The organism is Pseudomonas sp. C9-3 (assembly GCF_032392015.1).
Classification (GTDB): Bacteria; Pseudomonadota; Gammaproteobacteria; order Pseudomonadales; family Pseudomonadaceae; genus Pseudomonas; species Pseudomonas nitroreducens.
In genome coordinates this window covers 2562049-3023421 of record NZ_CP135919.1, presented here as the reverse complement: position 1 = coordinate 3023421, position 461373 = coordinate 2562049, and the positions used below count along the sequence as shown (strand labels likewise).

Below are 461373 nucleotides of genomic sequence, written 5' to 3'. Positions count from 1 at the left end.
TACCGGTGTTCTGACCATGACTGACGCAACCGCTTCCTGCAGCCTCGCCGAGCTGCTGATCTGCGCCGCCAGCGAGTGCTGGCGCGACGACGGCGAAGTGCTCGCCACCGGCATCGGCGTGGTCCCGCGCCTGGCCGCTTCCCTGGCCATGCTGAGCAGCAACCCGGACCTGCTGATGACCGATTCCGAGGCCTTCATGGTCGCCGAGCCGGTGCCGCTGGGCGCGCGCAACGGCTACGTGCCGAAGTTCGACAGCTGGATGGGCTTCTCGCGCATCTTCGACAACGTCTGGGGCGGCCGCCGCCATGCGCTGGTCGGGCCGACCCAGATCGACCGCTTCGGCCAGGCGAACATCTCCTGCATCGGCGACTACGCCAGGCCCAAGGCACAGATGCTCGGCGTGCGCGGCTTCCCCGGCAACTCCATCAGCCACGCCAACTCCTTCTTCGTGCCGGCGCACAGCCGCCGGTTGTTCGTCGAAGGCGAGGTCGACATGGTTGCCTCGGTCGGCTACAACCCGGCGCGCCTGGCCCGTGGCTGGTCGCTGGACGACATCGACATCCGCCTGATCGTCACCGACCTCTGCGTGCTCGACTTCGGCGGCCCGCAGCGACAGATGCGCGTGCGCTCGCTGCATCCGGGCGTGGAGCTGGCGCAGGTGCTGGACAACACCAGCTTCGACCTGGCGCTGCCGGCGCAGATCCCGACCACCGCGCTGCCCACGACGGCGCAGCTGGAAATCCTCCAGCGCCTGGACCCGCACAACCTGCGTAGCCGCCAGCTCAAGGACAATCCGCCGGCCGTGCGCAGCGCCGAAGGAGTGCGGTCATGAGCGAAGAGGTCGTCCTCTATGAAGTCCAGGGCCCGGTGGCCCTGGTCAGCATGAACCGCCCCGAGTTCCACAACGCGCAGAACTCGAAGATGACCTACGCGCTGGACGCGGCCTTTCGCCGTGCCTGCGACGACGATGCGGTCAAGGTCATCGTCCTGCGCGGCGAGGGCAAGCACTTCTCCGCCGGCCACGACATCGGCACGCCGGGGCGCGACGTCAACCAGAGCTTCGACCGCGCCAGCCTGTGGTACGACCACGTGAACAAGCCCGGCGGCGAGTTCCTCTATGCCCGCGAGCAGGAGGTCTACCTGGGCATGTGCCGGCGCTGGCGCGAGATGCCCAAGCCGACCGTGGCCATGGTGCAGGGCGCCTGCATCGCCGGCGGGCTGATGCTGGCGTGGGTCTGCGACCTGATCGTCGCCAGCGACGATGCCTACTTCCGCGACCCGGTGGTGCGCATGGGCATTCCCGGCGTCGAGTACTTCGCCCACGTGCATGAACTCAATCCGCGCATCGCCAAGGAGTTCCTCTTCCTCGGCGAGCGCCTGGGCGCCGAGCGTGCCTGGCAGTTGGGCATGGTCAACAAGGTGGTGCCGCGCGATGTGCTGCTGGACGTGACCCTGGACATGGCCCGGCGCGTCGCCGAGATGCCGCGCCTCGGGCTGCAGCTGGCCAAGCAGGCGGTGAACAACGCCGAAGACCTGATGGGCAAGCGCGCCACCATGGACATGGTGTTCGGCCTGCACCACTTCGCCCACGCCCACAACGAGCTGGTCAGCGGCGACCGCCTGGGCGGCTACGATGCCCGCGCCATGGCCAGCTCGCAGCGCGAGCCGGTGGAGGGCGGCCGATGAGTGCGGACCTGGGCACCCGCGTCACCCAGTTGCTCGGTTGCCGCTACCCGATCATCCAGACCGCCATGGGCTGGGTGGCCGACCCGCGCCTGGTGGCGGCCACCGGCAATGCCGGCGGCTTCGGCTTCCTCGCCGGGGCGACCATCGAGCCGCAGCGGATGGAAGCGGCGATCCTGGAGACCCGCTCGCTGACGGCGGCGCCGTTCGGCGTGAACTTCCATATGTATCAGCCCAACGCCAGCGAGATCGTCGAGCTGGTGCTACGCCACGGGGTGAAAGCGGTGAGCTACAGCCGCTCGCCGGGCAAGCAGATGATCGCCCGGCTGAAGGAAGCCGGGGTGATCTGCATGCCCACCGTCGGTGCGCTCAAGCACGCGCAGAAGGCCGTGGAGATGGGCGCCGACATCGTCACCGTGCAGGGCGGCGAGGGCGGCGGCCACACCGGCGCAGTGCCGACCTCGCTGCTGCTGGCGCAGGTGCGCGAAGCGGTGCAGGTGCCGGTCGTCGCGGCAGGCGGCTTCCATGACGGCGCCGGCCTGGTGGCTGCGCTGGCCCTGGGCGCCGAGGGCGTGGCCATGGGCACGCGCTTCCTGATGAGCCGCGAAAGCCCGGTACCGGACGCCACCCTGGCGCGCTACCTGGGCGTGAAGGACCCGGCGCAGGTGATCGTCAGCCGCGCGCTGGACGGCCTGCCGCAACGGATGATCCGCAACGAACTGCTCGACGCCCTGGAAGCTGCCGGCCCGTGGCGCCGCCTGGGCCTGGCCGTGCAGTGCGCGCTGGCCTACCGCCGCCACTCCGGCATCAGCCCGGCGCAGATGCTCCAGGCCCTGCGCAACCGTGGCGAGCTGACGCTTTCCCAGGCGCTGCTGGCGGCCAACGCGCCCATGGTGATCCAGAAGGCCATGGTCGACGGCCAGCCCGAAGATGGCGTGCTGCCGGCCGGGCAGGTCGCCGCGCTGCTCGGTTGCCGCCTGCCGTGCGCCGAGATCATCCAGAACATCGTCGCCCAGGCCGAAGTCCGCCTCGCCGAACTGGCCCGCCGGGTAGAACCGCAGCCGTCACAGGAGAACCGCCATGCCGCCGTTTCGCGTTGATTTCCACGAGCACATCGCCGAGCTGGTGTTCGACCGGCCGCCGGTGAACGCCTTCGACTGCGCCGGCTGGGCGGCCATCGCCGCCGAGCTGGAACGCCTGGGCCGCGATGACGCGGTGCGGGTCATCGTCATCCGCGCCGAGGGCAGGGGCTTCTGCGCCGGCGTCGACATCAAGGAACTGGCCGCCGACGGCAACCTGATCGTCGCGGTGAACAAGGGCAACTACGACAGCTTCAAGGCCGTGCACCGCAATCCCAAGCCGGTGATCGCCGCCGTGCATGGCTTCGTCCTGGGTGGCGGTATCGGCCTGTGCGGTGCGGCGGACATCGTGGTCGCCAGCGAGTGCGCGACTTTCGGCGTGCCCGAGGTGGACCGCGGTGCCATGGGCGGCGGCGCGCACCTGCAGCGCCTGTTCCCGGTGCAGAAGGTGCGCCACATGTACTTCACCGGCGAGCCCATCGATGCCTTCGAGGCTTATCGCCTGGGCGCGGTGGAGCGCGTGGTGCCGCGCGAGCAGCTGCGCGACGCGGCGCTGGACGTGGCCCGCAGGATCGCCGCCAAGAGCCCGGCGATGATCGCCCTGGCCAAGGAGGCGCTGACCGGCATCGAGGACGGCAACCTCGAAGACAAGTACCGCTGGGAGCAGGGCTTCACCCTCGAGGCCTACCGCTCGCTGGACTCCCAGGAAGCGCGCGACTCCTTCGTCGAGAAGCGCGAAGCGCAATTCAACTGATCACAGGCAGCAGCCCATGGACCTGAACTACAACAACGAACAACAGGCCTTCCGCGAGGAAGCGCGCGCCTGGCTGGCGGCCAACGTGCCGCAGAACCCCTTGCCCTCGTACGACACCGAGGAGGGCTTCCGCCTGCACCGCGAGTGGGAAGCGCGCCTGCACGACGGCCACTGGGGCATGGTGACCTGGCCGCAGGAGTATGGCGGCCGCGGTTGCGACCTGATCCAGTGGCTGATCTTCGAGGAAGAGTACTACCGCGCCGGCGCTCCCGGCCGGGTCAACCAGAACGGCATCTTCCTGCTCGGCCCGACGCTGATGGAATTTGGCACCGAGGAGCAGAAGGCCCGCTTCCTGCCGCGCATGGCGCGCGGGCAGGACGTCTGGGCCCAGGGCTGGTCCGAACCGGGCGCAGGCTCGGACATGGCGGCGATCCGTTCGCGGGCCGAGCGCGTGGGCGACCACTACGTGATCAATGGCCAGAAGACCTGGTCGACCCGCGCGGTCTGGGCCGACTGGCTGTTCGGCATGTTCCGCACCGACCCGGCCTCCAGCCGCCACCATGGGCTGACCTTCATCCTGGTGCCGCTGGACTCGCCGGGCATCACCGTGCGCCCGATCGCCCAGCTCGACGGCCTGCCGGGCTTCGCGGAAATCTTCTTCGACGACGTCAAGGTGCCGGTGGAGAACGTACTCGGCGGCGAAGGGCAGGGCTGGCACGTGGCGATGTCCACCGCCGGCTTCGAGCGCGGGCTGATGCTGCGCTCCCCGGCGCGCTTCCAGGAGACCGCGCGGCGCCTGCTGCAGCTGTACCTGGACAACCGCGAGGTGGCCGACCGCGACCCGGCCATCGGCGAGGCGGTGATGCGTGCCTGGCTCGACGCCGAGGCCTACACCCTGAGCACCTACATGACCGCCTCGCGCCTGCAGCAGGGCGGCCGCATCGGCCCGGAATCCTCGACCAACAAGATCTTCTGGTCGGAGCTGGACCAGCGCATGCACGACACCGCCCTGAGCATCCTCGGCGCCCGCGCCGAACTGCTGCCCGGCGAGCCGCTGGCCGGTGAGGTCGGGCGCTGGCTGGACGGCTTCCTGTTCTCCCTGGCCGGCCCGATCTACGCCGGCACCAACGAAATCCAGCGCAACATCATCGCCGAACGCATGCTCGGCATGCCGCGCGCCTGAGGAGCCGGGACATGGACTTCACTTTCAACGACGACCAGCTGAGCTTTCACGACAGCGTGCGCGCCTTCCTCACCAACCAGGTGACCCCGGAGCGCCAGCGTGAACTCTGGGGCAGCGAGACTGGGCGCAGCGACGAACTCTGGGCGCAGCTCGCCGAACTCGGCCTGACCGCCCTGAACCTGCCCGAAGCCTATGGCGGCCTGGGCCTCGACGAAACCGACTGGGTGCTGCCGGCGCAGGAGTGCGGCTACGCCGCGCTGGCCGAACCGCTGCTCGACAGCGTGCTGGTGGGCGCGCCTTTGCTGGCCGCGCTCGGTGACGAGCACGAGGCACTGAAAGCCGACTGGCTGGGGCGCATCGCCGCTGGCCAGGCGCGGCTCGCGGTCGGCCATCCGGACAACCTGCTGGTAGCCGACGCCCACGTCGCCGACCTGCTGATCCTCGGTCACCACGACGACATCCACGCCGTCCCGCGCGAGGCCGTGCAGCTGACCCGCAGCCAGGCGCTCGACCCGGCGCGCCGGCTGTTCAGCGTCGCCTGGACGCCCAGCGCCGCCACTCGCGTGGCCAGTGGCGAGCAGGCCCGCAGCTTGTGGTCGGCGGCCTTCGAGCGCGGCGCGCTGGCGTGCGCCTCGCAGCAACTGGGTCTGGCCCGGCGCATGGTCGACCTGGCGGTGGACTATAGCTTCGAGCGCAAGCAGTTCGGCAAACCCATCGGCAGCTTCCAGGCGGTCAAGCACCTGATGGCCGATGTGGCGGTACTCATCGAGTTCGCCAAGGCGCCGCTGTACCGCGCGGCGCAGTCCCTCGCCGAGGGTCACCCGCAGGCGGCGCTGCACGTTTCCCAGGCGCGCCTGGCGTGCTCGGAAGCGGCACAGCTGGCGGCGAAGAACGCCATCCAGGTACACGGCGCCATGGGTTACACCTGGGAAGTCGACCTGCAGCTCTACATGAAGCGCGCCTGGGCCCTGGACAAGGTCTGGGGCGGCTGCAGCCTGCACAAGGCGCGGTTGTGCCAGGCACTGTTCGGCGGGGCGATCAGCGCCGGCGCCGGCCACACCTTCGCGGTCTGAGGAGATCGAAATGGCAGAAGCCTACATCGTCGACGCCCTGCGCACGCCCACCGGCAAGCGCAAGGGCGGCCTGGCGCAGATCCATGCCGCCGACCTGGGCGCCCACGTGCTGCGCGAGCTGGTACAGCGCAACGGCATCCCCGACGCGGACTACGACGACGTCATCTTCGGCTGCGTCGATACCATCGGCCCGCTGGCCGGCGACATCGCCCGCACCTGCTGGCTGGCCGCCGGCCTGGACCAGGGCGTGCCCGGCACCACCGTGGACCGCCAGTGCGGCTCTTCGCAGCAGGCCGTGCACTTCGCCGCGCAGGCGGTGATGAGCGGCACCCAGGACGTGGTGATCGCCGGCGGCGTGCAGACCATGACGCAGATCCCGATTTCCTCGGCCATGACTGCCGCCGAGCCGCTGGGCTTCAGCGATCCCTTCAGCGGCTCGGAAGGCTGGGTCAGGCGCTATGGCGCCACGCCGCCGAGCCAGTTCCGTTCCGCGCAGATGATCGCCGAGAAGTGGGACATCAGCCGGGAGGCGCTGGAAGCCTATTCGCTGGAGTCCCATCGCCGCGCCTTGCGCGCCATCGAGGCAGGGCGCTTCGCCCGCGAGATCATCCCGCTGGCCGGGGTTGCGCACGACGAGACGCCGCGCCAGACCAGCCTGGCGAAGATGGCCGAGCTGGAAACCCTGTTCGGTTGCGACCGCGTCACGGCCGGCGTTTCCAGTCAGACCTGCGACGCCGCCAGCGCGCTGCTGATCGTCTCCGAGCGAGCGCTCAAGCGCTACAACCTGACGCCGCGGGCGCGCATTCACCACCTCAGCGTGCGCGCCGACGACCCGGTGTGGATGCTCACTGCGCCCATCCCGGCCACCGAGTACGCGCTGAAAAAGGCCGGCATGCGCCTGGACGATATCGACCGGGTGGAGATCAACGAAGCCTTCGCCTCGGTGGTCATGGCCTGGCTGCAGGAAACCGGCTACCCCCACGAGCGCACCAACGTCAACGGCGGCGCCATCGCCCTCGGTCACCCGCTGGGCGCCACCGGTGCGCGGCTGATGACCACGCTGCTGCATGAGCTGGAGCGCACTGGCGGCCGCTACGGCCTGCAGACCATGTGTGAAGGCGGTGGGCAGGCCAACGTGACCATCATCGAGAGACTGTGATGGGGCTGTTGCGCTAGGCCATGCGGCGTTGGAATGCGGGTCGTGAATACTCATTGGCTGCAGCCAACTCCGCTTCCCGCCCCGCATTCCGCCTTGCCTGGCCGTCGCTCGCTACGCCCCGAAGATTTGTTCTGCGCGTACTAGCGCAACCCCTTGGAGAACCCCATGTCCATCTGCAAAGACCGTGTCGTCATCATCACCGGCGCAGGCGGCGGCCTTGGCCGCGCCTACGCCCTGGCCCTGGCGGCCGAGGGCGCGAAAGTGGTGGTCAACGACATCAACCGCGAAGCCGTGGCCGGCGTTGTCGCGCTGATCCGTGACCAGGGCGGCCAGGCCATCGGCGACTGCCACGACATCACCGACTACCACGAGGCCGGCGAGATCGTTCGCGCCGCCATCGCCGCCTTCGGGGACCTGCACGCGGTGGTCAACAATGCCGGCATCTGCCGCGACCGCATGTTCGCCAGCCTCACCGAGGCCGACTGGGACGCGGTGATGAACGTGCACCTCAAGGGCCACTTCTGCATCGCCAGCCACGCCGTGCACCACTGGCGCGACCAGGCCAAGGCCGGCGCGGCGGTGCGCGCGCGGATCATCAACACCAGCTCCGGTGCCGGGTTGCAGGGCTCCATCGGCCAGTCCAACTACTCGGCGGCCAAGGGCGGCATCGCTTCCCTCACGCTGGTGCAGGCCGCGGAACTGGCGCGCTACGGCATTACCGCCAACGCTCTGGCCCCGGCCGCCCGGACAGGCATGACCGAGCAGGTGTTCGCCGAGGTGATGAAGAAGCCCGACGATGGCTTCGACCACTTCGCCCCGGAGAACGTCGCGCCGCTGGTGGCCTGGCTGGTGTCTGAGGACTCCCAGCACGTCAGCGGCCGCCTGTTCGAGGTGGAAGGCGGCAAGCTTTCCCTCGGCGACGGTTGGCGCCGCGGCCCGGAGCGCGACAAGGGCGAGCGCTGGTTGCCGGCGGAAGTCGGCGGTGTGGTCAACGAGCTGATCGACCAGGCCGTACCGGCCCAGAAGGTCTACGGCAGCTGACACGCATCCCCGCTTTGTGGGATGGGCTTCGCTTTGCTCCACTCATCTTCCGCTGCTGTTTGCAGGAGCGAGCTTGCTCGCGAACCACCTGCCGCTGCGGGGCCTCCCGCGTTGTAGGGATCTGCTCCTGCATTGTCTGGCCCACTTCAGTACGTTGCCCCACGTCCATTCGGACGATTCCCGCCCGGGCATCTCCCGCCAGACTGCGCCCATCCGACACCACAGGGCCGCCTTCCATGGAATTCGCCTTCACCGACGAGCAGCTGATGATTCGCGATAGCGCGGAAAGCTTCCTCGCCGATGCTTCACCTACCAGCGCCGTGCGCGCGGCGATGGCCGCGGGCGGGCACGACGCCATGCTCTGGCAGCGGATTCGCGATGAACTCGGCTGGCAGGCGTTGCTGGTGCCCGAGGCCCACGGCGGCCTGGGGCTGGGCTTCGTCGAGCTGGCCATCGTCCAGGAGCAGCTGGGCCGTCGCCTGGCGTCGTTGCCGTTCCTCGCCAGCGCCATCGCCATCTGCGCCCTGCGCCTGCTGGGTGGCGAGGCGCAACAGGCGCGATGGTTGCCGGCATTGGCCGAGGGCAGCCTGAGTGCCACCCTGGCGCTGGGCGCTGAAGGTGTGCCGGACGTCGGCGCGGTTCAGGTCCGGGCGCGCAAGGAGGGCGAGGGCTTCGTGCTGGATGGCCGCCTGCGCCCGGCGCTCGATGGCCACAGCGCCGACCTGCTGCTGATCCCCGCGCGGCTGGCCGGCAGCCGGGGCGAAGAGGGCATTTGCCTGTTCGCCGTTCCTGCGATCAGCAGCGGTTTGCAGCGTCGCGCCCTGGCCACGCTGGACCAGACTCGCCCGCTCGCCGAAATCGAATTGGACAATCTCTATCTCCCCGCTGACGCATTGCTCGGCGTAGCCGGCAGCGCCTGGCCGAAGCTGCAAACCGTCCTGCAACTGGCTGCCATCACGCTGGCCGCCGAGCAGGTCGGCGGCGCCCAGCAGGCGCTCGACCTCACCGTCGCCTACACCCGCGAACGCCAGCAGTTCGGCCGCCCGGTGGGCAGTTTCCAGGCGCTCAAGCACCGCATGGCGGACATGATGGTGAAGGTCGAGTGCGCACGCTCAGCGCTCTACTACGCCGCGTGCGTGGCCCAGGAAGCGCTGGACGCCGAAGGCGACTCGGCCCTCGCCGCCGAGCTGCCGCTGGCCGCTGCCGTGGCCAAGTCCCACGCCTCGGAAGCCTTCTTCCACTGCGCCGCCGAGTCGATCCAGCTGCATGGTGGCGTCGGCTTCACCTGGGAGTACGACCCGCACCTGTACTTCAAGCGTGCGCGCGCCGGCGAGGGCCTGTTCGGCACGCCCGCCTGGCACCGCGAGCGCATCGCTGCCGCGATCCTGGAGGAATGCCCATGAAGATCGGATTCGATGCCGCCGACGAAGCCTTTCGCGGCGAAGTCGCGCAGTGGCTGGCGGACAACCTGCGCGGCGAGTTCGCGCCGCTGCGTTTTCGCGGCGGCCCCGGTGACGAACACAGCTTCCCGGAGGAGCGCAAGGCCTGGGAGCGCAAACTCGCCGAGGGCGGCTGGACCTGCGTAGGCTGGGCCAGGGAGCACGGCGGGCGCGGTCTGTCGATCAACCAGCAGGTGATCTTCCACGAGGAATACGCCCGCGCCGGCGGCCCCGGTCGCATGGGCCACATCGGCGAAGGGCTGGCCGGGCCGACCATCGCTGCCTTCGGCAATGACGAACAGAAACGCCGGCTGCTGCCGGGCATCGTCAGCGGCCGGGAGTTCTGGTGCCAGGGCTATTCCGAGCCGGGCGCCGGCTCCGACCTTGCGGCGGTCAAGACCCGTGCCACGTTCGACGCCGAGCGTGGCGTGTGGCGGATCAACGGGCAGAAGGTCTGGACTTCGCTGGCCCACGAATCCGACTGGTGCTTCGTCATCGCCCGCAGCGAGGCGGGCAGCGTCGGCCACCACGGCCTTTGTTTCCTGCTGGTGCCGATGCACCAGCCGGGTATCAGCGTGCGGCCGATCGAGCAGCTCACCGGCACGTCGGAATTCAACGAGGTGTTCTTCGACGACGCCGAAACTGCCGCCGAAAACCTGCTCGGCGCGCCGGGGGATGGCTGGAAGATCGCCATGGCGCTGCTGGGCTTCGAGCGTGGGGTGTCCACCCTTGGCCAGCAGATGCAGTTCCACAACGAACTGGACGAGATCATCCGCATTGCCCGCGCCAATGGCGCTGCCCGCGATCCGCTGCTGCGCCAGCGCCTGGCCGAGGCCTGGGGCGGGCTCAAGGTGCTGCGCTACAACTCGCTGCGCATGCTCTCCGGCACGCAGGACGGCGGCCTGCGGCCCGAGGCGCTGATCTACAAGCTGTGCTGGTCCGACTGGCACGCGCGGCTGGGCAAGCTGGCCATGGACGTGCTCGGCGCCGAGGCGGAATTCCTCGACGGCTCGCCGTACCGGCTCAGCCGCTTGCAGGGCCTGTTCCTGTTCAGCCGCTCCGACACCATCTACGGCGGCAGCAACGAGATCCAGCGCAACCTCATCGCCGAGCGTGCGCTCGGCCTGCCCAGAGAACCCAAGGTGCCTCGCTAGGAGATCGCACTCATGCTCAAACCCGAATACGTATCCGGCCGCGGCCTGCTGCGCGGCAAGTCGGTGCTGATCACCGCGGCCGCCGGCGCCGGCATCGGCTTTTCCGCCGCCCTGCGCGCTGCCGAGGAAGGCTGCCGCGCGCTGATGATCAGTGATATCCACGAAGGCCGGCTGAACGAGGCGGTGGAGCGCATCCGCCAGGCCTGCGGGCTGCAGGCGGTGTACGGGCAGGTGTGCAACGTCACCAGCGAGGAGCAGGTACGTGCCCTGGTGGCGGCCGCCGAGGAACGCCTGGGCGGTGTCGATGTGCTGATCAACAACGCAGGGCTGGGTGGTTCGCGCACGCTGGTGGAGATGACCGACGAGGAGTGGAACCGCGTCCTCGACGTCACGCTCACCGGCACGATGCGCATGACCCGCGCCATGCTGCCGCACATGCTCGAGCGCCGCGCCGGCGCCATCGTCAACAACGCCTCGGTGCTCGGCTGGCGCGCGCAGAAGGAACAGAGCCACTACGCCGCGGCCAAGGCCGGGGTGATGGCGCTGACCCGTTGTGCCGCGCTGGAGGCCGCGGAGCACGGCGTGCGCATCAACGCCGTGAGCCCGAGCATCGCCCTGCACGATTTCCTGCGCAGGTCCGCCCCCCAGGAACTGCTGGAGAAACTGGCGTCCACCGAAGCCTTCGGCCGCGCCGCCGAGGTCTGGGAAATCGCCAACGTGATGATGTTCCTGGCCAGCGACTACAGCTCCTACATGACCGGCGAAGTACTGTCGGTCTCCAGCCAGAGGGCCTGACATGGCGCGTGTCTTCGAGCATCCGGAAGAACTTCTGGCCTGTATCGGCGAAGTGCTTGGCGAAAGTGACTGGCTCACGATCGAGCAGTCGCGCATCGACCAGTTCGCGCAGGCCACCGGCGACCACCAGTGGATCCATGTCGACCCTGTGCGCGCGGCCAGCGGCCCCTATGGCACCTGTATCGCCCACGGCTACCTGACGCTGTCGCTGGTCAACCTGTTCCTGCCGCAGATCGTCGAGGTGCGTGGCATCGCCATGGGCGTCAACTACGGCTGCGACCGCGTGCGTTTCCCCAACGTGGTCAAGGCCGGCGCCCGCGTGCGTGGCCGCGCCGAGCTGGTCGCCGCCGAGGCGGTAAAAGGCGCGGTACAGGCCACCGTGCGGGTCAGCGTCGAGATCGAGGGCGAACAGCGCCCCGGCTGCGTGGTGGACACCATCAGCCGTTACTACCCCGCTTAACGAACTCTTCGTCGTGCGTAGGGCGAATAACCTGGAACAGGTTATCCGCCGGCTGCGGTGTGGCGGATAACGCTGGCGCGTTATTCGCCCTACGAAAGCCGCCGCCCGCGCCCAGGGTTCCCTTACAAAAACCTGAGGATTCGCAATGAGAGAAGCCGTCATCGTCTCCACCGCCCGCACCGCCATCGGCAAGGCCTTCCGTGGCGCCTTCAACGACACCGAGGCGCCTGCCATGGGCGGTGCGGTGGTGGCCGAAGTGGTGCGCCGCGCCGGTGTCGAGCCGGGCGAGGTGGAGGACGTCATCATCGGCGCTGCCGCGCAGCAGGGCACCCAGGCCTACAACCTCGGCCGCCTCTGCGCCATCGCCGGCGGCCTGCCGTCGAGCGTGGCCGGCATGGCCGTGGAGCGCCAGTGTGCATCGGGCCTGATGAGCATCGCCATCGCCGCCAGGTCCATCGCCTGCAATGAACTGGACATCGCCGTGGCCGGCGGCCTGGAGTCCATTTCCCTGGTGCAGAACAAGCACAAGAACGCCTACCGCAACCAGTCGCAGGCGGTGCTTGCGCACGACCCGGCGGCCTACATCCCGATGATCGAGACCGCCGAGATCGTCGCTGCACGCTACGGCATCAGCCGCGAAGCCCAGGATGCGTATTCGCTGCGCAGCCAGCAGCGCACGGCGGCAGCGCAGCGCGACGGCCTGTTCGCCGACGAAATCCTGCCCTTGCACGCCCAGCGCCTGGTGGTGGACAAGGCCAGTGGCGAAAGCCGCCACGAAACCGTGCTGATCGACCGCGACGAATGCAACCGTGCCGATACCACGCTTGCCAGCCTCGCTGCGCTGGAACCGGTGTGGCAGGGCGGCCAGTGGAGCGAGGCGGGGCGGTTCATCACCGCCGGCAACGCATCCCAACTCTCCGACGGTGCCTCGGCATCGCTGCTGATGGAAGCGCGCGAGGCAGAGCGCCGCGGTCTGCAACCGCTGGGCATCTACCGGGGCCTGGCGGTGGCCGGCTGCAACGCCGACGAGATGGGTATCGGGCCGGTCTTCGCGATCCCGAAACTGCTCCAGCGCCACGGCCTGAAGATGGATGACATCGGTCTGTGGGAGCTCAACGAAGCCTTCGCCTGCCAGGTGCTGTTCTGCCAGGACAAGCTGGGCATCCCCGATGAGCGCCTGAACGTCAACGGCGGCGCCATTGCCATCGGCCATCCGTTCGGCATGTCCGGCGCGCGCATGGCTGGCCACGCGCTGCTGGAAGGGCGTCGTCGCGGCGTGCGTTACGTCGTGGTGAGCATGTGCATCGGCGGCGGCATGGGCGCGGCTGCCCTGTTCGAGGTGGCCTGATGGACGCCCAGCTGATCCGCCGGCGCATGGCGCGCTACGTGGAACTGGTGGATGCCGGTGATATCGACGGCATCCTTGCACTCTATGCCGACGACGCGGTGGTCGAGGACCCGGTGGGCGCCGAGCCTCAGGTGGGGATTGAGGCCATCGCTCGCTTCTACCGCGAGGGGCTCGGCCGCGCCGAAGTCAGCGCCCAGCTCACCGGGCCGGTGCGGGTCACCGGCAACGGTTGCGGCGCCATGCCGTTCCGCGTCGACCTGAACTGGAACGGCGCGCCGTGCAGCCTGCATGTGATCGACGTGATGGAGTTCGACGAGCACGGCCTTATTCGCAGCATGAAGGCGTATTGGGGGGACCTCAACCTGGAGCAGCGGCCGGAGTGAAGCCGGCGTACACCGCGGCGCGTGATACGCCCTGCGGTGAGGCTGCTTGTAGGAGCGAGCTTGCTCGCGAACAGACTCCGCTGCGGGGCCCGGGTTCGCGAGCAAGCTCGCTCCTACAGGGGCGGTTTATCGGCCGCTGAAGCTGGCGTTTTGCGTCTTGCCGGTTTCGTAGAAGGCTTTCAGGTTCACCGCGATCTTCGCCACGGTCCGCCGCAGCGCCCCGGCCAGCAGCCATTCACCCAGGCGCCCGCCGCGCAGGTCGCCGTCCAGGCTCAGGACCAGTCGGGTGCGCGCGTCTCCCTCGGGAAGCAGTGCGTAGCGGAAGCTGGCCTGGCGAAACGGGAAGGGCGGCCCCTGCTCGGCGCGGTGCAGGCGCAGCACCAGGCCCTGGCCTTCGTGCCAGTCGACCACGCTTTCGTCGAGGAAGCCGCGCTTCATGTGCACCCGCCGGCTGGCGCCGAGGCCTTCGCGTGGGCCGGGGTGGAAGTCGCAGCCGGTCAGGCCGGGCACATAGTGCGGCGCCAGGCTGAGGTCGCGCAGGCGCGCCCAGGCGGCGGCGTGGGGCAGGTCGAGAATCAGTTCGTGTCGGGCACTGAGCATGGCGTCATCCCTGGGCCGCTTCGAGGAAGGCGGGGCGCTCGCCGCCGCCGTGCAAGGCAATCTCGGCGCCGCTGACATAGGCCGCCAGCGGTGAAGCAAGATACAGGCAGGCGTCGCCGATATCACCCGGCTCGGCCAGTCGCCCCAGCGGAACGGTGCTGGCGACGCGTTGCAGGCCAGCTTCGTCGCCGTAGTGCAGGTGGCTCTGCTCGGTGCGGATCAGCCCGCCGATCAGCGCGTTGACGCGCACCTTCGGCGCCCATTCCACCGCCAGCGAGCGGCCCAGGTTGAGCAGCCCGGCCTTGGCTGCGCCATAGGCGGCGGTGCCGGGGGAAGGACGGGTGGCGCTGACGCTGCAGATGTTGATGATGCTGCCCCCGTCGGCCTGCTGCTGCATGCGCTGGTTGGCCAGTTGGCAGAGATTGAGCGGCGCCAGCAGGTTGAGCCGGACGATGGCCTCGGAGAAGCGCGGTGAAGCGTCGGCAGCATCGGCGTACGGCGCGCCGCCGGCGTTGTTGATCAGCACGTCCAGGCGGCCATAGCGTTCGTCGATGGCGGACATCAGTGCCTGCAGTTGCTCGAAATCGCGCACGTCGCAGGGGATGAACCAGGCTTCACGCCCTTCGTGGCTGGGCAGTTGCTCGGGCGCCTCGCGACCGCAGATCACCACCTCGGCGCCCTGTTCCAGGAAGCGCTGGCTGATACCCCGGCCCACACCCTTGCCACCGCCGGTGACCAGCACCACCTGGCCGCTGAAATCCAAAGCTCTCGTCATGTCCGTGCCTCTGTGGGGAAGGCTTGCAGCCTAGGCGCGGCGGCCCCGCGCGCCCACGTCCGAAGGGACTAGGGCGGTCAGCGAGGAGCGCCTTTCGCGAGCAAGCTCGCTCCTACGAAGAGCCGTTTGGTTCCGGGGGCTGGTGCCAGTGACCCATCCCACGAAGGGCGAGCCTGCGCACGAAACCACCCGTAGTCCTCTCGGACGATGTGGCACCGGCCAGGGCACCGAAATAATCCCGGCACATTCCCCCTGGAGCGATGCCATGGCTGCCTTGCCGCAAGGACACTTCGTCACCCTCAACGACGGACTCCGACTGCATTACCTGGACAGCGGCAACGGCGACGCCGTGCTGTTCATCCACGGCAGCGGCCCCGGCGCCAGCGGCCACAGCAACTTCAAGCAGAACTACCCGGAGTTCGTCGCGGGCGGCCATCGCGTGCTGGTGCCGGACCTGCCGGGCTACGGCGCCAGCGACAAGCCGGAAACCGACTACACCCTGGATTTCTTCGTCGATGCCCTGTTCGGCCTGCTCGACGCGCTGGACATCCCGCGCTGCACCCTGGTGGGCAACTCCCTGGGCGGTGCCATCGCCATCCGCATGGCCTTGCTGCAGCCGCAGCGCATCACCCGCCTGGTGCTGATGGCGCCCGGCGGCCTGATGGAGAAGGAGCAGTACTACCTGCAGATGGAGGGCATCCAGAAGATGGGCGCGGCCTTCGCCAACGGCGAGCTGAACGACGCCGCCGGCATGCGTCGCCTGCTCTCGCTGCAGCTCTTCGATGCCGCGCAGATCAGCGATGAAACGGTGAACGAGCGCGTTGCCGTGGTGAAGGACCAGCCGCGCTGCGTGCTGACCCGCATGCAGGTGCCGAACCTGTCGGCACAATTGGTCGAGCTGAGCTGCCCGATCCTCGGTTTCTGGGGCATGAACGACAAGTTCTGCCCGGCCAGCGGCGCGCAGACGCTGATGCAGGCGTGCCGCAACATCCGCTTCGTGCTGCTCAGCGAGTGCGGGCACTGGGTGATGGTGGAGCACCGTGCGCTGTTCAATCGCGAAGTGCTGGCCTTCCTCGCGGAGGACGCGGCATGAGCGAGCTGCTCCAGCGTCAGCACGCCGATGAACTCTACGCCGCGCTCAGGGAGGGCCGCACCCTGGCGCCGCTGACCGAGCGCTGGGCCGATATCGGCATCGAGGATGCCTACCGCATCTCCCAGCACATGCTGCAACGCCGCCTGGCCGACGGCGACGAGCTGGTGGGCAAGAAGATCGGCGTCACCTCCGCAGCCGTGCAGCGCATGCTCGACGTGCACCAGCCGGACTTCGGTTTCATCACCCGCCGGATGTGGTTTGCCAATGGTGCCGATATCTCGCTCGCGGAAAACCGCCTGATCCAGCCCCGCGCGGAGGGCGAGATCGCCTTCCGCCTCAAGCATGACCTGAAGGGCCCCGGCGTGACCGAGGCCGATGTGCTGGCGGCCAGCGAATGCGTGATGGCCTGCTTCGAGATCGTCGATTCGCGCATCCACGACTGGAAGATCCGCATCCAGGACACCGTGGCCGATAACGCTTCCTGCGGCGTGTTCGTCCTCGGCGAGGTGGAGCGCGACCCGCGCGAGCTGGACCTGCCCAACCTGCGCATGCGCGTGCGCAAGAACGGCATGCCGATCAGCGAGGGCCTGGGTTCGGCGGTGCAGGGCAACCCGCTCACTGCCGTGGCCTGGCTGGCCAACACCCTGGGCGCCTTCGGCATCCCCTTCAAGGCGGGCGAAATCATCCTCTCCGGCTCGCTGGTGCCCCTGGAGCCGGCGCGGGCCGGTGACCATTTCGAACTGGATATCGACGGCCTGGGCAGCGCCCGGGTGTCCTTCCGTGCATAGGAGTCATCCATGAGCAAGAAACTACGGGCCGCGATCATCGGCCCCGGCAACATCGGCACCGACCTGCTGATGAAGATGCGCCGGTCCGAGTGGATCGAACCGGTGTGGATGGTCGGCGTCGACCCGTCTTCGGATGGCCTGGCGCGTGCCCGCGAGTTCGGCCTGAAGACCACTTCCGAGGGCGTCGACGGCCTGCTGCCGCATGTGCTGGACGACGATATCCGCATCGCCTTCGATGCCACTTCGGCCTATGTACATGTCGAGAACAGCCGCAAGCTCAACGCCCTCGGCGTGATCATGGTCGACCTCACGCCGGCGGCCATCGGGCCGTTCTGCGTGCCGCCGGTGAACCTCGCCGAGCATGCCGGCAACCTGGCGATGAACGTCAACATGGTCACCTGCGGCGGCCAGGCCACGATTCCCATGGTGGCGGCGGTCTCGCGGGTACAGCCGGTGGACTATGCCGAGATTGTCGCCACCGTTTCGTCGCGCTCGGTCGGGCCGGGCACGCGCAAGAACATCGACGAATTCACCCGCACCACCTCCGGCGCGATCGAGCAGGTCGGCGGGGCGAAACAGGGCAAGGCGATCATCGTCATCAACCCCGCCGAGCCGCCGCTGATGATGCGCGACACCATCCATTGCCTGACCGCCGGCACGCCGGACCAGGCGGCAATCCGCAGCTCGGTGCACGAGATGATCCGCGAGGTGCAGCGCTACGTGCCGGGCTACAAGCTGATCAACGGCCCGGTGTTCGAGGGCAACCGCGTCTCGGTGTACCTGGAGGTGGAAGGCCTGGGCGACTACCTGCCCAAGTCCGCCGGCAACCTCGACATCATGACCGCCGCCGGCCTGCGCACCGCCGAGATGTTCGCCGAACAAGCCCACCAGGGCGCCCTGCAACTGCCGTCCCGCTGAGGAGAATCACCATGAACCTGCAAGGTAAGAAGGTCCGCCTGCACGACATGAGCCTGCGCGATGGCATGCACGCCAAGCGCCACCAGATCAGCCTGGAGCAGATGGTTTGCGTGGCCACCGGCCTCGACGAGGCCGGCGTGCCGCTGATCGAGATCACCCATGGCGACGGCCTGGGCGGCGCCTCGGTGAACTACGGCTTCCCGGCCCACACCGACCGCGAGTACTTCGAGGCGGTGATTCCCAGGCTCAAGCAGGCCAAGGTCTCGGCGCTGCTGCTGCCGGGCATCGGCACCGTCGAGCACCTGAAGATGGCCCATGGCTGCGGTGTGTCCACTATCCGCGTGGCGACTCATTGCACCGAGGCGGACGTTTCCGAGCAGCACATCGGCATGTCCCGCGAGATGGGGCTGGATACTGTCGGCTTCCTGATGATGGCGCACATGGTCAGTGCCGAGCAGCTGCTGGAACAGGCGCGGCTGATGGAAAGCTTCGGCGCCAACTGCATCTACTGCACCGATTCGGCCGGCTACATGCTGCCGGCGGAGGTCAGCGAGAAGATCGGCCTGCTGCGCGCCGAGCTGAAACCGCAGACCGAGGTCGGCTTCCATGGCCACCACAACCTGGGCATGGCCATCGCCAACTCCCTGGCCGCCATTGAGGCCGGTGCCGCTCGCATCGACGGCTCGGTGGCAGGCCTGGGTGCCGGCGCCGGCAACACGCCGCTGGAAGTCTTCGTCGCGGTGCTCAAGCGCATGGGGGTGGATTGCGGTGTCGACCTGTACGGCATCATGGATGTCGCCGAGGACCGCGTGGTGCCGATGATGGACCAGCCGATCCGCCTCGACCGCGACGCGCTGACCCTGGGTTACGCCGGCGTGTACAGCTCCTTCCTGCTGTTCGCCAAGCGAGCCGAGGCACGCTATGCGATTTCCGCCCGCGACCTGCTGGTGGAACTGGGGCGGCGCGGCACCGTGGGCGGCCAGGAAGACATGATCGAAGACCTGGCACTGACCATGGCGGCCAAGGCCGGGCTGTTGCCGACCTGAGTCGAACCGCGCCGGCTGCCTTGTGCGCAGTCGGCGCAGTGCTCAGTCGGGCAGGCCCGCCTTGCGGAAGCCTTCGACGAAGTGCTCGCGCACTGCCGCGTCACGCAGGGGTTCGGTCTCCACCCAGTGGCGGATGGTGAAGTTCGGATTGCCCACCAGGAAGAATTCGGTTTCCGCGCGAGCCTCGTCCAGCCGGCCGAGTTGCGCGAGGCTGGCGGCGAGGAAGCGCCGCGAGCTGCTGCGGTAGGTTTCGTCGCGGCGCAGGGTCTGGATGGCGCCCTGGTAATCGCGCGCGGCGTACTGCGCCTGGCCGAGGGTCAGGTAGTACCAGCCGGCGGGGAAGGGGTTGAGGCGAAAGGCCCGGCGGATGTGCTCCAGGCCTTCGTCGATGCGCCCGGCCAGTACCGTGACGTCGGACAGCGCCGCCCAGGCGTCCGCATCGTTCGGGTCGAGCTCGATGGCGCGCTGGAACTCCCGGTCGGCTTCGGTGTACTGCCGTTCGTACGTCAGCAGGTAGGCCAGGCTCCAGCGGCAGCCGGCGTCATTGGGGTCGATGGCCACGGCTTCGCGCGCCCGCTGCAGTGCCGTGTCGCGCTCAGCCTGGGTGGGGCCGCCGCTGTGTATCCAGCCCATCCAGTGGTTCATCGCCAGCCAGCGGCGCGCTTCCGCGTACTGCGGATCGAGGGCGATGGCACGGCTGAGCATCAGGTGTGCTTCGCGCGCGGCCAGCGGCGAGTCGTCCATCAGCTGGCGGGCGCGTACGCACAGTTCGTAGGCCTCGATGTTCCTCGGGCGATTGCGCGGCAGGGGTGTGCGCAGATGGCCGAGCAGGGCCTGGACGATGTGCCCGGCGACCTCGTCCTGCACGGCGAAGACGGCCTCCAGTTCGCGGTCGAAGCGCTCTGCCCAGAGCTGCTCGCCACTGAGCGCATCCACCAGCTGGGCGTTGATCCGCACACGGGCATCGGCGCGGCGTGCGCTGCCCTGGAGCAGGTAGCGCACGCCCAGTTGGCGGGCGATCTCGCGCACGTCCATGGCCTTGCCCTTGTAGGCGAAGGCCGAGGTGCGGGCGATCACGAACAGGCCGGAAACCCTCGACAGCTCGGTGGTCAGGTCCTCGGTCAGGCCATCGACGAAATACTCCTGCTCGGCGTCGGGGCTGCCGTTGACGAAGGGCAATACGGCAATCGAAGGCTCGTCCGGCAACGACAGCGACGCACGCGGCGCCTCGGCCAGGCGCTCCACGCTTGCGCTGAAGCGGTAGCCGACGCGGGGCACCGTGGTGATCCAGGGGCTGCCGTCGGGGGCCTCGCCCAGCACCTTGCGCAGTTGGGCGATCTGCACCGTGAGGTTGCCTTCCTCGACCACCAGGTCCGGCCAGGCGGCGTCCATCAGCTCGGCCTTGCCGAGGATTTCACCCGGCCGCTGGAGCAGGGCGCTCAACAGGTTCAGCGCACGGAATCCGACGGCCACGGGAACGTCGTTGCGCTTGAGCGTGCCATTGGCGCCATCGAGCACGAAGGGACCGAAAGCCAGACGCGATTGCTGCATGCCGCCCCCTTTGCAAGTTTTTGGAAGTGTTTGGCGCCACTTAAGGACGGCTTGCCGGGCGCTCTCCATGCTTGACCCATGAGGTCCGAGTCCATGGAGGCTGTCATGAACGATACTCCCCGCCTGCTGCTGTCGGAAGCTCCGCCGCGGCACTTCAGCCTGTCGGCCGTGCTCGAACTGCTGGCGCTCTGGCAGGCCCGCGCCCGGCTTCGCCAGCAACTCGCCGTGATGGCCAGCGCCAATCCGCACCTGATCGAGGACATCGGCCTGACGCGGCGCCAGGTGGTACTGGAGATCGCGAAACCTTTCTGGCGGGCGTGATCCTTACTTTTCCAGGCCCAGCCGCTGGTGCCACTGGGCGATAGACTCCTGCGGGTAATCGTCGAATTGCAGGTCATGCGGCGTGGCCTGCACTTCGACCCAGCTCGCCTTCGAGCGCAGCAGCAGGTGGGTGTGTTCAGGTGGCACGGGCAGCGGGGTGTCGATGGCGGAGGCGAAGGGGTGGATCAGTTCCGGCCATCGCGCGTCGTACAGCCACAGGCCGCTGCCGCACAGGCTGCAGAAGTGCCGTTCGGCGCCACTGGTACGCGTGCGCTGGCCTTCCTCGCGGAGCTTCGCGTGGTAGATGCTGATGTGCTTGCGCCCGCGCACTTTGAGGCTGGCGGAGTCGCCACCGAGGTTGATCGCGTAACCGCCGCCGCCCTGGGTCTTGCGGCAGATCGAGCAGTAGCAGCGCTGGTAAGGGTAGGGATGGGCACTGTGCAGGCTGAAGTGCACGGCGCCACAGTGGCAGGAACCTTCGAGCAGCATGGCTTTTCTCCATCAGGACTACCTGAGCAGGGACTCGCGGGCGCGCCAGGGATTCCATCGGATCGCACCAGCGGGACTGGCCGTGCCCCGTGCAGTAGACTAGCCGCCCGCCCAGCGACGGACGCCGCCCATGCTCAGGAATTTCACCGACCTCGATCTGCGCCTGCTGCGCATCTTCGCCTCCGTGGTGAAGTGCGGCGGCTTCACCGCGGCGCAGGCCGAGCTGAACATGAGCCAGTCGAACATCAGCATGCACATCGGCAGCCTGGAGAAGCGCCTGGGCTATCGGCTGTGCGAACGTGGCAAGGGCGGCTTCCGCCTGACCGCGAAAGGGCAGCGGATTCTCGAGGCGTCCCAGGCGATGTTCGACGCCATCGGCCTGTTCCGCGACCAGGCGCAGGCGCTCTCGGGCAAGCTGGTGGGCGAGCTGTACCTGGGGCTGGCGGACAACGTCACGACCCTGCCGCAGGCGCGCTTCGACGAGACCCTGGCGGCCTTCCACGGTCGCGAGCAGGACGTGCAGCTGAACCTCTACGTGAATTCGCCCACCGAGTTGGAGCTGGCGGTGATCGACGGCCAGTTGGACCTGGCGATTTCCTACTTCAGCCGCGCGCGCCCGACCCTGGATTACCTGCCGCTGTACACAGAAGAGATCGGCGTGTTCTGCGGCGAGCGCCACCCGCTGTTCGCGGCGCACGAGCCGACACTGGAGCAGATCGCCGAGTACAACTGGGTGCGCCATGGTTTCCTGCCGGCGGACCAGGAATTGCCGTTCCGCCCCGAACGCAGCAGCGCCACCGCGCATCACATGGAGGCGGTGGCGCATTCGGTGCTGGCCGGTACGCACCTGGGCTATCTACCGACCCACTACGCGAACATCTGGGTCGAGCGCGGGCGGATGAATCCACTGCTGCCGGAGCAGCTCTGCTACGAGGTGACCCACAGCATGATCACCTACGCCGGGCGGCCGCGCAGCGAGGCCGCCCGTGCCTTCATCGAGGACCTGCTGAGCGTGCACGGCCTCGGCTAGCCCTCAGGCGAGCACGCCGTTGACCGCGTCGAGGTAGATGCGCGAGTAGTCCTCGGCCTGCAGCGGCAGGGCGTTGGTCTCGGAGGAGGAGATATCCGCCACCGCCTGTTCGCCGACCCATTGCGCATCTTCGCCGTCCAGGCCCAGCTCCCTGAGCGTATGCGGAATGCCCACCGCCGAACGCAGTTCCAGCACCCAGCCCAGCAGGCCTTCGAAGCTCGCCTCCGGCAGTTCCAGGTAGCGCGCCAGACGCGTGGCGTCGGCTTCGATGGCCGGGCGGTTGGCCACCAGCAGGTATGGCAGCAGCACGGCGTTGAGCAGGCCGTGGTGCTTGTGGTGCTTGGCACCCAGTGGGTGGGCCAGCGCGTGCACACCGCCGAGCCCCTTCTGGAAGGCGACTGCCGCACTGGCCGAAGCCACCAGCATGCCTTCGCGCGCGGCGAGGTCGGTGCCGTTGTGCACGGCGCGTTGCAGGTGCTCCTTCACCAGGCGTACGCCTTCGATGGCGACGCCGGCGGACATCGGGTGGTAGAGCGGCGAGAACAGCGACTCCAGGTGATGGGTCAGGGCGTCCATGCCGGTGGCGGCGGTGAGCGACTTCGGCAGGCCGACGGTCAGTACCGGGTCGAGAATCACCGAGCGGGCCAGCAACTCGCGGTGGCCGACGACTATCTTGATGCCGCGCGCAGTATCGGTCAGCACCGCCTCGCGGCCCAGTTCGGAGCCGGTGCCGGCGGTAGTGGGAATGGCGATCAGCGGCGGCAGATCGAGGGCGGGGTGATCACCCAGGGTCGGGTAGCGTTCGATCAGTTGCGACCATTCGAAATTGTGCAGGCCGTTCGCATCCCGGCTGAGCAGGGCGATGCCCTTGGCTGCGTCCAGCGCGCTGCCGCCGCCCAGGGCGATCAGCGAGTCGTGGCCGCCTTCGGCCAGAACGCCGGCGCCGGCGCTGACTTCTTCCAGCGCGGGGTTGCTGGAGAAACCGTGGAACAGCGCGTAGTCGATGCCGGCCGCTTCCAGACGGCGCCGCACTTCGTGCAGCGGCAGCAGTTCGAGCATGCCGGGGTCGGTGACCAGCAGCGGCTTGCGCATGCCGGCCAGGCGGCAGCGTTCGGCCAACTGATCGAGGGCGCCGACGCCGCAGAGGATTTCCGTGGGGTAGTTCCAGTAGTTCAGGGTGGACATGACAAGCTCCGGATTTCAGGCATGGCCTGCCCGTGCCGGCTCGTGCAAAACCAGCGGCGGGAGGATGTGGGAAACGGGGCGCCGGACAGGCCCGGCGCCAGGCGTTCAGGTGAGCGCTCAGCCGACGGCGCGGCCGGCGAAGCTCAGGCTGGTGGCGATGCGGCGGTGCGGCTTGGCGATGAACAGGTAGGCCAGGCCGAACAGGGCGAGAGCGGAGAACACCACGACTACCGCCCAGACCTGGAACCAGGGCGCGCCGGGCGGGGCGAGCATCTCCCGCGGCCAGGCCACGTTGATCGCCTCGAACACCAGCCAGACCACGGCGATGACGTTGACCAGCAGGCCCTTGCGGCCGAGCCTCAGCGCGCCCTTGTCCGGGTCCCAGCGGCCGGTCAGGCGTGCATACAGCGCGCTGGCGGCGACGATCAGGAAGACGAAGAAGAAGCCGCCGCTGCCGAAGGCGATCAGCGTGCCGACCGCCGTGGCGTTCAGCCCCAGGGCCAGGCCCAGGCTGGCCAGCAGGGTGCTGCAGACCATCGCGGCCATCGGTACCTTGCGCTTGTCGACGCGGCGCAGCAGGGCGGAGCCGGGAAGGATTTCATCGCGGGCCATGCCGAAGATGGCGCGGCCGATGTAGGTCTGCACCGAGACCACGCACGCGACGAAGGCGACCAGCACGATGGCCACGAACGGCTGCTCGGCCCAGGCGCCGAAGGCGTCCACCACGGCCGGGGTCACCGGGTCGATGATCTGCCCGCTGACCACGGCGGCCGGGTCCTTGTACGACAGGGTGACGGCGAAGGCGGTGAGCATCACCGTCAGCCCGACCACTAGCATCGAACGCAGGATGGCGCGGGGCGTGGAGACGCGGGCGTCGGTGGTTTCCTCGGAAATCTGCGAGCAGGCATCGAAGCCGAGGAAGGCCCAGCCGCCCACGGCCAGCGCGGTAAGGAAACCGCTCCAGTAGGTGCCGCCGGAGACTTCCAGGGCATTCAGGCTGCTGAACAGCATCTCGAAGGAGTGGTTGCGGAAGAACAGCAGCAACAGCACGCCGATGCCGATGGAGGCGATGGCCTCGGCGAAGATGCCGGCGTTGACGAAGTACTTCAGCGGGTTGATGCCCAGCAGGTTGACCGCTAACCCAAGGGCCAGGAGCGCCGCGCCGCAGAGTACCTGTGCGTTGGCCGACGGCGGCTCGCCGGTCAGCAGCAGGCCGAGCCAGAAGCCGCCGAGGTAGGCGACGGTGGTCAGCGAGGCGAGGGCGGAGGCGAGGTAGAGGAAGCCGGTGAACCAGGCCGCGCGGTCACCGATCAGCCGCCGTACCCACTGGTAGCAGCCGCCGGCCAGCGGGAACTGCGAAGACAACTCGGCGTACACCAACGCCACAGTCAGTTGCAGGAGCAGGCACAGGGGCACGACCCATACCCAGGACGGCCCGACGCTCATGGCGCCCAGGGACATCACCGAGTAGATGCCGACGACCGGGGAGATGGTGGCGAAGCCGACGGAGAACGACGACCACAGGTTCAACCCGCGGTCCAGTTCCTGGCGGTAGCCGTGGCTGGCGAGCAGGCTTTCGTCGCCGTTGCTATGGGATGCGACAGGGCTGCGAAGGTCAGACATGCCGGCCTCCGGTGTTCAGGGAAATAGGGGATTCACGGCCAGGCATGACGGGGCGCATGGGAGATCCTCGGGGCAGTTGGAGTTGTTATCGAGAACCCGCGTCTCTAAAGGACGGCTGAGTAGCTGGCGCTGTCAGTGCAGCGCGTGGCCAGAGTAGGGTGCTGCCGCATCAGGAAAAATTCATATTTGATTGAGCTGACATCAATGAAGGCTGATGTTTATGGGCGGATTGCCGGAATGATGCCAGGGAACCGGTGTGGCGGGCAGCGGATTGCCCTGTTGCGAGCAGAGCTGCTGTCGATGCGGTGGGAGCCTGCAAGATGCACGAGCCGCTCTACGGCGCTGCCACTTGGATCAGCGAGTAGGGCGTATAACCCGGAACGGGTTATCCGCCACTTCGGCGAATAACGCCCAGGCGTTATGCGCCCTACGAAGGCGTTCAGGGCAGGCGCAGGGTATAGAGGCTTATGGGGTCGGTCACGGGATGCGGTTTGCGAGCAAGGCCCACGCGTTCCCCATGGTTCTACAAAAGGTGACGAGTTTGCCGGGGGAGGAACCGGGAGCGACGGCGCGCTCCCGGTGTGCAGCGCTATCAGCAGTGCTTGTCCTGCCCGGCCTTTTTCTCGGTGTCCGGCTGGGCGTTCTGCGCGGTCTGCTGCTCGGCGTCGGCCTTGGCGCGAGCGGCCTGCAGGGCCTGGTAGTTGGCCTCGGTCAGGCGGTTGGTCATCAGGGCAGATTCTTCGGCCATGGACGCCTGGCTGGCGAGCAGGGCGGCAAGGGTGAGGGCACTGGCAGTGAGCAGTTTCATGAAGGGATTCTCGGGTAGTGGACTTCTGACAGGTGATTGCTCGCGAGTGGCCACAGTCTACTGACGGGGCGGCGGATGAACCCATGAGGAAAACTGCTGGAAATGATCGAATCGCTGATCGGTGGGCGAGGCAGTGCGCACACCGAAGATTGGCGGCTGAGCGGAAAGCCCTATGAGCAGCGGCCTGCAGCCGAAATTGAAGGGGCTTCGGTTGGCGCAGGGGCTGATCAATTAACCATCGATCATGAAGCCTTGCTTACGAATTCATGCCGTTCGGCTAATGAGTAACGGCAGGTTGCGAGGCGCACGTTCGCCCGACCGACGTGACGCTTTCTTCACGAACTCCTGTTAAGATCGCCGCCTCTTTGGGGAGTAGCCTGGCTTCACCACCCGCGTGAAGTCGCCCTGGTCAACATGATCGGCAACCTGCCGTGGCCAGTGCATCCGTCCGGATTGGCGAGACCAACGACATGACTGCGCTCACGCCGGGCTCGCAGTGTCTTGTCGTTGTCTCGTGCCCGGCTGGAGTTATCCGTGAATCCCATCTCGCTCATCTTCCTGGCCTTCGCCATGTCCACCGACGCCTTCGCCGCCGCCATCGGCAAGGGCTCGAGCCTGCACAAGCCGCGTCTCGTCGAAGCATTGCGCACGGGTTTGATCTTCGGCGTGATCGAAGCCATCACCCCGCTGATCGGCTGGTTCCTCGGCCAGGCCGCCAGCAGCTACGTCACCGAGTGGGACCACTGGATCGCCTTCGGCCTCTTGCTCGTGCTGGGCCTGCACATGATCTACAACGGCGTGCGCCACGATGATGAAGCCGAGGAGGAGAAGCCCTCGCAGCATTCCTTCTGGGTACTGGCAGTGACCGCCGTGGCCACCAGCATCGACGCCCTGGCGGTCGGTGTGGGCCTGGCCTTCGTCGATGTGAACATCTGGGTCGCCGCCGCTGCCATCGGCCTCGCCACCATGACCATGGTGACCATCGGCACCATGCTCGGCCGGGTGCTCGGCGCCGTGGTCGGCAAGCGCGCCGAGATCATTGGCGGTGTGGTGCTGATGCTGGTCGGTGCCACCATTCTCTATGAGCACCTGTCGTCGGTCTGAATCGACGATCCCAGCTTTTCGCCTGCAAGAAAAAGGGCCGCATGAAGCGGCCCTTTTTTCATCACGTTGAACCCTCACATACACCTGTACGCAGGGCGAATAATGCGCAGCGTGATCCGCCCTGCGTCTTGCCGTTCGGCTTCACTCGCGCACATTGCGGTACAGCATCACCCGCGAGGTCTCGTGCATGGCGCGGGTCAGCGCGGTGAGGCGCTGGAATTCCTCCGGGTGTTGCGGCGCGACGTTCTCCATGGGCGTCGGCGAGTAGATGTCGTGCAGCGTCGGTGAGCTGCCGTCGTGCTGCATCTGCAGGAGGAAGCGCCGGGTCACGCCGCCGATGATCGGGAAGGTGCCTTCGCGCAGTACCAGCGGTACCACGCGTTCGCCTTCCGCCGCGACCTGCTGCAGGTCGCGGCCCATGCCGCCGTTGACATAGGGCTTGCCGAGCAGCCCGAGCACCGTGGGCAGCAGGTCCGCCAGGCCCACCGCCTCGTCGAATACGCGCGGTTTCAGCAGGCCCGGTGCGTAGATCATCAGCGGCACGTTGTTGCTCTCCAGGCCCAGTTGCTCGAAGCCTGGGGCCATGTGCGGTATCTGGCTGATGCGGGTGTTGTGGTCGCCGAAGAACACGAAGATCGTATTGTCGAGGTAGCCGTCGCGCTCGGCCATTTCCAGCAGCTTGCCGATGTTGAAGTCCAGCAGGCGCACCGCGTTGAACTGCTCCAGGCTGCGCGAGCCGGCGGCCTGGACTTTCTCCAACGGCAGATCGAGGGGCTGGAAGCCGTCGTTGTCCCGCGGGATGGTGAAGGGCCGGTGGTTACCGGAAGTCTGCAGGTAGGCGAAGAACGGCTGGCCCTCGGGCAGTTGGCGCAGTACCGCGGTGCCTTCCCTGAAGAAATCCAGGTCGGAAATGCCCCAGACGTCCACCAGCGGCGATTGCCAGTGGCGCTCTTCGTAGAGCTGCACGCCGTCGATGCTGCGCTGGATCAGCGCATTGATGTTCGCCCAGCCGGCGTTGCCGCCGATCATGTAGAACTTCTCGTAGCCGTCCAGCGCGTTGATCAGGCTGTGCTGGCGCGAGATCAGCGGGTTGCGCGTGGCGGTCTGTTCGCGGGTCACGTCGGGTACCCCGGTGATGCTGGCCCAGACGGTCTTCGCGGTGCCGGTCACCGGTACGTAGAAATGCCGGAAGAACCAGCCTTCGCGGGCGATCCGATCGAGGTTTGGCGTTGGATCGAGCGGATTGCCGTAGGCGCCGACGGCGCTGGTACCCAGGGACTCCAGCATGACGAAGACCACGTTGGGCTGGCGCCCGGCAGCCAGTGCCGTGGGTTGCGCCGGCTGTTGCCGGCGGTAGTCCAGGGCCTGCGCGTCGGCGGCCTGGATGCCCAGGTAGTTCGCTATCAGCGGGTAATGCTGGCGCGCCTGGTCTTCGTCGAAGGCGACGGCATCGACGCGCAGGGTGTCGTAGAGGAAGATCACCGGGTTCAGCCCGAGCGCCGAGATTTGGGCATCGCCGCTGTGGAAGGCGTCACTCCAGCGCAGCGGCACCGGGTTCTCCAGGTTGAGGTTGTCGACTCGGCCGAGCAGGCCGAGGAACACCAGCACCGTCACTACCGCGGAGCCGGCGGCGACGGACCCGCGCGAAATCGGCGTGGCCGGGCGCTGCAGTGTCCTGCGCTCCACTTGCCAGAGTGCGGCGACCGTCAGCGTCAGGAGCGCCAGCCAGCCGAGGCCGATAGTCACCACCGGGTAGGTCTGCCAGACCATGCCGGTGGAGATCTGCGCATCTTCGATGAAGCGCAGCACCGTGGCGTTGATGCGCACGCCCAGGTACGCGTAATGGCCGAAATCGACGATGTAGACCAGCAACAGCAAGCCCACGACAAACGCCAGATAGGCGCGGGCGAGGTAGCGCGTAGCGCGACTGCGCAAGAGGTTCAGGCGTGGCAGCCAGGCCAGCAGCATCAGCGGCAGGGTGACCAGCAGCGCCAGGCGCAGGTCGAAGCGCAGGCCGATTCCAAGGGTTCGGGCAATGTCCTCGTTCTCTACCAGGGCCGGCCAGGAAAGACCGGAAAACCCGACCAGGAAAACCCCGCGCAGCAGGGCAAACAGCGCGAACAGTACGGCAATGACGGCGGCCAGATAATGCAGGCGCCTGGAGTGAATCCAACTCATCGATCGACCTCGGCCAGATCCCTGGTGTGGCGAGCGGTGCCAGCACTGGGGCGCAATGCTCGCAGCCGGCGTATAGCGGCGCGCACCGCCCAGTTGAGGCAGAAGAGCCAGGCGTAGAGCGCCAGCAACGGGTCGATCAGGTAGTTCCAGTAGTTGCCGGAACCGTCGCCTCGCAATGCGTAGGCCAGCGTTGCGATCAGCAGCGTCGCCGCGCCCAGGCCATTGCCCGTGAGCAGGAAGCCAAGGGTCAGCAGCGCCATCGCCAGCAGCAGCCAGCCGGGCTCGTAGCCCCAGCGAAACGGGTCGAGATAGCTCAGGCCCAGGGACGCCGGGTAGAGCACCAGCGCCAGTATCGACATGGCCAGCAGCAGGTCGTGCTGGTGCCTGGCACGGATGGTCACAACGCCGAAGCGCATCAGGGTGAAGCCCGCCAGCAGCACCAGCAGGCTGGTGGACAGGTCATGGGTGAAGCTGCGCACCACCATGGCCAGTGACAGGCCGTCGACGGGGACGAAGGTCAGCCCGACGGCAAGCGCGAGCCTCAGTGCTTGCCAGCGCGGCGCCGTGCCGAAGGGGGCCGTCAGCAGGAACAGGAAGAGAGCGAGCGCGAGGTGCGCCTGCCAGAGACCGAACATCATTTTTTGCCCTCGACCCAGGCGTCGGTGAAGCTGACGTGCTTGATGAAGGTGTCGTTCCACGAATAGACCAGGTGGTAGACACCGGCCGCATCACGGGCGAAGTAGGGGTACTCGTACTCGAATCGGCACTGGCCGGATTCGCACATGCGCTGGCTGACGCTGGCGAGGAAGTTCTGCTCCAGCGCCGGCCGCTGCGGCGCGCCCACGGCGTCCCAGGTTTCCCCGATCAGGGCGCGGAAGACTTCCGGCGCCACCGGGTCGCCCCAGGGGTCGGGAGACTCGTCGATCTGCGAGACCAGCCTCCAGTTGCGCAGTTGCGTGTCGGTTTCGTAGAGCGTGAGGCGGAAGCGGCCGTCCTCCAGGTCGTTCATCGCCACCAGCAGGTGGTCGTTGGCGCGGCCCACGGCGGCCAATGACGAATTGGGGTTGCTCGGCTCCACCGGCTGCGGCTCGCTCCAGGTTTGCCCGGCATCCGTGGTGCGGCTGGCGAGCACGCGGTGGTGCTCTTCGCCCGCATAGCGCAGCAGGGCGATGGCCTGCCGACCGTCCTGCGCCACCACGGTAGGTTGCAGCGAGTGCTTGCCCTTGCTGATGCGGAATTTGTCGAGCACCTCGCCGTCGCGGTTCAGGTAGAGGTACTCGGCGAACTTTCCCATGAACTCGTGGTACACCGGCAGGCCGATGGAGCCGTCGCGGTGGAACACCGGCGCGCCGCGTACCAGGGTGCTGAGGTTGAGGAAGGGCGTGGTGACCAGTTGGCGCGGCTGGCTCCAGGTCAGCCCCAGGTCGTCCGAGTGCATGGCGTTGATCGCGCTGCCGGCCCAGCCGCCAACCGAGACGGAAACGTAGAACAGCCAGAGGCGGTTGTCCGGCGACAGGGCGATGACCGGGTTGCCGAGCTTGCGGATATTCTTCTGCACCGCCTGTTCGGTGCCGATCCGCGTGGCCAGCACGCGCTCGGGCAACCATTGCCGGGCGCGCGCATCGAACTGCGCGGCACGGATCTGCACATCGGCCGAGCCTTCGCGGGTGCCGGCGAACCATACCGCCATCAGCGCCCCGCCCGGCAATGTGGCGAGCGAGGCGGAATGCACGAAGTCGCGGGTATCGGAGGAGGCGAAGCGTCGGGTCAGAACCGGCGCTTGGGCCGCAGCGGGCGCATTGGCGCTGGCGGCGAAGTCGGCCACCTCGAAGGATGGCGCCTGGTACCAGGCGAAGCCGAAGACGGCGACGACCAGCAGGCCCAGCGCAGGTTTGAGGGCGGCAGCCTTCATCGCCGGAGCACCGGTTCAGCCTTCACCAGGGCAAAGGTGACGGGATGGAAATACAACTCGACCCGGTCGCTGCTGCGGTCGAAGGCGTAGATCTCGTAGCAGTTGCCCGGCGTCACGCGGAACTTGGTGATGCGATAGCCCTGCTGCTTCATGGCCGAACGGAAGATCGACTCCTGTTGCCAGGTGGATCTGTCGGCGCGGGTGCATTGGGCGTCGGCGAAGGCGAGGTTGGCGCTGCCCAGCGCCGCAAGGAATATCGTGAGCTTCCACATGGGCTTGTCCGATCGGTCGAAGGCGCCAAGTTAGAAACCGAAATGTGAATTAATTGTTAAACATAACAAGCAGTTACATTGCTTTTTGATGTTCTTTGAAGGCCTTCTCCGGCTGCTTTCCGGCGAGCCTAGCGGCTATGTCGGCGACGCGCCAAACCGCTTTTGATGACTTTCTGTTTCGTTGCGGACGGTGGGGTGGGAAAGCACGGGCCGGTCAAGAGACCGGCCAGTGCCAGGGAGCGTCGGGTGGCGCTCCGCGAGGATCGGTCAGGCCGGCACGCCGAGAATGACGTGGGACGCCTTGATGACCGCGGTGGCACTGGCGCCCGGCACCAGGCGCAGGTCTTCCACGGCGTCGCGGGTGACGATCGAGTAGACCTGGGTGCCGCCGGCCAGCTCGATCACCACCTCGGCGTTGACGGCGCCGTCGGTGACGCTGACGACCTTGCCGTGCAGGCAGTTGCGCGCCGACAGGCGGAAGTCGCTGGCTTCGGTCATCAGCACGACCCAGGGCGCCTTGACCAGGGCGACGGCTTCGGCGCCGGCGGCCAGCTTCAGGCTGTTGACGCTTTCCACGGTGACCACGGCCACCAGGGTTTCGCCGCCGGCCAGTTCGAGGACGACTTCGCTGTTCACTGCGCCGGCGCGTACTTCGCGTACTTTGCCGTGGAAGACGTTGCGTGCACTGACTTTCATTGTTGCTCTCCGGTAGGTCGTAAAAACCTGACCAGAATGTCAGGAAACGCTATGCAGTTTCCACCACAGCGTCAGCTCAGGCCTTGATATAGACCCACGCCTGGAGGCCGGACTGCAATTGCACGTTGACCCGCTGGTAGTCCGATACCTCGTATGCATCTGCCGCCAGCAGCTCGTGCGGGGTGATCTCGAACACTGTCCCGGTTACCCGGTCGGCATCCGCTCCGCTGTATTGGACGATGGGGTGGTGGGTCTTGCCGCTGGTGGCGAGTACGGCAGGGTCGGTGATTTCCACCCAGTCCTGGCGGAACCCCACCAGGGCGTCGACATGCCCGTGCAGCTCGCGGCCGAAGCTGGCCAGTTGCACGGCCTTGTCCTGCAGGGTGCCGTAGGAGAACAGCAGTACGGTCTCGCTCATGGCTTGTGCTCCGCGTCAGGCCAGCAGGTCTTCGTAGAAGGCGCCGTAGGCCTTGCTCGGGTGGGCGAGCTGGATTTCCAGGATCCACAGGCCACCGCTCGGGTGCTCGGCGTAATCGCCCAGATCGCCGGCGCGGTAGATGGCGTGCGGGAAGTCGCTGACGCGGTGGCCCTTGATGTCCAGGTTGAGCAGCCAGCCCAGTTCCCCGGCCTGTTCATGGGCGAAGTCGTACAGCGCCACGCCGCTGCAGCCGGTCTCGCGCCAGCGCGCCTCGACGCGCTCGAACAGGGTTTTCGCCGCTGCCGCGCAGGCGGCCATCTCCGGATCGTTGCCGGTGACGAAGGTGGCGCCGGCATCGCCTTCATGGCCGCGCCAGACCACGCCCATGTCGATGAAGAAGATGTCGTTCTCGCCCAGCACCGGGTTGCCCTCGGAGCGCTGCTTGAAGGTCTTCAGGGTGTTGGCGCCGAAGCGGATCAACAGCGGGTGCCAGATGCGCTCCATGCCCAGGTCGGCGAGCACCTGCTTGCCGATGGCGACGGCCTCCAGTTCGGTCATGCCGGGGCGCATCTGCGCGGCGATGGCGTTCACGGCTTCCCAGGTGCGGGCCTGGGCGTATTGCATCGACTCCAGCGCGTAATTCGCGCCGACGGCTTCCTTGGCGTACACGGCGGTGTTCATGTCCTTTCCTCTGAACGACAGGCTAATCGGCATATATATTTCTACATAGCGGTGCCGGAATTCAATCGGAGTTTCAGCAGCAGGACATGGCGCAGGCGATGAAGGCGGTGGTCAGGGTGGTGATGCTCAGCCCCACCAGGAACAGGGTGTCGGCGACGCGTTCGAGACGGTGATTGCGTTGCAGCTTGCGGGTCCGCAGGCCGAAGTAAGCGGTGAGGGTGGTCGCCAGGTAGATCACCGTGTTCAGCGCGAGCATGTCCTGGCCGATCAGGTCCACGCGGTGCTGGCCGACGATGATGCGCAGGATGCCCACTACTGTCAGGCATACGCCGACCATGGCGCCGGACGCGGCGAAGATGTGCACGCAGATGTCGTCGTCCAGTGGGGCGGTATGGCTCTTGTGGCTCATGGCGGGTCTCCTGCGCCGGCCGCTGCGGTTCATCCGCTCGACTTGCCGGTCTCGATGTGGCTGCCATGATAGGTAGGACGCAACGCTTGCTGTACTCGCTTTCCCGGTGGCCCCAGGTGAACCGAAAAACAGCGGAAAATCAGCCAGATAGCCGTCGTCTGCCGCGGCAGGCGCGGGCGCTGGAGAAGGTCGAGCTCATATTGGAGGCGTCGCGGCGCATCCTGGAGCGCCATGGTCTGGAGGGTTTCACCACCAACCACGTGGCGGAACTGGCCGGGGTCAGCGTCGGCTCGTTGTACCAGTACTTCCCCAACAAGGACCGCATCCTCGACGAGCTGGCCCGGCGCGAACTGGCAGCGTTGGCCGCCGGCATCATGGGCGCGCTCACCGGCCGCCCGCCGGAGACGCCCGGCGAGCGCATCCGCGCAGTGATTCACGCCGCCGTCAGCGCCTATGGCGGGCGCACCGGCGCGCACAAGGCGCTGATGCACTACCTGATGACGCGCGGCGGCGGCAGCCCGCTGCCAGCCTTGCGCGGCAGCGTCATGACCCACCTGGTGACCCACGGCCTGATCGACCACGACCAGCAGTTGCGCAAGCTCGACGAGGCCGAGGTATTCGTCCTCGCCCATGCCGTGGGCGGTGTGCTGCGTGCCCTGCTGGACGACCCCGGCGCCCTGGCCCCGGAACGGCGGGAGGGCATCGAGGAAGCACTGGTGCAGTTGGTGCTGGCGTACTACGGGCGGGGCGCGGCGGGATGAAGCCCGGCGTCGGTCACAGCCACCAGCGCAGCAGGTAGAACGCGCCCATGCTGAGGATCACGCTGAGCAGCACGTTGCGCGTCCACAGCACCAGCGCCACGGCGACGATGGCGCCGAGCAGGTAGGGATTGTCCACGCTCAGGTTCAACTGGTGCTCGGGGAGGAACACGATGGGGCCGCAGATTGCGGTGAGCATGCCCGGCACGGCGAAGCCGAGGAACTGCCGCACGTTGCTGCTCAGGCGGATCGGCAGGCGCGGTTCGAGGAACACGTAGCGGTTGAAGAACACGATCAGGCCCATGCCGAAAATCACTGCCCAGACCATCATGCGCGCACCCCCGAGAGTTTCTGGCAGATAAAGCCGGCGAACATCCCCGCCAGCCCGGAAAGCACCAGCGCCGAGCCGACCTGCCAGTAGCTGAAGAGCACCGAGCAGAACAGCGAGACGGCGACGCAGACCACGGTAGGTATGTTCTTCACCACCGGCGCGATCAGCGCGACGAAGGTCGCGGCAATGGAGAAGTCCAGGCCCAGGTGTTCCAGCCCCGGAATGCTGCTGCCCACCAGCACGCCGGCCAGGGTGAAGAGGTTCCAGGCGATATAGAACGTCAACCCCACGCCCAGGGCGTACCAGCGGTTGAAGGTCTCGCGGTCGTGGCCGCTGGTCAGGGCGAAGAATTCATCGGTGAGCAGGAAGCCCAGGCCCGCGCGCCAGCGTCCCGGCAGGCCGGAGATCGCCGGGCGCAGGGTCATTCCGTAGAGCAGGTGCTGCGAGGTCAGCAGCAGGGTGGTGATCATGATCGAGATGAACCCGGCGCCGCCCTTGAGCATGCCGATGGCCACCAGTTGCGCGGCGCCGGCGAAGACAATGGCAGACAGGCCCTGGCCATGCAGTGGCGAAAGCCCGGCGTCGATGGCCAGGGAGCCGGCAAGCAGGCCCCAGGGCAGCACCGCGAGCGACAGCGGCATGATGTCGATGGCGCCCTTGAGGAAGGCACGTGAAGGAAGCTGATCTTGGGACATGAACGTTTCTTGCAGGCAGATAAGTGCCTTCAGGGTGGCAGAGAAACGCGCTGCCTGGCTTGAACAATCTTGCTGTCGTGAGTGTGTGAAGGTTCTTCCGGGGACCTGTCATGACGGCGGGCGAGACAGGAACGCCAGCAGGGTGGCTTCCTCGGCGCTCAGGTTCTGCCGCTTGCGCGATTTGCGCAGCCCGTTGAGTTCACCGGCTAGGAAGGCTTCGATCACCCGTGGGTGTATGTAGCATTTGCGGCAGATCGCCGGGGTATTGCCAAGCTCGTCCGCTACTTGCTGGATGATCGCCTTGAGTTGGCGGTTGGCGCTCTTCTCGTCTTCCCAGCGGGTCCTGCGGCAGTGCTCCAGGGCCAGGGTGGTACCGGCCCAGGTGCGGTAGTCCTTGGCGGTGAACTCCTCGCCGGCGTGCTCGCGCAGGTAGGTGTTGATGTCGCGGGAGTCGATCATGTGCCGCTGGCGCTCTGCGTCCAGGTACTGGAACAGCTGTTGCCCGGGCAGCTCCAGGCAGCGCCGGAGGATGCGCGCCAGGCGTGGGTGCTCGATGTCCACGCTGTGGCGGATGCCGCTCTTGCCACGAAAGGCGAAGCGGATGCGTGTGCCGCGGACTTCGACATGACGGTTGTTCAGCGTGGTGAGGCCGAAGGAGCGGTTCTCCTTGCGGTAGCGTTCGTTGCCGATGCGGATCAGGGTGCGATCGAGCAGTTCGACCACGGTCGCCATGACTTTTTCCGCTCCCAGGCCGGGCAGCGCCAGGTCCCGCTCGATGCGCCTGCGCAGCGCTGGCAGGCTTTCCCCGAAGCGCAGCAGGCGCTCGTACTTGGCGCTGTCGCGAACCTCGGTCCAGCGCGGGTGGTAACGGTACTGCTTGCGGCCGCGCATGTCGCGCCCGGTCGCCTGCAGGTGGCCGAGGGGGTCGATGCAGATCCACACATCGATATATGCCGGCGGAATCGCCAGGCGGTTGATGCGCTCGATCTCTGCTTCCACGCGGATGCGTTCGCCGCCCGGGTCGAAGTAGGCGAAGCGCCCGCGCAGGCGACGCCGGCTGATGCCCGGCAGGCGATCGTCGACGTAGTGCAGGTCGGGAGGAAGGTCCGGCAGCTCCGGCGGTGTGCTCATGGCGGCTCCTCGAAGGCTCTTCCGTAATGGATCGCGGAAGGGCATCGGGAGTGCGGTTTTTTTCATCCGCCGCGGCATGGCGAAGCCCAGGAACGCCCATCTTCGGCGGCCAGGTGTGTGGTTGAGTGCGCCTGCGAAAAAGCCCCGGAAGGCTCGCGCCAACCGGGGCTTCTGCTCCGCGCGTCAGGCCACGACAGGGATCATCGGATCGGCTGCCGCCAGCGCGGTGGTGCGATCAGCGGCCGGCGGGTAGATCCACACGGTGTTGATCTCGGTCTTGATCTTCTTGCCTTCTTCGCGCTGGAAGCGCACCTGGCGGTCCCAGCCTTCGGTGAACAGCGCGCCCCAGGCGCCCAGGTCCAGGCAGGTGACGTACTTCTCCTGGCTGTAGGGGATGGGCGCTACGCCCAGCAGGTCGGCGGCAGCGTTGTTGCCGGCCGAGCGGCCCAGGGCGATGGCGTGCTGGCAGGTCATCAGCGCGTAGTTGCCGGCGTTGTCCACGGCGGCGTAGGCGACGTCGCCGGTGGCGAACACGGCGTCCTGGCCAATCACCTGGAGGTTGCGGTCCACGTGCAGGCGGCCCTGGCGATCACGTTCGCCGGCGACCTGTTCGGTCAGCGAACTGGCGCGCACGCCGGCGGTCCAGATCACGGTCTTCGCCTCGATGCGCTCGCCGCTGGAGAGCGTGACGCCGTTTTCGTCGATGGATTCCACCGAGGCCTTCAGGCGCCATTCCACGCCCAGCTCGGCGGAGGCTTCGGCCACCACGGATTGCGACGTGACGCCCAGCGCACCGCCGATCTCGGCGCCGCGATCGACCACGATCACCCGTACCTTGGCGTCCGCGCCCAGTACTTCTCGCAGGCGCGCGGGCATTTCAGCGGCTGTCTCGATGCCGGTGAAGCCGCCGCCGGCGACGACCACGGTGTTGCGCGCTGCGGATTCCGGCAGTTGGTTCAGCGAGCGGATATGCGTTTCAAGGCGCACGGCCTGGTCGATGTCGTCGACGTCGAAGGCGTGTTCGATGCCCGGCAGGGCGGGGCGGGCGACCTTGCTGCCGCTGGCGAGGATCAGGCGGTCGAAGCCCAGGGTGGCGATCTCACCGCTGGCATCGCGGTAATCCAGCTGGCGCCCGTCGACGTCGATCTGCTCGGCGCTGCCCTGGATGAAGGTCACGCCCACGGCGCCGAACAGGTCGCCCAGCGGCGCGGCCATCTGGTGCACGTTCGGCTCGTAGAAGCGCGGGCGGATGCGCAGTTCGGCCTGCGGGGCAAGTACAGCGACTTCGATGTCGCCGCGCTGGTGCAGGTCGAGCAGACGCGTGGCGCTCAGGGCGCTCCACATACCCGCGAAACCGGTGCCGACGATCAGGATGCGTTGTTTCATGGTCTCTCCGACGAAAAGGATGAATCCAGGTTGTAGGGTTCCCGAGTGCCTGATATCGGAGCGGTTCGCTTCCCGGCTCGCCTCGGATAACTACGACTATATTTGTCGTAGTTATTCGGCGCAACTGATTTTTACCCCAAACTCCGACCATTCGTCACACCTGGGGCGGAGGCGGTAGCTCTGCTTCTGTTTATTCGCTGAACGCTTTGAAGTGCTGCAAGCCCTGCTCTGCGGGTTACAATTCGTCTGGTTGCATGCTTAAGTGCTTGCCGGGCGCAGGCTTTAGCTTGAGAATAATACGACTAACTTAGTCGGAGTTTGTGATGGCTTTATACAGCGCAGGGGTGGAGTACGGCATTCACTGCCTGCTCTTCCTGACGGATGAGAAGGGCGACAGCCGTGACTCCAGCGTGCGAGCGCTGGCGGAGTTGCAGGGTGTGCCCCAGGAATTGCTGGCCAAGGTCTTCACCAAACTGGCCAAGGCTGGGCTGGTAGCGGCCACTGAAGGTGTGCGCGGTGGTTTCCGCCTGGCGCGGCCGGCGGACGAAATCACCGTGCTGGACATCGTCAGGGCCATCGATGGCGACAAGCAGATTTTCGAGTGCCGCGACATCCGCGGCCGCTGCGCGGTGTTCGAAGGTTCGCCGCCGGAATGGGCGACCTGCGGTACCTGCTCGATCCACGCCGTCATGCTGACCGCGCAGAAGCGTATGGAAGAGGCGCTGGCCCAGCACACCGTGCTCGATCTCGCACGCCGCGTCGGGCGCAAGGCCCCGCCGGAGTTCGGCGAGGCCCTGGTGCGCTGGATGGACGCCCAGCGCGACGGCAGCAGCGCCGTCAGCTAACGCGCATCGCCGCCGCGCGGCTTGTAGAAGACGAACTCGTCTGTCTCGGCCGTGCGGATGTATTCCTTCGCCCAGGACGGCGAGACGTGGCGGTCGTGGAAGTACATCGCGCCGCGCGTGCGGTCGCCCAGTTGCTGGTTCAGCGCCTTGCGGGCGATTTCCTTGGCGATGTCGTAGCGGTTCTTTTCCTCCACCTGATCGGAGCGGCCGTCGCACCACCAGGAAAACTGGCAGTGTTTCTGCTCCTGGCCCTGCTTGACCACGCCACACACGGTGTCGGGGAAGCCACCGTGGCCCATGCGGTTGAGCACCACATTGGCCACCGCCTCCATGTCGGCGCGGCCGCCACCTTTGGCTTCCCAGTAAATGGTCCGCGACAGGCAGACGACGGCGTCGTCCAGCGGTGCCTTGCCGGCGGGGTCGACGGCTTTCACTTCGGCCTTGGTGATGGGGGCTGCGGTGGTTACCGCGGTAGCGGGGTGGGCGACCTGTTGTTCCAGGACTTCGCCCTTGGTCACGGCGGCCTGGGCTTTCTCATCGGTGGATGTGCCCAGCTCAGCGGCGATGGAAGAGGGTGCCCAGAGCGCGAGCAATAACAGCGGAAGAAAATGAAGGCGGCACATGATCGAACCTACCTGCGCGACAAAACCAGTCCGGCCGTTGCGCAGGGCCCTTCCGGTACCCGCGCGACGGCGCCCTTGAGGCTGCTCCCTGGGAAAAGAAAGCGAAGCGACGGCGCCTGGTCGTTGTGACCGTCCTGCACGAACCCGGATTCAATTTTTCAGCCAGACGGTATTACCTGCGCCCCACGACTGACGGGGCCTGGGGCACATGGCGCTGGAAAAACTCGGCCACCGCCTGCAGCACGGCAGGTTGCTGTTCGCGGTGCGGAACATGTCCGCAATCGGGCAGCAGCCTGAGCATCGTCGGTACGCCCGGTATCGAGGTGAGACGCTGCGGGTGGGCGGCCGAGCCGTACTCGTCCTGCTCGCCATGCAGGCTGAGGGTCGGGCACTTTACCTGCGCCAGTTCGGCGTCCAGGTTCCAGTCGCTGAAATCGTCCGACAGCCAGGTGTCGACCCAGGCGCGCAGCACCCAGAAAGCCTTGTCGCCATGGTACTTCTGCAGGCGTTGCAACTGCCCCTCGCGGGCGAATTCCAGCTCCGCGGCGCGGATGCCGTCGCGGGTCCGGTGCTCGACGAAGGCCTGCGCCGACTCGGTGATCAACGCCGCGCAGGTTTGCGGATGCCGTGCCACGCACGTCACGGCCATGGCGCCGCCAACGCTATGGCCGAACACCACGCAGCGCTCGAAACCGAAGTGCTGCTGCAGCAGAGGGAAGACGGTGCGTGCTTCCCCGTCGATGAAGTCCAGGGGCAGGGCACCGGGGTAGCGCTCTGAGCGACCGAAACCGAGGCGGTCATAGGCGATGACCGGGCGGCCGGTGGCGCCGGCGAGGCTTTCCGGGAAATCGCGCCACAAGGTGACGCAGCCCAGCGAGTCATGCAGCAGCAGGATCGGCTCGCCGGTGATCTCGGCGGGTGTCCAGGCTTGGGCGAACAGTTGGCCTTTCTCGCTGCTGATCCAGTGCTCGCGGGTGACGATGGCGGACGGCATGACGTGTTCCTGATCAGGGCAGGGGCGCATGGTAGGGCCCTGGCCCGTTCGATGCCAACCATGGGTCCAGGCACTAAGGAAACCTTAAGGCTGCTCGGGGATGATGACGACTCGCGGCCGGGGCTGTCCCGGGCAGTGCTCACACCGGGCCCGGTCGCTTTTTTTGAATCAATAGAGGAGTCCTGCCTTGGACACTTGCCCTGGTCGATTGCGACAGGTCTGAACAGCGAGCCGTCCGGCAGAACCCTGCCACTGTCTCGCTGCGTTGCGGACAGTGGCGATACGCATCCCGCCGCGGGATGACGTCTCACCATTCCCCTGCGGGGCCAACCGGCCCTTCGCTCCCTCGCAATCCACCACCCGAATGCGCGCCGGCACCGCCCGGCGCATGGAGCGGCCGAGCGCCGCAAACGAGGTGGAACATGGATTGGAAAATCTTCCTGCTGCGGGTTGCCGCGGCACTCATCCTGGGCGCCCTGATCGGCGCCGAACGCCAGCTGCGTCAGCGCCTGACCGGCCTGCGTACCAATGCGCTGGTCAGCACCGGTGCCTGTCTCTTCGTGCTGATGACCCAGGCCATGCCGGGGCTCTCGGCCGACGCTCCGCGCATCGCTGCTTATGTGGTGTCCGGCATCGGCTTCCTCGGCGGCGGCGTGATCATGCGCGATGGCCTGAATGTGCGCGGCCTCAACACTGCTGCCACGCTCTGGTGCACCGCCGCCATCGGTGTGCTGTGCAGCATGGGGCTGTTGCTCGAAGCCGCGCTGGGCAGCGTGGTGGTGCTCTGCGCCAACATCCTGCTGCGCGACATCGCCCTGCGCCTGAATCACCAGGACGTGGTGCCGGCCAGTGAAGCGGAGCAGCGCTACGGCGTCGCGATCATCTGCCGCGCCGAAGACGAGATTCAGGTGCGCAGCCTGATGCTGCACAGCCTGGACAGCAGCGAACTGCGCCTGCAATCGCTGCACAGCGAGGATCAGCCCAACCCGGCGAAACTGGAAGTGCGCGCCGAGTTGCTCGGCGGCCATGGCGCCGCCGGACAACTGGAACGCATGGTCAGCCGCATCAGCCTGGAGAAGGGCGTCAGCTCGGTGCGCTGGCAGCTGTTCGAGCTGGCCAGCGATTGAGTATGCGAGCACTCATGGCTTTTCGTAGGGGCGAGCAAGCTCGCTCCTACAAGAACAGCGCCATGCGGTACCGGAACGTCGATCGTAGGATGGGTGGAGCGGAGCGATACCCATGCTGTTGGTGCAACGCATTGATGGGTATCGCTTCGCTCCACGCCATCCTACAACGGCCGGGGCTCAACTCTCGCGGGCGGCGCGACAGCCACAGCGCGGCACCGGTGTGCGGGCTTCCTCGGCTACCACGCCGCGCCACCAGCGTTCAGCGTTATGTGGCGCTTCGATATCGATGCGCTCGCCCATCATCGGCGTGGTAACGCTCAGCCCGCGCTCGCCGGCGATTTCCAGTACGCGTTCGAAGGGTTCGTACCAGGCGTGCATGGCCAGGTCGAAAGTGCCGTTGTGGATCGGCAGCAGCCAGCGGCCGTTGAGGTCCTGGTGCGCCTGCACAGTCTGTTGCGGATGCATGTGCACGTAGGGCCAGTGCTCGTTGTAGGCACCGGTTTCCATCAGCGTCAGGTCGAAGTGGCCGAAGCGCCGGCCGATCTCGGCGAAGCCGTCGAAGTAGCCAGTGTCGCCGCTGAAGAAGATGCGCAGGCTGTCGTCCTCGATCACCCAGGAGCACCACAGGGTGCGGTTGCCGTCGCGTACTCCGCGGCCGGAGAAGTGCTGCGCCGGGGTGGCGGTCAGGCACAGGCCGTCCACCGTGGTGCTCTGCCACCAGTCCAGTTGGCGGATCTTCTCTGCCGGTACGCCCCAGTCGAGCAGGCGGTCGCCCACGCCCAGCGGGGTGAGGAAGACCTCCGCGCGTTCGGCCAGCACGGCGATGGTCGCGCGGTCAAGGTGATCGTAGTGGTCGTGGGAGAGGATCACGCCGCGGATCGGCGGCAGGTCCCGCAGGGCAATCGGTGGCGCGTGGAAGCGCTTGGGCCCGGCGAAGCTGAAGGGCGACGCGCGTTCGGAGAACACCGGGTCGGTCAGCCACCAGCCGCCGCGCAACTTGAGCAGCAGGGTGGAGTGGCCGAGGCGATACAGGCTGCGGTCAGGCGCGGCGTCCAGTTCGTCCGCAGTCAGCGCGCGCACGGGTACCGGCGCGCGCGGCACGGTGTTCTTCGGTTTGTTGAACAACACATCCCAGAGCACCCTCGCGCTTGGCTCGGGCATGTCCGCCGGGCGCGGGGTGAGGTTGTGGAAGCGGCCTCCGCGCGACTGCGCAGAGTGGTCGTAGTCGCCGATGGGCGCGCGTTGCAGTGGGAGGCGGGGCAAGGCACTGATCCTCTGGTGGCGGAATCTGTCAGGACACCACGCTACAGGCTCCGCCGCCAGGGATCATTATCGGCATTTTGATTCAGAACATCACCGGCATCGATACAGGTCGCGCGCCACGGGCGAGGCGCTGTAGGAGCGAGCTTGCTCGCGAACCTCTTGGCGCCGGAGCCACCGGGAGGCATCGCGGTCAAGGTTCGTTCCCACAGCAAGCGCGTCAATCCAGCTTCGAGAGAATGTCCCAGGCCAGCTTCACCCGCGCCTCGTTGGGGTAGTTGCGGTTGGCGAGGATGACGATGCCGCGCTGCTTCGACGGGACGAACGCGACGTAGGCACCGAAGCCGCCGGTGGCGCCGGTCTTGTTCACCCAGACGTCCTGCTGCGGCGGCAGCGGCTTGCGCAGAGCCTTCACCGGCTGGCTCTCCAGCACCATCGAAGGGCCGTTGTATTGCTGTAGTTCGGCGAGCTTGGGGGGGTAGGCATACTGCTCCCAGACGAGGTCCTGGGTCATCGGGCCGACCTGGTAATAGCCGGTGCGGGTGGCATCCACCGCCGCCTGCAACTTGGTACCGAGCTTGACCTCGCCCAGTTGCACCTGGACGAAACGCAGCAGGTCACGACTGCTGGATTTCACCCCGTAGGCCTCATCGGCGATCTGGTCGGGGTTAACCCGCACGGGCTGGTCGTCCTTGTCGTAGCCCTGGGCATAGACACCCTGGCGCGTCACGGGCACATCGATATGGGTATTGCTCAGTCCCAGCGGGGCGAAGACGTTGCGCTGCATCGCGGTCTTGAACGGCACATCAAGGGCGCGCGCGGTGGCGATGCCGAGCAGGCCGATACTGGGGTTGGCGTAAGTCCGCTGGGTGTTGGCGGGGTACTGCGGCTGCCAGGTCCTGTAGTAGTCGGTGAGCTGTTGGGGAGTCTTTACCTCATCGGGCAGTTGCAGCGGGAAACCGCCGGTGACGTGGGTGGCGAGCTGGATCAGCGTCACCTTGTCCAGGGCGCTGCCGCGCAGTTCCTTCAGATAATGCGTCGGGCTGTCCTGCAGCTTGAGCTTGCCGCTGGCCTCGGCGAAACCGGCAAGGGTGGCGGTGAACGTCTTGCTCACCGAGCCGATCTCGAACAGCGTATCGCTGCTCACCGGCTGTTTGCTCTGCTTCGACGCCACGCCGAAATTGTAGAAATGCTGCTCGCCATGGTTGGTGACGCCAATCGCCAGGCCGGCGATGTTCTGTTCGCGCATGACCTGCTGGGCGAGCTTGTTCACCTTCGCATCGAAGTCCGGCGGGGTGGCTTGGGCGAGGTTGGAGAATGCGAGTGCGATGAGGCTGAACGCGAGGGGAGCGGTCCGGCGCATGAAGACGTCCTGTTACGGTGTAGAAGGACTGAACCTAGCACCACCTGCTCCGTCGCTCCAGCGGTAGGCGGGGCACGATGCCCCGCCCGGCGTCCATCAACGAATGTTGTTGATGCTGCCTTTGTTGCCGGTGACCTTGACGTCCACCTTCTTGAAGATGAAGTAATCCTGCACGTTCACTTCGTAGCGCGGTGCGACGATCAGATCGGAACCGGAGCTCTTCACCGCCTTGTAAGCGGCAGCGGCCTTGACCGAGGAAACCGGGTCGAAGGCAGCCAGGCTCATGCCCGAACCGCTCTCGGCGCCGTAGGTGACGCCATCGGCGTACTGGCTGTCACCGCCGAACTTGATGAAGCCGAACAGGATGTTGACCTGGGACTGGCCACTGATCGGGCCACCGACGGCAACGTCTGCCTTCAGGTCGGTCTTGACGGCGCCGGCGATCGGGGCGATCGGTTGGCTGACGTTGTAGCTGGTGCAGCCGGTGGCGAGGGCAGCGACCGAGACAAGTGCGGCGGCGCTCAGGAACTTCTTCATGCTTACTCCTTGTATGCAAATGCCCCTTTTTGCATTGGATTGGGGGCGGCGGCACTGTAGGGGCGCGGTGAATGCTTGCTGAATCAGACGAATCTCAAAGCAGCGTGCGCGCGGTTGACGCAGCGAGGCGTCTACGACGGACATTTCAGGGTCGTCGACCGGCAGCGCTACGCCGTGTCGGCGCCGGGTGGTAGGATGCGCGCCCCATGCGAATCTCCGACCTCGACCAACGCCTTGCCGACCTTGGCGCGCTGCCCCTGCATCGCGCCCGGATGCTGCGTGCCTGGCTGCAGGGCAAGGCGCTGGATGCCGGCACCAAGCGACAGGCGACCGAGGACTTCCTGCCGCTGAGCGTGCGCAACGGCGTAGCGCAGATTGCCGCCGAGCTGGATGCATTGGCGACCATCCAGTCGCGCCACCCCGGCGGCGACAACTCCGAGCGCCTGCTGGTACGCCTGGCTGATGGGCAGATGGTGGAAAGCGTGCTGCTGCCGCGCGGCGGCGTGTGCGTGTCGACCCAGGTCGGTTGTGCCGTGGGCTGCCGCTTCTGCATGACCGGCAAGAGCGGCCTGCTGCGCCAGCTATCCACCAGCGAGATCGTTGCCCAACTGGTGCTCGCGCGGCGTGTGCGGCCAGTGAAAAGGGTGGTGTTCATGGGCATGGGCGAGCCGGCGCACAACCTCGACAATGTGCTGGAGGCCATCGACCGCCTCGGCACCGATGGCGGTATTGGCCACAAGAACCTGGTGTTCTCCACCGTCGGCGACCCGCGCGTGTTCGAGCGCCTCCCGCAGCAACGGATCAAGCCGGCGCTGGCGCTCTCGCTGCACACCAGCGATGCGGCGTTGCGCGAGCACCTGCTGCCGCGCGCGCCAAAGATTACCCCCGAGGAACTGGTGGAGCAGGGCGAGGCCTACGCCCGCGCCACGGACTATCCGATCCAGTACCAGTGGACGCTGCTCAAGGGCATCAACGACAGCCAGGAAGAACTCGACGGCATCCTGCGCCTGCTCAAGGGCAAGTTCGGCGTGCTCAACCTGATCCCGTTCAACGCCCTGGAAGGCGACCAGTACCAGCGCCCGGACAGCGCCCGCATCGTCGAGATGGTCCGTTATCTGCACAGCCGTGGGGTGCTGACCAAGGTGCGCAACAGCGCCGGGCAGGACGTCGACGGCGGATGTGGCCAATTGCGCGCGCGGGCCCTGATCATCGCTCGCCGATAGTGCGGCTGCCCAACTCCGGGCGGAAAACCTCGTACTTCGAGATGGTTTATTCAAGGGGCTGCACATGCGTGCGAGTGACAGTCATTACCTTGAGCCGGGTACTCGGAAATTCACGGTTGAACTGACAGTTGCTGCGCGAGAGTTTGGGGGGTGACGTCACGAGATCAGGTGCTCGTGGGTTTGATCGTTAATCAATAAATCCGCTTCGGCTTGTATGTAGGAAGTATTTCGATCGGAGGGCCATTAATAGGATATTTCCTACATGAGTTGTGGGATTTTACGACAATAAATAAGTGGGCAAATTCCTAATATCACCAGGTCATTCTCTGAGGACTTTCAGTATCGGAGAACCACTCTTTCTAACTGGTGCTGCTATGAACTCAAAATCCCTCGTTTTCTCGGCGCTATTGCTCACTCTGGCAGGCTGCGGCCCGCAAGGGGGTTCCGGCTCTGCGCTGGCCGCCCATCCTGTCAGCGTTCCCGCACTGCCGGTCATTCAGGAAGCCGTGCGCTCCCTGTATCCCACCTTCAATGGCCGAAGCGCTCCCGTCCTGGCTCATCAATTGTGCTCCTTGGCCAACGGTGGCGTTACCGCGGAGCAGAACAGTGCCCAGTTGAAGAAACTGGGGATCGACCCGGCTTCGCTGCCGCACCAGGGGAATGACGCGATGGCTCTGCTGGTGAATGGCGATACGGCAGCACAGGCCGCGGCCTGTGCTGCCTACCACGCGGTTTCCGCGCTGACGCCGGTCAACCCTGAGGAGTTCATGCGGCCTGGCGCGGCAACGTCACCGGCCGCACTCAGCGCTGGTGGCGCCGGGAAAACCGCAAGCGAGGAGGCGAGCACCGGCGCAGCGAAAGCAGATTCAAACGCCAGGCTCGATAACGTCGCGCTGAGCAGGCTGATGGACCTGCGGCTTGCGCAAAGCCGGGCCAATGCGGACATCTTTGCCCTCATCGCCGGGCGCCTGGCTGCCACGCCGGGGTTGATCGAGAGTGATTATCGTAGCCGTGCGGCCAAGATGTTCGCGGAGCTGGCGCCACGTTACCTGGACGATCTGAAGCAGCAGATTCCACCCGCAAGTACCCGGTACCGCCTGAATCGCCTGACGGCAGAGCAGTTCTCTTTCAGCTCTGATACCGGGCTGAGCTATCAGGTCTCGAAAAGGGATGGAGTGATGCTGACCCGCTTCGGCCAGCCCTGGCTTGGCCGGGGGGTGATACTCGGCAAGAACTACTATCTGTCGATGACCTTGCCCTGATTCAGACCTGTCGTTCTGCCCCGTGCCGTGGGCCAGTCGCGCGGGTAGTGGTCCTTGTCGCCAGGGTTGCCTCACTGTGTGGGGCAGCCCTGGCGTTCTAGTTTCCCGGCCCGGTCCAGGCCCACGCGGCGGCGGGACTGTCCCGATTCAGGCTGCCGCCTTCCACTGGTGATACAAGCGTACTTTCGCCATAGCGGATTGTTGGTGCGGCGGGTCTGTCTCCAATCCCTGTAATGAAGCGGCGCCGGGAAAGTTTGCACTCCCATCCATGGGAGAAATCATCAGAGTGAGATATCTCCTACTACGTGAGTGACGCTCAAGAAAACCATCCAGACTCATATTCTGGATGTGTTGCTGCCGGTTCTCTGTTTTATGCAGGAATAGCCTTAGGAATCATCCTGCCCAAGTAATGGGATTATCTGAGTTCCTCGGAATTTGCCTCTCCATAACATGTGTTCATCCCGTCTCTTTTCGATCTTTAAACGAGACGATTCCTACGTATGGAATAAGGGAAATTCTGATGAACCGCGTATATCGCAGTATCTGGTGTGAAAAAACGGGGACCTATGTCGCGGCTGCGGAGACGGCTAAAAGTCGGACCAAGGCTGGGCGTATTGGTGGCCTGATCGCGGCCGCCCTGATGAGTGCATTTGGCTTCCTGCCCGAGGCGTTTGCGGGGGCGTCGTTCTCCGATACGGGGGCCTCGGTCAACGGCAACAACGGTTCTCGGGCTGCTGGCTCGAGTGGTGGCTGGGGGGCGCAAGCCAACTACCAGGGCCTGGCGATGACGCCTGACGGCGACTGCCAGGATCTCACTGCGACCTACACGACCGGGCCCGGGGCACTGGGCAACATGAGCAGCCTGTTCAGCAGCCTGGCTCCGCAGTACTCAACCACAGTCGATTATGGCTCCCAGGCCAATAAAGGCACGGGATACGTCAACTGGGGCTCGAGCCAGTTCATCGGCGGCACCGGCAACATTGGCAACAACGCCGGCGGTACGGCGGTCAATAACGGATCGACCCTGGCATACGGGTACAACTCCACGGCGATCGGCTGTGCCGTCCGCGCCTATGGTTTCGGCTCCACCGCAATGGGCTTTGGCGCGATGGCTCAGGATTCCGGTGGCATTGCCATGGGCATCTACTCCTCGTCCAAGGGCAATGGCTCCATTGCCATGGGAACCCTGGCGACCGCGATAGCCGACCATGCGATTGCGCTGGGTTATGGCACCAATGCCTCGGGTGTGGACAGCCTGGCGCTGGGTACTTCCGCCAGCGCAACAGCCGCCAGCAGCCTGGCACTGGGCACCTCCGCCATCGCCACGGCGGGCAACTCGGTTGCCTTGGGTGCCAACTCCAGCACCACTGCGAACCTTGCAGCTGCCGGTTACAACCCGGGGGCCGCTGCCTTGTCGGGTGTGGCTTCCGCCACCAACGGCGAAGTGTCCATCGGCGCATCCACCCAGGAGCGTCGCTTGACCAACCTGGCAGCCGGCTCGCAGGCAACCGACGCAGTCAACGTCAGCCAATTGCAGTCGGAAGACGCCAAGGTCGCGAACCTGGCCGCAACGGCCGCATCGGCGCTGGGCACTACCGTGGGCACCAATGCTGCGATCACCGCGCCGAGCTATCTGCTGGCCAAGGCCAATACCCTTGGCGGAACCAGTGGTGCCGCAACCAATGTGGGAGCGGGCTTTGACAAGGTGGATGGCGCTCTCGGCAACCTGGATGGCCGCGTGACCCAGAACACCACGGATATCGCCGCCAACGGCCAATCGATCGCCGGGTTGGATACTCGCGTTACGCAAAATACCGCGGATATCTCAAGCAACGCGACGTCGATCACCAGCCTGGGCGGACGCATGACCACGGCGGAAGGCGATATCACCAGCCTCGACGGCCGCATGGGCAGTGTGGAAGGCGACATCACCAGCATCACAACCAACCTGAGCAGCGGCACCATCGGTATGGTCCAGCAGTCCGCTGCCGGTGAAAACCTCACCGTGGGCAAGGACAGCGATGGCCTGGCCGTCGACTTCCTCGGCACTGCAGGCGCTCGCAAGCTGATCAACGTGGCTGACGGTGCCGTGGCCGCCGACAGCAAGGAGGCCGTGAATGGCGGCCAGCTGTTCAGCACCAACCAGGACGTGGCGCAGAACACTGCGGACATCGCTGGCAATACCGCAGCGATCACCGGCCTGGATGGCCGTGTCACCGGCATCGATAGCCGTGTGACCAACGTCGAAGGCAACGTGACCAACCTCGACGGCCGCATGAACAACGTCGAAGGCAACATCACCAGCATCACCACCAACCTCAGCAGCGGCGCCATCGGTATGGTCCAGCAGTCCGCCGCCGGTGAAAACCTCACCGTGGGCAAGGACAGCGATGGCGCCGCCGTCGACTTCCTCGGTACCGCTGGTGCGCGCAAGCTGATCAACATGGCCGACGGTGCCGTGGCAGCCGGTAGCCAGGAAGCCGTGAACGGTGGCCAGCTGTTCAGCACCAATCAGGACGTGGCGCAGAACACTGCGGACATCGCCGGCAATACTGCAGCGATCACTGGTCTGGATGGTCGCGTGAACAACGTCGAAGGCAGCGTAACGAACCTCGACGGCCGCATGAACAACGTCGAAGGTGACATCACCAGCATCACCACCAACCTCAGCAGCGGTGCTATTGGCATGGTCCAGCAGTCCGCCGCCGGTGAAAACCTCACCGTGGGCAAGGACAGCGATGGCGTCGCCGTCGACTTCCTCGGCACTGCTGGTGCGCGCAAGCTGATCAACGTGGCTGACGGTACCGTGGCCGCTGACAGCCAGGAAGCCGTGAACGGTGGCCAGCTGTTCAGCACTAACCAGGGCGTAGCGCAGAACACTGCGGACATCGCTGGCAATACCGCAGCGATCACCGGTCTGGATGGCCGTGTCACCCAGAACAGCTCCGACATCGCGAGCAACGCCGCCTCGATCAGCGGTCTCGATGGCCGCATGGGCAGTGTGGAAGGCGACATCACCAGCATCACCACCAACCTCAGCAGCGGCGCCATCGGCATGGTCCAGCAGTCCGCCGCCGGTGAAAACCTCACCGTGGGCAAGGACAGCGATGGCGCCGCCGTCGACTTCCTCGGCACTGCCGGCGCTCGCAAGCTGATCAACGTGGCCGACGGTACCGTGGCCGCTGACAGCAAGGAGGCCGTGAACGGTGGCCAACTGTTCAGCACCAACCAGGACGTAGCGCAGAACACCACGGACATCGCTGGCAACACCGCAGCGATCACCGGTCTGGACGGTCGTGTCACCCAGAACAGCTCCGACATCGCGAGTAACGCCGCTTCGATCAGCGGTCTCGATGGCCGCATGGGCAGCGTGGAAGGCGACATCACCAGCATCACCACCAACCTCAGCAGCGGCACTATCGGCATGGTCCAGCAGTCCGCCGCCGGTGAAAACCTCAGCGTGGGCAAGGACAGCGATGGCGTCGCCGTCGACTTCCTCGGCACTGCCGGCGCTCGCAAGCTGATCAACGTGGCCGACGGTACCGTGGCCGCTGACAGCAAGGAAGCCGTGAACGGTGGCCAACTGTTCAGCACCAACCAGGACGTAGCGCAGAACACCGCGGACATCGCTGGCAATACTGCAGCGATCACCGGCCTGGATGGCCGTGTCACCGGCATCGATAGCCGCGTGACCAACGTCGAAGGCAGCGTGACCAACCTCGGCGGCCGCATGAACAACGTCGAGGGTGATATCACCAGCATCACCACCAACCTGAGCAGCGGCACCATCGGTATGGTCCAGCAGTCCGCCGCCGGTGAAAACCTCACCGTGGGCAAGGACAGCGATGGCGCCGCCGTCGACTTCCTCGGCACTGCCGGTGCGCGCAAGCTGATCAACGTGGCTGACGGTACTGTGGCCGCCGACAGCCAGGAAGCCGTGAACGGTGGCCAGCTGTTCAGCACCAACCAGCGGGTCGAGCAGAACGCTACGGATATCGCTGGCAACACGGCCTCGATCGGTGACCTGAATACCCGTACCACCCAGAACACCGCTGATATCGCCGGCAACACGGTGGCGATCAGCGGCCTGGATGGCCGTGTCACCCAGAACACCACGGATATCAGTGGCATCAACACCACCCTCGCCAGCATGAGCGGCACGCTGTCCGACGCCCTGGTCTACGACTCGGCGGCGCACGACAAGATGACCCTCGGGAGTACCGGCAAGAGCGTCCAGTTGACCAACGTCAAGGCCGGCCAGTTGTCCGAGGACAGCACCGATGCAGTCAACGGTGCGCAGCTGTTCGATACCAACAACAAGGTCGCTGTGATCGATGGCCGCGTCACTGGCCTGGAAAGCAGCGTCAACAACATGGTCAGCGGCGGCGGCATCAAGTACTTCCACACCTCGTCGACCCAGGCCGACTCGGTGGCCAGCGGTGCCAATGCCATTGCCGTTGGCGGTAACGCCAAGGCCAGCGGCGACGGGGCAGTTGCGCTCGGCGAAGGTGCCGAAGCCTCGGCCAACGGCAGCGTGGCGCTGGGGCAGGGGGCTAGCGACGGCGGTCGCGGTGCACCGGCCGAGGCGTATGTCGGGCAGTACTCGGGTGCGAGCAACGACAATGTCGTGGGCACGGTATCCGTCGGCAATGCGGCAACTGGCGAGACCCGCACCATCAGTAACGTGGCTGATGCCCAGGAAGCCGGCGATGCCGTCAACCTGCGTCAGTTGGATGGGGCAATGGCTGCATCGAAGTCCTACACCGATAGCCGGGTCGACGGGATCGCCGGGAGCGTCGCCAATGTCGATGAGACTATCGCCAACGTCGACAACCGGGTTACCAAGGTCGAAGACAGCGTCGGCAGTCTGGGTGCAGTGAACAATACCGCGAAGCTGCAGAAGCCGACTGCCACCGGTACCGATGCTGTTGCCATTGCGCCGGGGGCAGAGGCGTCGGGCGCCAGCAGCACGGCGGTGGGCTCCAACGCCAAGGCCAAAGGCAAGAACTCGGTGGCTGTCGGCGCCAACTCGGTGGCCGAGCGCGACAACAGTGTCGCCGTCGGTAGCGCTGGTAACGAGCGCCAGATCACCCACGTGGCGGCAGGCGTGGAGCGTACCGACGCCGTCAACGTCGGCCAGGTGGAGGATGCGCTGGGCAGCCTTGCGGGGCAGACCAGCTCGCAGTTCAACAACCTGCGCAATGATCTGAAGGAGCAGGACGACCGCCTGAGTGCCGGCATCGCCGGTGCCATCGCCATCGCCAGCCTGCCGCAACCGATGAGCAACGGCGGTAGCACCACCTCCGCCGGTATTGGCAACTTCAATGGCCAGTCGGCCGTATCGGTGGGTGTATCGCACACCTCCTACGACGGCAAATGGACGACCAAGGTCGGTGGTAGCGTCGATACCCAGAGCAACTTCTCCCTCGGTGCGGGGGTGGGTTACAACTGGTAAATGGGCGGACCTCTCCCGCTGGAGACTCGGCGGGAGGGGCTCTTGCAGGAAGCTTGAAAGAATAACGGGGCGCTCAGGCGCCCCGTTTTCTTGTCGGTTTTCACAGGGCTCCGGGCCCTGCGGCAGTACGCTGCCCCGACCATTGACAGCTGAACCCGTCTTGCACGCGGTATACGCCGGTTGGTAGCCTTCCCCATCTGAAAAAACCAGCAGGGCTGGGTATGGCGATCCGGGTTGTCGAAGCACAAGAAGTAGATCAGCAGCGAATAGCCATTCCTGGTTGGGAACAGCAGTACACGCAGATGTCCGCCGGGCGCTTCGCCGGGCGCATCCTGCATGCCGAGGTCGAGGGGATCGAGCTCTACGAGGAGCAGATGAACCTGCGCGTAGAGCAGGAATTCCATGCCCCGCCCGGTGCGCTGGTGTTCAGCTTCGACATGTCCGACAACGCGCTCTACCTGCTCGACGGGGAAACCCGCAACGCCTGGGTCACCCCGGAGAACTACCGCGAGGTAGCGGTGGTGATCAAGGAATCGGCGAACTGGGGCCAGCCGGCGGACGCCTTCGCCGACCTGGTGCTGACGCCGCTGCGCTCGGGCCACTGCCAGTCGGTGGCAACCTCGCTGAGCAACCTCCTGACCGGCGCGACGACGGGCGATGACCCGATGGATGCACCGGGTGTGGCGCAGAGCATCGTCTCCAACTGCTTCTCGCTGCTGTGCGAGGCGCCCCTGGATGGCGAGCGCCGCGCGCGCTCCATCGTCCAGGCCAAGCGCGTGGTGCAGCGGGTCAAGGAAGTGGTAAACGACTGCCCCGACGAGCAGTTCGGCATGGCTGACCTCGCTGCCAAGGCAGGCGTCTCACCACGCACGCTGCAGCAGTCGTTCCTGCATTACGCCGGCATCCCGCCCATCGTCTGGCTGCGCAACCGCCGCCTGAACGCCGCGCGCCGCGACCTGCTGGCTGCCGCCGAATCCGGCATGACCGTGGCCGAGGTGGCGATGAAATGGTCGTTCTGGCACCTGGGACGGTTTTCCCAGTCGTATTTCGCGCTGTTCGGCGAGTATCCGAAGACTACGGCCAAACTGGGTGGACGGGCCTGATCCCACGGCCGAGACCTGCAGAGATCAAAGAAAAAGCCCCCGAATCGGGGGCTTTTCGTTTACTGCAGCGCGATTGATCAGCCGATCAGCTCGCGTACCCGATACCACGCCATGCCCAACGCCAGCAGTGGCGAGCGCAGCAGCTTGCCGCCGGGGAAGGTCAGGTGAGGCACCGCGCTGAACAGGTCCAGCCCCTTGCTCTCGCCCTGATGGATGGCTTCCGCCAGCAGTTTGGCCGACCAGTGCGTGACGTTCAGCCCGTGGCCGGAATAGCCCTGGGCGAAGTACACATTGGGATGGGCCTTGAGCCGGCCGACCTGTGGGAAGCGATTGGCGGTGATGCCGATCATGCCGCCCCACTGGTAGTCGAGCTTCACCTGTTGCAGCTGCGGGAACACCTTGAGCACCTTCGGCCGCATGTAGGCGCCGATGTCCGCCGGGTCGCGCCCGGAGTAGTGGCAGGCGCCGCCGAACAGCAGGCGACGGTCGGCCGTCAGGCGGTAGTAGTCCAACCCCACCTTCTGGTCGCACAGCGCCATGTTCTGCGGGATCAGCTGCGCCGCCAGTTCCGCGGACAGCGGCTCGGTGGCCACCACGTAGCTACCGGCGGGCAGTACCTTGCCGGTGAGCCTGGGCTCCAGCTCCTCCAGGTGCGCGTTGCAGCCAAGCACCAGGGTGTTCGCCAGCACGCGGCCCTGGGCGCAGTGAACGACGGCAGTCGCACCGTGCTCGATGCGCAGCACCGGGCTCTGCTCGAATATCTGCGCACCGAAGGACTTGGCCGCGCGGGCCTCGCCCTTCACCAGGTCGAGCGGGTGCAGGTGGCCCGAGCCCATGTCGATGTGCCCGCCCGCGTAGCAGTCGCTGGCGACCACTTCGCGCATGCGTTCCGGCGGTACCAGCCGGGTCTCGTGCGGGTAATCCGAAGTGCTCAGCGACTCCTGCTCACGGACCATGGCGGCATATTGCGCCGGGGTATTGGCCAGCTCGCAGAAGCCCCAGCGCAGGTCGCACTCGATAGCAAGCTCGCGGATGCGCTCGGCGACCAGGGCCACCGAATCGACACCTGCCTGCTCCAGATACTGCACGCCTTCCTCGCCGACGTACTTGGCGAAGCCGCTGACGTCATGGCCGATGCCACGGATCAGCTGCCCGCCATTGCGCCCACTGGCGCCCCAGCCGATGCGCCGGGCTTCCAGCAGCACCACGGAGTGGCCACGTCGGGCCAGCTCCAGGGCTGCGTTCACGCCGGTGAAGCCGCCGCCGATCACGCAGACGTCCGCCCGCACGTCCCCGGTGAGGGCAGGGTACTGCTGACGGTCGCGGGCGGTCGCGGCGTAATAGGACGCGGCGTGCTCCTCGGTGTGCTTCATGGGACTTTCTCGCATCATTGGTTGAACTTGATCTTGCTCCAGCTGCGGGTCATCAGGCGCATGATCTTGGGCGGCGGCGCCTTGGCGATGTACAGCTTGTCGAGCACGGCCTGGCTCGGGTAGACCTCGGGGTTGTTCTGCATCTCTTCGGGCAGCAGGGTCTTGGCGTTAGCGTTGGCGCTGGGGTAGCCGACGTATTCGCTGATACCGGCGATGACCTTCGGATCGAGGATGTAGTTGATGAACGCCAGCGCCTGCTCGGGATGGCCCGCGTCCGAGGGGATCGCCATCAGGTCGAACCACAGGTTCGCGCCTTCCTTGGGAATGGTGTAGGCGATCTCGATGCCGTTCTTCGCTTCCTTGGCCCGTGCGGCGGCCTGGAACACGTCGCCGGAGTAGCCGAAGGCCACGCAGATGTTGCCGTTGGCCAGGTCCGAGATGTACTTCGAGGAGTGGAAGTAGGTGACGTACGGGCGCACCGCCACCAGCTTGGCCTCGGCCTTCGGATAGTCCGCCGGGTTGGTGCTGTTGGGGTCCAGGCCCAGGTAGTTGAGCACCGAGGGGATCATCTCGTCGGGCGAGTCCATGAAGGCCACGCCGCACGTGCTGAGCTTCTTGATGTTCTCCGGCTCGAACAGCACCGACCACGAATCGATCTTGTCGACGCCCAGTACCTGCTTGACCTTGGCGACGTTGTAGCCGATGCCGTTGGTGCCCCACAGGTAGGGCACCGAATGCTTGTTGCCTGGGTCGTTCTGTTCCAGCAGCTTGAGCAGCGTCGGGTCCAGGTGCTTCCAGTTCGGCAGCTTGCTGCGGTCGAGTTCGAGGAACACGCCGGCCTGCACCTGGCGGGTCAGGAAGTGGTTGGACGGCACCACCACGTCGTAGCCGGAACGGCCCGCCAGCAGCTTGCCTTCCAGGGTCTCGTTGGAATCGAAGACGTCGTACACCGGCTTGATCCCGGTGGTCTTCTGGAAGCCGGCGAGGGTGTCCGGTGCGATGTAGTCGGTCCAGTTGTAGATGCTGACCGTCGGTTCAGCGTGAGCGGCCGTGGCCATCGTGGCCAGGGCGAAGGGCGCAAGGGTGCGCAGCAGTCTCATGTCGACTCCCGAATTGTTGTTGTGAATGGAGTAGTGGGGTTGATCAGACGCTCAGCAGGAGGAACTCGCGCTCCCAGGAGCTGATCACCCGCTTGAAGTTCTCATGCTCGGTGCGTTTCACCGCCACGTAGCCCTGTACGAATTTCTCGCCGAGGAACTCCTTGAGCACGGCGCAGTCTTCCATCTGCTGCAGCGCGTCCTCGATGGTGATCGGCAGGCGCAGGTTGCGGCGCTCGTACGCGCGGCCCTGGACAGCCGCGCTGGGGTTGACCTGTTCGATCATGCCCAGGTAGCCGCAGAGCAGGCTGGCGGCCAGCGCCAGATAGGGGTTGGCGTCGGCGCCCGGCAGGCGGTTTTCCACGCGCATGGCGATCGGCGGGGCGGCGGGGACGCGCAGGCCCACGGTGCGGTTCTCTTCGCCCCATTCGACGTTCACCGGCGCGGAGGTGTCCGGCAGGAAGCGGCGGAAGGAGTTCACGTTCGGCGCGAACATCGGCAGCACTTTCGGGATGTACTTCTGCAGGCCGCCGATGTAGTGCAGGAACAGCTGGCTCATGGAGCCGTCTTCAGCGGCGAAGATGTTCTTGCCGGTGGCGATGTCCAGCACGCTCTGGTGAATGTGCATGGCGCTGCCGGGCTCGTCGGTGATCGGCTTGGCCATGAAGGTGGCGCTGACGTCATGCTTGAGCGCGGCTTCGCGCATGGTGCGCTTGAACACGATGATCTGGTCGGCCAGGCTCAGCGCGTCGCCATGACGGAAGTTGATTTCCATCTGCGCCGGGCCGTCCTCGTGGATCAGCGTATCGAGGTCGAGGCCCTGCAGTTCGCACCAGTCGTAGACGTCCTCGAACAGCGGGTCGAATTCGTTGGCGGCATCGATGGAGAAGCTCTGGCGGCCGCTTTCGGGGCGGCCCGAGCGGCCGACGGGGGCTTCCAGCGGGAAGTCCGGGTCGCTGCTGCGCTTGGTCAGGTAGAACTCCATCTCCGGCGCTACCACCGGGCTCCAGCCCTTGTCGGCGTAGAGCTTGAGTACGCGCTTGAGGACGTTGCGCGGGGACAGTTCGATGGGGTTGCCGACCTTGTCGAAGGTGTCGTGGATGACCATCGCGGTCGGCTCCAGCGCCCAGGGCACCAGGAAGATGGCGTCCGGGTCGGGGCGGCAGACCATGTCGATGTCCGCTTCGTCCAGCAGGTCGTAATAGACGTCGTCATCGACGAAATCGCCGGTGACCGTCTGCAGCAGAACACTTTCGGGGAGACGCATGCCCCCCTCGCCGAGGAACTTGTTGGTGGGAGAAATCTTGCCGCGGGCGATGCCGGTGAGATCGCTCACCACGCATTCGACTTCGGTGATTTTCTGTTGCTTCAGCCGTTGCTCCAGTTGCTCGGCGGGGGTGGTCATACAAGCCTCGGAAGGTTTCTTAATTTTATAAGGGGATGCGCACGCAGCATCGTGCTGCCAGGCGAGGCTAGTGTCGGCTGGAGGCGGGAGTGTGTTCTATCCACTTTCCGCAAGGCTTGGGAATCGCTGCAAAAAAGCGCCTGCTTCCAATGCAGAAAGCCCCGGACGCCGTGGCGACCGGGGCTGCTGGTGTAAAAGGAGCGGTTCGGGAATCAGACCCCGGACTTGATCCGGCTCCAGTCGCGGGTGATCAGGCGCAGGATCGATGGGCTCGGCGGCAGGCTGACGTACATGCCCTTGACCAGTTCGGCATTCGGGTAGACCGCCGGGTTCTCGCGGACCTTCTGGTCCATCAGCGCCTTGGCCGGCACGTTGGCGTTGGCGTAGTGCAGGTAGTCGCTGGTCTTGGCGATCACGTCCGGGCGCATCAGGTAGTTGATGAATGCGTGGGCGCCCTCGGGGTTGCGAGCGTCCTTGGGGATGGCCAGGTTGTCGAACCAGATGTTGGTGCCTTCCTTCGGCACGCTGTATTCCACCTGTACCGAACCACCGGCTTCCTGGGCGCTCTTCTGCGCCTGCAGCACGTCGCCGGAGAAGCCGATGGCGACGCAGACGTTGCCGTTGGCGAGGTCGGTGATGTACTTGGTCGAGCTGAAGTAGGTCACCGAGGGCTTGAGGCTTTCCAGCAGCTTGGTGCCCGCCTCGTAGTCCGCCGGGTTGTTGCTGTTCGGGTCCTTGCCCAGGTAGTGCAGGGCCAGCGGCAGGATCTTCGCCGGCGAGTCGAGGAAGGCCACGCCGCAGCCCTTGAGCTTGGCGAGGTTCTCCGGCTTGAACACCAGGTCCCAGGAGTCCAGCGGCGCGTCGGCGCCCAGCGCGGCCTTGACCTTGGCCGGGTTGTAGCCCACGCCGACGGTGCCCCAGAGGTAAGGCACGGCGAAGCGGTTGCCGGGGTCGGACAGGGCGACGCGGGCCAGCAGGTCGGGGTCGAGGTTCTTGCGGTTGGGCAGCAGCGCGTCGTCCAGCGGGCGGTAGACGCCGGCCTTGAGCTGGCGGGCGAGGAAGTCCGCCGAGGGCACCACCACGTCGAAGCCCGAATGCCCGGTGAGCAGCTTGGCTTCCAGCACTTCGTCGGATTCGAAGGCGTCGAGCACCACCCTGATCCCGGTTTCCTTCTGGAAGTCCTGCAGCACGGTCGGCCCGATGTAGTCGGCCCAGTTGGCGAAATGCACTTCCTGCGGCGCCGCCATCACCGGCAACGCGACACCGGCCAGCAGGCCGGCCAGACAACCCAAAGCACGCTTGTTCATCTTCACTCCTGAGGGCGCCGGCTTGCGCAGCGCCCATGCGATCGGCAGGTGGGAATCAGGCCTTGTTCTGTTGTTTTCGGCCCTGGCCGAAAACTAGGCGTGGCGCGGTTTTGCGTCGTTCTTCCGTGCACGGGCGGAATCGGCGATGCTGCTGCGGACCCGCGGCACTGTGCAGCGCGATACTCGCGCCCTACGCTGCGGGCCTGGGCGGAGGGAAAACAATGAATGAAGAAACCGAGCGCACCCGCGAAGTGGTCACGCGCTACCACCAGTGCTGGATGAATCGCGACGTTGAAGGCGTGCTGGCGATGTTCCATCCGCAGGTGCAGTACTGCGACTTCTACAACGACCTGGAAATCCCCGCCAGCGAGCTGCCCGGCTACATCCGCACGGCCATGCCGCGCAGCCCGCAGCATCACATCGAGCATATCGACCAGATCCGTGCCGATGGCGACACCGCGTTCATCCAGTACCGCTCGCGCCTGACGCTGCGGCGCAGCAGCCGGCTGGCCTCGTTCCGCGCCAGCGAGGCGATCACCGTGCGCGATGGGCTGATCTGGCGTGTCCATGAGTACGCCACGCCCGTGCGCGAGCAGCGCGAGGAGGGCGTCAAGGACCAGCGCCGCCTGGGGCTTAACTCCGCGCAGGTGGGGAAGATGCTGCTGGATATCGAATCCTACTTCGGCAGCGCCCATCCCTATCTCGATCCGGAGATGGACCTGGAGCGCCTGGCGCGGGCCACCGGCTATACGCGCAACCAGATTTCCTACCTGCTCAACCAGGTGCTCGGGCAGAGCTTTTACCGCTACCTGAACCAGGCGCGCATCGGCCACCTGCTGGAGCGCCTGCGCGAGGAGCCGGCGGCGCGCATCGACGAACTGGCGTTCGCGGTGGGCTTCAATTCGTTGTCGGTGTTCTACCGCTGCTTCCGCGAGCACACCGGGCAGCCGCCGCGTGCGTACCTGGCGGCCATGCAGGAGGGAGGCCCGGCCTGACGCAAGCGTCAGGCCGGGCTCGGTCAGAGGACCGCGTCGAGCAGCCGGTACCAGGCGATACCGACGCCGAGATAGAGGCGCTGCAGCCCGTGGAAGGGGATCGGCCGCACCGGCGTGACCGGGAAGGGGAAGTCCTTCTCGCGGTCCAGCAGGCGCTCTGCCAGGTGGCGGCCCAGGGCGGAAGCCATGGCGATGCCGCGGCCGTTGTAGCCCAGCAGGATGCTCAGGTTCGGCGCCGGTTCGTGCAGCCGCGGCATGAAGTCCGGCGTCAGCGCCACGCGGCCACTCCACTGGTACTCGAACTCGACCTCGGCCAGCTGCGGGAACAGCCCCAGCAGCGAACCCTTCAGATGCAGCCAATCAGCGGGCGAGCGCGGCTCGGCGAACGGGCCGCGGCCACCCAGCAACAGCCGGCCGCGTGCGTCCTGCTTGAAGTACAGCAGCAGGCGACGGGCATCCGAGCAGACCTCACCACCCGGCAGCACGCTGCGCCGCAGTTTCTCCGGCAGGGGTTTGGTGGCGACGATGAAGCTGTTGGCGGCGATCACCGTCTGGCGCAGCTTCGGCCACAGGTCGTCGGTATAACCGTTGGTGGCGAGGACAACGCGCTCGGCAGTCACGCTGTGCCCGGTGGATGTGGTGAGCTGCCAGCCGCTGCCGTGGCGGCGCAGCCCGGTCACGCGGTTGTGGCCGTGAATCACTGCGCCTTCGGCCAGCGCGGCGCGGGCCAGGCCACGCACGTAACTCAGCGGCTGCACGCTGCCGGCGCGCGGGTCGACCCAGGCGCCGAGGTAGTCGTTGCTGCCGATGCGCTGGGCGACGCTGCTCTTGTCGAGCATCTCCACCGGCACGCCGCGCTGGCGCCACTGCTCGGCGCGTTTTTCGATGGCGCGCAGGGCGGCCGGGGAGGCGGCCGGTTGAATCCAGCCCTTGCGGGTGGCTTCGCAATCGATGTCGTAGCGGTGGATCAGCTCGAAGACTTCATCGGCAGCGCCCCCGGCAACTTCGATCAGGCGCTCGGCCTTGTCGCCGCCGAACATCCGGCGGAGGTCATCGGGATCATGCTTGAGGCCGGGAATCACTTGCCCACCGTTGCGCCCGGAAGCGCCCCAGCCGGGTTCGCCGGCGTCCAGCACGCAGACGCGTACGCCATTGCGGGCCAGGTGCAGCGCCGTGACCAGCCCGGTGTAGCCGGCGCCGACGATGGCGACGTCGGCCTGCTTGTCTTCAGCCAGCGCCGGTGTTGCCGGGCCGGCGTTCGCGGTGGCCGCCCAGAGCGAAGGCGGCAGTACCAGGGGCTGGGCGTTCATGCCTGGCCCCCGTCGGTGTTGAGCAGGCGGCGGAGGAATTCCTGGGTGCGCGGCTGGCTCGGCGCGCCGAGCACGTCCTTGGCCGCGCCTTCCTCGACGATGCGCCCGCCATAGAGGAAGCACACCTTGTCCGCCACTTCGCGGGCGAAGCCCATCTCGTGGGTCACCACGACCATGGTCATGCCTTCGTCGGCGAGCTTGCGCATCACCGCCAGCACTTCACCCACCAGTTCCGGGTCCAGCGCCGAGGTCGGCTCGTCGAAGAGGATTGCCTTGGGCCGCATGGCCAGGGCGCGGGCGATGGCGACGCGCTGCTGCTGGCCGCCGGAGAGTTCGTCCGGGTAGGCATCCATGCGATGGCTCAGGCCGACTTTTTCCAGCAGCGCGCGGGCATGCTCGCGGGCCTCGTCCGGGCGTTCCTTCTTCACGTACACCGGGCCTTCCATCACGTTCTGCAGCGCGGTGCGGTGGGGGAACAGGTTGAAGCGCTGGAACACCATCGCCACCTGGGTGCGGATCTCGTGGATGGAGTTGGCGTGGCGGTCGACACGCTCCTGGCCGACCAGGATGTCGCCGCCCTCGTAGGTCTCCAGCCCGTTGATGCAGCGCAGCAGGGTGGACTTGCCCGAGCCGGACGGGCCGATCAGGCACACCACCTGGCCGCTCTCCACGGACAGGTCGATGCCTTCGAGGACGCGGGTGCTGCCGTAGCTTTTGTGCAGCGACTGGATGCGGATCATGCTTTCTTCCTCGTGGCGATGCGCGCTTCGAGGCGGCGCAGGGCGTACGACAGCGGCAGGCTCAGGGCCAGGTAGAGCAGGGCCACCAGGGTGTAGACGGTCATGTTCTCGAAGGTCGAGGAGGCGATCAGCTGGCCGGCGCGGGTCATCTCGGCCACGGTGATGGTGGACACCAGCGAGGAGTCCTTGAGCATCATCACCAGGGTGTTGCCGTAGGGCGGCAGGGCGATGCGGAAAGCCTGCGGCAGCACCACCCGGCGCATGATCATCGGGCCGCGCATGCCAAGGGATTCGGCGGCTTCGATCTGCCCCTGCTGGATGGCCTGGATGCCGGCGCGGAAGTTCTCCGCCTGGTACGCCGAGTAGGCGATGCCCAGGCCGATGATGCCGGCCTGCATGGCGCTGAGCTGCACGCCGAAGTCCGGCAGCACGAAGTAGATGTAGAACAGCTGCACGATGATCGGCAGGCCGCGGATCACGTTGACCACGGAGATGCCGAACAGCGCCACGGCGCGAATCTTCGACACCATCATCAGGGCGAAGGCCAGGCCGATGAGCGAGCTGAGCAGGAACGACGCAATCGTGACCTGCACGGTGACCACCGCGCCACTCAGGAGAATGGGCAGGAAGTCCAGAGCATTCTGGAGAAACATGGGAAGTGTCCGTGAGCGTAAATCAGAGAGCGCCCGTAGCCGGGCGCAGGAGGCGCGCGAGAAGGGCGACCGTCAGTCCAGGTGCCACTTGTCGATGATGCCGGCGAGGGTGCCGTCGGCCTTGATGCTGGCGATGCCCTTGTTCACCTGGGCGAGCAGAGCCGGGTCGCCCTGGCGCAGGATCAGGCAGACCTCGCCCTTGATCTGCGGCTGGTAGCTGTCTACCAGACGCACCTTCTTCAGGCTGCCCTTGGCCATCTGGTAGGCGAGGATCGGGTGGTCGCCGAAGCCGGCCTTGATGCGCCCCAGGGCCAGGTCGCGAGTGAGGTCGGCGAGGGAGTCGTAGCCGCGCACTTCCTTGAAGATGCCGCGCTGGTTGAGCTTGTCGATGAAGATGGTGCCAACCTGGGCGCCAACGATCTCGCCCTTGAAGTCATCCATGCTGGTGTAGGCCTTGTCGTCGTCGGCGCGTACCACCAGGCCTTCGCCGTACTCGAACACCGGGTCGGAGTACTGCACCACTTTCTCCCGCTCGGGAGTGCGCAGCATGGCGGCGGAGATCAGGTCGATCTTCTTCGCGGTGAGCGAGGGGATCAGTGCGGCGAAGGTGGTCTGGGCGATCTCCACTTCGAAGCCGCCGGCCTTGGCCACGGCCTGTGCGGAGTCGACCATCATGCCCTGGATGCTGTTGGTCTTGACGTCGAGGAAGGTAAAGGGAACGCCGGTGGCGGTGGCGCCGACTTTCAGAGGTTCGGCCTGGGCGGCCAGGGATGCGGCACAGCTGGCGACGAGCGCGAGGGCGCAGGAAAACACGCGGAGGCGAGGATGCATGGATGAACTCCCATTTGACGCGGTTTGTTGTCTTTATGCGTTATGGATAGCCTCGAGTATCGGCAGGAGGCGTTGGTCGCAATATAAATGATTTACAAAAATCGTAAAGAGATTTATAAATATCGCATATCGATATTTGCAGTCTAATAAGAACCTGATCCTTCGCAAGGACGAGACATGAGCGACAACGAAAACAGCCTGTTCAACCAGTCGCTGGAAAAGGGCCTGGCCGTGCTGCGCGCCTTCAACGCGCGCAGCCGCACCATGAACCTGGCGGAAGTGGCGGAGGCCGCCAACATCACCAAGAGCTCCGCGCAGCGGATGATCCATACGCTCGAAGCGCTGGGGTATGTCTGCAAGCACCCGCAGACCAAGCGCTTCCAGCTGACCCCGCAGGTGATGGAGATCGGCTACAACTACCTCGCCGCCGACACCCTGGTAGATGTCGCCAACCCCTTCCTCGCGGAGCTGGCACAGACCACCGGCGAAACCACTAACCTCACCGAGCCAGTGCGCACCGACATGCTCTACGTGGCGCGTTTCGTGGGGCCGAAATTCATCCCGATCCACCTGCCCATCGGCAGCCGCATCCCGATGTACTGCACCGCTTCGGGCCGCGCATTCCTCAGTGCGCTGAGCGACGACGAGGTGCTGGAGCTGCTGCGGGACAGCGACCTGTCCAGTCACACCCAGTACACCCGCACTTCGCTGGAGGAAATCCTCGCCGAGATCGCCAAGATTCGCCGCAAGGGCTACGCGATCAATAGCGAGGAACTGTTCCTGGGGGACATGGCGGTGGCCGCGCCGGTGCGCAACAGCCAGGGGCGCCCGGTGGCGTCGGTGCATGTCGTCGCACCGACCAGCCGCTGGACCCGCGAGGACGCCGAGCGTCGCCTGGCACCGGCGGCCATCGAGTGCGCGCGGGCGATCAGTACGTCGATCAGGACGCTTTGACGCGACGCTCGGCCAGGGGCGGGCCGGCCCGCCCTCAAGGGTGCAGCTGAAGACTCGAGGGCTCGTCTTCCAGCAGCCGCTGCAGATGCACCAGCGCCTGCTCGAAGTCGAAGCCTTCGATGGCCGCGGCCACCTCCTGCAGGTGGGCGGCCCTGGGCCGATCCTGATAGAAGCCCTCCAGGCGGCCGGCGAGGTCGCCGGCGCTGGTATCGCTGTGCAACAGCGCGTCCTGCAATCGGCGGAGCAGGGCGCTCGCCTCGGCATCCGCCATGCGGGGCTGGGCCACGGGTGACTGTGGCGACGCGAGATGGCGTGCGAGACCGGCCAGCACCACTTCCAACTCTGACTGCAAATCGACAAGTAGCCGCGAGATCGAGGTTTGCGGGGCGTGCGCCTGGCAGGCGTCCTCCAGAGCCGTGGCCGCCCTGGCCAGCGACTGGGCGCCAATGTTGGCAGCCGCGCCGCGCAGGGTATGCGCCGCCCTGCGATGCGCCTGCGGATCGCTGCCAGGGTCCAGGGCGTGGAACTCGTCGACGAAACCCCCGTAGCTGGTGTGGAAGCGGCGCAGCAGCCGTTCATAGAGCCCGGCCTTGCCGGCGCAGGTGGCGAGCCCTGCGCGGGTATCGATGCCGGGCAAGGCGAGCTGGCCACGTCCCTGCTCGACGGCAACAGGGGCCTCGGCAACGGCCTCGCGCTGCCGCGGTTTTATCCAGCGTGACAGGGTGAGGAACATTGCGGGCGGGTCGATGGGTTTGGCGATGTGGTCGTTCATGCCGGCGGCCAATGCCAGTTCGCGGTCGCCTGTCATGTTGTTGGCGGTCATGGCGATGATCGGCAGCTGTGCCAGCTCCGGGTGCAGGCGCAAAGCGCGGGTGGCCGCGTAGCCATCGAGCACCGGCATCTGGCAGTCCATCAGCACGCAGTCGAAACGCTGGTCGACGGCCAGCCTGTCCAGTGCTTCCTGGCCGTTGCAGGCGAGCACGATCTCGATGCCGGCGTCGCCCAGCAGCTCCATCGCCAGCTCCTGGTTCAGCTCGTTGTCCTCCACCAGCAGCATCCGGCTGCCGGCCACGCTGGCCAGGGCATCGTCGGTGGCGCTCTGCCGTTCCCGGCTACGTGGTTCGACGAAACTCTGCCTGCCCAGGGCGATGTTGATCGACTCCAGCAGGGTGGAGGGCGTCACCGGCTTGGTCAGCACGGTGCCCAGTTCGACACCGCGTTCCTCTGCGGCCTCCAGTGCTTCTTCGCGGCCGAAGGCGGTGACCATGATCACTGCCGGGACATTCTCGCAATGGCCATCGTGCAGGCGCCCGACCACTTCGATACCGTCCATCCCCGGCATCTGCCAATCCACCAGCACCAGTTGGTACGGCAGGTGCCGCTGTTCGGCCTCGCTGATCCACTCCAGCGCTTCACTGCCGTTGCGCGCGACGTCGACTTCCAGTCCGTAGCTCAGCGCCATTCCCGAGAGAATCTCGCGGGCCGAGGCGTTGTCGTCGACCACCAGCGCCCGCACGCCCAGCAGCTCGTCCGCCCGCAGCATGCGCCGGGGCGCAGCGGTCGAGGGGATGCCGAAGTGCGCATGGAAGTGGAAGACGGAGCCCTTGCCCGGTTCGCTGTCCACCCAGATGCTTCCGCCCATGAGTTCCACCAGGCTTCGGGAGATCGACAGCCCCAGCCCCGTACCGCCATAGCGGCGCGAGGTGGATGAGTCGGCCTGGATGAAGGACTGGAACATGCGCCCGCTCTGCTCGGCGGTCATGCCGATGCCGGTATCGCGCAGCCAGAAGTGCAGCTGCGCCTCCTGGGCGCCGAGGGCAACCGGCTCGATGCCGAGGACGATTTCCCCGCATTCGGTGAACTTCACCGCGTTGTTGCCCAGGTTCAGCAGGATCTGCCCCAGCCGCAGCGGATCGCCGACCAGCGAGGTCGGCAGTTCCTGGCTCAGCTGGAAGAGTAGCTCCAGGGACTTTTCCTCGGCCTTGAAGCCGACCAGGCCGGAGAACTGTTCGAGCACGTCTTCCAGGCGGAATTCGACGTGCTCCACGTTCATCATCCCGGCCTCGATCTTCGAGAAATCGAGGATGTCGTTGATGATGCCGAGCAGCCCCTCGGCGGAGCGATTCACCTTCTGCACGTAGTTGTGCTGACGGGGGTTCAGCCCACTCCTGAGTGCGAGGCTGCTCATGCCGATGATCACGTTCATCGGCGTGCGGATCTCATGGCTCATGTTGGCCAGGAACTCGCTCTTGGCCCGTGTCGCTTCCTCGGCCAGCTCCCTGGCTCGCTGGGTCTGCTGCTCGGCCTGCTTGCGCTGGGTGATGTCGTACAACCAGCCCAGCACGGCGAACTCGCCCAGGTGATGGATGGGCAGGAAGGTCGCGAGGATGTCCCGCTCACCACCGTGGCGGTCGCGCAGTCGCATTTCGCGCTCGACCATTCGTTCCCCGGCCTGCATCGCGCTCCACACCGCCTCGCGGTCCGCCTGCTCGACGTACAGCCCGGAGGTGGCATCGCCGACCTTGAGTCCGAAGGTCTCGATGAAGGCGGGGTTGGCCAGGTGCAGGTAATCCCGGGTCGAGATGGCGACGCTGACCGGGCTGCAATCGAGGATGTACTGCAGGCGCTTTTCGCTTTCCTGCAGCGCGAGCGACTGCTGCTCCATCAAGTCGGCCTGGGTCAGGGTTTCCGCCAGCAGTTGCTCGGTGCGTGACGTGCGCTCGAGGATTTCCAGGTTCATCGCGAGCAGCGGGACGACTTCCTCGAGCAGGCTTTTGCGGCTGTGCTCGATGACTTCCAGGCTTTCCAGCGTCAGCACGCCGACCAGCCGTTCACCGTGGATCAGCGGCAGCACGTCGACGAACAGCGCCGGTGCGAAATCAGCTTCCTGGGTGGCTGCATCCTGGCGCAGATGGATCGCCTCGCGCCGCTTCGCGCACTGGCCAATCAGTTCCTGCCCCACGGCAACGCGCAGCGGCAGGTTGGCGTGCGCGGCGTAGCTGCCCAGCAGGACGAGCTCTGCGCTTTCCTCCTCGTGGACATGCAGGCAGGCGCGCCGCAACGCCAGCAGGGGCGCCAGTGCCTCCAGGGTGCGGTCGCCCAGCTCGCGGGAGCCGGCGACGGACTGCATGGCGCTGCTGAGCGAGCCGACCTGGGTCTTTACCCAGCGCTGGTCGGCCATTTGCCTGGCTTCGGACTGCAGGGCGGTGATCGCCCTGGCCATTTCGCCGATTTCGTTGGGGTAGTCCTGGAAGGGCACTTCCGTGTCCAGTTCGCCCTTGCTCAGTGCGTCGACCGAGAGCCGCAGCCGGTCGGCCGGACGGCGAATGGAAAGGCTGATGAGGATGCCGAACAGGAAGCCGCCGCCTACGCACAGGGCGAGGAGCCAGAAGGTCAGTTCGACGCTGCGGCGAAAATGCTCGGAGGCGCGATTGACCTCCAGGTCCGCCCCGGCGCGCTTGATCTGCGCCACTTCGGCCAGGGCCTGGTTGGCCACCTCGCCAGGCCGTTGCAACTGGGTGGAGGACAGCAGGGCGATGGCTGCCAGGTCGGTCGAACGGCCTGCGCTGGCGGGCTGGTCATTGAGTTGCAGCACCCGTTCGACCTGGCCCTGGTACTCCTCGTAGGCGACTTCGAAGCGGGTCAGGTCTTCCTGGGCCAGGGAGCGATAGATCAGTGGGCGTGCCTGTTCAATTTCCTCGCGCAGGGTCGCCTTGGCTTCCTTGAGTTGCGCCAGGGCCTGCTCCCGCGCGCCCGCGTCCGCCGCCAGCACTGCCTGGCGCACGCTCCTGCCGACGCTTGCCAGCGCAACGCGGGCAGCATCGATATGCGACAGGCCGAGCATCTCCTTCTCGTAGATCTGGGTGATGCGCTGGTTCTGCTCGCGCTGGACGTACAGGCTGTACAGGCCGACGAACAGGGCGAACAGCAGGATGCCGCCAAACCCGATCACCAGCCGGGTCCTCAGCTTCAGCCGCTGTAGAAAACCGAGTGGGGTCACCATCGGGCCGTCTCCTGGCGGGTCTGCCCTGGATCGATGAGGAGGGAAATCAGTCGACCGCGCGCGGGGACGATTCGGTGTCTGCGAAGCGTCCGGCGATGCTGCGGAACTTGTCCTGCAGGGCGAGGAAGGCATCGACCACATCGGGATCGAAATGCTGGCCGCGCTGGCCGTGGATGTACTCCACGGCTGCCTCGTGGGGCATGGCGTTCTTGTAGATACGGCGACTGATCAGCGCATCGTAGACATCGGCCACCGCCATCAGCCTGGCCGACAGGGGAATCGCGTCGCCGACCAGGCCCAGCGGATAGCCCGAGCCATCCCACTTCTCGTGGTGACCGTAGGCGATCTGCTTGGCCAGGCGCAGGAAGGGCACGTCCATGCCCAGGCGCTCCTCGGCCTTCTCCAGGGCATCGAGCCCCAGCGTGGTGTGCGTCTTCATGACGTCGAATTCTTCGCTGGTGAGCCGGCCCGGCTTGAGCAGGATATGGTCCGGGATGCCGACCTTGCCGATGTCGTGCAGCGGCGCCGACTTGAACAGCAGCTGGCGGGTTGCCTCATCCAGTTCGGCGGCAAAGCGCGGGTGCTGCTGCAGGTGCTCGGCCAGCGCGCTGATGTAATGCTGGGTGCGGCGAATGTGGTTGCCGGTCTCGTTGTCGCGGGTTTCCGCCAGGGAGGCCATGGCCAGGATGGTCACATCCTGGATGGCAGCCAGCTCGCGGGTGCGACGCTGGATTTCCTGTTCGAGGAACTCGTTCTGGTCACGCAGGAAGTCGCCGGCGGCCTTGATGCGCAGCTGGTTGTCCACGCGCATCAGCACGGTCGGCGGGTTGATCGGCTTGGTCAGGTAGTCCACCGCGCCAAGTTCCAGGCCGCGGATTTCGTTGTCGGCGGTGCCCTGGGCGGTGATGAAGATCACCGGGATATGGCACGTCTGCGGGTCTTCGCGCAGGCGCCGGCAGACTTCGAAGCCGTTCATGCCGGGCATCATCACGTCCAGCAGGATAATGTCCGGCGGTTCCTCGGAACGGGCGATCTGCAGCGCCTTCTCGCCCGTGCGGGCAGCCTTGACGCGGTACAGCAACTTGAGCAGCTCCGAGAGGAGCGTCAGGTTCTCGGGGGCATCGTCGACGATCAGGACAGTCGGACGAACAACGGGAGCAGGCGCATTCATTGACCATCCTCCGCTGAAAGGGGCGCGCCAGAGCAATTCCTTCTGCGCGTCGATTGAGTATAGACCGCGCCGCGCGGGCCTCTCGGCCAATCGGGCAATCTGCCGGGCAGGGCGCTCAGCCGTTGTGCTCCACCTCGACGAAGTGCCGTGTGCCGGCCTCGACATCGTAGATGTGGTAGTTGTTCATCATCCGTCCGTACAGATGCAGGCTGACTGCCCGCGGGCGGTCGGCCGGGACACCGGTGACGTGGATGTGATCGGGGTTGGGCACGAAGCTGGTCACCGCACCCGGTGGCAGCAGGATCATGCCGCCCTTGACCAGTTCGATGCCGTCGTCGCGCGAGCGGTCGGCCGAGAGGCAGACGTAGCTGCGTTCCTCCAGTACACCCTCGACAATCCCGACCACTCCCCAGCTGCCGTGGTCGTGGACCGGCGTCCACTGACCCGGAGACCAGACCAGGGCGTAGAGCGACAGGTTGTCGTCCGGCGACTGGTAGATCAGGTTGCGCGCATAGTGGGCCGGGTCGCTCTGGTAGTGGTGCGCCTCGAGGAAGTCACCGGCATGGGCAAGCAGTTCCATCATGAAGGGTGCCAGCGAGGCCACGCACTGGCAGGGTTCGGATTCCTCGCGGCTCAGGCGGGTGGCCTGGTCGATGAAGCGGGAGAGGGTGGCATGCGGCATGAGCGGTGCGCTCCGGCGGGTGTTGGCGACACAACGGAAATCACTCTAGTCGCTTTTGCCGAGCCTGCTCGGAACCGCATAGTGCAAAACACGGAACAGGTTGCTCGCCCAGCGTGGGGGCTCAGTCGCCTTTCGGCGCGCGCCGCAGCAGGTAGGTGTCCATGATCCAGCCGTTGGCCTCGCGGGCTTCGCGGCGGGTGCGCTGGATGTTTTCAGCAACCTCGACGAGCCGGCCGCTGCGGAGGATTTCATCGGGCGTGCCGACGTAGGCGCCCCAGTAGATTTCCAGCTGCGGGTCCTCCAGCTGGCGGTAGGTGTCCTCGGCGTCGAGCATCACCACGACACTCTCTGCGTTGTCCGGGAAACCTTCGGCCAGGCGCCGACCGGTGGTGATCTGCACCGACTGGCCGATGGCATTCAGCGGCACCCGGTGGCGCGCCGCGAGGGCCTGCACGCTGGTGATGCCGGGGATGACCTCGTAGTCGAACTGCACGCGCCCCTGGCGCAGGATCGCGTCGAGGATGCGCAGGGTGCTGTCGTACAGCGACGGGTCGCCCCAGACGAGGAAGGCGCCACACTGGCCGTCTGGCAGTTCATCGCTGATCAGCCGTTCGAAAACCTGCTGCTTGGCGTGGTTGAGGTCGCGCACCTGCCCGGTGTAGTCGCCTTCGCGCACGCGCTCGGGGCTGTCGGCCTCGACGATGCGGTAGCCGGAGTGGTTGACGTAGCGCTGCAGGATGTCCCGGCGCAACCGGTTCAGCTTGTCCTTGCTCGCGCCCTTGTCCATGAGGAAGAACACGTCCGCGCGGTTCATCGCGTTGATGGCCTGGACGGTGAGGTACTCGGGGTCGCCTGCGCCGATGCCGATGATGAGCAGCTGCTTCATGTCTGGTCCTGCGTGCCGTGGATCGAAGGGCTTCAAGACTACGCCTGTCCGGCGCCGCGCTCATCTGCCGGATCGACGCGGTAGCAGCAACGTAGGGCGGATAACGCCTGGGGCGTTATGCGCCCTACGGGGCGTCGTCGACCCGCGTTCAGCCCAGCAGCGCCACGTCCTTGCGCAGCTCGCGGGCGGCCGCGACCATGTTCACCAGCGCCGCTTCGGTTTCCGGCCAGGCGCGGGTCTTCAGGCCGCAGTCCGGGTTGACCCACAGGCGTTCGGCGGGAATGCGCTGCGCCGCCTTGCGCAGCAGCTTGACCATCTCGTCCTTGCCCGGCACGCGCGGCGAGTGGATGTCATAGACGCCCGGGCCGATCTCGTTGGGGTATTCGAACTTCTCGAAGGCCTCCAGCAGCTCCATGTCCGAGCGCGAGGTCTCGATGGTGATCACATCGGCGTCCATGGCGGCGATGGACTCGATCACGTCGTTGAACTCGCTGTAGCACATGTGGGTGTGGATCTGCGTTTCGTCGCGCACGCCGGAGGCACACAGGCGGAAGGCTTCGGTGGCCCAGGCCAGGTAGCCGCCCCAGTCGTTGCGGCGCAGCGGCAGGCCTTCGCGGAACGCGGCTTCGTCGATCTGCACGATGCGGATGCCGGCGGCCTCCAGGTCGACCACTTCGTCGCGGATCGCCAGGGCCAACTGGCGTGCCTGCTCCTCGCGAGCGATATCCTCGCGCGGGAAGGACCACATCAGCATGGTCACCGGGCCGGTCAGCATGCCTTTCATGACCTTCGCGGTGAGGCTCTGGGCGTAGCGGATCCACTCCACGGTCATCGGTTGCGGGCGGCTGAGGTCGCCGAAGATCACGGCCGGCTTCACGCAGCGCGAGCCGTAGCTCTGTACCCAGCCGAAGCGGGTGAAGAGGTAGCCGTCGAGTTGCTCGGCGAAGTACTCGGCCATGTCGTTGCGCTCGGCCTCGCCGTGTACCAGCACGTCGAGGCCCAGTTGTTCCTGGATCTCCACGGCATGGCGGATTTCGCTGTGCATCGCCTCGGTGTAGTCGGCGGCGCTCAGTTTGCCCTGCCTGAACGCCTGCCGCGCGAGGCGAATGGAGGCGGTCTGCGGGAACGAGCCGATGGTGGTGGTGGGGAAGTCCGGCAGGTCCAGGCCGGCGCGCTGCTTGACGATACGCTGGGCGAAGGGCGACTGGCGCTGGCTGTCGGCGGCTTTCACGGCGGCCAGGCGGGCCTTCACCTGCGGCTTGTGGATGCGCGAGGAGGTGGCCCGGCTGGCTTGCACGGCGCGGCTCTGCTCCACGGCGGCAAGGACATCCGGCGCTTGCGGTGCATTGACGGCGCGGGCGAGCAGGGCAACTTCGGCGCACTTCTGCACGGCAAAGGCCAGCCAGCTCTTCAGCTCGGTATCCAGCTTGTCCTCGCGCTCCAGGTCCACCGGGCTGTGCAGCAGCGAGCAGGACGGCGCGACCCACAGGCGTTCGCCGACACGTTCATGGGCGTAGCGCAGTACCTCCAGGCTTTTCTCCAGGTCGCAGCGCCAGACATTGCGGCCGTTGACCACGCCGAGGGAGAGAATCTTGTAGGCCGGCAGGCGGTCGAGGATGCTCGGGAACTGCTCGGGAGCGCGCACCAGGTCAAGGTGCAGGCCATCCACCGGCAGGCCGGCAGCCAGCCCCAGGTTGTCGTCCAGGCCGCCGAAGTAGGTGGCCACCAGCTTCTTCAGCGGCTCGCTCTGCAGCAGGTTGTAGGTGCGCTCGAAGGCGTTCTTCCAGGCTTGCGGCAGGTCGAGGGCGAGGATCGGCTCGTCGATCTGCACCCACTCCACACCTTGCGCGGCGAGGCGGCGGAAAATCTGGCCGTAGAGCGGCAGCAGGCGCTCGACGAGGTCGAGCTTGTCGAAGTCGCTGCCCTTGGTCTTGCTCAGCCAGAGATAGGTCAGCGGGCCGATTACCACGGGCTTTACGGCGTGACCGAGGGCATGGGCCTCTTCCACCTCCTCGAACAGTTGCTCCCAGCTCAGCTCGAAATGCTGGTCAGCGGTGAGCTCGGGGACGAGGTAGTGGTAGTTGGTGTCGAACCACTTGGTGAGCTCCTGCGCAAGAAGGGGTTGCGCATGGGCGCCACAGCACCCCGTGCTGGCGCCCCGCGCCATGGCGAACAGGGTCTGCAGGGTCGGCTTGGCGTCGCCATGGTCGCGGAAACGCTCGGGAATCACGCCGAAGGTCAGCGAGTGGGTCAGGACCTGGTCGTACCAGGCGAAGTCACCCACCGGCAGCAACTCGATCCCGGCGTTCTTCTGCACCTGCCAGTGGGCGGCGCGCAGTTCGCGGCCGACGGCGCGCAGGCCGGCTTCGTCCAGCTCGCCTTTCCAGAAGGCTTCCTGCGCCTTCTTCAGCTCGCGGTCGCGGCCGATGCGGGGGAAGCCGAGGTTGTGTGCCAATGCCATGTGAATCTCTCCATTGAATCAATGATGGGGAAATTCTCCGTGGCATGCCTTCATGAGACAAACTCAATGTTCTCGTGATGAACACAAGAAATATTCATGTTGTATCGTGTCAGCTTCCCGCGCGCATCTGCCGCGCCAGGGCACCGGGCGAGGTCCTGAGTTGGCGCTGGAACAGCTCGATGAAAGCAGATGTGGATTCATAGCCCAGCTCGCCTGCGATCAGCGTGACCGACTCACCGCGCTCCAGCCTCGGCAGCGCCGCGAGCAGCCGTACCCGCTCGCGCCACTCGCGGAACGACAGCCCGGTCTCGTCGCGGAACAGCCGCGCCAGGGTGCGCCGTGAGGCGCCGACGCGCTGTGCCCAGTCTTCGATGCCCAGCCGCTCGCCGGGGTGTTCCTGCAGGTGATCGGTAACTCGCCGCAGGCGGGCATCGCGCGGCAGCGGCAGGTCCAGGCCGGAATCCGGCGCATTGTGCAACTCATCCACCAGCACCTGCATCAGCCGGGCTTCCGGCCCATCGTCGGGGTAGTCGCTGGCGAATTCGCTGGCGCGCTGGATGAGGTTGTCCAGCAGTGGCGATATCTCCACGACACGGCACGGCCCCAGCCCGGCGGCGATCTCCGGGGCCAGGTAGAAACTGCGGAACACCACGGCGGTGCGTGCCCGCACGCTGTGCGTCACCCCCGCTGGCAGCCACATGGCGCGCCGGGGCGGGATGAGGCAGGCATGCTGCTCGGTGCTGGCCTCCAGCACTCCGCTGGCGGCATACATCAGCTGGCCCCAGGGATGGGTATGCGGCTCCACGCTGTGGCCAGCCGGCATGTCGAAGGCGCGCAGCCAGACCGGCCGGGGCAGGGCGGCGAAGCCGGGAAGCGCCAGAGGATCCTGTCCCGTCGACGGCATAGCTTGTCTCTCTCACGGAAGTGGGCCACTTGATGCCGATGGTAGCGTCTTCCCCGGTCAATATCAGCCCGTGAAGAGGAAACCGCATGAGTAGCCACCGCCCGCAACAACGCCTGTCCACCCTGGAGATTCGCCAACGCTGCGAGCCCGGCAGCCTGGTCGTGCTGACGGCTTACTCGGCACCCATGGCGCGTTTGCTCGACCCGCACGTCGACGTACTGCTGGTGGGCGATTCGCTGGGCATGGTGCTCTACGGCCTGCCGGACACGCTGGCCGTCAGCCTGGACACCATGATTGCCCACGGCGCCGCGGTGGCCCGTGGCTCGCAACGCGCCTGTGTGGTGGTGGACCTGCCTTTCGCCAGTTACCAGGCGTCGCCGCAGCAGGCCTTCCTGGCCGCCGCGCGGGTGCTCGCGGAAAGCGGCGCGCAGGCCGTGAAGCTGGAGGGCGGCGCGGAAATGGCCGAGACCATTGCGTTCCTGGTCGAACGTGGCATTCCGGTGATGGCGCATATCGGCCTGATGCCGCAGAAGGTCAATGCCCTGGGCGGCTTCAAGGTGCAGGGCAAGGAAGAAGCCGGTGCGGCTCGGGTGCTGCACGATGCCCAAGCGGTGGCATCTGCCGGGGCGTTCAGCGTGGTGCTCGAAGGTGTGCTGGAGCCCTTGGCGCGACAGGTCTGCGAGCGGCTGGAGATCCCGGTGATCGGTATCGGCGCATCCCCTGCCTGCGCCGGGCAGGTGCTGGTGAGCGAGGACATGCTGGGGCTTTCCGGCGAACAGATTCCGCGCTTCGCGCAGCAGTATGTGCGGGTGGACGAGCTGATCTCGGCAGCGGCGCAACGCTTTGCCCGCGAGGTGCGCGAGCGGCAATTCCCGCAGGCGCGGCATTGCTTCGGGATGGCGAAGGATTGAGGCCCGGGAGCGGGTTTCGTCCCTGCGGGCGGATCACGGCGGTGACCCGCTCCCGCAGGGTGGCTGCTAGAACCCGCTTTCGCGCAGGGCGACCGCCAGCAGGCGGGTGAAACCTTCGCCCAGCCAGCTGCGCCTGGCGCCCTCGATCTGCAGGTGCCCGCGGGTCTCGTGCAGGCCCGGCGGCGCGCCGTCGAGCTTCACCAGCACATGGAACAGCGCCGGGTTGGGCACCAGGGTATCGCCCTGCGGGTTGACGTTCAGCGGGCCGCCGTAGCGCGAAGCGAGCATCGGTTGTTCCAGCTGGCTGATGCGCGTGGTGCCGATCAGCACCACCTGGCCTTCGATGGGGGACGGTACGCCTTCGGGGTAGAAGCGCACGCGGCCGCCGTCGGTGAGGCGCTGCACTTCGTCCTGCTTGACGTAGGCATCCACCAGCCAGTGGCGCGGGTCCACCAGTACGCCGATGGGCTCGCGGGTGTTGATCCACTGGCCGGGTTTCCAGTCCGGGTTGACGTCCCGCCACTGGCCGGCAAAGGGCGCCTGGAGGTTCAGGCGCGCCATTTCATTGCGGGCGGCCCGTGCCTGTTGGTACTCCACACCCAGGCGCTGGCGGGTGACGGCTTCCTCTGCGAGGCCGGACGGGTCGGCCAGCATGCCGGCCAGGCGGCCCTGGTAGCCACGGATGCCGGCCTCGCTGCCGCGCACCTTGGCGGCGATGTCAGGCTCTTCCATCACCGCGAGCGTTTCCCCCTGGCCGACCGCGCCGCCAGGGCGCAGGTCGCGCAGCAGTGCCGGGAAGGGGGCATAGACGTGCAGTTGCTGCGCCGCGCGGGCCACGCCCATGGCGTGCACCTGGGTGCGCCATGGGATGGCGAGCAGGAGCAGCACGCCGCCGAACACGGCCAGAAAGACCAGCTTGCGGCGCGGCTTCACTTCCGCGCGGCGCTGCCACCAGACCTTGAGTTCGCGCCACACGGGCTGAACGATGAACCAGCTGATTTCCACGGCGAACAGGAAGATCCCCAGCAGTTTGAAGAAGAAGTAATAGACCGCCACGGCGATGCCGAGGAACAGCAGCAGGCGGTAGACCCACGTGCCAAAGGCGAAGGCCACCAGCGCCCGGCGCTTGCCGGTCGGGAAGTGCTCCGGCCAGGGTTCGTCCAGCCCCAGCAGGTTGCGCCGTAGTGTCGTGCGGGCAAGGGCGCCGGCGCGCTCGTGCAGGTTGGGGAAGTCGAGCAGGTCGGAGGTGATGAAGTAGCCGTCGAAGCGCATGAAGGGGCTGGCGTTCAGCGCCAGGGACAGCGCCCAGCTGGTGGTCGCCAGGTACAGCAGCGCATTGCGCAACGGGCCCGGATCGGCCAGCGCCCAGCCCAGTGTGGAGAGCCCGGCCAGCCCCAGTTCGGTGATGATCCCGGCGCTGGCGATCGCCAGGCGCTGGCGGTTGCTGCGCAGCTTCCAGCTTTCGCCGGTGTCGGTATAGAGCATCGGCCACATCACCACGAAGGCGATGCCCATGTGCGCCACCTTCAACCCCAGGCGCGTCGCCACCAGTGCGTGGCCCAGTTCGTGGAGCGTCTTGGCCACCACCAGGGCGGCGGCAAAGCTGAGCAGTCCCTCGAAGGAGAAGGACTCCACCACGTCATGGGTGAAGGTGTCCCACCGGTGTGTCACCAGCACGATGCCGGCGAGGCTGAGCAGCAGCACCAGCATCGCCACGTAGCGATTGAACAGCCAGTCGAGGCTGCCGGCGATGGCGCGCAGGAAGCGCTGCGGGCGAATCAGCGGGATGCGGAAGAACAGGTAGTGGTGCAACCACCAGTTCCAGCTCATCCAGGAGCCGCCTTCGCTGCGTGCCTGGAGCCGCGCCAGGGCTTCGGCGCCGGGGCGGAGCAACTGGTGTCGTTCGAGGAACTGGCGAAAGCCCAGCACCTGCTCGGCTTCGGGCTTGAGCGCGGTCTGCTCGGCGATCTGCTCGCTGATCTGCCGGGGCGTCTGCTCCCAGCGCAGCAGGCATTCGAACTCCAGCCAGCCGATGCGGTAGAAGCGGTTGAGTACGCTGTCGTGAATCACCCACACCGGCTCGCCGTCCGGGCCGGGTGCGGCTTCGTCGAGGCGCAGGTCGTCACGCAAGGGCGGGGTGGGCAGGTCTTCGGCGGCGATGTCCATCGGAGCTACCAGCCCGTCCAGGCGCGCAGCGAAGCCAGGGGCCGCCGCAGCAGGTAGTAACCGAGCACCACACGTTCGCCATAGAGCTTGGCGGTGCCGTGCAGGCCAAGCCGGGCGTGGGGCGGCGCGTCCTGCACGCTGGCCAGCAGGCGGTAGGAGGCCACGCCTTCCTCACTGGGCTTGGCCTGATAGCTGGTGTCGAGGATTTCCCCATGCAGCGGGTCGAGCGGGTAGGCGGTGAGGAACAGCGCCACCTTTGCCCCCGGCTCCAGCGCTATGGCGTCGGCGACCGGCAGCTGGATGCGCATGCCCGGCGCCTTCGTGTCGGCGATCTGCAGGATGCGCTCGCCGGTGACCACCGGCTTGCCCAGCCAGTCGTTGGGGTCGCTGTACACGGCCACACCGGCACGCGGGGCGAGCACGCGGGTGCGTGCGAGCTGCGCCTGCACGGCGGCCAGTTCGGCCCGGCGCTGGCGGGCGCGGCCGTCGAGCACCGTGAGCTCGCTCTTGCTCTGTGGATTGTCGAAGGCCCGCTGGCTGGCGGCCATCAGCTCGGCATCGGCCACCGCGACTTCCTTGCTCAGCACGTCGGCGCGGCTGCGCAGGGTGGTTTCGTCCAGCTCGAAGAGCGGAGTGCCGACCTCCACGCTCTGGTTGGGGCGAACCAGCATCTTGACGATGACCCCGTCGATCGGCGAGCTGATCACCTGGGCGTTGCGCGAGACGACCTCCGCCGGTGCCAGGGCAGTCTGCCGCACCGGGATCAGCAGCAGCGCGGCCAGCGCGATGACGGCGACCAGCACCTGGCGTTTGCTGGGCCGCCAGTAGCGCAGTTTGCTGCGCGGACCGAAGGAGGCCCAGGCGTGCGCCCAGGTCTGCCAGATGCCTTGCAGCAGCGGTTGCAGGTTGCGCGCCGGTGCTTCGTCGAGGAGGAACAGCACCAGCCCCAGGCGTTTGCCCGCGCGATCATGCAGCGGCACGCACCAGAGGCCGGCCGGCCACCATTCGCCCCAGCCTTCGGCGATATCCGCCGGCGGCGCAGTGGCGTCACGGGCCAGCCAGGCAGGCGTGGCGTCGGGCAATTGCGTGGCAACCCAGCGGCTGGCGCGTTCCAGCCAGACCAGGTAGGGCGAATCCTCGGTGGGTTTGGCCAGCCCGGACACCGCCAGCAGTTCGTTGCGCGTGTCGTGGCAGGCGAACACCAGCGCCTGGTGGAAGCGCAGCAATGGGAACAGGTCGTTGGCGATGCTGAAGGCCAGGCCGCCGAGGGAGTCGGCCGCCAGCGCCCTGTCGCGCACATTGGCCAGGCTCAGCAGCAGCTGGGGTGGCGGCAGCAGCTCACTCATGGCTTTCGGGGAAGCGCGCGACCCCGCTCATGCCGGCGATCAGTTCCGGGTAGCTGGCATCCAGCTTCGCCTCCAGTTCCACGGTCTGCGCCACGGCATCGACGCGCGCGTTGATCACGCTGACCTTGGCCGGGTAGTGCTTGCCGGTCTCGTGGATGTCCACCTCCAGCGGCATGTCCGGGCGCAGGTTGGGCAGCATCGAAGAGGGCACGTTGAGGCGGACTTTCAGCGCGCCGTCGCTGACCAGGTCGAACAGCGGCGTGCCGGCGGAAACCGTCTGGTACGGCTTGACATAGACCTTGGCGATACGTCCGGAGAAGGGTGCATCGACCAGGCAGTAACCGGCCTGCGCCCGCGCCAGGGTGAGGGCGCCGTCGGCCTTCTGTACCTCGGTGTTGGCCATGGCGACCTCCAGGTCGCCCACCGCGTCGAGCTTGCGCAGGTTCTGCTTGGCGGCGAGGTTGGAGCGGGCCATGTTCAGCTCGGCGGCGGCGACCTTGGCGCGGGCGTTGACCTCGACGCAGTTGAGCTGGGCCAGTTCGGCGTCCTTGGCGACCTTGTCGCCGAGGCTGGCCTTGAGCGCGCCGAGGGTGCCGTTCATCTGCGCTGAGAGGGTGGTTTCCAGGGCGGAGACCAGCAGCACGCGGATGGCGCCGGGGTCCTGGCTGTCGGGCAGTGGCGGCAGGCCGCTGGTGGCATCGTCGGCCAGCGCCGGCTGCAGGAACATCAGGCACAACGGGAGAAGCAGGTACGACGGTTTACTGCGCAGGTGCGGCATTGGCGCTTCCTTGTTGACTGCTCGGGGTGCTGCTGGCGAGGAGGTTGGTGCTGGTCTGCTGTTCGAGGGTGCGCTGGATCTCGCGGGCCAGCGTCTTCACATCGTGGTTCTCGATCTCCTTGGGCATCACCTCGAAGCCCACCGAGTTGTACAGGCGGCCCCAGGCGGCCTGGGCATCGGAGTAGGCGGCTTCGCGCTGGTAGCGCGAGAGCAGGTAGCGACCCTCGGCGCGGATCAGCTCCAGCTCGCTGCCCAGGGCGGCGCCACGGGCGGACTGCGCATAGCTGAGCAGGCTCTGGTCGACGCGCAGGCTCTCGTCGGCGAACTCCACTTCCTGGCGCGCCAGCTGGTAGCGCAGCAGGCCGACCCGGACCTGGGTGAGGATGGCCATGGACAGCGCGGTACGGCGCATGTCGTCGGTCTTCTCCTGGCTCGCCTCGGCGGCCTTGATGTCCGGGTACTGCGCCAGGCGCAGCAGGTTCATCGAGACGTTGATGCCGGTCTGGTTCCAGTCGTTGTTGTACAGGTACTTGTTGGAGTCGTACTCGTAGCCGTAGTTGAAGCTCACGTTGGGCCACAGCTGGGCCTTGGCGATCTTCAGGTCGTTCATGTCGACGCGTTTGCGGTACCACTCCTCCATGATTTCCGGGCGGCGCTCCAGGGAGAGCCGTTCGAGCTGGTCGATGTTGTTGGTCACCAGCGGCAGCGGCTGTTCGCCGACGTCGGCCAGGACCATTTTGGTATTCGGCGGCAGTGACATCAGCGCGGCCAGCTCGGCGCGGGCGAACTCCAGGTCCTGGCGGCGCACGGTGAGCATGTACACCGAGTCGAGCAGGGCGCGCTGGTAGGCGAGGATGTCCTGGCGCGGCAGCAGGCCCTTGCCTTCGGCCTCGCGGGCGGAGGTCAGGGCGCGGTGGGTGCGCATCAGCAGGCCGTCCACTTCCGGCAGCAGGCGCTGGGCGCCCAGGGCGCGCCAGTAGGCGTTGCGCACGTCCTGCAGGACGTTCTGCGCGACCTTCTCGCGGCGCTCCTCGGCCATCAGCATCTGGTCGTTCTTCTGCTGGGTGCGGTAGTAGGCGACGCCGAAGTCCAGCAGGCTCCAGGACAGGCCGAGGCTGTAGAGCTGGCGGTAGCGCTCTTCTGACGTCGAGGGACGCAAGCTGACCTGGCGGTCCTCGATGCCGATGGAGGTGCCGCCCGAGTCGTTGTTGCGCCCGGCATAGCCGGCGGAAGCGACCACCCGCGGCAGCATCTCGTGGCTGGTGACGTCGCGCAGGTCGGAAGCCAGCGCGCTTTCCAGCAGCTTGAGGCGGTAGTCGAGGTTGTACTTCAACGCGCGTGCGGAGGCTTCGTAGAAGGTGATCGGCCCGCTGACCGGTTCCTGCTCCTTGTACATCCGTGCCTGGTCTTCGATCACCCGCTGGCGCATTTCCTCCTCGGTGTAAGGCTTGGGCTCGAACGCCGAACAGGCGCTGAGCAGAATACTCACGGTGATGGTGGCGCTCAGGCATTTCAGTGCATAGGCGGGCATGTTCTGTCCTTGATCGATCTGAATGGGTCGCATGTTCCTCATTGGCTACCGCTCCGACGCTGGGCAGCCTCGCGCAACTGGGCACGGAAGCCCGGTGCGGTCTGCGCGGGTTTTTCCGCCTTGCCCACCATGTCGGCGGGGAAGGGCGCCCACAGCGATGGGTCGGGCAGCAGGCCGTCGGCGGTCAGGCTGATGACGCCGTGGCGGCCATCGACCCAGCGCGTGTCCAGGTCGGCGGCGCGGCGGCTTTCAGCCACGGCGCGAGCGACGAACTGGCCTTTCACCTGGCCCAGTTGCGCGCCCAGCGACGGGCTTTCGATCTCCGGCGTGGCGAAGATGTCGATGTTGCTGCCGTCGGCACCCCAGGCCGACAGCGACAGCCGATCATCGATGCGCTCGACCACCGGCTGCACGAAGATCGCCGGATCGACGTCGGGTATCCGGTCGCGCGGGTAGCCGTCGTCGCCGAAACGGTCGAAGTGCGGTCCTGGCGGAATGTACGGCGTGGCGATATTCAGGGTGATGGTCAGCTGCGCCTGGTCAGTCAGGCCGGTCAGGTCGCTGATGGTGTAGGTGAAGTAGTCCTTGAGGATCTGCCCCAGGCCCGCAGCGGCGAGGACTTCGCGATTGCTCAGGTCGATGGTGTAGGTGTAGCTGCCGTCGGCATTCAACACGAGCGTGCCGTAGCGGCCGGCAATCGGCTGGCCGATGACACCGGCCGTGCCGCTGGCGGTTTCCTCGCCGGTACGGATGCCGGTGACGGTCAGGTGGTCGCCGCCATCCACGTCGCTGTCGTTGGGCAGCACGTTGCCGGTGGCCTGCGGTGCCGGGGTTTCGTCGCTGGCAACATTGCTGTCGTCGCGCGCCACCGGATTGTCGTCGGCGCCCTGGACGGTCACCGTCAGGCGCGCGTCGGAGGTGGCGCCGGCGGTGTCGCGCATGCGGTAGGTGAAGACCTCGCGCAGGGTTTCGCCGGCGGTGCGCAGCGCTTGTACTGTCGGGTTGGCGTTGTCCACGACGTACTGATAGCTGCCGTCGGCGTTGATCGTCAGCTTGCCGTAGAGACCCTGGAGCACCTGGCCGGCGCTGACGGTGTTGCCATTCTCGCTGGTGTAGTGGACGACGGTCTTGGTCTCGCCGTACTGCACGCCATCGACATCGGTGTCGTTGTCGAGCACGTTGCCGCGCGGGTCGACGCCGGGGGTGCCATTGTTCACGCCGCCAGCCTCGACGGCGGTGGCGGTATCGTCACTGGCGATGGGCGTGTCGTTGCGGCCGTCGATGGTGATGGTCAGCAGGCCGGGCGTGGCGCCGCCCCAGATGTCTGCGCCGAGGTAGGTGAACTTGTCCTGCAGGGTCTGGCCGCTGGCGCGCAGGGCTTCGACTTCCGGCAGGGTGTTGTCCAGGGCGTAGCTCCAGCTGCCGTCCTGGTTCAGCGTGAGCGTGCCGTACTGGCCACGCAACGATTGGCCGGGCGCGGTGACCGTGGTGGACGTCGGGCTGTCGCCGGCCCAGAACGAAACCACGTGCATCACGTCCTGCGGGATGGTGGTGATGGTGTCCGGGTCGGTGTCGTTGGCCAGCACGTTGCCCGAAGGATTACTGCCCGGCACGTTGTTGTGCAGGCCACCGTCCTCCACCGCGGTGCCGAAGTCCGGCGAGGTGATCGGCGGGTCGTTCTGGCCGCGGATCAGGATAACCAGGGTGGCCTGGTCGCTGAGGTTGCCGTCATCGGTGACCTGGTAGGTGAATTCTTCGATGGCGAATGCCAGCGGGCCGAGCGCCCGGATGGTCGCGTTGTTGCTGTCGACGAAGTACTGGTAGCTGCCGTCGGCGTTGATCACCAGGGTGCCGAAAGCGCCCAGGATGGTCTGCGGGCTGCCCGGCACCACCGCGACGGTATTCACCTGCGCGCCCTCGGGGCCCTTGGCGATGGTGGTGACGCGCATGTGGTCACCGGCATCGACATCGGTGTCCTTGCCGATACCGTCGAAGATCCCGGTCAGGCCGGTGATCACGTTGCCGGTGGGGTTGCGCCCGCCGCTGCCGTCGAGGTTGGCGACCGCGTAGTTGATGTCGTCGTTGGCTACCGGGGCGTCGTAGCGGCCTTCGATGGTGATGGTCAGTTGGGCGATGGAACTGGCGCCGTCGGTATCGTGCATGCGGTAGGTGAAGGTTTCCACCAGGCTGTCGCCGAGCTTGAGCGCCTGCACGGCGGCGAGACTGTCGTTCACCACGTAGGTGTAGGTGCCGTTGGCGTTGAGGGTCAGGGTGCCGTAGCTGCCGGCGACGACGCCACCGCTGGCGGTGAGGTCGACCAGGGTTCCGCCGGCGGCCTTGGTGCCGGTACGCGCGGCATCGACCACCTTGGTTTCACCGTAGGCCGCACCGTCCACATCCAGGTCGTTGGGCAGCACATTGCCGGTGGCGGGGGCGCCAGGGGTGGTGTTGAGCGTGCCGCCAGCCTCGATGGCGGTACCGGTATCGTCGGCGGCGATGGGGATGTCGTTCTGCCCGTGGATGATCACCGTGAAGGTGCGGGTGATGGATTTGCCGTGGCCATCGCTGACGGTGTAGGTGAACACTTCGGTCAGTGTGTCGTTGTAGGTGCGCAACGACTGGACCGCCGGGTCGAGGTTGTTGACCAGGAAGCGGTAGCTGCCGTCGGCATTGAGCAGCAGCGTGCCGTGATTGCCGGCCAGGTCTGCTCCCACGGTACCGTTGGCGCCACTGGGGCTGACCACCGCAGTGATGGTGAGGACGTCGCCATCCGGATCGGTGTACGAGCCGCGAATGCTGCCAGTCGGGTCCAGGCCCGGAACGTTGTTGAGCAGCCCGCCGGCCTCGGTGGCGTGGATCACTACCGGTTGCACGATGGGCGGGTCGTTCACCCCGGTCACGGTGATCACCAGCTGCGCCAGATCGGTCAGGCCGCCGCTGTCGTGGATGCGGTAGGTGAATACCACGTCGAGGGACTGGTTGGCGGTGAGCGCGCGAATGGCCGGGTCGTCGCTGTTGACCTCGAAGACGTAGGCACCATCGACACCGATGGTGAGCTGGCCAAAGTTGCCGCTGATGATCGTGCCGTTGGCCAGCCGTGCGGCGGTGCCGGTGATGCTGATGGTGCCGGCGACGGTGGTCAGCGTGCCGCCGGCAGTCTCCAGGCCGGAGCGCACACCATCAACCCGGAGCTTGTCGGCATTGGGCATGTCGGCATTGTCGACGTCGGTATCCACGCCGGTGCCCGGAGCGCCGGTGATGACGTTGCCGCTGGCATTGACCGGCGCCGGGGTGCCATCGCTGGCGCCAGCGGTGGCGGTGTTGTGGTCGTCCACGGCCACCGGGGCATCGTTGGCGCCCTGGATGGTGATGGTCAGAGTGGCGATGGCGCTCAGGCCGCCCTTGTCGGTGACCTGGTAGGTGAATACCTCGGTGAGAGTCTCGCCCGGCGATAGTGCGTTCACGCGGGGGTTGCTGTTGTCGACCACATAGCGGTAGGAGCCATCGGCGTTCATCGTCAGGCTGCCATAGAGGACCTGCAGCGTCGCCGGCGCGCCGGGAGCGACCGGGAAGATACGCCCGCCGCCGATGCCGTCATAACGTACCAGGCTCACGGCCTTGGTCTCGCCGTAGACCAGAGAGTCCACGTCGCTGTCGTTGAGCAGTACATTGCCGATGGCGTCCGAACCGGGGCTGCCATTGTTGGTGCCGCCTGCCTCGACGGCGATACCGGTGTCGGCGCTCGCCACCGGAGTATCGTTGGCACCGTGGATGTCGATGGTCAGGGATGTCGAGCTGCTGAGGTTGCCGGTGTCGGTGATGAAGTAGCCGAAGGATTCACGCAGCACGTCGCCGGCGCTACGCAGGGCCTGTACCGCGGCGTTGGTGTTGTCGACCACATACTGGAAGCCACCCGTAGCCGTGATGTACAGCGTGCCGTAGCGGCCGGCAAGGGTGGTCACGCCGGAGGCCGCCACGGTCGCGAAACCGCCGATGGAGTTCTCCACGCGGGTGACCTTGAGCACGTCACCGTTGGTGGCGATGTCGACGTCGGTGTCGTTGTCCAGCACGTTGCCGGTCGGGTCGACGCCCGGGTCGCCATTGTTCAGGCCGCCGGCTTCGATGGCGATGGTGAGGTCGGGGTGGGCCACAGGCGCATCGTTCACCGGGTCGATGACGATGTTCATCGTGTTGATGGCCACCAGCGCGTCTTCGACTGTTTCGCCGGGAATGCCATCGTTGTCCGCGTCGCCGAAATTGCCCTGATCATTGGTGGCCATGGTCAGGACTTCGACGTTCCGGCCGGTGTTGAAGTCCTGGTCGCCCTTGTAATAGATCTGGCTGAGCAGCACGTTGATCTGCTGCAGGGTGCCGGTGAGCACCAGGCTGCGACCGGCGCCGGCTGGCGGCGCGTCGTTTGCCCCCGGCGTCGTCGCTGTCTGCCAGAGCACCCCGTGCATCACGGTGAGCGTGACGGTCATGACGCCGTTGGCGTTGCCGGCATTGACGTCCACGTCGCTGGTGGCCAGGCCGACGATGTGCAGTACCGTATCCTCTTGGCCATGCTGATCGGCAAAGGTATTGATCGGCGCTTCGTTGATATGCACGTAGCCGGCGTTGGCGATGCCGATGGCACCTTCACCCAGGTTCAGGTTGATGTTGCCCAGGCCGACGGTGGCGGTCCCTGTGTCGGTATCCACGCGCACGTGGAAGCGATTGTTGCTCGCCTGGGCGAAGTTCTGTGCCACCGCTACCAGGTAATTGCCCGATGGCAGGACAGCGAACTGGTAGGTCCCGTCGCTGGCGGTCACGGTGCTGAAGGTGCGGTCGTCGGCGTTGCCGAAGATGCCATCGTCGCCGGCCCAGGTGAGATTGACGGCGATGCCGCCCAGGCCCGGCCCGTCAGGTGTCGCGCTGTTGGTGGCGGACTTGGTGTCGTCCCACAGGGTACCCCGTATCACGCCCATGCCGGCGCCGTCGCTGAGAACGTAATCGTTCAGCCCGCCCGTGCCGTCCTGGCCGGTGCGCTCGCCATCGACGCCGCCGGCGCCCAGGGGCACCGAGCCGCCCCAACCGGCATTCTCGAAGCTGGTGGGCAGGCTGGTCCAGGTCAGCACCGCAGAGCTGTTGGCATCGTCTGGAACGATGGTGTTGGGCAAGGTGACGCTGTAGATCACCTGGACCTTGTCGTTGACGTTCAACTGGTCGAAGTTGAGCACCACCTGGCCGCCCACCACGCCGGCGGTGACGCCCGCCGGCAGGTTGCCGGTGGTATAGCTGGTGCCGTTGATGACAATGCTCTGGATGGCGTAGTCGCTGCCGCTGGGGAACTGGTCACGCAGCACGACGTTGTAGGCCGGTACTTCGCCGTTCTGGGTAAAGCTGACGGAGACGGTGGCGTTGGTCGTGCCCGCCACAGTGCCGGCGGCGATGTCGATGACCGACTTGTCCATGCCGGTGAAGCTGGGCTCAACCACGTGCTCGAAGATCGTGGCGCTGTGGCCGCGGTCGACCCCGGCACCGGCGCCGACGTGTTCGAACACATTCATGCTCAGCTGCGCGCCGCTCTGGTTGCTGGCGATGTTGGCGACGCGCACGTTGAATTCGAGGATTACCCCTTCGATATCGCCGTCGTTGATCTCGCTGTTGGAAAGGTTGCCGAGGTTGAAGGTAATGGTTCGGCCATCAGGGGAGATCTGCAGGCGCCCGCTGTTGATGTTGAAGATGCCGGTGGGTTTGTCGCCGGAGAGGTCCGGATGGATCGGTAGCGAGACGTCGCTGTTCTGGTTGCCGAACATGATGAGCGATCCGCCGCTGATCAGGTCGGTGGCATCCGTAGTGAGTCCGCCGGTGCTGGAACCCAACGCGATGAGAATGTTGTTGAGGTTGGCGGGGATGAACTCCAGCCCGGGAGCCAGTTCGATGCGGATCTGGTAGTTGGTGTTTTCACCGGTGGGTACCACGACCGCTACGCGGTAGCGGATGATCTCGCCGACCACCACGGTTTCTTCCAGGCCGGCGGTGTCGGTGGCGCCCGAGGAGTTTTTCGCCGGCGGCGTGGCGTCGAGGCCGCCAACGCGGGAGACCTGGATGCCGTTGGTGACGGGAATGAACAGCGTGTTGATCTGCCGGTAGTCGTTGAGCACCCCGGAATTGAGCAGGCCGTCGTCGCCGCCGCGCTCGCCGGCGCCGGTGTCGGTGGTATTGCTCAGGCCGTCCAGGCTGGTCCAGCGCACCACGACGTTGTTCGAAATGACCGCCTGGCCGGCCGCCGTGGAATTCACTACGCCGGACAGGGTAATGACGATGCTGCCGCCATTGGCGATATCGATGTTGGCGCCGTTGGCGGTGACCAGTTGGCCGTTCTGGATGATGAAGTCCACGCCGCCGTTGGCGGTGGCACCGCCGTTGTAGACCTTGCCGGTGATGATGATGTTGTCCATCTGCGTGGGCAGGACGTTCAGCAGGCTGAGGTCAAAGGCATTGGTGCCGGAGTTGTTGCTGATGGTGATGGTGTAGTTGACCGTGTCGCCTTCGTCGAAGCCGCCGTAGGTGGGGGTGGAGGTGACCTGCTGGCTCACCGTCAGGGTCGGTTCGACGATGGTCACGCTGGGCTGCTGGGCACTGTTCAGCGTGCGGTCGACGGCGGTTGCGCCGTTGGGTGTGTCGCCGTCGGGGTCGCTGTAGACCAGTTGTGCGCCGTTGTTCAGCACTACGCCCTGCTGGTTGCCGATCACATTGTTCGCCACCAGCACCAGGCGGATGACGAAGGCGTTGTTGCCGGTGTTGTTGTCGGCGTTGGCGGTCGCGGAACTGAACACCAGGTGCATGTCGCCGCCATCACCGGCGTCGACCGAGAAGCTGGAGACGTTCAGGTTGCCGCCGAAGTCCTGACCCAGCGCGCCGCTGCCGGCTGTGGTGACGATGATCTGGTAGCCGAGGCCACCGTTGAAGCTGGTGTCCAGGCGCATGCCCGGTGGGATCAGGTCGTTGATGCGAAGATTGGCGGTGCTGCCTTCGGGCAGGGTGACGACGATGTCGTAGGTCATGCTCTCGCCGATCACCAGGTTGCTGCCGGTGGTGTGGCCGGCACTGGAGTCGTCGGCGCTGAGGCTGCCGTCCTTGTAGCCCTTGACGATGGTCGGGGCGGCAACCTGCTGGTTGGCGACTTCCGTCAGATCGGTCGGGGTGAAGTCCTGGCCGCCGTTGACGCTGGCGTAGTTGGTCAGCGAGGCGCTGGATTGCAGCGTGCGCGAGGCGAGGATGGCATTGTCGACGGTGACATCGTAGGTGATCACCACCACGTTGCGGCCGGCAGCGTCGTTGCCGTCGGCGGCGCCGGCGCGGCCGGCGAGGAAGGTCGCCTGGCCGTTGGCGTCGAGGAAGGTGATGGTGTTGCCGTTGACGCTATAGTCCACCCCGGCGATCAGTTGGGTTCCATCGCCCCGGTATATCTGCAGGTTGGCAGCGCTCAGGCTGCCACCGACGAAAGTGACGCCGGCTGGCAACGTGACGCTGGTGGTGACGTCGTAGGCGCCGCCGCCACCGGTGTTCTCTATCGCCGTGGCCAGGCGCAGCCTATCGCCGCCGTCGATACCGCTGACGTTGCCGTCGACCTCGGCCAGATTGGTGATTGTGCCCGTGAACGGCTTGACGCCGGTCTGGTTCGTCGGGAGCCAGCCCGCGGTCGTTCCCGCTCCGGTGACCGTACCGTTGCTGCTGGAAACCACGCCGTGCTTGATGTCCAGCACCGGTTCGGCGACCGACTCGATGACTGCCACGTCCGAAGAGGTCAGCACGGTCTTGTCGATGGTGGTGGTCTGGCTGGACTGGGCCAGTACGTCCAGTTCGCGCTGGTCGGCGAAGGGCTGGTCGCCCACGCGCATGGTGAACTGCACCTGCACCCGGCCGCCGTTGAGACCGCCGGAGGCGAAATTACCGAAGTTGAAGATGATCGAGTTGCCCGGACCGGTGGTGACGCTGTCGGGAACATCGGCGATGGTGTTGCCGTTGGTGATCAGCCACTGCCCGACCCCGCTGCCCTGCGTCCAGTTGATACCGGTGGCATCCAGCAGCGGCAGCGGCAGGTAGGCGGTGAGGGTGAAGTTCTCGTAGTCGGCCACCAGCAGGTCGTAGGTGATGGTGAAGGTCACCACGTCGCCGGGACGCAGCTCGCCGTTGGCCGGCGGTGCACCGCCGTTGACCTTGGTCAGGTCGATATCCACCGTCGAGGTCTGGATGGTGCTGCTGGTGCTGGAGCCATCGGTCTGGATGCCGCCGATGTTCACCGAGTCACGCAGCACGGAGGCATCGACCGTGGCGTTGTTGCCAACGCTGTCGCCTTCGTTGAGCTGGTCGTGGGGCGGGTGGTCAGAGGTGTACGTGGTGTCGACGACCGCGTCATAGACGATGGTCAGGCGGGTAGCGCCTTCGAGCGGATCGTTGTCCCACAGGTCGCCGTACAGCGCGTAGACCCCCGGCCCCTGCACAGCGGCGGCGATGGATTGGGCGATGTCGAAGACCAGCGTGGTGCTGCCATCGGCGTTGACCGTGGCGGTGTAGATCAGCGGGATCACCTGGCTGCCGCCATGCATCTGGATGACGATGGTCGGCGGGTTGGTGGTGCTGAAGGTCTGGCCGTCGCTGAGATGGTCGGTGATGGTGAACTGGCCCTGGCCGAGGATGTTCTTGCCGAAGGCGAAGAAGTCGGAGATGGCCACTTCCATGTTGTAGCGCAGGGTATCGCCCGGGGTCAGGCCGGCCTGGCCGACGTCGTTCTGCAGGTTGACTTCCTTGAGCAGGGTGATGGATTTGGCGACGAAGGTGACGCCAGCGCCATTACCGGTCTCGGTGAAGGGATAACCGTTCGGATCGGTGGGGCGGTCGCGCGGGTCCAGCGGATTCCAGTTGCCGTTGACGGTGGCGGTACCGAAGTTGATGGTCACCGGATTGCCGGTGGCGGGGTCGATGACCGGGCGGCCGTTGGCGTCGATCTCCGGTACGTAGAAGCTCACCTGGGTGGTGCTGGCGCTGGCCAGGGTGTCGTAGTGGATGGTGTAGCTGGCGACGAAGGCATTGGGGTTGGCCAGCGCGGCGGCGATCAGCGCGGGGTTGGTCAGGACAGTGCCGTCGTGCAGCGTGATCGATTCCAGGGTGCCACCGGCGCCGGGGGTGATCTGGCTGACATGCACCTGGTCGGGCACGGTCTGGGTGACGCTGACGTTGGTCAGGGTCTGGCCGGTGGCCGGGGTGACGGTCACCGTCTGGGTACGGGTGAAGTTCGGCCCGGTGACGGTCTCGCCCTCGGGCATATCGACCGTCTGGGTGACCGACAGCAGGGTCGGTGTCACCACGAAACTGTGCAGCGCGGCCTCGACCAGGGACGGGTCCTGGGTCGGGTTGTTCAGCGAGTCATTGCCGTACTCGAAACCGCCGCGGGCGTTGATGGTGAGATTCGGCGCACCGTCGGAATAACTGGTGTCCGCCAGGTTGCTCAATTGCGCGGTGACCTGGATATCGATCGCCGGCTGGCCGCTGGTGACGCTGCCGTAGGGCAGTTGCAGCACGATCATCTGGTCGCCGGGCTTCATGCCGACGCTGGCAGCGTTGATCACCAGGGCGTTGCCATTGGCGTCCTTGGCGAACGGATGGGTGACGTTGCCGTCTGCGCCGAAGGTCAGGACGGTGGACTTCACCGTCTGGCCAAGGTAGGTGGCCGAGATGAAGCTGGCGCCGTCGTTGCCGTCACGCCCGGTGGCCGGCATGAACAGGTCGATGTAAGGGGCGTAGCCCACTTGCGTGGACGGGTTGCTGAAGATCACATCGAAGGTGAAGGTATCGCCCAGGCGCACCGCTGCGCCTCCGCTGCCCATCGCCACGGTCGGGCTGGCGTCGGCCAGCAGGCCCCGGAAGTCCACCAGGGTCGTGGCGCTGAGGGCGATGGCCTTGTCGACGTCGCCCGAGCGCACTTCAAGGTTCCAGTCGCCACCGGCGCTGGTGGAACCCGTGGCATTGCTGGAAGCACCGACATCGGCGCCGGTCCAGCGCGCCAGTTCATTGACCAGCGCCTGCCCGGCACTCCCCGCGCCGACGTCGCAGCCGTAGAGCTGGATGTCCGCGCCGGCGTTCAGTTCGCCGCGCCAGGCGCTGAGGCGATCGCCGAGTTGATCGACGCTCTGGCTGGTGAACGTCTGGTTGCCCAGGGTGAACTGGCCGGTGGCGCCGTGGGAGAAGATCTGGATCGAGTCGACCTTGCCCAGTTGCGCCAGGGCGCTGCTGATCGCCGCGATGGCGTCCTGGCCGGCATCCACCACCAGGGCGGTGGTGCCCACCGGCAGGTTGGCGGCCAACTGGTCGCGGTTCTCCAGGCGAGCATCGATGACCACCAGGTTGCGTGGTGCGGCCTGTGCGGGCGCCGCCGCCTGGGCCCGTGCCTCGACCGCGGTGGCCGGCTTGGCCGTGTCCTTGGCCTCGGCTCCCGCACTGGAGTCGTGGTGCTGCTGGTCGACGGCGGCCGCAGCGGCGCCATCGAAAAGAATGCGTTGCTCCAGCGCGAGCGCGTGGGCGGCGGGCTGGAAAAGCTTCGAACGATACTTGGCCTGCATTTCCCTAATTCCGGCTGATCAATATCGAGAGAAAAAGCAGTCCTACGCATATCTGCTTACGCAATTGACGCTAGTACCATTCCGAATTATCGCAAGCAGAACAGCGACATAAGCGACAAGTAAGTAACAGGAATCTTACAGTCGGGTCGCCAGTTCCTACGCTGGACGCGGCTTCCAGACGAATGGCTCCTACATAGCGGCATTTCGCCGCCCGTCAGACGCCTATTCCGACTTTGGCTACGCTTGAGCGAGCGGTCCATGAGAGACCGGAGCAGGGCGCCGGAGCGCCGGGGGTTGGGGATGGGGAAAATGCTGGGCAGGTGTCTGCTGCTGATAGGGCTGGCAGGGCTGTGGGCGCACGCCGGGATCGCCGCCGAAATGCCGGCTACGGCGGTCCGCGCTGCCGACGATGCCGCCGCGGAGCTGAAAGTCGAAAATCGTAACATCCTGGTGTTCCGCGCCACGCTGCTCGGCGAGTCACCGCAGGTGCGCGCGCACCGCGCCAAGGCGACCATCGAGGAAGCCCTGCAGGGGGGCGATGAGCTGAAGGTGAATCTCGACCCGATCCAGGACAGCTACATGGTCCTGCTCGGCTATAGCCGCGCCTTCATCATTTCGCCCGAGGATGTCGACCCGCCGGGCAGTTCGGTGCGTGGCGCCGCCGAGGCGGCCGCCGCCAACCTGCGCCTTGCGGTGGCCGAGAATCGCGAAGCGGGCAGCGTGCGCTATCTGCTCAGCGCGCTGGGGCTGGCGGCAGTGGCCACCTTGGCCTACCTGTTGCTGCTGCGCGGCGTCGGTTATGTGCGGGGCAAACTGCTGAATCGACTGCCCGACGTGATGAGCCGGCACAGCGGCCGTCTCAAGGTCGGCCAGACGCCCCTGCTGGGCAGCCGCTACCTCTATTACCTGGTGGGCCGGTTGATCTGGCTGGTCTACTGGCTGCTGGTGTTCCTCTTCAGCTACCAGTGGCTGAGCTTCGTGCTGTCGCGCTTCCCCTATACCCGACCCTGGGGCGAGAGCCTCAATGTGCATCTGATCAACCTCGCGCGGTACCTGATCAATGGCATGCTCGATGCGCTGCCGGGGCTGGCAGTCGCCTTGTGCATCCTGATCATCGCCCGCGCCATCAGCGGTTTCTCCCGCCATGTACTGCAACGCATGGCACGGCCGGGCAACCTGCGCTGGCTGACCGAGGAAACCCTGCAGCCGACCACGCGGCTGACCTCCCTGGCGATCTGGCTGTTCGCCATTGTCATGGCCTACCCGTATCTGCCCGGCTCCGGCACCGAAGCCTTCAAGGGCCTGTCGGTGCTGGTCGGCCTGATGATTTCCCTCGGCGCTTCCAGTGTGATCGGCCAGGCTGCCTCGGGGCTGATCCTCACCTACTCGCGCACGCTACGGGTGGGCGAGTTCGTCCGCATTGGCGACAACGAGGGCACGGTGACCGAGGTCGGAGTGTTCAACACCACCATCCGCACCGGCCTGGGCGAGGTGCTGACACTGCCCAATTCGATGATCACCGGCTCCGTGACACGCAACTATTCGCGCATCGTCCAGGGCCAGGGCTACGTGGTGGATACCGTGGTTACCATTGGCTACGACACCCCGTGGCGGCAGGTGGAGGCCATGCTCATCGAAGCGGCGCGGCGCACCGACGGGATCCTGCAAACCCCGGCGCCGCAGGTGTTCCAGACCGCGTTGTCGGACTTCTACCCCGAATACCGCCTGGTCGCCCAGGCCATCCCCAGCGAGCCGCGCCCGCGCGCACTGCTGCTGAGCGTACTGCACGCGAATATCCAGGACGTGTTCAACGAGTACGGCGTGCAGATCATGTCGCCGCACTACCTGGGCGATCCGCAGGAAGCGAAATGGGTCCCCAGGGAGCAATGGCACGCGGCGCCGGCCAAGCCTGAAACGCCTTCCGACCATTGAGGCCTGCGCCTTGCGGGCCTTCATCTATCCTGTTCCGTCCACGGGCCCAGGTTGCGATGCCGCGCCCGCCTCATTCTTCCGCCCCGGAGATATCCCATGAACCTGCATTTGTCCGACAAGCTCGCCCTGGTCAGCGGTTCGACCAAGGGCATCGGTTTCGCCATTGCCCAGGGCCTGGCCCGCGAAGGGGCGAGGGTGATCCTCAATGGCCGCAGCCAGGCTTCCGTGGACGAGGCGCTGGGGCGCATCCGCGCCGCCCAGGCGGACGCCAAGGTGGAAGGCTTCGCCGGCGATCTTTCCGATCCGCAGCAGGTTGCCGCGCTGGTGCAGCGCTATCCGGCGGTGGACGTGCTGGTGAACAACCTCGGCATCTTCGACCCCAAGCCCTTCGAGGACATCCCGGACGAGGACTGGGTGCGCTTCCTCGACGTCAACCTGCTCTCCGGCGTCCGCTTGTCCCGCGCCTACCTGCCGGGCATGAAGCAGAAGAACTGGGGCCGGGTGGTGTTCATCAGCAGCGAAAGCGGCATGGTGATCCCGGTGGAAATGATCCACTACGGCGTCACCAAGACCGCCCAGCTCAGCCTGTCCCGCGGACTGGCGGAGACCTGCGCCGGCACCGGCGTGACGGTGAACGCGGTGCTGCCGGGGCCGACCGCCTCCGAGGGCGTCAACGAGTTCGTCGAGAAACTCTCCGGCGGCCAGCCGTTCGCGGAGTTCGAGGCCGAGTTCTTCCGCAGTGCGCGGCCCAGCTCCCTGCTGCAGCGCTTCGCGCGCCCGGAAGAGGTGGCCAACCTGGTGGTCTACGTCTGCTCCGAGGCATCGTCGGCCACCAATGGCGCGGCATTGCGGGTGGACGGCGGCGTGGTGCGCTCGCCGTTCTGAGTCACTCGGCGCTGCGGCTCTCGAACTCCAGCCCCAGCGCCAATTCACCACTGCCGAGCTGGCCGAGCCACTGTTGTGCTTTCGGGCCGGACAGGTGTGCCTCCAGCTCGGCCTGGCTGGCCCAGCAGGTCGATACCTGCCAGCGGTCGGCGGCCAGCGCCTGCAGTTCACCGGACTGGCAGCCCGGTTGGCGGCGCACCTGTTCGAGCAGCTCGCCCAGGTAGGAGCCCAGCGCGCTGGCCTGGCCGGGAAATGCCTGGACGCGGACGATGGCAATGGCGGACGGGGACATGGCGGGGCTCCTTCTGCAATGGATGGCCATTGGGCGCTGGCGCCGGCATCCGGTAAAGGCCGGAACCGGCTTTCAAAACCGATGCTGGAAGGTTACGGCCGCGCCGTCTGCGCATGAACTGCCAATTCCCGGGAAAACCGTTGGGCCAATACGCCCCGCGTGACGGACCTGTAGGAGCGAGCTTGCTCGCGAACAAGCTCCGTGCCATGCGGTTCGCGAGCAAGCTCGCTCCTACAAAGGCCCAGCATGTGAGGGGGCTGTGCGTAGGAGCGGACAGAGTCCGCTCCTACGCTCGCTGGGCATGATGGTATGGCTCAGGCCAACTGCTGCAACAGGTCGCGCACCTTGTCCAGCGCCGGGTCGATATCCAGCGTGTCGATGGCGCCGAAGCCCAGCAGCAGGCCGTCGCGCACCGGCACCTGGTGGTGGAAGGGCGCCAGGCCGTAGAGGCCGACTTCGACCTTGCGCGCCAGTTCGGTGAGCAGCGCCACGTTGGTTGGCTGGCGCAGCAGCGCGGTGAGGTGGAAGCCGGCCACCGAGGGCACCACCTCCAGCCAGGGCGCCAGGTCGCCGGTCAGTCGCGCGAGTATCCGTTCGCGGCGCCCGGCGTAGATGCCGTGGCAACGGCGGATGTGCTTGAGCAGGTAGCCTTCGGCGATGAACTTGGAAAGCGCCCATTGCGGCAGGGTCGAGCTGTGCCAGTCGCTGATCTGCCGGGCGCGCACCAGCGCCGGGAACAGGCTGGGCGGCGGGATCAGATAGCCCAGGCGCAGCTCCGGCAGCAGCACCTTGGAGAACGTTCCGATGTAGGCCACCACGCCGTGACGGTCGAGGCTCTGCAGCGCATCGGTGGGCCGGCCTTCGTAGCGGAACTCGCTGTCGTAGTCGTCCTCGATCACCAGCGCGCCCAGCTCCAGCGCCCGCGCCAGCAGCGCCTCGCGGCGCGCCGGGCTCATCGGCATGCCCAGCGGGAACTGGTGCGACGGGGTGGTGTAGATCATCCGCGTGCCTTCGGGAATCAGGTCAACGCAGATGCCCTCGGCGTCCACCGGCACGCTGGCCACGTCGGCCCCCAGGGTCTGGAAGATCAGCCGCGCCGGGGTATAGCCGGGGTCTTCCATCGCGACCTTGTCACCCGGCCGCAGCATGATGCGGGCAAGCAGGTCCAGCGCCTGCTGCGCGCCATTGCAGACCATCACGTCGTCCAGCTGGCAGTTCACCCCGCGTGCATAGGAGATGTGCCGGGCAATGCCATCGCGCAACGGCGCGATGCCTTCGGGGGCGCTGTAGTGCCCGCGCATGCCGGCCATCTGGCGCAGCGCATGGTTCACGCAGCGCCGCCATTCTTCCTGGGGGAACTGCAACTGGGTGGTGGCGCCGCCGATGAAGTCGGCCTTCGCCGTGCCGGTGGCGCCGGGGTGGCGCAGGCGGGTGTCGAGGTTGCACCAGCGCTCGATGTTTTCCTGGCTGGCGAAGCGCACGCCATCCTGGCGCCGGTCATGCCGCGGCAGGTGCGTGTTGACGAAGGTGCCGCTGCCGATCTTGCCCACCAGCACGCCTTCATAGGTGAGCTGGGCGTAGGTGTCGGAGATGGTCTTGCGCGAGATACCCAACTGCTCGGCAAGCAGGCGGCTGGGCGGCAGGCGGGTGCCGGCGGCGAGGCGGCCGGAGTCGATGGCTTCGTGCAGCTGGCGATAGAGTTGCCCGGCGAGATCTTTCTGGCCGTGGATGATCAGGTGCAGCTCCAAGGGCGAACTCCGGGGCAGGGCGGTCGCGCAAGCGTAGCGCCGGCATTGGCCGTGGTGAAGTTGCGCGGTGCAATTTCCGCGGATTGGCCACCTCTCGGGGCGAGGCGCCGGCGCACAATGGCCGGGTCATCGTCTGGAGTTCCCGTCATGGAGCCGCGTCTGGATTACTACACTGCCTCGCCGGAAGCGCTGAAGGCAGTGCTGGCGCTGGAAGCCGCCATCTTCGAGCTGTCGGTGGAGAAGCCACTGCTGGAACTGGTGCGCCTGCGCGTGTCGCAGGTGAACAACTGCGCCTTCTGTGCCGACATGCACGCCATGGAGGCGCGCCGCAATGGCGAGACCGAGCGCCGCCTGTTCGCCGTCAGCGTGTGGCGTGAATCGCCGTTCTTCACCGAGCGTGAGCGCGCGGCGCTGGCCTGGAGCGAGTCGGTGACGCTGCTGTCCGAGTCGAAAGTGCCGCTGGAGGTTTTCCAGCTCGCCCGCGAGCAGTTCAGCGAACGCGAACTGGTTGACCTCACCGTGGCCATCGGCGCCATCAACGTGTGGAATCGCCTGGGCGTGTCCTTCCGCCAGCAGCCGCCGGCCTGAACAGGCGCGACGTCGGCTGCTCTATGTAGGAGCGAGCGTGCTCGCGAAAGGAGTTCCAGGCAGCGGCAGTGTTGAGGCTATTCGCGAGCAAGCTCGCTCCTGCAGGATATCGTGCGGCGCAGTGGCAGGCAGCACAGCGCGCCGATCAGCAGGGCGCTGGCGGCGGCGCCCAGGGCCGGAATGAAGCTGCCGGTCAACCCACGCAACGCACTGGCGGCCAGTGGCCCGGCGATCTGCCCGACGCCATACAGCGCCGTCATCGCCGCCAGCATGTTGAAGCGCACCTGCGCGGCCACCGCGCGGGCCGCCGGCATGGCGATGGTCACGGTGCCCATGAAGCTGCCACCCACCAGCACCGCGCTGCCCAGATAAAGGAAGGCCGACTCGCCCAGTGCCGGCAGCATCACACCGATGGCCTGCACCAGCAGGTTCAACGCCAATGCGCGACGGCCACCGAGCCTCACGTGCAGCCGATGCCAGAGGAAACACGACGGTGCCGCACCCAGGCCGAAGGCGGCCCAGACCTGCAGCGGGTCGATGGCGCCCAGGCCGCTCTTCATCAGCAATGGCAGGTAGGTGGCGGTGATGATGTAGCCGAAGCCGGCCAGGCCGTAGACCAGCAGGATGATCAACGCGGACAGCTCGGGCATTGGTCCCGTACCGTTCGTTGTCTGCTGCGGCGCAGTCGGTGCTGCGCGGCCCAGCGCGGGGGTGGCCAGCAGCGACAGCACCAGCCCGGCCAGCGCCAGTACGCACCAGATCGCGGCACTGCCCAGGCTGAAGGCGTTGCCGGCGGCAATCAGTTCCGCCGAGACCAGGATGCCGACGCCCACGCCGGCGAACATCATTGGTGCGCCATGGCTTTCGCCCATGCTCTGCAACAGCCATTGCGCCGCGCTGACCAGCACCATGGCCGTGAGCACGCCCGCCAGCAGGCGCACGCCGACGGCAAACCAGGCGGGTGCCGGAATGGCCATGGCGGCGAGGGCGGCCAAGGTCCCGACCAGGGCGATCAGGCAGATGCGTGCCGCATGTCGTTCGTGGCTGCGCGCCAGCAGCAGCGCGCCCAGCAGGTAGCCGGCGTAATTGGCCGAGGCCGCCAGCGAGCCGCCGGTGACGCTGAGCACGCCGTCGCGCACCATCAGCGGGTAGAGCCCGGTAAAGGCAAACCGACCAAAGCCCATGCCCACGGCAAGGATCAGTGCTGCCGACAGCGCCGCGGGCAGGCGGCGGGTGCGGCTCACGGGCGTGCCTCGAGGGCTTCCCGCCAGCGCTGGAAGGCGCCGGTGGCATAGCCTTCGCGCCAGATCAGCAAGGTGTCCACTTCCAGCAGCGGCACCACCTGCAGGGCCGGCATATCCCGATGCAGCTCCAGCACTGAACGAGGCAGCACGCCAAAGCAGGAACCGGCGTTAACGCAGGCGAGGATGCCATGGTACGAACCGACCTCCTGCACGGCGAGCGACGCTCCCTTCAACCAGCGCTCCAGCAACTGGCGGTAAGTGCAACCACGGGCGAAGCCCACCAGCGTGCGGATCTGCACATCCTCGGGCCGGGTTACCGGTGGATGGTCGCCAGGCAGCACCAGCAGCAACTCCTCGCGGAACACCGGTTCGGCGCACAGGCCGCGCTCCAGCAGCGATTCGAAGCCGGGTTCGGCGTGGAGGATGTCCGGATGGGAGATCAGCGCGCAGTCGAGCTGGCGGTTCAGCACTTCATTGATCAGCTTCTGGCTATGGCCGGTGGTGATGTGCAACTCCACGTCGGGATAGGCCCGGTGAAAGCGCGCCAGGATTTCCGGTAGCCGGCTGGCGGCGGCGGCCTCCATGCTGCCCAGGCGCAGGCTGCCGGTGGCGCTGCTCGGGTGCAGCGACTGGCGGGCTTCGGTGGCGAGGGCGAGCAATTGCTCGGCGTAGCGGAGAAAGTCGCGGCCCTGGTCGGTCAGCGTCATGCGCTTGCCGTCGCGCAGGAACAGCGCCGCGCCAAGGTCTTCCTCGAGCTGGCGGATGCGTGTGGTGACGTTCGATTGCACGCGCTGCAGGCGGGACGCAGCGCGGGTGACGCTCTGTTCCTCGGCCACGCAACGGAAGATTTCCAGGCTGGAGAGATCCATGATTAATCTTCAATAGAGAATATGTTGCGACGAATATTCTCTTTATGAGATTTTAAGTCAAGCCATCACAGGCCAAACGGCGACTTCGCCGCCCCTGACGTTGAGGACCCCGTCATGCGCATCACCGATCTGCTCGGCATCCAGCTCCCCATCATCCAGGCACCCATGGTTGGCGTGTCCACCCCGGCGCTGGCCGCGGCGGTTTCCAATGCCGGCGGGCTGGGTTCCATCGGCCTGGGCGCCAGCAACGCGACGCAGGCCCGCGCCCTGCTGGAGCAGACCCGCGCGCTGACCGACAAGCCGCTCAACCTCAACCTGTTCTGCCACCGCCCGGCGGTGGCCGATCCGGCACGCGAGGCGGCCTGGCTGGAGCACCTGCGCCCGCTGTTCGCCGAGTTCGATGCGCAGCCGCCGCAGCAGATCACCGAGATCTATCGCAGCTTCCTGGCCGATCCGGACATGCTGGAGTTCCTCATCGAGGCGCGCCCGGCCGTGGTCAGCTTCCACTTCGGCCTGCCGCCGCAGGACTGGATCGATCGCCTGAAGGCCGCCGGCATCCGCCTGCTGGCGACTGCCACTTGCCTGGAAGAGGGCCGCGCCATCGAGGCGGCGGGCATCGATGTGATCGTCGCGCAAGGCTATGAGGCCGGTGGTCACCGGGGCGTGTTCGAACCGGAGAATGACGCCCGTATCGGCACCTTCGCGCTGGTCCGCACGCTGGTGAAAGGCACAGGCCTGCCGGTGATCGCGGCAGGTGGAATCATGGATGGGCAGGGCATGCGCGCGGTGTTCGAACTGGGCGCCCAGGCCGTGCAGATGGGCACGGCATTCATCTCCGCCAATGAGTCCTCGGCCAACGCCGCATTCAAGGCAGCCCTGCGTGGTGAACGAGGAGAACACACCGAGGTGACGGCGGCGATTTCCGGCCGCGCCGCTCGCGGGATGGTGAATCGGCTGTTCACCGACGTGGGCAGGGCCGATGCGCCGGCGTTGCCGGATTACCCCATCACCTATGACGCCGCCAAGGCGTTGACCGCCGCAGCCACCGCCAAGGGCAACAGCGATTTTGCCGTGCAATGGGCCGGGCAGGGCGCGCCGCTGTCGCGGGAGATGTCGGCGGCGGAGCTGGTGGCCACTCTCATGGCCGAGTTCCGCTCCGGCGTAAATTTGTAGGAGCATCCGAGTCAGCGGGCGCCAACAGCGGCAGCGGGTTTCTCCCGCGGCCGCCACAGCTCGGCGAGCAACACGCCGCTCAGGATCAGCGCGCCACCAATCAGGTGGTAGCTGGTCAACTGCTCGCCCAGCACCACGGCGGCGATGGCGGCGGTGATCACCGGCAGCAGGTTGAAGAACAGCGCCATGCGGCTCGGCCCCATGCGCTGCACGCCCTGCATCCAGGCCAGCGCGCCAACGATGGAGGCCAGCAGCCCGGCATACAGCACCAGCGGCAGGTTGGCCGTGGTCAGGCCGTGGTGCGGCGAAGCGATATACAGCGGGGCCAGCGCAACGATGGCCACCAGCACCTGCAGATAGAGCATCAGCAGCGGTGGCAGCGGCAGGTTCCACTTCTTCAGCAGCACGCCATAGACGCCGTAGGCGAGGGTGGCGACGATCATCATGCCGTCGCCCAGGTTCACGCCGTGGCTGATCAGTTGTCGCGGGTTGCCCTGGGTGATCACCAGCAGCACACCGCCCAGCGACACCAGCGCGCCCAGCAGCGCGGCGGCGCTCATCTTGTGGCGCAGCAGGATCGACGCCAGGGCGAGGGACATCAGCGGCATCAGCGACAGGATGATGCCCATGTTGGTTGCCGAGGTCAGCGCGGCGGCGTAGTACGCCAGGCATTGGTACACCGCCATGCCGAGCAGGCCGAGGGTGACGATCCTGCCCAGGTTGGCGCGGATCACCGGCCAATGGGCGAGGGTGGCGCGTAGCAGGAAAGGGGTCAGCAGCGCGCCGGCCAGCAGCCAGCGGAAGAAGCCGATTTCCGCTGGGGCGATCTGGCCTACGGCGAGCTTGTTGACGACGGTATTGCCGGACCAGATGACCACGGCCAGCAGGGGGAACAGGTAATTCATGGGTTCTTGCAGGTCTCAGGTTTTGGTTTGGCGCGGGGTTTTTTCCCCTCTCCGTCACCCTCTCCCTGACGGGAGAGGGGACTGTCTGGCGCGCGCGGATGATTCGGTGCTCGCCGGCTGACTCTGTTGTAGCGCTGCACTCCGAACGGCCCCCTCGCCCTTTGGAGCGGGGCGCGTAGCCAGGGCTGGGGAGAGGGTGCTCCACAATCGACTGCCATTGTCCGCTCGTCCGAATCGAGACGTATAATGAAAACCGGACAATCCACCCCGGCTTTCGGACATGACCCGCGTATTGCCGCTTCCCCTTCCTGACATCGACCGGCTGCCGGCCGATCTGTACTTCCGCTACGACGAGTTCGATGCCGGTACCCACTCGCCCAGCCACCGCCACGCCTGGGGCCAGCTCAATTACGCGTCCCATGGGGTGATGGAACTGGAAGTGGACGGCCAGCGCTTCCTCTCGCCGCCGCAGTACGCCGTCTGGGTGCCGCCGGGGCGTTTACACAGCTGCTACAACCGCCAGGCCATCGTCTACCGCTCGCTCTACGTGTCTGCCGAGCTAGCCAGCAAGTTGCCGCAGTCACCTTGCACCCTGGCGATCAGCGACATCCTCAAGGCGATCCTCTCCGACTTCGCCGCACGCCGGGTCAACATCCCGCAGAGCGCTGCCGACCAGCGCCTGGCCGAAGTGGTCATGGATCAGTTGCAGGCCGCGCAGACTCACGACGATTACCTGCCCTACGCCAATGGCGGTGCGCTGGGCGAAGTGCTGGCTGCGCTGCAGGCTGAACCGGGCGACAACCGCACCCTGGCGCAATGGGCCGAGCGCGTGCACAGCACCGAGCGCACCCTGGCGCGGGCCTGCCAGCGGGAGTTGGGGATGTCGTTCGGTGAATGGCGCCAGCGCTTGCGGTTTCTTGCCGCCATCGAGGCGCTGGCATCGGGAGAGGGGGTGCAGCAGATCGCCTTCAACCTGGGCTACAGCAGCCCCTCGGCGTTCATCGCGATGTTCCGGCGGCTGTCGGGCACCACGCCGGAGCAGTATCGCTCGACCTTCCGCGCCCTGGCGGCGGAAGGCTGAGCATCAGCCGCGGCCTTCTTCCAGGCCCTTGAGGGTCTTGCGGCAGTGGATCAGCGCGTCGCGCACCATGAAGTTCACCAGGGTCGGGGAGACGCCCAGTTCCTCGGCGATTTCCTTCTGCGTGCGGCCGTGCAGGCGGTACATCTCGAAGGCGTAGCGGGTGCGCTCGGGCAGCGTCTGCAGCGCGCTGGAGATGGCTTCCAGGGTCTGCCGGTCCTCATGCTCCATTTCCGGTGACGCGGACGGCGTCGCGATGTGCATGCCTTCTTCCTCGCTACCCGAGTAGCGCTTCTCCAGCGCCTGGCGGCGATAGAGATCGATGGCCAGGTTGCGCACCACGCGCATCAGGTATCCGCTCTGCGACTGGATGCCGGGGGTGAGGTCGCTCGCATTGAGCTTGATATACGCATCGTGCACCACGTCTTCGGCATGGCTGCGGCAGCCGAGGATGCGTGCGGCCGCATTGATGAAGGTCTGCCGGTGGGTGGCGAACAGCTCGTGGAGAGCGGGGCGCGACTCGGCGGGCATTGGCTTGGACATGCAAGGTGTTCCTATGCGGCGGCGGAGGCGGGGACGTCCACATGGGTTGAGGCGGTCAATCTAGATCAAATGATAATTATTATCAATTTATTCGGAAGAGTCCGACACTCGCTCTGGAACAGGGTTCCCACACGAGTGTGAAGATTTTTCGTTCGCATCCATTCGTCAGAACTCTCGACTTACAGGTGAAGGACAAGCCAGGAAATTTCGCCGGTGCATATCTTATGAGAATTAATCGCATCCGAGAACACTAACTATTTCATTGCCTCCCTCGTCTTCATGGCAGAGCTGGAAAAACTGGGTAATGGCCCAGCGCCGGCATCGCCATCTGGAGAGAGGAGAAGAGCAATGGCTTTCGATCGCGAAGACGCGGTTTACAAGGTGCTGGTCAATGGCGAAGAGCAGTACTCGCTGTGGCCGGACTACAAGGAAGTCCCGGCCGGCTGGCGCGAAGCCGGCAAGCAGGGGAGCAAGGCCGATTGCCTGGCCTACGTCGAAGCGAACTGGACCGACATGCGCCCCTTGAGCCTGCGACAGAAGATGGACGGCCAGGCAGCGGGGCACTGAGCCGTGCTGCGTCTGTTCTGCCTGCCGTACTCCGGCGCCAGCGCCATGCTCTATGCACGCTGGAAGCGCCAGTTACCGGAGTGGATCGAGGTCTGCCCGGTGGAGCTGCCCGGCCGCGGCCGGCGCTTCGCCGAAAGCCTGCAGACCGACCTGCGCGCGCTGGCCGGCCAGCTGGCCGACGAGATCGCCGGGCGCCTGGACCAGCCCTACGCGCTGTTCGGCCATAGCCTCGGCGGCCTGCTGGTCTTCGAACTGGCCCATGCCCTGCGCGAGCGCGGCCTGCCGCTGCCGCAGGCGCTGTTCGCCTCGGCCGCCTCTGCGCCGTCACGCCGCGACAGCCATCGTGAACTGGCCCAGGAGCAGAGCGACGCGCAGTTGATCGAACGCATGCAGCGGCTGGGCGGTACCTCGGCGGCGGTGTTCGCCGATGCCGAGATGCTTTCCCTGACCCTGCCGGTGATGCGCGCCGACTTCCTCCTCTGCGGCCGCTACGACTACCGCCGGCACCCGCAGCTGACCTGTCCGATCCATGTGTTCGGCGGCAAGGGCGACCGGTTGTCCGTCGAGTCGCTGTCGGCCTGGCAGGACGAGACCTGCGCCGGTTTCTCCCTGGAGATGCTCGAAGGCGGCCACTTCTTCATCAACACCGACGAGGCGCGCCTGCTCGAACTGATGCTCGGCCGCCTGCAGCAACCGGGGAAACCGTCCAGCGCAGCGCTGGCCTGAGTGCCCCTCGCGGAGAATCCAGATGCCTACCTCCACTCTGTTCGATATCGCTCCCCTGGTTGAAGCGCGCGGCGGCCTGCCGTTGCTGGTGCAGGCGCGCGGCGAGGGTATCGGCCTGCTCGATGCCTTGGCCGAACTGCGCCCGCTGGTTGAAGAGCGCCTGCCGGTGTGCGCCGGCATTCTCTTCCGTGGCTTCCAGGTCGGTGCGGCGGAGCGCTTCCGCGAGTTCGCCGCCGGCTTCGGCCATCCGCTGCTCAACTACGAATTCGGTTCTACGCCGCGCAGCAACGTCACCAGCGGCGTGTACACCTCCACCGAATACCCGCCGCACCAGCACATCCCGCTGCACAACGAACAGGCCTACACCCGCGAGTGGCCGATGAAGATCTGGTTCTACTGCGTGCAGGCCGCGCAGAGCGGCGGCGAAACCCCCATCGCCGACAGCCGTGAAATCTACCGCCGGGTGGATGAAGGCATCCGCCGCCGCTTCACCGAGCGCGGGCTGATGTACACGCGCAACTTCGGCAACGGCCTGGACGTGGCCTGGGAGCAGGTCTTCAACAGCGACGATCCGGCCGTGGTCGAGGCCTATTGCAGGGCTCACAAGATCGGCTGGGAGTGGAAGGAAGACGGCGAGCTGCGCACTCGCCAGGTCTGCCAGGCCGTCGCGCAGCACCCGGTCACCCGCGACTGGGTCTGGTTCAACCAGGCGCACCTGTTCCACGTCTCCAACCTGCCACCGGAAGTACGCGAGAGCCTGCTGGAAATCGTCGACGAGGAAGACCTGCCGCGCAACGTCTACTACGGCGACGGCAGCCCCATCGAACCCTCGGTACTCGACGAAGTCCGCGGCGTGCTGGAGGAGGCCAAGGTGAGCTTCCCCTGGTACAGCGGTGACGTGCTGATGCTCGACAACATGCTCGCCGCCCACGCGCGCTCGCCGTTCAGCGGGCCGCGCAAGGTCGTTGTCGCGATGGCGCAGGGGCATGGGGCTGATGCCTGAGCGTCTGGAAGCACTCTTTCCCCTGGCCCTCTCATGCAAGGGAGAGCGGGCTGATCGGAGTGGAAGGATTTACCAGAAGTAAGCCGGAACTTGCCGCCGGCACAGATAGCTCCCTCTCCCTTCAGGGAGAGGGCGGGGGAGAGGGCAACGCTCAGCGCCGGAGTGGCCGGTAGCACCCTCTCCCTAACCCTCTCCCTGAAGGGAGAGGGGATTGATCGGAGCCCGCGAGAAGTTTGGTGCTCTGATTCAGAAACGCAAAACAGCTGAATCCACGAATTCCCTCCGGCGAGCACCCACCGCCCGCCGACAGAACAGGTGATGTCATGAACGACCGTTACGAAGCCGCAGGAAACCTGGTCGAGGCCCTGCTGCAACGCGCCTGCGAAATGCCGCGCAAGACTGCCCTGCGATTCATCGCCGAGAACGTCGAACAGCCCATCAGCTTCCGCGAGCTGGACGAGCGCGCCCGCGCCATGGCCGCCTGGATGCTGCGCCATGGCGAGCAGGGCGACCGTGCTGTCCTCCTGCTGCCCAGCGGCCCGGACTACGTCACGGCGTTCTTCGCCTGCCTCTACTCGGGCATCATCGCCGTGCCGGCCTATCCGCCGGAGTCGGTGCGCCCGCAGCACCTGGCGCGCCTGCGCTCGATTCTCGACGATGCCGAGCCGAGCCTGGTGCTCACCGACTCCACGCTGATCGAAGCTTTGCGCCCGGCCTGCGTGCGCGAGAACGGCGAGAGCCCGCTGCTGCTGGCGGTAGACCAGGCCGACCCGGCGCTGGCCGTCGAATGGCAGATGCCGGAACTGGCCGACGACGACATCGCCTTCCTGCAGTACACCTCCGGCTCCACCTCGACGCCCAAGGGCGTGCAGGTCAGCCACGGCAACCTGGTCGCCAACGAGCGCCTGATCCGTCACGGTTTCGGCATCGGTGACGACGACGTGATCGTCAGCTGGCTGCCGCTGTTCCACGACATGGGCCTGATCGGCGGGCTGCTGCAGCCGATCTACAGCGGTATCGAGTGCGTGCTGATGTCGCCGCGCTACTTCCTCGAACGCCCGCGCCGCTGGCTGGAAGCCATCGCCCGTTTCGGCGGCACCGTCAGCGGCGGCCCGGACTTCGCCTACCGGCTGTGCTGCGAGCGGGTCAACGAGGCCGCGCTGGAAGGCCTGGACCTGAGCAAATGGCGCGTGGCCTTCTCCGGCTCCGAGCCGATCCGCCCGGACACCCTGGAGCGCTTCGCAGCCTGGTTCGCCCCCGCGCAGTTCGACGCCTCGTCCTTCTACGCCTGCTACGGTCTCGCCGAAGCGACCCTGTTCGTCACCGGCGGCGTGCGCGGTGAGGGCATCGGCCAACTGGAAGTGGACCTCAACGCCCTGGGCGAAAACGTCGCCCGCCCGGGCCGCGGTACTTCGCTGATCAACTGCGGCCGCACCCAGCCGGACCACGACGTGCAACTGGTCGACCCGGCGAGCGGCGCAACCCTCGGCCCGGACCGCGTCGGCGAAATCTGGAGCAGTGGTCCCAGCGTGGCGCTGGGCTACTGGCGCAACCCGGAAGCCAGCGCGCGCACCTTCGTCGAGAAGGACGGCCGCACCTGGCTGCGTACCGGCGACCTGGGCTTCCTGCACAACGACGAACTCTTCGTCACCGGCCGCCTCAAGGACATGCTCATCGTCCGCGGGCAGAACCTCTACCCGCAGGACCTGGAACGCTGCGTGGAAGAAGAGGTGGACCTGGTGCGCAAGGGCCGGGTCTCCGCCTTCGCCATCGAACACCAGGGCCGCGATGGCATTGGCATCGCCGCCGAAGTCGGCCGTAGCGTGCGCAAGCTGATCTCCGCCGAGGCGCTGGCGAAAGCCATCTCCGCCGCCGTGGCCGAGACCTTCCAGGAGGCGCCGCTGGTGGTGGCGCTGCTGGAGCCGGGTGCACTGCCCAAGACCTCCAGCGGCAAGCTGCAGCGCTCGGCGTGCCGCGCGCAGTTGCTCGATGGCAGCTTGCAGGCCTACGCCATCCAGCGCGCTGGCGAACCGATCAGCGATGGCGCCAGCGCCAGGACGGTTGCCGCACTGACTGCCGAGGAGCAAGCCATCGCTGCGCTGTGGAGCGAAGTGCTGGAGCTGCCGGCGATTCGCCGCGACGACAACTTCTTCGCCCTGGGCGGCAACTCGATCAAGGCCACCCAGCTGATGGCGCGCCTGCGCGAGCGTCTCGGTCGCGCCGTGGAACTGCGCCTGCTGTTCGAAGCGCCGGAGCTGGGCGCCTTCGTTGCCGCGCTGGCCGCACTGCCGACCGCTCAGGTCGAGGCCGTGCCGCAGGTCCCGCGTGACGGTCTGCTGCCGCTGTCGCCGGCCCAGCGCCGCCTGTGGTTCCTCTGGAAGCTGGAGCCGGAAAGCGCCGTCTACCACATTGCCGGGCGCATGAACCTGCGCGGCGAACTGCGCCGGCCGGCCGTGGAGCAGGCCTTTGCCGTGCTGCTGGGCCGCCACGAAACCCTGCGCAGCCGCTTCATCGAACAGTTGGATGGTGAAGTAGCGCTGAGCCTCGCCAACGGCACGCAAGTGGAATTGACCGAGAGTGACTTCAGCTCCCTGGGCAACGCCCGCCGCGACACCGCCGCCCGCGAGGATGCGGAAGCCTTTGCCGCCGAACCCTTCGACCTGGCCGCCGGCCCGCTGCTGCGCCTGCGCCTGCAGAACCTCGGCGGCGGCCGCCAGGCGTTGCTGCTCTGCGTGCACCACATCATCGCCGATGGCTGGTCGCTGAACCTGCTGCTGGACGAATTCGCCGAGTGCTACCGCGCCATCGTCGAACAGCGCGAGCCGGTGCTGCCGGCGCTGTCGCGCCAGTACCTCGACCTTGCCGCCGCCCAGCAGAGCAAGCTGGAGGCGGGCGAGGGCGCCCGTCTGCTGGACTGGTGGAGCGAGCGCCTGGGCAACCAGCATTCGCCGCTGGAGTTTCCGTTCGGTCTACTAGAAAAGAACGGAGGTGAAAAAGGCCAGAGCGCCGCACTGATCGAACAGGAAGTCGATGCCGACCTGACGCGTCAATTGCGCGGCCTGGCCCAGGCCCACGGCGCCACCCTGCCGATGCTCCTGCTCAGCGCCTACAACCTGCTGCTGCAGCGCTACAGCGGCCAGCACGACCTGCGCATCGGCCTGACCCAGGCTGGTCGCGAACAGCTGGACAGCGAGCGACTGGTCGGCTTCTTCGTCAACCTGCTGGTGCTGCGCAGCGAGCTGCCCGAAGGCGCCAGCCTGCGCGGCGTGCTTCGCCAGCTGCGCGACGACCTGCTGCAAGCCCAGGCGCACCAGGGCCTGCCGTTCGAGCAACTGGTGGAGGCGCTGCAACCCGAGCGCGGCCACGGTCGCCATCCGTTGTGCCAGGTTGCCTTCGACCACCAGTGGCAGCCGCGTGCCGGCAATGGCCTGCCGGGCCTGACCGTGGAAGCCCTGGAACAGCTCGACCTGGAAACCCCGTTCGACCTGGTGCTGCGCGTCCGCGAGGGCGAGCAGAGCCTGCGCCTGAGCTTCTGCTATGCCCGCGAGCGCTACGCCGCCGCCGGCATGCAGCGCCTCGTCGGGCACTTCCTCGAACTGTTGCGCGCACTGCCGAAAATGAACGCCGACGCCGTCCTCGACGCCCGCGACTGGCTGCCCGCCAGCGACTGGAGCATCGCCGTGGCCGGCGAGGCGCCGGCCTTCGAGGCGTTGAGCGAGACCATCGCCGCCCAGGCCCGCCGTCATCCCGCCAAGGTCGCGCTGATCGACGATCAACGCGAGGTGAATTTCGCCGAGCTGGAAGACCGCTCCAACCGCCTGGCGCAGCGCCTGATCCAGCGCGGCATCGGCCCGGAGCGCCGGGTTGCCGTGGCGCTGCCGCGCGGCGTGGATATCCCGCTGGCCCTGCTGGCCGTCATGAAGGCCGGCGGCGCCTACCTGCCGCTGGACGTTGACTATCCAGAGGAGCGCCTCGCCTGGCTGATGCAGGACGCCGGTGTGGACCTGCTGCTGACCAACGCCGCTCTGGCCGAACGCCTGCCGTTGCCCGAAGGCGTCGAGCGCCTGGTGCTGGAAGAAGCCGACCTCGCCAACGCCCTGGCCGTGCGCCCGCTGCTGCGCATCCAGGCGCAGAACCTCGCCTACCTGATCTACACCTCCGGCTCCACCGGCCAGCCCAAAGGCGTTGCCGTCGCCCACGGCGAGATCGCCGCGCACTGTCGCGCCATCGGCCAGCGCTACGCCATGAGCGACGCCGACCGCGAGCTGATCTTCATGTCCTTCGCCTTCGACGGCGCCCACGAACGCTGGCTCACCGCGCTATCCCACGGCGGCAGCCTGCTGATCCGCAACGACGCCCTGTGGACCGCCGAGCAGACCCTTGAACAACTGCGCCGCCACGAAGTCACGGTGGCAGCCTTCCCGCCGGCCTACCTGCAACAGTTGGCGGAACAAGCAACGATCCACGGTCACGCGCCGAGCATGCGCATCTACTGCTTCGGCGGTGACGCAGTACCGGAAGCGGCCTACCAGCTTGCGCACCAGGCACTGAAGCCCGAACACCTGATCAATGGCTACGGCCCCACCGAAACCGTGGTCACCCCGATGCTCTGGAAGGCCGACGCGCGCACCGCGTGCGGCGCGGCGTATGCGCCCATCGGCGAAGTGGTCGGCGAACGCAGCCTGTATATCCTCGACGACCGCCTGCAGCCGCTGCCGCGCGGCGTGGCCGGCGAGCTGTACATCGGCGGCCACGGCCTGGCTCGCGGTTACCACCAGCGCGCCGGCATGACCGCGGAACGTTTCGTGGCCGACCCCTACGCGGACGGCCTGCGCCTTTACCGCAGCGGCGACCGCGTGCGCTGGCGTGAAGACGGCGCGCTGGATTATCTCGGTCGCGTCGACCAGCAGGTGAAGATCCGTGGCTTCCGCATCGAGCCCGGCGAGATCGAAGCCCGCCTGCGTGCGCTGCCCGGCGTGCGCGAAGCGGCGGTGATCGCCCGTGACAGCGAGCGCGGCAAGCGCCTGCTGGGCTACGTGACGGGTGAAGGCGTCGCCGAAGACATCCTGAAAGCCGCGCTGCGTGCGCAACTGCCGGACTACATGGTGCCGTCGCGCATCCTCGTCCTTGCCGAAATGCCGCTCAACGCCAATGGCAAGATCGACCGCAAGGCGTTGCCCGAGCCGCAGGACGCCGCGAATGCCACCGAAGCCCCGCGCGACGGCCTGGAAAGCCGTGTCGCCGCCGTCTGGGCCGAAGTGCTCGGCGTGCCGGCCATCGGCCGCGAGGATGATTTCTTCGAGCTGGGCGGCCACTCGCTGTTGGCAACCCAGGTGATCTCTCGCCTGCGTCGCGACCTGCATTGCGAAGTGCCGCTGCGCGACCTGTTCGAAGCCAGCCGCCTGCACGAATTCGCTGCTCGCCTGGGCGCTGCGAATTCCAGTACCCGCCCGCTGCTGCGCGCCGTGGCCCGTGACGGCGACCTGCCGCTGTCCGCCGCGCAGAGCCGCCTGTGGTTCTTCTGGCAGATGGAGCCGGCCAGCGCCGCCTACAACGTTCCCGGAGCACTGCGCCTGCGCGGTGAACTGGACGAAACCGCCCTGCGCCGTGCTTTCGATGCCCTGGTGGCGCGCCACGAAACCCTGCGTACCACCTTCGACGAAGTGGACGGCCAGGCCTTCCAGCGCATCCAGCCGGCGCAGCCGCTGGACCTGGCGCGTGTCGATCTGTCCGCGGAGAAAGATGCCGAAGTTACCGCACGCCAGTTGGCCGAGGCAGAAGCGCAGCGTCCGTTCGACCTGCGCAACGGTCCGCTGCTGCGCCTGACCCTCATGCGATTGTCTCCCAAAGAAGTGGCCGACGCCGACCACGTGCTGCTGCTGACGATGCACCACATCGTCTCCGATGGCTGGTCGATCCGCGTGCTGGTGGACGAGTTCAGCCGCCTCTACGGCGCCTTCGCCGCTGGCGAGGACCTGCAATTGCCGGCGCTGCCGGTGCAGTACGCCGACTACGCCCAATGGCAGCGCGAGCTGCTGGCGGGGGAGGAGGGCCAGCGTCAGCTGAACTGGTGGACCGAGCAACTCAGCCAGGACACGCCGGTCCTGGAACTGGCCGCCGACCGCCCGCGTCCGGCCGTGCAGAGTTACCGCGGCGGCAGTCTCGGCTTCAGCCTGGATGCCGGGCTGGGTGGCCGTCTCAAGCAACTGGCCCGCGAGCAGGACGTCACCCTGTTCATGCTGCTGCTCGGCGCCTACGCGGTGCTGATGCAGCGCTACAGCGGCCAGCGCGACCTGCGTGTGGCCGTGCCCATCGCCAACCGCCAGCAGCTGGAAACCGAAGGCCTGATCGGCTTCTTCGTCAACACCCAGGTGATGCCGTGCACACTGGCCGACGATGAATCCTTTGCCGCGCTGCTGGCCCGTCTCAAGCCGCTGGCCCTGGGCGCGCAGGCGAACCAGGACCTGCCGTTCGAACAACTGGTGGAAGCGCTGCAACCCGAACGCAGCCTGGCCTACAACCCGCTGGTGCAGGTGAAGTTCAACTTCGGCTTCGACGTCAGCCGCCTGCCCGACGCCGGTGCGCTGAAGCTGGAGCTGTTCAGCGAGGAGCAGTACGGCGCGCGCTTCGACCTCGCCCTGGACATGGCCGAGGCGCTGGACGCCAACGGCCAGCCGGGCGATGAGCTGCGCGGCAGCTTCGTCTATGCCCGCGACCTGTTCTTTGATGCCAGCGTCGCCGCCATCGCCGGCCAGTTCGAGGCGCTGCTGCGCCAACTGTGCGCCGAGCCGCAACGTGCCATTGGCGAGCTGCCGCGCCCGGTGGCGTCGCGCCGTCGTGGCGAGGCGCGCCAGTGGCCGCAGCAGGATGTTCTCGGCCTGTTTGCCGCACAGGTCGCCGCGCAACCGGACGCCATTGCTGTGCAGGATGAGGGCGTGCGCTACAGCTATGCCGAACTGGATGCGCGCGCCAATCGCCTGGCCAATTCGCTGATCAACAGCGGCGTGGAGCCGGGCGAGTGCGTCGCGATCTGCCAGGCGCGCAGCGCGCAGTGGGTTCTCCTGCTGCTGGGCGTACTCAAGGCCGGTGCCACCTACGTGCCGCTGGACCCGGCGCAGCCCGCCGAGCGCCTGCGCCAGTTGCTCAAGGACAACGCCATCGGCCGCGTGCTGGTCAGTGATGCGGCGCTGCTGGAGACCTTCGGCGAAGCCGCCATGCTGGTCCCGGCCGGTGGCCCGGAGCAGGGCATTGATGCCGCGCCCGCGCGGAACATCGACCCGCAGCAAGCCGCCTACGTCATCTTCACCTCCGGTTCCACCGGCCAGCCCAAGGGCGTGCGCGTCAGCCACGCGGCGCTGGCCAACTACGTGCAAGCCGTGCTGGAACGCCTGCAACTGCACCAGGGCCGCGCCCAGGGCCTGGGCATGGCGATGGTCTCCTCGGTGGCCGCCGACCTTGGCCACACCACGCTGTTCGGCGCGCTGTGCGGCGGTGGCCGTCTGCACCTGGCGGATGCCCAGGCGGTGGCGGATGCCGAACGCTTCGCCGCGCTCATGCAGGACGTGGACGTGCTGAAGGTCGTCCCCAGCCATCTCGCCGGTTTGCTGGCGGCCGCACCGAATGCTGCCGCCGTGCTGCCGCGCCGCCTGCTGGTGGTGGGCGGTGAAGCCTGCGACCGCGCGCTGCTGCAAGCGCTGCGCGAGCTCTCGCCCAAGCTGCGCATCGTCAACCACTACGGCCCCAGCGAGTCCACCGTGGGCGTGCTGACCCACGAATGGTCGCTGGTGGATGATCTGCCGGCGGGCAGCCTGCCCGTCGGTACGCCGCTGGCCAACACCGCCATCCGTGTACTCGACGAGAACGGTCGCGACCTGCTGCCGGGTGTACCGGGCGAGCTGTACATCGGCGGTGCCGGCCTGGCGCTGGGCTACCTCGGCCAGCCGGAAATGACGGCCGAACGTTTCGTCACTGATCTTGCAGGCGGCGAGGGGGAGCGCCTGTACCGCAGTGGCGACCGTGTGCGCCTGAACCGTCGTGGCGACGTGGAGTTCCTCGGCCGTGTCGACGACCAGGTGAAGATTCGCGGTTACCGCGTCGAGCCGGGTGAACTGGCACAAGCGCTCAAGCGCCTGCCCGGCGTGCGCGATGCCGTGGCGCTGGCCGAGCGCGAAGGCGACGGTCCGATGAAGCTGCTCGCCTGGGCCGTGGCCGAGGGCCAGAGCGTGGAAGCGCTGCGCGAAGCCCTGGCCGCCGAAGTCCCGGAATACCTGCAGCCCGCCCAGCTGATTCTGCTGGAACGCCTGCCGCTGAACGCCAACGGCAAGGTGGATCGCAAGGCCCTGCCGCGTGCCGAGTCGGTCGCCAAGGCAGTGGACAGCGCGCCGCTGAGCGAACTGGAGCAGCGCATCGCCGACATCTGGCAGGCCGTGCTGAAAGTCGAGCGCGTCGGTGCCGAAGACAACTTCTTCGAGCTGGGCGGCGACTCGATCCTCAGCCTGCAGATCATCGCACGCATCCGTAAGCTGGGTTACAAGCTCAGCCCGAAACAGCTGTTCGAGCGTCAGAGCGTCCGCCAGCTCGCCCAATGGCTGGAGAGCCGCGCGCCGGCTGCCGTTGCGGTACCGGCCCCGGTGGTCGCTGTCAGCGGCGAAGTCGTCTTGTCGCCGGTGCAGGCGCGCTTCTTCGAACGCGTGCCGAGCGCCCAACGGCATCACTGGAACCAGGCACTGCTGCTGCAACCGCGCGAAGCGTTGAACAGCGACGCACTGGCCCGCGCGCTGCACTGGCTGGTCGGCCAGCACGACGCGCTGCGCCTGCGTTTTGATGGCAGCCGCCAGCGTTACGCTGAACAGGGTGCGCTGGACATGACCCTCCTGTGGCGCCGCCGCGCCGCCGACGCTCGCACCCTGGAACGCCTGTGCGACGACGCCCAGGCCAGCCTGGATATCGCCAACGGCCCGCTGCTGCGCGCCATGCACGTCACGCTGGAAAGCGGCGGCGAACGCCTGCTGCTGGTGATCCACCACCTGGCGGTGGATGGCGTGTCCTGGCGCATCCTGCTGGAAGACCTGCAGTACGCCTACCGCGAACTGCTCGCCGGCCGCACGCCCGCCGCGTTGCCGCGCAGCGACAGCTACCAGGCGTGGAGCGCTCGCCAGCAGGCAGCCGCCAACAGCGCCGAAATCGCTGCCGAGCTGGTTTACTGGCAAGGCGAACTGCGCGGTGCGCCGTCGCTCAAGCGTGCCCGCAGCGATGCTCCGGGCACCTGGAAAGAAGCCGCCAATGCGCGCTTCAGCCTCGACGCCGAAACCACCCGCCAACTGCTCGGCCCGGCGCTGAAAGCGCAGCGCGTGCAGATCAACGACCTGCTGCTGACCGCCCTGGCCCGCGCGCTGTGCGCCTGGACCGGCGAGTCCTCCGCGCTGGTGGAAATGGAAGGCCATGGCCGCGATGCCTTCGACAATGAGGCAGCGCTGGACCTGAGCCGCTCCGTGGGCTGGTTCACCGCGCTGTATCCGCTGCGCCTGCAAGCCGGCGGCGAGCCGGGCGACGACCTGCGCACCACCCGCGAGCACCTGCGCAACCTGCCGCGTACCGGCATGGGTTACGGCCAACTGCGCTACCTCAGCCAGCACGCCGCCAGCCTGCGTGACCTGCCGACGCCGCAGGTGACCTTCAACTATCTCGGCCAGCTCGACCAGGCCTTCGCCGACGCCGACTTCCTGCCGGCCTTCGAAGGCGTGGGCCGCAGCCAGCCGCTGAATGCCGCGCTGGGCAATGCGCTGGTCTACGCCGGCCGTGTGCTCGGCGGTGAGCTGAGCCTGGAAGTCACCTACAGCAGCGCGATGTTCGACGCTGCCGACATCGATGAGCTGCAGGCGCTGCTGCGCGCTGAATTGCAGGCGCTGGTGGCTTACTGCCTGGCCACACCACGCAAGCTGGAAGCCACCGAGCTGCCGCTGGTCGATCTGGATCAGGCCCAGCTCGATGCGCTGCCGCTGCCGGCTGGCGTCGATGACCTCTACCCGCTGTCGCCGATGCAGCAAGGCATGCTGTTCCATGCTCTCGACGTGCCGGGCTCATCGCTCTACGTCAACCAGCTGCGGGTAGACCTGGACGGCCTCGACGAGGCGCGCTTCCTCGACGCCTGGCGTGCGGTCATTGCCCGCCACACCAACCTGCGCACCGGCTTCCTCGCCAGTGCGGATTCGGCGCCGTGGCAGTTCGTCCTGCGTGAGGTGCAGTTGCCTGTGCAGTCCTTCGACTGGCGCGACCAGCAGGTCAGCGAGCAGCAGTTGGAAAGCGTCGCCGACGCCCAGCGCAACCTCGGCTTCGACCTGGCCCAGCCGCCGCTGCAACGCCTGGCGCTGGTGCGTCTCGGTGAGCGCCGCTACCACCTGATCTGGACCTGCCACCACCTGCTGCTGGACGGCTGGAGCAGCGCGCGGCTGATCGGCGAAGTACTCGCCCTCTACCGTGGTGAGACGCTGCCGCCGCCCGCCGCGCAGTACGGCGACTACATCGGCTGGCTGCACGCCCAGGACGGCGCTATCGGTGAAACCTTCTGGCGCGAACGCCTGAGAGGCTTCGACGAGCCGACCCTGCTGGCCACCGCCTGCAACGCGAGCTTCCGCGAGGAACCGTTGCGCGAGCTGTACAGCCGTCTCGACTCGGCGCCGCTGCAACGCTTCGCCCAGGCCCAGCGCATCACCCTCAACACCCTGGTGCAGGGCGCCTGGGCGCTGCTGCTGCAACGCTATTGCGGCCAGCGCAGCGTGACCTTCGGCGCCACCGTCGCCGGTCGCCCGGCGACTCTGCCGGGAGCGGAGGAGAGCCTCGGGTTGTTCATCAATACACTGCCGATCCTGCAGGCCCCGGACGACGCCCAGCGTGTCGGCGACTGGCTGCGCGAGCTGCAGGCCTTCAACCTCGACGTGCGCGAGTTCGAGCACACGCCGCTGTACGACATCCAGCGCTGGGCCGGCCGTGGCGGCCAGGCGATGTTCGACAGCCTCATCGTGTTCGAGAACTTCCCCATGGACGCGGCGCTGTCGTCGTCCACGAACGATGAGCTGCGCATCCTCGGCCATCGCCCGGTGGATGGCACCAACTACGCCCTGGCGCTGGTGGCCAGCGCCGGCGAACAGCTGGACGTGCGCTACACCTACCGTGCCGACCGCTTCAGCGCGAGCCAGATCGAGCAGCTGCGCGGCCACTTCGAGCGCCTGCTGCTGGCTCTGGTGGAAGACGCCGAGCGCCCGCTGGGCCGCGTCAGCCAGCTCTCCAATGATGAGCGCAACAGGCTGCTGCAGCGGTTCAACGCCACCGAGGCCGCTTTCCCGGCAGACGTACAACTGCAAAGTCTGATCGAGCGCCAGGTTGCGGCGACCCCGGACGCGCTGGCCCTGCAATTCGGCGAGCAGCGCCTGAGCTACGCCCAGCTCAACGCCCGCGCCAACCAGCTCGCGCATTGGCTGCGCGGCCAGGGTGTCGGCCCGGACGTGCTGGTCGGTGTGGCTGCCGAGCGTTCGGTGGAGCTGGTGGTGGCCCTGCTGGGCATCGTCAAGGCCGGCGGCGCCTACGTGCCGATGGACCCGGACTACCCGCAGGATCGCCTGCAACACATGCTGGGCGACAGCGGCGTCAATCTGCTGCTGACCCAACAACACCTGTTGGAGCGCCTGCCGCAGACGGCTGCGAATACCCTGTGCCTGGACAGCCAGTGGAGCGAAATCGCCACGGCTTCCGAGCAGAACCCCGTCATCCAAGGCAGCCCGCAGAACCTCGCGTACCTGATCTACACCTCCGGTTCCACCGGCAAGCCCAAGGGTGCCGGCAACAGCCACCGCGCGCTGGTCAACCGCCTGCACTGGATGCAGAAAGCCTATGCGCTGGATGCCTCCGACCGCGTGCTGCAGAAGACTCCGTTCAGCTTCGACGTGTCGGTGTGGGAGTTCTTCTGGCCGCTCATGACCGGCGCTGCCCTGGTGGTCGCCGCGCCCGGTGCGCACCGCGACCCGGCGGCGCTGCGCCAGGTGATCGAGGTGGGGCGGGTCACCACGCTGCACTTCGTGCCGTCGATGCTGCAGGCCTTCGTCGCTTCCGGCGAACTGGAGCGCTGCACCTCGCTGCTGCAGGTGATGTGCTCCGGCGAGGCGCTGCCCTATGAGCTGCAACAGCAGTTCCGCCAGCGCAGCAGCGCCAGGCTGCACAACCTCTACGGCCCTACCGAAGCGGCGATCGACGTCAGCTTCTGGGCCTGCGACGAGGACAGCGCGCGGCAGGTCGTGCCCATCGGCCGGCCTATCGACAACCTGCGCCTGGTGCTGCTGGACGAGCGCCTGGAGCCGGTGCCGCTAGGCGTGGCTGGCGAGCTGTACATCGGCGGCGTCGGCCTGGCGCGCGGTTACCACGCACGCCCTGGCCTGACCGCGGAGCGCTTCGTCGCCGATCCCTTCGGCAGCGCTGAACGTCTCTATCGCACCGGCGACCTGGCGCGCCAGCGCGAGGACGGCGCCATCGAGTACCTGGGCCGCCTCGACCACCAGGTGAAGATCCGTGGCCTGCGCATCGAGCTGGGCGAGATCGAGGCGCGCCTGCAATCGCAGCCGGAAGTCAGCGAAGCCGTGGTGGTGGCGAAGGACGGCGTACTGCTGGCCTATGTAGTCGCCAGTGCCGAGCCCGAGGCGCTGCGCCTGGCGCTGCAAAGCGAGGTGCCGGACTACATGGTGCCGTCGCGGATCATCGCCCTCGACGCCATGCCGCTGTCGCCCAACGGCAAGCTGGAGCGCAAGGCCCTGCCGGACCCGCAACTGGGCGCGAGCCAGCGCGAGTACGTGGCGCCGCGCAGCGACCTGGAGGTGGAGTTGGCCGGTATCTGGCAGCACGTATTGCAGGTGGAGCGCGTCGGCCTGCACGACGACTTCTTCGAGCTGGGCGGCCACTCGCTGCTGCTCACCCAGGTCGGCCTCACCCTGCGTCAGCGCCTGGGGCTGGAGTTGCCGCTGCACCGGCTGTTCGAGCTGAGCAACCTCTCATCACTGGCCGCCTGGATCGAAAGCCAGCGGGCAAGCTCCGCCAGCGCGGAAGAGGAACTGGACCTGATGGATGAACTGCTCGGCGAGTTGGAGAACCTGTAATGAACCACCCGATGGACGCCCAGCTGAAGCAGGTCGCGGAGCGCCTTGGCGCACTGTCCGAGGACAAGCAGATCATCTTCCTGCGCCAGCTCCGCGATAAAGGCGTGAGCCTGTCGCGCCTGCCGATTCTCCGTGAGGGTCGCGAACACGCGCCACTGTCGGCGGCCCAGGCGCGCTTGTGGTTCCTCTGGCAGATGGAGCCGCACAGCGCCGCCTACAACATCCCGGCCGCCGTGCGCCTGCGCGGCGCGCTGGACGAGGGCGCGCTGGAGCGTGCCTTCACCGCGCTGATCGCGCGCCATGAAAGCCTGCGCACAGTCTTCCGCAACGTAGAGGATCGCTCTGGTAGGGCGAATGACGCGCAGCGTCATCCGCCGCAACCTGGGCAGGATGCGACGGCGGATAACGCTGGCGCGTCATGCGCCCTACGGGAATCGGATGGCGAGGTCATGCAGTGCATCCTGCCGCCTGGGCCGGCGCATCTGCAGACGAAGGATTTCGGTAGCGAAGCCGAGGCGCGGCAATGGCTCAACGAGTGCGCCCAGCGCTCCTTCGATCTCGCCGCAGGCCCGCTGCTGCGCCTGCACCTGGCGCGACTGCCGGGTGAAGCGCTACTGCTGGTGAACCTGCATCACATCATCGCCGACGGCTGGTCCATCGGTGTGCTGATCGATGACTTCTCGGAGTTATACAAAGCCGAAGTAAACGGCACCCAGGCCGAGCTGGAGGCCTTGCCGATCCAGTACAGCGACATCGCCCGCTGGCAGCGCCTGTGGCTGGCGGCCGGCGAGGGCGAGCGGCAACTGGCCTACTGGCAGGAACAGCTGGGCGACGAATCGCTGCTGCTGACCCTGCCGGGCGACCGGCCGCGCCCGCTGGTGCAGAGCTACCGCGGCGCTACCCTGGACTTCGAGCTGCCGCGCGGGCTGAGCGATTCCCTGCGCGAACTGGCGCGGGGGCAGGGCGCCACGCTGTTCATGTTGATCCTCGCTGCGTACCAGCTGTTGCTGTCGCGCTATAGCGGCCAGCGCGAGCTGCGCGTCGGCGTGCCCATTGCCGGCCGTGGCCGTGCCGAGAGCGAGCGGCTGATCGGCTTCTTCGTCAACACCCAGGTGCTGACGGCACGCATCGATGGCGACGAATCCTTCAACGCCTTCCTGGCCCGCACCCGTGAAGCGGTGCTCGGCGCCCAGGCCAACCCGGACCTGCCCTTCGAACAACTGGTAGATGCGCTGCAACCCGAGCGCAGCCTGAGCTACAACCCGCTGTTCCAGGTGGCCTGCAACCACCAGCCGAGCCGCCGCGATGCCCTGCGCGAACTGCCCGGCGGCCTGCAGCTGGAAAGCCTGGAGCTGGACAGCGGCATCGCCAAGTTCGACCTGACCCTGAACACCGAGGAAAGCCGCGACGGCCAGGTGCGCGGGCAGTTCATGTACGCCACCGACCAGTTTGACGCGGCGACCCTCTCACGCCTGTGCGGGCATTTCCTCAACCTGCTGCGCGGTATCGTCGCCGATCCGCATTGCTCGGTCGCGCGCCTGCCGTTGCTCGACGGCCGCGAGCGTGAACAATTGCTCCACGGCTGGAACGCCACCGACGTGGAGTATCCGCGCGATGCCTGCCTGCACCAACTGATCGAGCAGCAGGCGGCGCGCACGCCGAACGACATCGCGCTGACCGATGGCCAGCGCAGCTTCAGCTATGCCGAGCTGAACAGCCGCGCCAATCGCCTCGCGCACTGGCTGCGTGAGCAGGGCGTCGGCCCGGACAGCCGGGTCGGCGTGGCGCTGGAGCGCTCCGTCGAACTGCCGGTGGCTTTGCTCGCCGTGCTCAAGGCCGGCGGCGCCTACGTGCCGCTGGACCCGGAATTCCCCGCCGAACGCCTGGCGCACATGCTCGAAGACGGTGGCGTGCGCCTGCTGCTGACGCAGGAACATCTGCTCGGCGAGCTGCCGCAGACCAGCGCCCGCGCCTTCTGCCTGGACCGCGACTGGGCGCAGCTGGACGCCTATGCCGACAGCGACCTGCACAACCTCGCGCGCCCGGACGATCTCGCCTACGTCATCTACACCTCCGGCTCTACCGGCAAGCCCAAGGGCGTCGCGGTGCGCCACGGCGGGGTGGTCAACTTCATGCTCAGCATGGCCCGTGAACCGGGCCTGGATGCGCGTGACCGTGTGCTCGCGCTGACCTCGCTGTCCTTCGATATTTCCGCGCTGGAGCTTTACCTGCCGCTGCTGGTCGGCGGCCGCGTGGTGCTGGTGGACCGCGACGTCGCCCGCGACCCGGCGCGTCTGCTGGGCGTGGCGCTGGAGCAGGGCGTGACGGTGATCCAGGCGACGCCGAGTACCTGGACCTTACTCAGTGGCCACGAGGACTTCCCGCGCCTGACCGGCTGCCGCTTCTTCTGCGGCGGCGAGGCGTTGTCCGCCGAGCTGGCGGACAAGCTCACCGCGCAGACCGAGGCTCTGTGGAACCTCTACGGTCCCACCGAAACCACCATCTGGTCGGCGGCCTGGAAGATCGACAAGGGCGCCCGCGCACTGCTCGGCAAGCCTATCGCCAACACCCAGCTGTACATCCTCGACGGCGAACTGCAGCCGGCGCCCATTGGCGTGGCCGGCGAGCTGTACATCGCCGGCGACGGCCTGGCGCGCGGCTACCACGGGCGCCCCGAACTGACCGCCGAGCGCTTCGTCGCTGATCCCTACAGCAGGGATTCCAATGCTCGCATGTACCGCACCGGCGACCTTGCGCGCTGGCGGGCAGATGGTGTGCTGGAGTACCTCGGCCGCATCGACCACCAGGTGAAGATTCGCGGCTTCCGTATCGAACTGGGCGAGATCGAGTCGCGCCTGCTCGGCCAACCCGGCGTGCGCGAGGCAGTGGTGATCGCTCGCGATGCGGGACAGGTCAAGCAACTGGTCGGCTACGTCACAGGGCGGATCGATACCGACCTGCGTGCCGCACTGCTGGAAGAGCTGCCGGACTACATGGTCCCCGCGCAGATCGTCCTGCTGGAGCGCATGCCGCTCACGCCCAACGGCAAGCTGGACCGCAAGGCCCTGCCGGAGCCGGACTTCAGCCTGCTGCAGAAGAGCTACCGCGCGCCGCAGAGCGAGCGCGAGCAGACTCTCGCGGCCATCTGGTGCGCCGTGCTGGGCCTGGAACGGGTCGGCCTGGACGACAACTTCTTCGAGCTGGGCGGCGACTCCATCGTCTCCATCCAGGTGGTCAGCCGCGCGCGTGCCGCCGGGTTGCAGCTGAGCCCGAAGGACCTGTTCCAGCACCAGACGCTGCAGGCACTGGCCCGTGTGGCAGGAGATGTCGTAGCGGTCGAAGCGCCGGCACGCAGCGCGGCCCTCGATGCGCCAGATCATGTCCAACTGGCCGCGCTCGGTCTGAACCCTGACGAGATCGAAGACCTCTACCCGCTGTCGCCCATGCAGCAGGGCATGCTGTTCCACGGCGTGGACGGCAGCGAAGGCGGTGTATACGTCAACCAACTGCGCGTGGAAGTGCAGGGGCTGGACGTCGAGCGCTTCCGCGGCGCTTGGCAGGCCGCGCTGGATGCCCATGACAACCTGCGCGCCGGCGTGCATTGGCAGGGCCTCGATAAGCCGCTTCAGGCCGTGCGCAAACGTGTCGAGCTGCCGCTGGAAGTCCTGGACTGGCGTGGCCGCGAGGACATGGATGCGGCACTGGACGAGCTGGCTGCCGCCGAACGCAGCCGCAGCTTCGACCTGGAGCGTCCGCCGCTGCTGCGTCTGGTACTGGTACGCAGCGCCGAGGACAGCCACCAGTTGGTCTACACCCACCACCACATCCTGCTCGACGGCTGGAGCAACGCCCAGCTGTTCGCCGAGGCGCTGCGCCGCTACAACGGCGAGGCCATCGCCGAGCAGGGCCGCTATCGCGACTACATCCACTGGCTGCAAGCGCAGGATCAGCAGCAGGCGCAGGACTTCTGGAGCGCGCGCCTGCAAGGCTTCGCCCAGCCCACCGTGCTGGCCGACAGCCTGGCGCGCCCGGCCGAGGGCAGCGGCCACGGCCTGGAATACAGCCGCTACGACGCGGCGGCCACCGAGCGCCTGAAAGCCTTCGCCCGTAGCCAGCGGGTGACGCTGAACACCCTGGTGCAGGCGGCGTGGATTCTCCTGCTGCAACGCTACACCGGCCAGCAGCGCGTGGCCTTCGGCGCCACCGTGGCCGGGCGCCCGGCGCAACTGGCCGGCGCCGACAGCCTGCTGGGCCTGTTCATCAACACGCTGCCCATCGTCCAGGCGCCGGCGGAGCACGCCGACCTGGGCGACTGGTTGCGCGAACTGCAGGCCTACAACCTGGACGTGCGCGAGTTCGAGCACACGCCGCTGTACGACATCCAGCGCTGGGCCGGCCAGGCCGGGCAGGCACTGTTCGACAGCATCATCGTGTTCGAGAACTACCCGGTCGACGAGGTGCTGCGCAGCGCGCAGGGCCCGCGTTTCGGCGAGCTGAAATCCAAGGACGAGACCAGCATTCCGATGGACCTTGCGGTGCGCGTCGGCGACACGCTGGAGATCGAGTATCAGTACCTGCGCGCGCACTTCAGCGCACCGGCCGTGGCGCGCCTGCGCGGCAACCTGGAACAGGTGCTGGACAGCCTGCTGCACGGCGCCGGCAAGCGCGTCGGCGAGCTGCAGTGCCTGTCCGCCGATGACCGCGCGGCGCTGGCCGCCTGCCGCGGTCCGCACCAGTCGCTGCCGCCAGCCGAGCCGGTGCACCTGGCCATTGCGCGCCAGGCCGTTCTGCGCGGCGATGACGTGGCGCTGATCTGTGGCGACGAGGAGATCGACTACGCGGCGCTGGAGCGTGACTCCAACCGCCTGGCCCATCGGCTGATGGCGCTGGGTGTCGGCCCGGAAGTCCGCGTCGGCGTGGCGTTGCCGCGCAGCGTGCGCATTCCGTTGGCGCTGCTGGCGGTGCTCAAGGCTGGTGGCGCCTATGTACCGCTGGACGCCGAGTACCCGCGCGAGCGCCTGGAGTTCCAGATGGCCGATGCCGGCATTGCACTGCTGATCACCGACAGCCGCCTGCGCGAACGCCTGCCGCTGCCGGCAGGGGTGAAGTGCCTGGAGCTGGACGGCTTCGATCTCTCTGGCGAAGACAGCGACCTGCCGGTGGTGGCGCTGGAGCCGGAAAACCTCGCCTACCTGATCTACACCTCCGGCTCCACCGGCAAGCCCAAGGGCGTGGCGGTCAGCCATGGGCCGCTGGCCATGCACTGCGCGGCCATCGGCGAGCTGTACCGGATGGACGCGGCGACCCGCGAGCTGCACTTCATGTCGTTCGCCTTCGACGGCGCCCACGAGCGCTGGCTGACCACCCTGGTCCACGGCGGCAGCCTGGTGCTGCGCGGCGATGAGCTGTGGACGCCGGAACAGACCTACCGCGTGCTGCACGACAAGCAGGTGAGCGTGGCGGCCTTCCCGCCGGTCTACCTGCAGCAGCTGGCCGAGCACGCCCTGCGTGACGGCAACCCGCCGCCGGTGCGCATCTACTGCTTCGGCGGCGACGCCGTGCCCAACGCCAGCTTCGAACTGGCCAAGCGTGCGCTGCGCGCCGAGCACCTGATCAATGGCTACGGCCCCACGGAAACCGTGGTCACGCCGCTGCTCTGGAAGGCTGATCGCGCCACGGCCTGCGATGCGGCGTATGCCCCCATCGGCAAGGGTGTCGGCGCGCGCAAGCTGTACATCCTCGACGAACAGTTGCGCCAGGTTCCACTGGGCGTAGCGGGCGAGCTGTATATCGGCGGCGACGGCCTGGCGCGTGGCTACCACGAGCGCGCCGGATTGACCGCCGAGCGCTTTGTCGCCGATCCGTTCGACCTGTCCCAAGAGCATGGCGGCCGTCTGTACCGCTCCGGCGACCTGGTGCGCGGCCGCGCCGATGGCGTGATCGACTATGTGGGCCGGATCGACCATCAGGTGAAGATTCGCGGCTTCCGCATCGAACTGGGCGAGATCGAGGCGCGCCTGCAGGATCACCCGCAGGTCAGTGAGGCGCTGGTGGTCGCTCGCGACGGTATCAGCGGCAAGCAGCTGGTGGGCTACGTGGTCGGTGAGGTGGAAGGCGACGCGTTGCGCAGCTTCCTCCGCGCCCAGGTGCCGGACTACATGGTACCGGCGCAGATTCTCAAGCTTGCGCGCTTCCCGCTGTCGCCCAACGGCAAGATCGACCGCAAGGCACTGCCCGAGCCGACCTGGCAGGGCGAGGTCTACGAGGCGCCGCGCAACGAGCGCGAGCAGGCCCTGGCCGACATCTGGCAGGACGTGCTGCAAGTGGAGCGCGTCGGCATCCGCGACAACTTCTTCGACCTTGGCGGCGACTCCATCCTCAGCCTGCAGATCGTTTCCCGTGCCCGCCAGGCGCTGGGCGAGGGTGTGGAGATTCGTCTGCGCGACCTGTTGCAGTACCAGACTATCGCCGGTCTGCTGGAACGGGCCGAGAGCGTGGCAGAGGCCGCGCCGATAACGGCCGTGGAAATCGCCGATGACGGCGAATCCTTCGGCCTGGTGCCGATCCAGCAATGGATGTTCGAGCAGCAGTTGGAGGAGCCGAACCACTTCAACCAGGCGGTGTTGCTGGAGTGCCGCCAGCGCCTGGATGCCGATACGCTGGAGGCGGCGCTGCAAGGCTTGCTGGCCGAGCACGGCAGCCTGCGCCTGTCCTTCGCCCGTGGCGCGGATGGCGTGTGGCGCCAGCGCACTCGCGACGCCAGTGAGATCACCGGCGCGTTGCTCTGGCAGCGTCAGGCGGCGAATGCCGAGGAGGCGCTGCTGATCGCCAACCAGGCGCAGCGCAGCCTGGACCTGAGCGAAGGTCGCCTGCTGCGCGGCGTGCTCACCGACATGGCCGACGGCACCCAGCGCCTGCTGCTGGTGATCCACCACCTGGGCGTGGACGGTGTGTCCTGGCGCATCCTGCTGGAGGAGCTGCAACAGCGTTACGCCGCGCAGCTCAGCGGTGATCCGGCGCCGCGCTTCGAGCGCACCAGCGCCTACCGCGCCTGGGCCGAAGGCCTGCGCGAGTATGCCGACAGCCAACTGGCGCAAGCCGACCTGCCGTACTGGTTGGAGCAGACCGACACCACTGGCCTGGGCGAGCCGCAGCGCGACAACCCGCGCGGCGCCGAGCGCATGGCGCACCTGGAGCAGTCGTTCCTGCGCCTGGACCGCGAGCAGACCCAGCGCCTGCTGAAGGTGGCTCCCGAAGCCTACCGCACGCAGATCAACGACCTGCTGCTGACCGCCCTGGGCCGCGCGCTGTGCCAGTGGTGCGACAGCGAGTCGGTGCTGATCGGCCTGGAAGGCCATGGCCGCGAAGACATCCTCGACAGCGTCGACCACAGCCGCACGCTCGGCTGGTTCACCAGCCTGTTCCCGCTGCGCCTGACGCCGGGGCAGGGCGGTTACGCCCAGGCCATCCCGACGATCCGCCAGCAACTGCGCGCGGTACCGGACAAAGGCATCGGCTACGGCGCCTTGCGCTACCTGGGCGACAGCGCGCTGCGCCGCCAGCTCGCCGCCCGTGCCGAACCACGGGTCACTTTCAACTACCTCGGCCAGTTCGACCAGAGCTTCGATGACCAGGCGCTGTTCGTGCCGCTGCAGGAGAAGCCCGGCGACACCTACGCCGCCAGCACGCCGATGAACAACTGGCTGGAGATCGTCGGCCAGGTCTACGACGGCGAGCTGACCCTGCGCTGCATGTTCAGCCGCCGGGTGTTCCGCCCGTCACGCATCGAGGCGCTGATGGCGACGCTGCGTGAAGAACTGGACGGTGTGATCGGCCACTGCTGCGCACAGGTCGAAACCGCCAAGGAAAAGGCCACGGTATGAACGCATTGATGACAGAGGTCGGCATGCTGCACCCGGAGATTTCCGCGTTTCTCGATATGGTCGACGAGGGCCGCCGCAGTGGTCGCCCGGCACTGCATGAACTGCCGGTAGGGCAGGCGCGGGAGGACTTCGAAGCGTCGTCCGAATCGCTCAAGGCCGGGGCACCGTCGATGCCGGCGGAGGCGTTGCGGATTCCTGCGCGGGATGGCCGTGAACTGCCCGCACGGTTGTATCGGCCCGCTTTCACCGGAACCGGGGCGGGCGACGCGGCGATCCTGTATTTCCACGGCGGCGGCTATACGGTCGGCAGCCTGGATTCCCACGATGGCTTGTGCCGGCTACTGGCGAAGCACTGCGGTTGCTCGGTGATTTCGCTGGGCTACCGGCTGGCGCCGGAGGCGCCTTTCCCGGCGGCTACCCACGACGCCCGCGATGCCTGGAACTGGCTGCTGGCTTCTGCCGCCAGCCTCGCCCTGAACCCGCGCCGTCTGGCGGTGGGCGGGGACAGCGCCGGCGCCACCCTGGCCACGGTGCTCTGCGCCGAGCTGGCGGGCGAGGGCGTCGAGCAGCCCTGCGCCCAGTTGCTGTTCTATCCCGCGGCGGATGCCAGCAAGCGCAGCGAATCCCAGGAGTTGTTCGCCGAAGGCTATCTGCTGGAAACCGCCAGCCTGGACTGGTTCTACGAGCAGTACGTGCCTGACGCTTCTCAGCGCCGCGATTGGCGTTGCTCGCCGTTGCATGCGGGCGCGGCCCTGCAAGGCAGCGCTCCGGCGCTGCTGTTGGCCGCGGAATTCGATCCGTTGCTGGACGAAGGCCTGGCCTACGCCCATGCGCTGGTGGCGCAGGGCGTGGAGGTGGAAGCCGAGCGCTGCTGCGGGATGACCCATGACTTTCTGCGGATGGGCAACCTGGTGCCGGAAGTCGATGGGTATTACCGGCGGGTGGCGGAGTTCCTGGCGGCGCGCTGGTGATACCGCTTCAACGGACGCTTGCTGCGTTGTTGAAGCGTAGGGCGAATAACCTGGAACAGGTTATCCGCCGGCCACATAGCGGCGGATAACGCTGGCGCGTTATGCGCCCTACGATATTGGTGCCGGAGGTGGAGAGCTACTACCGGCGGGTGACGGAGTTTCTTGCGGCGCGGTGGTGAGCTTCTCTGTAGGAGCGAGCTTGCTCGCGAACCTCCGCCGCCCGAGCCGGGATATCGGCAGAGTGCGGTTCGCGAGCAAGCTCGCTCCTACGAAGAGCACGGGGTTGGCTATTGGAGTGCTGCCACCGGCTGCGCACCCACCTCACGGCTGGCGGCGTCCTGCAGCGCCGGGCTGGCCCAGTCGGCGGCTTTGAAGTCACGGCGGATCAGGCCGTAGCTCTTGGCTGCCGTGATGGACGCATCCAGGCGGCCGAGGAAATCGGCGTCCAGCTTCGGTGACAGGACCTCCACCAGCGGCCGGCCCTGGAATTCGCTCTTGAAGATCACCGTCGGGTAGCCGGCCTGCTGCGATACCAGATCGATGAACGCATCACGGTTGCCTTCCGTGCTGGCCCACTGCACTGCCTGCAGCTGCACCTTGAGCAGGCGTTCGGTGATGTCCGGATGCGCGTCGACGAACTCGCCGTTGCCCACCAGCAGCGCTTGCAGGGTGCCGGCGCCACCGAGGTCGTGGGTGCTCAGGGGGACTTCCGCCAGGCCCTTGTCGCGTAGCGCGAACAGGCCGGCAAGACCCCAGGTGGCGTCGATCTGCTTGGCCGCCAGGGCCGCGAGGGCGGCGCTGAAGTCGAGGTTGATCACCTTCAGGTCCTTCTCGGATAGCCCGGCGCTGGCCAGGGCGTTGTCGAACGACAGCTGGCTGGCGGTGCCACGGAAGATCCCCACGCGTTTGCCCTTGAGGTCGGCCAGGGTCTTGATTCCCGAACCCGGCTGCACGCCCAGGTAATGGTTGACGCCGCGCGCGGTGGCGGCCAGCACGCGGCTGTCCAGCCCGCTGGACTTGCCGATGATCGCCGCCAGGTCACCCAGGTAGGCGAAGTCCACCTGGCCGTTGGCGAAGGCTTCGTTGACCACCGGGCCCGCGCCCTTGAAGAAGCTCCACTTGATCTGGATGCCGTCGGCGGCGAATTCCTTTTCCAGCAGTTGGCGGGTGTAGAGCACGTCCACCACGCCGCCGCCGGAATGCTTCTGCCCGGCGCTGACGTCTGGTACGGCGATGCGGATTTCCTTCACCGGGTCGGCGGCCTGGGTCACCAGCGGATAGGCGCCGAGCAGGCCGGCCAGCACTGGCGCAGCGAAAAGGGAGAGCAATTGATCAGTGAGGGCCTTCATGGCGCCTGCCTCCTGCAGTGGGGGAGCGCATGTGGCTCCGGCGCCTGCACTAAAGGCATGGGGCTTTCCATCAACAAAATAATAAAAAGACATTTTTTAGTAATTTTTCGAGCTAAGCGAACAACCACAAGGCTTCGCCGGCAGATGCCCTGGCGGCATAAAAAATATTCGCCGAATGCATTGGATGAGCGCCGGGGGCTTCCCTTAAATGGCCTGAGTTAGCTCATTAATGCATTGAAAATACTATTAATATTCCAATGAAGAATATATCGAAGCCCTATCGCCTTGCTCTTCCCCCGCCGCGCCTGGGGTTCTCGCGGCCGTCCTGGCACTGGCTCCAGGCCGGCTTGCCGTGGTTGTTGCCGCTGACCATCGGCGTGCTCTGGTGGATCGCCAGCCATCGCCACTGGATGTCCGCGCAGATTCTGCCGACACCGGAACTGGTCCTCCAGGCCGGCCGCGAGCTGCTCGCCGGCGAGCTGTGGCAGCAGTTGGGCGTCAGCCTCAAGCGCCTCGCCTGGGGGCTGCAGGCTGGCATTTTCAGCGGGCTCGCACTGGGCGCCTGGCTCGGCTTCAGCCGCCTTGCCGAGCGCCTGGTGCTGCCCACCTTCAGTGCCCTGGCGCAGGTCCCGACCCTGGCCTGGATTCCGTTGTTCATGCTGTTCTTCGGCATTGGCGAGCTGCTCAAGCTGGTGGTGCTGATCAAGGCCATCATCGTGCCGGTGACGCTGCACACCCTCGTCGGCGTGCGCGATGCCCAGCCGCGCCTGCGCGAGGCCGCCGCCGTGCTGCGCCTGCCACGCCACCTGCTGCTGTGGCGGTTGATCCTGCCGGCGGCGCTTCCCGCATTCCTTACCGGTGTGCGCCTGGCACTGGCGCAAGGCTGGACCTCGCTGCTGGCCGTGGAGCTGCTGGCTTCCAGCGAAGGCATCGGCTACCTGATGGTGCAGGCGCGGCAGCTGTTCATGCTCGACATCGTGTTCGTCTGCATCCTGGTCATCGGCCTGGTCGGCGCGGCGATGGACAGAGGCATCCAGGCCCTGGACCGGCGCCTGGTGCACTGGCCGCAGCAGGCCGCCGGGGAGCTCCGCCGGGGAACGCTCCGTCGCAGCGGCGCAGGGCAGGGGTGGCAGTTTCTGCAGCCATGGTTGCTGCCGCTTGGCCTGCTGGCGATCTGGCAAGCGGCGAGCGTGGGGCAGTGGGTCGATCCGGCGATCCTCGCCAGCCCCGCATCAGTGGCCGTCGCACTGTGGGATGGCCTGCTGGACAACAGCCTGACCAGTGCACTGTTCGCCAGCCTGCAACGCACGCTCGCCGGATTGCTGTTGGGCGGCTCGCTGGGCTTCCTGCTCGGCCTCGGGCTTGGCCTGTGGCGCCCGGCGGAGCGGCTGCTCGGCCCGTCCTTCGCGGCGCTGCGGCAAGTGGCGATCTTCGCCTGGGTGCCGCTGCTCACCGCCTGGTTCGGCCTGGGCGAGCTGGCCAAGGTGGTGTTCGTCGGCCTGGCTGCGTTCTTTCCGCTGCTGCTGGCGACCCAGCGCGGCATCGCCAGCCTGCCGGCGCAACTGACCGAGGCGGCCATCGCGCTGCGCCTGTCGCCCTGGCAACGGCTGCGCCGGCTGGTGCTGCCCGGCGCTGCGCCTTCGGTGTTCGCCGGGGTGCGCCTGGCGCTGATCTACGCCTGGCTCGGCACCATCGGCGCCGAATACTTCATGCCCTCGGACGGCGGTATTGGCAGCCTGATGATCGGCGCGCAACAACTCTTCCGCATGGACCTGGTCGGCGCCGGCATGTTGCTGGTGGGCCTGACTGGAGCTCTGCTGGCTGCCGTCGGCCAGCGCATCGAAGCGCGTGTGACGCGCTGGAGACACGCATGAACGCATTCGCTTCCCCGGCCCTGGTGAGCTTTCGCCAGGTCGCCAAGAGTTTCCCCGTGGACGGCCGCGAGCTGCAGGCCATCGAACGCTTCGACCTGGAGATCGCCCACGGCGAGTTCATCGCCATCGTCGGTGCCAGCGGTTGCGGCAAGTCCACCTTGCTGCGCCTGCTGGTGGGGCTCGATCGCGAGTTCCAGGGCGAGATCCGCATCGACGGCGCTCCCATCGACGGCATCGGCGGCGAGCGCGGCATCGTGTTCCAGGAGCATCGTCTGTTCCCCTGGCTGACCGTGGAGCAGAACGTCGCCCTCGGTCTGGTCAATGAACCGCTGAGCGAGACTGGCAAGGCTGCCAGGGTCGCCGATTATCTCCAGCTGGTGGGCCTGACGGCCTTCGCCCGAGCCTACCCGCACCAACTCTCCGGCGGCATGGCGCAGCGCGTGGCCATCGCCCGAGGGCTGGTGGCCAGCCCGCGCATCCTGCTGCTGGATGAGCCCTTCGGCGCCCTGGATGCGCTGACTCGCCAGCAACTGCAGGAGGAACTGCAGCGCATCCGCCAGCGCGAACGCATCACCACGGTGCTGGTGACCCACGACGTGGAAGAGGCGCTGTTCCTCGCTGACCGCGTGGTGGTGATGGCGCCGCGGCCGGGGCGGATCAAGCGCATCGTCGAGGTGCCGCTGGAGCACCCGCGCGAGCGCGGCGGCTACGACTTCCTGCGCCAGCGCGAGGCGCTGCTGCACGAGCTGACGGGAGAGGGCGACTACGTCGCGCCGCAGCTCAAGCGAGTGGAAGACCTGCCGTTCGAGTTTCTTGCCTGCTGATTCACTGAAACCGCCCTTGTAGGAGCGAGCTTGCTCGCGAAGCTCTCCGAGCAGGCTGCTCTGGAATGTTCGCGAGCAAGCTCGCTCCTACAGCCCATCCCACCTACCGAGCCCGACCATGAGCAAACGCCCCAACTTCCTCGTCATCGTTGCCGACGACCTCGGCTTCTCCGACCTCGGCGCCTTTGGTGGCGAGATCGCCACGCCACACCTGGATGCGCTGGCCCTCGAAGGCTTGCGCCTGACCGACTTCCACACCGCGCCAACCTGCTCGCCGACGCGCTCGATGCTGCTCACCGGCACCGACCATCACATTGCCGGCATCGGCACCATGGCCGAGGCGCTGACGCCGGAGCTGGAAGGCAAGCCGGGCTACGAGGGTTACCTGAACGACCGCGTTGTCGCGCTGCCCGAACTGCTGCGCGAGGCCGGCTACCAGACGCTGTTGTCCGGCAAATGGCACCTGGGCCTGAAGCTTGAACAGGCGCCCCATGCGCGCGGCTTCGAGCGTTCCTTCTCGTTGCTGCCGGGCGCCGCCAACCACTATGGCTTCGAGCCGCCGTACGACGAGACCACGCCGCGCATCCTCAAGGGCACGCCGGCCCTGTACGTCGAGGACGACCAGTTCATCGACGAGCTGCCGGCGGACTTCTATTCCTCCGACGCCTTCGGCGACAAGCTGATCGACTATCTCAAGGAGCGCGACCAGAACCGGCCGTTCTTCGCCTACCTGCCGTTCTCCGCGCCGCACTGGCCGTTGCAGGCACCCAAGGAGGTGGTCGACAAGTACCGGGGCCGCTACGACGCCGGCCCCGAGGCGCTGCGCCTGGAACGCCTGGAGCGGCTCAAGCAGCTTGGCCTGATCGACGCCGACGTGCAGGCGCATCCGGTACTGGCGATCAGCAAGGAGTGGGCGCGCCTGAGCGATGAGGAGAAAGCGAAATCGGCGCGGGCGATGGAGGTCTACGCGGCGATGGTCGAGCGCCTGGACTGGAACGTCGGCCGGGTCGTCGAGTACCTGCGCCAGCAGGGTGAACTGGACAACACCTTCGTCCTGTTCATGTCCGATAACGGCGCCGAAGGCGCGCTGCTGGAGGCCTTCCCGCGCTTCGGCCCGGACCTGCTGAGCTTCCTCGACCAGCACTACGACAACAGCCTGGAAAACATCGGCCGCGCCAACTCCTACATCTGGTACGGCCCGCGCTGGGCCCAGGCGGCCACCGCGCCGTCGCGTCTGTACAAGGCCTTCACCACCGAGGGCGGCATTCGCGTGCCCGCACTGGTGCGCTACCCGGCGCTGAAACGCCAGGGCGAGGTCAGCCATTCGTTCTCCACCGTGATGGACATCACTCCGACCATCCTCGACCTGGCCGGCGTGCGCCATCCGGGCAAGCACTGGCACGGCCGCGAGGTCGCCGAAGTGCGCGGCAAGTCCTGGTTGGGCTGGCTCTCCGGCGAGACCGAACAGGCCCACGACGAGAAGACCGTCACCGGCTGGGAGTTGTTCGGCATGCGCGCCATCCGCCAGGGCGACTGGAAGGCAGTGTACCTGCCGGCACCGGTCGGCCCGGCCACCTGGCAGCTCTACGATCTGGCCAGCGACCCGGGCGAGACGCGGGACCTCGCCAAGCGCGAGCCTGCGCGCCTGGAGGCGCTGATCGAACACTATAAGCAATACGTCAACGAGACCGGTGTGGTCGACGCGCCGCCGCCGTTCCTGGCGCGCTGAAGGCCGGCGTCCCAGCGTCCTTTCCTGCCCGCAGCCCGGCGGGAGGGGCGTTGAAACGCTCCGGCATGAAAAAGCCGGCAGCCGCCCGACTGCTCGGACTGACGGCGGCACCGGCATGCGCTTCGAGCCGACCTGGCCCGGTTATTTTGCTGGCGTGTCTGGCTCGTTCAGGCGGCCCCATCATCCTTGAGGCCGTCCTGGTGGGCGGCGGACAGGTGGGGTTCCTGCCGGCTGTCCTCCGGTTCGATGTCCACCCATTCCTCCAGTGACTCTTCGCGGGTCACTTGCGGATCGGGGTCGGGGATATCCACGGGGTTTTTCATGCTCACCTCGCTTGCCGGGCCTGCTTGTCGGCCAGGGCGCGCAGGCGCACACCGGCCACCACCACCTTGCGCGGCCGGTGGGTCGGGTTGACGGGGACGAAGGTCTGCAACTCGATGCGCTTGAGGAACCAGTCGACGTTGTCCTCTTCCAGCGGCCCTTCCACGGTCATCAGGTCGCGGCGGATGCGCTCCACCAGGTTGTTCAGCAGTACCGCGCTGGATTGCTCTTCCTGCTGGATGACCCGAGAGATGAGGCGCTTGCCCGCGGCATTGCGCAGGTTGATCAGCAGCGTACCGTCGGGCCTGGTGGCGAACTGGGGGCGGTAGTCGCTGAACAGGTGGCTCAGGTGCTCGATGGCGGCATTGCGGCAACTGGACATGTCTTTCCCTCCCGGTGGTTGGCAGAGGCCGGAGCGCCGGCCTGAGCCAGGAACCTCGCATCAGCCATGCCAGGCCGGGGAAAGCTGTTTCATCCGCTTAACAGGTTGTTATTGCTGCAAATGCCCAGCCGATGCTGGCCAATGGTCATTTGCAGGATGCAAGGGCGCACCAGCAAGGGGCTGGAAAATGCACGGCGCGGCGCTTCGCTTGCTCTTTTGCGCGGCACGCCTTCCGTCTGAAACCCGCCTCGATTCCAGGTGTGCATTCGGCCGCCAGTACCGCTTGCCATGGCTGGCGCTTCGCCCGCCATTGCCGTTGAACCGTAGCGCCTGGGCCAATCGCCAGCATTTCTCTCCGGCGCTCGGGCAGGCAGGGTTCAACCAGAGGAGAGGAGGTGGCCATGACGCAGTTGCGACGCCTGGATGTGGAAGCGGTTCTCCACGAAGCCTATCCGCTGTTCGATTTCTCCTGCTTCCGGGAAGCCGGCGGCCGCTATTCGATCCGCTTCGGCAGCCAGTTGGCGGACATGCCCTGTGTCACCGTGGTCGGCATCCATGGCGATGAGTTGAGCAACGCCGGACGCGTCCGCAGCCTGGGGCTGGAGCTGATCGACAGCTTCATCGATTCGTAGCGGGCGCAGGCCTGCTTGAGCATCGGGACCAGCGCGGTGGCGAGCGAGCGGGCCGCTGACCACCGCTCGGGCATCAATGCTGATTGCGGCTCAAGGCGCAGGCAGCTGCCAGCAGGCCTGCGGCGGCAGCCAGTATTGCCGCCGTCTGCCAGGGATGTTCGCCGGCATATTCGCTGCCGGCACGGATGGCCCGGCGACTGCGGTGGATCAGGTGTTCACTGGTCTCCCGGCTCTCGTCCACCAGATCGCGCAATTTCGCCTTGAACGCCGGAAGCTGGTCGGCCGTCAGGTCTCGGCCGCTGACCAGCAGGCTTTCCAGGTCATCGACCAGTGATTGCAGTTCCTGCACGCCGCTGGTGCGGCTGGAGGGGAACCATCGATAGCTGCCCATGGAGTGTCTCCTTGTCTGTTCGGGTTGGAATGGGGGCGGAAGGGGCATTCGGCTTCGCGTTGCTGCTCGACTGATTTCCGCCACCGCAGGCGTCGAGTCGTGGACGCGCTACCTCGCGCTTTTGCCACTTGGCGGAGCCATTCGGAAGAGTCCGACGCTCGCCAGCCGTTCACTGATTCTGATGAGTGGAGCCTGACTGTTGGCGCCCGGCGTGCTTGAGTGCAGGAGGCGCTTGCAGGCATCGGGTCACGGCGAAACGGGTGCGAGCAGGTGCGACGATTGGCGGCAGTGCGTGGGGGCGCGCAGCGATGATCCCTTGTGCGAGGATGCCGCCCGCCACGCCATGGGCACTTCAACGAACCGGGGGATTGCAGCCGATGATGATCCGCGACTTTCGCGACGACGACATGGACCGGGTGCTGGATATCTGGCTGCGAGCTTCGCAGCAGGCTCACGACTTCATTCACGCCGACTTCTGGCGCGAACGCCTGCAGGACATGCGGGATATCTACCTGCCGGCCGCTGCCTCGCGGGTCGTCGAGAACGATGGCTGCATCTGCGGTTTCTACAGCCTGCATGACGGCGCACTGGCGGCCTTGTTCGTCGCCCCGGAATGCCAGGGCAAGGGCATCGGCTCGGTCCTGCTGAGCGACGCCAAGATTCATTTGCCGATGCTGGAGCTGGCGGTCTATTCCAACAATGCCGGCGCCGTGGCCTTCTACCAGCGGCACGGCTTCGTCGTGCTGGAGGAGCGGCAGGACGAGCACACCGGGCACCCCGAAACCCTCATGGGCTGGACGGCGCGGGCGATTTCCTGCGGGTGCTAGGCGGGAGAGGTGCGCAGCGGGCTACCAGAAACTGCTGGCGTGCCGGCTGGAGGCATAGTCCAGGTGCAGGGCGAACGCGCTCTGGAAGAACTCCAGGAGGCGGGTGTCCAGCACCAGTTCGTTGAGTGAGGCGATAGAGCCGATCACCTGCTTCACATCGGCGTCGGTTTCCCCGCAGCGGTTCTCATGGCAGAGACGCTGGGTCTGCGGGTCGGCGCTGATGCGGCAGATGCATTCGGTGTCGCGGCAGGAGTTGCGTACCTTCAGGCTCAGCTCCGGCAGGTCGCGCCGGCCATCCAGCAATTCCACGCTGCATTCCAGGCCGTGCTGGCGGGCGAATTCGCTGGCACGTGCGAAGGCGGGCAGGGCCACTGCCACCAGGGCGTTCTGGTAGGCGTTGGCGAAACTCTCAGGGTCAGCGCTCATCCGGTTTCTCCTGGGCTCAATGCACAAATCCCGGCGCATGACGGGCCGGGCTAGTGTGATGGACCACGGAAGGTGCGGCTTGCGCGATGGCTCGGCAGATTTTCCGCCGAGCGGTTGCACGGTCGGGCACCTCAGGCGACAGCCGGGACCTCTGCTTCGGCGCGCAACGCCTCGATCACCGCCGGGCGCATTCCGACCGCCTGGTGGAAGTGGCGGATCGCCGGATAAGCGCCGAGGTCGACCTTCAGCTGTTCGGACCAGCCCAGCACGGTGAACAGGTACGCATCGGCAATGCTGAAGCTGTCACCGGCGACCTGGCCGTTCGCTGCCAGCACCTGTTCCAGGTAACCCAGGCGCCGGGCCAGTTTCGAGCGAAGCAGGTCCTTCACCGGCTCGGGGATCTCGCTGTCGAACAGCGGGCTCATCCCAGCGTGTAGTTCGCTGCCGATGAAGTTCAGCTGCGCCTGCAGGTGCGTGCGCTCAAGGGTGCCGTTGGCGGGGGCGAGGCCCGCCTCGAGTTTCAGGTCGGCGAGGTACTGTAGAATCGCCGCGCCCTCGGTCAGCACAGTGCCGTCTTCCAGCTGCAGCGCCGCTACATAGCCCTTCGGATTGATGCGGTAGAAGTCCTGGCCATCGGCGGTGCGTTTGGTCCGGTTGTCCACGCGCACCAGCGAAAACGGCAGGCCCAGCTCGCGCAGAACGATGTGTGCAGCGAGAGAGCAGGCATTGGGGGCGAAGTAGAGTTTCATCGGGTCGGGCCCTGGTTTGAAGTGGGCGGCCAGTATTCCCGACCCCGATGCGGCGCGGAAGAACGCACTTTTTTGTGGCCTGGGCACAAAAAGGTTACCGGGAAGGACAGATGAAGAAGAACGTTTCGGGCTGCTCGGTCGAAGAAGCCATGCGAGTGATTGGCGGCCGCTGGCGCCTGTTGCTGGTGTCGTACCTGCTCGATGGCAGCAAGCGCTTCAACGAGTTGCGCCGCGACATGCCGGAGATTTCCCAACGGGTGCTCACCGCCGAACTGCGTGCGCTGGAAGAGGCAGGGCTGGTGACCCGCACCGTCTACCCCGAGGTTCCGCCCCGCGTCGAGTATTGCCTGAGCGCCGACGGCGAGCGGCTGCGGCCGGTGGTGGAGGTGGTGAAGACCTTCGGTCTGTGGCTCAAGGCGCGCCCGGCGGCCCGGGAGGTCGTGTAGACAGATGGAACGCTCCTACAACTGAGCACCGGGAATACTCCGGGTTGCACCTTTTCCAGCCCTGGCACGAACACTGCTTTCTTCCTGCCGTCCGGCCGGCCCTTGCGGGTTGCAGCCGGGCGGGGCCGTTGGCGTGCTCCGTTTGGTAGCGCCGGGTGTGGGAAATGTCACCGGTTGCACCGGATTCGCGCGTACGACCAAAGGCTTGTTTTTATTGGGTTGCACCTGGTTGCACCTTGTAATTCGGCGGTATAACCTTGCGCCGTTTTCAGGCACACCTTCTAACAACAGGAAGCCCCATGGCCACCACCACCCTTGGCGTGAAGCTCGACGACGCCACCCGCGAGCGCCTCAAGCTGGCTGCCCAGCAACTCGACCGTACCCCGCACTGGCTGATCAAGCAGGCCATCTTCTCCTACCTGGAGCAGGTGGAAGGCGGCCTCACCCCGGCCGAGCAATCCGGCCTAGCTGCGGCGGCGGGCGATGAGTCGCTGGATTCGCTGAACGAACAAGGGTTGCAGGTCTTCCTCGATTTCGCCGAGAGCATCCTGCCGCAGTCGGTGCTGCGCGCGGCCATCACCGCCGCCTATCGCCGCCCGGAAACCGAGGCGCTGCCGATGCTGCTGGACCTGGCGCGTCTGCCGAAGGAGCAGGCCGCCGCCGCCAACAAGATGGCCCTGGGCATCGCCGAGAAGCTGCGCAACCAGAAGAACGCCGGTGGCCGCCAGGGTCTGGTGCAGGGCCTGCTGCAGGAGTTCTCGCTGTCTTCCCAGGAGGGCGTGGCGCTGATGTGCCTGGCCGAGGCGCTGCTGCGTATCCCGGACAAGGCCACCCGTGACGCGCTGATCCGCGACAAGATCAGCAACGGCAACTGGAGCCAGCACTTGGGCCAGAGCCCGTCGATGTTCGTCAACGCGGCTTCCTGGGGCCTGCTGATCACCGGCAAGCTGGTTTCGACGCACACCGAGACCGGCATGTCCTCGGCGCTCAACCGCATCATCGGCAAGTCCGGCGAGCCGCTGATCCGCAAGGGCGTGGACATGGCCATGCGCCTGATGGGCGAGCAGTTCGTCACCGGCGAGACCATCGCCGAAGCCCTGGCCAACGCGGCCAACATCGAGTCCCGCGGCTTCCGCTACTCCTACGACATGCTCGGCGAAGCCGCTCTGACCGAAGAGGACGCCAAGCGCTACCTGGCCTCCTACGAGCAGGCCATCCACGCCATCGGCAAGGCTTCCCATGGCCGCGGCATCTACGAAGGTCCGGGCATCTCGATCAAGCTGTCCGCCCTGCACCCGCGCTACAGCCGCGCCCAGTACGACCGTGTGATGGACGAGTTGTACCCGACCGTGCTCGGCCTGGTGAAGATGGCCCGCGACTACGACATCGGCATCAACATCGACGCCGAGGAAGCCGACCGCCTGGAAATCTCTCTCGACCTGCTCGAGCGCCTGTGCTTCGAGCCGTCGCTGGCCGGCTGGAACGGTATCGGCTTCGTCATCCAGGCCTACCAGAAGCGCTGCCCGTACGTAATCGACTACGTCATCGACCTGGCCAAGCGCAGCCGCCACCGCCTGATGATCCGCCTGGTGAAGGGCGCCTACTGGGATAGCGAGATCAAGCTGGCCCAGGTCAACGGCCTGGAAGGCTACCCGGTCTACACCCGCAAGCCGTATACCGACGTTTCCTACCTGGCCTGTGCGCGCAAGCTGCTGGCCGTGCCGGAAGCCATCTACCCGCAGTTCGCCACCCACAACGCCCACTCGCTGTCGGCCATCTACCAGCTCGCCGGGCAGAACTACTACCCGGGCCAGTACGAGTTCCAGTGCCTGCACGGCATGGGCGAGCCGCTGTACGAGCAGGTCGTGGGCAAGATTGCCGACGGCAAGTTCAACCGTCCGTGCCGCATCTACGCACCGGTGGGCAGCCACGAAACGCTGCTGGCGTACCTGGTGCGCCGCCTGCTGGAGAACGGCGCCAACACCTCCTTCGTCAACCGCATCGCCGACCACAGCATTTCACTCAAGGACCTGGTGCTGGACCCGGTGCTGCAGGTCGAGCAGATGGCTGCGCAGGAAGGCACCCTGGGCCTGCCGCACCCGCGTATTCCGCTGCCGCGTGACCTCTATGGCGACTCCCGCCTGAATTCCGCCGGCATCGACCTGGCCAACGAACACCGCCTGGGTTCGCTGTCCTCGGCGCTGCTGTCGAGCACCAACCACGCCTACGTCGCCGAGCCGATCCTCGGCCTGGCCGACGCGGCGCCGGGCGAAGCGCAACCGGTGCGCAACCCGGCCGACCTGCGCGACGTCGTAGGCCACGTGCGTGAAGCCAGCGAAGCCGACGTGAACAACGCCATCCTCGGCGCGCTGTCCAGCGCGCAGATCTGGCAGTCGACCCAGCCGTCGGAGCGCGGTGCCATCCTGATGCGCGCCGCCGACCTGATGGAGGCCGAGATCCAGTCGCTGATGGGCGTGCTGGTGCGCGAGTCGGGCAAGACCTTCGCCAACGCCATCGCCGAAGTGCGCGAGGCCGTGGACTTCCTGCGCTACTACGGCGCCCAGGCCAGCACCCACTTCGCCAACGACAGCCACCGTCCGCTGGGACCGGTGGTCTGCATCAGCCCGTGGAACTTCCCGCTGGCGATCTTCAGCGGCCAGGTGGCCGCCGCCCTCGCCGCCGGCAACACCGTGCTGGCCAAGCCCGCCGAGCAGACGCCGCTGATCGCCGCGCAAGCCGTGCGCATCCTGCTCGAAGCCGGCGTGCCGGCTGGTGCCGTGCAATTGCTGCCGGGCCGTGGCGAAACCGTCGGTGCCCGTCTGGTGGGTGACGAGCGTGTGCGTGGCGTGATGTTTACCGGTTCCACCGAAGTGGCCGGCATCCTCCAGCGCAACATCGCCGGCCGTCTCGATGCCCAGGGCCGTACCATCCCGCTGATCGCCGAGACCGGCGGCCTCAACGCCATGATCGTTGACTCCTCGGCACTGGCCGAGCAGGTGGTGGTGGACGTGGTCAACTCCGCCTTCGATAGCGCCGGCCAGCGCTGCTCTGCGTTGCGCGTGCTGTGCGTGCAGGAAGACGCCGCCGACCGCGTGATCGCCATGCTCAAGGGCGCCATGGCCGAATACCGCGTTGGTGCGCCGGAGCGCCTGCACACCGACATCGGCCCGGTGATCGACGAGGAAGCCAAGGGCAATATCGACAAGCACATCCAGGTGATGCGCGACAAAGGCCGCAAGGTATTCCAGAGCGCCCGCGTGGATGCCGAGGAAATCAAGCGCGGCACCTTCGTCGTGCCGACGCTGATCGAGTTGGAGAGCTTCAGCGAGCTCAAGCGCGAAATCTTCGGCCCGGTGCTGCACGTGGTGCGTTACGAGCGTGCCGAACTGGACCAGTTGCTCGCGCAGATCAACGAATCCGGTTATGGCCTGACCCTCGGCGTGCACACCCGCATCGACGAGACCATCGCACAGGTGGTTGGCACTGCCCACGTCGGCAACCTCTACGTCAACCGCAACGTGGTTGGCGCCGTGGTCGGCGTGCAGCCCTTCGGTGGTGAAGGCCTGTCCGGCACCGGTCCCAAGGCCGGCGGCCCACTGTACCTGTACCGCCTGCTCTCGACCCGCCCGCAGGAAGCGGTGGCCAACCAGCTCAAGGGCGACGGCGCGCAGGCGCTGCCGCGTCCGAAGGATGCCGAGAAGGCCGTGGAAGCACTCGCCCAGTGGGCGCAGAAGGACACCGCCCTGGCGGCGCAACTGGCCGGCTATGTCGCTCTCTCGCAGAGCTTCACCCAGCAGGTGCTGACCGGCCCGACCGGTGAGCGCAACAGCTACACCCTGCTGCCGCGCGAGCACGTGCTGTGCCTGGCGGAAGACCGCGCCGACCTGCTTGCGCAGCTGGCCGCTGTGCTCGCGGTGGGCAGCCGTGCGCTGGTCGCGGAGTCCAACGCCGCCGTGGTGAAGGAACTGCCGAAGGAGGTCGCCCAGCGCATCGAGCTGGTCGCCGACTGGAGCACGACCGACAAGGTGTTCGACGCCATCCTGCACCACGGCGATTCCGATCAGCTGCGCGCAGTCTGCGAGCTGGCCAGCCAGCGCAAGGGCGCCATCGTCGGCGTGACTGGGCTGAACCGCGGGGAAACCGATATCCCGCTGGAACGCCTGCTGATCGAACGTGCGCTGAGCGTCAACACCGCTGCCGCCGGTGGCAACGCCAGCCTGATGACCATCGGCTGACGTCGATGCCGCAAGCGCCTCACCGGGCGCTTGCGGCAAGCTTTCGGCCGCTCCTGCGGCCAACCGGCCTGCCAGCCTTCGGGTGGGGTTATCCGCTCCCGGCAGACCGTTCCCCTCGCGCCTTCGGCGCAATCCGTTTCGGGCACCACGCCCGGCACAACGGCGGAGCTACCCGCTCCGCCGATTCCTTTCCCACGACATCAGACCGGCGCCGCGGTGCGGGTCAGTTGTTCCAGCAGTTCCAGGTCGGTACTCATGCCCGAGGTCTCGCGGATACGCGCGAGGATCTGCTTCTTCAGCGCGATGAATTCAGCCGACATCTTCATGTCCTGATTCCGCTCGGCGGGCAGCGGCACCTCGTAGACGCTGTCGATGCGGCCGGGGCGCGGGGCCATCAGCACCACGCGGCCGCCGAGGTAGATCGCCTCGTCGACGTCGTGGGTGACGAACAGGATGGTGCTGTTCTCCAGGCGGTGCACGTGGCGGATCAGGTCGTGCATGACCTCGCGGGTCTGTGCATCCAGCGCGCCGAAGGGCTCGTCCATCAGCAGGATCTGCGGCTTGGGCATCAACGCGCGGGCAATCGCCACGCGTTGCTGCATGCCGCCGGACAACTGGCTGGGGTAGGCCTGGGCGAAGGCCGACAGGCCCATCAGGTTGAGCAGCGCATCGGCGCGGCCGCTGGCTACCTCCACGTCGGCGTCGCCGCGCACGGTGTCGGAGACCACCTTGAGCCGGCGGCAGAACTTGATGTTGTCCATCACCTTCAACCAGGGGTAGAGGCTGTAGTGCTGGAAGACCATGGCGCGGTCGATGCCGGGGCCGTCCACGGCGCGGCCGTCGACGAGGATTTCCCCGCCGCTGTGGCGCTCCAGCCCGCCGATGCTGCGCAGCAGGGTGGACTTGCCGCAGCCCGAGGCGCCAACGAAGGTGACGAACTCGTTGGCGCGGATATCCAGGTTGATGTCCTGCAGTGCCTGCACATGGCGACCCTGGCTGCTGAAGACCTTGTCGACGTGGCGGATGGCGATCTTGCTCTGGCTCATGCCGGTTACCTCTTCATCCAGGGGAAGGCCGCCCGGCCGAGCCAGCGGAATGCCTGGTCGGTGAGCAGGCCGATGACGCCGATCAGCAGGATGCCGGCGAAGATCTTGTCGGTCTGCATGTAGCGCTGCGCCTTGAGGATGGCGTAGCCGAGGCCCGAGTTGGCGGCCACCAGTTCGGCCACGACAAGGTAGGTCCAGGCCCAGCCGCAGGTGATGCGCAGGGTGTCCAGCAGCGCCGGGCGCGCCGAGGGCAGCACCACCAGCTTGATGATTTCCGCGCGGCTGGCGCCCATGGTCTGCGCCGCCTCGATCTGCGCCATGGGCACCCGGCGCACGTCCTCAGCGACCATCAGCACCATCTGGAAGAAGGTGCCGATGAAGATGATCAGCACCTTGGAGCCTTCGTCGATGCCGACCCAGAGCATCACCAGCGGGATGAACGCCACCGCCGGCATGTAGCGGATGAAGTCGGTGAGCGGTTCGAGGAACGCCTGCACCGGGCGATAGGTGCCGATGTACAGGCCGATGGGAAGGGCGATCACCGCCGAGGCGAGGAAGCCGCCCATGACCCGGTAGACGCTGATGGCGATATCGCCGACCAGGCCTTCGTCGCTCCACCAGTGACCCAGGCGTGCGAGCACGGCGTCGGGGCTGGGGAAGAACATCGGGTTGGTCAGCCCCAAGGCGCCGCAGGCCCACCAGAGCACCACGGGCAACAGCAGGCCTGCGCTGGCCAATGCCCAGAAGGCGCCGCGCGGCAGGTCGCCGCGAATCACCCACCAGCGCTGGCGGGCGGGTTGCGCCAGTGGGCGCGGCAGGGGTTGGTGGGCGGTCATGGCGTCACCTCCTCGGGGAACAGGGGCAGTTCGCAGGGTTGCCAGCCACCGACGGGCGGCGTGGCGCCGAGGCTGTTCAGCCAGGTGGCGTCAGCCAGCAGTTCGGGGTGGTCCGGATCGGCTGTGGCGGGCAGCAGGTCGGCGCCGATGCGGGCGGGCAGGGTGGACAGCTCGATCTTCCAGGGCGTTTCACCGCCGTGGTGGCGCCCGAACGACAGCTCGAAATCCAGCAACTCAGGGTGGTCACTGTCCAGCAGGTCGGCCAGTGAGTCGGCCACCGGCAATGCCTGGCGGCGCCCGGCGGCGAACAGGAAACAGTCGCCGGCCAGCAGCAGGCAGCCCTGCCGGCCATCGGCGGTGCTTAACCACACGCCGCAATTGCGCCCGATGGATTCCGGCAGGCGCTCCCAGACTTCGTGGTAACTGCCATCCAGGCCGTCTTCCAGCACTTTCTCGCTGTTTACGAAGTGCATGCGGCCGATGTCCTCGCCGCCATTGGGCGGCTGGAAGTCGATTGCCCGGTGCCATTGGCAAATGTCGCCGGTGATCTCGGTGATGCCGGCGAATCCCGCCTGGGCGGCCAGTTCGCCGGGAGTCTGTGGTGCCGGCAGGGGAATGCGCAGGTCGGCGAACAGGCGCCCGGCCTGCAGCCAGTAGACGCGGGTGCTGGTGTCGTGGGTGCCGCCAGTGGTGGTCAGCAGGGTGCGTTGCCAGACGCCGAGGTAAGCGGGTGGCACAGCGGGAATGTTATTCAGGCGGGACATGCGGATTCCTCCCATTCGGCGAGTACGGCCTGGCTGCCTTGCACGCGACCGAACAGGCCGCCTTCCACCTCGACCATCGCCAGGGCGGCGGCATGCAGTTCGGCGCTGGGCGAGCCGCAGGCATCGCTCACCAGAGTACAGGCATAGCCGAGTTCCACCGCCGCGCGCAGGGTGGAGGAAACGCATACTTCGGTGGTCACCCCGCACAGCACCAGGTGGCCGATGCCGCGGCTGCGCAGCAGCAGGTCCAGGTCGGTGTAGGCAAAGGCGCTGTAGCCGGGCTTGTCCACCACCGGTTCGCCGGGCAGCGGGCGCAGTTCGTCGATCAGGTCGTGGCCGTACTCGCCGCGCACCAGCAGGCGACCCAGCGGGCCCTGGTGGCCGATCGGCGCACCGGCGAATTCGGCGCGGTGGCGCTTGCTGGCGTGCAGGTCGCTGAGGTCGGCGCGATGGCCTTCGCGGGTATGCACCACGAGCAGGCCAAGGCTGCGGGCGCTGTCCAGCAGCCGGGAGATGGCCGGAATCGGCGCGCGCAGGCGGTCGATGTCCAGCCCGGCCCGGTCGGCGTAGCCGCCGGGGGCGCAGAAGTCGCGCTGCATGTCGATGACGATCAGCGCAGTGCTCATAGGCGGAACTCCTTGCGCACGGCCTGGGCGATGCCGCCGACGATGTCGCGGGCCATGCGCAGGCCCTTGTCGGCGCTGGAGCCGCGCGCCGAGGAGAGCACGCCAGACGGCGGCACCCACTCGGTGCGGCTGGGGTACATGTCGTAGGGCGGGAAGTCGGCGGGGCCGTCGTCGGGGATCAAGTCCAGGCGCACCAGGTTGGGCAGGTAGTGCAGCATCAGCGAGGTTTCGATCACTGCGGCGTGCTCCAGGGCGAAGCCGGGGAAGCCGTCGGGGAAAACCTCGCTGAGCGTGGACTCGCTGCAGAAGTCCCAATGCTCCAGGCGCATCACTTCAAGAGGGCTGCTGGTGCCCAGTTCGCGCAGGGCGAGCTGGATGCCTTCGGTGACGAACCACTGGTTCTCGTAATGGCCGTCCACCAATACCAGGCGGGTCACGCCGTGGCGGGCGAACTCGCGCACGGCGTCGCGGACCAGCGCAATCAGCGTCTGCCCGTCGAGGCTGGTGGTGCCGCAGAAATGCTGGCCGCCGCCGCACTTGGGCTGCGACTTGTAGCCGTAGGAGAGGGCGGGCGCGACCAGCCCGTCGACCTGGCGGGCAACGTCTTCGCACAGCGCGCTGGCCAGCAGCGCATCGGTGCCCAGCGGCAGGTGCTGGCCGTGCTGCTCGGTGGCGCCGCAGGGCAGGAAGACCACAGGGGATTGCTCGCGCACCCGGCGCGCGTACTCGACCCAGCTGAGCTGGTCCATCCGGACAGTCATGATTCGGCCTCGCAGAGAGTGGGGGAAGGTTCGGGTGAAGGGCGCGCGGCGATCAGTGCCGCGGCCAGTACCAGCGAGCCGCCGAGCCATTCGCGCAGACCCAGCTCGCGCTCGCCGATCCAGGCGGCAGTGAGCACCGCCACCAGCAGTTCGATCACCACCAGCACCGCGGCGCGGCTGGCCTCGACATGGCTGAAACCGTATTGCGCCGCGCCCATGGCGGCCAGCCAGAACAGTCCGAAGCCCGCCAGTTGCAGCCACTGGTGTGCATTGACGGCCGGTAGAGGTGTGCTCTGCAGCCAGCAGAACAGGCCGCCCAGCACGGCGCTGCCGATGAAGCCGACTACCGCCTTGCTGGTCAGCGGCACCTGCTCGGCGGCGCGGGTGGCGAGGTTGTTCAGTGCGAAGGCAAAGCCGGCGGAGAGCGCCAGCCAGTCGCTGGCGCCCAGCGGGCGGAAGGTCTCGCGGCTGACACCCAGGGTCAGCGCGATGCCTCCCATGGCCAGTAGTAGCGCGCCGAGGCGTGGCGGGGTGAGGCGTTCGCCGAACAGCACGCGGCCGCCGATCAGGCCCCACACCGGCGCCAGGTAGAACAGCAGCATTGCCCGCACCACATCGCCCTCGGACAACGCGCCTACCAGCCCGGCGGTGGCCCAGCCACCGAACACGCCGATCGCCAGCAGCGCGCCACGCTGCGGCCACCACTGGCGGCGCTGGCGCAGTACCAGCGGAACGGCGACGAGGCTGAGCAGCCCGTAGGTGCAGAGCACCACCGGCATGCCGGACAGGCCCTGGCCGGCGAAGTGCGCCAGGGGTATCCAGCCCAGGCCCCAGAGGCTGGCGCCGAGCAGCAGGACGACTTCCGCGCGCATCACGCGCCCATCCAGGCGCCGCCATTGGCGCCGAGCATCTGCCCGTGGAAGAAACTGGCCTCGGGCGAGACGAGGAACAGCACGGCCGCTGCGATTTCCTCGGGTTTGCCCAGGCGCCCGGCGGGAATCGCCGTTTCACGGGCGATCATCGCTTCGCTCATGTGCTCCACCGAGACCATCGGCGTGTCCACCGGCCCCGGCGCCACGCCGTTGATGCGGATGTGCGGGGCGAACTCGCGGGCCAGCGCCTTGGTCAGGCCGATCACCCCGGCCTTGGCTGCGCAATAGGCGGCGTAACGCTCGCGGCCGAGCTGGCCAAGTTCCGAGGCGATATTGACCACACAGCCATCCCCGCGCGCCTGCATGTGCGCCAGGGCGTGGCGGCAGCAGCGATAGACCGCCGTGAGGTCGACGCCGAGCAGTGCGGCCCAGTCGTCCTCGCTGGTGTCGAGAAAAGGTTTCTCCAGGATGATCCCGGCGTTGTTCACCAGGATGTGCAGGTCGCCCTCGGCAAGCACGTGGGCGAACAGGTCCTCGACCTGCTGCGGCGCGGAAACGTCTGCCTGAGCCGCGTAGGCCTTTCCGCCCGAGGCGTCGATGCGTGCCACCAGCGCGGTGGCGGCTTCGGGTTGATTGAGGTGGTTGATCCATACCGTCGCACCGGCTCCCGCCAGCGCCAGGGCGGTGGCGCGGCCGATGCCCTGGGTGGCGCCGGTGACCAGTGCGGTCTGTCCTTCGAGCGGTTTCATCAGTGCATGACCTCGCCATGGCTGACCGACAGCGCCTGACCGGTGAGGGCGTTGGCAGGCGGGCTGCCGAGGAACAGGAAGGTGCCGGCCAGGTCAGCCGGCGTCAGCAGTTCGGGCACCGCCTGCGCGGCGAGTATCTGCGCCAGCTCCTCCGTCTCGCTGCGCCCGTTGGCTGCAGCCATGACCTGCAGCGAGCGCATCGCCGCGTCGGTGGCGATCCAGCCGGGGCACACCGCGTTGACGCGGATGCGCCGTGGCCCGAGTTCCCAGGCCAGCGAGCGAGTCAGGCCGATCACCGCGTGCTTGCTGGCGACGTAGGCGGAAAAGCCCGGCACGCCCTTTAGGCCCCAGATCGAGGCCTGGTTGATCACGCTGCTACCCGCCTTGAGGCTCGGCAGCAGGGCGCGGGTCAGGCGCAGCATCGAGGCGACGTTGTTGTCCAGCAGCGCCTGCCAGCGGCTGTCCGCTTCGCCATCCGGGTCGTCCAGCGGCGTGGCGTACTCGACGCCGGCGTTGTTGATCAACACGTCCAGCGGTGCGCCTTCGCGGAGTGCGACAAATCCGGCGATGGCGGCGCTGTTGCCCAGGTCCAGGGCGTGGCTGCGCACATCGCTCAGCGCGGCCAGCTCGTCGGCGACTGCCGCCAGGGCTGCGGCGTTGCGATCCAGCAGTTCCAGTGTCGCGCCCTGTTCGGCGAATGCCCGCGCCAGGCCCTTGCCGATGCCGCTTCCGGCACCGGTGATGAGCACACGTTTGCCCCGGTAGTCGATCATGCTCAGACCGCCGTCAGGAAGGAGACGCCCACGGCGCCGTAGAAGCCGTCGGCGCGGTCCTTGCCTTCGGGCGCCACCTCGCCGTAATGGTCGTCGACCACGCGGCGCAAGCGGTGCCGATGGAAGCCCTTGAACAGCAGGTGCATCGGCAGAACCTGGGCGTAGCCGTCGCCATACAGCTCGTGGTGCAGTGTGCGCAGGCGGTACCAGGGCGCCACGGGCTTCTCGTGGTGGGCATTGTGGTAGGCGAAGTTGAGCAGCAGCAGGTCGAGCACCGGCCAGCGCACCGAGACCACGTTGGAGTAGGTGTTCATCTGCTCGTAGGTGCGGTCGCGGGACTTGTCGTCGGGGATCTTGCCGCCGTCCTCCAGTACCGCGAAGGCGTCGTAGGTGTGCTGGTAGGCGTCGGTGAAGCGCAGCACGATGATCATCAGCGTCCAGGCGACGAAGTACAGCACCAGCGCCTTGAACGACACCGCTGCAACCAGGCCGAACAGCGCGCCGCGCACCAGCAGGGTCAGCGCCACACGACGGCGGTTGGCGCGGTGGCGCGGATTGTCGGTGATGAAGGGCAGCAGGATCACGTAGTAATGCATGATCAGCTCCACCGCCGGCACGTAGGCCCATTCCGCGGCCAGTACCAGGCGGCGCGCCCAGCGCGGGCAGCGGGCGAGGAAGGCCTTGGTGTCGAAGGTGATCACGTCGGCGCGGTCGACGTGGTGGCGCATGTGCTTGCGGCGCAGGTCCTGGAAGCCGGCGTAGCAACTGCCACAGAGCCAGCTGCAGGCCTCGCCGGCCCAGGTGTTGTGCGCCGGTTTGGCGAAGATGGTGCCGTGGGCGAATTCGTGGATCAGGTAGGCCGCGACGATCATCGCGTGGCCCAGCAACAGGGTGCCGGCGGCGTTGAGCAGCCAGCTGTCGGCGAACAGCAGGGCGAAGCCGGCGGCATAGCCGCCAAAGGCATAGGCCAGTGCCAGGCTGTTGGGCAGCCGGCCATCGGCGTAGCGGTACAGGGACGCGGACATGGATACCTCCGTGAGCGCTCCCGCCGTCCCGGCGAGAGCGTCGGGTGGGTGCCTTACTGGGCGAGGGCCTGGACGAATTGCGCGTCGAAGGTCTGGGCGAGGTCGGGGATCGCCGGGATCTGGCTGTTGTCCTTGAGCAGTTGGGCGATCACCGCGCCACTGCCGAAGAAGGAGCTGGTGGCGTCGGACTTCTCGAAGTTCTTGCCCATCTCCGCCAGCGGGATGTTGTAGACCCCGGCCATCTGCTCCTTGGCCTCGGCGGCGCTGACGCCCAGCACCTTGCCGATGATTTCGGCGGATTCGTCCGGATGCGCCTTCATGTAGGCGAGGCCGTCGGCGTAGCCCTGGATCATCGCGCTGATCGCTTTCTGGCGTTTGCCGATCACCGCCTGGTTGAACACCAGCACGTCGGTGATCAGGCCCGGTGCGTCCTTCGACGAATACACGACGTGGAACTTGTCGCCGGGCATGCCGAGGATCTGCGAGACGTTGGGTTCGTAGGTCACGCCCACCGGCAGGCTGCCCGAGGCCATGGCGCCGGGGATGCCTTCAGGCGTCATGTTCACCGGGCTGACGTCCTTGTCGCTCAGGCCGTGGCTCTTGAGCGCGTAGGCGAGCAGGAAGTCGGAGGGCGACAGCGGGTTGAAGCCGATCTTCTTGCCCTTGAAGTCGGCGACCGACTTGATCGACTTGTCCGCGACGATGGCGTCGCCGCCGTTGGAGAAGTCGATGGGCATCACCACGCGGTACGGCTGGCCCTTGGCGACGCCGCCGACCACCTGGTCGTAGGTGAGCATGCCGCCATCCAGTGCGCCGCCGGTCATGGCGGTGGGGATCAGGGCGGGATCGTTGAAGAACTGCAGCTCCACCTTGAGGCCGTGGGGCTTGTAGAGGTCGAGTTTGTCGGCGACGTAGAAGGGCGCGTAGCCGGCCCAGACGACGGTGCCGATCTTGAGCTTCTCGGCGGCTTGCAGAGTCAGCGGCACGACCCCGGCGGCAGCAACCAGACAGGCACCGAGCAGGGTCTTGCGCAGGGAACGCAGGGAAAGCGGCATGGTCATGGCATTGCTCCTAACGGTTGGAAATCGGCACGGGATGACATCACGTCTCCCGGGCTTTTCTCCCGCCGTGTAGCCCTGTCCCTAGGGCCGGAAAACTCTCGGACCAGACATCCCCTCACGGAGACCGGAACCCTAGTTCGCCTGTGGTGCAACTCCAGTGTGTGCCTTGCTGCGTTCGCTCACCCGGTGGCTACCTTGCCGTGGGCGATGCATCCCGTTGCAGGGGACAGAGCAATTGAAATGCCAGTTTTCGTGAAGCGGAAAAACCACTGGGGATTTCAATTGCTTAGCTGAAATTCCCAGTGGCAGGCAGGTGCCAGCCCTGATCGCACTGGCACCAAGTCGATGCGCCTTGCCTTCTATTGAGGCATCAGGCGGTGCGCATGGTGGCGCGGCGCAGCGAGGCGGCCGCGGTGGCGACGAACAGGCCGGCGGCCAGCGCCAGTGCCACTGGCACGCCTTGTGGGCCGAGGTCCATCAGGCTGCCGCTGAGCAGGGGGCCAAGCAGGCTGCCGACGCCCCAGAGCATGCCGGCGGCGGCGTTGGCGGTAACCAGGTCGCGCCCTCGGAAGCGCTGGCCGATCAGCACCAGTGCCAGGGTGTAGACGCCACCGGCCACTGCGCCGAGCACCATCAGGGCCGGCCATAGCAGCGCCGGCTGGCCGATCAGCCAGGGCAGGGCGAGGCCGATCAGCATGGCCGCCACGCCGCATAGCAGGTGCAGGCTGGAGCGATCGAGGCGGTCGGAGAGCCAGCCCAGCGGCATCTGGAAGAGCATGTCGCCCAGCAGGATCACCGTCGCCATGAAGGCGGCAATGCCCACCGCGTAGCCGTGGCTGGTGGCATACACCGGGAAGAGCGACAGCACCACGCTGTCGAAGAAGGAGAAGAACAGCACGCCCATGCACAGCGCCGGCGCCACCCGCAGGAAGCCGGCGAGGGAGAAGCTGCGCGGCTCCTCGACGTGCTCGTGGATACCGTCCTCGGGCATGGCGAATGCAACAGTGGCCAATGCAATCAGGTGCCCGGCGCTGACCAGCAGCACGACCCAGGGCGTCTGCGCGCCGAGCAGCGCCACCAGGGTCGGGCCGAGCAGCTGGAAGGCGGTGAAGCTGGTGGCGTACAGCGCCACGATGGTGCCGCGGTTGTGCTCGCCGCACAGTTCGTTGACCCAGGCCTCGCCGAGGATGATCGCGATGCCCATGCCGACCCCCAGCGCCAGGCGCGCGGCGGCCAGCAGCCACAGGGAATGGCTGCTGAATTCGATGGCGACGGTGCTGGCGGTGCACAGCACGAAGCACAGCAGATAAAGACGGCGCCGGCTCATCAGCTGGCAGGCGCGGTCGACCAGGGTGGCGGCGAGGATCATGCCGGCGGCGGGTACGGCGGAGAGAATGCCGATCTGCAGGGCGCTGGCACCGTTATCCAGCAGACGCAGCGCCACCAGCGGCAGGGTGGCACCCAGGCTCAGGCCGACGATGGAAACGGCGAACAGCAGCACCGCCAGCAGGGGCTTGTTGAGGGTAGTCGGGGTATTCATGGAAACCTTCTCTTGCCCGGGCGCTCAAGCGACGGGCGTGCCAATGCAAACGAGCCCGCCGGGATTCACCGGTGGGCGGAGTCAAAAGGCGGAATGACCGGCGCGAGGGCGCGCGGAATCCGGCTCAGTGGCCGGTAGGCGGGGAGAAAGTGAAGGCGAAGAGGACGCTGCGACGCAGGTTCAACACGGCATCGACCTTGCGCACGCGCGGAGGCTCCCGCAGGAGGGCGAGCGACGAATCGGCGAAGCGGCAGAACGGGGTCATGATGCGGGTGCAGCGTAGGATGTAGGAAAGCGCGCACTCTAGAGCGTGCGCGGCAGAGCGTCAATCTCGGCCCGCTGCGCGGTTATTCGGTGTGGCTGGCGTCAATCGGGTTCGCGAGCAAGCTCGCTCCTACGAAGAGCACGCGCTCCGTATAGGAGCGAGCTTGCTCGCGAACCACCAGCGACACTGATCTTACCGACCGTAAACCGGGCTGCCCGCCGACACTTCCTGCGGCCGGCTCAGCACATCGCGCCCCGGCAGGAAGGTGCCGAACACGCGTTCCTTGCCCAACGCCTCGGGGAAGCCGCTTTCACGCCGATACGCCACGCGGCCATTGATCAGGGTGGCGTCCACCGCATCGTCGTTGCGCTTCACCAGCCGCGTCAGCCCGATGACTTCCATCGGTGCCTCGCAGACGTCATCCAGCTCGTCGGTCAGCCCGGCCGGGTTGACCACCACCAGGTCGGCACGGTCGCCAACGCGGATATAGCCGGCGTCGATCCCGGCGAAGTCCGCCAGCTCGCCAGTCAGGCGATGCACCGCGCGGCCGGTATCCATGAAGCTCTGCCCGGCCAGTTCGGCGTCGCGCACGTACTTGAGCATGCGCAGCGGGAAGTTGTACTGCGCATGGGAGGCCAGGTGCGCACCGGAGTCGGCGAAGCCTGGCTGGGTCCAGGGGCTGGACAGCAGCTTGCCAATGATCTCGGGGCGGTGGTTGCCGTAGCAGGTGGTCCATTTGAGTTCGTTGCGGTATTGGCCGGCCAGCTCGAAGAAGGCGTCCACCGGGTCCAGACCGCGCTCGCGGCCGATGTCCTCGAAGTTGCGCCCGACCAACGATGCGTCCGGGCACTCGCGCACCCAGCAGTCGGACAGGTTGCGGTGCCACAGGCCGAGGCTGAGGGTGGCCTTGATGTCCTTCTTGAAGCGTTCACGGAAGGCCGGGTCCTGGATGCGCGTGTAGAGCTCTTCCGGGTCCTTGATGTCGCGCAACACTTCGCCGGCGCCAAACTCCTCGAAGCCGTTCATGTTCAGCCCCTCGATGCGCACCACGAAGGGCGCCGGCAGGGTCTGCCAGCGGTAGCGGCCGCGCAGCAGGCGGTTGGCGACCCAGCCGGAGGCACGGGTGATGCGATGCATGAAGGGCTGGGACTTGAGGTCCAGCGCGGTGAGCATCGAGCACTTCAGCGGCCGGCGGAACCAGCCGTGGGCTTGGTAGAGGAAGGCGAACACGTTGATCTTGGTGACCGCGTTGGGCGCGCCCTGCATCAGCGCGTTGCGCCGGCGCAGCACGGCGAACAGACGGGAGAATTCCTTCCAGCTGGCGAAGGTGGAGGGCAGCGGGCTGGACCAGGCGCGGTCGCCGTCCATCTTGTCCAGGCGCGTGGTCATCACCGACAGGCCGAAACAGCCGGCATCCAGCGCCTGCTCCAGCAGCTCTTCCATGCGTTGCAGTTCGGCTTCGGTGGGCTTGGCGCCGCTGATGGCGCGCTCAAGCCCCATGACTGTCACGCGCAGCTCGGAGTGGCCGAGGAAGGAGCAAAGGTTCGGTCCCAGCGGTTGCTGGTCGTAGAAGGCGCGATAGCCCTTGGCGTCCTTCCAGGTGCGCTTGTCGCGCAGGATCGGCAGCACCTGCTCGCGCGGCACGGCTTCGACACGGGTGAACAGGTCGGAACAGTCCTCGGCCTCGCCCAGCACCATGCTGATGGAGCAGGAACCCACGGAGACGGTGGTCACGCCGTGGCGCACCGATTCCTTCAGCGCCGGGGCGGCGATGGCCTCGGCGTCGTAGTGCGAGTGGATTTCCAGGAAGCCCGGGGTCACCCAGCGACCGCTGGCGTCGATGACTTCCGCGCAGCCACTTTCGTCCAGCGGGCTGACGCTCAGGGTGTCGATGCGCCCATCCTTGATGCCGACGTGGCGCAGGCTGCCGGGGGCGTCGCTGCCGTCGAAGTAGAGGCCGTTCTTGATGATGATGTCGTAGCTCACAGGAGACTCCAGGGCGACAGCAGCAGGACGCCGCTGACCAGCAGCAGGCAGTGGATGGCGAGACGGAAATGGTGTTCCTCGAAGCGGTGGTGCAGGCGTTCGCCGAGCCAGACGCCGAGCAGCAGCAAGGGGGCGTAGGCGAGCACCTGCGGCAGCGCCGGCCGCAGGCGGCCATCGAGGAGGAAGGCCAGGGTCAGCAGGCCGTTGAGGGTGAACCAGACGCAGACCAGGGTGGCGCGCAGACGAGTTTTATCCAGCGGTCGGGTGGCCAGTGCGTAGACCAGCAAGGGCCCACCTGATGCGAACAGGCCGTGGCAGACACCGGCGGCCCCGGTCGCCAGGCGTACCACCCAGCTCGGTGTGTGGCCGCGTGCCGGCGCGCTGGCGCGCAGGCGCCACAGTTCGCGGCCGGCGAACCAGAGGATCAGCACGCCCAGGCCGCGCTTGAGCGGTTGTGGGTCCAGGTGCGGCAGCAACAGGTAGCCGATCACCATGCCCACCAGCATGCCCGGCAATACGGTACGCAGCAGCAGGCGGGTATCGATCAGACGCCGGTGCCGCCAGCACAGGTAGCCGGTCATGCCGATGTTCAGCGGTACCAGGATCGGCAGCAGCGTTTCGATGGGCATCAGCAGCGCACCGAGGGACAGGGCGATCACCACGCTGCCGAAGCCGGTGATGGCTTCCAGCGTGTAGGCCAGCAGGATGAAACCGCCAAGGGCGATGGCCGGAGCATTCATGACGCGCTCACCGCGGTGCCTCGGGGTTCACGGCGCGCCCACCATTGCGCCAGGAGCAACCCGGAGAACAACTGCCAGCAGCCCCAGAACGCGGCGATCAGCAGCATGCCGCCGGCCTGCGGGAAGAAGGTGAGAATCAGCGCCATGCCCAGCGCCGAATTGTGGATGCCGCTTTCCAGGGTGACGGCGCGCACGTCGGCGTCCGGCAGCTTCCACAGCCGCGCGCAGGTATAGCCCAGCAGCAGCGCCGTGCCGTTGAGCAGCAGGACGAGCCAGAAGAACAGATGGAAGTAGGCCATGAACTGCTGGAAGTTCTTGGCGAAGGCCATGCCAACGAAGCCCAGCATCACCAGCAGCGACAACTGTCGCATGGGCTTCTCCAGGCGCCGCGCGAGCTGTGGCTTGTGCTTGCCCAGGGCCATGCCCAGTAGCATCGGCAGAATCAGCACCAGTAGTACCACTCCGACCAGTTCCAGCGGGTCGATGTGGATCTGCGTGAGGCGGCCGCGGGTCGCCGGGTTGATGCCGGCGTACAGGGCGAAGTTCAGCGGTGTGAAGATACCCGCGCTCAACCCCGACACGGCGGTGACGCTGGCCGACACCGCGACGTTGCCCCTGGCCATCCAGGTCATGATGTTGGAGAAGGTGCCACTGGGGCAGGTGGCGACCAGGATCATCCCCAGCGCCAGTTCCGGGTCGATGGGCAGGGCGATGGTCAGCAGGCAGGTGGCGGCCGGCAGCAGCAGGAACTGCACCAGCATGCCGATCACCGGCGCCTTGGGCTGGCGCAGGATGCGGGCGAAATCATCGCGGCGCAGTTCCAGTGAGACGCCGAACATCATCAGGGCGATGATGGCATTCAGCGCGATCATCGAACCGCCGGAGAACTCGAGATGGACTTCAGGCATCGCCGTTCTCCCGCGACTGGACAGTGGGGAATGGCGAACGGGCTGCAGCCGGCGGCACGGGCGCGGCTCCGGTGGGATTGGGCATGCAAGGCGACTCTTGTTTGTATTTATCGTTGTAATTGGCAAGCATAGGGCAGCGTTACCGCCCGGTAACGGCTCAATCGGGACCTTTACCGGTTAATTCGAGACCATGCCGCACACCATTACTGTCCATTACGCCCAGGGCATCCTGCAGGCCGCCGAGCGCCTGGGGCTGCCGGTGCCTGCCGATCTGCAGGCGGCCAGCCTGGAGCCGCGCATTCCGTTGCAGCGCCAGGACGCTTTCTGGGAAGCCATTTGTGCCGCTTCGGGCGACCCGTTGCTGGGCCTGCGCCTGGGCAGTGCGCTGCAAGTCGGGCACCTGGACATGGTCGGCGCGCTGCTGATGAGCTGTGACCACTATGGCGAGGCGCTGGACGCCTTGCTGGAGTATTACCCGATCATCGCCGAGGGCAGCGAGTTCCAGCGCGAGCAGGATGCGACGCAGGTACGCCTGGTCTATCGGCCGAGCTACGCCGTGCGCCGCGAGGAGCGAGTGGAGGCCGCGCTGGCCAGCCTGGTGCACCTGACTCGCTGGATCACCGGCGATCGCGTCAAGCCGCAGCGACTGACCCTCAGCCATGCTGCACGGGGCGAACTGGTGCGGTATGTCGAGGTGCTGGGATGCCCGGTTACCTTCGAGGGGGCCGAAAATGCCCTGAGCTTTGCCGTGGCCGATCTCGACGTGCCGCTGATCCAGGCCAACGCCCTGATGCGCGAGCACCTGCGTGCGCTGGCCGACGCCCAGCTCGAACGTCTGGGAGCGCAGAGCCTGGCTGCACGCGTGCAGCAACTGCTGCGGCAGAACCCGCGCTGGGGTAAGGAGAAGGTCGCCGAGCAACTGGAGCTCAGCGGACGTCACCTCAACCGCAAACTGGCGGACGAAGGCACCAGCTTCAAGCTGCTGCGCGAGCAGGTGTTACATGGCATGGCCGAACAACTGCTGCGCGAGTCCTCGCGACTGGGCGAGGTGGCTGAGCGCCTGGGGTTCTCCGACGAGAGCGCTTTCGCCAAGGCCTTCCGCCGCTGGAGCGGGATGACGCCGGGGCAATTCCGCCAAGGCAACTGAGCCGCCTACTGGCGGTCGCGGTCCAGCAACGCCAGCGCATGGGCGGCGGGCAGATCGATGCGTTGGGGAATGCTGTGCGGGTGTTCGATAGCACCGGTGCCGGGCAGCTTCGACACGAAGAACTGGTCGACGCCGAAGAACAGCAGGATCAGGGCGATAGCGCCAATCCAGCAGAGTACGTCGTAGTCCAGCGGCCAAGCATGGTGCTGGCGTGGCAAGCGAAGGGAGTTCTGCTTCTTCTTCATGGCGATCACCGCGTTCGGGTTGAGGGACGGCGAAGCCAGGGGACTGCCTGGGTTCGCCGACCATTGTCCGGTTGGCGGTGCTGTCGGGGACTCAGGGAGCTCTGTAGGACGAGTAGGAATTTCCTTTGTCTGGAAATTCCAGGCTCGTAGGGCGTACAGGGTTCTACGTTATACGCCCTTTCGCTCAGGCGCCCGGCAGTGACTTGTCCTTTGGCCAGAGCAGCCACAGCTGGCCGTCCTGCTTCATGTGGCCGGCCAGCTCGCCGGCTGCATCGCCGGTGCCCCAGAACAGGTCGGCGCGCACCTCGCCGACAATGGCGCCGCCGGTGTCCTGCGCTGCGACCGGGCGCACCACAGGCGCTCCATCCGGACGGGTAGTGGAGAGCCACATCAGGCTGCCCAGCGGGATCACCTTGCGATCGATGGCCACGCTGTAGCCGGGCGTCAGCGGCACGTTCAGCGAGCCGCGCGGGCCTTCGTTGCTGTCCGGGCGCTGGCTGAAGAACACGTAGCTGGGGTTGCTCGCCAGCAGTTCGTCGACGCGCTGCGGGTGGGCGCGGGCCCAGTCGCGGATGCGCGCCATGCTGACTTCTTCCTTGCTCAGCTCGCCCTGTTCCACCAGCCAGCGGCCGACCGGCTTGTACGGGCGGCCATTCTGCTCGGCGTAGCCCAGGCGCAGTTGGCGACCGGAGGCCAGCTGCACACGGCCGGAGCCCTGGATCTGCAGGAACTGCAGGTCCATCGGGTCGGGCAGCCAGGCCAGTACGGGCGCATTGACCCCGTCGCGGCGGATGCCGGCGGCGTCAGCGTAGGGTACCAGGGTGTTGCCTTCGAGCTTGCCGCGCAGGCGCTTGCCCTTCAGCTCCGGGTAGACGCTGTCCAGCGCGACGGTGATCAGGTCTTTCGGCACGCCATAGACCGGTACGGTGTGCGTGGCGTCGCGCTGCTGGCTGCCACGGTAGACGGGCTCGTAGTAGCCGGTGATCAGGCCGTTCCTGCTGCCTTCGCCGGAACGCAGCTGGTAGGGCTGCAACTGGGCCTGCATGAACTGGCGGATCGCCGGGGCGGAAGCCGGCACGTTCGCCGCTTCGGCGCAGGTCGCGGCCCAGATGTCATCTTTCTTCAGGCGTACCGCGCAGGCCGAGCGCCAGGCGCTGAAGCCTTGCAGTACGTCGCTGTCGGCGGTCTGGGGCAGGTCCGACCAGGCGACCTTGGAATAGGTGGGCGCCTGGGCTTCTTCGGGCTTTTTGCCGAACAGGCCGCAGCCTGAAAGCAGGGTGGCGAAACACAGGGTGGCGAGGAGAGGGCGGGTCCAGTGGCGGGACGAATCGGTCACGGGCGAGTCCTGGCAGGCAAACGAAAGCCCGCTAGCTTGGGCAGACGCGGGGCGTGCGTCAAACGCATCGGTCGGATTTACACGCCTTGCAACGAATCCGCGGGCGGACCGGTAGAATGGCGTTCTGATTCGACAGATGGGTGGTTAGAGCGTGGAGGCAAGGCAGGGTTTCGTCCTGACTCGACATTGGCGGGATACGCCCGAAGGCACCGAGGTGGGCTTCTGGCTGGCCACCGATGAAGGGCCCCGGCATGTGCTGCTGCCGCCGCAGAACTCGGTGGCCTTCGTGCCGGCCGAGCAGCGCGCCCGCGCCGAGAAACTGCTGGCCGGCGAGCGCGGGGCCGAACTGCGCCCGCTGGGCCTGCGCGACTTCCAGCAGCGTCCGGTGCTGGGCTTGTACTGCCAGCAGCACCGCCAGTTGATGAACCTAGAGAAAAAGCTGCGCGAAGCGGGCGTCGAAGTATTCGAGGCAGACATTCGTCCACCCGAACGCTACCTCATGGAACGCTTCATCACCGCTCCGGTGACCTTCCAGGGCGAGCCAGGCGAGGGCGGCAGTATCCTCACGGCGCAACTGCGGCCCGCGCCGGATTATCGGCCAAGGCTGAAGCTGGCCTCGCTGGACATCGAGACCAACATCCGTGGCGACCTCTATTCCATTGCCCTGGAGGGCTGCGGCCAGCGCCAGGTGTACATGCTCGGCCCCGCCAATGGCATCGACGGCGAACGCGATTTCGAACTGGAATACTGCGAGAGCCGGGCGCAATTGCTGGAGCGTCTGAACCAGTGGCTGGCTGAGCACGATCCCGACGCGATCATCGGCTGGAACCTGGTGCAGTTCGACCTGCGCGTCCTGCAGGAACACTCCAAACGCCTGGAGGTCCCGCTGCGCCTGGGGCGTGGCGGCGACGAGATGGGCTGGCGGCAGCATGCCTCGTCCAATCACTTCTTTGCCGCGGCGGCCGGGCGGCTGATCATCGACGGCATCGAAGCATTGCGCTCGGCGTTCTGGAGTTTCCCCTCGTTCAGCCTGGAAAGCGTCTCGCAGACTCTGCTGGGCGAGGGCAAGTCCATCGACAACCCCTACGACCGCATGGCCGAGATCGATCGCCGTTTCGCCGAAGACAAGCCGGCGCTGGCGAAATACAACCTCAAGGACTGCGAGCTGGTCACGCGCATCTTCGAGAAGACCCGCATCCTCGACTTCTTGCTGGAACGCGCCAGTGTCACCGGGTTGCCGGCTGACCGCAGTGGCGGCTCGGTGGCAGCCTTCACCCACCTGTACCTGCCGCCAATGCACCGGCTGGGCTACGTCGCGCCGAACCTCGGTGGCAAGGCGCCGGAAGCGAGCCCCGGCGGATTCGTCATGGATTCACGGCCGGGGCTCTACGAATCGGTGCTGGTGCTGGATTACAAGAGCCTGTATCCGTCGATCATCCGCACCTTCCTGATTGACCCGGTCGGGCTGGTCGAAGGGTTGAGCGACCCGTCCGACGAGGCCTCGATCCCCGGCTTCCGCGGCGGACGCTTTTCGCGCACGCAGCATTGCCTGCCGGCCATCGTCGAGCGCGTCTGGCAGGGGCGCGACGCCGCCAAGCGCGAGGGCAACGCGCCGCTTTCCCAGGCGCTGAAGATCATCATGAACGCCTTCTACGGCGTGCTCGGCTCCAGCGGCTGCCGCTTCTTCGACCCCCGGCTGGCCTCGTCCATCACCATGCGCGGCCACGAGATCATGCGTCGTACCCGAGAGCTGATCGAAGGTCAGGGACATCGGGTGATCTACGGCGACACAGACTCCACTTTCGTCTGGCTTGGCCGTGCCCATGGCGAAGAAGAGGCAGCACGGATCGGGCGCGAGCTGGTGCACCACGTCAACCAGTGGTGGTCGCAGCACCTGGGCGAGGAATATGGCCTGGAATGCGCGCTGGAGATCCAGTTTGAACGCCACTTCCGGCGCTTCCTGATGCCAACCATCCGTGGCGCGGAAGAGGGCAGCAAGAAGCGCTATGCCGGCCTGGTGCGGCGTGAGGACGGCAGCGACGAGATGGTCTTCAAGGGCCTGGAAACCGTGCGCACGGACTGGTCGCCGCTGGCCCAGCAGTTTCAGCAGGAACTCTACCTGCGCATCTTCCAGCGTCAGCCTTATCGCGATTACGTGCGCGACTACGTGAACCGAACCCTCGCCGGCGAGCAGGACGAGCTGCTGATTTTTCGCAAGCGCCTGCGCCGCCAGCTCGGTGACTACGAACGCAACGTGCCGCCCCACGTGCGCGCGGCGCGCATTGCCGACGACTACAACGAGCGTCAGGGGCGCCCGCGGCAGTACCAGCGCGGTGGCTGGATCAGCTACGTCATCACCGTCAACGGCCCGGAGCCGCTGGAAACGCTCAGCTCGCCCATCGACTACGACCACTACGTCAGCCGCCAGCTGCAGCCGATCGCCGACGCCATCCTGCCGTTCGTGGACGACGACTTCGGCGGGCTGATCGACAAGCAGATGGGCCTGTTCTGAATTCGGGTTAAAACGAACAAGGCCGGCGAATGCCGGCCTTGTTCATTACGTCTGATGGATCAGTCGCCGCGGTATTCGCAACCGCTGGTGCAGGTCTCGTGTACGCGCACCTTGGACAGCTCCGGCAGCAACGGCTTGAGCTGTTGCCAGATCCAGCGGCAGAGGTTCTCGCTGGTGGGGTTTTCCAGGCCGGGGATGTCGTTCAGGTAGTTGTGGTCGAGCTGATCGTAGATCGGCTTGAAGATCTGCTTGATCTCGGCGAAATCGCGAATCCAGCCGGTATGCGGATCGACCTCGCCCTCGATGTAGATGGCGGCTCGGAAGGAGTGGCCATGCAGGCGGCCGCACTGATGCCCGGCGGGAACGTGGGGCAGGCGGTGGGCAGACTCGAAGGTGAACTCTTTGAACAATTCCACGTGGTGCACTCTGTGACGATTGCCGGCCCGGGAGCGGGTCGGCCGGAAAATGGCTGCATAGTCTATCACCATCGTGCTGTCGGCCCCGCCAGCGGTTCATCCGATTTCCAGCCCCAGGATCCGCTATTCGAGATTGAGCTGAGCATCGGCTGGTCCATGCGGAATGGTGCACTGTCCAGCCTGTTGTCTCGCGGTTTTTCTTCTGTTCCTACAGCGCCAGCACTAGCCAGCCACAAGGCGTCCGTTTGGTCTGTAGTCCTCTGCGATCGCAGTTGCGGCGAATCCGCATTGATCTGCCGAAATGTCCTACGAATGGCTCAAGGACTCCCGCCTTAAGCTGGTCACCGCAGTTTTTTTCTGTGGCTGGATAAGGAAAACGCAGATGTCCGCTGAAAAAGTCCAATTGGTAGAAGTGTCCGAAAATGCAGCCCAGCGGGTTACGTTCAAGGACGGTGGCAAGGTCAAGGCAAAGCTCGGTACGAAGTACCTCCTCAAGCTCGATAACAGCGAAGTGGCTCCGGAGAACGTCACGGTCAAGCGGGACGGCAAGGATCTGCTGGTGTTCTTCCAGGGCAGCGACAAACCTGATCTGGGCATCCAGGACTTCTACGCCGACGGCATGGATAGCCAGCTCTATGGTGTATCAGAAGACGGCCAGATTTACGCGTATGTGCGTACCGATGGTGAAGGCTTCTACAGCCAGCTGTTGCTGTCCGATGGCGAGATGGCTCCCATCGCTCTGGGCGGCAGCCCGCTGGGTGCTGCGCCGGTGGTCAACGGCGAAATCGACGAATCTGTCGGTTTCCTGCTGTGGCCGCTTCTGGCAGGCGCCGGGTTGGTGGGTGGTGTGGCTGCAGTAACCAGGAATGATGACAAGCCTCACACCAAGATCAGCCCCTCCGTCACTGATACCCAGATCACTGACCACGTAGGCCCGAAACAGGGTGTGATCGCCAACGGCGATGCCACAGACGATCCGCGACCGGTCATTTCCGGCAAGGGTGAGGCGGGCGCGATCATCCACATCTATGACAATGGCCAGGAAATTGGCAGCACGTCGGTCGGCGCGGACGGAACCTGGACATACACCCCCACTGTTGATCTCAACGATGGCAACCACAGCATCGATGTCGTCCAGGAAGCCAAGGGGGAAAAACCCAGCGCTCCGTTACATGTCATCGACTTCGCCGTCGACACGATTCCGCCATCTGCCCCGACCGCCGAGATAAGCGGTGCTGTCGATCACGATGGTCAGACGTACTCGCCCAGCAATCAACCGTCCATCCATGGTACCGGTGAGCCCGGCGACACCATCATCGTGGTTTATCCGACAGGTGAAACCGTTACGGTCGACGTCAAGGACGACGGCACCTGGGTTGCTCCGCCGCCCACTCAGTCGCTCCCCGAAGGCGATAACGACATCAAGGTTATCGCGCAAGACCCAGCGGGCAACCAGACCGAAATCGTCATTCCGGTCATTATCGACACCATCGCTCCGGAATCACCGAAAGTCTGGCTGGATCCTGACTCGGACACTGGCGTCAAGGGTGACAACATCACCAATGACACCAGGCCGACCATCGATGGCCACACCGAGCCGGGCGCAGACGTTACGGTGAAATTCCCTACCGGTGAAACCATCGTTGTCACCGCAGACGCGAATGGTGATTGGTCTGTCACCCCGACGAAGCCATTGGCGGACGGGGCCGGCGACATCACTGTTGTTGCCACCGACCCCGCTGGCAACCCTAGCCAACCCACAGTTATTTCTCTGGATATCGACACCACAGCCCCTGATGCGCCCAAGGTCTGGCTGGATCCGTCATCCGACACCGGTATCAAAGGTGACAATATCACCAGCGACACCATGCCGACCATTGACGGCAAGACCGAGCCGAACGCGGACGTCAAGGTGACGCTGCCAACCGGCGAGGTGATCAACGTCAAGGCAGACGGCGATGGTAACTGGTCAGTGACTCCGACCAAGCCTCTTACGGAGGGTGACAACAGCATCAGCGTCACCGCGACGGATGCTGCAGGAAACGCCAGTCAGCCGACTGTGATCGTGGTCGGCATTGACACGACCACTCCGCCCAAGCCGGTGATCGGTCCGGACGGCACACTCGACATGGTTTACGACAACGTCGAGCCCAAGGTTGGCCCGCTCAATAGCGGCGACAGCACCAACGACACTCGGCCCACCTTCTCAGGCAACGGTGAGCCGAATCAGACCATCACCCTGTACGATGGTGGCAAGAAGATTGCCGAGGCAGTTGTCGGTCAGGATGGCAAGTGGAGCTATGAAGCTCCACAAGATAAGACACTGTCTGAAGGTGCCCATGACATCACGGTGACCGTGACCGATGTTGCGGGTAATGTCAGTCCGTCTTCGGACCCGTTCGTGGTGGTAGTGGATACCATCGCTCCGGATGCCCCCCAGGTCTGGCTGGACCCTGACTCTGATACGGGCGTCAAGGGCGACGGCATCACCAATGAGACCAAGCCAACCATCGACGGCCATACAGAGCCTCATGCCGATGTGAAGGTCACATTGCCCACCGGAGAGATTCTCACGGCCACGGCGGATGAAAACGGCAACTGGTCGGTTACGCCGAGCAAACCACTGCCGGAGGGTAACAACAACATCAGTGTCACTGCGGCGGACGCTGCTGGAAACACCAGTCCACCGACCGTTATCGTGGTTGATATCGATACCACCCCGCCGGACATCACCAAACTGTTGATTACTGGCGTGGAAGACCATGTGGCGCCGATCACCGGTAATATCCCGAATGGTGGCGAAACCGATGATGCGCGTCCTGAGATCAGTGGTAAGGGTACTGCTGGCGATACCGTTATCGTCTTCAGCAAGGACAGTACCGGTAACCATGAGATCGGTCGCGCCACAGTAGGTGCTGACGGTACATGGAAGCTGACCCCCACACTTCCGCTGGTTTCCGGTGCGAATGACCTGACCGCTGTCGAGATGGACGTAGCGGGCAACAAGACCGATCCGAGCGCGAAGTACAGCATTGACGTTGTAATTGGTGCGCCATCGGTACCGACTATCATCAGTGTCCATGACGATGTCGGTCCATATCAGGGCTTCCTGCAGAAAGGTGATGTCACTGACGACAGCACACCGACCTTCAAGGGCTCCGCTGATGGTGGCAGCGTCATCAAGCTCTATGACGGTAGTACTCTGATCGGCAGCGCCATGGCCGATGCCACTGGTAACTGGAGTATCACCACCGACAAACTGGCCGACGGTCCGCATGAGGTGATTGCCACCGCCACCAACAGCGTAGGTCAGAGCAGTGAACCCACGGGAGGGTGGAACTTCAGCGTCGACACCACCGCGCCGGACAACGTGAAGGGTTTGGCCATCACCGATAACGTGGGAGATGTGACTGGCCCGCTGCACGCTGGTGATACCACTGACGACAACCGTCCGGTGTTCAGCGGCGGAGCCGAGCCCAACGGCAAGGTCATCATCTACGACAACGGCAAGGCAATCGGCGAAGCCGATGTGGGTGCCGATGGCAAGTGGAGCTTCACACCGACCGCTGCGTTGGCAAATGGTGACCACGCGTTCAGCACGGAGGTACTCGACCAGGCTGGTAACAGCAGTGGCCAGAGCGCTCCACTGAGCGTGATCGTGGATACGTCCAAGGTACTGGTCTCGATCACCCACATGATCGACGATGTCGGCAGCATCACTGGCGACATCAGCAATGGCGGCTACACCGACGATACTCGTCCGACCATCCAGGGTACAGGCAAGGTCGGCAGCATCATCACCGTATATGACGGTTCCACCAAACTGGGAACCGCCGGGGTGGCGGCGGACGGTAGCTGGACCTTCAAGCCAACGGCCTCTCTGTCCGAAGGGGCGCACACCATCAAGGCCACTGCAACCGATCTGGCAGGCAACGTCAGCGACCCAGCGACGTTTGCTTTCATCGTTGATACCACTGCTCCGGGCAAGCCCACTATCGACCAGGTTCTGGATGATGTGGGCGCGGTTCAGGGGCCGATCGCCAATGGCGGAGTGAGTGACGACCCGAACCCGACCCTCTCGGGGAAAGCCGAAGCTGGCTCCAGGGTGGCGGTGTACGATAACGGCGCCAAGTTGGGTGAAGTGACCGCCGACAAGTCAGGTCAATGGAACTATACGCCAACCACCCCGATCACCGAAGGCAAGCATGACTTCACTGTCACTGCGACCGACGCTGCTGGAAATACCAGCGCCATCTCGGACGTCTTCAGCATCACCACTGACTACAGTGCCCCCGTCAAGCCGAGCATCGATTCGGTGTACGACAATGTGGGCGAAATCCAGGGGATTATTGCCAGAGGTGGTGTGACCGATGACTCCAAGCCGGTCCTTTCCGGTGAGGCGGAACCCGGTTCCAAGGTCATCATCTACGATAACGGCTTGAAGCTGGGTGAAGCGGTTGCCGATGCCAATGGAGCCTGGAGCTACACACCAGTCATTGCGCTTTCCGAAGGTCATCATGACTTTACGGTTACGGCAACCGATGCTGCAGGAAACGTCAGCGTCAAGTCCGATGATTACGCGGTGGATACCGACTACACGGCGCCGGACTTTACCAAGCTGTCGATTACAGGTGTTGAAGATCATGTCGGCCCGATCACCGGCAACATCGTAAACGGTGGCGAGACCGATGATGCGCGTCCGGAGATCAGTGGCCGGGGTACAGCTGGCGATACCGTCATCGTCTTCAGCAAGGACAGCACCGGCAACCATGAGATCGGCCGGGCCACTGTAGGTTCTGATGGCACCTGGAAGTTGACCCCATCACTTCCTCTGGTTTCCGGCGTCAACGACCTGACCGCTGTTGAGATGGATGTGGCGGGCAACAAGACCGCGCCGTGCGACAAGTACAGTGTCACCTTGGTGACGGTAGGGCCAACTGTGCCAACCGTCGAAAGCGTCTTCGACGATGTGGGGCCGTATACCGGCTTCCTGCAGAAAGGCGACGTGACCGACGACAACCAGCCGACCTTCAAGGGGGCGGCGGATGCGGGCAGTATCGTCAAGCTGTACGACGGCAATACCTTGATCGGTAGTGCGGCGGCAGATAGCAATGGCAAGTGGGAAATCACCACAAGTGTCCTGGCTGATGGTACGCACAATGTAATTGCCACTGCGACCAATAGCGTGGGGCTGGTTAGCAGCCCGACCGGAATCTGGAACTTCAGCGTCGACACCACAGCACCGGCCAACGTGACCGGCCTGATGGTGACTGACAATGTGGGGGCGGTGACCGGCCCGCTGCACAACGGCGATACCACCGACGACAACCGTCCGGTGTTCAGCGGCGGTGCCGAGCCAAACGGCAAGGTCATCATCTACGACAACGGCAAGGCAATCGGCGAAGCCAACGTGGGTGCCGACGGTAAGTGGAGCCTTACCCCCACCACGCCGTTGGTAGATGGTCCACATGCGTTCACCACGGAAGTTCTGGACAAGGCTGGCAATAGTAGCGGCCAGAGCGGCCCGTTTAACGTAGCTTTGGATACCTCCCAGGTCCTGGTCACGATTACTCATGTAATCGACGATGTCGGCAGCATCACCGGCGACATCAGCTTTAATGGCGTCACTGACGATACCCGTCCCGAGATCCAGGGTACCGGGAAGGTTGGTAGCATCATTAAAATCACCGATGGCGCTGTCGAACTGGGCAGCACCACGGTTAAAGTCGATGGCACCTGGAGCTTCACACCAGTTTCGGATATGGGGCAGGGGGCGCACAGCATCATCGCCACTGCGACGGACAAAGCTGGCAACATTAGCGCTCCGACCATACCGTTCACTTTCAGCATCGACACAGTGGCTCCTTTCAAGCCGACCATTGACCAGGTACTGGACGATGTCGGTGCGATCCAGGGCCCGATCGCCAACCATGGCGTGACGGACGACCCAACCCCGACCCTGTCGGGCCAGGCCGAAGCCAACTCGAAGGTCACCATCTACGACAACGGCTCCGTGCTGGGCTCGGTGATGGCGGACGCCAATGGTGCCTGGAGCTACACGCCGACCACCGGTATCAGCGAGGGTGATCACAACTTCACCGTCGATGCGACCGACAAGGCCGGCAATACCAGCGTCAAGTCGGATGTCTTCAGCCTCACCACCGACTACACCCCGCCGGACTACAGCAAGCTGGCCATTACTGGCGTGCTGGACAGCGTGGGTGAAGTGACCGGTAACGTCGCCAACAATGGCAGCACCGACGACACCCGTCCGGTGATCAGTGGTACCGGCACGGCCGGTGACACGATCTTCGTCTATGACAAAGATGCCACCGGCAACCATCAGGTCGGCAGTGCCATCGTCGATGCCAGCGGCCACTGGTCACTGACCCCGACGGCCCCCTTGATCTCGGGGGTCAACGAGCTGACTGCGGTCGAGCGTGACCCGGCGGGCAACACCACGGCGCCGAGCGCGAAATACAGCTTCACCGTGGTGACGGTAGGGCCGGCTGTGCCGACCATCGAAAGCGTCTTCGACGATGTAGGGCCGTACACCGGCTTCCTGCAGAAAGGCGACGTGACCGATGACAGCCAGCCGACCTTCAAAGGCACTTCGGATGCGGGCACCACCGTCAAGCTGTACGACGGCAGCACGCTGATCGGCAGTGCGGTGACCGATGCCAATGGCAGCTGGAGCATTACCACCAGCGCACTGGCGGATGGTCTGCACAACGTGACCGCCACAGCGACCGATCCTATCGGACAGGTCAGTGCTCCGACGGGAATCTGGAACTTCAGCGTCGACACCACGGCACCGGCCAACGTGACCGGCCTGGCGGTGACCGACAACGTGGGCGCGGTAACTGGCCCGCTGCACGCTGGTGATACCACTGATGACAACCGTCCGGTGTTCAGCGGCGGAGCCGAGCCAAACGGCAAGGTCATCATCTACGACAACGGCAAGGAAATCGGCGAGGCCGATGTGGGTGCCGATGGCAAGTGGAGCTTCACACCGACCGCCGCGTTGTCTGATGGCAACCATGCATTCAGCACGGAAGTACTGGACAAGGCTGGTAACAGCAGTGGCCAGAGTGCTCCGCTGAACGTAGTCGTGGATACCTCCCAGGTCCTGGTCGCGATTACTCATGTAATCGACGATGTCGGCAGCATCACCGGCGACATCAGCAATGGTGGCTATACCGACGATACTCGCCCGGAAATCCAGGGTACTGGCAAGGCTGGCAGCACCATCAAAGTTTCCGATGGGACTGTCGAGCTGGGCAACACCACGGCGCCGAGCGCGAAATACAGCTTCACCGTGGTGACGGTAGGGCCGGCTGTGCCGACCATCGAAAGCGTCTTCGACGATGTAGGGCCGTACACCGGCTTCCTGCAGAAAGGCGACGTGACCGATGACAGCCAGCCGACCTTCAAAGGCACTTCGGATGCGGGCACCACCGTCAAGCTGTACGACGGCAGCACGCTGATCGGCAGTGCGGTGACCGATGCCAATGGCAGCTGGAGCATTACCACCAGCGCACTGGCGGATGGTCTGCACAACGTGACCGCCACAGCGACCGATCCTATCGGACAGGTCAGTGCTCCGACGGGAATCTGGAACTTCAGCGTCGACACCACGGCACCGGCCAACGTGACCGGCCTGGCGGTGACCGACAACGTGGGCGCGGTAACTGGCCCGCTGCACGCTGGTGATACCACTGATGACAACCGTCCGGTGTTCAGCGGCGGAGCCGAGCCAAACGGCAAGGTCATCATCTACGACAACGGCAAGGAAATCGGCGAGGCCGATGTGGGTGCCGATGGCAAGTGGAGCTTCACACCGACCGCCGCGTTGTCTGATGGCAACCATGCATTCAGCACGGAAGTACTGGACAAGGCTGGTAACAGCAGTGGCCAGAGTGCTCCGCTGAACGTAGTCGTGGATACCTCCCAGGTCCTGGTCGCGATTACTCATGTAATCGACGATGTCGGCAGCATCACCGGCGACATCAGCAACGGTGGCTTCACCGATGATACTCGCCCGGAAATCCAGGGTACTGGCAAGGCTGGCAGTGTTGTCACGATCTCCGATGGCAATACGGTGCTGGGTTCTCTCACCGTTGATGCAAGTGAGAAATGGAGCTTTACCCCGGCATTTGACCTGGGGCAGGGTGCGCACAGCATCACAGCCAAGGCGACCGACAAGGCGGGTAACGTCAGCGATCCGACCACGGCGTTCACCTTCACCATCGACACAGTGGCTCCTGAAAAGCCGACCATTGACCAGGTACTGGATGATGTCGGTGCGATCCAGGGCCCGATCGCCAACCATGGCGTGACGGACGACCCAACCCCGACCCTGTCGGGCCAGGCCGAAGCCAACTCGAAGGTCACCATCTACGACAACGGCTCCGTGCTGGGCTCGGTGATGGCGGACGCCAATGGTGCCTGGAGCTACACGCCGACCACCGGTATCAGCGAGGGTGATCACAACTTCACCGTCGATGCGACCGACAAGGCCGGCAATACCAGCGTCAAGTCGGATGTCTTCAGCCTCACCACCGACTACACCCCGCCGGACTACAGCAAGCTGGCCATTACTGGCGTGCTGGACAGCGTGGGTGAAGTGACCGGTAACGTCGCCAACAATGGCAGCACCGACGACACCCGTCCGGTGATCAGTGGTACCGGCACGGCCGGTGACACGATCTTCGTCTATGACAAAGATGCCACCGGCAACCATCAGGTCGGCAGTGCCATCGTCGATGCCAGCGGCCACTGGTCACTGACCCCGACGGCCCCCTTGATCTCGGGGGTCAACGAGCTGACTGCGGTCGAGCGTGACCCGGCGGGCAACACCACGGCGCCGAGCGCGAAATACAGCTTCACCGTGGTGACGGTAGGGCCGGCTGTGCCGACCATCGAAAGCGTCTTCGACGATGTAGGGCCGTACACCGGCTTCCTGCAGAAAGGCGACGTGACCGATGACAGCCAGCCGACCTTCAAAGGCACTTCGGATGCGGGCACCACCGTCAAGCTGTACGACGGCAGCACGCTGATCGGCAGTGCGGTGACCGATGCCAATGGCAGCTGGAGCATTACCACCAGCGCACTGGCGGATGGTCTGCACAACGTGACCGCCACAGCGACCGATCCTATCGGACAGGTCAGTGCTCCGACGGGAATCTGGAACTTCAGCGTCGACACCACGGCACCGGCCAACGTGACCGGCCTGGCGGTGACCGACAACGTGGGCGCGGTAACTGGCCCGCTGCACGCTGGTGATACCACTGATGACAACCGTCCGGTGTTCAGCGGCGGAGCCGAGCCAAACGGCAAGGTCATCATCTACGACAACGGCAAGGAAATCGGCGAGGCCGATGTGGGTGCCGATGGCAAGTGGAGCTTCACACCGACCGCCGCGTTGTCTGATGGCAACCATGCATTCAGCACGGAAGTACTGGACAAGGCTGGTAACAGCAGTGGCCAGAGTGCTCCGCTGAACGTAGTCGTGGATACCTCCCAGGTCCTGGTCGCGATTACTCATGTAATCGACGATGTCGGCAGCATCACCGGCGACATCAGCAACGGTGGCTTCACCGATGATACTCGCCCGGAAATCCAGGGTACTGGCAAGGCTGGCAGTGTTGTCACGATCTCCGATGGCAATACGGTGCTGGGTTCTCTCACCGTTGATGCAAGTGAGAAATGGAGCTTTACCCCGGCATTTGACCTGGGGCAGGGTGCGCACAGCATCACAGCCAAGGCGACCGACAAGGCGGGTAACGTCAGCGATCCGACCACGGCGTTCACCTTCACCATCGACACAGTGGCTCCTGAAAAGCCGACCATTGACCAGGTACTGGATGATGTCGGTGCGATCCAGGGCCCGATCGCCAACCATGGCGTGACGGACGACCCAACCCCGACCCTGTCGGGCCAGGCCGAAGCCAACTCGAAGGTCACCATCTACGACAACGGCTCCGTGCTGGGCTCGGTGATGGCGGACGCCAATGGCGCCTGGAGTTACACGCCGACCACCGGTATCAGCGAGGGTGATCACAACTTCACCGTCGATGCGACCGACAAGGCCGGCAATACCAGCGTCAAGTCGGATGTCTTCAGCCTCACCACCGACTACACCCCGCCGGACTACAGCAAGCTGGCCATTACTGGCGTGCTGGACAGCGTGGGTGATGTCACCGGCAACATTCTCAATGGTGGTATCACTGACGATTTCCGTCCGGTGATCAGTGGTACCGGCACGGCCGGCGATACTATCGCTGTGTATGCCAAGGACAGTACCGATAACCATCGGATCGGCACGGCCATCGTGGATGTAAGTGGCCATTGGTCGATGCAGCCTGTGATTGCGCTGGTGTCGGGGCTGAATGACCTAACCGCAGTGGAGTCCGATCCCGCAGGCAATGCCACCGCCCCGAGTGCGAAGTACAGCATCATACTGGATGGGACGACGCCGACTAATTTCGCCACCATTACAGGTATCTCCGACGATACCGGTTTCTCTGACCATGACTTCGTCACTCAAGACCGTACGCTGCTGATCAACGGCACAATCGACAGTGCGCTGCAGTCTGGGCAGAAGGTGCAGTTCTCCACAAACGGAGGGGTAACCTGGAAGGACGCCACCCTCAGCGATGATCGTTTGCGTTGGAGTTATGACAACAGGTCTGTGTCCCTGGCGGATGGTACCTATACCTTCGAGGCGCGCGTCGTCAGCGAGGCGGGTATTGCCGGTCAGGTGACGACTCAGCAGGTTGTCATCGACAACTCGCAGCCGACCAACAAGGTGACCTTCGCTCTGGATCCCGCCAGCGATAACGGCGTGTCCAACACCGATAACATCACCTCGATCATGACACCAACGATCAACGGTACGGTGCAGGCGGGGAGTCACAAGTTCGAGGATCTGACCATTACGCTGTTCTGGGACAAGAACGGCAACAACCAGATCGATCCCGGCGATGATATTTACGGGCAAGGCATCAAGGTCAACAGCGATGGCACCTGGAGCGCCGACCTGTGGTCGTTGCACTACGGTGACTACCTGCTGAAGGCAGTGGCAACCACCGCTTCCGGCGTCACCGGATCGGCGAGCTTCGTGGGTTCCCTGGATGACAAGAACCACATCCTGACCATTACCCAGTCCTCTCCGCAGCACTACTACGGTGGCAAACAGTCGAACTTCGAGTTCGGCTGGGACGTGGTCAACATCGGTGACTTCAACGGCGATGGCTACGATGACCTGTTGGTGTCCGCACGTAATGCCAGTACGTTGGGTCGCTCCCACAACGGTGGTGCATGGATTCTGTTCGGCGGCGAGAACGGCTTGCCGGTGCTGGACCAGAACACCATCACCAACCTGAGACCGGACCAGGGCATCTTCTTCGCGGGTGCCTACAACGACGACATCATGGGGACCGGCATCAATGCGCTGGGGGACTTCAATGGTGACGGCTACAAAGATGTCATCATCTCCTCGCACTGGCCGGACAAGATCTATGTGATCTTCGGCGGTCCGAACGGCAGTTGGGGTAATGGCACGGTGGATCTTGCGACCATCGACGCCGGCGACAACACCCATGGCTTTGTAATTCGTAACCCAGGCGTTCCTACCAGCAACCCCTCTGCGAGAGGCTCTGACAGCTGGAACGGCGTTGGTGTGGGTGGCGGTGGCGACTTCAATGGCGATGGCTACTCGGATCTGTTGTTCGGCAACCGCGAGGCGGGCCCGAATAACAGTGGTGCGGGCTACGTTCTGTATGGCGGTGCCAACGTCAACAAGAACATCGTCATGGATTGGAGCAACCCGGCGACTGGCACTGGTTCCAGTCAGACCTGGGCGCACTTCCCGGCTGGCGTGAACGGCACCATGATCATCAACTCGTTCACTGGTACGGTCACCAATTCGACGCAGGTTAATGGGGTCGACCTAGGCGACTCGATCAACAATGTCGGCGATGTCAACGGCGATGGTATCGACGATTTCGTGATCTCCGACCCGCGTGCCAACAACATCATGTCGCAGGGCTACGGTGCTTCCGCGGGTACCGCCTACCTGATCTACGGCAAGGCAGGTGGTTTAGGAACTTCGCTCGATCTGAAGAACCTGACTCTGGATCAGGGCATCCGTATCAATGCGCAGCATTACGAGTGGCTCGGCTCGACGCGTCAGGACTACTCGACCAACACCATCACTGCGTTGGGCGATATCAACGGCGATGGCATCAACGACTTCGCCATCAGCGCGCCCTACTCGGAGCCGGGCGACCCAGGCCGCGTGTGGGTCATCTATGGCAAGGCGGGTGGCTACACCAGCGATATCAACCTCGATGCGTTCAATACCGTGGGTGTGCCGTCGCAGTTCAACACCAACCCGATGTTCGACTCCAGTGTCGGCTCGCTCATCCTCAACGAGAAGGCGACCTACAACGCAGCCACCGGCAAGTGGACGCAGAGCACCGTCGATGAATGGTTTGGCGTGAGTATCCGTGCCGGAGGCGACATCAATGGTGATGGAATCAACGATTTCATCATTGGCGCGCGCTATGCCGACCGTCCTGGTATGGGTAACGGCGATAACGCCGGTGCGGTGTACGTGGTCTATGGCAACGAGCATGGCCTACCGGCCATCTGGTCGATCAAGGACGTAGTTAACGACCCAACCAAGGGCTTTGTGCTGTATGGCGAGGGTGCTGGTTACGAAATGGGTAACGGCGTAGCCATGGGTGACTGGAACGGCGATGGCATGGCGGATATCGCCACCGGAGCCTACAACGCCAACTTCACGGCGAGCGATTCGGGAGCGATGTACGTCTACTACTCCGCCTCCGATGCGTTCACCAAGAAGTACACCAATGGTGATGACTACATCGTGGCGGATGGCAAGGACGACCATGGCAACCCGGTCAATGACTACATCCTGGGCGGGGCTGGTAATGACACCATCGTCAACATCGGCACCATGGACTATGCCAACGGCGGTGAGGGCAACGACTTCATCCATATCGTCAGCACCGATTTCCTCGGTGTTAACGGCGGCTCGGGGACCGACACCCTGGTGTTCGATGGCCAAGGGTTGAGCATCAACCTGGCGGTCATGAAGAACAAGGTAATCAGCTTCGAGAAGTTCGACCTGGGGCAGGGCGGTAACAGCCTGACGGTCAAGCTGGACGATGTGCTGCGAATGGGTGAAAGCGATCTGATGTTCAAGGACGGCAAGAAGCAGCTGGTGGTCAATGGTGACACCAGTGGCAATGTCGACCTGGTCAAGACCGGGATCACCTGGACCGAGTCAAGTGCTACCGGCAACGATGGCCATGCCTACAAGGTGTACAGCTCGGGTACTGGCGAGGTCTGGGTCGAGGACCAGGTCCAGGTACATCTCGTCGGCTAAGCGTCGACCGGAGCGCGAGTCTCTCGCGCTCCGGTATTAGCAGCTAGTTCAATCGTATGCCTCGTTCTGTCCGCAACGAGGCAATGGAGAGCATTTCAATGGAATATCCCATTTACAAGGCAATGCACAGGGCGGCCCGAGTGAGCGTTCTCTGTGCAGCTATCAGTTGCAGTGTTTCCGTTCTGGCCAGTCCCAATGAGTCGATCTTTGGCGTGGCCTATCAACCGGTGGATGCTGTGGTAGCCGAGCAATCCCAGGTGGTTTTCTTTCGCGGTGCCGACCAGGGCACGCAAGGTGCCAATGTTTACGTGGACCGTGAGTTGCAGGGAGCTTTGATGCCTGGCGGTTATACCGTGTTCTGTGTTCCGGCAGGCGAGCATTCTCTGGAGGCTTACATTGGCGACGAGCCTCTGTATGAGGGCAAGTTGAATCCTCGTACCTCTGCAGTATTCGAGGGTGGAAAGAGCTATTTCCTCAAGGTCGCTGCCAACCCGAAATCGAGTACGCCGGTGGTCCTGAATCGTCAAAATGCCGAGCAGCAATTACAGGGCCTGCGCTTGCAAAGGCACGTCATCAATCGAGCCAGTTCGGTGGTCCCATGCGAGACCGAAACCCGTTTGAGCCTGCGCAGTGACGTGCTGTTCAACTTTGGCAAGAGTGGATACTCCGACATCACCGACGTGGGGCATGCGGAGCTGCGCAAGATTGCCGAAGCGATCAAGTCGCAGCATGTAGAAAGCGTAGAGGTGGGTGGGCATGCTGATCCGATTGGTAGTGTGCAGTCCAATCAGCGCCTGTCCGAGGCTCGAGCGCAAACGGTGAAAAGTGTCCTGCTGCAACTGGGAGTAGGGACCGAGGCGATTCGTGCAGTGGGTTACGGCAGTAGCGAGCCGGTGGTGCAATGTGACAGTGGTTCGCGTAACGATAAGATCGCCTGTAACGCACCGAACCGTCGTGTCGACCTGCTGATCCGCGGAAAGCGTTCTGATACCTGAAGATGCTCCGGCGAGGCAGTCTGGCTGAGCATTTCAGCAGTCGCTTTGTCGGAAAGGGGCACCCTCCGGACCCGCTCACGATTTCGCCCACCTAGCGTCATGCGGGTCCGGTAGGGTTCATTTGATCGCCAGGCGCCTGGCCAGGCGGTTGAGGTTGGCACGATCCAGGCCCATGTCGCGGGCGACGGCAGCCCAGTTGCCGTCGTGCCGTTCCAGGCTCTGACTGATCATGCGCCGCTGGAAGGCATCCACCGCAGGACGCAGCTCCCCGGTCGGCGCGCTGTCCACTCCACTTGAAACCTCCCCAGCAAGATCATCTGCTGCGCTCTTCTGCAAGGAGTTGAGCGTCAGGTCATCGACATCCAGGCTGAGGATGCGCGAGCGCTGTGAGTGATTCGCGAGCGCCTTCAGCGATGCGCGACCTATCAGGTGTTCCAGTTCCCGTACGTTTCCCGGCCACGGATAGCCAACCAGCGCTGCCTGGGCTTCGCGCGTAAGTCTCAAGCTGCGCAGACCCAGGCGCGGCCGATTCTGTTCGAGGAAGTAGCCCGCCAACAGCAGAATATCGTTCCCCCGCTCACGCAGCGGCGGGACGCGCAGCGGGTAGACACTCAGCCGGTGGTAGAGATCGGCACGAAAGCGGCCAGCGCGGACCTCTTCGGCGAGATCACGGTTGGTGGCGGCGATCAGGCGTACATCCACGTGGTGCTCTCGATCAGAGCCCAGGCGTTGCAGTTGGCCGCTCTGCAGTACGCGCAGCAGCTTTGCCTGGATCGCCAGCGGCAGCTCGCCGACTTCGTCGAGGAAGAGGGTGCCACCATCGGCCAGTTCGAACTTGCCACGCCGTTCGCCCACCGCGCCGGAAAAGGCACCGCGAACGTGGCCAAACAACTCGCTTTCCACCAGGGTCTCCGGCAGTGCTGCGCAGTTCAGGCTGATCAGCGGCTGGCTGCGACGCAGCGAGTTGGAGTGGATGGCTTGAGCCACCAGTTCCTTGCCGACACCGGTTTCTCCAGTGATCAGCACGCTCAGATCGCTCCCGGCAACCACCTGGATTTCGCCCATTAGCGCCTGGTGGGCCTTGCTCTGGCCAATCAGTTCCTTTGGCTGATCGTCAGAAGCGCGCTGGTAGGCATCCGCGCGCTGCTGCTCCTGGTCGGCGCGCAAGGCCAGATCAAGCATGCGCTGGCTGGCCTTGACCGTAGCAGCTGCCAGGCTGGCAAAGGCCTCCAGGTTGTCCAGGTCGCCTGTGGAGAACCGCTCGGGATCCAATGCGTCCAGGGTCAGAAGGCCCCATGGCTGGCCGTCGAGGAACAGCGGGCAGCCCAGGCAGTCGTGGACTTCCAGGTCGCCATGGAGTCCCTCCACCAGGCCGTCATAGGGATCAGGCAGGCCGCAGTCGGCGGCGAAGTGTGTCGGCCCAGGGTGTTCGATGAGGGCGCGCAGGCGAGGGTGCTCACTGATCTTGAAGCGACGGCCCAGGGTGTCCTGGCTGAGTCCATCCACGGCCAACGGCACCAGTTGGTCGCCTTCCAGGCGCAGCAGGGCAGTGGCATCGCAAGGCAGCAGGCCGCGAAGGGCTTCGAGCAGGCGGCGGTAGCGTTCGCCGTCCGGTAATTCGCGGGACAGATCGGCGACCAAGGGGAGGAGAGTGGCAAGCAGGGGGTTTCGAGTCATTTCGACCTCTTTGAAGTCTTTTTGACATCAGTAGATAAGGGTCATTATGACTCATTTATATACAGAGAGCCCGAAAATCACGGGCTGCAAGCTTGGCACGCTTCCTGAAGTACACCTTTCAGAAAGCACAGGCAGACTCACTCGATGCCTGGCCAACCCGAGGAAATCCACATGCTGTCCAACGAACACCGTACCCTGGTCAAGGCCACTGTCCCTCTGCTGGAGACTGGCGGAGAGACCCTGACCCAGCATTTCTACAAGATGATGCTCAGCGAGTACCCGGAAGTTCGTCCGCTGTTCAACCAGGCTCACCAGGCATCCGGCGACCAGCCCCGCGCGCTGGCCAACGGCGTGCTGATGTATGCCCGTCACATCGACGAACTGGAACAGCTCGGCCCGCTGGTGGCGAAGATCGTCAACAAGCACGTGGCACTGCAGATCCAGCCGGAGCACTACCCCATTGTCGGCACCTGTCTGCTGCGCGCGATTCGTGAAGTGTTGGGCGAGGAGATCGCCACGCAGGAAGTGATCGATGCCTGGGCAGCCGCTTACGGCCAACTGGCCGATATCCTGATCGGCGCCGAGGAGTCGGTGTATCAGCAGAATGCCGAGCAACGCGGCGGCTGGCGTGGCGCCCGGCGCTTCCGCATCGCCCGCAAGGAAGCCGAGAGCGAGGAGATCACCTCGTTCTACTTCCAGCCGCTGGATGGCGAGCCCCTGCTGGACTTCCAGCCTGGGCAGTACATCGGGCTGTCCCTGGACATCGGTGGGGAAGAAGTGCGCCGCACCTACTCGCTGTCCGACGCGCCGAATGGCCGTGAATACCGCATCAGTGTGAAGCGCGAGCCCAAAGGCAAGGTTTCGAACTACCTGCACGACCGCCTGAACGTCGGTGATGAACTGGACCTGTTCCCACCAGCGGGTGATTTCGTCCTGCGCAGCGGTGACAAGCCGCTGGCACTGATCACTGCCGGCGTCGGTATCACCCCGGCGCTGGCCATGCTCAAACCAGCATTGGAGTCCGGTCGCGAGGTGCACTTCATCCATTGCGCCCGCCACGGCGGAGTGCATGCGTTCCGCGAGTGGGTCGAGGCGCAGTCCGAAGCGCATCCGCAGCTCAAGCATTACTTCTGCTACAGCGAGCCACGTGCCCAGGACGTCGCTCACGTGGAAGGCTTCCTCAGCCAGGAGTTGTTGGCCGACTGGCTGCCGGAAGACCGCGACCTGGACGCCTATTTCCTCGGGCCCAAGCCGTTCATGGTCCAGGTGAAGCGTCACCTGCGTGCAATCGGTGTACCCGAGCAACAGTCCCACTATGAGTTCTTCGGCCCGGCCAGCGCGCTGGAGGCCTGAACCTGAGCACCGGCCCGATGGCGGGCCGGTGCAACCCGAGGAGGTGTGTGATGGAACGTCTATTCGCCTGCCCGCAACGCAATCTGTCGATGTCCTGGTCACTGCTGACCGGCGGGCTCGTGTTGCTGCTGCTGGGAATCGCGGGGGCCTATTTCGTCGATGGGCATCTGAGCCTGCAAAGCGTTGTCGCAGCTCATGCCTTCACCATCCTCGGGCCCACATTATTGAAGCTGGGCTACGTGCTGCGGCTGGTGGCCCAGCATCAGATGCGCAAGGAAGGCTGGGAGGCTTGCTGTGTTACTGGTTGATCGAAAGGCTCTGCTGACCATCGCGCCCTTGTGGCGCCTGGGGTTCCGCCCGTTCTTCCTCGGCGGCGCGGTGTTCGCGCTGATCGCCATCGCGGCCTGGGCGGCCGTGCTGCTCGGTGTGCTGCCCACGTGGCAACCGCTGGGCGGCTGGCTGGGCTGGCATCGCCATGAAATGCTCTTCGGTTTCGCGGCGGCGATCATTGCCGGCTTCCTGTTGACCGCCGTGCAGACCTGGACCGGGCGCCCCGGCGTCAGCGGCAAGCCGTTGATGGTGCTGTCGCTGGTCTGGCTGGCGGCGCGGGTGGGCTGGCTCGTCGGGGCGCCGCTATGGCTGGTCACCGTGCTGGAGTTGGCGTTCATGCCGGCACTGGCGTTCTTCATCGGCCGCAGTCTGTGGCAGGTCCGCCAGAAGCGTAACTACCCGATCATCGTGGTGCTGAGCCTGCTGACGCTCGCCGATGCACTGGTGATGGCCGGCGTCTGGATGGGTAACGAGAGCTGGCAGCGCGGTGGCGCGTTGGGGGCGTTATGGCTGGTGGCGGCGCTGATGGGGCTGATCGGTGGCCGCGTGATTCCCTTTTTCACCCAGCGTGGGCTGGGCCGCGCCGCTCAGGTGCCAGCCTGGAACTGGCTGGATAACTCATTGCTGGGCGGCACCCTGCTGGTGGCGGTGCTGACCGCGGTTGGAATTGGCCTGACCCCGCACCCGCTGGTGGGCTTGCTGTTTGCTGCGCTGACGGTGGGGCACCTGATCCGCTTGTGGCGTTGGTACGACAACGGCTTCTGGGGGGTGCCGCTGCTCTGGTCGCTGCACCTGGCCTACTTGTGGATGCTGCTGGCCCCGGCGGGAATGGCGCTGTGGAATTTTGCGCCGACCTTCAACGTCAGCCTGGCGATCCACGCCCTCACCGTGGGCGGAGTGGGCGGCCTCATCCTGGCGATGATCGCCCGCGTCAGCCTGGGCCATACCGGGCGACCGCTGCAGCCGCCCAAGGCAATGGCCTGGGCGTTCGCTCTGCTCAACCTTGGCGTGGTCGCGCGGGTGCTGCTGGTGATCTGGTGGCCGCTGGAGGGCTTGAGCGTCGCGGCCGCCTGCTGGATCGTGGCTTTCCTGATGTTCGCCTGGCATTACGGTCCGATGTTCTGGAAACCGCGGCTGGATGGGCAGCCGGGCTGATCGGCGTTCCGCTATGACGCGTTATGCGGGCACAGCTCGCTCCTGCGCACGTGCTCAGTTGCCCTGCGGTACCTCGCGCAATCGCCTGAGCTCATTGCTCAGCCAGGCGCTGGCGTCCTGCTTGCCCGCCGGGCAATCCACCTGATAGCGCTGGCCGCTCATGCTGCTCTTGGTCGCGGCGCGTTCGATGAAGTCTTCCGCGCTGCTGACCATGTCCTTGTTCTCCAGGTAGTCCAGCTTCTTCTGCAGGTGCGCCCGCGCTTCAGCGGCCGGGTACTCGCTGCCGTTACGGATGAACTGGCAGCCGCTGTGCTCGACGAAGTCGAGCAGTTGGCTGATTTCCCGCTGCGCCTTGGCGTCGGTGGCGGCCTGCGTGCCAGCGGCCACGAGCAGGAGGGAAATCAGGAGTGAGCGAAGCTTTCGAGAATGGCGCATAGCGATTCCTTGCCGGATGCGTGAATCCGCCGATTATGTCAGTGGCTGCAGGCGCTCGCCCAGGCGGCCGCTGTCTACCAGTTCAAGGAACTCGTCGCCCATCCGCCGGCTTTCATCCATCGCCTTGCGCCAGTAGCGCTCGCGGCCCGCGTCGTCGCCGATGTAGCGGTGGAAGTCCTTGCGATCCGGCAGCTTGTTGTGCGGCAGCCGTGCCAGGTACTCCTTAGACGGCGCAAGCAGCAACACGTCCTGCAGGCGGCCGCTGTCGCCACGGCGCCAGGGCAGGCCCTTGTCGAACCAGCCGGGGATGACCTTGTCGGTGAAGTGCGGGTAGAGCACCACGCCTTCGGGCTGGTAAGGCAGGTCCAGGTGATAGTCCAGCAGGCCGCCGTCGCGGTAGGTGCCGGGGCCGGCGCCGGGAATGTCGCGCACGCCTTCCATGACCATGGGGATCGATCCGGAGGCGAGCAGGGCGTGGCGCAGGTTGGCCAGGTCCAGATGCAGGTAGCGCGAGGGGAAGTCCGACAGCGGCTCCAGCGGCGGTGCGCGGCGGGCGTCATGGATGATCAGCCGTTCGAAGTGCCGGTGCAGATGGCGGCGGCCGACCAGGTTGTCGCGGATCACCGCCCCCAGGCCCAGGCCCAGGTTGGCCTTGCCGTCCTGCGCGAGGCGGCCGTGGCTTTTCACCACCACCACGTTGAGGCGGTACCAGGGGTTGTCCAGTACGCTGGTGTCGCGGCCGTCGAGCAGGTCGTCGAGCATTTTCGCGCAGCTCCTCGACACGTCGCTGATGCTCGCGTTGCGGGCAAAGCGTTGCTGGGTGTAGAGCTCGCCCAGGCGGCGAATGCCTTCGGCCGGGTCGGGCAGGCAGGCGCTGGCGAATCGCCAGGAACCGATGGACGCCCCGATCAGCGAGCGCTCACGTGGCGCTCGCGGCAACCATTCGCCGAACAGCGCGAGGTCCAGGCCCTGGATGCCCAGCGCTTTCGGCCCGCCGGCGGCACCGGGAAGGATTCCTACATCGGCGGGGGCCAGCCCCTGTTCGCGGATGCGTTGGAGCGCGCGGCTTCCGGCCTTGAGGGTGAGGGAGGAAGTCTTGATCTGGATGGCGGTCATGCGGGCCTCGCTGTGGCAGGCCGCGATTATAGAGCCTGTGCGCGTGGAGCAAGGATACTTCACCGGGTGAATGATCGTTGCCGATTCAGCTTGAATTAAGTCCTTCACCTTAATCTGACAGCAGTGAAATTCTGACGAGGTACGCTCATGAAATGGCTGCTGATCCTGACCACGCTCTCCGCACTGCTGCTGGGTGCCGGCGTTGCCACAGCCCATGATATTGGTCCGGACGAGGCGTTGCGCCTGCGCGATGCGGGCACCATCCGCAATTTCGAGGAGCTCAACCGCACCGCGCTGACCAAGCATGCCGGCGGTTCGGTGTACGATAGCGAGCTCGAGCTGGAGCATGGCCGCTATCTCTACAAGGTCGACATCAAGGACGCCCTGGGCGTGAAGTGGGATGTCGAACTGGATGCGGTCACCGGCGAAGTCCTCACCGATCACCAGGATGACTGATGAAGACCGTTTCGCTGCGCGCGATGCTGTTCGGCCTGGGGCTCACCGCCCTGGCCGGCGCCGCGCAGGCCCATGACCTGAGCCAGGACGAAGCCCTGCGCCTGAGCAAGGAAGGGGTTATCCGCCCCTTCGAGGAAATCCTCCCCGCCGCGCTGAGCCGCTACCCAGGCTCGCGCCTGCTCGAAGCCGAGCTGGAGAGGGAGCACGGCAACTACATTTACGAAGTGGAGTTGCTCACCGTCGACGGTGTGGTGCGCGAACTGGAACTGGATGCCCGCGATGGCCGCATCCTCAAGGATAAGGAAGACGACTGATGCGCCTGTTGCTGGTGGAAGACCACGTACCCCTGGCTGACGAGCTACTGGCGACCCTTACCCGCCAGGGCTATGCGGTGGACTGGCTGGCCGACGGGCGCGACGCTGCAGTGCAAGGCGCCAGCGAGCCGTACGACCTGGTCGTTCTCGACCTGGGCCTGCCGGGCCGCCCGGGGCTGGAGGTGCTGCAGGAGTGGCGCGGCATGGGCCTGGCGACGCCAGTGCTGATTCTCACCGCACGGGGCTCCTGGGCCGAGCGCATCGACGGCCTGAAGGCCGGTGCCGATGACTATCTGACCAAGCCGTTTCATCCCGAAGAGCTGTTGTTGCGTATCCAGGCGCTGCTGCGGCGTGCCCGTGGGCTGGCGAACCAGAGCCAGCTGGAAGTGGCCGGGTTGAGCCTGGATGAATCGCGCCAGTGCGTGCAGCAGGGCGGTAAGGAAGTCGACCTGACTTCCGCCGAGTTCCGTCTGCTGCGGTACTTCATGCTGCATCCCGGTCAGTTGCTGTCGAAGTCGCACCTGGCCGAGCACCTGTATGACGGCGAGACCGAGCGCGACTCCAATGTCATCGAGGTGCATATCAATCACCTGCGCCGCAAGCTGGGCCGCGAGATCATCGAGACCCGTCGCGGGCAGGGCTATCGCTTCACCGGCAACGGAGCCGCCAATTGATATCGATCCAGCGCCGGCTCGGTCTCGGGCTGGGTGTGGTACTGGTGGTGGTCGGTCTCGTGCTGGCCCAGGCGGGCCTCTGGCTGTTCGACCAGGGCTTGCGCCGCTACCTGGTGAACGGCTTGCAGGACGAGGCGGAAAGCCTGCTGGTGGGTATCACCCGTGGCCCCGCGGGGTTGCAGCTGGACGGCCAGCGGGTCGATGCGGCCTATGAGCGGCTGTTCTCCGGGCGCTACTTCGTCATCCGCTTCGACGAGCAGACCTGGCGTTCGCGATCGCTGTGGGACAACGAGCTGAAGCTGCCCTCGCACAAGGGGCTGGCCAAGTCGCTGGAGAAAGGCCCCGAAGGCCAGCGGCTGCTGGTCTATCGCGGCGACTACAAGCGCTACGGCAAGAAAATCAGCATCGTCGTTGCCCAGGACTACACGCCCGTCCTCAAGAGCTTCAATCGTCTGCGCAATATCGGCCTGGGCGCCGGAGCCCTGGCGTTGCTGCTGATCCTGGTATTCCAGGGCTTCACCGTGCGCCGTGCCCTGCGCCCGCTGGAGCGGGTACGCCAGCAGATTGCACAGTTGCAGGAAGGTCAGCGCAGCCAGTTGGACAGCCAGGTGCCCCGTGAGCTGGAGCCGTTGGTGGAACAGACCAACCACCTGCTGCAGCACACCGAGGATACCCTGCGCCGCTCGCGCAATGCGCTGGGCAACCTGGGCCATGCCCTGAAAACCCCGCTGGCGGTGCTCATCAGCCTTGCCGACCGCGAAGAACTGCGTGATCACCCGGAGCTGCGGCGAGTGCTGCAGGAGCAGTTGGAGCAGATCGAACAGCGCCTGGCCCGCGAACTGGGGCGTGCACGGTTGGTGGGCGAGGCATTACCTGGCGCGCACTTCGACTGTGATGCCGAGTTGCCCAGCCTGTGCGACATGCTCAAGCTCATTCATGGCGATCACCTCGCCATCGACTGGCAGGCGCCGCCCGCCACGCGCTTGCCGTATGACCGGGAAGACCTGCTGGAGATGCTCGGTAATCTGCTGGACAACGCCTGCAAATGGGCCGATGCCCAGGTGCGGTTGACGGTGGAGAAGGGCGCAGACGCATACCGGCTGAGCGTGGACGACGATGGTCCCGGCATTGCCGAGGATCAGCGAGACAGCGTGTTGGAACGTGGTACTCGGCTGGATGAGCAGGTGGCCGGGCATGGTCTGGGCCTGGGCATCGCGCGGGATATCGCGGCGGCATGCGGTGGCAGCCTGAAGCTGGAAAGCAGTGAGCTGGGTGGGTTGCGCGTAGTCGTCGAGCTGCCACGGCGCGCGGTGTGACCATCCGCTGCGGCCGGCTTTCGCAGGAGCGGACTTCCTCCGTGATGGGCGACGTGCGGTTCGGTTCGTGAGAAAGCCGTGGCGTGAGTTCAGCGGCTATAGGCTCTTGCGGGACGTATCCGTGCTGCTGGGGCCGGCCCTCACCCTAACCCTCTCCCAGAGGGAGAGGGGACCGTTCGGCGTGCAATGAGAGAACGGCGTCAGCCGGTTAGCGATGGCGCAGGAAGAGCATCGACCTCACCGGCCGCTACAGGCTGCGCCCTCTCCCTCTGGGAGAGGGCGGGAAAGTCCGAGCTCCGGAGGTCAGGGTCAAACGCGGAACTGATCCATCAACCCCTGCTGATGGTTCGCCAGCTTGTTCAGCGACTGGCTCACCTGCGCCGATTCCTGTGCCTGGCTCGACAGCGACTCGGTCACATCACGGATTCCCGCCACGTTGCGGTTGATCTCCTCGGCCACCGCGCTCTGTTCCTCGGCGGCGCTGGCGATCTGCAGGTTCATGTCAGTGATCACGCTGACGGCATCGCCGATGCGTTTGAGCGCGGCCACGGCCTGTTCGACCTGGGACACGCTGTCCTGCGCCTGGCGGTGACTGTTGCTCATCGCGCCGACCACGTCGCGGGTGCCGTTCTGCAGGCCTTCGATGACCTGGCGGATTTCCTCCACCGAATCCTGGGTGCGCTTGGCGAGGTTGCGCACCTCGTCGGCGACCACCGCGAAGCCGCGCCCGGCTTCACCGGCGCGGGCCGCTTCGATGGCGGCGTTGAGCGCCAGCAGGTTGGTCTGCTCGGCGATGCCGCGAATGACTTCCAGCACCGAGCCGATCTGCTCGCTGCTCGCCGCCAAGCCTTCCACCTGGCTCATGGCGCTACTCATGTCGCTGGCCAGTTCGTCGATCAGGCGGGTGGTGTTATCGATCACGTTGAGACCATCGCGGGTCGCACCATCAGCGCCACGCGCAGCGTCGGCGGCCATGGCGGCGCTATTGGCGACGTCGTGGGCGGTCGCGCTCATCTCCTGCGAGGCGGTGGCGACCTGGTCGACTTCGCGGAACTGCTGCTGCATGCCGGCACTGGTCTGGCTGGCGATTTCCGAGGATTGATCAGCAGTGGCGCGGGCGTCGTGCACCGAGGATTTCACGTCGCGGATGATCGGCTGCAGCTTGTCGAGGAAGCGGTTGAACCAGCCGGCCAGCTCGCCCAGTTCGTCCTTGCCGGCGTAGTCCAGGCGCTTGGTCAGGTCACCTTCGCCGCTGGCGATATTGCGCAGCATGGCGGCCACACCGAGGATCGGACGGGTCACGCCGCGGGCAGTCAGCCACATGGCGAACAGGCCGATCAGCACGGCGATCAGGCCGAAGCCCAACTGCGAGACGGTGCCTTGCACACGCTGGTTATCCAACTCGTTCTGCAGTTCGATGGCCGGGCCGAGCAGGACGTTCTGCGGGACTTCCAGCAGCACGCCCCAGGGTTTGGAGCCGGGGATCGGCTGCAACGGTTCGACTACGCGCAATTGGTCGTCCTGGCGGAACACCTGCTCATGGTTGGCGGCGATGGCCTGCAGCAGGTCGGCGCCCTGGTTCGGGTAGACCTCCTTGAGGTTCTTGCTCAGCTTCGAGGCATCCGCGCTGTGACCGGCGAGCAGGCCTGCCGCGCTGACGATGCTGACGCGGCCCTGGCCGTCATAGAGTTCCTGGCTGCCTTCCACGGCAATTTCCTGCAGCTTCTCCATGCTGATGTCCAGGCCCATGACGCCGATGACCTTGCCGTCCAGCTCCAGCGGGAAGGCGATGCTGGTCATCAGCATCTTCTTGCTGCCCACGTCGTCGAAATACGGATCGAGCACGCAGGGCTGGCCGGTGGTCTTGGGGCAGGTGAACCAGGCGTTGTAGGCGCTGCCGCTGGGGCCGGGGCTGGTGTCGTTGAGCAGCGATTCGGCCATGGCCTCGGACTCGAGGTGACCCGGCGTGGCCTGGGACCAGTAGATGGAGAAGCGACCGGCATCATTGCTGCCCAGTTCGCCCTGGCCGGCGAACAGCTTGTCCTTGCCATCCAGCGCGTCGGGTTCGAAGGCGACGTAGAGGCCGAGCAGTTCCGGGTTGCCTTCCAGCGCGGTCTTCACCTGGCGGGTCAGGTCCTCGCGCAGGTCGTAGGCATCGAGGAAGCGCTTCTGCGCCTGGTCACGCAGGAACAGCACCTGCCGTGAGAAACCCTTGCCATATTGATAGGCGTCCATGATGTAGCGCTGGATGCGCATGGCCTGGACTTCACCGCGTGATTGCAGGCGGGCCTTGGCTGCTTCGTCGAGCATCTGCGTGCTCGATTGCTTGACCAGCGCGGTACTGTGCTGGGTGCGGTAAACGGACAGCCCGGACAGCAGCGAGACAACGCCGAGCAGGCAGAGCCCGGCAAGCAAGGTGATCTTCCACTGGATGGAAAGACGGCGCAGAAGCATGGAGGGGAATCCTTGTTTGAACTAAGCCTCGGGATGCCAGCTATATCGGCCTTTCCCGCATCTTCTTGACCCGCGACGGGGCGAAACGCCAGAAAACAGGCGATTCTGGCGTGCCTGGCCGACGGGCGGCGAAAAGCCAGGCAAGAAGCGTGCTCGTCTGCGTGAAAGTCCTGCCAGGCGAACTCGGAAACGTCTTGATTCGACTGAAATTTTGACACCCCGGCGAGCGTTTGGCAGAGTGCGCGCCTTTTGCCCGCGCCCTGGCGCGGCGAGCCCTGGAAGGAGTGCTGGAATGAATGCGGTGTTGATCGCCATTGGCCTGATGCTGGTGTTGAGCCTGTGTCGCGTGCATGTGGTGGTCGCGCTGATCGCCGGTGCAGTGGCAGGTGGTCTGCTCGGCGGCCTGGGCATGGATGGCACGCTCAAGGCGTTCAACGAGGGCCTGGGTGCCGGTGCGACGGTGGCGTTGTCCTACGCCATGCTCGGCGCCTTCGCCGTGGCCATCGCGCGCTCCGGAATGGCGCACGCCCTGGCCGACCGCGCCCTGGCGATGCTCGGCCGGCATGAGGCAAACGGTTCCAGTGCCTTCAAGTGGATGATGATTGCCCTGCTGCTGGTGGTGGCGATCTCCTCGCAGAATATCCTGCCGATCCACATCGCCTTCATTCCGCTGCTGGTGCCGCCACTGCTCTACGTCCTGACGCGCCTGCAGATCGACCGCCGGCTGATCGCCTGCGTCATCACCTTTGGCCTGATCACGCCCTACATGTTCCTGCCGGTGGGTTTCGGCAACATCTTCCTGAACCAGATCCTGCTGGCCAACGTGGCGCGCGCGGGCGTCGACGTGCAGGGCATCAACGTCACCCACGCCATGCTGATCCCGGCGCTGGGCATGGTCTGCGGGTTGCTGATCGCGGTGTGCTTCAGCTACCGGCGCAAGCGTGATTACGATCTGGAACGCATCGAACAGGCTGAGCGGGTCGATACCCCCTACAGCAAGATGAGCCTCGCCGTGGCCGGCGTCGCCGTGGTGGCGGCGTTCGCCGTGCAACTGCTGCTGGACTCGATGATCCTCGGCGCACTGGTGGGTTTCCTGGTGTTCTCGCTGTCCGGCGTGGTGCGCTGGAAGGAGGCGGACGACCTGTTCACCGAAGGCATGAAGATGATGGCGATGATCGGTTTCATCATGATCGCCGCCCAGGGCTTCGCCGCCGTGATGACGGCCACCGGGCAGGTCGCCAGCCTGGTGGACAGCGCCGCGGGCTGGATTGGCAGCAGCAAGGCGCTGGGCGCCTTCATGATGCTGCTGGTGGGGTTGTTGGTGACCATGGGCATCGGCTCGTCGTTCTCTACGGTGCCGATCATTGCGGCGATCTTCGTGCCGCTGGCGGTGCACCTGGGCTTCAGCCCGCTGGCCATCGTCAGCATCGTCGGTACCGCGGGAGCGCTGGGTGATGCCGGCTCGCCGGCGTCGGACTCCACCCTTGGCCCGACCTCCGGCCTGAACGTGGACGGCCAGCACAACCACATCTGGGACACTGTGGTACCGACCTTCCTGCACTACAACCTGCCGCTGATGGTCTTCGGCTGGGTCGCGGCGATGGTGCTGTAAGGCCTGGCGCGGGGAAATGCGCAGGTAAAGTTGCACTCGGCAGGCCATCTGCTGACTAATGAGCAGGTTTCCCACGCACGGACCCGCTCATGCTCGACTCGAAACTGGAATACCGGACGTTCCTCGCCCTGCTGGCGGTGGTGACCATCGCCTTCGCCTGGATACTGCTGCCGTTCTACGGCGCAGTGTTCTGGGGCACCATCCTGGCGATCATCTTCGCCCCCTTGCAGCGCCGCCTGCGGGTGCGCCTGAACGGGCGCAACAACCTGGCGGCGCTGATCACCCTGGCAATCTGCTTCCTGATCGTGATCCTGCCGGTAACCTTCATCGCCGGCGCGCTGGTGCAGGAGGGCGCCACGGTGTATCAGCGCCTGAAGTCCGGTGAGCTGAACTTCGTCACCTACTTCCAGCAGGCCGTGGCCGCACTGCCAGCCTGGGCGCACCAATGGCTGGAGCGCTTCGACCTGGCCGACCTGTCCAGCCTGCAGGAGAAGCTCTCCTCCGGTGCGATGCAGGCGAGCCAACTGGTGGCGACCAAGGCGTTCAGCATTGGCCAGAACACCTTCGAGTTCGTCATCAGCTTCGGCATCATGCTCTACCTGCTGTTCTTCCTGCTGCGCGACGGCCCGGCGCTGGGGCGGCGGATCAAGCAGGCGGTGCCGTTGAGCATCGACCACAAGCAGCACCTGTTCACCAAGTTCACCACGGTGATCCGCGCCACGGTGAAGGGCAACATTGCTGTCGCCGCGACCCAGGGTGCACTGGGCGGGCTGATCTTCTGGTTCCTTGGCATCCAGGGCTCGCTGCTCTGGGGCACGCTGATGGCCTTCCTCTCGCTGCTGCCGGCTATCGGCGCGGGGCTGATCTGGGTGCCGGTGGCCGCCTACTTCCTGCTCACCGGGGCGATCTGGCAGGGCGTGGTGCTGACATTGTTCTGCGTGGTGGTGATCGGCCTGGTGGACAACATCCTGCGCCCCATTCTGGTGGGCAAGGACACCAAGATGCCCGACTACGTGGTGCTGATCTCCACCCTCGGCGGCATGTCGCTGTTCGGCCTCAACGGCTTCGTCATCGGCCCGCTGATCGCAGCGCTGTTCATGGCGTCGTGGGATCTGTTCACCGGCCGTGAAGGTGAAGTGACCAAGGGCGCGGAATAGGGCGCCAGAACTGTAGGAGCGAGCTTGCTCGCGAACCCGGCCTCGCAGCGGAGGGTGTTCGCGAGCAAGCTCGCTCCTACAAAAAGGCACCGCGCATGAATTGCGCCCAATAAAAACCCCGCCGAAGCGGGGTTTTTTGTTGCCTGTCGACCTTAGCCGGCGACGGCTACCAGGCCGCTGTGCTGGAGGATATCCAGCAGCGGTTGCGGGTAGACGCCGAGGAAGAAGGCGAGCAGGGCGATGGCCACCAGCATGATGCCGCCGGCGCGCTGGGCCCAGTCCAGGGGCGCGTCGTGGCGCTTCATGTTGGGCTCGACCAGGAACATGGTCACCATCACGCGCAGGTAGTAGAACAGGCCGATGGCGCTGCCCAGTACCAGCGAGCCGACCAGCCACCAGTGCTGCGACTCGACGCCGGTGGCGACAATGTAGAACTTGCCGATGAAGCCGGCGGTCAGCGGGATGCCGGCCAGGGACAGCATCATCACGGTCATCACCGCGGTCAGCACCGGGCGGCGCCAGAACAGGCCGCGGTACTCGAACAGCGCGTCGGCGTCGCGGCCGCTGTACGGGGTGGACATCAGGGTGACGACGCCGAAGGCGCCCAGGGTGGTAACCACGTAGGTGGTCAGGTACACGCCGACAGCTTCCACGGCCAGGCCCTTGCTCGCCACCAGGGCGATCAGCAGGTAGCCGAAGTGGGCGATGGACGAGTAGCCGAGCAGGCGCTTGATGTTGCTCTGGGTCAGCGCCAGCAGGTTGCCGATCAGGATCGAGGCAATGGCGATGACCGCGATAGCGTCATGCAGCAGGCCGTTGTTCAGGGCCGCCGGAGCGATCTGGAACAGGCGCAGCAGCACGGCGAACACGGCGACCTTGCTGGCGGTGGCGAGGAAGGTCGCTACCGGAGCCGGGGCGCCTTCGTAGACGTCCGGGGTCCACAGGTGGAACGGCGCGAGCGACAGCTTGAAGCCCAGGCCGACGATCATCATGCCGACGCCGATGGACAGCAGCGGGCCATGGCTGGTGCCTTCTGCCAGCGACGCACCGATACCGGCGAAGCTCAGGCTGCCGGATTCGGCATAGAGCAGGGCCATGCCGAACAGCAGGAAAGCCGAGCCGGCGGCGGACAGTACGGTGTACTTGATGCCCGCTTCGAGGGTGCGCTTGTTGAAGAAGGCGTAGGCCACCATGCCGTAGACCGGCACCGACAGCAGCTCCAGGCCGATGAACAGACCGGCCAGGTTCTGCGCGCTGACCAGCACCAGGCCGCCCGCGGTGGACAGCAGCAGGAGCAGGTAGAGCTCTTCGCGGTTACCCGGGAAGCTCTCCATGTAGGCATGGGCGAGCGTGGTGCAGGCGAGGGCGGCGACCAGGATCAGCGCCATGTAGAAGCAGGCGAAGTTGTCCACCAGCATCAGCGGGGTGACTTCGATCGGGGTGACTTTCAGCACCGGGAAGATCGACAGCAACGCCAGGTTTAGACCGATCACCGAGAGGGTGGCGGTCATCGAGTGGTTACGCTTCCAGGCCACGGCGAGCATCACCACCACCAGGGTGGCGCTGGTGATGAGCAGTGGCAGGAGCGCGATGAAGTGTTGAATCGTGAAGGTCATGTCGCGCTCACCGTACTGCCAGGGTGGAAAGGGCGGCACCCAGCCACTGCTGGACGCCGTGCATGGTGGCCGCGGAGGTGTCGAGAACCGGCTGCGGGTAAACGCCGAGCAGGATCAGCAACACCGCCAGGCCGAGCACCATGCTCAGTTCGCGGAAGTTCAGGCCGGCGATGGCGGTGTCGGACTTGGACGGGCCGAAGTACGCGCGGTGGATCATGATCAGCGAGTAGACCGAGCCGAACACCAGGCCGAAGGTGGCGATCACGGTGATCACCGGAACCACCTTGAAGCTGCCCAGCAGGATCAGGAATTCGCCGACGAAGTTGCCGGTGCCCGGCAGGCCCAGCGACGCGGTGGCGAAGAACAGCGCCACTGCCGGCAGGTACGGGATGCGCGACCACAGGCCCCCCATCTTGCGCATGTCACGGGTGTGCAGGCGCTCGTACAGCTGACCACACAGGATGAACAGCGCGGCGGCGGAAAGACCGTGGGCGATCATCTGCACCACTACGCCCTGCAGCGCCTGGGGGCTGCCGGAGTAGATGCCGATCATCACGAAGCCCATGTGCGACACGGAGGAGTAGGCCACCAGACGCTTGATGTCGGTCTGCGCGAACGACAGGAAGGCGCCATAGAAGATGCCGATCAGACCCAGGGTCATGGCGATCGGGGCGAACTCGGCCGAGGCGTTGGGGAACAGCGGCAGGGCGAAGCGGATCAGGCCGTAGGCGGCGGTCTTCAGCAGGATGCCGGCGAGGTCCACGGAACCAGCGGTCGGTGCCTGGGCATGGGCGTCCGGCAGCCAGGAGTGCACCGGCACGACCGGCATCTTCACCGCGAAGGCGACGAAGAAGCCGAGCATCAGGATCCACTCGGTGTGCGGCGGCAGCTGGGTCTTCAGCAGGTCGGCGTAGTTGAAGGTCAGCACGCCGGTGGTGTTGTAGTGCACGAACACCAGGCCGAGGATTGCCACCAGCATCACCAGGCCACTGGCCTGGGTGAAGATGAAGAACTTGGTGGCGGCGTAGATGCGGGTCTTCTTGCCGTCGTCCGAGCTATGACCCCAGAGCGCGATGAGGAAGTACATCGGCACCAGCATCATTTCCCAGAAGAAGAAGAACAGGAACAGGTCGACGGCGAGGAATACGCCGATGACGCCGCCCAGGATCCACAGCAGGTTCAGGTGGAAGAAGCCGATGCGGCGCTGGATCTCGTTCCACGAGCAGAGGACGGACAGCACGCCGAGCAGGCCGGTCAGCGCGACCATCAGCAGGGACAGGCCGTCCATTGCCAGGTGCACGCTGATGCCGAAGCGTTCGATCCAGGGTACCTGGAACTGCAGGGTCCATTGCGGCTCGCCACCCGGCGCCGGGGCCAGCTGGAAGTCACCGGTGTGCCAGACCCACAGGCTCAGGGCGAGGGTGAGGACCATCGATCCCAGGGCGACCCAGCGAGGCAGGGTCTTGCTGGTGTACTCGGCGATCCAGCAAAGGAAGCCGCCGATGAAGGGGATCAGGATTAGCCAGGGCAGAATCATGTCGGGCTCAATCTCTTTCGTGAATTCATTAAGCCAGCAGCAGCGCGCCGAGGAGCAGCGCGGCGCCACCCACCAGGGAAGCGGCGTACCAACGCAGGCGGCCGTTCTCGGTGAGGCTGAGGAGTTTGTTGCCACCGCGGGCGGTGAGCGGGACCAGGACCAGGGTCTTGTCGATCGGGTCCGCGGCCAGCAGGCGGCAGATCAGCAGGTAGGGTTTCACGAACAGCTTGTCGTACAGCCAGTCGAAGCCCCAGGCGTGGTACCACCAGGTGCCGAAGAAGCGGCCCGGTGCGCTCTGGGCGACGGCGCTGACGAAGCGGCGCTTGCCGAGGAACAGCAGGCCCGCCAGCAGGATACCGGCGATGGCGATGGCGCCCGAGGCGATTTCCAGGCTGTGCTTGGCTTCACCACCGGCGTGACCGGCGCTTTCCGGCAGGACGCCGGCCAGCGGCGGAGTGATCAGCGCGCCGATGAAGGTGGAGAGCACGATCAGCACACCCAGCGGCAGCCAGTGGCTGATGCCATGGCCAGCGTGCGCTTCGGTCTTCGCTTCGCCGTGGAAGGCGATGAAGATCAGACGGAAGGTGTACAGCGAGGTCATGAAGGCGCCGACCAGACCGGCGATCAGCAGGTTCTGGTGACCGCTGGCGAAGGCTTCCCAGAGGATCTCGTCCTTGGAGTAGAAGCCGGCGGTCAGGAAGGGCAGGGCAGACAGCGCCGCACCACCGACCACGAAGCTCGCATAGGCCAGCGGCAGCTTCTTCCACAGGCCGCCCATCTTGAAGATGTTCTGCTCGTGGTGGCAGGCAACGATCACCGCACCGGAGGCAAGGAACAGCAGGGCCTTGAAGAAGGCGTGGGTCATCAGGTGGAAGATCGCGCCACCCCAGGCGCCGACGCCCAGGGCCAGGAACATGTAGCCGATCTGGCTCATGGTCGAGTAGGCGAGGATGCGCTTGATGTCGGTCTGCACCAGGGCGGCAAAGCCGGCCAGGACCAGGGTCACTGCGCCGATGATGCCGACCAGCTCCAGTACGTTCGGAGCCAGCTCGAACAGGCCGTGGCAGCGGGCGATCAGGTAGACGCCCGCGGTCACCATGGTGGCGGCGTGGATCAGCGCGGAGACCGGAGTCGGGCCGGCCATCGCGTCGGCCAGCCAGGTCTGCAGCGGCAGCTGGGCGGACTTGCCGACGGCGCCGCCGAGCAGCATCAGGGTGGCCAGGTTGATCCACAGGTCGCCCTTGGCGAAGTGCTGCGGAGCCAGGACCAGCAGTTCCTGGATGTTCAGCGTGCCCAGGTGCTGGAACAGGATGAACATGCCGATGGCGAAGAACACGTCACCCACGCGGGTCACGATGAAGGCCTTCAGTGCCGCATTGCCGTTCGGTACGTGGTTGTAATAGAAACCGATCAGCAGGTAGGAGCAGAGGCCCACGCCTTCCCAGCCGAAGTACATGAACAGCAGGTTATCGCCCAGCACCAGGAACAGCATGCTGGCGATGAACAGGTTGGTGTACGCGAAGAAGCGCGAGTAACCGGTTTCACCGCGCATGTACCAGGAGGCGAACAGGTGGATCAGGAAGCCGACGCCGGTGACCACGCCGAGCATGGTGACCGACAGGCCGTCCAGGTACAGGGTGAAGTTGGTCTTGAAGTCACCAACGCTCATCCATTGCCACAGCACCAGGCTGTAGGCGCCACCTTCGGGCGGGTTGCTGTGGAAGCTCCAGATCGCCCAGAAGGCGGAGAGGGCGGCGAGCCCCACGGAGCCGACACCGACCAGAGCCGAGAGATTTTCCGACCACTTGCCACGGGAGAACGAGAGCAGCAGGAAGCCGACCAGAGGGAACAGGAAAGTAAGGGGCAGCAGGTTCATCCGCGCATCTCGCTGGCAGCGTCGATATCGAGGGTATGGAAGCGGCGATACAGCTGGAGCAGGATCGCCAGGCCGATGCTGGCCTCGGCCGCAGCCAGGCTGAGCACCAGGATGAACATCACCTGGCCGTCGGGCTGCGCCCAGCGGCTACCGGCGACCACGAAGGCCAGCGCGGCGGCGTTCATCATCACTTCCAGGCTCATCAGTACGAACAGGATGTTGCGTCGTACCATCAGGCCCACCAGGCCGAAGCAGAACAGCACACCGGCGAGCGCCAGTCCGTGTTCGAGAGGAATTGTATTCATGGTGTTAGTCCTTCGCTTCGTGGCGGCCGAGGTGGTAGGCGGCGACCAGTGCCGCCAGCAGCAGCATCGAGGCCAGTTCGACGACCAGCAGGTACGGGCCGAACAGGCTGATGCCCACGGCCTTGGCGTCCACGGTGGTGTGACCGATGCCAGCGCCGCTCGGGGTGCGCGAGAGCATCCACAGCAGTTCGACCAGCAGGACTGCGGCCAGCGCGCCCGGGCCGATCCAGACCCCAGGCTTGAGCCACTTGCGCTCCTGCTCGGCGATAGCCGGGCCGAGGTTGAGCATCATCACCACGAAGACGAACAGCACCATGATCGCGCCGGCATAGACGATGATTTCCAGGGCGCCGGCGAACGGGGCGCCGAGGCTGAAGAAGGTCATCGAAATGGCCAGCAGCGAGATTACGAGGTAGAGCAGGGCATGCACCGGGTTGCTGTTGGTGATGACCCGGAAGGTTGCCAGCACGGCGACGCCGGCGGCGAAGTAGAAAGCGAATTCCACGCGACGTCTCCTTACGGCAGCAGGCTCTTGACGTTGATCGGTTCGGCTTCGTTCTGCGCGGCGCCTTTCGGCTTGCCGGCGATGGCCATGCCGGCAACGCGGTAGAAGTTGTAGTCCGGGTTCTTGCCGGGGCCGGAGATCAGCAGGTCTTCCTTCTCGTAGACCAGGTCCTGGCGCTTGAACTCGCCCATTTCGAAATCCGGCGTCAGCTGGATCGCGGTGGTCGGGCAGGCTTCTTCGCACAGGCCGCAGAAGATGCAGCGGGAGAAGTTGATGCGGAAGAACTCGGGGTACCAGCGACCGTCGTCGGTCTCGGCCTTCTGCAGGGAGATGCAGCCGACCGGGCAGGCCACGGCGCAGAGGTTGCATGCAACGCAGCGCTCCTCGCCATCGGGGTCGCGGGTGAGGACGATGCGGCCGCGATAGCGCGGCGGCAGGTACACGGCTTCTTCCGGGTATTGCAGGGTGTCACGCTTGCGGAAGGCATGGCCGAAGATCATCACCAGGCTGCGAAGCTGGGTGTAGGTGCCATGCACGACTTCGAAAATGTATTTGATCATTGTCTTGCTCCTTACTGGGTCGCCAGCACGACAGCGCCGGTCACCAGCAGGTTGATCAGAGTCAGCGGGAGGCAGAACTTCCAGCTGAAGGCCATCACCTGGTCATAGCGCGGGCGCGGAATGGACGCGCGCAGCAGGATGAACATCATGATGAAGAAGCCGGTTTTCAGGGCGAACCAGATGAACGGGATCTGCGGCAGGATGCCGAAGGGCCCGTGCCAGCCACCGAAGAACAGCGTCGCCAGCAGCGCGGACACCAGCACGATGCCGATGTACTCACCGACGAAGAACATGCCCCACTTCATGCCGGCGTACTCGATGTGGTAACCGTCTGCCAGTTCCTGCTCGGCTTCGGGCTGGTCGAACGGGTGACGGTGAGTCACGGCGACGCCGGCGACGAAGAAGGTCATGAAACCGAAGAACTGCGGAATGATGAACCACATGTGCTCGGCCTGGTAATCGACGATGTCGCGCAGGCTGAACGAACCGACCTGGGCCACGATGCCCATCAGCGACAGGGCCAGGAAGACCTCGTAGGAGATGGTCTGGGCCGAGGCGCGCAGGCTGCCGAGCAGGGCGAACTTGTTGTTGCTCGACCAGCCGGCGAACAGCACCGCGTACACGGTCAGGCCAGCCATGGCGAAGAAGAACAGGATGCCGATGTTCAGGTCCGCCACACCCCAGGTCGGGGTGATCGGGATGACGACGAAGGCGACCAGCAGCGCACCCATGGCGATCATGGGGGCGAGGGTGAAGATCATCTTGTCGGCGAACGGCGGGGTCCAGTCTTCCTTGAAGAACATCTTCAGCATGTCGGCGCCGAGCTGGAAGGCACCGAAGGGGCCGACCCGGTTCGGACCGTAGCGGTCCTGCCAGAGGCCGAGCAGACGACGCTCGACCCAACTGAGCAGCGCGCCGCAGACGACCACGGCGAGCAGGATGACGATGGCCTTGATGACCTCGATCAGGATGTCGACGATGGCGGGTGTCAGCCAGCTCATGCTCATCAAGCTCATTGCGCAGCCTCCTGCAGACCATCAGCGACAGCGCCGATGACACCGGCGGGAATGCCTTGCAGACCGACTGGCAGGGCGACCAGACCGGCGCCGAGCTCTTCGCTCACGCGCAGCGGCAGGCGCAGTTCCTGGCCCTTGACGGTCAGGCGGATGATCGCGCCTTCATTGACGCCCAGACGGTCAGCCTCGAACTTGGCCAGGGTGACGTAGGTCTGCGGGATGCGCTCCTGCACCGGGGCGGCCTTGGCGGAATTCTCCTCGCTGCCGAACAGGTGATAGAAGGGCACCACCTTGAACTGGCTGGCGGCAGTGTGGAACGGCGCAGGAATCTCGCTGAACCACAGGGCTTCGCCCTTGGCTTCGATCAGGCGTACGCCCGGATCGCCGGCGCGCAGGTGGCCGCCGACTTCGTCCTGGAACTTGTTCCAGGCCTGCGGGGAGTTCCAGCCCGGGGACCAGGCAAACGGAATCTGCTGACGCGGTTCGGCGCTGCCGGAGTAGCCTTCCATGGAGAAGGCGAAGGCGGAGTCGATGTCCTGCGGCTGACGCGGCTCGCTGACATTGATGTTGGCGCGCATGGCGGTACGGCCGGAGTAGCGGTGCGGCTCGCGCGCCAGCTTCAGGCCCTTGATGCGGAACGCGGCGTTCGGCGCGGCTTCGCGGATGCCGGCCAGTTGCGGCTTGGCGGCGACGACGGCGTCGATCACGTGGTCCAGCTGGGTCCAGTCGACGCGCTTGCCTTCGAGAGTGCTGTGCAGGGCGTGCAGCCAGCGCCAGCCTTCGCGGACCAGGTTGTCGGCGTTGTAGTAGGTCGGATCGTAGACCTGGAAGAAACGCTGGGCGCGGCCTTCCTGGCTGACCAGGGTGCCATCGCCTTCGGCGAAGCTGGCGGCCGGCAGCAGGACGGTGGCCTTGGCGCTGGTGGCGGTCTGCTGGTGGTCGGCAACCACGACGATCTTGGCGGCGGCCAGGGCGGCGTCGACAACAGCGGCGTCGGCGCGGCGGTACAGGTCGTTCTCCAGGATCACCACGGCATCGGCGGCGCCAGAGGTCAACTGCTCGAGGGCGGCTTCGACGGACTCACCACCGAAGAGGGCCAGGCCCAGGCTGTTGGCTTCCGGGACGACCAGGCTCAGCGAGCCGTTCTTCTCGCGGTTCTTCAGCGCGCTGGCGATGTTGGCGGCGGCCTCGATCAGGGCGTTGCAGCCCAGCGAGGTGCCGGAGATGACCAGCGGACGCTTGGCGGCAACCAGTGCATCGGCGATGCGCTGGGCCAGGGCGGCGGCTTCGGCATCGAGGCCGGCCACGGCCGGGGCGCTCGGATCGATGGCGTGGGCCACGGCAAAGCCCAGGCGAGCCAGGTCTTCGGTAGCAGCGTGCACGCACTCGGCGGCGACGTCGTCCAGGCGGGTTTCATCCAGGCTGGCGATGAACAGCGGGTTCATCTCGTGCTGGGCGATGGTCTTCACCGCGGCGTCGAGCCACGGCTGGATCTTCATCGCGGCGGCCATGTCCTCGCCCTTGCCTTTCACCGACTGGCGCAGGGCCAGGGCGATACGGGCAGCGGTCTGGGTCAGGTCTTCGCCGAGCACGAATACCGCGTCGTGGTCTTCGATGTCACGGATGGTCGGCACCGGCAGCGGGCCGTCCTGCATGACCTTCAGCACCAGTTGCAGGCGTTGCAGCTCATCGGCGGAGATGCCGCTGTAATAGTTCTGCGCGCCGACCAGCTCGGCCAGGGCGTAGTTGCTTTCCAGGCTGGCACGCGGCGAACCGATACCGATGACCTTGCGACCCTTGAGCAGGGCGGCGGTCTGGTCGAGGGCGCCGTCCAGCGAGAGCTTCTGCTTGCTCAGCACCAGCTGCGGCTGACGCGGGCGGTCTTCGCGGTTGACGTAGCCGTAGCCGAAACGGCCGCGGTCGCACAGGAAGTAGTGGTTCACCGAGCCGTTGTAGCGGTTCTCGATGCGGCGGATTTCACCGTAGCGCTCGCCGGGGCTGATGTTGCAGCCGCTGGAGCAGCCATGGCAGATGCTCGGGGCGAACTGCATGTCCCACTTGCGGTTGTAGCGCTCGGAGTGGGTCTTGTCGGTGAACACGCCGGTCGGGCAGACCTCGGTCAGGTTGCCGGAGAATTCGCTCTCCAGCACACCGTCCTCGATCCGGCCGAAGTAGACGTTGTCGTGCGCGCCGTAGACGCCCAGGTCGGTGCCGCCGGCGTAGTCCTTGTAGTAACGGACGCAGCGGTAGCAGGCGATGCAGCGGTTCATCTCGTGGGCGATGAACGGGCCGAGCTCCTGGTTCTGGTGGGTGCGCTTGGTGAAGCGGTACCGGCGCTGGTTGTGGCCGGTCATCACCGTCATGTCCTGCAGGTGGCAGTGACCGCCTTCCTCGCAGACCGGGCAGTCGTGCGGGTGGTTGGTCATCAGCCATTCGACGACGCTGGCGCGGAACTGCTTGGCCTCTTCGTCCTCGATGGAAATCCAGGTGTTGTCGGTGGCGGGAGTCATGCAGGACATGACGAGACGACCGCGTTTGTCGTTCTCGTCGGTGTACTGCTTGACCGCGCACTGGCGGCATGCGCCGACGCTTCCGAGCGCCGGGTGCCAGCAGAAGTAGGGGATGTCGAGACCGAGGGAGAGGCAGGCCTGCAACAGGTTGTCCGCTCCGTCGACTTCTAACGTCTTGCCGTCTACGTGGATCGTGGCCATGGGTCTAAGTCTTCGTTGGCCCGTTGTCAGCGGGCGTGGCTAATAGAAATCACGGTTTCATCGGGCCGGCGGCACGCCGCGGCACTGCAACGAAACAACGCCGGGCGCAGCGCCCGGCGATCAAAGCATCAAGCGCCGACGGTCTGCGGTGCTTGTACGGCCTGAGCCTGGCGGGAAATGCCCGCTTCGAACTCGGGACGGAAATACTTCAGTGCGCTGCCCAGCGGCTCGACGGCACCCGGTGCGTGGGCACAGAAGGTCTTGCCTGGGCCGAGGAAGTTGACGAGCTGCTCGAGGGTTTCCAAGTCGCCCTGGGCGCCTTCGCCTTTCTCCAGCGCGCGTAGAACTTTCACGCTCCACGGCAGGCCGTCGCGGCACGGAGTGCACCAGCCGCACGATTCGCGGGCGAAGAACTCTTCCATGTTGCGCAGCAGGGAAACCATGTTGACGCTGTCGTCCACCGCCATGGCCAGGCCAGTACCCATACGGGTGCCGACCTTGGCGACGCCGCCGGCGTAGAACAGGGCGTCCAGGTGTTCCGGCAGCAGGAAGCCGGTACCGGCGCCGCCCGGCTGCCAGGCTTTGAGCTTGTAACCGTCGCGCATGCCGCCAGCGTAGTCCTCGAACAGCTCGCGGGCCGGGAGGCCGAAGGGCAGTTCCCAGATACCGGGGTTCTTCACCTTGCCGGAGAAGCCCATGAGCTTGGTGCCCATGTCCTCGCTGCCCGGACGGGCCAGGCCCTTGTACCAGTCGACGCCGTGCTCGACGATCGCCGGCACGTTGCACAGGGTCTCGACGTTGTTCACGCAGGTCGGCTTGCCCCAGACGCCAACAGCGGCGGGGAAGGGCGGCTTGGAGCGCGGGTTGGCACGGCGGCCTTCCAGCGAGTTGATCAGCGCGGTCTCTTCGCCACAGATGTAGCGGCCGGCGCCGGTGTGGACGAACAGCTCGAAATCGAAGCCGCTGCCGAGGATGTTCTTGCCCAGCAGGCCGGCGGCCTTGGCTTCCTCGATGGCGCGATTCAGGTTGCGGGCGGCGTCGACATACTCGCCGCGCAGGAAGATATAGCCGCGGTAGGCCTTGAGGGCGCGCGCGGAGATCAGCATGCCTTCCACCAGCAGGTGCGGCAGCTGCTCCATGAGCATGCGGTCCTTCCAGGTGTTGGGCTCCATCTCGTCCGCGTTGCACAGCAGGTAGCGGATGTTGAGGGATTCGTCCTTGGGCATCAGGCCCCACTTCACGCCGGTGGGGAAGCCCGCACCGCCGCGGCCCTTGAGGCCGGAGTCCTTGACGGTCTGGACGATGTCGTCGGTGGCCATCTCGGCCAGCGCCTTGCGCGCGGCGGCATAGCCATTCTTCGACTGGTACTCCTCCAGCCAGACCGGGGCGCCGTCGTCACGCAGGCGCCAGGTCAGCGGATGGGTTTCGGCCGCGCGCGCGGTGCGGTTGGGCGTGCCGTAGGAGGTGAGGCGACTCATGCGTAGGCCTCCAGCAGTTTGGCGACGCCGTCGGGACGCAGGTCGCCGAAGGTGTCGTCGTCGATCATCATCGCCGGGGCCTTGTCGCAGTTGCCCAGGCAGCACACTGGCAGCAGGGTGAAGCGGCCGTCGGCGGTGGTCTGGCCGAGGCCGATGCCCAGTTGCTTCTGGATCTCGCCGACCACGGACTCGTGGCCGCCGATGTAGCAGACCATGCTGTCGCAGACGCGGATGATGTGGCGGCCGACCGGCTGGCGGAAGATCTGGCTATAGAAGGTAGCCACTCCTTCGACGTCGCTGTCCGGGATGCCGAGGATGTCGGCGATCGCCGGGATGGCGCCGTCCGGTACCCAGCCGCGCTGCTTCTGGACGATCTTCAGGGCTTCGATGGACGCCGCGCGGGAGTCCTCGTAGTGATGCATTTCGTGCTCGATGGCCGAGCGCTCGGTTTCGCTGAGTTCGAAACGATCAGTCTGGATAAGGGTACTCATGATCAGCGGTCCACGTCGGCCATAACGAAGTCGATACTGCCCAGATAGGCGATCAGGTCAGCAATCATGCTGCCGTTGATCACCGACGGAATCTGCTGCAGGTGCGGGAAGCTGGGCGTCCGGATACGGGTCCGGTAGCTCATGGTGCTGCCATCGCTCGTCAGGTAGTAGCTGTTGATGCCCTTGGTCGCTTCCACCATCTGGAAGGCTTCGTTGGCCGGCATGACCGGGCCCCAGGAAACCTGCAGGAAGTGGGTGATCAGGGTTTCGATGTGCTGCAGCGTGCGCTCTTTGGGCGGCGGCGTGGTCAGCGGGTGATCCGCCTTGTACGGGCCTTCGGGCATGTTCTTCAGGCACTGCTCGATGATGCGCAGGCTCTGGCGCATCTCACCCATCTTGACCATACAGCGGTCGTAGGCGTCGCCGTTGGCCGCCAGCGGCACTTCGAACTCGAAGTTCTCGTAGCCGGAGTAGGGGCGGGCTTTACGCAGGTCGAAATCACAGCCGGTGGCACGCAGGCCGGCACCGGTGGTACCCCATTCCAGCGCTTCCTTGGTGTTGTACTGGGCAACGCCGATGGTACGGCCACGCAGGATACTGTTCTTCAGGGCAGCGGTTTCGTACTCGTCCAGACGCTTGGGCATCCAGTCGAGGAATTCGCGGACCAGCTTGTCCCAGCCGCGCGGCAGGTCGTGGGCGACGCCGCCGATGCGGTACCAGGCCGGGTGCAGGCGGAAGCCGGTGATGGCTTCGACGACCTTGTAGGCGCGCTGGCGGTCGGTGAAGGTGAAGAACACCGGGGTCATCGCACCCACGTCCTGGATGTAGGTGCCCAGGTAGAGGAGGTGGTTCAGGATGCGGAAGAACTCCGACATCATGATGCGGATGACGTCGACGCGCTGCGGCACCTTGATGCCGGCGAGCTTCTCGACCGAGAGCACGTACGGCAGGTTGTTCATCACGCCGCCGAGGTAGTCGATACGGTCGGTGTACGGAATGAAGCTGTGCCAGGACTGACGCTCGGCCATCTTCTCGGCGCCACGGTGGTGGTAGCCGATCTCCGGAACGCAATCGAGGATCTCTTCACCGTCCAGCTGCAGGATGATGCGGAACGCACCGTGGGCGGACGGGTGGTTCGGGCCGAGGTTGAGGAACATGAAGTCCTCGTTCTCGCCGTGGCGCTTCATGCCCCAGTCTTCGGGCTTGAAGCGCAGGGCTTCCTGCTCGAGGTCCTGCTTGGCGGCGGACAGCGCGTAGGGATCGAACTCGGTGGCGCGCGCCGGGTAGTCCTTGCGCAGCGGGTGACCTTCCCAGGTCGGCGGCATCAGCATGCGGGTCAGGTGCGGGTGACCATTGAAGGTGATCCCGTACATGTCCCAGACCTCACGCTCGTACCAGTTGGCGTTCGGCCAGATACGGGTGGCGGTCGGTACGTTCAGGTCGCCTTCGGAGAGGGCCACCTTGATCATCACGTCACTGTTACGCTCGAGCGACATCAGGTGGTAGAACACGCTGAAATCGGCGCCCGGCAGGCCGCGACGGTGGGTGCGCAGGCGCTCGTCCACGCCGTGCAGGTCATAGAGCATGACGTACGGCTTGGGCACATTGCGCAGGAAGGTGAGGACGTCGATCAGGCGCTCACGGGCGACCCAGAGCACCGGCATGCCGGTGCGGGTGGCCTGGACGGTGAAGGTCTCGGCGCCAAAGCGGGAATTCAGTTCGACGACGATATCTTGGTCGTCTGCCTTGTAAGGCGGGATGTACAGAGCGGAGTCTGCATTCATAGTCTTTAAGTCACTCGGTCAACGGTGGAGTGAAAACGGGCCTCTCGTGGAGGGCCGGATCACACTTCGTCGGGGCTGCGCAGGTTGGTGACCGCAATGCGCTGTTCGCGCTTGAGATCCTTCTGGGCAGGCATGTCGGCGCGATAGACGCCTTGATCGCCTACAACCCAGGACAACGGACGACGCTCCTGGCCGATGGATTCCTGCAGCAGCATCAGGCCTTGCAGGAACGCCTCCGGACGGGGCGGGCAGCCGGGGATGTACACGTCCACGGGGAGGAACTTGTCGACCCCCTGAACGACCGAGTAGATGTCGTACATGCCGCCGGAGTTGGCGCACGACCCCATCGAGATCACCCACTTGGGTTCCAGCATCTGTTCGTACAGGCGCTGGATGACCGGAGCCATCTTGATGAAGCAGGTGCCGGCGATGACCATGAAGTCAGCCTGGCGCGGCGATGCACGGATCACTTCGGCGCCGAAACGGGCGATGTCGTGCGGCGCGGTGAACGCCGTGGTCATCTCCACGTAGCAGCAGGACAGCCCGAAGTTGTACGGCCACAGGGAGTTCTTGCGACCCCAGTTCACCGCACCGTTGAGAACATCCTCGAGCTTGCCCATGAAGATGTTCTTGTGGACCTGCCCTTCGATGAGCGGGTCTTCTACCGTTTCGCGTTCGCCGATCGGGTACTGATCATTGGGCGCATCCGGATCGATCCGGGTAAGTTTGTATTGCATCGCCAAAGCCTCATTGTTTTAGCTTCGCCTGCCGTGCGCGACGTGCCGCCGGCGCCCAATCGAGCGCGCCGATACGCCACAGGTAGACAAGACCTGCCAACAGAATTGCTATGAAAATGGTTGCCTCGATCAGACCGGCCCAGCCGCTTTCACGGACGGACACTGACCAGGCGAAAAGGAAGAGGGCTTCGACGTCGAAGATCACGAAGAGCATCGCGACCAGATAGAATTTTGCCGACAGACGCAGGCGTGCGCTGCCGGTAGGAACGATCCCGGATTCGAACGGTTCGTTCTTGCTGCGACCAAATGCCTTACTGCCAAGCAGGCTGGAAACCCCTAGCATGAAGCCGAGCAGGCCCAGCACTCCTAAAAGGAAGGCGGCGAGTCCCCAGTGTTGAGCTGCAAGTTCAGCTGGATTGGGCATGCCGATACTCCTTCCTACAAATAACGATTGTCTTGGGTTCCAGGCGCAACGCCTGACTACTGCGAACCCGACAACTCAAGGATAGTGAGCTAAGGGTTCAGGTCATCTTTCCAATTTTATGCCCAAAGCCTTCAGCAAGTAAATTTTTCCAACACAAACAGATGCTTCTAATTCGGGCAAAAGCCTTTTGCATTTCCCGTAGCGCCCTGTTTGCGCGGCTCTGGGCGCTTAGTGTGGCGGCACTTGGGCTTTGGTCGAATAGTACTTTCGAGGTATTTGGCCGCAATAAATTGCCAATCTATAAATGATAAGTATTATCATTTGCAGTGTCGTATATCCGTAACTTTACTACATATAAGCGGCGGCGCTTTTATTTCGCTCAATTCTCGGCATTCAATTATCCCCTGGCAGTTCCCTTTGGCGCCCCTCGTTCGGGGTGGTTCAATTTCCCTTCCGAATCCACGCCCAGTGCATCTCGCAGCGCACCGGCTCTGCGCCGGAGTCGTCCAGAAGCGTCACCTGGATCAGTGCTTCCCCCTTGTCTTGCTCCAGCATCGCACGGCGCTGCTCAGGCGCCAGTGTGGCGATAGCGCGCAGGCTGCCGCGGGCCCGGCGCAGGTAATCCATCCTGAGGGTCTTGATCAGCGGCAGCTTGTGATCGGGCAGATTCATGCCGACCAGGCAACCGCTGGCGGATTCGGCCAGCAGCGCCATGGCGGCGGCATGTACGCCGCCGATGTGGTTGCGGGCTCGGCGGTGGTTGGCCAGGCTCATCCGTACTTCATCGCTGGAGAGCTTCTGGATGCGTATGCCCGCGGTGCCGGCAAAGCGTACCTGGGAGCAGAACAGGCGGCTGAGCAGCGACTCGTGAAGACGGCGCGGCAGGCGCTGGATGAGATGGGCGGCGAGGGCGAGGCGGTTGCGCTGGGACATGGGCGTTTCCAATCATATGGAGGAGGCCCGAGGCTGGCACGTGAATGCTGATCTGCCCTTGGCGGGCGGGGAGCGGGCGGCTGGCGGTTCGGCCAAGCACAAAAAGCAAAACCCCGGCGAGTGCCGGGGTTTTGCGGTGCCTCCCGGCCCCGAAGGGCCGGTGAGCCAGTTCTTAGTGGAACTGGTTCATGGTGTTGTCTTTACCCGAGGCTTTCAGAGCGGCTTCGCCAGCGAAGTACTCTTTGTGGTTGTCGCCGATGTCCGAGCCAGCCATGTTCTGGTGCTTGACGCAGGCGATACCCTGACGCAGTTCCTGACGCTGAACGCCTTTCACGTAGGCCAGCATGCCCTGGTCGGCGAAGTAGCCTTTGGCCAGGTTGTCGGTCGACAGAGCGGCGGTGTGGTAGGTCGGCAGGGTGATCAGGTGGTGGAAGATGCCGGCGTGGGCGGAGCCATCGCGCTGGAAGGTACGGATCTTCTCGTCAGCAACCTGGGCCAGCTCGGTCTCGTCGTACTCGACGCTCATCAGCTTGGCGCGGTCGTAGGCGGAAACGTCCTTGCCTTCGGCAACGAACGCGTCGAAGACCTGCTGGCGGAAGTTCAGGGTCCAGTTGAACGACGGGCTGTTGTTGTACACCAGCTTGGCGTTCGGGATGACTTGGCGGATGCGGTCAACCATGCCCTTGATCTGGCCAACGTGCGGCTTCTCGGTTTCGATCCACAGCAGATCAGCGCCGTTCTGCAGCGAGGTGATGCAGTCGAGGACGCAACGGTCTTCGCCGGTGCCCTTGCGGAACTGGAACAGGTTGGAAGCCAGGCGCTTCGGACGCAGCAGTTTGCCGCCGCGGTTGATCACCACGTCACCGTTCTGCAGTTCGGCAGCGGAAACTTCTTCGCAATCCAGGAAGGAGTTGTACTGGTCGCCCAGGTCGCCCGGCTCTTTGGTCACGGCGATCTGCTTGGTCAGGCCGGCGCCCAGGGAGTCGGTACGGGCAACGATCACGCCGTCGTCAACGCCCAGCTCGAGGAACGCGTAGCGAACAGCGTTGATCTTGGCGAGGAAGTCTTCGTGCGGAACGGTCACTTTGCCGTCCTGGTGGCCGCACTGCTTCTCGTCGGAAACCTGGTTCTCGATCTGGATGCAGCAGGCACCGGCTTCGATCATTTTCTTGGCCAGCAGGTAGGTAGCTTCCGGGTTGCCGAAGCCGGCGTCGATGTCGGCGATGATCGGTACTACGTGGGTTTCGTAGCCATCGATCTGAGCCTGGATTTCGTCCTGCTTGGCTTTGTCGCCGGCGGCGCGGGCGCTGTCCAGGGCGGTGAAGAGCAGGTCCAGTTCGCGGGCGTCAGCCTGGCGCAGGAAGGTGTAGAGCTCTTCGATCAGGCCGGAGACGGCGGTTTTTTCGTGCATGGACTGGTCGGGCAGCGGGCCGAAGTCGGAACGCAGCGCGGCAACCATCCAGCCGGACAGGTAGAGGTAGCGCTTGTTGGTGGTCTTCAGGTGCTTCTTGATCGAGATCAGCTTCTGCTGACCGATGAAGCCGTGCCAGCAACCCAGGGACTGGGTGTAGACGGAGGTGTCGGCGTCATACTCGGCCATGTCCTTGCGCATGATGGCCGCAGTGTACTTGGCGATGTCCAGACCAGTCTTGAAGCGGTTCTGAGCGCGCATACGGGCAACCGACTCGGGGTTGATAGCGCTCCAGCTGTTACCGGTTTTCTCTTTCAGAGCGGCAACGGCTTTGATGTCGTTTTGATATGCGGACATGGTCAATCCTTCAAAGTATGTGTTTGGTTGAGCACCGACTTACCCACTCAAAACCTGTATCGAAACGGAATTGGCTGCGGGTTGCTCGCCGCGGGAGGGCGAAGGGGCGACCGAAAGAAGGAATGACGCTGGAGGAGTGGGGTGGCGCGGCGTACAGACTCGTGACTGCAGCGGTGACATCCAGAATCGCTTGCCGGCTCGTGGCAGCCGTTGGGCAATGGTGGACGGCTGAATCCGTCACTTCGTGCTGTTGCTTAGGCTTGCTTCCCCGTCCCTCAGGACAACCTCTTGCCAGTCGCAACCTCGTCGATCCGCCTTGTGGGCTTAACAACACGAACCGGCGCGACGGGTAGGCCGTTGGCACGATCCGGAGGGCTTTGAGGCCCTCTGGTTAGCGGGAGCGAGGCCATCATGCACTTTCAAACGAGCGTTCGTCAAACGTTTTGTAGTGTTTTTTTTGGACTACTACACGAAGGTCTAACGAGGACTGGCAGGTCACCTACGGAAGGATTAGTCGAGCACTTCGACCTTCACCCGCAGACTGCTGTCGCTGCGCCCCTGGGTGCTGTACTGGCGGGTGTAGCCGCCCTGGGTGCTCTGGTTGCTTTCGCTGACGCCGCCGATTTCGATCCACTGGCCAATCGGACCGCTGACCTGGGTGTCGGCCGAGCTGGTGTTCATCGATCCCTGGTAGTTGCCGTTGAAGCGGTCGTTGCGGGTGCTCAGGGTAATGTGCACGAGGTTCCCCGAGAGGCTCGCGGTCACGTACATGCCCTGGTTGGCGTCGCGGTACTCGGTCTGGCTGTAGACCTGGCCGTAGGGGCCTACACCGGCGTTGGTCACCGGCTGGCTCTGGCCGACCTGGATGAAGGCGGGCGAGCCCTCAGTGACGCGCACCTGCTGGGTGCCACCGCCGCGGCTGCTGGTGGAGCGGTTGATGATGCGCACCTGGTCTCGGCCGTTCACTTCACCGCGGCCGGACTGGATCTCCACATTGCCGGCGCTGACCGATCCATTCACCGAGTAGCCGCTCTGGCTGCCCTGGCTACCGTCGACGGTGTCGAGGCTGATCAGTAGTTGGTGTGGGCGGGTATCCAGTTGTTCGAGCACCTGCTGGAGTTCGCGGATCTTTGCCAGTTCGGCATTCACGACCAGTTGGTTGCCGTAGGCGGTGACTCGGCCTTCGTTGCCTAGTACCTGCTGTGCCACCGGCAGCACGTCTTCGGCGGTGCGGTAGTTGAGCGGGATGATCTCGGTGCGCGGCGCCGCGACAGCGCTGAGGCTGAAGGCACAGGCAAGCATCAGGGCAAGTGGGCGTAGGCTCAAATCAGGAAACTCCGCAGGTTCGGGTCGAGGACGCTGGTGTTCCAGGTCTGTTCGAATTGCGCGATCAATTGGCGGACGCGCCCGCTGTTGTTGTAGTGCGCGTAGCCCGCGTACTCGCCTGGCTCCGGGCGCAGCAGCAGGCCGCAATGGTCGGCGAGCAGGAAGGCGTGCTCCTCGCTCGGGTAATCAGGATTGATCCGGCGGATCTGGCAGTAGCTGGACAGGCGCCGGCTGAGGTTGAGCAGGCGATGGCCTTCCTTCACGGCGCGCGTACTGTCGCGCACCAGGATCATCAGGCGGTTGCGCTGATTGCCCAGCAGTAGTTGCGTGCAGGCCTCCTGGATGCTGCTGTGATGGTACAGCCAGGGCTCCAGGTCGGGCGTATAGAGATAAAGCGTGCGGCGTGCCTGCTGGATCAGCGCCAGGGCGTGCGCGCGGGCGTCGTCCGGCTTGCTGAATCGGTGCAACTGATCACTTTCGCCGAGGCGAAAGGGCGCTGGCTCCAGCACTTCGGGCGGCAGCGCTTCGCTGGGCGGGTTGTGGTCGGCAAAACGCCCCGGTGACTGAAACTCGATGTCCGGCAGTTCTACCGGCAGGTCGTCTTGGTCCGGGGCGTTTTCCATGTCGCTCCTTTCTGTCAGGCACTTGCCTGGCAAGTGCTCAGGCGCTTTCGCGCACCATGTCCACGTGGGGGAGGCCGGCGTCGAGGAATTCACCGCTGGCTACCTGGAAGCCTAGCCGTTCGTAGAAAGGAATGGCGTAGACCTGTGCCGTCAGCAGCTGGCGTTTCAGCCCCTGGCTTTCGGCCTGCTCGATGGCGGCGCGCATCAGCAGGTCGCCCACCTTCAGGCCGCGCCAGTCCTTGAGCACCGATACCCGGCCGATATGCCCGTCCGGCAGGAGTCGGGCGGTACCGATGGCGTAGTCGCCTTCGAAGGCCAGGAAGTGCACGGCTTCGACATCCTCGGCGTCCCATTCGAGTTCCGGCGGGACCGATTGCTCGGCGATGAACACCGCCTCGCGAATGCGCCGCAGGTCGGCATTATCCTTCTGCCAGTCCGCGACGCGAACCCTGATCTTGCTACTCATCGGCAAACTCCAGACTGCCCTGTTTGATCAGTTCTCCGATGAGCTTACGCCCATCGTCGTCGGCCAGCCATTGGCCGAGATTCCCTTCGTGCAGCGATTCCGCCGAGCACACCAGCTTGAGCAGGTCGCGCAGTTTTTCCGGCAGCACCACGGTCTGGCCGCTGGCGAATAGCAGCAGGCCGACGTCCACTTCGCTCCAGGCCATGCGGGCGCTGGGGTTGCGAATCAGGACCTCGCCGTCTTCGATGGCGGCGGTCAGGTCGGCTTCCTCGATCTCCTCGCCGGCCACCAGTTCCGGGTAGCGCGGCTCGGTCATGAACTGGCCGAACCAGGTAAGCAGCAGGCGCTCGTCGCTCATGTGTTCCTGCAGCAGGTTCTTCAGGCGGTCGAGGGCGTCGCGCTGGATCTGGTGCTGGTCGAAATCACCTTTCATCGCGGCCATGCCGGCGTCGCTGTAACGCTCTTCGTCGGAAAGGAACTGGGCGAGGAAGTCGGTGAAGTGGGTCAGCACTTCGGCGGCGCTGGGGGCGCGGAAGCCGACCGAGTAGGTCATGCAGTCGTCTTCGGCGATGCCGTAGTGGGCGACGCGCGGCGGCAGATAGAGCATGTCGCCGGGCTCCAGGACCCATTCGGCGCTTTCTTCGAATTCGGCGAGGATGCGCAGGTCGGCGTGCGGCAGCATCGGGCTGCTGGCGTCGCAGGTCTGGCCAACTTTCCAGCGACGGTGGCCGTGGCCCTGCAGCAGGAACACGTCGTAGTTGTCGAAGTGCGGGCCAACTCCGCCGCCCGGTGCGGCATAGCTGATCATCACGTCGTCGATACGCCAGCTGGGCAGGAACTTGAAGTGTTCCAGCAGCTCCGCGACTTCCGGGATGAACTGGTCGACAGCCTGCACCAGCAGGGTCCAGTCGCGCTCGGGCATCTGGCTGAAGGTGTCTTCCTGGAACGGGCCGCGGCGCAGTTCCCAGGGGCTGTCGCCGTGCTCGACGACGATGCGCGACTCGATCATCTCTTCCAGGGCGAGGCCGGCCAGTTCGTCAGGGTCGAGCGGGCTCTTGAAATCCGGGATGGCCTGGCGCACCAGTAGGGGCTTCTTCTGCCAGTAGTCGCGGAGGAATTCTTCGGCGCTGATGCCGCCCAAAAGCTGAAGAGGAATAGCAGGATTCATATCTAAGTCCTTGAAACAAAAACGCCCGGCACAGCCGGGCGTGCAAAGTCGGGGCGAATCTCAGATGCGCTTGGCCTGGGCGGCAGCGTTACCAATGTAGTTCGCGGGGGTCAGTTTCTTCAGTTCGGCCTTGGCTTCAGCCGGCATGTCGAGACCTTCGATGAAGACCTGCAGGGCCTCGGCGCTGATGCCTTTGCCGCGGGTCAGCTCCTTGAGCTTCTCGTAGGGGTTCTCGATGCCGTAGCGGCGCATGACGGTCTGTACCGGCTCGGCCAGGACTTCCCAGCAGGCGTCCAGGTCTTCGGCGATGCGCGCGGCGTTCAGCTCCAGCTTGCCGATGCCTTTCAGGCTGGCTTCGTAGGCGATGACGCTGTGGGCGAAACCGACGCCCAGGTTGCGCAGCACGGTGGAGTCGGTCAGGTCGCGCTGCCAGCGGGAGATCGGCAGTTTGCTGGCTAGGTGCTGGAACAGTGCGTTGGCGATGCCCAGGTTGCCTTCGGAGTTCTCGAAGTCGATCGGGTTGACCTTGTGCGGCATGGTCGAGGAGCCGATTTCGCCGGCGACGGTCTTCTGCTTGAAGTAGCCCAGGGAGATGTAGCCCCAGACGTCGCGGTCGAAGTCGATGAGGATGGTGTTGAAGCGCGCGATGGCATCGAACAGCTCGGCGATGTAGTCGTGCGGCTCGATCTGGGTGGTGTAGGGGTTCCAGTTCAGGCCCAGGTCGCCCTCGATGAATTCGCGGGCGTTGGCTTCCCAGTCAACCTGCGGATAGGCGGACAGGTGGGCGTTGTAGTTGCCCACGGCGCCATTGATCTTGCCCAGCAGCTCGACCGAGGCGACTTGCTTGATCTGGCGCTCCAGGCGGTAGACGACGTTGGCCAGTTCCTTGCCCAGGGTAGTCGGGGAGGCCGGCTGGCCGTGGGTGCGCGAGAGCATCGGCACGTCGGCGAACTTCATCGCCAGCTCGCGGATGGACTCGGCGATCTGGCGCATCAGCGGCAGCAGCACGGTGTCACGGCCTTCGCGCAGCATCAGGGCGTGGGACAGGTTGTTGATGTCCTCGGAGGTGCAGGCGAAGTGGATGAACTCACTGACCTTGGCCAGTTCCGGCAGTTTGGCCGCTTGCTCCTTGAGCAGGTATTCCACTGCTTTGACGTCGTGGTTGGTGGTGCGCTCGATGTCCTTGATGCGCTGTGCGTGCTCCAGCTGGAAGTCGTCGGCCAGTTGGTTCAGCACGGCGTTGGCTTCGGCGGAGAAGGGCGCTACTTCAGGGATGCCGGCATGGGCGGCGAGACGCTGCAACCAGCGGACCTCCACCAGGACGCGGAAACGGATCAGGCCGTATTCGCTGAAGATCGGACGCAGGGCGCTGGTTTTGCTGCCGTAACGGCCGTCAACGGGGGAAACCGCGGTAAGGGAGGAAAGCTGCATGGGGGCGTTCTCGTAGCTGTCGGTCAACGAAAAGGGCGCACATCATACACGAATGGCGCGAACCGGTCGCCCTTGCGGCGACCGGAAGGGCATGCTTCAGCCGCGCAGCAGGGGGCGCAGCTCGTTGAGCATTTTCTTTCGGGCAAACAGCATCTGCCAGCGGTTGCCGCCGAGCTGTCGCCACAGGCGCGCGGAACGGATGCCGGCCAGCAGCAGGGCGCGGATGCGCGCGGCGTTGGCATTGATCTGCAGGTGGCGCATGTCGCCGTGCACCTGGATGCGCTGACGGAAGGTGCTCAGGGTGTCCTGGTAGAGGCCGGCGCAGGAGGCGATGACGTTCTCGTGGACCAGTCCGAAGTGCTGTACCTGCTGCTGGATCTGGTCCAGGCGGGTGCCCATGATGTCGAGCATGTCGTCGCGCTTGTTCAACTGGCGTTCCAGGCCGATCAGCGACAGGGCGTAGCGCAGCGGTTCGCGCTGCAGGCTGTTCGGGTCGCGCTCCAGAGCGCTGACCAGGGCGCGGAAGCCCTCGCGCAGGTTGGCGGTGTCGCCGCCGTAGACGTCGAGGGTGGTCTTCGGGTCGCGCACCAGCAGGCTGCCGAGCATGCAGCCCAGCGGCGCCTCGGGAACCTGGCCGGTGCGGGCGAGGCGGTCTACCAGGGCGGCGGCTTCGAAGACGCCGGAGAGTGCGATGATCTGGTCGTGCAGATCGCTCATGTACGGTCCTTAGCGAACGCGGGTTCAGCGGATTCGATGACGCCGCCACCGAGGCATACTTCGCCGTCATAGAAGACGACGGACTGGCCTGGGGTCACGGCGCGCTGCGGCTCGTCAAACACGGCGCGGTAGCCGCTCTCGGTGCGCTCGAGCACGCAGTCCTGGTCAGCCTGGCGGTAACGTACCTTGGCGCGCAGAGCCTTTGGCTGGTCCAGGTCGATGGGGTTGACCCAATAGATGTGCGAGGCGTGCAGGGCGCGGGAGAACAGCCATGGATGATCGTTGCCCTGGCCGACGACCAGGACGTTGCGCACCAGGTCCTTCTCCAGCACGTACCAGGGGCTGTCATCGGCATTCTTCAGGCCGCCGATGCCCAGGCCCTGGCGCTGGCCGATAGTGTGGTACATCAGGCCGACGTGCTTGCCGATGACCTGGCCGTCGGTGGTCTCGATGTCGCCCGGCTGGGCCGGCAGGTACTGCTTGAGGAAGTCGCTGAAGCGGCGCTCGCCAATGAAGCAGATGCCGGTGGAGTCCTTCTTCTTTGCAGTGGCCAGACCGTATTTCTCGGCGATGGCGCGGACCTCGGGCTTTTCCAGTTCGCCAACCGGGAACAGCGTCTTGCCGATCTGCTCGCCGCCCACGGCGTGGAGGAAGTAGCTCTGGTCCTTGTTCGGGTCCAGGCCCTTGAGTAGTTCGCTGCGGCCGTCGATGTCGCGGCGGCGCACGTAGTGGCCGGTGGCGATCAGGTCGGCGCCCAGGGCGACGGCGTAATCGAGGAAGGCTTTGAACTTGATCTCGCGGTTGCAGAGGATGTCCGGGTTCGGCGTGCGGCCGGCCTTGTATTCCTCGAGGAAGTGCTCGAAGACGTTGTCCCAGTATTCTGCGGCGAAATTGGCGGTGTGCAGCTTGATGCCGATGCGGTCGCAGACGGCCTGGGCGTCGGCCAGGTCGGTCATCGCGGTGCAGTACTCGGTGCCGTCGTCCTCTTCCCAGTTCTTCATGAACAGGCCTTCCACCTGGTAGCCCTGTTCCTTGAGGAGCAGGGCGGAGACGGAGGAGTCCACGCCGCCGGACATGCCGACGATGACGCGGGTGTTCTGCGGAGCTTTCAGGGAATCAGACATGGTGGCGCATCACGGGTGCAGGTAAAGGCGGGGATTCTACCAGAGCCGAGCGGCTCAGGCTCGGCTGCCGGCTCAGGCGCGGATCAGGCTCAGCGGGAAGCGCTCGCCCTCCAGGTAGTCGTCGATGCAGCGCAGTACCAGGTGACTGCGCCAGCGTTCTGGCTGGGCAGCCAGTTCGTCGCGCGTCAGCCAGCGGGCGCCGAGGATGCCGTCATCCAGTGCGCGCTCGGGGTGATGGCGCAGCGGGCGGGCGGCGAAGCAGACGCGCTGGTAGGTCACGCCGTTGCTGGGGGCGGTATAGAGGTAGATGCCGGTGACGGCGGTCAGCTCCACGTCCCAGCCAGTTTCCTCGAGGGTTTCGCGCACGGCGGCCTCGAGCAGCGTTTCGTTGGCCTCCAGGTGGCCGGCCGGCTGGTTGAAGACCTGTTTTTTGTCAGCGGACATTTCTTCCACCAGCAGGAAACGCCCCTGGTCTTCGACGATAGTGGCGACGGTGACGTGTGCTAGCCAGCGCATGAATCTGTTCTCGTGGTTCGAAAGGCGCGAGTTTAACGTGGCGGGGCGCAGAAAGCAGAACCCCCGGGAAGGCCCGGGGGTTCTGGTGTCACGCGAAGTGGCTTACGCCAGTGCGTCGATCGCGGCGTTGAAGGTCGCGCTCGGGCGCATGACCTGGCTGGTCAGCTCCGGGTTGGAACGGTAGTAGCCGCCGATTTCCGCCGGCTTGCCTTGAACGCCGTTCAGTTCGGCGACGATGGCCGCTTCCTTCTCGGTCAGGGTCTTGGCCAGGGTGGCGAAGTGAGCCTTCAGCTCGGTGTCGTCATTCTGCTCGGCCAGGGCCTGGGCCCAGTACATGGCCAGGTAGAAGTGGCTGCCGCGGTTGTCGATCTCACCGATCTTGCGCGACGGCGACTTGTTGTTGTCGAGCAGCTTGCCGGTGGCGATGTCCAGGGTCTTGCCCAGTACCTTGGCCTTGGCGTTGTCGGTCTTGATGCCTTCTTCTTCGAAGGAGACGGCAAGAGCCAGGAACTCGCCCAGGGAATCCCAGCGCAGGTAGTTCTCTTCCACCAGCTGCTGTACGTGTTTCGGAGCCGAGCCGCCGGCGCCGGTTTCGTACATGCCGCCGCCCGCCATCAGCGGAACGATGGAGAGCATCTTGGCCGAGGTGCCCAGCTCCATGATCGGGAACAGGTCGGTCAGGTAGTCGCGCAGGACGTTGCCGGTCACCGAGATGGTGTCCAGGCCGCGCAGCTGACGCTCCATGCTGGTGCGGATGGCTTCGTTGTAGCCCTTGATGCTGATGTCCAGGCCGGTCAGGTCGTGGTCTTTCAGGTACAGCTCGACCTTCTTGCGCAGCTCGTTGTCGTGGGCGCGCTCCGGGTCCAGCCAGAAGATGGCCGGGGTGTTGGAGGCGCGGGCACGGGTGACGGCCAGCTTGACCCAGTCGCGGATCGGGGCGTCCTTGGTCTGGCAGGCGCGCCAGATGTCGCCGGCCTGTACTTCGTGCTGCATCAGGACTTTGCCGTCGGCGTCGACAACGCGCATCACGCCGTCAGCTTCGAGTTCGAAGGTCTTGTCGTGGGAGCCGTATTCCTCGGCCTTCTGCGCCATCAGGCCGACGTTCGGCACGCTGCCCATGGTGGTCGGGTCGAACGCGCCGTTGGTTTTGCAGAAGTTGATCATTTCCTGGTAGATGCGGGCGTAGGTGCTTTCCGGCATTACCGCTTTGGTGTCTTTTTGCTTGCCATCCTTGCCCCACATCTGACCCGAGTTGCGGATCATGGCCGGCATGGAGGCGTCGACGATCACGTCGCTGGGGATGTGCAGGTTGGTGATGCCCTTGACCGAGTCAACCATCGCCATTTCCGGACGGTGGCTGTACACCTCATGGATGTCGTGCAGGATTTCTTCCTGCTGCGAGGCCGGCAGCGACTTGATCTTGTCGTAGACGCTGGAGATGCCGTTGTTCGGGTTCACGCCCAGCTCTTCGAACAGCTGGCCGTACTTCTCGAACACGTCCTTGTAGTAGACGGTGACGGCGTGGCCGAAGACGATCGGGTGGGAGATCTTCATCATGGTGGCCTTGACGTGCAGGGACCACATGACGCCGGTTTCCTTGCAGTCCTGCAGGGTCTTCTCGAAGAAGGCGCGCAGTTTGCTGCAGCTCATGAACATGCTGTCGAGGACTTCGCCGTCCTGCATCTTCAGAGTCTTCTTGGTCTCGACCTTGCCGTCCTTGCCGACGAACTCGATACGGACTTCACCGGCCTTCGGGATGGTGACCGACTGTTCGCTGGAGAAGAAGTCGCCGCCACGCATGTAGTCGGCGTGGGAGCGCGAAGCCATGCTCCACTTGCCCATGCTGTGCGGGTGTTTGCGGGCGTAGGCCTTCACGGCGGCCGGGGCGCGGCGGTCAGAGTTGCCTTCGCGCAGGACCGGGTTCACGGCGCTGCCCAGGACCTTGGCGTAGCGGGCGCGAGTGTCTTTCTCTTCGTCGGTCTGCGGGTCTTCCGGGAAGTCCGGAATGGCGTAGCCCAGCTTCTGCAGCTCGGCGATGGCGCCCTTGAGCTGCGGTACCGAAGCGGAGATGTTCGGCAGCTTGATGATGTTGGCTTTGGCGTCGGTGGCCAGTTGGGCCAGGTAGGCCAGATCGTCTTCGATGGCCTTGTCGCCGAGCTTGTCAGCGAAGGAGGCCAGGATACGGCCCGAAAGAGAGATGTCGCGGGTCTCGACGTCGATGCCGGCGGAAGCGGCAAAGGCTTTTACGATAGGAAGAAGCGAATAGGTGGCAAGGGCGGGTGCTTCGTCGGTGAAGGTGTAGGTGATCTTCGAGCGGATGGACATCTCGTTCTAACTCTCTTCTTTGCTGGGCGCGCACAGAGTCTCGAATCGCGTTGGTACACGCTTGCGTTCAACGAAGTGGTTGACCGACCTTCGAGATTTGCCGCGGGGATATTGGGGCGCCAGTAGAGCGTTGTACGGCGGGATCCTGGTGGGGACGTGCGCCGCTGCGAGGAGAGAGTCTGGTCCCAGACTGCTCGGACCTCGATGACCATTAAGTCATGACGGCCAGTATACCACCCTAAAGGCAGGGTGAAGCGTGTCCCTTTTTTAGACTAAGGAATGATGTAGTTCGATTACCGACTTGTGAGCTACCCTCAGTGGCTGCAAGAAGGTTTCAACCAAAAAGCGGAGTTCAGCATGGGATACCAAAAGATCCAGGTGCCGGCCGGTGACAAAATCACCGTCAACGCCGATATGTCCTTGAATGTACCGAAGAACCCGATCATCCCCTTCATCGAGGGTGATGGCATTGGTGTCGATATCAGCCCGGTCATGATCAAGGTCGTCGACGCTGCCGTCGAGAAAGCCTACAAAGGCGACCGCAAGATCGCGTGGATGGAAGTCTACGCTGGCGAGAAGGCCACCCAGGTCTATGACCAGGACACCTGGCTGCCCCAGGAAACCCTGGATGCCGTTCGCGACTATGTCGTCTCCATCAAGGGGCCGCTGACCACTCCGGTCGGTGGTGGCATCCGCTCCCTGAACGTGGCCCTGCGCCAGCAGCTCGACCTCTATGTCTGCCTGCGCCCGGTGCGTTGGTTCGAAGGCGTGCCCAGCCCGGTGAAGAAGCCCGGCGATGTGGACATGGTGATCTTCCGCGAGAACTCCGAAGACATCTACGCCGGCGTCGAATGGAAGGCCGGCTCCCCCGAGGCCCAGAAGGTCATCAAATTCCTCACCGAGGAAATGGGCGTCAAGAAGATCCGCTTCACCGACAACTGCGGCATCGGCATCAAGCCGGTTTCCCAGGAAGGCACCAAGCGCCTGGTGCGCAAGGCCCTGCAGTACGCCGTGGACAATGACCGTGATTCGGTCACCATCGTCCACAAGGGCAACATCATGAAATTCACCGAGGGTGCGTTCAAGGACTGGGGCTACGAGATCGCTCGCGACGAGTTCGGTGCCCAGTTGCTCGACGGCGGCCCGTGGATGCAGTTCAAGAATCCCGCTACCGGCAAGAACATCGTGGTGAAGGACGTGATCGCCGACGCCATGCTGCAGCAGATCCTGCTGCGCCCGGCCGAGTACGATGTGATCGCCACCCTCAACCTGAACGGCGACTACCTGTCCGACGCCCTGGCGGCGGAGGTGGGTGGTATCGGCATCGCGCCGGGCGCCAACCTGTCCGATTCGGTGGCCATGTTCGAGGCGACGCACGGTACTGCGCCCAAGTACGCCGGCCTGGACAAGGTCAACCCGGGTTCGGTGATCCTCTCCGCCGAGATGATGCTGCGCCACATGGGCTGGCCGGAAGCGGCCGACCTGATCATCGATGGCGTGAACGGGGCCATTGCTGCGAAAACCGTCACCTACGACTTCGAGCGTCTGATGGACGGCGCCAAGCTGCTGTCCTGCTCGGAGTTCGGCGACGCGATCATCGCCAAGATGTAACCTGGTAATGCTTCGCCCATGAAAAAGGCCGGCTTGCTGCCGGCCTTTTTCGTTTCGTCTGATCCTTGACGAATCAGGCTTCCGCCGTGAGGTTCTGTACCTCGCTGCTCGGGGCAGCTTGTGCGGACGGGGTGGATGCATTGGCGTTGACGGGCTGGATGTTCACTGCGTGCAACCCCTTCGGACCTTGCAGAATCTCGAAACTGACGGGTTGGCCGGCCTTGAGTGTCTTGTAGCCATCCATCTGGATTGCCGAGTAGTGAGCAAACAGGTCCTCATCTCGGCCATCAGCCAGGATGAAACCGTAGCCCTTGGCGTTGTTGAACCACTTGACCTTACCGCTGAGCATGCTGATATCCCTCTGCAAAGGACTCCATCGCTGGAGTATCATCCACTACTATTCCGCTATGCCTTTTTGTAAAGACTGGCGTCCGGAACTCCTGATACCCTCCGGGGGGTATCCTTTGGTTGTAACACCCTTTTGCCGTTAGTCAAGGCGGCGTCGTCTGGGCCTGAGAGGCGATTCAAACTCCGGCCGGCCCACTCATTCACCCACTCGCAAAGCTTTTATTCCAGCATGCATGCAAGTAGCCAGATTCGACTAACATTCAATCAGGACCGCCCGGATCCATTGGAAGACGACGGAACGGGGTTGGCGGTTGAGGAAGCCAAGCCAGCCCTGAAAGCGCCGTCCATGTATCGGGTCATCATGTTCAACGATGACTACACCCCGATGGATTTCGTGGTTGAGGTGCTCGAGCTGTACTTCAACATGAACCGAGAGCAGGCAACCAAGGTCATGTTGACTGTGCATACCCAGGGCAAGGCGAACTGCGGGACCTTTACCCGTGATGTCGCGGAAACCAAAGCCATGCAGGTCAATCAATATGCGAGGGAGAGCCAACATCCACTGTTGTGCGAAATTGAGATAGAAGGTTGATGCGGATGTTTGGGAGCGAGGTGAAGTCATGTTGAATCGAGAGCTCGAAGTCACCCTCAATCTCGCCTTCAAGGAGGCGCGGGCGAAGCGGCATGAGTTCATGACCGTTGAGCACTTGCTGTTGGCGCTTCTGGATAATGAAGCTGCCGCGACGGTTCTGAAGGCGTGCGGTGCGAATCTGGACAAGCTGCGGCGAGACCTGCAGGAGTTCATCGATTCCACCACGCCGCTGATTCCCCAGCACGACGAGGATCGCGAAACCCAGCCAACCCTGGGCTTCCAGCGCGTCCTGCAGCGTGCCGTATTCCACGTGCAGAGTTCCGGCAAGCGCGAAGTCACCGGCGCCAACGTGCTGGTCGCGATCTTCAGCGAGCAGGAAAGCCAGGCGGTGTTCCTGCTCAAGCAGCAGAGCGTCGCGCGGATCGACGTGGTCAACTACATCGCCCACGGCATCTCCAAGGTGCCTGGCCATGCCGAGCATCAGGACAGCGAGCAGGAGATGCAGGACGAGGAGGGCGGCGAGTCCTCCACTTCCAGTCATCCGCTGGATGCCTATGCCAGCAACCTGAACGACCTGGCGCGCCAGGGGCGTATCGACCCGCTGGTCGGTCGCGAGTCGGAAGTCGAGCGCGTCGCGCAGATCCTGGCCCGTCGCCGCAAGAACAACCCGCTGTTGGTGGGCGAGGCTGGTGTCGGCAAGACCGCCATCGCCGAAGGCCTGGCCAAGCGCATCGTCGACGGCCAGGTACCGGACCTGCTGTCCGACAGCGTCGTGTACTCCCTGGACCTGGGTGCGCTGCTGGCGGGCACCAAGTACCGCGGCGACTTCGAGAAGCGCTTCAAAGCGCTGCTCAATGAGCTGCGCAAGCGTCCGCACGCGGTGCTGTTCATCGACGAGATCCACACTATCATCGGTGCTGGTGCAGCATCGGGCGGGGTCATGGATGCTTCCAACCTGCTCAAGCCGCTGCTGTCCTCCGGTGAGATTCGTTGCATCGGCTCCACCACCTTCCAGGAATTCCGCGGCATCTTCGAGAAGGATCGTGCGCTGGCGCGTCGCTTCCAGAAGGTCGACGTCACCGAGCCGTCCGTCGAAGACACCTTCGGCATCCTGAAAGGCCTGAAACCACGCTTCGAGCAGCATCACCACATCGAGTACAGCGATGAAGCGCTGCGCGCAGCCGCCGAACTGGCCGCCCGCTACATCAATGACCGGCACATGCCGGACAAGGCCATCGACGTGATCGACGAAGCTGGTGCCTACCAGCGCCTGCAGCCGGAAGAGAAGCGTGTGAAGCGCATCGAAGTCCCGCAGGTCGAGGACATCGTGGCGAAGATCGCGCGGATTCCGCCCAAGCACGTGTCCAGTTCCGACAAGGAGCTGCTGCGAAACCTCGAGCGCGACCTGAAGCTGACTGTGTTCGGTCAGGCGGCGGCCATCGAGTCGCTGTCCACTGCCATCAAGCTGTCACGCGCCGGCCTCAAGTCGCCGGACAAGCCCGTTGGTTCCTTCCTCTTCTCCGGCCCGACCGGTGTCGGCAAGACCGAGGTGGCTCGCCAACTGGCCAAGGCGCTGGGTGTCGAGCTGGTGCGCTTCGACATGTCCGAGTACATGGAGCGGCATACCGTGTCCCGCCTGATTGGCGCGCCTCCGGGCTACGTTGGCTTCGACCAGGGTGGTCTGCTCACCGAAGCGATCACCAAGACGCCGCACTGTGTGCTGCTGCTGGATGAGATCGAGAAGGCGCACCCGGAGGTCTTCAACCTGCTGCTGCAGGTGATGGACCACGGCACCCTGACCGACAACAACGGCCGCAAGGCGGATTTCCGCAACGTCATCCTGATCATGACCACCAACGCTGGCGCGGAAACCGCGGCGCGGGCCTCCATCGGCTTCACGCAGCAGGATCACACCAGTGACGCCATGGAAGTGATCAAGAAGAGCTTCACGCCGGAGTTCCGCAACCGCCTGGATACCATCATCCAGTTCGGTCGCCTGAGTCACGAGACCATCAAGAGCATCGTCGACAAGTTCCTCACCGAGCTGCAGGCGCAGCTGGAGGACAAGCACGTGCAGATCGAGGTCAGTGACTCGGCGCGCGTCTGGCTAGCGGACAAGGGCTACGACCCGCAGATGGGTGCTCGCCCGATGGCGCGGCTTATCCAGGACAAGATCAAGCGGCCATTGGCCGAGGAGATCCTGTTCGGCGAGCTGGCCGAGCACGGTGGCGTGGCCCATGTGGACCTGAAGGATGGCGAGCTGGCCTTCGAGTTCGAGGTGATCGCTGCAGAACCGGCCTGACGTTGAAAAGTAAGGCCCAAACAAAAACGCCCGGCAATGCCGGGCGTTTTTCTATGTGCCGGTTTGTACCGGCACCTACCGTCTTATCAGCGAGCGCGGTAGGTGATACGACCCTTGGAGAGGTCGTAGGGCGTCAGTTCAACGCGAACTTTGTCGCCGGTCAGGATGCGGATGTAATTCTTGCGCATCTTCCCGGAGATGTGCGCGGTAACGACGTGCCCGTTTTCCAACTCCACGCGGAACATGGTGTTGGGCAGGGTGTCGACGACAGTGCCTTCCATTTCGAAGCTGTCTTCTTTCGACATGCAGTAGAACCCTCGGTATCTAAGATTGCCTGAAGTGTTTCAGGCCATTAAAAAAGGCACATAGTGTGCCTGAAATCGCCCCACAACGCCAATGGGTGTTTTCGGGTCAGTTCAAGGCGACCCAGCGCTGATTTACGAAAAGTTCGATCGGGCGGTACTGGGTCTTGTAGTTCATCTTGCGGCAGTTCTTGATCCAGTACCCGAGATAGACAGCGTGCAGACCCAGTCGCTCGGTCTCGCCGACCTGCCAGAGAATGGCGAAGCGTCCCAGGCTGCGGCGTTCTTCGTCCGGATCGTAGAAGGTGTAGACGGCTGAAAGACCGTTGGGCAGCACGTCGGTCACGGCGACGGCGAGCAGGCGGCCCTGCAGGCGGAACTCGAAGAAACAGCTGAACGGCAGGTCGCGCACCAGGAAGGTGGCGAACTGGTCGCGGCTGGGCGGGTACATGTCTCCATCGGCGTGGCGCTGCTCGATGTAGCGCATGTACAGCGCATAGTACTCCTCGGTGAAGGCCGGGCGCTTGCGGATTACTTCCAGATCGGCGTTGCGCTTGATGATGCGCTTCTGCTGGCGGCTCGGCTGGAATCCGGCTGCGGGGATGCGCGCGGGGATGCAGGCGGTGCAATGCTGGCAGTGCGGCCGGTAGAGGTGTTCGCCGCTGCGCCGGAAGCCAACCTCTGACAGCGAGGCGTACAACTGCGCATCCATGGGCTGGCTGGGGTCGAGGAACAGCGTTGTGGCCTGTTCTTCGGGCAGATAGCTGCATGGATGCGGTTGTGTGGCGTAAAACTTCAGGCGGGCGAGCTCGGTCATCTTCAACCCCTGCGAGGTCCCTCAGGCAAGTTTAAGACAGGCTGAGCAGGTCCGCTTGCGAAGTCCAGTCCTGCGAGGGTGTTTCGTCGAGATGACGGCGCAGGTAGCTGGCGAATTCGCCGCGGGAAATGGCGCGAGCGCCAAAACTGTGCAAGTGCTGCGTCGGCATCTGGCAATCGATCAGCACGAAGCCCGCTGCATTCAGGCGCTGCACCAGGGTCACGAAGGCCACCTTGGAGGCATTGTCGGCGCGGCTGAACATGGACTCGCCGAAGAACAGGCGGCCGATGGCCAGGCCGTAGAGGCCCCCGACCAGTTCATTGCCTTGCCAGGCTTCGGCCGAATGGGCGACGCCCAGGCGGTGCAGCTGGCAATAGGCATCCTGCATCGGGGTGGTGATCCAGGTGCCGTCCGTGTAATCGCGCGGGCCGGCGCAGCCGTGGATGACCTGCTCGAACGCCTGGTCGATGGTGACCTGGTACTGCTGCTGGCGGATGAACTTGGCGAGGCTGCGGGAAACGTGCAGTTCTTCGGGGAATAGCACGGTGCGTGGGTCGGGCGACCACCAGAGGATGGGTTGCCCGTCCTGGAACCAGGGGAAGCAGCCATGGCGGTAGGCCTGGATCAGTCGCTGCGGGTTGAGGTCGCCGCCGGCCGCGAGCAGGCCGTTGGGCTCGCGCAGGGCCTTGTCGAGGGGCGGAAAGTCGAAATTGCTGCGGGAAAGCCACTTGAGCATAGGGAGGAGGGGAGGGCGAGCCTCCCCTGGCACCGATCAGTTGTCGTCGAGGAACTTTTCGGCGTCCAGCGCGGCCATGCAGCCGGCGCCGGCAGAAGTGATCGCCTGGCGATACACGTGGTCGGCCACGTCGCCAGCGGCGAACACGCCGTCGATGCTGGTCAGGGTCGCGTTGCCTTCGGCGCCGCCCTTGATCTTCAGGTAACCGTCATGCATCTCCAACTGGCCCTTGAACAGGTCGGTGTTGGGCTTGTGGCCGATGGCGATGAATACGCCGGCGAGGTCAAGCTGGCGGGTTTCGCCGCTGTTGGCGTCCTTCAGACGTACGCCCACGACGCCCATGTTGTCGCCGAGGACTTCGTCCAGGGTGGTGTTCCAGTGCAGGCGCACGTTGCCGTTCTTGGCTTTTTCGAACAGCTTGTCCTGGAGGATCTTCTCCGAGCGCAGCTTATCGCGGCGGTGGATCAGGTGGACTTCCTTGGCGATGTTGGACAAGTACAGCGCTTCTTCCACGGCGGTGTTGCCGCCACCGACCACGCAGACGACCTGGTTGCGGTAGAAGAATCCGTCACAGGTGGCGCAGGCGGAAACGCCCTTGCCCATGAAGGCCTCTTCCGAGGACATGCCCAGGTACTGGGCCGAGGCCCCGGTGGCGATGATCAATGCGTCGCAGGTGTAGGTGCCACTGTCGCCCTTGAGGGTGAAGGGCTTCTGCTGCAACTCGGCGGTGTGGATGTGGTCGTAGACGATCTCGGTGTCGAAACGCTTGGCGTGCTGCTCCATGCGCTGCATCAGGGCGGGGCCGGTCAGGCCTTCGACGTCGCCGGGCCAGTTGTCGACCTCGGTGGTGGTGGTGAGCTGGCCGCCGGGCTGGATGCCAGTGATGACAACAGGCTTGAGGTTGGCGCGCGCGGCATACACGGCCGCGGTGTAGCCCGCGGGGCCGGAGCCCAGGATGATCAGGCGCGAATGCTTGACTTCACTCATAAAAAGACTCCATAAGCCTTTGTCACGTAAGAGAATGCATGCTCCAATTGAGCAGCCGAAAAGCGGTGTTGGGCTATGCTACACCGAACCCCGGAAAGCCGGCAAAAGCGCAGTCAGGCACATCCGGGGTCGCTGGCATCGGCCGGCCAAAGCCGTACAATAGGCCCGTTTTGCGGCCCAACGACTCTCGGAAGCGCGTATAGCGCAGGATTAGAAGCGTTTTGAAGGACACCACAGCAAGCCATGCCGCCGCCTGGCGCCAGCAATTGCATTACCGTCTGAAGGAAGGGGCCCTGATCGCGCTTGGCGCGCTCTGCCTTTACCTCTGGATGGCGCTGCTCACCTACGATTCCTCCGATCCGGGCTGGAGCCACTCCAGTCACGTCGAGCAGGTGCAGAACGCTGCCGGCCGCCTGGGGGCGCTGAGCGCTGACATCCTGTTCATGGTGCTGGGGTACTTCGCCTACCTGTTCCCGCTGCTGCTGGCGGTGAAGACCTATCAGGTCTTCCGCAAGCGTCACCTGCCCTGGGAGTGGAGTGGCTGGCTATTCTCCTGGCGCCTGATCGGCCTGGTATTCCTGGTGTTGTCCGGTTCAGCCCTGGCCTATATCCATTTCCATACCAGCGGTGCCCACATGCCGGCCAGCGCGGGCGGCGCCCTGGGTGAAAGCCTCGGCCAACTGGGCGTCAATGCGCTGAACGTGCAGGGCAGCACACTGCTGTTCCTGGCGCTGTTCCTGTTTGGCATGACGGTGTTCGCCGACCTGTCCTGGTTCAAGGTGATGGACGTCACCGGCAAGATCACCCTCGATCTCTTCGAACTGATCCACAACGCCACCAACCGCTGGTGGAGTGCCCGCAGCGAGCACAAGCAACTCGTCGCCCAATTGCGTGAAGTCGACGAGCGCGTGGCCGAGGTCGCCGCGCCCATCGTTGCCGATCGCCGCGAGCAGGCCAAGGTCAAGGAGCGCCTGATCGAGCGCGAGGAAGCGCTGGTCAAGAGCGTGCAGGAGCGCGAGAAGCGCGTGGCGCCGAAGATCGACGTCCCGCCGCCGCCTACCAAGCCGGCCGAGCCGAGCAAGCGCGTGCTGAAAGAGAAGCAGGCGCCGCTGTTCGTCGATACCGCCGTGGAAGGCACGCTGCCGCCGCTGTCGATCCTCGACCCGGCCTCGGAAAAGAAGCAGAGCTATTCGCCCGAATCCCTGGAGGCCATGTCGCGCCTGCTGGAGATCAAGCTCAAAGAGTTCGGCGTCGAAGTCATCGTCGAGTCCGTGCATCCGGGCCCGGTGATCACCCGTTTCGAAATCCAGCCGGCCGCCGGCGTGAAGGTCAGCCGTATCTCCAACCTGGCCAAGGACCTGGCGCGTTCGCTGGCAGTGATCAGTGTGCGCGTGGTGGAAGTCATTCCCGGCAAGACCACCGTGGGTATCGAGATTCCCAACGAAGACCGGCAGATGGTGCGCTTCTCCGAGGTGCTGATGACGCCGGAATATGACGAGCACAAGTCCACCGTGCCGCTGGCCCTGGGCCATGATATCGGCGGTCGCCCGATCATCACCGACCTGGCGAAGATGCCGCACCTGCTGGTGGCCGGTACTACCGGTTCCGGTAAGTCGGTGGGCGTGAACGCCATGCTGCTATCGATCCTGTTCAAGTCCACGCCGGAAGAGGCGCGCCTGATCATGATCGACCCGAAGATGCTGGAACTGTCGATCTACGAAGGCATTCCGCACCTGCTCTGCCCGGTCGTCACCGACATGAAGGAGGCCGCCAACGCGTTGCGCTGGAGCGTCGCCGAGATGGAGCGCCGCTACAAGCTGATGGCGGCCATGGGCGTGCGTAACCTGGCTGGCTTCAACCGCAAGGTGAAGGACGCGGAGGAGGCCGGCACCCCGCTGACCGACCCGCTATACCGCCGCGAGAGCATGGAAGACGAAGCGCCGCTGCTGCAGACCCTGCCGACCATCGTGGTCGTCGTGGACGAATTCGCCGACATGATGATGATCGTCGGCAAGAAGGTGGAAGAGCTGATCGCCCGTATCGCCCAGAAGGCGCGTGCGGCCGGCATCCACCTGATCCTGGCGACCCAGCGTCCGTCGGTGGATGTGATCACCGGCCTGATCAAGGCGAACATCCCCACCCGTATCGCCTTCCAGGTGTCCAGCAAGATCGACTCGCGCACCATTCTCGACCAGGGCGGCGCCGAGCAACTGCTGGGCCACGGCGACATGCTGTATCTCCCGCCGGGTACCGGCCTGCCGATTCGTGTTCATGGTGCCTTCGTGTCCGATGACGAAGTGCACCGTGTCGTTGAGGCGTGGAAGCTGCGTGGCGCACCGAACTATATCGAGGACATTCTCGCCGGCGCCGATGAAGGCGGTGGTGGTTCGTTCGAAGGTGGCGGTGGCGGCGAAGGCAGCGAAGGCAGCGAGGACGATCCGCTCTACGACGAAGCCGTGCGCTTCGTGACCGAAAGCCGCCGGGCTTCCATCTCTGCCGTGCAGCGCAAGCTGAAGATTGGCTACAACCGCGCCGCGCGGATGATCGAGGCCATGGAAATGGCCGGCGTGGTCACCGCGATGAATACCAATGGCTCGCGTGAAGTGATCGCGCCGGCCCCGATCCGTGATTGATTCGACTTCGAGGATTTCGATGCGTCTGATCCGCCTGTTGTTCGTTGCTGCGCTGGCCTTCGCCGGCGCCCAGGCCTATGCCGACGATGCTGCTGCGCAGCGCCTGAGCGGGATGCTCACCAAGGCCCAGACAATGACCGCGCGCTTCTCCCAGCTGACCCTGGACGGCAGCGGCACCCGCCTGCAGGAAACCGCCGGCACCCTGGGCCTCAAGCGCCCTGGCCTGTTCCGTTGGCACACCGATGCGCCGAACGAGCAGCTGCTGATCTCCAACGGTGAGAAAATCTGGCTGTACGACCCGGACCTGGAGCAGGTGACCATCCAGAAGCTCGACCAGCGCCTGACCCAGACCCCGGCGCTGCTGCTCTCCGGTGACGTGTCGAAGATCGGTCAGAGCTTCGATATCACCGCGAAGGATGGCGGCAACGTGGTCGACTTCACCCTCAAGCCCAAGTCCAAGGACACGCTGTTCGACAGCCTGCGGATTTCCTTCCGCAGCGGTGTGGTGAACGACATGCAGCTGATCGACAGCGTCGGCCAGCGCACCAATATCCTGTTCTTCGACGTGAAGATGAACGAGCCGATGGACACCAAGCAGTTCGTCTTCGAAGTGCCCAAGGGCGTCGACGTCATCCAGGAATGACCGGCCGCGCGCCGGATTGATCGATAGGTAATACCGTGGACCTGTTCCGCTCCGCCCCCGTTTCCCAGCCCCTGGCCGCGCGGCTGCGCGCGACCAGCCTGGACGAGTACGTCGGCCAGGAGCATCTGCTCGCCCGTGGCAAGCCGTTGCGTGAGGCGCTGGAGCAGGGCGCACTGCACTCGATGATCTTCTGGGGCCCGCCCGGAGTCGGCAAGACCACCCTGGCGAAGCTACTGGCGCAGGTCACCGACGCGCACTTCGAGACCATCTCGGCGGTGCTCTCGGGCGTCAAGGAAATCCGTCAGTCGGTGGAAGTGGCCAAGCAGCACGCCGCGCAGTACGGTCGCCGCACCATCCTCTTCGTCGACGAAGTGCATCGCTTCAACAAGAGTCAGCAGGATGCCTTCCTGCCTTATGTGGAAGACGGCACGCTGATCTTCATCGGCGCGACCACCGAGAACCCGTCCTTCGAATTGAACAACGCGCTGCTCTCCCGTGCCCGCGTCTACGTGCTGAAAAGCCTGGACGAAGCGGCCCTGCGACGGTTGGTGGAGCGCGCATTGACCGAAGAAAAGGGCCTGGGCAAGCGCAACCTGAGCCTGCCCGATGACAGTTTTGCGATCCTCATGGCCGCCGCCGACGGCGATGGTCGGCGTCTGCTCAATCTGCTGGAAAACGCTTCCGACCTCGCCGAAGACAACAGCGAGATCAACGCAGAGTTGCTGCAGAACCTGCTGGGCGACTCGCGTCGTCGCTTCGACAAGGGCGGCGAGGCCTTCTACGACCAGATCAGCGCGCTGCACAAGTCGGTGCGTGGCTCCAGCCCTGATGGCGCGCTGTACTGGTATTCGCGCATGCTCGATGGTGGCTGCGATCCGCTGTACATCGCCCGCCGAGTGGTGCGCATGGCCAGCGAGGACATCGGCAATGCCGATCCGCGCGCGCTGACCCTGTGCCTTCACGCCTGGGACGTGCAGGAACGCCTCGGCAGCCCGGAAGGCGAATTGGCGATTGCGCAGGCTATCGTTTACCTGGCCTGTGCGCCGAAGAGCAATGCCGTCTACAACGCTTACAACACGGCGCGCCGTGATGTGGCGGAGAGCGGTTCGCTGGAAGTGCCGCTGCATTTGCGCAACGCACCGACGAAACTGATGAAGAACCTGGGCTATGGCGACGAGTATCGCTATGCCCATGATGAGCCGGATGCCTATGCGGCCGGAGAAGACTACTTCCCCGAGTCGATGGAACCGCGCCAGTATTACCAACCCGTGCCGCGCGGGCTCGAACTGAAGATCGGCGAAAAGCTGCGCCACCTGGCCAGCCTCGACAAGGCCAGTTCCCGCCGTCGCAGAAAATCCTGAAGTGGCGCCCTTGAGCGTCGCCTGACACTAGATACGAGAAGACACCATGCTCGATTCCAAACTGGTTCGTACCCAGCCGCAGGAAGTGGCCGAACGCCTGGCCACCCGTGGCTTCACCCTGGACGTGGCGCGCATCGAAGCGCTGGAGAGCCAGCGCAAGGCCGTGCAGACCCGCACCGAGACCCTCCAGGCCGAGCGCAACTCGCGCTCCAAGGCGATCGGCCAGGCCATGAAGAATGGCGAGGACGTTGCGCCGCTGAAGGCCGAAGTCAATCGCATGGCCGAGGAGCTGGAGTCGGGCAAGCGCGAGCTGGATGCCATCCAGGCCGAGCTGGACAGCCTGCTGCTGAACATTCCGAACCTGCCGCACGAATCCGTGCCGGTCGGTGCCGATGAAGAAGAGAACGTCGAGGTCCGTCGCTGGGGCACCCCGCGCACCTTCGATTTCGAGATCAAGGACCACGTCGCCCTGGGCGAGCAGCACGGCTGGCTGGACTTCGAGACCGCCGCGCGCCTGTCCGGCGCCCGCTTCGCCCTGATGCGCGGCCCGATCGCCCGCCTGCACCGCGCCCTGGCGCAGTTCATGCTCGACCTGCACACCCGCGAGCACGGCTACGAAGAGGCCTATACCCCGTACCTGGTACAAGCTCCGGCACTGCAGGGCACCGGCCAGTTGCCGAAGTTCGAGGAAGACCTGTTCAAAATCCAGCGTGAAGACGAAGCCGATCTGTACCTGATCCCGACTGCTGAGGTCTCGCTGACCAACATCGTGGCCGGCCAGATCCTCGACGCGAAGGAGCTGCCTCTGAAGTTCGTCGCCCACACCCCGTGCTTCCGCAGCGAAGCCGGCGCGTCGGGCCGTGATACCCGCGGCATGATCCGCCAGCACCAGTTCGACAAGGTCGAGATGGTGCAGATCGTCGAGCCGTCCAAGTCCTGGGAAGCCCTGGAAAGCCTGGTCGGCAACGCCGAGAAGGTCCTCCAGGCGCTGGAACTGCCGTACCGCGCCCTGGCGCTGTGCACTGGCGACATGGGCTTTGGTGCCGCCAAGACCTACGACCTCGAAGTCTGGGTGCCGAGCCAGGACAAGTACCGCGAGATTTCCTCCTGCTCCAACTGCGGCGACTTCCAGGCCCGCCGCATGCAGGCGCGCTATCGCAACCCGGAAACCGGCAAGCCGGAGCTGGTCCATACCCTCAACGGCTCGGGCCTGGCCGTAGGCCGTACCCTGGTCGCCGTGCTGGAGAACTACCAGCAGGCCGACGGTTCGATTCGCGTGCCGGAAGTGCTCAAGCCGTACATGGCTGGCATCGAGGTAATCGGCTGAGATGGACTTCCTGCCGCTGTTCCACATCCTGCGCGGACGTCGCGCGCTACTGGTCGGCGGCGGTGATGTCGCACTGCGCAAGGCGCGCCTGCTGAATGACGCCGGCGCGATGCTGCGTGTGGTGGCGCCGGAGGTGCACTCCGAGCTGCGAGAGTTGGTCGAGGAGGGCGCGGGCGAATTGCTCCTGCGCCCCTACGCCCAGGGCGACCTGCAGGACTGCGTGCTGGTCATCGCCGCCACCGACGATGAGCCGCTCAACGCCCAGGTGTCCCGAGATGCCAACGAGCGCGGCGTACCGGTCAACGTGGTCGACGCACCGGCCCTGTGCAGCGTGATCTTCCCGGCCATCGTTGACCGTTCGCCGCTGGTGGTGGCCGTGTCCAGCGGTGGCGACGCGCCGGTGCTGGCGCGCCTGCTGCGCGCCAAGCTGGAAACCTGGATTCCCGCGACCTATGGCCAACTGGCCGGCCTGGCCAGCCGCTTCCGCGAGCGCGTGAAGCAGCGCCTGCCGGACCTGCAGCAGCGCCGCAAGTTCTGGGAAGACGTGTTCCAGGGGCCTGTCGCCGAGCGCATGCTCGCCGGCCAGCCGAACGAAGCCGAGCGCCTGCTGGCGGACAAGCTGGAAGCGCCGCAGCCCGAATCCCGTGGTGAGGTCTATCTGGTCGGTGCCGGCCCCGGTGATCCGGACCTTCTGACCTTCCGCGCCCTACGCCTGATGCAGCAGGCCGACGTGGTGCTCTATGACCGCCTCGTTGCGCCGGCCATCCTCGAGCTGTGCCGCCGCGATGCGGACCGCCTGTATGTCGGCAAGCGCCGCGCGGACCACGCCGTGCCGCAGGATGAGATCAACCGCCAATTGGTCGAGCTCGCCCAGCAGGGCAAGCGCGTACTGCGCCTGAAAGGCGGTGATCCGTTCATCTTCGGTCGCGGTGGCGAGGAAATCGACGAACTGGCGGCCAATGGCATCCCGTTCCAGGTGGTGCCAGGCATTACCGCGGCAAGCGGCTGCGCGGCCTATGCCGGTATTCCGCTGACGCACCGCGACTACGCGCAATCCGTGCGTTTCGTGACCGGGCACTTGAAGGACGGCACCACCGACCTGCCCTGGAACGATCTGGTCGCTCCGGGCCAGACCCTGGTGTTCTACATGGGCCTCGTCGGCTTGCCGGTCATCTGCGAGCAACTGGTGCGTCACGGCCGCTCTGCTGACACGCCGGCTGCTCTTGTTCAGCAGGGCACCACCGTACATCAGCGCGTATTCACTGGCACCCTGGCGAACCTGCCGGAGCTGGTGGCTGAGCACGAAGTGCATGCGCCGACCCTGGTGATAGTCGGGGAAGTGGTGCAACTGCGAGAGAAGCTTGCCTGGTTCGAGGGGCAGCAGTGAGAGCCTCGCGCGTAGCGATCCTGGGCGTTGTGTGCGTCCTGGGCTTCGCTGCGTTATCGGTGTCCGCCGCAAGTTTCGATTGCAAGAAGGCCAGGCAGGCCGACGAGAAAGCCATCTGTGCGGATCGCCAGCTATCCGAGATGGATGTGCAGGTAGCGACTACCTACCGCTTGTTGCGCGGTCTGTTTGCCATGGGCATGCGCGGCAACCTGGGCGACTCCCAGCTCGCCTGGCTGGAGCAGCGCCGCGCCTGCGGCGCCAACAAGTCCTGCCTTAAACAGCGTTACCAGGAGCGCCTGGACGCGCTGCAGAAGGTCTACGACGGTATCGAAAAACCGATCTGAGCCGCTCTTGACCTCGTAGGAGCGAGCTTGCTCGCGAACCGCTTGATGCCATAGCTCTTGGGCATGATTCGCGAGCAAGCTCGCTCCTACAACGGGTGCAGCCGCCGATTAGCTCTTGTGCGCGATAACCTTGCCCGGTAGATGCTCGCGCCCGTGCGGAGTGGTGAAGTCCTGCTGGGGTCCCAGTGGCACGATGCCTGTCGGATTGATGGTGCGATGGCTGCCGTAGTAGTGATGCTTGATGTGCTGGAAATCCACCGTACCGGCAACGCCGTCCAGTTGATACAGCTCGCGCAGCCAGCCGGACAGGTTCGGATAGTCCGCCAGGCGCCGCAGGTTGCACTTGAAGTGGCCGTGGTAGACCGCGTCGAAGCGGATCAGCGTAGTGAACAGGCGCACATCGGCTTCGGTCAGGTATTCGCCCGCCAGGTAGCGCTGCTCGCCCAGGTGCTCCTCCAGCCAGTCCAGTTCATTGAACAATGTCTTGAAGGCTTCTTCGTAGGCGTCCTGCGTCGTCGCGAAGCCCGCACGGTAAACACCGTTGTTCACGGCCGGGTAGATACGCTCGTTCAGCTCATCGATCTGCGCGCGCAGCGGCTCCGGGTAGAGATCCAGTTTGTTGCCGGTAATGCCATCGAAGGCCGTGTTGAACATGCGGATGATCTCCGCCGATTCGTTACTGACGATGCGCTGCTCATGCTTGTCCCACAGCACTGGTACGGTGACACGGCCGGTGTAGTGCGGGTCGTCCCGGGTATAGCGCTGATGGAGGAAGTCGAGGCCGTCGAGCTTGTCGCCGGTGGAGCCGAACGCCTTGTCGAAGGTCCAGCCGTTTTCCAGCATCAGCCAACTGACGACCGACACGTCGATCAGCGATTCGAGGCCCTTGAGCTGGCGGTAGATCAGCGTGCGGTGAGCCCAGGGGCAGGCCAGGGATACGTAGAGGTGATAGCGGCCGGCCTCGGCGCGGAAGCCGCCTTCGCCGGTGGGGCCGGGCTGGCCGTCGGCGGTGACCCAATTGCGGCGCTGCGCATTTTCGCGCTGGAAGCGGCCGTCCTTGCTGGTGTCATACCACTGATCTTGCCAGCGGCCATCAATCAACTGTCCCATCTTGAGTGCTCCAGAAAGCGGGAAGATGGGACCAGTCTATCGGCTCTGGCTCGATTGTTTAGCGCAAAAACAGGATTCCAGCTATCGACTAAATCGATCTGTTGCGCTCAGTCCAGCGTCTATCGGCCTCTGCGAAGGCTTCGTCTCGCTGCAGCCCGAGCGCGCGCAAGGCCAGGGCCATTGTTGCGCGGACGGCCAGCTCGCCGTAGACGTCCTCTGCGTCGCCGCGCCAGACCGCGGCCAGATGCTGCGGGTCGAGGCTTTCCGGTTTGACGTGGCGCAGCGGAGAAAGCGCGGGCCATTCTTCGTCCCAGTCATTGCCATCACGGCAGCCGTACAGGTGCGAAGTGGCGTCCGGGTTCACTTCGATCTCGCCGCCTTCGCCTTTGATGACGATGGCGTAGTCGCCCAGCAGCCGGCTGCCTTCGCGGTGTACGGCCTGGTAGCCGGGATGGAAGATGCTTTGCAGCACGCAGCTAGCGCCGAGCGGGTTGATCAGGCGCACCGAGGAATGAATGGGTGAGCGCAGGCCAAGGGTATTGCGCAAGTCGATCATTCGCTGCAGCCGCGGCATCCAGTCGACCAGTGGGGTGAAGGCTACGCCCTGGGTATCCAGGGCCTGGCTGACTGCGCTCCAGTCGCGGCACAGCGGCAGGCCCAGCAGCTCGAGCAATTGCTCGGTGTAAAGACGGCCGGCGGTGTGGGCGCCCGCGCCATGCAAAAGTATGCGGGTGCCGCTGCCGCCCAGGCATTTCACCGCCAGCAGGTACCAGGGCAGGTGACGCTTCTTGCCGGCGTAGCTCGGCCAGTCCAGGTCCACGGCGATCTTCGGCGCTTGCAGGCGCTCGCGGACGGCCTCGGTGAAGCCGGCCAGCTCTTCGGCGCTTTCTTCCTTGTGCCGCAGCAGCATCAGGAAGGCGCCCAGTTGCGCCTCCTCGACCTTGTCGTCGAGGATCAGGCCCAGCGCTTCGCGGGCTTCCTCGCGGGTCAGTCCGCGCGCGCCGCGCTTGCCTTTGCCGAGGATGCGGACGAACTGGGCGAAGAGGTGTTCGGCGGGTGTCTGCAGGACGAGCGGGGCGGCGGTCATAGGCAATTGGTCGGCTTCGGCAGGCCGGCGAGCTTGGCGGCAAGCTTGGCCGGGGTGCCCTTGAACAGGAGGTTGAGGTGCAGGCTGTTGCCCTTTTCCGCGCCCAGCTTCTGGGCTACGTATTTGATCAGCGGGCGGTTGGCCGGGGAGAGCTGAAACTCACCGTAGAACTCGCGCAGCAGCAGGAGGATTTCCCAATGCTCGGGCGTCAGGTGGATGCCTTCGTTGTGCGCCAGGGCTTCGGCGGCGGCGTCGCTCCAGTCGTTCAGGTCGGCGAGGTAGCCGTCCTTGTCCAGCGGCAGCGCTTGGCCATTGACCAATAAGGTACTCATAGCCAGGCGTTTACCTTGTCGAAGCGGGTGCAGAGTTCGACGAAGCCGGGGTAGTCCACGCTGTCGACTCGGGAGGCGACGGCGTCGAGCCCGCGCGCTTGCAGGTCCTCCTGCAGGGCAAACAGGGTGTTGCTTGCCGGCAGTTGCTCCAGCGCCTGTGCCGGCTGCGTGCCCGTGCGGAGCGCGTATACCGCGTCACCGGTCAGCACGATGCCGTCATCGGCGCCCAGCAGGCGCAGGCAGCTGTCGAGCCGACTGTCATTGAAGGGGGAGTGCGAGAGCAGGTGGAGGGTAGCCATCAGATCGTGATCACCTGGTCGTGGGTTTGCAGCAGGCCGCGAAGGGCGTTGTCATCCAGTACCTGTGCGGCCAGCGTGAGGCTGCTGGCGTCCAGGCCGCGCTCGGTCAGGCTGCGCGCGCTGGCATAGAGTTCCTCGACGCCAAAAAGCGGCAAGGCCTGCAGATTGGCTTGCAGGTCTTTTTGCTCAATACCGGCAGGGTGCTGGCCAGGTGCCAGCTGGAACACGCCGTCATCGAGGAAGAGCATCGAGATCGGCAGGTCGAACGCGCCGCCGGCCAGGGCGATATCCAGCGCCTCGCGGGCAGCGGGGCCGGCCCAGGGGGCCTGGCGGCTGATGATCAGCAGGGACTTGGCCATCAGTTGCCTCCAAAGCAGACCAGGCGATCCGCTTGTTGCGCTGCTTCATGCAACTGGCCGAGGCCGGAAAGATCCCAGGGTGCCTGCAGGTTGGCGGCGGGACGGGAGTAGCGGTTGGCTTCCTCGCTATTCAGTACGCCGCGGCGCAGCGCTGCGGCGATGCAGACAACGCCGTCAAGCTGGTTGTCGGCAACGAAGCGCGTCCAGGCCGCCGCAACATCCAGTTCATCCTGGCTGGCCACGGTGTTGGCCGCGGCACTGTGCACTCCGTCCTGATAGAAGAACAGTCGGGAGATTTCGTGGCCGCCAGCCAGCGTAGCTTCGGCGAAGCGCAGGGCGCGCCGGGCGGCTGGCGAGTGCGGAGGAGAGAAGAGGGCGATGACGAACTTCATGGAGCTGGCCTTGGCGGCGAATTTTCGCAGGATGATACGGCGCTGCGCCTTTTTTTGCCGCGCCTGAAATGAAAAAAGCCCGTCGAAACGGGCTTTTTCCGTGGCGCTGTATTGATCAGTCGTCGCTGCCCATGATGCCGAAGATCTGCAGCAGGCTGATGAACAGGTTGTAGATCGACACATACAGGCTGATGGTCGCCATGATGTAGTTGCGCTCGCCACCGTGGATGATTGCGCTGGTCTGGAACAGGATCATCGCCGAGGAGAACAGCACGAAGCCGGCGCTGATGGCCAGTTGCAGGCCGCTGATCTGGAAGAACAGCGAGACCAGCACGGCGCCCAGCAGGACGAAGAAGCCTGCGGTGATGAAGCCGGACAGGAAGCTCATGTCCTTGCGGGTGGTCAGCACGTAGGCGGACAGGCCGAAGAACACCAGGGCGGTCATGAAGAAGGCGGAGGAAATGATGCTCGCGCCATTGGCCATGCCCAGGTACATGTTCAGGATCGGACCGAGGGTGTAGCCCATGAAGCCGGTCAGGGCAAAGGTGCTGACCAGGCCCCAGGCGCTGTTGCGCAGCTTCACGGTGAGGAAGAACAGGCCATAGAAGCCGAGCAGCACCACGAAGAAACTCGGGTACGGCAGGCGCATCTGTTGCGAGGCGAAGGCTACCAGGCCACTGAAGGCCAGGGTCAGGGCCAGCAGGCCGTAGGTATTGCGCAGGACGCCGCTGACCTCTTTCTGCTCCACGGCTGTGGAGTCGAGATATTGCCGTTCTTGCATGTCGTGACACTCCTGTTAAGCGGGATACGGATCCATGACCGTAGTGATGCTCATCATAACAGAGGGAAAAGCGCGCTGAATCATCAGAGTTTGACAGTGTGTTGCGATCCGGTAATATTGCGGCCCGCTCATGTGGAAGCGTGGCCGAGTGGTTTAAGGCAACGGTCTTGAAAACCGTCGACGGGCAACTGTCCTAGAGTTCGAATCTCTACGCTTCCGCCACTATTACAACGTTGAAAGCCCCGCACTGCGGGGCTTTCGCGTTTCTGGGAGTGGGATGCTTTTTGTGGGCTCGCCTCCCCGTTACGGATTGCACTCATCGCACAAGTTAAACGGCATCGGAAAATTCAGTCATCCCGATAGATGTTTCTGTAGGGTGCTGATCGTCTCAGTTAAACTTCAAGTTCCCCTTCCCGGAAAATCCTGAATGAACCAAGTCGAAGATCTCGAGCGGCAGATGCGCGAAGCGCTGGGCGTTGCTCCGAAGAAAGTGAAAACCACTCGGGAAGTCAGCAACCCCATGAGGGGTTACCTGATTGTTCTCAGTGTGCGAGGCGCAAGCGGGCCCGCATTTCGCTTCGAGCACCGCTCACGTTCGCTGAGCCGTACCGAGGCCATCCTGGAGGCGGAGAAAGCCGCGCGCGCCGCAGGCTACAAGCCCTGGGCCCTGCTGGATGCCGTAGAGGCCTGAGCCGCACGAGCGCGGTGGCGGCATGGGTCATCCGACGGTTGCCGATATGGCGTGGCAATCCCGTGCGATGGATGTCGAGCTGATAGCGCCTATCAGATGGAAAACTTCGACGACGGCTCCAGCTTCTTACAGTGCAATAGGTTACCGGTACGGCCGTCCTAGACGCTTCGCCAAGCATCTGTCAGCATTTACCCTTCCTGCGCCACGTATCTCTGGCGCTTGCATTTTGGCGAACCGCTTCCAAGCTAGGTCGTAAGGCTGCTTTCTGTTAAGGTTCGGCAATTGTTCGAAGTCCCTTTTCGGGTCTCACCATTCCATTCTGCTCAAGGGGTGCTGCGTGATTAAGGTGCTGGTGGTCGATGATCACGATCTGGTGCGCACCGGAATTACCCGCATGCTGGCTGATATCGATGGCCTGCAGGTCGTTGGGCAGGCTGACTCCGGTGAGCGTGGGCTGCAGCTCGCTCGTGAACTCAAGCCTGACGTCGTCCTGATGGATGTGAAGATGCCCGGCATCGGCGGTCTCGAAGCCACCCGTAAGCTGCTGCGCAGCCAGCCCGACGTACGCGTCGTGGTGGTCACGGTTTGCGAGGAAGACCCGTTCCCGACCCGTCTGATGCAGGCTGGTGCGGCGGGATATCTCACCAAGGGTGCAGCGCTGGATGAGATGGTCCAGGCGATTCGCCAGGTTTTTGCCGGCCAGCGCTACATCAGCCCGCAGATCGCCCAGAACCTCGCGCTGAAGTCCTTCGAGCCGGAAAGGAACGCATCGCCATTCGATACGCTGTCCGAGCGTGAAATCCAGATCGCGCTGATGATCGCCAACTGTCACAAGGTGCAGAGCATCTCGGACAAGCTCTGCCTCTCGCCCAAGACTGTGAATACCTACCGCTACCGCATCTTCGAGAAGCTCTCGATCACCAGTGACGTCGAACTGGCGTTGCTGGCTGTCCGGCACGGCATGGTCGACGCCAGTAACTGATCATGGTGCAACCGTTCGATTCGGCGGCTTTCCTTGCCACCTGCAGCGGGCGGCCGGGCGTTTATCGCATGTTCGACGTCGACGCAAAGTTGCTCTACGTCGGCAAGGCGAAGGACCTCAAGAAGCGCCTCTCCAGCTACTTCCGCAAGACTGGCCTGGCGCCAAAGACGGCCGCCCTGGTGGCGAAGATCGCACAGGTCGAGACCACCATCACCGCCAACGAAACCGAGGCGCTGCTGCTTGAGCAGACGCTGATCAAGGAATGGCGGCCGCCCTACAACATTCTGCTGCGCGACGATAAATCGTATCCGTACGTCTTCCTGTCGAGCGAGGATCAGTATCCGCGCCTGACCATTCACCGCGGCGCGAAGAAGGCCAAAGGACGGTACTTCGGGCCTTATCCGAGCGCTGGCGCCATTCGCGAAAGCCTGGCGTTGCTGCAGAAGGCCTTCTTCGTGCGCCAGTGTGAGGACAGCTACTACCGCAACCGCACGCGCCCGTGTCTGCAATATCAGATCAAGCGCTGCAAGGCGCCCTGTGTCGGACTGGTGAGCGAGGAGGAGTATGCCGAAGACGTACGCCACTCGATCATGTTTCTCGAAGGGCGCAGCAATGTGCTGGCCGAGGAGCTCTCCACCAACATGGAAGAGGCGGCGATGCGCCTGGACTTCGAAAAGGCGGCGGAGCTGCGCGATCAGGTGCAGATCCTGCGCCGCGTGCAGGACCAGCAGAGCATGGAGTTCGGCACCGGTAACGTCGATGTGGTGGCGGCCATCGTTACGCCGGGTGGCGCATGCGTACACCTGATCAGCGTGCGGGGCGGTCGAGTGCTGGGAAGCAAGAACTTCTTCCCGCAGGTGGCGATCGAGGAGGAGGTGGGCGATGTCCTGCTGGCCTTCCTTGGGCAGTACTACCTCAGTCATCACGAGCGCGATCTGCCGAACGAGCTGATCGTCAATGCCGTACATGAAGACTTCCCCATCCTGGCTTCCGCCATCGAGGCGTCACGTGGGCGGCTGCTGGAAATCAGTCACCGCGTGCGAGCTACGCGCGCCCGCTGGCAGCAACTTGCTGTGACGAACGCCGAACAGGCTCTGGCGGCACGCCTCGCCAACCGCCAGCACATGGCCGCGCGCTTCGATGCGCTGGGGGAGGCGCTGGATCTGCCCGAGCCGCCGCAGCGGCTCGAGTGTTTCGATATCAGCCATTCCAGTGGCGAGGCGACAGTGGCTTCCTGTGTGGTCTTTGGCCCGGAGGGCGCACTGAAGTCGGACTATCGCCGCTTCAATATCGAAGGCATCACCGGCGGCGACGATTACGCCGCCATGCACCAGGCGCTGACCCGTCGCTTCAGCCGATTGAAGGAAGGCGAGGGCAAGATGCCCGACATACTTCTGGTGGACGGCGGCAAGGGGCAGTTGGCGATGGCCCAGGAAGTGCTCCAGGAGCTGGCCGTGGTTGGGCTGACGCTACTCGGCGTCGCCAAGGGCGTCACTCGCAAGCCTGGCCTCGAAACCCTGTACCTCAATGATGCCGAGAACGAATTCACCTTGCCCGCCGACTCGCCGGCGCTGCACCTGATCCAGCAGATCCGCGACGAAGCGCATCGCTTTGCCATCACCGGCCACCGTGCACGGCGGGGCAAGGCGCGGCGCACCTCCACATTAGAAGACGTCGCTGGCGTCGGACCCAAGCGCCGGCGCGATCTGCTCAAGCATTTCGGCGGGTTGCAGGAATTGGGCAGAGCCAGTATCGATGAAATCGCCAAAGCCCCAGGCATCAGCAAAAAGCTGGCAGAGCAGATTTATGCTGCACTGCACAGCGAGTAGAATACCGGCTCAACTCGCAGACCTTCCGACCCGATGAATATCCCGAACCTGCTCACACTGCTTCGCGTTCTGCTCATTCCGATCTTCATCCTGTTGTTCTATCTTCCGTTCCCGGCCAGTCATCTGGCTGCCAGTGCCGTGTTTGCTCTTGCTGCCGCCACCGACTGGCTGGACGGTTACCTGGCGCGGCGGCTGGGGCAGAGCACTCCCTTCGGTGCCTTCCTCGATCCGGTGGCAGACAAGCTGATGGTCGCTACCGCGCTGGTGCTGTTGGTAGAGGAGCACGCAAATCTGTGGCTGACCTTGCCGGCTGTCATCATCATTGGTCGTGAGATCGTCGTTTCCGCGCTGCGCGAGTGGATGGCGGAGATCGGGGCAAGGGCACACGTGGCGGTTTCCAGCCTGGGTAAATGGAAAACGGCCGCGCAGATGCTGGCGCTGGTCATTCTCCTGGCCAATCCGCCGCTGATGACTTTCTGGGTCCTGGTGGGTTATGCGCTGCTCATCGTGGCCGCCATCCTTACTCTGTGGTCGATGCTGCACTATCTGCTGGCTGCATGGCCGCACCTGAACACCACCCCAAAAGAGAAATAAGTATTTTTGAATCAAGGAGTTGACAGGAATTTCCAAATCGTTAGAATGGCGCCCGTCAACACGACAATGCGGGAATAGCTCAGTTGGTAGAGCACGACCTTGCCAAGGTCGGGGTCGCGAGTTCGAGTCTCGTTTCCCGCTCCAGATTTTGATGATTCGCCTTGAGTCATCCGTGTTATGGCTGAGTAGCAGAGTGGTTATGCACCGGATTGCAAATCCGTGAACGCCGGTTCGATTCCGACCTCAGCCTCCAATAGAAAAGCCCTGTAAATCGAAGATTTACAGGGCTTTTTCTTTAACTGCCCTCTGCGGGAATTGCCAGGTTCGGCAACTTGCGCAGGGGAGTTGGGGCTGTATATAGTCCAGCCCTTTCCGGGTGCATGCCCGGATACGCTGCAACGCGCTGCCGCCCGGATGGCGAAATCGGTAGACGCAGGAGACTTAAAATCTCTCGCCCTTTGGGCGTGCCGGTTCGAGTCCGGCTCCGGGCACCATTTCTAAATCAACGGTCTCCGGGCCGTTGCGCTCCGCCTACCTCCTATCGTTTTGGTCCGCAATTCCGGATTCGGTCCGCAATTACTTCGTCGGCGTGACTTTCTTGCCTTTCCGATCTCGGATGTAGCGCTCGGTCATGGTGACGGTCGTGTGCCCGAGCTGGTCCCGAACTTTCAGGATGTCTCCGGTCGATTCCGACTTGTCGCTGCCGGCCTCCGGATTGCCGCTGATCCCGGAGCAGGGGTTGGCCAGCTTCGTGTAGCCCATCTTCCGCGCGTAGTTCCACATGTGGCTGAGCAGGGCCTTCTCGCGGTTTGCGCTGACCGGCGCGTCGCTACGCCACCGCATGTATTGGTAGACGTGCTGGGGCTTGATCGAGTCCAGCGGGCCTGGCGGATCGTCGAAGAACTCCAGCAGCTTCACCAGGTACTGGGCGTCCTTCTTCTGGGCGCTGGGGGCCTTCTCCGGCACCGCGTCCAGGAAGTACTGCACCGACACGTAGCTAGGGTGACGACCTTCTCGGCCAGGTTGTCGGCATTGCGATCCCGCTCCAGCTCGGCGTACTTCATGATCGCCAGGCCGTAGTCGGAGCCGAGCGGTACCTCTTTCCGAGGCTTGCCGCCGGCATCGTAGTAGTAATAGATCTTTCCGCTGGGCTTAGTGCGCTCGCGTAGGCGAGTGACCGCGCCTGGTTTCTTCGGTCGTCTTCCCATCAGCTGGCCTTCCGTGGTGTCCATTTCGGTGTTTATTCAGCCTGGCGACCTTTCGCCGGCAGAAGGTTGGCCGAGATCACACAGGGCCATCCGTTCATCTCGATGGTGTGCTTGATCCCATTCTGCTTCCAGACGCGCACCTGGCCAGCCTTCGTCCGGGCGCCGGTGAGCTGGCAAATCTCCTCGTGGGTGAGGAAGACGATAGGTTCCATGAGCAATACCTCATCGCGCCAGCTCAGGCCGGCGATGTTGAAATGGGTGGGGGAGACTCAGTACAGGGGAGAGGCGCAGCGCGGAGCCGTTCTAATTCATCGCGTCTTTGTGCTGATCGAGTGCTTCGAATTGCCGGCATTTCAGCTCGGCACTGGCGTCTGCTTGTTCGGGCGATTGATTCCCTCGGTAACCGAAGCGTACGAAGTACCTGACGATCGTCTGAGTATCTGGGTCGAGCTGAGCGCTACGTTTGTCGGCGGCTGCGATCGCTTGCTGTTCGGTGTTGCCCTGGTCACGGTATGTGGCGCCTGCATGAGCAAACAGGCCCACTCCAGTGCAGAAGTCAGACGCCTGACCACTGGCGGCAAGAGTCATAAGCAGGAACAACGCGGTGAGTCTCTTCATATGCCCTCACTTACCCTGCGGTTGCGCGCATGCACTGAGTATGGAGGCTACCCCAGTGGTCTGCCTGTTTTGTCGATCGTGCAGTTTGCTGCTTTCGAGAGCTCAGAATGGTGCTCGCTCCTGGAGAACAGGCCTGCAGCGCAGGCGGTCGCATTTCTCGGAGTCTTTGCCGGTGCCGCGGCAGAGGGTGGGGTGAGTCATGGCGTCACTCGTTTGAACTCGACGACCCAGACCCAGGGGTTGGCATCGGATTCATCGCCACCGGTTACCGACTGGAACAGGTACTGGAGGCATCCTGTGGCCAAACGAAAGCGGGCCCGCCCTCGTCGGAAGGGAGCCAGCGGCGACAGTCGTAGTGGATGCCTTCGGCAATCGCCTGCTCCTCGCTGATGTCCTGCAGGCGTTCGACGCGTACAGCTGTGACCTCCAGCAGGAGTCGGCTGTCCTTGCGGAACATGTGGATGGCCGGGGTTCACTTGCTCACCTTGCAATCCGCGCCATCGTCAGTGTCGGCACGATAGGTCAGGCGGCAGCCGATATCGGCATAGGTCTCACGCCCCCATAAGCGGTCGCCTGGTTCGCCATAGGGGCATACACCATGCGCGGCAAGTTCCTGGGCGCATTCCGCTTCGTTCTCGCCGAAAACTCAGTACCCATAACGGGGATGGCTCTGGCCAATTGCGCTCCAGCGTGGGCCATCCGGCTGGGGTGGACATGTCTTCCGTAGGAATCTGACCGCCCTTTACTGGCCGGCGCGTAACGATCTTTCTGCCTTCCAAGATTGCGCGGACCACTGGCCCGTTGAACAGGATGGAGCGCTCCTCCATGCTGCGCTGCTTGCTGGTTCGGTGATCTGGCTGGCGGTGAACACCTGCATGCCCAGCTCGCTGGCGACGTGGTACTCGAGGCGGGCGCCCTTGGACTTGTCCCTGCTCGGCAGTAGGGCGATGGCCTGGCAGGTGATGAGCTTCGTCAGGTCCAGGCGCAGGTAGTCGGTCCACTCGAAGTCATCGATCATGCCGTCGTCTGCTGGGTTCTCGACGTGGTAGACGAGCTGGCACAGGCGCGCGGCCTCGGCGTGGAATGCCGGGTAGTTGAACCCCGGCAGGCCGGTCATGGGGCCGGCGAGGTACATGCGTCCAACGCGCGGCACGGCAATGAGACGGTCCATGGGCTGGTCGAAGACCTCGCGCGCCTGCTCGACGGTGACGAGCACCAAGCCCAGGTTCAGGGCTTCGATAACGTCCTCGGGGTGGCGCCGGCCGACGAAGCGGCATTCACGGGTGGCGGGATCGAAGCCGGCCACGGCCTGCTCTTCGTGATTTCTGGGCATGACGAATCCTCGCGCTGCATTGGCGCCTTATGGTTGATTGATCTAGCTTCGGAAGAGACCGGCATTCAGCCGAGCCAAGGAGTGGTGATGAACAAGATGCAGAAGCAGTTTCTTGAAGAGCACCAGCGCCTGATTGCGGACTTCAAGGCGAAGTCCGACGCTCTAGGTGAGCTTGGGGAGAATGGCAGCGACGACCCTGATCTTGAGCAGAAAGCGAATCAGTTGATGCTGGAGATGACGGAGGCCAATGAGAGAATCAACAATCACATGCCGCCGGTCTCCTGGCTCACCTCGTTGCTCTTTAAGCTCCGGGGGCGCCTGACTGGCTAGCAGTAGAGGCGCAATGGCATGGAGTGGGGTAGGTTCGGATGGCCCGGTATGGGGCCGGATCAAGGAGAGATGAATGACTGGTAACCCAGGGGCAAGGCGCTTGATGCCATCTACGAAAAGGCTGAGCGCCTTCTTGCGCTGCCAGAAGGCCAGCGGAACGTTGAGGCTGAAGGTGCATTCGAGTTGATATCTGCTCTCGCCCGATAAAAGCACGACATCCGAAGTGTGGATGAGATCAAGAAGGCGGGCGGGTAGGTCATCGCTCAGCCTCCCGACCCCATGTATGCCCTCACAAAGAGCGTTGCCGCGTCTGCGTTGAGTGCATTCCCGATGGCATGCAGCTGATCCATGCACTCGGTAAGCCCATCGTCCACGCGGCGAACGAGGGGTTGAGGCCAACGATCTCCTGGCTGGAACGGAGCGTTGGCGATAGCGCGCATATCCTCTGGGCCACCCCATCCCCACGGTCCAGTCGGGTCAGAACCGGGCCTGGCGGCTGTCCTTCCATACGCGCGCCGAGACGCTGGGCAGCAAAGTAGATCCGCCGTCTTTCGATTGGCGCCCCGGCAAGGTCAGCACCAAAACGCACCGCCCCAGGGCGTAACCTTCCGTCTCCATGTCGGCATAGTTTCGGTCGCGCCATTGCTTCTTGATAGCGTCACCAACTTGCTCGCCAAGGACTTCTGCAGGCTGTCGCTCTTGGATGAGGTGGAACCAGTCAGGCCTTAGGTCCCGCTCATCAGTGAACCCGAGTCCTTTGCCTGCCTTGGAGTAAGGCTGGCACGGACAAGACCCAGTCCAGACAGGAAGCTCATCTGGCCATTCGGCGCGACGTAGAGCGAGAGACCAGATGCCGATGCCGGCGAAGAAGTGGCACTGGGTATAGGGTTTGAGGTCATCGGGGTGGACATCCTTGATGGATCGGTCGTCGAGATCGCCAGGCGCTATGTGGCCGCCGGCTATCAGGTTGCGCAGGGTCTGGGCGGCGTGCGGGTTGATCTCATTGTAATAGGCGCGCGCGGCAGTCATTCCGAAAGCCGCTCCTTGCTTGGATCGAACTTTCTCCGACCGAACTTCGGCACCTTGGTCTTCTTGTTGATGATCGGGTTGCCCTTCTCATCGGTGAGCATGACCCTCGACTTGATGTGTAGGTCCCGGCACTTCAGCGTCTTGCGGACTACCTGGATGAACTGCTCGGCGAACTTAGCGGTATAGAGCAGCGGCCCGAGCTGCTTGGTTTTAGTGCTCGCCATGACCTGGTCTGCTGTTTTCTCGCACAGGGCGAGCCACTCGGTCATCGGGATCGGCTGCTCACCGAGAGGGGGGGGCGCCGACTGGTCTTGATGGAGTTGCGGGCATCACACAGCGCCATGTCGCGCGTCATGCCGAACACTGCAAACGTACTCATAGCGACATCTACTTGTTTGATTGGTCGTAGTAGCTGCGTCAGTCGCGGTAGCTGAAGCAGAGGGTTCCGGGGCGGCAGAGCCAGGCCATGCTTAGCGGCCCGCCCCGGAGCAGGAAGTTGATCTTGCGAGCCGAGGGTCGCGGACGACACAGGCGCGGGCGATTCAGCGACACCCGCTTGATGCGCGGAATCGATGTGGGCTTCATGGTTTCTCCAGGTAGAGCGCTGCCGCGCCGCTGTCGTAGACTCGGCGATCTTTTGCGCTGCCTAGGGATGGTGGTGATGCGGTTCGTGAAGGCGTTTTTGCTGCTCAGCACGCTGGTCTTCTGCGCAGTGCTGATCGGTGGCGTCGGTGGTGTTCTGATGAAGCAGTTTCCCAGGGCGGTGTTCAGCTCTGATGAGGAGAGAGTCGCCTTCGTGGCGAAGCTGGATGCCGGCTTAAAAAATGGTGGAGCTGCGATGGAAGAAGCCAAGCGGCTGAACGACGAATTCAGCGCCAAGGTTGAGTTGCGCCAAAGAGCAGTGCTCTGGGGGCAAATCTTCGCCTATACCCTCGTTGTTCTGACGGCGACACTGCTCTATCTCCGTTTCACACTGAAAAGTAACTGAGTACCGCCGCGCCGCACTTAGGAAACGTCCTATTGCGACACGGGGTGCTGGTCGTCAGGGTTCCCGCTCCAACCAAGGAGCGGACTTATATGAAGGTGTGGTTCAGGGCGATGGGGCTTGCTGTTGTGGTGCTCAGCACGAATGGCTGTGCGAGTTCGTTGGGGCACATGTTCGGTCCATGCCCCTATGTGGGGGTTCAGCTGGACGCGAAATCTTGGGATGTTGCCGGCCCTCTGATCTTCCTTGATATGCCGTTCTCCGCTGTCATGGACACAGTGCTGTTGCCTCTCGACTTGGCCACTGGAAACAGCTGTAGCGGTTGGTAGAGCGCCGTCGCGCCGCGAGTGCAGCGGATGGCTGATTCATTGCTGAATGCGGTAGATTCGGTGGGCGCGACAAGGTGTCTAGCGCAAAGGGGAAGGACCATGACTACGCAGGCGATTGTTATAGAGCTCATCAAGATCGTAGATAGCGATGCTCCGATTGAGGTCAGAGCTGCAGCGGTTACTGGGCTAGGGCATGAAGGAAGCGTTCAGGCTTTTGCCAAGGTGACGCAAGTTCTGGGCAGCGATGCTCCGCTGGAACTTCGGGTGGCAGCTGCTGAGGGCTTAGGCTTCATCGGTAATGAGGCCGCATCGGTGAAGCTTGTTCTCATGGCTGCCGATGAATCGCTTCCGCTGGAGCTGCGCACTGCAGCTGCGATAGCTGCTGGTCGAGCAATCCGACTTAGTCGATCTCTCGATTCTGTCATCGAGTCTTAAGCCTTGATCCGGTCGAGGTGTTCAGCCTCTTGCCTGCCGAGCCTTTCGAGCTGGCGCGCCATGCATTCTGATGGTGCGAAATCGTGGCGCGGGATGGCGAGGAGGGGAGCTGAACCATCCAGACCCAGGTCATGGGCATGCATGATCAGCAGTTGTATCGCCTCTGCCTGCTCCTCGATGCCATGCCAGCGCATCAGCTCGGCGAAATCCTTCCTCGGCCCAGGGCGTAGCCTGTGGCGCAACAGTTCGTCGCACGCATCGCCGGCAGGGCTTCGGTTGAAGAACTTCGCGGAGGCCGCTTCGCCGAGGGCATGTGTGTTCAGGATGAGCAACTGCACTGCTTCACTCAGCCCGAACAGGCCATGCCAGAGCATCAGGTTCTCCAACATCGCCCGAGTACAATGGCGCAGCTCCGTCTCGTCCAGGCGCTGGCGCTTCGCCGCTGCGGCCGCTGAGCATTCTTGCTGAGACTTGGCCACCAGCTGGACCTCCCGAGCGGAATGCCGAACTGCTTGGCCACGCTTCGGATCATGCTGTGGCTGACATCGAACAAGGCCGCGTAGGCGATGCATCCCTTGCTGGCGCGAGGGCGCAGCCGATTGGCCAACTCCTCGCGCTGGCGGTAGGCGCGCTCAGCATAGGCTCGGTTCTTTTTGACGACGGTGCCGCGACAGCTGATCAGAACCAGCCCATTAGCGCCTCGGCTCTTGATCGGCGCAAGCGCTACGGCCTCCGGCCCAGTCCGAGCTGGGCGCGGCTTCGGGAGGAAGCCATCGAGCTGGTCGATTTCGCCGCCGGCATCCAGGACGGCCGCCACGGCATCAGCCAGGTAGGCCCGCGCATTGTTCCGAGTTGCAACCGTTGGCAGGTTAAGGGTGGTTGCGTGTTCCATCAGCCTTCCCCGCCTATATCATCCCGCTTGCGGATGGTCAGGCGCTCGGCGTAGGCCAGGGCCTCACCGTAGGAGCAGCGGAAGCCGGCGGTCTTCGCGGTGGCGGCGTCGATGATGTGGAAGAAGCCGCGACCAGTCGGGCGGATCTGATAGGCCGGCTTCTCCACCACCAGAGTGCGGCGCTCTTCGAAGGCGGCGCGCGCGGCGGCGGTCAGCAGGAGCAGCTCGGCCAGCTGCGGGCGAATGTTCAGCTGTTGCATGGCGATCACCTCGTCTGGGTGGTGGCTTCCTTTGGGCAGCACTCTTGCGCGCGGCTAAGCGCCGGTGGGCGCCGCGGAGGAGTGCTCTCGAAAGGGATCAATGCGGGACGTGAAGTAGCTGGCGACACCGCGCGACCTTAAGTACGCGAGATGTCCGCGGATCTGCTTGAATGCGGTGATCTATCTGGTGAGGGAGCACCATGAGAAAAGTGAGCTTGTCCGTCTTGGCGACAGTGGCATTCGGGCTTAGCTGCTATCAGCAAGCGGCATCTGCCTTTGATTTTCAGGGAGAGTATTCCGTGCCCCAGGAAGTGCCTGTGGGCGGCTACGGTTCAACCGAGCGAGTTCAGGCCCAAAACACTCTGGTAATCGAGAGCCTTCAACCTGGAAGAGTGCGCTACTACTTCGAGAGCGTTTACGTGAATGGCCATACGTGCCGTTCCTATGGGGAGGCCGTTGCGGACGGAGCAGACGCCTACGTGCATCGATACCCTGAGAGCTCGTGTGTGGTCAGGCTTGAGCATGTAGTTGGTAGTGGAGACGAAGTGATCAGAGTCATTGATGTGGGAGACCACTGCCGAGTGAATGTCTGCGCTGAAAGTGGCAGCTTCTCTGGAGGGGAGGTATTCCCTGTGTCGTCTCGCAAGGCGCTGACGAAGCCTGCAATTCCTCCCTGGTGAGTGGAAAGCCCAGTTAGGGCTGGGCTTTCCGGTCTCACATCCGCCTCCGTATGTGAGTGTTTCGCGGCACGCCCGGCTTGTTGCCGAACTACCAGGGCTGTTGGTTACATGGCGGCATCCTCCTACTAATCGCCCGTGTGGAGGGCGCGGGCACCATTGGTCCATTCCTCGCCAGCGCGCTGGGCTGCATCGAGGCTTTCGAAGTTATCGGTGTCAGGGGTAAGGCCGCTGCCCGGCTGCCAGCGGCTGAGTACGTGCAGCGTCTTGGCGTAGCTGCTGACCGTCGCCCAGCGCCGGGTACCTGGAGTGCCAAAGCGGCTGACGTGCTGGAAGGGCTGCGTCCAGGCCAGGGCGTTCATTGCTTGCGTGGTCATCTTCTTTCCATCCCGCTCAGCGCGTGCTCAGCTTCGCGTGTTCCCTGCCACCAAGGAGAAGCTGGTGGCCAGGGTGTGGATGAAGGACGAGTCGGTGAAGGCTGAGTCTGCCACGCGCTGGCTTACTCCTGATATCTACGGCGGCGACCGCCAGACCAAACGGGCAGAGCGGCAATTGCGCGAGTGCGGCATCTTGCCCAAGGGGAAGTACGCTGTGCCCAGGGTAGGGACCAAGCTGGACAAGTACGGCTCTGCGTGCGGGGTTCTTCGTTCTGGAAGCATGATGCAACCAGTCTGCGCGCCGCTGCGGATAGTCCGTGATGACAGAAAGCGTCCCTTCTCTATAGTGCGTGCACGAACATCAATGACGGAGCCAGCCCCATTGGGAACAAGGCTTGCTTTCAGGGTGTCATCGACGAAATGTCGATCGTCAACTCTGCGTTGAGTAACGCGGGCGTACTGGCTCATGCGTACGGCGCTGGCTTAGCATGATTCTCCGGCCTTCCCAAGCTGGCCGTGATCACCTTAAAGTCGACGCCTTCAATGCACGGAGTCTGATATGGAATGGTCGAAGGGCAGCGCTGAGCGAGTGAATTTCTGCCCTGCTTGCGGGAGTGACTCTGCTACAGCTGACTACTCCAGAAGGGATGACTTCTTGAGGATTCCGGATATATGGGGCTATTCGAGATGTGGCGATTGTTCATCGGTCTTTCTAGCGGTTCGTCCTGACGCTTCCTCTATCTATCTCGCCTATGAAGAGTATCCCACCCACAATGATGCATTTGGCAGTCTCGGGCTCTCGGAGGATGGCTTCATATGGGGGCTGATTCGCGATTACCTCTATCGGCGGTTTGGGGTGGAAACCTCGGCAAGAAGGCTGGTTGGCGGTAAGTTTATTTTCTCGATGATTGGGCCATTGCGCCTGAAGTTAGATCGATTCGGGCGCCACGTTCACCTGAAGCATGGTGACAGGGGCAGCCTGAAGCTCATGGATGTTGGCTGTGGAAATGGTGAGTTCCTTTCTCTAGCTGGCTTGATGGGCCTGAAGGCCAGCGGGATTGATCCAGACGAAAAGGCTGTATCTGTAGCCGTCAACAAGGGGTTAGATGTACGCCTTGGAGGATTCGACCTGCTTTCCCGTGAGAATGAAGCCTATGACATCGTCACGATGAACCAGGTCGTGGAGCATGTCTTCGACCAGAGAGAACTGCTTTCAAGCTGCTATAGCGCGCTGAGAGAGGATGGATTGCTATGGATGGCCTACCCCAATCCTGAGGCCATTGGTTTGCGTGTGTTCGGAAGCGCTTGGTGCGCGCTTCACCCTCCATACCATATCTGCCTAACCAGCCAGGGCCAGATGCGCAAAATTCTGGCGGAAGCCGGTTTCCGCGACATCAAGGTTCATCGCCGCGGTATCCACGCAAAGGCACATTGGAGGGACAGCGCCGCGATCTCCGAAGCGCACCAGATTCCTATCCCTTCAAGTCTCGCCAGGCGAGTCTCCCGGACTATCTGCGACCTCCTGGCGGCGTTGACGCCGAGGTGGTCGGAAGAAGTCGTTATCACAGCCAGAAAGCCCTGAACCCAACTCCATGAACAGCCCGCCGGGTGTGGGCTTTTTTGTGCCTGGAGAAAACCATGGACCTCAGTACAGTGCGCCGCTCGATCATCGAGCCGGCGCTGCTGCTGCCCGCGAAAATGGAAAGCCCGCAGGCGGTCGCCATGTTCTGGCCATCGGGCTGCAGGAGTCGTGTTTCGAGTACCGCCGCCAGATGGGCAACGGCCCGGCGAGGTCGTTTTGGCCGGCCGAGCAGGGCGGGGGCATGGTCACCGACCTGCTGCGCTACCGCGTGCAAGCCATCCGCAACCAGGCCACCGGCTTGTGCGCCGTGCGTGGCGTAGCGCCGGCCGCGCCGGATGTGTGGAACGTCATCGAGCACGACGACATCTTCGCCGCCGGCCTGGCGCGCCTGCTGCTGTACACCGACCCGGCCCGCCTGCCCGAGTTGGGCAAGGAGTCGGCGGCCTGAGACCTGCACCTGAGAATCTGGCAACCTGGGGCCCGCGGTGGAGGTGCCAACTTGGACGACGGCGTCGCTGCAGAAAGGCGATAGCCGGCAAACCAAGGTGCGCGCGCTGCTGGCTGAGCTGGAGCAGCGGAAGGGTTACGAGATGTAGCTGCTGGCGGTAGTCTCAGCGTGTCAATGACAGTGAAGCATTTCGAATTCCCACCGAAGGTCGAACGTCTTCGACTGAACTCCAACAGCCAAGGGGCTGGGTGGCTCAATGCCTGCAGTTGGGCCGATGGGCTATTTGCCGAAGGACTCTGGCAGGTGTAGGAAATGGCGGTGCCTTATGTAGGCGCACGCCGGAAACAAGTTGAAAGTGCTACAGCGGCGCAGGACTGTGCCAGTGTCTAAGGCGAATCTTTGGCGCGTACAGGTAGCCGTATGACTCAACTTTTACCAAGTGGTAAACAGCATTTTAATGATAATTATGGTAACCCTTTGATCGGCGGGTTTGTATTTCATTACCACCTTGGAACCGATAAGTTAAAGGACACATTTCAAGATGCGAACCTCGCAATTTTAAACCAAAATCCGATACAGCTAAATGAACGAGGTGAAGCTTCTATATATGGCAGTGGGGCATATAGGCAGGTTTTAAGGAGTGCGAAGGGAGAGTTGATTTGGGATCAAGCTATAGTCGACCCGCTGGAGGGTATAGGGAAGTGGGTTCGGCAATCTTTGGCTGGATCTATTGATTCGTTCGTTACTGCGCTCGACTCGCTGAGTGTGGACGTATGGGAGTCCGAAAATTTAGTAGTTTCTCGTCCCTCCTTAGATCCAGCGACTTGGGACTGGACGCCGGCAATCTACGCTGCTTTGGCTGTTTTGAAATCCGCGGGTGGGGGCGTCTTGCGCTTTGGTCGACCTGGTATTTATTTTTCTGATCGAATCGTTATTCCGCGCTTCGTTATAATCGATGGTGAAGGTACGGCCCGCGTCGAACTAAAGCAGTTGCCAGGAAGTAACAAGGATTTCATTGTATCTGAAAACTTCACTGTCTTGACAGGAAGTGCATTGACCGTCAACGACCCTCGTGTCCCATCGTGGTTCGGATTAAGAGATATACGAGTTGACGGGAATAAATCTCAAAACAGTAGCGGTCGCGGAGTCGCATTCTACGGGCCGGCTCAGTTGATTCTTGGTGTCGTTCGGGTGGCTAATTGCGCCGGAGACGGTATCTATACTGAATATGCTGCTGCGGCAAGTGCAGTCAGTTGGACTGGGCAGGAAGAAGGGCGCTTTGATAACGTAATTTCGATGGATAATTTGGGGGCGGGCTGGCGCAGTCGAGGTCCGCATAATAGCGTCGCTCATAGTATTATTTGTGGTCGAAACGGTGAGTGGGGCTTTGTGACGGAAGAGAAGTCTGGCGTCTACAGTGGTGGGTTTGATTACATTGCTCATCTCCATACCTACGCAAATGGAAGAGCAGTGAGTCCAGCAGCCGATTCTGGGTGCAAGATTGGTGCGATTGCCAGGATTGGCGCACTGATTACTGATGGGGATAATCCAGTTTTCACTGCAAATAACCTTCAGATTGGATCGTATCAAGCTTTCAATCTGGGCGGGGAGCGCGAAGGGATTGTTGTAGAGGGTAATGATATTAGCATTCAGTCGATCAACGGACTTGTCTGGTCGGGCAGCTCGGGGCGGACGGGGTAGTTATCTATGGGCAGCGGTTTGATTGTGGGATGCTTAATTTACAAGCCAGCAGTGGTAATAATAGCGGTGTACTAATTAAAGGGAGCGGAGCTCAGATCCGAGGGTTAAAGGTGCGTGGATTTACGGTGGCGGGATGTTTTGGTGTTCGTGTGGCTGCATCAAAGTGCAAGATTAGTGGTGCTGTTGAAAATTGTGCAGTTAATTTTTCCATGGACGCTGGTTCCGCTAATAACTCTATAGATTTAGAGCTTTATTGCAACGTTGGGCAAGTTCAGGTCACTGGTGCAAGCCCAGGGGCAACAGATCGTTTTTCAATTCGAGGTAGTGGGGTAGGAGCAGGTGGAACCTCTACGACCGTCCAGTCGAACCAGATTCCCCTGGATACAACCAGCGTACAGAGCGTGACAGTTCCGCACGGTCTCTTGTACGCGCCGCAGCGTTATCAATGCGTGCCCACGTTACTGACTAGCAGTCCAGATACAACTACCTTTGACGTAGCGTTCTTAAGAATAGTATCGACGGATGCAACCAACGTCACTGTGCAATACCGACTTGCTTCACCCGGGGGCGCGGGAAGCTTGGGCCGAATTGGGCTTGTGGCGTCTGTCTAAATAATGGGCTCAATGAGCTTCGCGCCCTGAAATCTGGAGTTTCCCACATCCGTCGGTACGCGGTAGGCCTTGCGGTCCTGCAGCGCCAGAGCGATGGTGTCGTACGCCAACTCCAGCGGGGTGCCAGGCGACAGCCAGGTCTTCCACTACTCCTGCGCGAGAATGACCGGCATCCGGTCGTGGATGGCTGATACGAGACCCTTGGCCTCCTTGGTAAGCAGCGCGCAGGAGGTGATCGGCTCACTCTCCGGCGGTGACCAGGTTGGCCATATCCCGGCGATCGCCAGCACGTCGTCTGTGGCGTGGTGGTAGTAGGGCTGGTGCCTGTCTTTTTCCTGCCTTGTTCCTCACCGTCTCCTTCTCGTTCCACTCATGCCAACCGGCCGCCGGCATCAGGCAGCGCCGGTGCCGAATTGCGTCCCGCCACATAGGCTTTGTCGGCGCTTCCTCGCTCCGTGCGTTTGGCGGCTTCTCCTTTTTCCACCAGAACGGGATCAGCCCCCAGCCGGCGGCACGACCTCCTGCTCTCCCGCCTCGTTCAGGAGCTCCATCGGCACCTGGCTAGTCGGCGCGACGTTGTAAGCGCGATCAATCCAGCGTCCGGAGTTCCCCCGCCCGATATGCCAGTAGCGTTCCATAGCCGCTTCCTCTGGCGTCACGTTCCGTCCGCACATCCCTCAGCCTCCAGAATATGGCCAGCACTTGTCGCCGGCACCGGCCGCAATCACTTCCCGCAGCTCGAATAGTTCCTGGCCGTTGACATGATCTGCAGGCCCTCGACGTCGCCCGCGTACTTTCGGTCGAATCGGCCAACGCGCAGGTACAGCTTCGGCGGTTGCCCGTCGATGTTGCCGAGAAGTTTCAGTTGCAGGTCCTGGTAGTGTCCTTCGGTTCTGATCGAGCCGACTACCTCGCCATTCATCAAGACATGCTAGTAGCAGCCTGGGCACCAGTGAGTTTCCCGGGTGATGTTGTGCTCGACACTCCAGGAGTAGGCGCGAGCGCATGGGTGACCATCTCCTGGCGCTCTGACAGGCAGATCAGCCCGAGCTGGTAGGCCTCCGCCTGAGCCAGCAGATAGTGGTAGTGGTCGTCAGTCCGGTAGAGGAAGGCGATGCGGTCGCGCACCCCAGTCTCCCATCGCGACTTCAGCAGGCGCCGTTCATCTTCGTGTTCGGTGTAATACATGTTCCGCCTACCGAGTCAGGGGAGGGGAAGGATGCTGTATGAATGTGCAGATTAAAGGTGGGGCGACGAGGGGGCAGGGTCGGCCGGTTCGCGCTAGACAAGAACTCTTAATCCAGAGGGGGGCAGACCCCTGCGAAACTATCTTGTCTGCTGGTGATCGGTAGGTCGGATGGTTCTGGTGATACTGAGGGAAGGGGATGGCGCGCCCAGGACGGGCAAGGCGGGAGAATTCTGGTCCGCAATGAATTTTGATTCCTTGCCACGCGTGGCCCAGAAGGGTGCCTTGAGAATTCGGTCGCGGACCCGAAAGCTACTTAAGTTCCTCATACATAAAGGAAGGGCGAGTGAATTAAAATCTCTCGCTCTTTGGGCGTGCCGGTTCGAGTCCGGCTCCGGGAACCATTTCCCATATCCCCGAATCATTGCAGTTTGCATGTCTGAATCGAGGTGAGCGCCACACATGAAAAACCCGGCCTAGGCCGGGTTCTTCATTTTCAGCGATTCAGGCGCCGATGTGTGCCATCGAGCGCAGCTTTGCGCCGGCCTTGACGATGCGGCGCTGGCGCAGGGGGCCGCTGGCCTCATAAAAATTCTGCAGCGGTACTTCTTCCTTGAAGTGATCGGCGTCGTGCTCCTGCAGGGGGCCGTATTCGGTTGCCAGATCGCGGCGGATGCGACCTACCAGGCTGGTCAGCAGCTCTTCGTTGCGTTGTTCTTCCAGTCGCACCACCCGACAGGCGATGTGTTCACCCGCTTCCTTGCTCAGCGTCATGATCAGGTTGCCGTCCGGTCGAGCGGTGAAACTCACTTCGAAATCGGAAAAGACCTGGCAGAGATATTGGGCGGCAGGCAGGCGGTCGATTGGCATGGCGTCGTCCTCGGCAATGTGTGGGCGGATTCATCCCTTTCATTGCAGGGTGCGTACCAATCTCGGGTAAATTAAAAATCCTTTAAAATCAAATACTTAAAAATATTCCACGCCTCGCTTTCCATGCAGCCTGCAAGGTGTGGCGCAAATGCAATGGCATTTTGCACGATGGCGATTCTAGTGCGGGAGGAGGTGACGCCTTGGTGAAGCGGTTTTTGCCTTGTGCTTGAACTTCTGCATGCGGGCGCGGCGCATGGGTACGCGCAGGATGGCCCACAGCGTAACCAGTGCCAGCAGGACCCAGCCGAGAATCATGAGTGTGACGAACGTGCCTGGATTCATCTTGATATCCTCACCCCTCCCTAAGGGTAGTCCACCGCCAAGGGCGTACTGTCCTTTCGGTTGAGCGGCAATCTCTGCGTAGGTTCCATTCAATGGCTTGCCGGGCTGGCAGGCATCTGATATCTGTATGCATATACAGTATTCGGAGAAGGGTCATGCAACAAGCCATTCTGGATGTCCAAGATGTGATGCGCTCGGGCGCAAGCGCTGCGGCCACCGCAGTGCTTCTGCATACCTACATAGTCCGTGCGTGTGGCGAAGAGATGACGCAGGCGGGCATTCACGACAGCGACCTGTTGCTGGTCGACCGTGCCGAATTGGCGGCGCCGGGTGAGATCGTGGTGGCGGCACTGAACGGTGAGGCGCTGATTCGCCGGCTCGCCATCATCGATGGCTGTTTCGCTCTCCAGGCAGCGAGCGATGGCTTTCCCACCTTGAAGGTCGAGGAGGGGGATGAGCTGTCGATCTGGGGCGTGGTGCGGCAGCGGCTTTGCGGGAGCGAAGTGGCGCAAATAACCAGAGCGTAGAAAGGGCGCGGGCGGGACCGGGATGCTGACCATTTGCCAGTAAGTTCGAGAACTAAATCGGCAATCCGGTGGTCAGATGCGCGTGTCATCGGTTGCAAGTGCGCGGAAGTGTCGTGCAGCTTGCAATCCGGGGCATTGTAAGGCGGACGCAGCCTGATTAGACTGCGCGCAACTCGCACCCCTGTCCCTCTCGAAGGACTCCCATGATCAAGAAATGTCTGTTCCCGGCCGCCGGCTACGGTACCCGCTTCCTCCCGGCCACCAAGGCCATGCCCAAGGAAATGCTGCCGGTGGTGAACAAGCCGCTGATCCAGTATGCCGTTGAAGAGGCGCTGGAAGCCGGTCTCGGCGAAATCGGTATCGTCACTGGCCGCGGCAAGCGCTCGCTCGAAGACCACTTCGACATCAGCTATGAGCTGGAGCACCAGATTCGCAACACCGACAAGGAAAAGTACCTGGTCGGTATTCGTCGCCTGATCGACGAGTGCACCTTCTCCTACACCCGCCAGGTTGAAATGAAGGGCCTGGGTCACGCGATCCTGACCGGCCGCCCGCTGATCGGCGACGAGCCCTTCGCTGTCGTGCTGGCGGACGACCTGTGCCTGAACCTGGAAGGCGACAGTGTCCTCAAGCAGATGGTCAAGCTGTACAACCAGTTCCGCTGCTCCATCGTGGCAATCCAGGAAGTGCCGCCGGAAGAGACCAACAAGTATGGTGTGATCGCCGGCGAGATGATCCGCGACGACATCTACCGCGTGAACACCATGGTCGAGAAGCCCAAGCCCGAGGATGCCCCGTCGAACCTGGCGATCATCGGCCGCTATATCCTGACTCCGGATATCTTCGACCTGATCGAGCAGACCGAGCCGGGCAAGGGGGGGGAAATCCAGATCACCGATGCTCTGATGAAGCAGGCCCAGGACGGTTGTGTACTGGCCTACAAATTCAAGGGCAAGCGCTTCGACTGCGGTAGCGCCGAGGGTTACATCGAGGCGACCAACTTCTGCTACGAGCACCTCTACAAGACTGGCAAGGCCTGGTAACTCCGGACCTTTCCGCTCTTTGAAAAAGCCACCTTCGGGTGGCTTTTTCGTTTGTGCGGCCGGGCATCACATCGAACGCGGGATTGGCATGGCCTCCGATCCCGGCCCGAGTGGCTGCCCATAACTGAACTCGACGTAGTTGCCCGCCGGGTCGCGCAGTCCACAGTAATAACCCACCGGGTAAGGCTCTTCCCGGGGAGCCCAGATCAGGCAGCCGGCCGACTGGGCATCCCTGGCGATACGGTCGACTTCCTCGTGGCTGTCCACCGCGAAGCCGAAGTGGCTGTAGTCATCGCAGGCCAGGTGTCGCGCCTGTCCGCCAGGCATGATGACGAAGATGAAGCTGTGCTCCTTGCCGGACTCCGCCATCCAGACAATGCGTGAGCCCTTGCCTTCGCGCTGGTGGATGATGCGCATACCGCAGAAGCGCTCGTAAAACGCTATGCAGGCCTCAAGATCAGGTACATGCAGGGCCAGGTGGGTCAGGGATGGGCGCATGGCGAATGCTCCTTTGGCAGCGGCTGATGGCAGGATAGGTCAGGCGCCATGAGGTATGCTGCCTGACATATCCAAGCGGAGATCCATGATGTCTTTCGATTTCGACCTGTTCGTCATCGGTGCGGGTTCCGGCGGTGTGCGTGCTGCGCGCTTTGCCGCGGGCTTTGGCGCCAAGGTGGCTGTGGCGGAAAGCCGCTACCTGGGCGGTACCTGCGTCAACGTCGGTTGCGTGCCGAAGAAGCTGCTGGTGTACGGGGCGCATTTCCATGAGGACTTCGAGCAGGCTGCCGGCTTTGGCTGGACCCTGGGCGAAGCGAAGTTCGACTGGCCGACCCTGATCGCCAACAAGAATCGCGAGATCCATCGCCTCAATGGCATCTACCGCAACCTGCTGGTGAACAGCGGCGTCACGCTGCTGGAGGGGCATGCCAGGCTGCAGGATGCGCACACCGTGGAAGTCGACGGCCAGCGTTTCCGCGCCAAGCACATCCTCATTGCCACTGGTGGCTGGCCGCAAGTGCCGGACATTCCCGGCAAGGAGCACGCGATCACTTCCAATGAGGCCTTCTTCCTCAAGGAGCTGCCGCGTCGTGTGCTGGTGGTCGGCGGCGGTTACATCGCCGTGGAGTTCGCCGGCATCTTCCACGGTCTGGGGGCGCAGACTTCGCTGCTGTATCGCAAGGAGCTGTTCCTGCGTGGCTTCGATCGCAGCGTGCGCGAGCACCTGCGCGACGAGCTGACGAAGAAGGGGCTGGACCTGCAGTTCAACAGCGACATCGCGCGCATCGACAAGCAGGCCGACGGCACCCTGGCTGCGACGCTCAAGGATGGTCGCGTGCTGGAGGCGGATTGCGTGTTCTACGCAACCGGCCGCCGTCCGCAACTGGACAACCTGGGCCTGGAGAATGTCTCGGTCGAGCTTGACGATCGTGGTTACATCAAGGTCGATGAGGCCTATCGCACCAGCGAGCCGTCGATCCATGCCATCGGTGATGTGATCGGCCGGGTGCAGTTGACCCCCGTAGCACTGGCTGAAGGCATGGCGCTGGCGCGCAAGCTATTCCGCCCGGAGGAATACCGCCCGGTAGACTGCAAGCTGATTCCCACCGCTGTATTCAGCCTGCCCAACATCGGCACGGTCGGCCTGACTGAAGATGAAGCGCGCAGCGCCGGACACCGGGTGAAGCTGTTCGAGAGCCGTTTCCGTCCGATGAAGCTGACGCTCACTGAGTGCCAGGAACGCACCCTGATGAAGCTGATCGTCGATGCCGACACCGATAAGGTGCTGGGTTGCCATATGGTCGGCCCGGAAGCCGGAGAAATCCTCCAGGGCATCGCCATTGCGCTCAAGGCCGGGGCAACCAAGCGGGTGTTCGATGAAACCATCGGCATTCACCCGACCGCGGCGGAAGAGTTCGTGACGCTGCGTACTCCGCTCGGTGCCTGACGGCGCTGGCGGAAATGAAAAAGCCGGTGCATCCGCACCGGCTTTTTTGTGGGCGGGGCGCCGTCAGTTGGCGCGCTCCAGCGGTGCGTGGCCGTCTTCCTGGCGCTGGGAGTAGCGCTGGGCGAGCACGGCGCAGACCATCAGCTGGATCTGGTGGAACAGCATCAGTGGCAGCAGGATCACACCGACGGTGCTGCTGGCGAACAGCACCGAGGCCATGGGCACGCCGGTGGCCAGGCTCTTCTTCGAGCCGCAGAAGATGATGGTGATCCTGTCTTCCAGGGAGAAGCCCAGCCAGCGCCCCAGCAGGTTGGTGGCGACCAGCGCCAGTGCCAGCAGCACGCAGCAGGCCACGACCAGGCCGGCCAGCGCCGGAAGCGGAACCTGGTGCCACAGGCCCTGAATGACGGCGGCGCTGAAGGCGGTGTAGACCACCAGCAGGATCGATCCCTGGTCCACGTAGCGCAGGACCGGCTTGTTCCGCTCCACCCAGGCGCCGATCCACGGGCGCAGCAGTTGGCCGGCAATGAAGGGCACCAGCAGTTGCAGGGTGATCTTGCCGATGGCGTCCAGCGTCGACATTCCGGTATCGCCATGGGCGCCGATCAGCAGTTGCACGAGCAGCGGCGTGACGAAGACGCCCAGCAGGCTGGAGGCCGATGCGCTGCAGATAGCCGCCGGGATATTGCCCCGTGCCAGCGACGTGAAGGCGATAGCCGATTGCACGGTGGCGGGCAGGGCGCAGAGATAGAGCATGCCCAGGTAAAGGTCCGGGGTTACCAGGGGCGACAGTGCGGGCTTGAGCGCCAGGCCGAGCAGGGGAAAGAGGATGAAGGTGCAGGAGAATATCAGCAGGTGCAGCCGCCAGTGAGTGGCCCCGGCGATGATCGCCTGGCGCGACAGCTTGGCACCGTGAAGGAAGAACAGCAGCGCGATGCCCAGGTTGGTGATCCAGCCGAAAATCACGGCGGCGGTGCCTTCGCAGGGCAGCAGGCTGGCAACGGTCACGGTGGCGATCAGCGCCAGGGTGAAGTTGTCGGGGAGCAGGCGTGGGCGAGCCATGGGCACATCTCTCATCGTTGTTGTGTGTGAAAGACCACGAGGGTCAGGTTCGCACTCTATGCCTGCGAGGATGTGCCGGCTAACGCCAGAAAGTCAGCTTATGTCGCTGAAAGGACAGTTTCTGCTCCCTGCACATGCAGGTCCACTGAGCACACGCTGACCATCCCGCGCATGCGCTGGGCGATCACCTCGGCGCGATAGCGCGGCAGCGTGTTCACGCGCAGGGCGATGTCCAGCCAGTCTTCCCGACGGGAGGATTCCACCTCGGCCGGCACGTGGCCCTGCAGTGCAAACTGGTTCAGCAGGCGACAGAGAATGTCGGCATCGATCTCGGCGCGAATCAGGTAGCGCACGTCGGCGGACACTTCGGTGGGGACGGGGCGGTCTTGTGGGAGCGGGGGGAGTTCGACGAGTTGGAGTGCGGGGAGCGTCATGGCGGCTGGCCGATGCAGGAGAGGTGAAGAATATTCTGCGGGCGCGCCGAAGGAATTATTTGCCTGATTTCTGCAATGGGTGACTTATTTGTGCATTAATAAGTCTTTCTTTCCGATATTTGAGATTTGTATATGCCTATATCGCTGGATGCCCAAGACCGCAGGATCCTCGAGTTACTGCAGGAGGAGGCAACGCTTTCGACGGCCGAGATCGCTGAGCGCATCGGCCTGTCGCAATCGCCATGCTGGCGCCGAATCCAGCGTTTGAAGGATGAGGGTGTGATCCGCAAGCAGGTGACTCTGCTGGATCGCAAGAAGATCGGCCTGAACACCCAGATATTCGCCCAGGTGAAACTCAACGCCCATGGGCGCAATCACCTGACGGATTTTGCGCAGGCCATGCAGGAGTTCCCCGAGGTGCTGGAGTGCCACGTCCTGATGGGCGCGGTCGACTTCATGCTGCGCATCGTGACGGAGGATGTGGAGGCTTACGAGCGCTTCTTCTTCGAGCGACTGTCCCAGGTGCCGGGCGTGCAGGAGATCAACTCCATCGTGGCGCTCTCGGAGATCAAGTCCACCACCACGTTGCCCCTGCCGCGCGGCTGAAAAGGCGCCGGGATACCGGCGCCCAGGGCGGTCAGACGCCGCCGAGATAGTCCATCTTGCCGACTTCCACGCCATTGTGGCGGAGGATGTCGTAGGCCGTGGTGATGTGGAAATAGAAGTTCGGGTTGACGAACCCGAGCAGGAAGTCCGAGCCCTTGAAGCTGACTTCGCGAGTACGCAGCTTCAGCTCGATGGTGCGGTTTTCGGCGCCTTCGAACTGCTCGGGCTTCAGGGACTTGAGGAAGTCGATGGTCTTCGCGATGCGCGCTTGCAGCTCTGCGAAGGTGGTTTCGTCATCGGCGAAGCTCGGCACCTCGACACCGGCCAGGCGCGCGCCGGCGCCTTTGGCGGAGTCGGAGGCTATCTGCACCTGGCGTCCCAGGGCGAACATGTCCGGGGCGAGACGGGCGTTGATCAGGACGGAAGGGTCGATGGACTTGGCTTCGGCATGGGTGGCCGCCTTGGCGAGAATCGCCGAGAGATTGCCGAGCATGCGGATGAAGACGGGAACGGAAGCCTGGTAGATCGAGAGGGACATGCTGCGTACTCCAGACAGATGAAGGTGAGCTCGTCACGGTGGACGGCCGTCGGAGTCTACTGCGGGTATCTGCGGCTGTCGCCAGGCTTCAGCGCCTGGCCACTTTCGGCGCCGGACAGCGATCGCTCTCGATCGGGCCGACGTAGGGATTGCCCCAGCCCATCACGCAGCCGACCATCTGGTTGCGCTGGCGCTCCCAGGCTTCCACCGGGTACTGCTTGCTCCAGGCGGTAAACAGCTGGCGGTCCTGGTTGGAGAGCTTCAGGCCGTAGCGGTCGCTCATATAGAAGTAGGTGCGGGCGATCATGCCGCGAATCTGCGGGCGGGGCATGGCCTTGCGTGCCTTGAAATCCACCACCATCGGGCAGGCGCCGTACTGCGAGGGCTTTTGCTGCAGCCAGCCGAAGCTGTAGTTGGCGCGGTCGCCGTTCACCTCGCCGATGCTCGGCACCAGGTTGTGCAGGTCTGCCTCGGCCTTCTGGTACACCCGGTCATTGCGCGAGCAGTTCTTGCGCCCGCCGCTCTGCCAGCATTGACGCTGGTGGCCGATCACCCAGGCGGGAACGATGTGCTCCCACTCGATGCGCGAGGCGCGGTTGGCATTCTTGCGCGGGGTGTAGCCGCAGCTCTTCAGGTCGACCTTGGTGCCGTTGTAGCGGCAGCCGCAATAGAACTCCACCGATTGGCGGGCGTACAGCTTGCGTCCGACCTTCTTGGCTTCCTCGAAGGTGCGCGGGGCGGCAGCAGAGGCAACGGTGGGAACAGCGAGGATCAGCAGCAGGGCCAGGCAGCGTCCGAACATGAGGCATTCCTTACGAAAGTCGCTGCATCTTACTGATTGAGAAAGAATTGCCAATCGTGGCAATGGAATGGCAAGGCTGCTGCGTGACGAGAAACGCCCCGGCGTGGTGCGCAGGGCTTACGGCGACTGGGAACGCTTGGCAATGGAGCTTCCAATCCTTTCAATGTGCTTCATAAATGAATCATAACGCCATGATTTTAAAGAAAATTAATTTCTATAAGTTACTTTAAGAACAAGCGCTATCACGATGTTTTGATGAGTTTTCCCCTGCTGCGGATGGCGGCCGCACCTGCCGTGCATCTTGCGGGGCATATATCAGAGATATGACATCAAAATATTCTTACAAGCTATTGATATACAAAGATTAAAGTTATCTGTCTGTGCGGCCTGCTCGAGATGAGCAAGGCTTGGTAAGCTGAACCTTTCCGTCATCCGGGATGATCATCATGATTGAGCGCAGAACCTTGGCGGCCATTGCCTGCCTCGCATTGGCGATGCCAGCCTTCGCGCAGACGTTCACCCGGCAGGAGGCGCAATCGCAAAGTGCGCCGCGCTATTAGAACCAGACGCAATGGCAGCAGTCGCCGCCGGTGATCCAGCGCATCTATGTCAGCCCGGGGGCAAGCGGTAGCGTAGACAGCTCGTCCAGCTGGCAACGCAATGACAGCTATGGTGGCGTGCGGGTGCCCAGTGGCTACGGCGAGACGCGCTCGAACACGGTCATCATCGACCAAGGCAGCGGCGGCATCCGACAGAGCATCGAATATCCCAATGGCACGGTCTATCCGCGAGGCAACGGCAATTATCAGCAGCAGTGAGCCGGGTCAGTCGACCAGGTCGTCGCGCGTCAGGCGGGATTTGCGCAGGCCGCCGTGGCTGTAGAACAGCCCGGTATCGCCGCGCCAATGGAAGAGTGTGGCGAGAAACGCCGAGCTGACCCGGCCCACATCCCAGCTACGTAGTTTGCGGTAGGCCCAGAGCCAGCTGTCGTCGGAGGAGGAGTCGCTCATGGAATCGTCCTTGATTCGGCAAGCGGGAAAAGTGCATGGGACATTAGTGCGCCTGATAGGCCTTCGCAAGTCGCTGCTCCCGCAACCGCAACTTGCGAAAATGCCTGCGCACTCAGGCAGTGCTGAGCGCCTTCGATTCCTCGACGTACTCCTTCAGCCAGCGCAGCACCTCCACGGCATCCCAGCGGCTGGGGTCGAACATGGCGTAGGCCTGGCCCTGGTAGCCCACCACATCCAGCGGACGGTGATAGCCGGCGCGCTGCATCAGGGCCTCGATTTCCGCGAAGCACACGTTGAAGTGGGTACGGCTGAAAGGCGTCTTGCCCTCTGTGACCAACCCCTCCAACAGCAGTTCCGCTACGGCTTCGCTGACTTCCTCGATGGCCATGTGGTTCACCGTGTACTTCAGCTGATGGATACTCACCATCGCTTGCTCCTCAATGGGTTTCAGGCCCATGCCCTGTGATTCGAGGTGATCGACGTAGCCAATGGACTATGGCCTTTCGTCGAGGTTTAAAAAATTTTCGCAAAATACTGTATGCATGAACAGTATTTTCTCCTAGTATCCCTCTCGCGGTCTGACAGAAACCTTGAAGTGCCCGTCGCCATTGGCCTGGCGGGCATTGCTCGACGAACAGGAGCGATGGCGATGCTGCAGAAACTGATGCTTTGTGCCGGTGTGGCGATGCTTGCGGGTTGCGCCCAACCCCAGGCGGATGTCCCGCGCGCCAATGGCGCCTACCTCATCATCGAGGGCAAGGAGGCCTGGGCCGTTCTGGTGGCTGACGGCAAGCGCATCGAGGAGCGCGGCACGGTACGCGATGCCATCCGTCTGCCGAAGGAGCGCTCGGCGATCGCTGCCAGCTACGTGATCGACACGCCCAACTGCGGTCGCCTGCAATGGTTGACCGAAGGCGAGGGCGACTCCACCGTGCGGCTGTCCCCGCGTGGCGAAGCGGACGACCTTTCGAGCTGTCGGATCAGTGATGGACTCAGCCGCGTCTGGACCGCGCTGGACTATTCGAGCTGAGCATCAGCTTCGAGAAATCCGATCTCCGACAAAATGTTTCGGCTGGCCCGCTCTTCACGTTTTTTTCACACCCAGGGGCAGAGGATGAAAACCAGCTAAGGGATTAGCTCCCCATCGAAAAGCCCGCTTGATTGCGGGCTTTTTATTGCCTGTCGACCAAGGTCGGCTCGCCCGCCAGACGCTCTGCGGCTAAGGTGAAGCTCCACGGAAAGGCGGAGATAGAGATGCAGCGGGTTCTAGCGGAACGACTTTGGACAGCCCTCGGTGGCCAGGCCGAACGGCTGAGCCACCTGGCCCCTCGCAGCGAAGGCTCCCTGCCTTCGGCATTCTTCGTCACCGAACTGGCCGCCGCCAGCATCGCCAGCGCCGGGCTGGCACTGGGCGAGTGGCTGGAGCCGGAAGGTGGCACGGCGACCTCCATGGTCGTGGACCGCCGTTTGGCCTCCTTCTGGTTCTCCACCTCCTTGCGGCCCCGGGGCTGGACAGTGCCCGACCTCTGGGATGCCATTGCCGGTAACTACCGCACACGCGACGGCTGGATCCGCCTGCACACCAATGCGCCGCACCACCGCGCCGCCGCACTTCGAGTCCTCGGCGTCGAGAATCAGCGCGATCAGGTCGCCAGCGCCGTGGCCGGTTGGGCGGCGGGCGAGCTGGAACTGGCGATCGTCAGGGAGGGCGGCTGCGCGGCCGAGATGCGCTCGTGGGATGCCTGGAAACAGCACCCGCAAGGCATCGCCGTGGCTCGCGAGCCTCTCGTGTTGCGCGATATCCAACTGGTGTCCGGACCCTCCCTGGACATCGAGATCGACCGCGAACGCCCGCTGGCCGGCCTGCGGGTGCTGGATCTGACCCGTGTACTGGCCGGCCCGGTTGCCACCCGATTCCTCGCCGGCTTCGGTGCCGAGGTACTGCGCATCGACCCGCCTGACTGGGATGAGCCCGGCGTGGTGCCGGAAGTCACCCTGGGCAAGCATTGCGCGCGGCTGGACCTGCGCCAGCCGGCAGGTCGCGAGCGTTTCCAGGCGCTGCTCGCCAGCGCCGACGTTCTGGTCCACGGCTATCGGGCCGATGCCCTGGAACGCCTGGGTTTCGGTGCCGACGTGCGCCGCACCATCGCACCGGGGCTGGTGGACGTCAGCCTGAATGCCTATGGCTGGTCCGGCCCATGGTGCGAAAGACGCGGCTTCGACAGCCTGGTGCAGATGAGCAGCGGCATTGCCGAAGCTGGGCGCGTGTGGCGTGGCGACGAAAAACCCGTACCTTTGCCCGTTCAGGCGCTCGATCACGCGACCGGCTACCTGATTGCCGCCGCCGCCTTGCGTGGGCTGGCCGAGCGCAGGCGCAGCGGCCGGGGCAGCCGTTGGCGGCTGTCGCTGGCGCGGACAGCGCAGTTCCTCCTGGAGGCGGGAGCCGCGCCGCCGAACCAGGCGGAGCCGGGTGCGGAAACCGCAGCCGATCTGGCGCCGGGCATCGAGGCCACTCCCTGGGGCCATGCGCGCCGCCTGCGCCCGCCGTTGCAGGTCGCCGGTTCGCCGCTTTTCTGGGAGTTGCCGGCCTCTGAGCTGGGTTCGGCGCCGGCCGCCTGGCAGCCGGTCAGCCCCGGCTGACCTGGAACGCCTCGCCAGTGGCGAAGAAGGCGCCGCCGGCCTGGTAATGAATGGTGCGCAGTTCGTCGCTGGGGAAATGCCAGCGACCGTTGGAGAAGGCGCGCTCATCGGCGTAGGCGGCGACCACCTCGGCGATGAACAGGTCGTATTTCTCCTGGTTGTGCGGCTCGCTGATCACCTTGCATTCCAGGTAGGCGACACAGCCGTCGACCACCGGTGCGTCGACCTGCTTCGCGCGCGAAACGCCAATGTCCAGTTGCTCGAACTTGTTGCCCTCGCCGCCGTTGCTCGACCCCACCGCCAGGGTCAGCTCGGCCTGCTGGCGCGTTGGCAGCTGGATGACGAAAGCGCCGGAGCCTTCCACCAGATGACGTGACCAGGTGTTGCGGTCGAGCACCAGCATCAGCTTGGGCGGGTCGAAGTCCAGCGGCATGACCCAGGCGGCGGCCATGACGTTGGCCGTGCCCTGGTGCTCGCAGGTGACGATGGTGCTCGGGCCGTGGTTGAGCAGCAGGTAGGCCTTGTTCAGCGGTACGTCTTTCAGGTGACTCATTCTCGGGTCCTCAGGGCTGGCTCAGAGCAGCAGGCCATCCACCGGTTTCAGCGGTTCGGGCAGGTCGGTTTCACCGAGGATTTCCAGCACGGTGATTTCCAGGTTGCGGCTCATGGCGTCCAGCGGCAGGTCGTTGGGTTGGGTATCGAACGGGTCGGCGATCTGGTCGCCCAGGGCATCCAGGCCGAAGAAGGTGTAGGCCAGCACGCAGACGGCCAGCGGGGTGAACCAGCCGATGCTGTCCACCAGGCAGAAGGGCAGCAGGAAGCAGTAGACGTGCACGATGCGGTGCAGCATCAGGATGTAGGGGTAGGGAATCGGCGTGTTACTGATCCGCTCGCAGCCGCCCAGCACGTACGACAGGCGGGTCATCTGCTGGTCGATGGCGGCCAGAGTGATGTCGCTGGCGCCCGCCGCGCGGCCCTGGTCGGCGAAGCGCTGGCCAAGGTCCGCCAGCAAGGCGTTTGCCGGGTTGCGGCGATGGGCGAATGCTGCGGCGTCGTCGCCCAGCACACGTTTCACGTCGTCGCCTTGTTCGGTGCCGCGCAGCTGGTCGCGCAGGGTGTAGCCGAAGGCGATCAGCGGCTTGCACAGCTGGCGGCGGCTATCGGCATCGAGGTCGGGCAGCAGCGAACGGGTCTGCCGCGCCAGGTTGCGCGTCACGATCAGCAGCTCGCCCCAGAGCGTGCGCGCCTCCCAGAAGCGCTGGTAGGCGACGTTGTTGCGAAAGCCGAGGAAGATCGCCAGCGTCAGGCCCCAGAGCGTGAACGGCGTAGAGGTGATGATCACCTTGTAGTGGTAGAGCGTGCCGTGGGTGGCCACCACCAGAGAGCTCAGCAGCACGGTGTAGAGCACCTTGCGCCAGATGGCCGGGATGATCGATCCCTTGAGCGAGAACAGCAGGACCCAGAGTGTCGGGGTTTGCGGGCGGAGGATCATGCGGCGGCATCCGGTGGGGCGGAGCGCGCATGATAGCCGAGATGAAGGCTTGGGCGACGTGTCGCGGAGTGGGACCTTTGTAGGGGCGAGCTTGCTCGCGAACCGGCCTCGTAGCGAAGAGGTTCGCGAGCAAGCTCGCTCCTACAGAAAAGCGGAACGCCCTGGCGGACCTAGCCCTGTTGGTACAGCTTCACGATCGCCGAGAAGTCCAGTTGGCCGTTGCCCTGGTTGCTGAAGGTCTGGAACAGCTGCTGGGCCAGCGCCCCGAGCAGCACCGGCTGGCGGATCTGTCGCGCGGCCTCGCTGGCCAGGCCCAGGTCCTTGAGCATCAGGTCGGTGCCGAAGCCGCCGCTGTAACCGCGCGCCGCCGGGGCTCCGGTGAGCGGGTTGTTGATCTCCGAGGCCCAGCAGCGGCCGCTGGAGGTGTTGATGATGCCGGCCAGCACTTCGGCGTCCATGCCCAGCTTCACGCCCAGGGACATGGCTTCCGCCACGCCGATCATGGAGATACCCAGCAGCAGGTTGTTCGCCACCTTGGCCACCTGGCCGTTGCCGGCGCCACCGCAGTGCACGATGTTCTTGCCCATGGCGGCCAGCACCGGGCGCGCGCTTTCGAAATCGGCCTGCTCGCCGCCGACCATGAAGGTCAGGGTGCCCGCTGCGGCGCCAGCCGTACCGCCGGAAACCGGCGCATCGAGCATGGGGTTGCCGTGGGCGAGGGCGGCGGCGGAGACCTCGCGGGCGTTCAGCGGGTCGATGGTGGACGAATCGATCAGCAACACGCCGGATTGCACGTTGGCCAGCAGGCCATCGTCGCCGAGGAACACCTGCTTCACATGGGCGGCGGCCGGCAGCATGGTGATGATCACCTCGACGTCGTCGCGAGCTACTTCGGCTGGCGAGCTGAGCGCGCGTGCGCCGAAGGCTACGGCGGCCTCCACGGCCTTGGCGGAAAGATCGAAGACGCTCAGGTCGAAGCCGGCCTTGAGCAGGTTGGCGGCCATGGGCCCGCCCATGTTGCCGAGTCCGATGAAACCGATGCGCATGGGGATTTCCTCTTCTTCTTGTGCTGGAAGCGCTCCGTGGTCGGAGCGCCGGAAAGGGTGCCCGCCCGCGTGGTGCCGAATCCGGACCAGCATCCCTGCTGAAGTCCGGGCCGGCTCGGGGCAGGCGGGCGGGCAGTCTTACTTCAGATTGATGGTGGTGTTCACCGCACCACCGACCTCATTCTCGTCGAACCAGCGTTCGGTGACGGTCTTGGTCTGGGTGTAGAACTGCACCACCTGCTTGCCGTATGGGCCGAGGTCGCCGAGCTTGGAGCCGCGCGAGCCGGTGAAGGAGAACAGCGGTACCGGCACCGGGATCGGCACGTTGATGCCCACCTGGCCGACGTCGATTTCCTCCTTGAAGTGCCGAGCGGCCGCACCGGAGCGGGTGAACAGCGCGGTGCCGTTGCCGTTGGGGTTGGCGTTGATCAGCTCGATGGCCTCGTCGAAGGTCTTCACGGAGACCACGCAAAGCACCGGGCCGAAGATTTCCTCGCGGTAGATGGTCATCTGTGGGGTAACGCCGGAAAACACGGTCGGGCCGACGAAGTTGCCCTTGCCGTAGCCGGCCACCTGCGGATTGCGGCCGTCCAGTTCCAGCGTGGCGCCTTCCTGGGTGCCGCGCTCGATCAGACCGCTGACGCGGTCCAGTGCCGCGCAGGAAACCAGCGGGCCGACGTCGGTGTTGGCCTCGGTGCCGCCACTCACTTTCAGGGTCTTGGCCTTGGCCACCAGGTCGGGAATCCACTCGTTGGCTTCGCCCACCAGAATCGCCACCGAGACTGCCATGCAGCGTTGCCCGGCGGCGCCGAAGGCTGCGCCGGCAATGGCGTTCAGCGTCTGTTCCTTATTGGCGTCGGGCAGCACCACGGCGTGGTTCTTCGCGCCCATCATGCACTGCACGCGCTTGCCGGCCAGCGAGGCGCGGTTGTAGACGTGAGTGCCGACACGGGTCGAACCAACGAAGGAGACGGCCTTGATGTCCGGGTGATCGCAGATGGCGTTCACCACGTCCGGGCCGCCATGGATGACGTTCAGTACACCCGGCGGCACGCCGGCCTCATGGGCCAGTTCGACCAGGCGCATGGTCACCATCGGGTCCTGTTCGGAGGGCTTGAGGACGAAGGTGTTGCCGGTGGCGATGGCCATCGGGAACATCCACAGCGGGATCATCGCCGGGAAGTTGAAGGGGGTGATGCCGGCGCACACGCCGATGGGCTGGAGAATGGTGAAGGTATCCACGCCGCCGGCCACGTTATTGGCCAGCTCGCCCAGTTGCAGGTTGCCGATGGCCGAGGCGTGCTCGACCACCTCCAGCCCGCGGAACACGTCGCCTTCAGCGTCGGGCAGGGTCTTGCCCTGTTCGGCGGTAAGGATGGCCGCCAGCTCCTTCATGTTCTCGCGGATCAGTTGCTGGTACTTGAGGAAGATCCGTGCGCGGGCGCCGATGGGGGTCTTCTTCCAGGTCTTGAACGCGGCCTTGGCGCTGGCCACCGCGCGCTCGACTTCCTCGGGCGTGGCGAAGGGTACGCGGGCGAGGACTTCCTGGGTGGCGGGGTTGATCACGTCGCGCCATTCGGAGGTGGTGGACTCGACGGGCTTGCCGTCGAGGAAGAGTTTGACGGTCGGGACGGCAGGTGCAGTCATCGTGGTTCTCCCAGCCTGAAGGCTTTGTTCTTGTGTGGTCCGATCCTAACAGTGCATTTTTGATGTGCTCAATGAGGTGATGTGCAAGTATGGTCTGCATTTTTGCAGATAGAGAGCGCACACAGGAGCGCGCATGGACTGGGACAATCTGCGGTTTTTCCTCGAACTCTCTCGTGCCGGCAAACTCACAGTAGCGGCGCGGCGCCTGGGCGTGGACCACACTACGGTGGCCCGCCGCCTGCAGGCACTGGAGAAAAGCATCGGCGCACAATTGCTGGTGCGTGAACCTGCCGGCTATCGGCTGACCGAAGCCGGACATGGTTTGTTGCCCCAGGCCGAGGCAATGGAAAGCGCCTGCAAGGTGATCGAGAAACGCCTGGCCGGCACCGAGGACAATCTCTCCGGCAAGGTGCGCATCGGCGCTACCGAGGGCTACGGCTCGACGTTGCTGACCTCGCAGCTGGTGGAGCTGAACCAGCGCCACCCGCACCTGGGCGTCGATTTGCTGGCGGTGCCGCGTGCGCTACAGCTGTCGCGCCACGAGGCGGACATCGTGATCACCCTGGAGCGGCCTGGTCGCGGTCCTTACCTGATCACCCGACTGACTGACTACGTGCTGCGGCTCTACGCCTCGAAGGACTACCTGGCCGAACGCGGGCCGATCGACACGCGCGACGATCTGCGCGAGCACGCGCTGGTGGGCTACGTCGACGACCTGCTGTACAGCAAGGAGCTGCAATACCTCGACGAGATCGGCCGGCCGCTGCACATGGCGCTGCGCTGCACCAGCATCCTTGCCCAGCAGCGGGCGGTGGCGGAGGGCGCGGGTCTGGCGATCCTGCCGGCGTTCGCGGCGAGCGAAGACCCGTCGCTGCAGCCAGTGCTGGCGGGCGAGATCGAGTTCGTGCGGACGTTCTGGATGCTGATGCCCACGGAGCTCAAGGACATCGCGCGGATGCGCACGACCTGGGATTTCCTGCGGGAGAAGGCTGAGAGCAGCCAGGAAGTGTTGATGGGACGGAAAGCGTAGGGCGCATGAATCGGTACGATTTGTCCGCCGTATGCAGGACGGCGGATAACGCTTGGGGCGTTATCCGCTTTACGGGATGCGCGGTCTACAAAGAAAACGGGCGGCCAATGGGCCGCCCGTTCTGCGTTACGCCAGGCCGACGTAAAGGTTCTGCACGTCGTCGTTGCCGTCCAGGGCGTCGAGGAAGGCTTCGACTTCCTCCAGTTCCGCGCCGGACAGGCTGACCGGGTTCTTCGCCTTGTAGCCGAGCTTGGCCGAGGCGACGGTGAAGCCGTGCTCGGGCAGGGCGCGGCAGACGGCGTCAAGGTCGGTGGAGTCGGTGAGGAACAGGGTGTCGCCGTCTTCCTCGCCCGGCTCGAAGTCCTGGGCGCCGGCTTCGATGGCAGCCAGTTCCGGGTCGGCGTCAGCGCTGGCCGGGGTGGCCTCGACCAAGCCCAGGTAATCGAAGTCCCAGGCTACCGAGCCGGAGGCACCCAGCTGGCCCTTGCGGAACAGCACGCGGATTTCCGCGATGGTGCGGTTCACGTTGTCGGTCAGGCACTCGACGATCACCGGCACGCGGTGCGGCGCGAAGCCTTCGTAGACCACGCGCTCGAAGGTGGCGGCGCCGTCCAGCAGGCCGGCGCCCTTCTTGATCGCGCGCTCCAGGGTATCGCGGGGCATCGAGGCCTTCTTCGCCTGCTCGACGACCAGGCGCAGTTTCGGGTTCATGTCCGGGTCGGCGCCATTGCGCGCGGCGATCATGATTTCCTTCGACAGTTTGCCGAACACGCGGCCCTTGGCGTTGGCGGCGACTTCTTTATGTTTGGCTTTCCACTGGGCGCCCATAGTGATCTCTTGCTGGCGGTTGCTGATGGGCGGCAAGTCTAAGGCCTTGCGCGGACTCTGGCGATATTTGCGGCGATATCCGGCGGCTCAGCGCTGCGCCGGCACCGCGAAGACCGCGCTGGCCTGGGCTACCACCTTGTCGCCCACCGACAGTAGCGCATTGGCGAAGGCCATCTGCCTGCCGCGCCGGCTGTGCAGCAGGCGGATGCTCAGCCAGTCGCCGACCTGGGCGCTGGAAACGTAGTCCAGGGTCAGGCTGGCGGTGACCAGCGGCTGTGGTGGTTGGCTGGAGAAGGCCATGGCGTAGCCCATGCCGATGTCCGCCAGGGTAGCGAGAATGCCGCCATGCACGCCGCCGCGGCTGTTGGTGTGGCGTTCGTCCAGCAGCAGGCCCAGCTCCAGCGAATCGCCTTCGCCACGCACCAGGAAGGGACCGAGCAGGTCCAGCAGCGGATTGCGCCGTTGCAGCGGCTGGAAGCCCTCGGGATAGCCCAGATCGGCGAAAGCGTTCATTGCCAGCCTCCGGTGTGCTGCTGCAGCACGGCGCGCACGGTTTCGATCACCCGTTGTGGCACCTGGTAATCCGGGTGCGCGCGGAATACCGCCGCGGCGTCGGCCAGGCGGGTGAGGGCGAGCAGTTCGCTTTCGGCCTTGCGGGTGTCGTTCACGCCGGCCGGCAGGGCCAGCGCCTGTCGCTCGCAGGAGCAGGGCGCCTGGGGATTCACCAGCCCGCAATGCTGTTGCATGAAGTCGTCCAGCCGCAGGCGCGCCCGTGACAGGCGCTTGCGGTAGGTCGCCGGTTCGACCTCCAGCACGGCGGCGGCGGTTTCCGAATCCAGGCCGAAGGCGATGTCCAGCACGTAGGCCAGGCGCTGTTCACGCTCCAGGCACATCAGCATGCCCTGGGTGCAGGCCAGCGCGATGCGTTCGGCGGCCAGCTTGTCCGCTGGCTCCAGCGGGCGCTCATTGGCCTCGGCCAGGCGTAGGCCGAGGTCGAGCTTCTCCGCCAGGGCTTCCAGCGACACGGTGGGCGTCTCGCGGACCTTGGTGCGCGCGGTCAGCAGCGCATTGCTGGCGATGCGGAAGGCCCAGGTGGAGAACTGGCTGTCGCCACGGAAGCTGGCGAGGTGGGTGGTAATGCGCAGGAGGATTTCCTGGCTGGCGTCCTGGGCGTCTTCGCGGCGGCCGAGCATGCGCAGGGCGAGGTTGTAGACCGGCGCCTGCAAGGCCAGCAGCAGTGCGTCGAGGGCAGCGGGTTCACCCCGCTGGGCACGTTGCAGTTGCTCGGGTTCGATGACTGGGAATTTCACGGTGTCCTCCTGACGTGGCCGGGGAAATTCCGGCTCTTCTTCCTTGGACTCGGCGGCTGCGAGTTTTGTGACCACCAGGCCGTACGGGCCGAAAGAGTGGGCTCGGTAGTATTGGTTGGAGCGGGCTTGCTCGCTAACGGACTCTCCCGGAAGCTCCGGGCCCAGGGTGGTTCGCGAGCAAGGACTGGGCGACCTCTCGGTCCTACAAGGTGATCTCGCTCTGCGCTGCGAGAAATGCATACAGCCGCTCATCCAGGGAGTGCGCCACGTTGAAGCGCATCCACGGCACGCTGCGGCCATCGGGCATGAACAGCTGGCCGGGGAAAAGCAGGATCTTCGCTTCCTTGGCGCGGCTGGCGAGCAGGGTGGCATCGTCCACCGCGCGGTGCCGGGCCCAGAGGAACAGCCCGGCGCGGGGTTCGTGGAAGACTTCCAGGCCGGCCGCTTCCAGGCGCCGCGCCACGCTGTCGTGGGCTTCGCCAAGCTGGTCGCGCAACTGCCGTACGTGCTTGCGGTGGCGGCCTTGCAGGAGGATGTCCAGGGCCAGGGTTTCGGTGAGTTCCGAGCTGGTCAGGCCGCTGACCATCTTCAACGGCACCAGCTCTTCGATCAGCTCCGGGTGGGCGGCGATGAAACCGGTGCGTAGTGCGGGGGCAATGACTTTTGACAGGCTGCCGATGTAGATCACCCGCGCCAACTGGTCGAGGTTGGCCAGCAGCATCTGGCCGGCCGGGTCGAGGTCGGCGTAGATATCGTTCTCGACGATGAGGAAATCGTACTTTTCCGCCAGTTGCAGCAGGCGGTGCGCGGCGGCCAGGGACAGGCTCCCGCCGGTGGGGCTCTGCAGGCGCGCCTGGGTGAAGTAGACCTTGGGCCGGTGCTCGCGGGCCAGTTGCTCCAGGCGGTCGAGGTCCAGCCCATCGGCGCTGCGCGGCACGCCGAGCAGTTGCGCACCTTGCAGGCGCAGGTTGAGGAACAGGTTGTGGTAGCCGGGTTCGTCCACCAGCACCGGGTCGCCGCGCTGCACCAGGTAGCGCACGGTGAGGTCCAGCGCCTGGCTGGCGCCGGCGGTCAGCAGGATCTGCTCGGGATTGGCGGCGACGCCGGCGTCGCCCATGCGGTCGGCGAGCTTGCCGCGCAGCTTCAGGTTGCCCTTGCTGTGGCCGTAGTTGCCGAACTGGGTCGGCTCTTCCCGCGCCAGGCTGCGCAAACCGCGCTGCAGGCCTTCGCCATCCAGCCAGTGTTCCGGCAGCAGGCCGACGCCGGGGCGAATCTCCATCCCCAGCGGCTGGAAGACCTTGTGCAGCAGCAGGTGGGCGTCGAAGTCGAATTCCGTCGGTGCCTCGGCGCTTGCGCTGTCCTCAAGCGCCGGGCCGCGCACGTAGAAGCCGGCATTGGGCACCGCGTTCAGGCAGCCGCGCGCCACCAGCCGGTCGTAGGCCTCGACCACGGTGAAGTGGCTGACGCCGTTGGCCTGGGCGAACTTGCGGATCGAGGGCAGCTTGGCGCCTGCACGCAGGCGCTGCTCGTCGATGGCCTGGGCGATGCCGTCGACGATCTGGGTGACCAGGGGAATGTCCGAGGTGGGGTCGAGCAACAGCATCCGAAGGTCCGATTCTTGTGAGGAAGGATCTGTACAGGTCGGTGGACCATAACAGCACTGCAAATTCTGCAGGGTGCCTGTGCATGGTGCGGGCGGGGCGCGCCCAGCACACTCGGTCCCAGACGGCGGCAATTCGCCGCACAGCCTGACAGAACAACAAGGACCACCCGTCATGCGTGACACAGCTTACAACATCGATCCGTCGAGTATTTCCGCCGAAGAGTGGCAGGCCCGCTGCGACCTCGCCGCGCTGTATCGCCTGATCGCGCACTTCCGCTGGACCGACCACATCGACACCCACATCTCCGCACGGGTGCCGGGCGAGCCGGGCCACTACCTGATCAATCGCTACGGCGTGCTGTTCCACGAAATGCGCGCCTCCGACCTGGTCAAGGTCGACCATGCAGGCGATGTCATCGATCCACGCTTCGGCCCGAAAAGCGTCAATCGTGCTGGCTTCAACATCCATTCCGCGGTACACGCTGCCCGCGAAGACGTGGCCTGCGTGATCCATACCCACACCGCCGCCGGCATCGCGGTGTCCGCCCAGGAAGACGGCCTGCTGCCGATCAGCCAGCACGCGCTGAAGTTCTACAACCGCCTGGGCTACCACGACTACGAAGGCATCGCCCTGGACCCGGACGAGCGCTCGCGCCTGGTCAACGACCTGGGCAGCCACATGGTGATGATCCTGCGCAACCACGGCCTGCTGGCCACCGGGCGCTGCATCGCCGAAGCCTTCAACCAGATCTACTTCCTCGAGCGCGCCTGCCAGGCGCAGGTCCAGGCCCTGGCCGGCGGTCGCCAGTTGCGCTACCCGGCGCCCGCGGTATGCGAACGCGTTGCCGTGCAGGAAGAAGAAGCGCTGGTCGACGGCCTGCACCTGCTGGCCTGGGAATCGGCGCTGCGCCTGATCGAGGATGGTGAGGCCGTCTATCGCACCTGACCCTGTTATCGTGCCCCGGTCCGCAGAGGCCGGGCGCCTGCGTGCTTAAGCAATCTGCCAACAACAAAGCCAAGAGGTGGAAATGAAGAACCCGATTCTGGGAGCCCTGCTCATGGGCGTGGCGTCCGGCGCCATGGCTGCTGACCTGACCGTGATCTCCTTCGGCGGCACCAGCAAGGATGTACAGACCGAAGCCTTCTACAAACCCTTCGAGAAGAAGGAAGGCATGAAGGTGATCGCCGGCGAGTACAACGGCGAAATGGGCAAGATCAAGGCCATGGTCGACACCGGCAGCGTCAACTGGGATGTCGTCCAGGTGGAAGGCCCGGAGCTGCTGCGCGGCTGCGAGGACGGCCTGTTCGAGCAGCTCGACCCGGCGATTCTCGGCAAGGCCGAGGACTACGTGCCCGGCACCATCTCCGACTGTGGCGCCGGCCTGCTGGTCTGGTCGATGGCCATGGTCTACGACGGCAAGCGCTTCGCCAACGGTCCCACCGGCTGGACGGACTTCTGGGATACCAAGAAATTCCCCGGCAAGCGTTCGCTGCGCAAGGGCGCCAAGTACACCCTGGAGATCGCCCTGCTGGCCGACGGCGTGAAGAAGGAAGACCTGTACAAGGTGCTGGCGACGAAAGAGGGCGTGGACCGTGCGTTCAAGAAGCTCGATGAGATCAAGCCGTCGATCCAGTGGTGGGAGTCCGGCGCGCAGCCGATGCAGTTCATCGCCAGCGGCGACGTGGCCATGAGTACCGCCTACAACGGCCGCGCCTTCGCCGCCCAGGAAGAGGGCGCGCCGATGAAGGTGGTGTGGAATGGCAGCCTGTATGCCATCGACTCCTGGGCGATCCCCAAGGGCAGCCCGAACAAGAAGGCGGCCGAGGACTTCATCGCCTTCTCGCTCCAGCCCGAACAGCAGAAGATCCACACGGTGAAGCTGGGCTACGGCTCGGTGAACCTGGGGACTACCAAGCTGCTCGATCCGAAGCTGGTGGAGCGCCTGAACACCGCACCGTCGAACCTCGAACAGGCCGTCCCGGTGAACTTCGAGTTCTGGGTCGACCACGGCGAGGACCTGGAGCAGCGCTTCAACGCCTGGGCGGCGAAGGGCTGACCGCAGCGGCGCGGGTAATACTGCCCGCGCCGTCCAGAGGGGAACGTCTGGCCTTCGGCCTGACGTCAGGCGGGTTCGCGAGCAAGCTCGCTCCTACACGGTTGCACCGACGTTGGCCTGTAGGAGCGAGCTTGCTCGCGAATCACTTCCGGCTGCTGTAGCCGTCAAACCTTGCGCCACACACTGGCCAGCCAGGGCTGCTGCTCGCGCGGCAGGCCGGCGGGGCGGAAGTAGTGTTCCAGCTCGCGGAATCCCGCGGCTTCCAGCAAGCGCGTCCAGTTCTGCAGATCGTGGTAGGAGCCATAGCGCCCACCATTCCAGCCCTCCTGGTTCTCCCCGCGTGGGTTGGAGCTGAACAGCACGCCACCCGGCTTCAGCGCTGCCTGCAACTGGCCGAGCACGCGTGGCAGTTCACTGCGCGGGACGTGGAACAGGCTGGCATTGGCATAGATACCGTCGAAGCGCCCGGCGGGCAGGTCGAGAGCCAGGAAGTCCTGCTGCCAGACCTCGCAGCCGCTGGCCTCGCGGGCCATGGCGACGAAGTCGGCGCAGCCGTCCAGGCCGACCGGCTCATGCCCCAGGCGCTTCAGTGCACACAGGTCACGCCCCGGGCCGCAGCCAAAGTCGAGCAGGGCGAAGGGCGCATCGCCCTGGATATGCCGCAGCAGCGCGGCGATGTTCTGGGTGACATCGTGGTCCCAGGTACCTTCGCGAAACGCTTCGGCGCGCTCCTGGTAATGCTGCAGGGTCACGCGGGAAATGTCCCGCAGGATCGGGTCTTCGGGAGTCATGGCCGTGTTCGATCAAGAATGATTGGCTGATTCTACAATGCGTCGCTGCGGGGCAGTTTGAAAGTCGGCCTCGGGGCGCGCTGGGGCAGGGGCGAACCTAGACTGGAGCCTTGTTTCCACGGACCTTCAAGATGCCCGCCATCCCTATCCTTGCCCATCGAATCGCTGCCCTGGACTGGCCGCTGCTGGCTGAGCGCCTCGACGCCGACGGCCATGCGTTGATCCCGGGCCTGCTCGACAAGGCGCAATGCGAAGCCCTGCGCGCGCTCTACGACCAGGACGAGCCGTTTCGCAGCCGGGTGATCATGGCCCGGCACAACTTCGGCCTCGGTGAGTACCGTTACTTCGCCTATCCCTTGCCGGCCCTACTGCAGGCGTTGCGCGGAGCCTTCTACCCGCCACTGCGCGCCATCGCCAATTGCTGGCACGAGCGCATGGGTACTGGCATCCATTACCCGCCGGAGCATGCCGACTTCCTCGCTCACTGCCATGCCGCCGGGCAGCGGCGGCCGACGCCCTTGCTGCTGCGCTACCGCGCCGGCGATTACAACTGCCTGCACCAGGACCTGTATGGGGAGCTGGCTTTCCCGTTGCAGGTGGCGATCCTGCTGTCGCAACCGGGCGAGGAGTTCGAGGGCGGCGAGTTCGTCCTCACCGAGCAGCGGCCGCGCATGCAGTCGCGGGTGGCCGTGGTGCCGCTCAGGCAAGGCGATGCCGTGGTGTTCGCCGTGGCCCAGCGGCCGGTACGGGGTGTGCGTGGCTACCACCGGGTCAACCTGCGCCATGGCGTCAGCCGCCTGCATACCGGCGAGCGCTTCACCCTCGGAGTGATCTTCCACGATACGTTGTGAGGAGTAGCATGGATCGGTCCAGGGAGCCGGGAGAGAGACATGCACTACGAAGTGATTCAACGCCACCGTAGCGAGTACCCCACACCCATCACCTTCGCCAAGGGGGCGCCGTTGTTCGTCGGCGAACGCTACGAAGGCGCCGAGGGCTGGGAAGACTGGTACTTCTGCTCCACGCCAGGGCAGCGCGAGGGCTGGGTGCCGGCGCAGGTGTTCAACATGACCGCGCCGGGCGCCGGGGTGGCGATGGAGGACTACACCGCTCGCGAACTCGACGTGGAGGTCGGCGAGCGGCTCGAAGGCGGCCGCGAGCTCGGTGGCTGGCTCTGGTGCGTCCGCTCCGGCGGCGAGGCCGGCTGGGTGCCGCTGGATTGCCTGCAGGAGGTCAGCGCCTGACCCGGTGATGGATCAGGCCTTGTAGCGGCGCCCGGCGTGCTGCCTGAGCCAGGCCATCAGCCCGCGCTGTTGCACCACCGTGGGCTGCTCGACCAGCAGCGCGGCGCTGGCCTTCTGGCGGAAGTCCAGCAGGCGGCCCATGGCCTCGGCGATCTCCTGGCGGGCTTCCATGCAGGGCGCCAGGGTTTCCTTGTCGATGTAATAGGCCGCGCCGTCGCTGATGGCGGTGAATTGCGCCTGCCAGCCGGAGCCGGTGAGCACGCCGGCCTCGCCGAAGACTTCGCCCGGCCCCATGCGTCCGGCTTCGATGCTCTGGGCATCCTGGGGCAGGGTGACGCTGACGACGCCCGAGTCGATGATCAGCAGGCGGTCGCTGACATCCCCCGGCGCCAGCAGCACTTCACCGCGCTTGAAGGGCCGGCGCTGCATGCGGTTCGCCAGTTCGTCGCGCTCCTCGTCCCGCAGCGCATCGAACAGCCCCGAGCGCACCAGCAACGCCCGTGCCCGCGAGGCGCTTTCGCGCATCGGTGCGTCGGCCTCGGCCAGCAGGTTGATGCCGGCGGCCTGCAGGTGGCGGTAGGCAAGGTCGAACAACTGGTTGCGCACCTCGCGCTTCTCGCCCATGGCGGCGACGAAGCCGCTCATCTCGTATTCCACGCCATCGGGCGCGGACTTGCGCACGCTGACCGCCGGCGCCGGGTTGGCCAGCAGGGCGCGGCAGCCGCCGAGGGCGTGCTCCAGCGCCTCGATCACCTTGCGCGGGCGAATATGCGGGCTGACCGTCAGGCTCACACTGACACCATACAGGTTCGCCGGGCGGCTCAGGTTGAGCACCTTGGCCTTGGCGGCGAGGGAGTTGGGCACCACTGCCAGCGTGCCCTGGGAGGTCTGCAGGTAGGTGGAGCGCCAGTCGATCTCGGTGACCTTGCCCTCGATGCCGTCGATGGAGATCCAGTCGTCGAGCTGGTACGGCTTGGTGGTGTTCAGCACGATGCCGGAGAACACGTCGCTCAGGGTGCTCTGCAGCGCGAGGCCGAGGACGATGGCGACCACCCCGGAAGTTGCCAGCAGGCCCTTCACCGGTAGCTCCAGCACATAGCCGGCGGCAGCGATGATGGCGACCAGGAAGATCAGCGCGCCGACCACATCCTGCAGCAACCGCCCGCCATGGCCGATACGCTGCACCAGCAGGAAGCCCAGCACGACCGTCAGGCAGCGCGCGGCGAACAGCCACCAGATGATCTGCACGGCAGTGGCGACCATGTGGCTGGGCAGGTCGTCCGCCCAGGGCGCGGCGCGCAGCGGATTCATCCCGGCGTTGAACAGCAGCAGGCTGAACAGCAGGAAGCCGACCAGCCGTACGGCCAGGCGCCAATGCGGATGGGCCGGGCCGACCAGGCGCCAGAGCAGCAGGTCGATCAGCAGCAGGATGGGGGCGGCGAACAGTGGGTGGCTAGTGAGCAGGGCGGGCATCGAGCCTCTCCTTGGAACGATCGCAAGAAGATGGCACAGAAAGCGCTTTCTGGCAGCGGCCTCAGCCCGGGTTGTGCGAGTCCACCAGCTTCAGCCATTCATCGGTCTCGACTTCGCCGGCGATGCGCAACCGCGGCTGGGCCTCGTCGAACAGCACCAGGGCGCTGCCGTACTCGGGCGTGTCGGTCTCGCGAACCTTGAGGTTCTCGCGCAGCAGGTCGAAGCATTCGCTGTGGGTGACCAGCACCAGGTTGCGGTGCTCGGCCTTGTGCTCGCGGATCTGCGCGGCGAGGTCGCCGTCCTTGCAGGTGAACAGCCAGTCCTGGCGCGCCACGCTGCGGTCGAACATCAGGTCGGCGGTCTGCATGGTGCGGTTGGTCGGGCTGCTGTAGATGTCGGTGGCGGTCAGGCCCAGGCGGGTGATGCTGTCGCCCATGCTCTTGGCCAGTTTGGCGGCGCGGGCGGTGATGCCGTCGGCGGCGCCCAGGCACTCGGCGCTGGAGCGGTCGCAGCGCTCCATGTGGCGAACCAGCAGGACGACTCCGCCACGGGCCCAGTTCTGTGCGAACAGGCTGCTGCTGGGCACGTCCTCCAGTGGCGAGGGCAGCGAGCGCCAGGCCACCAGGGCGAGGGTGGTGCAGGTCAGCAGGGAAACGGCCAGAAGGCGAAGGGGGGGCAAGGGCGATCCTCGGCGGTGGCTGCCGCGCGGGATGCGGGAAGCTGGGGGCATGCTGCACCAGGCGAGTGACAATCACGCGATGAGTTGATGACGAGGCGGTGATGAAAGTTCCGCCTGCCCATCGGAACCTTGGTTTCAGCGCCCGCTCTCGACCACGCTGACGGTGGCGGTAGTACCGGCGCGCAGGCGGTCTCGGCCCTTGTAGTCCGGGTCGATGGCGATGCGTACCGGGATGCGCTGGGCCAGTTTGACCCAGGTGTAGCTCGGGTTGATATTGGCCAGCAGGCGCGCGCCAGGGGCGTTCTCGCGGTCGGTGATGGCGAAGGCGATGCTTTCGACGCGGCCGTCGAAGCGCTCGCCGCTCATCAGTTGCACGTTCACCGCGTCGCCCTCGCGGATGCGCGGCAGCTTGGTTTCCTCGAAGTAGCCGCCGACGTAGAAGGAATCGCTGTCCACCAGCGCCACCAGTGAGTTGCCGGCGGTGGCGTAGTCGCCTGCGCGGGTCAGCAGGTTGGTCACATAGCCGTTCACCGGCGCCACCACCTGGGTGCGTTCCAGGTCCAGGCGGGCCTGCTTCTGCGCGGCTTCGGCCAGGGCCACGTTGGCCTGCGCCAGGCCGAGGTTGGCCTGTTCGCGCAGCAGCTGCGCCTCGGCCACGGTGACATCGGTGTTGGCCTTCTCCCATTCCTCGTTGGAGATCGCCGAGCGTGCCTTCAGTGCCTTGCGGCGGACTTCCTCGCTCTGCCGCTGATGCAGCAGCGCCTGGTTGGCAGCGATGGCGGCCTGGGACTGGCCGAGCGCGGCGCGGGCAACCTCCACCGCGCGATCCGCGTGCAATACCGCCAGCTCGTAGCGCGCCGGGTCGATGCTCAGCAACCGTTCGCCCTTGCTGACGTGCTGGTTGTCTTTCACCCGCAACTCGACGATGCGCCCGGTGACGTCAGCCGAGACCGTCACCACGTCGGCACGCACCCGGGCGTCGCGGGTCCAGGGCGCACGGGTGTAGTAGGTCCAGGCGAAGAAGCCGAGGACCAGGGCGAGCGCCACGACGGCCAGGGTGATCAGCGGCGGTAGGGCTTTGCGCAGGCCGGCCATTCAGTGCAGGGCTCCCATGAGCAGGATCAGGCCGGCACAGAGGCAGGCGTAGAGCGCTCCTTCGAACAGCGCCTCGTGCCAGACCAGGCGCAGTACGCCGAGTCGGCGCAGGCTCCAGTCCAGCAGCAGGAAGATCGGCAAGGCCAGCAGCAGGGCCTGGGCCAGCGGAGGCAGGTAGACCCCGCCCAGTTCGATATCAACGGGCATGCAGCGCGGGTTCCCCAGGGTCGTCGTGGAAGGCGGTGGATTCGCCGTAAAGGTCGCGGAAGCGCTCCAGCAGGTCGGCGGCCACCAGCAGCGCCACGCCGCTGACGAACACCGGGCGCATGGCGTCGCCACTGGGGTAGCTGCCGAGGCTCTGCAGCTCGTCCAGCTCATTTCCCAGCTCGCGCATGGCCGGCAGTACCCGGTGCAGCGGGGCGGCGGGTGGCTGGTCGAGGCAGGCGGCGAGCTCATCCAGCAGCAGCGACAGCCGGGCACGCAGGGCTTGCGGCAGGCCGCCGGGGTTGAGGCTCTCGCGGCGCAGCTGGTGCAGCACCACGCCCAGGGTCATGCTCGCCAGGCTGCACTGGAAGCGCTCGCCGGACTGGCTGTCGCGCGCCGCCGGCAGCAGCCCGAGCATGATCGCCAGGCGATCCACCATGCGGCTCTCGAACAGGAACCGGCGCGCCTCGCTGGGTTTGGACAGCAGCACCGAGCGCACCTCGGCGCGGGTCCGCCGCGACTGGCGGCGCAGCCGGGCGTCGGCGTCGAAAGGGAACACCCAGGCGTACACCAGCAGCGCCAGCACGCCGGCGCTGACATAGCCGCCGGCGAACTCGAACCATTGCAGCGACGTGTTGATCCACGCGCCCTGGTTCTGCGGACCGACCAGCAGGAAGGTCGACAGCCCCAGGCCGATGCCGATCCCGGCGGTCTGCGGATTGGCCAGGCCGACCGCGATCACGTACAGCAGCGGCGTGAGGAACAATGCGAGCATCTCGAAGTCGCCGACGCTGGGCAGCAGCAGGAATTGCAGCAGCGCCGCCGCCACCAGCGCCATAGCCAGCCCGCGCATGTACGCCAGGCTGGCCATGAGCGGGCGTGGGAAGGTGGCCAGCAGGGAGCAGAGGATGCCGATCAGGATCATCCCGGCGCGCGCGCCGTCCCAGGCGGTTTCCACCCAGATCCATCCGGCGCAGCACAGCGCGACGAAAGCGCGGGTGGCGTTCATCGCTGCCAGGTGGAAGTCCAGGTGCAACGCGTGGGCCTGGCTTTGCGGATAGGAACTGCTGCCGGGGCGGCCTTCCTGGATCGCTTCGCTCAGCTCGATCATCTCGTCCAGCTGCTGCATCAGCCGTGCCTGCTCGAAGCGCAGGGCCCAGGCCAGGGAGCGCAGCGACGTGGGCAGGCCGTCGGCGAGTTCCTCGGCCTGCCGCGCGGCGGCATCGAAGCGCTGGCGCAGCTGGGTGATGCGTTTGCGGGTGGCGGCGGGCAGGTCGCGGCCGAATTCGGCCAGTTCGGCAAGGCAGGCCAGTTCATCCTCGCGCAGCCGCCGCACGGATTCCGGCAGCGGGCCGGTCAGGCGCGCCTCGATCAGTTTGCGCTGGCGCCGCAGGATCGCCAGCCGCGACGTCATCAGCACCAACTGGTTGGCCAGCTGCTGCACCAGTTCATCGGCTCCGCGCAGGCGCGGGGCGTCGAAGTAGAGGTGGCGGCGGAGCATCTCCAGGGCCGCGATCTCGCCCAGCAATTGCTTCTGGCGTTGCTGGAAATCCTCCTCCAGCTCTTCGCCACGGATCACCGCGGCGGCGTGCACGGCGATCAGGCGGATCAGCTGGTCGACCTTGGCGAAGTAGCCACGCGCGACACTCTGCGGGCGCGCGAAGAACAGGCTGACCAGCGTCACGCAGGCTACGCCCAGCAAAGTCTCGGTGACGCGGGTGATGGCCAGGGTGTAGGTGGATTCGGGCGTCGGCTGGGCCAGCAGGGCGACTATCACGGCGGTGAAGCCGCTGAGCACGAAGGCATGGGAATGCGTGAAGCGCATCAGCGTGCCGCCAGCCGTGCAGATCGCCAGCCACAGCGCCAGGGTGACGATGAAGGGCAGGGGCGCCTGGGGGAACAGCGCCATGATCGCCACCGCGACCATGGCGCCGATGGTGGTACCGATCACCTGGGCGAAGCTCTTCTGCAGCGTCATGCCGGCCAGCGGGGTGCTGATGATGACGACCGTCATGGTCGCCCACTTGGGCTGGTCGAGGTCGAGCAGGAACGCCAGGTACAGCGTCAGCAGACCCGCGACTACGGTGCGCAGGGCAAACAGCAGGGTGTCGCGGCCGGGATGGATGATGGCGCGCAGGTACAGCAGCATGGGTGACATGCCGGGCCCTCGATCTTGGCGGGAGGACGCCCGTCGATGCGGTGCGTCGCGAACCCTGTTCAGTGTGGTCGAGGTTTTCCGGCTGTGGGAAATTTCTTAGGTCAGCCGGTGGCGTGCAGGGACTGCGCCAGGCGCTCCTGGATGAAGTCGAGGAAACACTGGATACGCAACGCCAGCTGCGAGTTGCGGTAGTACACCGCGTGGATTGGCTGGCGACGCTCACTGGTCAGCTCCGGCAGCACACGCACCAGCCGCCCGGCGCGGATGTCGTCGCAGGTCATGAAGCTGGCGAGGCAGGCGATGCCCTGGCCGCCGATGGCCAGTTGGCGCAGGGTCTCGCCGCTGGAGGCGGACAGCGACGGATTGACGGTCAGGGTATCGCCACCGGCGTGACGGATCGGCCAGATGTTCAGCGCTTCGGGCTGGGTGAAGCCCAGCAGCGAGTGGCCGAGCAGCTCTTCCAGGTTCCCCGGCGTCCCGTGGCGCTCCAGGTATTGCGGCGCCGCCAGCAGGTTCAGCCGGCTGCTGCCCAGGGGGCGCGCGTGCAGGCTGGAGTCGGCGAGGTGGCCGATGCGGATGGCGATGTCGGTGCTCTGCTCGAGCAGGTCGATGTTGAGGTCGTTGGTGTTGAGTTGCAGCTCGATGTCCGGGTAGCGCTCGCGGAACGCGCCGATATGCGGCACCACGGCGTGCAGCATGAAGGGCGAGGCGGCGTTGATCCGCAGTCGTCCGGCCGGGGATTGCTGGCGCAGGGCCAGGCGTTCTTCCAGGGCGTCCATCTGTTCGAGGATGTGCCGGGCGTTCTCCAGGAAGAACTCGCCTTCCTCGGTCAGCTTCATCCGCCGCGTGGTGCGGTTGAGCAGGGTGGTGCCGAGTTTCTCCTCCAGCTTCGACAACGCCCGGCTCACGGCCGAGGGCGTCAGCCCCAGCTGCTCGGCGGCGGCAGTGATGGAGCCGCAGTCGATCACCGTGGCGAAGGTCTTGAGTTCGTCGGAGTGGGCTTTCATCGGTGGGCCTGTTCGGGAGCGGCGGGGTGAATTCTAGAGGTTTGGTCCAGGTGGGGTCGCTTTTCTGTAGGAGCGCCAGGGTGAGGTTAGCGTCAGAACGTCCCCGGATAAGCGCCGCCATCGAGCAACAGGTTCTGCCCGGTCAGGTAGCCGGCCTGTGCGCTGCACAGGAAGGCGCAGAACTGGCCGAATTCTTCCGCGCTGCCGAAGCGCCCGGCGGGGATTTCCTGCTTGCCGGTCTCCACCAGCTCATCTTCATCGCGCCCGCTCAGATGGGCGGCGCGGTGGAAGCCGCTGCGCAGGCGATCGGTATCGAAGGAGCCGGGCAGCAGGCCGTTGATGGTCACGTTCCTGCCCGCCACCTGCGGTTGGCGCGCCAGCCCGGCGACGAAGCCGGTCAGCCCGCTGCGCGCGCCATTGGACAGCCCGAGAGTGGCGATTGGCGCCTTCACCGAGCCGGAGGTGATGTTGACGATGCGGCCGAAACCGCGCTCGGCCATGCCGTCCACCGTGGCCTTGATCAGCTCGATGGGCGTGAGCATGTTCAGCTCCAGGGCGCGCAGCCAGTCTTCGCGCTCCCAGTCGCGGAAATCGCCGGGAGGCGGGCCGCCGGCATTGTTCACCAGGATGTCCACCTGCGGGCAGGCGGCGAGCAGCGCGGCACGCACCTCCGGCTGGCTGATGTCGCCGGCTACTTCGCGCACTTCCACGCCCAGCTGGCGCAGCTCGGCGGCGGTGGCGGCGAGGGTGTCGACGTCGCGGGCGTTGATCGCCAGGTTCACGCCCTCGCGGGCCAGCGCCACGGCGCAACCCTTGCCCAGCCCCTTGCTGGCGGCGCAGACCACGGCCCAGCGGCCCTTGATGCCCAGATCCATGTTGTTCTCCTGTGTGTTTGCCCGGGGAGTGTCTTTGTAGGATAGGTGGAGCGCAGCGATACCCATGCTGCGGGTGCAAGGCATTGATGGGTATCGCTGCGCTCCACGCCATCCTACGACGTGTTCATCCTGCGAAATGGGAGTTCCGCTTTCGCCCGAAGCGCTCTGGTCAGGCAACGACCATCGGCGCCGGCAGCAGACTGATCCATTTACCGCTGCCTTCGCCGGACTTCAAGCGCCGCAGCGCTTCGGGCAGTTCGGCGAAGTCGAACAACTGCTTCGCTGGCGCCTGCAACTGGCCGTTGGCGACGCCCTGCATCAGGCTCGCTGCCGCCTGGTGCAGCTCCTGCCAGTCCAGCGCTTCGCCGTGGGCATGGATGCTGTTGAGTGCCACTTCGTGCAGCGAGATGGCAGTGCTGAAGGCTGGCAGCGGGGCGCTTTCCTGGCGGTCCTGGATGCACACCAGGTGGCCGTTGTAGCCCAGCAGCGGGGCGAGGATGGCGGCGTGGTTGCCGCTGACGGTATCGAAGATGCCCTGCAGGCGGCGCGGGCCGAGGGCTTCGCGCAGGTGCTGGGACCACTGCCCGTCGCGGTAGTCGAAGACCCCGGCGATTCCCAGTTGCAGCAGGTGTTCGCGGTGTTTCGGTGCCGCGGTCACCCACACGCGCAGCCCACGTTGCAGCGCCAGTTGCGCGAGCAGATAGCCGACTGCACCACCGGCGCCGGTCACCAGCACATCGCGGTGGTTGCAGGCCGGCAGCTTATCCAGCGCTTGCCGGGCCGTGAGGCCGGGGCAGGGCAGGCTGGCGGCGGTGGCATCGTCGAGCGAATCGGGCACCGGGTAGACAGCTCGGGCGCGTAGCAGCGTGTACTCGGCAAAGCTGCCGCCACGGGTCAGCGACTGGTGGTAGGCGACGCGGGCGCCGGCGCGCAGGTTCACCTCGCTGCCCACCGCAATGACGATGCCGACACCATCCACGCCAGGTACCTGGCCTTGCTGCCAGTCGTCGCGGCCCCAGTCGATCATCTTCCAGTCCACCGGATTCAGCGCGATAGCGGTGTTGGCCACCAGTACCTCGTCCGGGCCGGGCTGCGGAATCGGCAGGCGCACCTGTTTCAGGCCATCGAGGCCGGCGCCGGGCGTCCAGGTCCAGGCGGCATAATCTGCAGTGATAGCGCTCATGAAGACTCCTTGGAAACGGGAAAGCCGCCCTCGGTGGGGCGGCTGTCGGTCAGCGGCGGATCAATCCCAGGCCGGGGCCAGGCTTTCCGGGCTGGTGATGCGTTCGTTGCGGTCCAGTGCAGCGATGGCGGCCATGTCGGCGTCGGTCAGGCGCAGGTCGACAGCGCGCAGGTTGCCTTCGAGGTTCTCGCGCTTAGTGGATGACGGGATCACCGAGTAGCCCAGCTGCATCGCCCAGGCCAGGGTGACCTGCGCCGGCGTGACACCGTGGCGCTTGGCGATACCGATGATCACCTCGTCGCTGAGCACCTTGCCGTAGCCCAGGGTCATGTAGGAGGTGATGTGGATGCCCTGGTTCTGGGCGAACTCCACCACCTTGCGGTTCTGCAGGTAGGGGTGCAGTTCCACCTGGTTGGTGGCGATCTGGCCGGCGCCGACAGCGGCAATGGCCTCCTGCATCAGGGCGATGGTGAAGTTGGACACGCCGATCTCGCCGGTCAGGCCCTGGGCCTTGGCTTCGGCCAGGGCGCCCATGAACTCGGCGACCGGTACCTGGCCCTTGGGCGACGGCCAGTGGATCAGGGTCAGCTCGACGCGGTCGGTACGCAGCTTGTGCAGGCTGTCCTTGAGGCTGGGGATCAGCTTGTCGGCGGCGTAGTTCTCGGTCCAGATCTTGGTGGTCAGGTACAGCTCGTCGCGCTTCACCTTGCTGCCGGCGATGGCTTCGCCGACGTCGGCTTCGTTGCCGTAGATCTGCGCGGTGTCGATGGCGCGGTAACCCAGGTCCAGCGCGGTGCGGATCGAGTCGATGACGGTCTGGCCCTTGAGGCGGAAGGTGCCGAGGCCGAAGGCGGGAACGCTCATGGAAGAACTCCTTGTGGTCGATCAGTGAGTGGGAACCGCGCCAGGGGCGGCCGGTTCCATGGAATTGCGCCGGTCCAGACGACCGCTCAGGGCGGTCAGGCCGAAGGCGGCGAGGGTGACGACAGCGGCGATCCAGGGCGTATGGCTCAGGCCCAGGTGGCTGACCACCAGGCCGCCGGCCCAGGAACCACCGGCCACGCCGAGGTTGAACGCGGCGATGTTGAAGCCTGCGGCCACGTCCACGGCGTCCGGCGCCACGCGCTCGGCCTGCTGTACCACGTAGACCTGCAGCCCCGGTACGTTGCCGAAGGCGACGGCGCCCCAGGCGAGCACGGTCAACACCACCAGCCACGGGTTGCCGGCAGTGAAAGTGAGTACCAGCAGCACCGAAGCCAGCAGGCCGAAGATGATCTTCAGGGCGCTCACCGGGCCGCGTTTGTCAGCCAGGCGGCCGCCCCAGATATTGCCGATGGCCACCGAGACACCGTAGGCCAGGAGCACGACGCCGACCATGTTCGGGCTGAAACCGGCGAGGTCCTGGAGGATCGGCGCGAGGAAGGTGAAGGCGATCAGCGAGCCGCCGTAGCCCACCGCGGTCATCGCGTAGACCAGCAGCAGGCGCGGCTGCAGCAGCACGCGGGCCTGGCGCAGCAGCGGCGCCGGCGGGGTGTGCTGGATGTTCTTCGGCACGAACAGCAGGCTGCCGAGCAGGGCGATCACGCCAAAGGCGGCCACCACCAGGAAGGTCACGCGCCAGCCCAGGTGCTGGCCGATGAAGGTGCCCAGCGGAATGCCGGTGACGAAGGCGACGGTCATGCCGCTGAACATGGTGGCGATGGCGCTGGCGGCCTTGTCCTTGCTCACCAGGTTGGTGGCGATGATCGAGCCGACCGAGAAGAACACGCCGTGGGCGAGGCCGGTGAGGATGCGCGCGACGATCAGCGATTCGTAGCTGGGCGCCTGCCAGGCCACCAGGTTGCCGATGGTGAACAGCGCCATCAGCCCGACCAGCAACGCCTTGCGTGGAATGCGCCCGGTCATGGCGGTCAGCAGCGGCGCGCCGATGGCGACGCTCAGGGCATAGAGGCTCACCAGCAGGCCGGCGGAGGGCAGGGTGACCCCCAGGTCGCTGGCGATGGTGGGAATCAGGCCGACGATGACGAACTCCGTCGTGCCGATGGCGAAGGCACTGAGCGTCAGCGCCAGGAGGGCGAGGGGCATGGTGTGGGGCTCCGGACGAATGGGATGCGATGGGAGGCATTGTCCGGAAGTCAGCCCTTGAGAAAAACGCGGTGAAGGGCAAAGGATAGTTGATCCTGAATCACGAATAGGGCGAGGGTCTACGCTTGCAGGCAGTGATCAAGGGCACTTGTGACGAGGAATCAGCCATGCACTACACCGGCACCTGCCACTGCGGCGCGGTGGCTTTCGCCTTCGACGCGGAACTCGACGAACTGGTGCGCTGCGACTGCTCGTTGTGCGGCAAGCGCAACGCGCTGATGGCAACCGTGCCGAAGAGCAACTTCCGTGTGACCCGCGGCGATCAGGCCTTGCGCCTGTATCGCTGGAACAGCGGCGTGGCGCTGCACTATTTCTGCGGAACGTGCGGGATCTACGTCTATCACCAGCGCCGCAGCAACCCGGCGCTGCTCAGCGTGAACGCCTGCTGCATCGACGGGTTCGACCCTGAATCGCTGCCGCTGCGGCGGGTGGATGGCCGGAGCATGACCACCGTGGCGGCGCCCGACCTGTAGGGCCCTGGCAGCGGAGAGGCTCCGCTGGCGCCTGCATGTCGGCAGCGCGCGGGCATGAAAAAACCGGCCCGAAGGCCGGTCGAAGATGACAGCGGAGTTGAGCGCTCAGCGCATCACGCGCGCTTGAGCACCAGGGTGAGGATGTCGTAGCTGGCCACCAGTTCGCCGAGCTGGTTGGTGACTTCCACGTCCCAGGCGACCACGCCCTGCGGCTCGCCCTTGGGGCTCTTCTTGCCCTGGTCGATCTTGCGCTTGCAGGTCAGGCGCGCCTGGATGGTGTCGCCGATGCCCACCGGGTTGATGAAGCGCAGGGTGTCCAGGCCATAGTTGGCCAGCACCGGGCCGACGCCGGGCGAGACGAACAGGCCGGCCGCCGCCGAGAGCACGAAGTAGCCGTGGGCGATGCGCTTGCCGAACTGCGAATCCTTGGCCGCCAGCTCGTCGAAGTGCATGTAGAAGTGGTCGCCCGACAGGCAGCCGAAGTTGACCAGGTCCGCCTCGGTGACGGTGCGGCGGTGGGTCAGCAGCGACTCGCCGATCTTCAGGTCGTCGAAGTAGCGGCGGAACGGGTGCACCTCCGTCTCGTAGACCTTGGCTCCGCGCACGTACTCGCCGGTGACGGCCATCAGCATGGTCGGCGAGCCCTGTACGGCAGTGCGCTGCAGGTAGTGCTTCACCGCGCGTACGCCGCCCAGTTCTTCACCACCGCCGGCGCGACCCGGGCCGCCGTGCTTGAGTACCGGCAGCGGCGAACCGTGGCCGGTGGATTCGGCGGCGGACTCGCGGTCGAGGATGTGCAGGCGGCCGTGCAGGGCGCCCATCACCGGGACGACTTTCGCGGCGACCTGCGGATCACGGGTGATCAGGCTCGCCACCAGGCTGCCCTTGCCGCGAGCGGCGAGGGCGACGGCTTCGTCGATGTCGTCGTAGGCCATCAGGGTGGTCACCGGACCGAACGCCTCGATGTCGTGGGCGCCACCTTCGGCGTGCGGGTCACGGCTGCGCAGCAGGGTCGGGGCGAAGAATGCGCCTTCGGCCACGCCGTCGCCGCGCGGGGTGAAGCCGTCCTTCGCGCCGAAGACCAATTCGCTGGATTTCAGCAGGGCTTCCACGCGCTCGGCGACGTCGGTCTGCTGGGCATGGGAGGCCAGGGCGCCCATTTTCACGTCTTCCACTGAGGGGTCGCCAACCACGACCTTGGCCAGGCGCTCACGCAGGCGCTCGGCCACGGCGTCGATGTGCTTGGCGGGCACGATGGCGCGGCGGATGGCGGTGCATTTCTGCCCGGCCTTGACGGTCATCTCGCGGGCCACTTCCTTGACGAAGAGGTCGAATTCCTCGTCGTCCGGGGTGACGTCCGGCGCGAGGATGGCGCAGTTCAGCGAGTCGGCCTCGGCGTTGAACGGCACCGAGTTACGGATCAGGTTCGGATTGACGCGCAGCTTGGCGGCGGTGTCCGCCGAGCCGGTGAAGGTGACGATGTCCTGGCCCTGCAGGCGGTCCAGCAGGTCGCCGGTGCCGCCAATGATCAGTTGCAGGCTGCCGGCCGGGAGCAGGCCGGATTCGTGCATCACGCGCACGGCGGCTTCGGTGATGTAGCTGGTGGCGGTGGCCGGTTTGACGATGCACGGCATGCCGGCGAGGAAGCTCGGCGCGAACTTCTCCAGCATCCCCCAGATCGGAAAGTTGAAGGCGTTGATGTGCACGGCGATGCCGCCGCGCGGCACCAGGATGTGGCTGCCGGCGAACTTGCCGGTCTTGCCCAGCGGCATGGCCGGGCCTTCGTGGACCACGTTGCCCGAGGGCAGCTCGCGGCCGCCGACGCCGGCGTAGGCGAACAGGGTGCCGGCGCCGCCTTCGATGTCGATCCAGCTGTCGGCGCGGGTGGCGCCGCTGTGGCGGGAAATCTCGTAGAGCTGTTCCTTGCGTTCGGTGAGGTACAGCGCCAGGGCTTTCAGGCGCTGGGCGCGCTGCTGGAAGTCCATGGACATCAGTTCCTTGAGGCCCTGCTCGCGGGCATGGGCGACGGCTTCGGCGAAGTCCAGCGCCTCCTCGTGGGTGCGCGCCACGGTCTGGCCGTTGAGCGCGCTACGCAGCGCCTGGGCGCCATGCTGGCCGACCCAGCGGCCGCCGATGAAACTTTGCAGGATAGGCTCTTGGGCCATGGTTGTTGTCCTCCGGATCGCTACGCAAGGGTGCCGGCTGCTGCCGGTGACCGCCGCGCCGGGTGGGCGTCGGCGGCGCATTCTTCATTGGCGGGACGATGCCGCCGGATTTGGTCCGCCAGGGGCCTTGTGGGCGCTGGCGGTGGAGCTGAATTCTTTCTGCAGGAGCGAGCACGCTCGCTCCTGCAGAAGCGCAGGGCCAGATCAGAGCTGGTCGAAATCGAGCACGACGTTGTCGCTGATCGGGTACGCCTGGCAGCTCAGCACATAGCCCGCTGCCACTTCGTAGTCCTCCAGCGCGAAGTTGCTGTCCATTTCCACTTCGCCGGAAACCACCTTGCACTTGCAGGTCGAGCACACGCCGGCCTTGCACGAGTACGGCAGTTCGGCGCCCTGGGCGTTGCCGGCGTCGAGCACGCTGACGCTGTTGCGGGCCAGCTCGAAGGACAGTTCGCGGCCGTCGCTGATCACGGTGATCTGGCTTTTCGCACTGTCGACGGCAGCGGCAGCCTGGCGGGCTTCGCGCTTGCTCTCGCTGCCGGCGGCGGCGAACAGCTCGAAATGGATGCGCTCGGCCGGCATGCCGTTGCCCTTGAGCTGGTCGCGCACGGTCTCGGTCATCGCCTGCGGGCCGCAGATGAAGGCAGCGTCCAGGCTCTTCACGTCGAGCCAGCGGCTGAACAGCTGGCCGCACTTGTCGGCGTCGATACGGCCGTTGTAGAGGTCGACGTCCTGCTGCTCGCGGCTGAACACGAAGATCAGGTTGAGGCGCTGCAGGTAGCGGTTCTTCAGGTCTTCGAGCTGCTCGCGGAACATCGCGGCGTTGCTGGAGCGGTTGCCGTAGAGCAGGGTGACGCGGCTGTGCGGCTCGGTTTCCAGGGTCGTCTTGACGATCGACAGGATCGGCGTGATGCCGCTGCCGGCGGCGACCGCCAGGTAGTTGCCATGGCGCGCCGGGTCCAGTTCGACATTGAAGTGGCCAGCTGGCGGCATGACCTCCAGGCTGGCGCCGACCTTCAGCGTCTCGTTGGCGTAGGCGGAGAAGCGCCCGCCCGGTACGCGCTTGATCGCCACGCGCAGCTCGCCGTCATTCACGCCGCTGCAGATGGAGTAGGAGCGGCGCACTTCCTCGCCGTCGAGCTGGGTGCGCATCACCAGGTGCTGGCCATGCTGGAAGCGGAAGCTGTCGGCCAGGTCTGCCGGGACGTCGAAGGCGATGGATACGGCATCGCGGGTTTCGGCGCGCACTTCCTTGATTTTCAGGCTGTGGAATTTGCTCATTGTTGTTCTCCTGCGGTTCTACCGCGCGGAGGGCGACTACAAACGTCGCGAGCGAAGGTCAGGCGAGGCGGAAGCGGCTTCGGAAGCGGGGTTCACATCGGTGAATGAGCAATTCGAAGTCGTTTTCAGCGACGCGTGTCTTAGCGCAGCGGTTTGTCTTCGTCCTCCTAGATGCACTTGAAGTAATCGAAGGGTTCGCGGCAGTCGATGCAGCGGTACAGCGCCTTGCAGGCGGTGGAGCCGAACTGGCTGAGCTGCTCGGTGTGCAGGCTGCCGCACTGCGGGCAGCGCACTTCCGGGGTCTCGCCAAGCAGGCTGCGCTTGCTGGTGCTGCCGGCCGGCGGGGCGATGCCGTAGTCGCGCAGCGCCTGGCGGCCGCTGTCGCTGATCCAGTCGGTGGTCCAGGCCGGGCTCAGGCGGCGCTCCAGTTGCGGCGCGGCGAAGCCGGCGTGCTCCAGGGCGTGCTGGATGTCCTGCTCGATGACTTCGGTGGCCGGGCAGCCGGAGTAGGTCGGGGTGACCACCACGTGCAGGTGCCCGTCCTGCCAGTCGAGCCCGCGCACGATGCCCAGCTCGACCACGCTGACCACCGGCACTTCCGGGTCCATCACCGCGCCGAGCACGTTCCAGGCGCGGCTGAGGTCATCAGCCGTACCGGCGCGCGCGCCGCGATCGCTGGTAATCAGCTCACCAGGTTGCATCGGGGTAGGCCCGCTGGAGGAACTGCATCTCGGCCAGGAGAATGCCCAGGTGCTCGGTGTGCAGGCCACGGCGGCCGCTGAGGTAGAAGTTCACCGCAGGCTCCGGCAGCGGCAGGGTCGCGGCGGCGAAGATGTCGGCGACCTTGGCTTTCCACGCGGCGGCCAGCTCTTCCGGGTTCGGCGCGACGCCTTCGGCAGACAGGCGCTGTTCCACTTCATCCGCGTTGCACAGTTCGACGGTGAAGCGCCATACCTGCGGGATCGCCGCGAGCATGCGCGCATGGCTTTCCTCGGTGCCGTCGCCCAGACGCTGCATCCACTCGGAGGAACGGCGCAGGTGGTAGGTGACTTCCTTCAGGCCCTTGGCAGCGATGGCGGCGATACGCTCGTCGCTGGAGCTGCTCAGGGCGTGCAGCACATGGAAGTGCCAGGCGTCATAGAGGAACTGCTTGGCGATGGTCACGGCGAAGTCGCCGTTGGGCTGCTCGACCAGCAGGAGGTTGCGGAAGGCGCGCTCGTCGCGGCGGAAGGCCAGGTGGTCGGCGTCGCGGCCGTCGTCCAGCAGTTCCACGGCGTACTCGTACCAGTTGCGCGCCTGGCCCACCAGGTCGAGGCCGACGTTCATCAGCGCCAGCTCTTCTTCCAGGGCCGGGGCGTGGCCGCACCATTCGCACAGGCGCTGGCCCTGGATCAGGGCGCTGTCGGCGAGGCGCAGCAGGTATTCGATCTTGTCAGAATTCGGGTTCATCGCACGCGATCTCACATGTGGCCGACTTCGGGCGGCAGCTCGTAGAAGCTGGCGTGGCGGTAGACCTTGTCCTGCGCCGGGTCGAACAGCGGGTCCTTCTCGTCGGGGGAGGAGGCGGTGATCAGCGCGGAGGGCACGACCCACAGGCTCACGCCTTCGTTGCGGCGGGTGTACAGCTCGCGGGCGTTCTCGATGGCCATGGCGGCGTCGGCGGCGTGGACGCTGCCGACATGCTTGTGGTTCAGGCCGTGTTTGCTACGCACGAACACTTCAAAAAGGGTCCATTCGGACATGGCTTCTGTCTCCTCGCGACTCAGGCGGCGTCTTTCTTCTGTTGTTGTTTGCGGGCGTAGGCGACCGCGGCTTCGCGGACCCAGGCGCCGTCTTCGATGGCTTTGCGGCGGGTGGCGACGCGCTCGGTGTTGCACGGGCCGTTGCCCTTGAGCACTTCGTAGAACTCTTCCCACTGGATGTCGCCGAAGTCGTAGTGGCCGCGCTCCTCGTTCCACTTCAGGTCCGGGTCCGGGGCGGTGCAGCCGAGCAGTTCGAGTTGCGGCACGGTCTGGTCAACGAAGCGCTGGCGCAGTTCGTCGTTGCTCTGCCGCTTGATCTTCCAGGCCATGGACTGGGCGCTGTTGGGGGAGTCGGCGTCGCTGGGGCCGAACATCATCAGCGCCGGCCACCAGAGGCGGTTGATGGCGTCCTGGACCATGTCCTTCTGCGCCTGGTTGCCGTGGCGCATCATGGTCAGGAGGATTTCGTAGCCCTGGCGCTGGTGGAAGCTCTCTTCCTTGCAGATGCGGATCATCGCGCGCGAGTAGGGGCCGTAGGAGGTGCGCTGCAGCACCACCTGGTTGACGATCGCCGCACCATCCACCAGCCAGCCCACCGCGCCCATGTCGGCCCAGTTAAGCGTCGGGTAGTTGAAGATGCTCGAGTACTTGGCCTTGCCGCTGTGCAGCTTGGCGATCTCGGCGTCGCGGTCGGCGCCCAGGGTTTCCATCGCGCTGTAGAGGTAGAGGCCGTGGCCGGCTTCGTCCTGGATCTTCGCCATCAGCTGCAGCTTGCGCTTCAAGGTCGGCGCGCGGGTCACCCAGTTGCCCTCGGGCAGCATGCCGACGATCTCGGAGTGGGCGTGCTGGGAAATCTGCCGGATCAGCGTCTGGCGGTAGGCGTCGGGCATCCAGTTCTTTGCCTCGATCTTGATCTCGGCATCGATCTTTTCCTGGAAGGCGCGTTCTTCCGGCGACATCTCGTCCAGCGCCTTGATGCGCTTCACGCCGGTCTCAACCAGTTGTGCGTACATGCTGTGTCTCCAGCCATTTGTCTTGTTCGTGGGACGGCCTTGGCCATGGCTGTAGTTTTAAATGATACAGAAATGAATGTCTAACAATAAATGATGTGTCGTAAATGGATTGTGTATCGCTTTGGTGGTCTTTTGGCAGCAAACGGGCGCGCAAAGGAGCGCAATTCACCAAGCTAATTCGGTAGAAAGTGAGAATTATGCAGGGATTTATCGGAATTCTGCGGCGTATTTGCCTGGGCGTGAAAAGCGCCTGCCATTTACCGGAAAGATGACAAAGTGATACGCAAATGTATTTTTATGAATGAATCATATGTGGTGGTTCGGAGGGGGTGTAGGAGCGAGCTTGCTCGCGAACCATGCTTGCCGATGACCAGGCGTCGAGCGGTTCGCGAGCAAGAACTAGGCGTCCCCCTCGGTCCTACAAAGAGCAGTGCGTGTGGGGAGCGGCAGGCGTCAGGCCTGGACGATCACCTGGAAGCCGCCAAAGATCATGCGTTGCCCGTCGAAAGGCATGTCGTTGAAGTCGGTCTTCATCCGCGCGTCCTCCATGAACTTCTTCATGCCTTCGTCCCGCGCCTGCTTGCTCGGCCAAGTGATCCAGGAGAACACCACGGTTTCGTCCTCCTTGCGTTTCACGGCCATGGGGAAGGAGGTCACCTTGCCCTCGGGCACGTCGTCGCCCCAGCACTCGACGACGCTCAGTGCGCCATGTTCCTTGAACAGCGCCGCCGCCTTGCGCGCCACTTCGATGTAGCGCTCACGGCTGGCGGTGGGCACCGGTACGAGGAAACCATCGACATAGGTCATCGCTCTTCTCCTGCGATTGGGCAGACGGCCGGATGCCGCCTGCCTTTGAGGAATAGTCGAAGGGCAGGGTGAAGGATCGACAGGCAGGGAGGGCGGGGCGACGGGTGGTAGGAGTGGTGGGCTACTCCGGAGCTGGGAGAGGTGCAATACGTGGCGACGAAGTTGGGCGTGTTCGCGAGAAAGAACTGAGCGTCCCCCTCGCGCCTACAAAAAAAGCCAAAGAAAAGCCCCGCCGAAGCGGGGCTTTCAGTCACGCCGACCAATCAGCCCTTGGGCCGATTGTCATACACGTGGCAGGCCTTGCCTTCCGAACGCTTGAGGCTGTGGCTCGGCTGCACCAGCACGCGGGCACTGACGCCGATGTGGGTCTTGATCTGCTTGCCCAGTTCGCTGCCGATGGCCTTCTGTTCGTCCGCCGACAGGTTCTGCTGGTCGTGGCGCAGCTCGACGTGGACGTCAATGCAGTCGAGGTTGCCATTGCGGTGCAGGTGGATCTCGTAGCACTCGGCGAGCTGCTTGATCTTCAGCACCTGTTCCTCGACCTGGGTCGGGAAGACGTTGACGCCACGGATGATCAGCATGTCGTCGCTGCGCCCGGTGATCTTGTCGATGCGCCGCATCGGCCGCGCGGTGCCCGGCAGCAGGCGGGTCAGGTCGCGGGTGCGGTAGCGGATCATCGGCAGCGCTTCCTTCGACAGCGAAGTGAACACCAGCTCGCCGTACTGGCCGTCCGGCAACACGGCGCCGGTCGCCGGGTCGATGATCTCGGGGTAGAAGTGGTCTTCCCAGACGGTCGGGCCGTCCTTGGTCTCGGCACACTCCATGGCCACGCCCGGGCCCATGATTTCCGAAAGGCCGTAGATGTCCAGGGCGGTGATGCCCATGCGTTCTTCCACGGCGCGGCGCAGTTCGGCGGTCCACGGTTCGGCGCCGAAGATGCCCAGGCGCAGCTTGAGGCTGTGCGGGTCGACGCCCTGGCGCTCGATCTCGTCGGCGATGTTGAGCATGTAGGACGGGGTGACCATGATGATGTCCGGCTGGAAGTCGCGGATCAGCTGGACCTGCTTCTCGGTCTGGCCGCCGGACATCGGGATCACGGTGCAGCCCAGGCGCTCGGCGCCGTAGTGCGCACCCAGGCCGCCGGTAAACAGGCCGTAGCCGTAGGACACATGCACCTTGTCACCCTTGCGGCCGCCGGCGGCGCGGATGGAGCGCGCGACCACGTTGGCCCAGGTGTCGATGTCGTTCTGCGTGTAGCCGACCACGGTGGGTTTGCCGGTGGTGCCGCTGGAGGCGTGCAGGCGCACGATCTCGTTCTGCGGCACGGCGAACATGCCGTAGGGGTAGTTGTCGCGCAGGTCGTTCTTGCCGGTGAAGGGGAACTTGGCGAGATCGTCCAGGGAGGTCAGGTCGTCCGGGTGTACGCCAGCCTCGGCGAAGCGCTTCTGGTACAGCGGGACGTTGTCGTGGGCGTGCTTGAGGCTCCAGCGCAGGCGCTCCAGCTGGTGCTGGCGCAGCTCGTCGACACTGGCGGTCTCCATCGGGTCAAGCAGGGCACGTTCGGCATCATGGTACATGTTCATGGGTTCACTCGATTTGTTCTTGTACGCCAGCCCGTAAGCGGGCTGCGAGTGTCATGGGAGCAGCATAACGCCCCCGTTCGCGGAAGGATTCGAACCCCTGCCAGAGACGTTGCTCTGTCTGCCAGCCGGTGCACTTGGCGACTGGCGGTGCGGGGTTCGAAGCTCCCTTTGGATCAGATTCGTTCGATGATCAGGGCGATGCCCTGGCCGACGCCGATGCACATGGTGCACAGGGCGTAGCGGCCACCGCGTTCCTCCAGCTCATGCAGGGCGGTGGTGACCAGGCGCGCACCGCTCATGCCCAGCGGATGGCCGAGGGCGATGGCGCCGCCGTTGGGGTTCACCCGTGCGTCGTCATCCTTCAGGCCCAGCTCGCGCAGCACGGCAAGGCCCTGGGCGGCGAAGGCTTCGTTGAGTTCGATCACGTCCATGTCGTTCAGCGACAGGCCGGCCAGCTCCAGCACCTTGCGGGTCGCCGGCACCGGGCCGATGCCCATGATCCGCGGCTCGACGCCGGCGGTGGCCATGGCAACCACGCGGGCGCGGGCCTTCAGGCCGTGACGCGCGGCGGCGGCCGGGGAGGCCATCAGCAGTGCACAGGCACCGTCGTTGACGCCCGAGGCGTTGCCGGCGGTGACGCTGCCGTCTTCGCGGAACGGCGTGCCGAGTTTGGCCAGTTGTTCCAGGGTGGTGTCGCCGCGCGGGTGTTCATCCTGCTCGACCACCTTGGCCGGGCCCTTGCGCTGGGGGATCTCCACCGGGACGATTTCCTTCGCCAGGCGGCCATTGGCCTGGGCAGCGGCGGCCTTGTGCTGGCTGCGCAGGGCGAAGGCATCCTGGTCTTCGCGGCTGATGTTGAACTGCTCGGCGACGTTCTCCGCCGTCTCGGGCATGGAGTCGATGCCGAACTGCTTTTTCATCAGTTTGTTGACGAAGCGCCAGCCGATGGTGGTGTCAAAGATTTCCGCAGTGCGGCCAAAGGCCTGCTCGGACTTGCCCATCACGAACGGCGCGCGGGACATGGATTCCACGCCGCCAGCCAGCATCAGTCCGGCTTCGCCGCAGCGCAGGGCGCGTGCGGCACTGCCTACGGCGTCGAGGCCGGAGCCGCACAGGCGATTGAGCGTGGTGCCGGGCACGGTGACCGGCAGGCCGGCCAGCAGCGAGGCCATATGGGCGACGTTGCGGTTGTCTTCGCCGGCCTGGTTGGCGCAGCCGAAGATCACGTCGTCGATGGCGCTCCAGTCCAGCTCCGGGTGGCGCTGCATCAGGGCCTTCATCGGGATCGCCGCCAGGTCGTCGGCGCGCACGCCGGATAGGGCGCCAGCGTAGCGGCCAATCGGCGTGCGCACCGCGTCGATGATCAGGGCGTCAGTGAGGTCTGTCATTCGGAGGTCTCCTGCGCCAGCACGGTGCCGCGCACTTTGTAGGATTTGCCGTGGAACAGGGCGATCAGTTGGCCCTGGGAATTCTCGATGCGCACGTCGTAGTTGCCGGTGCGGCCGCTGCGGCTCTGCTCGAAGGCGCTGGCGATCAGCTCGTCGCCTTCGCGGGCCGGCGCCACGTAATCGATGCTGCAGCCGATGGCGACGGTGGCGTCGTTGTAGCTGTTGCAGGCGAAGGCGAAGGCCGAGTCGGCCAGGGCGAACAGGTAGCCGCCATGGCAGGTGCCGTGGCCCTGGATCATGTCCTCGCGCACGCGCATCGACAGCTTGGCGTTGCCCGGGCCGGCATCCAGCAACTGGATGCCCATGCGGCGGGTGGCCTGGTCGCGCTCGTACATGGTCTCGGCGCAGGCGCGGGCGAGCTGGGTTGCGTCAGTCATGGAAGGTGCTCTCCTCGGCATGCGGGGCCTCGGCGTGCAGGCGGCGCAGCAGCAGGGACGGGCGATAGCGGTCCTCGCCGTAGGCGGTCTGCAGGTTGTCGAGTACGCGCAGCACGTTGCCGATGCCGATCTGCCCGGCCCAGGCCAGCGGGCCCTGCGGGTAGTTCACGCCGGCGCGCATGGCGAGGTCGATGTCAGCGGCGCTGCCCACGCCTTGCAGCACGGCATCCGCGCCTTCGTTGGCGAGCATCGTCACGGTACGCAGCACGGCGAGGCCGGGTGTGTCGCTCAGGCGGCTGGCGGCGATTCCTGCCTTGGCCAGCAGGGCGACGGCCTGGTCCAGTGCTGCGGGTGTGGTGTCCGCCGAGCAGGCAATGCCCAGGCGCGAAGCCTTGGTGTAATCCAGCGCGAGGTCGATCAGCACGAGATTGCGCAGGCCGTCTTGCTTGGCGCGCTGGCTGGCGAGGCGACCATCGGACAGCGCGATTACTGCATCACCGACACGCAGCAGGCCATTGCCGTCGCGCTGGACGATCTCGATGCCAGCGTCCTTCAGGCGCTGCACCAGCGGCTGGGCGACGCCCAGGTTGCCCTCCAGCACGCAGGCGCTGACAGGCGAGGCACTGCTCAGGCTGGCCGGCTGCGGGCGCTCGGCCCCTTCGGCGTAGTCATAGAAGCCGCGACCGCTCTTGCGGCCGAGGCGGCCGGCGTCCACCAATTCCTTCTGGATCAGCGAGGGCTGGAAGCGGAAGTCGCCGTAGTAAGCGGCGAATACCGAGCAGGTGACGGCGTAGTTGACGTCGTGGCCGATCAGGTCGGTCAGCTCGAAGGCGCCCATGCGGAAGCCGCCGGCATCGCGCATCAGCGCATCCAGCGTCGCGCAGTCGGCGGCGCCTTCCTGCAGCAGGCGCAGGCTTTCGGCGTAGAAGGGGCGCGCCACGCGGTTGACGATGAAGCCGGGCGTGGATTTGGTGTGAACCGGTTTCTTGCCCCAGGCCAGCGAGGTGGCATACAGGCTGTCGGCCAGTGCGGGATCGGTGGCGAGGCCGGAGACGACTTCCACCAGCGCCATCAGCGGCGCCGGGTTGAAGAAGTGCATGCCGATCACCTGCTGCGGGCGTTTGAGGCCGGCGGCGAGGCTGGTGATGGATAGCGACGAGGTGTTGCTGGCGAGGATGCAGTCTTCTGCGCACAGGGCTTCCAACTGCTGGAACAGGCTGCGCTTGATCTCCAGGTTCTCGACGATGGCCTCGATCACCAGCTGCGAATCGGCCAGCGCGTCGATGGCTTCCACCGGTTGCAGGCGGGCGACGATGGCGTTGCGAGCTTCGGCGTCAAGCTTGCCTTTTTCCACCAGCCGGCCGAGCTGGCGGTCGATGCCGTCGATGGCCTGGGCGGCGGCGCCGGGGCGGTTGTCGTAGAGCTTAACCGGATGGCCGGCCTGGGCGGCGACCTGGGCGATACCCGCACCCATGGCGCCGGCGCCAATGACCGCGACTTTCGCGTCTTGCTGAAGTGCGCTCATCGATCAGCGGCCCTTGAAGCTGGGAGTGCGTTTTTCCATGAAGGCGGACACGCCCTCGCGGTAGTCCTCGCTGCGGCCGGCCAGGCGCTGCAGGTCGCGCTCCAGCTCCAGCTGCTCGTCGAAGCTGTTGTTCAGGCTGGCGTTGAGGCTGCGCTTGATCAGCGCCAGGCCGTAGGTCGGCTGGGTGGCCAGATGGCGAGCGAGCTTGAGGGCTTCCTCGCGCAGGTTGGCGTCGTCCACCACCTGGTAGATCAGGCCCCATTGCTCGGCCTGTTCGGCAGTCAGGCGGTTGCCCAGCAGCGCGAGTGCCTTGGCGCGGGCCATGCCGACCAGGCGCGGCAGCGTCCAGGTACCGCCGGAATCGGGGATCAGGCCGATCTTGCAGAAGGCCTGGATGAAGCTGGCCGAGCGCGCCGCCAGCACCAGGTCGCAGGCCAGCGGAATGTTTGCGCCGGCGCCGGCGGCCACGCCGTTCACCGCGCAGATGACCGGCAGCGGCAAGTCGCGCAGGGTGCGGATCAGCGGGTTGTAGAACTGCTCGATGGACTGGCCGAGGTCAGGCGCTTCCGCACCGGGTGCGACGTTGCGGTCGGACAGGTCCTGGCCTGCGCAGAAACCGCGGCCTTCGCCGGTCAGCAGCAGGACGCGGGCTTCCGGGTTCTGCCGGACCTGCTTGAGCGCCTCGCGCACTTCGCCGTGCATGGCGGCGTTGAAGCTGTTCAGCTGCTCCGGGCGGTTCAGGCTGAGGAGGGCGACGCCGTCCTCGATGGAAAACAGGATGTGCTCGAAGTTCATGGGCGGGCTCGCTCCATCAATAGGCAGGCTTTTGCCAGAAAAAAAGGGGGATTCGCTCAGCGGCCCTGGCTCTATTGGCCAAGGAAGGCTGGCAGGCGCTTTTCCTGGAAGGCGCGGATGCCTTCGTCGCGGTCGGCGGTGCCGGCCAGCAGGGTGAAGGCGTGGCGTTCGAAGCGCAGGCCGGTCGCAAGATCGGTGTCCTGCGCCTTGAGCAGCGCTTCCTTGGCCAGGCGCACGGCGAGCGGCGCCTTGGCAGCGATGAGCTTGGCGATCTGCAGGGCACGTTCGACGGTGAATTCGGGTTGGGTGACTTCGCTGACCAGGCCGGCGCGCTGGGCGTGGCGCGCGTCGATGGCTTCACCGGTGAGCACCATCTGCATGGCCAGCGGCTTGCCCACAGCGCGCAGCAGGCGTTGGGTGCCGCCGGCGCCGGGCATGATGCCGAGGTTGATTTCTGGCTGGCCGAAGCGGGCGTCTTCCCCGGCGATCAGGATGTCGGCGTGCATGGCCAGCTCGCAGCCGCCGCCCAGGGCGAAGCCGTTGACGGCAGCGATCAGCGGTTTGGAGAAGGCGGCGATGCGCTGCCAGTAGCCGACGCGGGGGTCGTTGAGGATGCCGACCAGGTCGCGCTCGGCCATCTCCTTGATGTCGGCGCCGGCGGCAAAGGCCTTGCGGCTGCCGGTGAGCACCACGGCGCGGGTTTCGCTGTCCTGCTCGGCGGCGTCGAGTTCGACGGCCAGCTCACCGAGCAGTTCGGTGTTCAAGGCGTTCAGCGCTTCGGGGCGCTGCAGGGTGATCAGGCGAACGCCCGCTTCAGGCATCTGAACGGCAAGGGTGCGAGGCATGACATCGTCCTCAGGCTGCACGCACGGCTTCGTGGCCGGCTGGTATTGGAATTATGGGAGGCAGGCGTTGCCCGTCTCCGGCCCTTCCGCAGTATAGGCCTAAAGCGATACAGAAAAACAACTACGAAAGTTGTATCGCGTGTCTAAAATGTTTCTGCTGGTGCCAGAGAGAGCATGACGATACCGGTCTCCTGTAAGCGCTTTCATGGCGTATTTACTGGTTTTATAAGGGTTTTTGAGTGGTATCCGACCTTCCTCAAAAGCGATACGGCAGATTTAGATTGGTTGGTTTTGATTTGATGTGATACAAGATTTGCAAAAGAACAAATCACTTTGCGCAGCGATGCCGTAAAGCTGGAGAACCCGATGCCTTGCTACAGCCTCGAGGGCGTGCGCCCCGTCGTACACCCGACCGCCTATGTCCATCCCACCGCCGTGCTGATCGGCGACGTTATCGTCGGCCCTGGCTGTTACGTCGGCCCTCTGGCGGCACTGCGCGGTGATTTCGGGCGGATCGTCCTCGAAGAGGGTGCGAACCTTCAGGACACCTGCGTCATGCACGGGTTCCCGGACAGCGACACCGTCGTCGAGCGCAACGGCCACATTGGCCATGGCGCCGTCCTGCATGGCTGCCGGATCGGCGAGGACGCCCTGGTGGGCATGAATGCCGTGGTGATGGATTACGCCCGGATCGGTGCTCGCTCCATCGTTTCAGCCGCCGCCTTCGTCAAGGCCAAGTTCGAGTGCGCCCCGCAAAGCCTGGTGATGGGCGCGCCGGCCAGCGTCAAGCGCAGCCTCAGCGACGAAGAGATCGCCTGGAAGCGTCGTGGTACCGAGGAATACCAGGCGCTGGCCAAGCGCTGCATCGAAAGCCTGGTGGAATGCCAGCCTCTGGCGGCAATAGAAGAAGAGCGCCCGCGCCTGGGTGATTCCGGTTTCCGGCCCAAGACAGGGAAGGGCGCATGAGTACTGGGGTTCGCTCCAATGGCCAGGCGGTGCGGCGGGCAGGTATAGTCGCCGCTCCTTCGCCTGCGCAACGTGCCATGACCGCTCTAGCACCGCTGAATCAGCTGATCAATCGCTTCCAGGAACAGACGCCGATCCGCGCCAGTTCGCTGATCATTACCCTTTACGGCGATGCCATCGAACCCCATGGCGGTACCGTCTGGCTGGGTAGCCTGATCAATCTGCTGGAACCGTTCGGCATCAACGAGCGGCTGATCCGCACCTCGATCTTCCGCCTGACCAAGGAAGACTGGCTGACCGCCGAGAAGGTCGGCCGGCGCAGTTACTACAGCCTGACCGGCACCGGCCGGCGGCGGTTCGAAAAGGCTTTCAAGCGTGTCTACAGCTCCAGCCTGCCGGCCTGGGACGGCTCCTGGACCCTGGTAATGCTCTCGCAGATCGCTGCCGACAAGCGCAAGCAGGTCCGCGAGGAGCTGGAATGGCAGGGCTTCGGCGCGATTTCGCCGACCGTCATGGCCTGTCCGCGCGCCGACCGCAGCGACGTCATGGCGACCCTGCAGGACCTCGAAGTCGCCGACGATTGCATCGTCTTCGAAACCCGCGCCCAGGACGTGCTGGCCTCCCGTGCCATGCGCATGCAGGTGCGCGAGAGCTGGAAGATCGACGAACTCGGCGAGCACTACAGCGAATTCATCCAGCTGTTCCGCCCGCTCTGGCAGGCGCTGCGCGAGCAGGACCAGCTGCGCCCGGAAGACTGCTTCCTGGCGCGCACCCTTTTGATCCACGAATACCGCCGGCTGCTGCTGCGCGACCCACAACTGCCCGACGAGCTGCTGCCGGGCGATTGGGAAGGCCGCGCTGCGCGACAGCTGTGCCGCAACATCTATCGACTGATCCACGCCAAGGCCGAGGACTGGCTGAACCGCAACCTGGAGACCGCCGACGGCCCGCTGCCGGACGTCGGGGAAAGCTTCTACAAGCGTTTCGGCGGATTGAACTGACAGGAGTTGGCGTGAAAAATGCCTCCCGCTCTGCAACGCTGCGGTTGCAGAACGGGGACACCGCCGCGAATCCTTCCTGAGAAGGCGCGCGACGGACGATGACGACAGGCCCATGAGGCCGTCGCTGAATAACAACAAACAATGCGTGTGAGGCTTTGCAGGTCATGAATTCTTCATCGACATTGAGGGATGACGCTTTCGAGGCGTGGCTGGGACAGGTCAACCGGGCGTGCGGTCGTTTCGATGCGCGTACCCTCGGCCCCCAGTTCCATGGACGGTTGCGTGAGTACCAGGGCGGTGCGATCAAGCTTTCCGTGGTCGACATGGCCCAGGTGCACCTGTACCGGACCAGCAAGGAGGTCGGCTCCAGCGCCGGCGGCCACTACTACGCGGTGTTCCAGCTCGAAGGGCGCTCGCGCCTGGAGCAGGGCGATAACCGCGTGGAGCTGTCGCGTGGCGACATCAGCCTGATCGATGCCAGCCGGCCCAGCGACATGACCTACCTGGAGGAATCCCGGCAGCTCTCGCTGATCCTGCCGCGCCAGGTGATCGAGCGCGGCCTGCGCATGTCGGAAGTGACCTGCGCCTCGAAGATCCCCGCCAGCTCGCCGATTGCCGTGCTGGCCAATCGACTGATCGTCGAGACCAGCCAGCAGGAAAGCCTCGGCATGCTGGAAAGCGAAGCGACCCTGGACGCCCTGGTGACGCTGCTGCGCCCGGCGCTGGCCAGCCACGACGCCGAGCAGGACAACCACGAGCGCATGTTCCGCAAGGCCACCGCCTTCATCGACCAGCACATCGGCGCCGAAGAGCTCTGCCCCGAGCTGATCGCCCGTGAAGTGGGCATCTCGGTGCGCGGCCTGTACCGCATGTTCGCCAAGAAGGGCCTGGTGGTGGCGCAGTACATCAAGAACCGCCGCCTGGACTTCTGCGCCGAAACCCTGCGTAACGCCCAGTTCGAACAGAAGCTGTCGGCGCTCGGCTATGCCTGGGGCTTCTCCGATTCGAGCTACTTTTCCACGGCGTTCAAGGGCCGCTTTGGTGTGTCGCCGGGCGAGTATCGCAAGCGTTACGCGAACTGATTCAGGTGGTGCGAGCGGTATCCACGGGAATGATGGGTATCGCTGCGCTCCACGCCATCCTACGTTGATGCCCGCCTGCACCATTGCCCTCGACTGACGCCTTCGTAGGATGCGTGGAGCGCAGCGATACCCATGCTGCCGGGTTGTACCTGTACCGTGTCATGCGGGTTCGCGAGCAAGGACCAGGCGTCCCCCTCGGTCCTACGAAGAGCACGCTGAGCCTGATCTTGTAGGAGCGAGCTTGCTCGCGAACGCTTTCGCACAATGACCCTCGTCACCTGAGCGCCATCCTGGCACTCCCGCCAACACGACTGGCACAGAGGAAAAGACCCTCCCGAGCGCCGCTGGCAACAATCACCTTCGATGACGCGCGCCATCCGGCCGCAAGCTGTACTCGAAGGTGATTTCCCGATGTCCCGCAACAAGCTCCGATTCGGCGCCCTCGGCCTGCTGCTGGCCGGCGCGCTGCTGCAACCGGTCCTGGCGTTCGCCGGGGACTGCCCGGCGAACGATGCGCAGAAAGGCGAGACCGTCTTCGCCCGCGACTGCTCGATCTGCCACACCGCCAAGGCCGACGGCCCCGGCATGATGGGCCCCAACCTGCATGGCGTGGTCGGCCGCATGGCCGGTTCGCTCGCCGGCTTCAGCTATTCCCAGGCGATGAAAGGCAAGGGCGCGGCATGGTCGCGCGACAACCTCGATGCCTTCGTCAGCCAGCCCCAGGCCGCCGTGCCCGGAACCTACATGCCCTTCGCAGGCCTGGCCGACGCGGCCGAGCGGCGGGCGCTCACCTGCTGGCTGAGCCAGCAGCACTGATATTCCAGGAGAGACCATGAACGTCACACAGACTCTGCCCAAGGTCACGGCCTTCCTGCAGCGCAAGCATGGCTGCTTCATCGACGGCGCCTGGGTGGTGCCCGAGGGCGCGCGTACCGACGTGCTCAACCCGGCCACCGGCGAGGCGATCTCCAGCGTCGCCGACATTGACACCGACCTGCTCGACCGCGCGGTGAAATCCGCCCAGGCTTCGTTCAAGTCCCGCGTCTGGGCGGACCTGCGCCCGGCCGACCGCGAACGCATCCTGCTGCGCTTCGCCGACCTGGTGGAAGCCAACGGCGAAGAACTGGCCCAGCTGGAAACCCTCAGCCAGGGCAAGTCGATCAACATTGCGCGCATGCTGGACGTGGGCGCCACCGTCGAGTTCATGCGCTACATGGCCGGCTGGGCGACCAAGATCGAAGGCCAGTCGCTGAACGTCTCCATCCCGCTGCCGCCGGGCGCCAAGTTCACCGCCTACACCCGCCGCGAGCCGGTAGGCGTGGTCGCCGGCATCGTGCCGTGGAACTTCCCGCTGATGATCGCTGCGTGGAAGCTGATCCCGGCGCTCGCCACCGGCAACAGCGTGGTGATCAAGCCTGCCTCGGAAACTCCGCTGACCGCCCTGCGCCTGGCTGAACTGGCCTTCGAAGCCGGCGTGCCGGCCGGCGTGTTCAACCTGGTGACCGGCGATGGCCCGCGCATTGGCGGCGGGCTGGCCAGCCACAAGCTGGTGAACAAGGTCTCCTTCACCGGTTCCACCGCGGTGGGGCGCAGCGTCGGCCTGGCCGCCGTGCAGAACATGACCCGCTTCGCCCTGGAACTGGGCGGCAAGAACCCGATGATCGTCCTCGCCGACGCCAATATCGACAACGCCGTGCAGGGCGCGCTGCTGGGCGGTCTGCTGAACAACGGTCAGGTCTGCGCCGCGGCTTCGCGCTTCTATGTACATCGCTCGCGCTACGACGAGTTCGTCGAGAAGCTGGCTGCCGCTGTTGCAGGCATGAGCCTGGGCGAGGGTATGGACCCGTCCGCGCAGATCAACCCGCTGGTGTCTGCCAAGCAGCAGCGCAGCGTGCTGGAGCACATTGCCCGTGCCGGTGAGCAGGGCGCGCGCATCGTCTGTGGCGGCGAACAGATCGCTGGCAATGGCTTCTATGTTCAGCCCACTGTGCTGGCCGACGTGACCATGCAGATGGCCGTGGCCCGTGACGAGGTCTTCGGCCCCGTGCTGGCAGTGCTGCCGTTCGACGATGAAGACCAGGCCATCGAAATGGCCAACGACAGCGAATATGGCCTGGGCGCGAGCCTGTGGACCAACGACCTGTCCAAGGCAATGAACCTGGTGCCGCGCATCGAATCCGGCACCGTTTGGGTGAATGCCCACGTGCTGCTCGACCCGAGCATGCCCTTCGGCGGCGTCAAGCAGTCGGGCATGGGCCGCGAGTTCGGCCGCGCCGTGGTCGAGGCCTATACCGAGATCAAGTCGGTGTGCATCGCGCACTGATTGATCGCTCGAGCAACACCCTCGTTTAGCAGCGGGCCTTCGGGCCCGTTTTTTTTGCGTGAAAATCCGGGCGGGAACAACGTTTCTATGAAGGGCAGCGGCGCATCGGCAGCGGTTTGTAGGATGGGTGGAGCGCAGCGATACCCATGCTGACGGCGCAGGGCGTTGATGGGTATCGCTGCGCTCCACGCCATCCTACGTGGAGCGGCGAGCGCGGCGATCAGTGGGCGGGGAGAATCCGCCCACGGCACTCGCCGAAGCCGATGGAGGCATGCCCCTCGCGGCGGCAACGGGCGCGCAGGATGATCTCGTCGCCGTCTTCGAGGAAGCGCCGCTCCTCGCCATTGCCGAGCACCAGCGCCTGCTTGCCGCCGCCGGTGAGCTCCAGCAGGCTGCCGAAGCTGTCCGCGGTCTCGCCGGACAGGGTGCCGGAGCCGAACAGGTCGCCCGGTTGCAGGCGGCAGCCGTTGACGCTGTGGTGCGCGACCATCTGTGCGACCGTCCAGTACATGTTCAGTGTGTTGCTCAGGGCGATGCGTTCCGCCGGCTGATGCTCGCGACGCATGCGCGCGGTGTGCAGCAGGACTTCCAGTTCGATGTCCAGCGCGCCGCGCTGCTGGTCGCCTTCGTCATACAGGTATGGCAGTGGCTGCGGGTCGCCTTCCGGGCGTGCCGGCTGGGCGACGCGGAAAGGCTCGAGCGCCTCGGCGGTGACCACCCAGGGCGACACGGTGGTGGCGAAGCTCTTCGATAGGAACGGCCCCAGCGGCTGGTATTCCCAGGCCTGAACGTCGCGCGCGGACCAGTCGTTGAGCAGGCAGAAACCGGCGATGTGGCCGGAGGCGGCATTGATCGGGATAGCCTTGCCCTGATCGTTGCCCTGGCCGATCCAGATACCCAGCTCCAGCTCCAGGTCCATCCGCGCGCAGGGGCCGAACACCGGCACATCCACGCCGGCGGGCAGGGTCTGGCCGTTGGGGCGACGCACTTCGGTGCCGGAGGGCACGATGGTGGAGGCGCGGCCGTGGTAGCCGATGGGCACGTACTTGTAGTTGGGCAGCAGCGGGTTGTCCGGACGGAACAGCTTGCCGACGTTCATCGCGTGGTGGATGCCGACATAGAAGTCGGTGTAGTCGCCGACTTTTGCCGGCAGGTGCATGCGGCACGCGGCCTGTGGCTTGAGCAGCGCGGCACCCAGGTGCTCCATGCGCTTCTGTTCGCTGCTGCCTTCGCTGAGCAGGTGGATCAGTGCCTCGCGCAGGGTGCGGCGGGCGGTGCCGCCAAGGGCGAAGAAGGCATTCAGGTGATCGCCGCTGGCGACCAGCGCGGCCTGGTGCGCGGCGCCGTGGAAGAGGCCGGTTTCGCAGGCGGTCTTCAGGTCGAAGATGTAGTCGCCGATGGCCACGCCGCCACGGGGCGAGTCACCCGGCGGGCTGAACACGCCCAGCGGCAGGTTCTGCAGGGGGAAATCCGGGTGGCCGTTGGCCGATTCGATCCAGCTTTGCAGGCTAGTCCTGCTTTGCGTGGTGGAAAGTACGCTCATGTTACTGCTCCAAGGAAGGGTCGAAGGTCTTCTGCATGCCGCTCCAGCAGCTGTCGTAATCACGTTGCAGCTGTGGGCAGTCGAGGGCAAAGCGGCTGGGGCGCAGCACGCGGCCGGTCTCGAACATGAAGGCCATGGTCTGGTCGATCTTGTGGGGTTTGAGGTCGGCGGCGATGGCCTGCCGGGTGGTGGCGTTGTCCGGGCCGTGGGCGCTCATGCAGTTGTGCAGCGAGGCGCCGCCGGGGACGAAGCCGTCGGCCTTGGCGTCGTACACGCCCTGGATCAGGCCCATGAATTCGTTCATCAGGTTGCGATGGAACCATGGCGGGCGGAAGGTGCTTTCGGCGACCATCCAGCGCGGCGGGAAGATCACGAAGTCCATGTTGGCCATGCCGTGCGTATCGCTGGGCGAGGTCAGTACGGTGAAGATCGATGGGTCCGGGTGGTCGTAGCTCACCGTGCCGAGGGTGTTGAAGCGGCGCAGGTCGTACTTGTAGGGCACGTTGTTGCCGTGCCAGGCGACTACGTCCAGCGGCGAGTGGTCGAGTTGGGTCGCCCAGAGTTCGCCGAGGAACTTCTGCACCAGTTGCACCGGGCCTTCCACGTCTTCGTAATGCGCTACCGGGGCGAGGAAGTCGCGGGCATTGGCCAGCCCGTTGCTGCCGATGGGGCCGAGGTCAGGCAGGCGCAGGGCGGCGCCATGGTTCTCGGCGACATAGCCGGCGGCCTCGCTGTCGAGCAGTTCGACGCGCAAGCGCATGCCGCGCGGGATCACGGCGATTTCCAGCGGTTCGACCTCCAGCACGCCCAGCTCGGTGACCAGGCGCAGGCGGCCGGCCTGGGGCACGACCAGCAGTTCGCCATCGGCATTGAAGAACACCCGGCGCATGGAAATGTTGGCGCGGTAGGCGTACAGGCTGACGCCACTGCAGGCTTCTGCCTCGGCGTTGGCGGCCATGCATAGCAGGCCGTCGACGAAGTCGGTAGGCTCCTGCGGGATTTCAAAGCTGTTCCAGCGCAGGCGATTGGGCGTGACTGGGCCAAGCGCCGTGCCGGTGATCTGTCGCTCCAGGCGCTCGAAGCGCGGGTGCGCGGCGGACGGGCGGATGCGATAGAGCCAGGTGCGCCGGGCTTCGCTGCGCGGGACGGTAAAGGCGGTGCCGGAGAACTGCTCGGCGTAAAGGCCGAACGGCACCTGCTGCGGCGAATTCCTGCCCACGGGCAGGGCGCCCGGCAGGGCCTCGCTGGCGAATTCGTTGCCGAATCCGGATTGGTAGGCAGGGGTGATTGTGTGCATCGCAATGGCCATTTGTTATTGTGATAACTTGATTACGATTAACGTAATTTTCTTGAAGGTCGCCGTCAAGCACCGAAGGTAGTCGACATGGCAGTGGAAAAAACCAGCAAGGCCATTACGCGGCCGTTGCAGGATGAAGAACAGGCTGCGCGAGGCAAGAAGGTCCAGTCCGCCGAATTGGGGACGGAGATACTCAAGGCTCTGGCCGATCTCTCGCCCAGCACTTCGTTGAAGCGCCTGAGCGAGCATCTGGGCATGCCGCCGGCGAAGGTGCACCGGTATCTGCAGGCGCTGCTCGCCAGCGGTTTCGCCGAACAGGACCCGCTCACCAACCACTATGGATTGGGAGCGGGTGCGCTGCATGTCGGGCTGGCAGCAATTCGTCGGCTGGATGTGGTGCGGATCGGCACGCCCTTGCTGGCGGCGCTGCGTGATGCGCTGGAACAGACCTGCTTCCTGGCTATCTGGGGCAATCACGGCCCGACCGTCGTGCATGTGGAGCCAGCGCAGGGCGTCGTGACACTGGTGACGCAGATGGGCTCGGTCCTGCCGTTGCAGAACTCGTCGACCGGGCGGGTGTTCTGCGCCTTTCATTCGGCTGCGCAGGCCACCGAAATTGAGCAGCGCGCTCTGGAACGCATCCGCCAGGATGGCTTGTGCGCGGTGCACGGCACGCTGATGCCGGGGGTCAACGGGTTGTCCGCGCCGGTCTTCACCACCGGCCGGGCGCTGGCGGGAGTCATTACCGTGGTCGGCTCGACTGCCGGTTTCGATGCCGATCCCTTTGGCAGCGCGGCACGTGCGCTGCTGGATACGGCCCGAAAGATCAGCCTGCAGATGGGCAGCGAGCATTGACGTCTCCTCTTGGTTCGCCATGGCTGTCGGGCACTTCGTGACTGTTCAGTGCAGGGCGCTGCAGGCCGGTTCCGCAGCGGGTCCGGGCGGGAGTTGAACCTCCAGCCTGGTGCCGCTCGGTTACCGATGAAGTGGTTCAGCCCTGCAGTGCGATGGCGCCGGGCTTCTCATGGGATGGCTCCTCCGGCGAGCGCACCGGCAGGATCAGTGCCGCGCTGAGCAGGGCGGGCAGTGCGGCGACCATGAAGATCTGGCTGACCGGCAGGTGCATGTCCAGCAGCGTGCTGCCGATCAGCGGGCCGAGGATCGAGCCGCAGCGGCCGACGCCCAGTGCCCAGCCGGCACCGGTGGCGCGAACCTGGGCGGGATAGAAGTTGCTGGCGAAAGCATTCAGGGTGAGTTGGCCACCGATGATGCAGAAGCCCGCAATGGCTACGAAGAACAGCAACCACCCGGGATGGCCATTGCTCAGCCCGAGTAACCAGGTGCAGACCGCGGCAGCACTGAGGATGCCGGCCAGCAGGCGGGCCTTGTGGCGAATTCGATCGGCAAAGTAGGCCAGGATGATCGCGCCGAACGTTCCGCTGAGCAGGAACATCGAGGTTGCGAGGTTTGCGGCGTTGCGGCTGAGTCCACCGTCCTGCAGTAGTGAAGGCAGCCAGCTGACCATGAGGTAGAGCAGGATCAGGCTACAGAAGAAGGTTCCCCAAAGCAGCAGGGTGGGCCGCAGATAGCGACCGCGCAGCAGTTCCAGTACCGCCAGGCGTGCCGGGCGCTGTTCGCCTTCCTGAAGCTGTGCCGCCGGCGGTTGCCAGTCGGGCAGAAGCTGACGAGTAACTTTCAATAGCCGTGCGTAGGGCGCGGCATCGCGAAGCAGGCGGGGCAGGGATTCGGGTAGTAGCCAGTAAAGGAAGGGCAGCAACAGCAGCGGTGTGATACCACCGGCGAGGAACACCGCCTTCCAGCCATGGCTATCCATCAGCGCTGCAGCGACGAAACCGCCGGCGGCACCGCCGAAGGAGAAGCCACAGGCTGCCAGCGTCACCATCAGGGTGCGCAGGCGTGGCGGCGAGTAGTCCGACATCAGCGCCATAGCGCTGGGCATGGCGCCACCCATGCCGATGCCGCAGATAAAGCGGGCCAGCATCAGATCTTGCAGGGAGCTCACGGTGACCATCCACAGGGTCAGGCCGGCATAGATCAGCACGCAGCACAGCAGCACCCGGCGGATGCCGAAGCGGTCGGCAATCGGCGTGACCAGCAGTGATCCCAGGGTCAGGCCCAGGAGGTTGGCGCTGAACACCGGGCCGAACGCGGGCCGGTCGAGCCCCCAGTCCTGGGCCAGCGACGGCACGACGTAGCCCAGGACTTGCGCGTCGTAACCATCGGTCACCAGCAGTAGGCAGAGCACCAATAGCAAACGCCACTGATAGCGTGAGACCGAGGCTCGGTCAAGGGCATTGCGAAAGCTCTCTATCTGGTTGTTCATATGGATAACCTATTGTTTTAATTGTTATTTAAAGGGCCTTATCAGCTCTTCGGGGTGTCGGGCTGGCGGTTCGGATGCGCTGCCAGGAATGCGCGGTCTTGCGCCGCCAGCGCGGCAACGCGCGCAATGCGCGGGAACTGATCCAGGGCGACGCCGAAGCGCTGCGCGGCGTAGAGCTGGGGAACAAGGAATACATCGGCCAGGCCGGGCCCGTCGCCCAAGCACCAGCCGTGGTCGCCAATCAGTTGTTCCACCGCCTTCAACCCTTGGCTGATCCAGTGACCGATCCACTGTGCGATCACGTCTTCGTCATGCCCCAGCCGGCGCAAATGGCTGAGTACGCCAATGTTGTGCAAGGGCTGGATGTCGCAGGCGATCAGAGCCGCGATGCCCCGTTCACGGGCGCGCTGAATAGGCTCGGCGGCCAGCAGCGGCGGTTGTGGGTAGCGCTCTTCCAGATACTCGATGATCGCCGGCGACTGGATCAGGAGGTCGCCTTCGTCGAGACGAAGCGCCGGCACGCGGCCTTCCGGGTTGATTGCCAGAAAGGCCTGCTGTTGTTGCTCGGCGCAGTCGGGCTGAAGGTTCACCGTGATTGCCTGGTAATCCACGCCCTTGAGTGCCAGGGCGATGCGCAGCCGGTAGGAAGAAGTGGAGCGGTAGTAGGTATAAAGCTGCATGAACTGGCCCGTCCGGCATGCTGAATCACATTTGTCGTAAAGCAATTACGATAAGAGTAATTTTGAAGATTCGCCTGAGCAAGAGGTAATTGACGGGGCTAATTCGCAGGATGATGGCGGAATTTTCTGAATAGGCAGCACTACTGACGGAGCGCTATGCGCGCAGCCCATTTTGATGTTGACGCACGGGCTTTTTTGAAATTACGGTAAACGTAAGTGAATTATGATTAATGAGCTGATTCGCCGACGCCTTTCCTGTATCTGCCCCGGAGAACTCCTATGGACCCGAGCATCAAGAAGATTCACCACGTGGCGTACCGTTGCCGCGACGCCCGCGAGACTGCCCTTTGGTACGAGAAGCACCTGGGGATGAAGCTGATGTTGTCGATTGCCGAAGACGCCGTGCCGTCCACCGGGGAAAGCGACCCCTATATGCACATCTTCCTCGACGCCGGGCAGGGCAACGTTCTGGCGTTCTTCGAACTGCCCGGCAGCCCGCCCCAGGACCGCGACCGCAATACGCCGGTCTGGACCCAGCACCTGGCGCTGGAAGTGGAGTCGCTGGAGGCGTTGCTGGCTGCCAGGCAAAGGCTGGAGAGCGCAGGTATCGAGGTAATTGGCCCGACCGATCACGCCATGTTCCAGTCGATCTACTTCTTCGACCCCAGCGGTCACCGTCTGGAGTTGGCGGCCAACACGGGCTCAGCGAAGATGCTCGCGGCGCTCGATGAGGTGAAATGGGCCATGCTCGATGAGTGGGCGCAGACCAAGCGGGCCCCGAAGCACGTGGCCTGGATGCATGATGGCAGTTACAAGGAGAAGTTCGCGTCCTGAGGTCGCCGTATCAGGCACCGCTCGACCTGACGCGAGCGGTGCTATTCCAAATCCGCCCAATCCGTTCCTTTTACCAGCACATCGCTCAGCGCCTGCGCCGCGCTGGAGAGCTTGTGCTCCGCCAGGCAGAACAGCCCGACGCGGCGCTCGATGCAGGGTTCTTCGAGCGCCACGCAACGCGCTCCCAGCTCTTCCATCTGCTGCCGGCACAGGCGCGGCACCGCGCTGACGCCCAGCCCTTCGGCGACCATGCGGCCCACCGTCACCAACTGATGGCTTTCGAACGCCACCGGCAGCCGCCCGTGCCGTGACGCCAACTGGTCTTCCAACAGCAAACGCACGGCGGACGGGCGCTGCAGGGTGATGAAGTGATCTTCCAGCAATTGCTCCCAGGTGATTTTCGATGCGCCCGTGAAGGGCGAATCGGCCGGCAGCACGGCGACGAAACGGTCGGTATAGAAGGGCGTGAAGGTCAGCCCGTCGAGACTGTCCGGTTCCAGCGCGATGCCCAGTTCGACACGGCGGTTGCGGACCATCTCCAGCACCTGCTCGTTGATCACGTCGTGCACCGCCACGTTCACCTTCGGGTGGCGATCGCGGAAGGTGCGCAGTACGGCGGGCAGCAGGTTGCCGGCGAAGGAGGGCATGGCAGCGATGGAGACCTTGCCCAGCTGCAGGGTGAAGTGCTGGTGCATCAGTTCTTCAGCATTGTCCCAGTCCGCCAGCAGGCGCCGGGCGACCGGCAGCAGCGTTTCGCCCTCCGGCGTCAGCGCCACATTGCGCGTGGTGCGCACCAGCAATTGCCCGCCAAGGGATTCCTCCAGGCTCTTGATCGCCAAGCTCAGCGCCGGTTGCGACAGGTGCAGGCGCTCGCAGGCCTGGGCGAAGCTCAGGCTCTGGGCGACGGCGAGGAAGGCGCGCAGTTGCTTTACGGTCATTGATAAAAATACCAAATCAATCGATTGGAAAAACAAACTTAACAAATCAGTCTGTGCCGGTGAAGCTGCATTCGCTCTCTGACCGATGGGTCGGACATTCCAAATAAGAAAGAGGCAGCAACATGGCAGGACTCGACAAGCGTGTAGGCAGTTATGAAGAGGCCCTCGCCGGGCTCACCGACGACATGACGGTTCTGGCAGGCGGTTTCGGCATCTGCGGCATCCCGGAAAACCTCATCGCGCAGATCCGCAAGCTGGGCGTGAAGGGCCTGACCGTGGTTTCCAACAACTGCGGCATCGACGGCTTCGGCCTGGGCGTGCTGCTGGAGGACCGGCAGATCCGCAAGATGATCGCGTCCTACGTTGGCGAGAACGCGCTGTTCGAGCAGCAGCTGCTGTCGGGTGAACTGGAGGTCGAACTCACTCCGCAAGGCACCCTGGCGGAAAAACTCCGCGCTGGCGGCGCCGGCATCCCGGCCTTCTTCACCGCCACCGGCTACGGCACCCCGGTCGCCGAAGGCAAGGAAGTGCGCGAGTTCGACGGTCGCCACTATGTGATGGAGCGCGCCATCACCGGCGACTTCGCCATCGTCAAGGGCTGGAAGGCCGACCACTACGGCAACGTCATCTATCGCCACACCGCGCAGAACTTCAATCCCATCGTCGCCACCGCGGGCCGCATCACCGTCGTCGAAGTGGAAGAGATCGTCGAACCGGGCGAGCTGGACCCCACCCAGATCCACACCCCCGGCATCTACGTCGACCGCATCATTCAGGGCTCCTTCGAGAAGCGCATCGAAAAGCGCACGACTCGCTAAGGATCGGCTGCGCGTCGGCCTGGCGGCGGGAAACAAGGCCTGCTCATTTAGGGCATCTAAACTCCGCGTCCTCGTTTCAAATCCGCCTAGCCAGTCGCTAGCTCGCTCGATCTTCAACCGCATTGAACAAGAGAAGAGATTCAGCCATGGCACTTACCCGCGAACAAATGGCTCAGCGCGTGGCGCGCGAGCTGCAGGACGGTTTCTACGTGAACCTGGGCATCGGCATTCCGACCCTGGTCGCCAACTACGTGCCCGAGGGCATGGAAGTGATGCTGCAATCGGAGAACGGCCTGCTCGGCATGGGCGCGTTTCCCACGGAAGACAGCGTCGACGCCGACATGATCAACGCCGGCAAGCAGACCGTGACCGCCGTGAAGGGCGCGTCGATCTTCGACTCCGCGCAATCCTTCGCGATGATCCGTGGCGGCCACGTCGACCTCACCGTGCTCGGTGCCTTCGAGGTGGACGTACAGGGCAACATCGCCTCCTGGATGATTCCCGGCAAGCTGGTGAAAGGCATGGGCGGCGCCATGGACCTGGTGGCCGGCGCGGACAACATCATCGTCACCATGACCCACGCTTCGAAGGACGGTGAATCCAAGCTGCTGGACCAGTGCTCGCTGCCGCTGACCGGCGCCGGCTGCATCCGCAAGGTACTCACCGACCTGGCCTACCTGGAGATCGAGGACGGCGCCTTCATCTTGCGCGAGACGGCGCCGGGTGTGAGCGTTGCCGAGATCGCCGAAAAGACCGCCGGCCGCCTGATCGTGCCGGACGATGTGAAGGAAATGACCTTCTGATCCCCTGCCCCGTATAGGAGCGAGGGGGACGCCTAGTCCTTGCTCGCGAACCAGTCCGGGCACCGGGACAAGAACGTTCGCGAGCAAGCTCGCTCCTACAGGGGCAAAGCCAGCTTCGGAGTACCTCAGATGCAAGACGTAGTGATAGTTGCCGCCACCCGTACCGCCATCGGCGCCTTCCAGGGCAGCCTGGCGAATATTCCCGCCCATGAACTGGGCAGCCTGGTCATCCGCTCGCTGCTCGAACGCAGCGGCGTAAATCCGGACCAGATCGACGAAGTCATCCTCGGCCAGGTACTCACTGCCGGCGCCGGGCAGAACCCCGCGCGCCAGGCGTCCATCGGCGCGGGTCTGCCGGTTGAAGTACCCGCGATGACCATCAACAAGCTCTGCGGCTCGGGCCTGAAATCGTTGTTCCTCGGCGTCCAGGCGATCCGCTGCGGCGACGCCGACGTGGTGATCGCCGGCGGCCAGGAAAGCATGAGCCTCGCGCCCTATGTGCTGCCCAAGGCTCGTACCGGCCTGCGCATGGGCCACGCCGAGCTGCAGGACACCCTGCTGCGCGACGGCCTGATCGATGCCTTCAACGACTACCACATGGGCATCACCGCCGAGAACCTGGCGGAGAAGTTCGGCATCAGCCGTGAAGCCCAGGATGCCTTTGCCGCGCAGTCCCAGCTCAAGGCCGCCTCGGCCATCGAGGCCGGGCGCTTCAAGGACGAGATCACCCCGGTGCTGATTCCCCAGCGCAAGGGCGACCCGCTGTCCTTCGCCACCGACGAGCAGCCCCGCGCCGGCACCACTGCCGAGTCCCTGGCCAAGCTCAAGCCGGCTTTCAAGAAGGACGGCACCGTCACCGCCGGCAACGCTTCCACCCTTAACGATGGCGCCGCCGCCGTGCTGCTGATGAGCGCCGAGCGCGCACGCAGTCTGAACCTGCCGGTTCTGGCGCGCATCCAAGCCTATGCCAGCAGCGGCGTCGACCCGTCGATCATGGGTATCGCCCCGGTGACTGCTACCCGTCGCTGCCTGGAGAAGGCCGGCTGGAGCCTGGACGAGGTCGAGCTGATCGAGGCCAACGAGGCCTTTGCGGCGCAAGCGCTGTCAGTCGGCAAGGAACTGGGCTGGAACGCGGAGAAGGTCAACGTCAACGGTGGCGCCGTCGCCCTTGGCCACCCGATCGGCGCTTCGGGCGCCCGCGTGCTGGTGACGCTGCTTCACGAAATGCTCCGCCGCGATGCGAAGAAGGGTCTGGCCACTCTGTGCATCGGTGGCGGCCAGGGTGTCGCCATGGCTCTTGTCAAAGACTGAGGACCACGCGACCAACGACCAACGACCAATTGGCGAGCGCCGGCCGGCATGTAGCAATGCCGGACCGGCTGGCGGATGGGCGGTGGGCACACCGACAGACGACATCCGCCGCGGTTTCCGACGTCCCCCGGCGTCGACAAACCTTGCGTCACCGTCCGGCCCCACGCAGGCCGGGCGGTTTTTCTGTTTTGCCGATACAGACGAGCTCATCACAAATGAGCCATTACAAGAACAATGAGGTAGACCGTTATGACTTCCCACGTGCAAACACCCGGCACCGCCTTGCAGGACAGCCGCTCCGCGCGCTTCGCCATGGCCTGTTCCAACTGGGCCGAACGCTGGTTCCCCGACTCCTGGGTCTTCGCCGCGCTCGCGGTGCTGATCGTCACTGTCGCCGCCCTGGCCATCGGCGCGCCGGCCACTGAAACCGCCAAGGCCTTCGGTGACGGTTTCTGGAGCCTGATTCCCTTCACCATGCAGATGGCCTTCGTGGTCATCGGCGGTTACGTCGTCGCCAGTTCCGGCCCGGCTTCCAGGCTCATCGACCTGTTCGCCCGCGTACCGAAGAACGGCCGCTCGGCGGTGGCCTGGGTCGCGCTGATCTCCATGGTCGCTTCGCTGCTCAACTGGGGCCTGTCCCTGGTGTTCGGAGGCCTTCTGGTGCGCGCACTGGCTCGCCGCGAAGACCTGAAGATGGATTACCGCGCCGCTGGCGCAGCCGCCTACCTGGGCCTGGGCGCCGTGTGGGCGCTGGGCCTGTCGTCGTCCGCCGCGCAGTTGCAGGCCAACCCGGCCAGCCTGCCGCCGTCGATCCTGGCGATCACGGGCGTCATCCCGTTCACCGAGACGATCTTCCTCTGGCAATCCGGCGTGATGCTGCTGGCCCTGGTGCTGGTGTCGCTGGTGATCGCCTACATGACCGCACCCGGCGCCGGCAGCGCTCGCGATGCCAAGGCCTGCGGCGTGGACGTCAGCTTCACCCCGCCCAGCGCGCCGAAGGCGACCCGCCCGGGCGAGTGGCTGGAGCACAGCCCGCTGCTGATCCTGATGCTGGTGGCCCTGGCCGGTGGCTGGCTGGTCCACGAGTTCAGCACCAAGCCGGCGATCACCGCGATCTCCGGGCTGAATACCTACAACCTGCTGTTCATCATGGCCGGCGCGCTGCTGCACTGGCGCCCGCGCAACTTCCTTGATGCTGTCGCCCGCGCCGTGCCGACCACTACCGGTGTGCTGATCCAGTTCCCGTTGTATGGCTCCATCGCCGCGATCCTCACCACGGTGAAGGGCGGCGACGGTTCGACCATCGCCCACCACATCTCCACCTTCTTCGTGCAGATCGCCTCCCACGACACCTATGCGCTGCTCATGGGCGTGTACTCGGCGGTGCTGGGCTTCTTCATCCCGTCCGGCGGCGGCAAGTGGATCATCGAGGCGCCCTACGTGATGCAGGTGGCCAATGAGCTGCAATACCACCTGGGCTGGGCGGTGCAGATCTACAACGCCGCCGAGGCGCTGCCGAACCTGATCAACCCGTTCTACATGCTGCCGCTGCTGGGTGTGCTGGGCCTGAAGGCCCGCGACCTGATCGGCTTCAGCTTCGTCCAGTTGCTGGTGCACATCCCGCTGGTGCTGTTCCTGCTCTGGGCGCTGGGCACCACCCTGCAGTACCTGCCGCCGGTCCAGCCGTAACCACGCATTCGGTCCCGGCAGCAGCAAGCCCGGATGTCGCAAGACATCCGGGCTTTTTCATGGTCAGCCGCGGCTGATTTCCACCGGGCCCAGCACGCGGGCGTCCAGGTGCTCGCCGCTGAGTTGCGCGGCATCCTGGTCGAACACTTCGCGCAGCCAGTCGCTGATCGCCTGGAAGCGGCCGATGCGGCCGGCGTCGCGGTGGCTGAGCAGCCAGATTTCCCGCATGACCACCGGCCCGGACAGCCGCACCAATCCCTCCCGATCACCGAGGATGCACGGCAGCAGGGCCATGCCCAGGCCGCTCTGGCAGGCATGGATCAGCGTGGTCACGCTGCTGGCGCGCAGGGCGAAGCCGGCGCCGGGGGCGAAGCGCCGCACCCAGGCCATCTCCGGCGTATCGTCGAGTTCCTCGCCGTAGCCCAGCCAGGCCTGCTGTGGCCACAGCTCCACCGGCACGCGGGAAAAGGACGTGGCCGCGTACACGGCAAAACCGATGTCGGCGACCTTGCGCATCACCAGTGCGGCGTCTTCCGCCGGGCGTGCCAGGCGTAGCGCGAAGTCGGCCTCGCGACGGGTGAAGGACAACGAACGGTTCGCCGGGATCAGCTGCAACTGCAGGCTCGGGTAGGTGCGCGCCAGGTGGGGCATGTGCTGCACCAGCCAGTGGCTGAAGAGGAAGTCCACCGCCGTGATGCGCACGCTGCCGCTGATGGCGCTGGCTTCGTCGCGGGTCTCCAGCAGCATGCTCTGCACATCGCCGAGGATGCGTTCGGCATGGCTGAGGAAGGCCTCGCCGGCGTCGGTGGCCTTGTAGCCGGAGTTGTCGCGGATGAACAGCCGCGTCTGTAGTGCGGCTTCCGCCGCCACCAGGCGCCGGCTCATGGTCGAGGGATCGACGCCCAGCGCGCGGCCGGCGGCGCTCATGCTGCCGTGACGGGCGAGGGCGAGGAGGATCGGGATGTCGTTCCAGTCGAAGTTCATGGCGATCTCCTGGCGGGCTTCAGAAGCACACGTCGGCGGCCGGGATGACCTTGGCTCGCGGGCCGAAGCTGCTGATGCTGCCCAGCACCGCATTGTGATGCGCGGTGATCTGCGCGGCGCTGAGCACGGCGTTGTCGACGGTGGAGTGCGCATCGCCCACCAGCGTCACCGCATAGCCCTGGGCCAGGGAGCGGCGGGTGGTGGTGTCGACGCAGTAGTCGCTCTGCAGGCCGCAGATCACCAGGTGGTCGATGCCGCGCGATTGCAGCAGCTCGGCCAGGTCAGTGCGCAGGAAGGAATCCGGGGTGGTCTTGCGCACCTTCAGGTCGGAGTGATCGGTGAGCAGGCGCGTTTCCAGCTGCCAGCCGGCGCTGCCATACTGCAGGTCATCGTCCTCGTGCTGTACCAGCACCACCGGCACAGCGGCCTCCCGCGCTGCTCGGCTCATGCTGTTGATGCGCTGCAGGACGTTGTCGATGTCGAAACAGGCGGAGTCGCCGGAACACAGGTCGGACTGGACGTCGATGATCAGCAGGGCGGTGCTCATGGTCAGGGAATTCCGAAGGTTCAGTGAAGCTGGGAATGGTAGCCGCCCGAGTGCGGCGGGCCAATGCCGGCAGGCATTTGCTGCCAAAGCCGTATTTCCCTTTGCCCCGGCTTGGGCGATGGTGTCGGCCATGAACCGGACCGGATGCCGATGAACACATTCCCCGCCAAGACCCTGACCCTCGCCAACGGCCTGCGCGCCACTGTCGTTCATGCTCCCGGCGCCAGCCACGCCGCTGCGCTGCTGCGCATTGCCCGGGGCAGCCACGATGAGCCCGAAGCCTTCCCGGGCCTTGCGCATTTCACCGAACACCTGCTGTTCCTCTGCGGCGAACGCTTCGTCGAGGGCGAGCGGCTGATGCCCTGGGTGCAGGCGCGCGGAGGGCGGGTCAACGCCAGCACCCGCGCGCGGCAGACCGACTACTTCTTCGAGGTGCCGGCCGATGCATTGGGGGACGGATTGGCGCGCCTGGTGGACATGCTCGCGCGACCGCGCCTGGATGAAGCCGTGCAGGTGGCTGAACGTGAAGTGCTGGAGGCCGAGTTTCTTGCCCGCGGCCGCGATCCCGACACCCTGATCGACGCCGCCCTGGCCTTGGCGGTGGCGCCGGGGCACGCGCTGGGGCGTTTCGTGGCCGGCCGGCGCGACACGCTGAAGGTGGAAAGTGCCGAGTTCCAGCAGGCGCTGCGTGATTTCATCCGCTCCTGCCAGGTCGGCGGGGCGCTGGAACTCTGGTTACAGGGGCCGCAAACACTGGAAGAGCTGGCGGTATTGGCGGAGCGTGAAGGGAGTGTGTTTCCCCTGGGCGCGGCCGTCGCAAGCGCTGACCGGGAATCCCTTCTGCCGCTCAGCGGTGAGGAACTGAAACTGCGCTTGCCGGGCGCGCCACGGCTGGTCCTGGCATTCGCTCTGGATGGCATGGCGGGCGAGGGCGGCGCGCTGCTGGAGCAACTGCAGGGCTGGCTGGCCGACGAGGCGCCCGGCTCGCTGCTGGCCTGCCTGGGCCAAAACGGGCTGGCCGACAGTGCTCGTGCGCGCCTGAGCCGCTTCGCCGACGGCCAGGCGTTGCTGCGTTTCGATTTCGAACTGGCCGAAGCGTCCACGGCCGATCTCGTGGAGTCGGCCTTTCTCTCCTGGCTGGAGGCGCTGCGCAAGTTGCCGGCGGATGTGCTCGCCGCTGCGCCTGCCGATGGGGCAACGGGCTCATTGGCGCAGTTGCAGCGCAGAGCGCGCAGCGACGCGTCATCGGCCTGGCTCGGCCAATTGGTGGCGTCGCGAATGATCCGCCTGTTGGCCTCGGAGTCGGTGATCGTCGAATCCCTGACCTCGGCCGGCTTCATTCTCGACGTCGTGCGCTGCGCGAAGCGCCCCGCCGAACCGCTGCGTGCCGAGCCCTGGTCCTTTGCACCGACGCAGCTCCCGGCCGACAGCGAGCCCGCGGCCCTGCACCTGCGCTGGCGCTTCCCCCAGGCGCCGGGTCGACAGGCCTTCCTCAGTGCGCGGCAGGTGTTGCGCCCGTTGGCTGGCGCGGCGCGGCACGAAGGTGTCACGCTGCGCCTGGAAGCCCTGGAAAGTGACTGGACGCTGCTGCTGTCCGGCGCAAGAAACCAGCTCGCCGACCTGGCCGAGTGCGCTATCAATGCCCTCCAGCATCCTCCAGCCGCAGTACTGGGGCAGGGCGCGCGCCTGCTGGCGGCCGAACGCCGTCGCCGCGAAGGCGAAATGCCCATCCGTCAGTTGATCGACCTGCTGCCGCAGATGCTGGCGGGGGACAGCGAAGCACTGCCGGACTGGTCGGCTGCTCACTGGGACGCCCTGGCCCTGGGCATCGAGTTGCCGGATACCCTGGCCGATCACTCGACCACCAGCGCGCTGCCACCGCGCAGCGGGCCGCCCGGCCGCCACCGCCAGGTGCTGGAGACGCCGGGTGAAGCAGCGTTGCTGCTGTTCTGCCCACTGGTGTCCCGCTCGGTGGCGGACGAAGCCGCGTGGCGCCTGCTGGCCCGTGTGCTGGAGCCGGCTTTCTTCCATTGGCTGCGCGGTGAACGGCAGCTGGCCTATGCGCTGTACTGTGGTTTCCGCCAGATAGGCATGCGGCGCGGGATCCTCTTCGCAGTGCAGTCGCCGCTGCTCTCGGCTGTTGAATTGCAGGCCGAGGTAGACAGCTTCCTCTACCAGCAGGGCGAGGCTCTGCTGCGCATCGACCCGCAGCGCGTCGACAGCCTGCGTGCTTCGCTGGCTGCCGAGCTGGCCTGCGCGCCGGGCGATTTCGCCGAGCGCCTGCAGCAGGCCTGGCATGACCAGTTGGCGGGTGTCCTGCCGCCTCACCGGGCACTCATGGCCGAAGCCCTGGAGAGCCTTTGCGGCACCGAGCTACGCGCCGCGCATTCCGCGCTGACCTCGGCCCAGGGCGGCCACTGGCTGCTGCTCAGCCGCGCCTGAGACTCGTACTTTCGACCGAGGGTACCGTCCGCAAGGCGGTCGCCCGGTCGACTTCTGCCTTACGCCTCGCGACCTGCTCCCTGGGTCGGGTCCCTGGTAGTGGCCCGGCGGTCGCGACCCTGCGCGACCATCGCCGCGAGCCTGAGGTAGTGGCGGTCGCAGAGCCTTGCGCAGCGCTCTCGCAGAACGCCCGAAGGGCCCGGTGAAACGGCGCCAAAGCAGCGTATGTCGCCGCTTCCGCCATTTCGATAATCGCCTCCGCCACGACTGAAACCGCAGTCGTTCCATTCACCCGGAGAGCGCCATGAACAAGAACAACATCGCCGTCCGCCGCCAGCTTCTGCCGCTGGCACTGGCCACCCTGGCCCTGTCTTCAGCGTCGAGCGTGGCTCGCGCCGACATCCTGCTGTACGACAAGGATGACACCACCTTTTCCACCGACGGCTACTTCAACGCCTTCTATGTGAACAGCGACGTCGACCGCAACGGCGAAACCTACGACCGCCGCCAGTCGCGGGTGAAGATGGGCTTCCTGCCCAACTACATCGGCTTCAACTTCGGCAAGAAGATCGACGGCCTGACCCTCACCGGGCGCTCGTCGTTCTGGGTGACCATCAACGACAGCGAGCAGGACGGCACCGATACCGCCATCGACGTTCGCCAGTTCTACGGCAATGTCGCCGGCGACTGGGGCGAGGTGCTGATCGGCAAGGACTTCGGCCTGTTCTCGCGCTCCAACATCTTCCTCGACGAACTGCTCGCCGGCTTCGGCAACGCCAGCGACACCCTTGGCCTGGTGGATGGCAAGGGCGTGTCCTTCGGCAACATCGGCACCGGCTACCCGTACCCGTTCCCGACCTCGCAAATCACCTACCGCAACAACAACCTGGTGGACGGCCTGCGCGTCGCCGTCGGCATCATGGACCCGATCGACACCAACCAGATCGACAAGGACGCCAGCGACGGCCTCGACGACAAGGCCTACCAGGACAACCCGCGCTACGAGAGTGAGATCAGCTACCAGTTCGACGTCGGCGGCGCGCAGATCTACAGCTGGGTCAACGGCGCCTACCAGACCTCGAAGAACACCAACGACGAAGTCGACAGCGTGACTTCCAAGGGCCTGGGCTACGGCATCCAGGCGAAGATGGGTGGCCTCTCGCTGACCGGTTCGGGCTTCACCGCCAAGGGCATCAACCCGTTCTTCACCAACAACGCCGGCGAAGCCGCGCTGCGCGAAGTGGACAGCCGCGGCGTGCTGTTGCAGGGCTCCTACAGCTGGGGCAAGAACCGTGTGGCGCTGTCCACCGGCGAGACCCGCGACGACGGCAATGGCCTGGGCAGCGCAGCGGACTACTCCACCAAGGGCATCGCCTACTTCCGCACCATCAACGACAACCTCAAGCTGGTGGCCGAGTACAACGTCTACGAGATCGACGGGCGCAAGGGCTCCACCGTCAGCGAGGACACCGACACCTTCGCGGTGGGCGCCGTCCTCAACTGGTAACTCCGCAAACTCCTTTGGCTCCATTTCGGCGGGTTGGCACAGCGTGTCGCCCGCCTTTTTTCTTCACTTCAAGGAAGGCTCGTCATGATCGGATCGTGGAGCGCGCACGCGCAGACTTACCTGCTGGTTCTGTCCATCGCCACCACCCTGGTGTTCGCCTTGCCCATCTTCCTGGTGCCGCTGCTGTGGGCGCGGGTGATGCAGTGGCAGTTGCCGGAACACACCGATCTTGCGGTGTATTTCGGGCGCTGCCTGGGGGCGTTCATCCTCATCGTCGAAGGGCTGATGTTGCGCGCGGCGTTGACCGGCGAGGCGCTGGTGACCACTTTCGAGGTGCTGGCGGCGGTGGCGGGGTTCATGGTGGCGGTGCACATCTACGGCGCGCTGCGCAGGATTCAGCCGTGGACGGAGACCGTGGAGACGGGGTTCTACGCCGGGATGCTGGTACTGACGTTGCTGTTCTGGCCGATGGGCTAACGCTGGCAGGGCCGGCTCCTGGGGGCCTGACAAGTAGCGTCATTGCTCTGGCTCATGAAGTCTTCCAGAGAAACATCCGCGCGCTCCGGAGTGCCCCTTTCAGGAGGCCGAAGGTGATCGGAGTTTCAGGGGTTGAGCGACATGGATGTCGCGAGAGCCACGATGGGCCAGGGATGGCCCTTCGTGGCGGGCCCCTGAAACTCCGAGGAACCGAGGGTATTTTTCGCGAAGCGAAAAACCGGATGTAGGGGCGAGCCCTTTGGTTACTTTCTGGCGTTTGAGAAAGTAACTCGCCCGAGGGGGCGAAACACTGAGCCCGCGCGTACGCAAAAGCGGCGCCGGAATACCCAAGCTCCAGGCATCGCAATTGGAAAGCCCGACGCTGACTCGAGGGAACGCCTCAAGCGCGTGATCGCGGGTGCGGCTCGCTCCTACAGACATCCCGCTACTTTCGGATAGACCCGCCGCGACCCAAGTAGCATGGGGTCCACTCCAGCCCCTTCGTAGAATGCCAGCGTCGATATCCTGACTGGGCGCACGCCATGCACGAAACACAAGGAGTCGTTCGCGGCATGTCCGATGCCCGCGACGTCGAGGCGGTCGCCCAGGACCTGGCGCGGCAACTGATCCATCCGAACCTGGGCTTCGTGCTGTTCTTCTGCTCTGCCGAATACGACCTGCCGGCGCTGGCCGCCGCGCTGGAGCAGTACTTCGGCGGCATCGACCTGGCCGGTTGCACCACCGCCGGCGAGATCACCCCGCAGGGCTATGGCCGTGGCTGCGTCACCGCCGTGGGCTTCGACCTGCGCAGCTTCGCCATCTCCTGCGCGCTGGTGGACGAGATGGAACGCTTCAGCCTGATCGATGCCCAGCAGATGGTCGAATCCCTGGTGGCCGACTGTCGCTGCGCAGGGCTGGCGCCGATCAAGGACCACAGTTTCGCCCTGACCCTGCTCGATGGCCTGTCCAGCCGCGAGGAAGTGGTGCTCGCCGCACTGAGCGCGGCGCTCGGCGCCATTCCGCATTTCGGTGGCTCGGCCGGTGACGACAACCACCTGACCCACACCCACGTCTACTACCAGGGCCAGTTCCACACAGGGGCGGCCGTCGTGGTGCTGTTCAATACCTGGCTGGACTTCGAGGTGTTCACCACCCACCACGTGCTGCCCAGCGAGGAGAAACTGGTGGTTACCCGCGCCGACAGCGACAGCCGCCGGGTGCTGGAGCTCAACGCCGAACCGGCCGCCCTGGAGTTCGCGCGGCTGGTCGGCGTGCCGCTGCAGCAGCTGGATTTCTCGCTGTTCCCGGCGCACCCGCTGGCGGTGCGGGTGCGCGACCAGTACTACGTGCGCTCGATCCAGCAGGTCAACGACGACCTCAGCCTGACTTTCTACTGCGCGGTGGAGAACGGCATCGTCCTCACCGCCATGAGCACCGGCCCGTTGCTGCCGGGGCTGCAGGCACAGTTCCAGCGCCTGCATGAGCGCCTCGGGCCGCCGCTGCTGACTATCGGCTGCGACTGTTTCCTGCGCCGCCTGGAGCTGGAAGTGGCCGGCGATACCGAACCCACCGCCGAGTTTCTCCGAAGCCAGCAGGTGATCGGCTTCAACACCTACGGGGAACAATTCAATGGCATGCATATCAACCAGACCTTCACCGGTGTCGCCATTGGCCGTCCTCGGGGCAACGCCGGAGGCTGAACTGCGCGCGCGGATCGACGAGCTGGAGCGCGACAACCACAAGCTGCAGCGGATCAACGCGGCGCTGATCGAGCGCGTGGAGTCCGCGACGTCCCGTGGCGACAACGCCTACGGCGCCTTCCAGCATTCCGTGGTGCTGGCCGAGCAGGTGCGCGAGCGTACCGACGCGCTGAGCGAGGCGATGGTCGAGCTGAAGTCCAGCAACCAGCTGCTCAGCGATGCCCGCCTGCGCGCCGAGACCGCGCACCAGCACCTGCTGGACGCCGTGGAGAGCATTTCCGACGCCTTCGTGCTGTTCGATCCGCAGCAGCGCATCGTCCTCTACAACGAACGCTTCCGTGCCTTCTGGGCGCAGACCCGCGCCCGCGTCGGCACGGGAACGCGACTCGCCGAAGTGCGCCGACTGGCGCAGAGCAGCGGGCTGATCGTCGAGGAACAGCGCAGCAGCGATGACGAGCACACCCTCTATCGGCTGCGTAACGACCGTTGGGTCCGGGTGACCGAGCGGCCCACCCGCGACGGCGGCCTGGTAGTGCTCTACAGCGACATCACCGAGATCAAGCAGAGCGAGATGGCGCGCCGCGAGCAGGCGGTGGCGCAGAAGTCGCACCTGCTGCAACGCGCCGTAGACAACCTGTCCCAGGGCGTGGCCATGGTCGGCGCCGACGGCGCGCTGGAGCTGTGGAACCGGCGCTTCCTGGAGCTCTGCGGACTGGCGCCGATCGAGGCTCACCGGCCCTTCGCCGAGGTCATGGCCGACAGCGAACTGCCGCTGCTGACCCCACGCAGCCGGCCGCGCAAGGGTGAGGCGGAAGGGGTGATCGAGCAGCGACTGTTCGACGGCCGCATGCTCGAGATTCGCACCCACGCGCTGCCTACCGGTGGCTTCGTCAACACCTTCACCGACATTACCGAGCGCTACCGCCACGCCGAAGCGCTGCGCGAGAGCGAGCGCTGGATTCGCCTGATCACCGACCAGGTGCCGGCGCTGATCGCCTACCTCACCGCCGACCTCGACTACGACTTCACCAACAAGGTCTACGAGGAGTGGTACCGCTGGCCCAGCGGCTCGATGCTCGGGCGCAACCTGCGCGAGGTGCACAGCGCCGAGCACTGCCAGCGCCTGGAGCCGTACTTCGAGCGCGCGCTGTCGGGCGAAAGCGTCACCTTCGAGATTGCCGAGACCAACCTGACCGGGCAGGAGCGCTACATGCAACGCTCCTACGTACCCAACCGCCAGGCCGACGGCACGGTGAGCGGGCTGTTCGTGCTGATCCGCGACATCACCGAGCGCCGCCGCACCGCCGAAGCGTTGCACCAGGCCTACCAGAACCTGGAGCAACGGGTACGCGAACGCACCGCCGAGCTGACCAGCCTCAACGACCAGCTCAAGCGCGAGATCGACGAACGCAGCCAGGTCGAGGGCCGGCTGCGCGAGGCCAAGCGCGAGGCCGAGCAGGCCAACCTGTCGAAGACCAAGTTCCTCGCCGCCGTCAGCCATGACCTGCTGCAGCCGCTGAACGCCGCGAGGTTGTTCACCAGTGCCCTGCAGGAGCGCAGCGGCGAAGCCCTGGTGCGCAACATCAGCCAGTCGCTGGAGGACGTTGAAACGCTGCTCGGCACCCTGGTGGACATCTCCAAGCTGGACGCCGGGGTGATCAAGCCGGACATCGCCTCGTTCGACGTCAGCGAACTGCTCGGCAACCTCGCCGCCGAATACCGCCAGGTGGCCGCCAGCGAAGGCCTGGCGCTGGACTTCGTACCCTGCGGCGCCCAGGTGCGCAGCGATATCCAGCTGCTGGCGCGGATCCTGCGCAACCTGCTGACCAACGCCATCCGCTACACGCCTTCCGGGCGCGTGCTACTGGGCTGTCGGCGGCGCCGGCACAGCCTGTGGATCGAGGTCTGGGACACCGGCGTGGGCATCGCCGCGGACAAGCTCGGCGAGATATTCCAGGAGTTCAAGCGCGGTGACGTGCAGCGCTTTCACCAGGACCGCGGCCTGGGGCTGGGGCTGGCGATCGTCGAGAAGATCGCGCGCATGCTGGGCCATCGTATCCAGGTGGAGTCGGCGCCGGGCAAGGGGTCGCGTTTTTCCATCGAAGTCCCCCTGGCTCGCCGTGTGGCGCGCACCGAGCCGGAGCCGGAGCGTACCGCCGACGACCTGGTGGAGCGCCTGCGCGGGTCGCGCGTCTGGGTGCTGGATAACGATGCCGCGATCTGCGCCGGCATGCGCACGTTGCTGGAAACCTGGGGTTGCCAGGTGGTGACCGCGCTGTCGGAAGAGGACCTGGCGCGGCAGGTCGATAATTTCCATGCCGAGTCGGACCTGTTGATCGTCGATTACCACCTGGACGAGGGGCTGAACGGCGTCGATGCCGTCGCCTCGATCAACGCCCGGCGCGGCACGCCGCTACCGGCGCTGATGATCACCGCCAACTACAGCAACGAGCTGAAGCAGCAGATCCGCGAGCTGGGGCACACGCTGATGCACAAACCGGTGCGGCCGATGAAGCTGAAGACGGCGCTGTGCCATCTGATCGATAGCGCCCACTGATTTGGGCGCCGTAGTCTGCGGGTAGTTTCGGCGCTCGGGCCGGCCCTCACCCCAGCCCTCTCCCAAGGGGAGAGGGGGAGTCCGTACCGGCTGAAGTTGTGGTTACATCCTGCACCATACGCCTCCCATCCTCTGGGAGAGGGTAATAGCTTGCACGGACCTTCCCAGGCCCACGAATTGTAGGAGCGAGCTTGCTCGCGAACCGCCCAACGCGGAAACATCGTTCGCGAGCAAGCTCGCTCCTACAAAAAACAGATTGAGTCAGGCCCGCTGGGCGGCTGGAGCGCGCACCTTGGCCAGCAGGATCAGCGCGATCCCGCCGAGCACCGCCAATGACACCAGTGCCAGGCGCAGGCTGATCGCCTCGCCGAGCAACACGGCGCCGGAAAGGGCGGCGAGAATGGGTACGCTCAACTGCACCGAAGCGCCCTGGATCGCCGACAGACCCGGTAGTGCGCTGTACCAGATCGCGTAGCCGATGCCCGACGCCACTGCGCCGGACAGCACGGCATAGACGACACCCATCGCATCCACCCGTAGATCGGAGTGGAAAAAAGCCGCCAGCAAGGCCGCAAAGGCAATGGCGCGGACAAAGTTGCCGGTGCTGATCGCCAGCGGATCGCTGCCCTTGCGACCCAGCAACGAATACAGCCCCCAGGCCACACCCGACAGCAGCATCAGCAGCGCGCCGGCCAACGGCGGCGCGCTGGCGCTGGGCAGCAATTGGGCGAGCAGGCCGCCTAGGGCCAGCAGGAAGCCGAGCAGCGCCTGGCCGTGCAGGCGTTCGCCGCGCAGCAGGCCGACCAGGATCATGGTCACCTGCGCCGCGCCGAACAGCAGCAGGGCGCCGGTACCCGCATCCAGCTGCACGTAGGCGTAGGAGAAGGCTGCGGCGTAGACGAACAGCGCCGCTGCCGCGCGCCAGTTACCGCCTTCGCTGGCGGCGCGGCGGCGCAGTCTGAGCAGCACGGCGAGCATCAGCGCGCCCGAGAAGATGCGGAGGCCGGTGAAGCTCACCGCATCGATGCTGGTGGCCTTGAGCGCCAGGCGACAGAGGATGGAGTTGCCGGCGAAGGCGAGCATCGCCAGCCCGGTGAGGCTCAGGGTGCGGGTGGAGGGCATCGAGTGGTTCCCGGTAGCGGTCTCAGCGGCACGATGATGAAAATTTCAGCGACGCAGGTAGGCGGCGAAGTCGATGTCGCCCGCGCAGAGAATCGCCTGCACGCGGTTGTGCACCTTCAGCTTGCGCAGGATGGCGGAGACGTGCGCCTTCACCGTGGTCTCGGCAATTTCCAGGTTGTAGGCGATCTGCTTGTTCGACTCGCCCTTGGTCATCCGCTCCAGCACCAGCAGCTGCTTGCGGGTCAGCGCCTGCAGCAGTTCCGGTGGGATGCTGTGGTCTTCCTGGCCGCTGCGGCGTGGCGAGGACTTCTGGGTGCGGATGATGTCCGACGGCAGGTAGACGTTGCCGTTGAGAATCTGTTCGATGGCCTCGGTCATCTGCACGCGCGGCGAGGACTTGGTGATGAAACCCACGGCGCCGTAGGTGATGGCTTGCAGGACGACCTGCTTGTCCTGCTCGGCGGAGACGATCACCACCGGGATGGTCGGTGCCTCGTTGCGCAGGCTCATCAGGCCGTTCAGGCCATGCATGCCGGGCATGTTCAGGTCGAGCAGGATCAGGTCGAGATCGTCGTGTTCCTGGGTCAGGCCCAGCGCGCTGTCGAGGTCGGCAGTTTCCATCACTTCGCTGCCGGGGAAGCCGTCGGCGATGACGTTGTGGATCGCCTCGCGGAACAGCGGGTGATCGTCGGCGATCAGGATCTTGTACATGGCCTGCACCTCGTTGTTGTCGTTATGGGCGGTGATCGCAAAGTTATTTCACAGGTTGCGGCTGGGCGTCCTGCAGGGGCAGTCCTGCCTGTTCCCAGGCATCGATACCGTCACGGTACCAGTAGAGGCTGGCATAGCCCAGCGCATGCGCGCGGCGGATGGCGTTCCAGCTCATCCAGCAGTCGGAGCGGCAGTAGAACACCAGCGGGCGTTTGGCATCGCCCTCGGTGAGTCGGGAGAGATTCTGCTCGAAATAGGCCTGCCACTGCGGCTCCAGGGTGCCGGTGCCGACGTTGGCCAGCCACAGGCTGCCGGGCAGGTTGCGGTGCTTTTCGTCTTCGACGAACTGGCCGTTCAAGAAGGTGCGGCGGTAGACGTCCACCAGCCGGGCCTTCGGCTCGCGCTTGAGCAGCGCCTGCAGGGCGGGGGTGTCGAGGGTGACGGCGTGGTCGGCGGAAGGCGGCGTCGGGCTGCGGTACTGGGCCTGGCGATAGCCGTCTGCGGAGAACAGCGGCGTGTCGTCGGCCTGCGCGGCCGGAAGCGTCAGGCTGAGCAGGCACGCGGCGAGGCAGCCGCTCACGTGGCCGTACAGGGCAGTGGCAAGGCGAGGCATGGCAGTATCTCTGATTAGTTCTTCTTGTAGTGGCCATTAGATGCCGGCGCTGCGGCTTTGGAAATTCGACGTCCGGAGGGGCGAACCAGTACCAAAGTAGGAGATTTCACCCCTTGCGCAGGGCGGCGTGCTGCGGGTTGAAGGTCAGCACGGCTAGGCCGGCGAAGAGCAGCGTCAGGCCCAGGCAGACGCCACTGGCCAGCGGATTGAAGCGCTCGTACAGGGCGAAGCGCACCAGTTCCACGGCGTGGCTGAACGGGTTCAGCGCGCACAGCCAGTACAGCCATTGGCTGGCCTCGCGCATCTTCCACAGCGGGTAGAGCGCGGAGGAGAGGAAGAACAGCGGGAAGATGACGAAATTCATCACCCCGGCAAAGTTCTCCAGCTGGCGGATGCCGTTGGAAAGCAGTAATCCCAGCGCGCCCAGCAGCAGGGCGGCCAGCAGCAATGCCGGTAGCGCGGCAACCAGCCCCATCGGCGGCGGCTGCACGCCATACAGCCAGGCGATGAGCAGGAAGGCGTAGACCTGCAACAGCGACACCAGCGCGGTGGCCAACAGCTTGCTGGCGAGCAGGAAGGCACGCGGTAGCGGGCTGGTCAGCAGCACGCGCATGCTGCCCATCTCGCGGTCATAGACCATCGACAGTGAGCCCTGCATGCCATTGAACAGCAGGATCATGCAGCACAGCCCCGGCACTATGTACGTCTCGTAGGTGACGTAGGTGTCGTACGGCTCGATGATCGAAATGCCCAGCGCGGCGCGGAAGCCGGCGGCGAACACCAGCAGCCAGAGCAGCGGCCGCACCAGCGCGCTGAGGAAGCGCGAGCGTTGCAGGACGAAGCGCAGCCATTCGCGCATGACGATGCCGCACAGGCATTGCCAGTAGGCGGCAGGGCCGAGCCGCGGGCTCTCCAGGGCACTCATGCGCAGGCCTCCAGGCGGGTCAGGCGGTGGAAGGTGCGCTCCAGGTTGCCGGCGTCCGCCGCGCAGATGTCCCGCGCCTCGCCACGGGCGACCAGGCGGCCGCGATCGAGCACCAGCAGCGCATCTTCGTCGCGCACCTCGTCCAGCAGGTGGGTGGTCCACAGCACCGCCAGGCCATCCTCGCGGCACAGCCGGCGCACATGGTTGTTGAGCGCCTGGCGCGCCGCCGGGTCGAGCCCGACGCTGGCCTCGTCGAGCAGCAGCAGGCGTGGCCGATGCAGCAGCGCGCGGGCGATCTCCACGCGGCGGCGATGGCCGCCATTGAGCGCGCGGACCTTGTCGCGACGGCGTTCCTGCAATTGCTGGCGGGCCAGCTCGGCGTCGATCCGTTCGTTCGCCACGCTGCGCGGCAGGCCATGCAGGGCGGCGTGGTAGCGCAGGTTCTGCTCCACGCTCAGGTCCAGGTCCAGGGTGCTCTGCTGGAACACCACGCCGAGCTGGCGCAGGGCCAGGCGCGGCTGCTGGCGCAGGCTGTAGCCGAGCACGTTGATCTCGCCCTGCTGCAGGTCGTAGAGCCGAGTGAGCAGGGCAACCAGGGTGGACTTGCCGGCGCCGTTGGGCCCCAGCAGGGCGGTGAAGCGCCCGGCGGGGAGCTCGAACTCCAGGCCGTCGAGGGCGCGACGCGGGCTGTAGGAAAAGCCGAGGTCGCGGACCGTCAGCGCATTCATGGCGTCACCACCACGCCCCACGGATAGCGGCCCACCTTGATCGACTTGGTGACCTTGCGCGAGGCGACATCGATCACCGAGACATCGCCGCTGACGCCGTTGGTGGCCAGCAGGGTCTTCTCGTCCGGGGTGAACGCCAGGTGCCAGACGCGGCGGCCCACCAAGAGGTAGTCGAGGACTTCGAAGGTCTTCGCATCCACCACCGCCACATGGTTGGCCGGGCCGAGGGCGACGAAGGCGTACTTGCCATCGCGGGTCAGTTGCACGCCCACCGGCTGCACCTTGTCCGGGTGCACGCCCTGGATGGCGAAGCGCAGGGTCTTGAGGATCTGGCGGCTGGCGGTGTCGACCACGCTGACGGTGCCGCCGATCTCCGCCGAGACCCAGACCTGCGAGCCGTCGTGGGTGAACTCGGCGTGGCGCGGGCGCTGGTCCACCAGGGTGCTGTCCACCAGCTTCTGGGTCGCGGTGTCGATCCAGTGCAGCATGTTGGTGGTCTCGCTGGTGTTCACCGCCCACTTGCCATCCGGGCTCACCGCCATGCCTTCGGGCTCGACGCCGACGTCGATCTGCCCGAGCACCTGGGCGGTCTGGGTATCGACCACCGTGACCAGCGCATCGTCCTCGTTGGAGACATACAGCCAGCGGTCATTGGGGTGCAGGGCGAACTGCTCGGGGTCGGCGCCCGAGGGCAGTTGCTTGATGATCTTGCGGCTGGCCAGGTCGATCACCTGCACGGTGTCCGAATCGCTGGCGCAGACGTACAGCAGCTTGTTGTCGTGGGACAGCGCCAGTCCGCGCGGGCGCTTGCCGGTGTCGATGGTGCCGGTGACGGCCAGGGTATCCAGGTCGATGACGCTGAGGTTGTTGTCCTTCTCGTTGGAGACGTAGGCGGTGGCGGCGAAGGCGGTGGGTACCAGGCCGAGCGCGAGGCTCAGGCAGGAGAGGGCAAGCAGGCGGGGCATGGGCAGGGTCCTCATGGAATGTTCTTGTTATGGCTTCGCGTCGGCGAGATGGCACTGGCTTTCCGGTGCGTCCAGGCCGAGGCTGTCGAGTTCGCTGGCGGGGTGCAGGAAGCCTTCCTGCGGCGAGGTACTGACCAGGGCGCGCGGCTGCACCAGCGGGATCGGCTGGCGCAACTGGCCGTCCCACGGGCGGAAGCCGAGCTTGTAGCCTTTGAAACCATCCAGCGGCAGGTCAGGGGAGAGCGACAGCTTGCGGATCGCCATGGGGTCGGCATCGCGCAGCCTCGTCACCGCGCTGGCGATGCTGCGCACGGCGATCCAGGCGGCAAAGTCACGGTCGTTCATCCAGCGCCCGGCGTGTTCCTCGAAGCGCTTCTGCAACTGGGCGGCGCCGTAGGTTTCCACGGTCTTGTGCCAGCCGGTGGCGACCAGCCCCTGGGTGCCCGCGACGGGCCGCGGCAACCAGGTGTTGTAGGGCACGTACTCGCCGAAGTCGCCGTGCTCGTCGGCTACCAGCACGGCGTCGTAGTCTTCGCTGGACTGGGTGAACAGCGCCATGTCGGCCTGGGCGCTGCGGCGCTGATCGTTGTCGAAGGTGAAGGGTTTCTCCTCGACGATTTTCGCGCCGAAACGCTTGGCCGAGCGACGCAGGGCGTTGGCGTACAGGGCGTCTTCCGGGCGCTGGCCGACGATCAGCAGCCAGCGCGTCCACTTGCGCAGCACCAGGAACTGGGTGAGGGCGTCGGTCAGCATCAGCCGGCTGGGTAGCGTATGCAGCACGTTTGCCGCGCACTGGCTGGCGCGCAGTTCGTCATCGGCAGCGCCGGCGTTGAACAGCAGGCTGTCCGGCAGCGCGGCGGCCAGTTGGAGCAGCGTGTCTGCCGGGGCGTTGACCACGAACAGGCGCAGGCCGGCGGCGTGCAGGCGCCTGGCTTCGCCCAGCAGCTTTTCCGGGGTATCGGAACTGGCGGCTTCCAGGCTGTAGCGGTGCTTGAGGAAGCGCCCGGTGCTGTTGCTGTCGGTGATCGCCAGCTCGGCGCCGCGCAGGCCGGCGTCGGTAGGTTCGGGGATGACGTTGGACAGCAGTGGCCCCGGATCGGGCGTGTAGCCCAGGTAGCCGATGCGTATCTCCAGTGCAGGGGCTTCCTCGGCACGAGCCCCAAGGCTGAAGGCAGCGGCGCAGGCAACCGCGAGCAGATAGGCGACGCCATGAAGGACGAACTGACGCATGGGCGACTCCCTGGGTGGGCCGGCTTGTTGTTGTGCGGCCAGCATAGGAATCACCCGCGGCGCGGCAAATATGCAGAAAGTACCGGTGGGGCAGTACCAAGGTAGTAGATTGCGCGCGGTGCCCGCGACCTAGGATGGCGCTACAAGAACCAGAAGAGGAGCGTCGCCATGCGTATCGCCGTCACTCTCGTCCTGCCGATCCTGCTGATGCTCAGCCTGTTCGGTTTCGATTTCCTCTACACGCGCAACGGTTACCTGCCGGCGGCAGAACTGCGCGCGCCCATGGCGCCGGTGGGCTGCATCACGGCCTGTCGCGGCGCGAACTAGATGTCTGCGTTGTGGCGGATCAACCTGCTGGTCGGGTTGTTCTTCGCGTTGCTCGCGGCGGTTTGCCTGGCGGTGCTGGTGCATCAGGGCAACGACGATGTGCGCCGTGAGATGGATGCCGCCCGGGGCGTGCTCGAGTACCTGCGTGAAGCGGCGCAGCGCGACCCGGCCAGCCTGGACCCCGACCTCACCGCCGGCCTGCGCCATGTACGCGTGCACTGGCTGGACGCGGGTGCGCCCGCACCGCACACCGGCCTGGACGACTGGCTGGTAACTCGCCTGTATCCCGACCTGCCGGCGCCGACCCTGCTCACGCTGGCCGATGGCCGACGCGTGCAATTGAGCCTGGACCCGCGCGACGAGATCGACGAGGTGCGCGATTCGCTGGTGCAACTGCTGGTGCTGTTCGGTGTATCGCTGCTGGCCAGCCTGCTGGCGATCCGCTGGGCCGTGCAGGGGGGCTTGCGGGTGGTGGAGCAACTGCATGACGCCCTGGGGGATGTCTCCCGTGGCCAGTTCCAGGTACGCCTGCCGGACCACTCCCTGCCCGAGGCGCAGCGCCTGGCCAGCGGCTTCAACGGCATGGCCGGCGAGCTGGAACGTGCCTGCGTGGAAAATGCCGAGCTGACCCGCGCGCTACTCGCGGTGCAGGAGCGCGAGCGGCAGCAACTGGCCCAGGCGCTGCACGATGACATCGGCCAGTACCTCGCCGGCATTCGCGCGCAGGTATTCCTGCTGCGCAGCCTGGAAAGCCAGGACGGTATCGGCTTCGTCACCCTCGACCGCCTGGAGCAGCATTGCCAGGGCCTCAACGAGAGTTTTCGCGCGCTGGTGCGCGACCTTTACCCGGTGGTGCTGGAGCGGGTCAGCCTGGAAGAGGCGCTGCGCCTGCATGTCGAGCAATGGCAGGCCAGCCAGGGGGTGACCTGCAGCCTGCACCTGGAGCCACTGCCGACGCTGCCGACGGTGGCCAAGGCGCACCTGTACCGTCTCCTGCAGGAGGCACTGACCAACGTGGCGCGACATGCCGGAGCCCGCCGGGTTCGGGTGATCCTGCGACGCCATTGCGGGCGGCTCTACCTGTGGGTACGTGATGATGGGCGAGGCTGCAACGGGCTGCCACGGACAGGCATCGGCATGCGTTCCATGCGCGAGCGCGCCCGTTGCCTGGGCGGTGAGCTGCACCTGCGCTCGCGACCGGGTGGCGGCCTGGCCCTGCGCTTGTGGATGCCGTTGGCAGTCGGTGTGGTGGAAGGAGAAAGGGCGTGAAGATTCTGCTGGTGGATGATCATTTCGTGGTCCGCGACGGCGTCGCCGCACTGCTGCGCGGGCTGATCCCCGAGGTCGAGGTGAGCGAGGCCATCGATGGCGAGTCCGCCCTGGAGGCGGTGCAGCGCAGTGTGCCGAGCCTGGTGATCCTGGATATCGGCCTGCCCGGCATCAGTGGCCTGGAAGTCACCCGGCGGTTGCGCCAGCGCCTGCCACAACTGCGCGTGCTGTTCTTCAGCATGCACGACGAGCTGCCGCTGGTACGCCAGGCGCTGGACGCGGGCGCGGCGGGCTATATCACCAAGGGCGCCTCGCCGGCGGTGCTGGTGGAGGCGGTCAGGCGAATATTGGCGGGGCATGCGTACATCGAGCAGCCGCTGGCCACCCAGCTGGCGCGCCAGCCCCAGGGCGCCGACGGCCAGGACCCGCGCCTGCAGGGCATGACCCAGCGCGAGTTCGAGATCTTCGTGATGCTCGCCCGCGGCCTGCCGGTGCGGCAGGTGGCGGAACACCTGTGCATCAGCGCCAAGACGGTGTCAAACCACGTCACCCTGCTCAAGCAGAAGCTGCAGGTGGTGTCCCACGCTGAACTGGTGCACCTGGCGATCGATACCGGTGTGCTGCGGGTCGGTGGCGAAGCCATCGCCGGCTAGCGTCAGCGCTGGTAGAGGATCACCGCCGCGCGCAGCTTGCTGCGGCCGAAGCGGCTCATCTGCTCGAACTCCGCGTGGCTCACCGGGATGTGCTGGCAGTCCAGCGGCTCGCGGTGCTGGCTGTGGTCGACGTCGGGGTCGTGCAGGTAGACGAAGTCCTCGTCGCAGTCGGTGACCGTCACCCAGTGCGGCGCCTTGGAGCGGGTCAGGCGGTAGCTGCTGATCAGCACCATCGGCTGGCCGCCTGCCTCCAGCGCGCTGTCGATATCCAACTGGTTGAGCAGCAGTTGCTCCACGTCGCTGCGAGCCAGTTCGGCGGCGAAGTCCTCGTGGACCAGGCGCATGACTTCGCGCTTTTCCTCGCTGCGCACGCCATCGAGGAACAACGGGCCATCTTCTGACAGCTGCAACTGCACACGGAATCCCCGTCGGTGCGCCGCCAGCGCCAGGCCCTGCGGGCTGCAGCCGCCGTGGCCTGCGGTCATGTAGATAGTGGTCGCCTCGCGCCACAGACGCAGCTCCTCGCTGCGCTCCAGGCGGCGCTGGGGTTGCAGCGCGCCCATGGCCATCAGCAGCGCCGAGGGGCCGCACGTGAACTCGGTGGTTTGCCGGTAGTAAGGCACGTGACGGTGCGTGCGTTCGTTGATCTGGCGGATACGCTTCTCGAAGCGCAGCGCTTCGCTGTGGTCTTCGTAGTAGTCGCGTACCGTGGCAAACGGACGGTAGCCGTTACGCTCATAGAGAGCAATGGCACCGCGGTTGTCCGGCCGTACTTCCAGGCGCAGGTAGGCGCAGTCGTTCTCCAGCGCCTCGGCCTCGGCGCGGTCCAGCAGCTTCTGGCCCAGGCCGATGCCGCGCGCACGCTCGTCCACGGCAATGGAGTACAGGCGTGCCAGTGACGTGCCCTGGTGGAACAGCACCAGCGCGTAGCCGAGCAGAACGCCGTCAGATTCGGCGACGGTGAGGCTGGCGTGGGCGCGGGTGATCATCCACTGGAAGTTGCGGCGGGACAGGCGGTCGTGTTCGAAACAACGGTTTTCCATCTCGACCAGGGCGTGCAGGTCGTCGGCGGAGGCGGCGCGGAACTGGAGTTTCATAGAGTAAGCATTCGTTAATCTGCGGGGCGCACCGTGTCGGTGCTGGCTGCGAACGGGCGCGGTTCAATGCGGTCGAAGCAGCAACCAGTATTGTCCTGGCCTATCGGCGCGGCAAGCGCGGGGCAACTTCGGAGGTGTCGTGAGCAAGCTGTTCATCATCGTGGAGCGCAAGGAAGACTGGGCCTCCTACTATCCCAGTGAAGATGTGGTCAGCGCCCAGGAATACCTGGAGATGCCCATCGACGACGACAACGGCAAGCGTGTGCAGGTGATCAACCTGTGCCGCAACTACAAGTACCTGGGCCATGGCTATTACTGCTCGCTGCTGGCCGAGGCGCGCGGGCACAAGGTGATTCCGTCGGTGCGCAGCATCAGCGAACTGGCGAAGAAGTCGCTTTACAGCCTGGCCCTGGAGGACCTGGAGAAAACCCTCGACAAGGCGCTGGCCGATCATCCCTACGGCAGCACCGACGGTTTCACCCTGACGCTGTACTTCGGCCGCACCGACATCGAGCCGCTGCAGGACCTGGCGCGCCAGCTGTTCGAGGCGCTGCCGTGCCCGATGCTGCTGGTGGAGTTCCGCAAGAACCGGGGCTGGCATATCGAAGGCGTGAAGCCGGGGAACATCCACAAGCTGCGCGAGGACCAGGAGGAGCAATTCGCCAATGCGCTGGATGGCTTCAGCCGGCAGATATGGCGCAAGCCGCGCTCGCGCAAGCAGTACCGCTATGACCTGGCGATCCTGCACGATCCGGAGGAGGCCTTCCCCCCGTCCGATCGCAAGGCGCTGAAGAATTTCATCCGCGTGGGAAAGACCCTGGGCATCGACGTCGAACTGATCGAAAAGAAGGACTACTCGCGCCTGGCCGAATACGACGCGCTGCTGATCCGCGAGACCACCAGCGTCAGCGACCATACCTATCGCTTCGCCAAGAAGGCCGAGAGCGAGGGAATGGTGGTGATGGACGATCCGGTGTCGATCCTGCGCTGCACCAACAAGGTCTACCTGGCCGACCTGCTGCGCAGCCACAAGCTGGGCATGCCGGCCACCGAGATCCTCTACAAGGACAACCCGCAGGAGCTGGAAAAAGTCGGCGAGCGCCTGGGCTTCCCGCTGGTGCTGAAGATTCCCGATGGCAGCTTCTCGCGCGGGGTGATCAAGGTGGGCAACCAGGAGGAGCTGCTCAAGGCCAGCGCCGAATTGTTCGAGCGCTCGGTGCTGCTGCTGGCGCAGGAGTTCTTTTATACCGAATACGACTGGCGGATCGGCGTCCTCAACCAGAAGCCCATATTCGCCTGCCAGTACTTCATGTCCAAGGGGCACTGGCAGATCTACGATCACAGCCCTGGCGCGCAGGAAGTGAGCGGCGATTTCCGCACCATGGCCGTGCACGAGGCACCGCGCAAAGTGGTGGAACTGGCGGTGAAAACCGCGAACCTGATCGGCGACGGGCTCTACGGCGTGGACCTGAAACAGTCCGGGGAGCGGGTGGTGGTGATCGAGGTGAACGACAACCCGAACATCGATTGCGGGGTGGAGGATGTGTACCTGGGGGACGACCTCTACAAGCTGGTGCTGGAGGAGTTCGTGCGGCGCCTGGAAGTCAAGCGGCGAGGGCAGGGTTGGTGAGATCGATTCGACATTGACCTTATAGGAAAACGGTCAATGGACGGCGTCAATATATTGCTAGCTTTACAAACTGGAGCGCCAACCAACTGTTTTTTAAAGTTTTTCAAAATAATGGCGCCAAGGAAGGGAGCATGCTCGAGGCAGCCGCGAATACTCGTCGCCTGCTGGTGGTCGATCCATGCGACGACTGCCGCAGGTTATTACCCGGACTACGGGCAGCAGGGTGGGAGGTAGACAGTTGCGAGCTGGATAGCGCCAGCAATCGCGGCTGTGACGTCGGCCTGCTGCGTCTGCAACCCCGACATCTTGAACGCCGGGAGTCCGTCAAGGAACTCATCAGCCGCAGCGGCACGGAGTGGATAGCCGTGCTCAGCCCGGAGGTCCTGCCCCTGAATGAGGTGGGCGATTTCGTCAGTGAGTGGTTCTTCGATTTCCATACCTTGCCCTTCGATGTGGCGCGCGTGCAGGTCACCCTCGGCCGTGCGTTCGGCATGGCGCGCCTGCGTGGGCGCGGCAGCGTGCACAGCGATGAGCATGAGCACGAGCTGCTGGGCGAAAGCCGTGATGTCCGGGAGCTGCGCAAGCTGTTGGCGAAATTCGCGCCGACCGAGTCTCCCGTGTTGATCCGCGGCGAGAGCGGTACCGGCAAGGAACTGGTGGCGCGCACGCTGCATCGTCAGTCGCGGCGGGCGATCCGCCCCTTCGTGGCGATCAACTGCGGGGCGATGCCGGATAACCTGATCCAGTCGGAACTCTTCGGCCACGAGAAGGGATCGTTCACCGGCGCGCACCAGCGCAAGATCGGCCGCTTCGAACAGGCTAACGGCGGCACGCTGTTCCTTGACGAGGTGGGCGACCTGCCGCTGGAGTTGCAGGCCAACCTGTTGCGCGTGCTGCAGGAGAAACAGATCGAAAGGGTCGGCGGCAGCCAGCCGATCGACGTCGATGTGCGGGTGCTGGCGGCGACCCACGTGGACCTGGAGCAGGCGATCCGCGCCGGCCAGTTCCGCGAGGACCTCTACTACCGGCTCAATGTCCTGCAGGTGTCGACTTCGCCGCTGCGCGAGCGCAACGGTGACCTGGCATTGCTGGCCAACCACTTCGCCCACCTCTACAGCGTCGAAACCGGACGACGGCCGCGCCGTTTCTCCGATGATGCCCTGGCGGCGATGGCCGAGCACGGCTGGCCCGGCAATGTGCGCGAACTGGCCAACCGGGTGCGGCGTGGCCTGGTACTGGCCGAGGGGCGACAGATCGAGGCCCGCGACCTGGGCCTGGAGCGGGAGAAGGGCCGCTCGGTGCACCTGCCGCTGGTGACCCTGGAGGAATACAAGCTCGGCGCCGAGCGCCAGGCCATGTGCGATGCGCTGGCCAGGCACGGCGACAATCTCAGCGTGGCGGCGCGGATGCTGGGCATCTCGCGGCCGACCTTCTATCGCTTGTTGCACAAGCACCAGTTGCGCTAGGGCGGGGATACCGGTCGGGGCGGGAGCGGACGCGGATCCGTTGCCCGCCGCGATTCGGTGGACTCGGATAGGGCGTTTCGTGCTGGCGTAGGAGCGGACTCTGTCCGCGATGCTGTCCGGCGCAATTGCAGCCTATCGCGGACGGAGTCCGCTCCTACGAGATGCTTCTGCGCTTGGGTCGGCTCTCACCCCAGCCCTCTCCCTTTGGGAGAGGGCTGGGGTGAGAGGAAAGTATCGGCACGGATTCACCGGAAGAAGACAGTTGCTCCTACGTACAGGTGACGATCTCTGGAAAAGACAAAGGCCCCGAAAAGGGGCCTTTGCATTCGGACTGCCGAGCCGTCAGAAGTAATACGGGAATTTCACGCTGAAGCTGAAATCCGGCGCATCCGGCGAGATGCCGATGGACAGGTTCGGCACGATGGTCAGGTTGGGGCTCCAGGCGTAGGTCAGGCCCCAGTTGAAGTACGCCGCGTTGGCGTCGCTGCCGGTGACGGTGGTCCAGTCGCCGCCGTCGGCCTTGATCTTGCTCTTCTGGGCGATCAGGTCGGAGAAGGAGAACGACATGCTGGTCTTCTCGTTGAGGGCGAATGCCACGCCCGCACCGATCTGGAACCAGTCGCCGAGGTCGACCTTGCCTTTCTGTTTCACCCCCTCGGTGGGGCTGATGTCGTCGAAGGACTCCTCGAGGTTGTAGGTGTAGGAGAGGCTGCCGAACAGCACGGCGGGGTCCACGGTCTTGACCAGCGAGATGCCGGGGGTGAGCGACCAGACGCCGTTGCCGGTGGGCAGCGACTCGGGCACGTTGAGGTTGTCGTTGTCCGAGGCGCGCTTGAGCTTGATGCCGTACGGGTCCTTGCCGGTGGGCGCCTTGACCCGCAGGCTGACCACTGCGTCGGGGCGCGACTCGGTTTCGTCCATGAACTTGTAGGCGATGCCGAAGTTGACGTCGCCCAGGGTCGGGTCGCGGGTGACTGTCTCGTCGGTGGATTGCGCGGTCGAGTTGCCGGCGCCTGCCGACTGGTAGGTGCTCTCGCGATAAACCACCGGGGCGTTGATGTCGAACTGCCAACGGTTGTTCCAGTTGTAGCGGCCGGTGAGGTCCAGGGTCCAGTTGTCGGCGTTGATGTTGTCCACGCCGATGTTGCCCAGGAAGATGGTGTCCAGCGCCAGGAAGCCGTTGAGGATCAGCTGCTTGGTGTCGTAGTGGGTATAGGTCAGGCCCGTCTCGAAGCTGAACGCGCCATTGCCGAAGAAGCCACTGGCCTCGTCGTAGAGGTTTTCCACGCTCTTGGGCGGGCTGGCGTCATCCTTGAGCGACTCGCCGTAGGAGCTGCCGCTGGCGGCAACGGTGTTGCCGGTTCCGGGAGGTGTGGGCTTGCCGGTAGAGGTGACCAGGCGCTTGGGCTGGGCCGGCGCGGCTGGTGCTTCTTCCACCTGCCTGACCCGCTGCTCGAGCACCATCAGGGCTTTCTGCTGAGCCTCATAGCGTTGCTTGAGTTCGAGAAGTTCCTGTTTCAAAGCCTCCACCTCGGCTTCCGTCGCTGCAGCGGCGTAGGTCGAGGGGAGTAATGCGGATACACAGATTGCAGTTCCTAGCGTTAGCGATCGGTGCATGGCGCGCTGTCCTTCTTATTAGGTTGGACTTCACAGTCGCACTGGAGCGTAGATCACATACCCATAGTGCGAAGCCCTTTGAGTTGGTCGAGATTGCAGTCGAGCGCTCCAGACGACGGAAGGTTGTTTTTCAGCACTACGCTGAGCTGCGCCAGGTTGTTGACGGCGTTACTTCCGCCGACCATCTGCGCGGCCTGCAGCAGGCCGCCGGCGGCCAGTTGCTGCATCGCGGCGCCTTGTCCGTTGGCATTGATCGCCAACTGAATGCCGCCATTGCCCGGTGTCACGCTGACGGTGCCGGCGCCGTTGCTGGCGCTGATTGGCGAATTGTTCAGCGGGGTGCCTTCCTGGGCCACGACCGGTGCCTGGTTGGCTTCCTTCACGTCGATGCTGACGTTGTTGGAGGCAGTGTTGTAGTCGCCTGCGGCGCGCACGCTCTGGGTGACGCCCTGGGTCTGGTTGAGGCCGGCGCCACCGGTGACGCTGCCCGTACCGGCAGCCGGTGCGGCACCATTGCCTTTCTCATCGATGGTGGAGACGTAGAACTGCGGTTTGATGGTCGATTCCTGGATCTGCATGCTGACCTTGGCGCCGATGTTGTCGCCCACGGCGTTCTTCCAGGTACTGCTCATGACGATACCAAAGCTGATGACCCGGCCAGGCATCACGTACTTGCCGCGAAGTTGGGCCAGCTCCTGGTCTTTCAGCTCGATCGGCTTGAATACGCTCTCCGCCTGGACCGGCAGGCAGGCCACGAAACAGGTGGCGGCAAGCAGCGGGATCAGTTTCATGTTGTTCTCCCCGGAAGGATTCCTGCCTTCCGTTCTGGTTCGGTCAGAGGAAGTCGCTCTGGAGGAAGCCGAATTCCATGAGTTCGGCATCCTTGACCGGGCGGAAGGCATTGAGTCGGTCCTTGGCTGTCAGCGGGTCTGGTGGGCTCATCAGGGCGTTGGCCTGTTCGTAGCCCGGACCGATGACGGCGAAGATGATGCCGTTCCAGCCTTTGAGAAAATCTTCCTGAGTGAAGCGCTTGTGGCCCAGTACCGGATCGCCGATGTAGACGTAGCCCTTGTAGGCTCGCTGCATCACGACGAAATGCTTGTAGCCACGGATATCCATCAGCACTATCACCGGGATCGTCAGCTTCTCCAGCGAGGCCGCGGGGATTCGATACCCGCGAGCCCGCATGCCGATGCCTTCCAGGTAGGTCTTCATGTCGAGCATGGAGAAGCCCTGGGTGCGCACCAGGTCCGGGTCGGCCCGGACCAGCATCCCCTTGATCACGAACTCCTCGTCCACGTCCAGCGCATAGGCCTGGCGGAGGATCGTCGCCAGCGCGGCGGCGCCGCAGCTGAAGTCGGTCTTCTGCTGGACCAGGTTGCTGAACTTGCGCTCGCGGATGCTCTCGACGTGTTTGTAGGCCATGGAGCCGCCGGGAAGAATGGCGAAGGGGAGTTGCGCGGCCTGCGTCGTGAGCGAGAAGAGGGCGAGCAAAAGCAGGGCGGACGTACGCATGATCGTGACGCCTGGGGGTCAGCTCAGGAGAAAGGAGGCTCCGTTGCCGGAGCCTCCAGGTACAGCGCTGTGTCGCTTACATGCAGGCTTTGCAACCTGCGGCGATGGACAGCGAGTTGCTCTGCTGGTTGCCTACGCCAGCTGCAACGTTCGCACCCAGGTTGCCCGACACATTGTTGAGCGAGTTGCTGATGGTGGCGTCGTTCTTGACCGGGTCCTTCCAGCCGGTGGGCACCAGCACCTGATAGGTGGCCTGGCCTTTCAGGTCAACAGTGCCGGCTTCGACGAAGAACAGCGGGTCCTTGTCTTCCTTGCTGCCGCCGCTGCTGTGACGGTCGTCTTTGCCGCCACGGCTGCTTTCGTCCACGACGTAGCCAGTGCCTGCGCCCTTGTAGGTGCCCTTGGCGCTGAACTCGGACTTCAGGGTTTCCTTGTCGTAGGTCAGGAAGGCGACGTTACCCACGGTATTGCCACTGGAAGTCTGGGTGGCGCCACTGTTGGACTCGGCAGTACGACCACCGGACACGGCGGCGGCCATGTCGTTTTTCTGTTGGTTGTAGTTGCCGGAGGTGATGTTGATGCCGATGTTCCCCGAGGAGTTGCTGCCGGAGTTGTTCAGCGAAGCCTTGTTGGTGGTGGAGAAGTTCCAGGCCTGGTTGCCGGTGTTGTTCTGGGTCACATCGGTGGACGCATAGGCACTGCCGAAGATGAAGTGCTCGTCAGCGGTGGCGAGTGCGGCGGCGTTGGCCTGTTGGTTCATGTCGCCGGCAGCCACGTTGACGCCCACGTTGCCCGACGCGGTCCCCAGGGAGCTGTCGACCGTCGCGGTGTTCTTGGTACCCATGTTGACGACGGTGTTTTCGCTGCTTTCCTGGGTATCCTGGACCGTTGCGCTCGAGCCCGCCGGAATCCGCGGATCCTTGTAGGGATCGTACGGGGTCTGCGGTTGATGCTGCTCATGGCCATTGTTGTGGCCATTGTTGTGCCCGTTGTTGTTACGGTTATCCGCTTGCACCGCTACAGCCATGATCGCTGCGACAGCGAATACCAAGGGCTTGAGAGCCATTGTGGGTTTCATGGTGTATCTCCTTTGCTTTGTTTGGCGTGTTTAGTGTTATAGGAGTTGGCTTGGGTCAATCCGCGACCCGGATGCTCAGGGTGTTGGCAATGCGATTGCCGACCCCGGCGCTCTGGCTCACCTGAACTACGCCACGACTGCCGGCAAAGGCCTGGTCGCTGGTGACGACCTGCCGGTTACCCGCGGAGGAGTTAGCTGGGCCTGAGTTCACTGGCAGCGCGACGTTCTGCTGGGAAAGCACGCTGTCATCGACGCTCTGCGGTACGGCGCTGACGCTGATCCGCATGGCGTTCACTTGCTGGTTGGCGGCGCCAGCAGCCTGGTTCACGCCCAGTGCGCCGTTGCCGTTGGTGAAGGCGTTGCCGGTGATGCTGGCTGACGCCGCCTGGCTGGGGTCGACGAAGGCGTTGACCGTTTGCCGGAACTGGGTGGTGGCGGGGCCGTTGGTGCCGATCGCAATGCTCCGGCCGTTGGCTTGTTGCTGCGCATCGCCGGCGGCCTGGTTAACGCTGGCCACGCCGTTGTAATTGCGCACGGCGCTGTCGATGTTGGCGTTGTTGACCGTCGAGGGATCGGCGGCGAAGGAGGAGGCGGCGCAGAAGAGCAGGGGCAGGGCGAGCAGTCGGGCTTTCATCTCAGCGATCTCCCGTCAGCATGCGTAGCGGTGAGAGGCCTTGCTGCACTGTGCGGTTCACCGAATTGGAGATGCCGCCCCCAGCGCCCATGCCTCCGCCGAGCGTGCCGTTGTTGAGGCTCTGGTTGCTGCCGTTGTCCATGCCTACCAGCGTGCCGCCGGGAAGGATGTGGCGCTCCAGGGTGGAGCCGCTGGTGACGCCGGCGAAATCGCTGTCGCTCAGTTCGGCATTACCGGTCTGGCGCACGACCTGGCTGGAGATGTTGGGATTGACGGTGATCGGATTCGGATCGGGAATATCGGTGGGACGTGTCGCGACGCGTGGCTGCACGGTACGTTGCAGAACGATGGTGCCGTCACCAGCCTGGACGGTGGGGCACAGTGCAGTGCTGGCCACTCCGCAAGCGAGCGTGACAAACAGACCGACGATCCTTGAGTCGATGTTCCCCATGATGGCGGTTCCTTCTTGGTGCGCTGAGCCCTAACCAGCGGTACCAAGGTGGAGCAGATGCCGTGCCGCTTTTGATCTGTCATTGAGAATCAATGACATAGCCGAAAGCACCATGAACCGTTGCGAGGCGAATGTCTCGGTGCTGATACAGGACCGTCGTACCAAAGCCCTCCAGAGGCCTTGGAACGGGGCCTTGATCACCGATGAAGCGGATTGTGTTGCGGCGTTGATACACAACTTTGGGTGGGGAGGGGCGAGGTGCAGCCCGCAGGCGTTTGCGGCAATTCCGGTGTTTCAGCGCGCTAACACAATGGGCTGATTTGTAGGCTTTCTGGTACTTGAGTACTGCTGTCTTTTCAATGAATTAGGCATTTTGCATGATGGCGCGAACCGGCCCGGATCGTGGTTGTCTGCATCTTCCTGGCAACGGTGGGAAGAGATTCCTTGCGAAAGTGCCAACGCTTCCTCTACCGGAGCTGCGCAAGAGAAATTTTTGTGAATTTCATAGCGCCCGACGGCCAATGCATTAGCATGCGACGCCGTTGCGGCGCTTGCGCGCCTGGAGCAGGCAGCGGAACAAAACCATTAGAAACGTGCGAGCCAGCGTGCCTCGCGGGGGAAGTAGTATGGATCTGTGGAGCGCCTTTCAGGCCTTCATTCTTGGCGTGGTCGAGGGGCTTACCGAGTTCCTGCCGATCTCCAGCACCGGCCACCAGATCATCGTGGCGGACCTCATCGGCTTTGGCGGCGAACGCGCCGAGGCCTTCAACATCATCATCCAGCTCGCCGCCATCCTTGCCGTGGTCTGGGAGTTCCGCCGCAAGATCCTCGACATCGTCATGGGCCTGCCCAGCCAGCCCAAGGCACAACGCTTCACCGTCAACCTGCTGATTGCCTTCTTCCCGGCCGTTGTCCTGGGCGTGGCATTCGCCGATTACATCCACCATTACCTGTTCAACCCGATCACCGTGGCCGTGGCGCTCGTGATAGGCGGCGTGATCATGCTCTGGGCAGAAAAGCGCCAGCACGTGATCCACGCCGAAACCGTCGACGACATGACCTGGAAGGAAGCCCTGAAGGTCGGTTGCTGCCAGTGCCTGGCGCTGATCCCGGGCACCTCGCGCTCCGGCGCCACCATCATCGGCGGCCTGCTGTTCGGCCTGTCGCGCAAGGCCGCCACCGAGTTCTCCTTCTTCCTCGCCATGCCCACCATGGTCGGCGCCGCGGTCTACTCCGGCTACAAGTACCGCGATGTCTTCCAGCCGGCGGATCTGCCGGTGTTCGCCGTAGGCTTCGTCACCTCGTTCATCTTCGCGATGATCGCCGTGCGCGCCCTGCTCAAGTTCATCGCCAACCACAGCTATGCGGCTTTCGCCTGGTACCGTATCGTGTTTGGCCTGCTGATCCTGGCAACCTGGCAGTTCGCCCTGATCGACTGGAGCAGCGCCAAACCCTGATCCGATAGCGAGTGAACGTGGAAAAGAACGGCACCATCAGCCGCTGGGACGATGACAAGGGCTTCGGCTTCATCCGTCCCCAGGCCGGCGGCAAGGAAGTCTTCCTGCATATTTCCGACTTCCGTGGCGATCGCCGCCCGGAAGCGGGCGACCAGGTGTGTTACATCGAAGGCGCAGGCAAGGACGGCCGCCCCCGCGCCGATCACGCCCGCCTTGCCGGGCTGGCCATCGATACCCCGGCGATTCGCCGCAAGCCCGCCGCGGCAGCGACCCGCGAGCGCGCACGCAGCGGACGCGAAGTGGCATTCCCCAGCACGCCGAAGCGTTCGCTGGGGCGGGCACTGGCGGTTCTTGCAGCACTGCTGGCGCTGCCCGTCATCGGCTCGCTGCTCTGGCTGAAGGACGGCTATTTCGTCTGGTTCCTGCTGCTCTATCCCGCCTTCAGCGTGCTGGCCTTCCTCGCCTACTGGCGCGACAAGCGCAGTGCCGAGCGCAACGACTGGCGCACTCCCGAGCAGAGCCTGCACCTGCTGGAGCTGCTGGGTGGTTGGCCGGGGGCCTTCCTGGCCCAGCAGGTATTCCGCCACAAGACCCGCAAACTGTCCTTCCAGGCGGTGTTCTGGGCCATCGTCGTGCTGCACCAGGTGTTCTGGATCGACTGGCTCAGCGGCGGCCGGTTGCTGGGCTGGATAGGCGCGCTGATGGGGCTCGGGACGAACCCGGCGTAATCGCCCCGCTCAGACCGGCCAATCGTCCTTCGAGAAACCCTCCTCGAGATAATCGAGCAAGGCCCGCACCGCCGGCAGGATGCCTCGCCGGTGCGGGTATACCGCCTGCAGGTATGCCTCCGGTTCGCTCCAGGCAGGCAGTACGCGCACCAGGCGACCGTCCTCCAGTTCCTCGGTGCAGTAATGCAGCGGCAGTAACGTCACTCCCAGCCCCGCCAGCGCCACGTTCTTGCGCAGGTTGAAGTCCTCCACTGCCAGCCGTGCCTCCAGCGCGACTTCCTTGATTTCACCCTGCGGGCCGGTCAGCTTCATGTGCACGCGGCGGTCGTTGTCGATGGCGCCGAGGACGGGCAGGGTGGCCAGGTCTTCCGGCACGCGCAGCTTGACGCCTTTGAGCAGCGAAGGCGCAGCCACCAGCGCGGTCTTCGCCATGCGCAGGCGCCGCGAGATCAGCGACAGGTCCTCATCGCCCGGCGCCCGTACCCGCAGGGCGACATCGATGCTTTCGTTGAGCAGGTCGACGCGGCGGTTGGTCAGCATCAGCTCCAGGTTCACCTGCGGATAGGCGGCGAGAAAGCCCGGCAGCATCTCGTTCAGCGAGGTTTCCGCCAGCGCCACCGGGCACGACAGCCTCACCCGCCCGCGGGGTTCTGCGCTCAGTTGTGCGGCCACCTCGTCCGCCATCTCGGCTTCCACAAGCATCGCCTGGCAGTGCCGGTAGTAGCGCTCGCCCAGGTCGGTGAGCGCCAGCTTGCGGGTAGTGCGTTGCAGCAGCCGCACATTCAAGCGCGCTTCCAGCTCTGCTACTCGTCGCGACAGGCGCGACTTCGGCAAGCCCAGCAGGCGTCCGGCGGCGGCGAATCCACCAGCCTCCACCACCTTGGCGAAATAGAAGAGGTCATTGAGGTCCTGCATGGGATTGTCCTGCTGGTGAGACGAATCATTGCATTTTTGCCGACTTATCGAAGATTGGCCACATGCGTAGTCTTGCCTTCAACGACGCATTGCTCCGCCAGACCCCCTGGCCACCTTCCCCGGAGAGAAAGACATGAAACTGCTGCACATCGATTCCAGCATCCTTGGCGACAACTCCACCTCCCGCCAGCTGAGCGCCGAGCTGGTCGCTGCCTGGGCCGCCGCCGAGCCGCGTGTCGACGTCACCTACCGTGACCTCGCTGCCGACGCCATCAGCCACCTGTCTGCCGCCAGCCTGGTTGCCGCCGGTACTCCGGCAGAACTGCGCGACGCCGCGCAGAAGCACGAAGCCGCCCTGGGCGAGCAGAGCATCGAAGAGTTCCTGGCTGCCGACGCCATCGTGATTGGTGCGCCGATGTACAACTTCTCGATCCCCAGCCAGCTGAAGGCCTGGATCGATCGCATCGCCGTTGCCGGCAAGACCTTCCGCTACACCGAGAGCGGCCCCGAAGGCCTGGCTGGCGGCAAGAAGGTCATCATCGTCTCCACCGCCGGCGGCATCCATGCCGGCCAACCGAGCGGTATCGCCCACGAAAACTACCTCGAGCTGGTGCTGAACTTCCTGGGCATCACTGACATCGAGGTCGTGCGTGCCGAAGGTCTGGCCTACGGTGACGAGCCGCGCCGCAACGCCATTGCCGGCGCCCAGGCGAGCATTGCCAGCCAGTTCGCCGCTGCCTGAGTCACGCCGCTGAAAAAAGCCCCGCACTGCGGGGCTTTTTCTTTTGCCGTCCGTCTGCCGTTTCAGGGCGCTGAAAACTGGCGCGTACTATGCAGATATTTCCGTTTGGCGGTGCCCGGCGGCTTTTTTTCCTGCGATATGCCCCGTGGCGCCTGATCTGGATACGTTTCGGGACGGTGTGCACCATGGCGAGGCGCCTGCTCTGGGTTCTTCTGCTCGTTACTTTCGGTACCGCGGTCAGTATCTCCAGCTGGGCCTCTTCCGGTTGGGGCGTCGGATTCCATCGCCTTCAGGTGAGCGACCCGCTGGATCAGCAGCCGATAAAGGCCATCGCCTTCTACCCGACGCGAGCCGCCGAACAGCCCCTGCACCTGGGCAATTTCATCCTCGACGTCGCCTATGAAGGCAAGACCGCCAACGGGCGCTTCCCGCTGCTGGTGATGTCCCACGGCAACTACGGCACGCCGCTGGCCCATCGCGACCTGATCGAGGCGCTGGTGCGCAAGGGCTTCGTGGTGGTGACGCTGCTGCATCCCGGCGACAACCTGCATGACCACAGCCGCCTGGGCGCGCTGAGCAATCTCTACGGGCGGCCGCTGCAGGTTTCCGAAACCATCAGCGCCGCGCTGCTCGATCCGCAGATCGCGGCCATCGTCGACCCGCGCAAGGTCGGTGTGATCGGTTATTCCGCCGGCGGCGAGACCGCTCTGATCCTGGCTGGCGCCCAGCCGCGCCTGGAGCGGCTGATCAAGTACTGCCAACAGCGCCCGGACGACCGTGATGCCTGCAGCGAGAAGGGGGAAGTGCGCGCCGACCGCAGCGACCTGGTGCCCATGGCCGACCCGCGCGTTGGCGCCCTGCTGCTGCTCGCGCCGCTGAGCCTGATGTACGGCGCCCATGAGCTGGAGGACGTGCAGGTGCCCGTCCTGCTCTACACCGGCAACGACGACCAGATCCTCGACTGGAAGAAGAATGCTGGCGCGCTGGCTCGCAAGCTGCCTCAGCAGGCGGACCTGCGGGTGCTGGATGGGGCAGGGCACTTTGTCTTCATGTCGCCCTGTTCGGAAGAAGAGAAGGAAGCCACGCCGGACCTGTGCACCGACACCCAGGGCGTCGACCGCCAGGCCATCCATCGTGACCTGGCCGCTTCGGCGGCGGAGTTCTTCGACGTCAGCCTGGGTAGCGCAACGATGCAGACGTCGGGACGCTGATTCAAGGAATCCCGACCAGAAGGCGCCCAAGAAAAAGCCCCGCACAGAGCGGGGCTTTTTCATCTGGGCAGGGGCGTGATCAGACGATCACACCCTGGCTGCGCAGGTAGTCATCGTAGGTGCCGCTGAAGTCGGTCACGCCGTTTTCCGACAGCTCGATGATGCGGGTCGCCAGGGAGGAGACGAACTCGCGGTCATGGCTGACGAAGATCAGGGTGCCCGGATAGTTTTCCAGCGCCAGGTTGAGCGACTCGATGGACTCCATGTCCAGGTGGTTGGTCGGTTCGTCCATCACCAGCACGTTCGGGCGCTTGAGGATCAGCTTGCCGAACAGCATGCGACCCTGTTCGCCACCGGAGATGACCTTCACCGACTTCTTGATGTCGTCGTTGGAGAACAGCATGCGGCCGAGGGTGCCGCGCACCAGTTGCTCGCCGCCCTGGGTCCACTGGGCCATCCAGTCGAACAGGTTGTAATCATCCTCGAAGTCCTCGGCGTGGTCCTGGGCGAAGTAGCCCACGTCCGCGCTGTCGGTCCACTTCACTTCGCCGGCAGTCGGCGCCATTTCGCCGACCAGGGTGCGCAGCAGGGTGGTCTTGCCGATACCGTTGGGGCCGATGATGGCGATGCGCTCGCCGGCTTCCACCTGCATGCTCAGGTTCTTGAACAGCGCGGTGCCGTCGAAGCCCTGGCTGACCTTTTCCAGCGTGACCGCCTGGCGGTGCAGCTTCTTGTGCTGCTCGAAGCGGATGAACGGGCTGACGCGGCTGGAGGGCTTGACCTCTTCCAGCTGGATCTTGTCGATCTGGCGCGCACGGCTGGTGGCCTGCTTGGCCTTGGAGGCGTTGGCGGAGAAGCGGCTGACGAAGGTCTGCAGCTCGGCGATCTGCGCTTTCTTCTTGGCGTTGTCCGACAGCAGGCGCTCGCGGGCCTGTTCGGCCGCAGTCATGTACTCGTCGTAGTTGCCCGGGAACAGGCGCAGCTCGCCGTAGTCCAGGTCCGCCATGTGGGTGCAGACGCTGTTGAGGAAGTGACGGTCGTGGGAAATGATGATCATGGTGCTGTTACGCGCCGTGATGATGTTTTCCAGCCAGCGGATGGTGTTGATGTCCAGGTGGTTGGTCGGCTCGTCGAGCAGCAGCAAGTCCGGATCGGAGAACAGTGCCTGGGCCAGCAGCACGCGCAGCTTCCAGCCCGGAGCGACGGCGCTCATCGGGCCGAAGTGCTGGTCCAGCGGAATGCCCAGGCCCAGCAGCAGCTCGCCGGCGCGGGATTCGGCGGTGTAGCCGTCGAACTCGGCGAACTGGACTTCCAGCTCGGCCACGGCCATGCCGTCTTCCTCGCTCATCTCCGGCAGGGAGTAGATGCGATCACGCTCGGCCTTGACCTTCCACAGTTCCTCGTGGCCCATGATCACGGTGTCGATCACGCTGAAGTCTTCATAGGCGAACTGGTCCTGGCGCAGTTTGCCCAGGCGCACGCCGTTTTCCAGCATGACCTGGCCACCCGAGGGCTCCAGTTCGCCGCCAAGGATCTTCATGAAGGTGGACTTGCCGCAACCGTTGGCGCCGATCAGGCCGTAGCGGTTGCCGTTGCCGAACTTGACGGAAACGTTTTCGAACAGCGGCTTGGCGCCAAACTGCATGGTGATATTGGCGGTGGAAATCAACTGACTGACCCTTGGCTGGACATGGTGCGCGCCGGGCGCTGACGGCGCGGGCGGGCAGGGAAGGCGCGGTCGTCGAACGAGACCGACAGGCGCCTGGCAAAGCCGCTCATTATGCCATGACCAGGCACGGGCTGCATGCTTTGCCGCTGCAGCGCCCGATTTGCGGGCATAGGTCGGCATCCGACAGTTGAAACCCCCCATTGTCCTGCATCAGAATTCGGTGTTCAGAATTCTGGTGGGGGCTGTATGAAAATCCTAAACGCTCAACATTCGCTCAAGCAGTACCTGGAGCAGGTCAGCGGCAAGCTGATCACGGTCGTCTCGGCCTCCGCCAGTGAAACCGAGGCACTGATCGAAACCCTGGTGGAGAAGGGCAATCGCCTGGACCTGCTGGTGGGCACCATCAATTCCTTCACCTCGCCGGACTTCATCGACTTCTGCGTCCGCGACGCCGGCAAGGGCGTGACCCTGCATGTGGATTTTCGCGCACAGAACAGCGTGCACTGGAAGCTGCTGCTCATCGAGCCGGACGTGGTGATCCTGGGCAGCGCCAACTTCACCGAGATCGGCCTGAGCCTGACCCGCGATACCTGCACCGTGATCCAGGATGCGGCGCTGTATGCCGATTACCTGGCGCGCGTGACCGAGATCAAGGGCACGGATGGCGTGGTGCTGGGCGAAGACATTCCCGCGTTCGACGAGCAGCTGGAAGAGTACCGCCAGAGCCATCGCCGCGTGCAGGCGAGCCTGGCGCGCAGCGCGCAGTACCTGGACGGCGAGAGCTGGCTGGGTGACGAGACCAACCAGAGCATCCCGCTGTTCATCTGGTACAGCGACCACTCCGACGAATCCGAGGAGCAGGCCGAGGCCTTCCTGCACGCCAGCAGCGATGGCGTGGACTGGGACGACGTGCGCGAGTTCTTCACCTACGAATGCGCCGAGGGTGTACTGCCCTACGAAGAGGGCGACATGGTGCTGACCGCGCGCTGCAATGGCACGCACATCGGTTTCTACACCTTCGACCGCATCCTCTACCGCAACGGCACCTACTTCATCTACTCCTATCGCAAGAAGCGCTATACCCAGCCGTTCAAGCTGGAGGACGCCAAGGAGCGCCTGAAGGACGTGATCCCGGACTGGTACGAGGAAATGCGCACTTCCCTAAATCGCCACGACATCAACAGCGTGGTGCGCTGACGCCTCGCCATTCATCGGCGCGCAGCCGGCCTATCGACGGGTCGAACCCTGCGCGCCTTGGCATTTTTCGCCGTGCGGACTAGCATCCTGCCAGTATCTCGACGTCGCATGCTGCTGTTGCGTGAGCCCGTCAGAAACCTGTCAGGAGGCAAAGGAACATGCCGCAACTTCCCCCCGATGAAGTCCCCGTTCGCCGGCGCATGCGCTGGCACTGGCGGCTGTTGACGCTGAAGATCTACATCCTGTCGGTATTCCTGCTCGCCTGCATGCTGGGCGGCAGCGCGATGCTGTTCCTCAATACGCTCAACGAGACGCTGGAGCCCGCCCAGCGAATCGGCTCGCTGTGCGCCGGCGGGCTGATTCTACTGCTGTGCCTGCATATCCTGCGCATGGCCTTGCCGCCGATGCCCTGGTTGCCAAGGCGGCGCGGCGTGGAATAGACGCCGGAATGAAAAACGCCCCGTGGCATCGCTGCCACGGGGCGTTTTACTTCGAGCCTGATCAGATCATCAGAAGATGTTGACCGGGTACTCGACGAAAACGCGCACTTCGTTGCCGTCGTCGTTGTAGGAGCGGGCGTCGTTGGACACGCGCAGCCAGGAACCGCGCAGCTTGACCGACAGGTCCTTGGCCGGGCCGTCCTGGACGACGTATTTCAGCTGGTTGAAGATTTCGCGCTCTTTGCCATTGCTGGTCTCGGCGGTCTTGATGTTGTCGCCGTAGACGTAGGCCACGGTGTAGCTCAGGCCCGGAACGCCGTACTCGGTGAGGTCCAGGCTGTAGCTGCCCTGCCAGGAGCGCTCGTCCTCGCCGTTGAAGTCCGACCAGTAGGAGTTGGCCAGCCAGATGGTGGTGCCACCATCACCCAGGCCGCCTTCGTTCTGGTACCAGCCGTACTGGTAGCCGGAGTCGCCGTTGTTGCGCTGGTGCGCGACCATGAAGGTGTGGGCGCCGATGTTGTAGGCGGCCGACAGGCTCCAGATGGTGTTCTTGGTACCGTCGATGCCGTGGTCGGCAGCGAAGTCTTCGTTCACGCGGGTGCGATAGCCGTTGAAGTCCAGGGTCAGGGACTGCTTGTCGGCCACCGGGATGACGTAGTTCAGGTTCATGTACTGCTTGCGAGCGACGTCTTCGCTCTCGTAGCCGTACAGCGAGCCGCTGAAGTTGTCGGTGAACTTGTAGCTGCCGCCGAACACGTCGATGCGCTTCAGGCCGCCGCTGTCACGCCCTTCGGCGCTCTTGCGGGTTTCCGAGGTGAAGCGGCCGACGTTCAGTTCCAGGCCTTCGATCTCCTTGGAGGTGATCAGGGTGCCGGTGAAGCTTTCCGGCAGCAGGCGGGAGTTGTCGTAGCTCAGCACCGGCAGGGCCGGCATCTGGTCGCCGTACTTGATCACGGTGTTGGAGAAGCGAGCCTTCACCGCACCACCGGCGCGGGCCAGGTCGTTGGCGGCTTCGCCGCTGTCGCCCTGCTTGAAGAAGTCGATGCCGGCAGCGCCGCTCTTGCCTTGGCCGCCATCCAGACGCAGGGCGTACATGCCGAAGGCGTCAACGCCGAAGCCCACGGTGCCCTGGGTGAAGCCGGATGTGAAGGTGGCGGTAGCAGCCTGGCCCCACTCGGCCTTGTCGTCGCGGCCGTGCTTGTAGTCACGATTCATGTAGGCGTTGCGGAAGAACAGGTCCAGGTGGCTGTCTTCGACGAAGCCCTTGGCGGTGGACTGGTCTTCGGCCATGGCGGCGGTCGACGCGAGGATCCCCAGTGCGAGCAGACTGATCCGGTGGTTCAGCATCTTGATTTCCTTAATGGTGCAGCGCCAGCGAACAGAAAGAAAAAAGCTCTCCGCCCCGTAGTGCGTGAACGGGGTAGGTGGAGTCCTGTGCTGGCATGTTCTTTTGGTTGTATTCGGGGCGTGGTCGCCCCGGCGCCGCGGGATGATAACAGAGGATCGAACTTTTTCGTCCAGGCTCTGTCATGCGGATGTCATGATGACCTGATCAACGGTGATGGCTCCCGGATCACGGGCGCTCGAAGGCAATCAGCGCTGTTACGGTTCTAATGCTGCGCCGTGTCAATCAGGGCTGCTGATAGGAATGTTGATAGAGCCACAAACTGAGCATTAGCCCGCTGAATGCTGCGAGCGCGGCGCAGAGGAAGATCGAGCCAAAGCCGAAGTCGTTGGCGACGGCGCCCATCAGCGGCCCGGTAACCCCCAGCGACACGTCGATGAACAGCGAATAGGCGCCCAGCGCGGCGCCGCGATTGGAAGCAGGCACCAGGCCGACGGCTTCCACGCCCAGCGCGGGGAACACCAGGGAGAAGCCGAAGCCGGTCAGCGCCGCGCCGGCGAGGGCGATCCATGGTGTCGGGGCGCTCCACAGCAGGAGCAGGCCGAGGCTTTCCACCGACAGGCAGGCAATGGCGACGCGGAAACCGCCGTGGCGGTTGATGGCGTTGGCGAACAGCAGCCGCGCGCCGATGAAGCAGCCACCGAAGGCGGTCAGGCAGTAGACGGCGTCTTTCCAGCCGAGGCTGGCGTAGTAAAGCGTGATGAACGTGGCGATGGTGCCGAAACCGATACCGCCCAGTGCCAGGCCCATGCCGTGGGGGAATACCCGGCCGAGTACGTGGTGGAAGGGCATGCGCTCGCCATGCACCAATGCCGCGGCGCGCTTGGGCCAGGCCAGGGCGAAGCCGAGCGCCGCCAGCAGGACTACGCTGCCTCCCAGGCTGGCCAGCCCGAGCTGGCCGACCATCAGCACACCCAGCGGCGCGCCAATGGCCAGGGCGCCGTAGCTGGCGATGCCATTCCAGGAAATCACCTTGGCAGTGTTCGCCGCGCCGACGCGGTCGATGCCCCAGGCGATCGAGGCGCTGCCGACCAGGCTTTCCGAGGTGCCCAGTACCAGGCGTGCAGCCATCAGCAGGCCGAGGCTGAGCCACGGCAGGCCCTGCATCGCCCAGGAACCGAGCATCAGCGCGCCACTGCCGGCGCAGCCGAGCATGCCGTAGAGCACGGCGCGCTTGGGGCCGAGAGTATCGATGACCTTGCCGGCGTAAGGGCGCGTCAGCAGGGTAGCCAGGTACTGGATGCTGATGACCAGGCCCGCCATGACCGAACCGAAACCCAGGTCGGTGTGCACATAGCCGGGGAGCACGGCCAGCGGGATGCCGATGGTCAGGTAGGCGATGAAGGTGAACAGGACGACGGACACCACTTGCAGGGTGGACGCGGTGGAGCGGGTCTGGGCAGGCATGAGCAGCAGTTCGGTACGGCAGGTGGGTGCTACATGATGGACCGCAGCGGACATGTAGGAAAGCTAGCTAACGAACTACCTGGATATGGTTTTGCGTAGGCGCCAGCCAGGGGTGTGTCATCCGCAGGAACAAGCTCGCTCCTACCGTAATGCCTGTCACACCCGGCGGAAGAGTGTCGGGTAATCGATCACCAGGCCTTCGGCATCCACTGACAGCAACGCCTGAAAGTCCGTGCCTTCCAGGTTTTCGTACAGGTAGTGAGTGGCGTCGATGCGTGTATAACCCTGGCGCATCCGCACCGGCTTGAGTTTCGGCGCTTCCAGATACACCACCGCCAGTTCGCGGCGATCGCCGTCAGCCAGTTGCAGGCGGCGGATCGGGAAAGTATTGGTGAAGGGCGACGGCCAGATGTCGATGTCCAGGCATCCTTCCAGTTCGCTCAACAACTCGCCGCTGCCGCTTCGCCAATGGCCTTCGCCATCGGTCAGCAGGTGAAGCTGATGCGCAGTGCGCTCGCTCTCGACGGAGAAATGCGCCTCGCGCAGGCGCCATTGGCTGTCCCACTCCAGTTGATACTCCAACTGATAGGGCGGCCCGCCAGCCTCGTCGATGGCGCGCAGTTGGCTTTCCGCGCGGCCGTCGCCCAATTGCAGGGACTCCCAGCTGGAGGTCGGCGCGTGCCACAGGCCTTCCCAATTCAGCGTGCGCATCAGGGCGTCTCCAGCACGAGGCCCAGGCGCTGCCGCTTGGGCAGGCGGGCGACCACCAGTTGGTGCGAACGGGTCAGGGCCTCGCGAAGTTCGGCATCGCCCATGGGGTAGGGGCGCTGCATGGAAATCCAGAAGGCCCGCGCCAGGTAGGGCGCAGGGCGGATTCCGGGGCGGTCGACATAGCCCAGGAACAGCTCCGGGCCAACCTTGAACGCCAGGCCGCCATTGCCGCTGTCGAGGAAATCGAGGATGGCGAACATCTTGTTGCCCGCCACCGAAAACACCCGGTTGCTGCCCCACTTGATGTCTTCGCGGGCGCCGGGCAGTTCCAGGCAGAAGCGGGCGATCTGTTGCGGCGTCATGACTCGGTTCCCTCAGTCCCGGAAATAGACCTCGACCAGATGGTAGCCGAACTGGCTTTTCACCGGGCCGTGGACCACGCCGGCCGGCTTCTTGAAGATTACCTGGTCGATGGACTTCACCATCTGGCCGGGGCGAACCTCGCCCAGATCACCGCCGCGCTTGCCGGAAGCGCAGGTGGAATGCTTGCGCGCCAGGGCGGCGAAATCCTCGCCCTTGGCCAGGCGCTGCTTGATCTGCTCGGCTTCGGCGGCGGTCTTGACCAGGATGTGGCGGGCCATGGCGACGGGCATTGTTTCGTGTCCTTAAATGAAAGCGTCTGGGCGCGATTGTACGGCAGCAGTGATGCAGGTCGCATTTCGCGATGGGTTGCATTGTCTGGCCTGGGGGCGCTCCATAGAGTCAATAAGCAAATTCTTATTTATAGGGCGCCGCTTACAGACGGCGTCCGCCGCCACCTTGCGTACGGATGCAGTTCAATGGATATCCAAGCGATGCTCAAGATCCTGGCCACCCAGGATGGTTCGGATCTTTACCTCTCCACCGGCGCGCCGCCCTGCGCCAAGTTCAACGGGGTGCTCAAGCCCCTGTCCAACGAGCCGATGAAGGCAGGCGATGTCGCCCGCATCGGCTATGGGCTGATGGACGAGGAGCAGCGTGCGGAGTTCGACCGCGAGCTGGAGATGAACCTGGCGATTTCAGTGCCCGGTGTAGGCCGTTTCCGGATCAACCTGTTCAAGCAGCGCAATGAAGTGTCCATCGTGGCGCGCAACATCAAGCTGGACATTCCGCTGTTCGATGACTTGAAGCTGCCCGAAGTGCTGCTCAAGGTGGTCATGGAGAAGCGCGGCCTGGTGCTCTTCGTCGGCGGCACCGGCTCGGGCAAGTCCACCTCCCTGGCGGCGCTGATCGACCACCGCAACCGCAACAGTGGCGGCCACATCATCACCATCGAAGACCCCATCGAATACGTGCACCGGCACCGCAAGTCGATCATCAACCAGCGCGAAGTGGGCGTGGACACCCGCAGCTTCCATGCCGCACTGAAGAACACCCTGCGCCAGGCGCCGGACGTGATCCTGATCGGCGAGATCCGTGACCGCGAGACCATGGAGCACGCCCTGGCCTTCGCCGACACCGGCCACCTGGCGATCTCCACGCTGCACGCGAACAACGCCAACCAGGCGCTGGACCGCATCATCAACTTCTTCCCCGAGGAGCGCCGGCCGCAGTTGCTCAACGACCTGGGCAACAACCTCAAGGCGTTCGTTTCCCAGCGCCTGGTACGCACCCAGGACGGCAAGCGCCGTGCAGCAGTGGAAGTGCTGCTGGGCACGGCGACCATCAGCGACATCATCAAGCGTGGCGACTTCAGTTCGATCAAGGAGATCATGGACAAGTCCCGTGCCTTGGGCATGCAGACCTTCGACCAGGCGCTGTTCGACCTGGCGGTGGAAGGGGCGATCACCGAGGAAGAGGCGGTGAAGAACGCCGACTCGGCGAACAACCTGCGGCTGAAGCTCAAGCTGTACAAGGACAACCCGGGCAGCGTCGGCAGCACTGCCACACCTGCGGCTGCCAAGCCAGCCGCCCCGGCGCCGGTTGCTCCGCCGCCGGCCGCCCAGCCTGTCGAGGCTTCGAGTTGGGGGCTGGAACTGGCGCTGGAAGAGATCGAGGCGGAAGACGCCGAGAAGCCGGCCGGGCAGTAAACCGCCAGCTGAACGAAGAAAAAGCCCCGGCATGCCGGGGCTTTTTCATAAGAAGGGCTCATCTGTAGGAGCGGATTGGCCCGCGTGACGCCGACTCTCCACTCCTGAATTCGAGCTGTAGTAGGGGCGGACTCTGTCCGCGATCGACTCGTCGCTGCACGGTCAACCAAGAAGCTGGGCCAAGCCATCGCGGCTGGAGTCCGCTCCCACGCGAAATGCTGAGCGCGGTGTCAGAGCAGCGACAGCGGATAGCTGATGATCAGCCGATTCTCGTCGAAGCTGTTGGTGCTGCCCCAGTCCCGGCGCATGGTCGAGTTGCGCCACTTCACGTTCAGCGTCCTGAAGGTGCCGCTTTGCACCGTGTACGCCAGTTCACTCTCGCGGCCCCATTCGCTGCCATCGGTGGTGCTGGCGTTGTGCACGTTGTCGCCGTGGATGTAGCGGTTCATCAGGGTCAGGCCGGGAATGCCGAAGGCGGCGAAGTCGTAGTCATGACGCAGTTGCCAGGAGCGCTCCTTCGCGCTCTCGTAGCTGGCGTTGTAGCTGTCGTTGGCGAGGGTGCCACCGCTGGTGCCATTGACGCGGAACCATTCGTCATCGCCCATGACCTTCTGCAGACCGAGGTAGAAGGTGCTTGCACCGTACTTGGCCGAGAACATCCCGGAGAATGTCCGGTTGTCGAGGTCTCCGGCCTTGGCACTGCCATCCTCCTTGCCCCAGAAGTAGCCGATATTCGCACCGAGTACCCAATTGCCCAGCGGCTGGCTGTGCTGCAGTTGCAGGTATTGCTGCTGGTAGATGTCCTTCAGCTGCGCATTCCACAGGCCGACCAGCGTGCGGTCGCCGTTGAAGCGGTATTCGCCACCGGCGAAGTTGAAGCGGTCCGAGGTGTAGGCGGGGCGGTTGAACAGTGACATGTCCTCCATGCTGGCGTCGTTGCGCGGGCTATTCTGGCGGAACTGGCCGCCGTAGAGCGTCAGGCCGTCGATTTCCTTCGAGGTGACCTGGGCGCCCTGGAAGGTCTGCGGCAGCGAGCGGCCGTCGTCCGAGCGCAGGATCGGCAACACCACCATCCATTCACCGGCCTTGAGTTCGGTGTTCGACACCTTGGCCTTGCCGGCCATCGCCAGGCGACCGAAATCGTCGGCCGGGCGACCATCGTCGTGGGTCGGTAGCAACTGGGTGCCGGCCGTGCCCTTGCCGCCATCGAGCTTCAGGCTGTAGAGCCCGAGCACGTCCAGGCCGAGCCCGACGGTGCCCTGGGTGTAGCCGGAGCGGGCGTCGAGGATGAAGCTCTGGGTCCATTCCTCCGCCTTGTCCTGGCGGGCTTCGCCGACGTAATTGCGGTTCATGTAGAAGTTGCGCAGCAGCAGGCTGGCCTTGGCGTCATCGAGAAAGCCGCCTTCCTCGGCACTGGCCAGGACCGGCAGGGCGGGTAAGAGGCAGACGCTGATGATGAGATGCGGCAGGTGGCGGAGCATGGGGTATTCCCTCGGCATTCTTGTCATTGTTGAGGCGAGCGGAGACCTCCGCGCGGCCCTTTCGGACGGCGGCGGATGGAGGACAAAGGCGGTCAGGACGCGGATCAGCCAGGCGCGACAGGAATGTGCGGAGGGGCGGTACGGGCGATGCACGCGCGCAGGCGTGCCAGGGTGAGCATGAGCATGTGAACGGACCTTTCTTATAGTTGTTGGCGCCGCATCGAGGCGGCGGCTGGGTCCATAGTGGTGCTCCGCAGCGACGCGCCGCAATTCGCCTGAGGCGTAAGCGTTCGCTGTTCGAACATGAATTAACCAAATGGAACATTCTTCCGCCGGCATTACGCGTAGGATGCCTAGCACAACGCCGAGCGGGACTTGTATCGCCCGGCCTTTCAGCGGACCCGCGAGGTGCTCGGGCAGCGGCGCGGCGGATTCTTTCTGCAGAGCCTCCTGCTAGGCTGTCCTGCTCTCCATGTTGGCCCCCGTGCCGGCCGCATCTGCCTATTGAATCCGTGAGTCGATGAGTACCAGCCAATCGCCGTTGTCCGGCGTCCACCAGCCCTTCAAGGGCATCCTGCTCATCGTCCTGGCGACCTTCCTGTTCTCCAGCCACGACGCGCTGTCCAAGTACCTGGCGAGCATCTACCCCATCGTCATGGTGGTGTGGGCGCGCTATGTGGTGCACACGCTGCTGATGGCGGGCATCTTCCTGCCGCGCGCCGGCCTCGCGGTGCTGCGGACCCGCCATCCGTTCCTGCAGACGCTGCGGGCGCTGTGCCTGCTGGGCACCAGCTTCCTGTTCACCACGGGGCTGCAGTACATCCCGCTGGCCGAGGCGACCTCGGTGAACTTCCTCGCGCCACTGCTGGTGACGGCATTGTCGGTACCGCTGCTGGGCGAGCGGGTCAGTTTCGGCCAGTGGGCCGCAGTGCTGGTGGGCTTCGCCGGCGTGCTGGTCATCGTCCATCCCGGTGGCGACCTGTTTACCCCGGCAGTCCTGCTGCCCTTCGGTTCGGCGCTGTGTTTCAGCTTCTACCAGTTGCTGACCCGCAAGCTCAGCCAGGTGGATAGCCCGACCACCAGCAACTTCTTCGCCGGGTTGTGCAACACCCTGATCGTCAGCGCGCTGGTGCCGTTCTTCTGGCAATGGCCGGGACTGGTCCACGGACTGATGATGCTGGCCCTGGGTACCTGCGGGATGACCGCGCACCTGTTCCTGACCCAGGCTTTCAAGCATGCCGCGCCGGCTCTGCTGGCACCGTTCAGCTATTGCCAGATCGTCTTCGCCGGGTTGCTGGGGTTCGTGATCTTCGGTCATACGCCGGAGCCGTCGGCGCTGCTGGGGATTGCGGTGATCTGCGGCAGCGGGCTGGCGGCGGCCTGGCTGCAGAGCCGCAAGGGGTAGGGCGACACCGTTGCTGCAGGAGCGAGCTTGCTCGCGAACAGCCCAGCGTCGGAGCAACCGGTGAATCCGTTCGCGAGCAAGCTCGCTCCTACAGAAAGCAATAGCGCCGAGCAGGCTTACTCGATCTCGAACAACCCATGGCGGATCGGCCCGACCTGCAGGCGCTGGCGCACGTCATCGTCGATGCGCGGGTCGTCCGGCTGGTACAGCTTCACCTGGCGATAGGCGCTGATGCGGTTGATCTCCGGCCCCAGGTACTCCCAGACCACGCGAGTGCAGGCCGGGGTGCGCCGGTCGCCGCTGGAGACGCCGGTCTTCAGGCCGTTCAGGCGCGTGATGCGGCTCTTGAAGCTGGGGATGAGGATGGTCTGGCTCATCTCGTTGACGGTGAGCGACTCGTAGTCCATCAGGAACACCCGGTCCTGCAGTTGGAACGCTGCGCCCAGGTAGCGGCAACGCACCCAGTCCTCGGCCTGCACGTCGGTGCTGCTGGAGCGCTCCTGGCGCTCCTGGCGTTCGAAGAGGAAGTTGCCGTCCTCTTCGTACAGGTGCACCAGCGAGAGCAGGATCGAGCCGGGGACCGACATGCAGTTGGAATATTCGAAGTAGTAGCCGCAGTAGCGCGACAGGTTGCCCGCGTGGTCGCGCAGCGGGCGGAGCATTTCCAGCAATGGATCGTCGCGTTGCACGTTGGCCTGCGAGGTGCCGCGCGCACCAATCAGCCGGGCGAATTGCTCGGGCGGCAATTGCAGCTCGTAGTCCTCGACGCCGAAGAAGTCGCCAATCCGCTTGAGGTTGTATGCGGTGGGCTGGCTCTGCCCGCCGAGGTACTTGTTGAACTGTGCGCGGTTGATCGAAAGCTTGCGGCAAACCTCCGAAATAGAGCGGTAGTGCGCGCAAAGCAGCTTGAGATTGGTGCCGAGGTTTTCGGACATTCGTGCCAGGTCCAGGTGATGCGACTGGCGCAATTATAGCGTCAGGTAGCATCAATTCGTAGCAAGCCGCGAAATTGTTTCGCAAAGCTTCGGGCGCAACCATGCGTCCCCAGTGAGCGGACCAGCCCCAGGTCCGTGCTCCCACAATAACAATCGAGGCCCCAGCACATGCTCGACGCGATCAACGATTTCCTCTCCGGGAAAGTCCTCATCGTCCTCATCGTAGGACTCGGCGCGTATTTCACCATCCGCTCCCGTTTCGTTCAGTTCCGCCACTTCGGCCACATGTTCGGCGTGTTCAAGGAATCGATCCGTGGCCAATCCGGCCAGCTGAGCTCGTTCCAGGCACTGATGCTGAGCCTCGCCGGCCGCGTGGGCGCCGGCAATATCGCGGGTGTCGGCATCGCCGTGACCCTCGGTGGCCCCGGCGCTGTGTTCTGGATGTGGGTCACCGCGCTGGTGGGCATGTCCAGCAGCTTCTTCGAGTGCACCCTGGCCCAGGTCTACAAGCGTAGCGACGGCAATGGCCTGTACCGCGGCGGCCCGGCCTACTACATCCAACACGGCTTGAAGCTGCGCTGGATGGCCTTGACCTTCGCGGTCCTGCTGCTGGTGACCTACGGTTTCGCGTTCAACGGCCTGCAAGCCTTCACCGTGACCCACTCGCTGCAGAATGCCTTCGACATCCCGGTCCTGTACTCGGGCATCGCCCTGGCCGTGCTGCTGGCCATCGTGTTCTTCGGCGGCATCCAGCGCATCGCCGCGGTTTCCGACCTGCTGGTGCCGGTCAAGACCCTCGCCTACATCGCCGTGACCCTGTACGTGATCGCCACCCAGATCGAACTGGTGCCGGGCATGCTGACCACCATCGTCAAGAGCGCCTTCGGCCTGGAGCCGGCCTTCGCCGGCCTGCTGGGCAGTGCCATCGTGATGGGCGTGAAGCGTGGCGTGTTCGCCAACGAAGCGGGCCTGGGCAGTGCGCCGAACGTGGCCGCAGTCGCCGCCGTGCGCCACCCGGCGTCCCAGGGTGTGGTCCAGGCGTTCAGCGTGTTCCTCGACACCTTCGTCATCTGCACCTGCACCGCGCTGCTGATCCTGCTCTCGGGCTTCTACACCCCGGGCTTCGAAGGCGACGGCATCACCCTGACCCAGAACTCGCTGGCCGCCGTGGTCGGTGACTGGGGCCGCATCTTCGTCAGCGTCGCGCTGTCGCTGTTCGTGTTCACCTGCATCACCTACAACTACTACCTCGGCGAGAACGCCCTGCAGTTCATCGTCGGCCGCAGTCGCACCGCGCTGATCGCCTTCCGTGTGCTGGTGCTGGGCCTGATCCTCTGGGGCTCGATGCAGAACCTGGGCACCGTGTTCGCCTTCGCCGACATCACCATGACCTGCCTGGCCTTCGTCAACCTGGTGGCCCTGGCGATGCTGATCAAGACTGGACTGCGCGTAATGCGTGACTACGACGATCAGCGCCGCGCCGGTATCGAGCGCCCTGTGTTCGACGCCAGCAAGTTCTCCGACCTGGACATCGACCACGACGCCTGGCGCGACGCGCACAAGATCAATTCGACCGCTCCGGCCCACGGCAGCCTGCCCGCCCAGGGCTGATCCGCTGACTTTGGTCTGATACGCAAGGCCGGGACTTCTCCCGGCCTTGCGGTTTATCCTGTGAACTTTCCTACAAGAGCACTGGCATGCGTCGCGTGAAGAACCTCTTCGTCCTCTATACCGGCGGCACCATCGGCATGCTGCAGACTGCCGAAGGCCTGGCGCCGGCTGGCGGTTTCGAAGCGCGCATGCGCGAACAACTGCAAGGCCACGGCGAGATTCACCTCGACTGGTCCTTCAGCGAACTGCAACCGCTGCTCGACAGCGCCAACATGACCCAGGCCAACTGGCTGGCCATGCGCGACGCCATCGTCGGCGCGGTGGAGCAGGGCGACCATGACGGCGTGCTGGTCCTGCACGGCACCGACACCCTGGCTTACAGCGCTGCGGCACTGTCCTTCCTGCTGCTGGGGCTGGATGTTCCCGTGGTGTTCACCGGCTCCATGCAGCCGATGGGCGCGCCGGGCAGCGATGCGCCGGCGAACCTGCTGGGCGCGCTGAATGCACTGGAAGCCGGTGTCGAGCCGGGTGTCTGGTTGTATTTCAATGGCGAGATGATGCACGGCGCCCGCGTCACCAAGCTGCGCAGCGAGGCGTTCGATGCCTTTGCCGTGTTGCCGCGTGAGCGCAAAGGTGAACGCGCGGAATCGCTTCCTGCCGAACTGAGCTATCGCCAGCCGCGCCAACCGGTGAACCTCGCCGTGCTGCCGCTGTTCCCCGGCCTGCGTGCCGAGCACCTGCGCGCGCTGCTCGGCAGTGGGGTACAGGCGTTGCTGCTGGAGTGCTACGGCAGCGGTACTGGTCCGTCGGATAACGAGGAGCTGCTCGCGGTATTGCGCGAGGCTCATGCTCGCGGCGTGGTGCTGGCTGCGATCAGCCAATGCCCGCAGGGGCACGTGGCGTTCGATGTCTATGCCGCGGGCAGTCGCCTGCGCGATGCGGGGCTGGTTTCCGGCGGAGGCATGACCCGCGAAGCGGCGCTGGGCAAGTTGTTCAGCCTGATCGGCAGCGGCCTGGCGCCGGCCGAGACGGAGCGCCTGTTCGCCCTCGACCTGTGCGGCGAGCGCGTCGAAACGAATTAAGGGAGAGCGCCCCGGTCAGGGGCGCGATTCTTCCAGCGGCACGTTGAGCACTTCGCGCACCAGCATGGCGATGCTGCTCACGCCCATCTTTTCCTTGATCTTGGTGCGGTGCACATCGACGGTCTTGACGCTGATGTTCAGCTCGCGGGCGATGACCTTGCTGGCCTTGCCGTCCACCACCATCATCAGGATTTCCCGTTCCCGCCCGGTCAGCAGGTCGAGCTTGTGCTGCAGGACCTGCTTCTGCTCCTGCCCGGCGTGTACCTGTACCGCGCTTTTCAGTGCGGCCTGGATGCGATCGAGCATCTGCTGCGGGTTGTAGGGTTTCTCGACGAAATCCAGCGCGCCGTTCTTCATCGCCTTCACCGACATGGGGATGTCGCCATGGGCGGTGACGAAGATGGTCGGCAGGGCGATGCCCTTGTCGTTGAGCATTTCCTGCAACTGGAACCCACTGGTCTCGGGCATACGCACGTCGAGCACCAGGCAGGCGGGGAGCTTGGGGTCGTATTCGCGCAGGAACTCCTCGGCGCCGCCGTAGCACAGCGATTCGATGCTGACCGATTCGAGCAGCCAGGCGAGGGAGGTGCGCAGGTCCTTGTCGTCGTCGACGATGTAGACCACGGGTTTTCTAGCATCCATCAGGCGTTGCCACTTTCTTTTTTATCGTTGTAGAGCTGCACGTAGGCCGCGTACGCCGGGCTTTGGCCCGGTCGCCGCAATGGCATGCCCCGGAGCATACCCATAGTCTGCGATGCTGACGATAAAGAAACCACCTACATGACTAGCGGCCACCACCCTCTGGCGTGGTAATCGTCTGAATGTTTCGCGCCCTGGCGCTGCCCTACGCTGGCCCCATACAAGAAAGGCCGGGCGTGCCGGCCACTCCAGCACAAGGGGCGAAGACATGGCCAACACCCTCAGCCAGACCCAGATCGATTTCCGCAACGCCATGGCGCAACTGCCGGCGGCGGTGAACATCATCACCACCAACGGCCCGGAAGGCCGCTGCGGCATCACCGCCAGCGCGGTCTGCTCGGTCACCGACTCGCCGCCCACGGTGCTGGTCTGCGTCAATCGCGGCAGCGCCACCCACGATGTGTTCCGCAGCAACGGCCACCTGTGCGTCAACGTGCTCTGTGGCGAGCAGGAGGAACTGGCCAAGCACTTCGCCGGGATGACCAAGGTGTCCATGGAAGAGCGCTTCGCCTGGGACCTCTGGGACGACGGCTACGCCGGCCTGCCGGTGCTGCGCCAGGCGCTGGTCAGCCTGGAGGGACGTATCAGCGACTGCAAGGAAGTCGGCTCGCACACCGTGATGTTCGTCGAACTGGAAAAGGTCGCCGTGCGCGAGCGCCAGGACAGCCTGGTGTACTTCAACCGGGTCTTCCACCGTGTCGACCGCGAGGCCGTGCGCTGCGCCAGCTGATTCCCTGCTGACTCCGAAAACAACAAGAACGAGGTGATCAACGTGACCCTGAAGATTTCCCAGACTGCCGATATCCAGACCTTCTTCGAAGAAGCCAGCGGCGCCCTGAACGATGCTGGCAACCCGCGCGTGAAGAACCTCGTCCTGCGCATCCTGCAGGACACCGCGAAGCTCATCGAAGACATGAACGTCACCCCCGACGAGTTCTGGAAAGCCGTGGACTACCTCAACCGCCTCGGCGCTCGCCAGGAAGCCGGCCTGGTGGTCGCCGGCCTGGGCATCGAGCATTATCTCGACCTGCTGCTGGACGCGCAGGACGCCGCCGTTGGCATCGAAGGCGGCACCCCGCGCACCATCGAAGGCCCGCTGTACGTGGCGGGTGCGCCGCTGTCCGAAGGCGAAGCGCGCATGGACGATGGAAAAGACGCCGGCACCGTGATGTTCCTTTCCGGCCGCGTGTTCGACCTCGACGGCAAGCCGCTGGCCGGCGCCGTGGTCGACCTCTGGCACGCCAACACCAACGGCACCTACTCGTACTTCGACAGCACCCAGTCCGAGTACAACCTGCGCCGCCGCATCGTCACCGACGCTGAAGGCCGTTACCAAGCGCGCAGCATCGTGCCCAGCGGCTACGGCTGCCCGCCGGATGGCCCGACCCAGGAGCTGCTGAACCAGCTTGGCCGCCACGGCCAGCGCCCGGCGCACATCCACTTCTTCATCTCCGCGCCGGGGCATCGCCACCTGACCACGCAGATCAACCTCGCCGGCGACCAGTACCTGTGGGACGACTTCGCCTACGCCACCCGCGATGGGCTGATCGGCGAGGTGCGTTTCGTCGAGGACGCAGCCGCTGCCAAGGCACGCGGCGTGGAAGGGCGCTTCGCCGAGATCGAGTTCGATTTCCAGCTGCAGCAGGCGGTTTCCGCCGATGCCGAGGACCGCAGCAACCGCCCCCGCGCCTTGCAGCAAGCCTGATTCCCCAACCGCTCCGATCCTGCTGGTAACCCCGCCGTGGGATGGCTTGGAGCAAAGCGATACCCATCGATCCATGCACCGACTGCATGGGTATCGCTGCGCTCCACCCATCCTACGTAGAGCGACTCGTTGCGCCTGTGGCCTGCCTCAGCCCCGTCGTTCCCGATGCATCAGCCAGAGGAAGTACGGGCAACCGATGAACGCCGCCAGCAGGCCCGCAGAGACCGGCCAGGGATAGGCGATGTTCCGCCCCAGCCAGTCCGCCACCACCATGATCACGGCTCCGGCCAGCGCGCTCAGCAGCAATTGCGGCGCGGCGCGGCGGACGCCGAGGTGGCGGGCAATGTGCGGGCCGATCAGGCCGACGAAGCTCAGTGGGCCGACGATGATGGTGGCGGTGGCGGTCAACACGGCGGCGGTCAGCAGGATTGCCAGGTGACTCCCGCGCAACCGCAAGCCCAGCGCGGTTGCGGTGCCGTTGCCCAGAGTCAGCAGGTCCAGCGGGCGAGCCAGCAGCAGGCTGACACCGATCATCAATGCTCCGACGACCAGGCCGGTGCTCGCGGACGTCACATCCACCTGATAGGTCGAGCCGGTCATCCAGCTCATCATCGCGGTCATGCGCGGGTCACCGCTGGCCAATAGCAACGTGCTCAACGAGTGCAACAGGGTGGTCAGGCACACGCCGGTCAACAGCAGCCGCTCGGCGTTGAACGTCTTGCGCCAGGCGAACCACAGCAGCAGGCCGAGCGTCAGCAGCGCGCCGATGCTGGCGGCTGGCACCATGTAGGCCTGCGGCTGCGGCATCACCAGGAACAGCACCAGCACGGCGATGGCCGCGCCGGACGTGGCGCCGAGGACTTCCGGGCTGGCCATGGGGTTGCCGGTCAGGCGCTGCACCAGCAGGCCGGCGACGGCCAGCATGGCGCCGGCGGCGAGCGAGCCGAGTACGCGCGGTACACGCCATTGCGCGATGGCATCGCTGAGCCCGGCGTCGCCCCAGTGCCAGCCGTTGGCGTCCACCGCGAAGTAGATTGCCGGCAGCGTCAGCAAGGCGAGCATGATGGCCATGCCGATGATCAGCCGCCACGGATGCTCCCGCTGCGGCCTGGTTGGCGCCGGGCGCGGGATGATCCCGCCGCTGCGCTGGCGGCTGAGCAGCCACAGCAGCAGCGGAACGCTGAAAATGCCGGTGAGGATGCCGGCGGGAATTTCCCCGGCGAAGCGCGACAGCTCGCGGGCGATCTGGTCCACCACGCACAGAAGCGCGGCGCCCAGCAGTGGCGCCCAGATCAGCCGTTGCTTCAGCGTGCGGGCACCACACAGCCGGGCAATCGCCGGTGCGGCAAGGCCGACGAAGGCGAGCATACCCACGGCACTGGTCACGAAGGCACTCAGCGCCACGGCCACGGCGAGGCCCAGCACGCGGGTACGGCGCAGGTTGACGCCGACAGCCGCCGCGCCTTCATCTTCCAGGCCCAGGGCCGCCAGCGGGCGCACCATCAACAGGGCGATGACCATGGCTACCGCCAGGCGCGGGGCGAGGTACAGCACGCCGTCCCAGCCACTCTGGTTCAGCGATCCGGCCTGCCAGAGCAGCAGGTCGATCAGGTAGTCGTGGTTGAACAGCACCAGCAGCGCGTTGAGCGACACGCAATAGAGGCTGATGACCATGCCGGCGAGGATGAAACGCAGCGGTGACAGCGTGCGGCCCCAGGCAAAGGCGAACAGCAAGGCGGTGGCGAGCGCGGCGCCGGTCAGGGTGACGGCTTCCAGGCCATGCACCAGCAGCGTCGGGGCGAAGATGGTGGCGGCCGACAGCGCCAGGTTGGCGCCGGCGGAAACGCCCAGCGTCACCGGCTCGGCCAGCGGGTTACGGAGGATCTGCTGGAACAGCGTGCCGGCCAGGGCCATTGCGGCGCCAGCCATCAGGCTCACCGCCAGGCGCGGGAAGAAGCTGAAGTGCAGCAGCACCTGGCGCACGTCGTCCAGGTCCGGCGACCACAAGGCCTGCCACCAGAGTTCGCGGGGCAGAGCGCCTTGCAGGCCATGGAATACCAGCAGCGCGGCGAGGAGCGCCAGCAGCAGCGTGCAGAGCGCCGGGCCAATCGGCAGGCCGCGGCGTGGTGCGGCGAGTCCGAGGGTCGATTCAGGCATGGGCGACCTCCGTGGCATTGTCCAGGTAAGCGGCGATGCGTTCGGCCAGGTCCAGCACCGAGGCGGCGCCGGCGTAGGGATAGAAGCGCTCCAGCGTCAGCGTGTGCCCCTGGCGCACGGCGGGCAGGTGGGCCCAGAGGTCGTTGGGCTGCCGCAGGCTCTGCAGGCGCGCCGAGGTAGTGGGGATGTCGACGTAGACCAGATGCGCATCCGGGCGCTCGGCCAGGCGTTCGATGCTGACCATGGCCAGCCCCACCGGGCCGACCGGCCCTTGCCAGGCATTCTCGACGCCGAGGCGGTCGAGCACGTCCTGCACCATGCTGTTCCTGCCGTAGACGGCAGCGTGGCGGCCGTCCTGGTTGAGTACGGCGACGCACACCGGCGGCAGGTTGCGGTTGGCCAGTTCTGCGCGCAGATCGGCCAGGCGCTGTTCGCCAGCGGCGATGTAGTCGGCAGCCACCTGCTCGACGCCGAGTCGCCGCGCCAGGTCGTTCATGAAGTCGGTAGTGGCTTTCCAGGCGCCCTCGGCAGCCGGGTAGATAGCGACCTTTTCAGTCGGCGCAATGCCGTTGAGTCGACGCTGCAAGGTCGGCGTCATCGGGTCGCTGAGGATCAGTTGCGGCTGCAGTTGCTGGATCAGTTCGAGGTTCGGTTCCCAGTACGGGCCCACGTCACGCACGCTGTCGGGCAACGCCATGGTCGGCATGCGCACCCGGTAATAGCGGTCGTCGGAAATCGCCAGGGGCGGCACACCCAGGGTCAGCAGCGTTTCGGCGGCCACCCAGTTGAGTGCGACGATCCGCGTCAGGCGCTCACCGGCGAAAACCGGCAGGCCGCAGGCGCAGGCCAGTCCGCCCAGGGCGAGGCCCTGCAGCAGGTGGCGACGGGTGAGGGACATGCACTACTCCTCGCGTGAAACAACAGGCTTCTGAAACAGCAGGCTCTTGAAACAACAAAGGGCCCCCTGCGAACAGGGAGCCCGGAAGCAGCAGGCGGAACCGGCGCGGGGCCGCTTCCGCCCGTGCCTTACCAGCTGTACTTCACGCTGGTCATGACGGTGCGGCGCAGGCCCGGGTAGCAGGAGATCGGGCTGTCGCAGGTGGCGGCGTATTCCTCGTCCAGCAGGTTCTGCGCGTTCACCGAGAGGGTCACGTTCTTGTTCAGCGGGTAGCTCACGCCGGCGTCGAACAGGGTGTAGTTGTCGACGTGGTAGGTGTTGGCGTTGTTGCCGTACAGCGAGCCGGTGTAGCGCACGCCGCCGCCGATGGAGAGGCCGTCGACCGCGCCTTCGTGGAAGGTGTAGTTCAGCCAGCCGTTGGCCATGTGCTCGGGCACGTTGGCCGGGCGATTGCCCTCGTTGCCGTCGTTGCTGCTGGTGATCTTGGCCTTGGTGTAGGTGTAGGAGGCCAGCAGGTCCCAGTTCTGATCCAGCTTGGCCTTCAGCTCGGCCTCGATGCCGCGCGAACGCTGCTCGCCGGTCGGCTCGCTGAAGCCGGTCGGCACGCCGTTGGCGTTGAGCTGGGTGGTAAGGATGTTTTCCTTGGTCAGCTCGTAGGCGGCCAGGGTGATCAGCAGGGTTTCGTCCGGCTGGAACTTCACGCCCGCTTCGTACTGGTGGGCTTCGCTGGCCTTGAAGGCGCCACCGTCGGCGGTGATGCCGGTGTTGGGTACGAAGGACTCCGAGTAGCTGACGTAGGGCGCCAGGCCGAAATCGGTCAGGTAGGTCAGGCCGACGCGGCCGGTGAAGGCGTTGTCCTTCTGCATGGTGTGCGCGCTGGTATGGCTGTCGAGGTCGTTGCGCACGTAGTCGTAGCGGCCGCCGGCGGTGAGGATCCAGTGGTCGTCGAACTTGACCTGGTCCTGGATGTAGCCGCCCACCTGCTGGATGGTCTGGTCGTAGTTGATGGCCTGGCCGGGGAGGGTGGTGTCCTTGGTCGGGCGCTGCACGCTCTGGCCGTACTGCGGGTTGTCCAGGTTCAGCGACGGGCCCAGGGTGCGCCAGCGAGCGATGTCGGCGTCCTGCCAGCTGTAGTCGACGCCCATCAACAGCGTGTGCTTGAACGCGCCGGTGTCGAAGTTGGCCTGGAACTGGTTATCCAGGTTGAAGGTGTCCATGTGCTGATCGAAACGGTCAGCGGTACGGATGATGTTGCGGCCGACCTGCAGTTGCGGCAGCAGGTTGGCGAACACCAGGTCGACCTGGCCGTAGCGGGCGTTCTGGCGGAATTCCCAGGTGTCGTTCAGGCGGTGGCGAAACTCGTAGCCCAGGGTGTACTGGTCCTGGCTGAAGTGGTTGTAGCTGTGATCGCCGAGCAGGGTGCCGGTGGGGTGGCCGTTGACGCTGTAGTCGAAGATCGAGCCGGAGTTGCGGTCACGCAGAAAGTCAGTGAGCACGGTCAGGCTGGTGTCTTCGTCCGGCGCCCAGGTGAAGGACGGGGCGATGTAGTAGCGGTCGTCCTCGACCTCGTGGCCGTCGTCGTATTCGGCCTGGGTATTGGCGTCGCGGGCCAGGCCCACTACGCGGTAGAGGAACTGGTTCTGGTCGTCCAGCGCGCCGCCCAGGTCGAACTGGCCCTGCTTGCGGTCATGGTTGCCGCCGGTCAGTTCCACTTCGTTGATGTGGTTGGCGGTGGGCTTCTTGCTCACGCGGTTGACGATGCCGCCGGCATCACCCATGCCGAACAGGCTGGAAGACGGGCCACGGACCACGTCGATGCGCTCGAAGGCATAGGGTTCGCTGCGAAAGAACGCGTAGCTGTTGTTCTGCTGGCGCAGGCCGTTGAGGTAGTCACTGGTGGCCTGGGCATTGAAACCGCGGATGTACATCCAGTCGAAGCCCTTGGGGTCCAGGCCATAGGCTTCCACCTTGACGCCGGGCACGTAGCGCAGCGCTTCGGTCACGGTCTGGGCGCCCTGGGCGTCCATCTGCTTGCGGGTGATCACCGAGATCGACTGGGGGATTTCCAGCAGCGGGGTGTCGGTCTTGCTGCCGCTGTTGGAGGTGCGCGGCACATAGCTGTCTTCACCTTCGATGGCGCCGGTGATGACCTGGGCGGACATGTTCAGGGTGTCGCCGCTGGCGGAGTCGGCGCCCAGCAGGGTCACGCGGCTGCCTTCGACCTGGTACTTGATGCCGGTGCCTTGCAGCAGGCGCTCCAGCGCCGCGGTGGGCTCCATCTCGCCACGCACACCGGGGGCGCGCAGGTTCTGCACCTGGGTCTGGTTGAAGACGATCTGCAGGTTCGACTGCGCGCCCAGGCTGGTCAGGGCGGAAGCCAGCGACTGGGCCGGGATATCGATGCGGACCGGCGCAGCCTCTACGGCGGTGGCGGTCAGAACCATGCCCAGGGCGGTGGCGCGGACCAGGCGGGCCAGGGGCTTCACCGGGTGCCGGGATTGCAGCGCATTGCGGGTGCGACTCACTTGTTAGCTCCTATGATCTTGTCAGTGCGATCTTGTAATGCAGTTTCTAATAAGAATGATTCAGCTTTATGTGACGCGTCGGTTGGAGAAAACCGGAAAATTCCGTTCGATCTTTTTTTGTTGTTCAACGACGACCGGGTGAAAGGGCGGCCGTCCGGGCTGCCCGACGGTCAGTGCAGCGCCACGCCGGAAGGGCCGGGCGGGGTCGCAGTGCGGTGGTCCTTGATCTCCACGATCTGCCCGGCGCGCATGCGCAGCAGGCGGTCGGTGACGTCGAAATAACGGTCATCGTGGGAGATCACGATCAGCGTCTTGCCCTGGGCACGCAGCTCGGGCAGCAGCTCGGTGTAGAAGATGCGGCGGAATTCCGGGTCCTGGTCCGCGGCCCATTCGTCGAACACCAGCACCGGGCGCTTCTCCAGCCACGCCTGCACCAGCGCCAGGCGCTTGCGTTGGCCGGTGGACAGGTCGGTCGTCGAGAACTCCTGGCCCTGCAGGCTGACCTTGTGGGCGATCTCCAGGCGCTCCAGGTAGCGGCCGGCCTCTGCCGGGATGTCCTGGCTGCCCTTGAGCAGGTCCTCGAAGAGGAAGTAGTCGGCGAATATGGTGGTGAACAGCTGGCGGTAGTCGTCGCGGCCGCTATCGCCGACCGCTTCGCCATTGAGCAGCAGTTCGCCGTCACGCGGGACGTAGAGGCCGAGCAGTAGCTTGATCATCGTCGTCTTGCCGCAGCCGTTCTCGCCGGCGATGAAGAGGATTTCCCCGCGATTCACCTTCAGGTTCAGCGGGCCGACGCCGAAGCCACGGGTGCCGTCGTCGGTGGGGTAGTGGTAGGCCAGGTCGCGCAGTTCGATGGACTGGAACTCCAACGGCTGTCGGCCATCGTCGGCCAGCAGTAGGTTCGGCTCCGGTGAGGAAAAGCGCACTGACAGCTCGGCGATGCGGCGGAAGGCGACCTGCGCGCGGGTCACCACCGGCAGTTGGCCGATCAGGCCTTCCAGCGGGCCCTTCATATACAGGAGCACCAGGATAAAGCCGGACAGCGTCGCCTGGTCGGTGCTCGGCCACAGCGACTGGTACGCCAGCGCCACGCCGATGACGATGAAGAACAGCGTGGAACCGAAGCCCTTGGCGACGTTGAACAGGTTGATCGAGCGCAGTTGGATGTCGCAGATCTCGTCGGCGGTGCCCTGCAGGCGCTCGCTGTAATGCTGGAAGCGGCGCGGGCGGCTGATGCGCAGCTCCTTGGCGCCCTCGGCGATGGCACGGTAGTGCTTCTGCAGCTCGTCTTCCTTGTCGCGGGCCTCGAAGAAGCCCTTGATGCCCTTGGCCCGCGCGACGTACTGCACGGCGCTGCCGACGACGATGGCGATGGCGGTGGCGAGGAACATCGGCGGCGACAGCCAGGCCAGGTAGCCCAGGCAGCCCAGTGTGGTGGTCAGGGCGACGGCCAGCGGCGCGAAGGCGAAGGCGAAGTCGCTGATGGTGTCGATGTCGTGGGTCAGCACCGGAATCAGGCGGTGACTGCGGTAGCGCTCGATCTGCTCGATGGGCGCGGAAATGATCTTGCTGCCCAGGTCCTTGCGTAGCCGTGCGATCACGTGCTGGCCGACGTAGTTGGTGCCCATGTCGGAAATGATCGAGCCCAGCAGCGCCAGTACGCACAGCCCGGCGAAACCCAGCAGCAGGCCGGCGGGCATGCCGCCCTGGGAGTGCAGGCTGTAGTTGATGGTGGCGAGCAGCGCGGTGATGGCCGAGCCACCCAGAATCCCCAGCAGTGTGGCCGCAGTCAGCGGCAGCCAGTGCGGCCGCAGCAGTTTGAGCATTTCGCGCAAGGCGCTTGGAGCGGGAGTTGGCATCGTCTTTTCCTGGCCCCGGCCTACCAGAGGGCAGGCCGCACAACGGGACGAGACGGCGCGCGAATCAGGAGATCATCGGCAAATCCGAATCGTTCCTATCAAGACGAATGAGCCAGGAGAAAACTGAAGAGAATTTGCGAAACTTTCGCAAGTACGAAGACCGCAGATGGGTGGGGCGCTAGGTTGCGGCCTCTTTTAGGAGCGGGCGCCTGGTGTCGGCACCTGCGGATTCCGTCGCATTGGAGTTCGCGAGCAAGCTCGCTCCTACGGTTGCACGCTTCGCCCACGGATAGCGATGCGCCAGCCATGTTCTGCCTGGACCTTGGGGCTTTTTGTAGGAGCGAGCTTGCTCGCGAAGCCGCACGGCACGCCGCTACCCGGCATGCCCGCGTGGCGAGTATCAGAGCTGAACGTAGCGGCTGGCGAGAACCGTACGGCCCTGGTTGTCCTTGCGCAGCTCCAGCGGCAGGACCTTGGGCAGCGAATCCACCAGCGCCTGCAGGTCGTCCGTGCGGTAGATGCCGCCGATGCGCATGGCCGCGACTGTGGCGTCGTCGAGGAATACCGGCTGTTTGAGATAGCGATTGATCAGCGGGATGGCGGCCTGGAGCGTCAGGTCGTCGATCACCAGCTTGCCTTCCGTCCAGGCGATGGCTCCGGCCGGGGCTACCTGGGCCAGTTCGATACGCTCGCTGCCCTTCAGGTAGCGGGCCTGCATGCCGGGTGTGAGTTGCGCACTGTTGCCGTCGACGCTGTCGGGAGGGCTGACCACCACCGAGCCTTCGAGCAGGGTGACCAGCATCTGGCGGGAGTCGGTCCAGACGTTGAAGCGGGTGCCGGTGACCCGCACGCTGCCGTTGTCGGTCCACACCGAAAAGGGCTGCAACGTGTCGTGGGCGACCTGGAAGTAGGCCTCGCCGCCGCTTTTCAACCAGGCGCTGCGGCGGTCGCGGAAGTCGGCGAAGACCAGTTGCGAATTGCTGTTGAGCTCGACTTTCGAGCCGTCGGCCAGTTCGACCAGGCGCGGCGCGGGTTGCGCAGCGTAATAGCCGACCCGCGAGGGCAGCAGCCCGGCGGACCAGCCCGCCGACCAGACGGCGCCGATGGCGATCAGCAGGCCAGCAGCCATGGCAGCAATGCGCCTGCCGTTGCGCGGACGACGCTGTCTGCGGGCGCGATGGGGTGCCGGGCTGGCGACGAGGTTCGGCTGGACCTGCGGAGTGGGCGGCAGCAGTTCCGAGAGCTGCCAGATCTCCAGCATCGCCTGGTACTCCCCCTCGTGTCGCGGGTCGACTTCGAGCCACTGCGCAAAATCGGCGCGCTCGGCATCGCTGCACTCGGCATCGTGCAGACGCGCGCACCAGTGCGCGGCTTCGGCGCTGATGCGGTCATCGTCGAACGGGGCGGGGGAGCTGGTCATCAGGGATCTCGGTGAGGCCGTTTGCGGCCGATATCACACTTTCTTTTCGTGTTGATGCGAGTGATTATAAATAAGCCTGACTCGGACTGTCAGCAGGCGCCTGCAGCCTCGACTGTTTTTCATAGGATGCCCGACGGGGTGGAAAGCGCGTTCATCCGGTATTACAAGGAACTGGTCCTGTACCTCAATCGCAGCCTCGGCGACCGCCAGGCGGCTGCCGATGTGACGCAGGAGGCGTTCCTGCGCCTGCTCGACCGCAAGGGTGACGAGCATATCGAACAACCCCGCGCATTTCTCTATCGCACGGCGGTGAACCTCAGTATCGACCTGCACCGGCGCGGGCGCGTGCGCCGCACCGAAGAGCTGGAAACCCTCGATCGCGAAGGCTGCCTCGACGAGCGCTGCCCGCAGGAAGAGGCCAGCCGGCAGCAGCAGTTGCAGTTGCTCCAGCGCGCCCTTGGCGAGCTGCCCGAAAACTGTCGCCGCGCATTCCTGCTGCGCAAGGTCGAAGGCTGCAGCCATCTCGAGATCGCCGAAACCATGGGCATTTCCCGCGACATGGTGGAGAAGCACATCGTCAACGCGATGAAGCATTGCCGGCTGCGGCTCAGGGCCTGGGGCGGGCAGGGTTAGTCACACCTCATTCCCTGTCATCTCTGGTTCGCGGGCAAGGACTGGGCGTCCCCCTCGTCTTGCAAAGAGCGCGCGAACCCCCGCCTGTAGGAGCGAGCTTGCTCGCGAGCCGCACCGCGCCAATCGCAATTACATACACAGACGTATGGCCTGCGCCGACAATTAATTTCTGCGTGCCCGCACGCAGATTCCTGGTGCTACTCAGCTCTTCGTCATTCTGAAATTTTCATGACTTAGTGAGAATCATTCTAAATTTCCCGAAGCCTGTCTCGTCTCTCCAGATAACGCGCTATCGACAGCGCAAATCATGGGCGACACGCAGGATTGAGTGCCGGCCGCCAAGCGGCGGGGCGCTCCTGGCAGGGCCGAGCAGTAGGCCACCGGTTCCCGCGTCGTCATGCCCCACGGCCATCGCGACACAGGACATTGGCACCATGACTCAGATGATCACCCCGACCTACGACGTGCTCGGCATCGGTTTCGGCCCCTCCAACCTGGCGCTGGCGATCGCCCTGCAGGAGCAGGCGCGACGCGAGGGCCGCCATTACCACGCCCTGTTCCTCGACAAGCAGGCGGACTACCGCTGGCACGGCAACACCCTGGTGGCGCAGAGCGAGCTGCAGATTTCCTTCCTCAAGGACCTGGTGACCCTGCGCAATCCCACCAGCCCGTACAGCTTCGTCAATTACCTGCATGCGATGGGGCGGCTGATCGATTTCACCAACCTGGGCACCTTCTACCCGTGCCGCATGGAGTACAACGACTACCTGCGCTGGGTCAGCGACCAGTTCGCCGAGCAGCGCGTCTGCGGCGAGACAGTCAGCCGCGTGGAGCCGGTGCAGGGCCCGGACGGCATCGAGCTGGTCAAGGTGCTGTCCACCGATGCCCGCGGCCATGAGCGCTTCCGCCTGGCCCGCAGCGTGGTGGTGAGCACTGGCGGCACGCCGCGCTTCCCGTCCGCCTTCAGCCACCTGCGTGACGACCCGCGCGTGTTCCACCACGCCCGTTACCTGGAGTGCATGGCCAAGCAGCGCTGCAACCAGAACGAGCCGATGCGCATCGCGGTGATCGGCGGCGGCCAGAGCGCGGCGGAAGCCTTCATCGACCTGAACGACAGCTTCCCCTCGGTGCAGGTCGACATGGTCCTGCGCGCGGCCGTGCTCAAACCGGCCGACGACAGCCCCTTCGTCAACGAAATCTTCGCCCCGCGCTACACCGACCTGGTGTTCAACGAGCCCAAGGCCGAGCGCGAGAAGCTGATCCAGGAATTCCACAACACCAACTACTCGGTGGTCGACCTGGACCTGATCGAGCGCATCTACGGCATCTTCTACCGCCAGAAGGTGGCGGGCGTGGATCGCCATGCCTTCCTTTGCCGCCGCAACGTCGAAGCCGCCAAGGCCGACGCCGATGGTATCGAGCTGACCCTGCGCGACAGCGCCACCGGCGCCGTGGAAACCCATCGCTACGACGCGGTGATCCTCGCCACCGGCTACGAGCGCAAATCGCACCGCGAGCTGCTTGCACCGCTGCAGGATTACCTGGGCGACTTCGAGGTGGGTCGCGACTACCGCGTGCTGGCCGACGAGCGCCTGCACGCCGGCATCTACCTGCAGGGTTTCACCCAGGACAGTCACGGCTTGAGCGACACGTTGTTGTCGGTGCTGCCGATGCGCGCCGAGGAAATCGCCGCCTCGATGTTCGAGCACCTGCCGCCGCAGGAATCGGCACACAAGCCCTCGCGTCCACTGACGGCCGAAAGCGCCTGAAGCCAACGGCCCGGAGATTTCTTCCGGGCCGACTAAATTCCTGCCGACCCTGCTCGTCATACGAGCGGGGTCGTTGCATTCACGAAAGGTTATCCATCATGACGCCCACTTTTTCCCTACCGCTGCCCGATGGCCGCCAACTGTCCGCCGACCGCGGTGCCACAGGCCTGACCTTGCTGCTCGATGGCGAGCCGCTGCTGACTGCGCAACGCGAGGGCGAGTGCTGGCAGCTCAACGGGGCCGTCACCCGCGATGCCCTGTGGGCGCTGGCCTACTGGAGCTTTGCCGGCGACGCGCAGTGTGAGCGCGTGCAGTTCGCTGCTGCCAACGTACCCGCCGAGGCCCTGGAGCAAGGCCTGGTGAGCCGTGATGAAGTCGGCGGGCGCCTGCAGATCGAGCGCGGGGCCTTCTGGCAGCTAGGGGCTGCCTGGCACAAGGGCATCGCCAGTGCCGATTACCCACAGGTCTATCGCATCAGCAGCGGCCGCCGTCATCCGCTGCGCGCACCCAAGCCGCAAGGTGAGGTCTATCGCCGCTTCGATGCAAAATTGGGCCAATGGATTTCCCTGCGCACCCTGGACATCGAGCTGGACCTGGAACGCTTCAACCGCTGGCAGAACAGCCCCCGCGTGCTGGAGTTCTGGCAGGAGGGCGGAACCCTCGAACAGCACCGCGTCTACCTGGAAAAAGCCGCTGCCGACCCGCACACCACCACCCTGATCGGCTGCATCGACGACGAGCCCTTCGCCTACTACGAAGCCTACTGGGCCAAGGAAGACCGCATCGCGCCGTTCTACGACGTGGGCGACTACGACCGCGGCATCCACATGCTGGTGGGCGAGGAATCCCATCGCGGGCCGCACAAGGTGGAAAGCTGGATGACCGCCCTGGTGCACTACCTGCTGCTGGACGACCCGCGCACCCAGCGCATCGTCGCCGAACCGCGCGCCGACAACGCGAAGATGATCGGCCACATGCAGCGACTGGGCTTCTGGCGCGAGAAGGAATTCAACTTCCCGCACAAGCGCGCCGCGCTGATGGTGCAGAGCCGGGAAACCTTCTTCGAGCGTTGTGCCCTGTGCTGACAGCGCTGCTCTGCCGGATCGAGGGCCGCACGACCGAGGGCTGCCGGTGATCGCAGCCCTGGCGCCGCTGTATTTCGGCGAGTTCGCCAGTTACCGCGAGGTGCTGGTGACCCGCGACGATCCGCGCCCCTCGATACCGGCCCGCACGCTGCTCGAACGCGAGAGGCTCGACAGCGTGCTGCGCCGCTTCGACCCGCCCCACGCCGATGGCGATCGCCGCGCCCTGGCCTCGCAGTGGTCCAAGTGGTACCTGGTGCGGATCATCCCACCGGCCGTTGCCGCCGCGCTGGTGCTCGGCCGCACGCTGCCGCTGGACTTCGACGACGTGGAAGTGGTGCTGGATGCCCAGGGCATTCCCGAGGCTTTCAAGTTGCCGGGGGAGGGTGGGCCGTTCGCGGCGCCGCCGGGCGACCCATTCCAGCGCTTCGCCCATCTGCTGGAAGGTCACCTGCAACCCTTCGTGCAGTGCCTCGCCGCCGAGGTACGCCTGTCGCCCAGGGTGCTGTGGAGCAATGCCGGGAATTACTTCGAGTGGTTCATCGGCGAGATGGGCAGGCTGCCGCCGCTGGCACCGATGCTGGGGCATGGTCGTGAGCTGCTGGAGACCGAGCGCCGGCCGGATGGTACGCGCAATCCGCTGTTCAAGCCGATCCAGTATGTCGAGGTGTCCTGCGCGCAGCGCCCCGACGGGTTCTGGCGGCAGCGGCGGACCTGCTGCATTCGCTATCGGCTGGGGGAAGTCGGGAATTGCGACAACTGCCCGCTGATCGATGAGCCGCCGGTTGAAGTGAGCGATCGGTAGGGCGCATACCGCGTCAGCGTTATCCGCCCTACGGTGTTGCACGCGCAGCTGTGGTTTTGGTCTTGAGTACTTCCAGAGAAACATCCGAATGCTCCGGAATGCCCCTTTCAGGAGGCCTCATTGAATTGGAGTTTCAGGGGTTGAGCGGCATGGATGCCGCGAGAGCCACGATGGGCCAGGGATGGCCCGTCGTGGCGTGCCTCTGAAACTTCGATTCAATGAGGGAATTTTTCGCCTGAGCGAAAAACCGGATGGAGGGGCGAGACTTTTTGGTTCCTTTTGTGGCGTTTGACAAAAGGGACTCGCCCGAGGGGGCGAAACAAAATCCCTCCGAACACACCGAAGCGGCGCAGAAACGCCATACCAAAAGCCATCGCGGACGGAGTCCTACACGTCAGCGCAGATAAATGATCGGCGAGCCATCCACCGGATTGCTCAGCACGCCCATGGGAATGCCGTAGATATCCTCCAGCGTGTCCCCGCGCATCAGCTCGGCGGGCGAGCCCTGGGCCAGCAGGCGGCCGCCGTGCAGGGCGATCAGGTGGTCGCAGTAACGTGCCGCCATGTTGATGTCGTGCAGCACCACCAGCACGCCCAGGCCCAGCTCGCGGCTCAGTTCGTGGACGCGGGACAGTACTTCCACCTGGTGGGCGATATCCAGCGCCGAGGTCGGTTCGTCCAGCAGCAGGTAGCGGCTGTTCTGCGCCAGCAGCATGGCCAGCCAGACGCGTTGGCGTTCGCCGCCGGAAAGCAGGTCCACGGGGCGGTCGGCGAAGGCCTGGGTGTCGGTCAGCTCCAGCGCGCGGTCGATCTGCTTGCGGTCTTCGCCGGTCACGCGGCCCAGTGCGCCGTGCCAAGGGTACCGGCCGAAAGCGACCAGTTCGCGCACGGTCAGGCCGTCGGTCTGCGGCAGCTGTTGTGGCAGGTAGGCTACCTGGCGCGCGAAGTCGCGGTTGCCCCAGTCCTGCAGCGGCTTGCCGTCCAGGCGGATGCTGCCGCTGCTGGCCTGCTGCTGGCGGGCCAGCAGTTTGAGCAGCGTGGACTTGCCCGAACCGTTGTGGCCGATCAGGCCGATCATGTTGCCGTCGGCCAGTTGCAGGCTCAGCGGTTGCAGAAGGGTGCGACCGGGGACGCTGAAACTGACATTTTCCAGTTCGAACATGGGGTCATCCATCAGGGCGGCAAGGCCGGAAAAAGCGGGAGCCCGACTCTAATCCAATCGCTAATGGTTATCAATTTTCCAAGACCTTGCGGAACCGCCCGATCACTTGCCTGTCACTGTCCGAAAGCGCTTATGATTCAACGCTGTAATTGATCTGGTAGGGCCCATGGAGTCTGCTGTCGAACGCTACAAACGCCTGCTCGCCGAGGCCCTGGCGCGTTATTTCCCCCGTACCACCGAATACCTGCGCACCGAACGCGAAGCGGCGCAGCCGCAGCCTCGTGGACGCGGCAAGACCAAGGGCAAAGCCAAGGCACCTGCCAAGCGCACGGCAAAAACCAAGCAGGATGGCGAGGGGCCCGCGCCCAGGCGCCCGCGCGCTCCGGCCGCTGCCGGCATCTACGGTACCGCCAAGGCGCCCGATGAGCAGCTCGCCCTGGACATGCGCCAGCGAGTGGCCCAGGCCGCCGCCCACGGCGTGATCAGCCAGCCTTCGGACGAACAGTGGGCGATGATCCTCGCGCCCGAACCGCTGACCCGCATCTTCGCCGGCGCCGGCTCCGGCAAGTCGACGACGCTGGTCCTGCGCGTCGTCTACATGCTGTGCCACCTGGGCATCGAGGCCGAGCGAGTGACGGTGATTTCCTTCACCAACGCCTCCTGCGCCCAGCTGCGCGAGCAGCTGGTGAAAGTGCTCGGCTACTGGGGCCATCCCTTCGACGCGGCGCAGGCGAGGCAGTGCGTGCGTACCTTCCATTCGGCCATGGGCATGCTGGCGAAAGTTGCGCTGAAGAATCCTCGCTGGTTCGAGCAACTGGACGAGCGCACCCCGGCAGACGAACTGGACAACCCCTTGCTGGCGGGACGCCTGCGCCCGGCGCAGCAGCGGCTGCTCAAGCAGGTCTACCAGCAGTGCTATGCCGACCAGCACGAATTCCGTGTCCTGGCGCATCAGCTGCTGGAGCTGCCGCCACCGCCTGAAGCCGGCGAGGATGGCAAGCCGCCGCGCATCGGCAAGGCGCCGCTGGACGCCTTCAAGTTATCTGGAGAGTTCACCGCGCTGCCGCTGTTCGAAGCCTTCTATGCTCAGGCCGGGTTCATCGAGAGCATCGGCCTGCGCATCGCCCAGCTGCAGCCGAAGAAGCTTGGCTGTCCGGCGCGCGAACGGCAGTTCGTCGAAGCGCTGCAACTGTTCTGGGTGGCCTTCGAAAACGCGCTGCAGGAACAGGGTCTGCTGACCTTCAACCTGGCCTTCCAGCGCCTCACCGACCAGCTCGGTGACGGCACGTTGCCGGCCGCAGCCCTGGCGCCGTTCCAGCACCTGCTGATCGACGAGTTCCAGGACGTATCGCCGCAGATCGTGCAGTGGCTGCAGGCGCTGCACCGCGACCTCGCCAAGCGCGGCGAAGCCGTCAGCCTGATGGCCATTGGTGACGACTGGCAGTCCATCTACGCCTGGCGCGGCAGCTCGCCGGAGCTGTTCATGGACTTCGACCGGCATTTCCCCAGCAAGGGCCGGCGCAAGAGCCGCGTGCTGCTGTTGGAAACCAACTACCGCAGCATCGACCCGGTGATCCGTGACGGCGAGCGGGTGCTGGTGGGCGTGGCCAACAAGCAGGCCAAGACCTGCCGCGCGTTCAAGTCGGCGGAGGCGGGGGATCACGGCGTGAAGTTGGTGCAGCGTTTCGATGCGCGCAACAGCCTGCCGATTCTGCTCGATGAGATCCGCAAGCAGTGCGAGCACGTCGCCACGCGCGGATCGCGGGAGAAGACCGCCGTGCTGCTGCTCAGCCGGCGCAATGAAACCCTGCAAACGATCCTCGGCGAGCTGGACCGCAAGCTGCCGGTGAAGGGCATGACCATCCACCGTGCCAAGGGCCTGCAAGCGGAAGTGGCGATCATCGTCGACGACTGCGCGCCACCGGAAAAACATCCGCTGCGTAGCGCGCTGTACGCGGCTTCGGGCTTCTTCGCCAGCAGCTATGACCAGGCCCAGCAGGATGAGCAGCTGCGTCTGGCCTACGTGGCGATCACCCGTGGCGTGAGCCGGGTGTTCTGGTTTACCCGCAAGGCGCAGGGGCCGACGGCGATCCTGGCCATGCGGCGCAGCGTGGAAGCCGCGCCGGCATGAGGATCAATCGTCGCGGGTGAGGACTTCCAGCAGTTCGATCTCGAACAGCAGGTTGGAGTTGGGCTGGATGTGCGCGCCGACCTGGCGCTCGCCGTAGGCCAGGTGCGCCGGGACGAAGAGCTTGCGCTTGCCGCCGACCTTCATGCCCATCAGGCCCTGGTCCCAGCCCTTGATCACCCGGCCGGTGCCGATCACGCACTGGAAGGGGCGGCCCTTGTCGTAGGACGAATCGAAGACGGTGCCGTCCTCCAGGGTGCCCTTGTACTGGGTGGTGATCAGGGCGCCCTTGACCACGGCCTTGCCGTCGCCGACGACGATATCTTCGATCTGCAGTTCGTTGCTCATGGGGTGTTCTCGTGTTGCGGTGGCGAAGGGCGTGCGTTTTCGCAGGAATGCGCAGCAAAGGCAAGTCCCGCCCGGTGGACTGTCCTTGAGCTTGTGCCCACATTCTACCGTCCGTCGCAATCGCCACCTGGCCCGGGCAAATCACCGAATCCGAGCAATGCTCAGCAGGCTGGGTGGCACGCGCCGCCGGGGTCGGCAACCAACCCAACCTAGGAGATCGCCATGCGTCGCATCAACCACGGATTCCTCATCGGTTTCTTCGTACTTGGGCTCAGTGCCTGTGCCGCCATGGATAGCGGCGGGGGCGGTAGCGGCAATGGCGGGCCGGGGGAAATGGAGATTCGTACCGGGGTGGTCGAGCAGGTGACCGATACCCAGGTGAAGACCAACCATGACACGGGTGTCGGCGCTATTCTCGGTGGCCTTGGCGGTGTGGCGCTGGGCAGCCTGATCGGCCGCGGTACCGGTCGCGACGTGGCGATGATCGCGGGCGCGTTGGCCGGTGGCGTGGGCGGCAACTATGCCGAGCAGCGCCAGTACGACAAACCCCAGGAAGCGCAGCAGATTATCGTGCGGATGAAGAATGGCGTGCTGGTGTCGGTGACCCAGCCGGTGAACGCCGAGCTCAAGCCCGGCAGCAAGGTCTACATCGAAGGGCAGGGCGCCGGTGCCCGCGTGGTGCCGCAGAACGACTGAGTTCAGTCGACCAGTTCGGCCAGCGCCCAGTCGCGGAAGGCCTTCACCCGCGGGTCCTCTGCACTGGCCTGCGGGTAGACCAGGTTGTAGGCGTAGTCCTGGGCGACGCGCACGCCCAGCTCGAAGGGCTGCACCAGCAGGCCCTGCTCCAGTTCGCGGGCGACCATGGCCTGGTCGGCCAGGCCGACCGCGCCGCCTTCCAGCACGGCCTGCACCACGTGGCTGGTGTCCTCGAAGGTCACGCAGTTGCCAGCGTCGAAGTCTTCCACGCCGGCTGCAGCCATCCAGCGCGACCAGTCCGGCCAGGCGGCGCCTTCGGTCTCGCACACCACATGGCACAGGGTATGGGCCTGCAGGTCGCGCGGCTCGCGCAAGGGTGGACCTTCGCTGAGCAGGCTCGGGCAGCACACCGGCACTATCTGGGTATCGAACAGGCGCTCCGCGACCAGGCCGGGGTCGTGTCCGCTGCCGAAGCGGATGGCCAGATCGATGTCATCGACGGCGAAATCCCGCAACTCGTCGCTGACGTCGAAACTGAGCTTCAACCCCGGATGTAGTGCGCGGAATTTCGGCAGACGCGGCAGCAGCCAGTGCGTGGCGAACCGGGCTGTCAACGAGACCCGTAGTTGTTCCGAAGTCCGCGCCAACCGTCGGGCACGCACGGTGGCGCGGTGCAGCAGGCCGAGGGACTCGACTGCCGCTTCGAGCAGCAACGCGCCCGCCGGGGTCAGCTGGATGCTGCGACTGGTACGCACGAAGAGGCCGAGGCCGAGCTGGTCTTCCAGCTCCTTGATCTGGTGGCTGACCGCGGCCGGCGTCAGGCCGACTTCTTCCGCCGCGCGGGTGAAGTTGAGGTGACGGCCAGCCGCCTCGAAGGTGCGCAGGCTGCGGATACCGGGAAAGGGGCGACTCATCGATCTTCAAATCCTGCTTGAGGATCCGTCGAGAAATACTCGTTTCTCCTGGCTTCGTCAAAGGCCGATAGTGATCTCACCTGATGTTGAATTTGAAGATCACCGAGCAGAGGAAGCCACGCCATGTCAGCCGCCATCCATCCCTACATCACCCAGCGCAATGCCCAGCCGGCCAGCGCCGACGACCTTGCGCTCCTGGCTTTCGCCGGTTATGCGCATTTCACCGCCATGCAGGTGCGTGGCGGCGGCATTCGCGGCCTGGACCTACACCTGGAACGCCTGCGCAACGCTTCGCAGCGGCTGTTCGGCCAGAGCCACTCCGATGAGGAGATTCGTGCCGCCTTGCGTACCGCGCTGGAGCAGGCGCCGGCAGACGTATCCCTGATGGCGACGGTCTACTCGCCCGCCGGGGAATTCACCGTTGCCGGCCCTGAGCATCGCCCCGAGCTGCTGGTGCGCACTGCGCCGCCTTCGGATGGCCCGCAGGGACCGCTGGCCCTGGCCATCGCCGGGCACGAACGGGTGCTGCCGGAGATCAAGCACGTCGGCGAGATCGCCAAGACCTGGTACCTGCGCGAAGCGGTGGCCGCCGGCTTCGACGATGCGGTGTTCACCGACCATCGCGGGCGCTTCAGTGAGGCGACCATCTGGAACCTGGCGTTCTGGGACGGTGAAACCGTGGTCTGGCCGCGGGCGAAAATGCTTACCGGCACCACCATGGGCATCCTCCAGCGGCAACTGGAACGGCAGGGCGTGCGCCAGGTCACCCGCGCCATCGACCAGCAGGACCTGCCGCGCCTGACCGGTGCCGTGGTGATGAACTCCTGGACGCCGGCGGTACCGGTGAGTCGCATCGGTGACGTGGAATTTTCCCCGGCGCCGGAGTTCGTCGAGTTGCTGCGCAGCGCCTTCGAGGCAGAGCCGCGTGTTCAGCCCTGAGGGCTGGGCGGTTCGTGGGCAATCCCGCCCAATAATCAGGCTGGCAGACTGTAGGACGAATAACCTGGAGCAGGTTATCCGCCGGCGATGGTTCGGCGGATAACGCTGACGCGTTATGCGCCCTACGAAAATCCTGCAGGTGCATGCGCGCAGCTCCTTGTAGGAGCGAGCTTGCTCGCGAACAGGGGCTCAATCCAGATGCGCAGTAAAACCGGTTGCCTGAGGATTGATCTCATCGCGCAAGGTCAACGCGGGAATCTGGTAATCGCCGCCATTCTGCCGGCGGAAGGGGATGGGAGCGGTGGTCTGGAGCGTCTCCAGGCGCTCGCCCAATTCCCGTTCGATCTGCGCGTAGCGCTCGGCGTCTACACGGCTGGTGCGGTAGACCAGGTACGGCGGCAGCACGTCGAAGCCGGGGTAGTACAGCATGCCGTGATGGATCGGGAAGAGCAGGTCATCGATCGGGCCGTTGATGCCGCGCGGGCTGTAGTGCGATTCCCAGCCGCCGGTGGTGACCACCAGCATGGCGCGTTTGCCGGCGAGGTTACCTTCGCCATAGCGGTCGCCCCAGCGGGCGTCGGAGTGCTCGCCGACGCCGTAGGCGAAGCCATAGGCGTATACCCGCTCGAACCAGCCCTTGAGGATTGCCGGCATGCTGAACCACCAGAGCGGGAACTGCAGGATCACGGTGTCGGCCCAGCGCAGCTTTTCCTGTTCGGCGGTGATGTCCGTGCTCTGCCGGCCAGCGGCGTAGGCGCGCTTGGAGTCCAGCGAGGGGTCGAAACGCGCTTCGGGATCGCGGTCGAGGTTGTCGCAAGCGTCGAGCGGGGCCTTCCAGTTCATCGCATACAGGTCCGAGACCTGCACGGCATGGCCGGCCGCCTGCAGGTGGCGCACGGCGAAGTCCTTCAGTGAGCCATTGAGCGAACGTGGTTCGGGGTGGGCGTAGACGATCAGTACGTTCATGAATGCCTTCCTGTGAGTCATCCGGTGAGAGGGGATGGGCGCAGGATGCGGATTGCCGGGGTATAGTTGAAATGAATATCCGGCATCCCAGGTATATCAATGAATAATCTGCGCAGGCTCGATCTGAATCTGCTGGTGACCCTCGACGTGCTGCTGCGCGAGCACAACGTCACACGCGCCGCCGAGCAGCTGAATTTTTCCCAGCCCTCGGTCAGCGTGCACCTGGCCAAGCTACGCGATATTTTCGACGACCCGCTGCTCCTGCCCGGCCCGCGCGGCATGCGCCCGACGGCACGGGCAGAATCCCTGCGCGAGCCCCTGCGCATCGCCTTGGAGGCCCTGGAGCAGGCGGTGGCGCCAGCAGCACCCTTTGATCCGGCCCTGGCAGACAACACCTGGCGCATCGCCGCGACGGACTACGGCGAATCCACCATCCTGTTGCCGGCGTTGAGCGCCATTCGCGGCAGCGCACCGGGCACTCGCCTGGCTCTGCTGGAGCTGTCGCCGCCGCGCATCGCCCGGCAGGCGGAGCGGGGCGAGATCGACCTGGCGTTCCACACTACCGATGGCAGCCCGCCGAACATGCGCCGGCGCACGTTGTTCACCGAGCGCTACGTGCTGGCCGGGCGTGCCGGGCACCCGAAGTTGAAGCGCAAGCCGAGCCTGGCGCAGTTCTGCCAGTTGGAGCATGTGATGGTGTCGCCCGATGGCGGCGGCTTTAGCGGCGTGACCGACGAAGTGTTGGCGGCGGTCGGCCTGAGCCGGCGCGTGGCCTTGTCGGTGCCGCATTTCCTCTTCGTCATCTCGGCGCTGGCCAGCAGCGACCTGGTGGCCATGGTACCGGCGCGGCTGGTGCGCAATAACCCGGCGCTGCGCGTGGTGGAGGCGCCGGTGGAGGTGCCGGGATACGAGATGTCGATGCTCTGGGACGAACGCTCGCACCGCGACCCGGCGCACCGGTGGTTGCGGGAGCAGATTGCCGCGTCAGTCTGAGCATCAATGCTCTTTTGTAGGAGCGAGCTTGCTCGCGAACCGCCCAGCGTCGAAGTCGCCGATAAGTCCTTGTTCGCGAGCAAGCTCGCTCCTACAACCTGGCACGGTGCCTCAGGTCACTGCCCAAACCGCGTCTGCAGCAGATAGCGCAGCGAAGCCTCCAGCGTTTGCCCATGGCTCATGCCGTCGATGGCGTGGAACCGCGCCTGCATGCCGGGCACTTTGCCCACGCTTTCTACCAGTTGCTGGGCGGCGCGCGGTGCGCTGGGGGTGATGTCCTCGCGCGGCTTGAAGGGCTCCTTGCCGCCGCGCATCAGCAGCAGCTGCGCAGAATGCCCGGCCATGCGTTGGGCAAAGCCTTCCTGCTCCTGGAGGATGGCGCCATCACCCCACCACAGCGAAGGGCTGGCCGGTGCGTAGAAGCTGAACTGCTGCGGGCGCGTGAGCAGCGCATGGAGTGTCAGCAGGCCGCCGTAGGAGTGGCCCCAGAGGGCCTGCTGCGAACGGTCGATGGGCGCCTGGGCGGCCACCGCCGGGAGCATGCGGTCGCGCATCAGGTCGAGGAAGGCATCGGCGCCGCCGCTGGGGTCGCCGGTGAGCGGGTCCTTCTGCTCGGCCAGTTGCGGGCGCGGCGGGGTGTAGTCGCGGGTGCGGCCGGCGCGATCAATGCGCAGGGGCGTCTGGTAACCCACGGCAACCAGCAATGGCGCCTTGCCGTTGTTCAGGTCGTTGAGCAGCTTTTCGTCCAGTGCGCCGACGGCGGCGTTGCCATCGAGCATCCACACCACTGGATAGCCTGTGGCCGGAGCGGGGTGATTCGGGCGGGCAATCCACAGCTGGTAGTGACGCTGGCCATCGGCGGAATCCAGCTTGAGTTCACTGAAGCGGTAGGCCAGGTCGCTGCGTTGCAGCAGGGTCGTGTCCATTTTCTGGTCGGGGGCAGGCGCGGCGTGCGCTGCCAGCCCCGGCACGGCGAATGCCAGTGCCAGGGCCAGGAGGCGAAATCTCATCAGGCTTTTCTCTAATCAGAAGGACGCGGTGAGGCTGGTGTACAGCGTGCGGCCCGGTTCGTTGTAGGTGGCCGCGCCGGCGCCCTCGATGCCATTCACGCCCTGGGCGTTGCCCTCACGGAACAGGCGCTTGTCGAACACGTTGTCCACCCCGGCGGTGAAGCTCAGGTTCTTGGTGAACACGTAGGTGCCGCTCAGCCCGGCGATGGCGTAGGGCGAGAGCTGGTTGTTGGCGCTGCCGGTGACGCGGTCGCCGTGGTAGTCGTACTTCTTCGGCTTCTGCTTGCCGTACCAGGCGACGCTGGCTTGCAGCGACAGGGCGTCGGTGGCTTGCCAGTCGAGCATGGAGTTCAGGGTGTACTTCGGCGTCACCGAGAGCACGTCACCGGTTTCCTTGTTCTTCGATTGCAGCATGTAGGTGAAGTTGTTGCTCCACTTCAGCTGCTCCATCAGCGGGATGGTCAGGGTGCCTTCCAGGCCCTCGACCAGCGCCTTGGGCACGTTTTCCCACTGGTAGATCGCCGCGTTGGCGTAGCTGCCGGTGCCGCCGCTGGCCTGATCGATGGGCGACAGGCCCGATTCGATCTTGTTCTTGTAGTCATTGCGGAAGTAGGTCAGGCCGGCGATCAGGCCGTCCTTGTTGAACTCGATGCCCAGCTCCTTGTTGACGCTGGTTTCCGCCTTGAGGTCCTCGTTGCCTTGCAGGTAGCAGCTGGTGCTCTGGCCGTAGCAACCCTGGCCGCGGCTGTAGAGCAGGTAGTCGGAGTTGAGCTGGTACAGGTTCGGCGCCTTGTAGGCGCGGGCGATACCGGCCTTCAGGGTGACGCTGTCGGTGAGCGCGTGGGACAGGTTCAGCGACGGGCTGAAGTTGTCGCCGACGATGTTGTGGTGGTCCCAGCGCAGGCCCGGAGTCAGCATGGTGCCGGGGAACAGTTCGATGTTGTCCTCGGCGAACAGCGAGAAGATCTGTGCCTGCGAGGTGGTGTCACGGTTGCTGCTGGCCAGGCCCGGCACCGAGCCGCCTTCGCTGGTGGTCTGGGTGTTGGCGCTGGGGTCGTCGAGCTTCTGCTGCACCCATTCGCTGCCCAGGGTCAGGGTCTGGTCGCGCCAGGCGTGCAGCGGCAGGTTCACTTCGCCGTGGGCGGTCAGGTCGCGCAGGGTGGCGGTGTAGAAATCGGTGTTGCTGAAGATACCCTCGGTGCCGCCAGCCAGGCCTTCGTTGATGCGGCTGTTGCGGGTCTTCTCGTACTGCAGGTAAGCCATGGAGCTGCCGAAGTCCCACTCGCCGCGATGGGTGATCGAGTAGTTCTCGCGGTACATGCGGTTGGTCTCGTGACCGAGCATGGACTTCACGTTGGCGTTGCTGTTGGTGTTCTGGGTGTCGCCGGTGTAGATGTTGCCCTGGCGGCTGAAGCCGGCCTCGAAGTCGAGGGTCTGCTCGGGCGTCAGGTGCCAACTGAGCAGGCCGTTGACGTCCTTGTTGCGCACGCCTTCGCGGCCGGCGGGGAGGGTGCCGACCTGGTTGCCGGTGCGGTTGGATTCGTGGCCGGCGTTGATGTCCCAGTCGTCCGAGTCGGTCTTGGCGACGTTGCCGTAGACGCGGTAGCTCAGGGTGTCGGTCAGCGGGCCGTTGAGGCCGAAGGTCATGCGCTGGGTGGCGCCTTCGTCGCTGTGCTGCGGGAAATTGCTGTAGACGGTGACGTCGCCGTGGGTTTCCTTGCCGGCCTGCTTGGTGATGATGTTCACCACGCCGCCCGCCGCGCCATTGCCGTAGCGCGCCGCCGCCGGGCCGCGCAGCACTTCGATGCGCTCCACCTGGTCGGCCGGCACCCAGTTGGTGTCACCGCGCGAGTCGCGCTCGCCGCGCCAGCCGTAGCGCACGGCGTTGCGGCTGGCGACCGGCTTGCCGTCCACCAGGATCAGGGTGTTCTCCGGGCCCATGCCGCGGATGTCGATCTGGCGGTTGTTGCCGCGCTGGCCGCTGGTGGAGTTGCCGGTCAGGTTGACGCCCGGCATGGTGCGGATGATCTGCGACAGATCGCTGGCCGGCGGGCGCTTCTTGATGTCCTCGGCGGTGATGATCGACACGCCCGGCATCTGCTTGGCTTCCTCCGCGGCGGTGGCGACGATGGTTTCGCTGTCGAACTCGACGACATCGGAATCGGCGCTGGCTGCCTGTACGGCGAAGGACAGCAGGCAGCTGGAAAGCAGCAGGAAGGGCGGAAGGAACTGCATCGGACGGGACGACATCGGTGATCTCCAGAGGAGGACGATTACTAAGAGATCACAAATGATAATGACTGCTATTTGCCAGTAAAGCGCATTAACTTTCTAAACACTTGCGATGGACTGTTGGGACGGCGCTGCGGGCAGCAGCAGGTGCAGGCAGAGCCCGGCCTGGCCATTCTTCGCGCCGTTCTCGGCCCACAGTCGGCCGTCCGCCAGCTCGACTCCGCGCCGGGCGATGGCCAGGCCAAGGCCGAAACCGCTGGACTCGGACGGCTGTAGCCGCTGGTAGGGCTGGAAGATGCGCTCCAGGTCAGGTTCGGCGACGCCGGGGCCATCGTCACTGACGCACAGATGCCAGAACCCGCCCTCGCGCCAGCCGTCCAGACGTACCTTGCCGTTGCGCGGGGAGTGACGGATACCGTTGCGCAGCAGGTTCTCGATGGCCTGGGCGAAGCTGTCCAGGTGCACCTGCACGATGCAGTCGGTGCCCAGCGAGCAGGGCAGGCGTTCGACTTCCCAGCCACTTTCGAAGCAGGCGTCTTCGCGCAGCGCCTCCCACACCGACAGCACCAGCACCGGCTCACGTTCGAGCTGCGGGCGCTCGGTATCCATCCACGCCAGGTCGAGGGTGTCTTCCAGCAGGCGCTGCATATCGTTGATCTCACGGTCCAGCCGCTCGCGCAGATGCTCCGCCGGCAGGTCGCTGCCATGGGCGATGCGCAGGCGTGCCAGCGGAGTGCGCAGCTCGTGGGACAGGGTGCGCAGCAGCAGTCGCTGCTGGGCAAGGCTATGGCGTAGCCGCTCGGCCATGTGATCGAAGACCAGTGCCAGCTCGCCCAGCTCATCGCGGCGATTGGCCAGTGGCGTGCCGGGCATGTCGCTGTCCAGATCGTCGGCGCGCAGGGCGTCGGCACGAGCGCGCAGGCGATTGAGCGGCAGCACCAGGTGGCGGTAGATCAGCAGGCCGAGGAGGGCGGCCAGCAGGGTCGGCACCACGCCGTGGCTGAACAGGTGCGTCCAGGGCGTCAGGCCGCCAGGTAGCAGCCGCTCGGGCAGTTGCATGACCAGCCGGCCGCGTTCGGGATGCGTGGGAAACTCGATGCTGACGTAGGGCAACTCATCCTGCAGGCGTCGGCTCATCGGCCAGTCGAGCTTGCGCATGAACGTCAGGTGGCTGGATTCCGCCGCCGTCAGTGGCGTGGTGCCCAGGCTCTGCAGGTGGTCGCCGATCACCGCCACCCAGGTGTCTTCAGCGGCGGACAGCTCCCGGCGGAAGCGCTCGACACCTTCGGCGCCGTGCTGCTCGAAGACCATTTCCGCCTGCTCGGCATAGCGCGCGAGGTAGTCGCGATCGGCTTCGCCCAGGAAGTAGGTGCTGCGCTCCAGCGACAGGCCCCAGGTCCAGATCAGCCAGGTCAGCAGCAGGCAGAAGCCGACCTGCAGCGCGGCGATCTTCCATAGCAGGGGATGACGACGCATCAGTGGCGTTCCGCATCCACCAGGATGTAGCCCTGGCCGCGCACCGCCTGGATCTGCACCTGCTGCGCGCCGATGGCGGCCAGCTTGCGGCGCAGGTTGCAGACGTGCACGTCCAGCCCACGGTCGAGGCGCGTGTACGCGCGGTGCAGCACGCTCTGGTAGAGGAAACTCTTGCTCAGTGCCTCGCCGGCGTGGGCGTTCAGCGTGGCCAGCAGGCGATACTCGGAATGCGTCAGCCCTGCGTGCTCACCGTTGCGGGAAACGTCCTGCAGCTCCTCGTCGAACTCCAGCGAGCCCTGGGGGCGAGGCACCTCGCGGGCACGGTCCAGGTTGGCCCGGCGCAGCAGCGCATCGATGCGCGCGTCCAGTTCCGCCAGGCTGAACGGCTTGGGCAGGTAATCGTCGGCGCCACGGGTGAAGCCGGTGATGCGGTCCTGCTCCGCGCCAAGGGCGGACATCAGCATGACCGGCGTAGTGCGATGGCTGCGCAGGGTATCGAGCAGGGAAAGGCCATCGACGCCGGGCAGCATGATGTCCAGCAGGACCAGGTCGAAGTCGTTCTGGTGAACGGCTACGAGGCCCTGGTCACCGTTGGCGCAGGTGGTGACGGCAAAACCGCGCTGACAGAAATGGCGTTCGAGGTCCAGGCGAAGACGGGAATCGTCCTCCACCAGCAGAAGCGAAGGGGACACGATAAACCTTGATGAGAGTTTCTTTGATGAGAATGTTTAGCATTTGCAAATATCTCATCTCTCCCGGTCACAAGGCAATGGCAATCTGCCGCGAGACCCTCAGACCCAGCGTCGCACCCGACCGCAGAAAGCCTCGAACTCCGCGCCGAACAGCTCGCGCAACGCCCTTTCCTCGGGGCGGATCTGGAATCGGCCGATGTACAGCACGAAGGCTGCGACACCGAGCACCGCCAGTGCGGACCCGAGGAACACGCACCAGCCCAGCAGGATGATGGCGAAGCCCAGGTACATGGGGTTGCGGGTGTGCCGGTAGATGCCGGCGACCACCAGGGACGAGGCGCTCTCCGGTTTCAGCGGATTGACCGTGGTGCGTGCACGGCGGAAAGACGCCACGCCTGCCAGGCATACCGCCGCCCCGGCCAGCACCACCAGCAGCGCCAGCCAAAGGCGGCCACCCAGGGGCGCAATCGGGCGTACCGCCAGCCACATCAGCAGGCCACTGATGATCGCCACCAGGGGCGGGGGAATGCGGTGTTCCAGCCAATCCATGCTCGGTCTCCGGGCCAGTGCGGCCAAATCCAGTGAGCTGCCAACACTAGCCCAGATCGCTTTCGTTGGCGCGCCTCAGCGCGGCCGACGCACCGCGCGGACCTTGCCGCTGTTGCCGCCGCCACAGTAGAAACGCTCGGCGCCGTCGGCTTCCAGGCCGGAAACGTGCACGCCCTCGGGCATGTCCAACTGCTCCAGAACCTCGCCGGACTGCGGGTCGATGCGGCGTAGCTCGCTGTAGGTCGACTCCGGCTCCCAGGTGCCATGCCAGAGTTGTCCTTCGACCCAGGTGACGCCGGTGACGAAACGATTTGAATCAATCGTACGCAGGACTTCACCGGTTTCCGGGTCGATCTGATGAATCTTCCTGGCGCGGTACTCGCCGACCCAGAGCGAACCCTCCGCCCAGGCCATGCCGGAGTCGCCACCCTTGCCGGGCGCCGGAATGCTCGCCAGCACCTTGCCGCTGGCCGGGTCGATCTTCTGAATGATGCTTTCGCCGATCTGGTACAGGTACTTGCCGTCAAAGGCCGTACCGGCGTGGGCAGGAACTGCGATCGACGCTTCCAGCTCGCCGCTGGCGGGGTCCAGCCGTTGCAGATGGTCACCGGTAGCGATCCAGACGCGCTCGCCGTCCCAGGTCACGCCAGCGACGGTCTCAACGCCGGGGTATGGGCCGTATTCCTGGAGTACTTCTGCGGGAGATTGCTTGTAGCGAGTCATGGTTTTGGCCCTGCACGTTGTGAATGGGAGGCTTGAGCCTATTCAGGCGCCGAAGGGCGCGGGGAGTAACAAGGTCGTCGCGAATCCGGGCGCTGGCGGCAGCGTCCAGCGCCGCGCCCGGCCCTGGCCCAACGCCTGTACCCGCCCGGTTCTGGCCAGTGTTTCGAGCGCGCGCTGTATGCTGCGCTGGCTGCTGCCGAGCGCCATGGCCAGGGCAGAACTGGACCAGGCCTCGCCATCGCTCAGCAAGGCCAGCACCTCGGCGTGGGAGTCCTCCAGCGGTGGCGCGAGGACAATCAGGCGGGTGGTCATTTCGGGATACAGCGCGAACCCGCGCGGCGTCGCCGCTATCCGTGCCAGTGGCTGCCGCGCCAGTGGCTGCAGCAGGCGGCGCAAGCGGCCCATCTCCACCCGCAGGCGCGCCCGGTGGGTTTCGTCCGGGTGGCGGGTGCGGAACACCCGGGCGATCAGGTCTGCGCGTGATACATCGCCGGGCCAGGCTTCGGCCAGCGCGCGGGCCAGGGCAAAGAGCACCGGCCGGCTGGCCAGCGCCACAGAGCCGAAGCGGCTGCGGCAGGCGTCCACCACCAAAGCGTCGGAGCCCAGCAGACTTTCCACTTCCTCCAGCGACAACAGGCGATCCGCTTGCGGCGAGATCAGTCGTGCGGCCGGTGCATTGAGCAGTCGCCCGGCCTGCTCGATCTCGGCGCACAGCGCCGGGATTCCGGCTTCCCCGGCTGCCTGGGCCGCAGCCCGCAGCGCCGCGCGCGCTTCGCCGGCACGCACCCGGCGCACGGCCAGGCCCGAGACGATGAGCCAGTGCACAGCACGCAATGGTACCGGGATGGTGCTTGGATTGAGCGCCGCCAGCCGGCTTTCTGCCTCGTCAAGATGGCCGACCAGCAGCGCTCGGCGAATCAGCACATAACGCGCCTGGGCCGCGTTTCCCTCGTCGCCGTGAGCCTCCAGAGTCTTCGCGGCGTTTTCCATCGGCTCGGCCGGCCAATTCAGTTCGCGGCTGGCCAGCGCCACTTCCGCCTCGGCAACCCGGCAGCGCGCTCGCTCCATCGGCTCATGGGCGCCAAACGCGCGGCCGGCACGGCGGAGCAGGGCTCGGGCGCGTGGATAGTCGTTCAGTTGCGCCATGGCAATGCCGCGCAGGGCGAGAGCCGGCGGGTCTTCGCGGAGTGCCACGCGGTTCAACGCGCCCAGCGGATCGCCCGCTGCCAAAGCGCGGGCAGCCGCGGTGATCAGCGAATCCATGGAAATCCCGCCACCTTTGTCACTCCCGTCGACGTCGGCCCGCTGCCTAGTCTAAGCCATGCCCACCGAACCGCCGCTGGCGGAGGAGAACTGCCATGACTGCCCATTCCATCGGCACCCGCGAAGAATGGCTGGCCGCACGCCTGGAGCTGCTGGCCGAGGAAAAGGCGCTGACCCGGCGCAGCGACGAGCTGGCCCGCAAGCGCCAGGCGCTGCCCTGGGTGCTGATCGACAAGGACTACCGCTTCGACACCGAACAGGGCCCGGCAAGCCTTCAGGAGCTGTTTGCCGGCCGCTCGCAGTTGCTGGTCTACCACTTCATGTTCGGTCCGGACTACCGCGCCGGCTGCCCGTCCTGCTCGAACATTGCCGACGGTTTCGACGGCTACGCCAGCCACCTGGCGAACCACGACGTCAGCCTGGTGGCGGTGTCCCGCGCACCGCTGGAAAGGCTGCTGGGGTATCGGCGACGCATGGGCTGGAGCTTCCCCTGGGCGTCATCCCACGGCAGCGGCTTCAACTACGACTTCAATGTGTCCTTCACCGAGGCACAGCAGCGCGGCGGGGAAGTCGACTACAACTTCCGCCGCGAAGGCCCGGCCACGGGGCCGGCACCGGCACCCGTCGTGGAAACCGCCGCCTGCTGCGGCACCGATGTGGCGACTTTTACCCGTGATCTGCCCGGCATGAGCAGCTTCGTTCGCGAAGGCGACCACATCTATCACTGCTACTCCACCTACGCCCGCGGCCTGGATGCCCTCTGGGGCCTGTTCCAGTGGCTTGACCGCGCGCCACGGGGGCGCAACGAGCAGGGCATGTGGTGGCGCCGGCACGATGAATACTGAGGCTCACACGGGCTTGCGATAAGCCGGCCGCAGCCTCGCCACCAACGCCGCCGTCAGGTCCAGCGCCGTGCACAGCAGGAAGTACAGCAGGGCGACGAACAGGAAGACTTCCGTGGGATGCACCATCACCCGATTGCTCACCTGGGTGGCGACGAAGGACAGCTCGCCTACGCCAATCACGTAGGCCAGCGAAGTGTCCTTGATCAGCGAGACCCACTGATTGAGGAACGATGGCAGCATGATCGGCAGCGCCTGCGGCAGGATCACCAGGGTGAGCACCTGCCATGGGCGCAGGCCCAGCGCGCGGGCGGCGTCCCACTGGCCCTTGGGCAGGCTTTCGATACCCGCGTGCACCGAGTGCGCCAGATAGGCCCCGCCGATCAGCGACAGGGCGCAGACCACCGTGCCCAGTGCCGGCACGTCGATGTGCAGGACGATGGGCAGCAGGAAGTAGACCCAGAAGATCAGCATCAGCACCGGGATGGCGCGGAAGAAACCGAGGAACGCCACCAGCAGCAGGCGCGCTTTGCCACCCAATACCGACAACGCGATGCCCAGTGCCAAGCCGATCACTGCGGAGGCAAGGCCTGAGGCCAGGGCAAGGATTGCCGTGAGTGCCGCGCCACCCAGTGGGCCGTCCGGGTAGGCGCCGATGAGGAAATAGGACAGGTTGTCCGAGATTACCGAGAAGTCCATGTCAGGCCCCCTGGCGATAGCGGCGGGTCTGCTGAATCGCCTGGCCCAGCGCCTCGATCAGCGCGATGGCGCCGATGTACAGCAGGGTGGCGATGCCGAACGCCTGGAAGGTCTTGAAGGTCTGCGTCTCCACCTGCCGCGAGGCGTAGGAAAGTTCCGCGAGGCCGATGGCCATGGCCAGCGAGGAATTCTTCAGCGCATTCATGTATTGCCCCATCAAGGGCGGCAGCGCGGTGCGCAGTGCCTGCGGCAGGACCACCCAGCGCCACACCTGCAGTGGGCGAAGGCCCAGCGCCATGCCGGCCTCGCGCTGCTGCGCGCTGACCGAGGCGATGCCGGCGCGAAACTCCTCGGCGATGAACGCCGTGGTGTAGAGCGTCAGCCCCCAGGCGGCGGCGAGAAACTCGAAGGACGGCCACGCCAGCCAGCCCAGCTCATGGGGCGAGTTGAGCCAGAACACCAGCTCCTCCGGGAGCAGGGCGGGCACGCCGAAGTACCAGAAGAACAGCTGCACCAGCAGCGGCGTGTTGCGCAACAGCGCGAGATAGGCCCGCGTCGGCCACGACAGCCAGCGCGACTTCGCTTGCCGGGCGATGGCCAGGGGTGCGCCGAGCAGGGTGGCGATCAGGCAGCAGAACAGGGAGATACCGAGGGTCAGCAGGAAGCCGTCGAGCAACCAGCGCAGGTAGGTCGGGGCGAGCAGTTCGCCGAACATGTCACGAATCCATCAGTGGAAGAAACGGACACGCCCCGGCGAACCGGGGCGTGGGGTGGTGCGGAGTGCGGCGCGGATCAGCTCTTGTCGCCGATCTTGTACAGGCGGGCCAGCGGGGTCTTGGTGTCCGGGCCGAACCAGGTGTCGTAGATCTTCTGCGCCTGGCCCTGGGCTTCCAGTTCCGTGAGGCTCTGGTTGACGAACTCGGCCAGGGCCTTCTCGCCCTTGGGAATGCCAACGCCGATCAGGTCGTTGGAAATGGTGAAGGGCGGGACTTCGTACTTGTCCTTGTCCGGCACGTTGGCCAGCAGGCCGATCAGCTTGGGGCCGTCCTGGGTGATGGCCTGGACCTGGCCGTTGCGCAGGGCGGTGAAGGCGAACGGCGTGTCGTCGTAGGCGATGACCTTGGCGCCGGGGAATTTCTCGCGCAGCACGCCTTCGTTGACGGTGCCCTTGTCGACGCCGACGCGCCATTTGTTCAGCTGGTCAGGGCTGCTCAGGGTGCCTTTCCTGACGATGAACTGTTGGCCCGAGGAGAAGTAGGGAATGCTGAAATCGACCTGCTCGGCGCGCTCGGGGGTGATGGTGAAGTTGGCCAGCACCAGGTCGACCTTGTTCGCGGTCAGCAGCGGAATACGGTTGGCCGGGTTGGTCGGCAGCACCTGCAGCTTGACGCCGAGCTTGTTCGCCAGGGCCTTGGCGTAATCCACGTCGAGGCCTTCGATCTGCTTGCTCTTGGCATCGACGAAGCCGAATGGCGGGTTGCTGTCGAAGGCGGCGACGCGCAGCACGCCGGCCTTCTTGATGTCGTCCAGGCGGTCGGCGTGGGCCAGCCCGGAGAGGACGGCCAGGGCGAGGGCGGTAACGGCAGTGAGTTTCTTCATGAACATCCAGCTCCTTGTCGGGCCACGCTCGTGTGACGGGGTCCGGAATGATCGAGAGCGGGCGCTCGAGGGTGGGAGAAGCCCGCTGTAGAGCGGCGGGGGTCGCCCGCCGGCGAAGCCGAGTGTGGCAGTGGGGCGGGGTGGCGGAGAAGGAATGAATTCGTCTATCTAATAACTGGAAGCAATATAAAGTAACCAGTTAGATAACCGTTTTTATGATTTTCGCATGTGCGTGGGAGCGGACTCCGACCGCGATTGCTACGCCCCAGGCACCTTGGCGCGGCTAGAAGACATCGCGGACGGAGTCCGCTCCTACCGCACGTCGATCTCGCGGAATTGCACCTGTAGGAGCGAGCTTGCTCGCGAACGGCCAAGCGCCCGAGTCGCCGGGAACTTCGTTCGCGAGCAAGCTCGCTCCTACAAAGGGCGGAAGCTGTCAGGGCTTCCAGCGGGCGGCGCTGATGTCGACGGCGCGCGGCAGGATGCGCTCGGCAAGGAACAGGTCGGCGGTGCGCTGCTGTGCGGCGATGTCGGCATCGTCCAGCGGGCGGATCGCTGAAGGAGGGCGGTGCTTGAAGGTTTCCGCGATCACATCCGGGGAGAGGCCGGTGACACGCGCCATGATCGTTATGCTGCCAGCTTCGTCGCTGCGGGTCAGGGCTTCGGCCTGGTTGAGGCTGTCCAGCACTTGGCGGATGAACTCGGGATTCGCTCCAGCGTACACACGGCTGGACAGGTAGAACGGCCCGCTCAATCCCACCTCGGAACCATCCGCCAGGAGCCGCGCGTTGCCGCCCAGCAGCAGCGCCGAGTACCACGGGTCCCAGATCGCCCACGCATCAACTTTGCCGCTCTCGAAGGCGGCGCGGGCGTCGGCCGGTGTGAGATACAGCGGCTGGATATCGCGCAGGGTCAGGCCGGCCTGCTGCAACAGGCGCAGCAGCAGGTTGTGCGAGCTGGAGCCTTTCTGGAAGGCCACGCGCTTGCCCTTGAGTTCGGCCACGCTGTGGATCGGGCTGCCCTTGGGCACCACGACGGTTTCCGCCTGCGGCTTGGGCGGCTCGACGCCGACATAGAGCAGGTCGGCGCCGGCCGCCTGGGCGAAGATCGGCGGGATGTCGCCGGTGGAGCCCAGGTCCAGGCTGCCGACGTTCAGCGCCTCGAGCATCTGCGGGCCGGCGGGGAATTCGATCCACTGGATCTGCGTGTGCGGGAAGCGCTGTTCCAGCAGGCCATGCTCCTTGGCCAGCACCAGGCTGACCGAGGCTTTCTGGTAGCCGATGCGCAGTTGCGCCGGGTCCTGCGCCTGGGCGGTGCCGACCACAAGCAGCAACCCGGTGAGCAGTCGATGAAGCAGCTTCACAGGCTCATTCCTTCCAGTCGTGGGAGGGCTTTTCCCAGAGGTTGATCCCGCCTTCCACTGCGTAGTGATCGATCTCCGCCAGTTCTTCTGCGCTGAAGGTGAGATTGTTCAGGGCGGCGACGTTCTCGACGATCTGTTCGGGGCGGCTCGCGCCGATCAGCGCGGAGGTCACGCGGGCATCACGCAGTACCCAGGCCAGTGCCAGTTGCGCCAGGCTCTGCCCGCGGCGCTGGGCGATTTCATTCAGCGCGCGGGCGCGGCGCAGGTTGTCCTCGGACAGATGCTCCGGCCGCAGCGACGCGCCGCCCGGTTGATTGACCCGCGCATCGGCCGGCACGCCATTCAGGTAGCGGTCGGTCAGCAGTCCCTGGGCCAGCGGGGTGAAGGCGATGACGCCGGCGCCCAGTTCGTCGGTGGTGGCCAGCAGGTCCTTCTCCACCCAGCGGTTGAACAGGTTGTAGGCCGGCTGGTGGATCAGCAGCGGCACCTTCCATTCCTTCAGTAGCGCGGCCAGTTCGGAGGTCTTGCCCGCGGAGTAGGACGAAATACCGACGTACAGCGCCTTGCCCTGCTGCACGGCGCTGGCCAGTGCGCCGGCGGTTTCCTCCAGCGGCGTGTCCGGGTCGAAGCGGTGGGAATAGAAGATGTCCACGTAGTCCACGCCCAGGCGCTGCAGGCTCTGGTCGAGGCTGGACAGCAGGTACTTGCGCGAGCTGCCGCCCTGGCCATAGGGGCCGGGCCACATGTCCCAGCCGGCCTTGGTGGAGATCACCAGTTCGTCGCGGTAGGCGGCGAAGTCCTTGCGCAGCAGACGACCGAAGTTGATCTCGGCGCTGCCGTAGGGTGGGCCGTAGTTGTTGGCCAGGTCGAAGTGGTTGATGCCCAGGTCGAAGGCGGTGCGCAGCAGGGCGCGCTGGCGGTCCAGCGGCATGCTGTCACCGAAGTTGTGCCACAGGCCGAGGGAGAGGGCTGGCAGCACCAGGCCGCTGCGGCCGACGCGGCGGTAGGGGACGCGCTGGTAGCGGTCGGGGTGGGCGAGGTAGGTCATGGATGCTCCTTTGCAAACGGGCCGCACAGGGGCGGCCCGTGAATCGTCAGGGGGTATAGCGATTGGCCGGGCGCTTGAGCCCGAGGTGGTCGCGCAGGGTGCTGCCGCTGTAGTCGCGACGGAACAGTCCGCGACGTTGCAGCTCCGGCACCACGAAGTTGGCGACATCTTCCAGCCCGCCCGGCAGGTGCGGCACCAGTACGTTGAAGCCGTCGGCGGCGCCGCCTTCAAACCAGGCCTGGAGCTCGTCGGCGATCTGCGTCGGCGTGCCGATCAGGCTGTAGTGCCCGCGACCACCGGCGATGCGCCGGCCAAGCTGGGCGAGGGTGAGGTTCTCGCGCCCGGCCAGTTCGGTGAGCAGCAGCTGGCGGCTACGCTGGCCGCTGTCGGTCAGCGGCAGCTCGGGCAACGGACCGTCCAGCGGGTAGGCAGAGAGATCGAAGTTGCCGAGCATGCGCGAGAGCAGGGCGACGCCGACATGAGGCTCCACCAGCTCCTGGAATGCCTCGAATTTCTCCTGCGCTTCGCTCTGGCTCTGCCCGACCACCACGAACACGCCCGGCATGATCTTCAGCTCATCCGGCGTACGGCCGAACGTGCCCAGGCGGCCCTTCAGGTCGCTGTAGAAGTCGCGGGCGGCGGCGAGCGAGGTCTGCGCGGTGAACACCACTTCGGCAGTCTGCGCGGCCAGCTCGCGGCCGGTTTCGGAACTGCCGGCCTGGACGATCACCGGGCGGCCCTGGGGCGAGCGCGCGACGTTCAGCGGGCCTTGCACGCGGAAGTGTTCGCCTTCGTGGTTCAGCACGTGCAGCTTGGCCGGGTCGTAGTACTGCCCGCTGGCCTTGTCGCGGGTGAAGGCGTCGTCTTCCCAGCTGTCCCACAGTCCCGTCACCACGTCATGGAATTCCCGCGCGCGGGCATAGCGCTCGGCGTGGCCGAAGTGTTCCTGGCGGTTGAAGTTCAGCGCCTCGGCGGCCGCGTCGGAGGTCACCAGGTTCCAGCCTGAGCGACCGCCAGAGAGGTGGTCGAGCGAGGCGAACTTTCGTGCCACGTGGTAGGGCTCGTTGTAGCTGGTGGTCACGGTAGCGACCAGGCCGATGCGCTCGGTCACCGCTGCCAGTGCCGAGAGCAGCGTCAGTGGTTCGAAGTGATCGGAGCGGGCCATGCGGCTGGCGATCTCCGCCGTGGGCGCGGCCACGCTGTCGGCAACGAAGACGGCGTCGAATTTCGCCGCCTCGGCTATCTGCGCCAATCGCTTGTACAGGCGGAAATCCAGGCCGCCGTCAGCCGGGACATCCGGGTAGCGCCACGCGGCGACGTGGTGACCGGTGGCCATGAGAAAGGCGCCGAGGGAAAGGGTTCGTGTCATGTCGGGTTTCCTGTGTGTCCATTGGGAGGACGCAAGGCAGCGGGTTCGATCTCATGGGCGGCGCCGGGGCGAGCCGGCGTCGCACTTTCTCGGAAGGCTCAGAAGTCCTTGCGCAGTTCCACGCCGAAGTAGCGCCCGTCGTCGCGCGGCACCATGCGGTAGATGTAGCTGCCGCCCGTTGCGAGCAACGGCGAGTAGGACTTGTCGGTGAGGTTCTTGCCGAGCAGAGCTACGCGCCAGCCGTCGTTGTAGTCGGCCAGGGCAATGCTGGCGTTCCACAGGCCGTAGGCGCCCTGGATGGTGTCGGGGTTCTGGCTGAGGTCGTACTGCACCTTGTCCTGCCAGCTGTAGTCGGTGCCCAGTTCCACATCCAGGCCGTTGTCCAGCGGGATGCTGTAGTCGGCGCGCACGTAGCTCTTCCAGTCCGGGGTGAAGGGCAGCGGCTTGCCGTCGACGTTGCAGCTGGACGCCGCACCCGGCGGGCAGGCGAAGCTGTCGACACGGGCCTTGGTGTAGGCGAGGGCACCGGAGAGTTTCAACTGGCGGGTGGCCTGGTAGCTGAAGTCAAGCTCGGCGCCTTCGGTCTTCACCTTGCCGGCGTTGATCAGGCGGGTGACTACCTGGCCGGCGACGGTGTCGTAGAAGTTCGCCTGGTAGTTGTCGTAGACGGTGTGGAACACCGCCAGGTTGGCGGTCAGGCGGTTCTCCAGCGCGGTGGCCTTCAGGCCGGCTTCCCAGGAGTTGGAAGTCTCCGGCTTGAGCGCGTCGGTATCGCGCGGCTGCATGTTGAAGAACACGTTGTACGCCGGGCCCTTGTAGCCGCGCGAGTAGGTGACGTAGCTGGTGAGCTGCTCGCTGAGGTCGTACTGCAGGCCGAGGCGGCCGGACCAGCCGTCCTCGTCGGTGGAGCCGGAGCTGGACGTGGACGGCTGGATGCCGGTGACCGCCGTGGCGGAGGTGGAGCGCCGGCGATGGTCGTACTCGAGGTCGTCGTGGGTGTAGCGCAGGCCGGCGATGCCACGGAAATCATCGGTGAAGTTCAGCGTGCTCTCGCCAAACACCGCGTAGGTGTCGCTGCGCGTGCCGTAGTCGGCCACGCCGCTGTTCTGCGCGGTGGTTGAGGTCACCACGCGGCGGTAGGTTTCGTCGTCCACGGCATGCATGTAGTACAGGCCACCGACGTACTCGAGGAACTCCCCCTTGGGTGAGGCCAGGCGAAGCTCCTGGGAGTACTGGTCGTAGTTCAACTCGCCCTTGTCGTGGGAACTGGGAATGCTCGCGGTGACCTGCGAAAGGCGGTCGCCATCCTGCCACTGGGTGTTGTCCCAACCGCGCCATGCGCTGATGGACGTCAGGGTGTAGTCGCCCAGGTTCCAGTCCAGCTGCGCCGACAGGCCCTTGTTGGTGTCGTCGACGTGGGTGCGGTAATCGCTGTTGATCTTGCGGTTGTCGCTGTCCGCCGTTACCGGGCGCAGGGCGTTGGCGAATGCCGGGCTGGTGGTGCTGGTGATCACGCCGCTGGGGCCGTCGTCGTTACCCTTCATGTAATCGGCGATCAGCGTGACCTTGAGGTCGTCGTTCGGTGTGAGCTCGAACCTGGTGCGAGCGCCGGCGCGGTTGTAGCCGTTCACCTCGTGGCCGTTGTAGACGTTGTCGACGTTGCCGTCGTAGCTGCCCACCAGGGTGGTGACGCTGGCCTTTAGCTTGCCGGGGATCAGCGTGCCGCCGATGCCGAAGCGGGTGCGGTTCTCGTTGCCGCCGCCAAAATGCGAGTAGTCGATGTAGCCGGTGGTTTCGTCCGGCACCGCGCGGGTCACCACGTTGAGCACGCCGGCCGAAGCGTTCTTGCCAAACAGCGTGCCCTGCGGGCCGCGCAGCACTTCGATGCGTTCCACGTCGAGCAGGTCCAGGGTCGCCTGGCCGGGGCGACCGAGCACCACGCCGTCGATCACCGTCGACACGCTCGGCTCCACGCCGGGGGAGGTGGAAATGGTGCCGACGCCACGGACGAACAGCGAGGTGTCCTTGTTCGAGGCGCCGGTGCGGAAATTCAGCGTCGGCACCTGCTGCACGATGCTCGATACGTTGTTGCGGTTGTCGCGCTCCAGCTGTTCGCCGTCGATCACCGAGACCGCGACCGGAACCTTCTGCAGCGACTCTTCGCGGCGGGTCGCGGTGACGGTCACCGCCTTGAGCGTCGGTGCCGAGTCGGCGGACTGGGTATCGCTGCCGGTGGTTTCGGCGGCCTGCACGCTGCAGGCCAGTGCCCCGATCACGCTGGCGATGCCCAGGGCCAGCGCGCTGCGTCGGCCAGTGAATTGCGGACGGCCGAGCGTCCCCCGTTGTTGCGATTGCATAGCCACTCCTTCGTGCCCTGGTCCGCCCTCGGTTCTCTTTGCCGGGGCGCCTTTTTCTACGGGACTGTCACGAGCGCTCGCTCGTGCGAGTGGCTGGAATCGTTGCGGACAGTTTGTGTTGTTAGCGCTAACATCGGCGAGTATCCTGAATCGACAAATAGATCGTCAAATAATTAAAAATTACGTTTATATTCCTGAAATACAGAAACAGGAGCGCCGAATTGGCCAACCAGACACCGCGCAAACGCCGTGGGGCAGGGCGCGTGACGCTGACCGCCGTGGCAGAGCTGGCGAAGGTTTCCGCCATCAGCGTGTCGCGCTACTTCAATCAGCCGGCGCAGCTGTCGGATGACCTGCGCGAGCGCATCGGCGCGGCGGTGGAGGCGCTGGGCTACGTGCCCAACCAGGTCGCTGGCGGGCTGGCTTCGGCGCGGGGCAGGGTAGTGGGGATGGTGGTGCCGAACATTTCCGGGCCGATCTTCGCCGACACCATCCAGGCCTTCAGCGACACCCTGGCCGCGCACGGCTACCAACTGCTGCTGGCGTCCAGTTACTTCTCCGAAGACAAGGAAGAAAACGCCGTGCGCGCCTTCCTCGGCTGGAACCCGGCGGCGCTGGTACTGACCAGCCATTTCCACACGCCGGCCACCGAAAAGCTCATTGCAGCGGCGGACATGCCAGTGGTGGATGTGTGGGACTACCAGCCTGGGCGCGCGCCGATCCAGGTGGGCTTTTCCCATTACCAGGTGGGCGTGGATGCCGTGTACTACCTGCACGGCAAGGGCTACCGGCGAATCGCCTTCGTGCAGAACAGCGCGCCGGGGGACTTCAGCGCCCTGGACCGCCGCGACGGCTATGCCGATACCTTGCGCGAACTGGGTGGCGAGCCCTGGATGTTCGTACCCACCGAGAGCGCGCCTTTCGAGGCTGGGCGGCAGGCCATGGAAGCATTGATGGCACGAGGGTCGGAACGCCCTGAGGCGATCGTTTTCGCCAACGACAACCTCGCTGCCGGTGGCCTGCTCGCGGGGCAGCGCGCAGGGCTGAAGATTCCTGATGAATGCGCGGTGCTGGGGTTCGGTGACTATCCCTTCGCGCCGATGCTGCTGCCCAGCCTGTCCACCATCAAGCCGCCAGCCCGCGAGATCGGCGAGATCGCAGCGCTACGCGTGCTGCAATCCATTGGCGTGGTACCACTGGATGGCGAGGTGGAACGCCTGAACCTGCTCGACTGCCGGGTGCTGGAGCGCGAAAGCGCCTGAATCCCGCTGTCTGTCCGCCCACTGCAGGAGCGAGCTTGCTCGCGAACGAGTATCTCGGCGGCTCCGTAGTCGAGCAGTTCGCGAGCAGACTCGCTTCTGCAAAAAGCTCAAGCGCGCCTACTTGGCCAGCAGGTCGATCACTTCCTGGTCACTGAGTTGGTGGAAGTCCCGGTAGTGATCACCCACTGCGCGGAACGGTGACGGCGTGTCCAGGCAGATCAGGGTATCCACCTCGTCACGCAGCTTCTGCACGGTTTCTGCCGGGCCTACCGGAACGGCGAGCACTACCTTGTGCGGGTGCTGCGCACGCAGGCACTTGAGCGCGGCGCGCACACTGCTGCCGGTCGCCAGGCCGTCATCGACGACGATCAGGTCACGATCCTCGAGTTGCGCTGGCGCCTTCGCGCCGCGGTACAGCAAACGGCGCCGCTCCAGTTCGCGGATCTGCTCCAGCACCTGCTGTTCGAACCATTCCGGCGGCGGATCAAGCTGCTCGAGCATCTGTTCGTCCACCACCCAGTTCGGCTCGGGACCGTCGACAATGGCGCCCAGGGCGTTCTCCTCGTTACCGGGTGCGCCGATCTTGCGCACCAGCAGTACATCCAGCGGCGCGCCCAGCGCCCGGGCGATCTCCTTGCCGACGGGCACGCCACCGCGGGGTAGGGCGAGGATCAGCGGGTTCTCCAGCGGCATGTCGCGCAGGGCCATCGCCAGCGCCACGCCGGCATGGCGACGGTTGGTGTATTGCACTGAGGGCATCTGAACCTCCTTTCGCGAATCACAGCAGCCTGTCCTGAGCCTGGCGCCATATGCGGATGCGTTTGCCGGTTCAGGCTAGACGGACCTCGCTGCGACTGCGAGCCGCTGGAAATCGATTGCGCCTGGCAGATCCAAGGCAACTGAGCCTGCATGGGTCTGCCATGGGCTGTGAGCCGCCGCCCTATCGAAGGTTCAGGAATTGCGCACGGACGGTCGCGTTGGGAGCGTCTGTCACGCACCTTGAACGACTACCGGTGTTGCGACTCCCAGTATCAGGCCCATGCCGAAACGGTACCGATCCCCGCTCTTTGCCGGAGCTGTGCCTATAGTTGCTCCTGCGAGTTTCGTCTGCCGCCAGCCAACCGAGGAGAGATCGCCATGCACGCGTACCTGATCCGCTACCGCCGCAACGGCCAACCCATGAGCACTGTGCTGGTGCAGGAGAGCCTGAGCCGCCAGCAGGCGCAACAATTCGTCCGCGCACTGCATGGCCCGATCGGGCGCGATTCGCGCTCCGATATCCAGGTCGGCGAGGTGCTCTGCACTCAATGACCGGGGTGCTCGCCGCACCGATGGCAACCAGCGAAAACGGCGCCCGTCCCTGGGCGCCGTTTTCGTTGAAGAGAGCAGGGTGGATTCATCGGACCGGCGAGCGCCGGAGACCACCTCTGCCGGGTCAGTGATCAGCGCGACTGCGCTGGCCTCCCTTGCGACCCGCCTCGGATGCACGCGCCGGGTCATTCTTGAAATTGCCGCCGCTATGCTGGCCGCCTTTTCTGCCGGCCTCGGATGCCCGCTGGGGGTCTTCCGCAAAGTTGCCTTTACCACCTCTGTGTTCGGCCATGGGGAACTACTCCGTGGGAAGTGAATGGGCGAATGCGGTGCATTCACTTCATCCGAAACAAATCGATCAGCGGTGTTCGACTGATTTTAAGAACGATCAGGCATGAATCGAGCGGACGCTCGTTATATGGGGGAGCACGGCCGAGCCAAGTTCGCTTGCTGGCACGCCGGTCACACCACGCGCTTGCGAAGCCGGGCAATGAGCTTTTGCCGCTGCTCGGCGTCCGCCTCCCAGACCTTGCCATCGAGGGCGTGGCAGATCAGCCAGATTTCTTCGTTGTTGAGCATTACCGCGCCGCCGCCGGATTCCGCGCGACGCTTGCGGTAGGCGGCCTGCTTTTCGGCGTTGGTCATGGCGCCTTCCTTGCGGGGGCGGCCTTTGCTCGGGGCTTCGAAAGCGTCGCGAGTGGCTCTGTCCTTGGCGTCTTTCATGCGGGCCTCATCAGGGAGTGGTAACGCGTTACCGTATTGATCTACTTTCCATGGTAACGCGTTACCAATAATAACCGAGCTCGCAAGCCGCGCCAATCGTCGGCCAAGGCGACGCACTGGGTCAAATGGAGCTATTCCTCACAGGCGCACAGGGCCAAGGGAGGCTGACGTGGAACGACTGCGGAAGGTATTGATGGCCTCGGCTTTCAACGAGACCTGCGTCGTCCAGGTGCTGCGCGAAGCCGCGCTCAAGGCCGGCACTGCCGACACGGCATCGGCGCTGATGGCCGCGGCGCAGTTGCTGGAGCACGACGCGGAAACCCTGCTTCACGCCGCCCACCGGATCGATCTCGTGCTGCACCATGCGCCCGGCGAGGGAGGCACCATTTCATGGGTGGTCATGGACTGATCCAGCTCGAACGATCGATTTGAACCGCTGCTACGGTCGCCCGGTCAGTGCTTGGGAGAGAGCCAGAATCCGGAGGCACCATGCAGGACGAATCCCTGGCCAGGCGGTACCACGTCTGCTTTGTGCGAGACGGGCGGGAATTCGAGTTCGAAGCCGAGGACGAATCCATGAGCGAAGCGCGGGCATGGAGCCACGTGGCGCGCCATCTGCACATCCCGATCCACGATCTGCGCGGCTACCAGAAGCGTTACCACACCATCCGCCGCAATGTCGAAGCCCACAACGTGCAGGACGTTTCCTACCGTGTTGCCAGGGCGGGAGACTAGGCCGACGCCTCAGGTCTGCGCCGAGACCAGGCGGACGTCGCTGATGGTGATGCCGCAGGCGCCCAGCCAGGATTCGACCTCGGCGGAGGAGTGCAGCGGGCGGGGCTGCTCGGGGAACTCACGAACATAGATGGAGAAGGCGATCGCCTTGATATGGGGAATGCTCCGCGCGCGCATGAGCAGGTGGCGGTCCTTGCCGTTGAGTTGATACTCGATCAGCCATTGCATGGTCGTGCGACTTCCCTGGCAGGGTCGATCTGTGGAATGGCTGACAAGCGTAGCCCCTGATCGCTCAGGGGCAATACTAGTCATCGGACCGACACTTGAGCTGACCGATCAGGCGGCAGCGTCCTTGGCCTCCTCGCGCCCGGCGCGTACGTCGAAGGCGCCCCGGTGAGCACGCCATCCACCGTTACACGCCCCTTGCCAGGCAGCAGCGGGAATACCAGTTCGGCAAAACGGTAGGCTTCCTCCAGGTGCGGGTAGCCCGACAGCACGAAGCTGTCGACTCCCAGCGCGGCATATTCCAGCAGGCGTGCCGCCACGGTTTGCGGGTCGCCTACCAGAGCGGTGCCGGCACCGCCACGGACCAGGCCGACGCCGGCCCAGAGGTTTGGCGCAACCTCCAGCTTGTTGCGGTCGCCACCATGCAGCGCGGCCATGCGCTGCTGGCCAACCGAATCCATCTTCGCGTAGTTCGACTGCGCGGCCGCGATGGTGGCGTCATCCAGGTGGCTGATCAGTTCGTCGGCGGCGGCCCAGGCCTTCTCGTTGGTTTCCCGCACGATCACATGCAAGCGCACGCCGAATCGCACCGTGCGCCCCAGGCGCGCTGCCCGTTCGCGCACGTCGGCAATCTTCTCGGCCACGGCGGCGGGCGGCTCGCCCCAGGTCAGGTAGGCATCCACATGCCTGGCGGCCAGTTCATGGGCGGCAGGCGAGGAGCCGCCGAAGTACAGGGGCGGGTAGGGCTTCTGCACGGGAGGGAAGAAGTTCTGCGCACCTTTTACCTTCAGGTGCTGGCCTTCGAAGTCCACCGTCTCGCCTGACAGCAGGCGGCGCCAGATGGTGAGGAATTCATCCGAGGCGGCGTAGCGTTCGTCGTGGCAGAGGAAAACGCCATCCGCCTCCAGTTCAGTAGTGTCTCCGCCAGGAACGACGTTGAGCAGCAGCCGACCGCCACTGGCCTGATCCAGGGAAGCGGCCTGGCGCGCGGAGGCTGTCGGGTTGCCCAGCGAGGTGCGCAACGCCACCAGCAGCTTGATCCTCTGCGTGACCGGCACCAGGCTGGCTGCGGTGACCCAGGGATCCAGGCAGCTACTGCCTGTAGGAATCAGCAGGCCGTCGTAACCGAGTTGGTCGGCGGCGACCGCGATCTGCCGCATGTACTCGTTGGTTGCCGGACGGCCGCTGCCGGAATGACCTAGGTAGCGGGTGTCGCCGGAGGTCGGCAGGAACCAGAAAATATCCAGACTCATAGGGGTGTCCTCGTTGCCATCATCGGAGTGGGGCGTCGCCCCGTCGGTGCACGCGTGGCAAGTCTTCATTGGAATACGGCCCGGCAGCCGGCACGGTTCGTGCGCTCGATTCAGGCAGAAAAAGAAGAGGGCGGCTGCGCTGCGGTCCTGCAGGGTAGCAAGGCTTGTGCCAGCGCTGCGGCCCGCGGATTCCGGGGGATTCGCCGCCGGGAAAGTGTTGCTGTGTCAGCTGCACTGTTGATCGACTGTTGCTGTGCCAGCACCTGGTGCTGCAAAAAAGGCATTAGGTTATGCCTTCCGGCGATTTGTCCTCGGAAGCGCGACCGATCAGGATAGGCATTCGTGATCGAAGCCTCTGAATACCAAGGAACACAGCAAGCGATGAACGACGCCAATCGACTGAACGAGAATGGCCCGGTGAACTGGCAACTGGCGCAGATCGTCGAGGACCTGCGCGGCGCCCGTAACGAGTGGCGATCCCGCACTGGGCGACATCCGGAACAGGGCGGTCGTGAACTGCCTTCGCGGCACTCCATTGAGGAAGTGGTCGAACGCCTGGCGAGCGCATTGTTTCCCATGCGCCTCGGCCCGAACGACCTGCGCGAGGAAAGCGAAGACTTCTTTGTCGGCCATACGCTGGACGCGGCCCTCAATGCACTACTGGTGCAGGCCCGCCTGGAGCTGCGCTACAGCGCGCGGCAGCGCGGTGATGTCGTGGATAGCCGGATCGACGAGCATGCCGTGCTGCTGGTGCGTGACTTCGCCCGTGCGCTCCCGGAAATGCGCAAATTGCTGGATGCCGACGTGCTCGCCGCCTACCAGGGTGACCCTGCCGCGCGCAGCGTCGACGAGGTTCTGCTGTGCTACCCGGGCGTCGTCGCGATTATCCACCACCGCCTTGCGCATCACCTGTACAACGCCGGCTTGCCATTGCTGGCCCGGATCATCTCGGAGCTGGCGCACTCGGCCACCGGCATCGACATCCATCCCGGCGCGCAGATCGGCAGCAGTTTCTTCATCGACCATGGCACCGGCGTGGTAATCGGAGAAACCGCGATCATCGGCAAACAGGTGCGCATCTACCAGGCGGTAACCCTGGGTGCGAAGCGCTTCACCGCTGACGAAACCGGCCAGCTGCACAAGGGCGAACCACGCCACCCGATCGTCGAAGACGAAGTGGTGATCTACGCTGGCGCCACCATCCTGGGGCGCGTCACCATCGGCAAGGGCTCGACCATCGGCGGCAACGTCTGGCTGACTCGCAGCGTCCCGCCAGGCAGCCAGGTGAGCCAGGCCAGCCTGCAGCACGACGAGAGTCGCTGCGGCAAGGATTGAGGCGATGGAAGCGGGGCAGGGGAGTTGACAGCTCCCTCGCTCCTTCAGCAGTATCTGTCAGACATTTAGCGCAACGGCATTTCCATGCTTCCCACTCACGATCACTCGCTTTCCGCTTCGGGCTTCCTTGCCCAGGCTGGCGCGTGCGTCGTCGTTGCGAAGAAATCGAAGAAACAGTCGCTCATTTGACCGGGGCGCTGTCCCGTCAGATGGGCTGACAGGACACAAGGCGCAAGGTCGAACCTCCCTCCCGCTTGATTCCCGCACCCTCCCTGACGGCGACCCGACGGTCAGCCAACAGGAGTTTTTGCATGTCGAGTTTTCGTGGAATCTGGGTGGCGCTGGCCACGCCTTTTCGTGACGGCGCCGTCGATTTTCCGGCCCTGCAGCGCCTGGTAGCGAAGCTGCTGGAGGAGGGCGTCAGCGGTTTTGTCGTCTGCGGCACCACTGGCGAGGCGGCCGCCTTGAGCCACTCGGAGCAGCTGGAAGTACTCGACGCGGTACTGCAATGGGTGCCGTCACGGCAGGTGATCATGGGGTTGGCAGGCAACAATCAGCCTGAGCTCCTGGCCTGCCTGGAGGACATCCAGTGCCGCCCGGTGGCCGCTGTACTGGTGCCGGCGCCGTACTACATTCGTCCGTCGCAGGCCGGCCTGGAATCCTTCTTCCACACCATCGCCGACGCAGCCAGTGTGCCCGTTGTGCTCTACGACATTCCGTATCGCACCGGTGTGCGCATCGAGAGCGAAACGCTGCGCCGCATCGTCCGCCATCCCAACATTGCCGCAATCAAGGACTGCGGCGGTGACCCGGAAACCACCATGGCGCTGATCGCCGACGGACACGTCGATGTGCTTACGGGCGAGGACCTGCAGATCTTCTCCAACCTGTGCCTGGGCGGTGCCGGCGCGATCTCGGCGTCGGCCCATGTAGGTGCCGAGCTCTACATGCAGATGTTCCGGCAGATGGAGGAAGGAAATGTCATCGCTGCCCGCGCCATTTTCTACCGCTTGCTGCCCTGGATGCAGGCCGCTTTCGCTGAGCCGAACCCCTCAGCCGTCAAGGGCGCGCTGGCACTGCAAGGATTGATTGCCAACGAGGTGCGCGAGCCGATGCAGGCGTGCACACCGGCGACACTGGAAAGACTGCGCGGAGTTTTGGCGGCGCTGGCCGAATAGGCTTTGCAGAAGGCTGGTAACGCGTTACTAGAATGATTGGCGGCAAATGGTAACGCGTTACTAAGTCAATGACGTTGAACTCAGTGACCAGGCACAAGCATCTACGAGCTGCATTAATCCCGTGTCAACGCCACGGCAGGGTCCAGACGCGAGGCTTTCCAGGCGGGCAAGAACCCAAACAGTATTCCGACCAGCGTGGAGCATAGAAAGGCAAGGAGGATCGAACTGCTCGATAACACCATCTGCCACGGTGTTGCGAACAATGACATGGCCAGTTGGAGTCCCAGAGAAAGCAGAATTCCAATGGCCCCGGCGGGAAGGCAGATCAGTACCGCTTCCAACAGGAATTGACGCAGGATGTTCGCCTGCTTTGCTCCCAAGGCTAAGCGGATGCCTATCTCTCGAGTTCGCTCAGTTACTGATACCAGCATTACGTTCATTACACCGACCCCGCCTACCAGCAAGGAGACAACGGCGACCAGCGACAACAGCAGGTTGAGCGAGCGACTAGCTTTTTCTACCGCCCGGACTATGGCATCTGCATTGGCGGTATAAAAATCCTGGATGCCGTGGCGCTCGCGCATCAGTGAAACGATGCTCTGCTCGGCTATTTCGCTGGGTTGCCCAGGTTTCACCTGTAGCGTAATGCTGTCCAGATACTGGTGGCCGAACAGGCGGCTCCCGGCGGTACTGTAGGGCAGCCAAAGGTTAAGAGTTCCTGAGTTGTTTCCGATCGCCTCCTCGAGCGTCACCACACCAACGATCGTACACAGCAAGTTGTTGACCAGTATGACCTGGCCCAGTGCGTTGCCTGATGCGCCGAACAGCTTGCGCTTCAGGTTGGCGTCTATTACTGCAATGGGTGCCTGACGCCGCATTGAGTCGGCATCAAATCCACGGCCTTCATTCATTCGCAAGCCGCGCACTCGAAAGTATTCCTCACCGACACCGCTGACCTGCACAGTTACATGGCTGGCATTTCGTCGAACCAAAAAGGTGCCACGCATTTCGGGAGTGACACTAAGCACGTACGGCAGCGCCTGTAACGCTTTCGCATCCCCGGGCACCAGGGTGTAAATGGAAGGGGCGTCACTGTCGCCCCAGTCGCTACCTGGATAGATATCAATAGTGTGCGCCCCCATTCCGGCCACCTGCTTGAGAATGTCGCGCCGCGCTCCTTCTCCAAGCGCCATGATGGATATCACCGAGGTCACGCCGATGACCACGCTAAGTAAAGTAAGCAAGGTTCGCAATTTACGTGTCAGCAGCATCCGCCATGACATCAGCAATTCAGCGAGTGCGTTCTTGAGCCGCTGCGAAGTTGGCGGCGGCAGCGCCGGAATCGCTTCAGCGCGAAAGGCCGCAGAGGCTTTGGAAACATGCTGGTCGGTGATGATGCGACCGTTATGCAATCGAACTACTCGATGGGCGCGAGCCGCGAGGTGTTCATCGTGCGTCACGATGATCAAAGTGCTCCCCGCAGCGTTGAGCCCTAGCAGAGTCTGCAGAACAGTCTCGCCACTTTCGCTATCCAGGGCTCCGGTCGGCTCGTCGGCCAAAATTACCGACCCGCCATTCATCAGTGCTCTTGCGATACTGACTCGCTGTTGCTGGCCACCGGACAATTCTTCGGGCCGATGCAGCAGGCGTTCTGAAAGGCCAAGTTGCTCCAGTAACATCACTGCGCGTTTGCGTCGTAGGCCGGCAGGTGTGCCACGGTAAAATCCTGGCAGTTCCACGTTCTCGCGAGCGCTGCATTGTCCTATCAGGTGGTAGCGCTGAAATATGAAGCCAAAGCGCTCGCGGCGGAGTGCAGCCCTGTTGTCGCTGGAAAGTTGTGATACTTCCTCGCCATCCACCCTGTAACTGCCTGAGTCCGGGCGATCCAGACAGCCGAGCAGGTTTAAAAGCGTGGACTTGCCCGAACCGGATGGCCCGACAATGGCGAGTATTTCACCTGCATTAATCGTCAGGTTGATGTCCTGCAGTATGCTGATCCTGTGGCCGTCGGCGCACAGATAACGTGATACCCCCTGTAGCGAAAGCAGGGGACGCGCCGGCGAATTTTCATTCATCAGCATCTTGCTGAAGCTCGCCAAGGATTACCTCTTCGCCCTCATTGAGGCCGTCGATGACCTCGGCATTCAATTCATTCGAGATGCCCACGTGTATGCCGCGCTCTGTCACAGCACCATGATTTTCCAGCACCCTCACTTTGGCGGCGCCATTCGGCTCGCGGCTATTGAGCGCGGCCAGAGGAATTGTCAACGCGTTACTCGCAGTAGCGAGCAAGATATGCACCTGAGCAGTCTCGCCAATCCGCAGGATCGAATCAGGATTTTCAACATCGAATAATGCGGCATAGAAAACTGCCGAAGCGAAGCGAGAGGAGTCGCTGCCACTTTGGGAGGCGAGGAAGTTCTGCGGTGCAGGCTCAATATTCCGAAGAATCGCCGGATGACGAGTATCGGAATCACCGAGCGTAGTGAAATAGGCTGCTTGCCCCGGTTGTACACGACGGATATCCGCTTCAGAAACCTGTGCTCGAATTGTCATCGTGCTCAAATTGGCCAACTTGAGGATGACCGGCGCCTCTTGTTCGGCGATCACAGTTTGCCCCTGCTGGGTAGTAATGCTCACAACCGTTCCGTCCATCGGAGCAGTTATACGGGTGAAAGCCAGGTGGGCTTCTGCTGTTTGCACCTCAATTTGTGCCTCTTGAATCTGGGCATCGAGGGACGCGAGGTTGGCCCGTTCGATCTTCAGTTGTACGCGCGCCTCTTCGAACGACTGCCGGGCAGTCGCCCCTTCAGAAATCATTTGCGATTGGCTTTGCCATTTGAAAGTTGCAAGGTCTACACGGGCGACCTGGGCCTCTCGTTCGGCCTCCAGGCGCCGGCTTCTGGCCTGTGCCGCCTTCAGGGAATTCAATGGCAGTATCGGATCAAGCTCAGCAAGCAACTGATTTTTATGAACGGAATCGCCTAGACGAACGGCAAGTTTCTTCAGTTGACCTGAAACCTGGGCTCCAATATCAACCTGATCAACTGCTTGCAGGCTCCCTACTGCAAGCACCTCGTCTGATAAAGACCCCCTGGAAACAGGACTTGTCAGATATCTTTCTTGTTTACCTGAGGGGAACTTGGCGTCACAGGCATTCAAGATAATTAAGAACAGGCCAAGCACTGCGATACGAACCGCAAGCATCCTGAGGGGGAGGGGAGTCATAATTCATTAAGGGCCCAGCAAGCTTTTATAATGTCAATAAATTCTTGGTGATTGAATGGAAATGCCGGTCCGCACAGCAGGCCGGACCGGCACGGGATCGCACTACAAAGAGTCGCGCGCGTTAAATCAGCAGCGGCCGCATACCACTTTTGCAGCTGTGCACAGCTTGAGGTGTCCGCTGCAGAATGTACCGCCACCATACGGACTACTGGACTTTATTTTAATCGGCGCATTCGGCCTGACTGTCGCCGCGCTGGCTGACTCCGCGAGGAGCGCAGAGCCTGCCATCATGAGACAAAGAGAAACCATTGCTGCGACATTTTTCGAAGTTGCTTTCATAGTCGTTCATCTCTTAATTATTGGGGTTTTCATTGTCGGCTTGAGGTTCAACTGCATATTCAGTTGCTGATTTATCAGTCGACAGTCAGATGGTAGGACAGCCAACTTGGTTCTGATCCTGGGTTTCGGAAAACTCGAACCTGTCCACCAATCATGAAATAAATGGCATTGGCTAAATCGAGCCGTTGACGGATTTAAAGTAGTTTTACGTGCCCTGAAGAGCGCCTAGGAGTTTGTGAGAAAATTCGATAAGAATCATCCGGACAATCAGTCAGGCAGGAAATGGGTGATCACGTATTTAACGTGAAGCCTTAGATGGCTAACGCACATTGTCGGGCGCGACGGTATCGATCATGAACAACAGATACCCAGGCGAGCGTGTTGATCCATATCTGCCAGTCGCGCCGGACAGCCAGCGATCAACACGGCCGCAAATTCATCGCCAAGGCTTCGAGGAGTATTCAGTGTCAGGGCGGGCGACGCACTGGCCCTGGACCGTTGGCCGTATCTTGATCCTGGCGCAGGATGCCTGTTCCAGGGTGCACGCCCTTATCCTTAGCTTCGCATAATGTATATTATGTTAAATTGCATAGATGCGACTGGCAGCACTCCAGCCATTCTGTGTTTATCTGCTCGATCAGAACGACAACCCCACTCCTTGGCTAGTCACGGTATCAGCTGCCATGCCTCTACAACGGCTCATGGTCTTGGTTTTGGTCCGTGCAGGCCTGAGGTGAATGGCCGGAACGCCGCTCCACCATTTCTTGACTCACTCCGCGGACAGCAGCGACAGGTAGTCGAGTTGACCGGTATCGCCGTCGATCCGCTTGCTCCACGGGTATGCGCGTTTGCTTCGATATTCGGTTGGCGCTGCGAGCGATCCAGGGCAACCCATGGTGGCGCCCGGCGGCCCTGGCACTGGCTAGCCATTTCCATCCATCAGGCACCGAAGGCTGACCGGCAATGAGCCGGCCTTTGGCGCGACCAAGCGCGCACAGGCAGCGGGTTCGATCCAAACAAAAGTGTGCGCGGCCACGCCAGGTGCTGCAGCCGTTGGCCTTTCGGCGCCCTCCTCCTTGGTATTCGCGCCTTGTCGACTCGTGCTCGGCTGTTCGTAAAAAATCCGCATCCCGTTCGGTCGGGATGCGGATCGGATGGCAACTCTGGAACGCAGCCTTGATTACTTTGCTGGCTGAGCGCTGAGACGCCCGGAATGGCTCCATCTATTGAATGCGGTTAACCACCGAATCCGGGTAGTAGGCGATCTGCAGCGTCTGGTGTTTTCCCATCAGCATCCCATCGCCATACCAGGTGATGTTGTCCTGGCGCAGGGTCATTCCATCGTTTCCGTACTCGTACTCGCCACCATTGGATGTACCGAAGGCAAAGCGCTCATTGTCCAGCCGCTTGATGGTGTACTGAGTGCCCGGCAAGGGCATCTGCTGTTTGACTCGATCAAGGTAGGCCGGGGCCAGTTCGGAGAACAGATCCCGGGCCCTGGCCTGATACTGCGCGGAGGTCAGGCCGGGCGTCTGCTGCAGCTTTTCGGCGATCAGCGAAAAGCACTCCGCGTCAGTGCGGGACAGGGCCATGCGCAGCGCCATGAGTTCGCCCAGACGGTGGGCAGACACCTGAAGCTTGCCATCCGCGCTTTTTTGCGGCGCGATGAAGTCCTGACCATCGAGTTGGATCAGCGGGGCCGTTGCCAGGAATGCAGCGCAGGCAATCTGCTGGGCCTGCTTGTTGCCGTTGACCAGGAGCGCGGTCACCCCGCCCTTCTCCTTCAGGGCTTCTCCGGTTTCACCACTGGCACTGACGAAGAGGTCGACATCGGCCTGTTTCATCTCGCCACGTGCCAGGCCGCAAACGTGCTGCATCACTGCCGGGTTGCGCTTGCCATCTACCAGCGGAGACATACTGAACACCGCATTACGGATCACAGGCAGCGCCGGGTACTCGAGGATGCCGAGGGTTTCGGTTTTCACCGGGGAGCCCGTGGTGCTGCGAGTGGGCTCATTGCAGCCGGCCAGCAGGCACAGTGGCAACAGGGTGGCGGTCAGCCATTTGCTGGAAATAGTCATGATTCACTCCTCACTCTGGATGGGCTGCGCCGCGCTGGCGGCGAATTCGACGACGACCCGGCGATTACTGGCCAGGCACTGGATCAATTGCTCCCGTGGTGCGTCCGGGCAATTCACCACTGGCTCGGCTGCGCCGATGCCTCGAACCTGCATCACCCCTGCCGGAACGCCCGCAGCGGCGAGGTAATCGCGGACCGCTTCGGCACGCCGTAGCGAGAGGTCGAGGTTGTGGGATCGCGAGCCGAGACGGTCGGAGTGGCCGGTCACGGCGATGTGCTGCGGATGCTCGTGGCGAATCCGCACGGCCAGGCGATCCAGATTGCTGCGGCCGGCAGCGCTCAGGTCAGCTCGGTCGAAGGCGAAGCTGGCGTCGGCGGACAGCGTGACCCGCTGCACCGTCGGGACAGGCTGGACGGTGGGACTGGTCGCCGGCTGGAGCTGAGCGAGGCAGTCAGCCGGGGAAAACAGGAAACTCTGGGCTTGCAGGTCCTTGTCGAACAGCACCTTGTACTGGCAGACCAGGTCGGCTTGGCCAGCACGCCGGAAGCGCAGGATGTAGTCCCACTCGCGCACCGCGAAAAGACCTTCGTGGAAGTGCGGCGTACCAAGCAGTTCGTACAGTTGTGCCTTGCTCATGCCGGGCTGGATCTTCTCCAGGTTCTCAAGGCTCGCGTAGCTGCCTTGTGGGCGGTAGGACTCGCTGATTGCGGGAAATTTGGGCGCGGCGCTATGGCCTTGCTCGTCGACCTGGCTGAGGGTGCCGCAGGCAGCCAGCAACAGGCCGGCGCAAGTCGTGACCAGTGCGCGTATGGCGACGGTACTGAAAGTATTCATGTTGATCTCCTGGAACTGGCCCGGCCGAAGCCGGGCCTGGATGGAAAGATTCACCACTGATAACCGAGGCCGACGGCAACGCCGGTTTCACCCTGGCTGGTCGTGCTGCCCTGCAGCTTGGTGACCCATTTGCCGTTGTCGGAAATCTTCGATACGCCGACTGCCAGCGCCCCTTGGCCACGGAAGTTGCCAAGCCCGACCGTGGCCATGCTGGCTCCCGGCGAGTACGGCTGTGGCAGCGTGGCCATGGCCATCGCGCCGGCGATGCCCGAGCTGAGGATGTCGTCCTGTTTCTTCAGGTCATGGCGCAGCGCGTTGTAGCGGGAGTCGGTGTAGTCGTAGAACTGGTCGGAGATATCGCCCATGCTCCGCTGCAACTGGCCGACGTTCACGGCGTCGGTCGGCGCGGTGCCGGCGGCCACGTTGGTGACCTGCCGCTCGGCGCCGGCGCTGCCGACGGAGACGCTGTTGTCGCGCTCAGCCACCGAGTTCGCGCCGATGGCAACCGAGTTGCGCCCTTTTGCCTTGGCGTTGGAGCCGATCGCGGTGCTGTTGTCGGCCACCGCTTCGGCGCCGGCGCCGCCGGCCACCGAGTCACTGCCGACAGCCTTCGGCTTGGGCAGGTGGCTACTGTTGTTTACTTGGAACATGCCGTCGGTGCCGTTCTGCACGTTGCTCACGTTGCCTTCGACATGGGTGACCCGGTTGTCGAGGTTGCTGACATTGGTGGTGACGCTGGCGACCTGGGTGTTGACGTTGTGGATGGAGTCGTCGGTGTACTGCTTGGACTCCGTCACGGCGCCGTCGAGTTGGCGCAGGTTGACCGCGTCGGTGGCCTCCTTGCCATCGGCGACATTGCTGAGGGTGCGGGTTTCGCCTGTTGCGCCATTGCCCACCGAGACGGTTCCGACGCTGGCGTTGGCCGCGTTGGAGTACTTGCCGGTGTAGCTTTCGGCGCCGCGGCCGTTGTCGCTGGCGCCCTGCCCCAGCGCCACGCTGCCATCTGCCGAAGCGCTGGCACCGTCGCCAACGGCAACTGCGCCCTTGCCGCTAGCCTGGGCATTGGGACCGACGGCGATCGAATCGGCACCACTGGCGGCTGAGTCAGCCTTGCTCGAGTTGGCGTGGAAGTACTTGATGCCGCCGCCATTGTTGATGCTGGTGATGCTGCCCTCGACGGTGGTGACGCGGCCGTCGATGTTGGTGACGTGGGCGTTGGTTTCGTTGAGCTGGGACATGTTCACCGCGTCACTGTCGCCCTCCCCGCGTGCGACATTGGTAATCCTGGTGCCGCCGGTCCTGGTTACGCTGTTGTAGGTGCTGCCACCCATGGTCACGCTGTTGTAGTTGATGCTGCCGTCGCCGTTCAGGTCGTACTTGACCGAGCCTTCGGTTGCCGCGCCCGACACCTGCTTGAGTTGGGCGACGTTCACCGCATCGGAGTCATCCGCGCCGGCCGAGAGGCCGGTGATGCGACGGGCGCCGACATTCACTTCGCCGTTGGCGGTGCCGCCCACCAGATAGGCCTGATGTCCCAGCGTGCTGCCGTCAGCGACGGAGCCGGCGCCCAGCGCGACGCTGCCGTCATGACTGGATACCGCGCCCATGCCGATGGCCACCGAATCCACGCCAGTGGCGGAGGAGTCGGTGCCGGTGGAGTTGGCGTGGAAGTACTTGGTGCCGGTGTTGTAGATGTTCTTGACGTTGTCGCCGAGGTTGGTCACATCGCCTTGCAGCGTGGTCACGTCGCCTTCCACATTGGTCACCCGGCCATCGAGGTGGGTGATCTGGGTGGTGTTGGCGTCGACCTGCTGATTGGTGTCGTGCAGTTGCGAGCCATTGATAGCGTCCGTCGAAGTGGCGTTGACTGCACCTGCCGCTACGTTGGTCAGCACCTGGGCAGCCCCCGGCGCATAGGCATCGCCGCCGGCGGCAATCAACGACAGTTGATCCGTACCGGTACGCTGCACCGGGCCGATCGTCCCATTGTCGATGTTGGTCGTGAGGTTGCTGATATTGCTGGTGACGTTGCTGATGTTGGTGGTGTTCTGGTCCACCTGCTGGTTGGTCGCATTGAGCTGCGAACCGTTGACGGCGTCAGTTGAACTGGCGCTGATGTCGCCGGGCGCCACATTGAGGCTAATTTTGCCCAACGCCCGATAATGTTAAATGTCGCTTCAACACATTGAACGGAAAGGATTTTCTATTGTTTTCGGCAAAGGCGATACACGGGCCATGTGCTTGATCTAGCGCGGCTGCCATCCGAAGAGTTCATTCATCATTCGCCCCTCTCCTCTTTGCTGTCGGTTAGGGAGCGGGTGTGGTCCGTGTTGCCAGTATCCGCTGGGGGATGGTTATGGAGTTTCAACTGCATGAGGGCTTCGAGCAGACGTTCCTGAAGGCTCTGCACCTGCTGACCTTGGGTGTACTTGGCTTCGCTCAAGCGATCGACTTCGCCTTGAAGCATATCGCAGCGCTCTCGCAAAGCACCGCTCTCCTGCCCGACCTGCATTAAAGAGCGCCGCTCTTTCACCAGGGTCTGCTCGTGATGCTCCAGTTGCCGCTGCTGGGCCTGTAGATCTTTTTGCTGCTGACGGGCTTCCGCCAGCAGGCGAGCGTTATCGCGGTTCAGTTGCGTCAGTTCGTCCTGCTTGATCATTAGCGTCTGTTGCAGCTGCCGCAGTTCCAGTTGCAGTTGCTGCACCTGCCCCTCGTGCCTGCGCTGTTCCTGCTCTCGCTGCTCCTTGGCGGCCTGGCGATAGTGCTCCAGGGCATCGCGCGCATGCTGATGCTTCTCTTCCAGCGATCGAATCTGCCCGTCGCGATCCTGCAACCGGGTGTCTATGTCACTGTTAGCCTGGAGCAGGCGGGCATTTTCAATGTCGGCCTGTTGGCGTTGCTGCTGCTCCTGATGAAGCGCTTGCTGGGATGCCTGCAACTGCTCGGCCAGAGCAGCACTCTGGACTTCGAAGCGCTGGCCACGGTCCTCTGCCTGGCGGAGTCGGTCCTGGTAGTCCCGGCGCTCGCGGACCAATTGCTCGCGCTCCTGGGCCACCGCAGCCTGTGCTTCCTCCTGCAACTGCTCGGCCAAATGCGCCACCAGGCTGGCCAACTGGTCACTGAACTGTGCAGGAGCTGCACCACGCCCCTGGTCTGCCGCCTCTAGCTCCTTTAGATAGCGGTGAATGGTGGTTTTCGAGCCGGTATTACCCAGTTCAACGCGGACGGCATCGATACTCGGATGCTCGCCCCGTGCCTGGAGGACCTGTCGTGCCTTCTGAACCAGCGCCTTGTTGATGCCGCCACGGGCCATAGCTACTCCTACGATTTCGTATCGGAATACATACCACGTAAATACATACTGATTATGAAGTAAATAAGGCCGATTGTCGGTCACTTTTTCTGATAAAATAATGGAGGGTTATTCTATGAGAAGGTCAGATTTGGTCGAGGATGACCTGATTTCCGGTACGAAACGAACGTGGTTGGACGATGAAGGACGTCGAGCGATACCTACAGGCGGGTACACGGGAGAACACACGGCGCAGTTACCAATCCGCCCTCGAGCACTTCGAGGTAACCTGGGGCGGCTTCCTGCCAGCTACCAGCGACAGCATCGTCCGCTACCTGGTGGACTACGCCGACAGCCTCAGCCTCAATACCCTCAAGCAGCGCCTCGCCGCCCTAGCCCAATGGCACATTAGTCAGGGCTTTCCCGATCCGACCAAGACGCCCATGGTGCGCCAGGTCCTCAAAGGCATCCGCACATTGCACCCGGTCCAGGCCAAGCAGGCCGCTCCGCTGCAATTGCTGCACTTGGAGCAAGCGATCCACTGGCTGGAACAGGAAGCTGCTCGTGCGTACCAGGCCGGTGAATTGGCGGGTTATCTGCGCTGTCGGCGAGACATTGCGCTACTGCTGATTGGGTTCTGGCGTGGTTTTCGTAGCGATGAGCTGTGTCGCCTACAGGTCGAACATATCCAGGCCGAAGCAGGTGCCGGCATGACGATGTTCCTGCCCTGGAGCAAGGGTGACCGGGACAACCACGGCACCACCCACTACGCCCCGGCATTGAAACGCCTCTGCCCGGTGCAGGCCTACATGGACTGGATCAGTGCGGCGGGAATTGTTCGCGGCGCCGTGTTTCGTCGACTGGATCGCTGGGGCCATTTGGGCGAAAACGCCTTGAATCCGGGCAGCCTGATCAACCTACTGCGCCAGATTCTGCAGCATGCTGGCATTCCGGCCGAAGCGTATACCAGCCACTCATTGCGTCGCGGCTTCGCCACCTGGGCCACGGCCAATGGCTGGGACATCAAGGCGCTGATGACCTACGTGGGGTGGAAAGACATCAAATCGGCGATGCGCTATATCGACCCTGCCATCTCCTTTGGTGGCCTCGCTGCGAGGCCGGCTCTCGAACTAAATGCCAGCACTTTGACTCAAGTGCCAGCTTCTCACTAACATCGACGCACGACAGGAGTGACGGTGCAATGAGTACGCAGACCGGCATCGAATGGACGGAAATGACTTGGAACTCGGTGGTGGGTTGCAGCACTTGGCAAGCATCGAGCCATTCAAAGGCGTCTGGGTATACATCTGATGAAAAAGCCAAAGCGTAAGACCAAGCCAATCTTCGTCTATGTTCTCGAGCTAAGCGGAGACAGGTATTACGTCGGCCAATCAAAAAATCCCGATCAGCGAATCAAGGAGCACTTCGCCGGACAAGGATCGTCATGGACTAAACGTCACAGGCCGATCGAAGTCATCAAGATAATTGAAACAAATGCTAGGACCTGGCGGCGCGCATTGGAAATCGAGACTCACCTCACCCTTGAGCTAATGAAAGTCTTCGGGTGGAGAAATGTTCGAGGAGGTCCATTTACCGCCAGAGATCTTGTAAGTGAGCCTCGGCCTCTTATGCAGCAATGTCCGCGACTTGGGGTTCCTTGAAGACCTCACGACGTCAGGTACTCCTGCTGTTTCAGGTGGCGCATCAGCACCCGGCCCTCTGGGGCGAGCGTGGTGCTGAAGGTCGCACGCAGGCCGTCATACAGCTCCACCGCCACGGTGTACTCGAGATGTCCGGGCAGGGTTTGCGGCAGCAGTTCGATGTTCACCGCGGCCAGACGCGGCTCGTACTTGAGCAGCATGCGTTCCATGGTCCCCATCAACCCGTGAGCGCTGCCTGGCATGCCGTGGAGGATCTGGCTCATGTCCGGCAACCCATAGTCGGGCAAATGGCTGAGGGTACCGGCGCGGCAGTTAAGTATGCGCTGCAGGTTGTCGAGTACCGAGAGCAGAACCTGGTCCCCTTCGCGCACCCGATGCAGGTCGAGCTCGCCGGTGAAGTTCTGCAGCAAGAGTTCATACAGCGAGGGGTTCTGTTCACTCACCACCAGGAATCCTTCTTCGGCATCGGCACCAGGTTCAGCGCGTTGTCGCCTAGCTCAACCACTCGTGGCTGGTCCGGGTCCAGGTCCTCGCGGGCCAGCACTATGCGCCAGGTGCCGTTCTCAGTATCAGGCGAGCGAAACAGTGCGACCACTGCAACGTACTGCGCATCCAGGGATAACGGCACGTTCAGTTGTGCGCCCTCATCGGGTTTCACTACCACCCGCTGCGAATCGAGCAGGTCTGCCGCCAGGACGCTATCCCCCTCGTTAAGCAAGCCCTGATAGTCCGCCGCGTCGAGCGACTTCCGGTCCTTCAGCTGGTACACGCGCACCAGGGTCGACACCGATAGCCCGGACATGTCGGAGCTGGCGGTGTTCAGCGCCGCACGGGCGTTCAGGTCCAGATGCAGCACCTTGACCTGCTTATAGAAGATGCCGTGCGCGACAGCGCTACCACCGTCCACGGCACGCTGGGTCAGCCCGCAGCCGGCGAGGATAAAGGCAAGCGTCGTGGTGGCCAGCAGCATCTTAAATGCGGTACGCGACATGCTGTGTCTCCCTGGGTTTGTGGTTCTGGGTCAGTCCTTGGTAGCGGCCGAGGTTGACGGTGATGCACGGCTGCTCGGCAGCGGCCGGATGGTCGGGGGTGAGCCCCAGTACGCCGGTGAGTCCCAGCCATACGGGAGGGCCACCCAGCATCGGTTTCGGCAGGCATTTCACCGGCAGCGTGAGTACCAGCTTGGCGGTGCAGCGCCACCCCAGGTACACCCGCAGAAGTACCAGCAGGTCGGTGTGAAGCTGTTGCCCTGGCAACCAGCCTTGGGCCTCGGTCAGGTCTTCGGTGAGCAGTTCCAGTCGCACCTGGCTATTGGCATCCGCGCCCACGCTGCCCAACGGTGTGCCTTGGGACAGGCTGACCGGGTTCTCGCGCGATAGGCTGGCCGGCTGAGCCAGTGGCACCTTGCGCGGCCAATGCGGGGTTACCCGCACTTGGGTGTTCGGCGCCAACAGCTTTACCAGCGCACCGATGCCCTCGGCGTTTCGTGTGGGTAAACGCATCACGCTGAGCAATGCGAGAAACCGCGAGACCGGTGTGGCGATGTGGTTGGCCGTTCCAGGGATGCCCAAGCCGATCAGGCCGAGCAGGCACTGCGAGGTCTTGTCCGCACCGCCCGCCTCGAAGGTGGCCGGGTAGGAGTACTTGCGCCAGATGCGGTAGAACTGGGTGAAGATCCGGTGGTTGAAGATGTCGAGGAAGGCCTCGAGCGCTTCATGGCCTTCGCGGCGCTGGGCGATGTCGTCCAGGTAGGCGGTGGGTAGCGGCGAGTCGACACCGTACAGCCCGAGCAACCGGGTACGCACTGTGGGGGGGCGCTCCGGATGCTCGTCGTCGTACTCGATGGCCTTGAGTTCACCAGCGGGGAAGCCCATGCCAGGGTGCGGGCGGAAGCGTACGGCATCGTCACTGGGCCGCGTCGTCGTACCCAGTGGCGGATTGCCCGGCGCCGCCGCTTCGACCAGTTGGCAGAAACGGTACAGGTTGGCTTGGGAAATCCGCCCCTCCAGCGCTTGCAGCAGGCCGCTGGCCTTCAGCCGGGAATACGCTGACTGTGGTTCTCGTTCCATCGCAGGCACTTTCCGGTAGGTTGCAGGATCAGCGTGAGCTGGTTGAACAGGTGGATGTCGGCGTACAGGGCGAAGAAGCGATTGAGCATCTCACCGAACAGGCTGATATCGCCTTCGCCGCTGAAGCCGTTGGCGTCCAGGGTCACCTCGATATCCACGCCGCGCAGCAGGAAGCCTTTCTCGAAGCGCTGGATCAGGTGATGGCGGACTTCGACGATGGCCGCCAGGCGTCGGCGATTCAGCTCGCTGTGGGTCCAGTCGTACAGCGCCAGGGTGCCGCGCAGTACTTCGGCGTTGTCTAGCATGGGCAGGAAGTTCGAGCCCAGGTGGCTGAGTACTCGCCAGTGGAAGCGGTCCTGGTTGGGCGGGTAGCACGGCAGGGTCGGCGCACACAGATTGCGCACCTTCAAACCGGCCAGCGGCGATTTCACCAACGAATCCAGCAGCGTGCTCTGCAAGGCCTTGCGCGGCAGTTGGCCATTGGTGCCGGTGAGGCGCAGGGACAGGCTTTCGGTTTCGCTCAGGCGATCGGCGTCAAAACCTTCGCCGCCAAGGATCAGCCAGGTGTCGTGCATGCCATTGGCGCCGCGCTTCATCCGCGTGTGGAAGTAGCGCTCAGGCGCCTCGTCGCGCAGCATCCCGCCCTTGTGGCGGAAGCTGGTGAAAGGCACGTAGTCGCGTTTGGTGGAATGCTTGGACGACGAGACACTGTCCACCGAGTAGATCTCGGTGTGGCCGTCCTGCAGTCGCATCGGCCGCAACAGGTAATCGGTTTGCAACGGTAGTAGCGTCAGTGGATCCGCTTCCAGGGCGAAAAGGTTGATCACCGGCACGGCATGCAGGCGCAGATGCTCGGCCGTCACCACGAATTCGTGCGGCCATTGCTCACTCAGCACCACGTCCAGCTCGAAGCTCGACAGCTCCGGCGGGATCGGCATCTGCTCCAGGCCGCGCAGCGTGACGAACATGAATTTCTCGCGGAAGGTGAAGTACTCCAGCAGCAGCTGATAGCCGCTGAAGGCACTGTCGCCTTTGGGCCAAAGCCGGTCCTCGTCGCCAAATCCCTTGGGTGAGAAGTGGCCATCCAGTTTCAGTCGGTCGGTCTGGCCCGGCACACGCACATAGAGTGTCTGGGCATTGAGCGTCAGGGCGCGATGCAGCGCACAGGCCAACGGCCCATCGGCATTGAGGTACAGCGGCAGACGGCTCAGATCGATTTCGGACCAGTTCGCCATTGGACAGCAGGCAAAGCGCAGGCGCAGCACCGAGCGGCCATCCGGCTCGCTGGTTACCCGCACCGACTCGATGGACAGCGGGTTCAGCGTCACGTCCTGGGTGGTGGTGTAATGGCAGCGCGTGCGCTTGGCCTCCACCGGCTGCGACAGGACCTCGAAGCCCTTGGCGATGGTCTCGCAGCGCTTCATTTCGCGGATGTCCGGCGCCAACTCGACTACCGACAGCGACGGGATGGTGCGCAGGTAATGCGGCCACAGCAGGCTGACCAGTCCCTCGGTCAGCTCCGGCAGGTCGTCGTCGAGCTTCTCGCGCAGGCGCCCCATCAGGAACGCGAAGCCCTCGAACAAACGCTCTACGTAAGGATCACGCGCGCCCGCCTTGTCCAGGTTGAGCTGCGCCGCTCGATCCGGAAACGCCTCGGCAAACTCCTTGCCCGCCTCGCGCAGGTAGCGCATTTCGGCGTCGAAATAGCGCAGCGTCAGATTGTCCATGCTCACCACAAAAATCCTGAAAGTAAGAGAGGCTTAGCCACAGAGCACTGCGGCGCGTACCGGGTCGGCCGCCACCAGCGCGGCCAGCAGATGCTCCATGCGCTGCGCGAGTGCGGTTTTGTCCATGTCGTTGCGCTGGGCCTTTTGCCGCAGCAGCTTGAGCAGGCGAGCCTTGACCTCGAAGCCCAGCTCGGGCTCCCAGGCGTGCAGGTGCTGTTGCTGGGCGACGCTGTCGAGTTCGCCCAGCAGGTGAATCGCCAGATCAGTCTTGCCGTACTGCTCGGCTACGCGCGCCATGAGCAGGCGCAGCAGCCATCGTTGCCGACCGGTGTTCACATCGGGGCGTGCCGCCAGCCAAGCCAATGCCGCCTCGACACCGTCGCTATCGGCCTGAGCCAGGGCTTCGCTTTCCAGGGCCAGAATGTCATCCGTGGACGAGCTGGCCGGGATCGGCGTGGACATCCAGGCGGCCGGCTGATTGCCGCTGACGTGCTGCATGATCCAATCGCGCGTAGGCTCATCAGCGAATGGCGTGCCGTCGTTCCAGCGCAACTGCTCGATGCCCGGCAAGCGATCGAGGAACATGCCCAGGTCGCGCTTGATGATGTCCGCCCAGCCTTCGTACGGCACACCCAGCTTGCTCAGGCTCTGGCAGAGGTACCACTGCAGGTCCAGCCAGAAGTGGTTCACCCCTTCGGCGTACATGCGCTCCACCTGGTCCAGCAACTCGGTCCAGCTCTGCTGCAGGTACAGGCGTTTGAGCTGCGCGCGGTACTCGGTACGCGGCGGCACCAGGCGCGTATTGCCATTGGCCTCCTGCGGCGGCGACTGGTGCACAGTGTCCCAGCGCAGGCTGGTCAGCAGGCGATGCGCCGCCAGCCAGCCCTGGGGCTGGTCGCGCAGGTAGTTGGCCAAGGCCTTGCCGCTGTCCAGCAAATCGCGGCCGGACTTGATCGCCGCCAGGACCGGGGCCGCCGATTGGGACGCCGGCTCGCTGTGCGCGGCACTGTTCTGCGGCACCAGGGCATTCACGCCGCCTGATTGGGTTAAACGAGCAGCCAGAGCTGCATACAGCGATCCCAAGCCCGGCCGCTCGCTCTCCGGCCATGCGGACACGATCTGCTCCAGCCAGGCCAGCGCGGCGACCGTGCGCTGTGCCTCGGCTTTGACGACCTCGGGAAACAGCGACAGGCTGTCCAGCACCTTACCGCTGGCCACCCACTCCAGTGCGGTGCGCCGGCTGTTCGGACGAGTCGGCAGGACCTGCTTGTTGAAGCGTTCGAGCATCGCCGCGACCAGTTCCAGGCCATCGGCGAGCCCCGCTTCACCGTCGCGCTGCGTGCGCGCCCAGAGGTAGTAGGTGGCGATGCGCAGGTCCTTGCAGCGCTGCTTGAGCAACTGCTCCGCCAGCCCGATCACCTTTTCCACGTCCGCGCCGGAGAGTTTGTTGACCTCCTCGCGCATGTGCTGGAAATCGTCGTCGTAGCCGGGGTCTTGCCCCACGACTGACGTCTGGTTGATCGGCTCCAGCCAGGCTTCCCATTGACCTACCTGAGCCTTGGCCAGCGCCACGGCATCTTGCCCATCCAGGCAGGTGGATATCAGTCCTTGCAAACTCATCGGTGTGTCCTGCATCCCTTCTCGTATGGCACAGCCTCAATCTCGGGGTTGGTGCGTCTGGTAGCGTCGCCAGGCAAGAGATCCAGGCTTTGTCCGCGACATGTGGTAGCAGGTCGGGCACCAGCTTCCTTGCCGCACGTGCTGCAGCGTGGAGCTCCAGGTATGCCCCTTAGCGCATAGCCACCGGTATTTGGTCACCGACGTGTGATAAGTCGTCGACAGGCATTTCCCTCCACGCTCAGTAGCCGCTTGCTGCAGGGACTGGACGCCGAGCTTGCGATTTTCAAATGAGCAAAGAGGGCACCAACTGCCTGCGACAATAGTTTTGTATGGGGCTTGCCAGACGTGCCCCTGTGCACAACGCCAGCTGTAGTAGGTTTTGATATTGAGGTATTGCTCCGAGAGGAAATCGCCGCCACGTTGCTGAGCACTGCGCTTGGCATCTTCAATACTGAAGGCGAGGTTCCCTCTGCACGTCGGACACCATCGATTGCTTTTTAGGACGACACCGGCCACCACCTCCCAGGTATGCCCGCTAGAACAGCGAAAGCGGTGCGCTTGTGTTATCCCCAGATAGGATGGCGACAAACATTCCCCTCCACGTTCGCGGGCATAGTCTTGCAAGCGCTGCAGACCGTCAGCAGAACGCTTGCGGCCCCTAGGCGCGCAATGTGGGCACTGGCTGTTTGTCACCGCCATGCTGTTCAGCCGCTGCCATTCATGGCTCGGGTCTTTCCGGCAACGAAAGCGGTAATGGCTGCTCCATCCAGTCCACTGCGTGTCCAGCAACTCGCTGCCGTCTTCATCCGCCTTGCGCTGGAGCCGCAGCAACTTCTTGTCGTCGCTGCACTGGACGCACTCCTTCATGGTGTACAGCACTTTGCCTAGGTGCGTGAAGGTATGCCCTTGGCTGCAACGGAAGCGATGCGGCTTCTCTCCTCCTGCCCACTCATCCAGGCAGGTGAACTGCAGCCGCTTCAAAGCGTTTTGGATCGCTGTGCTTTTTTCCATTTATCCCGACCTACAACAATTCCGGCATACGCTCGTCATCCAACGACAACGCCATCGAGCCCGTAGTGAAAATTTCCTGCGGCAGCATGAAACCCCGCAACTGCAGCAAAGCCAGCGGCCCACTGCCCAACTCGGTGCGCAGGTGCCAGGTCAGCGGCAGCTTGTCCGGGGCGGTCAGCACCAGCTCGAACAAGGAGTTGCTGTCGTCCAGCCTCGTCACCTGAGCCTGCTCGAATAGACGGATCAGGCCCCAGACGCCGGAGTAGTCGCCGAACAGCCGTGCTCCGCCCTTGATGCTGGTCCAGCTCAACGACGCACCGGGATGGTCGGTGCCGCCCGGCCAGGTGAACTGCTGCCAGCTTTCCATCTGGTTGAAGTACTCCAACTTCACCCCATCGAGAATGAAGGTGGTCTCCACCACGCTGCGCACCGGCTTGGCCTGCAGTTGGAAGGTCATGCCCATGCCGCCGTCGGTGTAGAGGATGTCCGCCAGCTCGCTGAGCTGGTTCACCGCCTTGAGGAACTGCGGGTTGAAATGCAGGCCCTGGCTATTGGCGCTATCAGGCACCCAGCGGTTGCCCTCCTTGTGCAACACACCGCCCAGTTGCGAGCTGATGAACTGGTCTATACGCCCGGTACCAGACCTGATCATCTGGCCTAGCATGGGCAACGAGGCATCGCTGCCGCTGACGGCGAAGGGATAGCGGCCGTCGAAGGAGCGCTCCCAGTTGCCGACGATTGCCCGCTGCCACTGGCGGTTCAAGCTGGCCGACGAGGGCTGGAGTACACCTTCCCAGGCCTGGTTGAGCGGTTGCACGAAGAGGTTCTGGCCAAAGCCATTCCATTCCGCGCCCAGGCTGGCGGCGATCAGGCTGCCGTAGTCGAGGGTGTCGGTGAGGTCCACGCTCTTGCCCTGGAACACCGTCTGCGCCAAGGCCTGGGTCAAGGCCTGCGGATCGGTGGCGGTGGTGATTTGCTGCAGCTTCAGGCGCACCCGCGTGGCGCGGGTGAGGAAGGCCTGCAGGCTGAGGTTATCGCTGCCGGCGGTTGCCGAGGCTTTCTCCTTGCCCAGCAGTGCGAGGAGCGGGCCGAAGGTGGTATCCAGCGGCCCCTGAGGACCGGCGGCCTTCTGATCGATCACCGGCTGCTTGTCCTTGTCCAGCAACTGCTGCGCGGACTTCATCAGCGAGTCGGAGAGCGCCTCGCCCTTGACCTCGGTCTTGCCCTGGTAGGCCAGGGTGTTCATCAAGGCGATCAGCGGTGATTGGCGCACATCGCTGAGCAGGGTCAACTGGGCGATGGCGTCGGAGAGGCTGTCAGCCTTGCGCCAACGAATGCTATTGAGGAACGCCAGCCAGGCATCGCTGAACTCCTGGAAGTAGCGCTCGGTTAACTGCGCCTTGAGCACCTCAGGCTTCAGGTCGCTGTCGAGGGTGCTTTGCTGGTCGCTCAGCACCCAGTCGATTTCCTCGCGGCGGGCCTCGGCCACCTCGTCGATGGCCTTGCGCACCTGGCCCTCCCAGGCCTGACGGGTGAACACGCCCGGCACCGTGTTGGGGGTATCGAACAGCATCGGCGCATCGGTTTCGCCGACCATGTCCAGCAAGGTCATGGCCGCGTAGTTGTTGCTCGCGCGGTCCAGCACCTGCTGGTAGAGGTTGGACATGCCGTTGCGCTGGCCCAATTGGCCGAGCAGCACTTGCCGGGCTTGAGACACCAGGCTGGGTTGAGTCTGCGCGCGCCACTCGGGGTGCGCTGCCAGGTGCTGCGCGTAGAAGGCCCAGAGATTCGGCGAGAGGTCTATCCACAAGCCCTGGGAAATACCGCCCCGCTCAGGTTCCTCGCGGGTCAGTACCTTGGTCAGGAACTCCGGGTCGGCCTTTTCCGGGCGAGCCATCATCAGATAGGCCTTGAGCTGGGCGTGAGCCTCCTCCGCCCGTGACGCACGCTCGGGGCTGTCTGCCGGTAAGGCGGCGAGGTCCGTCAGTTGTTGCTCCAGGTGCTTGGTGGCGACATCGCGCATCAGGCGGTTATTGGCCTGGGTGTAGCGCGGCCAGAGCACCGCCAGCAGGGCATCGTTCTGGCTCAGGCCAAAGCGCAGGTACCAGGGTTCACCATGCTCGCGACGGTAATCCAGACGCGCCATTTCGCGCGTCAGTTCGTGCAGGGCCTTGAGCTGAGCATCGGCATCGCCCGGCGTGTTGAGGGTCGCCAACGCCGACTCCACCGTGGCGATCTGGCTGCGGTTGTTGGCGAAAGACAGCAGGAAGGCCAGGGCGCAGAGGCCGGCAATGCAGAGGGCGGCGGTGCGCAGGCTGCGTAGCCAGGTCCAACCCACAGGTTGTCCGTGTGACTGCCGATCATTCAGCACACCGTCCCACACCGATTCAGGCCACCAAGTGCGCTCGTTTGCCGTCAGCGACGCTGTCCCGGCCGGACTGAAGAACAGTCCACGAAGAGTAACAACCCTATTCACATGATTAAGGACAGGAGCCAGTGCCTCGCTCCACCGGCTGATCCCCCATGCTCCAAGGTCACGGGACAGGCGTAGCAGGAAGTCATGGTTCGCCTGCACCGCCAATTGCCCTAAACCCTCCTCACGCAAAGGCGCTACCAACTGACGCAACGAGGATTCGATCAGTGCCTGCGATGCTTCAGGTGGGAAAAGACACCCAACCGTCTGGCTGACCCGCCCTGTCTGCGCCCAAGCGCTGGGGCAGACCTGCCATAGGTACAACGGCGCGCTCCAGTGGAGCTCCTGAGCAAGGCACCACAACTGGCGTGCATGCTTGCCCAACCACGCCGTGTCCTCGATGGCCGCTTCGTCCAGCGCCCAGACAATGCCATCGCATGAACGTCCCCAGCGCAATTCACGCAGGCAGGCCACAAGCTCTTGTGACCAGGACTCGCGCAAATCACCACCACTGATCAGCACCGTGCCTTGCCCTTCCAGCCAAGCCTGATCTGTCAGCCCCTGGACCAGCGAATCGACTCGGGAGGCATCACCCACTACCAGCAGCAAGCGCACCTTGGCCCGCCAGCGGCGTCCATAGTGCTCACGCAGATAAGGCTTGAGCGCCGTAAATCGGGAGGCATCTTGGGTACTGTCGGCCCCACCGACAGTTTCTTCGGAGAGGCGATCATCTCCCCGTTGACGCAGGAAGGAAGAGGCGCCGACGGCTCCAGCCAGCAAGCGATAACCACCGACCGAGGACATCCCCAACAAGGTCAGGCCGAAAGCCCCCAACAGCCAACGGATCTGTTTGGCGCTGTCGGTGCGTACACCCAGCCACTCGGGCCGCAGCCAGACCAGCAGACACAGCGCTCCACCGGCCAGCAGTCCTACACAAACCAGCACCCACCATCCTATTGAACGATTACGCATTGCATATCCCTATACAGCTGGCGGCATAACCACCGAACACCAGGCCCAAGCGCGCTCAGAGCCTTCGCCGGAACAAATAAACTGTGGCCCACCGCCTGCCCGTACCGACTCTGCCGCCGCCGCAATGGCCAACCACGGAGTTGCACATCCGGCATGCCCCAAGGTGGCATCAAGGTCGTGCAGCTCCTTGGAGGCGCTGACTGGCAACCCTGCTTTATCGAAAGCCTGAGTGATGAGTGGGTCACCGGCGGCATCGCTGCCAGCCTTCCACACAGCAGCAATCTGCGAAGCTACCAACGGCACCCAGTCCAACGCCTGCTGGAGAGACCGGCTCAAGGACTCGGTGGTCGCTTTGCCCACCGCTTCCGGACGGTGCAGATAGGCCATTGGCGTAATCGTCGACTGCGTCAGGCGATTGCCGAACAGCAGCCCCACCACGGCTTCGGCGGAGCCCTCCACCGACTCGGGTGCGAACTGATACGCCACCACCAGCAACAACGCCCGGTCATCGATGCGCCGGTCCAACCAGTGGTCGATCACCGCTAACCCGGCGCCCTCCAATCGTGTCGTGGTTTGCTGGATGCCGGACAATCGCCAGGCTTCGGTCCATGCCTCGACCAACCGCTGCTCCTCGAGGGCACTGCTGGTCTCCAGCAGCAACGCCAGGGGCCTGTCCGCCGGCAGCTTCGCCAATGCCACGGCCAGATCCCCCAGCACCGACGCAAGCTGGCCGCCTAGCTGTTCCTCCAGCGGCAACGCCTCATCGGCCACAAGGCGGCTATGGCGCACCGAGTCGCCCTGCCAGGACGACCGAACGCGTATAGCGCTGCCGCCCTTGAGCAATCCGCCGCCCTCGTCTCCGACATCCAGCGCCGTGCGCAGACTGACCGCCAGTATCTGCTGCGAACGACGGCCTCGGCGCATCAACCGCGACAATTCCGCCTCCCGTGCTCGATCCCACCCCTCGGCAGCCGAGTCTGCCCCCAGATAGGCCAGTAGGCGCAGCCCCAGCAGCACGCACCACGCCAGGAAGGGCAAGCCCAGGGCCAATAGCCAGAACTTCAGCGGCTCACGGCCCAGCGACTCGCCTCCCTTCCAGAGGGTAAGCCCCAGGCCCAAGGCCAAACACGGCACCAGCCACAGCAACCAAAGCCATGGGCGCGGCGGTCTTGGCCGTACGGCCGCCGCCGGCACCCGGTCCAACCTGACCGGCATGTTCAGCTCGCCGTCGCTTCAGGCAGCAAGGTCAGCAGTGCACAGCCACAGGCGCAGCGATGGCCATGGAAAGCCACCGGCACGCCGTGATCCTTGAACACCGGATGCCCTTCGTTCACCACCGTCGGGCCGTGGGCCGGACAACTCACTTTGTCTCCCACCCGCGCCGCACCGACACCGTGGAACCGCATGGTTTGCGAACCCTCCAGCACGCTGCCGCCGCTGGTGGTTTTGTCGCCGATGCGAATAACGCCTTTCATGTTTGCTTACTCCGCTAGAGGCCCATTGAGAGGTTGGCATTGACGAGTGAGAGTGATTTCAGCTTCGCCGAACGGGCAGCGGGCACTCCGCCGCAGCCCGCCAGCACTAGGTAAAGCCCGCAGGCCCACCCGCGCTTAAGCGTCGCCGTAGAAGCTCCATTCCACCGGCTCTTTGGTGAGGGTGGTTTTATCCTTCAGCGGCCAAGGGCGAACGATGAAGCGCTTGACCTCCCAAGTCGGGAAGATGTCGCCTTCCTTGAATTGACGGATGGTTTCGGTCTTGACGATGGTGCGGTCGGCGAGCCAGTGCACCCGCCAGTAGCCGGCGCGCGGGCAAGCCTGGCCGCTGTGGCAGATCTGGAATTTGTCGGTGCGGATAAACGCCTGGGAGCCGGGCAGCGGTTTACCCGTGGCGGGGTCCAGGCCTTTGGCTTTGGCCAGTTGTTCGATCAGCGCTTCGCTGGGCTTGGGCGGCGGGATATTGGCTTCGCGTTCTTCCAGCCATTTCAACTTGCCGTCCCACGGCGGCAGCTTGGCCGGGGGCAGCGGGACGATCTCGTTGATCTCGGGGACTTTGGGGTTAGCGTAGGAGTAGTCGGCGAGGATGCTCCAGATTTTTTCGTAGCGATCCGCCCGTTCGGCGTCCTCTTTCTGGCCAAGGTAGTGCAGTTCGTTCGTTTGTGGGGGGTTACGAAACCCCTTATAGATGAACGATGCGGATGTACTATCGCCAGCCTTTACTCCAAGTTGGAATGCACCAAGTGCCTGATCGTATTGCGCATCCTCCTGGAAATAGACACCTAATGTCCTTGCCGCTTTACCTTGCCCTTGTTCTGCAGCACAACGATACATCTTTATAGAAACCTCAGGAGCAATATCACTCGGCTCCAATTTTTCACCAACATAATATTGTGCGTCAGCACTCCCCTCATCAGCCGCTTTACGATAGTAACGCAGAGCCATCTCTGGATCTCTCTTTAAACCCGCAAACCCGCGCTGCAAGAACAGCCCAACGAAGAAATACCCCGTCGCCACATGCTCATCAATCAATTTCTGACTCATGCGCAAATGCTCATCAGCATTGAGTTGATAGTGGCTGCGCAACGCTCCATTCTGTAGATTTATATTAGCCTTGGCATGACCATTCTCTGCGGCGATGCGGTAAAATCGCTCGATCTGCGCATCTACTATCTTATCTTGCTTGAGCTGGTTATTCTTCTCCAGCCAACGGGCGTACTGAAACAAAACTTCGGCCTCTGTCGTCGGCCTGGGGAGCTCTTCGTACTTGCAGGTAAAATCCAAGTTGGCTTTGATATTCGAGAGCGAATCCACAACAGTCCCCTTGATTGGTGAGGTTACAGCATAGCTGGCTACGCCACAGGCGCTCAGTAGCATACTGGTCAGCAGCAGGAATTTTTTCATTAGTCTTTATTGCTCAAGATAGGCTTGTCATAATGGAATTCAACGAGAGAAGCACAAGGCCCAACCATCTTTCTCTTGTTATTCTGACGTCTGCTGTTTTTATTGATAATTTCTTGCCATGCATCGAAGGCCAGCTTCGGATTATCCTGCGCCCCCATTTTATTGGTATGCAGCTCCCACAACTCCCGCCGCATTCTCCTGCTCACGTCATACCGCTCATGGGCAATATTCAATTCGCTGTCCACCTGCATGCTGCGGGTATTGATATTGGCCGAGCCGTGGGTGGTGAAGACGTCGTTGACGATCATCAGCTTGGAGTGGATGTACACCGGCATCCACGGTCTGCCTGGCGGGGAGTCGGGGGCCACCAGGGAGCAGACGTGAATTTTCAGGCCAGGGCGTTCTTCGAAACCGTAGGGCTTGGCCGCATCCTCGCCGGGTAGCGGGTCGTCGTCGGTGATGGTCGGCTCCGCCGTTGCCTGGTGGGCTGGATCAGCCTTTCGCGGCTTGGATCGTTCATCCTGCACCGGCTCGCCACGCATCAGCTTGGTGACCTTGGGAATGGTGTCGGCCCGCCCGAGGGCGTCGAGCATGCGCTGGGTGTTGACGGTGCCGGGACCGATACCCTCTTCGTTGGCGTTGGTGACCACGAACAGGTGCAGGGCACCATGCTTGCCGGGGTCGCGGCCGTCGGCGGTTTGGCGCGCCGCCGTCTGGAGGATGGCATCGGCCAATGGCGGGCAGCGGAAGTACTGGTTTTCGATGTAGATGTACTGGGTGGCGTTGTTGATGGCGCGCTGATAGAGCCGTTCGATATCGCGCTTGCCTTCCTGGGGTTGGGTACGCAGCAGTTGCGCCATGATCAGGTCGCTGCCTTCGTCGCACTGCTCGAAGGAAAGCTTCTCCGCCACTTGCATGGCCTGCCGCGCTTCGATCAGGTCTTCTCCGGTTTCCTTTTCCCAGGCGGTGGCGAAGTTGTGGTGCAGGTGTTCCAGAATCGGGCCTTTGACCTTGCTGGAGATGTCCTGGCGCGGCCACTTCCCACGCGGGCCACAGTCTGGCGGCCAGGCGTCCTTGCCGTGTCCTTTTTCATCGGGACGCTTGAGGGCAGAATGTTCGTTTTTATCCCAATAAGCATCGAGCATGTTGTGGCCCATGACGAAACCGACGGCGTCATCAGGCAGTTCGTAGTCGACCAGTACGGTTTTCTGGTGGTGGGTGGGTGCCGCGAAATAGGAGAAGAGTGTCGATGTGCTGATACCGGGGTCCAGGGCCTCGTTGGCCGCGCGCCAGACAATCTCCGCCCGGTCGGCGAAGCCGAAGCCGCGGCTGACGAAGACCGGAAGTCCTTTACTCACCCGGTCCTTGGCCACCCCGCCGGAAGTCGAACATTCGGCGAACCATTCACGGTCCTTGGCATACTGGTCATTCGTCGCCGTCTGCCCCGCACGATCCCAGAGATGCGGCCCCTTGCCCGGCAGGTTGGCTTCCCCCGCGTAGCCGGCCGCGTTGAAAGGTGCCTCCCAGCCCAGCACGCGCACCAGTATGCCCTTCGCGGCTTTTTGCTTGAGCAGTTCGCCAATCGAAGGGCTCTTGCCGTCACGGATGAAGTACATGGACGGCTGGAAACCCCAGCAGATGATGTCGATGGATTTTTTGGCCTTGGCAATGGCTTGGTGGACGGCCTCGAAAGCATCCTCGCCGTTGATCAAATACTGGTAGAGCGCCGGCACCGGATGGTACTCGGTGCGCGGTATGAACCAGGGTGCAATGCAGGTAGCTTCACTGGTGTGCTGGAGCGCAATAGGGACAGTGATCTCGCGAGGTTCGCACTGGCTCATGACTGATCTCCTTTCCGGCCTGAAAGTTGTTTGAGAACCCGCGCGTACAGATCACGGTCGTCGGTGTGCTTGACGGGCTGCTTAACTCTGCTATCGGTTTCCGAGGGGTGGTTCAGCAGGCCGTTATTGGCCAAGGCTCCTCGCTCGGGATCGCGGTATTGGGTGGGCACTGGAACGTCGTAAGTGACGCCGCTGCTCATTTCGAGGCGGTAGCGCTGGGTGACGACTTGATGGTCGAGTGACAGGTAGCCGGTGTCATCCATCACGCCTTTTTCCATGACCTTGCCGTCGGCATAAAGGGTGTAAGGCATGCCCGCCCAGGTGGCCTGGGGGGCAGTAGCGGCTTGAGGTATGCGGAGTCGGAGGCGTTGCGCGGCTTCGAGCTTGGGGTACTCTGGATGGGTCGCTGGCATATTGGCCGGCCCCTGATGATCGAAGTGCGCCGACTTGATCAGGTAGTCGCCCTGGGTGCCGGATTCGATGCCGTGCTGGTCCATGCTGATGTAGGTGCCGGCGGCATTGAGGATGATTTTCTTCTTGGCGGTGATATGGATTTCATCTTCGGTGCTGACGATGTCCATCCCCATGCGGGAGAGAATTTCCATACGGTCATTCTGCGCCTGGATCTGCACCGGCCCCTGGTTGGCGATGAGCTTCATGCCGACCTTGCGCACGAACAGGCTGACGCCCTCGCCGACGCCGATGAACAGGCGCTTGACCACGCTCATGGCGGCATCGTTGCCAGCGTTGAGCATCAGGTTGCGCTCGGCAGCCAGTTGCAGGTGCTGGCCGCTGGTGAGTGCCATGCCTTGCGGGGCGCTGATCAGCGTCACCGAGGCTTGTAGCTTGTCCAGGCGTTCGCTGAGCAGGGTGAGTTGCGCCTGGACGTCTGCCGAGTCGGCTTTGGCGGTTTCAGCATCGGCGGAGAGCTTCTGGATTTCATCACCGGCCTGCTTGAGCCGAGCAACGGCTTCCTGCATGGCCAGCACCTGACCCTGGGCACCAGGCTGTACATCGGCGCTGATGAACACACCCTTGCCGGCACGTACTGAGCCCCATCCATCCGTACGCAGCTCAAAGCCCTCGCCGCGCTGCTTGCGCTGCGCATCCACCAGGTGGCCGAGGTTGAGTTGGCTCTTGCCGGAATATTCCGTGCTGACCTTGATGTGTTCCTGTCCACGCGTATCATCTAGGCGGATTTTGTTGTTCGCTGGAGTTCGTAGGATATTTCTCTTATGGTTGCGGATTGTGACGTGGTCAGGCTGCAGATTCGTATGTAAGGCGTGAGCGATGAACGGGCGGTCAGGGTCCCCTTGCTCGAATGCTACGGCCACTTCAGTGCCAGCCAGCAAGGGCAGGTGCAGGCCATAGGTATCGCCAGCATAGGGCCGCGCCAAGCGCAACCACATGCTCGTGCGACCTGCCGGCCAGGTATCGCGGTCAAAGAGGAACTGGACGCGGTACCTACCTTCGCCATCAATGTCGCTGTAAGGGTCATTCCGCTGCGGGCTGGTGACGCGTGCGGGAACGGTGCCGGCGATGCGCGGCTTGGCCGGCACCGCTGGGCGAAAGGCGATGTTGCCGTCGGGGATGGCTTCGAAGTGCACTTCGAAGCTGCGATCGCGGGCGGCGGTGCAATGGGTGCGGACGATCAGCGCGCCTTCGGTGAACGCGGCGGATGCGCCACCTTCCACCTTGAGCACGTGGCCGGGAGCCAGGGCGGCGCTGCTGCTAACACCTTCGAGGCGGAGCTGGTCGTTCAGGTAGCGTTCGTGGGCCAACTGGGCGTAGAAGACGCCGCTTTCGGCGTGGCCTTCTTCGTCGCCACGTGCCAGGGGATCGCCGAGGGTCTGGTAATGCTCGTCGGCGTAGTGGTAGGCCTCGCCGTAGGTGGTACTGGCACCGCGAGTGAGGTCGGCCTGGGCGTCGAGGTTGGCGCCGGCGTCGCGCGAGTAGTAGGCGCGGGTGCTGACCAATTGCTGGATGATCTGGTGATCGGCCTGCAGGCCCCACACGGCATCTTGGCCGGTGGCTTCCAGTCCGCTCAGGGGGCGCAGCGGCAGGATGATGTCGCGCTCATAGTGCATGGGCGAGTCTTTGAACTCGACCACATCGATTTTTAATCGCGCGTCCATGCTGAAGGAAAACCAGATTCCGCGTTCGGCGCAGAGTCTTTTGATGTAGGCAAGGTCCGATTCGCCGTACTGAAGCAACTGATCGTGTTGCTTGTACGTTCTGCCGAGGTCGATGAGAAAATCATGCCCTCGCCATCCATGCCGGCGCAAAATGGTCTCCACCACTTCGGGCACGCTCTGGTTCTGGAAGATGCGGTATTGGCACGTCTTATCGAGCAAAGCCAGACGCGGCTCAAGCGTCAGCTCATAGCGCGCTTCATCACGGGATGATGAGAGTCTTTTGAAGCGGGTTACTACGCCATGAAGGGTACGCAGCGGCGCGACCGGTGGCGGCGTGAAGCCTCGGATGGTCACCGACGGCGGCGCGGCACGCAGGCTGAAGCTGGCGTCCTTGCCGAGCATGGTGTCGGCAGCGATGTCGAGATTGGGGCTGGTTACCTCGATGGCGTAGCAAAACGTCTCACTGAGTGCCTCGGTTCCGGAGAACGCCAGGACGTCCAGCAGGGCGCTCTGGCCATCCACCGTGACGGTGTGCCGGCTGTGGTCGAAGAAAGTACGTATCTCGTTGAGCATGGTCAGACCTCCGCGCTTTCAAGAGCCGAAGGCTCTTCGCTGAATTCCAGGGCGATACCGTCATCAGCGCTGTAGCCGAGGGTGACGGCTTTGGCTTTGCGCTGGTTGGCTTGGCGCTGCAGCAGTTGCTGGCTGAGCACTGGCAGGATTTGCTGGTTGAGCAGACTGTCGATGTTGCGGGCGCCGCTGTCGGGGAGCAGGCAGGCGTCGATCAGGGCTTGGCCGCAAGAGTGATTAAGGCGAGGAAATAGGTGAATAGACTGGACCATGGGGCAATCCTTGCTCAGGCGTTCGAAATAGGATTCGTCTGGAACTCACGAAAACCAGCAATCTAGACAGCTCAGGTAGCTTGCCGAGGTCAGATAATTGCCATCTGACCCAGTTTCTTCAATATCAAAATTTGATTGAGGGAATATTTGGAAAACGTCTTACGAGAAACCCCATGAAGGCTCATAGGAAGATGAATGTTTTCATCTTGCATGGTGCCAATTCTCCATGCGGAGATTCGATTGTGGCTCAGGAGCGGTCTCCGAAGCGTCGGAGCAGCACGCCACGGCACAATCCATCCATGTACCTACGCGATCACGCATTCACCGCGCCGTATGCAAGGAGACTTGAATGTCGTCGGCCCGTGATCACCGCCTGGCCATTCTCTCCCGCGAAGAAATCGACGAGCTGTACGGTCTACCGCAGTTCACCGACGACGACCGGCACACCTACTTCGACCTGAGCCCGCCCGAACAGGCTGCGATCGAGGTGCGCGCCGCATCCACCGGAGTTTTCCTCGCGCTTGAACTGGGCTATTTCAAGGCCAAGCGCCAGTTCTTCGCCTTCGAGCTCCACAGCGTCGCCGACGACGTGTGCTACCTGTTGGCCCGATACTTCCCCGGCAAAACCGAGGCGAGTGTTCGAAATCTACCGTCCCGTCCCACTCGGGCACTCATTCGGCAAACTGTACTGGCGCTGCTGGGCTACAGCCCTTGGGACGCCTCGGCTCTGCAGCTTCTGGAAGAGCGGGCGCGGCGCATGGCCATGCGCTCGACCCAGCCGCTCTATCTCCTGCGTGAAATCCTGCAGTGCATCGAGCAAGAGCGGTTCGAGGTGCCGCGCTATTCGACGCTGCAGGATTTGGTGGGGCGGGTGGTGACGCACGAGCGCAACCGTGTGGCCGAACTGCTCGACCAAGCGCTGACGCCAACCGTTTCCCAGTCGCTCGATGCTCTGCTGCAGGCTGACGAGTCGATGTACCGCATCAGCGCCCTCAAACGTGAGCCCAAGGACTTCAGCTACAAGGAGCTGAAGCGCGAGGTCGAACGCCGGCAGGATTTCCAGCCGCTGCACGATTTCGCCCAGAGCTTTTTGGTCAGCGCGGGTTTGTCCGTCGAGAGCGGCAAATACTATGCCTCGCTGGTCATGTTCTACACCGTCTACAAGCTGCAGCGCATGCCCAAGGGCGCAACCCGACTGTACCTGCTGTGCTTCGCCTACCACCGGTTCCGGCAGATCAACGACCACCTGGTCGAGGCGTTCATCCATTTGGTCGGTCACTACGAGAAGCAGGCCAAGCTGGCCGCCGAAGAGGCGATGGAACAGGCATTCGCAGACGCCAGCGAGAGTCTGAAGGCGGCTGGCGAGGTATTGCATCTGTTCATCGACGGATCGATCACCAACGACCGCCCCTTCGCCGAGGTCCAAGCGAAGGCTTTCGCCCTGCTGGAGCCCGAACGCTTTCCGGCAGTGACCGACTACCTACGCAACATCGTATTCGACAAGGCCGCGTACCAGTGGGCGTACTACACGACGCTGTCGCACCGGATCAAGCTCAACCTGCGCCACCTGTTCTGCGAGCTCGACTTCGCCGGACGGGTAGAGGATGCCCCGCTGATGGAGGCGATGTCGTTTCTGCAGGGACTGTTGCGCGAGGGCAAATCGCCCGCACAGGTCGCGCCGGAGCGCTTTCCCAAAGAGGTCATCCCCCAGAACCTGCGCCGCTACCTATTCACCCCAGACCCGCTGGGACTGCAGTCGGCGAAACGCCTGGCCGTCGAGCGTTACGAGTTTTTGGTCTACAAACTGCTGCGCAATGCTCTGGAGGCCGGCAATCTGTTCGTGCGCGACAGCAACGAGTTCCGCCGTTTCGAGGACGATTTGATCAGTGACGCCCGCTGGGAGCAGCGTGAGGCGATCCTGCACGACATCGGTGCGCCCTTGCTGTTGGCCCCGATCGAGGAGACGCTGCAGACTTTCCGAGAGGCGCTGGATACGCGCTTTGCCGAAGTCAACCGACGCATCCAGGAGTATGCCAACCGGCACATCCAGCTCACCGGAAGGGCCGACAAGAAGCGCTGGAAGCTGATCTACCCAAGCGCGGAGGAGCCGACCAACAGCCCGTTCTACAGCCAGTTGCCCGGTATCGGCATTGCCCAGTTGCTGTGGTTCGTCGCCCGCCGAGCACAGTTTCTCGGGGCGTTCACCCACGTCCTCGACCGCTACGTCAAACATCCGCCCGACCACCGCGAGATTCTCGCTTGCGTGGTGGCGCTGGGGACCAACATGGGCCTGGGTAAGATGGCGGAGGTGTCCGGCCTGAGTTTCGCTTCCCTGCACGGTTGCGCCCGCAACTACCTGCGCCCAGAGACGCTGCGCGCTGCCAACGATGCGATCAGCAACGCCACCGCGCAGTTGTCGGCGTTTCACCTGTTCGACATCCGCGACGAACTCCATTCCAGCAGCGACGGGCAGCGCATCGAGACCCAGATCGACACGTTCAATGCTCGGCACTCACCCAAGTATTTCGGTCTGCGCAAGGGCGTCAGCGCCTGCACCCTGGTGGCCAACCATGTGCCGATCAACGCCCGCATCATCGGAACGCACGAGCACGAGAGCCACTACGTGTTCGATCTGCTGTACAACAACACCTCCGACATCAAGCCGGAGCGCCACTCGACCGACACCCACGGCACGAATCAGGTCAACTTCTGGATTTTGCGGGCCTTCGGATACGGCTTCGCACCGCGCTACCGCGATCTGCACAAGAAGACGCAGACACTGGTTGCCTTCGGCCACCCGAGCCGCTACGCCGAGGGCTTGATCCAACCCTCGCGCAAGGTCTACGACGACCTGATCTTGCAGGAATGGCCCAACATCCTGCGCATCATGGCTTCACTGGCGCAGAAGGACGTAACGCAGGCCACCATCGTGCGCAAGCTCAGCAGTTATACGCGCCAGAATCAGACGAAGAAGGCGCTGTGGGAACTCGACAACATCTGCCGCACCTTGTACATCCTCGACTTCATCGACGACGTGGACCTGCGGCAGGCGGTACAGAAGGCGCTGAATCGTGGTGAGGCTTATCACCGGTTCCGCAAGGCTGTGGCCTACGTCAACAGCGGCAAGCTGCGCGTTCAGAGCGAGGCGGAGCAGCAACTGTGGAACGAGTGCTCGCGCCTGATCGCCAATGCGATCATCTTCTACAACACAGTATTGTTATCGAAGATCTACGACCAAAAACAGGCGCTCCACGACGAGGCTGCGATCGAGATCCTGCGGGGCACCTCGCCGGTGGCCTGGCAGCACGTCAACCTCTTTGGCAGTATCGAGTTCAATGATCTGGGCGATCCGGTTGACATTGACGCGTTGGCTGCCCGCTATGCCGATCCGGAATTCTGGAGCCAGGCGCTCCAGGAACTTCAGGCGGGGCCGCTAGCGTGAAGTTGCCTCAGCCAAGGTCGAAAGGAGCAGATGAAGGATGGCAGCCGCGTTGGATCAGTACGACCGCTTTGGTTAGGGAAGCTTGTCAGGAACTCAAAAGAAACCCTTAAAATTCAATGAAGTGCAGAATCTTTTAACATTATCGGGCGTTGGGCGAACTTAGCCATTGATGATTTTCTGGTTTCCGGCGTCGATACCGACGGTGGTGACGCTCGGCCCGCCGATGATGGTCAGGCCGTCGTTGCTGATCGTGGTGTTGCCAGTGGTCACCGAATCGAACTGCGGGTTGTCGGCCATCTGCAGTTGCAGGTGGCCGTTGGCATCCACCTCGGTCTTCAGGTTGGCGCCCGAGTAGGAACCTGCAGTAGTGGCCGCGCCTTCGATAATGAAGCTGTCACCCAGCTTCTTGTCGACCGCGCCGGAATTGCCGACGAAGGTGATCGGGGTGTTGGCCAGCTCGCTCAACTGCGAGACGTTGACCGCGTCGCTGTCGTTCACCCCGTTGGCCACGTTGGTGATGGTCGTACCGCCGGTGTGCGTGCTGTTGTCGTAGGTATCACCGCCGAGGGTGATGCTGTTGTGGGTGCTGTTGTCGTACATCACGGCATCGGCAGTCGCACTACCGACCACGCCCTTGAGCTGTGCCACGTTGACCGCATCGCTGTCGCGGGTGCCGGCTGCCAGGCTGGTGATCTGACGGAACTTGCCGGTAGCCGCATCGCCGACGGATATCGCACCCAGGGTGCTGGTGGTGGCGCCGATCGCGTCGGCCTGCTCCCGGCTGGCACCGCCGGGGACATAGCCGGGGGCGCCGGCCGACGTGCCCGCTACCGAGCCTGAGCCGAGTGCTACGCCATCCTGGGCCAGCGCCTGGGCGGCTGTCCCGAGCGCCATTGCGTTCTGCTTGCTGGCCACGGCGTTGTTGCCGATCGCGACGGAATCCACGGCGACCGCCTGGGTGCCGGTGGCGGCGCCGGCTGCATCAGTACCGACATTGCCGATGGCCAGGGAGTTTGTCCCGTCGATCTTGTTGTTGAGACCGATGCGGCCACCGTTCACGTACAGCTCATTACCCAGCGTCAGCGAGTTGGTCCCGTCGCTCTGGGTGCCGGTGCCGTAGAAGAGAACCCGGCCGGTTTGGCTCGACTTGTCACCGGCCTTGCAGTTGCTGTTGTTACCGTCGTACTTCCAGCCCTGATCACCGCTCACACCCGTATCGTGGACGAACACGCAGCCTGAGTCGGTGCTGTCGTTGACGTAGATGCCGGCGTTTCCGGCAATGCCTTTTTCATAGGTCGAGCCGCCGGCGGCAAGGGCGTCGCCGAGGAAAATACTGCCGAGGGCGCCCAGGCCGAGGACCGCCAGCGCGCGGCCGCCCTTGCCCGACTGCCGGGCGAATTCACAGGCCACACACCAGCAATGCTGGGTCTTGGACCAGACGAGACGATAGATCCTGTTCACGAGGGGACTCCTTCCAGGGGATTGCCCTGGCATGGGTAGGGAAAATCAGCGAGAAGACAGTTGCAGGGCCCGGCTGGACTGGATCAGCAGCTGGCGCTCCATGGCCGCGGGGCGTGATTGCGCCAGGGCGAGCTGGTACAGGCGCAGGGCGGCCTGGTGGTCCTGGCGGACGTAGTCGAGGTAGGCGCCGGCGAACAGCCCGGCTTCGGTACGCAGGTCGCGCTTGACCGTCTCGGGGGCCTGCAGCGCGTCGATCTCGGCGAGCACTGCCGAGCTGTCGGTCTTGCCCTGGTAGAGGGCGACAAGGGCGCGCTGCTGGGCGGTGACGGGCTTGATGCCACGGGCGATTTTCTGCACCCGGGCCCTGGCAGCGTCAGGTTTGAGTCCGGCATCGCTGGCACCCCGTGCGCCGAGCCAGAGGCTCCACAGGCCGGCGTAGGCTTGCACCTGGGGGTTGGGCGAGCGCTTCTGGAGAGCGGCAAATGCGCTGCGGGCCAGGTCGAAACGCGCCAGAGCGGTCAGGTTTACCGCCGACGGAACCGCAATGACGGCCTCCTGGTCACTGCCCTTGAGGGCGTCGTAGAACTGCCGGGCGCGTATGTGACGGCCGTTGGCGTCTTCCAGAAAGGCCTGCTCGGCCAGCGCTCGAGTACCGCCCTGCCCTTTGGCGCCGGCTTCGCGGAGCAACGCCTGGGCGGCACCGAGGTCGCCTTCGAGCAACTGTTGATGGGCAAGCATCACCAGCGGCTGCGCCGGTTTTTGAGGCGCTGTCGCAGGGGCGGCCAGCGCAGAGCCGGCCGCCATCAGCAGGGCAATGGCGAGCGTCGAGAATGCGCCTGGACGGCGCGGGGAAATGGTTACAGAGGTGGGAATCATGCTGGCAACTCCGGAGAAGTGATCGGGTTGCGCACATGCTAGGAAGGCGGGGCTCGGAGCGAACTCAGAGTCCTTCAGGCAGCACCATCAGAGTTCTTCGATAGTCACTCCAGGCTGGCCAGGAGTAGTTCGAGTTCGAGGAGGACGGTCACCTCCTCATCTTCGCACTCATAGCTGAAACGCCCCTTGAGGTGCTCAGCCAGGCGCTCGGCGTGGCAACGGTCGATGACGCTCTGCGGTGCCCTCCGGCCGCGGATTTTCAGCTGAGCGCCAATCCGCCCGTATTCCTGCGGGGAGATGTCCAGGCGCAGGGTGACGGGTGCGTCGCTGTCCGCTTGGAACAGCGCCAGGGCGCTCGTCATCCATTCCGCGAAGACGCGCACGTCCAGCCAGACCCGGTCGATATCGACGTTGGGCGCGCCGAAAAGGCTCGCCGGTTGCCCGGTCAGGCCGCGCCCGATCAAGGCGCGCAGCCCGCAGGATTCCGGTGCGGACGGCACCTGACCATCCTCCAGGTCGCAGATACGCCGCAGGCGCGCCAGTCGCGCGGTCAGATCGGCAAGGCCCGGCGTAGCCGGATGCAGCCCGAGGCTGGCCAACCGCTCGGCAAGTTCGCTGAGCGATGACATGTAGAACTCGGTCCGCTGCCTCAACCGCGCCTCGGCGCCGAGCGCCCGGTCGCGCAACTCGATCAGGTGGTCCTCGCTGGAGGTGATGTCCTGCAACCCCCCGAGCATCCCGGCTGGCTGGCCGCTGGAGTCGCGGTAAGGCACCATCCAGTAGTGCAGCACGCGCGGCGCGCCGAATATCTCCACCCGGTTGGTCACGGCGATGGGTACACCATCGTTGACCAGCCGCCGAAAGGACTCGGGAATCGTCTTGCGCAGGGCGGGCGGAAACCAGCGCGCATCGGCAAGTCCCGAATTCAGCGCCTCTTCCGCAGTAAGCCGGTAGTAGTCGAGAAAACGCTGGTTGCAGAACAGCAAGCGGCCCTCGATGGTGCGCACGAACATCGGGTTGGGCGCAGCATCCACCAGACCGCGCAACATGCCCAGCTCCGGCGGCAAGGCCGCCGCTGACAGGGCGCCGGCGTTGCTCTCCTGCCCCGCCAGCAGGCCATTGCGGCGTGCGATTTCGGCCAGCTCCACGTTGGAACCCACATGCAGCTTCTCGAGAAGGTGGCCCTTGTAGGTGCTGACCGTCTTGAAGCTGATCCGCAACTGCTCGGCAATGCTCAGGTTGGAGTGGCCCTCGGCGATCAGTTGCAGTACTGCCAACTCGCGGGGCGTGAGGTTCGCCAGTTCACCCCCACTCCCCGGCTGCATGTATTCCCTCGCGAAATGCGCACGGCCGGACAGCACATCGACAATGGCCTTGCGCAGTTCCTTGAGGTCCTCGTCCTTGCTGACAAAGCCGCTGGCGCCGGCCTGGAAGCACAGCGGCGCAAAGTGCCCGGGATTCTGCCGGCTGTAGACCAGCAGCTTCTGCGCAGGGTCCCGCGCGCGTAGCCGGCGCAGCAGGTCCAGCCCGCCCGCACCGGGCAGCGCCATCTCGAGAATGACCAGGTCCGGATGCGTCTCGCGGGCGAGCGACAGTGCCGAGGGGACGTCGACAGCCTCGTCGACGGCTCCGTGCCCCATGTCTTCCAGCAGGTCACGCAAAGCGCTGCGCACTATGGGTGTCGGGTCCACGAGAAGCACGGTGACCATTCCCTATCCTCCTTCCGGACGCTTTCGCCGTGCGATGAGCATAGGCGAGCCTGGCGCCAGGCCCGGCGGGAACACGCATGGGGTCATGGAAACGGCACGTCTCCACCCAGGAAGATGACTGCGCCCCGGTGCTGCCGCGCTTGGCAGCACTGATGTTCAGCCTGCGCAGCGATCGCTGAGAAAGCTGCGACCGCAAGGAACTCCTTCAGTCAGTTGCCCCAGAAATCGTCCTGCATCGCCGGGCGACTGGGCGAGCTGGTCAGTGCGCACCTGAAGACCTTGAGCGACTTTCCGCCCGCACAGCCTGCCCGCGCGCTCGACTGCGCCACCCTGGTCAGGGAGACGTTGCAGGCTCGGAAGAAAGCCAGGTGAGCGGGCAGCGATTATCGCTCCGAACAGGCCTGGCCAGTCGGTGGTTTGCTGTCCTGCGGTTGTCAGGGAACGGCTCAAGGGCTGGCCGGCCCATGCTGGTCTTCTTTTTCCTCACGCTCGGCGACCTTTTGTGGCGAGCCATCCTGCGCATTCTCCTCACCCATTTCCTCATAGGTCTTGCGCAGCTTCTGCAGTTCCTCGCTGCCCATGTCGTCCAGCCCCATCAGCACGCGGTGGGCGTGGTGGGTGGTACGCAGCAACTCGTCGATCTTGATGTGCAGTGCGTCGGTGTCGCGGTTCTGGGTGCTCTGGATAAGGAAAACCATGAGGAAGGTGATGATGGTGGTCGAGGTATTGATGACCAGCTGCCACGTATCGTTGAAGTGAAAGAACGGCCCGCTGAGTGCCCAGGCCACCAGCAGTACGCAGGCCAGGGCGAAGGTCAGTGGGCGGCCGGCCCATTGCGAAAGGGACTGGGCAAAGCGTGAAAAGCCCGCCCCGCCCTTCTTCCCTGTTGCTGGTTGCGTGGGGTCGTGCGAAGGGGGAGTTGCTTTCCGTTGATCCGCCGCTGAGGGGGCGCCCCGCTGGGGCTGAGAGTGGACTGGCGAATCACCGCGCGATCCTGGTCCGATCATGGCATGCACTCCGCTGAAGTGGGGCCTGCCCGGTAGAGACGTGGCAGCCCGGGGAGTTCAGAAAACTGCTCTGAGCCCGCACTGCCAGTGGTGTAGCGATTGGTATTGAAGCCCTGCGCTGCCATTGTTCCCGGCCGATGCGAAACACCGCGCATCGGCCAGGCGACAAACGTCAGAAACGCGGGTCGTCGGTGGGTTTGGTGCCGTAATAGTCGTGGATCTGCTGGCTCCAGGTCGGGTCCTGCATGTCCGGCCAGTCATGTTTATCGAACCCTGGCGCACTGGACAGGCGTTCCTTGTCGACGTCCAGGACGAAGCGCTTGTTGACGGTGTCCAGGCGCAGCGCGCTCCAGGGCACCGCAAAGAGTTTCTCGCCCATGCCGAGGAACCCGCCGTAGGACAGCACCGCATAGGCGACACGGCCACTCTGCGTATCCAGCATGATCTCCTTGATGTCGCCCAGGTCTTCGTCGCGGGTGTTGTAGACATCGTTGCCGATCAGGGTGTCGGCGCCCATCAGGCGCGGACCCGGCCCACGATTGGAGTCGGCCTCGACGGCGACGGGGCGATTCTTGTACATGCCATAGGTATCGCGATCTTCGTAGTTCATGAAGGGCTCCTGGCCATTGGCCACGGAAGGCTGGAACAGCTTCGCACCGGGGCGGTCGATTCTGCTCCAGGTGCGCACGGAACGGTTTGGGCCGTGCGCATCCAGCGCGGGACCGGGTGCAAGCCCGGCTCCGGCAGCTTCGGGTGAAGTGCCAGACTGGTCCAGCAAGTTCCACGCCCGGTTTGACCCTGAACGAAGGAGGACGCGGTAGAGCGGCTGGGCCAGGAATTGATCGCACGGTGCAATCAGCAGAACGCCCGATCCACCCTTGCGGCCTGTGCAAAACACCCGAGCGGTACGGCGAGCGGAACGGATTGCTGGGTGCCTTCGGCAGCCATCGCTATCCCGGCTGCGCACCGCCGAATTGGCCGCAAGGCACAGGACAATTCGGTTTGAACCGCAAACCGCAACGCAAGGTCGGCATGGCATAGAGGCTCCGAAAGGGGGAATGCCATGAAACACGACCGCTCGCACGCCCTGTCTCATCTGCTGCGCGACTTCGAACTGCCGCAGGAGGCTTCGCAGCAATTGCCCTTTATCGGCGCCGCGCTGCGCCAGTTGATCGACGATGGTCTGGACCGTCTGCCCTTGCCCGCCAGCGGCGCAACCCTGCAGCGCTGGCAGGCCCTGGCGGCCGTGGCAGGCAGCGATCTGTCCCTGCTCAAGCTCTACGAGGGCCACACCGATGCCCTGGCCATCCTGGCAGAGCTGGACAGCGAGCCCCTGGGCGGAATCTGGGCCGTCTGGGCGGCCGACCCGCCAAGCCCTTGTGTCGAAGTGGTGGCTCGCGAAGCGGGCCATGTACGCATCAGCGGGAGCAAACCCTGGTGTTCCGGCGCGGCCGTGGTGGATCACGCACTGGTCACGGTGAAGGATGAACAGCAGCGTTCCCAACTGGTCGCCGTTTCCCTCGCCCAACCCGGCGCAAGCGTTGGAAACGGCGGTTGGAATGCCGTGGGAATGGCAGCCACCGGCAGTGTGGCGGTGGCCTTCGACCAGGCGCTGGCCCGCTGTGTCGGCGGCCCGCAGGAGTATCTGGAGCGGCCTGGCTTCTGGCATGGCGGCGCGGGCATCGCCGCTTGCTGGTATGGCGCCGCGGGTCGACTGGCGGATTATCTTCGCCAGGGCCATAGCGATGACCCTCACGCCATGGCGCACCTGGGAGCCGTCGATGCAGCCCTCGCCGGGGCCGCCGGTGCTCTTCGCGAATGCGCCGCATGGATCGACGAGAACCCCGCCGCCCCTGCGGAGCTGGCCGCTCGCCGGGTTCGTGCCCAGGTCGAAGGGGCTGTCGAGGCCGTGCAATGGCATGTCGGCCGGGCACTCGGGGCAACGCCGTTCTGCCGCGACCGACGCTTCGCACGCTTGGCCGCAGACCTGCCGGTCTTCCTCCGGCAGAGCCACGGAGAGCGCGACCTGGCGCACCTGGGCATGCACCTGAAACGTCTCGAAATCGAGTCGTGGGCGCTATGAGCCAGGCCCAGAACCTCATAGCCGGTACCCGCGGCACGCCATCTTCGGTGTGGCGGGCCTGCATCCAGCTCGATCGCCTGCCGCGCCTCCGTTGCGAAGAACTGGTGCCGCCGGGGCGCCGGCTGGTCGTCGTCGCTCCGCATCCGGACGATGAAGTGCTCGGCTGCGGAGGGCTCCTTGCCAGCCTGGCGCGACAAGGCTGCGCGGGCCTGCTGGTTTCCGTGACGGACGGCGAAGCCAGCCATCGCGGTTCTTCACAGTGGACAGCAGACACGCTGAGGCAGACACGAATCGCCGAAAGCCGCAGCGCCCTCGCCCGCCTCGGCATCGATCTCGGCGAATGGCAATGGCGACGCTTGCGGTTGCCCGACGGCGGCGTCGCGGCGGCAGAGCTTCGCGACCAGTTGCGCGCCTTGCTGCGCCCCGGCGATCGACTGGTCAGCACCTGGCGAGAGGATGGCCATTGCGATCATGAGCAGGTCGGGCTCGCCTGCGCGCAATTGGCCGCAGAGTGTGGCGCGCGGCATTTCGAGACTCCGATCTGGGCGTGGCACTGGGCCTTTCCCGGTGATCCGCGCCTGCCCTGGAGCCGTGCACGACGCCTGGACCTGGATGACGATGCCCTGCAGCGCAAGCGTCAGGCGCTCGAAGCCCACGCCAGCCAGTTGCAAGGTAGCGCGCCGATCCTCAGTGCCCAGTTGCTGGAAACCCTGCTGCAGCCCTTCGAGGTGTACTTCCTGTGAACGACGAGACTCCGGACCTGCCGGCCGAGTATTTCGACCGGATGTACCGGGATGACCCGGACCCCTGGTCGTTCCGTACCTCCTGGTACGAGAAGCGCAAGCGCGACCTGCTCCTCGCCTGCCTCCCCCGCCTGCGCTTTCGCAGCGGCTACGAACCAGCCTGCGCCAATGGCGAAACCAGTGCCGAGCTGGCCCGGCGGGTCGAACAGCTGCTGTGCGCCGATTACAGCGCGGAGGCTGTCGCACTGGCCCGCCAGCGACTTGCTGCACTGAGCAATGTGCGGGTGCTGCGGCAAGCATTGCCCGAGCAATGGCCGCAGGCGAAGTTCGAGCTCATCGTGCTCGGCGAGCTGGGCTATTACCTTGGCGCGCAAGCCTGGCAGCGGACTTGCCGGAAAGCGGCGGCGAGCCTGGCGGAAGGAGGCGTACTGCTGGCCTGTCACTGGCGACACCCGATCGAAGGCTGCACGCTGACCGGCGATGAGGTCCATGAGGCGATCACCCTGGCGATGGGCTTTGCGCCCAGCGTGCAGCATCTGGAGGCTGACTTCCGCCTGGAACTCTGGTTCAGCGAGGCCCCCGGATGATTGGCATCCTCGTACCGGCGCACAACGAGGCCGTGCTGCTGGGAGCCTGCCTGCGCTCTCTGCAGCAGGCGGCCTTGCATCCCGGCCTGGACGGCGAGCCGGTCTGCATCCTCGCGGTGCTGGATGCCTGCTCCGACGATAGCGACTCCGTCGCCGCCTCGCTGGGCGTCGCCGTGCTGCAGGTCCACGCGCGCAATGTCGGTCATGCGCGCAGGGCCGGTGCCGCCTGGCTGCTCGCCCAGGGCGCACGCTGGCTCGCCTGCACCGATGCCGACACCTGCGTCAGCGATGACTGGCTGGTTCGCCAGCTGGCCTTCGGCGCCGAGGCCGTCTGCGGCACGGTGCAGGTATCGGACTGGTCGGGCCACGACGAACAGGTGCGCCTTCGCCATGAAGAGCATTACCAGTGCCGCGAGGACCATCGCCACATCCACGGAGCCAACCTCGGCATCTGCGCCCGGGCTTATCAGCGGGCCGGGGGATTCCGTCCCCTGCCCTGCAACGAGGATGTCTGCCTGGTTCGTGACCTGGAGCGAAGCGGCGCACGGATCGTCTGGACCCACCAGACCTGCGTCACCACCAGCGCCCGCCTCGATTACCGGGCCACCGGCGGCTTCGGCGAGTTCCTTGCCAACCTGGCGGCACCCTGAGCAGGCGAGCTCAACTGCTGCCCTTCGATCAGGGCAAACACAACCCACTCCGTGAAGCGCAGCGGCAAGGCGTATTGCAACCGGCTGCACGCCCGATCG

General features: G+C 64.9%; 398 protein-coding genes, 5 tRNA genes, 6 pseudogenes and 1 riboswitch (1 of these 410 only partly in view). Of the genes and pseudogenes, 158 read left to right on the top strand and 251 right to left on the bottom strand.

Features of this window, described 5'->3' with window-relative positions:
- The 15 genes from RS899_RS13495 to RS899_RS13425 form a co-directional block, all read left to right on the top strand.
- A protein-coding gene (locus RS899_RS13495; protein WP_315810202.1) for a CoA transferase subunit A crosses the window boundary here: on the top strand, positions 1-14 show its 3' portion. It extends 868 nt beyond the left edge of the window; only the last 14 of its 882 coding nucleotides appear in the window; its start codon lies beyond the left edge, outside the window; the stop codon is at positions 12-14.
- A 2-nt stretch (positions 15-16) separates the two neighbouring features.
- Positions 17-832, top strand: coding sequence for a ketoacid CoA transferase (locus tag RS899_RS13490; protein WP_315810201.1), 816 nt, complete (start codon positions 17-19; stop codon positions 830-832).
- A complete protein-coding gene (locus RS899_RS13485) occupies positions 829-1686 on the top strand; it encodes an enoyl-CoA hydratase (protein ID WP_054907161.1) in 858 nt (285 codons plus the stop codon). Before RS899_RS13490 ends, RS899_RS13485 begins: the two co-directional genes overlap by 4 nt.
- Positions 1683-2783 (top strand): nitronate monooxygenase, encoded by a 1101-nt coding sequence (locus tag RS899_RS13480; protein WP_315810200.1) that lies wholly within the window; start codon positions 1683-1685, stop codon positions 2781-2783. The genes RS899_RS13485 and RS899_RS13480 overlap by 4 nt, the downstream gene beginning before the upstream one ends.
- Positions 2764-3516, top strand: a complete 753-nt coding sequence (locus RS899_RS13475; RefSeq protein WP_315810199.1) for an enoyl-CoA hydratase family protein — start codon at positions 2764-2766, stop codon at positions 3514-3516. The genes RS899_RS13480 and RS899_RS13475 overlap by 20 nt, the downstream gene beginning before the upstream one ends.
- A gap of 16 nt (positions 3517-3532) precedes the next feature.
- The gene (locus tag RS899_RS13470) at positions 3533-4699 is read left to right on the top strand and encodes an acyl-CoA dehydrogenase (protein WP_233297692.1); all 1167 of its coding nucleotides are present in this window, start codon (positions 3533-3535) and stop codon (positions 4697-4699) included.
- A gap of 11 nt (positions 4700-4710) precedes the next feature.
- Complete coding sequence (locus RS899_RS13465; RefSeq protein ID WP_315810198.1) at positions 4711-5772, top strand: acyl-CoA dehydrogenase family protein; 1062 nt, start codon at positions 4711-4713, stop codon at positions 5770-5772.
- Positions 5773-5782: 10 nt separating this feature from the next.
- Entirely contained in the window at positions 5783-6931 is a 1149-nt protein-coding gene (locus RS899_RS13460; protein ID WP_315810197.1) for an acetyl-CoA C-acetyltransferase, read from the top strand.
- A 165-nt stretch (positions 6932-7096) separates the two neighbouring features.
- Positions 7097-7972, top strand: coding sequence for an SDR family oxidoreductase (locus tag RS899_RS13455; protein ID WP_315810196.1), 876 nt, complete (start codon positions 7097-7099; stop codon positions 7970-7972).
- Positions 7973-8208: 236 nt separating this feature from the next.
- Entirely contained in the window at positions 8209-9375 is a 1167-nt protein-coding gene (locus RS899_RS13450; protein ID WP_054907148.1) for an acyl-CoA dehydrogenase family protein, read from the top strand.
- Positions 9372-10565: an acyl-CoA dehydrogenase family protein gene (locus tag RS899_RS13445; protein ID WP_315810195.1), complete on the top strand. Its 1194-nt coding sequence runs from the start codon at positions 9372-9374 to the stop codon at positions 10563-10565. The genes RS899_RS13450 and RS899_RS13445 overlap by 4 nt, the downstream gene beginning before the upstream one ends.
- A gap of 12 nt (positions 10566-10577) precedes the next feature.
- Positions 10578-11360 carry an SDR family oxidoreductase gene (locus tag RS899_RS13440; protein WP_315810194.1) on the top strand — a complete coding sequence of 261 codons (783 nt, stop codon included), beginning with the start codon at positions 10578-10580 and terminating at the stop codon, positions 11358-11360.
- Position 11361: 1 nt separating this feature from the next.
- Positions 11362-11820: a MaoC family dehydratase gene (locus RS899_RS13435; RefSeq protein ID WP_315810193.1), complete on the top strand. Its 459-nt coding sequence runs from the start codon at positions 11362-11364 to the stop codon at positions 11818-11820.
- Positions 11821-11965: 145 nt separating this feature from the next.
- Positions 11966-13168 carry an acetyl-CoA C-acyltransferase gene (locus tag RS899_RS13430; RefSeq protein WP_315810192.1) on the top strand — a complete coding sequence of 401 codons (1203 nt, stop codon included), beginning with the start codon at positions 11966-11968 and terminating at the stop codon, positions 13166-13168.
- Positions 13165-13551, top strand: coding sequence for a nuclear transport factor 2 family protein (locus RS899_RS13425; RefSeq protein ID WP_315810436.1), 387 nt, complete (start codon positions 13165-13167; stop codon positions 13549-13551). Before RS899_RS13430 ends, RS899_RS13425 begins: the two co-directional genes overlap by 4 nt.
- A gap of 126 nt (positions 13552-13677) precedes the next feature.
- Here the strand turns inward: RS899_RS13425 and RS899_RS13420 are convergent, their stop codons facing one another.
- Together RS899_RS13420 and RS899_RS13415 are read right to left on the bottom strand one after the other, a co-directional pair.
- Entirely contained in the window at positions 13678-14151 is a 474-nt protein-coding gene (locus RS899_RS13420; RefSeq protein WP_054907143.1) for an SRPBCC family protein, read from the bottom strand.
- Between the two features lie 4 nt (positions 14152-14155).
- Positions 14156-14926, bottom strand: coding sequence for an SDR family oxidoreductase (locus RS899_RS13415; protein ID WP_054907142.1), 771 nt, complete (start codon positions 14924-14926; stop codon positions 14156-14158).
- Between the two features lie 265 nt (positions 14927-15191).
- On the opposite strand from RS899_RS13415, the gene RS899_RS13410 reads away from it, so the two are divergent.
- Genes RS899_RS13410 through dmpG form a run of 4 tightly spaced genes read left to right on the top strand, consistent with a single transcriptional unit; the run spans position 15192 to position 18771 of the window.
- Positions 15192-16019 carry an alpha/beta fold hydrolase gene (locus tag RS899_RS13410; protein ID WP_315810191.1) on the top strand — a complete coding sequence of 276 codons (828 nt, stop codon included), beginning with the start codon at positions 15192-15194 and terminating at the stop codon, positions 16017-16019.
- The gene (locus RS899_RS13405) at positions 16016-16807 is read left to right on the top strand and encodes a fumarylacetoacetate hydrolase family protein (RefSeq protein WP_315810190.1); all 792 of its coding nucleotides are present in this window, start codon (positions 16016-16018) and stop codon (positions 16805-16807) included. Before RS899_RS13410 ends, RS899_RS13405 begins: the two co-directional genes overlap by 4 nt.
- 9 nt (positions 16808-16816) lie before the next feature.
- Positions 16817-17725: an acetaldehyde dehydrogenase (acetylating) gene (locus RS899_RS13400; protein ID WP_315810189.1), complete on the top strand. Its 909-nt coding sequence runs from the start codon at positions 16817-16819 to the stop codon at positions 17723-17725.
- A gap of 11 nt (positions 17726-17736) precedes the next feature.
- Positions 17737-18771, top strand: coding sequence for a 4-hydroxy-2-oxovalerate aldolase (gene dmpG, locus RS899_RS13395; RefSeq protein WP_315810188.1), 1035 nt, complete (start codon positions 17737-17739; stop codon positions 18769-18771).
- 42 nt (positions 18772-18813) lie between these two features.
- Here dmpG and RS899_RS13390 read toward each other — a convergent pair whose 3' ends face one another.
- Positions 18814-20322: a winged helix-turn-helix domain-containing tetratricopeptide repeat protein gene (locus RS899_RS13390; RefSeq protein ID WP_315810187.1), complete on the bottom strand. Its 1509-nt coding sequence runs from the start codon at positions 20320-20322 to the stop codon at positions 18814-18816.
- Between the two features lie 105 nt (positions 20323-20427).
- Between RS899_RS13390 and RS899_RS13385 the strand changes: the two genes are divergently transcribed.
- Positions 20428-20643 (top strand): hypothetical protein, encoded by a 216-nt coding sequence (locus RS899_RS13385; protein ID WP_315810186.1) that lies wholly within the window; start codon positions 20428-20430, stop codon positions 20641-20643.
- A gap of 3 nt (positions 20644-20646) precedes the next feature.
- On the opposite strand, the gene RS899_RS13380 is transcribed toward RS899_RS13385, so the two are convergent.
- Entirely contained in the window at positions 20647-21132 is a 486-nt protein-coding gene (locus tag RS899_RS13380) for a GFA family protein (RefSeq protein ID WP_315810185.1), read from the bottom strand.
- Between the two features lie 130 nt (positions 21133-21262).
- On the opposite strand from RS899_RS13380, the gene RS899_RS13375 reads away from it, so the two are divergent.
- The gene (locus tag RS899_RS13375; RefSeq protein ID WP_315810184.1) at positions 21263-22162 is read left to right on the top strand and encodes a LysR family transcriptional regulator; all 900 of its coding nucleotides are present in this window, start codon (positions 21263-21265) and stop codon (positions 22160-22162) included.
- A gap of 3 nt (positions 22163-22165) precedes the next feature.
- On the opposite strand, the gene RS899_RS13370 is transcribed toward RS899_RS13375, so the two are convergent.
- The 3 genes from RS899_RS13370 to RS899_RS13360 form a co-directional block, all read right to left on the bottom strand.
- Positions 22166-23347 carry an iron-containing alcohol dehydrogenase gene (locus RS899_RS13370; protein ID WP_315810183.1) on the bottom strand — a complete coding sequence of 394 codons (1182 nt, stop codon included), beginning with the start codon at positions 23345-23347 and terminating at the stop codon, positions 22166-22168.
- Between the two features lie 117 nt (positions 23348-23464).
- Entirely contained in the window at positions 23465-24970 is a 1506-nt protein-coding gene (locus RS899_RS13365) for an APC family permease (protein WP_054907131.1), read from the bottom strand.
- 592 nt (positions 24971-25562) lie between these two features.
- Positions 25563-25778 carry a hypothetical protein gene (locus RS899_RS13360; protein WP_054907130.1) on the bottom strand — a complete coding sequence of 72 codons (216 nt, stop codon included), beginning with the start codon at positions 25776-25778 and terminating at the stop codon, positions 25563-25565.
- 102 nt (positions 25779-25880) lie between these two features.
- Here RS899_RS13360 and RS899_RS13355 point away from each other — a divergent pair, with 102 nt between their 5' ends.
- Positions 25881-26066 (top strand): hypothetical protein, encoded by a 186-nt coding sequence (locus RS899_RS13355; RefSeq protein WP_233297672.1) that lies wholly within the window; start codon positions 25881-25883, stop codon positions 26064-26066.
- A gap of 246 nt (positions 26067-26312) precedes the next feature.
- Complete coding sequence (gene mntP / locus RS899_RS13350; protein ID WP_054907129.1) at positions 26313-26882, top strand: manganese efflux pump MntP; 570 nt, start codon at positions 26313-26315, stop codon at positions 26880-26882.
- A 141-nt stretch (positions 26883-27023) separates the two neighbouring features.
- Here the strand turns inward: mntP and RS899_RS13345 are convergent, their stop codons facing one another.
- The 8 genes from RS899_RS13345 to RS899_RS13310 form a co-directional block, all read right to left on the bottom strand.
- Positions 27024-29060: an LTA synthase family protein gene (locus tag RS899_RS13345; protein ID WP_315810182.1), complete on the bottom strand. Its 2037-nt coding sequence runs from the start codon at positions 29058-29060 to the stop codon at positions 27024-27026.
- Positions 29057-29698, bottom strand: a complete 642-nt coding sequence (locus RS899_RS13340; RefSeq protein ID WP_315810181.1) for a hypothetical protein — start codon at positions 29696-29698, stop codon at positions 29057-29059. Before RS899_RS13340 ends, RS899_RS13345 begins: the two co-directional genes overlap by 4 nt.
- Positions 29695-30972: a sialidase family protein gene (locus RS899_RS13335; RefSeq protein ID WP_315810180.1), complete on the bottom strand. Its 1278-nt coding sequence runs from the start codon at positions 30970-30972 to the stop codon at positions 29695-29697. Before RS899_RS13335 ends, RS899_RS13340 begins: the two co-directional genes overlap by 4 nt.
- Positions 30969-31244, bottom strand: coding sequence for a PepSY domain-containing protein (locus RS899_RS13330; RefSeq protein WP_233297668.1), 276 nt, complete (start codon positions 31242-31244; stop codon positions 30969-30971). The genes RS899_RS13335 and RS899_RS13330 overlap by 4 nt, the downstream gene beginning before the upstream one ends.
- A 267-nt stretch (positions 31245-31511) precedes the next feature.
- The gene (locus RS899_RS13325) at positions 31512-31940 is read right to left on the bottom strand and encodes a TOBE domain-containing protein (RefSeq protein ID WP_054907124.1); all 429 of its coding nucleotides are present in this window, start codon (positions 31938-31940) and stop codon (positions 31512-31514) included.
- Positions 31941-32016: 76 nt separating this feature from the next.
- Complete coding sequence (locus tag RS899_RS13320; RefSeq protein ID WP_315810179.1) at positions 32017-32358, bottom strand: gamma-glutamylcyclotransferase family protein; 342 nt, start codon at positions 32356-32358, stop codon at positions 32017-32019.
- Positions 32359-32373: 15 nt separating this feature from the next.
- Positions 32374-33039, bottom strand: coding sequence for a M24 family metallopeptidase (locus RS899_RS13315; protein ID WP_233297665.1), 666 nt, complete (start codon positions 33037-33039; stop codon positions 32374-32376).
- A 73-nt stretch (positions 33040-33112) separates the two neighbouring features.
- Positions 33113-33448 carry a hypothetical protein gene (locus tag RS899_RS13310; RefSeq protein ID WP_037008997.1) on the bottom strand — a complete coding sequence of 112 codons (336 nt, stop codon included), beginning with the start codon at positions 33446-33448 and terminating at the stop codon, positions 33113-33115.
- A gap of 116 nt (positions 33449-33564) precedes the next feature.
- On the opposite strand from RS899_RS13310, the gene RS899_RS13305 reads away from it, so the two are divergent.
- On the top strand, positions 33565-34209 hold the full coding sequence (locus RS899_RS13305) for a TetR/AcrR family transcriptional regulator (protein WP_315810178.1): 645 nt from the start codon (positions 33565-33567) through the stop codon (positions 34207-34209).
- A 13-nt stretch (positions 34210-34222) separates the two neighbouring features.
- On the opposite strand, the gene RS899_RS13300 is transcribed toward RS899_RS13305, so the two are convergent.
- From RS899_RS13300 to RS899_RS13285, 4 genes are all read right to left on the bottom strand, one after another.
- Positions 34223-34537 (bottom strand): AzlD domain-containing protein, encoded by a 315-nt coding sequence (locus RS899_RS13300; RefSeq protein ID WP_315810177.1) that lies wholly within the window; start codon positions 34535-34537, stop codon positions 34223-34225.
- Positions 34534-35232, bottom strand: a complete 699-nt coding sequence (locus tag RS899_RS13295) for an AzlC family ABC transporter permease (protein WP_315810176.1) — start codon at positions 35230-35232, stop codon at positions 34534-34536. Before RS899_RS13295 ends, RS899_RS13300 begins: the two co-directional genes overlap by 4 nt.
- Before the next feature lie 108 nt (positions 35233-35340).
- The gene (locus RS899_RS13290; RefSeq protein ID WP_054907118.1) at positions 35341-36363 is read right to left on the bottom strand and encodes a DNA topoisomerase IB; all 1023 of its coding nucleotides are present in this window, start codon (positions 36361-36363) and stop codon (positions 35341-35343) included.
- Between the two features lie 183 nt (positions 36364-36546).
- Positions 36547-37749, bottom strand: coding sequence for an NAD(P)/FAD-dependent oxidoreductase (locus RS899_RS13285; protein ID WP_315810175.1), 1203 nt, complete (start codon positions 37747-37749; stop codon positions 36547-36549).
- 323 nt (positions 37750-38072) lie between these two features.
- On the opposite strand from RS899_RS13285, the gene RS899_RS13280 reads away from it, so the two are divergent.
- Positions 38073-38594, top strand: coding sequence for an RrF2 family transcriptional regulator (locus RS899_RS13280; protein WP_054907116.1), 522 nt, complete (start codon positions 38073-38075; stop codon positions 38592-38594).
- Here the strand turns inward: RS899_RS13280 and RS899_RS13275 are convergent.
- Both RS899_RS13275 and RS899_RS13270 read right to left on the bottom strand, forming a co-directional pair.
- A complete protein-coding gene (locus RS899_RS13275) occupies positions 38591-39217 on the bottom strand; it encodes a cell wall hydrolase (RefSeq protein WP_233297659.1) in 627 nt (208 codons plus the stop codon). The two genes, RS899_RS13280 and RS899_RS13275, sit on opposite strands and share 4 nt — an antisense overlap.
- Positions 39218-39389: 172 nt before the next feature.
- Positions 39390-40211: an alpha/beta hydrolase gene (locus RS899_RS13270; protein WP_315810174.1), complete on the bottom strand. Its 822-nt coding sequence runs from the start codon at positions 40209-40211 to the stop codon at positions 39390-39392.
- 422 nt (positions 40212-40633) lie between these two features.
- Between RS899_RS13270 and RS899_RS13265 the strand changes: the two genes are divergently transcribed.
- Positions 40634-41338 carry an MgtC/SapB family protein gene (locus RS899_RS13265; RefSeq protein ID WP_233297657.1) on the top strand — a complete coding sequence of 235 codons (705 nt, stop codon included), beginning with the start codon at positions 40634-40636 and terminating at the stop codon, positions 41336-41338.
- Between the two features lie 177 nt (positions 41339-41515).
- Here RS899_RS13265 and RS899_RS13260 read toward each other — a convergent pair whose 3' ends face one another.
- The 3 genes from RS899_RS13260 to RS899_RS13250 form a co-directional block, all read right to left on the bottom strand.
- Positions 41516-42601: an MBL fold metallo-hydrolase gene (locus tag RS899_RS13260; protein WP_315810173.1), complete on the bottom strand. Its 1086-nt coding sequence runs from the start codon at positions 42599-42601 to the stop codon at positions 41516-41518.
- 217 nt (positions 42602-42818) lie between these two features.
- Positions 42819-43961 (bottom strand): class C beta-lactamase, encoded by a 1143-nt coding sequence (ampC, locus tag RS899_RS13255; RefSeq protein ID WP_315810172.1) that lies wholly within the window; start codon positions 43959-43961, stop codon positions 42819-42821.
- Between the two features lie 96 nt (positions 43962-44057).
- Positions 44058-44498: a hypothetical protein gene (locus RS899_RS13250; protein ID WP_024763830.1), complete on the bottom strand. Its 441-nt coding sequence runs from the start codon at positions 44496-44498 to the stop codon at positions 44058-44060.
- A gap of 206 nt (positions 44499-44704) precedes the next feature.
- On the opposite strand from RS899_RS13250, the gene RS899_RS13245 reads away from it, so the two are divergent.
- From RS899_RS13245 to RS899_RS13230, 5 genes and pseudogenes are all read left to right on the top strand, one after another.
- On the top strand, positions 44705-45721 hold the full coding sequence (locus RS899_RS13245; RefSeq protein ID WP_315810171.1) for an RNA methyltransferase: 1017 nt from the start codon (positions 44705-44707) through the stop codon (positions 45719-45721).
- Positions 45722-46095: 374 nt separating this feature from the next.
- Positions 46096-46983 (top strand): hypothetical protein, encoded by an 888-nt coding sequence (locus tag RS899_RS13240; RefSeq protein WP_315810170.1) that lies wholly within the window; start codon positions 46096-46098, stop codon positions 46981-46983.
- 346 nt (positions 46984-47329) lie between these two features.
- Positions 47330-47572 (top strand): annotated as a pseudogene (locus RS899_RS30850) (ESPR domain-containing protein); the annotation flags it as partial.
- Positions 47573-47623: 51 nt separating this feature from the next.
- A complete protein-coding gene (locus RS899_RS13235) occupies positions 47624-52438 on the top strand; it encodes a YadA-like family protein (protein ID WP_315810169.1) in 4815 nt (1604 codons plus the stop codon).
- Positions 52439-52740: 302 nt separating this feature from the next.
- Complete coding sequence (locus RS899_RS13230) at positions 52741-53541, top strand: helix-turn-helix domain-containing protein (RefSeq protein ID WP_315810168.1); 801 nt, start codon at positions 52741-52743, stop codon at positions 53539-53541.
- 77 nt (positions 53542-53618) lie between these two features.
- Here RS899_RS13230 and RS899_RS13225 read toward each other — a convergent pair whose 3' ends face one another.
- The 4 genes from RS899_RS13225 to RS899_RS13210 all read right to left on the bottom strand — a co-directional run bounded on the left by RS899_RS13225 (position 53619) and on the right by RS899_RS13210 (position 58723).
- Positions 53619-54914, bottom strand: coding sequence for an NAD(P)/FAD-dependent oxidoreductase (locus RS899_RS13225; RefSeq protein ID WP_233297650.1), 1296 nt, complete (start codon positions 54912-54914; stop codon positions 53619-53621).
- A gap of 14 nt (positions 54915-54928) precedes the next feature.
- The gene (locus tag RS899_RS13220; protein WP_315810167.1) at positions 54929-56014 is read right to left on the bottom strand and encodes a polyamine ABC transporter substrate-binding protein; all 1086 of its coding nucleotides are present in this window, start codon (positions 56012-56014) and stop codon (positions 54929-54931) included.
- A 43-nt stretch (positions 56015-56057) separates the two neighbouring features.
- A complete protein-coding gene (locus RS899_RS13215; protein WP_054907104.1) occupies positions 56058-57416 on the bottom strand; it encodes a glutamine synthetase family protein in 1359 nt (452 codons plus the stop codon).
- Positions 57417-57628: 212 nt separating this feature from the next.
- Complete coding sequence (locus RS899_RS13210) at positions 57629-58723, bottom strand: polyamine ABC transporter substrate-binding protein (protein ID WP_315810166.1); 1095 nt, start codon at positions 58721-58723, stop codon at positions 57629-57631.
- A gap of 221 nt (positions 58724-58944) precedes the next feature.
- On the opposite strand from RS899_RS13210, the gene RS899_RS13205 reads away from it, so the two are divergent.
- A complete protein-coding gene (locus tag RS899_RS13205; protein ID WP_038803620.1) occupies positions 58945-59718 on the top strand; it encodes an AraC family transcriptional regulator in 774 nt (257 codons plus the stop codon).
- Between the two features lie 23 nt (positions 59719-59741).
- Here the strand turns inward: RS899_RS13205 and RS899_RS13200 are convergent, their stop codons facing one another.
- The 4 genes from RS899_RS13200 to RS899_RS13185 form a co-directional block, all read right to left on the bottom strand.
- Entirely contained in the window at positions 59742-61028 is a 1287-nt protein-coding gene (locus RS899_RS13200) for an FAD-binding oxidoreductase (protein ID WP_315810165.1), read from the bottom strand.
- Entirely contained in the window at positions 61025-61768 is a 744-nt protein-coding gene (locus RS899_RS13195; protein ID WP_054907101.1) for an amino acid ABC transporter ATP-binding protein, read from the bottom strand. The genes RS899_RS13200 and RS899_RS13195 overlap by 4 nt, the downstream gene beginning before the upstream one ends.
- Positions 61765-62421 carry an amino acid ABC transporter permease gene (locus RS899_RS13190; protein WP_038803618.1) on the bottom strand — a complete coding sequence of 219 codons (657 nt, stop codon included), beginning with the start codon at positions 62419-62421 and terminating at the stop codon, positions 61765-61767. Before RS899_RS13190 ends, RS899_RS13195 begins: the two co-directional genes overlap by 4 nt.
- A 72-nt stretch (positions 62422-62493) precedes the next feature.
- Complete coding sequence (locus RS899_RS13185) at positions 62494-63252, bottom strand: ABC transporter substrate-binding protein (protein WP_054907100.1); 759 nt, start codon at positions 63250-63252, stop codon at positions 62494-62496.
- Positions 63253-63429: 177 nt separating this feature from the next.
- Between RS899_RS13185 and RS899_RS13180 the strand changes: the two genes are divergently transcribed.
- Positions 63430-64206: an IclR family transcriptional regulator gene (locus tag RS899_RS13180; RefSeq protein WP_315810164.1), complete on the top strand. Its 777-nt coding sequence runs from the start codon at positions 63430-63432 to the stop codon at positions 64204-64206.
- Between the two features lie 34 nt (positions 64207-64240).
- Here RS899_RS13180 and RS899_RS13175 read toward each other — a convergent pair whose 3' ends face one another.
- The 6 genes from RS899_RS13175 to RS899_RS13150 form a co-directional block, all read right to left on the bottom strand.
- Positions 64241-68209, bottom strand: coding sequence for a response regulator (locus RS899_RS13175; protein WP_315810163.1), 3969 nt, complete (start codon positions 68207-68209; stop codon positions 64241-64243).
- A 46-nt stretch (positions 68210-68255) separates the two neighbouring features.
- Positions 68256-69380 (bottom strand): response regulator, encoded by a 1125-nt coding sequence (locus tag RS899_RS13170; RefSeq protein WP_054907097.1) that lies wholly within the window; start codon positions 69378-69380, stop codon positions 68256-68258.
- Positions 69381-69495: 115 nt separating this feature from the next.
- Positions 69496-70062 (bottom strand): cysteine dioxygenase family protein, encoded by a 567-nt coding sequence (locus tag RS899_RS13165; RefSeq protein WP_054907096.1) that lies wholly within the window; start codon positions 70060-70062, stop codon positions 69496-69498.
- Between the two features lie 121 nt (positions 70063-70183).
- Positions 70184-70948: a precorrin-6A synthase (deacetylating) gene (cobF, locus tag RS899_RS13160; protein WP_315810162.1), complete on the bottom strand. Its 765-nt coding sequence runs from the start codon at positions 70946-70948 to the stop codon at positions 70184-70186.
- 148 nt (positions 70949-71096) lie between these two features.
- Entirely contained in the window at positions 71097-73409 is a 2313-nt protein-coding gene (gene metE / locus RS899_RS13155; protein WP_315810161.1) for a 5-methyltetrahydropteroyltriglutamate--homocysteine S-methyltransferase, read from the bottom strand.
- Positions 73410-73518: 109 nt separating this feature from the next.
- The gene (locus RS899_RS13150; protein ID WP_169938459.1) at positions 73519-74313 is read right to left on the bottom strand and encodes an AraC family transcriptional regulator; all 795 of its coding nucleotides are present in this window, start codon (positions 74311-74313) and stop codon (positions 73519-73521) included.
- A gap of 86 nt (positions 74314-74399) precedes the next feature.
- Between RS899_RS13150 and panB the strand changes: the two genes are divergently transcribed.
- Positions 74400-75224: a 3-methyl-2-oxobutanoate hydroxymethyltransferase gene (panB, locus tag RS899_RS13145; RefSeq protein WP_054907092.1), complete on the top strand. Its 825-nt coding sequence runs from the start codon at positions 74400-74402 to the stop codon at positions 75222-75224.
- Positions 75225-75290: 66 nt separating this feature from the next.
- On the opposite strand, the gene RS899_RS13140 is transcribed toward panB, so the two are convergent.
- From RS899_RS13140 to RS899_RS13120, 5 genes are read right to left on the bottom strand one after another with little or no spacing between them, the layout of a single operon-like run.
- Positions 75291-77390 (bottom strand): HlyD family efflux transporter periplasmic adaptor subunit, encoded by a 2100-nt coding sequence (locus RS899_RS13140; protein WP_315810160.1) that lies wholly within the window; start codon positions 77388-77390, stop codon positions 75291-75293.
- A 5-nt stretch (positions 77391-77395) separates the two neighbouring features.
- Positions 77396-78736, bottom strand: a complete 1341-nt coding sequence (locus RS899_RS13135; RefSeq protein ID WP_315810159.1) for an efflux RND transporter periplasmic adaptor subunit — start codon at positions 78734-78736, stop codon at positions 77396-77398.
- A complete protein-coding gene (locus RS899_RS13130; protein ID WP_054907089.1) occupies positions 78729-79514 on the bottom strand; it encodes an efflux RND transporter periplasmic adaptor subunit in 786 nt (261 codons plus the stop codon). The genes RS899_RS13135 and RS899_RS13130 overlap by 8 nt, the downstream gene beginning before the upstream one ends.
- A complete protein-coding gene (locus RS899_RS13125; RefSeq protein ID WP_315810158.1) occupies positions 79495-81045 on the bottom strand; it encodes a TolC family protein in 1551 nt (516 codons plus the stop codon). The genes RS899_RS13130 and RS899_RS13125 overlap by 20 nt, the downstream gene beginning before the upstream one ends.
- A 38-nt stretch (positions 81046-81083) precedes the next feature.
- The gene (locus tag RS899_RS13120) at positions 81084-91649 is read right to left on the bottom strand and encodes a VCBS domain-containing protein (RefSeq protein ID WP_315810157.1); all 10566 of its coding nucleotides are present in this window, start codon (positions 91647-91649) and stop codon (positions 81084-81086) included.
- A gap of 378 nt (positions 91650-92027) precedes the next feature.
- Between RS899_RS13120 and RS899_RS13115 the strand changes: the two genes are divergently transcribed.
- Together RS899_RS13115 and RS899_RS13110 are read left to right on the top strand one after the other, a co-directional pair.
- Positions 92028-93581, top strand: a complete 1554-nt coding sequence (locus RS899_RS13115; RefSeq protein ID WP_315810435.1) for a mechanosensitive ion channel family protein — start codon at positions 92028-92030, stop codon at positions 93579-93581.
- Between the two features lie 96 nt (positions 93582-93677).
- Entirely contained in the window at positions 93678-94466 is a 789-nt protein-coding gene (locus RS899_RS13110; protein ID WP_054907086.1) for an SDR family NAD(P)-dependent oxidoreductase, read from the top strand.
- A 1-nt stretch (position 94467) separates the two neighbouring features.
- Here RS899_RS13110 and RS899_RS13105 read toward each other — a convergent pair whose 3' ends face one another.
- A complete protein-coding gene (locus tag RS899_RS13105) occupies positions 94468-94758 on the bottom strand; it encodes a putative quinol monooxygenase (protein WP_054907085.1) in 291 nt (96 codons plus the stop codon).
- Between the two features lie 314 nt (positions 94759-95072).
- Positions 95073-96506 (bottom strand): PLP-dependent aminotransferase family protein, encoded by a 1434-nt coding sequence (locus RS899_RS13100; protein WP_315810156.1) that lies wholly within the window; start codon positions 96504-96506, stop codon positions 95073-95075.
- 147 nt (positions 96507-96653) lie between these two features.
- On the opposite strand from RS899_RS13100, the gene RS899_RS13095 reads away from it, so the two are divergent.
- Complete coding sequence (locus tag RS899_RS13095; protein WP_054907083.1) at positions 96654-97094, top strand: carboxymuconolactone decarboxylase family protein; 441 nt, start codon at positions 96654-96656, stop codon at positions 97092-97094.
- A gap of 77 nt (positions 97095-97171) precedes the next feature.
- On the opposite strand, the gene RS899_RS13090 is transcribed toward RS899_RS13095, so the two are convergent.
- Together RS899_RS13090 and RS899_RS13085 are read right to left on the bottom strand one after the other, a co-directional pair.
- A complete protein-coding gene (locus RS899_RS13090) occupies positions 97172-98338 on the bottom strand; it encodes a YbfB/YjiJ family MFS transporter (protein ID WP_315810155.1) in 1167 nt (388 codons plus the stop codon).
- Complete coding sequence (locus tag RS899_RS13085; protein ID WP_315810154.1) at positions 98335-99207, bottom strand: LysR substrate-binding domain-containing protein; 873 nt, start codon at positions 99205-99207, stop codon at positions 98335-98337. The genes RS899_RS13090 and RS899_RS13085 overlap by 4 nt, the downstream gene beginning before the upstream one ends.
- A 114-nt stretch (positions 99208-99321) precedes the next feature.
- Between RS899_RS13085 and RS899_RS13080 the strand changes: the two genes are divergently transcribed.
- A complete protein-coding gene (locus tag RS899_RS13080; RefSeq protein WP_315810153.1) occupies positions 99322-100380 on the top strand; it encodes a nitronate monooxygenase in 1059 nt (352 codons plus the stop codon).
- Between the two features lie 11 nt (positions 100381-100391).
- On the opposite strand, the gene RS899_RS13075 is transcribed toward RS899_RS13080, so the two are convergent.
- Positions 100392-101285, bottom strand: a complete 894-nt coding sequence (locus RS899_RS13075) for a DMT family transporter (protein ID WP_315810152.1) — start codon at positions 101283-101285, stop codon at positions 100392-100394.
- 280 nt (positions 101286-101565) lie between these two features.
- Between RS899_RS13075 and RS899_RS13070 the strand changes: the two genes are divergently transcribed.
- Positions 101566-102366 (top strand): helix-turn-helix transcriptional regulator, encoded by an 801-nt coding sequence (locus tag RS899_RS13070; RefSeq protein ID WP_315810151.1) that lies wholly within the window; start codon positions 101566-101568, stop codon positions 102364-102366.
- Positions 102367-102369: 3 nt separating this feature from the next.
- On the opposite strand, the gene RS899_RS13065 is transcribed toward RS899_RS13070, so the two are convergent.
- Positions 102370-102906 carry an RNA polymerase factor sigma-70 gene (locus tag RS899_RS13065; RefSeq protein ID WP_054907078.1) on the bottom strand — a complete coding sequence of 179 codons (537 nt, stop codon included), beginning with the start codon at positions 102904-102906 and terminating at the stop codon, positions 102370-102372.
- Between the two features lie 348 nt (positions 102907-103254).
- On the opposite strand from RS899_RS13065, the gene RS899_RS13060 reads away from it, so the two are divergent.
- The 6 genes from RS899_RS13060 (at position 103255) to RS899_RS13035 (ending at position 127195) form a co-directional block, all read left to right on the top strand.
- On the top strand, positions 103255-103473 hold the full coding sequence (locus RS899_RS13060; RefSeq protein WP_054907077.1) for an MbtH family protein: 219 nt from the start codon (positions 103255-103257) through the stop codon (positions 103471-103473).
- 45 nt (positions 103474-103518) lie between these two features.
- The gene (locus RS899_RS13055) at positions 103519-104199 is read left to right on the top strand and encodes a thioesterase II family protein (protein ID WP_315810434.1); all 681 of its coding nucleotides are present in this window, start codon (positions 103519-103521) and stop codon (positions 104197-104199) included.
- 22 nt (positions 104200-104221) lie between these two features.
- Positions 104222-105202 carry a TauD/TfdA family dioxygenase gene (locus RS899_RS13050; protein ID WP_315810150.1) on the top strand — a complete coding sequence of 327 codons (981 nt, stop codon included), beginning with the start codon at positions 104222-104224 and terminating at the stop codon, positions 105200-105202.
- Between the two features lie 323 nt (positions 105203-105525).
- Entirely contained in the window at positions 105526-118341 is a 12816-nt protein-coding gene (locus tag RS899_RS13045; protein ID WP_315810149.1) for a non-ribosomal peptide synthase/polyketide synthase, read from the top strand.
- On the top strand, positions 118341-126224 hold the full coding sequence (locus tag RS899_RS13040; RefSeq protein ID WP_315810148.1) for a non-ribosomal peptide synthetase: 7884 nt from the start codon (positions 118341-118343) through the stop codon (positions 126222-126224). The genes RS899_RS13045 and RS899_RS13040 overlap by 1 nt, the downstream gene beginning before the upstream one ends.
- Entirely contained in the window at positions 126221-127195 is a 975-nt protein-coding gene (locus RS899_RS13035; RefSeq protein WP_315810147.1) for an alpha/beta hydrolase, read from the top strand. Before RS899_RS13040 ends, RS899_RS13035 begins: the two co-directional genes overlap by 4 nt.
- 287 nt (positions 127196-127482) lie before the next feature.
- Here the strand turns inward: RS899_RS13035 and RS899_RS13030 are convergent, their stop codons facing one another.
- On the bottom strand, positions 127483-128544 hold the full coding sequence (locus RS899_RS13030; protein ID WP_315810146.1) for an ABC transporter substrate-binding protein: 1062 nt from the start codon (positions 128542-128544) through the stop codon (positions 127483-127485).
- 257 nt (positions 128545-128801) lie between these two features.
- Here RS899_RS13030 and RS899_RS13025 point away from each other — a divergent pair, with 257 nt between their 5' ends.
- The 3 genes from RS899_RS13025 (at position 128802) to RS899_RS13015 (ending at position 132971) form a co-directional block, all read left to right on the top strand.
- The gene (locus RS899_RS13025) at positions 128802-130418 is read left to right on the top strand and encodes an ABC transporter permease (protein ID WP_409978063.1); all 1617 of its coding nucleotides are present in this window, start codon (positions 128802-128804) and stop codon (positions 130416-130418) included.
- On the top strand, positions 130415-131242 hold the full coding sequence (locus RS899_RS13020; RefSeq protein ID WP_315810145.1) for an ABC transporter ATP-binding protein: 828 nt from the start codon (positions 130415-130417) through the stop codon (positions 131240-131242). Before RS899_RS13025 ends, RS899_RS13020 begins: the two co-directional genes overlap by 4 nt.
- Positions 131243-131360: 118 nt before the next feature.
- The gene (locus tag RS899_RS13015) at positions 131361-132971 is read left to right on the top strand and encodes an arylsulfatase (protein WP_315810144.1); all 1611 of its coding nucleotides are present in this window, start codon (positions 131361-131363) and stop codon (positions 132969-132971) included.
- Between the two features lie 167 nt (positions 132972-133138).
- Here RS899_RS13015 and RS899_RS13010 read toward each other — a convergent pair whose 3' ends face one another.
- Complete coding sequence (locus RS899_RS13010; protein ID WP_315810143.1) at positions 133139-133294, bottom strand: hypothetical protein; 156 nt, start codon at positions 133292-133294, stop codon at positions 133139-133141.
- A 2-nt stretch (positions 133295-133296) separates the two neighbouring features.
- Positions 133297-133674, bottom strand: a complete 378-nt coding sequence (locus RS899_RS13005; protein ID WP_054907067.1) for a DUF3509 domain-containing protein — start codon at positions 133672-133674, stop codon at positions 133297-133299.
- Positions 133675-134075: 401 nt separating this feature from the next.
- Here RS899_RS13005 and RS899_RS13000 point away from each other — a divergent pair, with 401 nt between their 5' ends.
- Positions 134076-134306 (top strand): hypothetical protein, encoded by a 231-nt coding sequence (locus RS899_RS13000; protein WP_315810142.1) that lies wholly within the window; start codon positions 134076-134078, stop codon positions 134304-134306.
- Positions 134307-134379: 73 nt separating this feature from the next.
- Here the strand turns inward: RS899_RS13000 and RS899_RS12995 are convergent, their stop codons facing one another.
- Positions 134380-134697, bottom strand: a complete 318-nt coding sequence (locus RS899_RS12995) for a DUF883 family protein (RefSeq protein ID WP_233297622.1) — start codon at positions 134695-134697, stop codon at positions 134380-134382.
- A 380-nt stretch (positions 134698-135077) separates the two neighbouring features.
- On the opposite strand from RS899_RS12995, the gene RS899_RS12990 reads away from it, so the two are divergent.
- Positions 135078-135524 carry an N-acetyltransferase gene (locus RS899_RS12990; protein WP_315810433.1) on the top strand — a complete coding sequence of 149 codons (447 nt, stop codon included), beginning with the start codon at positions 135078-135080 and terminating at the stop codon, positions 135522-135524.
- A 21-nt stretch (positions 135525-135545) separates the two neighbouring features.
- Here RS899_RS12990 and RS899_RS12985 read toward each other — a convergent pair whose 3' ends face one another.
- Positions 135546-135950, bottom strand: coding sequence for a hypothetical protein (locus RS899_RS12985; RefSeq protein ID WP_024764730.1), 405 nt, complete (start codon positions 135948-135950; stop codon positions 135546-135548).
- Between the two features lie 131 nt (positions 135951-136081).
- Positions 136082-136699 carry a glutathione transferase GstA gene (gstA, locus tag RS899_RS12980; RefSeq protein WP_233297620.1) on the bottom strand — a complete coding sequence of 206 codons (618 nt, stop codon included), beginning with the start codon at positions 136697-136699 and terminating at the stop codon, positions 136082-136084.
- A 110-nt stretch (positions 136700-136809) separates the two neighbouring features.
- On the opposite strand from gstA, the gene RS899_RS12975 reads away from it, so the two are divergent.
- A complete protein-coding gene (locus RS899_RS12975) occupies positions 136810-137145 on the top strand; it encodes a helix-turn-helix domain-containing protein (RefSeq protein WP_315810141.1) in 336 nt (111 codons plus the stop codon).
- Positions 137146-137444: 299 nt separating this feature from the next.
- On the top strand, positions 137445-141380 hold the full coding sequence (putA, locus tag RS899_RS12970) for a trifunctional transcriptional regulator/proline dehydrogenase/L-glutamate gamma-semialdehyde dehydrogenase (RefSeq protein ID WP_315810140.1): 3936 nt from the start codon (positions 137445-137447) through the stop codon (positions 141378-141380).
- A 200-nt stretch (positions 141381-141580) separates the two neighbouring features.
- Here the strand turns inward: putA and RS899_RS12965 are convergent, their stop codons facing one another.
- The 14 genes from RS899_RS12965 to RS899_RS12900 form a co-directional block, all read right to left on the bottom strand.
- On the bottom strand, positions 141581-142426 hold the full coding sequence (locus RS899_RS12965; RefSeq protein ID WP_315810139.1) for an ABC transporter ATP-binding protein: 846 nt from the start codon (positions 142424-142426) through the stop codon (positions 141581-141583).
- Between the two features lie 5 nt (positions 142427-142431).
- Positions 142432-143262, bottom strand: a complete 831-nt coding sequence (locus RS899_RS12960; RefSeq protein ID WP_315810138.1) for an ABC transporter permease — start codon at positions 143260-143262, stop codon at positions 142432-142434.
- Positions 143259-144026 carry a hypothetical protein gene (locus RS899_RS12955; RefSeq protein ID WP_315810137.1) on the bottom strand — a complete coding sequence of 256 codons (768 nt, stop codon included), beginning with the start codon at positions 144024-144026 and terminating at the stop codon, positions 143259-143261. The genes RS899_RS12960 and RS899_RS12955 overlap by 4 nt, the downstream gene beginning before the upstream one ends.
- Positions 144014-144652, bottom strand: a complete 639-nt coding sequence (locus tag RS899_RS12950; RefSeq protein WP_315810136.1) for an isochorismatase family cysteine hydrolase — start codon at positions 144650-144652, stop codon at positions 144014-144016. The genes RS899_RS12955 and RS899_RS12950 overlap by 13 nt, the downstream gene beginning before the upstream one ends.
- Positions 144649-145413: a creatininase gene (locus RS899_RS12945; protein WP_315810135.1), complete on the bottom strand. Its 765-nt coding sequence runs from the start codon at positions 145411-145413 to the stop codon at positions 144649-144651. Before RS899_RS12945 ends, RS899_RS12950 begins: the two co-directional genes overlap by 4 nt.
- On the bottom strand, positions 145410-146285 hold the full coding sequence (locus RS899_RS12940) for a DMT family transporter (RefSeq protein ID WP_315810134.1): 876 nt from the start codon (positions 146283-146285) through the stop codon (positions 145410-145412). The genes RS899_RS12945 and RS899_RS12940 overlap by 4 nt, the downstream gene beginning before the upstream one ends.
- On the bottom strand, positions 146285-147034 hold the full coding sequence (locus tag RS899_RS12935; protein WP_315810133.1) for a 3-oxoacyl-ACP reductase FabG: 750 nt from the start codon (positions 147032-147034) through the stop codon (positions 146285-146287). Before RS899_RS12935 ends, RS899_RS12940 begins: the two co-directional genes overlap by 1 nt.
- Complete coding sequence (locus RS899_RS12930; RefSeq protein WP_315810132.1) at positions 147034-147807, bottom strand: SDR family oxidoreductase; 774 nt, start codon at positions 147805-147807, stop codon at positions 147034-147036. Before RS899_RS12930 ends, RS899_RS12935 begins: the two co-directional genes overlap by 1 nt.
- Before the next feature lie 2 nt (positions 147808-147809).
- Positions 147810-148832: a fatty acid desaturase gene (locus RS899_RS12925; RefSeq protein ID WP_315810131.1), complete on the bottom strand. Its 1023-nt coding sequence runs from the start codon at positions 148830-148832 to the stop codon at positions 147810-147812.
- Between the two features lie 53 nt (positions 148833-148885).
- The gene (locus RS899_RS12920; protein WP_240964926.1) at positions 148886-149893 is read right to left on the bottom strand and encodes an ABC transporter substrate-binding protein; all 1008 of its coding nucleotides are present in this window, start codon (positions 149891-149893) and stop codon (positions 148886-148888) included.
- Between the two features lie 44 nt (positions 149894-149937).
- Positions 149938-150040: riboswitch (guanidine-I (ykkC/yxkD leader) on the bottom strand.
- A 223-nt stretch (positions 150041-150263) separates the two neighbouring features.
- On the bottom strand, positions 150264-151433 hold the full coding sequence (locus RS899_RS12915) for an MFS transporter (protein WP_315810130.1): 1170 nt from the start codon (positions 151431-151433) through the stop codon (positions 150264-150266).
- 457 nt (positions 151434-151890) lie between these two features.
- A complete protein-coding gene (locus tag RS899_RS12910; protein ID WP_315810129.1) occupies positions 151891-153684 on the bottom strand; it encodes an N-acyl-D-amino-acid deacylase family protein in 1794 nt (597 codons plus the stop codon).
- A complete protein-coding gene (locus RS899_RS12905) occupies positions 153681-154424 on the bottom strand; it encodes a sulfite exporter TauE/SafE family protein (RefSeq protein ID WP_233297603.1) in 744 nt (247 codons plus the stop codon). Before RS899_RS12905 ends, RS899_RS12910 begins: the two co-directional genes overlap by 4 nt.
- On the bottom strand, positions 154421-155332 hold the full coding sequence (locus RS899_RS12900) for a bile acid:sodium symporter family protein (RefSeq protein WP_315810128.1): 912 nt from the start codon (positions 155330-155332) through the stop codon (positions 154421-154423). The genes RS899_RS12905 and RS899_RS12900 overlap by 4 nt, the downstream gene beginning before the upstream one ends.
- Before the next feature lie 190 nt (positions 155333-155522).
- Here RS899_RS12900 and qhpR point away from each other — a divergent pair, with 190 nt between their 5' ends.
- The gene (qhpR, locus tag RS899_RS12895; protein ID WP_233297601.1) at positions 155523-156479 is read left to right on the top strand and encodes an AraC-like transcriptional regulator QhpR; all 957 of its coding nucleotides are present in this window, start codon (positions 155523-155525) and stop codon (positions 156477-156479) included.
- Between the two features lie 5 nt (positions 156480-156484).
- Here the strand turns inward: qhpR and RS899_RS12890 are convergent, their stop codons facing one another.
- Positions 156485-156724: a hypothetical protein gene (locus RS899_RS12890; protein ID WP_064979876.1), complete on the bottom strand. Its 240-nt coding sequence runs from the start codon at positions 156722-156724 to the stop codon at positions 156485-156487.
- A 184-nt stretch (positions 156725-156908) separates the two neighbouring features.
- On the bottom strand, positions 156909-158060 hold the full coding sequence (gene mltA / locus RS899_RS12885; RefSeq protein ID WP_054907047.1) for a murein transglycosylase A: 1152 nt from the start codon (positions 158058-158060) through the stop codon (positions 156909-156911).
- Between the two features lie 151 nt (positions 158061-158211).
- On the opposite strand from mltA, the gene RS899_RS12880 reads away from it, so the two are divergent.
- A complete protein-coding gene (locus RS899_RS12880) occupies positions 158212-160572 on the top strand; it encodes a DNA polymerase II (protein ID WP_315810127.1) in 2361 nt (786 codons plus the stop codon).
- A gap of 59 nt (positions 160573-160631) precedes the next feature.
- Here the strand turns inward: RS899_RS12880 and queD are convergent, their stop codons facing one another.
- The gene (gene queD / locus RS899_RS12875; RefSeq protein WP_017516521.1) at positions 160632-160988 is read right to left on the bottom strand and encodes a 6-carboxytetrahydropterin synthase QueD; all 357 of its coding nucleotides are present in this window, start codon (positions 160986-160988) and stop codon (positions 160632-160634) included.
- Between the two features lie 301 nt (positions 160989-161289).
- Here queD and RS899_RS12870 point away from each other — a divergent pair, with 301 nt between their 5' ends.
- Together RS899_RS12870 and RS899_RS12865 are read left to right on the top strand one after the other, a co-directional pair.
- Positions 161290-174405, top strand: a complete 13116-nt coding sequence (locus tag RS899_RS12870) for an Ig-like domain-containing protein (RefSeq protein ID WP_315810126.1) — start codon at positions 161290-161292, stop codon at positions 174403-174405.
- 98 nt (positions 174406-174503) lie between these two features.
- Positions 174504-175400, top strand: a complete 897-nt coding sequence (locus RS899_RS12865) for an OmpA family protein (protein WP_315810125.1) — start codon at positions 174504-174506, stop codon at positions 175398-175400.
- Between the two features lie 117 nt (positions 175401-175517).
- On the opposite strand, the gene norR is transcribed toward RS899_RS12865, so the two are convergent.
- On the bottom strand, positions 175518-177077 hold the full coding sequence (gene norR / locus RS899_RS12860) for a nitric oxide reductase transcriptional regulator NorR (RefSeq protein ID WP_315810124.1): 1560 nt from the start codon (positions 177075-177077) through the stop codon (positions 175518-175520).
- 171 nt (positions 177078-177248) lie between these two features.
- Here norR and hmpA point away from each other — a divergent pair, with 171 nt between their 5' ends.
- From hmpA to RS899_RS12845, 3 genes are read left to right on the top strand one after another with little or no spacing between them, the layout of a single operon-like run.
- Positions 177249-178430 carry an NO-inducible flavohemoprotein gene (hmpA, locus tag RS899_RS12855; protein WP_315810123.1) on the top strand — a complete coding sequence of 394 codons (1182 nt, stop codon included), beginning with the start codon at positions 177249-177251 and terminating at the stop codon, positions 178428-178430.
- A gap of 50 nt (positions 178431-178480) precedes the next feature.
- Positions 178481-178738, top strand: a complete 258-nt coding sequence (locus RS899_RS12850; RefSeq protein ID WP_233300453.1) for a transmembrane sensor/regulator PpyR — start codon at positions 178481-178483, stop codon at positions 178736-178738.
- A complete protein-coding gene (locus RS899_RS12845) occupies positions 178725-179915 on the top strand; it encodes an NnrS family protein (RefSeq protein WP_315810122.1) in 1191 nt (396 codons plus the stop codon). Before RS899_RS12850 ends, RS899_RS12845 begins: the two co-directional genes overlap by 14 nt.
- Positions 179916-179969: 54 nt before the next feature.
- Here RS899_RS12845 and RS899_RS12840 read toward each other — a convergent pair whose 3' ends face one another.
- Both RS899_RS12840 and RS899_RS12835 read right to left on the bottom strand, forming a co-directional pair.
- A complete protein-coding gene (locus RS899_RS12840; RefSeq protein ID WP_315810121.1) occupies positions 179970-180350 on the bottom strand; it encodes a DUF5329 domain-containing protein in 381 nt (126 codons plus the stop codon).
- 33 nt (positions 180351-180383) lie between these two features.
- Positions 180384-181466, bottom strand: a complete 1083-nt coding sequence (locus RS899_RS12835; protein WP_233300456.1) for a patatin-like phospholipase family protein — start codon at positions 181464-181466, stop codon at positions 180384-180386.
- A gap of 147 nt (positions 181467-181613) precedes the next feature.
- Here RS899_RS12835 and RS899_RS12830 point away from each other — a divergent pair, with 147 nt between their 5' ends.
- The 4 genes from RS899_RS12830 to RS899_RS12815 are packed head-to-tail and all read left to right on the top strand — an operon-like array spanning position 181614 to position 184226.
- A complete protein-coding gene (locus RS899_RS12830) occupies positions 181614-181922 on the top strand; it encodes a PepSY domain-containing protein (RefSeq protein ID WP_315810120.1) in 309 nt (102 codons plus the stop codon).
- A gap of 23 nt (positions 181923-181945) precedes the next feature.
- Complete coding sequence (locus tag RS899_RS12825; RefSeq protein ID WP_054909470.1) at positions 181946-182236, top strand: PepSY domain-containing protein; 291 nt, start codon at positions 181946-181948, stop codon at positions 182234-182236.
- Positions 182236-182910: a response regulator transcription factor gene (locus RS899_RS12820; protein WP_054909454.1), complete on the top strand. Its 675-nt coding sequence runs from the start codon at positions 182236-182238 to the stop codon at positions 182908-182910. Before RS899_RS12825 ends, RS899_RS12820 begins: the two co-directional genes overlap by 1 nt.
- Positions 182907-184226 (top strand): sensor histidine kinase, encoded by a 1320-nt coding sequence (locus RS899_RS12815; RefSeq protein ID WP_315810119.1) that lies wholly within the window; start codon positions 182907-182909, stop codon positions 184224-184226. The genes RS899_RS12820 and RS899_RS12815 overlap by 4 nt, the downstream gene beginning before the upstream one ends.
- Positions 184227-184535: 309 nt before the next feature.
- Here the strand turns inward: RS899_RS12815 and RS899_RS30960 are convergent, their stop codons facing one another.
- Entirely contained in the window at positions 184536-186680 is a 2145-nt protein-coding gene (locus RS899_RS30960; protein WP_054909452.1) for a methyl-accepting chemotaxis protein, read from the bottom strand.
- Positions 186681-186972: 292 nt separating this feature from the next.
- On the opposite strand from RS899_RS30960, the gene RS899_RS12805 reads away from it, so the two are divergent.
- Entirely contained in the window at positions 186973-188292 is a 1320-nt protein-coding gene (locus tag RS899_RS12805; protein ID WP_054909451.1) for a Na+/H+ antiporter family protein, read from the top strand.
- A gap of 89 nt (positions 188293-188381) precedes the next feature.
- A complete protein-coding gene (locus RS899_RS12800; RefSeq protein WP_054909450.1) occupies positions 188382-189449 on the top strand; it encodes an AI-2E family transporter in 1068 nt (355 codons plus the stop codon).
- Positions 189450-189601: 152 nt separating this feature from the next.
- Here the strand turns inward: RS899_RS12800 and nuoN are convergent, their stop codons facing one another.
- From nuoN to RS899_RS12680, 24 genes are all read right to left on the bottom strand, one after another.
- On the bottom strand, positions 189602-191065 hold the full coding sequence (gene nuoN, locus RS899_RS12795; RefSeq protein ID WP_315810118.1) for an NADH-quinone oxidoreductase subunit NuoN: 1464 nt from the start codon (positions 191063-191065) through the stop codon (positions 189602-189604).
- Positions 191066-191072: 7 nt separating this feature from the next.
- Positions 191073-192602, bottom strand: a complete 1530-nt coding sequence (gene nuoM, locus RS899_RS12790; RefSeq protein ID WP_054909448.1) for an NADH-quinone oxidoreductase subunit M — start codon at positions 192600-192602, stop codon at positions 191073-191075.
- Positions 192603-192630: 28 nt separating this feature from the next.
- Entirely contained in the window at positions 192631-194478 is a 1848-nt protein-coding gene (gene nuoL / locus RS899_RS12785; protein ID WP_054909447.1) for an NADH-quinone oxidoreductase subunit L, read from the bottom strand.
- A complete protein-coding gene (nuoK, locus tag RS899_RS12780; protein ID WP_024765121.1) occupies positions 194475-194783 on the bottom strand; it encodes an NADH-quinone oxidoreductase subunit NuoK in 309 nt (102 codons plus the stop codon). The genes nuoL and nuoK overlap by 4 nt, the downstream gene beginning before the upstream one ends.
- 4 nt (positions 194784-194787) lie before the next feature.
- Positions 194788-195288 (bottom strand): NADH-quinone oxidoreductase subunit J, encoded by a 501-nt coding sequence (nuoJ, locus tag RS899_RS12775; RefSeq protein WP_024765122.1) that lies wholly within the window; start codon positions 195286-195288, stop codon positions 194788-194790.
- A gap of 11 nt (positions 195289-195299) precedes the next feature.
- Positions 195300-195848, bottom strand: coding sequence for an NADH-quinone oxidoreductase subunit NuoI (gene nuoI / locus RS899_RS12770; RefSeq protein ID WP_024765123.1), 549 nt, complete (start codon positions 195846-195848; stop codon positions 195300-195302).
- A gap of 11 nt (positions 195849-195859) precedes the next feature.
- Positions 195860-196849 carry an NADH-quinone oxidoreductase subunit NuoH gene (nuoH, locus tag RS899_RS12765; RefSeq protein WP_054909469.1) on the bottom strand — a complete coding sequence of 330 codons (990 nt, stop codon included), beginning with the start codon at positions 196847-196849 and terminating at the stop codon, positions 195860-195862.
- Positions 196850-196860: 11 nt separating this feature from the next.
- Positions 196861-199575 (bottom strand): NADH-quinone oxidoreductase subunit NuoG, encoded by a 2715-nt coding sequence (gene nuoG, locus RS899_RS12760; protein WP_315810117.1) that lies wholly within the window; start codon positions 199573-199575, stop codon positions 196861-196863.
- A 128-nt stretch (positions 199576-199703) separates the two neighbouring features.
- Positions 199704-201053, bottom strand: coding sequence for an NADH-quinone oxidoreductase subunit NuoF (gene nuoF / locus RS899_RS12755; protein ID WP_169938593.1), 1350 nt, complete (start codon positions 201051-201053; stop codon positions 199704-199706).
- A complete protein-coding gene (nuoE, locus tag RS899_RS12750) occupies positions 201050-201550 on the bottom strand; it encodes an NADH-quinone oxidoreductase subunit NuoE (RefSeq protein WP_169887231.1) in 501 nt (166 codons plus the stop codon). Before nuoE ends, nuoF begins: the two co-directional genes overlap by 4 nt.
- Positions 201547-203328 carry an NADH-quinone oxidoreductase subunit C/D gene (gene nuoC, locus RS899_RS12745; protein ID WP_045214752.1) on the bottom strand — a complete coding sequence of 594 codons (1782 nt, stop codon included), beginning with the start codon at positions 203326-203328 and terminating at the stop codon, positions 201547-201549. The genes nuoE and nuoC overlap by 4 nt, the downstream gene beginning before the upstream one ends.
- Before the next feature lie 59 nt (positions 203329-203387).
- On the bottom strand, positions 203388-204065 hold the full coding sequence (locus RS899_RS12740; protein WP_045214755.1) for a NuoB/complex I 20 kDa subunit family protein: 678 nt from the start codon (positions 204063-204065) through the stop codon (positions 203388-203390).
- Between the two features lie 10 nt (positions 204066-204075).
- Positions 204076-204489, bottom strand: coding sequence for an NADH-quinone oxidoreductase subunit A (ndhC, locus tag RS899_RS12735; protein WP_015477476.1), 414 nt, complete (start codon positions 204487-204489; stop codon positions 204076-204078).
- A gap of 441 nt (positions 204490-204930) precedes the next feature.
- Positions 204931-205422 (bottom strand): DUF4442 domain-containing protein, encoded by a 492-nt coding sequence (locus RS899_RS12730; protein WP_233300266.1) that lies wholly within the window; start codon positions 205420-205422, stop codon positions 204931-204933.
- Between the two features lie 172 nt (positions 205423-205594).
- On the bottom strand, positions 205595-207190 hold the full coding sequence (locus RS899_RS12725) for an isocitrate lyase (RefSeq protein WP_054909443.1): 1596 nt from the start codon (positions 207188-207190) through the stop codon (positions 205595-205597).
- A 510-nt stretch (positions 207191-207700) separates the two neighbouring features.
- Positions 207701-208492, bottom strand: a complete 792-nt coding sequence (locus tag RS899_RS12720) for a secretin N-terminal domain-containing protein (protein ID WP_233300272.1) — start codon at positions 208490-208492, stop codon at positions 207701-207703.
- A gap of 20 nt (positions 208493-208512) precedes the next feature.
- Entirely contained in the window at positions 208513-209139 is a 627-nt protein-coding gene (locus tag RS899_RS12715; protein WP_315810116.1) for a histone acetyltransferase HPA2, read from the bottom strand.
- Between the two features lie 37 nt (positions 209140-209176).
- On the bottom strand, positions 209177-209605 hold the full coding sequence (locus RS899_RS12710) for a GNAT family N-acetyltransferase (protein WP_054909440.1): 429 nt from the start codon (positions 209603-209605) through the stop codon (positions 209177-209179).
- Complete coding sequence (locus RS899_RS12705; protein ID WP_315810115.1) at positions 209598-210773, bottom strand: cupin domain-containing protein; 1176 nt, start codon at positions 210771-210773, stop codon at positions 209598-209600. The genes RS899_RS12710 and RS899_RS12705 overlap by 8 nt, the downstream gene beginning before the upstream one ends.
- A gap of 60 nt (positions 210774-210833) precedes the next feature.
- On the bottom strand, positions 210834-212204 hold the full coding sequence (gene purB / locus RS899_RS12700) for an adenylosuccinate lyase (protein WP_315810114.1): 1371 nt from the start codon (positions 212202-212204) through the stop codon (positions 210834-210836).
- A 96-nt stretch (positions 212205-212300) separates the two neighbouring features.
- Positions 212301-212921, bottom strand: a complete 621-nt coding sequence (gene hflD / locus RS899_RS12695) for a high frequency lysogenization protein HflD (RefSeq protein ID WP_024765136.1) — start codon at positions 212919-212921, stop codon at positions 212301-212303.
- On the bottom strand, positions 212918-214045 hold the full coding sequence (gene mnmA / locus RS899_RS12690; protein WP_175405558.1) for a tRNA 2-thiouridine(34) synthase MnmA: 1128 nt from the start codon (positions 214043-214045) through the stop codon (positions 212918-212920). The genes hflD and mnmA overlap by 4 nt, the downstream gene beginning before the upstream one ends.
- 72 nt (positions 214046-214117) lie before the next feature.
- On the bottom strand, positions 214118-214561 hold the full coding sequence (locus RS899_RS12685) for an NUDIX hydrolase (protein WP_054909438.1): 444 nt from the start codon (positions 214559-214561) through the stop codon (positions 214118-214120).
- Positions 214562-214663: 102 nt separating this feature from the next.
- Positions 214664-216886 carry an NADP-dependent isocitrate dehydrogenase gene (locus tag RS899_RS12680; RefSeq protein ID WP_315810113.1) on the bottom strand — a complete coding sequence of 741 codons (2223 nt, stop codon included), beginning with the start codon at positions 216884-216886 and terminating at the stop codon, positions 214664-214666.
- A 357-nt stretch (positions 216887-217243) separates the two neighbouring features.
- On the opposite strand from RS899_RS12680, the gene icd reads away from it, so the two are divergent.
- Positions 217244-218497: an NADP-dependent isocitrate dehydrogenase gene (gene icd, locus RS899_RS12675; RefSeq protein WP_169938612.1), complete on the top strand. Its 1254-nt coding sequence runs from the start codon at positions 217244-217246 to the stop codon at positions 218495-218497.
- A 73-nt stretch (positions 218498-218570) separates the two neighbouring features.
- On the opposite strand, the gene cspD is transcribed toward icd, so the two are convergent.
- Positions 218571-218846 (bottom strand): cold shock domain-containing protein CspD, encoded by a 276-nt coding sequence (gene cspD / locus RS899_RS12670; protein ID WP_054909436.1) that lies wholly within the window; start codon positions 218844-218846, stop codon positions 218571-218573.
- Positions 218847-219074: 228 nt separating this feature from the next.
- On the opposite strand from cspD, the gene clpS reads away from it, so the two are divergent.
- Both clpS and clpA read left to right on the top strand, forming a co-directional pair.
- Positions 219075-219437, top strand: a complete 363-nt coding sequence (gene clpS, locus RS899_RS12665) for an ATP-dependent Clp protease adapter ClpS (protein WP_037012443.1) — start codon at positions 219075-219077, stop codon at positions 219435-219437.
- 28 nt (positions 219438-219465) lie between these two features.
- Complete coding sequence (gene clpA / locus RS899_RS12660) at positions 219466-221739, top strand: ATP-dependent Clp protease ATP-binding subunit ClpA (protein WP_054909435.1); 2274 nt, start codon at positions 219466-219468, stop codon at positions 221737-221739.
- Between the two features lie 86 nt (positions 221740-221825).
- Here clpA and infA read toward each other — a convergent pair whose 3' ends face one another.
- The 4 genes from infA to trxB form a co-directional block, all read right to left on the bottom strand.
- On the bottom strand, positions 221826-222044 hold the full coding sequence (infA, locus tag RS899_RS12655) for a translation initiation factor IF-1 (protein ID WP_002553999.1): 219 nt from the start codon (positions 222042-222044) through the stop codon (positions 221826-221828).
- 106 nt (positions 222045-222150) lie between these two features.
- Positions 222151-222858, bottom strand: a complete 708-nt coding sequence (locus tag RS899_RS12650; protein ID WP_024765142.1) for an arginyltransferase — start codon at positions 222856-222858, stop codon at positions 222151-222153.
- A 31-nt stretch (positions 222859-222889) separates the two neighbouring features.
- On the bottom strand, positions 222890-223594 hold the full coding sequence (gene aat / locus RS899_RS12645) for a leucyl/phenylalanyl-tRNA--protein transferase (RefSeq protein ID WP_315810112.1): 705 nt from the start codon (positions 223592-223594) through the stop codon (positions 222890-222892).
- A 36-nt stretch (positions 223595-223630) separates the two neighbouring features.
- Positions 223631-224581, bottom strand: coding sequence for a thioredoxin-disulfide reductase (gene trxB / locus RS899_RS12640; RefSeq protein ID WP_054909433.1), 951 nt, complete (start codon positions 224579-224581; stop codon positions 223631-223633).
- A gap of 221 nt (positions 224582-224802) precedes the next feature.
- On the opposite strand from trxB, the gene ftsK reads away from it, so the two are divergent.
- From ftsK to RS899_RS12610, 6 genes are read left to right on the top strand one after another with little or no spacing between them, the layout of a single operon-like run.
- Complete coding sequence (gene ftsK / locus RS899_RS12635) at positions 224803-227214, top strand: DNA translocase FtsK (RefSeq protein ID WP_315810111.1); 2412 nt, start codon at positions 224803-224805, stop codon at positions 227212-227214.
- A gap of 19 nt (positions 227215-227233) precedes the next feature.
- On the top strand, positions 227234-227857 hold the full coding sequence (gene lolA, locus RS899_RS12630; protein WP_315810110.1) for an outer membrane lipoprotein chaperone LolA: 624 nt from the start codon (positions 227234-227236) through the stop codon (positions 227855-227857).
- A gap of 35 nt (positions 227858-227892) precedes the next feature.
- Positions 227893-229218: a replication-associated recombination protein A gene (locus RS899_RS12625; protein ID WP_315810109.1), complete on the top strand. Its 1326-nt coding sequence runs from the start codon at positions 227893-227895 to the stop codon at positions 229216-229218.
- 46 nt (positions 229219-229264) lie between these two features.
- Entirely contained in the window at positions 229265-230545 is a 1281-nt protein-coding gene (gene serS, locus RS899_RS12620; protein WP_065085195.1) for a serine--tRNA ligase, read from the top strand.
- A 1-nt stretch (position 230546) separates the two neighbouring features.
- Complete coding sequence (gene cysG / locus RS899_RS12615; RefSeq protein ID WP_315810108.1) at positions 230547-231932, top strand: siroheme synthase CysG; 1386 nt, start codon at positions 230547-230549, stop codon at positions 231930-231932.
- Between the two features lie 59 nt (positions 231933-231991).
- Positions 231992-232276 (top strand): lysozyme inhibitor LprI family protein, encoded by a 285-nt coding sequence (locus tag RS899_RS12610; RefSeq protein WP_371914061.1) that lies wholly within the window; start codon positions 231992-231994, stop codon positions 232274-232276.
- A 108-nt stretch (positions 232277-232384) separates the two neighbouring features.
- On the opposite strand, the gene RS899_RS12605 is transcribed toward RS899_RS12610, so the two are convergent.
- The 7 genes from RS899_RS12605 to RS899_RS12575 form a co-directional block, all read right to left on the bottom strand.
- Positions 232385-233386 carry a glutathione S-transferase family protein gene (locus RS899_RS12605; protein WP_315810107.1) on the bottom strand — a complete coding sequence of 334 codons (1002 nt, stop codon included), beginning with the start codon at positions 233384-233386 and terminating at the stop codon, positions 232385-232387.
- A gap of 88 nt (positions 233387-233474) precedes the next feature.
- Positions 233475-234473, bottom strand: coding sequence for a glycosyl transferase family protein (locus RS899_RS12600; RefSeq protein WP_315810106.1), 999 nt, complete (start codon positions 234471-234473; stop codon positions 233475-233477).
- Positions 234470-234805 carry a TusE/DsrC/DsvC family sulfur relay protein gene (locus RS899_RS12595; RefSeq protein WP_170860095.1) on the bottom strand — a complete coding sequence of 112 codons (336 nt, stop codon included), beginning with the start codon at positions 234803-234805 and terminating at the stop codon, positions 234470-234472. The genes RS899_RS12600 and RS899_RS12595 overlap by 4 nt, the downstream gene beginning before the upstream one ends.
- Positions 234802-235104, bottom strand: a complete 303-nt coding sequence (tusB, locus tag RS899_RS12590; protein WP_315810105.1) for a sulfurtransferase complex subunit TusB — start codon at positions 235102-235104, stop codon at positions 234802-234804. The genes RS899_RS12595 and tusB overlap by 4 nt, the downstream gene beginning before the upstream one ends.
- Entirely contained in the window at positions 235104-235463 is a 360-nt protein-coding gene (gene tusC, locus RS899_RS12585; protein ID WP_315810104.1) for a sulfurtransferase complex subunit TusC, read from the bottom strand. The genes tusB and tusC overlap by 1 nt, the downstream gene beginning before the upstream one ends.
- Entirely contained in the window at positions 235463-235855 is a 393-nt protein-coding gene (gene tusD / locus RS899_RS12580) for a sulfurtransferase complex subunit TusD (protein ID WP_315810103.1), read from the bottom strand. The genes tusC and tusD overlap by 1 nt, the downstream gene beginning before the upstream one ends.
- 115 nt (positions 235856-235970) lie before the next feature.
- Positions 235971-236636, bottom strand: a complete 666-nt coding sequence (locus RS899_RS12575) for a Bax inhibitor-1/YccA family protein (RefSeq protein WP_024765156.1) — start codon at positions 236634-236636, stop codon at positions 235971-235973.
- Positions 236637-236770: 134 nt separating this feature from the next.
- Between RS899_RS12575 and RS899_RS12570 the strand changes: the two genes are divergently transcribed.
- The 8 genes from RS899_RS12570 (at position 236771) to RS899_RS12535 (ending at position 241226) form a co-directional block, all read left to right on the top strand.
- A tRNA-Ser gene (locus RS899_RS12570) sits at positions 236771-236858 on the top strand.
- A 205-nt stretch (positions 236859-237063) separates the two neighbouring features.
- Positions 237064-237327, top strand: coding sequence for a hypothetical protein (locus RS899_RS12565; RefSeq protein WP_226045085.1), 264 nt, complete (start codon positions 237064-237066; stop codon positions 237325-237327).
- Positions 237328-237664: 337 nt separating this feature from the next.
- Positions 237665-238309 carry a response regulator transcription factor GacA gene (gene gacA, locus RS899_RS12560; protein WP_017517075.1) on the top strand — a complete coding sequence of 215 codons (645 nt, stop codon included), beginning with the start codon at positions 237665-237667 and terminating at the stop codon, positions 238307-238309.
- Positions 238310-238311: 2 nt separating this feature from the next.
- On the top strand, positions 238312-240138 hold the full coding sequence (gene uvrC, locus RS899_RS12555; protein ID WP_315810102.1) for an excinuclease ABC subunit UvrC: 1827 nt from the start codon (positions 238312-238314) through the stop codon (positions 240136-240138).
- A gap of 33 nt (positions 240139-240171) precedes the next feature.
- Positions 240172-240732 carry a CDP-diacylglycerol--glycerol-3-phosphate 3-phosphatidyltransferase gene (gene pgsA / locus RS899_RS12550; protein ID WP_024767418.1) on the top strand — a complete coding sequence of 187 codons (561 nt, stop codon included), beginning with the start codon at positions 240172-240174 and terminating at the stop codon, positions 240730-240732.
- A gap of 68 nt (positions 240733-240800) precedes the next feature.
- A tRNA-Gly gene (locus RS899_RS12545) sits at positions 240801-240876 on the top strand.
- 35 nt (positions 240877-240911) lie between these two features.
- A tRNA-Cys gene (locus RS899_RS12540) sits at positions 240912-240985 on the top strand.
- Positions 240986-241140: 155 nt separating this feature from the next.
- Positions 241141-241226, top strand: a tRNA-Leu gene (locus tag RS899_RS12535).
- A gap of 82 nt (positions 241227-241308) precedes the next feature.
- On the opposite strand, the pseudogene RS899_RS12530 reads toward RS899_RS12535, so the two are convergent.
- The 5 genes and pseudogenes from RS899_RS12530 to RS899_RS12515 form a co-directional block, all read right to left on the bottom strand.
- Positions 241309-241940, bottom strand: a pseudogene (locus tag RS899_RS12530) (hypothetical protein).
- Positions 241941-241972: 32 nt separating this feature from the next.
- Positions 241973-242152, bottom strand: coding sequence for a DUF4224 domain-containing protein (locus tag RS899_RS12525; protein ID WP_315810101.1), 180 nt, complete (start codon positions 242150-242152; stop codon positions 241973-241975).
- 91 nt (positions 242153-242243) lie between these two features.
- Positions 242244-242558: a hypothetical protein gene (locus RS899_RS12520; protein WP_315810100.1), complete on the bottom strand. Its 315-nt coding sequence runs from the start codon at positions 242556-242558 to the stop codon at positions 242244-242246.
- Positions 242559-242916: 358 nt separating this feature from the next.
- Positions 242917-243385 (bottom strand): annotated as a pseudogene (locus tag RS899_RS30835) (hypothetical protein); the annotation flags it as partial.
- A gap of 50 nt (positions 243386-243435) precedes the next feature.
- Positions 243436-243693 (bottom strand): annotated as a pseudogene (locus tag RS899_RS12515) (DUF4406 domain-containing protein); the annotation flags it as partial.
- 285 nt (positions 243694-243978) lie between these two features.
- Here RS899_RS12515 and RS899_RS12510 point away from each other — a divergent pair.
- Positions 243979-244221, top strand: coding sequence for a hypothetical protein (locus tag RS899_RS12510; protein WP_315810099.1), 243 nt, complete (start codon positions 243979-243981; stop codon positions 244219-244221).
- 477 nt (positions 244222-244698) lie between these two features.
- Here RS899_RS12510 and RS899_RS12505 read toward each other — a convergent pair whose 3' ends face one another.
- The 3 genes from RS899_RS12505 to RS899_RS12495 form a co-directional block, all read right to left on the bottom strand.
- On the bottom strand, positions 244699-245250 hold the full coding sequence (locus tag RS899_RS12505) for a DNA cytosine methyltransferase (RefSeq protein WP_315810098.1): 552 nt from the start codon (positions 245248-245250) through the stop codon (positions 244699-244701).
- Complete coding sequence (locus RS899_RS12500) at positions 245247-245519, bottom strand: hypothetical protein (RefSeq protein WP_315810097.1); 273 nt, start codon at positions 245517-245519, stop codon at positions 245247-245249. The genes RS899_RS12505 and RS899_RS12500 overlap by 4 nt, the downstream gene beginning before the upstream one ends.
- Before the next feature lie 148 nt (positions 245520-245667).
- Positions 245668-245835 carry a hypothetical protein gene (locus RS899_RS12495; protein WP_315810096.1) on the bottom strand — a complete coding sequence of 56 codons (168 nt, stop codon included), beginning with the start codon at positions 245833-245835 and terminating at the stop codon, positions 245668-245670.
- A gap of 76 nt (positions 245836-245911) precedes the next feature.
- Between RS899_RS12495 and RS899_RS12490 the strand changes: the two genes are divergently transcribed.
- The 3 genes from RS899_RS12490 to RS899_RS12485 all read left to right on the top strand — a co-directional run bounded on the left by RS899_RS12490 (position 245912) and on the right by RS899_RS12485 (position 246999).
- Positions 245912-246238, top strand: coding sequence for a hypothetical protein (locus tag RS899_RS12490; RefSeq protein WP_315810095.1), 327 nt, complete (start codon positions 245912-245914; stop codon positions 246236-246238).
- An 89-nt stretch (positions 246239-246327) separates the two neighbouring features.
- Positions 246328-246564 (top strand): YceK/YidQ family lipoprotein, encoded by a 237-nt coding sequence (locus tag RS899_RS30830; protein WP_409978062.1) that lies wholly within the window; start codon positions 246328-246330, stop codon positions 246562-246564.
- Between the two features lie 99 nt (positions 246565-246663).
- Positions 246664-246999 carry a HEAT repeat domain-containing protein gene (locus tag RS899_RS12485; RefSeq protein WP_315810094.1) on the top strand — a complete coding sequence of 112 codons (336 nt, stop codon included), beginning with the start codon at positions 246664-246666 and terminating at the stop codon, positions 246997-246999.
- On the opposite strand, the gene RS899_RS12480 is transcribed toward RS899_RS12485, so the two are convergent.
- The 3 genes from RS899_RS12480 to RS899_RS12470 form a co-directional block, all read right to left on the bottom strand.
- The gene (locus RS899_RS12480; protein ID WP_315810093.1) at positions 246996-247478 is read right to left on the bottom strand and encodes a hypothetical protein; all 483 of its coding nucleotides are present in this window, start codon (positions 247476-247478) and stop codon (positions 246996-246998) included. The two genes, RS899_RS12485 and RS899_RS12480, sit on opposite strands and share 4 nt — an antisense overlap.
- A 412-nt stretch (positions 247479-247890) precedes the next feature.
- A complete protein-coding gene (locus RS899_RS12475; protein WP_315810092.1) occupies positions 247891-248151 on the bottom strand; it encodes a hypothetical protein in 261 nt (86 codons plus the stop codon).
- 805 nt (positions 248152-248956) lie between these two features.
- Positions 248957-249205 carry a hypothetical protein gene (locus RS899_RS12470; RefSeq protein ID WP_315810091.1) on the bottom strand — a complete coding sequence of 83 codons (249 nt, stop codon included), beginning with the start codon at positions 249203-249205 and terminating at the stop codon, positions 248957-248959.
- A gap of 559 nt (positions 249206-249764) precedes the next feature.
- Here RS899_RS12470 and RS899_RS12465 point away from each other — a divergent pair.
- The 3 genes from RS899_RS12465 to RS899_RS12455 all read left to right on the top strand — a co-directional run bounded on the left by RS899_RS12465 (position 249765) and on the right by RS899_RS12455 (position 252936).
- A complete protein-coding gene (locus RS899_RS12465; protein ID WP_315810090.1) occupies positions 249765-250787 on the top strand; it encodes a class I SAM-dependent methyltransferase in 1023 nt (340 codons plus the stop codon).
- Positions 250788-251028: 241 nt separating this feature from the next.
- Positions 251029-251235 carry a hypothetical protein gene (locus tag RS899_RS12460; RefSeq protein ID WP_315810089.1) on the top strand — a complete coding sequence of 69 codons (207 nt, stop codon included), beginning with the start codon at positions 251029-251031 and terminating at the stop codon, positions 251233-251235.
- A gap of 420 nt (positions 251236-251655) precedes the next feature.
- Positions 251656-252936 (top strand): hypothetical protein, encoded by a 1281-nt coding sequence (locus tag RS899_RS12455; protein ID WP_315810088.1) that lies wholly within the window; start codon positions 251656-251658, stop codon positions 252934-252936.
- Positions 252937-253693: 757 nt separating this feature from the next.
- Here RS899_RS12455 and RS899_RS12450 read toward each other — a convergent pair.
- The 5 genes from RS899_RS12450 to RS899_RS12430 all read right to left on the bottom strand — a co-directional run bounded on the left by RS899_RS12450 (position 253694) and on the right by RS899_RS12430 (position 254735).
- A complete protein-coding gene (locus RS899_RS12450) occupies positions 253694-253837 on the bottom strand; it encodes an SOS response-associated peptidase family protein (RefSeq protein ID WP_315810087.1) in 144 nt (47 codons plus the stop codon).
- Positions 253788-254042 carry an SOS response-associated peptidase family protein gene (locus RS899_RS12445; protein ID WP_315810431.1) on the bottom strand — a complete coding sequence of 85 codons (255 nt, stop codon included), beginning with the start codon at positions 254040-254042 and terminating at the stop codon, positions 253788-253790. The genes RS899_RS12450 and RS899_RS12445 overlap by 50 nt, the downstream gene beginning before the upstream one ends.
- The gene (locus RS899_RS12440; protein ID WP_315810086.1) at positions 254042-254185 is read right to left on the bottom strand and encodes a hypothetical protein; all 144 of its coding nucleotides are present in this window, start codon (positions 254183-254185) and stop codon (positions 254042-254044) included. The genes RS899_RS12445 and RS899_RS12440 overlap by 1 nt, the downstream gene beginning before the upstream one ends.
- 86 nt (positions 254186-254271) lie before the next feature.
- On the bottom strand, positions 254272-254469 hold the full coding sequence (locus tag RS899_RS12435) for a hypothetical protein (protein ID WP_315810085.1): 198 nt from the start codon (positions 254467-254469) through the stop codon (positions 254272-254274).
- The gene (locus tag RS899_RS12430) at positions 254469-254735 is read right to left on the bottom strand and encodes a hypothetical protein (protein WP_315810084.1); all 267 of its coding nucleotides are present in this window, start codon (positions 254733-254735) and stop codon (positions 254469-254471) included. Before RS899_RS12430 ends, RS899_RS12435 begins: the two co-directional genes overlap by 1 nt.
- A 259-nt stretch (positions 254736-254994) precedes the next feature.
- Between RS899_RS12430 and RS899_RS12425 the strand changes: the two genes are divergently transcribed.
- A tRNA-Leu gene (locus RS899_RS12425) sits at positions 254995-255137 on the top strand.
- Positions 255138-255237: 100 nt separating this feature from the next.
- Here RS899_RS12425 and RS899_RS12420 read toward each other — a convergent pair.
- The gene (locus RS899_RS12420) at positions 255238-255603 is read right to left on the bottom strand and encodes a DUF3509 domain-containing protein (RefSeq protein WP_233300247.1); all 366 of its coding nucleotides are present in this window, start codon (positions 255601-255603) and stop codon (positions 255238-255240) included.
- 497 nt (positions 255604-256100) lie between these two features.
- Between RS899_RS12420 and RS899_RS12415 the strand changes: the two genes are divergently transcribed.
- Positions 256101-256472, top strand: a complete 372-nt coding sequence (locus tag RS899_RS12415) for a S24 family peptidase (RefSeq protein WP_315810083.1) — start codon at positions 256101-256103, stop codon at positions 256470-256472.
- A 203-nt stretch (positions 256473-256675) separates the two neighbouring features.
- Complete coding sequence (galU, locus tag RS899_RS12410) at positions 256676-257515, top strand: UTP--glucose-1-phosphate uridylyltransferase GalU (RefSeq protein WP_024767166.1); 840 nt, start codon at positions 256676-256678, stop codon at positions 257513-257515.
- A gap of 66 nt (positions 257516-257581) precedes the next feature.
- Here galU and RS899_RS12405 read toward each other — a convergent pair whose 3' ends face one another.
- The gene (locus RS899_RS12405) at positions 257582-258013 is read right to left on the bottom strand and encodes a VOC family protein (protein ID WP_054909412.1); all 432 of its coding nucleotides are present in this window, start codon (positions 258011-258013) and stop codon (positions 257582-257584) included.
- 88 nt (positions 258014-258101) lie between these two features.
- Between RS899_RS12405 and gorA the strand changes: the two genes are divergently transcribed.
- Positions 258102-259460, top strand: a complete 1359-nt coding sequence (gene gorA, locus RS899_RS12400; protein WP_315810430.1) for a glutathione-disulfide reductase — start codon at positions 258102-258104, stop codon at positions 259458-259460.
- A gap of 63 nt (positions 259461-259523) precedes the next feature.
- Here gorA and RS899_RS12395 read toward each other — a convergent pair whose 3' ends face one another.
- Positions 259524-260522: a bile acid:sodium symporter family protein gene (locus RS899_RS12395; protein WP_054909410.1), complete on the bottom strand. Its 999-nt coding sequence runs from the start codon at positions 260520-260522 to the stop codon at positions 259524-259526.
- 98 nt (positions 260523-260620) lie between these two features.
- On the bottom strand, positions 260621-260875 hold the full coding sequence (locus RS899_RS12390; RefSeq protein ID WP_064979825.1) for a hypothetical protein: 255 nt from the start codon (positions 260873-260875) through the stop codon (positions 260621-260623).
- Between the two features lie 213 nt (positions 260876-261088).
- Between RS899_RS12390 and RS899_RS12385 the strand changes: the two genes are divergently transcribed.
- Entirely contained in the window at positions 261089-261562 is a 474-nt protein-coding gene (locus tag RS899_RS12385; RefSeq protein ID WP_037009888.1) for an Lrp/AsnC family transcriptional regulator, read from the top strand.
- Positions 261563-261593: 31 nt separating this feature from the next.
- On the opposite strand, the gene RS899_RS12380 is transcribed toward RS899_RS12385, so the two are convergent.
- A complete protein-coding gene (locus RS899_RS12380) occupies positions 261594-262100 on the bottom strand; it encodes a DUF1993 domain-containing protein (RefSeq protein WP_024767171.1) in 507 nt (168 codons plus the stop codon).
- An 88-nt stretch (positions 262101-262188) separates the two neighbouring features.
- The gene (locus RS899_RS12375; protein ID WP_054909406.1) at positions 262189-262902 is read right to left on the bottom strand and encodes an endonuclease; all 714 of its coding nucleotides are present in this window, start codon (positions 262900-262902) and stop codon (positions 262189-262191) included.
- A gap of 590 nt (positions 262903-263492) precedes the next feature.
- On the opposite strand from RS899_RS12375, the gene RS899_RS12370 reads away from it, so the two are divergent.
- Positions 263493-263720, top strand: a complete 228-nt coding sequence (locus RS899_RS12370; RefSeq protein ID WP_315810082.1) for a hypothetical protein — start codon at positions 263493-263495, stop codon at positions 263718-263720.
- A gap of 6 nt (positions 263721-263726) precedes the next feature.
- On the opposite strand, the gene RS899_RS12365 is transcribed toward RS899_RS12370, so the two are convergent.
- Complete coding sequence (locus tag RS899_RS12365; RefSeq protein ID WP_054909405.1) at positions 263727-263912, bottom strand: hypothetical protein; 186 nt, start codon at positions 263910-263912, stop codon at positions 263727-263729.
- Positions 263913-264024: 112 nt separating this feature from the next.
- Complete coding sequence (locus RS899_RS12360; RefSeq protein ID WP_054909464.1) at positions 264025-264339, bottom strand: hypothetical protein; 315 nt, start codon at positions 264337-264339, stop codon at positions 264025-264027.
- A gap of 222 nt (positions 264340-264561) precedes the next feature.
- On the opposite strand from RS899_RS12360, the gene RS899_RS12355 reads away from it, so the two are divergent.
- Positions 264562-264942: a hypothetical protein gene (locus RS899_RS12355; RefSeq protein WP_315810081.1), complete on the top strand. Its 381-nt coding sequence runs from the start codon at positions 264562-264564 to the stop codon at positions 264940-264942.
- Positions 264943-265166: 224 nt separating this feature from the next.
- Positions 265167-266552, top strand: a complete 1386-nt coding sequence (locus RS899_RS12350) for a CoA transferase (RefSeq protein ID WP_315810080.1) — start codon at positions 265167-265169, stop codon at positions 266550-266552.
- On the opposite strand, the gene RS899_RS12345 is transcribed toward RS899_RS12350, so the two are convergent.
- From RS899_RS12345 to RS899_RS12330, 4 genes are all read right to left on the bottom strand, one after another.
- A complete protein-coding gene (locus RS899_RS12345; protein WP_169887184.1) occupies positions 266539-267105 on the bottom strand; it encodes a flavin reductase family protein in 567 nt (188 codons plus the stop codon). The two genes, RS899_RS12350 and RS899_RS12345, sit on opposite strands and share 14 nt — an antisense overlap.
- Positions 267106-267126: 21 nt before the next feature.
- Positions 267127-268044: a bestrophin family protein gene (locus RS899_RS12340; RefSeq protein ID WP_064979818.1), complete on the bottom strand. Its 918-nt coding sequence runs from the start codon at positions 268042-268044 to the stop codon at positions 267127-267129.
- A 170-nt stretch (positions 268045-268214) separates the two neighbouring features.
- Positions 268215-269090, bottom strand: coding sequence for a 3-hydroxyisobutyrate dehydrogenase (gene mmsB, locus RS899_RS12335; protein WP_315810079.1), 876 nt, complete (start codon positions 269088-269090; stop codon positions 268215-268217).
- Positions 269091-269228: 138 nt separating this feature from the next.
- Positions 269229-270737 carry a CoA-acylating methylmalonate-semialdehyde dehydrogenase gene (locus tag RS899_RS12330; protein WP_315810078.1) on the bottom strand — a complete coding sequence of 503 codons (1509 nt, stop codon included), beginning with the start codon at positions 270735-270737 and terminating at the stop codon, positions 269229-269231.
- A 133-nt stretch (positions 270738-270870) separates the two neighbouring features.
- On the opposite strand from RS899_RS12330, the gene RS899_RS12325 reads away from it, so the two are divergent.
- Positions 270871-271767 (top strand): LysR family transcriptional regulator, encoded by an 897-nt coding sequence (locus RS899_RS12325; RefSeq protein ID WP_233300238.1) that lies wholly within the window; start codon positions 270871-270873, stop codon positions 271765-271767.
- A 126-nt stretch (positions 271768-271893) separates the two neighbouring features.
- On the opposite strand, the gene RS899_RS12320 is transcribed toward RS899_RS12325, so the two are convergent.
- The 4 genes from RS899_RS12320 to RS899_RS12305 form a co-directional block, all read right to left on the bottom strand.
- Positions 271894-272595: a YebC/PmpR family DNA-binding transcriptional regulator gene (locus tag RS899_RS12320; RefSeq protein ID WP_024764403.1), complete on the bottom strand. Its 702-nt coding sequence runs from the start codon at positions 272593-272595 to the stop codon at positions 271894-271896.
- Between the two features lie 87 nt (positions 272596-272682).
- Positions 272683-273108: a PaaI family thioesterase gene (locus RS899_RS12315; RefSeq protein ID WP_054911287.1), complete on the bottom strand. Its 426-nt coding sequence runs from the start codon at positions 273106-273108 to the stop codon at positions 272683-272685.
- On the bottom strand, positions 273105-273905 hold the full coding sequence (locus RS899_RS12310) for an RNA polymerase sigma factor (protein WP_315810077.1): 801 nt from the start codon (positions 273903-273905) through the stop codon (positions 273105-273107). The genes RS899_RS12315 and RS899_RS12310 overlap by 4 nt, the downstream gene beginning before the upstream one ends.
- Before the next feature lie 202 nt (positions 273906-274107).
- On the bottom strand, positions 274108-275508 hold the full coding sequence (locus RS899_RS12305; RefSeq protein WP_315810076.1) for a PLP-dependent aminotransferase family protein: 1401 nt from the start codon (positions 275506-275508) through the stop codon (positions 274108-274110).
- 172 nt (positions 275509-275680) lie between these two features.
- Between RS899_RS12305 and RS899_RS12300 the strand changes: the two genes are divergently transcribed.
- Entirely contained in the window at positions 275681-276454 is a 774-nt protein-coding gene (locus RS899_RS12300; protein WP_024764407.1) for a class II aldolase/adducin family protein, read from the top strand.
- A gap of 82 nt (positions 276455-276536) precedes the next feature.
- Positions 276537-277565, top strand: coding sequence for an ABC transporter substrate-binding protein (locus tag RS899_RS12295; RefSeq protein WP_054907043.1), 1029 nt, complete (start codon positions 276537-276539; stop codon positions 277563-277565).
- A gap of 164 nt (positions 277566-277729) precedes the next feature.
- On the opposite strand, the gene RS899_RS12290 is transcribed toward RS899_RS12295, so the two are convergent.
- On the bottom strand, positions 277730-278356 hold the full coding sequence (locus tag RS899_RS12290; protein WP_054907042.1) for a class I SAM-dependent methyltransferase: 627 nt from the start codon (positions 278354-278356) through the stop codon (positions 277730-277732).
- Positions 278357-278487: 131 nt separating this feature from the next.
- On the opposite strand from RS899_RS12290, the gene RS899_RS12285 reads away from it, so the two are divergent.
- Together RS899_RS12285 and RS899_RS12280 are read left to right on the top strand one after the other, a co-directional pair.
- The gene (locus RS899_RS12285) at positions 278488-279207 is read left to right on the top strand and encodes a 2OG-Fe(II) oxygenase (protein ID WP_315810075.1); all 720 of its coding nucleotides are present in this window, start codon (positions 278488-278490) and stop codon (positions 279205-279207) included.
- Between the two features lie 39 nt (positions 279208-279246).
- Complete coding sequence (locus RS899_RS12280) at positions 279247-279600, top strand: SH3 domain-containing protein (protein ID WP_024764411.1); 354 nt, start codon at positions 279247-279249, stop codon at positions 279598-279600.
- A gap of 12 nt (positions 279601-279612) precedes the next feature.
- On the opposite strand, the gene RS899_RS12275 is transcribed toward RS899_RS12280, so the two are convergent.
- From RS899_RS12275 to RS899_RS12230, 10 genes are all read right to left on the bottom strand, one after another.
- Positions 279613-281073 (bottom strand): mechanosensitive ion channel domain-containing protein, encoded by a 1461-nt coding sequence (locus RS899_RS12275; protein ID WP_233300231.1) that lies wholly within the window; start codon positions 281071-281073, stop codon positions 279613-279615.
- A gap of 61 nt (positions 281074-281134) precedes the next feature.
- Entirely contained in the window at positions 281135-281752 is a 618-nt protein-coding gene (locus RS899_RS12270) for a histidine phosphatase family protein (RefSeq protein ID WP_315810074.1), read from the bottom strand.
- 135 nt (positions 281753-281887) lie between these two features.
- Positions 281888-282847 (bottom strand): HlyD family efflux transporter periplasmic adaptor subunit, encoded by a 960-nt coding sequence (locus RS899_RS12265; RefSeq protein ID WP_082450491.1) that lies wholly within the window; start codon positions 282845-282847, stop codon positions 281888-281890.
- Positions 282848-283054, bottom strand: coding sequence for a DUF1656 domain-containing protein (locus RS899_RS12260; protein WP_037010560.1), 207 nt, complete (start codon positions 283052-283054; stop codon positions 282848-282850).
- Positions 283044-285209 (bottom strand): FUSC family protein, encoded by a 2166-nt coding sequence (locus RS899_RS12255; RefSeq protein ID WP_315810073.1) that lies wholly within the window; start codon positions 285207-285209, stop codon positions 283044-283046. Before RS899_RS12255 ends, RS899_RS12260 begins: the two co-directional genes overlap by 11 nt.
- 101 nt (positions 285210-285310) lie before the next feature.
- Positions 285311-286216 carry a LysR family transcriptional regulator gene (locus RS899_RS12250; RefSeq protein ID WP_054907037.1) on the bottom strand — a complete coding sequence of 302 codons (906 nt, stop codon included), beginning with the start codon at positions 286214-286216 and terminating at the stop codon, positions 285311-285313.
- Between the two features lie 92 nt (positions 286217-286308).
- Complete coding sequence (locus RS899_RS12245; RefSeq protein ID WP_315810072.1) at positions 286309-287091, bottom strand: SDR family oxidoreductase; 783 nt, start codon at positions 287089-287091, stop codon at positions 286309-286311.
- A gap of 169 nt (positions 287092-287260) precedes the next feature.
- Positions 287261-288265: a zinc-binding dehydrogenase gene (locus RS899_RS12240; protein WP_409978082.1), complete on the bottom strand. Its 1005-nt coding sequence runs from the start codon at positions 288263-288265 to the stop codon at positions 287261-287263.
- Positions 288266-288334: 69 nt separating this feature from the next.
- Positions 288335-289138, bottom strand: a complete 804-nt coding sequence (gene dkgB, locus RS899_RS12235; RefSeq protein WP_315810070.1) for a 2,5-didehydrogluconate reductase DkgB — start codon at positions 289136-289138, stop codon at positions 288335-288337.
- Positions 289139-289159: 21 nt separating this feature from the next.
- A complete protein-coding gene (locus RS899_RS12230) occupies positions 289160-290359 on the bottom strand; it encodes an MFS transporter (protein ID WP_315810069.1) in 1200 nt (399 codons plus the stop codon).
- A 167-nt stretch (positions 290360-290526) separates the two neighbouring features.
- Between RS899_RS12230 and RS899_RS12225 the strand changes: the two genes are divergently transcribed.
- A complete protein-coding gene (locus RS899_RS12225; RefSeq protein ID WP_233300224.1) occupies positions 290527-290892 on the top strand; it encodes a GFA family protein in 366 nt (121 codons plus the stop codon).
- A 113-nt stretch (positions 290893-291005) separates the two neighbouring features.
- Here RS899_RS12225 and paaZ read toward each other — a convergent pair whose 3' ends face one another.
- The 13 genes from paaZ to paaF form a co-directional block, all read right to left on the bottom strand.
- On the bottom strand, positions 291006-293057 hold the full coding sequence (gene paaZ / locus RS899_RS12220) for a phenylacetic acid degradation bifunctional protein PaaZ (protein WP_315810068.1): 2052 nt from the start codon (positions 293055-293057) through the stop codon (positions 291006-291008).
- Positions 293058-293261: 204 nt separating this feature from the next.
- A complete protein-coding gene (gene paaE / locus RS899_RS12215) occupies positions 293262-294338 on the bottom strand; it encodes a 1,2-phenylacetyl-CoA epoxidase subunit PaaE (RefSeq protein ID WP_064979819.1) in 1077 nt (358 codons plus the stop codon).
- Between the two features lie 167 nt (positions 294339-294505).
- Entirely contained in the window at positions 294506-295039 is a 534-nt protein-coding gene (paaD, locus tag RS899_RS12210; protein WP_054907023.1) for a 1,2-phenylacetyl-CoA epoxidase subunit PaaD, read from the bottom strand.
- Positions 295026-295787 carry a 1,2-phenylacetyl-CoA epoxidase subunit PaaC gene (gene paaC, locus RS899_RS12205; RefSeq protein ID WP_169938735.1) on the bottom strand — a complete coding sequence of 254 codons (762 nt, stop codon included), beginning with the start codon at positions 295785-295787 and terminating at the stop codon, positions 295026-295028. The genes paaD and paaC overlap by 14 nt, the downstream gene beginning before the upstream one ends.
- Before the next feature lie 11 nt (positions 295788-295798).
- A complete protein-coding gene (paaB, locus tag RS899_RS12200; RefSeq protein WP_024764426.1) occupies positions 295799-296080 on the bottom strand; it encodes a 1,2-phenylacetyl-CoA epoxidase subunit PaaB in 282 nt (93 codons plus the stop codon).
- 20 nt (positions 296081-296100) lie between these two features.
- Positions 296101-297093, bottom strand: a complete 993-nt coding sequence (gene paaA / locus RS899_RS12195) for a 1,2-phenylacetyl-CoA epoxidase subunit PaaA (RefSeq protein WP_054907021.1) — start codon at positions 297091-297093, stop codon at positions 296101-296103.
- A 453-nt stretch (positions 297094-297546) separates the two neighbouring features.
- A complete protein-coding gene (locus tag RS899_RS12190; protein WP_024764428.1) occupies positions 297547-297900 on the bottom strand; it encodes a DUF1428 domain-containing protein in 354 nt (117 codons plus the stop codon).
- 263 nt (positions 297901-298163) lie between these two features.
- On the bottom strand, positions 298164-299483 hold the full coding sequence (paaK, locus tag RS899_RS12185) for a phenylacetate--CoA ligase PaaK (protein ID WP_054907019.1): 1320 nt from the start codon (positions 299481-299483) through the stop codon (positions 298164-298166).
- A gap of 173 nt (positions 299484-299656) precedes the next feature.
- Positions 299657-300871 carry a 3-oxoadipyl-CoA thiolase gene (pcaF, locus tag RS899_RS12180; protein ID WP_233300221.1) on the bottom strand — a complete coding sequence of 405 codons (1215 nt, stop codon included), beginning with the start codon at positions 300869-300871 and terminating at the stop codon, positions 299657-299659.
- A complete protein-coding gene (paaI, locus tag RS899_RS12175; protein ID WP_315810067.1) occupies positions 300868-301308 on the bottom strand; it encodes a hydroxyphenylacetyl-CoA thioesterase PaaI in 441 nt (146 codons plus the stop codon). The genes pcaF and paaI overlap by 4 nt, the downstream gene beginning before the upstream one ends.
- Positions 301301-302833 carry a 3-hydroxyacyl-CoA dehydrogenase PaaH gene (gene paaH, locus RS899_RS12170; protein WP_315810066.1) on the bottom strand — a complete coding sequence of 511 codons (1533 nt, stop codon included), beginning with the start codon at positions 302831-302833 and terminating at the stop codon, positions 301301-301303. The genes paaI and paaH overlap by 8 nt, the downstream gene beginning before the upstream one ends.
- Before the next feature lie 3 nt (positions 302834-302836).
- Positions 302837-303628, bottom strand: coding sequence for a 2-(1,2-epoxy-1,2-dihydrophenyl)acetyl-CoA isomerase PaaG (gene paaG / locus RS899_RS12165; RefSeq protein WP_054907015.1), 792 nt, complete (start codon positions 303626-303628; stop codon positions 302837-302839).
- Between the two features lie 71 nt (positions 303629-303699).
- Entirely contained in the window at positions 303700-304473 is a 774-nt protein-coding gene (gene paaF, locus RS899_RS12160; RefSeq protein WP_315810065.1) for a 2,3-dehydroadipyl-CoA hydratase PaaF, read from the bottom strand.
- A gap of 366 nt (positions 304474-304839) precedes the next feature.
- On the opposite strand from paaF, the gene paaY reads away from it, so the two are divergent.
- From paaY to RS899_RS12135, 5 genes are all read left to right on the top strand, one after another.
- Entirely contained in the window at positions 304840-305439 is a 600-nt protein-coding gene (paaY, locus tag RS899_RS12155; protein WP_315810064.1) for a phenylacetic acid degradation protein PaaY, read from the top strand.
- A gap of 77 nt (positions 305440-305516) precedes the next feature.
- A complete protein-coding gene (gene paaX, locus RS899_RS12150) occupies positions 305517-306440 on the top strand; it encodes a phenylacetic acid degradation operon negative regulatory protein PaaX (protein WP_054907013.1) in 924 nt (307 codons plus the stop codon).
- 164 nt (positions 306441-306604) lie between these two features.
- On the top strand, positions 306605-307522 hold the full coding sequence (gene feaR / locus RS899_RS12145; RefSeq protein WP_054907012.1) for a transcriptional regulator FeaR: 918 nt from the start codon (positions 306605-306607) through the stop codon (positions 307520-307522).
- A gap of 411 nt (positions 307523-307933) precedes the next feature.
- Complete coding sequence (locus tag RS899_RS12140) at positions 307934-308338, top strand: c-type cytochrome (protein WP_054907030.1); 405 nt, start codon at positions 307934-307936, stop codon at positions 308336-308338.
- Positions 308339-308354: 16 nt separating this feature from the next.
- A complete protein-coding gene (locus RS899_RS12135; RefSeq protein ID WP_315810063.1) occupies positions 308355-309845 on the top strand; it encodes an aldehyde dehydrogenase family protein in 1491 nt (496 codons plus the stop codon).
- Positions 309846-310065: 220 nt separating this feature from the next.
- On the opposite strand, the gene fahA is transcribed toward RS899_RS12135, so the two are convergent.
- Both fahA and hmgA read right to left on the bottom strand, forming a co-directional pair.
- Positions 310066-311388 carry a fumarylacetoacetase gene (gene fahA / locus RS899_RS12130; RefSeq protein ID WP_315810062.1) on the bottom strand — a complete coding sequence of 441 codons (1323 nt, stop codon included), beginning with the start codon at positions 311386-311388 and terminating at the stop codon, positions 310066-310068.
- 1 nt (position 311389) lies between these two features.
- Positions 311390-312685, bottom strand: a complete 1296-nt coding sequence (gene hmgA, locus RS899_RS12125; protein ID WP_315810061.1) for a homogentisate 1,2-dioxygenase — start codon at positions 312683-312685, stop codon at positions 311390-311392.
- A gap of 87 nt (positions 312686-312772) precedes the next feature.
- On the opposite strand from hmgA, the gene RS899_RS12120 reads away from it, so the two are divergent.
- Complete coding sequence (locus RS899_RS12120; protein WP_082450485.1) at positions 312773-313540, top strand: IclR family transcriptional regulator; 768 nt, start codon at positions 312773-312775, stop codon at positions 313538-313540.
- Positions 313541-313676: 136 nt separating this feature from the next.
- On the opposite strand, the gene RS899_RS12115 is transcribed toward RS899_RS12120, so the two are convergent.
- A complete protein-coding gene (locus RS899_RS12115) occupies positions 313677-315029 on the bottom strand; it encodes an aromatic acid/H+ symport family MFS transporter (protein ID WP_315810060.1) in 1353 nt (450 codons plus the stop codon).
- A gap of 41 nt (positions 315030-315070) precedes the next feature.
- Positions 315071-315709 (bottom strand): maleylacetoacetate isomerase, encoded by a 639-nt coding sequence (gene maiA, locus RS899_RS12110; protein ID WP_315810059.1) that lies wholly within the window; start codon positions 315707-315709, stop codon positions 315071-315073.
- 279 nt (positions 315710-315988) lie between these two features.
- On the opposite strand from maiA, the gene RS899_RS12105 reads away from it, so the two are divergent.
- Positions 315989-316543, top strand: coding sequence for a VOC family protein (locus RS899_RS12105; protein ID WP_315810058.1), 555 nt, complete (start codon positions 315989-315991; stop codon positions 316541-316543).
- A 41-nt stretch (positions 316544-316584) separates the two neighbouring features.
- Here the strand turns inward: RS899_RS12105 and RS899_RS12100 are convergent, their stop codons facing one another.
- On the bottom strand, positions 316585-317481 hold the full coding sequence (locus RS899_RS12100) for a LysR family transcriptional regulator (RefSeq protein ID WP_315810057.1): 897 nt from the start codon (positions 317479-317481) through the stop codon (positions 316585-316587).
- Between the two features lie 122 nt (positions 317482-317603).
- On the opposite strand from RS899_RS12100, the gene RS899_RS12095 reads away from it, so the two are divergent.
- The 4 genes from RS899_RS12095 to RS899_RS12080 all read left to right on the top strand — a co-directional run bounded on the left by RS899_RS12095 (position 317604) and on the right by RS899_RS12080 (position 322102).
- Positions 317604-318299, top strand: a complete 696-nt coding sequence (locus tag RS899_RS12095; protein WP_233300211.1) for a CoA transferase subunit A — start codon at positions 317604-317606, stop codon at positions 318297-318299.
- Between the two features lie 146 nt (positions 318300-318445).
- Positions 318446-319102: a CoA transferase subunit B gene (locus tag RS899_RS12090; protein ID WP_054907003.1), complete on the top strand. Its 657-nt coding sequence runs from the start codon at positions 318446-318448 to the stop codon at positions 319100-319102.
- 129 nt (positions 319103-319231) lie between these two features.
- Positions 319232-320413, top strand: coding sequence for an acetyl-CoA C-acetyltransferase (locus RS899_RS12085; RefSeq protein ID WP_315810056.1), 1182 nt, complete (start codon positions 319232-319234; stop codon positions 320411-320413).
- A gap of 249 nt (positions 320414-320662) precedes the next feature.
- Positions 320663-322102, top strand: coding sequence for a short-chain fatty acid transporter (locus RS899_RS12080; protein ID WP_233300209.1), 1440 nt, complete (start codon positions 320663-320665; stop codon positions 322100-322102).
- A 63-nt stretch (positions 322103-322165) separates the two neighbouring features.
- On the opposite strand, the gene RS899_RS12075 is transcribed toward RS899_RS12080, so the two are convergent.
- Positions 322166-323086: a LysR family transcriptional regulator gene (locus tag RS899_RS12075; RefSeq protein ID WP_315810055.1), complete on the bottom strand. Its 921-nt coding sequence runs from the start codon at positions 323084-323086 to the stop codon at positions 322166-322168.
- Positions 323087-323105: 19 nt separating this feature from the next.
- Positions 323106-323633, bottom strand: coding sequence for a cysteine hydrolase family protein (locus RS899_RS12070; protein WP_315810054.1), 528 nt, complete (start codon positions 323631-323633; stop codon positions 323106-323108).
- Between the two features lie 150 nt (positions 323634-323783).
- Between RS899_RS12070 and pqqF the strand changes: the two genes are divergently transcribed.
- From pqqF to nahK, 5 genes are all read left to right on the top strand, one after another.
- Positions 323784-326075, top strand: coding sequence for a pyrroloquinoline quinone biosynthesis protein PqqF (pqqF, locus tag RS899_RS12065; RefSeq protein ID WP_315810053.1), 2292 nt, complete (start codon positions 323784-323786; stop codon positions 326073-326075).
- A 304-nt stretch (positions 326076-326379) separates the two neighbouring features.
- Positions 326380-327582: a porin gene (locus tag RS899_RS12060; RefSeq protein ID WP_315810052.1), complete on the top strand. Its 1203-nt coding sequence runs from the start codon at positions 326380-326382 to the stop codon at positions 327580-327582.
- Between the two features lie 84 nt (positions 327583-327666).
- Positions 327667-328059, top strand: coding sequence for a hypothetical protein (locus RS899_RS12055; RefSeq protein WP_315810051.1), 393 nt, complete (start codon positions 327667-327669; stop codon positions 328057-328059).
- 542 nt (positions 328060-328601) lie between these two features.
- Positions 328602-329759 carry a nitric oxide-sensing protein NosP gene (gene nosP, locus RS899_RS12050; RefSeq protein ID WP_233300204.1) on the top strand — a complete coding sequence of 386 codons (1158 nt, stop codon included), beginning with the start codon at positions 328602-328604 and terminating at the stop codon, positions 329757-329759.
- Positions 329689-332316 (top strand): hybrid sensor histidine kinase/response regulator NahK/ErcS', encoded by a 2628-nt coding sequence (gene nahK, locus RS899_RS12045; protein ID WP_315810050.1) that lies wholly within the window; start codon positions 329689-329691, stop codon positions 332314-332316. The genes nosP and nahK overlap by 71 nt, the downstream gene beginning before the upstream one ends.
- Before the next feature lie 261 nt (positions 332317-332577).
- Here the strand turns inward: nahK and RS899_RS12040 are convergent, their stop codons facing one another.
- The 7 genes from RS899_RS12040 to RS899_RS12010 form a co-directional block, all read right to left on the bottom strand.
- On the bottom strand, positions 332578-333438 hold the full coding sequence (locus RS899_RS12040) for a DMT family transporter (protein ID WP_315810049.1): 861 nt from the start codon (positions 333436-333438) through the stop codon (positions 332578-332580).
- A 45-nt stretch (positions 333439-333483) separates the two neighbouring features.
- Positions 333484-334149 (bottom strand): response regulator AgmR, encoded by a 666-nt coding sequence (agmR, locus tag RS899_RS12035; RefSeq protein WP_024764454.1) that lies wholly within the window; start codon positions 334147-334149, stop codon positions 333484-333486.
- 43 nt (positions 334150-334192) lie between these two features.
- Entirely contained in the window at positions 334193-334762 is a 570-nt protein-coding gene (locus RS899_RS12030; RefSeq protein ID WP_082450473.1) for a PQQ-dependent catabolism-associated CXXCW motif protein, read from the bottom strand.
- Positions 334763-334868: 106 nt separating this feature from the next.
- Positions 334869-335687 carry an ABC transporter permease gene (locus RS899_RS12025; protein WP_233300201.1) on the bottom strand — a complete coding sequence of 273 codons (819 nt, stop codon included), beginning with the start codon at positions 335685-335687 and terminating at the stop codon, positions 334869-334871.
- Positions 335684-336415 carry an ABC transporter ATP-binding protein gene (locus RS899_RS12020; RefSeq protein ID WP_315810048.1) on the bottom strand — a complete coding sequence of 244 codons (732 nt, stop codon included), beginning with the start codon at positions 336413-336415 and terminating at the stop codon, positions 335684-335686. The genes RS899_RS12025 and RS899_RS12020 overlap by 4 nt, the downstream gene beginning before the upstream one ends.
- On the bottom strand, positions 336412-337380 hold the full coding sequence (locus RS899_RS12015) for a YVTN family beta-propeller repeat protein (protein WP_315810047.1): 969 nt from the start codon (positions 337378-337380) through the stop codon (positions 336412-336414). The genes RS899_RS12020 and RS899_RS12015 overlap by 4 nt, the downstream gene beginning before the upstream one ends.
- Before the next feature lie 27 nt (positions 337381-337407).
- Positions 337408-338610 carry an ABC transporter substrate-binding protein gene (locus RS899_RS12010; protein ID WP_315810046.1) on the bottom strand — a complete coding sequence of 401 codons (1203 nt, stop codon included), beginning with the start codon at positions 338608-338610 and terminating at the stop codon, positions 337408-337410.
- A gap of 168 nt (positions 338611-338778) precedes the next feature.
- Here RS899_RS12010 and RS899_RS12005 point away from each other — a divergent pair, with 168 nt between their 5' ends.
- Genes RS899_RS12005 through RS899_RS11995 form a run of 3 tightly spaced genes read left to right on the top strand, consistent with a single transcriptional unit; the run spans position 338779 to position 340859 of the window.
- Entirely contained in the window at positions 338779-338937 is a 159-nt protein-coding gene (locus RS899_RS12005; RefSeq protein WP_233300198.1) for a hypothetical protein, read from the top strand.
- Entirely contained in the window at positions 338938-340206 is a 1269-nt protein-coding gene (locus RS899_RS12000; RefSeq protein ID WP_233300197.1) for a HAMP domain-containing sensor histidine kinase, read from the top strand.
- Complete coding sequence (locus RS899_RS11995; RefSeq protein WP_054906949.1) at positions 340203-340859, top strand: response regulator transcription factor; 657 nt, start codon at positions 340203-340205, stop codon at positions 340857-340859. Before RS899_RS12000 ends, RS899_RS11995 begins: the two co-directional genes overlap by 4 nt.
- Positions 340860-340861: 2 nt before the next feature.
- Here RS899_RS11995 and RS899_RS11990 read toward each other — a convergent pair whose 3' ends face one another.
- On the bottom strand, positions 340862-341956 hold the full coding sequence (locus RS899_RS11990; protein ID WP_315810045.1) for a GNAT family N-acetyltransferase/peptidase C39 family protein: 1095 nt from the start codon (positions 341954-341956) through the stop codon (positions 340862-340864).
- 139 nt (positions 341957-342095) lie between these two features.
- Here RS899_RS11990 and RS899_RS11985 point away from each other — a divergent pair, with 139 nt between their 5' ends.
- Both RS899_RS11985 and RS899_RS11980 read left to right on the top strand, forming a co-directional pair.
- On the top strand, positions 342096-343586 hold the full coding sequence (locus RS899_RS11985) for a RimK family protein (RefSeq protein WP_315810044.1): 1491 nt from the start codon (positions 342096-342098) through the stop codon (positions 343584-343586).
- Positions 343587-343717: 131 nt separating this feature from the next.
- On the top strand, positions 343718-345052 hold the full coding sequence (locus tag RS899_RS11980; protein ID WP_054906946.1) for a sigma-54 dependent transcriptional regulator: 1335 nt from the start codon (positions 343718-343720) through the stop codon (positions 345050-345052).
- Between the two features lie 342 nt (positions 345053-345394).
- Here the strand turns inward: RS899_RS11980 and RS899_RS11975 are convergent, their stop codons facing one another.
- From RS899_RS11975 to RS899_RS11950, 6 genes are all read right to left on the bottom strand, one after another.
- Positions 345395-346669, bottom strand: coding sequence for a hypothetical protein (locus RS899_RS11975; protein WP_054906945.1), 1275 nt, complete (start codon positions 346667-346669; stop codon positions 345395-345397).
- A gap of 53 nt (positions 346670-346722) precedes the next feature.
- On the bottom strand, positions 346723-347460 hold the full coding sequence (locus RS899_RS11970; protein ID WP_315810043.1) for a hypothetical protein: 738 nt from the start codon (positions 347458-347460) through the stop codon (positions 346723-346725).
- A 43-nt stretch (positions 347461-347503) separates the two neighbouring features.
- Positions 347504-348184: a C39 family peptidase gene (locus tag RS899_RS11965; RefSeq protein WP_054906943.1), complete on the bottom strand. Its 681-nt coding sequence runs from the start codon at positions 348182-348184 to the stop codon at positions 347504-347506.
- 76 nt (positions 348185-348260) lie between these two features.
- Positions 348261-349262, bottom strand: a complete 1002-nt coding sequence (locus RS899_RS11960) for a hypothetical protein (RefSeq protein ID WP_054906942.1) — start codon at positions 349260-349262, stop codon at positions 348261-348263.
- Between the two features lie 55 nt (positions 349263-349317).
- Positions 349318-349896 carry a hypothetical protein gene (locus RS899_RS11955; protein ID WP_054906941.1) on the bottom strand — a complete coding sequence of 193 codons (579 nt, stop codon included), beginning with the start codon at positions 349894-349896 and terminating at the stop codon, positions 349318-349320.
- 1 nt (position 349897) lies between these two features.
- Positions 349898-350347: a hypothetical protein gene (locus tag RS899_RS11950; RefSeq protein WP_054906940.1), complete on the bottom strand. Its 450-nt coding sequence runs from the start codon at positions 350345-350347 to the stop codon at positions 349898-349900.
- A 626-nt stretch (positions 350348-350973) separates the two neighbouring features.
- Between RS899_RS11950 and RS899_RS11945 the strand changes: the two genes are divergently transcribed.
- Together RS899_RS11945 and RS899_RS11940 are read left to right on the top strand one after the other, a co-directional pair.
- Entirely contained in the window at positions 350974-351804 is an 831-nt protein-coding gene (locus tag RS899_RS11945) for an undecaprenyl-diphosphate phosphatase (protein ID WP_054906939.1), read from the top strand.
- A 17-nt stretch (positions 351805-351821) separates the two neighbouring features.
- On the top strand, positions 351822-352532 hold the full coding sequence (locus RS899_RS11940; protein WP_315810042.1) for a DUF1294 domain-containing protein: 711 nt from the start codon (positions 351822-351824) through the stop codon (positions 352530-352532).
- 9 nt (positions 352533-352541) lie between these two features.
- Here RS899_RS11940 and RS899_RS11935 read toward each other — a convergent pair whose 3' ends face one another.
- The gene (locus RS899_RS11935; protein WP_054906938.1) at positions 352542-353447 is read right to left on the bottom strand and encodes a LysR substrate-binding domain-containing protein; all 906 of its coding nucleotides are present in this window, start codon (positions 353445-353447) and stop codon (positions 352542-352544) included.
- 133 nt (positions 353448-353580) lie between these two features.
- On the opposite strand from RS899_RS11935, the gene RS899_RS11930 reads away from it, so the two are divergent.
- On the top strand, positions 353581-354189 hold the full coding sequence (locus RS899_RS11930) for an FMN-dependent NADH-azoreductase (RefSeq protein WP_315810041.1): 609 nt from the start codon (positions 353581-353583) through the stop codon (positions 354187-354189).
- 185 nt (positions 354190-354374) lie between these two features.
- A complete protein-coding gene (locus tag RS899_RS11925; RefSeq protein ID WP_315810040.1) occupies positions 354375-355400 on the top strand; it encodes an alpha/beta hydrolase family protein in 1026 nt (341 codons plus the stop codon).
- 79 nt (positions 355401-355479) lie between these two features.
- Here the strand turns inward: RS899_RS11925 and RS899_RS11920 are convergent, their stop codons facing one another.
- Positions 355480-357069: an ABC-F family ATPase gene (locus tag RS899_RS11920; RefSeq protein ID WP_045217481.1), complete on the bottom strand. Its 1590-nt coding sequence runs from the start codon at positions 357067-357069 to the stop codon at positions 355480-355482.
- 246 nt (positions 357070-357315) lie between these two features.
- On the opposite strand from RS899_RS11920, the gene RS899_RS11915 reads away from it, so the two are divergent.
- Together RS899_RS11915 and RS899_RS11910 are read left to right on the top strand one after the other, a co-directional pair.
- Positions 357316-358266, top strand: coding sequence for a phospholipase D family protein (locus RS899_RS11915; protein WP_315810039.1), 951 nt, complete (start codon positions 357316-357318; stop codon positions 358264-358266).
- A gap of 158 nt (positions 358267-358424) precedes the next feature.
- Complete coding sequence (locus RS899_RS11910; protein ID WP_054906934.1) at positions 358425-358706, top strand: hypothetical protein; 282 nt, start codon at positions 358425-358427, stop codon at positions 358704-358706.
- Between the two features lie 69 nt (positions 358707-358775).
- Here the strand turns inward: RS899_RS11910 and RS899_RS11905 are convergent, their stop codons facing one another.
- The 5 genes from RS899_RS11905 to RS899_RS11885 all read right to left on the bottom strand — a co-directional run bounded on the left by RS899_RS11905 (position 358776) and on the right by RS899_RS11885 (position 362882).
- Positions 358776-360053: an OprD family porin gene (locus RS899_RS11905; protein ID WP_054906933.1), complete on the bottom strand. Its 1278-nt coding sequence runs from the start codon at positions 360051-360053 to the stop codon at positions 358776-358778.
- A gap of 283 nt (positions 360054-360336) precedes the next feature.
- On the bottom strand, positions 360337-361518 hold the full coding sequence (locus RS899_RS11900) for an MFS transporter (protein ID WP_315810038.1): 1182 nt from the start codon (positions 361516-361518) through the stop codon (positions 360337-360339).
- Positions 361519-361674: 156 nt separating this feature from the next.
- Complete coding sequence (locus RS899_RS11895; protein ID WP_315810037.1) at positions 361675-362229, bottom strand: putative glycolipid-binding domain-containing protein; 555 nt, start codon at positions 362227-362229, stop codon at positions 361675-361677.
- Entirely contained in the window at positions 362229-362591 is a 363-nt protein-coding gene (locus RS899_RS11890; protein ID WP_024767269.1) for an MmcQ/YjbR family DNA-binding protein, read from the bottom strand. Before RS899_RS11890 ends, RS899_RS11895 begins: the two co-directional genes overlap by 1 nt.
- A gap of 12 nt (positions 362592-362603) precedes the next feature.
- The gene (locus tag RS899_RS11885; RefSeq protein ID WP_315810036.1) at positions 362604-362882 is read right to left on the bottom strand and encodes a peptidylprolyl isomerase; all 279 of its coding nucleotides are present in this window, start codon (positions 362880-362882) and stop codon (positions 362604-362606) included.
- A gap of 186 nt (positions 362883-363068) precedes the next feature.
- On the opposite strand from RS899_RS11885, the gene RS899_RS11880 reads away from it, so the two are divergent.
- The gene (locus RS899_RS11880; protein ID WP_175405569.1) at positions 363069-364298 is read left to right on the top strand and encodes a PilT/PilU family type 4a pilus ATPase; all 1230 of its coding nucleotides are present in this window, start codon (positions 363069-363071) and stop codon (positions 364296-364298) included.
- A 230-nt stretch (positions 364299-364528) separates the two neighbouring features.
- Here the strand turns inward: RS899_RS11880 and RS899_RS11875 are convergent, their stop codons facing one another.
- Positions 364529-365779 (bottom strand): OprD family porin, encoded by a 1251-nt coding sequence (locus RS899_RS11875; RefSeq protein WP_315810035.1) that lies wholly within the window; start codon positions 365777-365779, stop codon positions 364529-364531.
- A 520-nt stretch (positions 365780-366299) separates the two neighbouring features.
- Between RS899_RS11875 and RS899_RS11870 the strand changes: the two genes are divergently transcribed.
- Positions 366300-367184, top strand: a complete 885-nt coding sequence (locus RS899_RS11870; RefSeq protein WP_024767266.1) for a DMT family transporter — start codon at positions 366300-366302, stop codon at positions 367182-367184.
- A 116-nt stretch (positions 367185-367300) separates the two neighbouring features.
- On the opposite strand, the gene RS899_RS11865 is transcribed toward RS899_RS11870, so the two are convergent.
- Complete coding sequence (locus RS899_RS11865; RefSeq protein ID WP_233300184.1) at positions 367301-368119, bottom strand: helix-turn-helix domain-containing protein; 819 nt, start codon at positions 368117-368119, stop codon at positions 367301-367303.
- A 168-nt stretch (positions 368120-368287) separates the two neighbouring features.
- On the opposite strand from RS899_RS11865, the gene RS899_RS11860 reads away from it, so the two are divergent.
- Both RS899_RS11860 and RS899_RS11855 read left to right on the top strand, forming a co-directional pair.
- Entirely contained in the window at positions 368288-369730 is a 1443-nt protein-coding gene (locus tag RS899_RS11860; protein ID WP_315810034.1) for an alanine/glycine:cation symporter family protein, read from the top strand.
- An 86-nt stretch (positions 369731-369816) separates the two neighbouring features.
- On the top strand, positions 369817-370812 hold the full coding sequence (locus RS899_RS11855) for an asparaginase (RefSeq protein ID WP_315810033.1): 996 nt from the start codon (positions 369817-369819) through the stop codon (positions 370810-370812).
- Positions 370813-370827: 15 nt separating this feature from the next.
- On the opposite strand, the gene RS899_RS11850 is transcribed toward RS899_RS11855, so the two are convergent.
- Positions 370828-371454 (bottom strand): response regulator transcription factor, encoded by a 627-nt coding sequence (locus tag RS899_RS11850; RefSeq protein ID WP_024767262.1) that lies wholly within the window; start codon positions 371452-371454, stop codon positions 370828-370830.
- A 265-nt stretch (positions 371455-371719) separates the two neighbouring features.
- Between RS899_RS11850 and hpaC the strand changes: the two genes are divergently transcribed.
- Positions 371720-372241, top strand: coding sequence for a 4-hydroxyphenylacetate 3-monooxygenase, reductase component (gene hpaC / locus RS899_RS11845; protein ID WP_024767261.1), 522 nt, complete (start codon positions 371720-371722; stop codon positions 372239-372241).
- A 42-nt stretch (positions 372242-372283) separates the two neighbouring features.
- Positions 372284-373216, top strand: coding sequence for a catechol 1,2-dioxygenase (catA, locus tag RS899_RS11840; protein WP_315810032.1), 933 nt, complete (start codon positions 372284-372286; stop codon positions 373214-373216).
- Positions 373217-373363: 147 nt separating this feature from the next.
- Here the strand turns inward: catA and fhuB are convergent, their stop codons facing one another.
- The 5 genes from fhuB to RS899_RS11815 all read right to left on the bottom strand — a co-directional run bounded on the left by fhuB (position 373364) and on the right by RS899_RS11815 (position 382075).
- The gene (fhuB, locus tag RS899_RS11835) at positions 373364-375373 is read right to left on the bottom strand and encodes a Fe(3+)-hydroxamate ABC transporter permease FhuB (RefSeq protein WP_315810031.1); all 2010 of its coding nucleotides are present in this window, start codon (positions 375371-375373) and stop codon (positions 373364-373366) included.
- A complete protein-coding gene (locus RS899_RS11830) occupies positions 375366-376271 on the bottom strand; it encodes an ABC transporter substrate-binding protein (protein ID WP_233299618.1) in 906 nt (301 codons plus the stop codon). The genes fhuB and RS899_RS11830 overlap by 8 nt, the downstream gene beginning before the upstream one ends.
- Positions 376272-376399: 128 nt before the next feature.
- Entirely contained in the window at positions 376400-378796 is a 2397-nt protein-coding gene (locus RS899_RS11825) for a TonB-dependent siderophore receptor (RefSeq protein ID WP_054906924.1), read from the bottom strand.
- A gap of 170 nt (positions 378797-378966) precedes the next feature.
- The gene (locus tag RS899_RS11820) at positions 378967-380655 is read right to left on the bottom strand and encodes a cyclic peptide export ABC transporter (protein WP_315810030.1); all 1689 of its coding nucleotides are present in this window, start codon (positions 380653-380655) and stop codon (positions 378967-378969) included.
- 400 nt (positions 380656-381055) lie between these two features.
- The gene (locus tag RS899_RS11815; RefSeq protein ID WP_315810029.1) at positions 381056-382075 is read right to left on the bottom strand and encodes a FecR family protein; all 1020 of its coding nucleotides are present in this window, start codon (positions 382073-382075) and stop codon (positions 381056-381058) included.
- Between the two features lie 126 nt (positions 382076-382201).
- On the opposite strand from RS899_RS11815, the gene RS899_RS11810 reads away from it, so the two are divergent.
- The 4 genes from RS899_RS11810 (at position 382202) to fhuF (ending at position 386364) form a co-directional block, all read left to right on the top strand.
- A complete protein-coding gene (locus tag RS899_RS11810) occupies positions 382202-382708 on the top strand; it encodes a sigma-70 family RNA polymerase sigma factor (RefSeq protein ID WP_409978061.1) in 507 nt (168 codons plus the stop codon).
- 434 nt (positions 382709-383142) lie between these two features.
- Complete coding sequence (locus RS899_RS11805; RefSeq protein WP_054906920.1) at positions 383143-384477, top strand: lysine N(6)-hydroxylase/L-ornithine N(5)-oxygenase family protein; 1335 nt, start codon at positions 383143-383145, stop codon at positions 384475-384477.
- Positions 384478-384575: 98 nt separating this feature from the next.
- Positions 384576-385562, top strand: coding sequence for a GNAT family N-acetyltransferase (locus RS899_RS11800; protein ID WP_315810027.1), 987 nt, complete (start codon positions 384576-384578; stop codon positions 385560-385562).
- Between the two features lie 46 nt (positions 385563-385608).
- Entirely contained in the window at positions 385609-386364 is a 756-nt protein-coding gene (fhuF, locus tag RS899_RS11795; protein ID WP_315810026.1) for a siderophore-iron reductase FhuF, read from the top strand.
- Between the two features lie 394 nt (positions 386365-386758).
- Here the strand turns inward: fhuF and RS899_RS11790 are convergent, their stop codons facing one another.
- Positions 386759-387526: an ATP-binding cassette domain-containing protein gene (locus RS899_RS11790; protein ID WP_315810025.1), complete on the bottom strand. Its 768-nt coding sequence runs from the start codon at positions 387524-387526 to the stop codon at positions 386759-386761.
- 166 nt (positions 387527-387692) lie between these two features.
- Between RS899_RS11790 and RS899_RS11785 the strand changes: the two genes are divergently transcribed.
- A complete protein-coding gene (locus RS899_RS11785) occupies positions 387693-389657 on the top strand; it encodes a DEAD/DEAH box helicase (protein ID WP_315810024.1) in 1965 nt (654 codons plus the stop codon).
- Between the two features lie 3 nt (positions 389658-389660).
- On the opposite strand, the gene RS899_RS11780 is transcribed toward RS899_RS11785, so the two are convergent.
- The gene (locus RS899_RS11780) at positions 389661-390002 is read right to left on the bottom strand and encodes an FKBP-type peptidyl-prolyl cis-trans isomerase (protein ID WP_024766480.1); all 342 of its coding nucleotides are present in this window, start codon (positions 390000-390002) and stop codon (positions 389661-389663) included.
- 222 nt (positions 390003-390224) lie between these two features.
- On the opposite strand from RS899_RS11780, the gene RS899_RS11775 reads away from it, so the two are divergent.
- On the top strand, positions 390225-390698 hold the full coding sequence (locus tag RS899_RS11775; protein WP_054906916.1) for a glycine zipper 2TM domain-containing protein: 474 nt from the start codon (positions 390225-390227) through the stop codon (positions 390696-390698).
- A gap of 2 nt (positions 390699-390700) precedes the next feature.
- On the opposite strand, the gene RS899_RS11770 is transcribed toward RS899_RS11775, so the two are convergent.
- Positions 390701-391612 carry a LysR substrate-binding domain-containing protein gene (locus RS899_RS11770; protein WP_315810023.1) on the bottom strand — a complete coding sequence of 304 codons (912 nt, stop codon included), beginning with the start codon at positions 391610-391612 and terminating at the stop codon, positions 390701-390703.
- Positions 391613-391735: 123 nt separating this feature from the next.
- Between RS899_RS11770 and RS899_RS11765 the strand changes: the two genes are divergently transcribed.
- Positions 391736-392551: an aminotransferase class IV family protein gene (locus RS899_RS11765; RefSeq protein WP_315810022.1), complete on the top strand. Its 816-nt coding sequence runs from the start codon at positions 391736-391738 to the stop codon at positions 392549-392551.
- Between the two features lie 189 nt (positions 392552-392740).
- On the opposite strand, the gene RS899_RS11760 is transcribed toward RS899_RS11765, so the two are convergent.
- Positions 392741-393517, bottom strand: coding sequence for an NAD(P)H-dependent oxidoreductase (locus RS899_RS11760; RefSeq protein ID WP_315810021.1), 777 nt, complete (start codon positions 393515-393517; stop codon positions 392741-392743).
- Positions 393518-393616: 99 nt separating this feature from the next.
- Here RS899_RS11760 and RS899_RS11755 point away from each other — a divergent pair, with 99 nt between their 5' ends.
- Positions 393617-394510: a LysR family transcriptional regulator gene (locus RS899_RS11755; RefSeq protein ID WP_315810020.1), complete on the top strand. Its 894-nt coding sequence runs from the start codon at positions 393617-393619 to the stop codon at positions 394508-394510.
- A 116-nt stretch (positions 394511-394626) separates the two neighbouring features.
- On the opposite strand, the gene RS899_RS11750 is transcribed toward RS899_RS11755, so the two are convergent.
- From RS899_RS11750 to RS899_RS11720, 7 genes are all read right to left on the bottom strand, one after another.
- The gene (locus RS899_RS11750) at positions 394627-395520 is read right to left on the bottom strand and encodes an alpha/beta hydrolase (RefSeq protein ID WP_315810019.1); all 894 of its coding nucleotides are present in this window, start codon (positions 395518-395520) and stop codon (positions 394627-394629) included.
- Positions 395521-395535: 15 nt separating this feature from the next.
- Positions 395536-397755 (bottom strand): TonB-dependent siderophore receptor, encoded by a 2220-nt coding sequence (locus tag RS899_RS11745; RefSeq protein ID WP_409978081.1) that lies wholly within the window; start codon positions 397753-397755, stop codon positions 395536-395538.
- Positions 397756-397851: 96 nt separating this feature from the next.
- Positions 397852-399228, bottom strand: a complete 1377-nt coding sequence (locus RS899_RS11740) for a sensor histidine kinase (protein WP_315810017.1) — start codon at positions 399226-399228, stop codon at positions 397852-397854.
- Positions 399228-399920 carry a response regulator transcription factor gene (locus RS899_RS11735; protein WP_233299632.1) on the bottom strand — a complete coding sequence of 231 codons (693 nt, stop codon included), beginning with the start codon at positions 399918-399920 and terminating at the stop codon, positions 399228-399230. Before RS899_RS11735 ends, RS899_RS11740 begins: the two co-directional genes overlap by 1 nt.
- Positions 399921-400019: 99 nt before the next feature.
- On the bottom strand, positions 400020-400469 hold the full coding sequence (locus RS899_RS11730) for a methyltransferase family protein (RefSeq protein ID WP_024766496.1): 450 nt from the start codon (positions 400467-400469) through the stop codon (positions 400020-400022).
- 75 nt (positions 400470-400544) lie between these two features.
- Positions 400545-401192 carry a DUF5074 domain-containing protein gene (locus tag RS899_RS11725; protein ID WP_084357896.1) on the bottom strand — a complete coding sequence of 216 codons (648 nt, stop codon included), beginning with the start codon at positions 401190-401192 and terminating at the stop codon, positions 400545-400547.
- 42 nt (positions 401193-401234) lie between these two features.
- On the bottom strand, positions 401235-402455 hold the full coding sequence (locus tag RS899_RS11720; RefSeq protein WP_315810016.1) for a helix-turn-helix domain-containing protein: 1221 nt from the start codon (positions 402453-402455) through the stop codon (positions 401235-401237).
- Between the two features lie 95 nt (positions 402456-402550).
- Between RS899_RS11720 and RS899_RS11715 the strand changes: the two genes are divergently transcribed.
- Complete coding sequence (locus RS899_RS11715) at positions 402551-403300, top strand: thioredoxin family protein (protein ID WP_315810015.1); 750 nt, start codon at positions 402551-402553, stop codon at positions 403298-403300.
- Positions 403301-403303: 3 nt separating this feature from the next.
- Here the strand turns inward: RS899_RS11715 and RS899_RS11710 are convergent, their stop codons facing one another.
- From RS899_RS11710 to RS899_RS11680, 7 genes are all read right to left on the bottom strand, one after another.
- The gene (locus RS899_RS11710; RefSeq protein WP_315810014.1) at positions 403304-403996 is read right to left on the bottom strand and encodes an amino acid ABC transporter permease; all 693 of its coding nucleotides are present in this window, start codon (positions 403994-403996) and stop codon (positions 403304-403306) included.
- 1 nt (position 403997) lies between these two features.
- The gene (locus tag RS899_RS11705) at positions 403998-404711 is read right to left on the bottom strand and encodes an amino acid ABC transporter permease (protein WP_315810013.1); all 714 of its coding nucleotides are present in this window, start codon (positions 404709-404711) and stop codon (positions 403998-404000) included.
- A 77-nt stretch (positions 404712-404788) separates the two neighbouring features.
- Positions 404789-405595 carry an ABC transporter substrate-binding protein gene (locus tag RS899_RS11700; protein WP_233299638.1) on the bottom strand — a complete coding sequence of 269 codons (807 nt, stop codon included), beginning with the start codon at positions 405593-405595 and terminating at the stop codon, positions 404789-404791.
- A gap of 436 nt (positions 405596-406031) precedes the next feature.
- Positions 406032-406958: a sulfonate ABC transporter substrate-binding protein gene (locus RS899_RS11695; protein ID WP_409978060.1), complete on the bottom strand. Its 927-nt coding sequence runs from the start codon at positions 406956-406958 to the stop codon at positions 406032-406034.
- A gap of 4 nt (positions 406959-406962) precedes the next feature.
- Positions 406963-408006, bottom strand: coding sequence for an L-glyceraldehyde 3-phosphate reductase (mgrA, locus tag RS899_RS11690; RefSeq protein WP_315810012.1), 1044 nt, complete (start codon positions 408004-408006; stop codon positions 406963-406965).
- A gap of 46 nt (positions 408007-408052) precedes the next feature.
- On the bottom strand, positions 408053-409375 hold the full coding sequence (locus RS899_RS11685) for an LLM class flavin-dependent oxidoreductase (protein WP_315810011.1): 1323 nt from the start codon (positions 409373-409375) through the stop codon (positions 408053-408055).
- Between the two features lie 98 nt (positions 409376-409473).
- Positions 409474-411732, bottom strand: a complete 2259-nt coding sequence (locus RS899_RS11680; protein WP_315810010.1) for a TonB-dependent receptor — start codon at positions 411730-411732, stop codon at positions 409474-409476.
- A gap of 221 nt (positions 411733-411953) precedes the next feature.
- Between RS899_RS11680 and RS899_RS11675 the strand changes: the two genes are divergently transcribed.
- Positions 411954-412994, top strand: a complete 1041-nt coding sequence (locus tag RS899_RS11675; protein ID WP_315810009.1) for a LacI family DNA-binding transcriptional regulator — start codon at positions 411954-411956, stop codon at positions 412992-412994.
- A 117-nt stretch (positions 412995-413111) separates the two neighbouring features.
- Here RS899_RS11675 and RS899_RS11670 read toward each other — a convergent pair whose 3' ends face one another.
- Entirely contained in the window at positions 413112-413753 is a 642-nt protein-coding gene (locus RS899_RS11670; protein ID WP_315810008.1) for a phosphoribosyltransferase, read from the bottom strand.
- A gap of 378 nt (positions 413754-414131) precedes the next feature.
- Between RS899_RS11670 and RS899_RS11665 the strand changes: the two genes are divergently transcribed.
- Entirely contained in the window at positions 414132-414305 is a 174-nt protein-coding gene (locus RS899_RS11665; protein WP_315810007.1) for a hypothetical protein, read from the top strand.
- Positions 414306-414429: 124 nt separating this feature from the next.
- Here the strand turns inward: RS899_RS11665 and RS899_RS11660 are convergent, their stop codons facing one another.
- Complete coding sequence (locus RS899_RS11660) at positions 414430-414597, bottom strand: general stress protein (RefSeq protein WP_081754103.1); 168 nt, start codon at positions 414595-414597, stop codon at positions 414430-414432.
- A 170-nt stretch (positions 414598-414767) separates the two neighbouring features.
- Positions 414768-414950, bottom strand: a complete 183-nt coding sequence (locus RS899_RS11655) for a hypothetical protein (RefSeq protein WP_065085275.1) — start codon at positions 414948-414950, stop codon at positions 414768-414770.
- Between the two features lie 247 nt (positions 414951-415197).
- On the opposite strand from RS899_RS11655, the gene RS899_RS11650 reads away from it, so the two are divergent.
- On the top strand, positions 415198-415437 hold the full coding sequence (locus RS899_RS11650) for a hypothetical protein (RefSeq protein WP_139093068.1): 240 nt from the start codon (positions 415198-415200) through the stop codon (positions 415435-415437).
- An 80-nt stretch (positions 415438-415517) separates the two neighbouring features.
- Complete coding sequence (locus RS899_RS11645) at positions 415518-415763, top strand: hypothetical protein (RefSeq protein ID WP_315810006.1); 246 nt, start codon at positions 415518-415520, stop codon at positions 415761-415763.
- 9 nt (positions 415764-415772) lie between these two features.
- Here RS899_RS11645 and RS899_RS11640 read toward each other — a convergent pair whose 3' ends face one another.
- Together RS899_RS11640 and ssuD are read right to left on the bottom strand one after the other, a co-directional pair.
- Complete coding sequence (locus tag RS899_RS11640) at positions 415773-415991, bottom strand: hypothetical protein (protein WP_054906886.1); 219 nt, start codon at positions 415989-415991, stop codon at positions 415773-415775.
- 108 nt (positions 415992-416099) lie between these two features.
- A pseudogene (ssuD, locus tag RS899_RS11635) lies at positions 416100-417241 on the bottom strand (FMNH2-dependent alkanesulfonate monooxygenase).
- A 381-nt stretch (positions 417242-417622) separates the two neighbouring features.
- Between ssuD and epsC the strand changes: the two are divergent.
- Positions 417623-418576, top strand: a complete 954-nt coding sequence (gene epsC, locus RS899_RS11630; RefSeq protein WP_139093067.1) for a serine O-acetyltransferase EpsC — start codon at positions 417623-417625, stop codon at positions 418574-418576.
- 311 nt (positions 418577-418887) lie between these two features.
- Positions 418888-419754 (top strand): 4-hydroxy-tetrahydrodipicolinate synthase, encoded by an 867-nt coding sequence (dapA, locus tag RS899_RS11625; RefSeq protein ID WP_315810005.1) that lies wholly within the window; start codon positions 418888-418890, stop codon positions 419752-419754.
- A 113-nt stretch (positions 419755-419867) separates the two neighbouring features.
- Here the strand turns inward: dapA and RS899_RS11620 are convergent, their stop codons facing one another.
- The 6 genes from RS899_RS11620 to RS899_RS11595 form a co-directional block, all read right to left on the bottom strand.
- Positions 419868-421829 carry a MacB family efflux pump subunit gene (locus RS899_RS11620; protein ID WP_409978080.1) on the bottom strand — a complete coding sequence of 654 codons (1962 nt, stop codon included), beginning with the start codon at positions 421827-421829 and terminating at the stop codon, positions 419868-419870.
- Positions 421822-422940 carry an efflux RND transporter periplasmic adaptor subunit gene (locus RS899_RS11615; RefSeq protein WP_315810003.1) on the bottom strand — a complete coding sequence of 373 codons (1119 nt, stop codon included), beginning with the start codon at positions 422938-422940 and terminating at the stop codon, positions 421822-421824. Before RS899_RS11615 ends, RS899_RS11620 begins: the two co-directional genes overlap by 8 nt.
- A gap of 1604 nt (positions 422941-424544) precedes the next feature.
- Positions 424545-425402 carry a hypothetical protein gene (locus RS899_RS11610; RefSeq protein WP_315810002.1) on the bottom strand — a complete coding sequence of 286 codons (858 nt, stop codon included), beginning with the start codon at positions 425400-425402 and terminating at the stop codon, positions 424545-424547.
- A gap of 3 nt (positions 425403-425405) precedes the next feature.
- On the bottom strand, positions 425406-426236 hold the full coding sequence (locus RS899_RS11605; RefSeq protein ID WP_315810001.1) for an OmpA family protein: 831 nt from the start codon (positions 426234-426236) through the stop codon (positions 425406-425408).
- A gap of 50 nt (positions 426237-426286) precedes the next feature.
- On the bottom strand, positions 426287-428389 hold the full coding sequence (locus tag RS899_RS11600; protein WP_315810000.1) for a YadA family autotransporter adhesin: 2103 nt from the start codon (positions 428387-428389) through the stop codon (positions 426287-426289).
- Positions 428390-428514: 125 nt separating this feature from the next.
- On the bottom strand, positions 428515-429549 hold the full coding sequence (locus RS899_RS11595) for a DNA-binding protein (RefSeq protein ID WP_315809999.1): 1035 nt from the start codon (positions 429547-429549) through the stop codon (positions 428515-428517).
- A gap of 179 nt (positions 429550-429728) precedes the next feature.
- On the opposite strand from RS899_RS11595, the gene RS899_RS11590 reads away from it, so the two are divergent.
- Together RS899_RS11590 and RS899_RS30825 are read left to right on the top strand one after the other, a co-directional pair.
- On the top strand, positions 429729-430700 hold the full coding sequence (locus RS899_RS11590; protein WP_315809998.1) for a tyrosine-type recombinase/integrase: 972 nt from the start codon (positions 429729-429731) through the stop codon (positions 430698-430700).
- Between the two features lie 138 nt (positions 430701-430838).
- On the top strand, positions 430839-431189 hold the full coding sequence (locus RS899_RS30825; RefSeq protein WP_409978059.1) for a GIY-YIG nuclease family protein: 351 nt from the start codon (positions 430839-430841) through the stop codon (positions 431187-431189).
- A 5-nt stretch (positions 431190-431194) separates the two neighbouring features.
- Here the strand turns inward: RS899_RS30825 and tssE are convergent, their stop codons facing one another.
- From tssE to RS899_RS11525, 13 genes and pseudogenes are all read right to left on the bottom strand, one after another.
- Positions 431195-431632: a type VI secretion system baseplate subunit TssE gene (gene tssE / locus RS899_RS11585; protein WP_315809997.1), complete on the bottom strand. Its 438-nt coding sequence runs from the start codon at positions 431630-431632 to the stop codon at positions 431195-431197.
- A complete protein-coding gene (tssJ, locus tag RS899_RS11580) occupies positions 431629-432180 on the bottom strand; it encodes a type VI secretion system lipoprotein TssJ (protein ID WP_315809996.1) in 552 nt (183 codons plus the stop codon). Before tssJ ends, tssE begins: the two co-directional genes overlap by 4 nt.
- A complete protein-coding gene (gene tssG, locus RS899_RS11575) occupies positions 432161-433258 on the bottom strand; it encodes a type VI secretion system baseplate subunit TssG (protein ID WP_315809995.1) in 1098 nt (365 codons plus the stop codon). The genes tssJ and tssG overlap by 20 nt, the downstream gene beginning before the upstream one ends.
- Complete coding sequence (gene tssF, locus RS899_RS11570; RefSeq protein ID WP_315809994.1) at positions 433222-434991, bottom strand: type VI secretion system baseplate subunit TssF; 1770 nt, start codon at positions 434989-434991, stop codon at positions 433222-433224. Before tssF ends, tssG begins: the two co-directional genes overlap by 37 nt.
- Positions 434992-435018: 27 nt before the next feature.
- Positions 435019-436605, bottom strand: coding sequence for a type VI secretion system protein TssA (gene tssA, locus RS899_RS11565; protein WP_315809993.1), 1587 nt, complete (start codon positions 436603-436605; stop codon positions 435019-435021).
- A 36-nt stretch (positions 436606-436641) separates the two neighbouring features.
- Positions 436642-437616, bottom strand: coding sequence for a hypothetical protein (locus RS899_RS11560; protein ID WP_315809992.1), 975 nt, complete (start codon positions 437614-437616; stop codon positions 436642-436644).
- Between the two features lie 10 nt (positions 437617-437626).
- Complete coding sequence (locus tag RS899_RS11555) at positions 437627-439954, bottom strand: ImcF-related family protein (protein WP_315809991.1); 2328 nt, start codon at positions 439952-439954, stop codon at positions 437627-437629.
- A gap of 1056 nt (positions 439955-441010) precedes the next feature.
- Entirely contained in the window at positions 441011-442135 is a 1125-nt protein-coding gene (locus RS899_RS11550) for a hypothetical protein (RefSeq protein WP_315810428.1), read from the bottom strand.
- An 83-nt stretch (positions 442136-442218) separates the two neighbouring features.
- Entirely contained in the window at positions 442219-442476 is a 258-nt protein-coding gene (locus RS899_RS11545; protein ID WP_315809990.1) for a PAAR domain-containing protein, read from the bottom strand.
- 135 nt (positions 442477-442611) lie between these two features.
- Complete coding sequence (locus RS899_RS11540) at positions 442612-443898, bottom strand: sel1 repeat family protein (protein ID WP_315809989.1); 1287 nt, start codon at positions 443896-443898, stop codon at positions 442612-442614.
- The gene (locus tag RS899_RS11535) at positions 443898-445739 is read right to left on the bottom strand and encodes a phospholipase D-like domain-containing protein (RefSeq protein WP_315809988.1); all 1842 of its coding nucleotides are present in this window, start codon (positions 445737-445739) and stop codon (positions 443898-443900) included. The genes RS899_RS11540 and RS899_RS11535 overlap by 1 nt, the downstream gene beginning before the upstream one ends.
- Positions 445736-448447 (bottom strand): type VI secretion system tip protein VgrG, encoded by a 2712-nt coding sequence (locus tag RS899_RS11530; protein ID WP_315809987.1) that lies wholly within the window; start codon positions 448445-448447, stop codon positions 445736-445738. The genes RS899_RS11535 and RS899_RS11530 overlap by 4 nt, the downstream gene beginning before the upstream one ends.
- 2 nt (positions 448448-448449) lie before the next feature.
- Positions 448450-448686, bottom strand: a pseudogene (locus RS899_RS11525) (hypothetical protein); the annotation flags it as partial.
- 379 nt (positions 448687-449065) lie between these two features.
- Here RS899_RS11525 and RS899_RS11520 point away from each other — a divergent pair.
- Positions 449066-452158 (top strand): Tn3 family transposase, encoded by a 3093-nt coding sequence (locus RS899_RS11520; protein ID WP_315809986.1) that lies wholly within the window; start codon positions 449066-449068, stop codon positions 452156-452158.
- A gap of 159 nt (positions 452159-452317) precedes the next feature.
- On the opposite strand, the gene RS899_RS11515 is transcribed toward RS899_RS11520, so the two are convergent.
- The 5 genes from RS899_RS11515 to RS899_RS11495 form a co-directional block, all read right to left on the bottom strand.
- Positions 452318-453619 carry an ESPR domain-containing protein gene (locus tag RS899_RS11515; RefSeq protein WP_315809985.1) on the bottom strand — a complete coding sequence of 434 codons (1302 nt, stop codon included), beginning with the start codon at positions 453617-453619 and terminating at the stop codon, positions 452318-452320.
- A gap of 45 nt (positions 453620-453664) precedes the next feature.
- Positions 453665-454495 carry a hypothetical protein gene (locus RS899_RS11510; RefSeq protein WP_315809984.1) on the bottom strand — a complete coding sequence of 277 codons (831 nt, stop codon included), beginning with the start codon at positions 454493-454495 and terminating at the stop codon, positions 453665-453667.
- A gap of 104 nt (positions 454496-454599) precedes the next feature.
- A complete protein-coding gene (locus tag RS899_RS11505; protein ID WP_315809983.1) occupies positions 454600-456204 on the bottom strand; it encodes a response regulator in 1605 nt (534 codons plus the stop codon).
- A gap of 446 nt (positions 456205-456650) precedes the next feature.
- On the bottom strand, positions 456651-457022 hold the full coding sequence (locus RS899_RS11500; RefSeq protein ID WP_054906859.1) for a low affinity iron permease family protein: 372 nt from the start codon (positions 457020-457022) through the stop codon (positions 456651-456653).
- 361 nt (positions 457023-457383) lie between these two features.
- Positions 457384-457821: a PRC-barrel domain-containing protein gene (locus tag RS899_RS11495; RefSeq protein WP_315809982.1), complete on the bottom strand. Its 438-nt coding sequence runs from the start codon at positions 457819-457821 to the stop codon at positions 457384-457386.
- A 453-nt stretch (positions 457822-458274) separates the two neighbouring features.
- On the opposite strand from RS899_RS11495, the gene RS899_RS11490 reads away from it, so the two are divergent.
- The 4 genes from RS899_RS11490 to RS899_RS11475 are packed head-to-tail and all read left to right on the top strand — an operon-like array spanning position 458275 to position 461274.
- Positions 458275-459294: an acyl-CoA dehydrogenase family protein gene (locus tag RS899_RS11490; RefSeq protein ID WP_315809981.1), complete on the top strand. Its 1020-nt coding sequence runs from the start codon at positions 458275-458277 to the stop codon at positions 459292-459294.
- On the top strand, positions 459291-460037 hold the full coding sequence (locus RS899_RS11485; RefSeq protein ID WP_315809980.1) for a PIG-L family deacetylase: 747 nt from the start codon (positions 459291-459293) through the stop codon (positions 460035-460037). The genes RS899_RS11490 and RS899_RS11485 overlap by 4 nt, the downstream gene beginning before the upstream one ends.
- Complete coding sequence (locus RS899_RS11480) at positions 460034-460624, top strand: methyltransferase domain-containing protein (RefSeq protein ID WP_315809979.1); 591 nt, start codon at positions 460034-460036, stop codon at positions 460622-460624. The genes RS899_RS11485 and RS899_RS11480 overlap by 4 nt, the downstream gene beginning before the upstream one ends.
- The gene (locus RS899_RS11475; protein WP_315809978.1) at positions 460621-461274 is read left to right on the top strand and encodes a glycosyltransferase; all 654 of its coding nucleotides are present in this window, start codon (positions 460621-460623) and stop codon (positions 461272-461274) included. Before RS899_RS11480 ends, RS899_RS11475 begins: the two co-directional genes overlap by 4 nt.
- Positions 461275-461373: the final 99 nt, after the last annotated feature.

Bases quoted from the DNA above. Each gene is read 5' to 3' on its own strand.
- paaA (WP_054907021.1), bottom strand. From the start codon at position 297,093: ATGTACGCACAACTGGTTGAGACCGGCGTGAAGCGCATCAAGGCGCTG.
- RS899_RS11670 (WP_315810008.1), bottom strand. From the start codon at position 413,753: ATGCCCTCAGTGCAATACACCAACCGTCGCCATGCCGGCGTGGCGCTG.
- RS899_RS12250 (WP_054907037.1), bottom strand. From the start codon at position 286,216: ATGAAAGCCCACTCCGACGAACTCAAGACCTTCGCCACGGTGATCGAC.
- RS899_RS13380 (WP_315810185.1), bottom strand. From the start codon at position 21,132: ATGCTGCTCGAAGGTTCCTGCCACTGTGGCGCCGTGCACTTCAGCCTG.
- RS899_RS11740 (WP_315810017.1), bottom strand. From the start codon at position 399,228: ATGCGTCGTCATCCCCTGCTATGGAAGATCGCCGCGCTGCAGGTCGGC.
- RS899_RS12865 (WP_315810125.1), top strand. From the start codon at position 174,504: ATGGAATATCCCATTTACAAGGCAATGCACAGGGCGGCCCGAGTGAGC.
- RS899_RS12320 (WP_024764403.1), bottom strand. From the start codon at position 272,595: ATGGGCGCCCAGTGGAAAGCCAAACATAAAGAAGTCGCCGCCAACGCC.
- RS899_RS13205 (WP_038803620.1), top strand. From the start codon at position 58,945: ATGAATGAAGAAACCGAGCGCACCCGCGAAGTGGTCACGCGCTACCAC.
- RS899_RS12575 (WP_024765156.1), bottom strand. From the start codon at position 236,636: ATGCAAGAACGGCAATATCTCGACTCCACAGCCGTGGAGCAGAAAGAG.
- cspD (WP_054909436.1), bottom strand. From the start codon at position 218,846: ATGCTCAGCGGTAAGGTCAAGTGGTTCAACAACGCCAAGGGCTACGGT.
- RS899_RS12475 (WP_315810092.1), bottom strand. From the start codon at position 248,151: ATGCAACAGCTGAACATTCGCCCGCAGCTGGCCGAGCTGCTCCTGCTG.
- RS899_RS11930 (WP_315810041.1), top strand. From the start codon at position 353,581: ATGAAACTGCTGCACATCGATTCCAGCATCCTTGGCGACAACTCCACC.
- nuoF (WP_169938593.1), bottom strand. From the start codon at position 201,053: ATGAGTCGCCTCACCTCCTACGGCACGCCCAACCGCACCGCGCGCGCG.
- RS899_RS12295 (WP_054907043.1), top strand. From the start codon at position 276,537: ATGAAGAACCCGATTCTGGGAGCCCTGCTCATGGGCGTGGCGTCCGGC.
- RS899_RS12900 (WP_315810128.1), bottom strand. From the start codon at position 155,332: ATGCCTGAAGTCCATCTCGAGTTCTCCGGCGGTTCGATGATCGCGCTG.
- RS899_RS12315 (WP_054911287.1), bottom strand. From the start codon at position 273,108: ATGAACGCTTTCGCCGATCTGGGCTATCCCGAGGGCTTCCAGCCGCTG.
- cobF (WP_315810162.1), bottom strand. From the start codon at position 70,948: ATGAAGCAGCTGCTCATCATCGGCATCGGCGCAGGCGACCCCGAGTAC.
- RS899_RS13485 (WP_054907161.1), top strand. From the start codon at position 829: ATGAGCGAAGAGGTCGTCCTCTATGAAGTCCAGGGCCCGGTGGCCCTG.
- RS899_RS12650 (WP_024765142.1), bottom strand. From the start codon at position 222,858: ATGACCGAGCTCGCCCGCCTGAAGTTTTACGCCACACAACCGCATCCA.
- RS899_RS11800 (WP_315810027.1), top strand. From the start codon at position 384,576: ATGACGCCCACTTTTTCCCTACCGCTGCCCGATGGCCGCCAACTGTCC.
- RS899_RS11790 (WP_315810025.1), bottom strand. From the start codon at position 387,526: ATGTTCGAACTGGAAAATGTCAGTTTCAGCGTCCCCGGTCGCACCCTT.
- hpaC (WP_024767261.1), top strand. From the start codon at position 371,720: ATGGCCAACACCCTCAGCCAGACCCAGATCGATTTCCGCAACGCCATG.
- RS899_RS11540 (WP_315809989.1), bottom strand. From the start codon at position 443,898: ATGAAAAAATTCCTGCTGCTGACCAGTATGCTACTGAGCGCCTGTGGC.
- nuoL (WP_054909447.1), bottom strand. From the start codon at position 194,478: ATGAACCTGCTGCCCCTTACTTTCCTGTTCCCTCTGGTCGGCTTCCTG.
- RS899_RS12380 (WP_024767171.1), bottom strand. From the start codon at position 262,100: ATGTCCCTCTCGATCTACCAGGCTTCCGTTCCCGTCTTCATCCGCATG.
- RS899_RS11715 (WP_315810015.1), top strand. From the start codon at position 402,551: ATGACTGCCCATTCCATCGGCACCCGCGAAGAATGGCTGGCCGCACGC.
- RS899_RS11910 (WP_054906934.1), top strand. From the start codon at position 358,425: ATGCCGCAACTTCCCCCCGATGAAGTCCCCGTTCGCCGGCGCATGCGC.
- pcaF (WP_233300221.1), bottom strand. From the start codon at position 300,871: ATGACAGACCTCACTGACGCCCTGATCATCGACGCGGTGCGCACGCCG.
- RS899_RS12290 (WP_054907042.1), bottom strand. From the start codon at position 278,356: ATGACTCCCGAAGACCCGATCCTGCGGGACATTTCCCGCGTGACCCTG.
- RS899_RS12260 (WP_037010560.1), bottom strand. From the start codon at position 283,054: ATGCCCGTTGATATCGAACTGGGCGGGGTCTACCTGCCTCCGCTGGCC.
- RS899_RS13465 (WP_315810198.1), top strand. From the start codon at position 4,711: ATGGACTTCACTTTCAACGACGACCAGCTGAGCTTTCACGACAGCGTG.
- RS899_RS12305 (WP_315810076.1), bottom strand. From the start codon at position 275,508: ATGCTGTTGCTCGACCCCACCTCGGACATTCCCCTGGTCACCCAGATC.
- RS899_RS12340 (WP_064979818.1), bottom strand. From the start codon at position 268,044: ATGATCCTCCGCCCGCAAACCCCGACACTCTGGGTCCTGCTGTTCTCG.
- fhuB (WP_315810031.1), bottom strand. From the start codon at position 375,373: ATGCCTGAATCGACCCTCGGACTCGCCGCACCACGCCGCGGCCTGCCG.
- RS899_RS13480 (WP_315810200.1), top strand. From the start codon at position 1,683: ATGAGTGCGGACCTGGGCACCCGCGTCACCCAGTTGCTCGGTTGCCGC.
- RS899_RS12685 (WP_054909438.1), bottom strand. From the start codon at position 214,561: ATGCGCTGGCTAGCACACGTCACCGTCGCCACTATCGTCGAAGACCAG.
- RS899_RS12385 (WP_037009888.1), top strand. From the start codon at position 261,089: ATGCCTATATCGCTGGATGCCCAAGACCGCAGGATCCTCGAGTTACTG.
- RS899_RS11475 (WP_315809978.1), top strand. From the start codon at position 460,621: ATGATTGGCATCCTCGTACCGGCGCACAACGAGGCCGTGCTGCTGGGA.
- cysG (WP_315810108.1), top strand. From the start codon at position 230,547: ATGGACTTCCTGCCGCTGTTCCACATCCTGCGCGGACGTCGCGCGCTA.
- RS899_RS12070 (WP_315810054.1), bottom strand. From the start codon at position 323,633: ATGAGCACCGCCCTGCTGATCATCGACGTCCAGTCCGACCTGTGTTCC.
- RS899_RS13490 (WP_315810201.1), top strand. From the start codon at position 17: ATGACTGACGCAACCGCTTCCTGCAGCCTCGCCGAGCTGCTGATCTGC.
- RS899_RS12325 (WP_233300238.1), top strand. From the start codon at position 270,871: ATGGACTGGGACAATCTGCGGTTTTTCCTCGAACTCTCTCGTGCCGGC.
- RS899_RS12730 (WP_233300266.1), bottom strand. From the start codon at position 205,422: ATGTCCCAGCGCAACCGCCTCGCCCTCGCCGCCCATCTCATCCAGCGC.
- RS899_RS12360 (WP_054909464.1), bottom strand. From the start codon at position 264,339: ATGGTGAGTATCCATCAGCTGAAGTACACGGTGAACCACATGGCCATC.
- RS899_RS12330 (WP_315810078.1), bottom strand. From the start codon at position 270,737: ATGACTGCACCTGCCGTCCCGACCGTCAAACTCTTCCTCGACGGCAAG.
- RS899_RS11980 (WP_054906946.1), top strand. From the start codon at position 343,718: ATGCTCGAGGCAGCCGCGAATACTCGTCGCCTGCTGGTGGTCGATCCA.
- RS899_RS12460 (WP_315810089.1), top strand. From the start codon at position 251,029: ATGGTCACCGACCTGCTGCGCTACCGCGTGCAAGCCATCCGCAACCAG.
- RS899_RS11765 (WP_315810022.1), top strand. From the start codon at position 391,736: ATGTCAGCCGCCATCCATCCCTACATCACCCAGCGCAATGCCCAGCCG.
- RS899_RS11720 (WP_315810016.1), bottom strand. From the start codon at position 402,455: ATGGATTCGCTGATCACCGCGGCTGCCCGCGCTTTGGCAGCGGGCGAT.
- paaE (WP_064979819.1), bottom strand. From the start codon at position 294,338: ATGAGCAAATTCCACAGCCTGAAAATCAAGGAAGTGCGCGCCGAAACC.
- nuoK (WP_024765121.1), bottom strand. From the start codon at position 194,783: ATGAATACAATTCCTCTCGAACACGGACTGGCGCTCGCCGGTGTGCTG.
- RS899_RS13400 (WP_315810189.1), top strand. From the start codon at position 16,817: ATGAGCAAGAAACTACGGGCCGCGATCATCGGCCCCGGCAACATCGGC.
- RS899_RS13120 (WP_315810157.1), bottom strand. From the start codon at position 91,649: ATGCAGGCCAAGTATCGTTCGAAGCTTTTCCAGCCCGCCGCCCACGCG.
- RS899_RS12470 (WP_315810091.1), bottom strand. From the start codon at position 249,205: ATGACCACGCAAGCAATGAACGCCCTGGCCTGGACGCAGCCCTTCCAG.
- RS899_RS12350 (WP_315810080.1), top strand. From the start codon at position 265,167: ATGCAGCGGGTTCTAGCGGAACGACTTTGGACAGCCCTCGGTGGCCAG.
- paaC (WP_169938735.1), bottom strand. From the start codon at position 295,787: ATGAACCCGAATTCTGACAAGATCGAATACCTGCTGCGCCTCGCCGAC.
- RS899_RS30825 (WP_409978059.1), top strand. From the start codon at position 430,839: ATGAAAAAGCCAAAGCGTAAGACCAAGCCAATCTTCGTCTATGTTCTC.
- RS899_RS13165 (WP_054907096.1), bottom strand. From the start codon at position 70,062: ATGCCGCATGCCACCCTCTCCCGCTTCATCGACCAGGCCACCCGCCTG.
- RS899_RS11830 (WP_233299618.1), bottom strand. From the start codon at position 376,271: ATGTCCCTCACCCGTCGCCACCTGCTGCAGGGCCTCGCCCTGGGCGGA.
- RS899_RS13280 (WP_054907116.1), top strand. From the start codon at position 38,073: ATGGCTTTATACAGCGCAGGGGTGGAGTACGGCATTCACTGCCTGCTC.
- RS899_RS11700 (WP_233299638.1), bottom strand. From the start codon at position 405,595: ATGAAGAAACTCACTGCCGTTACCGCCCTCGCCCTGGCCGTCCTCTCC.
- RS899_RS13170 (WP_054907097.1), bottom strand. From the start codon at position 69,380: ATGAATGCGCCTGCTCCCGTTGTTCGTCCGACTGTCCTGATCGTCGAC.
- RS899_RS12995 (WP_233297622.1), bottom strand. From the start codon at position 134,697: ATGGGCAGCTATCGATGGTTCCCCTCCAGCCGCACCAGCGGCGTGCAG.
- RS899_RS11865 (WP_233300184.1), bottom strand. From the start codon at position 368,119: ATGTCCGAAAACCTCGGCACCAATCTCAAGCTGCTTTGCGCGCACTAC.
- RS899_RS13060 (WP_054907077.1), top strand. From the start codon at position 103,255: ATGGCTTTCGATCGCGAAGACGCGGTTTACAAGGTGCTGGTCAATGGC.
- RS899_RS13125 (WP_315810158.1), bottom strand. From the start codon at position 81,045: ATGCCCGCCTATGCACTGAAATGCCTGAGCGCCACCATCACCGTGAGT.
- hflD (WP_024765136.1), bottom strand. From the start codon at position 212,921: ATGAGCGATCTGCACGACCAGATCATCGCACTCTCCGGCGTCTTCGAA.
- galU (WP_024767166.1), top strand. From the start codon at position 256,676: ATGATCAAGAAATGTCTGTTCCCGGCCGCCGGCTACGGTACCCGCTTC.
- RS899_RS13140 (WP_315810160.1), bottom strand. From the start codon at position 77,390: ATGGACATCGCCGCCGAAGACCTGCCCACCCCGCCCTTGCGTGACGAC.
- paaF (WP_315810065.1), bottom strand. From the start codon at position 304,473: ATGCCTCGCACCCTTGCCGTTCAGATGCCTGAAGCGGGCGTTCGCCTG.
- RS899_RS12345 (WP_169887184.1), bottom strand. From the start codon at position 267,105: ATGAGTCACCTGAAAGACGTACCGCTGAACAAGGCCTACCTGCTGCTC.
- RS899_RS12440 (WP_315810086.1), bottom strand. From the start codon at position 254,185: ATGGAACGCTACTGGCATATCGGGCGGGGGAACTCCGGACGCTGGATT.
- RS899_RS11760 (WP_315810021.1), bottom strand. From the start codon at position 393,517: ATGAACGTACTGATCGTCTACGCCCACCCCGAACCACGTTCGCTCAAT.
- RS899_RS13215 (WP_054907104.1), bottom strand. From the start codon at position 57,416: ATGACCACCCCCGCCGAGCAACTGGAGCAACGGCTGAAGCAACAGAAA.
- RS899_RS11880 (WP_175405569.1), top strand. From the start codon at position 363,069: ATGGATATCCAAGCGATGCTCAAGATCCTGGCCACCCAGGATGGTTCG.
- RS899_RS12075 (WP_315810055.1), bottom strand. From the start codon at position 323,086: ATGAACTTCGACTGGAACGACATCCCGATCCTCCTCGCCCTCGCCCGT.
- RS899_RS12950 (WP_315810136.1), bottom strand. From the start codon at position 144,652: ATGAGCACTGCGCTGATCGTCATCGACATGCAGCGCGACTTCTGCGCC.
- feaR (WP_054907012.1), top strand. From the start codon at position 306,605: ATGAATTCTTCATCGACATTGAGGGATGACGCTTTCGAGGCGTGGCTG.
- RS899_RS12465 (WP_315810090.1), top strand. From the start codon at position 249,765: ATGGAATGGTCGAAGGGCAGCGCTGAGCGAGTGAATTTCTGCCCTGCT.
- RS899_RS11905 (WP_054906933.1), bottom strand. From the start codon at position 360,053: ATGCTGAACCACCGGATCAGTCTGCTCGCACTGGGGATCCTCGCGTCG.
- RS899_RS13085 (WP_315810154.1), bottom strand. From the start codon at position 99,207: ATGGATCTCTCCAGCCTGGAAATCTTCCGTTGCGTGGCCGAGGAACAG.
- RS899_RS11705 (WP_315810013.1), bottom strand. From the start codon at position 404,711: ATGTTCGGCGAACTGCTCGCCCCGACCTACCTGCGCTGGTTGCTCGAC.
- paaG (WP_054907015.1), bottom strand. From the start codon at position 303,628: ATGAACTTCGAGCACATCCTGTTTTCCATCGAGGACGGCGTCGCCCTC.
- metE (WP_315810161.1), bottom strand. From the start codon at position 73,409: ATGGCATTGGCACACAACCTCGGCTTCCCCCGCATCGGCCGCGACCGC.
- nosP (WP_233300204.1), top strand. From the start codon at position 328,602: ATGCACGAAACACAAGGAGTCGTTCGCGGCATGTCCGATGCCCGCGAC.
- RS899_RS13365 (WP_054907131.1), bottom strand. From the start codon at position 24,970: ATGTCTGACCTTCGCAGCCCTGTCGCATCCCATAGCAACGGCGACGAA.
- paaD (WP_054907023.1), bottom strand. From the start codon at position 295,039: ATGCAACCTGGTGAGCTGATTACCAGCGATCGCGGCGCGCGCGCCGGT.
- RS899_RS11870 (WP_024767266.1), top strand. From the start codon at position 366,300: ATGAGTACCAGCCAATCGCCGTTGTCCGGCGTCCACCAGCCCTTCAAG.
- paaY (WP_315810064.1), top strand. From the start codon at position 304,840: ATGCCTTGCTACAGCCTCGAGGGCGTGCGCCCCGTCGTACACCCGACC.
- RS899_RS12060 (WP_315810052.1), top strand. From the start codon at position 326,380: ATGAACAAGAACAACATCGCCGTCCGCCGCCAGCTTCTGCCGCTGGCA.
- RS899_RS13065 (WP_054907078.1), bottom strand. From the start codon at position 102,906: ATGTCCAAGCCAATGCCCGCCGAGTCGCGCCCCGCTCTCCACGAGCTG.
- RS899_RS11875 (WP_315810035.1), bottom strand. From the start codon at position 365,779: ATGCTCCGCCACCTGCCGCATCTCATCATCAGCGTCTGCCTCTTACCC.
- RS899_RS11895 (WP_315810037.1), bottom strand. From the start codon at position 362,229: ATGCGCACGCTGAATTGGGAAGGCCTGTGGCACGCGCCGACCTCCAGC.
- RS899_RS13335 (WP_315810180.1), bottom strand. From the start codon at position 30,972: ATGAAGGCTGCCGCCCTCAAACCTGCGCTGGGCCTGCTGGTCGTCGCC.
- mmsB (WP_315810079.1), bottom strand. From the start codon at position 269,090: ATGCGCATCGGTTTCATCGGACTCGGCAACATGGGCGGGCCCATGGCC.
- RS899_RS12935 (WP_315810133.1), bottom strand. From the start codon at position 147,034: ATGAAACCGCTCGAAGGACAGACCGCACTGGTCACCGGCGCCACCCAG.
- RS899_RS13470 (WP_233297692.1), top strand. From the start codon at position 3,533: ATGGACCTGAACTACAACAACGAACAACAGGCCTTCCGCGAGGAAGCG.
- RS899_RS11785 (WP_315810024.1), top strand. From the start codon at position 387,693: ATGGAGTCTGCTGTCGAACGCTACAAACGCCTGCTCGCCGAGGCCCTG.
- RS899_RS13325 (WP_054907124.1), bottom strand. From the start codon at position 31,940: ATGAAAGTCAGTGCACGCAACGTCTTCCACGGCAAAGTACGCGAAGTA.
- RS899_RS11850 (WP_024767262.1), bottom strand. From the start codon at position 371,454: ATGGATGCTAGAAAACCCGTGGTCTACATCGTCGACGACGACAAGGAC.
- RS899_RS12255 (WP_315810073.1), bottom strand. From the start codon at position 285,209: ATGTCACCCATGCTGCTGTACCTGCGCGCCATCATCCATCCCGGCCGC.
- RS899_RS11975 (WP_054906945.1), bottom strand. From the start codon at position 346,669: ATGCACCGATCGCTAACGCTAGGAACTGCAATCTGTGTATCCGCATTA.
- RS899_RS12490 (WP_315810095.1), top strand. From the start codon at position 245,912: ATGCGGTTCGTGAAGGCGTTTTTGCTGCTCAGCACGCTGGTCTTCTGC.
- RS899_RS11775 (WP_054906916.1), top strand. From the start codon at position 390,225: ATGCGTCGCATCAACCACGGATTCCTCATCGGTTTCTTCGTACTTGGG.
- RS899_RS13045 (WP_315810149.1), top strand. From the start codon at position 105,526: ATGAACGACCGTTACGAAGCCGCAGGAAACCTGGTCGAGGCCCTGCTG.
- RS899_RS13080 (WP_315810153.1), top strand. From the start codon at position 99,322: ATGCGCATCACCGATCTGCTCGGCATCCAGCTCCCCATCATCCAGGCA.
- paaB (WP_024764426.1), bottom strand. From the start codon at position 296,080: ATGTCCGAATGGACCCTTTTTGAAGTGTTCGTGCGTAGCAAACACGGC.
- RS899_RS13035 (WP_315810147.1), top strand. From the start codon at position 126,221: ATGAACGCATTGATGACAGAGGTCGGCATGCTGCACCCGGAGATTTCC.
- RS899_RS12080 (WP_233300209.1), top strand. From the start codon at position 320,663: ATGACTTCCCACGTGCAAACACCCGGCACCGCCTTGCAGGACAGCCGC.
- RS899_RS13210 (WP_315810166.1), bottom strand. From the start codon at position 58,723: ATGAACAAGCGTGCTTTGGGTTGTCTGGCCGGCCTGCTGGCCGGTGTC.
- RS899_RS12375 (WP_054909406.1), bottom strand. From the start codon at position 262,902: ATGTTCGGACGCTGCCTGGCCCTGCTGCTGATCCTCGCTGTTCCCACC.
- RS899_RS12495 (WP_315810096.1), bottom strand. From the start codon at position 245,835: ATGAAGCCCACATCGATTCCGCGCATCAAGCGGGTGTCGCTGAATCGC.
- maiA (WP_315810059.1), bottom strand. From the start codon at position 315,709: ATGCAGCTTTATACCTACTACCGCTCCACTTCTTCCTACCGGCTGCGC.
- RS899_RS11665 (WP_315810007.1), top strand. From the start codon at position 414,132: ATGCACGCGTACCTGATCCGCTACCGCCGCAACGGCCAACCCATGAGC.
- RS899_RS12905 (WP_233297603.1), bottom strand. From the start codon at position 154,424: ATGAATGCTCCGGCCATCGCCCTTGGCGGTTTCATCCTGCTGGCCTAC.
- RS899_RS12010 (WP_315810046.1), bottom strand. From the start codon at position 338,610: ATGCGTCAGTTCGTCCTTCATGGCGTCGCCTATCTGCTCGCGGTTGCC.
- RS899_RS12680 (WP_315810113.1), bottom strand. From the start codon at position 216,886: ATGTCCATCCGCTCGAAGATCACCTACACCTTCACCGACGAAGCACCC.
- RS899_RS13410 (WP_315810191.1), top strand. From the start codon at position 15,192: ATGGCTGCCTTGCCGCAAGGACACTTCGTCACCCTCAACGACGGACTC.
- infA (WP_002553999.1), bottom strand. From the start codon at position 222,044: ATGTCGAAAGAAGACAGCTTCGAAATGGAAGGCACTGTCGTCGACACC.
- RS899_RS12565 (WP_226045085.1), top strand. From the start codon at position 237,064: ATGAACCAAGTCGAAGATCTCGAGCGGCAGATGCGCGAAGCGCTGGGC.
- RS899_RS13190 (WP_038803618.1), bottom strand. From the start codon at position 62,421: ATGTTTCTCCAGAATGCTCTGGACTTCCTGCCCATTCTCCTGAGTGGC.
- RS899_RS12800 (WP_054909450.1), top strand. From the start codon at position 188,382: ATGCTCGACTCGAAACTGGAATACCGGACGTTCCTCGCCCTGCTGGCG.
- hmgA (WP_315810061.1), bottom strand. From the start codon at position 312,685: ATGCACACAATCACCCCTGCCTACCAATCCGGATTCGGCAACGAATTC.
- RS899_RS12920 (WP_240964926.1), bottom strand. From the start codon at position 149,893: ATGACCATGCCGCTTTCCCTGCGTTCCCTGCGCAAGACCCTGCTCGGT.
- RS899_RS13240 (WP_315810170.1), top strand. From the start codon at position 46,096: ATGAACTCAAAATCCCTCGTTTTCTCGGCGCTATTGCTCACTCTGGCA.
- RS899_RS11815 (WP_315810029.1), bottom strand. From the start codon at position 382,075: ATGACCAGCTCCCCCGCCCCGTTCGACGATGACCGCATCAGCGCCGAA.
- tusD (WP_315810103.1), bottom strand. From the start codon at position 235,855: ATGAAGTTCGTCATCGCCCTCTTCTCTCCTCCGCACTCGCCAGCCGCC.
- RS899_RS13075 (WP_315810152.1), bottom strand. From the start codon at position 101,285: ATGAATTACCTGTTCCCCCTGCTGGCCGTGGTCATCTGGTCCGGCAAT.
- pqqF (WP_315810053.1), top strand. From the start codon at position 323,784: ATGAACACATTCCCCGCCAAGACCCTGACCCTCGCCAACGGCCTGCGC.
- RS899_RS11645 (WP_315810006.1), top strand. From the start codon at position 415,518: ATGCAGGACGAATCCCTGGCCAGGCGGTACCACGTCTGCTTTGTGCGA.
- RS899_RS13130 (WP_054907089.1), bottom strand. From the start codon at position 79,514: ATGCCGCACCTGCGCAGTAAACCGTCGTACCTGCTTCTCCCGTTGTGC.
- RS899_RS12840 (WP_315810121.1), bottom strand. From the start codon at position 180,350: ATGCGCCATTCTCGAAAGCTTCGCTCACTCCTGATTTCCCTCCTGCTC.
- RS899_RS12055 (WP_315810051.1), top strand. From the start codon at position 327,667: ATGATCGGATCGTGGAGCGCGCACGCGCAGACTTACCTGCTGGTTCTG.
- RS899_RS12190 (WP_024764428.1), bottom strand. From the start codon at position 297,900: ATGACCTATGTCGATGGTTTCCTCGTACCGGTGCCCACCGCCAGCCGT.
- RS899_RS11900 (WP_315810038.1), bottom strand. From the start codon at position 361,518: ATGCCTGCCCAGACCCGCTCCACCGCGTCCACCCTGCAAGTGGTGTCC.
- RS899_RS12225 (WP_233300224.1), top strand. From the start codon at position 290,527: ATGCACTACACCGGCACCTGCCACTGCGGCGCGGTGGCTTTCGCCTTC.
- RS899_RS13225 (WP_233297650.1), bottom strand. From the start codon at position 54,914: ATGAAGCACACCGAGGAGCACGCCGCGTCCTATTACGCCGCGACCGCC.
- RS899_RS11885 (WP_315810036.1), bottom strand. From the start codon at position 362,882: ATGCCCGTCGCCATGGCCCGCCACATCCTGGTCAAGACCGCCGCCGAA.
- RS899_RS11590 (WP_315809998.1), top strand. From the start codon at position 429,729: ATGAAGGACGTCGAGCGATACCTACAGGCGGGTACACGGGAGAACACA.
- RS899_RS12090 (WP_054907003.1), top strand. From the start codon at position 318,446: ATGGCACTTACCCGCGAACAAATGGCTCAGCGCGTGGCGCGCGAGCTG.
- nuoN (WP_315810118.1), bottom strand. From the start codon at position 191,065: ATGACCTTCACGATTCAACACTTCATCGCGCTCCTGCCACTGCTCATC.
- RS899_RS13185 (WP_054907100.1), bottom strand. From the start codon at position 63,252: ATGCATCCTCGCCTCCGCGTGTTTTCCTGCGCCCTCGCGCTCGTCGCC.
- RS899_RS11605 (WP_315810001.1), bottom strand. From the start codon at position 426,236: ATGAATACTTTCAGTACCGTCGCCATACGCGCACTGGTCACGACTTGC.
- RS899_RS13430 (WP_315810192.1), top strand. From the start codon at position 11,966: ATGAGAGAAGCCGTCATCGTCTCCACCGCCCGCACCGCCATCGGCAAG.
- RS899_RS30830 (WP_409978062.1), top strand. From the start codon at position 246,328: ATGAAGGTGTGGTTCAGGGCGATGGGGCTTGCTGTTGTGGTGCTCAGC.
- RS899_RS13000 (WP_315810142.1), top strand. From the start codon at position 134,076: ATGACGCAGTTGCGACGCCTGGATGTGGAAGCGGTTCTCCACGAAGCC.
- RS899_RS11755 (WP_315810020.1), top strand. From the start codon at position 393,617: ATGAATAATCTGCGCAGGCTCGATCTGAATCTGCTGGTGACCCTCGAC.
- RS899_RS13195 (WP_054907101.1), bottom strand. From the start codon at position 61,768: ATGATCCGCATCCAGTCGCTGCACAAAAGCTACGGCAGCACCCGCGTC.
- RS899_RS12595 (WP_170860095.1), bottom strand. From the start codon at position 234,805: ATGAGTACCTTATTGGTCAATGGCCAAGCGCTGCCGCTGGACAAGGAC.
- RS899_RS13275 (WP_233297659.1), bottom strand. From the start codon at position 39,217: ATGTGCCGCCTTCATTTTCTTCCGCTGTTATTGCTCGCGCTCTGGGCA.
- RS899_RS12915 (WP_315810130.1), bottom strand. From the start codon at position 151,433: ATGAATACCCCGACTACCCTCAACAAGCCCCTGCTGGCGGTGCTGCTG.
- RS899_RS13070 (WP_315810151.1), top strand. From the start codon at position 101,566: ATGACCCGCGTATTGCCGCTTCCCCTTCCTGACATCGACCGGCTGCCG.
- RS899_RS12945 (WP_315810135.1), bottom strand. From the start codon at position 145,413: ATGACTGTCCGGATGGACCAGCTCAGCTGGGTCGAGTACGCGCGCCGG.
- RS899_RS13450 (WP_054907148.1), top strand. From the start codon at position 8,209: ATGGAATTCGCCTTCACCGACGAGCAGCTGATGATTCGCGATAGCGCG.
- trxB (WP_054909433.1), bottom strand. From the start codon at position 224,581: ATGAGTGAAGTCAAGCATTCGCGCCTGATCATCCTGGGCTCCGGCCCC.
- RS899_RS12285 (WP_315810075.1), top strand. From the start codon at position 278,488: ATGCCCGCCATCCCTATCCTTGCCCATCGAATCGCTGCCCTGGACTGG.
- RS899_RS12005 (WP_233300198.1), top strand. From the start codon at position 338,779: ATGCGTATCGCCGTCACTCTCGTCCTGCCGATCCTGCTGATGCTCAGC.
- RS899_RS12820 (WP_054909454.1), top strand. From the start codon at position 182,236: ATGCGCCTGTTGCTGGTGGAAGACCACGTACCCCTGGCTGACGAGCTA.
- RS899_RS12115 (WP_315810060.1), bottom strand. From the start codon at position 315,029: ATGAACAACCAGATAGAGAGCTTTCGCAATGCCCTTGACCGAGCCTCG.
- clpS (WP_037012443.1), top strand. From the start codon at position 219,075: ATGCATGCAAGTAGCCAGATTCGACTAACATTCAATCAGGACCGCCCG.
- RS899_RS12140 (WP_054907030.1), top strand. From the start codon at position 307,934: ATGTCCCGCAACAAGCTCCGATTCGGCGCCCTCGGCCTGCTGCTGGCC.
- RS899_RS12100 (WP_315810057.1), bottom strand. From the start codon at position 317,481: ATGACCGTAAAGCAACTGCGCGCCTTCCTCGCCGTCGCCCAGAGCCTG.
- RS899_RS11970 (WP_315810043.1), bottom strand. From the start codon at position 347,460: ATGAAACTGATCCCGCTGCTTGCCGCCACCTGTTTCGTGGCCTGCCTG.
- RS899_RS11965 (WP_054906943.1), bottom strand. From the start codon at position 348,184: ATGCGTACGTCCGCCCTGCTTTTGCTCGCCCTCTTCTCGCTCACGACG.
- RS899_RS13345 (WP_315810182.1), bottom strand. From the start codon at position 29,060: ATGAGTTGGATTCACTCCAGGCGCCTGCATTATCTGGCCGCCGTCATT.
- RS899_RS11935 (WP_054906938.1), bottom strand. From the start codon at position 353,447: ATGCAGGACCTCAATGACCTCTTCTATTTCGCCAAGGTGGTGGAGGCT.
- RS899_RS12120 (WP_082450485.1), top strand. From the start codon at position 312,773: ATGGCAGTGGAAAAAACCAGCAAGGCCATTACGCGGCCGTTGCAGGAT.
- RS899_RS13455 (WP_315810196.1), top strand. From the start codon at position 7,097: ATGTCCATCTGCAAAGACCGTGTCGTCATCATCACCGGCGCAGGCGGC.
- mgrA (WP_315810012.1), bottom strand. From the start codon at position 408,006: ATGACCTACCTCGCCCACCCCGACCGCTACCAGCGCGTCCCCTACCGC.
- RS899_RS11485 (WP_315809980.1), top strand. From the start codon at position 459,291: ATGAGCCAGGCCCAGAACCTCATAGCCGGTACCCGCGGCACGCCATCT.
- tusC (WP_315810104.1), bottom strand. From the start codon at position 235,463: ATGGCCAAGTCCCTGCTGATCATCAGCCGCCAGGCCCCCTGGGCCGGC.
- RS899_RS13315 (WP_233297665.1), bottom strand. From the start codon at position 33,039: ATGAACACCGCCGTGTACGCCAAGGAAGCCGTCGGCGCGAATTACGCG.
- RS899_RS12015 (WP_315810047.1), bottom strand. From the start codon at position 337,380: ATGCCCCGCCTGCTTGCCCTCTCCTGCCTGAGCCTCGCGCTCGGCCTG.
- RS899_RS12030 (WP_082450473.1), bottom strand. From the start codon at position 334,762: ATGCCTCGCCTTGCCACTGCCCTGTACGGCCACGTGAGCGGCTGCCTC.
- RS899_RS12395 (WP_054909410.1), bottom strand. From the start codon at position 260,522: ATGGCTCGCCCACGCCTGCTCCCCGACAACTTCACCCTGGCGCTGATC.
- RS899_RS13235 (WP_315810169.1), top strand. From the start codon at position 47,624: ATGAGTGCATTTGGCTTCCTGCCCGAGGCGTTTGCGGGGGCGTCGTTC.
- RS899_RS11510 (WP_315809984.1), bottom strand. From the start codon at position 454,495: ATGATTCCCACCTCTGTAACCATTTCCCCGCGCCGTCCAGGCGCATTC.
- aat (WP_315810112.1), bottom strand. From the start codon at position 223,594: ATGCTCAAGTGGCTTTCCCGCAGCAATTTCGACTTTCCGCCCCTCGAC.
- clpA (WP_054909435.1), top strand. From the start codon at position 219,466: ATGTTGAATCGAGAGCTCGAAGTCACCCTCAATCTCGCCTTCAAGGAG.
- RS899_RS11655 (WP_065085275.1), bottom strand. From the start codon at position 414,950: ATGACCAACGCCGAAAAGCAGGCCGCCTACCGCAAGCGTCGCGCGGAA.
- serS (WP_065085195.1), top strand. From the start codon at position 229,265: ATGCTCGATTCCAAACTGGTTCGTACCCAGCCGCAGGAAGTGGCCGAA.
- RS899_RS11955 (WP_054906941.1), bottom strand. From the start codon at position 349,896: ATGAAAGCCCGACTGCTCGCCCTGCCCCTGCTCTTCTGCGCCGCCTCC.
- putA (WP_315810140.1), top strand. From the start codon at position 137,445: ATGGCCACCACCACCCTTGGCGTGAAGCTCGACGACGCCACCCGCGAG.
- gorA (WP_315810430.1), top strand. From the start codon at position 258,102: ATGTCTTTCGATTTCGACCTGTTCGTCATCGGTGCGGGTTCCGGCGGT.
- tssJ (WP_315809996.1), bottom strand. From the start codon at position 432,180: ATGTCGCGTACCGCATTTAAGATGCTGCTGGCCACCACGACGCTTGCC.
- RS899_RS11610 (WP_315810002.1), bottom strand. From the start codon at position 425,402: ATGACTATTTCCAGCAAATGGCTGACCGCCACCCTGTTGCCACTGTGC.
- RS899_RS13390 (WP_315810187.1), bottom strand. From the start codon at position 20,322: ATGCAGCAATCGCGTCTGGCTTTCGGTCCCTTCGTGCTCGATGGCGCC.
- RS899_RS12940 (WP_315810134.1), bottom strand. From the start codon at position 146,285: ATGCGCGCGGAAGTCGTCCTGCTGCTCGGCGCCAGCCTCTGGGGCCTG.
- RS899_RS11520 (WP_315809986.1), top strand. From the start codon at position 449,066: ATGTCGTCGGCCCGTGATCACCGCCTGGCCATTCTCTCCCGCGAAGAA.
- uvrC (WP_315810102.1), top strand. From the start codon at position 238,312: ATGGTGCAACCGTTCGATTCGGCGGCTTTCCTTGCCACCTGCAGCGGG.
- RS899_RS12710 (WP_054909440.1), bottom strand. From the start codon at position 209,605: ATGAGTAGCAAGATCAGGGTTCGCGTCGCGGACTGGCAGAAGGATAAT.
- RS899_RS12990 (WP_315810433.1), top strand. From the start codon at position 135,078: ATGATCCGCGACTTTCGCGACGACGACATGGACCGGGTGCTGGATATC.
- RS899_RS12135 (WP_315810063.1), top strand. From the start codon at position 308,355: ATGAACGTCACACAGACTCTGCCCAAGGTCACGGCCTTCCTGCAGCGC.
- agmR (WP_024764454.1), bottom strand. From the start codon at position 334,149: ATGTACAAGATCCTGATCGCCGACGATCACCCGCTGTTCCGCGAGGCG.
- fahA (WP_315810062.1), bottom strand. From the start codon at position 311,388: ATGAGCGTACTTTCCACCACGCAAAGCAGGACTAGCCTGCAAAGCTGG.
- RS899_RS13180 (WP_315810164.1), top strand. From the start codon at position 63,430: ATGAGCGACAACGAAAACAGCCTGTTCAACCAGTCGCTGGAAAAGGGC.
- RS899_RS13265 (WP_233297657.1), top strand. From the start codon at position 40,634: ATGGATTGGAAAATCTTCCTGCTGCGGGTTGCCGCGGCACTCATCCTG.
- RS899_RS12095 (WP_233300211.1), top strand. From the start codon at position 317,604: ATGGCAGGACTCGACAAGCGTGTAGGCAGTTATGAAGAGGCCCTCGCC.
- RS899_RS12835 (WP_233300456.1), bottom strand. From the start codon at position 181,466: ATGACCGCCATCCAGATCAAGACTTCCTCCCTCACCCTCAAGGCCGGA.
- icd (WP_169938612.1), top strand. From the start codon at position 217,244: ATGGGATACCAAAAGATCCAGGTGCCGGCCGGTGACAAAATCACCGTC.
- RS899_RS12825 (WP_054909470.1), top strand. From the start codon at position 181,946: ATGCTGTTCGGCCTGGGGCTCACCGCCCTGGCCGGCGCCGCGCAGGCC.
- RS899_RS13250 (WP_024763830.1), bottom strand. From the start codon at position 44,498: ATGAAGAAGTTCCTGAGCGCCGCCGCACTTGTCTCGGTCGCTGCCCTC.
- mnmA (WP_175405558.1), bottom strand. From the start codon at position 214,045: ATGTCTGATTCCCTGAAAGCTCCGCAGAACACCCGCGTCATCGTCGGC.
- RS899_RS12965 (WP_315810139.1), bottom strand. From the start codon at position 142,426: ATGAGCCAGAGCAAGATCGCCATCCGCCACGTCGACAAGGTCTTCAGC.
- RS899_RS12870 (WP_315810126.1), top strand. From the start codon at position 161,290: ATGTCCTACGAATGGCTCAAGGACTCCCGCCTTAAGCTGGTCACCGCA.
- RS899_RS11960 (WP_054906942.1), bottom strand. From the start codon at position 349,262: ATGAAACCCACAATGGCTCTCAAGCCCTTGGTATTCGCTGTCGCAGCG.
- RS899_RS12365 (WP_054909405.1), bottom strand. From the start codon at position 263,912: ATGAGCGACTCCTCCTCCGACGACAGCTGGCTCTGGGCCTACCGCAAA.
- RS899_RS13175 (WP_315810163.1), bottom strand. From the start codon at position 68,209: ATGGTGACCCCACTCGGTTTTCTACAGCGGCTGAAGCTGAGGACCCGG.
- RS899_RS12805 (WP_054909451.1), top strand. From the start codon at position 186,973: ATGAATGCGGTGTTGATCGCCATTGGCCTGATGCTGGTGTTGAGCCTG.
- panB (WP_054907092.1), top strand. From the start codon at position 74,400: ATGAGTAGCCACCGCCCGCAACAACGCCTGTCCACCCTGGAGATTCGC.
- dmpG (WP_315810188.1), top strand. From the start codon at position 17,737: ATGAACCTGCAAGGTAAGAAGGTCCGCCTGCACGACATGAGCCTGCGC.
- RS899_RS13270 (WP_315810174.1), bottom strand. From the start codon at position 40,211: ATGCCGTCCGCCATCGTCACCCGCGAGCACTGGATCAGCAGCGAGAAA.
- RS899_RS12715 (WP_315810116.1), bottom strand. From the start codon at position 209,139: ATGGAAAACGCCCCGGACCAAGACGACCTGCCGGTAGAACTGCCGGAC.
- nuoI (WP_024765123.1), bottom strand. From the start codon at position 195,848: ATGATCAAATACATTTTCGAAGTCGTGCATGGCACCTACACCCAGCTT.
- RS899_RS11490 (WP_315809981.1), top strand. From the start codon at position 458,275: ATGAAACACGACCGCTCGCACGCCCTGTCTCATCTGCTGCGCGACTTC.
- RS899_RS30960 (WP_054909452.1), bottom strand. From the start codon at position 186,680: ATGCTTCTGCGCCGTCTTTCCATCCAGTGGAAGATCACCTTGCTTGCC.
- RS899_RS11660 (WP_081754103.1), bottom strand. From the start codon at position 414,597: ATGGCCGAACACAGAGGTGGTAAAGGCAACTTTGCGGAAGACCCCCAG.
- RS899_RS11710 (WP_315810014.1), bottom strand. From the start codon at position 403,996: ATGGACTTCTCGGTAATCTCGGACAACCTGTCCTATTTCCTCATCGGC.
- RS899_RS12890 (WP_064979876.1), bottom strand. From the start codon at position 156,724: ATGAAGAAGAAGCAGAACTCCCTTCGCTTGCCACGCCAGCACCATGCT.
- RS899_RS13020 (WP_315810145.1), top strand. From the start codon at position 130,415: ATGAACGCATTCGCTTCCCCGGCCCTGGTGAGCTTTCGCCAGGTCGCC.
- ndhC (WP_015477476.1), bottom strand. From the start codon at position 204,489: ATGCCCAATCCAGCTGAACTTGCAGCTCAACACTGGGGACTCGCCGCC.
- RS899_RS11805 (WP_054906920.1), top strand. From the start codon at position 383,143: ATGACTCAGATGATCACCCCGACCTACGACGTGCTCGGCATCGGTTTC.
- RS899_RS11810 (WP_409978061.1), top strand. From the start codon at position 382,202: ATGCCCGACGGGGTGGAAAGCGCGTTCATCCGGTATTACAAGGAACTG.
- nuoG (WP_315810117.1), bottom strand. From the start codon at position 199,575: ATGGCCACGATCCACGTAGACGGCAAGACGTTAGAAGTCGACGGAGCG.
- ampC (WP_315810172.1), bottom strand. From the start codon at position 43,961: ATGCGCCGGACCGCTCCCCTCGCGTTCAGCCTCATCGCACTCGCATTC.
- RS899_RS11725 (WP_084357896.1), bottom strand. From the start codon at position 401,192: ATGACTCGCTACAAGCAATCTCCCGCAGAAGTACTCCAGGAATACGGC.
- RS899_RS12600 (WP_315810106.1), bottom strand. From the start codon at position 234,473: ATGACCGCCGCCCCGCTCGTCCTGCAGACACCCGCCGAACACCTCTTC.
- RS899_RS12415 (WP_315810083.1), top strand. From the start codon at position 256,101: ATGCAACAAGCCATTCTGGATGTCCAAGATGTGATGCGCTCGGGCGCA.
- RS899_RS12960 (WP_315810138.1), bottom strand. From the start codon at position 143,262: ATGACCGCCCACCAACCCCTGCCGCGCCCACTGGCGCAACCCGCCCGC.
- RS899_RS13290 (WP_054907118.1), bottom strand. From the start codon at position 36,363: ATGAGCACACCGCCGGAGCTGCCGGACCTTCCTCCCGACCTGCACTAC.
- RS899_RS12985 (WP_024764730.1), bottom strand. From the start codon at position 135,950: ATGAGCGCTGACCCTGAGAGTTTCGCCAACGCCTACCAGAACGCCCTG.
- RS899_RS11545 (WP_315809990.1), bottom strand. From the start codon at position 442,476: ATGAAAGGCGTTATTCGCATCGGCGACAAAACCACCAGCGGCGGCAGC.
- RS899_RS13015 (WP_315810144.1), top strand. From the start codon at position 131,361: ATGAGCAAACGCCCCAACTTCCTCGTCATCGTTGCCGACGACCTCGGC.
- RS899_RS12025 (WP_233300201.1), bottom strand. From the start codon at position 335,687: ATGAGTGCCCTGGAGAGCCCGCGGCTCGGCCCTGCCGCCTACTGGCAA.
- gstA (WP_233297620.1), bottom strand. From the start codon at position 136,699: ATGAAACTCTACTTCGCCCCCAATGCCTGCTCTCTCGCTGCACACATC.
- tssG (WP_315809995.1), bottom strand. From the start codon at position 433,258: ATGGAACGAGAACCACAGTCAGCGTATTCCCGGCTGAAGGCCAGCGGC.
- RS899_RS13050 (WP_315810150.1), top strand. From the start codon at position 104,222: ATGCCTACCTCCACTCTGTTCGATATCGCTCCCCTGGTTGAAGCGCGC.
- nuoC (WP_045214752.1), bottom strand. From the start codon at position 203,328: ATGAATGCAGACTCCGCTCTGTACATCCCGCCTTACAAGGCAGACGAC.
- RS899_RS13405 (WP_315810190.1), top strand. From the start codon at position 16,016: ATGAGCGAGCTGCTCCAGCGTCAGCACGCCGATGAACTCTACGCCGCG.
- RS899_RS12245 (WP_315810072.1), bottom strand. From the start codon at position 287,091: ATGGATCTGGGCATCAAGGGCCGCTGGGCCGTGGTCTGCGCCGCCAGC.
- RS899_RS12830 (WP_315810120.1), top strand. From the start codon at position 181,614: ATGAAATGGCTGCTGATCCTGACCACGCTCTCCGCACTGCTGCTGGGT.
- RS899_RS13245 (WP_315810171.1), top strand. From the start codon at position 44,705: ATGCGAATCTCCGACCTCGACCAACGCCTTGCCGACCTTGGCGCGCTG.
- RS899_RS11505 (WP_315809983.1), bottom strand. From the start codon at position 456,204: ATGGTCACCGTGCTTCTCGTGGACCCGACACCCATAGTGCGCAGCGCT.
- nuoH (WP_054909469.1), bottom strand. From the start codon at position 196,849: ATGAGCTGGCTGACACCCGCCATCGTCGACATCCTGATCGAGGTCATC.
- RS899_RS12405 (WP_054909412.1), bottom strand. From the start codon at position 258,013: ATGCGCCCATCCCTGACCCACCTGGCCCTGCATGTACCTGATCTTGAG.
- RS899_RS11890 (WP_024767269.1), bottom strand. From the start codon at position 362,591: ATGACGCCGCAACAGATCGCCCGCTTCTGCCTGGAACTGCCCGGCGCC.
- nuoM (WP_054909448.1), bottom strand. From the start codon at position 192,602: ATGATTCTGCCCTGGCTAATCCTGATCCCCTTCATCGGCGGCTTCCTT.
- RS899_RS11530 (WP_315809987.1), bottom strand. From the start codon at position 448,447: ATGCTCAACGAGATACGTACTTTCTTCGACCACAGCCGGCACACCGTC.
- RS899_RS12355 (WP_315810081.1), top strand. From the start codon at position 264,562: ATGCTGCAGAAACTGATGCTTTGTGCCGGTGTGGCGATGCTTGCGGGT.
- RS899_RS12040 (WP_315810049.1), bottom strand. From the start codon at position 333,438: ATGCCCTCCACCCGCACCCTGAGCCTCACCGGGCTGGCGATGCTCGCC.
- RS899_RS13230 (WP_315810168.1), top strand. From the start codon at position 52,741: ATGTCCGCCGGGCGCTTCGCCGGGCGCATCCTGCATGCCGAGGTCGAG.
- RS899_RS12275 (WP_233300231.1), bottom strand. From the start codon at position 281,073: ATGCCCGCCCTGCTCACTAGCCACCCACTGTTCGCCGCCCCCATCCTG.
- norR (WP_315810124.1), bottom strand. From the start codon at position 177,077: ATGACTCGAAACCCCCTGCTTGCCACTCTCCTCCCCTTGGTCGCCGAT.
- RS899_RS13200 (WP_315810165.1), bottom strand. From the start codon at position 61,028: ATGAACGCCCAGCCCCTGGTACTGCCGCCTTCGCTCTGGGCGGCCACC.
- RS899_RS13010 (WP_315810143.1), bottom strand. From the start codon at position 133,294: ATGAAAAACCCCGTGGATATCCCCGACCCCGATCCGCAAGTGACCCGC.
- RS899_RS13105 (WP_054907085.1), bottom strand. From the start codon at position 94,758: ATGTCCCCGTCCGCCATTGCCATCGTCCGCGTCCAGGCATTTCCCGGC.
- RS899_RS11730 (WP_024766496.1), bottom strand. From the start codon at position 400,469: ATGGATTGGCTGGAACACCGCATTCCCCCGCCCCTGGTGGCGATCATC.
- RS899_RS12105 (WP_315810058.1), top strand. From the start codon at position 315,989: ATGGACCCGAGCATCAAGAAGATTCACCACGTGGCGTACCGTTGCCGC.
- RS899_RS12230 (WP_315810069.1), bottom strand. From the start codon at position 290,359: ATGCCCCTCGCCCTCCTGGCGCTGACGCTCAGTGCCTTCGCCATCGGC.
- RS899_RS13475 (WP_315810199.1), top strand. From the start codon at position 2,764: ATGCCGCCGTTTCGCGTTGATTTCCACGAGCACATCGCCGAGCTGGTG.
- RS899_RS12085 (WP_315810056.1), top strand. From the start codon at position 319,232: ATGCAAGACGTAGTGATAGTTGCCGCCACCCGTACCGCCATCGGCGCC.
- RS899_RS11860 (WP_315810034.1), top strand. From the start codon at position 368,288: ATGCTCGACGCGATCAACGATTTCCTCTCCGGGAAAGTCCTCATCGTC.
- pgsA (WP_024767418.1), top strand. From the start codon at position 240,172: ATGAATATCCCGAACCTGCTCACACTGCTTCGCGTTCTGCTCATTCCG.
- tssA (WP_315809993.1), bottom strand. From the start codon at position 436,605: ATGAGTTTGCAAGGACTGATATCCACCTGCCTGGATGGGCAAGATGCC.
- paaZ (WP_315810068.1), bottom strand. From the start codon at position 293,057: ATGGCCCAAGAGCCTATCCTGCAAAGTTTCATCGGCGGCCGCTGGGTC.
- RS899_RS13030 (WP_315810146.1), bottom strand. From the start codon at position 128,544: ATGAAGGCCCTCACTGATCAATTGCTCTCCCTTTTCGCTGCGCCAGTG.
- RS899_RS11685 (WP_315810011.1), bottom strand. From the start codon at position 409,375: ATGACACGAACCCTTTCCCTCGGCGCCTTTCTCATGGCCACCGGTCAC.
- RS899_RS13355 (WP_233297672.1), top strand. From the start codon at position 25,881: ATGATCGAATCGCTGATCGGTGGGCGAGGCAGTGCGCACACCGAAGAT.
- RS899_RS12000 (WP_233300197.1), top strand. From the start codon at position 338,938: ATGTCTGCGTTGTGGCGGATCAACCTGCTGGTCGGGTTGTTCTTCGCG.
- RS899_RS12505 (WP_315810098.1), bottom strand. From the start codon at position 245,250: ATGACTGCCGCGCGCGCCTATTACAATGAGATCAACCCGCACGCCGCC.
- RS899_RS12430 (WP_315810084.1), bottom strand. From the start codon at position 254,735: ATGTATTACACCGAACACGAAGATGAACGGCGCCTGCTGAAGTCGCGA.
- RS899_RS12955 (WP_315810137.1), bottom strand. From the start codon at position 144,026: ATGTCCCGCCTGAATAACATTCCCGCTGTGCCACCCGCTTACCTCGGC.
- purB (WP_315810114.1), bottom strand. From the start codon at position 212,204: ATGCAGCTTTCCTCCCTTACCGCGGTTTCCCCCGTTGACGGCCGTTAC.
- nahK (WP_315810050.1), top strand. From the start codon at position 329,689: ATGGCATGCATATCAACCAGACCTTCACCGGTGTCGCCATTGGCCGTC.
- RS899_RS11820 (WP_315810030.1), bottom strand. From the start codon at position 380,655: ATGCCAACTCCCGCTCCAAGCGCCTTGCGCGAAATGCTCAAACTGCTG.
- RS899_RS12500 (WP_315810097.1), bottom strand. From the start codon at position 245,519: ATGACCGAGTGGCTCGCCCTGTGCGAGAAAACAGCAGACCAGGTCATG.
- RS899_RS13310 (WP_037008997.1), bottom strand. From the start codon at position 33,448: ATGAGCCACAAGAGCCATACCGCCCCACTGGACGACGACATCTGCGTG.
- RS899_RS11915 (WP_315810039.1), top strand. From the start codon at position 357,316: ATGAAAATCCTAAACGCTCAACATTCGCTCAAGCAGTACCTGGAGCAG.
- paaI (WP_315810067.1), bottom strand. From the start codon at position 301,308: ATGACTGACGCAACCCAGCTCGCCCGCGCCTGCGCCGAGACCATGTAC.
- RS899_RS11535 (WP_315809988.1), bottom strand. From the start codon at position 445,739: ATGAGCCAGTGCGAACCTCGCGAGATCACTGTCCCTATTGCGCTCCAG.
- RS899_RS11945 (WP_054906939.1), top strand. From the start codon at position 350,974: ATGGATCTGTGGAGCGCCTTTCAGGCCTTCATTCTTGGCGTGGTCGAG.
- epsC (WP_139093067.1), top strand. From the start codon at position 417,623: ATGAACGACGCCAATCGACTGAACGAGAATGGCCCGGTGAACTGGCAA.
- RS899_RS11680 (WP_315810010.1), bottom strand. From the start codon at position 411,732: ATGCAATCGCAACAACGGGGGACGCTCGGCCGTCCGCAATTCACTGGC.
- RS899_RS12280 (WP_024764411.1), top strand. From the start codon at position 279,247: ATGCACTACGAAGTGATTCAACGCCACCGTAGCGAGTACCCCACACCC.
- RS899_RS12725 (WP_054909443.1), bottom strand. From the start codon at position 207,190: ATGTCCGCATATCAAAACGACATCAAAGCCGTTGCCGCTCTGAAAGAG.
- RS899_RS11595 (WP_315809999.1), bottom strand. From the start codon at position 429,549: ATGGCCCGTGGCGGCATCAACAAGGCGCTGGTTCAGAAGGCACGACAG.
- RS899_RS11950 (WP_054906940.1), bottom strand. From the start codon at position 350,347: ATGGGGAACATCGACTCAAGGATCGTCGGTCTGTTTGTCACGCTCGCT.
- RS899_RS13285 (WP_315810175.1), bottom strand. From the start codon at position 37,749: ATGAAACAACGCATCCTGATCGTCGGCACCGGTTTCGCGGGTATGTGG.
- RS899_RS12850 (WP_233300453.1), top strand. From the start codon at position 178,481: ATGGAACGTCTATTCGCCTGCCCGCAACGCAATCTGTCGATGTCCTGG.
- RS899_RS13435 (WP_315810193.1), top strand. From the start codon at position 11,362: ATGGCGCGTGTCTTCGAGCATCCGGAAGAACTTCTGGCCTGTATCGGC.
- RS899_RS12300 (WP_024764407.1), top strand. From the start codon at position 275,681: ATGCGTGACACAGCTTACAACATCGATCCGTCGAGTATTTCCGCCGAA.
- RS899_RS13415 (WP_054907142.1), bottom strand. From the start codon at position 14,926: ATGACGAGAGCTTTGGATTTCAGCGGCCAGGTGGTGCTGGTCACCGGC.
- RS899_RS12455 (WP_315810088.1), top strand. From the start codon at position 251,656: ATGACTCAACTTTTACCAAGTGGTAAACAGCATTTTAATGATAATTAT.
- RS899_RS13340 (WP_315810181.1), bottom strand. From the start codon at position 29,698: ATGATGTTCGGTCTCTGGCAGGCGCACCTCGCGCTCGCTCTCTTCCTG.
- RS899_RS12510 (WP_315810099.1), top strand. From the start codon at position 243,979: ATGAACAAGATGCAGAAGCAGTTTCTTGAAGAGCACCAGCGCCTGATT.
- RS899_RS13420 (WP_054907143.1), bottom strand. From the start codon at position 14,151: ATGCTCAGTGCCCGACACGAACTGATTCTCGACCTGCCCCACGCCGCC.
- dkgB (WP_315810070.1), bottom strand. From the start codon at position 289,138: ATGAGCGTTCCCGCCTTCGGCCTCGGCACCTTCCGCCTCAAGGGCCAG.
- RS899_RS13295 (WP_315810176.1), bottom strand. From the start codon at position 35,232: ATGTCCCAAGATCAGCTTCCTTCACGTGCCTTCCTCAAGGGCGCCATC.
- RS899_RS12525 (WP_315810101.1), bottom strand. From the start codon at position 242,152: ATGGAACCTATCGTCTTCCTCACCCACGAGGAGATTTGCCAGCTCACC.
- RS899_RS12605 (WP_315810107.1), bottom strand. From the start codon at position 233,386: ATGGGACAGTTGATTGATGGCCGCTGGCAAGATCAGTGGTATGACACC.
- RS899_RS12705 (WP_315810115.1), bottom strand. From the start codon at position 210,773: ATGAATCCTGCTATTCCTCTTCAGCTTTTGGGCGGCATCAGCGCCGAA.
- RS899_RS13320 (WP_315810179.1), bottom strand. From the start codon at position 32,358: ATGAGCGAGACCGTACTGCTGTTCTCCTACGGCACCCTGCAGGACAAG.
- RS899_RS11925 (WP_315810040.1), top strand. From the start codon at position 354,375: ATGGCGAGGCGCCTGCTCTGGGTTCTTCTGCTCGTTACTTTCGGTACC.
- RS899_RS13040 (WP_315810148.1), top strand. From the start codon at position 118,341: ATGAACCACCCGATGGACGCCCAGCTGAAGCAGGTCGCGGAGCGCCTT.
- RS899_RS13220 (WP_315810167.1), bottom strand. From the start codon at position 56,014: ATGAGACTGCTGCGCACCCTTGCGCCCTTCGCCCTGGCCACGATGGCC.
- paaH (WP_315810066.1), bottom strand. From the start codon at position 302,833: ATGAGCGCACTTCAGCAAGACGCGAAAGTCGCGGTCATTGGCGCCGGC.
- RS899_RS13440 (WP_315810194.1), top strand. From the start codon at position 10,578: ATGCTCAAACCCGAATACGTATCCGGCCGCGGCCTGCTGCGCGGCAAG.
- RS899_RS13005 (WP_054907067.1), bottom strand. From the start codon at position 133,674: ATGTCCAGTTGCCGCAATGCCGCCATCGAGCACCTGAGCCACCTGTTC.
- RS899_RS13110 (WP_054907086.1), top strand. From the start codon at position 93,678: ATGAACCTGCATTTGTCCGACAAGCTCGCCCTGGTCAGCGGTTCGACC.
- RS899_RS12265 (WP_082450491.1), bottom strand. From the start codon at position 282,847: ATGGCCGGCCTGCGCAAAGCCCTACCGCCGCTGATCACCCTGGCCGTC.
- RS899_RS12720 (WP_233300272.1), bottom strand. From the start codon at position 208,492: ATGCTTGCCTGTGCCTTCAGCCTCAGCGCTGTCGCGGCGCCGCGCACC.
- RS899_RS13370 (WP_315810183.1), bottom strand. From the start codon at position 23,347: ATGTCCACCCTGAACTACTGGAACTACCCCACGGAAATCCTCTGCGGC.
- RS899_RS12930 (WP_315810132.1), bottom strand. From the start codon at position 147,807: ATGATCGACTACCGGGGCAAACGTGTGCTCATCACCGGTGCCGGAAGC.
- RS899_RS11770 (WP_315810023.1), bottom strand. From the start codon at position 391,612: ATGAGTCGCCCCTTTCCCGGTATCCGCAGCCTGCGCACCTTCGAGGCG.
- RS899_RS13445 (WP_315810195.1), top strand. From the start codon at position 9,372: ATGAAGATCGGATTCGATGCCGCCGACGAAGCCTTTCGCGGCGAAGTC.
- RS899_RS12520 (WP_315810100.1), bottom strand. From the start codon at position 242,558: ATGAAGAGACTCACCGCGTTGTTCCTGCTTATGACTCTTGCCGCCAGT.
- RS899_RS11750 (WP_315810019.1), bottom strand. From the start codon at position 395,520: ATGAGATTTCGCCTCCTGGCCCTGGCACTGGCATTCGCCGTGCCGGGG.
- lolA (WP_315810110.1), top strand. From the start codon at position 227,234: ATGCGTCTGATCCGCCTGTTGTTCGTTGCTGCGCTGGCCTTCGCCGGC.
- paaX (WP_054907013.1), top strand. From the start codon at position 305,517: ATGACCGCTCTAGCACCGCTGAATCAGCTGATCAATCGCTTCCAGGAA.
- RS899_RS13095 (WP_054907083.1), top strand. From the start codon at position 96,654: ATGGAGCCGCGTCTGGATTACTACACTGCCTCGCCGGAAGCGCTGAAG.
- qhpR (WP_233297601.1), top strand. From the start codon at position 155,523: ATGCCGCACACCATTACTGTCCATTACGCCCAGGGCATCCTGCAGGCC.
- RS899_RS13330 (WP_233297668.1), bottom strand. From the start codon at position 31,244: ATGTGGAAGCTCACGATATTCCTTGCGGCGCTGGGCAGCGCCAACCTC.
- RS899_RS11745 (WP_409978081.1), bottom strand. From the start codon at position 397,755: ATGCAGTTCCTTCCGCCCTTCCTGCTGCTTTCCAGCTGCCTGCTGTCC.
- dapA (WP_315810005.1), top strand. From the start codon at position 418,888: ATGTCGAGTTTTCGTGGAATCTGGGTGGCGCTGGCCACGCCTTTTCGT.
- RS899_RS11855 (WP_315810033.1), top strand. From the start codon at position 369,817: ATGCGTCGCGTGAAGAACCTCTTCGTCCTCTATACCGGCGGCACCATC.
- RS899_RS12740 (WP_045214755.1), bottom strand. From the start codon at position 204,065: ATGCAATACAAACTTACCCGGATCGATCCGGATGCGCCCAATGATCAG.
- RS899_RS13375 (WP_315810184.1), top strand. From the start codon at position 21,263: ATGCTCAGGAATTTCACCGACCTCGATCTGCGCCTGCTGCGCATCTTC.
- RS899_RS11780 (WP_024766480.1), bottom strand. From the start codon at position 390,002: ATGAGCAACGAACTGCAGATCGAAGATATCGTCGTCGGCGACGGCAAG.
- RS899_RS11640 (WP_054906886.1), bottom strand. From the start codon at position 415,991: ATGCAATGGCTGATCGAGTATCAACTCAACGGCAAGGACCGCCACCTG.
- RS899_RS12925 (WP_315810131.1), bottom strand. From the start codon at position 148,832: ATGTCCGCGTCCCTGTACCGCTACGCCGATGGCCGGCTGCCCAACAGC.
- RS899_RS12435 (WP_315810085.1), bottom strand. From the start codon at position 254,469: ATGAATGGCGAGGTAGTCGGCTCGATCAGAACCGAAGGACACTACCAG.
- RS899_RS13385 (WP_315810186.1), top strand. From the start codon at position 20,428: ATGAACGATACTCCCCGCCTGCTGCTGTCGGAAGCTCCGCCGCGGCAC.
- RS899_RS13360 (WP_054907130.1), bottom strand. From the start codon at position 25,778: ATGAAACTGCTCACTGCCAGTGCCCTCACCCTTGCCGCCCTGCTCGCC.
- RS899_RS13115 (WP_315810435.1), top strand. From the start codon at position 92,028: ATGCCGGCTACGGCGGTCCGCGCTGCCGACGATGCCGCCGCGGAGCTG.
- RS899_RS12420 (WP_233300247.1), bottom strand. From the start codon at position 255,603: ATGCCAATCGACCGCCTGCCTGCCGCCCAATATCTCTGCCAGGTCTTT.
- RS899_RS12020 (WP_315810048.1), bottom strand. From the start codon at position 336,415: ATGAATGCGCTGACGGTCCGCGACCTCGGCTTTTCCTACAGCCCGCGT.
- hmpA (WP_315810123.1), top strand. From the start codon at position 177,249: ATGCTGTCCAACGAACACCGTACCCTGGTCAAGGCCACTGTCCCTCTG.
- RS899_RS13300 (WP_315810177.1), bottom strand. From the start codon at position 34,537: ATGATGGTCTGGGCAGTGATTTTCGGCATGGGCCTGATCGTGTTCTTC.
- RS899_RS13150 (WP_169938459.1), bottom strand. From the start codon at position 74,313: ATGCCGTCGACGGGACAGGATCCTCTGGCGCTTCCCGGCTTCGCCGCC.
- RS899_RS13055 (WP_315810434.1), top strand. From the start codon at position 103,519: ATGCTCTATGCACGCTGGAAGCGCCAGTTACCGGAGTGGATCGAGGTC.
- tusB (WP_315810105.1), bottom strand. From the start codon at position 235,104: ATGGCTACCCTCCACCTGCTCTCGCACTCCCCCTTCAATGACAGTCGG.
- RS899_RS12485 (WP_315810094.1), top strand. From the start codon at position 246,664: ATGACTACGCAGGCGATTGTTATAGAGCTCATCAAGATCGTAGATAGC.
- RS899_RS13460 (WP_315810197.1), top strand. From the start codon at position 5,783: ATGGCAGAAGCCTACATCGTCGACGCCCTGCGCACGCCCACCGGCAAG.
- RS899_RS11620 (WP_409978080.1), bottom strand. From the start codon at position 421,829: ATGAATGAAAATTCGCCGGCGCGTCCCCTGCTTTCGCTACAGGGGGTA.
- paaK (WP_054907019.1), bottom strand. From the start codon at position 299,483: ATGAACATGTACCATGATGCCGAACGTGCCCTGCTTGACCCGATGGAG.
- RS899_RS13025 (WP_409978063.1), top strand. From the start codon at position 128,802: ATGAAGAATATATCGAAGCCCTATCGCCTTGCTCTTCCCCCGCCGCGC.
- RS899_RS12975 (WP_315810141.1), top strand. From the start codon at position 136,810: ATGAAGAAGAACGTTTCGGGCTGCTCGGTCGAAGAAGCCATGCGAGTG.
- RS899_RS11560 (WP_315809992.1), bottom strand. From the start codon at position 437,616: ATGGAAAAAAGCACAGCGATCCAAAACGCTTTGAAGCGGCTGCAGTTC.
- RS899_RS13135 (WP_315810159.1), bottom strand. From the start codon at position 78,736: ATGAGTGAGCTGCTGCCGCCACCCCAGCTGCTGCTGAGCCTGGCCAAT.
- RS899_RS11990 (WP_315810045.1), bottom strand. From the start codon at position 341,956: ATGAAACTCCAGTTCCGCGCCGCCTCCGCCGACGACCTGCACGCCCTG.
- RS899_RS11495 (WP_315809982.1), bottom strand. From the start codon at position 457,821: ATGAACTACGAAGATCGCGATACCTATGGCATGTACAAGAATCGCCCC.